At 32.1% G+C, this 461373-nt stretch carries 430 protein-coding genes, 8 tRNA genes, 2 pseudogenes and 5 riboswitches (2 of these 445 only partly in view); of the genes and pseudogenes, 173 read left to right on the top strand and 267 right to left on the bottom strand.

Annotation, left to right across the window (positions count from 1 at the left end):
- The 4 genes from NRK67_04445 to NRK67_04430 all read left to right on the top strand — a co-directional run.
- Nucleotides 1–8888: the 3' portion of a leukotoxin LktA family filamentous adhesin gene (locus NRK67_04445; GenBank protein UUV17161.1), read on the top strand. 7180 nt of this gene lie to the left of the window's left edge; 8888 of the gene's 16068 nt are visible here — the last part of the coding sequence; its start codon lies off the left edge, out of view; its stop codon occupies nt 8886–8888.
- Entirely contained in the window at nt 8881–9300 is a 420-nt protein-coding gene (locus tag NRK67_04440) for a hypothetical protein (GenBank protein ID UUV17160.1), read from the top strand. The genes NRK67_04445 and NRK67_04440 overlap by 8 nt, the downstream gene beginning before the upstream one ends.
- 114 nt (nt 9301–9414) lie before the next feature.
- The gene (locus NRK67_04435; GenBank protein UUV17159.1) at nt 9415–9660 is read left to right on the top strand and encodes a transposase; all 246 of its coding nucleotides are present in this window, start codon (nt 9415–9417) and stop codon (nt 9658–9660) included.
- Nucleotides 9661–9719: 59 nt separating this feature from the next.
- Nucleotides 9720–10949, top strand: coding sequence for an IS256 family transposase (locus NRK67_04430; GenBank protein UUV17158.1), 1230 nt, complete (start codon nt 9720–9722; stop codon nt 10947–10949).
- Nucleotides 10950–11220: 271 nt separating this feature from the next.
- Here NRK67_04430 and NRK67_04425 read toward each other — a convergent pair.
- Together NRK67_04425 and NRK67_04420 are read right to left on the bottom strand one after the other, a co-directional pair.
- Nucleotides 11221–12460: pseudogene (locus tag NRK67_04425) on the bottom strand (IS256 family transposase).
- A 159-nt stretch (nt 12461–12619) separates the two neighbouring features.
- Nucleotides 12620–13699, bottom strand: a complete 1080-nt coding sequence (locus NRK67_04420; GenBank protein UUV17157.1) for a Mu transposase C-terminal domain-containing protein — start codon at nt 13697–13699, stop codon at nt 12620–12622.
- 423 nt (nt 13700–14122) lie between these two features.
- Between NRK67_04420 and ptsG the strand changes: the two genes are divergently transcribed.
- Complete coding sequence (ptsG, locus tag NRK67_04415; GenBank protein UUV17156.1) at nt 14123–15607, top strand: glucose-specific PTS transporter subunit IIBC; 1485 nt, start codon at nt 14123–14125, stop codon at nt 15605–15607.
- A 51-nt stretch (nt 15608–15658) separates the two neighbouring features.
- On the opposite strand, the gene NRK67_04410 is transcribed toward ptsG, so the two are convergent.
- The 6 genes from NRK67_04410 to NRK67_04385 are packed head-to-tail and all read right to left on the bottom strand — an operon-like array spanning nt 15659 to nt 21158.
- On the bottom strand, nt 15659–16681 hold the full coding sequence (locus NRK67_04410) for a hypothetical protein (GenBank protein ID UUV17155.1): 1023 nt from the start codon (nt 16679–16681) through the stop codon (nt 15659–15661).
- 28 nt (nt 16682–16709) lie between these two features.
- A complete protein-coding gene (locus tag NRK67_04405; protein ID UUV17154.1) occupies nt 16710–17792 on the bottom strand; it encodes a MupG family TIM beta-alpha barrel fold protein in 1083 nt (360 codons plus the stop codon).
- A 26-nt stretch (nt 17793–17818) separates the two neighbouring features.
- Nucleotides 17819–19126, bottom strand: coding sequence for a 6-phospho-beta-glucosidase (locus NRK67_04400; GenBank protein UUV17153.1), 1308 nt, complete (start codon nt 19124–19126; stop codon nt 17819–17821).
- Nucleotides 19127–19142: 16 nt separating this feature from the next.
- Nucleotides 19143–20486: a PTS cellobiose transporter subunit IIC gene (celB, locus tag NRK67_04395; protein ID UUV17152.1), complete on the bottom strand. Its 1344-nt coding sequence runs from the start codon at nt 20484–20486 to the stop codon at nt 19143–19145.
- A 53-nt stretch (nt 20487–20539) separates the two neighbouring features.
- Nucleotides 20540–20839: a PTS lactose/cellobiose transporter subunit IIA gene (locus NRK67_04390; protein UUV17151.1), complete on the bottom strand. Its 300-nt coding sequence runs from the start codon at nt 20837–20839 to the stop codon at nt 20540–20542.
- 10 nt (nt 20840–20849) lie between these two features.
- Nucleotides 20850–21158, bottom strand: coding sequence for a PTS sugar transporter subunit IIB (locus NRK67_04385; GenBank protein UUV17150.1), 309 nt, complete (start codon nt 21156–21158; stop codon nt 20850–20852).
- 299 nt (nt 21159–21457) lie between these two features.
- Between NRK67_04385 and NRK67_04380 the strand changes: the two genes are divergently transcribed.
- Nucleotides 21458–22615, top strand: coding sequence for a replication initiation protein (locus tag NRK67_04380; GenBank protein ID UUV17149.1), 1158 nt, complete (start codon nt 21458–21460; stop codon nt 22613–22615).
- A 41-nt stretch (nt 22616–22656) separates the two neighbouring features.
- On the opposite strand, the gene NRK67_04375 is transcribed toward NRK67_04380, so the two are convergent.
- The 5 genes from NRK67_04375 to NRK67_04355 form a co-directional block, all read right to left on the bottom strand.
- A complete protein-coding gene (locus tag NRK67_04375) occupies nt 22657–23625 on the bottom strand; it encodes an ATP-binding cassette domain-containing protein (GenBank protein UUV17148.1) in 969 nt (322 codons plus the stop codon).
- Nucleotides 23626–23637: 12 nt separating this feature from the next.
- Nucleotides 23638–24621, bottom strand: a complete 984-nt coding sequence (locus NRK67_04370; protein UUV17147.1) for an ABC transporter ATP-binding protein — start codon at nt 24619–24621, stop codon at nt 23638–23640.
- A 25-nt stretch (nt 24622–24646) separates the two neighbouring features.
- Nucleotides 24647–25558: an ABC transporter permease gene (locus tag NRK67_04365; GenBank protein ID UUV17146.1), complete on the bottom strand. Its 912-nt coding sequence runs from the start codon at nt 25556–25558 to the stop codon at nt 24647–24649.
- 15 nt (nt 25559–25573) lie between these two features.
- Nucleotides 25574–26500, bottom strand: a complete 927-nt coding sequence (locus NRK67_04360; GenBank protein ID UUV17145.1) for an ABC transporter permease — start codon at nt 26498–26500, stop codon at nt 25574–25576.
- Nucleotides 26501–26577: 77 nt separating this feature from the next.
- Nucleotides 26578–28101, bottom strand: a complete 1524-nt coding sequence (locus NRK67_04355; GenBank protein UUV17144.1) for a glutathione ABC transporter substrate-binding protein — start codon at nt 28099–28101, stop codon at nt 26578–26580.
- A gap of 538 nt (nt 28102–28639) precedes the next feature.
- Here NRK67_04355 and NRK67_04350 point away from each other — a divergent pair.
- From NRK67_04350 to rfbD, 4 genes are read left to right on the top strand one after another with little or no spacing between them, the layout of a single operon-like run.
- Nucleotides 28640–30613, top strand: coding sequence for a GGDEF domain-containing phosphodiesterase (locus NRK67_04350; GenBank protein UUV17143.1), 1974 nt, complete (start codon nt 28640–28642; stop codon nt 30611–30613).
- A complete protein-coding gene (rfbA, locus tag NRK67_04345) occupies nt 30610–31473 on the top strand; it encodes a glucose-1-phosphate thymidylyltransferase RfbA (GenBank protein ID UUV17142.1) in 864 nt (287 codons plus the stop codon). Before NRK67_04350 ends, rfbA begins: the two co-directional genes overlap by 4 nt.
- Nucleotides 31474–31481: 8 nt before the next feature.
- Complete coding sequence (gene rfbC / locus NRK67_04340; GenBank protein ID UUV17141.1) at nt 31482–32060, top strand: dTDP-4-dehydrorhamnose 3,5-epimerase; 579 nt, start codon at nt 31482–31484, stop codon at nt 32058–32060.
- Nucleotides 32057–32899, top strand: a complete 843-nt coding sequence (gene rfbD, locus NRK67_04335; GenBank protein ID UUV17140.1) for a dTDP-4-dehydrorhamnose reductase — start codon at nt 32057–32059, stop codon at nt 32897–32899. Before rfbC ends, rfbD begins: the two co-directional genes overlap by 4 nt.
- 65 nt (nt 32900–32964) lie before the next feature.
- Here rfbD and NRK67_04330 read toward each other — a convergent pair whose 3' ends face one another.
- The 13 genes from NRK67_04330 to NRK67_04270 all read right to left on the bottom strand — a co-directional run bounded on the left by NRK67_04330 (nt 32965) and on the right by NRK67_04270 (nt 48407).
- Complete coding sequence (locus tag NRK67_04330) at nt 32965–33177, bottom strand: hypothetical protein (GenBank protein ID UUV17139.1); 213 nt, start codon at nt 33175–33177, stop codon at nt 32965–32967.
- 1 nt (nt 33178) lies between these two features.
- Nucleotides 33179–34984, bottom strand: a complete 1806-nt coding sequence (locus NRK67_04325) for a WecB/TagA/CpsF family glycosyltransferase (protein ID UUV17138.1) — start codon at nt 34982–34984, stop codon at nt 33179–33181.
- 146 nt (nt 34985–35130) lie between these two features.
- Complete coding sequence (locus tag NRK67_04320; protein ID UUV17137.1) at nt 35131–35631, bottom strand: serine acetyltransferase; 501 nt, start codon at nt 35629–35631, stop codon at nt 35131–35133.
- Nucleotides 35632–35640: 9 nt separating this feature from the next.
- Nucleotides 35641–36624, bottom strand: coding sequence for a glycosyltransferase family 2 protein (locus tag NRK67_04315; protein ID UUV17136.1), 984 nt, complete (start codon nt 36622–36624; stop codon nt 35641–35643).
- Nucleotides 36625–36633: 9 nt separating this feature from the next.
- A complete protein-coding gene (locus NRK67_04310) occupies nt 36634–37785 on the bottom strand; it encodes a glycosyltransferase family 2 protein (protein UUV17135.1) in 1152 nt (383 codons plus the stop codon).
- A gap of 14 nt (nt 37786–37799) precedes the next feature.
- Nucleotides 37800–38993, bottom strand: a complete 1194-nt coding sequence (locus NRK67_04305) for a glycosyltransferase family 4 protein (protein UUV17134.1) — start codon at nt 38991–38993, stop codon at nt 37800–37802.
- Between the two features lie 13 nt (nt 38994–39006).
- Nucleotides 39007–40326 carry an O-antigen ligase family protein gene (locus NRK67_04300; protein ID UUV17133.1) on the bottom strand — a complete coding sequence of 440 codons (1320 nt, stop codon included), beginning with the start codon at nt 40324–40326 and terminating at the stop codon, nt 39007–39009.
- A gap of 18 nt (nt 40327–40344) precedes the next feature.
- Complete coding sequence (locus NRK67_04295) at nt 40345–41556, bottom strand: glycosyltransferase family 4 protein (protein UUV17132.1); 1212 nt, start codon at nt 41554–41556, stop codon at nt 40345–40347.
- On the bottom strand, nt 41546–42538 hold the full coding sequence (locus tag NRK67_04290; protein ID UUV17131.1) for a glycosyltransferase: 993 nt from the start codon (nt 42536–42538) through the stop codon (nt 41546–41548). Before NRK67_04290 ends, NRK67_04295 begins: the two co-directional genes overlap by 11 nt.
- A 12-nt stretch (nt 42539–42550) precedes the next feature.
- Nucleotides 42551–44575: a hypothetical protein gene (locus NRK67_04285; GenBank protein ID UUV17130.1), complete on the bottom strand. Its 2025-nt coding sequence runs from the start codon at nt 44573–44575 to the stop codon at nt 42551–42553.
- On the bottom strand, nt 44556–46337 hold the full coding sequence (locus NRK67_04280; protein ID UUV17129.1) for an oligosaccharide flippase family protein: 1782 nt from the start codon (nt 46335–46337) through the stop codon (nt 44556–44558). The genes NRK67_04285 and NRK67_04280 overlap by 20 nt, the downstream gene beginning before the upstream one ends.
- Before the next feature lie 55 nt (nt 46338–46392).
- Nucleotides 46393–47442, bottom strand: coding sequence for an SLBB domain-containing protein (locus NRK67_04275; protein UUV17128.1), 1050 nt, complete (start codon nt 47440–47442; stop codon nt 46393–46395).
- A complete protein-coding gene (locus tag NRK67_04270) occupies nt 47439–48407 on the bottom strand; it encodes a glycosyltransferase (protein ID UUV17127.1) in 969 nt (322 codons plus the stop codon). Before NRK67_04270 ends, NRK67_04275 begins: the two co-directional genes overlap by 4 nt.
- Nucleotides 48408–48574: 167 nt before the next feature.
- Here NRK67_04270 and NRK67_04265 point away from each other — a divergent pair, with 167 nt between their 5' ends.
- Entirely contained in the window at nt 48575–49018 is a 444-nt protein-coding gene (locus NRK67_04265; GenBank protein UUV17126.1) for a VanZ family protein, read from the top strand.
- 104 nt (nt 49019–49122) lie between these two features.
- Here NRK67_04265 and fusA read toward each other — a convergent pair whose 3' ends face one another.
- Both fusA and NRK67_04255 read right to left on the bottom strand, forming a co-directional pair.
- Entirely contained in the window at nt 49123–51180 is a 2058-nt protein-coding gene (gene fusA, locus NRK67_04260) for an elongation factor G (GenBank protein UUV17125.1), read from the bottom strand.
- Nucleotides 51181–51251: 71 nt separating this feature from the next.
- On the bottom strand, nt 51252–52577 hold the full coding sequence (locus NRK67_04255) for an SH3 domain-containing protein (protein UUV17124.1): 1326 nt from the start codon (nt 52575–52577) through the stop codon (nt 51252–51254).
- Nucleotides 52578–52659: 82 nt separating this feature from the next.
- Here NRK67_04255 and NRK67_04250 point away from each other — a divergent pair.
- A tRNA-Arg gene (locus NRK67_04250) sits at nt 52660–52736 on the top strand.
- Nucleotides 52737–52802: 66 nt separating this feature from the next.
- Here NRK67_04250 and NRK67_04245 read toward each other — a convergent pair.
- The 6 genes from NRK67_04245 to NRK67_04220 form a co-directional block, all read right to left on the bottom strand.
- On the bottom strand, nt 52803–53879 hold the full coding sequence (locus tag NRK67_04245) for a site-specific integrase (protein ID UUV17123.1): 1077 nt from the start codon (nt 53877–53879) through the stop codon (nt 52803–52805).
- A 3-nt stretch (nt 53880–53882) separates the two neighbouring features.
- The gene (locus tag NRK67_04240) at nt 53883–54053 is read right to left on the bottom strand and encodes a transcriptional regulator (GenBank protein ID UUV17122.1); all 171 of its coding nucleotides are present in this window, start codon (nt 54051–54053) and stop codon (nt 53883–53885) included.
- 9 nt (nt 54054–54062) lie between these two features.
- A complete protein-coding gene (locus tag NRK67_04235) occupies nt 54063–55928 on the bottom strand; it encodes a hypothetical protein (protein UUV17121.1) in 1866 nt (621 codons plus the stop codon).
- Between the two features lie 135 nt (nt 55929–56063).
- Complete coding sequence (locus NRK67_04230) at nt 56064–56558, bottom strand: S26 family signal peptidase (GenBank protein UUV17763.1); 495 nt, start codon at nt 56556–56558, stop codon at nt 56064–56066.
- 39 nt (nt 56559–56597) lie between these two features.
- On the bottom strand, nt 56598–57014 hold the full coding sequence (locus NRK67_04225) for a hypothetical protein (protein ID UUV17120.1): 417 nt from the start codon (nt 57012–57014) through the stop codon (nt 56598–56600).
- Between the two features lie 113 nt (nt 57015–57127).
- On the bottom strand, nt 57128–58054 hold the full coding sequence (locus NRK67_04220; protein ID UUV17119.1) for a type IV secretion system protein: 927 nt from the start codon (nt 58052–58054) through the stop codon (nt 57128–57130).
- 92 nt (nt 58055–58146) lie between these two features.
- Between NRK67_04220 and NRK67_04215 the strand changes: the two genes are divergently transcribed.
- Nucleotides 58147–59388: an IS256 family transposase gene (locus tag NRK67_04215; GenBank protein UUV17118.1), complete on the top strand. Its 1242-nt coding sequence runs from the start codon at nt 58147–58149 to the stop codon at nt 59386–59388.
- A gap of 177 nt (nt 59389–59565) precedes the next feature.
- On the opposite strand, the gene NRK67_04210 is transcribed toward NRK67_04215, so the two are convergent.
- From NRK67_04210 to NRK67_04175, 8 genes are all read right to left on the bottom strand, one after another.
- Nucleotides 59566–61524 (bottom strand): amino acid permease, encoded by a 1959-nt coding sequence (locus tag NRK67_04210; protein UUV17117.1) that lies wholly within the window; start codon nt 61522–61524, stop codon nt 59566–59568.
- A gap of 171 nt (nt 61525–61695) precedes the next feature.
- Nucleotides 61696–63615 (bottom strand): amino acid permease, encoded by a 1920-nt coding sequence (locus NRK67_04205; protein UUV17116.1) that lies wholly within the window; start codon nt 63613–63615, stop codon nt 61696–61698.
- Between the two features lie 130 nt (nt 63616–63745).
- Nucleotides 63746–65359, bottom strand: a complete 1614-nt coding sequence (locus NRK67_04200) for a Na/Pi cotransporter family protein (GenBank protein ID UUV17115.1) — start codon at nt 65357–65359, stop codon at nt 63746–63748.
- Nucleotides 65344–65883 carry an HNH endonuclease gene (locus NRK67_04195; GenBank protein UUV17762.1) on the bottom strand — a complete coding sequence of 180 codons (540 nt, stop codon included), beginning with the start codon at nt 65881–65883 and terminating at the stop codon, nt 65344–65346. The genes NRK67_04200 and NRK67_04195 overlap by 16 nt, the downstream gene beginning before the upstream one ends.
- Before the next feature lie 200 nt (nt 65884–66083).
- Complete coding sequence (locus NRK67_04190; protein UUV17114.1) at nt 66084–66749, bottom strand: M48 family metallopeptidase; 666 nt, start codon at nt 66747–66749, stop codon at nt 66084–66086.
- Entirely contained in the window at nt 66746–67333 is a 588-nt protein-coding gene (locus NRK67_04185) for a class I SAM-dependent methyltransferase (protein ID UUV17113.1), read from the bottom strand. Before NRK67_04185 ends, NRK67_04190 begins: the two co-directional genes overlap by 4 nt.
- 90 nt (nt 67334–67423) lie before the next feature.
- Nucleotides 67424–68950 carry an alanine:cation symporter family protein gene (locus NRK67_04180; GenBank protein UUV17112.1) on the bottom strand — a complete coding sequence of 509 codons (1527 nt, stop codon included), beginning with the start codon at nt 68948–68950 and terminating at the stop codon, nt 67424–67426.
- A 390-nt stretch (nt 68951–69340) separates the two neighbouring features.
- Nucleotides 69341–71809 carry an AMP-binding protein gene (locus NRK67_04175; protein UUV17111.1) on the bottom strand — a complete coding sequence of 823 codons (2469 nt, stop codon included), beginning with the start codon at nt 71807–71809 and terminating at the stop codon, nt 69341–69343.
- A gap of 227 nt (nt 71810–72036) precedes the next feature.
- Here NRK67_04175 and lon point away from each other — a divergent pair, with 227 nt between their 5' ends.
- The 4 genes from lon (at nt 72037) to NRK67_04155 (ending at nt 77489) form a co-directional block, all read left to right on the top strand.
- Nucleotides 72037–74406: an endopeptidase La gene (lon, locus tag NRK67_04170; GenBank protein UUV17110.1), complete on the top strand. Its 2370-nt coding sequence runs from the start codon at nt 72037–72039 to the stop codon at nt 74404–74406.
- Nucleotides 74407–74705: 299 nt separating this feature from the next.
- Nucleotides 74706–74876: a hypothetical protein gene (locus NRK67_04165; GenBank protein ID UUV17109.1), complete on the top strand. Its 171-nt coding sequence runs from the start codon at nt 74706–74708 to the stop codon at nt 74874–74876.
- A 155-nt stretch (nt 74877–75031) separates the two neighbouring features.
- On the top strand, nt 75032–75853 hold the full coding sequence (locus NRK67_04160) for an NAD(P)H-hydrate dehydratase (GenBank protein UUV17108.1): 822 nt from the start codon (nt 75032–75034) through the stop codon (nt 75851–75853).
- 127 nt (nt 75854–75980) lie between these two features.
- Complete coding sequence (locus NRK67_04155; protein ID UUV17107.1) at nt 75981–77489, top strand: diguanylate cyclase; 1509 nt, start codon at nt 75981–75983, stop codon at nt 77487–77489.
- A 40-nt stretch (nt 77490–77529) separates the two neighbouring features.
- On the opposite strand, the gene pyrB is transcribed toward NRK67_04155, so the two are convergent.
- The 4 genes from pyrB to NRK67_04135 form a co-directional block, all read right to left on the bottom strand.
- Nucleotides 77530–78552 carry an aspartate carbamoyltransferase gene (gene pyrB, locus NRK67_04150; GenBank protein UUV17106.1) on the bottom strand — a complete coding sequence of 341 codons (1023 nt, stop codon included), beginning with the start codon at nt 78550–78552 and terminating at the stop codon, nt 77530–77532.
- A 139-nt stretch (nt 78553–78691) separates the two neighbouring features.
- Entirely contained in the window at nt 78692–81898 is a 3207-nt protein-coding gene (gene carB / locus NRK67_04145; protein ID UUV17105.1) for a carbamoyl-phosphate synthase large subunit, read from the bottom strand.
- A gap of 88 nt (nt 81899–81986) precedes the next feature.
- Entirely contained in the window at nt 81987–83048 is a 1062-nt protein-coding gene (gene carA / locus NRK67_04140) for a glutamine-hydrolyzing carbamoyl-phosphate synthase small subunit (GenBank protein UUV17104.1), read from the bottom strand.
- Nucleotides 83049–83108: 60 nt separating this feature from the next.
- Complete coding sequence (locus tag NRK67_04135; GenBank protein UUV17103.1) at nt 83109–83267, bottom strand: hypothetical protein; 159 nt, start codon at nt 83265–83267, stop codon at nt 83109–83111.
- 144 nt (nt 83268–83411) lie between these two features.
- Between NRK67_04135 and NRK67_04130 the strand changes: the two genes are divergently transcribed.
- Nucleotides 83412–84392, top strand: coding sequence for a polymer-forming cytoskeletal protein (locus tag NRK67_04130; GenBank protein UUV17102.1), 981 nt, complete (start codon nt 83412–83414; stop codon nt 84390–84392).
- 37 nt (nt 84393–84429) lie between these two features.
- Here NRK67_04130 and NRK67_04125 read toward each other — a convergent pair whose 3' ends face one another.
- From NRK67_04125 to NRK67_04115, 3 genes are all read right to left on the bottom strand, one after another.
- Nucleotides 84430–86649: a transporter substrate-binding domain-containing protein gene (locus NRK67_04125; GenBank protein ID UUV17101.1), complete on the bottom strand. Its 2220-nt coding sequence runs from the start codon at nt 86647–86649 to the stop codon at nt 84430–84432.
- Nucleotides 86650–86756: 107 nt separating this feature from the next.
- Nucleotides 86757–87224: a GAF domain-containing protein gene (locus NRK67_04120; GenBank protein ID UUV17100.1), complete on the bottom strand. Its 468-nt coding sequence runs from the start codon at nt 87222–87224 to the stop codon at nt 86757–86759.
- 125 nt (nt 87225–87349) lie between these two features.
- Nucleotides 87350–87835: a YchJ family protein gene (locus NRK67_04115; protein ID UUV17099.1), complete on the bottom strand. Its 486-nt coding sequence runs from the start codon at nt 87833–87835 to the stop codon at nt 87350–87352.
- 188 nt (nt 87836–88023) lie between these two features.
- Between NRK67_04115 and NRK67_04110 the strand changes: the two genes are divergently transcribed.
- From NRK67_04110 to NRK67_04075, 8 genes are all read left to right on the top strand, one after another.
- Nucleotides 88024–88401 carry a desulfoferrodoxin gene (locus NRK67_04110; protein ID UUV17098.1) on the top strand — a complete coding sequence of 126 codons (378 nt, stop codon included), beginning with the start codon at nt 88024–88026 and terminating at the stop codon, nt 88399–88401.
- 71 nt (nt 88402–88472) lie between these two features.
- Nucleotides 88473–88616 (top strand): hypothetical protein, encoded by a 144-nt coding sequence (locus NRK67_04105; protein ID UUV17097.1) that lies wholly within the window; start codon nt 88473–88475, stop codon nt 88614–88616.
- Between the two features lie 59 nt (nt 88617–88675).
- Nucleotides 88676–89467 carry a dihydroorotate dehydrogenase electron transfer subunit gene (locus NRK67_04100; GenBank protein UUV17096.1) on the top strand — a complete coding sequence of 264 codons (792 nt, stop codon included), beginning with the start codon at nt 88676–88678 and terminating at the stop codon, nt 89465–89467.
- Complete coding sequence (locus tag NRK67_04095; GenBank protein ID UUV17095.1) at nt 89467–90435, top strand: dihydroorotate dehydrogenase; 969 nt, start codon at nt 89467–89469, stop codon at nt 90433–90435. Before NRK67_04100 ends, NRK67_04095 begins: the two co-directional genes overlap by 1 nt.
- Nucleotides 90419–91138 carry an orotidine-5'-phosphate decarboxylase gene (gene pyrF, locus NRK67_04090; protein ID UUV17094.1) on the top strand — a complete coding sequence of 240 codons (720 nt, stop codon included), beginning with the start codon at nt 90419–90421 and terminating at the stop codon, nt 91136–91138. The genes NRK67_04095 and pyrF overlap by 17 nt, the downstream gene beginning before the upstream one ends.
- A 74-nt stretch (nt 91139–91212) precedes the next feature.
- Nucleotides 91213–92466: an amidohydrolase family protein gene (locus NRK67_04085; protein UUV17093.1), complete on the top strand. Its 1254-nt coding sequence runs from the start codon at nt 91213–91215 to the stop codon at nt 92464–92466.
- A complete protein-coding gene (pyrE, locus tag NRK67_04080) occupies nt 92459–93082 on the top strand; it encodes an orotate phosphoribosyltransferase (GenBank protein UUV17092.1) in 624 nt (207 codons plus the stop codon). Before NRK67_04085 ends, pyrE begins: the two co-directional genes overlap by 8 nt.
- A gap of 748 nt (nt 93083–93830) precedes the next feature.
- Nucleotides 93831–94562 carry a site-specific integrase gene (locus NRK67_04075; protein UUV17091.1) on the top strand — a complete coding sequence of 244 codons (732 nt, stop codon included), beginning with the start codon at nt 93831–93833 and terminating at the stop codon, nt 94560–94562.
- Between the two features lie 86 nt (nt 94563–94648).
- Here NRK67_04075 and NRK67_04070 read toward each other — a convergent pair whose 3' ends face one another.
- Complete coding sequence (locus tag NRK67_04070; GenBank protein UUV17090.1) at nt 94649–94924, bottom strand: HU family DNA-binding protein; 276 nt, start codon at nt 94922–94924, stop codon at nt 94649–94651.
- Nucleotides 94925–95191: 267 nt separating this feature from the next.
- Between NRK67_04070 and NRK67_04065 the strand changes: the two genes are divergently transcribed.
- The 3 genes from NRK67_04065 (at nt 95192) to NRK67_04055 (ending at nt 98484) form a co-directional block, all read left to right on the top strand.
- Nucleotides 95192–97444, top strand: coding sequence for an adenosylcobalamin-dependent ribonucleoside-diphosphate reductase (locus tag NRK67_04065; GenBank protein UUV17089.1), 2253 nt, complete (start codon nt 95192–95194; stop codon nt 97442–97444).
- A 64-nt stretch (nt 97445–97508) separates the two neighbouring features.
- Entirely contained in the window at nt 97509–97961 is a 453-nt protein-coding gene (gene aroQ, locus NRK67_04060) for a type II 3-dehydroquinate dehydratase (protein ID UUV17088.1), read from the top strand.
- Complete coding sequence (locus tag NRK67_04055; GenBank protein UUV17087.1) at nt 97942–98484, top strand: hypothetical protein; 543 nt, start codon at nt 97942–97944, stop codon at nt 98482–98484. Before aroQ ends, NRK67_04055 begins: the two co-directional genes overlap by 20 nt.
- A 14-nt stretch (nt 98485–98498) precedes the next feature.
- Here NRK67_04055 and NRK67_04050 read toward each other — a convergent pair whose 3' ends face one another.
- The gene (locus NRK67_04050) at nt 98499–99854 is read right to left on the bottom strand and encodes an AAA family ATPase (protein ID UUV17086.1); all 1356 of its coding nucleotides are present in this window, start codon (nt 99852–99854) and stop codon (nt 98499–98501) included.
- Between the two features lie 138 nt (nt 99855–99992).
- Between NRK67_04050 and gnd the strand changes: the two genes are divergently transcribed.
- Genes gnd through pgl form a run of 3 tightly spaced genes read left to right on the top strand, consistent with a single transcriptional unit; the run spans nt 99993 to nt 103055 of the window.
- Complete coding sequence (gene gnd, locus NRK67_04045; protein ID UUV17085.1) at nt 99993–100898, top strand: decarboxylating 6-phosphogluconate dehydrogenase; 906 nt, start codon at nt 99993–99995, stop codon at nt 100896–100898.
- 10 nt (nt 100899–100908) lie between these two features.
- Nucleotides 100909–102414 (top strand): glucose-6-phosphate dehydrogenase, encoded by a 1506-nt coding sequence (zwf, locus tag NRK67_04040; protein ID UUV17084.1) that lies wholly within the window; start codon nt 100909–100911, stop codon nt 102412–102414.
- Nucleotides 102411–103055, top strand: coding sequence for a 6-phosphogluconolactonase (gene pgl / locus NRK67_04035; protein UUV17083.1), 645 nt, complete (start codon nt 102411–102413; stop codon nt 103053–103055). The genes zwf and pgl overlap by 4 nt, the downstream gene beginning before the upstream one ends.
- 39 nt (nt 103056–103094) lie before the next feature.
- On the opposite strand, the gene NRK67_04030 is transcribed toward pgl, so the two are convergent.
- The 14 genes from NRK67_04030 to NRK67_03965 all read right to left on the bottom strand — a co-directional run bounded on the left by NRK67_04030 (nt 103095) and on the right by NRK67_03965 (nt 137622).
- Complete coding sequence (locus NRK67_04030) at nt 103095–103580, bottom strand: DUF2628 domain-containing protein (protein ID UUV17082.1); 486 nt, start codon at nt 103578–103580, stop codon at nt 103095–103097.
- Nucleotides 103580–104311: a metallophosphatase family protein gene (locus NRK67_04025; protein UUV17081.1), complete on the bottom strand. Its 732-nt coding sequence runs from the start codon at nt 104309–104311 to the stop codon at nt 103580–103582. Before NRK67_04025 ends, NRK67_04030 begins: the two co-directional genes overlap by 1 nt.
- A gap of 63 nt (nt 104312–104374) precedes the next feature.
- Complete coding sequence (locus tag NRK67_04020) at nt 104375–104722, bottom strand: hypothetical protein (protein ID UUV17080.1); 348 nt, start codon at nt 104720–104722, stop codon at nt 104375–104377.
- Nucleotides 104723–104872: 150 nt separating this feature from the next.
- Nucleotides 104873–106660, bottom strand: a complete 1788-nt coding sequence (locus NRK67_04015) for a metallophosphoesterase (GenBank protein ID UUV17079.1) — start codon at nt 106658–106660, stop codon at nt 104873–104875.
- A 565-nt stretch (nt 106661–107225) separates the two neighbouring features.
- The gene (locus NRK67_04010) at nt 107226–115736 is read right to left on the bottom strand and encodes an autotransporter domain-containing protein (GenBank protein UUV17078.1); all 8511 of its coding nucleotides are present in this window, start codon (nt 115734–115736) and stop codon (nt 107226–107228) included.
- Between the two features lie 948 nt (nt 115737–116684).
- The gene (locus NRK67_04005) at nt 116685–116981 is read right to left on the bottom strand and encodes a hypothetical protein (protein UUV17077.1); all 297 of its coding nucleotides are present in this window, start codon (nt 116979–116981) and stop codon (nt 116685–116687) included.
- 401 nt (nt 116982–117382) lie between these two features.
- Nucleotides 117383–119068 carry a hypothetical protein gene (locus tag NRK67_04000; protein ID UUV17076.1) on the bottom strand — a complete coding sequence of 562 codons (1686 nt, stop codon included), beginning with the start codon at nt 119066–119068 and terminating at the stop codon, nt 117383–117385.
- A gap of 159 nt (nt 119069–119227) precedes the next feature.
- Nucleotides 119228–119689 carry an OmpA family protein gene (locus NRK67_03995; GenBank protein UUV17075.1) on the bottom strand — a complete coding sequence of 154 codons (462 nt, stop codon included), beginning with the start codon at nt 119687–119689 and terminating at the stop codon, nt 119228–119230.
- Nucleotides 119690–119704: 15 nt separating this feature from the next.
- Nucleotides 119705–123208, bottom strand: coding sequence for a hypothetical protein (locus NRK67_03990; GenBank protein UUV17074.1), 3504 nt, complete (start codon nt 123206–123208; stop codon nt 119705–119707).
- Nucleotides 123201–125450, bottom strand: coding sequence for a DUF11 domain-containing protein (locus NRK67_03985; GenBank protein UUV17073.1), 2250 nt, complete (start codon nt 125448–125450; stop codon nt 123201–123203). The genes NRK67_03990 and NRK67_03985 overlap by 8 nt, the downstream gene beginning before the upstream one ends.
- A 32-nt stretch (nt 125451–125482) precedes the next feature.
- Nucleotides 125483–134557: a DUF11 domain-containing protein gene (locus tag NRK67_03980; GenBank protein ID UUV17072.1), complete on the bottom strand. Its 9075-nt coding sequence runs from the start codon at nt 134555–134557 to the stop codon at nt 125483–125485.
- A gap of 90 nt (nt 134558–134647) precedes the next feature.
- Nucleotides 134648–134723, bottom strand: a riboswitch (cyclic di-GMP riboswitch).
- A 46-nt stretch (nt 134724–134769) separates the two neighbouring features.
- Nucleotides 134770–135411 (bottom strand): Crp/Fnr family transcriptional regulator, encoded by a 642-nt coding sequence (locus NRK67_03975; GenBank protein ID UUV17071.1) that lies wholly within the window; start codon nt 135409–135411, stop codon nt 134770–134772.
- A gap of 761 nt (nt 135412–136172) precedes the next feature.
- Nucleotides 136173–136562: a YbaY family lipoprotein gene (locus tag NRK67_03970; protein ID UUV17070.1), complete on the bottom strand. Its 390-nt coding sequence runs from the start codon at nt 136560–136562 to the stop codon at nt 136173–136175.
- 13 nt (nt 136563–136575) lie between these two features.
- On the bottom strand, nt 136576–137622 hold the full coding sequence (locus tag NRK67_03965) for an OmpA family protein (protein ID UUV17069.1): 1047 nt from the start codon (nt 137620–137622) through the stop codon (nt 136576–136578).
- Nucleotides 137623–137951: 329 nt separating this feature from the next.
- Between NRK67_03965 and NRK67_03960 the strand changes: the two genes are divergently transcribed.
- Nucleotides 137952–138122, top strand: coding sequence for a hypothetical protein (locus tag NRK67_03960; protein UUV17068.1), 171 nt, complete (start codon nt 137952–137954; stop codon nt 138120–138122).
- A gap of 147 nt (nt 138123–138269) precedes the next feature.
- Here NRK67_03960 and NRK67_03955 read toward each other — a convergent pair whose 3' ends face one another.
- The 4 genes from NRK67_03955 to NRK67_03940 form a co-directional block, all read right to left on the bottom strand.
- On the bottom strand, nt 138270–138914 hold the full coding sequence (locus tag NRK67_03955; GenBank protein ID UUV17067.1) for a Crp/Fnr family transcriptional regulator: 645 nt from the start codon (nt 138912–138914) through the stop codon (nt 138270–138272).
- 152 nt (nt 138915–139066) lie between these two features.
- The gene (locus tag NRK67_03950; GenBank protein UUV17066.1) at nt 139067–139246 is read right to left on the bottom strand and encodes a hypothetical protein; all 180 of its coding nucleotides are present in this window, start codon (nt 139244–139246) and stop codon (nt 139067–139069) included.
- Between the two features lie 143 nt (nt 139247–139389).
- Nucleotides 139390–140034, bottom strand: coding sequence for a Crp/Fnr family transcriptional regulator (locus NRK67_03945; GenBank protein ID UUV17065.1), 645 nt, complete (start codon nt 140032–140034; stop codon nt 139390–139392).
- A gap of 280 nt (nt 140035–140314) precedes the next feature.
- On the bottom strand, nt 140315–142795 hold the full coding sequence (locus NRK67_03940; protein UUV17064.1) for a DUF4241 domain-containing protein: 2481 nt from the start codon (nt 142793–142795) through the stop codon (nt 140315–140317).
- 57 nt (nt 142796–142852) lie between these two features.
- Between NRK67_03940 and NRK67_03935 the strand changes: the two are divergent.
- Nucleotides 142853–143005, top strand: a pseudogene (locus NRK67_03935) (IS110 family transposase).
- A gap of 85 nt (nt 143006–143090) precedes the next feature.
- Here NRK67_03935 and NRK67_03930 read toward each other — a convergent pair.
- The 53 genes from NRK67_03930 to NRK67_03670 form a co-directional block, all read right to left on the bottom strand.
- On the bottom strand, nt 143091–144173 hold the full coding sequence (locus tag NRK67_03930) for an ankyrin repeat domain-containing protein (GenBank protein ID UUV17063.1): 1083 nt from the start codon (nt 144171–144173) through the stop codon (nt 143091–143093).
- A 182-nt stretch (nt 144174–144355) separates the two neighbouring features.
- Nucleotides 144356–146230 (bottom strand): YwqG family protein, encoded by a 1875-nt coding sequence (locus NRK67_03925; protein UUV17062.1) that lies wholly within the window; start codon nt 146228–146230, stop codon nt 144356–144358.
- Between the two features lie 151 nt (nt 146231–146381).
- Complete coding sequence (locus NRK67_03920) at nt 146382–146975, bottom strand: SMI1/KNR4 family protein (protein UUV17061.1); 594 nt, start codon at nt 146973–146975, stop codon at nt 146382–146384.
- 32 nt (nt 146976–147007) lie between these two features.
- Complete coding sequence (locus tag NRK67_03915) at nt 147008–147568, bottom strand: hypothetical protein (GenBank protein ID UUV17060.1); 561 nt, start codon at nt 147566–147568, stop codon at nt 147008–147010.
- A 127-nt stretch (nt 147569–147695) separates the two neighbouring features.
- Nucleotides 147696–148184, bottom strand: a complete 489-nt coding sequence (locus tag NRK67_03910) for an SMI1/KNR4 family protein (protein ID UUV17761.1) — start codon at nt 148182–148184, stop codon at nt 147696–147698.
- Between the two features lie 234 nt (nt 148185–148418).
- Nucleotides 148419–151880 carry an ankyrin repeat domain-containing protein gene (locus NRK67_03905; protein ID UUV17059.1) on the bottom strand — a complete coding sequence of 1154 codons (3462 nt, stop codon included), beginning with the start codon at nt 151878–151880 and terminating at the stop codon, nt 148419–148421.
- A 140-nt stretch (nt 151881–152020) separates the two neighbouring features.
- A complete protein-coding gene (locus NRK67_03900) occupies nt 152021–152497 on the bottom strand; it encodes a hypothetical protein (GenBank protein ID UUV17058.1) in 477 nt (158 codons plus the stop codon).
- A 1080-nt stretch (nt 152498–153577) separates the two neighbouring features.
- The gene (locus NRK67_03895; GenBank protein UUV17057.1) at nt 153578–154486 is read right to left on the bottom strand and encodes a DMT family transporter; all 909 of its coding nucleotides are present in this window, start codon (nt 154484–154486) and stop codon (nt 153578–153580) included.
- 169 nt (nt 154487–154655) lie between these two features.
- A riboswitch (FMN riboswitch) is annotated at nt 154656–154768 on the bottom strand.
- 46 nt (nt 154769–154814) lie between these two features.
- Nucleotides 154815–155600: a M48 family metallopeptidase gene (locus NRK67_03890; protein ID UUV17056.1), complete on the bottom strand. Its 786-nt coding sequence runs from the start codon at nt 155598–155600 to the stop codon at nt 154815–154817.
- Nucleotides 155601–155636: 36 nt separating this feature from the next.
- Nucleotides 155637–156953: a cobyrinate a,c-diamide synthase gene (locus NRK67_03885; GenBank protein ID UUV17055.1), complete on the bottom strand. Its 1317-nt coding sequence runs from the start codon at nt 156951–156953 to the stop codon at nt 155637–155639.
- Between the two features lie 313 nt (nt 156954–157266).
- Nucleotides 157267–159144: a hypothetical protein gene (locus NRK67_03880; GenBank protein UUV17054.1), complete on the bottom strand. Its 1878-nt coding sequence runs from the start codon at nt 159142–159144 to the stop codon at nt 157267–157269.
- Between the two features lie 34 nt (nt 159145–159178).
- Nucleotides 159179–159382 carry a hypothetical protein gene (locus tag NRK67_03875; protein ID UUV17053.1) on the bottom strand — a complete coding sequence of 68 codons (204 nt, stop codon included), beginning with the start codon at nt 159380–159382 and terminating at the stop codon, nt 159179–159181.
- Between the two features lie 157 nt (nt 159383–159539).
- Nucleotides 159540–160118, bottom strand: coding sequence for a hypothetical protein (locus tag NRK67_03870; protein ID UUV17052.1), 579 nt, complete (start codon nt 160116–160118; stop codon nt 159540–159542).
- Entirely contained in the window at nt 160072–160308 is a 237-nt protein-coding gene (locus tag NRK67_03865; protein ID UUV17051.1) for a hypothetical protein, read from the bottom strand. The genes NRK67_03870 and NRK67_03865 overlap by 47 nt, the downstream gene beginning before the upstream one ends.
- A gap of 253 nt (nt 160309–160561) precedes the next feature.
- Nucleotides 160562–160900 (bottom strand): DUF4234 domain-containing protein, encoded by a 339-nt coding sequence (locus NRK67_03860; protein ID UUV17050.1) that lies wholly within the window; start codon nt 160898–160900, stop codon nt 160562–160564.
- A gap of 181 nt (nt 160901–161081) precedes the next feature.
- Nucleotides 161082–161384, bottom strand: coding sequence for a hypothetical protein (locus NRK67_03855; GenBank protein ID UUV17049.1), 303 nt, complete (start codon nt 161382–161384; stop codon nt 161082–161084).
- A gap of 49 nt (nt 161385–161433) precedes the next feature.
- On the bottom strand, nt 161434–161955 hold the full coding sequence (locus tag NRK67_03850) for a hypothetical protein (GenBank protein ID UUV17048.1): 522 nt from the start codon (nt 161953–161955) through the stop codon (nt 161434–161436).
- A 78-nt stretch (nt 161956–162033) separates the two neighbouring features.
- The gene (locus tag NRK67_03845) at nt 162034–162384 is read right to left on the bottom strand and encodes a hypothetical protein (GenBank protein UUV17047.1); all 351 of its coding nucleotides are present in this window, start codon (nt 162382–162384) and stop codon (nt 162034–162036) included.
- Between the two features lie 91 nt (nt 162385–162475).
- The gene (locus NRK67_03840; protein UUV17046.1) at nt 162476–162667 is read right to left on the bottom strand and encodes an OmpA family protein; all 192 of its coding nucleotides are present in this window, start codon (nt 162665–162667) and stop codon (nt 162476–162478) included.
- Nucleotides 162668–162685: 18 nt separating this feature from the next.
- Nucleotides 162686–167074 (bottom strand): autotransporter outer membrane beta-barrel domain-containing protein, encoded by a 4389-nt coding sequence (locus tag NRK67_03835; protein UUV17045.1) that lies wholly within the window; start codon nt 167072–167074, stop codon nt 162686–162688.
- Nucleotides 167075–167815: 741 nt separating this feature from the next.
- Nucleotides 167816–169240: a leucyl aminopeptidase gene (locus NRK67_03830; protein UUV17044.1), complete on the bottom strand. Its 1425-nt coding sequence runs from the start codon at nt 169238–169240 to the stop codon at nt 167816–167818.
- A gap of 255 nt (nt 169241–169495) precedes the next feature.
- Nucleotides 169496–169852, bottom strand: coding sequence for a CbiX/SirB N-terminal domain-containing protein (locus tag NRK67_03825; protein UUV17043.1), 357 nt, complete (start codon nt 169850–169852; stop codon nt 169496–169498).
- Nucleotides 169853–169861: 9 nt separating this feature from the next.
- On the bottom strand, nt 169862–170836 hold the full coding sequence (gene asrC, locus NRK67_03820; protein ID UUV17042.1) for a sulfite reductase subunit C: 975 nt from the start codon (nt 170834–170836) through the stop codon (nt 169862–169864).
- A gap of 10 nt (nt 170837–170846) precedes the next feature.
- On the bottom strand, nt 170847–171665 hold the full coding sequence (asrB, locus tag NRK67_03815; protein ID UUV17041.1) for an anaerobic sulfite reductase subunit AsrB: 819 nt from the start codon (nt 171663–171665) through the stop codon (nt 170847–170849).
- The gene (gene asrA / locus NRK67_03810) at nt 171658–172662 is read right to left on the bottom strand and encodes an anaerobic sulfite reductase subunit AsrA (GenBank protein UUV17040.1); all 1005 of its coding nucleotides are present in this window, start codon (nt 172660–172662) and stop codon (nt 171658–171660) included. The genes asrB and asrA overlap by 8 nt, the downstream gene beginning before the upstream one ends.
- 38 nt (nt 172663–172700) lie before the next feature.
- Nucleotides 172701–173465 (bottom strand): formate/nitrite transporter family protein, encoded by a 765-nt coding sequence (locus NRK67_03805; protein ID UUV17039.1) that lies wholly within the window; start codon nt 173463–173465, stop codon nt 172701–172703.
- 190 nt (nt 173466–173655) lie between these two features.
- A complete protein-coding gene (locus NRK67_03800) occupies nt 173656–174360 on the bottom strand; it encodes a Crp/Fnr family transcriptional regulator (GenBank protein ID UUV17038.1) in 705 nt (234 codons plus the stop codon).
- A 29-nt stretch (nt 174361–174389) separates the two neighbouring features.
- Nucleotides 174390–174851 (bottom strand): bifunctional precorrin-2 dehydrogenase/sirohydrochlorin ferrochelatase, encoded by a 462-nt coding sequence (locus NRK67_03795; GenBank protein UUV17037.1) that lies wholly within the window; start codon nt 174849–174851, stop codon nt 174390–174392.
- A 9-nt stretch (nt 174852–174860) separates the two neighbouring features.
- Nucleotides 174861–176159, bottom strand: coding sequence for a glutamate-1-semialdehyde 2,1-aminomutase (hemL, locus tag NRK67_03790; protein ID UUV17036.1), 1299 nt, complete (start codon nt 176157–176159; stop codon nt 174861–174863).
- A gap of 76 nt (nt 176160–176235) precedes the next feature.
- Nucleotides 176236–177207, bottom strand: a complete 972-nt coding sequence (gene hemB, locus NRK67_03785) for a porphobilinogen synthase (protein UUV17035.1) — start codon at nt 177205–177207, stop codon at nt 176236–176238.
- Between the two features lie 16 nt (nt 177208–177223).
- Nucleotides 177224–178681 (bottom strand): uroporphyrinogen-III C-methyltransferase, encoded by a 1458-nt coding sequence (cobA, locus tag NRK67_03780; GenBank protein UUV17034.1) that lies wholly within the window; start codon nt 178679–178681, stop codon nt 177224–177226.
- Nucleotides 178674–179573, bottom strand: coding sequence for a hydroxymethylbilane synthase (hemC, locus tag NRK67_03775; protein UUV17033.1), 900 nt, complete (start codon nt 179571–179573; stop codon nt 178674–178676). The genes cobA and hemC overlap by 8 nt, the downstream gene beginning before the upstream one ends.
- Nucleotides 179558–180556, bottom strand: coding sequence for a glutamyl-tRNA reductase (hemA, locus tag NRK67_03770; protein ID UUV17032.1), 999 nt, complete (start codon nt 180554–180556; stop codon nt 179558–179560). Before hemA ends, hemC begins: the two co-directional genes overlap by 16 nt.
- A complete protein-coding gene (locus tag NRK67_03765; GenBank protein ID UUV17031.1) occupies nt 180543–181607 on the bottom strand; it encodes an aminotransferase class I/II-fold pyridoxal phosphate-dependent enzyme in 1065 nt (354 codons plus the stop codon). Before NRK67_03765 ends, hemA begins: the two co-directional genes overlap by 14 nt.
- A 33-nt stretch (nt 181608–181640) precedes the next feature.
- Nucleotides 181641–182588, bottom strand: a complete 948-nt coding sequence (gene cbiB, locus NRK67_03760) for an adenosylcobinamide-phosphate synthase CbiB (protein ID UUV17030.1) — start codon at nt 182586–182588, stop codon at nt 181641–181643.
- Nucleotides 182585–183322, bottom strand: coding sequence for a precorrin-6A reductase (cobK, locus tag NRK67_03755; protein ID UUV17029.1), 738 nt, complete (start codon nt 183320–183322; stop codon nt 182585–182587). The genes cbiB and cobK overlap by 4 nt, the downstream gene beginning before the upstream one ends.
- On the bottom strand, nt 183319–184050 hold the full coding sequence (gene cobJ / locus NRK67_03750) for a precorrin-3B C(17)-methyltransferase (protein ID UUV17028.1): 732 nt from the start codon (nt 184048–184050) through the stop codon (nt 183319–183321). The genes cobK and cobJ overlap by 4 nt, the downstream gene beginning before the upstream one ends.
- A 35-nt stretch (nt 184051–184085) precedes the next feature.
- Nucleotides 184086–185147, bottom strand: coding sequence for a cobalt-precorrin 5A hydrolase (cbiG, locus tag NRK67_03745; GenBank protein ID UUV17027.1), 1062 nt, complete (start codon nt 185145–185147; stop codon nt 184086–184088).
- A 33-nt stretch (nt 185148–185180) separates the two neighbouring features.
- On the bottom strand, nt 185181–185939 hold the full coding sequence (gene cobM, locus NRK67_03740; protein UUV17026.1) for a precorrin-4 C(11)-methyltransferase: 759 nt from the start codon (nt 185937–185939) through the stop codon (nt 185181–185183).
- Complete coding sequence (cobI, locus tag NRK67_03735) at nt 185918–186637, bottom strand: precorrin-2 C(20)-methyltransferase (protein UUV17025.1); 720 nt, start codon at nt 186635–186637, stop codon at nt 185918–185920. The genes cobM and cobI overlap by 22 nt, the downstream gene beginning before the upstream one ends.
- 3 nt (nt 186638–186640) lie before the next feature.
- Nucleotides 186641–187210, bottom strand: a complete 570-nt coding sequence (gene cbiT, locus NRK67_03730; protein UUV17024.1) for a precorrin-6Y C5,15-methyltransferase (decarboxylating) subunit CbiT — start codon at nt 187208–187210, stop codon at nt 186641–186643.
- Nucleotides 187211–187260: 50 nt separating this feature from the next.
- On the bottom strand, nt 187261–187896 hold the full coding sequence (cbiE, locus tag NRK67_03725; GenBank protein UUV17023.1) for a precorrin-6y C5,15-methyltransferase (decarboxylating) subunit CbiE: 636 nt from the start codon (nt 187894–187896) through the stop codon (nt 187261–187263).
- Nucleotides 187883–189073, bottom strand: coding sequence for a cobalt-precorrin-5B (C(1))-methyltransferase CbiD (cbiD, locus tag NRK67_03720; GenBank protein ID UUV17022.1), 1191 nt, complete (start codon nt 189071–189073; stop codon nt 187883–187885). The genes cbiE and cbiD overlap by 14 nt, the downstream gene beginning before the upstream one ends.
- An 8-nt stretch (nt 189074–189081) precedes the next feature.
- Nucleotides 189082–189729: a precorrin-8X methylmutase gene (locus NRK67_03715; protein ID UUV17021.1), complete on the bottom strand. Its 648-nt coding sequence runs from the start codon at nt 189727–189729 to the stop codon at nt 189082–189084.
- A gap of 12 nt (nt 189730–189741) precedes the next feature.
- Nucleotides 189742–190641 carry an ABC transporter substrate-binding protein gene (locus NRK67_03710; GenBank protein ID UUV17020.1) on the bottom strand — a complete coding sequence of 300 codons (900 nt, stop codon included), beginning with the start codon at nt 190639–190641 and terminating at the stop codon, nt 189742–189744.
- Nucleotides 190638–191417, bottom strand: coding sequence for an ABC transporter ATP-binding protein (locus tag NRK67_03705; protein UUV17019.1), 780 nt, complete (start codon nt 191415–191417; stop codon nt 190638–190640). Before NRK67_03705 ends, NRK67_03710 begins: the two co-directional genes overlap by 4 nt.
- Nucleotides 191414–192412 (bottom strand): iron ABC transporter permease, encoded by a 999-nt coding sequence (locus tag NRK67_03700; protein ID UUV17018.1) that lies wholly within the window; start codon nt 192410–192412, stop codon nt 191414–191416. Before NRK67_03700 ends, NRK67_03705 begins: the two co-directional genes overlap by 4 nt.
- 6 nt (nt 192413–192418) lie before the next feature.
- Nucleotides 192419–193336, bottom strand: a complete 918-nt coding sequence (locus NRK67_03695; GenBank protein ID UUV17017.1) for a sirohydrochlorin cobaltochelatase — start codon at nt 193334–193336, stop codon at nt 192419–192421.
- A gap of 146 nt (nt 193337–193482) precedes the next feature.
- Nucleotides 193483–193659: riboswitch (cobalamin riboswitch) on the bottom strand.
- Nucleotides 193660–193924: 265 nt separating this feature from the next.
- Nucleotides 193925–195631: an ABC transporter ATP-binding protein/permease gene (locus NRK67_03690; protein ID UUV17016.1), complete on the bottom strand. Its 1707-nt coding sequence runs from the start codon at nt 195629–195631 to the stop codon at nt 193925–193927.
- Between the two features lie 197 nt (nt 195632–195828).
- Nucleotides 195829–196380: a sugar O-acetyltransferase gene (locus NRK67_03685; protein ID UUV17015.1), complete on the bottom strand. Its 552-nt coding sequence runs from the start codon at nt 196378–196380 to the stop codon at nt 195829–195831.
- 197 nt (nt 196381–196577) lie between these two features.
- The gene (locus NRK67_03680) at nt 196578–197807 is read right to left on the bottom strand and encodes a mechanosensitive ion channel family protein (GenBank protein UUV17014.1); all 1230 of its coding nucleotides are present in this window, start codon (nt 197805–197807) and stop codon (nt 196578–196580) included.
- A gap of 35 nt (nt 197808–197842) precedes the next feature.
- On the bottom strand, nt 197843–198805 hold the full coding sequence (locus tag NRK67_03675; protein UUV17760.1) for an NADH:flavin oxidoreductase: 963 nt from the start codon (nt 198803–198805) through the stop codon (nt 197843–197845).
- Nucleotides 198806–198830: 25 nt separating this feature from the next.
- Nucleotides 198831–199580 carry an HAD-IB family hydrolase gene (locus NRK67_03670; GenBank protein ID UUV17013.1) on the bottom strand — a complete coding sequence of 250 codons (750 nt, stop codon included), beginning with the start codon at nt 199578–199580 and terminating at the stop codon, nt 198831–198833.
- A 231-nt stretch (nt 199581–199811) separates the two neighbouring features.
- Between NRK67_03670 and NRK67_03665 the strand changes: the two genes are divergently transcribed.
- Nucleotides 199812–200444, top strand: coding sequence for a hemolysin III family protein (locus NRK67_03665; protein UUV17012.1), 633 nt, complete (start codon nt 199812–199814; stop codon nt 200442–200444).
- Between the two features lie 57 nt (nt 200445–200501).
- Here the strand turns inward: NRK67_03665 and NRK67_03660 are convergent, their stop codons facing one another.
- The 9 genes from NRK67_03660 to NRK67_03620 all read right to left on the bottom strand — a co-directional run bounded on the left by NRK67_03660 (nt 200502) and on the right by NRK67_03620 (nt 211165).
- The gene (locus NRK67_03660; GenBank protein ID UUV17011.1) at nt 200502–201884 is read right to left on the bottom strand and encodes a HAMP domain-containing histidine kinase; all 1383 of its coding nucleotides are present in this window, start codon (nt 201882–201884) and stop codon (nt 200502–200504) included.
- A 35-nt stretch (nt 201885–201919) separates the two neighbouring features.
- Nucleotides 201920–202588, bottom strand: a complete 669-nt coding sequence (locus NRK67_03655; GenBank protein UUV17010.1) for a response regulator transcription factor — start codon at nt 202586–202588, stop codon at nt 201920–201922.
- Nucleotides 202589–202631: 43 nt separating this feature from the next.
- Entirely contained in the window at nt 202632–203921 is a 1290-nt protein-coding gene (locus NRK67_03650; protein UUV17009.1) for a M18 family aminopeptidase, read from the bottom strand.
- Nucleotides 203922–204006: 85 nt separating this feature from the next.
- Complete coding sequence (gene dinB, locus NRK67_03645; protein UUV17008.1) at nt 204007–205131, bottom strand: DNA polymerase IV; 1125 nt, start codon at nt 205129–205131, stop codon at nt 204007–204009.
- Nucleotides 205132–205244: 113 nt separating this feature from the next.
- Complete coding sequence (gene nrdG / locus NRK67_03640) at nt 205245–205742, bottom strand: anaerobic ribonucleoside-triphosphate reductase activating protein (protein ID UUV17007.1); 498 nt, start codon at nt 205740–205742, stop codon at nt 205245–205247.
- Nucleotides 205743–206036: 294 nt separating this feature from the next.
- Nucleotides 206037–208382 (bottom strand): anaerobic ribonucleoside triphosphate reductase, encoded by a 2346-nt coding sequence (locus NRK67_03635; protein UUV17006.1) that lies wholly within the window; start codon nt 208380–208382, stop codon nt 206037–206039.
- A 201-nt stretch (nt 208383–208583) separates the two neighbouring features.
- Nucleotides 208584–209267 (bottom strand): MetQ/NlpA family ABC transporter substrate-binding protein, encoded by a 684-nt coding sequence (locus tag NRK67_03630; protein ID UUV17759.1) that lies wholly within the window; start codon nt 209265–209267, stop codon nt 208584–208586.
- 52 nt (nt 209268–209319) lie between these two features.
- Nucleotides 209320–209931: a TetR/AcrR family transcriptional regulator gene (locus NRK67_03625; protein ID UUV17005.1), complete on the bottom strand. Its 612-nt coding sequence runs from the start codon at nt 209929–209931 to the stop codon at nt 209320–209322.
- Entirely contained in the window at nt 209900–211165 is a 1266-nt protein-coding gene (locus NRK67_03620) for a rod shape-determining protein RodA (protein UUV17004.1), read from the bottom strand. Before NRK67_03620 ends, NRK67_03625 begins: the two co-directional genes overlap by 32 nt.
- Nucleotides 211166–211293: 128 nt before the next feature.
- Between NRK67_03620 and NRK67_03615 the strand changes: the two genes are divergently transcribed.
- Nucleotides 211294–211845 carry a GNAT family N-acetyltransferase gene (locus tag NRK67_03615; protein UUV17003.1) on the top strand — a complete coding sequence of 184 codons (552 nt, stop codon included), beginning with the start codon at nt 211294–211296 and terminating at the stop codon, nt 211843–211845.
- 49 nt (nt 211846–211894) lie between these two features.
- On the opposite strand, the gene NRK67_03610 is transcribed toward NRK67_03615, so the two are convergent.
- The 11 genes from NRK67_03610 to NRK67_03560 all read right to left on the bottom strand — a co-directional run bounded on the left by NRK67_03610 (nt 211895) and on the right by NRK67_03560 (nt 219179).
- Nucleotides 211895–211971, bottom strand: a tRNA-Met gene (locus tag NRK67_03610).
- Between the two features lie 21 nt (nt 211972–211992).
- A tRNA-Gly gene (locus tag NRK67_03605) sits at nt 211993–212068 on the bottom strand.
- A 26-nt stretch (nt 212069–212094) separates the two neighbouring features.
- Nucleotides 212095–212171: transfer RNA gene (locus NRK67_03600), tRNA-Met, on the bottom strand.
- Nucleotides 212172–212192: 21 nt separating this feature from the next.
- Nucleotides 212193–212268: transfer RNA gene (locus NRK67_03595), tRNA-Gly, on the bottom strand.
- Nucleotides 212269–212294: 26 nt separating this feature from the next.
- Nucleotides 212295–212371, bottom strand: a tRNA-Met gene (locus NRK67_03590).
- 21 nt (nt 212372–212392) lie between these two features.
- Nucleotides 212393–212468, bottom strand: a tRNA-Gly gene (locus NRK67_03585).
- A gap of 111 nt (nt 212469–212579) precedes the next feature.
- The gene (locus tag NRK67_03580; GenBank protein ID UUV17002.1) at nt 212580–213923 is read right to left on the bottom strand and encodes a sodium:alanine symporter family protein; all 1344 of its coding nucleotides are present in this window, start codon (nt 213921–213923) and stop codon (nt 212580–212582) included.
- 374 nt (nt 213924–214297) lie between these two features.
- Nucleotides 214298–215362, bottom strand: coding sequence for an ABC transporter ATP-binding protein (locus tag NRK67_03575; GenBank protein UUV17001.1), 1065 nt, complete (start codon nt 215360–215362; stop codon nt 214298–214300).
- A gap of 12 nt (nt 215363–215374) precedes the next feature.
- A complete protein-coding gene (locus NRK67_03570; protein ID UUV17000.1) occupies nt 215375–216913 on the bottom strand; it encodes an iron ABC transporter permease in 1539 nt (512 codons plus the stop codon).
- A 212-nt stretch (nt 216914–217125) separates the two neighbouring features.
- Nucleotides 217126–218151, bottom strand: a complete 1026-nt coding sequence (locus NRK67_03565) for an alpha/beta hydrolase-fold protein (protein UUV16999.1) — start codon at nt 218149–218151, stop codon at nt 217126–217128.
- A 17-nt stretch (nt 218152–218168) separates the two neighbouring features.
- Nucleotides 218169–219179, bottom strand: a complete 1011-nt coding sequence (locus NRK67_03560) for a potassium channel protein (protein UUV16998.1) — start codon at nt 219177–219179, stop codon at nt 218169–218171.
- Nucleotides 219180–219419: 240 nt separating this feature from the next.
- Here NRK67_03560 and NRK67_03555 point away from each other — a divergent pair, with 240 nt between their 5' ends.
- From NRK67_03555 to NRK67_03525, 7 genes are all read left to right on the top strand, one after another.
- The gene (locus NRK67_03555) at nt 219420–220787 is read left to right on the top strand and encodes an FAD-dependent oxidoreductase (protein UUV16997.1); all 1368 of its coding nucleotides are present in this window, start codon (nt 219420–219422) and stop codon (nt 220785–220787) included.
- Nucleotides 220788–220925: 138 nt separating this feature from the next.
- Nucleotides 220926–222188 (top strand): dicarboxylate/amino acid:cation symporter, encoded by a 1263-nt coding sequence (locus tag NRK67_03550; protein ID UUV16996.1) that lies wholly within the window; start codon nt 220926–220928, stop codon nt 222186–222188.
- A gap of 253 nt (nt 222189–222441) precedes the next feature.
- On the top strand, nt 222442–222726 hold the full coding sequence (locus tag NRK67_03545; GenBank protein UUV16995.1) for a hypothetical protein: 285 nt from the start codon (nt 222442–222444) through the stop codon (nt 222724–222726).
- A gap of 416 nt (nt 222727–223142) precedes the next feature.
- Entirely contained in the window at nt 223143–224399 is a 1257-nt protein-coding gene (locus tag NRK67_03540) for a dicarboxylate/amino acid:cation symporter (protein ID UUV16994.1), read from the top strand.
- A 116-nt stretch (nt 224400–224515) separates the two neighbouring features.
- Complete coding sequence (ade, locus tag NRK67_03535) at nt 224516–226237, top strand: adenine deaminase (protein ID UUV16993.1); 1722 nt, start codon at nt 224516–224518, stop codon at nt 226235–226237.
- Nucleotides 226238–226313: 76 nt separating this feature from the next.
- A tRNA-Leu gene (locus tag NRK67_03530) sits at nt 226314–226399 on the top strand.
- A 185-nt stretch (nt 226400–226584) separates the two neighbouring features.
- Complete coding sequence (locus NRK67_03525; protein UUV16992.1) at nt 226585–227088, top strand: GNAT family N-acetyltransferase; 504 nt, start codon at nt 226585–226587, stop codon at nt 227086–227088.
- An 82-nt stretch (nt 227089–227170) separates the two neighbouring features.
- On the opposite strand, the gene NRK67_03520 is transcribed toward NRK67_03525, so the two are convergent.
- On the bottom strand, nt 227171–227494 hold the full coding sequence (locus NRK67_03520; protein UUV16991.1) for a hypothetical protein: 324 nt from the start codon (nt 227492–227494) through the stop codon (nt 227171–227173).
- Between the two features lie 119 nt (nt 227495–227613).
- Complete coding sequence (locus tag NRK67_03515) at nt 227614–229026, bottom strand: recombinase family protein (GenBank protein ID UUV16990.1); 1413 nt, start codon at nt 229024–229026, stop codon at nt 227614–227616.
- A 474-nt stretch (nt 229027–229500) separates the two neighbouring features.
- Here NRK67_03515 and NRK67_03510 point away from each other — a divergent pair, with 474 nt between their 5' ends.
- Nucleotides 229501–229875 carry a RidA family protein gene (locus NRK67_03510; protein UUV16989.1) on the top strand — a complete coding sequence of 125 codons (375 nt, stop codon included), beginning with the start codon at nt 229501–229503 and terminating at the stop codon, nt 229873–229875.
- A 39-nt stretch (nt 229876–229914) separates the two neighbouring features.
- On the opposite strand, the gene NRK67_03505 is transcribed toward NRK67_03510, so the two are convergent.
- Nucleotides 229915–230358, bottom strand: coding sequence for a hypothetical protein (locus tag NRK67_03505; protein ID UUV16988.1), 444 nt, complete (start codon nt 230356–230358; stop codon nt 229915–229917).
- A 215-nt stretch (nt 230359–230573) separates the two neighbouring features.
- Nucleotides 230574–231554, bottom strand: a complete 981-nt coding sequence (locus NRK67_03500; GenBank protein UUV16987.1) for a hypothetical protein — start codon at nt 231552–231554, stop codon at nt 230574–230576.
- Between the two features lie 144 nt (nt 231555–231698).
- Between NRK67_03500 and NRK67_03495 the strand changes: the two genes are divergently transcribed.
- Nucleotides 231699–231839: a zinc ribbon-containing protein gene (locus NRK67_03495; protein ID UUV16986.1), complete on the top strand. Its 141-nt coding sequence runs from the start codon at nt 231699–231701 to the stop codon at nt 231837–231839.
- 13 nt (nt 231840–231852) lie between these two features.
- Here the strand turns inward: NRK67_03495 and NRK67_03490 are convergent, their stop codons facing one another.
- Nucleotides 231853–232308 (bottom strand): hypothetical protein, encoded by a 456-nt coding sequence (locus NRK67_03490; GenBank protein ID UUV16985.1) that lies wholly within the window; start codon nt 232306–232308, stop codon nt 231853–231855.
- Between the two features lie 91 nt (nt 232309–232399).
- On the opposite strand from NRK67_03490, the gene NRK67_03485 reads away from it, so the two are divergent.
- The gene (locus NRK67_03485; protein UUV16984.1) at nt 232400–232729 is read left to right on the top strand and encodes a hypothetical protein; all 330 of its coding nucleotides are present in this window, start codon (nt 232400–232402) and stop codon (nt 232727–232729) included.
- A gap of 175 nt (nt 232730–232904) precedes the next feature.
- On the opposite strand, the gene NRK67_03480 is transcribed toward NRK67_03485, so the two are convergent.
- Nucleotides 232905–233240 (bottom strand): hypothetical protein, encoded by a 336-nt coding sequence (locus tag NRK67_03480; protein UUV16983.1) that lies wholly within the window; start codon nt 233238–233240, stop codon nt 232905–232907.
- A gap of 128 nt (nt 233241–233368) precedes the next feature.
- Between NRK67_03480 and NRK67_03475 the strand changes: the two genes are divergently transcribed.
- On the top strand, nt 233369–233620 hold the full coding sequence (locus tag NRK67_03475; protein UUV16982.1) for a hypothetical protein: 252 nt from the start codon (nt 233369–233371) through the stop codon (nt 233618–233620).
- Nucleotides 233621–233644: 24 nt separating this feature from the next.
- On the opposite strand, the gene NRK67_03470 is transcribed toward NRK67_03475, so the two are convergent.
- On the bottom strand, nt 233645–233794 hold the full coding sequence (locus tag NRK67_03470; protein UUV16981.1) for a hypothetical protein: 150 nt from the start codon (nt 233792–233794) through the stop codon (nt 233645–233647).
- A 185-nt stretch (nt 233795–233979) separates the two neighbouring features.
- On the opposite strand from NRK67_03470, the gene NRK67_03465 reads away from it, so the two are divergent.
- On the top strand, nt 233980–234402 hold the full coding sequence (locus NRK67_03465; GenBank protein UUV16980.1) for a hypothetical protein: 423 nt from the start codon (nt 233980–233982) through the stop codon (nt 234400–234402).
- Nucleotides 234403–234490: 88 nt separating this feature from the next.
- Here the strand turns inward: NRK67_03465 and NRK67_03460 are convergent, their stop codons facing one another.
- From NRK67_03460 to NRK67_03440, 5 genes are all read right to left on the bottom strand, one after another.
- A complete protein-coding gene (locus NRK67_03460; protein UUV16979.1) occupies nt 234491–234655 on the bottom strand; it encodes a hypothetical protein in 165 nt (54 codons plus the stop codon).
- A 310-nt stretch (nt 234656–234965) separates the two neighbouring features.
- Nucleotides 234966–235106: a hypothetical protein gene (locus NRK67_03455; GenBank protein UUV16978.1), complete on the bottom strand. Its 141-nt coding sequence runs from the start codon at nt 235104–235106 to the stop codon at nt 234966–234968.
- A gap of 15 nt (nt 235107–235121) precedes the next feature.
- Nucleotides 235122–235364 (bottom strand): hypothetical protein, encoded by a 243-nt coding sequence (locus NRK67_03450; protein ID UUV16977.1) that lies wholly within the window; start codon nt 235362–235364, stop codon nt 235122–235124.
- Between the two features lie 20 nt (nt 235365–235384).
- A complete protein-coding gene (locus tag NRK67_03445; GenBank protein ID UUV16976.1) occupies nt 235385–235543 on the bottom strand; it encodes a hypothetical protein in 159 nt (52 codons plus the stop codon).
- Between the two features lie 84 nt (nt 235544–235627).
- Complete coding sequence (locus tag NRK67_03440; GenBank protein UUV16975.1) at nt 235628–235783, bottom strand: hypothetical protein; 156 nt, start codon at nt 235781–235783, stop codon at nt 235628–235630.
- A gap of 144 nt (nt 235784–235927) precedes the next feature.
- Here NRK67_03440 and NRK67_03435 point away from each other — a divergent pair, with 144 nt between their 5' ends.
- The 4 genes from NRK67_03435 (at nt 235928) to NRK67_03420 (ending at nt 240202) form a co-directional block, all read left to right on the top strand.
- A complete protein-coding gene (locus NRK67_03435) occupies nt 235928–236608 on the top strand; it encodes an XRE family transcriptional regulator (GenBank protein UUV16974.1) in 681 nt (226 codons plus the stop codon).
- A 48-nt stretch (nt 236609–236656) separates the two neighbouring features.
- Nucleotides 236657–237853 carry an SAP domain-containing protein gene (locus tag NRK67_03430; protein UUV16973.1) on the top strand — a complete coding sequence of 399 codons (1197 nt, stop codon included), beginning with the start codon at nt 236657–236659 and terminating at the stop codon, nt 237851–237853.
- A 141-nt stretch (nt 237854–237994) separates the two neighbouring features.
- On the top strand, nt 237995–239128 hold the full coding sequence (locus NRK67_03425) for a TIGR02391 family protein (protein ID UUV16972.1): 1134 nt from the start codon (nt 237995–237997) through the stop codon (nt 239126–239128).
- Nucleotides 239129–239170: 42 nt separating this feature from the next.
- A complete protein-coding gene (locus NRK67_03420) occupies nt 239171–240202 on the top strand; it encodes a hypothetical protein (GenBank protein UUV16971.1) in 1032 nt (343 codons plus the stop codon).
- Here NRK67_03420 and NRK67_03415 read toward each other — a convergent pair.
- Entirely contained in the window at nt 240186–240380 is a 195-nt protein-coding gene (locus tag NRK67_03415) for a hypothetical protein (protein UUV16970.1), read from the bottom strand. The genes NRK67_03420 and NRK67_03415 overlap by 17 nt on opposite strands.
- A 134-nt stretch (nt 240381–240514) precedes the next feature.
- Between NRK67_03415 and NRK67_03410 the strand changes: the two genes are divergently transcribed.
- From NRK67_03410 to NRK67_03380, 7 genes are read left to right on the top strand one after another with little or no spacing between them, the layout of a single operon-like run.
- Nucleotides 240515–240670: a hypothetical protein gene (locus tag NRK67_03410; GenBank protein UUV16969.1), complete on the top strand. Its 156-nt coding sequence runs from the start codon at nt 240515–240517 to the stop codon at nt 240668–240670.
- A gap of 15 nt (nt 240671–240685) precedes the next feature.
- Nucleotides 240686–241477, top strand: a complete 792-nt coding sequence (locus NRK67_03405; protein ID UUV16968.1) for an abortive infection family protein — start codon at nt 240686–240688, stop codon at nt 241475–241477.
- A 29-nt stretch (nt 241478–241506) separates the two neighbouring features.
- Complete coding sequence (locus tag NRK67_03400; GenBank protein UUV16967.1) at nt 241507–241836, top strand: hypothetical protein; 330 nt, start codon at nt 241507–241509, stop codon at nt 241834–241836.
- The gene (locus tag NRK67_03395) at nt 241836–242207 is read left to right on the top strand and encodes a hypothetical protein (GenBank protein ID UUV16966.1); all 372 of its coding nucleotides are present in this window, start codon (nt 241836–241838) and stop codon (nt 242205–242207) included. The genes NRK67_03400 and NRK67_03395 overlap by 1 nt, the downstream gene beginning before the upstream one ends.
- A 30-nt stretch (nt 242208–242237) precedes the next feature.
- A complete protein-coding gene (locus tag NRK67_03390) occupies nt 242238–242936 on the top strand; it encodes a hypothetical protein (protein ID UUV16965.1) in 699 nt (232 codons plus the stop codon).
- Nucleotides 242937–242965: 29 nt separating this feature from the next.
- Nucleotides 242966–243994, top strand: a complete 1029-nt coding sequence (locus tag NRK67_03385; protein ID UUV16964.1) for a hypothetical protein — start codon at nt 242966–242968, stop codon at nt 243992–243994.
- A gap of 12 nt (nt 243995–244006) precedes the next feature.
- Complete coding sequence (locus tag NRK67_03380) at nt 244007–244456, top strand: hypothetical protein (GenBank protein UUV16963.1); 450 nt, start codon at nt 244007–244009, stop codon at nt 244454–244456.
- Nucleotides 244457–244691: 235 nt separating this feature from the next.
- On the opposite strand, the gene NRK67_03375 is transcribed toward NRK67_03380, so the two are convergent.
- The 3 genes from NRK67_03375 to istA form a co-directional block, all read right to left on the bottom strand.
- Nucleotides 244692–244994, bottom strand: coding sequence for a hypothetical protein (locus NRK67_03375; GenBank protein UUV16962.1), 303 nt, complete (start codon nt 244992–244994; stop codon nt 244692–244694).
- A 117-nt stretch (nt 244995–245111) separates the two neighbouring features.
- On the bottom strand, nt 245112–245843 hold the full coding sequence (istB, locus tag NRK67_03370) for an IS21-like element helper ATPase IstB (GenBank protein UUV16961.1): 732 nt from the start codon (nt 245841–245843) through the stop codon (nt 245112–245114).
- Nucleotides 245843–247210 (bottom strand): IS21 family transposase, encoded by a 1368-nt coding sequence (gene istA, locus NRK67_03365; GenBank protein UUV16960.1) that lies wholly within the window; start codon nt 247208–247210, stop codon nt 245843–245845. The genes istB and istA overlap by 1 nt, the downstream gene beginning before the upstream one ends.
- Before the next feature lie 350 nt (nt 247211–247560).
- Between istA and NRK67_03360 the strand changes: the two genes are divergently transcribed.
- The 5 genes from NRK67_03360 (at nt 247561) to NRK67_03340 (ending at nt 251549) form a co-directional block, all read left to right on the top strand.
- Complete coding sequence (locus NRK67_03360; GenBank protein UUV16959.1) at nt 247561–247743, top strand: hypothetical protein; 183 nt, start codon at nt 247561–247563, stop codon at nt 247741–247743.
- 343 nt (nt 247744–248086) lie between these two features.
- Nucleotides 248087–248341 (top strand): hypothetical protein, encoded by a 255-nt coding sequence (locus tag NRK67_03355; protein UUV16958.1) that lies wholly within the window; start codon nt 248087–248089, stop codon nt 248339–248341.
- 1197 nt (nt 248342–249538) lie between these two features.
- The gene (locus tag NRK67_03350; GenBank protein ID UUV16957.1) at nt 249539–250567 is read left to right on the top strand and encodes a hypothetical protein; all 1029 of its coding nucleotides are present in this window, start codon (nt 249539–249541) and stop codon (nt 250565–250567) included.
- A gap of 180 nt (nt 250568–250747) precedes the next feature.
- On the top strand, nt 250748–251050 hold the full coding sequence (locus tag NRK67_03345) for a hypothetical protein (GenBank protein ID UUV16956.1): 303 nt from the start codon (nt 250748–250750) through the stop codon (nt 251048–251050).
- Nucleotides 251043–251549 carry a hypothetical protein gene (locus NRK67_03340; protein ID UUV16955.1) on the top strand — a complete coding sequence of 169 codons (507 nt, stop codon included), beginning with the start codon at nt 251043–251045 and terminating at the stop codon, nt 251547–251549. The genes NRK67_03345 and NRK67_03340 overlap by 8 nt, the downstream gene beginning before the upstream one ends.
- A 59-nt stretch (nt 251550–251608) precedes the next feature.
- Here the strand turns inward: NRK67_03340 and NRK67_03335 are convergent, their stop codons facing one another.
- Both NRK67_03335 and NRK67_03330 read right to left on the bottom strand, forming a co-directional pair.
- A complete protein-coding gene (locus NRK67_03335) occupies nt 251609–251794 on the bottom strand; it encodes a hypothetical protein (protein ID UUV16954.1) in 186 nt (61 codons plus the stop codon).
- Nucleotides 251795–251981: 187 nt separating this feature from the next.
- Nucleotides 251982–252182, bottom strand: coding sequence for a hypothetical protein (locus tag NRK67_03330; GenBank protein ID UUV16953.1), 201 nt, complete (start codon nt 252180–252182; stop codon nt 251982–251984).
- Nucleotides 252183–252369: 187 nt separating this feature from the next.
- On the opposite strand from NRK67_03330, the gene NRK67_03325 reads away from it, so the two are divergent.
- From NRK67_03325 to NRK67_03180, 30 genes are all read left to right on the top strand, one after another.
- Nucleotides 252370–252825, top strand: coding sequence for a hypothetical protein (locus tag NRK67_03325; protein UUV16952.1), 456 nt, complete (start codon nt 252370–252372; stop codon nt 252823–252825).
- Nucleotides 252822–254609, top strand: coding sequence for a phage terminase large subunit family protein (locus tag NRK67_03320; GenBank protein ID UUV16951.1), 1788 nt, complete (start codon nt 252822–252824; stop codon nt 254607–254609). Before NRK67_03325 ends, NRK67_03320 begins: the two co-directional genes overlap by 4 nt.
- Nucleotides 254606–254842 (top strand): hypothetical protein, encoded by a 237-nt coding sequence (locus tag NRK67_03315; protein UUV16950.1) that lies wholly within the window; start codon nt 254606–254608, stop codon nt 254840–254842. Before NRK67_03320 ends, NRK67_03315 begins: the two co-directional genes overlap by 4 nt.
- 9 nt (nt 254843–254851) lie before the next feature.
- A complete protein-coding gene (locus NRK67_03310) occupies nt 254852–256375 on the top strand; it encodes a phage portal protein (protein ID UUV16949.1) in 1524 nt (507 codons plus the stop codon).
- A complete protein-coding gene (locus tag NRK67_03305) occupies nt 256362–257486 on the top strand; it encodes a Clp protease ClpP (protein ID UUV16948.1) in 1125 nt (374 codons plus the stop codon). The genes NRK67_03310 and NRK67_03305 overlap by 14 nt, the downstream gene beginning before the upstream one ends.
- A 16-nt stretch (nt 257487–257502) precedes the next feature.
- Nucleotides 257503–257826: a hypothetical protein gene (locus NRK67_03300; GenBank protein ID UUV16947.1), complete on the top strand. Its 324-nt coding sequence runs from the start codon at nt 257503–257505 to the stop codon at nt 257824–257826.
- A 30-nt stretch (nt 257827–257856) separates the two neighbouring features.
- A complete protein-coding gene (locus tag NRK67_03295; protein UUV16946.1) occupies nt 257857–258885 on the top strand; it encodes a major capsid protein in 1029 nt (342 codons plus the stop codon).
- Nucleotides 258886–258894: 9 nt separating this feature from the next.
- Nucleotides 258895–259206: a Rho termination factor N-terminal domain-containing protein gene (locus NRK67_03290; GenBank protein UUV16945.1), complete on the top strand. Its 312-nt coding sequence runs from the start codon at nt 258895–258897 to the stop codon at nt 259204–259206.
- Nucleotides 259196–259525, top strand: a complete 330-nt coding sequence (locus NRK67_03285; GenBank protein UUV16944.1) for a hypothetical protein — start codon at nt 259196–259198, stop codon at nt 259523–259525. Before NRK67_03290 ends, NRK67_03285 begins: the two co-directional genes overlap by 11 nt.
- 72 nt (nt 259526–259597) lie before the next feature.
- Complete coding sequence (locus NRK67_03280) at nt 259598–260152, top strand: hypothetical protein (protein ID UUV16943.1); 555 nt, start codon at nt 259598–259600, stop codon at nt 260150–260152.
- Nucleotides 260153–260170: 18 nt separating this feature from the next.
- Nucleotides 260171–261064 carry an SPFH domain-containing protein gene (locus NRK67_03275; GenBank protein UUV16942.1) on the top strand — a complete coding sequence of 298 codons (894 nt, stop codon included), beginning with the start codon at nt 260171–260173 and terminating at the stop codon, nt 261062–261064.
- Between the two features lie 10 nt (nt 261065–261074).
- A complete protein-coding gene (locus tag NRK67_03270; GenBank protein ID UUV16941.1) occupies nt 261075–261215 on the top strand; it encodes a hypothetical protein in 141 nt (46 codons plus the stop codon).
- Between the two features lie 3 nt (nt 261216–261218).
- The gene (locus NRK67_03265) at nt 261219–261698 is read left to right on the top strand and encodes a hypothetical protein (protein ID UUV16940.1); all 480 of its coding nucleotides are present in this window, start codon (nt 261219–261221) and stop codon (nt 261696–261698) included.
- A 9-nt stretch (nt 261699–261707) separates the two neighbouring features.
- The gene (locus tag NRK67_03260) at nt 261708–262025 is read left to right on the top strand and encodes a hypothetical protein (GenBank protein ID UUV16939.1); all 318 of its coding nucleotides are present in this window, start codon (nt 261708–261710) and stop codon (nt 262023–262025) included.
- On the top strand, nt 262025–263473 hold the full coding sequence (locus tag NRK67_03255) for a phage tail sheath family protein (protein ID UUV16938.1): 1449 nt from the start codon (nt 262025–262027) through the stop codon (nt 263471–263473). Before NRK67_03260 ends, NRK67_03255 begins: the two co-directional genes overlap by 1 nt.
- Entirely contained in the window at nt 263473–263988 is a 516-nt protein-coding gene (locus NRK67_03250; protein ID UUV16937.1) for a phage major tail tube protein, read from the top strand. The genes NRK67_03255 and NRK67_03250 overlap by 1 nt, the downstream gene beginning before the upstream one ends.
- A gap of 312 nt (nt 263989–264300) precedes the next feature.
- Nucleotides 264301–264654 (top strand): phage tail assembly protein, encoded by a 354-nt coding sequence (locus NRK67_03245; GenBank protein ID UUV16936.1) that lies wholly within the window; start codon nt 264301–264303, stop codon nt 264652–264654.
- A gap of 135 nt (nt 264655–264789) precedes the next feature.
- On the top strand, nt 264790–267186 hold the full coding sequence (locus NRK67_03240; GenBank protein UUV16935.1) for a phage tail tape measure protein: 2397 nt from the start codon (nt 264790–264792) through the stop codon (nt 267184–267186).
- A complete protein-coding gene (locus NRK67_03235; protein ID UUV16934.1) occupies nt 267179–267394 on the top strand; it encodes a tail protein X in 216 nt (71 codons plus the stop codon). Before NRK67_03240 ends, NRK67_03235 begins: the two co-directional genes overlap by 8 nt.
- Nucleotides 267391–268425: a hypothetical protein gene (locus NRK67_03230; GenBank protein UUV16933.1), complete on the top strand. Its 1035-nt coding sequence runs from the start codon at nt 267391–267393 to the stop codon at nt 268423–268425. The genes NRK67_03235 and NRK67_03230 overlap by 4 nt, the downstream gene beginning before the upstream one ends.
- Nucleotides 268425–269021: a phage baseplate assembly protein V gene (locus tag NRK67_03225; protein ID UUV16932.1), complete on the top strand. Its 597-nt coding sequence runs from the start codon at nt 268425–268427 to the stop codon at nt 269019–269021. The genes NRK67_03230 and NRK67_03225 overlap by 1 nt, the downstream gene beginning before the upstream one ends.
- A 399-nt stretch (nt 269022–269420) precedes the next feature.
- Nucleotides 269421–269930 (top strand): phage tail protein, encoded by a 510-nt coding sequence (locus NRK67_03220; protein UUV16931.1) that lies wholly within the window; start codon nt 269421–269423, stop codon nt 269928–269930.
- The gene (locus NRK67_03215; protein ID UUV16930.1) at nt 269930–270229 is read left to right on the top strand and encodes a hypothetical protein; all 300 of its coding nucleotides are present in this window, start codon (nt 269930–269932) and stop codon (nt 270227–270229) included. The genes NRK67_03220 and NRK67_03215 overlap by 1 nt, the downstream gene beginning before the upstream one ends.
- The gene (locus tag NRK67_03210) at nt 270222–271319 is read left to right on the top strand and encodes a baseplate J/gp47 family protein (protein UUV16929.1); all 1098 of its coding nucleotides are present in this window, start codon (nt 270222–270224) and stop codon (nt 271317–271319) included. The genes NRK67_03215 and NRK67_03210 overlap by 8 nt, the downstream gene beginning before the upstream one ends.
- Nucleotides 271312–271917, top strand: coding sequence for a phage tail protein I (locus tag NRK67_03205; protein ID UUV16928.1), 606 nt, complete (start codon nt 271312–271314; stop codon nt 271915–271917). The genes NRK67_03210 and NRK67_03205 overlap by 8 nt, the downstream gene beginning before the upstream one ends.
- On the top strand, nt 271910–273103 hold the full coding sequence (locus NRK67_03200) for a tail fiber protein (GenBank protein UUV16927.1): 1194 nt from the start codon (nt 271910–271912) through the stop codon (nt 273101–273103). Before NRK67_03205 ends, NRK67_03200 begins: the two co-directional genes overlap by 8 nt.
- Nucleotides 273103–273690, top strand: a complete 588-nt coding sequence (locus NRK67_03195; GenBank protein ID UUV16926.1) for a hypothetical protein — start codon at nt 273103–273105, stop codon at nt 273688–273690. Before NRK67_03200 ends, NRK67_03195 begins: the two co-directional genes overlap by 1 nt.
- A gap of 9 nt (nt 273691–273699) precedes the next feature.
- Nucleotides 273700–273954, top strand: a complete 255-nt coding sequence (locus tag NRK67_03190; GenBank protein ID UUV16925.1) for a hypothetical protein — start codon at nt 273700–273702, stop codon at nt 273952–273954.
- Between the two features lie 92 nt (nt 273955–274046).
- Nucleotides 274047–274457, top strand: a complete 411-nt coding sequence (locus NRK67_03185) for a lysozyme (protein ID UUV17758.1) — start codon at nt 274047–274049, stop codon at nt 274455–274457.
- A 140-nt stretch (nt 274458–274597) separates the two neighbouring features.
- Nucleotides 274598–275065, top strand: a complete 468-nt coding sequence (locus tag NRK67_03180) for a hypothetical protein (protein ID UUV16924.1) — start codon at nt 274598–274600, stop codon at nt 275063–275065.
- A 92-nt stretch (nt 275066–275157) separates the two neighbouring features.
- On the opposite strand, the gene NRK67_03175 is transcribed toward NRK67_03180, so the two are convergent.
- A complete protein-coding gene (locus tag NRK67_03175; GenBank protein ID UUV16923.1) occupies nt 275158–275595 on the bottom strand; it encodes a hypothetical protein in 438 nt (145 codons plus the stop codon).
- Nucleotides 275596–275982: 387 nt separating this feature from the next.
- Here NRK67_03175 and NRK67_03170 point away from each other — a divergent pair, with 387 nt between their 5' ends.
- Together NRK67_03170 and NRK67_03165 are read left to right on the top strand one after the other, a co-directional pair.
- The gene (locus tag NRK67_03170; protein ID UUV16922.1) at nt 275983–276360 is read left to right on the top strand and encodes a hypothetical protein; all 378 of its coding nucleotides are present in this window, start codon (nt 275983–275985) and stop codon (nt 276358–276360) included.
- An 88-nt stretch (nt 276361–276448) separates the two neighbouring features.
- A complete protein-coding gene (locus NRK67_03165) occupies nt 276449–276673 on the top strand; it encodes a hypothetical protein (GenBank protein ID UUV16921.1) in 225 nt (74 codons plus the stop codon).
- A 49-nt stretch (nt 276674–276722) separates the two neighbouring features.
- On the opposite strand, the gene NRK67_03160 is transcribed toward NRK67_03165, so the two are convergent.
- Nucleotides 276723–276860, bottom strand: coding sequence for a hypothetical protein (locus NRK67_03160; GenBank protein ID UUV16920.1), 138 nt, complete (start codon nt 276858–276860; stop codon nt 276723–276725).
- A 982-nt stretch (nt 276861–277842) separates the two neighbouring features.
- Between NRK67_03160 and NRK67_03155 the strand changes: the two genes are divergently transcribed.
- The gene (locus NRK67_03155) at nt 277843–278451 is read left to right on the top strand and encodes a LysE family transporter (protein ID UUV16919.1); all 609 of its coding nucleotides are present in this window, start codon (nt 277843–277845) and stop codon (nt 278449–278451) included.
- 186 nt (nt 278452–278637) lie between these two features.
- Here the strand turns inward: NRK67_03155 and NRK67_03150 are convergent, their stop codons facing one another.
- Nucleotides 278638–279132 carry a GNAT family N-acetyltransferase gene (locus tag NRK67_03150; GenBank protein UUV16918.1) on the bottom strand — a complete coding sequence of 165 codons (495 nt, stop codon included), beginning with the start codon at nt 279130–279132 and terminating at the stop codon, nt 278638–278640.
- Nucleotides 279133–279546: 414 nt separating this feature from the next.
- Between NRK67_03150 and NRK67_03145 the strand changes: the two genes are divergently transcribed.
- Nucleotides 279547–279762 (top strand): hypothetical protein, encoded by a 216-nt coding sequence (locus tag NRK67_03145; GenBank protein ID UUV16917.1) that lies wholly within the window; start codon nt 279547–279549, stop codon nt 279760–279762.
- 184 nt (nt 279763–279946) lie between these two features.
- Nucleotides 279947–280432, top strand: a complete 486-nt coding sequence (locus NRK67_03140) for an NUDIX domain-containing protein (GenBank protein ID UUV16916.1) — start codon at nt 279947–279949, stop codon at nt 280430–280432.
- Nucleotides 280433–281291: 859 nt separating this feature from the next.
- Here the strand turns inward: NRK67_03140 and NRK67_03135 are convergent.
- Nucleotides 281292–281633 carry a hypothetical protein gene (locus NRK67_03135; protein ID UUV16915.1) on the bottom strand — a complete coding sequence of 114 codons (342 nt, stop codon included), beginning with the start codon at nt 281631–281633 and terminating at the stop codon, nt 281292–281294.
- A gap of 634 nt (nt 281634–282267) precedes the next feature.
- Complete coding sequence (locus tag NRK67_03130) at nt 282268–282453, bottom strand: hypothetical protein (protein UUV16914.1); 186 nt, start codon at nt 282451–282453, stop codon at nt 282268–282270.
- A 617-nt stretch (nt 282454–283070) separates the two neighbouring features.
- Between NRK67_03130 and NRK67_03125 the strand changes: the two genes are divergently transcribed.
- From NRK67_03125 to NRK67_03100, 6 genes are all read left to right on the top strand, one after another.
- Complete coding sequence (locus NRK67_03125; protein UUV16913.1) at nt 283071–283313, top strand: hypothetical protein; 243 nt, start codon at nt 283071–283073, stop codon at nt 283311–283313.
- 443 nt (nt 283314–283756) lie between these two features.
- Nucleotides 283757–283900, top strand: a complete 144-nt coding sequence (locus NRK67_03120; GenBank protein ID UUV16912.1) for a hypothetical protein — start codon at nt 283757–283759, stop codon at nt 283898–283900.
- Nucleotides 283901–284558: 658 nt separating this feature from the next.
- Nucleotides 284559–284858: a hypothetical protein gene (locus NRK67_03115; protein ID UUV16911.1), complete on the top strand. Its 300-nt coding sequence runs from the start codon at nt 284559–284561 to the stop codon at nt 284856–284858.
- 368 nt (nt 284859–285226) lie between these two features.
- Complete coding sequence (locus tag NRK67_03110) at nt 285227–285367, top strand: zinc ribbon-containing protein (protein UUV16910.1); 141 nt, start codon at nt 285227–285229, stop codon at nt 285365–285367.
- A gap of 239 nt (nt 285368–285606) precedes the next feature.
- Nucleotides 285607–286125 carry an NUDIX hydrolase gene (locus NRK67_03105; GenBank protein UUV16909.1) on the top strand — a complete coding sequence of 173 codons (519 nt, stop codon included), beginning with the start codon at nt 285607–285609 and terminating at the stop codon, nt 286123–286125.
- Between the two features lie 53 nt (nt 286126–286178).
- Entirely contained in the window at nt 286179–286559 is a 381-nt protein-coding gene (locus NRK67_03100) for a VOC family protein (GenBank protein ID UUV16908.1), read from the top strand.
- 458 nt (nt 286560–287017) lie between these two features.
- Here NRK67_03100 and NRK67_03095 read toward each other — a convergent pair whose 3' ends face one another.
- Complete coding sequence (locus NRK67_03095) at nt 287018–287209, bottom strand: hypothetical protein (protein UUV16907.1); 192 nt, start codon at nt 287207–287209, stop codon at nt 287018–287020.
- 84 nt (nt 287210–287293) lie between these two features.
- Entirely contained in the window at nt 287294–287515 is a 222-nt protein-coding gene (locus NRK67_03090) for a hypothetical protein (protein ID UUV16906.1), read from the bottom strand.
- Between the two features lie 967 nt (nt 287516–288482).
- On the opposite strand from NRK67_03090, the gene NRK67_03085 reads away from it, so the two are divergent.
- The 3 genes from NRK67_03085 to NRK67_03075 all read left to right on the top strand — a co-directional run bounded on the left by NRK67_03085 (nt 288483) and on the right by NRK67_03075 (nt 290144).
- Entirely contained in the window at nt 288483–289109 is a 627-nt protein-coding gene (locus NRK67_03085; GenBank protein UUV16905.1) for a hypothetical protein, read from the top strand.
- A gap of 341 nt (nt 289110–289450) precedes the next feature.
- Complete coding sequence (locus NRK67_03080) at nt 289451–289591, top strand: zinc ribbon-containing protein (GenBank protein UUV16904.1); 141 nt, start codon at nt 289451–289453, stop codon at nt 289589–289591.
- A gap of 91 nt (nt 289592–289682) precedes the next feature.
- Complete coding sequence (locus tag NRK67_03075; protein UUV16903.1) at nt 289683–290144, top strand: methylated-DNA--[protein]-cysteine S-methyltransferase; 462 nt, start codon at nt 289683–289685, stop codon at nt 290142–290144.
- Between the two features lie 82 nt (nt 290145–290226).
- Here the strand turns inward: NRK67_03075 and ugpC are convergent, their stop codons facing one another.
- The gene (gene ugpC / locus NRK67_03070) at nt 290227–291351 is read right to left on the bottom strand and encodes a sn-glycerol-3-phosphate ABC transporter ATP-binding protein UgpC (GenBank protein UUV16902.1); all 1125 of its coding nucleotides are present in this window, start codon (nt 291349–291351) and stop codon (nt 290227–290229) included.
- A 33-nt stretch (nt 291352–291384) separates the two neighbouring features.
- A complete protein-coding gene (locus tag NRK67_03065) occupies nt 291385–292377 on the bottom strand; it encodes a LacI family transcriptional regulator (GenBank protein UUV16901.1) in 993 nt (330 codons plus the stop codon).
- 212 nt (nt 292378–292589) lie between these two features.
- Here NRK67_03065 and NRK67_03060 point away from each other — a divergent pair, with 212 nt between their 5' ends.
- The 3 genes from NRK67_03060 to NRK67_03050 all read left to right on the top strand — a co-directional run bounded on the left by NRK67_03060 (nt 292590) and on the right by NRK67_03050 (nt 294655).
- A complete protein-coding gene (locus NRK67_03060; GenBank protein UUV16900.1) occupies nt 292590–293150 on the top strand; it encodes an acetate uptake transporter in 561 nt (186 codons plus the stop codon).
- A gap of 193 nt (nt 293151–293343) precedes the next feature.
- Entirely contained in the window at nt 293344–293904 is a 561-nt protein-coding gene (locus tag NRK67_03055; protein ID UUV16899.1) for an acetate uptake transporter, read from the top strand.
- Nucleotides 293905–294031: 127 nt separating this feature from the next.
- Nucleotides 294032–294655 carry a carbonic anhydrase gene (locus NRK67_03050; GenBank protein UUV16898.1) on the top strand — a complete coding sequence of 208 codons (624 nt, stop codon included), beginning with the start codon at nt 294032–294034 and terminating at the stop codon, nt 294653–294655.
- Nucleotides 294656–294719: 64 nt separating this feature from the next.
- Here the strand turns inward: NRK67_03050 and NRK67_03045 are convergent, their stop codons facing one another.
- Genes NRK67_03045 through dnaN form a run of 3 tightly spaced genes read right to left on the bottom strand, consistent with a single transcriptional unit; the run spans nt 294720 to nt 297467 of the window.
- Nucleotides 294720–296183 (bottom strand): aminoacyl-histidine dipeptidase, encoded by a 1464-nt coding sequence (locus tag NRK67_03045; GenBank protein UUV16897.1) that lies wholly within the window; start codon nt 296181–296183, stop codon nt 294720–294722.
- A 37-nt stretch (nt 296184–296220) separates the two neighbouring features.
- Nucleotides 296221–296367, bottom strand: coding sequence for a hypothetical protein (locus tag NRK67_03040; protein ID UUV16896.1), 147 nt, complete (start codon nt 296365–296367; stop codon nt 296221–296223).
- Nucleotides 296368–296375: 8 nt separating this feature from the next.
- Nucleotides 296376–297467, bottom strand: coding sequence for a DNA polymerase III subunit beta (gene dnaN, locus NRK67_03035; protein UUV16895.1), 1092 nt, complete (start codon nt 297465–297467; stop codon nt 296376–296378).
- 436 nt (nt 297468–297903) lie between these two features.
- Here dnaN and NRK67_03030 point away from each other — a divergent pair, with 436 nt between their 5' ends.
- From NRK67_03030 to NRK67_03020, 3 genes are all read left to right on the top strand, one after another.
- Entirely contained in the window at nt 297904–298419 is a 516-nt protein-coding gene (locus NRK67_03030; protein UUV16894.1) for a molybdopterin-dependent oxidoreductase, read from the top strand.
- A gap of 25 nt (nt 298420–298444) precedes the next feature.
- On the top strand, nt 298445–298747 hold the full coding sequence (locus NRK67_03025) for a molybdopterin-dependent oxidoreductase (GenBank protein UUV17757.1): 303 nt from the start codon (nt 298445–298447) through the stop codon (nt 298745–298747).
- Between the two features lie 407 nt (nt 298748–299154).
- Nucleotides 299155–300540 carry an asparaginase gene (locus NRK67_03020; protein UUV16893.1) on the top strand — a complete coding sequence of 462 codons (1386 nt, stop codon included), beginning with the start codon at nt 299155–299157 and terminating at the stop codon, nt 300538–300540.
- Nucleotides 300541–300663: 123 nt separating this feature from the next.
- On the opposite strand, the gene NRK67_03015 is transcribed toward NRK67_03020, so the two are convergent.
- Complete coding sequence (locus NRK67_03015; GenBank protein UUV16892.1) at nt 300664–301173, bottom strand: hypothetical protein; 510 nt, start codon at nt 301171–301173, stop codon at nt 300664–300666.
- Between the two features lie 118 nt (nt 301174–301291).
- Between NRK67_03015 and NRK67_03010 the strand changes: the two genes are divergently transcribed.
- Together NRK67_03010 and NRK67_03005 are read left to right on the top strand one after the other, a co-directional pair.
- Nucleotides 301292–302104 carry a hypothetical protein gene (locus NRK67_03010; protein ID UUV16891.1) on the top strand — a complete coding sequence of 271 codons (813 nt, stop codon included), beginning with the start codon at nt 301292–301294 and terminating at the stop codon, nt 302102–302104.
- A gap of 18 nt (nt 302105–302122) precedes the next feature.
- Nucleotides 302123–303154, top strand: a complete 1032-nt coding sequence (locus tag NRK67_03005; protein ID UUV16890.1) for a low specificity L-threonine aldolase — start codon at nt 302123–302125, stop codon at nt 303152–303154.
- Nucleotides 303155–303198: 44 nt separating this feature from the next.
- On the opposite strand, the gene NRK67_03000 is transcribed toward NRK67_03005, so the two are convergent.
- The 6 genes from NRK67_03000 to NRK67_02975 all read right to left on the bottom strand — a co-directional run bounded on the left by NRK67_03000 (nt 303199) and on the right by NRK67_02975 (nt 310500).
- The gene (locus NRK67_03000) at nt 303199–304722 is read right to left on the bottom strand and encodes a SulP family inorganic anion transporter (protein ID UUV16889.1); all 1524 of its coding nucleotides are present in this window, start codon (nt 304720–304722) and stop codon (nt 303199–303201) included.
- Between the two features lie 149 nt (nt 304723–304871).
- Nucleotides 304872–305600: a 1-acyl-sn-glycerol-3-phosphate acyltransferase gene (locus NRK67_02995; protein ID UUV16888.1), complete on the bottom strand. Its 729-nt coding sequence runs from the start codon at nt 305598–305600 to the stop codon at nt 304872–304874.
- Between the two features lie 78 nt (nt 305601–305678).
- Nucleotides 305679–307118 carry a cardiolipin synthase gene (cls, locus tag NRK67_02990; GenBank protein UUV16887.1) on the bottom strand — a complete coding sequence of 480 codons (1440 nt, stop codon included), beginning with the start codon at nt 307116–307118 and terminating at the stop codon, nt 305679–305681.
- The gene (locus NRK67_02985) at nt 307111–307545 is read right to left on the bottom strand and encodes a DUF1499 domain-containing protein (protein ID UUV16886.1); all 435 of its coding nucleotides are present in this window, start codon (nt 307543–307545) and stop codon (nt 307111–307113) included. The genes cls and NRK67_02985 overlap by 8 nt, the downstream gene beginning before the upstream one ends.
- Nucleotides 307546–307697: 152 nt before the next feature.
- Complete coding sequence (locus tag NRK67_02980) at nt 307698–309122, bottom strand: aspartate ammonia-lyase (GenBank protein UUV16885.1); 1425 nt, start codon at nt 309120–309122, stop codon at nt 307698–307700.
- 190 nt (nt 309123–309312) lie between these two features.
- Nucleotides 309313–310500 carry an NADP-dependent malic enzyme gene (locus NRK67_02975; protein ID UUV16884.1) on the bottom strand — a complete coding sequence of 396 codons (1188 nt, stop codon included), beginning with the start codon at nt 310498–310500 and terminating at the stop codon, nt 309313–309315.
- A gap of 543 nt (nt 310501–311043) precedes the next feature.
- Between NRK67_02975 and NRK67_02970 the strand changes: the two genes are divergently transcribed.
- A complete protein-coding gene (locus NRK67_02970; protein ID UUV16883.1) occupies nt 311044–311907 on the top strand; it encodes a MurR/RpiR family transcriptional regulator in 864 nt (287 codons plus the stop codon).
- A 121-nt stretch (nt 311908–312028) separates the two neighbouring features.
- On the opposite strand, the gene NRK67_02965 is transcribed toward NRK67_02970, so the two are convergent.
- A complete protein-coding gene (locus NRK67_02965) occupies nt 312029–312577 on the bottom strand; it encodes a Fe-S-containing hydro-lyase (protein ID UUV16882.1) in 549 nt (182 codons plus the stop codon).
- Nucleotides 312578–312708: 131 nt separating this feature from the next.
- A complete protein-coding gene (locus NRK67_02960; protein UUV16881.1) occupies nt 312709–313551 on the bottom strand; it encodes a fumarate hydratase in 843 nt (280 codons plus the stop codon).
- A gap of 266 nt (nt 313552–313817) precedes the next feature.
- Between NRK67_02960 and NRK67_02955 the strand changes: the two genes are divergently transcribed.
- On the top strand, nt 313818–315938 hold the full coding sequence (locus NRK67_02955) for an SIR2 family protein (GenBank protein UUV16880.1): 2121 nt from the start codon (nt 313818–313820) through the stop codon (nt 315936–315938).
- 42 nt (nt 315939–315980) lie between these two features.
- Here NRK67_02955 and NRK67_02950 read toward each other — a convergent pair whose 3' ends face one another.
- The 5 genes from NRK67_02950 to NRK67_02930 form a co-directional block, all read right to left on the bottom strand.
- Nucleotides 315981–316292: a hypothetical protein gene (locus tag NRK67_02950; GenBank protein UUV16879.1), complete on the bottom strand. Its 312-nt coding sequence runs from the start codon at nt 316290–316292 to the stop codon at nt 315981–315983.
- Nucleotides 316293–316303: 11 nt separating this feature from the next.
- Nucleotides 316304–317764 carry a nucleoside kinase gene (locus NRK67_02945; protein UUV16878.1) on the bottom strand — a complete coding sequence of 487 codons (1461 nt, stop codon included), beginning with the start codon at nt 317762–317764 and terminating at the stop codon, nt 316304–316306.
- A 24-nt stretch (nt 317765–317788) separates the two neighbouring features.
- A complete protein-coding gene (locus tag NRK67_02940) occupies nt 317789–318742 on the bottom strand; it encodes a YegS/Rv2252/BmrU family lipid kinase (protein UUV16877.1) in 954 nt (317 codons plus the stop codon).
- A gap of 210 nt (nt 318743–318952) precedes the next feature.
- Nucleotides 318953–319480, bottom strand: coding sequence for a cob(I)yrinic acid a,c-diamide adenosyltransferase (locus NRK67_02935; protein UUV16876.1), 528 nt, complete (start codon nt 319478–319480; stop codon nt 318953–318955).
- A gap of 185 nt (nt 319481–319665) precedes the next feature.
- The gene (locus NRK67_02930) at nt 319666–320832 is read right to left on the bottom strand and encodes an FAD-dependent oxidoreductase (GenBank protein UUV16875.1); all 1167 of its coding nucleotides are present in this window, start codon (nt 320830–320832) and stop codon (nt 319666–319668) included.
- Nucleotides 320833–321130: 298 nt separating this feature from the next.
- On the opposite strand from NRK67_02930, the gene NRK67_02925 reads away from it, so the two are divergent.
- Nucleotides 321131–322303: a M20 family metallopeptidase gene (locus NRK67_02925; protein UUV16874.1), complete on the top strand. Its 1173-nt coding sequence runs from the start codon at nt 321131–321133 to the stop codon at nt 322301–322303.
- Nucleotides 322304–322384: 81 nt separating this feature from the next.
- On the opposite strand, the gene NRK67_02920 is transcribed toward NRK67_02925, so the two are convergent.
- The 9 genes from NRK67_02920 to NRK67_02880 all read right to left on the bottom strand — a co-directional run bounded on the left by NRK67_02920 (nt 322385) and on the right by NRK67_02880 (nt 330155).
- Nucleotides 322385–322960 carry a dihydrofolate reductase gene (locus NRK67_02920; protein UUV16873.1) on the bottom strand — a complete coding sequence of 192 codons (576 nt, stop codon included), beginning with the start codon at nt 322958–322960 and terminating at the stop codon, nt 322385–322387.
- Nucleotides 322961–322971: 11 nt separating this feature from the next.
- Nucleotides 322972–323826, bottom strand: a complete 855-nt coding sequence (thyA, locus tag NRK67_02915; GenBank protein UUV16872.1) for a thymidylate synthase — start codon at nt 323824–323826, stop codon at nt 322972–322974.
- A 103-nt stretch (nt 323827–323929) separates the two neighbouring features.
- Entirely contained in the window at nt 323930–324568 is a 639-nt protein-coding gene (locus NRK67_02910; protein ID UUV16871.1) for a chloramphenicol acetyltransferase, read from the bottom strand.
- A gap of 36 nt (nt 324569–324604) precedes the next feature.
- A complete protein-coding gene (locus tag NRK67_02905) occupies nt 324605–325261 on the bottom strand; it encodes a methyltransferase domain-containing protein (protein ID UUV16870.1) in 657 nt (218 codons plus the stop codon).
- On the bottom strand, nt 325251–325844 hold the full coding sequence (locus NRK67_02900; protein UUV16869.1) for a DUF452 family protein: 594 nt from the start codon (nt 325842–325844) through the stop codon (nt 325251–325253). The genes NRK67_02905 and NRK67_02900 overlap by 11 nt, the downstream gene beginning before the upstream one ends.
- 109 nt (nt 325845–325953) lie before the next feature.
- A complete protein-coding gene (locus NRK67_02895; protein UUV16868.1) occupies nt 325954–327075 on the bottom strand; it encodes a pyridoxal phosphate-dependent aminotransferase family protein in 1122 nt (373 codons plus the stop codon).
- On the bottom strand, nt 327065–328288 hold the full coding sequence (bioA, locus tag NRK67_02890; protein ID UUV16867.1) for an adenosylmethionine--8-amino-7-oxononanoate transaminase: 1224 nt from the start codon (nt 328286–328288) through the stop codon (nt 327065–327067). Before bioA ends, NRK67_02895 begins: the two co-directional genes overlap by 11 nt.
- Nucleotides 328289–328435: 147 nt before the next feature.
- On the bottom strand, nt 328436–329302 hold the full coding sequence (locus NRK67_02885) for a DMT family transporter (protein UUV16866.1): 867 nt from the start codon (nt 329300–329302) through the stop codon (nt 328436–328438).
- A gap of 46 nt (nt 329303–329348) precedes the next feature.
- Nucleotides 329349–330155 (bottom strand): MBL fold metallo-hydrolase, encoded by an 807-nt coding sequence (locus NRK67_02880; GenBank protein UUV16865.1) that lies wholly within the window; start codon nt 330153–330155, stop codon nt 329349–329351.
- A gap of 396 nt (nt 330156–330551) precedes the next feature.
- Between NRK67_02880 and NRK67_02875 the strand changes: the two genes are divergently transcribed.
- Complete coding sequence (locus tag NRK67_02875; protein UUV16864.1) at nt 330552–331442, top strand: SPFH/Band 7/PHB domain protein; 891 nt, start codon at nt 330552–330554, stop codon at nt 331440–331442.
- A 70-nt stretch (nt 331443–331512) separates the two neighbouring features.
- On the opposite strand, the gene NRK67_02870 is transcribed toward NRK67_02875, so the two are convergent.
- From NRK67_02870 to NRK67_02850, 5 genes are all read right to left on the bottom strand, one after another.
- Nucleotides 331513–332451 (bottom strand): polyprenyl synthetase family protein, encoded by a 939-nt coding sequence (locus NRK67_02870; protein ID UUV16863.1) that lies wholly within the window; start codon nt 332449–332451, stop codon nt 331513–331515.
- A 1-nt stretch (nt 332452) separates the two neighbouring features.
- Nucleotides 332453–332779, bottom strand: a complete 327-nt coding sequence (locus NRK67_02865) for a hypothetical protein (GenBank protein ID UUV16862.1) — start codon at nt 332777–332779, stop codon at nt 332453–332455.
- The gene (locus NRK67_02860) at nt 332769–333488 is read right to left on the bottom strand and encodes a demethylmenaquinone methyltransferase (GenBank protein ID UUV16861.1); all 720 of its coding nucleotides are present in this window, start codon (nt 333486–333488) and stop codon (nt 332769–332771) included. The genes NRK67_02865 and NRK67_02860 overlap by 11 nt, the downstream gene beginning before the upstream one ends.
- The gene (locus NRK67_02855) at nt 333488–334396 is read right to left on the bottom strand and encodes a prenyltransferase (protein ID UUV16860.1); all 909 of its coding nucleotides are present in this window, start codon (nt 334394–334396) and stop codon (nt 333488–333490) included. Before NRK67_02855 ends, NRK67_02860 begins: the two co-directional genes overlap by 1 nt.
- A 203-nt stretch (nt 334397–334599) precedes the next feature.
- Entirely contained in the window at nt 334600–334761 is a 162-nt protein-coding gene (locus NRK67_02850) for a hypothetical protein (protein UUV16859.1), read from the bottom strand.
- 147 nt (nt 334762–334908) lie between these two features.
- On the opposite strand from NRK67_02850, the gene NRK67_02845 reads away from it, so the two are divergent.
- Both NRK67_02845 and NRK67_02840 read left to right on the top strand, forming a co-directional pair.
- Entirely contained in the window at nt 334909–335670 is a 762-nt protein-coding gene (locus NRK67_02845; protein UUV16858.1) for a DeoR/GlpR family DNA-binding transcription regulator, read from the top strand.
- Nucleotides 335671–335901: 231 nt separating this feature from the next.
- Nucleotides 335902–336825, top strand: a complete 924-nt coding sequence (locus NRK67_02840; protein ID UUV16857.1) for a GGDEF domain-containing protein — start codon at nt 335902–335904, stop codon at nt 336823–336825.
- Nucleotides 336826–336920: 95 nt separating this feature from the next.
- Here the strand turns inward: NRK67_02840 and NRK67_02835 are convergent, their stop codons facing one another.
- The 4 genes from NRK67_02835 to NRK67_02820 form a co-directional block, all read right to left on the bottom strand.
- Nucleotides 336921–337874: a GTP-binding protein gene (locus NRK67_02835; GenBank protein UUV16856.1), complete on the bottom strand. Its 954-nt coding sequence runs from the start codon at nt 337872–337874 to the stop codon at nt 336921–336923.
- Nucleotides 337875–337910: 36 nt separating this feature from the next.
- A complete protein-coding gene (locus NRK67_02830) occupies nt 337911–338141 on the bottom strand; it encodes a thioredoxin family protein (protein UUV16855.1) in 231 nt (76 codons plus the stop codon).
- A gap of 12 nt (nt 338142–338153) precedes the next feature.
- Nucleotides 338154–339125, bottom strand: a complete 972-nt coding sequence (locus NRK67_02825) for a permease (protein ID UUV16854.1) — start codon at nt 339123–339125, stop codon at nt 338154–338156.
- A gap of 157 nt (nt 339126–339282) precedes the next feature.
- Nucleotides 339283–339426 carry a hypothetical protein gene (locus NRK67_02820; protein UUV16853.1) on the bottom strand — a complete coding sequence of 48 codons (144 nt, stop codon included), beginning with the start codon at nt 339424–339426 and terminating at the stop codon, nt 339283–339285.
- A gap of 270 nt (nt 339427–339696) precedes the next feature.
- On the opposite strand from NRK67_02820, the gene NRK67_02815 reads away from it, so the two are divergent.
- Complete coding sequence (locus tag NRK67_02815) at nt 339697–341331, top strand: SulP family inorganic anion transporter (GenBank protein UUV16852.1); 1635 nt, start codon at nt 339697–339699, stop codon at nt 341329–341331.
- Between the two features lie 138 nt (nt 341332–341469).
- On the opposite strand, the gene NRK67_02810 is transcribed toward NRK67_02815, so the two are convergent.
- The gene (locus NRK67_02810) at nt 341470–341679 is read right to left on the bottom strand and encodes a hypothetical protein (protein UUV16851.1); all 210 of its coding nucleotides are present in this window, start codon (nt 341677–341679) and stop codon (nt 341470–341472) included.
- 209 nt (nt 341680–341888) lie between these two features.
- Between NRK67_02810 and NRK67_02805 the strand changes: the two genes are divergently transcribed.
- Nucleotides 341889–342539 (top strand): OmpA family protein, encoded by a 651-nt coding sequence (locus NRK67_02805; protein UUV16850.1) that lies wholly within the window; start codon nt 341889–341891, stop codon nt 342537–342539.
- 141 nt (nt 342540–342680) lie between these two features.
- Complete coding sequence (locus NRK67_02800; GenBank protein ID UUV16849.1) at nt 342681–343259, top strand: class I SAM-dependent methyltransferase; 579 nt, start codon at nt 342681–342683, stop codon at nt 343257–343259.
- 61 nt (nt 343260–343320) lie between these two features.
- Here the strand turns inward: NRK67_02800 and NRK67_02795 are convergent, their stop codons facing one another.
- From NRK67_02795 to NRK67_02785, 3 genes are all read right to left on the bottom strand, one after another.
- On the bottom strand, nt 343321–344706 hold the full coding sequence (locus NRK67_02795) for a tryptophanase (protein ID UUV16848.1): 1386 nt from the start codon (nt 344704–344706) through the stop codon (nt 343321–343323).
- A 279-nt stretch (nt 344707–344985) separates the two neighbouring features.
- Complete coding sequence (locus tag NRK67_02790; protein UUV16847.1) at nt 344986–345591, bottom strand: phaC PHA synthase; 606 nt, start codon at nt 345589–345591, stop codon at nt 344986–344988.
- A 251-nt stretch (nt 345592–345842) separates the two neighbouring features.
- The gene (locus NRK67_02785; protein ID UUV16846.1) at nt 345843–346406 is read right to left on the bottom strand and encodes a phaC PHA synthase; all 564 of its coding nucleotides are present in this window, start codon (nt 346404–346406) and stop codon (nt 345843–345845) included.
- Between the two features lie 201 nt (nt 346407–346607).
- On the opposite strand from NRK67_02785, the gene NRK67_02780 reads away from it, so the two are divergent.
- The 4 genes from NRK67_02780 to recQ are packed head-to-tail and all read left to right on the top strand — an operon-like array spanning nt 346608 to nt 353335.
- Nucleotides 346608–348569: a hypothetical protein gene (locus NRK67_02780; protein ID UUV16845.1), complete on the top strand. Its 1962-nt coding sequence runs from the start codon at nt 346608–346610 to the stop codon at nt 348567–348569.
- A gap of 12 nt (nt 348570–348581) precedes the next feature.
- The gene (locus NRK67_02775; protein UUV16844.1) at nt 348582–350486 is read left to right on the top strand and encodes an SUMF1/EgtB/PvdO family nonheme iron enzyme; all 1905 of its coding nucleotides are present in this window, start codon (nt 348582–348584) and stop codon (nt 350484–350486) included.
- On the top strand, nt 350486–351361 hold the full coding sequence (locus NRK67_02770) for a mechanosensitive ion channel (GenBank protein UUV16843.1): 876 nt from the start codon (nt 350486–350488) through the stop codon (nt 351359–351361). The genes NRK67_02775 and NRK67_02770 overlap by 1 nt, the downstream gene beginning before the upstream one ends.
- A 48-nt stretch (nt 351362–351409) precedes the next feature.
- A complete protein-coding gene (gene recQ, locus NRK67_02765; protein ID UUV16842.1) occupies nt 351410–353335 on the top strand; it encodes a DNA helicase RecQ in 1926 nt (641 codons plus the stop codon).
- Nucleotides 353336–353453: 118 nt separating this feature from the next.
- Here the strand turns inward: recQ and NRK67_02760 are convergent, their stop codons facing one another.
- The 3 genes from NRK67_02760 to hutH form a co-directional block, all read right to left on the bottom strand.
- Nucleotides 353454–355052, bottom strand: a complete 1599-nt coding sequence (locus tag NRK67_02760; protein ID UUV16841.1) for an ATP-binding cassette domain-containing protein — start codon at nt 355050–355052, stop codon at nt 353454–353456.
- Between the two features lie 709 nt (nt 355053–355761).
- Nucleotides 355762–357786 (bottom strand): urocanate hydratase, encoded by a 2025-nt coding sequence (locus NRK67_02755; GenBank protein ID UUV16840.1) that lies wholly within the window; start codon nt 357784–357786, stop codon nt 355762–355764.
- Between the two features lie 54 nt (nt 357787–357840).
- Nucleotides 357841–359373, bottom strand: a complete 1533-nt coding sequence (gene hutH / locus NRK67_02750) for a histidine ammonia-lyase (GenBank protein UUV16839.1) — start codon at nt 359371–359373, stop codon at nt 357841–357843.
- Nucleotides 359374–359717: 344 nt separating this feature from the next.
- Between hutH and hutG the strand changes: the two genes are divergently transcribed.
- Nucleotides 359718–360764, top strand: coding sequence for a formimidoylglutamase (gene hutG / locus NRK67_02745; protein UUV16838.1), 1047 nt, complete (start codon nt 359718–359720; stop codon nt 360762–360764).
- 38 nt (nt 360765–360802) lie between these two features.
- Here the strand turns inward: hutG and NRK67_02740 are convergent, their stop codons facing one another.
- From NRK67_02740 to NRK67_02725, 4 genes are all read right to left on the bottom strand, one after another.
- The gene (locus NRK67_02740) at nt 360803–364333 is read right to left on the bottom strand and encodes a hypothetical protein (protein ID UUV16837.1); all 3531 of its coding nucleotides are present in this window, start codon (nt 364331–364333) and stop codon (nt 360803–360805) included.
- On the bottom strand, nt 364333–368955 hold the full coding sequence (locus tag NRK67_02735) for an OmpA family protein (GenBank protein UUV16836.1): 4623 nt from the start codon (nt 368953–368955) through the stop codon (nt 364333–364335). Before NRK67_02735 ends, NRK67_02740 begins: the two co-directional genes overlap by 1 nt.
- 143 nt (nt 368956–369098) lie before the next feature.
- Nucleotides 369099–369174: riboswitch (cyclic di-GMP riboswitch) on the bottom strand.
- A 90-nt stretch (nt 369175–369264) separates the two neighbouring features.
- A riboswitch (cyclic di-GMP riboswitch) is annotated at nt 369265–369340 on the bottom strand.
- Nucleotides 369341–369484: 144 nt separating this feature from the next.
- Nucleotides 369485–369859 (bottom strand): NusG domain II-containing protein, encoded by a 375-nt coding sequence (locus NRK67_02730; protein UUV16835.1) that lies wholly within the window; start codon nt 369857–369859, stop codon nt 369485–369487.
- A gap of 2 nt (nt 369860–369861) precedes the next feature.
- A complete protein-coding gene (locus NRK67_02725; GenBank protein ID UUV16834.1) occupies nt 369862–370746 on the bottom strand; it encodes a phosphatidylserine decarboxylase in 885 nt (294 codons plus the stop codon).
- Between the two features lie 194 nt (nt 370747–370940).
- On the opposite strand from NRK67_02725, the gene NRK67_02720 reads away from it, so the two are divergent.
- A complete protein-coding gene (locus tag NRK67_02720) occupies nt 370941–371855 on the top strand; it encodes a cation diffusion facilitator family transporter (protein ID UUV16833.1) in 915 nt (304 codons plus the stop codon).
- Between the two features lie 116 nt (nt 371856–371971).
- Here NRK67_02720 and NRK67_02715 read toward each other — a convergent pair whose 3' ends face one another.
- Nucleotides 371972–372736, bottom strand: coding sequence for a DeoR/GlpR family DNA-binding transcription regulator (locus NRK67_02715; protein UUV16832.1), 765 nt, complete (start codon nt 372734–372736; stop codon nt 371972–371974).
- 12 nt (nt 372737–372748) lie between these two features.
- Nucleotides 372749–374119 (bottom strand): sodium:alanine symporter family protein, encoded by a 1371-nt coding sequence (locus NRK67_02710; GenBank protein UUV16831.1) that lies wholly within the window; start codon nt 374117–374119, stop codon nt 372749–372751.
- Between the two features lie 259 nt (nt 374120–374378).
- Between NRK67_02710 and NRK67_02705 the strand changes: the two genes are divergently transcribed.
- A complete protein-coding gene (locus tag NRK67_02705) occupies nt 374379–375548 on the top strand; it encodes an IS110 family transposase (GenBank protein UUV16830.1) in 1170 nt (389 codons plus the stop codon).
- Between the two features lie 184 nt (nt 375549–375732).
- Here the strand turns inward: NRK67_02705 and NRK67_02700 are convergent, their stop codons facing one another.
- Nucleotides 375733–377007, bottom strand: coding sequence for an MFS transporter (locus NRK67_02700; GenBank protein UUV16829.1), 1275 nt, complete (start codon nt 377005–377007; stop codon nt 375733–375735).
- A 162-nt stretch (nt 377008–377169) separates the two neighbouring features.
- Here NRK67_02700 and NRK67_02695 point away from each other — a divergent pair, with 162 nt between their 5' ends.
- The 4 genes from NRK67_02695 (at nt 377170) to NRK67_02680 (ending at nt 381515) form a co-directional block, all read left to right on the top strand.
- Entirely contained in the window at nt 377170–378033 is an 864-nt protein-coding gene (locus tag NRK67_02695) for a YitT family protein (protein UUV16828.1), read from the top strand.
- 100 nt (nt 378034–378133) lie between these two features.
- On the top strand, nt 378134–379108 hold the full coding sequence (locus NRK67_02690; GenBank protein UUV16827.1) for a sugar phosphate isomerase/epimerase: 975 nt from the start codon (nt 378134–378136) through the stop codon (nt 379106–379108).
- Between the two features lie 189 nt (nt 379109–379297).
- Nucleotides 379298–380221 (top strand): PTS sugar transporter subunit IIA, encoded by a 924-nt coding sequence (locus NRK67_02685; protein UUV16826.1) that lies wholly within the window; start codon nt 379298–379300, stop codon nt 380219–380221.
- Nucleotides 380222–380240: 19 nt separating this feature from the next.
- A complete protein-coding gene (locus NRK67_02680) occupies nt 380241–381515 on the top strand; it encodes an ArsB/NhaD family transporter (GenBank protein ID UUV16825.1) in 1275 nt (424 codons plus the stop codon).
- Between the two features lie 63 nt (nt 381516–381578).
- Here the strand turns inward: NRK67_02680 and NRK67_02675 are convergent, their stop codons facing one another.
- Nucleotides 381579–382343, bottom strand: a complete 765-nt coding sequence (locus NRK67_02675; protein ID UUV16824.1) for a DeoR/GlpR family DNA-binding transcription regulator — start codon at nt 382341–382343, stop codon at nt 381579–381581.
- A 391-nt stretch (nt 382344–382734) separates the two neighbouring features.
- Here NRK67_02675 and NRK67_02670 point away from each other — a divergent pair, with 391 nt between their 5' ends.
- The 6 genes from NRK67_02670 to NRK67_02645 are packed head-to-tail and all read left to right on the top strand — an operon-like array spanning nt 382735 to nt 388701.
- Nucleotides 382735–384237, top strand: a complete 1503-nt coding sequence (locus tag NRK67_02670) for a glutathione ABC transporter substrate-binding protein (protein UUV16823.1) — start codon at nt 382735–382737, stop codon at nt 384235–384237.
- 17 nt (nt 384238–384254) lie between these two features.
- Nucleotides 384255–385283, top strand: a complete 1029-nt coding sequence (locus tag NRK67_02665) for a M42 family metallopeptidase (protein ID UUV17756.1) — start codon at nt 384255–384257, stop codon at nt 385281–385283.
- Between the two features lie 18 nt (nt 385284–385301).
- Nucleotides 385302–385808, top strand: a complete 507-nt coding sequence (locus tag NRK67_02660; protein ID UUV16822.1) for a hypothetical protein — start codon at nt 385302–385304, stop codon at nt 385806–385808.
- 12 nt (nt 385809–385820) lie between these two features.
- Nucleotides 385821–387437: a carbon starvation protein A gene (locus NRK67_02655; protein UUV16821.1), complete on the top strand. Its 1617-nt coding sequence runs from the start codon at nt 385821–385823 to the stop codon at nt 387435–387437.
- Nucleotides 387438–387491: 54 nt separating this feature from the next.
- Entirely contained in the window at nt 387492–387761 is a 270-nt protein-coding gene (locus NRK67_02650) for a hypothetical protein (GenBank protein ID UUV16820.1), read from the top strand.
- A 28-nt stretch (nt 387762–387789) separates the two neighbouring features.
- Nucleotides 387790–388701 (top strand): TRC40/GET3/ArsA family transport-energizing ATPase, encoded by a 912-nt coding sequence (locus NRK67_02645; protein ID UUV16819.1) that lies wholly within the window; start codon nt 387790–387792, stop codon nt 388699–388701.
- 152 nt (nt 388702–388853) lie between these two features.
- Here NRK67_02645 and NRK67_02640 read toward each other — a convergent pair whose 3' ends face one another.
- The 9 genes from NRK67_02640 to NRK67_02600 form a co-directional block, all read right to left on the bottom strand.
- Nucleotides 388854–390011 carry an iron-containing alcohol dehydrogenase gene (locus tag NRK67_02640; protein UUV16818.1) on the bottom strand — a complete coding sequence of 386 codons (1158 nt, stop codon included), beginning with the start codon at nt 390009–390011 and terminating at the stop codon, nt 388854–388856.
- A 476-nt stretch (nt 390012–390487) separates the two neighbouring features.
- On the bottom strand, nt 390488–390622 hold the full coding sequence (locus tag NRK67_02635; GenBank protein UUV16817.1) for a hypothetical protein: 135 nt from the start codon (nt 390620–390622) through the stop codon (nt 390488–390490).
- Between the two features lie 413 nt (nt 390623–391035).
- Nucleotides 391036–391659 carry a YitT family protein gene (locus NRK67_02630; GenBank protein UUV16816.1) on the bottom strand — a complete coding sequence of 208 codons (624 nt, stop codon included), beginning with the start codon at nt 391657–391659 and terminating at the stop codon, nt 391036–391038.
- A gap of 83 nt (nt 391660–391742) precedes the next feature.
- A complete protein-coding gene (locus NRK67_02625; GenBank protein UUV16815.1) occupies nt 391743–392567 on the bottom strand; it encodes a DUF169 domain-containing protein in 825 nt (274 codons plus the stop codon).
- 98 nt (nt 392568–392665) lie between these two features.
- Complete coding sequence (locus NRK67_02620) at nt 392666–393964, bottom strand: ABC transporter substrate-binding protein (GenBank protein ID UUV16814.1); 1299 nt, start codon at nt 393962–393964, stop codon at nt 392666–392668.
- Nucleotides 393948–394949: an ABC transporter ATP-binding protein gene (locus NRK67_02615; protein UUV16813.1), complete on the bottom strand. Its 1002-nt coding sequence runs from the start codon at nt 394947–394949 to the stop codon at nt 393948–393950. The genes NRK67_02620 and NRK67_02615 overlap by 17 nt, the downstream gene beginning before the upstream one ends.
- 30 nt (nt 394950–394979) lie before the next feature.
- Nucleotides 394980–395147 carry a hypothetical protein gene (locus NRK67_02610; GenBank protein ID UUV16812.1) on the bottom strand — a complete coding sequence of 56 codons (168 nt, stop codon included), beginning with the start codon at nt 395145–395147 and terminating at the stop codon, nt 394980–394982.
- A gap of 43 nt (nt 395148–395190) precedes the next feature.
- The gene (locus NRK67_02605; GenBank protein ID UUV16811.1) at nt 395191–396030 is read right to left on the bottom strand and encodes an ABC transporter permease; all 840 of its coding nucleotides are present in this window, start codon (nt 396028–396030) and stop codon (nt 395191–395193) included.
- A gap of 14 nt (nt 396031–396044) precedes the next feature.
- Nucleotides 396045–396989: an ABC transporter permease gene (locus NRK67_02600; protein ID UUV16810.1), complete on the bottom strand. Its 945-nt coding sequence runs from the start codon at nt 396987–396989 to the stop codon at nt 396045–396047.
- 881 nt (nt 396990–397870) lie between these two features.
- Between NRK67_02600 and NRK67_02595 the strand changes: the two genes are divergently transcribed.
- Complete coding sequence (locus NRK67_02595; protein UUV16809.1) at nt 397871–398083, top strand: hypothetical protein; 213 nt, start codon at nt 397871–397873, stop codon at nt 398081–398083.
- A gap of 75 nt (nt 398084–398158) precedes the next feature.
- Here NRK67_02595 and NRK67_02590 read toward each other — a convergent pair whose 3' ends face one another.
- Nucleotides 398159–398293: a hypothetical protein gene (locus NRK67_02590; protein UUV16808.1), complete on the bottom strand. Its 135-nt coding sequence runs from the start codon at nt 398291–398293 to the stop codon at nt 398159–398161.
- Nucleotides 398294–398765: 472 nt separating this feature from the next.
- Between NRK67_02590 and NRK67_02585 the strand changes: the two genes are divergently transcribed.
- The 4 genes from NRK67_02585 (at nt 398766) to mnmH (ending at nt 402888) form a co-directional block, all read left to right on the top strand.
- On the top strand, nt 398766–399908 hold the full coding sequence (locus NRK67_02585) for an aminotransferase class V-fold PLP-dependent enzyme (GenBank protein ID UUV16807.1): 1143 nt from the start codon (nt 398766–398768) through the stop codon (nt 399906–399908).
- Between the two features lie 279 nt (nt 399909–400187).
- The gene (gene cysK / locus NRK67_02580; GenBank protein ID UUV17744.1) at nt 400188–401099 is read left to right on the top strand and encodes a cysteine synthase A; all 912 of its coding nucleotides are present in this window, start codon (nt 400188–400190) and stop codon (nt 401097–401099) included.
- Nucleotides 401100–401187: 88 nt separating this feature from the next.
- Complete coding sequence (gene cysE / locus NRK67_02575; protein UUV17743.1) at nt 401188–401748, top strand: serine O-acetyltransferase; 561 nt, start codon at nt 401188–401190, stop codon at nt 401746–401748.
- A gap of 72 nt (nt 401749–401820) precedes the next feature.
- Nucleotides 401821–402888, top strand: coding sequence for a tRNA 2-selenouridine(34) synthase MnmH (mnmH, locus tag NRK67_02570; protein ID UUV17742.1), 1068 nt, complete (start codon nt 401821–401823; stop codon nt 402886–402888).
- An 89-nt stretch (nt 402889–402977) separates the two neighbouring features.
- Here mnmH and NRK67_02565 read toward each other — a convergent pair whose 3' ends face one another.
- The 3 genes from NRK67_02565 to NRK67_02555 form a co-directional block, all read right to left on the bottom strand.
- Nucleotides 402978–403472, bottom strand: coding sequence for a PTS glucose transporter subunit IIA (locus NRK67_02565; GenBank protein UUV17741.1), 495 nt, complete (start codon nt 403470–403472; stop codon nt 402978–402980).
- 130 nt (nt 403473–403602) lie between these two features.
- Nucleotides 403603–404151, bottom strand: a complete 549-nt coding sequence (locus NRK67_02560) for a DJ-1/PfpI family protein (GenBank protein ID UUV17740.1) — start codon at nt 404149–404151, stop codon at nt 403603–403605.
- 1 nt (nt 404152) lies between these two features.
- Nucleotides 404153–404782, bottom strand: a complete 630-nt coding sequence (locus NRK67_02555; GenBank protein ID UUV17739.1) for a MarC family protein — start codon at nt 404780–404782, stop codon at nt 404153–404155.
- Between the two features lie 183 nt (nt 404783–404965).
- On the opposite strand from NRK67_02555, the gene pnuC reads away from it, so the two are divergent.
- On the top strand, nt 404966–405667 hold the full coding sequence (pnuC, locus tag NRK67_02550) for a nicotinamide riboside transporter PnuC (GenBank protein UUV17738.1): 702 nt from the start codon (nt 404966–404968) through the stop codon (nt 405665–405667).
- Between the two features lie 50 nt (nt 405668–405717).
- On the opposite strand, the gene NRK67_02545 is transcribed toward pnuC, so the two are convergent.
- Nucleotides 405718–406785, bottom strand: coding sequence for a M20/M25/M40 family metallo-hydrolase (locus NRK67_02545; GenBank protein UUV17737.1), 1068 nt, complete (start codon nt 406783–406785; stop codon nt 405718–405720).
- A gap of 156 nt (nt 406786–406941) precedes the next feature.
- On the opposite strand from NRK67_02545, the gene NRK67_02540 reads away from it, so the two are divergent.
- From NRK67_02540 to htpG, 3 genes are all read left to right on the top strand, one after another.
- The gene (locus NRK67_02540) at nt 406942–407688 is read left to right on the top strand and encodes a gamma-glutamyl-gamma-aminobutyrate hydrolase family protein (protein ID UUV17736.1); all 747 of its coding nucleotides are present in this window, start codon (nt 406942–406944) and stop codon (nt 407686–407688) included.
- Nucleotides 407689–407698: 10 nt separating this feature from the next.
- Nucleotides 407699–409201 (top strand): ABC transporter substrate-binding protein, encoded by a 1503-nt coding sequence (locus NRK67_02535; protein UUV17735.1) that lies wholly within the window; start codon nt 407699–407701, stop codon nt 409199–409201.
- A 195-nt stretch (nt 409202–409396) separates the two neighbouring features.
- Nucleotides 409397–411322 (top strand): molecular chaperone HtpG, encoded by a 1926-nt coding sequence (gene htpG / locus NRK67_02530; protein ID UUV17734.1) that lies wholly within the window; start codon nt 409397–409399, stop codon nt 411320–411322.
- Between the two features lie 314 nt (nt 411323–411636).
- Here htpG and NRK67_02525 read toward each other — a convergent pair whose 3' ends face one another.
- The 12 genes from NRK67_02525 to NRK67_02470 form a co-directional block, all read right to left on the bottom strand.
- Nucleotides 411637–412767, bottom strand: a complete 1131-nt coding sequence (locus NRK67_02525) for a hypothetical protein (protein ID UUV17733.1) — start codon at nt 412765–412767, stop codon at nt 411637–411639.
- Between the two features lie 307 nt (nt 412768–413074).
- Nucleotides 413075–413461: a M15 family metallopeptidase gene (locus NRK67_02520; GenBank protein UUV17732.1), complete on the bottom strand. Its 387-nt coding sequence runs from the start codon at nt 413459–413461 to the stop codon at nt 413075–413077.
- A 329-nt stretch (nt 413462–413790) separates the two neighbouring features.
- Nucleotides 413791–414213, bottom strand: coding sequence for a hypothetical protein (locus NRK67_02515; protein ID UUV17731.1), 423 nt, complete (start codon nt 414211–414213; stop codon nt 413791–413793).
- A 30-nt stretch (nt 414214–414243) separates the two neighbouring features.
- A complete protein-coding gene (locus tag NRK67_02510; protein UUV17730.1) occupies nt 414244–414645 on the bottom strand; it encodes a hypothetical protein in 402 nt (133 codons plus the stop codon).
- 36 nt (nt 414646–414681) lie between these two features.
- A complete protein-coding gene (locus NRK67_02505) occupies nt 414682–415077 on the bottom strand; it encodes a hypothetical protein (protein UUV17729.1) in 396 nt (131 codons plus the stop codon).
- Nucleotides 415078–415671: a hypothetical protein gene (locus NRK67_02500; protein UUV17728.1), complete on the bottom strand. Its 594-nt coding sequence runs from the start codon at nt 415669–415671 to the stop codon at nt 415078–415080. It abuts the gene before it with no gap.
- A gap of 14 nt (nt 415672–415685) precedes the next feature.
- Nucleotides 415686–417737: a hypothetical protein gene (locus NRK67_02495; GenBank protein UUV17727.1), complete on the bottom strand. Its 2052-nt coding sequence runs from the start codon at nt 417735–417737 to the stop codon at nt 415686–415688.
- Between the two features lie 33 nt (nt 417738–417770).
- A complete protein-coding gene (locus tag NRK67_02490) occupies nt 417771–417959 on the bottom strand; it encodes a hypothetical protein (GenBank protein ID UUV17726.1) in 189 nt (62 codons plus the stop codon).
- A gap of 56 nt (nt 417960–418015) precedes the next feature.
- Nucleotides 418016–418273, bottom strand: a complete 258-nt coding sequence (locus tag NRK67_02485; GenBank protein UUV17725.1) for a hypothetical protein — start codon at nt 418271–418273, stop codon at nt 418016–418018.
- Between the two features lie 2 nt (nt 418274–418275).
- A complete protein-coding gene (locus NRK67_02480) occupies nt 418276–419541 on the bottom strand; it encodes a hypothetical protein (GenBank protein UUV17724.1) in 1266 nt (421 codons plus the stop codon).
- A gap of 208 nt (nt 419542–419749) precedes the next feature.
- A complete protein-coding gene (locus NRK67_02475) occupies nt 419750–419905 on the bottom strand; it encodes a hypothetical protein (protein UUV17723.1) in 156 nt (51 codons plus the stop codon).
- A gap of 254 nt (nt 419906–420159) precedes the next feature.
- Entirely contained in the window at nt 420160–421380 is a 1221-nt protein-coding gene (locus tag NRK67_02470) for an FprA family A-type flavoprotein (GenBank protein ID UUV17722.1), read from the bottom strand.
- A gap of 222 nt (nt 421381–421602) precedes the next feature.
- On the opposite strand from NRK67_02470, the gene lgt reads away from it, so the two are divergent.
- The 13 genes from lgt to yjeM all read left to right on the top strand — a co-directional run bounded on the left by lgt (nt 421603) and on the right by yjeM (nt 433031).
- Complete coding sequence (gene lgt / locus NRK67_02465) at nt 421603–422478, top strand: prolipoprotein diacylglyceryl transferase (protein ID UUV17721.1); 876 nt, start codon at nt 421603–421605, stop codon at nt 422476–422478.
- 303 nt (nt 422479–422781) lie between these two features.
- A complete protein-coding gene (gene rsgA, locus NRK67_02460) occupies nt 422782–423744 on the top strand; it encodes a ribosome small subunit-dependent GTPase A (protein ID UUV17720.1) in 963 nt (320 codons plus the stop codon).
- 29 nt (nt 423745–423773) lie between these two features.
- Nucleotides 423774–424202, top strand: coding sequence for an N-acetyltransferase (locus tag NRK67_02455; protein UUV17719.1), 429 nt, complete (start codon nt 423774–423776; stop codon nt 424200–424202).
- A 151-nt stretch (nt 424203–424353) separates the two neighbouring features.
- The gene (locus tag NRK67_02450; protein ID UUV17718.1) at nt 424354–425040 is read left to right on the top strand and encodes a pirin family protein; all 687 of its coding nucleotides are present in this window, start codon (nt 424354–424356) and stop codon (nt 425038–425040) included.
- Nucleotides 425041–425200: 160 nt separating this feature from the next.
- The gene (locus tag NRK67_02445) at nt 425201–425428 is read left to right on the top strand and encodes a single-stranded DNA-binding protein (protein ID UUV17717.1); all 228 of its coding nucleotides are present in this window, start codon (nt 425201–425203) and stop codon (nt 425426–425428) included.
- A gap of 117 nt (nt 425429–425545) precedes the next feature.
- Nucleotides 425546–425857: a PadR family transcriptional regulator gene (locus tag NRK67_02440; GenBank protein ID UUV17716.1), complete on the top strand. Its 312-nt coding sequence runs from the start codon at nt 425546–425548 to the stop codon at nt 425855–425857.
- A gap of 135 nt (nt 425858–425992) precedes the next feature.
- Nucleotides 425993–427225, top strand: a complete 1233-nt coding sequence (locus NRK67_02435) for an OFA family MFS transporter (protein UUV17715.1) — start codon at nt 425993–425995, stop codon at nt 427223–427225.
- Between the two features lie 88 nt (nt 427226–427313).
- A complete protein-coding gene (locus NRK67_02430) occupies nt 427314–427790 on the top strand; it encodes a cyclic nucleotide-binding domain-containing protein (protein ID UUV17714.1) in 477 nt (158 codons plus the stop codon).
- Between the two features lie 196 nt (nt 427791–427986).
- Entirely contained in the window at nt 427987–429090 is a 1104-nt protein-coding gene (locus NRK67_02425; GenBank protein UUV17713.1) for a hypothetical protein, read from the top strand.
- A gap of 336 nt (nt 429091–429426) precedes the next feature.
- Nucleotides 429427–429645: a DUF896 domain-containing protein gene (locus NRK67_02420; protein ID UUV17712.1), complete on the top strand. Its 219-nt coding sequence runs from the start codon at nt 429427–429429 to the stop codon at nt 429643–429645.
- A 10-nt stretch (nt 429646–429655) separates the two neighbouring features.
- Nucleotides 429656–431047 carry an asparagine--tRNA ligase gene (gene asnS / locus NRK67_02415; protein UUV17711.1) on the top strand — a complete coding sequence of 464 codons (1392 nt, stop codon included), beginning with the start codon at nt 429656–429658 and terminating at the stop codon, nt 431045–431047.
- A 119-nt stretch (nt 431048–431166) separates the two neighbouring features.
- Nucleotides 431167–431397 (top strand): TM2 domain-containing protein, encoded by a 231-nt coding sequence (locus NRK67_02410; GenBank protein ID UUV17710.1) that lies wholly within the window; start codon nt 431167–431169, stop codon nt 431395–431397.
- 125 nt (nt 431398–431522) lie between these two features.
- Nucleotides 431523–433031, top strand: a complete 1509-nt coding sequence (yjeM, locus tag NRK67_02405) for a glutamate/gamma-aminobutyrate family transporter YjeM (GenBank protein ID UUV17709.1) — start codon at nt 431523–431525, stop codon at nt 433029–433031.
- A gap of 358 nt (nt 433032–433389) precedes the next feature.
- Here the strand turns inward: yjeM and queC are convergent, their stop codons facing one another.
- From queC to NRK67_02380, 5 genes are all read right to left on the bottom strand, one after another.
- A complete protein-coding gene (gene queC / locus NRK67_02400) occupies nt 433390–434067 on the bottom strand; it encodes a 7-cyano-7-deazaguanine synthase QueC (protein UUV17708.1) in 678 nt (225 codons plus the stop codon).
- Between the two features lie 109 nt (nt 434068–434176).
- Complete coding sequence (gene queE / locus NRK67_02395; GenBank protein UUV17707.1) at nt 434177–434842, bottom strand: putative 7-carboxy-7-deazaguanine synthase QueE; 666 nt, start codon at nt 434840–434842, stop codon at nt 434177–434179.
- 95 nt (nt 434843–434937) lie between these two features.
- Nucleotides 434938–435357 carry a 6-carboxytetrahydropterin synthase QueD gene (queD, locus tag NRK67_02390; protein ID UUV17706.1) on the bottom strand — a complete coding sequence of 140 codons (420 nt, stop codon included), beginning with the start codon at nt 435355–435357 and terminating at the stop codon, nt 434938–434940.
- 14 nt (nt 435358–435371) lie between these two features.
- The gene (locus NRK67_02385) at nt 435372–436166 is read right to left on the bottom strand and encodes an acyl-CoA dehydratase activase (protein UUV17705.1); all 795 of its coding nucleotides are present in this window, start codon (nt 436164–436166) and stop codon (nt 435372–435374) included.
- Entirely contained in the window at nt 436159–437181 is a 1023-nt protein-coding gene (locus NRK67_02380; protein UUV17704.1) for a 2-hydroxyacyl-CoA dehydratase, read from the bottom strand. Before NRK67_02380 ends, NRK67_02385 begins: the two co-directional genes overlap by 8 nt.
- A gap of 575 nt (nt 437182–437756) precedes the next feature.
- Between NRK67_02380 and NRK67_02375 the strand changes: the two genes are divergently transcribed.
- The gene (locus tag NRK67_02375) at nt 437757–439385 is read left to right on the top strand and encodes a Na/Pi cotransporter family protein (GenBank protein ID UUV17703.1); all 1629 of its coding nucleotides are present in this window, start codon (nt 437757–437759) and stop codon (nt 439383–439385) included.
- A 72-nt stretch (nt 439386–439457) separates the two neighbouring features.
- Here NRK67_02375 and NRK67_02370 read toward each other — a convergent pair whose 3' ends face one another.
- On the bottom strand, nt 439458–440150 hold the full coding sequence (locus NRK67_02370; protein UUV17702.1) for an LrgB family protein: 693 nt from the start codon (nt 440148–440150) through the stop codon (nt 439458–439460).
- On the bottom strand, nt 440147–440491 hold the full coding sequence (locus NRK67_02365; GenBank protein UUV17701.1) for a CidA/LrgA family protein: 345 nt from the start codon (nt 440489–440491) through the stop codon (nt 440147–440149). Before NRK67_02365 ends, NRK67_02370 begins: the two co-directional genes overlap by 4 nt.
- A gap of 268 nt (nt 440492–440759) precedes the next feature.
- Here NRK67_02365 and moaC point away from each other — a divergent pair, with 268 nt between their 5' ends.
- Nucleotides 440760–441236 (top strand): cyclic pyranopterin monophosphate synthase MoaC, encoded by a 477-nt coding sequence (moaC, locus tag NRK67_02360; GenBank protein ID UUV17700.1) that lies wholly within the window; start codon nt 440760–440762, stop codon nt 441234–441236.
- 60 nt (nt 441237–441296) lie between these two features.
- Here the strand turns inward: moaC and NRK67_02355 are convergent, their stop codons facing one another.
- The 3 genes from NRK67_02355 to NRK67_02345 all read right to left on the bottom strand — a co-directional run bounded on the left by NRK67_02355 (nt 441297) and on the right by NRK67_02345 (nt 444838).
- Nucleotides 441297–442229: a VirK/YbjX family protein gene (locus NRK67_02355; protein UUV17699.1), complete on the bottom strand. Its 933-nt coding sequence runs from the start codon at nt 442227–442229 to the stop codon at nt 441297–441299.
- A gap of 259 nt (nt 442230–442488) precedes the next feature.
- A complete protein-coding gene (locus NRK67_02350) occupies nt 442489–443148 on the bottom strand; it encodes a LytTR family transcriptional regulator (GenBank protein ID UUV17698.1) in 660 nt (219 codons plus the stop codon).
- Nucleotides 443141–444838 (bottom strand): hypothetical protein, encoded by a 1698-nt coding sequence (locus NRK67_02345; protein ID UUV17697.1) that lies wholly within the window; start codon nt 444836–444838, stop codon nt 443141–443143. Before NRK67_02345 ends, NRK67_02350 begins: the two co-directional genes overlap by 8 nt.
- Nucleotides 444839–445096: 258 nt before the next feature.
- Between NRK67_02345 and NRK67_02340 the strand changes: the two genes are divergently transcribed.
- From NRK67_02340 to pcp, 5 genes are all read left to right on the top strand, one after another.
- Nucleotides 445097–445657, top strand: coding sequence for a phaC PHA synthase (locus NRK67_02340; protein ID UUV17696.1), 561 nt, complete (start codon nt 445097–445099; stop codon nt 445655–445657).
- Between the two features lie 174 nt (nt 445658–445831).
- On the top strand, nt 445832–446794 hold the full coding sequence (locus NRK67_02335) for an IS30 family transposase (GenBank protein UUV17695.1): 963 nt from the start codon (nt 445832–445834) through the stop codon (nt 446792–446794).
- A gap of 164 nt (nt 446795–446958) precedes the next feature.
- Nucleotides 446959–447636: a DUF969 domain-containing protein gene (locus NRK67_02330; GenBank protein UUV17694.1), complete on the top strand. Its 678-nt coding sequence runs from the start codon at nt 446959–446961 to the stop codon at nt 447634–447636.
- Nucleotides 447633–448547: a DUF979 domain-containing protein gene (locus NRK67_02325; protein ID UUV17693.1), complete on the top strand. Its 915-nt coding sequence runs from the start codon at nt 447633–447635 to the stop codon at nt 448545–448547. Before NRK67_02330 ends, NRK67_02325 begins: the two co-directional genes overlap by 4 nt.
- Before the next feature lie 11 nt (nt 448548–448558).
- Nucleotides 448559–449200, top strand: a complete 642-nt coding sequence (gene pcp, locus NRK67_02320; GenBank protein UUV17692.1) for a pyroglutamyl-peptidase I — start codon at nt 448559–448561, stop codon at nt 449198–449200.
- A 136-nt stretch (nt 449201–449336) separates the two neighbouring features.
- Here pcp and NRK67_02315 read toward each other — a convergent pair whose 3' ends face one another.
- Both NRK67_02315 and NRK67_02310 read right to left on the bottom strand, forming a co-directional pair.
- Nucleotides 449337–450107 carry an SDR family oxidoreductase gene (locus NRK67_02315; protein ID UUV17691.1) on the bottom strand — a complete coding sequence of 257 codons (771 nt, stop codon included), beginning with the start codon at nt 450105–450107 and terminating at the stop codon, nt 449337–449339.
- Nucleotides 450108–450318: 211 nt separating this feature from the next.
- Nucleotides 450319–451008 carry a Crp/Fnr family transcriptional regulator gene (locus tag NRK67_02310; protein UUV17690.1) on the bottom strand — a complete coding sequence of 230 codons (690 nt, stop codon included), beginning with the start codon at nt 451006–451008 and terminating at the stop codon, nt 450319–450321.
- 341 nt (nt 451009–451349) lie between these two features.
- Here NRK67_02310 and NRK67_02305 point away from each other — a divergent pair, with 341 nt between their 5' ends.
- Together NRK67_02305 and NRK67_02300 are read left to right on the top strand one after the other, a co-directional pair.
- Nucleotides 451350–452696, top strand: coding sequence for an HD-GYP domain-containing protein (locus tag NRK67_02305; GenBank protein UUV17689.1), 1347 nt, complete (start codon nt 451350–451352; stop codon nt 452694–452696).
- A gap of 12 nt (nt 452697–452708) precedes the next feature.
- Nucleotides 452709–454325 (top strand): diguanylate cyclase, encoded by a 1617-nt coding sequence (locus tag NRK67_02300; protein UUV17688.1) that lies wholly within the window; start codon nt 452709–452711, stop codon nt 454323–454325.
- Nucleotides 454326–454403: 78 nt separating this feature from the next.
- On the opposite strand, the gene NRK67_02295 is transcribed toward NRK67_02300, so the two are convergent.
- The 10 genes from NRK67_02295 to NRK67_02250 all read right to left on the bottom strand — a co-directional run.
- Nucleotides 454404–454892 carry a GNAT family N-acetyltransferase gene (locus tag NRK67_02295; protein ID UUV17687.1) on the bottom strand — a complete coding sequence of 163 codons (489 nt, stop codon included), beginning with the start codon at nt 454890–454892 and terminating at the stop codon, nt 454404–454406.
- A 103-nt stretch (nt 454893–454995) separates the two neighbouring features.
- Nucleotides 454996–455532: an MBL fold metallo-hydrolase gene (locus tag NRK67_02290; protein UUV17686.1), complete on the bottom strand. Its 537-nt coding sequence runs from the start codon at nt 455530–455532 to the stop codon at nt 454996–454998.
- A 180-nt stretch (nt 455533–455712) separates the two neighbouring features.
- Nucleotides 455713–455898 (bottom strand): hypothetical protein, encoded by a 186-nt coding sequence (locus NRK67_02285; GenBank protein UUV17685.1) that lies wholly within the window; start codon nt 455896–455898, stop codon nt 455713–455715.
- Between the two features lie 106 nt (nt 455899–456004).
- Nucleotides 456005–456142 carry an L-lactate permease gene (locus tag NRK67_02280; GenBank protein UUV17755.1) on the bottom strand — a complete coding sequence of 46 codons (138 nt, stop codon included), beginning with the start codon at nt 456140–456142 and terminating at the stop codon, nt 456005–456007.
- A 23-nt stretch (nt 456143–456165) separates the two neighbouring features.
- On the bottom strand, nt 456166–456381 hold the full coding sequence (locus NRK67_02275) for a hypothetical protein (GenBank protein UUV17684.1): 216 nt from the start codon (nt 456379–456381) through the stop codon (nt 456166–456168).
- A gap of 65 nt (nt 456382–456446) precedes the next feature.
- Nucleotides 456447–457724, bottom strand: coding sequence for a nickel-dependent lactate racemase (gene larA, locus NRK67_02270; GenBank protein ID UUV17683.1), 1278 nt, complete (start codon nt 457722–457724; stop codon nt 456447–456449).
- A gap of 108 nt (nt 457725–457832) precedes the next feature.
- A complete protein-coding gene (gene larB, locus NRK67_02265) occupies nt 457833–458579 on the bottom strand; it encodes a nickel pincer cofactor biosynthesis protein LarB (protein UUV17682.1) in 747 nt (248 codons plus the stop codon).
- Between the two features lie 13 nt (nt 458580–458592).
- Nucleotides 458593–459378, bottom strand: coding sequence for an ATP-dependent sacrificial sulfur transferase LarE (gene larE / locus NRK67_02260; protein UUV17681.1), 786 nt, complete (start codon nt 459376–459378; stop codon nt 458593–458595).
- Nucleotides 459379–459390: 12 nt separating this feature from the next.
- Nucleotides 459391–460707 carry a nickel pincer cofactor biosynthesis protein LarC gene (gene larC / locus NRK67_02255; protein ID UUV17680.1) on the bottom strand — a complete coding sequence of 439 codons (1317 nt, stop codon included), beginning with the start codon at nt 460705–460707 and terminating at the stop codon, nt 459391–459393.
- Between the two features lie 12 nt (nt 460708–460719).
- Nucleotides 460720–461373: the 3' portion of an energy-coupling factor ABC transporter ATP-binding protein gene (locus NRK67_02250; protein UUV17679.1), read on the bottom strand. 75 nt of this gene lie beyond the right edge of the window; only the last 654 of its 729 coding nucleotides appear in the window; its start codon lies beyond the right edge, outside the window — the gene reads right to left on this strand; it ends in the stop codon at nt 460720–460722.

Here is a 461373-nt window from a genome sequence, read left to right as displayed (position 1 = left end):
TTTCAGGGAAAAATATAAGAGATATAAAACAAACAGCAGTTGTAGCTGGAATTGGCGGAGTTTCATTAAATGCTAACGTTTTGATAACTAAAGCAGGTGGAGAAAATATAACCACTGAAGTTTCTGAAAAACCAGATTATGCCAATATTTTACAAGAAAATAAAGATGAAGGTTCTAAAAAACTAGATTATGCCAATACTTTACAAGAAAATAAAAATGAAGGTTCCTTAGGATATGCAGATGGAGATAATAGTGTAGATTCCAAGGCGGCTTTGAGTAGCAAAGTTGATACTTTAACTAATAATTTAACAAATACAAACATAACAGCAACTAATAATTTAGATGTTAAATTAAATGATAAAACAGATGTAGACATTACAACTGTTGGAGTAGGAGTAAGTGCTGGAGCATCGGCTTTTTCATCGGTTGGAATAGTTGATATTGATAGAAATATTAATACAAATATAATAAATTCTCAGTTAAAATCAGAAAATAACTCTATGAATATAGTAAATGAAATAGGTAACAAAGATGATGGAAAGATCAATTTAAAAATGTATCAAGGAACTGGAAGTCTTGGTCTAGGTGCAAGTGTAACATATGGAGAAGTTACAACAAGTGGGAATTCAAAGATTAATTTAAATAATACTGAAATAGAAGGAGCATCTATAAATCTAGAATCTACAGATGAGACAATTGTTGAGGCTGAAGCTTTGGGAATTACTGCTGGAGTTTTAGCAGCAGGTGCAATTATTACAGAGGCAAATAATACAGGTGAAATAGGAATTAATTTAGAAGACACAAGTATAGAAGCCAGTGAAAAAATTTCCATAAAAACAAATAAATCTAATGAAATCAATGTGAATTCTAAAGGTGGATCTTTTGGAATTGCCAGTGGAACAGGAGTAATATCTACTGCAACTGATAGTGGAAAAAGTGAGATTGAATTAGATAGAACAATTTTTAAAGGAACTGATGTAGACATAACAGCTACAAGTTCCCCTAAAATTACTGCTGAAGCAGGATCTTTAGCTGCAAGTTTAGTAGCAAGTGCAGCAGTTTCACTCAGTGAAGCTAATGTAAAAACTGAATCAAATATAGTTATGGGAGCACATAATAAATTTACGGCTAATAATTTAAATATAATATCAGATGTAACGTCAGATTCAAAAGATGATTATACAGCAAAAGCTATAACAAAGGGAGTTTCAGCAGGGGGAATAGCTGGTAGTGGATTTAATGAAAGTAAGGCTATTGTAAATTCTAAATCCACAATAGATATGGGGAAACAAGATTATGCTGTTGAGAATATAAATATTATAGCAAACAATACAACCAAGCAATATTCAGATACCTATGGAATTACAGCAGGAGCTGTAGCAAGTGGAAATAATAGATCATTAGCAGAGTCAAATAAAGAAACAACGGTAAATCTAGCAGGCGGAGATGTAAAAAATATAATAATTTCTGCAAATACAACAACTGATAATGAAGTCAGGTCTCAAGGACATGGCGGAGGATTAATTTCTGTTGATGGTGATGGTGATGGATTAGCAGCAAAATCTACAAATAATATAGTAAGTAAAACAGAAATAAATATTGATGGGAATTGGAATGTAGAAAAAGATATGCAAATATTAGCCACTGAAGAAAATATAGTTTATGTAAATGCAGATTCTATAAAAGCCAGTGTTGTAGGAGTGAGTGGAACCAAGACAGAAAATACAATACAGGATTCCAAAACTGGTGGAACAGAAGTAAATATTAATGGAAATGCAAATATATCAGGGAAGGGAAGTTTATTAGCAGAAGCAAATAACATAATATCATCAGGCAGAAAAGATGAATATAATGCTGAAGGTGGATCTTATGGAGGAATAACAGTCCAAGGTGCGAGTTCAATATCTGATATTGAAAAAAGTTCAAAAATTAATATTAAAGATGGATCTTCTATAAAAACAGATGGTTCTCAAAAATATAAAGCATATAGTGATTTAAAAAATTATGTTTATTCAAGTGTAAAATCAGCAGGGTTGATAAGTGGTTTAAAATCAACAGTTGAGAATACTATTGATATTACTAATGCCATTAATGTAGAAAAAAATACAAATGATAGTGGTTATAAATTAGAAACTTTAGAAGAAGATGGAAAGATAACATTTAATTCTTCTAGTGATTTTGAATCAGTTGCAAATTCTAAAGCTGATTCTCAAGGTGGTGTAATTGGGGCAGCCACTGCAGATACTATTAGTGATATAACAAAGAAAAATACTATAGCTATAAATGGTTCTGTAAAATCAATGGATGATGTTGAAATATATACAGGAGCAGATGAGACAGGATTTAAAAATAATACTAAAATAGGAACAGTTGCAGAGGTATATAATAGAACTGTTGTACCAGTGAAAACAAAACCTAAAGTAGAAAATATAATAAACCAATCTAACAATATTTCAATCGGTGGAAGCATAGATAGTGTTAAGGATATCTATCTGTCAGCTAAAAAAGATGATATGGAACTCAATGAAAAAAGTATTAAATATAGTTGGGTAACAGGAACAGATGAAACAGGAGGATATTCAACAAATGCCTTTGGAACCCTTGACAATAAAGATTTAGTTACCGACAATAATATTAATATTACAGGAAATTTAGTGGCTGGAGTTCAAAATGAAATAAAAATAAAAATAGATGGAATCATAGCTCCAGATGGAACAACAATAGAAGAAGTAGACCAAAGTTTAGTTGTAGATAAACCTAACTATACCTTTGAAGGGGATGTGGATGAGGGATCAGTCAAATTTGAACTTATGAACTATGCAGCGAATTTAAAGAATCGTTATGAGGAATTAAATGAGCTAATTTCTGAGTATAGAAAAGAAGAATTATCCCAAGCATATTATGGATATGTTGCTGAAAGACAAAGAATATTAGATACTATGGGTAAATATGATATGGTTGGAATAGATAATAGTGGAGGAATATTTATAAGGTCTGAAATAACAATTCCAACAGTTGAGATCGATAATCTGGTGGCTTCTGGAGGAAATATAGTTTTAGATACAGATACTTTAAATGGTACAGGAAGCCTTACAGCTAAAGGAGCTCCTAAGATTGAAATAGAAAATAATTCCAATACTTATTTAAAAATAAATGATTTAAAAATAGGTAATTTAGGAGGGGAAGTTCTATATAATAATAAAAATTTAAATTCTGGGAAATTAGAAAATATAAATGTTACCACAAGTGATCCAGGAGATGCATCTATTAGGGTATCAAGTAATTGGAATGGAAGTATGAAAGTGGAATTTGAAGGGAAAGATGGAAGGGAAACAAGTGACTTTCAACCAATTACAAGTATTGAAGTTAATGGAGACATTGAAAATTCTTTGGGAATAGTTGATATAAAAAATATTGATGGAGATATATTAATTCAAGGTAAAACAGCAAAAGATAGTGCTTCTATAAATGGAAGTGAGGTTAATTTAACTGCTTCAGGATCTGTTTCCCAAGGATTTAGTGAGGGAATAGTGAACATTGGCGGAGATCCACTGGCCAAATGGAGTGATGCTGTAGAAGAAACAGAAGATAAATATATTGATCCTAACAATAAAGATACTAGTGCAACAGTAAATACAGATAAAACGGCTGTAGAGTATGATGGAACAAGGATAGCGGGAGATTCTATCTATATAAATGCTTCAGATGTAAATTTAAATGGTTATATTCAAAGTGGGTATGCAGATTATGTGATGAACTTTTCAACAAATGATAAAACCAAGATAGCAAACCTAGATAAAGATTGGGATGGAAAAACTATTTCAGATATAGTTATTATGAATAATAAAAATTATAAATTAAATGCCAATGGTGGTACAAATATATTGGACGACAATGGACATTATAAAAAAAGCGTAGATGTTTACTATAATCCAAGTACAAAGGAAATAATTACCCCAGATATAAACACATCAGGTGGGAAGGTGTATATAATGGGTAGAATTGCAAGTACAGGTAGTGGAAAGATAGCTGTTCTTAATGGAACTTCCAATGTAAACTTTGATACTTCATCTTTAGATAGAACTTTAAAGGTAGGAGATATTTATACAAATAATGTAAAGGGAATAGTAAAAATAGTTGATTTTAATAAACTAAATGCAGATAATACAGAAGGTTTAGTAACCGAATATAAAGATGGAGTAGGTGGAATATATAATCCTAAAACTAATCTTAGATATAACTGGTCTACAGGTAAGGCTACAGAAACAAAAACTTACTATACATATACTAAAAAAACATATGGTTGGGGACTTTGGAGCACCAAGTCAGGACTTGAGATGGTTAAACTTGGTACAGTAAAAGACATTGAAATCAAAAATGGAGACCCCAAAAGATCGGGAGAATTTATAAGTTCAACAACGGATAATGAGCTTACTGATGAATATGGTTATATTTATAATGGTGCTCAAACAAGCTTAACTGCAAGTGATGTTTATAAAGACGTATTAAAGAGCTACTTTTTTGGTGCATACAAAAAAATAAAATACTCTTGGAATACTAAAGTAGGAGAGTCTCATAATTTCTTACACAGTGTAAAGGCTGATAAACCAATAACAGTTGAGTTTTTTGGGAATGAAGTCGGAAGTATTAATTTAAACTCTGATAATAATATAAATTTAGACGGGAATATAAAAGTTTCTAATTCCAACTCTACAATTAATTTAAATGCAGGTGAAAACATTAATTTTAATGATCACTATATTACAGGGGATAATATAAGTATTAATTCTGATTATATGACAGAATTAAATTCTAAAACATTGGGAGCGGATTTGAACCTCGATATTACTCTTGGTGGAGGAGATGCTGTAGTTAATGTTGAAAGAATTGCTGGAAACACTGAGTCTAAAGGAAATTTAAATGTTGAAAACTTAGAAGTTTCAAATGTTGGAGACGTTACATTAAATGCAGATGGGAATATTAACAGTAAAAATGTAATCTCAGGAAACAGAATTGATTTAAATAGTAGAGAAGGAAATATTGATTTAAAAGTAAATGTTTCTGGGGTACCTGTAAATCCAAACGACACATTATCTTCAAGTTTAAATGCAGTAGCTCAAGGAGATATAATATTATCTCAAGCATCTGGAGATTTGAGAATTGGAACAATTAATTCAAAAGGTGGAGATATTACATTAAATGTTTCAGACGGAGGATTAGTAGATGCCCTTCCAACTGGAGAACAATTAAGTGAAGGAACAGATGAATTAATTGAAAATTGGAAAAATATGGGGCTTATTGGAGATAAAGAAGGTGTTTTATCAGCAGAAGAAGCCTATAAAGAGATGAAAACTGAGGAGTTTAATAAATACACTTATTTAAAATCTCTGAATGAAAAAAATGAAACTCAAAAAGTAATGTATGATGAGCTGGACTCTAAATATTCAAAGGTTTCAAATATAGATGAATATCTAGATTCAGATTCCACATATGAACAATTAAAAACTAACAAATGGACTGAAGATGAACTACTTTATGCTATGAAAGATTCAATAACACATCAAAAATCTAATTTTGGAGATAAAGAGATAAAAGATCCAAATATTGTAGGAGGAAATATCACATTAAATATTAATGGTGGGGTTGGAACTGATAAAGCTACTGAAACTATTTCTCTGGTTAATTTAATGGAAAATAAAGAAGCTTTAATAAAACTTTCAAATGCAGAAGCCAGTGATGTCATATGGGATAATGATAAGTCAGAAGCTCAAATAAGAGGGAAAGCTCCTATAGGAATTTTAATGGGAGAAGATGGAAAAATAAACATAGATGCAAAAGATAATATTTATCTAGTTACAAAAGCTATGGAAGGGGAAAGTAAAGCACAGAGTATTTATATTGACAATATAACAGCTGTAAATGGATCTGATTATAAGAATGTTAGAATAAATACAGATGAAGGTATCTTTAATGCCAAGATAAATGATGATATTAATAATATAGTGGGAAATGAAATTTTCTTGGGAAGTAATGGAAATATCGGAACATTAAATAAATATGTGACAGTTAATCCAAGTAGTTATCTTAAAGCTGAATCGGAAAAATCTATTTATATAAAAGGTGAAAATGATTTAAATTTAGGAAGAGTTTACGCTAAGGGAGATATTTATTTAGAAGCTAATAATATACTAACAGATAATGATTACATCGATGGGGAAGGCACTATTAATCTATCAGCGTTAAATAATATAGGTAGTGTTAATAATTTCTTACAAATTGCCAATGGAAGTGGAGTAGTCAATGGAACAGGAGAAAATATCTATCTATCTTCTTCAGCAGCAGGAAAAACTGAAGGGAGCATTAACTTAGGAGAAATATCATCAACTGAAGATCTGAAAGTTTATTCATCTAAAGGGATTTCATTAAGAGGAAATACAACTGCTGATGATATAGATTTAGAGGCTACAAATGATATTGAATTATTAAATGAAAAGGAAATAAAGGCAAGAAAAATTAAAGTAGCTTCTGAAGGTGGAAAAATCAACCAGGAAGAAAATAAATTAACCATATCAGAAAGTTCTGATTTTAAAGCTAAAAATGGGATAGATTTAAAAAATATAGAAAACAAATTAACTAGTATAGATTTATCCAATGAACGTGGAAGTGTTTTAATTAATAATAATGATGATTTAAATTTAAATTTCAAAGGTCTTAATGATGGTTTAATAAATATAAATAATAAAAATGGAAACCTTAATTTTTTAAGTGATGTTGTATCAACTGGTGAAAATTCTGAAATCAATTTATCTACAAATAGTGGAAATATTAGATTAAAAGATTTGAATTCAGATAAAAATACATCAATTAAAACAGTAACAGGTAACATAAAATTTGGTGATATAACAACATCAGGTACAACGATTATATCCACAAAAGAAACAGGAGATATAACAGGAATAAACTTATTATCAAGTTTGGATACAAGTATAAGTACAAAATCAGGAGACATAGATATATCTAACTTAGTAAGTGATTCCGGAAATGTAAATATATCAGCAGAAAGAGGAAATGTAGATATAGAAACCTCCCAAGTAGCTAGAGATAATTCAATCTTAACAAGAGAAGGGTCTATAACTTTAGGGAACTTAGATGTAGCTGGAAATAATAACATAGAAACAACAAAAGGTGATATTAAATTTGGAAATATAACAACATTAGGAAGAACAACTATATCAACCAAAGAAACAGGAGATATAACAGGAATAAACTTATTATCAAATTTGGATACAGATATAAGTACAAAATCAGGAGATATAGATATTTCTAACTTAGTAAGTGATTCCGGAAATGTAGATATAAAAACCTCCCAAGTAGCTAGAGATAATTCAATCTTAACAAGAGAAGGGTCTATAACTTTAGGGAACTTAGATGTAGCTGGAAATAATAACATAGAAACAACAAAAGGTGATATTAAATTTGGAAATATAACAACATTAGGAAGGACAACTATATCAACCAAAGAAACAGGAGATATAACAGGAATAAACTTATTATCAAATTTGGATACAGATATAAGTACAAAATCAGGAGATATAGATATTTCTAACTTAGTAAGCGATTCCGGAAATGTAAAGATATCAACAGAAAGAGGAAATGTAGATATAAAAACCTCCCAAGTAGCTAGAGATAATTCAATCTTAACAAGAGAAGGGTCTATAACTTTAGGCAGTTTAGATGTAGCTGGAAATAATAACATAGAAACAACAAAAGGTGATATTAAATTTGGAAATATAACAACATTAGGAAGAACAACTATATCAACCAAAGAAACAGGAGATATAACAGGAACAAATTTAGCATCAACATTGGACACAGATATAAGTACAAAAGCCGGAGACATAGATATATCTAACTTAGTAAGTGATTCTGGAAATGTAGAATTAACAACTGAAACAGGAAATATATCAAGTGATCAAAAAGTTGTTTCGTTAAATGATAGTTTAAAAGTTTATGCTGCAAAGGGTGATATTGTATTTAATGAACTTTTTTCTAAAAATGACACAAGTATAACAGCAGATAGTGGAAATATAAATATAATTAAAGCAGATGGAGAAAATCTAATAATTGTTTTAAAAGATCAAAAAAAAGTTTTAACTGCTGAGACTACAGTTGCTGGAAAGAATTTAAGTGTATTTGGAAATAAAATGGATTTTGATAAAATTTCTCAAAGAGATAGAGAGGATAAATTAACATTAAATTTAAAAAATTCAGATGCAGGAAAATCAGTTAAATATATTAATATAGCTGATATAACAGCAAATGAAACAAATGAAATATTATTTAAACCTTTATGGGTTGATGATATTTATATGAGGAGTGGTAGTAAAAAAGTAACTTTCCCTCAATTAAATGTAGTTAATTTGGGGCATATTTCTAATAAAGACACTAATGTAACTATATTTGGTAAAGAAACATTGTTAGATAATGCTGATATAGATCTTCATTTTAAAGCTTCTCAAGATAAACTGTGGGCAAAATTAGATTTTAATAGAGATTATCACAAAATAACAACAGATGCTAAATTAGTTAGAAATGAAGATTATTTCTATGTCTATGATCAAAAAATCAGTGATGTAAATAGTGCAGGTAATGAAACAGGAGTATCAAAGCAAGTTAATAATTTCAAAAATCAGGCTAAAGATAAAGAAGTTGATGAATTTTTCAAAAATAATATTGTAAATAGTGTTAAAGAAAATAAACCTGTATTTGGTGAAAACATATTAAATGAAATTGATTTTGACTTTGCAAAAAAAGAAAATCTAATTTCGAAGATAAAAGTTTTACCATTTGATAATAATGGTATGGGAAACGGTGAGGAGAATGAATAAAAAGGCTCTTATATTTAGTGAGTTTTTAACTGAAAAAAATATTAAATGTTTAAAAAAAAAAGAATTATCTGATGAATTTGGGACAGTTATATTTAGCTCACATCTAGAAGTTCAGGGAGAAAAACTCTCTTTGATAGTTATAAACGATGTAAGTATTTATACAGTTGTTAGGGTTATGGTTCTAAATGAAATTAATTTAAAAAAGAAAAAAGAACTATTAACTAAAATTAACCAGTTAAATGGGGTGTACAAAGCCTTTAAATATTATATAGCAAAAAATAATTTATTTTTAGATATTTGCATTCCTTGTGATAAAGATAGTTATAATAGTGAAATTATTTATACTCTACTAGATGTTTTATTAAAACATCTAGTAGAGGAATATAAGAGTTTAAATAAGTATAAAAAATAGCATCTATTAAATTTGAAAGTTATGCAAGAGATAGATCCTCAATTATTAGGATTTATCTCTTTTGTATTACTTAAAAAAAGGTAGTGTAAATAATTTTGTGTTGGAGAAATTGAATTGTCTATACATAGAGATAGACGTAACTTTACAAATGAGTTCAAAGCTCAGATTGTTCAGCTTTATCTTAATGGGAAGAGAAAATGTGAAATTACTGGAGAATATGATCTTTCAACTTCTGTTCTTCATACCTCAGTTTTTGATTTTAGAAGGGATATTAGATTAGGAATGAAAATTCTTGAAGAAAGTAGAAAAACTGCGGACAGATTTAAAAGATTATCGGGGACTATCCAAAAAAGTCTGTAAATAAAATATGAAGAATTAGCTTCCTGTGGTAATAATATTACTAAAGGAGGCTATTTTTTATGGCAAAAAGAAAACGAAATGATTTATCTGATGGGAAAAAACAAATTATTGCTGGATTATTGAGTGAATATGATATTAAAACTGCTGAAGATATTCAAGAAGCTTTGAAAGATCTTTTAGGTGGAACTATCAAAAATATCATGGAAGCTGAAATGGAAGAACATTTAGGCTATGAAAGAGGTCAAAGAAGCGAGTCTTTAAATTCTAGAAGTGGGTATAAAAACAAAAAAGTTCGAGGGCACTATGGTGAGTTGAATTTATCTGTTCCTCAAGATCGTGAAAGTTCTTTTGAACCTAAAATTGTTCCAAAGAGACAAAAAGAAATATCACAAATTGATGAAAAAATCATTGCTATGTATGCGCGTGGCCTTACTACTAATCAAATCTCTGAACAAATTGAAGATATCTATGGGTTTGAAGTTAGTCAAAGTTTTGTTTCTAATGTTACAAACAAAATATTGCCTGATATTATGGAGTGGCAGAATAGACCCTTGAGTACTCTGTATCCTATTGTTTTTATCGATGCGGTTCACTTCTCTGTTAGAGATGATAAAATTATCAGAAAGTTAGCAGCCTATGTTGTCTTAGGGATAAATCAAGACGGCTATAAAGAGGTTTTAGGGCTATATATTGGACAGAATGAAAGTAGTAAATACTGGTTAGGTATTCTCAATGAGCTTAAAAATCGAGGGGTTAAGGACATCTTGATAATGTGCGCAGATGGACTATCCGGGATAAAAGAAAGCATCTCAGTTGCCTTTCCAGAGACAGAATATCAAAGATGTATTGTGCATCAAGTTAGAAATACTCTTAAATATGTATCGTATAAAGACAGAAAAGAATACGCGAAAGACCTCAAAGGAATCTATACAGCTCCTTCTGAAGAGAGAGGGTATGAATTAATGGTTGAAGTTACAGAGAAGTGGAATAAATCTTATCCTAACTCCATGAAGAGCTGGAACAGCAATTGGGATGTATTAACGCCAATTTTTAAATTTTCTTCAGAAGTAAGAAAGGTAATTTACACTACTAACGCAATAGAAAGCTTAAATAGTACTTACAAGCGCCTGAATCGTCAAAGAAGCGTTTTCCCTTCAGATACTGCTCTACTTAAAGCATTGTATCTAGCAACTCAAATAGCTACTAAAAAATGGGCATTTCCCCTTAGAAATTGGGGCAAGGTCTATGGTGAACTATCAATAATGTATGCTGATAGAGTTCCAGAATAAAGTAAAAAAATATGCCAAGAAGCCTTTTTTAAAGGCTTGCTTGACATGCTAAAATTTTAAACCTATACTTGAATTAATGAAAACTCATAAATAGGGGCTGTTGCAAGTTTTGTGTAAACTCTAAAAATCAATGTAAAATTTCTATAAAATGGAGAGGTATAATTACTTTAATTATTACTTCTCCTTTTTAATATATTAGAACTTTAATTTTTGTATGTCAAGATTAGAGCCTAAAATTAGCCTCTTTGAAAAGGTATATTTTAGATTGCACTTACTTTAATCGTTCTTCAAAAAATATTTGCAATTGGGAGTGAATTATACCCCAATCTCTTCGGCGCCCAGTCCATTTCTGTGTGATATCCATTGTAATAAGATAAAGGAGCTTGAACAGACTATCATCTGAAGGAAAAACAGATCTACTTTTACTTGGTTTTCTTAACTGTCTATTAAATCCCTCTATTGTATTAGTTGTATAAATTAGAGTCCTGATTTCTTGTGGATATTTAAAATATGTAGATAAGTTGGCCCAATTAGACTTCCAGGAAATAGCTATTTGTGGATATTTCTTCTTCCATTTTTCTTCAAAATTATCTAATTCAAATAGAGCAATATCTTCTGTATTAGCTTTATAAACTTTTTTTAGGTCTATCATCAGCTCTTTAATATCTTTGTAGGATACATATCTAGTCGTATTTCTAATTTGATGGATTATACACTGTTGTATTTCTGTATCAGGATAAACTGCTAAGATAGCATTAGAAAAGCCTGTCAATCCATCAACACATACGATGAGAATATCATTTAAACCCCGATTTTTTAATTCATTCATTTTTAGCAGCCAGAATTTAGCACTTTCATTTTCACCAACCCACATTCCTAATACTTCTTTCATACCATCCATATTAATTCCAATGGCTATGTAGACCGCCTTTTTAACTATGCGCCCTTCGCCGAACATTGTAATGGATAGCGTCCATAAATACTACAGCATATCTTTCTTCTAGAGGTCTATCTTGCCATTCTTTGGCAACAGGAAGTATTTTATCAGTAATTCTACTGATAGAGCTTTCAGAGACATCAAAATCATACATATCAGCAACATGGTACTTGATATCGCTAAGAGTCATCCCTTTAGCGAATAAAGATGTAACTTTTCTCTCAAACTCTTGAGTTATTGAATTTTGATTTTTTTTAATAATTTGTGGCTCAAATTCATTATCTCTATCTCTAGGAACAGAGATATCAATTATTCCAGAACTGCCCTTTAAAGATTTTTTAGAATAACCATTTCTAGAGTTATCTGTAAGTTTATTTCTATAGTCATATTTACTATAGCCAAGTTGTTCCTCTAATTCTCCTTCTAAAGCATTTTCTAGCATTTGACCCATCATCTCTCTGGCTAATGCGCCAAGATCTAAACTGTCATAACTGGGTAATTTTTTTAGATAATCCTTAATTAATTCTTTTCGCGCAAGTTCATCAGGTGATAGATCTTTGTCTCTTTTTCTCATGAAAAAAACCTCCGTTTTAGTGTGATTTTATTCTACACCAATTTGGAGGTTTACACAAAATATGAGACAGACCCAATTTCGTGACGTTTTTTAATTAAATTCAATTTTTTTTATTAGGCAGTATTATCTCCAAATTTAAAAATCCCTTAAAAAGGGATTTTAAATCAATGCATCTGTCAGATATACAGAGAATAAATATTTATTGTTTTCATATATTTTCAAAACATTTAAATCAAATAAATTATATCTCAAGGTCACTATTCTCCCTATATATACTTTTAATATTTCATCGCTGTATAAGTTATTTTTAAAACGAATCCCATAATTTTGGACCTTTCTATCTGCACTTTCCAGCAAAAAATCTAATTTATTCAGGTCAAATAATTTATTACTTTCTGGAATATTTTTTAAAACACTGTTACATATGTATTTCTCAAGGTTATAGTTTAAATACTTAATAGAAAGGGGTTCACCTTTAAAAATATTTATAATATCTTTTTCTAAAAACCTGACAAATTTCGTTATCTCCTTATTTTTTTCCAAATTTCCATTGATATTTATATTTAATTCCTTTAAAATTTTAAAAAACTTTTCTTTATTTTTCATCTTAAAGTCATCTATAAATATATTTTTTGGTTTTACCACATAATCTTCTACCCTGTTTTTTATTATTGTCTCCCTAATAAGCATGAGATAATGCTCTTCCATAACTTCTCCAGTATATATCTTATAATTTAATATACTGTCATCATAAACATCGTATACAATAACTATGGTAGCAATCCCTTCATTAATATTTAAATTTTTAATGTGTAATTTTTCAGTGGATACCCTATATATATCATTTGGTTTCTTTATATTAGTTAAGTTTTTATTTACATATTTTTGACTGAATGGGTCTAAATTAGCAGCCATTCTATATATAGTATTGTAACTTAACTTAGTAATATTTTTATTTTTAAAAGCAGCTAAATAATTATTATAAAGGGTTGTTATATTTATATTTGGATTTTTTTTATGTTCTTTCATTATATATTCCATGGTTTCATCATCAGCTTTTCTAAAACTATCCTTATCACTCCTAATCTTTTTAGAGAGACCCTTGGTACCAAATTCCTTATATGCTTTTATCCACCTCTTAAGGGTACTGTATGGAATATCATGTTCACTGCTGAGTTCTTTCAATTTTTTTTCCTTTTTTAAAAAAGGCTCTATTATACTATACTTATCTTTTTTCATAACTACTCCTAATCTCAATTCGTACAAAACATTTGATAATAAATCATTTTATCTTGATTTTATGATAAAAAAAATAAAAAGTCAAATTTTTATAGAAAAGTCCATTAATTATTAAATTATTTTTTTTTAATGAAAGATGATCTACCCCAATAAAAATAGTGATTTAAATTCAGAATTCTGAAAAAAGGCTCATTTTTTTTCAAAAAAATGTTGACTTTTTTATGAAAAAGTTTTATTCTAAAGCATGAAGCAAAAAAGACTTGAAAGTTCCCAATTAGAACAACTAGACAAAAAATAAATCAAATATATACATTCTAACATCAAAAATGTAATATTTTTAAAGTATTTTTTACTCTCTTAGAAGGAAAACAAGTTTAAATTTGTAGATAATTATTATCACTAAAATATATAATTTAGGAGGAAATGAAGATGAAAATGTTTGCACAATTATCAAGAGTCGGAAAAGCACTAATGACACCTATCGCAATATTACCAGCAGCTGGTATATTCTTAGCAGTAGGAGCACATGCGGATATACCATTAATGAAAAATGCAGGTGACGTTATATTTGGAAATCTGCCATTACTGTTTGCAGTAGGAGCAGCTATAGGTTTAGCAGGTGGAGATGGAGTTGCCGGTTTAGCAGGTATTGTCGCTATGTTAATTATGAACGTTACTATGGGAAGTTTAACTGATGCAGCAGCAGGAGTAGAAGCAGGAAATAAAGCATTTGCTTTAGTTCTTGGTACACCTACACTTCAAACTGGTGTATTTGGTGGTCTTATTGCAGGTATTATCGGAGCTACTATGTATAATAAGTTCCATAAAACAGAATTACCTCCATTCTTAGGATTCTTTGCAGGTAAAAGATTAGTTCCTATCATGGCAGCTGTAGTAGGATTTATCGTTGGTATGATAATGCCTTACATCTGGCAACCAATTCAAGGTGGGTTAGAATCATTATCTATGATAGCAAACGATCCTAACAACTCAAACTTATCAACATTTATATTTGGTCTAATAGAAAGAGCGTTAATTCCATTCGGATTACACCATATCTTTTATTCTCCATTCTGGTTCCAATTCGGTGAATACACAAATGCCGCTGGACAATTAGTTCAAGGAGATAACAGAATTTGGTTTGCAATGTTTAACGATGGTATTAGAAACTTCTCATCAGATACCTATGTAGGTGCAGGTAAATTTATGACTGGTAAATTCCCATTCATGATGTTTGGATTACCAGCAGCAGCATTAGCAATGTATCATGAAGCTAAACCTGAAAAAAGAAAGTTAGCTGGAGGTATCTTATTCTCAGCAGCATTAACATCATTCTTAACAGGTATCACTGAACCAATTGAATTCGCATTCTTATTCGTAGCACCAGTTTTATATGGTATTCACTGTGTAATTGCAGCGACATCATTTATGGTAATGAATATGTTAAATGTTAGAATCGGTATGACATTCTCAGGTGGAGCTATCGACTATGTATTATTCGGACTTTTACCAGGAATCAGAGGAGATTTCGATAATAACTGGTATATGGTAATAGTTGTAGGATTAGTATTAGCTGTTGTTTATTACTTCCTATTCAGAGCTGTTATCAGAAAGTTTGATCTTAAAACTCCAGGTAGAGAAGATGAAGAATTAGAAGAGGAAGTAAAAGTAAGCGGAAGCGAACTGTCTATCTTAGTTATGGCTGCTTTAGGTGGTAAAGATAACTTAGTTACGATTGATGCTTGTATTACAAGACTTAGATTAGAAGTTAAAGATGTAAACGCAGTAAATGATAAAGAATTAAAGAGATTAGGAGCTTCAGGAGTACTTAAAGTTGGTACAAATGGTGTTCAAGCAATCTTTGGATCAAAGGCTCAATTTATAGCACAAGATTTAAAAGGAATGTAATTTTTAAATCTAAAAAGGGTTCTTAGGAACCCTTTTTAATTTAAATTATTTTTAGAACTTATAATTAACCCCTGCCGTATACCAGAACATGTCTATATTTTTAGTCTCTTTATATGCTCCTCTGTCATATTCTCTATCCTGCCAGTCATAAGCTATACCACCATCTACTGACCATTGATCATTGATTTTATAAGCTGCCAACAATTCTGCTCTTACTCTGTAATCACTTGTATAATCATAAGTTTTAGATGTTTCTGATAGATCTCTTAATAAAGAATATCTAACTCTAGGCATAATTGTCAACTTATCTGTAACTTGATAAATCCCCATTAATCTCACTTGATGATCATACATAGTTTCATCGTTATTATTATAGAATTCCCCTGTTGAATAGAAAGTCGGTCTCAATGCAAAATTATCTGTGATTGAAAATGTTGGCCCTAAATCTCCCTCATAGTAATTACCTTTATTCTTAGCTCCATTAGTACTATCAACATCATGTCCTACTACAAACCAACCAGAAACATATTGATATGAAGAATCTACTCCTAACTCTACCCTGTCTCTATTTCTATTTTGTTCTGCTGCATATGCATCTCTTTTTTTAGTTCCCCTTTCGCTTCTATACTTAAAAGCAACCCCGATTTTTGGTGTAGCTTGATATCTAATTTTATAGTCTACTCTTGTATTTTGATTATCCGCTCCATCTGAATTAATGTGTCCAGTTCCCCTCTGTTCTACATTTAGATGATAGCCCCAATTTCCTTTAACAGCATTAATCCCTGTTCCAAACATCAAAATATTTTCACTTTTTCCAAAATCTTTAGATCCTAAATCATACTTTTCTTTTTCTATATAGGTTCTAGCCGAGACCTGCCATTCTTCTCCTTGATTTCCCTGCTTTATTATTTCTGCTTTCCCACTATCTTCTACTACAAGTACCGTATTTGCTAATTTTTCTTTCAAACTCATATTTTCTGCCTTTAACTGTTCTAATGTCTGAGGAGCTTCCTCTGCAAAAGTATTGGTCCCTAAAAATACAATTAATCCTAATATCGATAATTTTTTCTTCATTTCTAACCTCCATAATTTAATTAATATATTATCTTAATTTAAATTTTTGCCATGATTTAATCTTATCTATAAAAACAAGATTATCTTCACGAACTCTCCCTATTATATTGCTATTGCCATCATTTTCATAATTTCTTAAGGCTATATGCAGTTCGCCTTTATATCTATCATAATTTGAGTTTTCGATAATCACATCACCTCTTTTTATATCTCTTGTATTTTTAGAAGATATTTCATAGGCTTGATATTTTACCCTGGGCATAGTGGATCTTATAGTATATTCACTGCCATCCCCTCTATAAAAATGAAGCTCATCATATAAAATTTTAGCTTCCGTTTCAGTGAGTTCAACCTCTATGTCTATATCTAATGTCAACAGCCCCCTTCTAAGCTCTCCCAATGCCTTTAATTCACCTTCTGAAGCAAAGCAATTAGCTATAATAATGTCATCCACGACATCGGTATTCCAAAGATCTCTTGCCTGTACTGTAATATCTTCTATATATCTATGCTCCTCTAGTGTACACAACCCCTCTGAAACCGGCCAAGGGCCAAGGGTAGCAGCTGTAGAATTTATAAATGCAGCTACCCTTATTCCATGATCCTTATATTTTTTAGAAGTTTCTAAAAATAATTCTCTTTTAAGCCCACTTCTTTTCTTAGGATAAAAGTTATGACATCCCAATATCTTATGGACATCTGCACAATATGATAATATATTTTCCAAATATCTATTGGGCTGACTAACATTTAATTCAATCATTAGATTTTCTTTATTGTAGGTCATCATAGCTTCTTCAGCTCCTGTGAATCCTTCATCTAATCTAAGTCCATCTACACCCACCTCACGAAAAAATGATAAATCATCATAGGATATTTTTAAATCTTTAAATACACATGGTGCTACATCTACTATTACTTCAAATTTATAACCTTTAGCATATGTAATTATCTCTTTAAACTCACTAACTATTAATTCTTTATTGCCTTCTACAGACAATAGACAGGTAAATACCCTATCGAATCCATATTTTGCTGCTTTTGCTATATAGTTTTTATTTTCCTCTAAACTGGTATGTTCAGGATATATTGAAATTCCAAGCCTTCTCATTTTAATTTTCTCCTAATTCTTATAAACTATAATACTTCTCTCTGCGAAAAGTTTGACAAATATTCTTTATTAGCTTCTAATATCTCATCTAAAATTGTTTTAGCTACTTTCCCTGACCTTACTAGAGGGTTAATTGTCAGAGCTTGTAGTGCATTACTATATGATCCTTCTAACGCTGCTTCAATTGTCAATTGCTCAAATGATTTTAAAATTCTTAATTCTCCTTGTGCACTAACTGATAATTCTCCACAATTTAAGGGGATAGGTCCTGCATTTGTTATTAAACAAGTTGTTTCTATAGATGATTTTTTTGGGAGACAATTAATTGTTCCATTATTTTCAATGTTTACAACCATATAAGTTCTCTTATCATTATAGATACCATTTATTAACTCGCATGCTGCATCTGAGTAATAAGCACCCCCGCGAAGTTCTAATTGCTTTGGCTTTTCTTTTAAATTTGGATCTTTATATAATTCAAATAACTCTCTCTCTACTTTTTTTACAACCTCTGCTCTTGTACCATAATTCTTATAATCTCCTAACTGATGCTCTAACTCATCATCAGTTAGATAATAATATTTATGATAAGGACAAGGCATCATTTTCGTTGCTAATATTTGTGCTTCTATAAATGGAATATCCTCTATATTTTTAGGATTAAATTCATCACTTTTTAGAAGTTCTGGTAGTAACTTAGGTAAAACGTCTTCTCCCTTATAATATACATGTTTCCCCCATACATAGTGATTTAAACCTACCATATGAAATAGAAAATCATCACTTTTTAGTATATTAGCTACTGATTTTCTCATTCCCACTGGAACGTTACATAATCCAACAATTTTTATATCTGTGTACCTTAATACAGCTTCAGTAATTATCCCTGCTGGATTTGTAAAATTAATAAGCCAAGCATTAGGAGCTAATTTCTCTATATCTTTACATATATCTAATATTACGGGTATTGTTCTAAGAGCTTTTCCAAAGCCCCCTGCTCCATTAGTTTCTTGGCCTAACATCCCATGAGACAGCGGTATTCTTTCATCTAGTATTCTAGCGTCTAGCTGTCCTACCCTCAATTGAGTTACAATAAAACTGGCTCCCTCTATTGCTTTTTCCCTATCAAGTGTTAAATAGACTTGGCAGTTAATCCCTGATTTTTCAACCATTCTCTTAGCTAAATTTCCTACTATTTCTAATTTTTCTTTCCCTTCTTCGATATCCACAAGCCAAATTTCTTCTATAGGCAGTTCATGATGCCTGTTTATAAATCCTTCAATTATTTCAGGAGTGTAACTTGAACCTCCTCCAATTATTGCTATTTTTAACATGATTTTCCCTCCTCAATCAGCTACTTATTTCTTTTTCTAATTCTTTTTCATATATCATGACAAATGGCTTATAGATTAAATAAGATAATAAAACTAATACCCCACTTAATAAGAATGCTGAAATTCCAAAATTAGTTGCTAAAAATGCTGCTACTGGTCCTGGTGTAGTCCAAGGTACTAATGTTACTACTTTCCCTACTAATCCGAACTTAAGTGCATACCATGCAATTGTTGCATTAATCATAGGAACTCCTAGGAATGGTATAAATAAAATTGGGTTCATTACTATTGGTGCACCAAATATAATTGGCTCATTGATATTGAATATTCCAGGAATTGTTCCTAATTTTCCAATTGCACTTAAATGTTCTGACTTGCTTCTTGCCATAGCTATTGCTAATCCAATTGTTGCTCCAGATCCACCTAAATATACAAATGCATCTAAGAATCCTCCAGCAAAAATATGTGGTAAACTATTTACTCCAGTTTGCAATGCAGCTTGATTCCCTGCTAAATTAGTTAAAATAATCGGATTAATGATCGCGACTACTACATTTACTCCGTGTAATCCTGCAAACCATAGTATATGAACTATTAACATAATTAGTAAAACTGCTGGTAAACTATCCGATACAGTTATAAGCGGTGCAAAAGTATCCATAATCAATTTAGGAATCATCTTTCCTGTACTTTGAACCCAGTTATTAATAGGTTGAAAAATTATTATTACAGCTATAATTGGTGTTAATAATTCAAATGATTTCGCAATTGCTGGTGGGACAGAATCAGGCAGCTTTATCACCATTTTTTTGGCGGCCATAAACCTATATATCTCAATTGCTATAAATGAACCTATGATTGCTGTAAATAATCCGTTTGCATCTAAGTATCTAGCATCCATTACCGGCATCCATCCACCATCTACATGAAAAACATTCATCACTTGAGGATCTTTTGCCATAGGTACCCAATCTAATTTTGCTGAGGTCATAAGGAAAGTAAACAGCGTTAAAAAACCACCTGTAATACCATTTAACTTATATTGATTAGAGAGACTATATCCAATTCCAAAAGACACAAATAAAGACATAACTCCCATACTGACATAAAATGGCTGAACCCAGTTAGCCTTATGGGTACTCATCAAATTAACATACCACTGCATGTATAATGGTGACGCTTTATCTGTAAAAGGCAAATTAACTAAAAGCAATATAAAAGATCCTACAATTAAAAATGGCATGGCAAATACAAACCCGTCTTTTAGTGCTGTAAGATGTTTTTGGTTAGCCATCTTAGATGCTAATGGCATCAAATACTTTTCTGTAAAATTTGTAAACTTAGTCATAAATTTATTCATTCTTCTCCCCCTATACTAATTAAAAATTTATTTTAAATACATATTATTTAAAGTTAAGTCACTTCTAATAATATTTCTACTAACGAAATAACCGTCTCAGCTGACATATATTGATCTTCAGCATGGGCAATTATTAGATTTAACTCCACTACTACATTATCATCGTCTTCACACTCTGCTGTCACATATTTATGATGTACCCCATGGGCTTCTAATAATAATTGTCTAGCTTCTAATAATCCACTTTTATCCTTATTTCGAAGAGCTTCTAGTGCTATACTTTTAGCCGTCCCTGCCATTGCAATTATTGGCATAAATCCTTCTATAAGTTCTTCTTTTGTAAATTTATTCACGGTCTCCTCCTTAATCCACTATTAATTCCAAAGCAAAATCTAGTATTTTTTCCCCTTTCATCATTCCATAGTCCATACTATTGATGACTTCTACAGTTTTATTAACATCTTTAGCTATCTTGTTTAACTCATCTTTTTTAAATCTTACCTGCGGACCTAATAAGAAGACATCATATTTATCTAAATTTGAATAAAACTGCTCCAATCCCATTGCTTCTACTTCGCATTCAACTCCTCTTAACTCTGCTGCCTCTCTCATTTTCTTAACTACTATACTTGTCGACATTCCTGCACTGCACAATAATAATATCTTTTTCATCTTTTCCCCTCCTCATTTTTTCAAAACCTCTTATTTTAAAAAACAAATATGTTTCGTCCTACTTTTCTATAACAGTAATGTTGATTTTCTGTGCTAATTAGAGTGTATATTATGACTTATTTAAAAGCAAATTTACGAAAAAACAATTTTTTTTCGTCTAATTTTTAATATAGTGTATACACTTTTATCAATTTTAATAGTATAATCAATTTATAACGATTTAATTTTATTTTATTTTCGTGTAATATGGGAAGTTTTAGTTTAAAATATCACAAAATAATTTTAGGAGGTTATTGAAAATGTTAAAAATTTCTATTTTTTTAGATGCAGAATCATTTGAAAAGCCATTCAATTTAAAAGTTGAGCCAAAATTGAAAGTAAAGGAAAAAATATTTTTAGATAAATTGATGAATAAAATTTCATTAAACTCCCATGTAGTGTTTTTTTCATTGGGAGAGTTATATGGAATATATAAATCTAAAGATATTTTAGACATAAAAAAAAACCTTTTAAGGTTGAGTAAGAAAAAAATGTACTTTACATTGATAAATTTAGAGAAAGAAACTATTCAAGGAGAATTTTACCTCTTGAATTCTATCTACCTTAAAAAAGATGGAATATATGTTACTCCTCCTTTGGAGCTGATCTACTCATTGGATAAAAAATCCATCTTTCATAGGATAGATCTGTCAACATTTATAAGGTTTAAAGAAAAGCACACTTTTAATTTCTATCCAAAAATAATTGAAAACTATGACTCTAAAAATTTTGAGTATAATGTAACTCAATTAAAAGAAATCCTAGGAGTAGAAGATGATTATTATGAAAGATTTTATGATTTTGAAAAAAACATTATAAAACCTATTATAAACGATATAAATAAGTCTTCTAAAATCCATATCCACTATGAAAAAATTAAAAATGGTCAGGGAAAAACAAATAAAATCACATGTTTAAAGTTTTTCTTTATCGACAATGAAAAAGATGAAGTTTTAAAAAATACAAATATAATCATACATTCAATTAAAAATAAGATCCATGATATACCTAAGATAAGTAAATTAATTGAATCTTCTCTAGGTGAAGGAGAGCTACAAATAATTTTAAAATTAATCGATAAAATCAAATTAAACTTTGAACCTCCTATCGATGTTTTTTTAGAGGCAGCATTAAAAAGTCATTATAGATTGAAAGATGAAGCCATAAAAATCATAGATATTTCTGAAAATTTTACCTCCTGTTTTAAGATTGAAGGCCGTTTATATAAGGAACTTTCCATTTTTAATTTCAGTTATAACTACTATTTTTTAAAAGAATTGCAGCACTTAAGGATGAATGGGATTTTTAACTATAATATATTCCCATGGAAGATAAAAGTAAGATTCAATTCCAAAGAAAATTCTAGTATCAAAATATCTATGAATTTAAAAGAAGAAGAAGATATTCCTAAATATTAAAAAAACAGGAGAAAATTCTCCTGTTTTTTTATTTTTTAATTCTATCTATTATGTACTAAATTATCCACGAGATGACATGCTACAAAATGCCCGTCTGAAATCTCATTTAATGCAGGATCTCCGTGACTGCATTCAGGTCTTACATATGCACATCTCTTTGCAAATCTACATCCTTCTTCTGGATTTATCGGAGAAGTTATCTCTCCATGCAACTCAATCCTATCCATCTTATGCTTTAAGCTTGCTACTGGAATAGCAGAGAGTAAAGCTTTTGTATATGGATGTCTTGGATTTTTAAACAGTACAGCAGATGGTGCTTTCTCTACCAATTGACCCAAGTACATTACTGCAATATCATCTGAAAAATGTTTAACTACAGAAAGATCATGGGTAATAAACATAAAAGTTAATCCCAATTTTTGTTGTAAATCCTGCATAAGGTTTAAAACTTGGGCTTGGATAGACACATCTAATGCCGATACAGGTTCATCACAGACAATAAACTTTGGGTTTAATGACAGTGCACGAGCTATACCAATTCTTTGTCTTCTTCCTCCATCTAATTCATGGGGATATGTATTTAATAATCTTTGACTTAATCCTACTAAGTCCATTAATTCCTTTACTTTACTACTTAATTCTTTTTTATTACTAACCAATTTATGAATAATTAAGGGTTCTCCTATGATCTCACTTACAGTCATTCTAGGATTTAGAGAGGCAAATGGATCCTGGAATATTATCTGCATATCCTCTCTTAGTTTTCTCATTTGATTTTTATCAAATTCTCTTATACTCTGACCTTCGAAAAATATCTCCCCATCTGTAGCTTCTAATAACCTGAGAATTACCCTTCCAGTTGTAGATTTACCACAACCAGATTCGCCTACTATTCCCAGAGTTTTTCCTTTTTCTATAGAAAAATTTACTCCATCTACTGCATGCAGCATCCCTTTAGGAGTTTTAAAATGTTTTTTTAAATTTCTTACTTCTAATATTTTATCTGCCACCTTTATTCCTCCCTATATCCATTCTTGTTTAATGTCTTCTTCAAACATCAGACACTTAATTCTGTGTCCATCAATACTTGTATGTTTAGGTACTCTGCTAGAACAAATATTTTTTGCCTTATCACATCTAGGATGAAATGGACATCCAGAAGGTAAATTTGTCGGATCTGGCATACTTCCCTTGATTGGGCTAAGCCTAGTAACATCACTGTCTAAATTTGGTATAGAACCAAACAATCCCATTGTATATGGATGTTTTGTAGATTCAAATATGTCCTCTATCTTTCCATATTCTATAATTTCTCCTCCATACATTATTGCTACTTTATCACAAACTTGAGCTACTACACCTAGATCATGTGTTATCATAAGCATAGCTGTTTTAAATTTCTCTTTCAAGTTATTCATCAGATCTAAAACCTGGGCTTGTATAGTAACATCTAAGGCTGTTGTAGGTTCATCTGCAATGAGTAATTTAGGATTACATGCAAGAGCTATGGCAATTACCACCCTTTGTTTCATTCCACCAGAAAATTGGTGGGGATAATCATTATATCTTGCTCCTGGAATACCTACCAACTCCAGCATCTCTTTAGCTTTATCAACTGCTGTTTCAATATTTATATCCTGATGAATTAAGATTACTTCTGAGATTTGTTCCCCAACACTCAACACTGGATTTAACGAAGTCATTGGATCTTGAAATATCATAGATATCTTATTTCCTCTTATTCCTCTCATATCATCTTCAGAAAGTGACAATAAATCCCTTCCTTCAAATTCAACATTTCCACCCATTATTTCTCCTGGAGGATTTGGGATCAATCTCATTATTCCTAAAGCTGTAGTTGTTTTTCCGGCCCCGGTTTCTCCTACCAGACCTAATGTTTCTCCCTCTTTTAAATCTAAATTGATACCATTTACTGCTTTTACTACTCCGTCTTCAGTTTTATATTGAATACTAAGATCTTTTATATTTAATAATTTATCACTCATAAAGTGTATCTCCTTTTTTATTTAATTATGATTTTAATCTTGGATCTAATGCGTCTCTAAGCCCGTCTCCAACTAAGTTTAAAGCTAAGATAGTAATTACTATTGCTATACCCGGAATAGTCGTTACATGAGGTGCATATCTAAGGTATTGTCTACCTCCAGAAAGCATTGCTCCCCACTCTGGTGCAGGTGGTTGAATACCTAACCCTATAAAACTAAGTCCGGCTGTAGAAAGTATTGCCCCTGCTACTCCCAATGTTCCTTGAACAATTACTGGAGCAAGTGCATTTGGTATGATATGTTTAAATATAATTCTAAAATCATCTGCCCCAATAGCTTTGGCAGCTTCTACAAATTCCTGATCTCTTATTGAAATTACAGATGCTCTTACAATTCTTGCGTATCCCGGTACTGAAGATATACTGATTGCAAGCATAAGATTAAATAAGTTTGGTCCAAGTGCTGAAACGATTGCAATAGCCAATAAGATACTAGGTACCGCAAGGAAAACATCCATGATTCTCATAATAACGTTATCTAACTTACCGCCATAATAACCAGCTATGGCTCCTAATGTTCCACCGAGAACTATGGAAATTCCAACAGCTAAAATTCCGACTTGAAGTGATACACGGGCACCGTGAATAAGTCTGGCAAACATGTCTCTACCATATTCATCAGTCCCAAAAATATGTGCTCCACTTGGGCTCTGTAATCTATCCTTTAAATTTTGCTTGATTGCTACACTGTCATATGGCGCAATAACATCAGCAAAAACAGCCAATAATATTATCACTGCTAAAATTGCAAGACCCGCCATAGCCATATTATTTTTTTTCAGTCTTCTCCATACTTCAGCCATCTGACTTCTCTTTTTATTTACAGTTTCAACAGAAGAATTTTTCTCTATATTTTCACTGCTTAGTACTTCTGACATAATTAAATCCTCCTTTTATTTATATTGAGATTTTACCCTAGGGTCTACAAATCCATATAAGATATCTACAAATAGATTTACTATCGAAAACGTTGTAGCAAGGAATAAAACCGCTGCTAGTACAACTGGTGTATCCTTACTTCTAATAGCTTCTACCATCATTCTTCCCACTCCAGGCCAAGAATAAACAGTTTCTGTAAGTACAGCTCCACCTAATAAGTATCCGAATTGTAACCCTACAACTGTGATTACCGGGATTAATGCATTTTTAAGAGCATGTTTGTTGATAACTTTTTTCTCTGTAACACCCTTAGCTCTAGCTGTTCTAATATAATCCTGCCTGATTACCTCTAACATAGATGATCTGGTCATACGGGTAATTATTGCTGCTGCTCCTGTTCCCAATGTAATAGATGGAAGGATCAAACTACTCCAGCCTCCAAATCCACCTGATGGAAGCCACCCCAGTCCCACTGAGAAAAATAAAATTAACATAAGCCCTAACCAGAAGTTCGGCATGGCTACACCTAAAAGAGCTGCGATCATACTAACACTATCCATTATAGAATATTGCTTTGTGGCTGATATAATCCCTACTGGTATACCAATTAATATGGCTATTATTACACCAATTATTGCCAGAATCAACGTATTTGGAAATCTTTGGAATATCTCTCCAAATACCTCTCTACCACTTGTATACGATCTCCCAAAATCTCCCTGTACTGCATTTAGAACAAATCTTCCATACTGCATTATGAATGGGTCATTCAATCCCATTTCCTCTCTGAGTGCTAACACCTGTGCTTTAGGAGCACTTTCTCCTAAGATAAGTTGTGCCGGATCTCCAGGCGTAAATGACATTATTGAAAATACTAAAAATGATACACCTAATAAAACAGGTATCAATAATAATAATCTTTTAAATATATACTTATGCATGTTCCCTCCCTGATTTTTATATTTATTTCTTAAAAAAATTACCCTCTAAAATTAACTATTTCAGAGGGCAATTAAGATTATTTTTGTTGATCAAAATACACTCCGTAGATCTTATGATGTCCTGCTGGATTTAATTTAAATCCTTTTACATCTTTATTGATACCAGCATTCATTGTTTGGTAATATAATGGATCTACCGGTAAGTCTTCCATGATTTGCTTTTGAATTTTAGCGTATAGCTCTAATCTTTCCTTTGGATTTGTAGATGATTTAGCTTCATCTAACCATTTGTCTACATCTTTGTTTGCGTAGAAAGATCTGTTTCCAGCTCCACCGATATTTGCACTGTTAAATAAGGCGTTTAATCCATAGTCAGCATCTCCTGTAGTAGTTACCCAACCTAGGATAAACATCTCATGATCTCCTCTTGCTGTTCCATCTAAATAAGCTCCCCATTCTACTGGTTCTACTGCCATTTCTATTCCTACTTGCTTTAATTGATCCTGTACAATAGTTGCAATTTGTAATCTTACTGGGTTATCGTTTGTCCAGATTGTAGTTTTAAAACCATTTGGATATCCTGCTTCAGCCAATAATTCCTTAGCTAATTCTGGATTATATTCATATGATTTTGCATCTTTATCATAACCAAATACTTTTGGTCCAATAGGTGAATTTGCTTTTGATCCAGCACCATCTAATACTACATCGATGATGATATCTACATCTATTGCATGCCCAATAGCTTGTCTAACTAATTTATTATCAAATGGTGCTTTTTCGAAGTTAAACCCGATATATGCCATAGATAATGATTCTTCTTCTATCAAGTCTAAATTTTCATTACCTTTAACTTGATTTTTATCGATAGGTTCAATATCATAAGCGATATCTACTTCACCAGTTTCTAAACTGATAGTTCTGTTTGTACCTTCAGTTATATTTCTAAAGATTACATTTTTAACTTTAGGAGCTCCTAAGAAGTAATCTTCATTTGCTTTTAATACAATTTTATCTCCAGAATCCCATTTTACAAATGCGTATGGTCCTGTTCCTACTGGATGTTGTCCATAGTCATCTCCAGCTTCAGTGACAGCTTTCTCATTTAAGATAGAAGATGCTGTATGTGCTAAATGGTGTAATAATGGTCCAAATGGCTCTTTTGTAATGATCTTAACTGTATAATCATCTATAACTTCAACCTTGTCCACAGCTTCTATAATATGATGAACTGTTGGTGAAGCTAGCATTCCTTCAATTGTGAATTTAACGTCTGATGCTTTTAATTCCTCTCCATTGTGGAATTTTGCTCCCTTTCTTAAATGGAAGATAGTTGTTTTAGGATCTGGCTGATCCCATGATTCAGCTAATGCAGGTACAATATTCATATCTCCATCAGTTGATACTAAACCATTATAAATTTGTGCTGATACTCTAGATGATGGTTGGTCATTTGATGCATGCGGATCCAATGATTTAGCGTCAGCCCCTTGAGCTACCACCACAGTATCTTTTATCTTAGTTTCTTTTTCCCCGCCACCACAGGCTGTTAATGTTAATAAGACAACCAATGATGAAATTAATAATAAAACTTTTTTCATATTTTCCTCCCTATTTCCTCTTATTTTTTTAAGCTCTTTCTAAGATAATATTACTCTAATTCCTCTAATTTGTCAACAAAAAAACAAAATAAGTGTTTCATTTCCTTACTTTTTTGTATAATTACCGAATTTTTGTAACGAACTAAGAGTATATACTAAAAAAATAACACTCGTAATCCATCAACATTTAAAATTAAATATTTGTTGAACAGATCATATTTTAAAAATAAATATTATTTTTCTAAAAAAAACTTTTTATAATTAAAGTTTACCTCTAAATAAATTAAATTCAAAATTTATTTTAATTTACTATTTCATTTCTTAGAGTTTTATAAGGAATTCTGTATTCCATCTTTATATTATTTTTTCCTGAAATTACATTTAGTTTATGTATAACTATATTTTCTCTTTGTTCTAAGAGGAAAAAAAAAAAAAATCTGTATAAATAATTATTAAGGTTTCAAAATTATACTGCGATCTGAATAGAATAAATGAAAAAATCAAGGTTCTTATATCTCTGATTTTAAGGAGAGTTCTTATGAAATTAAAAAAAATACAAATAAACACCACATATGTTTTCCTAATTTTATTAGTTGGAGTATTGCTGGATATTTACTATGAGACTAATACCCTATACCATGAAGAGCTCCAAAGAATAGATAAAAACCTTTATAAAACTGCAAAAAATATGCCTTTTTATATAGGAGATAACTACAATTTCCATGGAATGAACAATAAGTCATATAGTGAAGATGAAATTTTAAAAAATTCACAAAAACTTATAGAGATCGCTCATATAAACGAAGTTGACTATCTATATACTATTATAATTGAAGATAATATGCCTACATATACTTCTATTGGTGGATCCAGCAAAGAATACCTTGAATATTTTAAAAATAAAGATCTCTCTCAATTTTATTGGTTTACTTTCGAAGACGTTGAGGATGATTCAATCGAAGAAACTGTCGATATGTTTAACAACCAGGATATCATATATATCAACAGCTCTGATAACCTTGGTAAATATAGATCAATATATCTTATATCAACAGCTGAGGATGGCAGAAAATATATATCTGGTGCTGATATGACAATAACTAATTTAAACAAAATCATCTTTAAAAAGATTTCTTACCAAATATTGCATACATTGCTGATGTTATTAATATTATTATTATTTATATTAATAATATCTAAAAATATGAAGGAGCAGAAAAAAATTCGGGAAAACTTTCTTAAAAATATCAGTTATGATAGCCTCACCGGAGTTCTAAAAAGAGAAAAAGGGATAGAGAGGATGAATCAAATCATAAATGACCTACCACTTGAAGATAAAAAAATGTTTGTGGGATTATTTGACATCATGGACATGACCTATATAAATGAAGAATTTGGGACAAAAGTAGGTGATGATATGATAAAAAAACTTGCTGACGTATTAAAAATGGCCTTTAGAGAAACAGATGAAATAATAAGGCTCAATGGAGATCAATTCTTGGTTGCTGTCAAAGAACCCCTATCTGGTGGAACAATAGAACAATTAGAAGAAAGGTTTGAGTTATTTTTAAAGAAATATGATTTTATGAAAAAAAGAGAGTTACATATGACCGTTCGTAAAGTCTTTTTAAAATGGGATCGTGAAACTAACCTAAACCCTATGTTGAGAGTTTTATTTGAAAAATTGAGGTTTATAAAGGGAAATAGTGAAAAAGAGGTTGCTTTGATGGAATTAGATATTCAAAGAGGTCTTCATAGCAATGAATTTGAAGTTTATTACCAGCCTAAAATAGATGTTTTAGATAAAACCATTGAATTTGAAGCACTTATGAGATGGAATCATAAGGAAAAAGGAATGATTTCTCCTATAAATTTCATACCTATAGCCGAGAGATCCTCCCTGATAATCTCCCTTACTGAGTTTTTAATAAAACAAGTAAAAAAAGATATTCAGTTTTTAAAAACAAAGGTGTCACTGAATATATCTCCTGTTCATTTCAATAGAGAATTCTTCCTGGAAGAGATGCTCGAAAAATATGATAACCTGGATGGATTAGAATTTGAGTTAACAGAAGATAACTTTATAAAGGAAATCGATAATTCTATAAAAAAAATTGAAACTTTAAAAGATAGGGGAGTAAATTTTCTTATCGATGATTTCGGAACTGGGTATTCGTCTTTATCCTCCCTGGCCAAATTGCCTGTAACAACTCTGAAAATTGATCGATCTTTTGTAGTAAATATGTTTAAAACTCATAGGGATCTGAATGTTATAAAGACAATAATCCAGCTGGGTAAAAATTTAAACCTAAAAATTGTAGCCGAAGGGGTAGAAGAACTAAAAGAAATCAATTTTTTAATGGATTTAGGGGTCTCTACTTTTCAAGGATACTATTTAGGCAAACCTGAAAAATTTGAAATTGTTTTAGATAAATTAGAAAATGAGATTTATCTGATGAAATTAAAAAAATTAAATACTAAATTTAATAAACATATGGAGGTAAATTTATGAAAGGAATTGTATTAGCAGGTGGATCTGGGACAAGGCTCTACCCTATAACTAAAGCAATCAGTAAACAAATAAATCCCATATATGATAAACCTATGATCTACTACCCTCTTTCTATGCTTATGTTAGCAGGAATTAGAGAAGTGTTAATAATTTCTACACCTCGTGATATAGGTGTTTTTGAGGAATTATTAGGAAGTGGATCTGATTATGGAATCCAGTTGGAGTATGCCATACAAGAGTCTCCAAATGGTTTAGCCGAAGCTTTTATAATAGGAGAGGAATTTCTTGGGGATAGCCCGTGTGCTCTTGTATTAGGAGATAATGTGTTTTACGGTCATGGATTAACTGGTAAGCTCAAAGGTGCTTTTGAAAAAAGAAAGGGAGCCACAATCTTCGGATACCCAGTTAATAATCCAGAAGACTTTGGTGTTGTTGAGTTCAACGAAAATGGAGAAGCTATATCTTTAGAAGAAAAACCAAAAAAACCTAAATCAAATTTTGCTATACCGGGGCTATATTTTTACGACAATACAGTCATAGAAAAAGCTAAAAAAGTTAAACCTTCTCCTCGTGGAGAATTAGAAATAACATCCTTAAATCAAATCTATTTAGATGAAGGGAACTTAAGCGTAATCAACTTAGGCCGTGGTATGGCATGGCTGGATACAGGAACTCAGGAAGGCTTATTAGATGCAGCTAACTTTGTTTCTACAGTCCAGAAGAGACAGGGGATTATGGTTAGCTGCTTAGAAGAGATAGCATATTTAAAGGGATGGATAGATAAAGAAAAGGTAGTAGAGTTAGCAAAGCCATTGTTGAAGTCAAATTATGGCAGATATTTAATGAATTTGATAAAGTAGGAGGATCTATGAATAAATTTAAAAAAATAAAAACAGGAATAGATGAACTTATAATCATTGAACCAACCATATTTGGAGATGATAGAGGTTTTTTTTTAGAAAGTTATTCTAAAAGGGATTTCGAAGCTCTGGGTATAAGTGATGAATTTGTACAATATAACCACTCTAAATCTAAAAAAGGAGTTCTTCGGGGGTTACATTTTCAAACCAAAAATCCCCAAGGTAAATTGGTAAGGGTAATTTCTGGAGCTGTTTTAGACGTAGGTGTAGATCTCCGTCATGGGAGTAAAACTTTCGGCCAGTGGTATAAGGTTCTCTTGAGTGCAGAAAATAAAAAGATGTACTATATCCCTAAAGGATTCGCACATGGATTTTTAACTTTAGAGGATGACACCGAATTTCAATATAAATGTACAGACTATTACACTCCTGAATTTGATTCAGGAATACTTTGGAACGATGAAGATATCAATATTAACTGGGATTTTGAAAAATATAACATAGATGAAAGCGAGTTGTTACTTTCAGAGAAAGATAAGGTACAACAATCATTGAAAGAATTTTTAAATAAAGGAGTTAAGTTATGATATTAATTACAGGAGCTAATGGACAATTAGGCCAGGATTTTCAAAAACTATTTACTGATCTGAACATTGATTATATTGCAACTGATCACAAAGAACTTGATATTACCAATAAAATTGATCTTGAAGCGTTTATTAAAAATAAAAATTTTACCCATATTATTAATTGTGCTGCTTATAATAATGTAGACAAAGCTGAGGTAGAAAAAGAACTATGTTATCAATTGAATACAATTGCACCGAATATATTAGCTGAAATAGCCAACAAAATAGATGCGGTTTATGTCACTTATTCCAGTGATTTTGTTTTCGGAGAAAACAAAAATATTCCCTATATCGAAACCGATGAAGTTTCTCCATTATCCATCTATGGGAAAACCAAAGCTCAGGGGGAAAAACTGGTATCAATTACACACAATAAATCTTATATTATAAGAACTTCCTGGGTTTTTGGTATGGGAAACAATAACTTCAATAAGCAAGTTATTAACTGGTCAAAAAATAATGAAAAATTGAGTATTGTAGACGATCAAATATCTTCTCCTACATATTCTTACGATCTGGCACTATTTTCATGGGAATTAATCCAAACTAATAAATACGGATTATATCATATAACAAATAGTGGTGAAGCAAGTAAATTTGACCAAGCTAAGTATATCTTAAATTCTATTGGATGGAAAGGGACACTTGAACGGGCTAAAACAAGTGATTTTAATTTAGCAGCTAAAAGGTCTAAATATTCAAAACTTTCAAACGAAAAAGTTGAAAAAATATTAGGAATAAAAATGCCTGCCTGGCAAGACGGAATAGATAGATTTTTAAAGGAATTTAATCATTAATAAAAAAAAGACCTAGTAAAATATTTTACTAGGTCTTTAAATTTAGGTTAATATAGATTAAATGTTTAACCATTTTCCACTGAACTCTCTAAAATATCTTCTAAAATATGAATTTGTCCCATTTGAATTTTTTTTAACAAGTTTTTTAAAACTTCATTGTATTCAATTAAATTATGAGATTCTATGGTTAATTTATTTTTATCCATTTCTATCTTTATCAACTCTTCAATTAATTTTACTTCTTTTAAATTTATTTTTACCTTTACTGTATATTCCATCTTATTCACCAGATCCTTTTAAAACAGCATATACAGTTTTAAATAATATCCAGAGATCAAGAAGACTATTTCTTTTTTCAATATATTCAAAATCGTATTTAATCTGTTCTTCAAAATTTAATTTGCCATCTAATCTTTCTCTGATCTGAGTAATACCAGTAATACCAGGTTTTACTTTTACTACTCTCCCACACTCTTCGTAGCTGTACTTTCCGACTTCATGATCTATAGCTGGCCTAGGTCCTACCAAACTCATCTCCCCTCTGAATACATTATAAAATTGCGGCATCTCATCAATGGAGGTTTTCCTTAAAAATTTACCTACTTTTGTTATTCTGGGATCATTTTTCATCTTAAATATTTTTCCCTTTATTTCAGCCTTATCTTCTAACTGTACCTTTAGCTCTTCAGCATTTAAAACCATCGATCTGAGTTTATAAATATAAAATGGTTTTCCTCCCTTTCCAACACGGACTTGTTTGAAAAAAATCGGTCCTCCATCCTCTAGTTTTATAGCCAGCCCTGCCAAGATGACTATTGGTGCAGATAAAGCTAAACCTACAGTGGTTCCGGCTAAATCTATAATTCTTTTATTAAAAAAGTATAATCCATCATTTAAAATTTCTTTATTTTTATACTCTTCCAAATATTTTATATCCAGTTCTGGTGGTTTTCTCTGTACATAAAAATCCATGTCTAGAAAATCATCTAATTTTCTGAATTTAAACAAGTTATATAACTGTGGTGAAATCCTTAAAATTTTCAGTTCTTTCCCTAACATAGTCATTTCCTGGTTCATTCTCAAAAGGTAGCCTAGAGCTGCTGAGTCTAAAAATATTACCCTTAAAAAATCTATCTCAACTTTTTGGATTTCATCCCCATATATAAGATTATGCAATCTTTTTTTATATTTATTCAGATGATAAACCTGTATTTTATTTTTTAGCTTCAGCTGTAAAACCCTTTTTTCAGGAATTTTTAAGTCCTCAACTATAGGTGAACTAAAGATTCTACGATTGTAAATAATTCCATTGAATTCTTGTTCAGAACTTCTCCATAGTTCATGGACAACCTCTGCTACCAGCGCTATAAAATTTCTAGAATATCTCTTATAGAGGTGAGTTGGTTCCTGCATCAGTCTATAAAACCATTCCAAACCATTTTTCTGCATCCATAATGGAGCTCTATTGACCGTTCCAGCCAAGAATTTAATAGTAGCTCCTACACCTATCACGGCTTTTACTCCTATCTCTTCCAGCTGATGTCTGTTCATTCTGGTCCATTTTTCTGCTTTACTTCCCAGGGATAAAAATAATATTTTAGGTTTTACTTCTGCTATTTTTTCTAAAATTTCTTCATTTTCCATGGCTAAAAGAGGTTTTACTTCAGGTGAAAAATTCCCTGTTTTTAATTTTGGATAGTCTCTTTTAAGATTTTTTATCGCTATTTCATTCTCTTTTATAGTCCCCCCTAGAAAAAATAGTGGTACTTCATTTTTTTCAGCTTCTTTTATAAGTAACGGTGTAAGATCAGAGCCTGTAACTCTTTCTTTTAGAGGCTTTCCAAATAGTTTAGAAACCCAGATGATAGGCATCCCGTCAGCAGTAACTATATTAGACGATTTTATTATATATCTCAGTTCTTCATCCCTCTTGGCTCTGTCAATAAAATCCATATTTACAGTGACTATCTGCCAAAGTATTTTATTATCTTTTTTTACATGTTCCATTATCTTTGCAGCTAATTCAGGCGTACTGTAATTATTAAATAAATAACCAAATACAGAAACTACACTATTATTCATCATAAAACACCTACCTCGATAATTATTGTCTGAACTTTTGCAATATTTTAGATGCTTTTAAAATCAATGAATTAACTATAAAAAATATCATTTAATTTCAGCAAATTTTTTGTCCACTGCAAAATACCAGCTATTCATGGAATTAGTATTTACTTGTCTTTTTTTATTATTCTAGCTGGAATTCCAACAGCTATACAATTATTTGGTATATCTTTTAAAACTACAGCATTAGCACCGATATCAACATTATCTCCTATTACAATACCGCCTAAAATTTTTGCCCCAGTACCCATATTCACATTATTTCCTATTACTGGAGCTTCAATCCTATCAATTCGTGCAGTTCCTATTGTCACTCCATTTCTTATGATACAATTATTTCCAAATTGAGTATACCCACTTACCACTATTCCTCCATTATGGTGAATTTGAAAATTATCTCCTAAGATGACTTCGCATGGGAGCTCAATTCCACATTTTTTTATATTAAAATAAAGGAGTTTATAGATGAAAGAAAAAGGTTTTCTGATAAATTTATTTTTGATACTGTATCTCCAACGTCCGAAACGATAGACTACCATAGCAGAAAATCCAACATTAAAAAACTCTCTATTGTGATTCATATAATCTTTTTTTATATTTTCAAACATAACTTTCACCTACTTCCATGGTTTAGGAGGTGATATTTTCCCCCCTTTAGTGTTATTCCACGCTTCAGAAATTGTTTCTACATGATTCCATAAATAATCTTTCTTTGCCTGATCTGAAGATTTAAGGATCCTTAATTTACTCCAGCTGGATTCTACAAATTTTGAACAGTAAGCTATAAAAGATCCGTGATGTTTTTTATAGTATATATACTGACTCTGCAGTCTCCAAAGAGTTAACTGGTTTCCTGATTTAGCTACTCTTTTTAGATCCAGAGATTTAGCAGATTCTCCTCCTATATGAATTACCTCTATTTGAGGCCAGTAATAGATCCTATAGCCCGCATTTTTAATTCTTTTAGCCAGATCTACCTCTTCATAATAGAGAAAGAAAGCATCGTCAAATAACCCAACTTCCTTTAACACTTTATTTCTTATGATATTAAATGCTCCTGGCCCCCAGTCACACTCCCTTTCTAAATCAGGCGACTCATAGAGGTAGTCACCCCGGCCAAATATTTTAGAAGTGGGATATTTATTCTCTAAACCACTTAATTTAAAAAAGTCATTAAAAATGCTGGGGAAAGATCTTTTAGAAGGCTGAAATACCCGATCACGCCCTATTAATTTACCTACTCCTATTCCAACATCAGGATTATTTAACATCAATTCATATGATTTTAACAATGACTTTTCTTCAAAAAAAGCATCAGAATTTAATAAAATTACAAATTCTCCCTTTGCAACTCTCATTCCCACATTATTTCCTTCACCAAAACCTAAATTGATCTCTGAAAAATAAAGCTCTAAATCTGAATATTGTTCTTTCAACATAAGATCACTGCCATCATGTGAACCATTTTCTACAATAATTATCTCGGTTTTTGCCATGGGATATTTATTTTTTAAACTTTCTATCTCTTTTTTCAGACTTTCAATACACTCAATAAGTAAATCTTTTGTATTAAATGAAACTATAATAATTGAAATATCCATAAGTACCTCCTAATCTCTCTTAGTTCTTTTCCAATTTGTATTTTTTTTACTATTTTTAAAGATCAGGGGAAGTTTTATTATCTTCCAAAATACATAGGAAGGAACCCCTATAAGAGATATAAAATCCGTTCTGTCACCAAATTTTTTCACTGCTATAATGACATAAATTCCTATGAGTAAAAAACCATAGACAGAAAATAAAATAAAAAATGGTGAGCCTGATAAGAGCAGCAATAAAAGAATTACTACTATATAAGCCATAGGCAGAGTAATCAGTTCCAATATTGGCTCTACAAAATTAACTTTCCCTTTTAAAAATTTAACAATTAACTTTGGAAGATAAGTCTTAATTATCAATAACCTTCCTCCTTCCCATCTTGCTCTTTGAGTGGCTGTCCCCTCTTTAGATATAGGGAAATCAGCATATAATTTAGCCTCTTTAATATAATGAACTTTTTTATTTTTATCTATTAATTTCAAATGATATTCAACATCTTCTACTATAGAGTAAGCTCTATATGGTATTTCAGTGATTACTTTTTTACTCACAGCAAATCCATTTCCAAATAGACCTACAGATGCACCTAATTTTTCCCTGGCATAGGGTCTGATCCCATGAAATACTAAAAGTGCTAAATTCATCAATTTATTTTTGGTATTAACCCTGTTCTTTACAAAATACCCTCCCTGCATCACTTCAAACCCTTTTCTATATCCATCAAAGATTGAAAGAAAATAACTTTCTTCCACCACACTGTCAGCATCCACAATAAGATAGAGGTCGTAATCAAAATCTTTTAATTTATCAAATACATATTCCAGGGCATATCCCTTACCTTTTTTCTTAGCATCCTTCCTTACTATTACATCTGCTCCACATTTCGATGCAAGACCAGCAGTACTATCTGTGCAGTTATCAGCAATAACATAAAATTTAACCGTATTATCCCCCTTAGAAGCTCTCTGAAGGGAGTTTAAACATTTTTCTATATAGAGTTCCTCATTATGTGCAGGAATCAATACAGCCAATTTAAAAGATTTCTGTGTGTTTACAATGGGGTAAGTTTTCTGTTTTATAAATAAATAAGAAAATAATAAAATACTCAAATAAAATATAGAAAAAATATTAGCTATATAAAGTAACCAGAAAATAAAAATCATAAAATCCCCCTAGCTCAATAAGTTTTAAAAAGTTCTACCATTTTATCAGCAGACTTATAGATATTATATTTATTCTTTATAATTTTCCTTCCTTCCTGTCCGATCTTTTTTCGAAGGACATCATCTAAAATTAATTTTTCAAAGATTTCTGAAAGCCCCTCTATATCACTTGGCATAACCAAATATCCATTTTTATCATTTTGAATCAATTCCGGTATTCCGTTTATTGCGGTACTTACAACTGGTATTTCCATGGACATCGCTTCCATCAATGAGACCGGGATTCCTTCAGCAAAAGATGGTAGTGTAAATATATCCATATCTTTTAAAATTTCCTTAGTTTCCTCCCTTGATCTCACTCCTAAAAAATTTATATAAGACTCTAAATCATTCTCTTTTGTATAAGATTTTAAAAGAGAATCATCAACCCCTCCACCTATGATGTTAAGCTTAAAATCCACTCCTTTTTTAACCAATCTTTTCAATGCTTTCAAGATTATAATCTGTCCTTTACTAGGTGTGAGCCTTCCTACTGATACTATATTAACTATTTCATTTTTAGGCAGCTGAGATCTACTATAAATTTCCGGGTCCACTCCACATGGGACCATATGAACCTTCTCCCATTGTTTAGTTTCTAAAAACCTCATAATCTGACTCCTGCAAAAAAATCCTATTCCCCGTATAAAAACCGCATCTTTGAATTTTTCCTCCAATAAATTCTTATCCGTATTATAAAAAATTTCCGGCCCATGTACACTGAGACTATAATCTATGTCTGTGTGTTTATTTATCGGCAGGAGCAGAGAAGCCGCCGGATTGGCAAAATGAATATGAACATGAGTTACCTCTAATTTTTTTAAATATGTTAAAAGAACCAACTCTTCCAAGAAATACCCAATGGTTTTTAAAAGACTTTTAGGACCTTTAAAATAGTTTAATTTCATTGTTGAAAAAAATATATTTACCCCTTGAAGTGTAAATATCTTAAAAAAATATTTGAGAATATTTTTTTTAAATTCCCTTTTTAGATATAAGGTACTATTGTAATAAAGCCTTTCTTTTTCATCCATTTTCTCTAAATTTTGAGGGTTGTTTATAGATACTGTTACTACTTCTACATTATTTTTTTTTAACTCCTCTATTTCCCGTAAGATAAATGTATGAGATATCCCTGGAAACTCACTTACTAAATAAGCTATTTTCATAAAACTCCCCCCTCTATACCTGTCTAAAGTTCCACTCTGAAGAAATTTCCTCTTTTTTAGATTCTTCAATAAAAGATCCAGCTTTCATTGTACTGGCAAAGGCAATAAACACAAATACAATCTGCTCACTCTGAGCTCCCATCCAGACCGTTGCCAGAGTAACAAACCAAGTAAATGCACAGGCTACTATAAGCCAGGCCAGCTCCCCATGGGGATTATCAAAGGATGTATTTAATCCTATTCTCAAGCATTTAAACATACTATAAAATGTCATCCCTAAAAAAAGATACATAGTGATTACTCCATGTAGAAGTGCAATGAAAAGATACTGATTATCTATACTTACCTGTCCATTGACTACCGGCATTCCATTTCTTCCATACCCCAATAAAGGTTGTTTTTTTACCTCAACAATATAATTATCTATGAGTTCTTTTCTGTATGCTATATTTTCCTGTGTTTCATTTTTAGCATTAAATCTATTTACAGATGCATACTGCATAAACTTTATACTTGCAGGAGGAAGACCAACAGCTAAAATTACAGCTACCAATGTAAAAGCCATAACCCTCTTCTTTGTCCATCCAATAACCAGAAGAACTCCTCCGGCAATAAAACCTAAAATAGGCCCCTTAGATATGGACATTAACATCCCTGCAATATTTAAAAGTATTATTAATTTAGCAATATTATCATTTTTCCAAACTTTTCTCCTTCGTAGCCAGATAGCAAACAGAGAATAAAAAGCCCACATCATCCCGGCCAAAATTGGATGTGCATATACAGCTGCAGCTCTTACAAATCCGTACCTTGCCCACCCCGGCCACCTGAGGTACTCCGGCCAGACAAACTGCAAAACATCTACAACAGCCAAATCAAATTTAAACTCCAAGGGAGAGAAAAAAGCCAAAACAGCCCCTATGATCGTAATAAATTTTGCAAACTCAATCTTATCTTCCAGGGTAGATAAAAATTCTTTGGCTAAAATATAAGGCATTATTATCTGTACTGTCCTATCTATCAAAAGATTTCTCCCATCAGCAAACCCCATTGTAGTAAATTCACTTATAATAGAGATTAAAACATATAGAAAAACCAAGATATCTAAAAATTCAATTTTGAACTCCTCGAGCCTGTTCATGATCCACCAGCCAAATAATGGAAATAATGAAAAATGAAAAAAATTAAAATCCGGAAGGCCTGGAGTAGGGAAATAATAATAACTGGGTATTGCAAAAAGGCAAAATAAAACTACTTTAAAAGCAGCTTTTTCACCCTTTGTCATCAAAACTATTATATTTATAATCAATGGAAAAAGTGCCAGTGCTTTCATAGTCATCATCCCTTTAAATTACATTTCAAAAAATCCATCTTTTTCTAATTTTTCAATCCTTTCAAGAATATAGCTCCTGCTATTATGTTGTTTTATATAATTAAAAGAATTGAGAGACCATTTTTTTATCAAATCTGTATCCCCTATTATTCTTTTAATATGTTTATTTAATTCCTCATCATCATCAATACTAAATGTTATTCCATTTTTTACTTTAGATATCACATCACATAGCGCAATAGTTTTTGTTGTTATAAAGCCAACTCCCTGGGCCATACTATCGAATACTGTCCGAGTCATCTCTTCAGTCCTGTGTGGAATTATTATTATATGCTGTTTTGAAATAATAGAAAATAGCTGTTCTCCCCAAGGTATCCATCCAAAAAAATTTACTTGGATATCTAGATCTTTAGACAAACATTTCAGCCTGTCCATCTCATCTCCATCACCGATTATATTAATCTCATATTTTTCCTTGGGAATACCCATAAATCCTTTTATCAATGTATCTAATCCCTTTTCATAGGCTAACCTGCCTATATAAAAAAATTTGATTTTACCGATATCTGCACCTATAGAGTTCAACTTTTTGTCCAAGACTGACTCCTCAATTATTTGGTCTTCTCCTACAATAGGCTGATAAATCTTAAATGGGTTTTTACTGAATTTAGAGTATTTCTGATATACTCCTTCACCTAACATAAAAGCTGTATCTCCAATCCCTATACTTTTTTCATATAAGTATTTAGAGTAATGCATAAACCCTGTCCAAAATATTTTTTTCAAAATGTTTTTACTTCTTTCTACCTGATCTGTTTTTAGTTTTCCTACAAGATCACAGTCCATTATAAATAATTTCTTTATATCATATTTTTGTGAATCTCTAATCCCCGTATAACAGGAGGAAATCATATATGGATATCCTCCTCCCCCAGTGTGAAGTATTCCACCTTCTGAAAGAGCAGTATTAATTATTTTTTTATTCTTTCGATAGACTCGAAATCCCTCTATAAATGAATTTTCATATTCAAGGGGTATAAACTCCATATTTTCATTTAACTGGATATAATCTCCTGTTAAATCTAAAACTAGAGGAGCTATCAACCTCAACTTCACTCCTTTAGGCAGTAGATCTATATGAAGGTTTATATCTATAGCAGGTAATTTTTCCATATAAATTTCATTATCCTTTATCATAACAGGTAGTTGAATTAAGTAGTTATAATACATCTTCTACCTCCTTAAATAATTTCAATACACTGCTTTCCATATTTTGTTTACTGAACTCTTTTATTTTCTCTAGTCCGTTAACTCTCAATTTTTCTTTGAGTCCGGATTCATTTTTCAATCTATAAAGGTGGGTATATAAATTTTCTACATCTCCATCCCTGCTTGTAAGAGCTGTCTTATTATGTATCATATGAATATCTCCACCACGGCCTGTAAAACCTACGACTACACATCCACACCCCATAGCTTCCAATGGAGGTAATGCAAACCCTTCTGGGTAACCAAAAGACAGGTAGATATCATTTTTTTCATATTTTTTGATCAACTCATTTTTTTCTAAGTGTCCATATATAACCTCAAATTCAAAAGTATCTTTTAGGTCATCTGGAAATTTTTCAATAAAATCATCTATATCTTTTTGATTCTTCCTATATAAAATGAGCATTGTATTAGGGGTTTTCAACTCTTTCCTGTAACAAAACTTATCTAAATCCAGCCCGTTTAGGACACTAAAAATAGGTAGATTTGACCGCTCCCTCATATACTCTGTACAATACCCTTCTAGGGCTATTATCCCATCAAATCCGTATCTTTCAGCACTACCTTCTCTGTAGAGAGCCCAATTTTGTACAAAAAGAAGTTTTTTTCCTTTTTTAAACTTTAAAATCTCCTGGGGTATGACCTCGGGACAGATAATAAAATCTCCTTCCTTTATTTTTTTTAATTCTTCTTTTAAGTACGAGATAGAAGTCTTATGATCAAACCAATCGGCATTGATGCTGTTAAACCTGCCTCCTAAGCTCAATACCTTAGACGGGATCTTATTTTCATTTAAGATATCAGCGTGTTCATAGATTACCTGAATTCCTCCAGAAGCTTTTCTATCATTAAAAAATATCCTCTTTAATTTTTTTAATATAGTTGTATCATCTTCATACCTAACTATTTTTTTTATTTTAGGAGTTAAATAAAATACATTCAATGAATTTCCCCCTTATCTTCGTCTTTTTATAATACCCTTACTTCCCCAATTTAAAATTACCGAAAGAGCTTCAATTTTTAATTTTTCTATTATCTCTACCGTTGCTCTCAGGTCCCTATACCTGCTGTAATCCCCATGAGTTACAATATAAACAACATCTGAATTAATAGCTGCAAATTCAGTAATACCAGAACTTAAAATTGGTTCGCTGTCTATCAGAATTAAGTCAAACTCATCTCTATAACTATTTAATATCTCTAATATTTTAGTTGTTTCCATTATTTCACCATTCAATTTAGGGCAGATATAAATATTTCTTTCTTTTTCATAGTATGGTACTTTATCTTCGCCAGTAATTTTTAATTTTTCCCCCAGAGAACAACCAGAAGATTTTATCTCTACTACTAATACTTTAGGTATTGTTTTAGATAATAGATCTGCTAAATTTACTATTATCTCTGTGGTTCCAATTCCTAGATCAGTAGGAATAAAGGTCACTATTTTTGATTTGTTCAAAAAATGATCTCTGCTTAACCGTACAGCGATAGACTCCATAGCTTGATATGGCTGACTTGTTTTATGTGCTATACTTGTTTCTAAGAAATCTTCATCCTTTAGATCTGAAATTGGCCAATTAGGTTTAAACCCTAATGCACTCTCAATATCCTTACTCTTTCTTATTCTGTTATCTATAAGATCTATAAATATACAAAGTCCCCCAATCCAACCATAAGATACCATAAATATTAATGCTAATAATTTACTTTTAGTCGCTCCTGATGGTTCAAATGGATATTCTGCTGAATTTACCAGGCTCAATCTGCTAGGTGCCATAGATTCAGCAGTAAGGTAATATATTCTCTCTGTTACCTGATCATATGTTGTTCTTAAATTTTTTAAATTTGTTTCTATCCTTACACCTATAAGCATCAATTTAGACACTTCAGCAGCTTTGAGTTTTTCCTCAGTCAGATCTTTCCATAACTGACTTTCTGTCCTTGCTGTAGCCTGGTGTAAACTCAAAGAATCTATCTCTTTTAATTTTAAAGTATAATCTCTTTTGTTTGTAATAACTTTAGTAGCTCTTTGTCTGACATCTTCCCGGAGTTTTTCTAGATGTTCAGACATATTCTTCATCCTGTCTTCTACATATTTTCTATCTGTATTTTCCAAAGTCATCCCATCAAGACTGGCTCTCATCTCCTGTAGCGTCTTATATGTCCAAAACCCTAGATCCCAAAGAGATTGATCTTTTTCTACCATCTCATCAATTAAGGCTGTTAAAGGAACTGCTTTTATATTTTTTATTTCATTCATAACTTCTAAATAGCGATTTTCACTTTGAAGTTTGGCATCATATGCTCTTATATAAGCTTCATTCAAATAAGCTATCCGGCTATTATATGGATTAAATTGTTCTGAAAATGTAGAAGTATTGGTTTTATCAGTTATATCCTTTAATTTATTAAATTCAACTTTAATTTCTTTATCCAATCTCTGAAGTTCACTGCTTAGATAATTTAACCTTTTATTATTCTTATTTCCAATCTCCTCTTCTACACTTGTAAAGTAGCATTTCATTATTGCATTGACCAGTTCATCCATCCCCTCAGGATTTTCCCAGGTAAAATTAATATTAATAAGATGGGAGTCCCTTACAGCCTTTACTCCTATACTCCTCCAAATAATTTCCAACTCTTTATTATATGGCAATTCTCCCTTTATAAATAATTTCCTCTTCTCTTTCGGCAGAGAATTCAATGCTCTTTCAATAATTTCTTTACTGTGAATTTTAAAAATTTGTGTTTGAATGAAATCTTTGTAGTAACTAGTTATTGAATTTTCATATCCAGACAACGTTGTCAAAGCTACAGGTTCAATTTTTATAGTCCCAGATGTAAAATAAGTTAATTTATTCAATAAAAAAGCTAAGGGGCTTAGAACTAAGAAAGTAGCAGTTCCAATTACAATGACCCTTTTTATATATCTCGTTATTGTTGTAATAATGTCAATGGGTTTATTTTTTTTCCCCTTCATAAATTTTCTCCTTTCCCAGTAATTTCCTTATTTTTCTCTCTAAACGGTTTATTTCCTCTAATTTAAAATAATATTTAAGAGCCAGATAAATTACCACGGTATAAATTAAAAATTTACTTCCTAAAACGCCTAAACCAATCCACCTATTTTCTACTCTAAATACAGACAATAATAGGGATAGTACTCCACCTATTAGTAGGATCACAAGGGGATACTTCAAGGTTTTTTCATAATATTCGGTAATTTCTATTTTAAAATTTCTATTTATTCTAAGGATAAAATAAATACTTGATACTACAGTGCTTAATGCTGTTCCCATAGCTGCCCCTACTATTCCAAATAAAAGTGTAAAAGAAATGATCCAGAAAATAGCTAAAACAAAGTTCAATGTGGCATATTCTATCTCATATTCCGGTTTATTTACTCCTCTCATAATAGAGGTTCCTACCCCGGTATTTAAATTGGTCATAATAGAAAATGAAAATATAATCATGGTTGCTGTAATCATCCAATCGTTTCTTCCTATCCAAACATATAGTATTTCATGAGCAAAGAAAATTAAAAATACAAAGAGATAAAAAGTTAAAAGAGATATATACCTGTTCCCATTTAGATATAATTTTTTTAATTTTATATTTTTAATATGCTCACTATCTCCTTTCAAAAGATAATTTCTAAATCCATAAAACCCTGAAGCCATAAAAAATAAACTGACTCCAGACAATAAAATAAATGAATAACCACTAATTCTTATGATTTTAAACTTATATATATCTGTATAAATCATATGAAAGAAGACTGTTAAAGCTCCTATATATATTCCTAGTCCTGCCAGCTTTATATAAATTTTAGTTGTCCTTTCATCGGTGTTGCTGTGATTTTCATTTTTAGTATTATCATCTTTTAAAATTTCCGCAGCGGCAGGCATAAAAGATACAAAAGCTCCCCCAGCTATAGAAGCTCCTTTTTGAGGTAATTTACGTCCTAATTCAAATAATCCAGTCTGCTTTAACCCTAAAATATTAGCCACTACCAATTGATTAAATGTAGTCATAAAAATCCCAATAATACTTAAAATTTGTATCTTACTGGCAAATTTAAAAATTTCTTTAAGTATATTCAAATTAAATATAAATCTTGGCTTAATATATTTATGCATATAGATGTAGTGCAAAACTACCTTTACTACTGCTTTTATAAGGTAAGCATATAAAAGACTTTTAACCCCAAACCCTTTAAATAAAAATATAATGCTTAAAAAAATTTCTAAAAAATTTGTTCCAATCCAAATCGTTCTTGTTGTAATAAATTCTTGGATTCCCTCGAAAAAATTTTCAAACCCTTCAAAGGTAAGTTCTATCAAAAAAGCAATAACAGATCCTAAAATTAAAATCTTAGCAGTGTTATAAAACTCTAAATTTTCTATTTTAAAAAATGAGAGAATAAGATCTATATAAAAATAAACCAATGAATATAAGATAATAGAAGCTATACTCAAAAAGACAGTCCCACTGCTAATCAATTGATTAATCTTTTCCTTATTTCCACTTGCATAAAATTTTGCTGTATATGTAATATAGGCATTTCCTATACCGCTTCCTGTTAAACCAATATAACTTATGATTACAAAGCATATAGACCATAAACCAAATTCTTCTAAGCTTATAAAGCTTAGTATAATAGGGGTTATAAGTAATCGAGTTATTAAATAAATCATATTTGTTCCCATTCCCATGATGGAATTTTTTAGCACTTTATTCATCTATTTCCCCCTTATTATAAAAAGTCTTAGTATAACTACCCTCCATAAAGATAAACTATTTAACTTTTACATCATCTAAGCTTATAGTTCCATTTAGAACACTGTTTCCAAGATCCAAAACTTCAAGAGTTGGCATGATATTATTCATGATGTAGTTCCAGCTAGATATCCCTTTTTCACTTACAAAGATTACATCTTTGCTGTTCAACACATAATTTTGTCTGATATCTCCTGTTTCTAACATGTTTTTTAAATTAACTTCCCTGGCCTGACTCTGGCCCTCTACTCCTAATCGAATTAGATATATCTTTTTAGTATTGGCATCTTTACTGACTCCTCCAACCTGCATAAGGGCATCTAAAACTGTCAATTGACTTGTTAATTTTACTACCCCTGTTTTTTTAGCTTCTCCCATAACATACACATATTCACTCTCTCCACTTTCAGGAATAAAGATAACGTCATTGTTTTTAATCCTTGCATTTAGAAGCATATTTCCATTATTTAAAAGATCTTTTAAATCTATCCATATAATTTTATCCTTTCCCCTCAATATAGCACACTGTGTCAGAGGTGCTTTAGCATCATCTAAGATAGGCAGTCCTCCGGCAAGTGAAAGAGCCTCTAACAGTGTCCCCTGACCCGGAAATTTAACTATCCCCGGTTTACTTACCCGTCCTAAAACAAAAGCACGGTTATTGGTATATTCTTTGATCTCCAGAGTTACTTCAGGTCCTACATAAAATTTTGCTAATTTTTCAGAAATTTCATTTTGAACATCTACCCTAGTCCTTCCATTTACATGGATTATACCTATTCTAATTATATTAATAATCCCATCAGGCCCCACTATTATGTCTTCTTTAGAAACATCTGCTCTATTCCAAACATTGAGAATTAAAACATCTCCCGGACCTATTAAATAATCATCAGATATCTCGTTAGAAAGAATATCAACTGCTTCCGGACTGGTAAACTTACTTTCTTTAGCAGCATCTACTTTAAAATCCATATTCTCCCCTGAATTTACCAGCTGTTCATTTGGTTTTATATTATTGCAGCCTATCAGTAGAGTAAATATAATAAATAAAATAATAGTTTTCATTTTTTACACTTCCTTTTGTTTTTTAGTGGTCTATTCAACACTTCCCCTAAATAGAACCTTAAAAGTCCTAAAAATTCCGGGATTACAACAACCGATGCATGAAGTGAATATAATTTTGCGCTCTCCCAATCTAAATTTAAATTTTTTTTAAAGTATTCAACCAGCGACAATCTAGGCCGAAATAGAATTAATAATAAAAATATCAAAAAAATAGGATTATAAGGTACGAGAAATAAAAATATAAAACTAAGCCCTCCCCTTATTAAAATTCTTTTAATTTCATGGTCCCAAAATTCCGGATGCATCTTATTCACCGCAGCATATCCATACCCCGTACGATATCCCCTTTTAAAATATTGTTCAAAAGTATGCATATCTATGTCGTGTTTTGTCATAGGTATATCTAACCGGATTATTTTATATTTATCTTTTAAAATTCGTCTAGAGAATTCCGGATCTTCCCCTCCTACCAAAATCTCATTATATCCTCCTAATTTAGATAGTATCGATCTTTTTATCAATACATCTCCTCCAAAGGCTTCTACTTCTCCAAAGGAAGGGTTCCAGTCAATATTGGAGATATAGTTATACTTTGTCTTATTTGGGTAGATCTCATCCCTCCTGCCACAAACTGCAGCTATTTCTGAACTTTTTATACTCTCCAATGCTTTTTCTAAAAAACCTTTCATTAAAAGTGTATCTGAATCCAAAAACATAACATATTCCAATGATCCCTCTTTAAAACCTAAATTTCGCTGCTTTCCAGGGGTCGGATCACCTGTAGAATGCGATATTTTTAAACCCTTAATTTTATTTACCAATGTTAATGTATTATCTGTAGATCCGCCATCTACGTACCTGAGAGTGTATCTATTCAAAAATTTACTGACTTCCTTAATACTTTCAACACAACTTTCAATTGTTTTTTCACTGTTTAAACCAATTAATACAAAATCTATCTCCATATTGTCACCTGCCATATAAAATATCTTTTAAAACCTTTCTTTCCATTATTTACTTTAGTTAAGTGCAAAATCCTTTTATAAAAGTTAGATATAAAAGGATTTTCTGGCTTTCTCCGAAAATATTATATAGAGACTCCATACTGAAAATTATAAAAAAGGAGACAGTTATGAAAAAAATCACAAAATTACTATTTATTTTATTTCTTGTTATAATTTTTTTATTTTCATCCCAATCAAAATCTGATTCTTCAATAATTTCAGATAATATTCTCATATGGTTGGGAATAATAACAAAAAATGACCTGACTTATCTAACTGAAAATTATTTTTTCTTTCATAATTTTATAAGAAAAACAGCACATTTTTCACTGTATTTTTGTTTGGGAGCCGTCGGTACAAAACTCAACAAAAAACTCCTGATTTTTTCTATTTTTGTCCCGTTTTTAGATGAATACTTACAAAGTTTTAATTTGGGAAGAAATTCTAATTTTTTCGATATCTTTATAGATCTATTGGGATTATTCACTGGTTTTTTATCTATTCAAAAAGGAAAAAAATTAATAGATAAAATTTCTGATTATATTCATCTGGAATCAAATAATGATTTTTAATCTTTTAAACCAAATTTTTCTTTTTTTGGATACAAAAAAACCTGTGAAGACACTCTTTCAGCGTCGTTTTCACAGGTTTCTATATTTTTATTCTCTTTTATAATCTACTCTTTATTTTGTAAAATTATTTTTTCACTGATTTTTTCCGGCAGTTCCTCAAAGTTTTTAAATTCCAGAGTAAACTCTCCCCTGGCCTGGGTAAGAGCTCTCAGATCGGTAGTATACTTTAGCATCTCCCTTTGAGGAGCCTCTACACTTATCCTCTGCTGATCTCCAAGGGGAACTATTCCTAATATTTTCCCCCTTCTTTTATTTAAATCGCCTATTACATCTCCTAAATAGTCATTGGGCACTAAAACCTCTACCTGCATTATCGGCTCTAAAATTACAGGTTTTGCTTTAGGCACTCCCAGCCTGTAGGCAAGCATAGCTGCCATTTTAAAAGAAAGCTCATTTGAATCTACAGAGTGATAAGAACCGTCCAAAAGAGTAGCTTTAAAATTAATTAGCGGGTATCCTGCTAAAATCCCCTTTTGGCTTGCTTCAACGATACCTTTTTCTACTGCTGGTATATACTGCTTCGGAACCGTTCCTCCTTTTACCTTATCTACAAATTCAAATTTTTCATTACTCGGTTCAAACCTTATATGTACATCTCCATATTGACCAGATCCGCCAGTTTGTTTTTTATGTTTCCCCTGAACCTCTATCATGCCTTTAATAGTCTCCCTGTAACTTATCTTAGGTTCAGACGTGGTACTATTTACTCCAAATTTATTTTGCAGTTTATGAGTTATAACCTGTAGATGTTTTTCTCCCTGTCCTCCTATCAACAACTCTTTCGTTTCATAATTTCTTTTGACTTTAAAAGTCGGATCTTCATCGGTCAATTTTTGCAGGAGGGTACTTATCTTCTCATCATCACTTTTATTCATTGGCTCTACTGCCAGATACAGACATGGTTCAGGAAAATCAATGGCAGGATAAAGTATAGGATCCTTCAGATCACAGAGTGTATCCCCTGTTTGAGTATGCTGCAGCTTAGTAGTCCCACCAATATCTCCAGCTCTTATTTCATCACTATTTATTTGAGTTATCCCCCTGAGAAAAAATAAATTAGATATTTTTTCTTTTTTATTTTTATTTGTATTAAAAATTTCCGTATCTGTTTTTATAACTCCGGAATTCACCTTAAATAATGATATCCTTCCTACAAAAGGATCTACTATTGTCTTAAATACAATAGCAGAAAAGGTTTCATCAGCATCTACCTTTTTAATTTTAAGCTCAGATGTTTTAGGATCTTCCCCTATTCTCTCACCATCCTGCATCTCATTTGGAGTAGGCATGTAATTTAAAAATGTATCAAATAGAGTATGAATCCCAATAGAATTAACAGCTGATCCTACTAATACCGGTATTATTTCTCCATTTACAATACCTGTATGAAGACCAGTATGAATCTCTTCATCAGTAAACTCCTCCCCGTTAAAGAATTTTTCCATCAGCTCTTCGTTAGATTCTGCTACAGCTTCTAATAACATATCCCTAATAGAAGAAATTTGCATCCCTTCAGGAATTTCTGAATCCACACAATTTTCCCCATTGAATATTCTGCCCTTTAGATCCACTACATTTACAAACCCTTCAAATGTATCCTTTTCACCTATAGGAACACAAAACGGTGCTATTTTCTTTCCAAAAGTATCCTTTAGTTCCTCCAATATCTTAGTATATTGGATAAACCCCTTATCCATCTTATTTACGAAGATAACCCTTGGAATTTTTTTCTCTTCCAATATTTTATTAGCTTTTTCTGTTCCTACCTCAATCCCGGAAGTTGCATCTACCACAAGAACGGCTCCTCCGGCTACCCGAAGTGCAGCACTGACCTCCCCTTTAAAATCAAAGTGGCCAGGTGTGTCTAAGATATTATATTTATTCCCACAATATTCTATAGGGATAACAGAAGTATTTATGGAAAATCCTCTGTGGATCTCCTCCTTTTCAAAGTCCGAAACAGTATTTCCCTCCTCAATATTCCCTATTCTATTGGTTACTCCAGCTACATTTAAAAGAGCTTCTGTAATGGTGGTTTTACCGCTTCCCCCATGTCCTAAAAATATAATATTTCTTACCTTATCAATATCATAATTTTTCATCCTATCCCCTCCATATTTTAATACTTAGTGATATCCTGCTGGCATCATTTTTTTATTAGAATTTTTTATCTTTAAAATACAATAACTGCTACATTTTGCTTCGGTAGTCTCCACCATTTTCCCTCGTATTTTGGATCATAACCTACAAAATCATGGTATAGGAAACTTTCATGTTCCTCTGGACTCCTGACGCATTTATGAGATCTTTTATATGTTCCCAATGTAATTATTGCTCTTTCCTTTCTTTCCCTTACCGCTTTTTCATTTCCGAGTTTCTCTACTATATCATCCTTTAATGGGATCCCATGAATATAACCACCTCCACTAAATCTTATTCCATAATTAGCTCTGGAATATTTTTTTACTATCTCATAATCTTCTTCATTATTTTCTTCATCTAACCCTTCTTCTGTTATATCTTCAACAACTTCCCCACCCAGATCTTGTTTTTTTACTTTTTCTTCATAGGGGAAAATAACTTGTCTCACTGTATTCCCAACTAAAAAATAACCTTTTGGAGTTTCATAGGAATCACGATTATTATTTATTCCGCTTGTAACCAATGAATAGGAGATCAGCTGCCACACACCTTCTTTTTTCAAAAATATACCCTGGTTTTGATTTTTCAAATCAATCAATATAACTCTGTTTATCCCCTTATCTATATCTATCCTTCGGGTTTTCCCACTCTCTATCCTATATACTCTCATGGAATCTGGGATAGTCACAAGTACATCCCTTGGATCTCTTTTTTTTATTGAAACGATCCTTCCATCTGAAAGGTATCTCAAAGAACTTTTCCCACTTGGATTTGTATAAATACCTACAATGCTTTGTTCCCCCCTATTTCCATACATATCTACAGGGGTCCCATCTTCCTCACTTGAACCCGGAATATATTGGATGACCCTTTCAATACTCCGGTTATTTGCCTTGGCTTCTGCAATAAAAAGATCTAAATTTCTTGCTCTTTTTGCCATCTCTTCAAACCTGAATTCTCTCTTTACTATTAGAGAAGAATGGAGGTATCCAATATAGTTTTTATAACTGACCTTATACCATAACCTATTATTTCTAGTCCTGTCTCCCACGACCTTACCTATGACCTCTATTTTTTCTTTGACCTTTGTCCTGCCCAGGATTCTTCCATTTATTGATGGTTTACTTCTTATATTAACTCTGGAATTAGTGAACAAATAGTCTACTGGTGGTAACTCTCCGGTATACTCAATATTTCTTTCATATAATGGTACTGTTTTTAACTCTAGAGGTATACTCTTCTCGGCCTCTGTATTTTCTATTATTGTTAATTTTACCTCTACAGGAAGAACTACTTCTTTAGCACTACAACCATAGAGAGATACTATTATAATTAATAATATATATAGTTTTTTCATATTTTCCCTCCAATCTTAAATCTCATTAATAATTCTGGTTGACATAACACTGTAATTAAGGTAAACTAACCCTACTTGGTTTGCATCTATAGCTCAATTGGATAGAGCATCTGACTTCGGATCAGAGGGTTATGGGTTCGATTCCTATTAGGTGCGCCATTTTTGATTTTAACAACTGCGTTTATTGAGCTGATAAATCTGTGGAGACAATTTGGGGACAAAAGTTTAAATATTGTTTAATTTATTTAAAACTTCTAACACCTTATCTTCATCAGTATCTACTAAATGTGAATATGTATCTAAGGTCATCTTTATACTTTCATGACCTAATCTTTTTGAAATTTTAACAATGTTTACTCCGCTTTGAAAAAGTATCGAAGCGTGGCTATGCCTAAAATCATGTAGGCTGAATTGTTTTAGTTTCAATTTTTTTATTGTCAGATTTTTACGTCTATGTAAATTGGTTCTACTAACTTGAAAAATTCTTTTTATTTCCTTGTCATATAGAGTATCTATATATACCTTTAAATCATCCATCAAAAAATCTGGAACTTTTATAACTCTAACTGATGATTTAGTTTTTGGTTTTGTAATATATCCTTTCTTATCAATTTTTGAATAAGTCTTATTTATCTTTATACTACCATCATCAAAATTTATATCTTTTCTATTTAGAGCTAATACTTCACCTATTCGGCAACCAGTATAATACAGTAGAGAAAATATAAGTGAAATTTCACTATTATCAAACGTTTTAATCTCCCTTATAAACCTTTTGTATATCTCAGGAGTAATTATATTAGTTACTTTTTTATCTTTTAATAAAGGTGATTCTTGAACTCCTCCGGTTACTTTAACAGGATTTTCTTTCACTCCATAAAATTTAACTGCATAATTAAATATTGCACTCAATTCTTTTTGTAAGGTTTTAAAATAACTTTTTGTATATTCATTTTGTAATTCATGATTTTGCCATTTTTTTATAGCTGCAGGTGTAATATCTTGAATTAATTTATCTTTGAAATATGGTATAAGCTTCCCGGTAAATACTCTTTTTTTCCTTGCAAAAGTACTAGCTTTTACTCTTACTTGTATATCTTCTAAATAAATTTCTGCTAATTGTTTAAAGCCTAACATTGAACTTGTTTCATTTTCTTGAGAAAGAAATTTAATTTCCCACTCCTTTGCTCCCTTCTTTGTTTTAAAGCCTCTTTTTTTCTTTTTTTTCTGTTCATTATTATAAGTTTTATACCTTATTTCTACATACCAGCTATTCCTTATCTTATCTTTATATACACTCATAATTTAATTAATCCTATAACGTTTATCAAAGTATTTTCTATGTAACCTGCCACATATAGTTTTATACCCCTGCTCTTTTAGCTCTGCATTTAACTCTCTTATTATCTTATATGCTGTATTTTCCGATATATCTAAAATCTTCATTAAATCTTCTTTTCTATAGAAATCCTTCATCTCTACCTCCTAAATTAATTTTAAATTATCTTTATTTCCCCACCCCTTCTCTTTATCTTTGACAACTCTTTTATCCCCTGGTGCTATAGTTTCATCTACTTCTCTATACTTCACATTATCTATAACATTATTAACTATTACTTGATTACTATCGTTTATTATTTCGAAAGTCTGCTTAGCTAATGTTGGGTAGTAAGACATCCCATAACTATCTTTAGCAGCTTTATTCAAGCCTTTTTCTGTTGTCACTAGTTTTAGAGCATCATAGTAATCCTCTTTAAATTTATCTCCATTATCTTCATAGTTATTTTCTAAAATTTCACCCAATTGATCATTACTAACTATAGTGTTAAAATCTTTTCTATCCAGGACAACATCATAAAAACCATTTTCACCTTTATTTTCAGTAAAATGAGCATCAAACATAGCAGAATTAGAGATTATGTCACCTTCTAAATTAGTTGTCTTCAACATCTTATATGTACTGTAAATATCATCATATCCGCCCATTGCTAAAGCTCCACTAGCATAGATATCACCCTTTATTTTATCTGCTTCCAGGCTTCCTCCATCTGACATAATAAATTGACCATTCCCCATTTGATTAGTGTTAAACTCTCCATCAGCAACTATAGACCCTGAATTTGAAAAAGTCGCTCCACCAGATAAAACAATCTCTTGGTTTCCTGTAGTTTCAGAAGCAATATTTATATCACCATTATTAACGTATGAACTACCTACTCCATCAACTTTAATTCCTATTCCATTATTAGCATTAAGGTTAATTATCCCCAAATCATCATTTATTCCTGTTGCTCCCTTTGTAACTTCGATACCAATTCCATAATCACCATTTATATTAATTGTTCCTTTATTTATTGCTGTACTCTCATAATTGGCGATCATCCCATCACCATCATTATCTATATTTATAACTTTTTTATTAACTATATTTCCTTTATTCTTTGCATGCATTCCTTTCCCATAATCACCATTTACAGTAATATTTCCTTTATTTATTGCAGATGTGTTCTCAAAAGTCCGTATACCATAGCTCCAAGTTCCACCATTAGCATTTATTGCTATATTTCCAGATTCTTCATTAATAACCTCTCCTAAAGTATAAGCTTGCATCCCACTTTTAGAAGTATTTACTTCTGTTAAAGAAATTAATCCATTATTAATAAGTGTCCCTCCTTCTGAAGCTTTAACCCCATTAGAAGCATTAATAGTTCCGTTGTTCACACCTGAACCGCCATCTTCAACAGTCATTCCAAAAGAAAATTCATTCCCCATTGTAATAGTTGCCTCATTTATAATTTCTCCACCTTTAGTTTTTAACCCATCATTTCTTTCAGTTGTTGTAATATCATGAGTTAAAGTATATGAAGTTCCTCTAATCTCTTTTCCATCTTCCCAAATCATTATTGGTATTACTGGAATTTCTGGTGTTATCGGTTCAAAATCTTCTATCGGTCTTAGTGGATCTCTTTCTGGTGTTATCGGTTCAAAGTCTTCTATCGGTCTTAAAGGATCTCTTTCTGGTCTTAGTGGCTCATAATCCTCTATTGGCCTTGATGGATCTTTTTCTGGTCTTAGCGGTTCATAATCCTCTATTGGCCTTGATAGATCTACTTCTGGTGTTATTGGAGGTTTTACGGAACCCTTTCTTTTAAAATTGTTAGAGTGTCTACTATTTTTATTGTAGAAATTAAAATTCCCAAACACTAATATTTTATTTTCTTGAAATCTTTCCTCATCATTTAATAAGTTGTTCTGATTTACTTTAATAAATTCATTTTGATTTTCATTTAATTGTGCATTAGCTAAGTTTGATATAGCTATTAGCGCAAGAATTGCTATTCTTTTTTTCATGCTGCCTCCCTAATTTATTAGTAAAATAAAAGGTCTGTTAAAGAAAGTAACCAACGATTACTTTTTCTAACAGACCTTGAGCTCTTGCTCACTAACCTAATATAATTTTAAAATTTATTTAGAGCATTACTCTAATCAATGACTATCTTTATTAGCCTTAATTTTAAAATATTTGTTATTTACTTTCTTAGCCATATATTTAATTTGATCCTTTTTAATTTTCCCAAAATATCTAGAATCAAAAGAGTTTTTTTTGACTCCTAAAGTTAGAAACTCATCTTCCTTTAGAGTAAAATCATCATTGTTTAATACCGGAAGAGGTCTTTTTAATGTATCGTGTGTTTGTACTTTAAATCGTTCTCCTGATATATGAAGTTCATCTGCTTTTAGGTAAACATCGTCATTATACGTTCCTTTAACCTCTTTAATAAGATATTTAGTAAATCTAGGTAAATAACCTCTATCATACATCATGTTTTGGATCTCTTTATCTAACCTATCAATAGGTATTACTACAATATCTTCTTTTTTTATATTTTCAACCTTTGGTGAAAGGAAATAAAAGCCTTTTGGCATAGAATCACTAATGTTATACGTAAAAAATCTAGATAACAAAATCACTCCTAGGATGAATATAATAATAAACTTCTTCTTAATTTTGACCCCCTCCTATTTAAAATGTGGAAAAGTCGTTTTTTCTTTCTCTATTCTGTCTAAATAAGCTTCCGGATCTTTTGTTGCCTCTATTAATTCTTTTTTATATTCTTCTTCAGTAATGTCATTATATTCTTTCCTAAAGTTTACTTTTGAAATTGCCCTTCTTTTTATTCTGACTTCTCTAGATACTTTTTCAAGTGTTGATCTCCATTCCTTATACTCATCGTGAGCCTTTTCATTGCCATCGCTTTCTAATTTAGATAATTCCCTAAGTATCTCATAATATTTTTCTGCTGCTGCTTCTCTTGTAGCTTTATCATCTGAGTAGCTTTTTAATATTAACTCTCTCTTTTCCTCTGGTGAATATGTTTTCATTCCACATCCTATTAAGATCCCTACTAATCCTAATACTAACAATATTTTTTTCATTTATTTCCTCCTTCATTATTTTTTCCTAGCTAACTACATATTTTACTAAATTAAACACAGATCTAGCCCTCACTAAGGTGCTTTATTTTTGTTTTAATTTATGCTATAGGTTTTTATTTTTTCCCTGTAAACTTTTTACCTAAACTAACACCTGCTCTTCCTAATCCCATTCCGCCTTTTCCCATAATATTAGCCCCTCTTCCTGCTAAATTAGACATAGATGTTCTAGAAGAAGCATTTCCTTTTAATCCTTCTTTAAAATTGCCAGCTTTTTGTATTCCTTCTCTCGTATTACTAATAATAGATTTTCCTGTAGCTCCTCCTAGTGTGGCAACATCATTCCCACTCAGGTTAGGTGAACCAGATAATAAACTAGCCACAAGGCTAGGACATTTAAGCATTAAGAACATCAAGGTCCCTAAAGATGAAACCTTATAGATACTATCCTGATGCGCATTCAGTACTGCCTCCTGTGTAGTGAAAGAAGTTAGAAAATCAACCGATAGATTTAAAATCAGTGATAAAACCATTAATTTTATTGATAAATTCAATACTAAAGAAAATACTTTTTCTGCTAAAAATGCCGTTTTATTTAATACTGCAAAAGGTAAAAAGATAACTCCTATTCCCACTATTGCAAAAAACTCCATCCATGCTATAAATATTGAAAGAGCCATAAAAAATATAACAACTAAAATAACAGCTATATAAAAATAACTAACTACTATATCTCCTAATTTTGTTATCCCCATATCTCGAACTTTATCTAATATATCCGCAGTTAGATTTACTCCTATATCAATTATTTTAGTGGGACTTCTAAAGAACTCGATACCTGATTTTCCACCTAAAGCAACTTCTCCTATTTTAATAAATGAATCAATAAGAACATTCACTAAACTAGAATAATCAGTTATAAAGTATGTGATCATCCCATATTTAAAAGTTTTTTTGCATAATGTCTTTATGACATCTATTTCACCTAGTTGAAAAGCTAATAACCCTAGATCTAACGTAACTAAAGTTGCTAAAAGTCCCAATGCATAGGGTTGTAAATTGGGTCTGTCTCATATTTTGTGTAAACCTCCAAATTGGTGTAGAATAAAATCACACTAAAACGGAGGTTTTTTTCATGAGAAAAAGAGACAAAGATCTATCACCTGATGAACTTGCGCGAAAAGAATTAATTAAGGATTATCTAAAAAAATTACCCAGTTATGACAGTTTAGATCTTGGCGCATTAGCCAGAGAGATGATGGGTCAAATGCTAGAAAATGCTTTAGAAGGAGAATTAGAGGAACAACTTGGCTATAGTAAATATGACTATAGAAATAAACTTACAGATAACTCTAGAAATGGTTATTCTAAAAAATCTTTAAAGGGCAGTTCTGGAATAATTGATATCTCTGTTCCTAGAGATAGAGATAATGAATTTGAGCCACAAATTATTAAAAAAAATCAAAATTCAATAACTCAAGAGTTTGAGAGAAAAGTTACATCTTTATTCGCTAAAGGGATGACTCTTAGCGATATCAAGTACCATGTTGCTGATATGTATGATTTTGATGTCTCTGAAAGCTCTATCAGTAGAATTACTGATAAAATACTTCCTGTTGCCAAAGAATGGCAAGATAGACCTCTAGAAGAAAGATATGCTGTAGTATTTATGGACGCTATCCATTACAATGTTCGTAGCGAAGGGCGCATAGTTAAAAAGGCGGTCTACATAGCCATTGGAATTAATATGGATGGTATGAAAGAAGTATTAGGAATGTGGGTTGGTGAAAATGAAAGTGCTAAATTCTGGCTGCTAAAAATGAATGAATTAAAAAATCGGGGTTTAAATGATATTCTCATCGTATGTGTTGATGGATTGACAGGCTTTTCTAATGCTATCTTAGCAGTTTATCCTGATACAGAAATACAACAGTGTATAATCCATCAAATTAGAAATACGACTAGATATGTATCCTACAAAGACATTAAAGAGCTGATGATAGACCTAAAAAAAGTTTATAAAGCTAATACAGAAGATATTGCTCTATTTGAATTAGATAATTTTGAAGAAAAATGGAAGAAGAAATATCCACAAATAGCTATTTCCTGGAAGTCTAATTGGGCCAACTTATCTACATATTTTAAATATCCACAAGAAATCAGGACTCTAATTTATACAACTAATACAATAGAGGGATTTAATAGACAGTTAAGAAAACCAAGTAAAAGTAGATCTGTTTTTCCTTCAGATGATAGTCTATTCAAGCTCCTTTATCTTATTACAATGGATATCACACAGAACTGGACTGGGCGCCGAAGAAATTGGGGTATAATTCACTCCCAATTGCAAATATTTTTTGAAGAACGATTAAAGTAAGTGCAATCTAAAATATACCTTTTCAAAGAGGCTAATTTTAGGCTCTAATCTTGACATACAAAAATTAAAGTTCTAATATATTAAAAAGGAGAAGTAATAATTAAAGTAATTATACCTCTCCATTTTATAGAAATTTTACATTGATTTTTAGAGTTTACACAAAACTTGCAACAGCCCCTATTTTTCCATTTGCAGACTTTTTTGAGAACTCTCACTTTTACTTATTTTTTTCTTTTTTCTTTTTCTGAGTAAAATTAAATCCCTTAAATAATTTTCATTTTTAGCTTCCATCCATTTTTCCTGGAAATTATCATCTTTAATTAATGATGCTATAGATGCCAGAGTCTGTAGATGTAATTTATTTAATTTAGGACTGCTGACAAATAAAAATACAGCTTTTATTTCAGGGTGTTTTTCACTGAATTGAATTCCGTCTCTGCATCTGAATACAGCCATATGGAATGTATCTATATCTTCTATAACAATATGTGGAATAGCTGTAAAACCGGAGATAGCAGTAGTTATATCATTTTCCCTTTCAAAGAAAAGGTTCTCTAATTCCAAACTGTCTTTTCCTAAGATGGTAGAGAACTTTTCAGCTTCTAGCTTAATTAATTCTTCTAAACTAGTAAAACCTTTTAGGTCTACAATGGGAGCATCCATAACTATCTTATCAAATTCTGTGAGTTCAACGTCATCTCTTTGATGAATAATATCCCGGAGCTCACTCTCTAAGCTATGACCTAATTTGAGGTTATCGGTAATCCTGATTAAAAGGTGTAGTAGAGCATATTCCTTATTGGAATTTTTCTTTCCATAGATAAAATAGATAACTAAACTTATAAAAATAAGACCGATACTAGACTCTATGGCAGCGACTCCCAATTGAGCTATAAAAGATATAAATACAAATATAGTAAATATCTGAACCCATGGATATAGAGGGGCTATAAAAGATGGTCTGTAATTTTCTAAATTACTTTCCCTGATAATAATTACCGACAGATTAGTAAGGACATATGTCGTTAATATTACTGCTGATGCTGTTTTTGCCAATGTTTCTAATGGTAATAATAATGATCCGACCATAAGTAATCCTGTAGATATAATAGCCACTGTAGGAGTTTTAAATCTTTTATTAACTCCTCCTACAAATGAAGGAAATAATTTGTCCCGGCTCAGTGCCAGTGGATATCTAGACGCTGCCATGATCCCAGCATTTGCTGTTGAAATAAAGGCCAAGAGGGAAGCTACTGTAATAATAATATATCCTGGATTTCCTGCTAAGACCCTTGCAGCATCAGCAATAGGAGTCAGTGAATTGGCTAACTGATCTCCTGATAATACTCCTACAGTAACGAATAGTGTAGCAGCATATACAAATATTATTACAATTATGGAAGAGATTAATCCCTTAGGAATATTTTTCTTAGGATTTTTTACCTCTTCGGAGACACACGCTACAGTTAATAATCCTCCAAAAGATACAAAAATAAGGGCAGCACTAGATACTATAAGACCTGCACCTAAAGCAGTAAAAGGTGAACCTGAACTCACTAACGCTAATTTGTCGTTTACCACTTCGTAAATTTGGACAAAGGGATTAAAATTTGCCAGGTTGACATTGAAGAACCCAACAACTATAAAAATTCCCATTAGCAGTAGTAATCCTGCCACTATAATAGTTTCAAACTTACTTGCTGCTTCAACTCCTACGATATTTAATATCAAAAATACTGTAGTGACTAAAGAGGAGATGATGATCAATGTTTGATGATTCATGGTGTCTCCATATAATATTCCACCAATAACCCCAGCTATACCAAAGATTGCAAAAGCAGTTTTTAAGCAGATTGCAAACCAGCTAAGCACTCCGGAAATAGTTCCTATAAGAGGGCCGAGGGTTCTCATTATAAAAAAGTAATCTCCACCGGCTTTTGGCATTGCAGTGATCAGTTCAATAACTGACAGTGTGCCTACAAGTACAATTAATCCGCCTAAAATATAACCTAAAATCATCATTGGACCTGCCTTACTAAAGGCTATTCCAGGTAATATAAATATTCCTGAACTTATCATTGCTCCAGATGAAATGCTAAACACATCCATAAATCCAAGTTCCTTTTTTAGTTCCATAATATCACCCCATTAATATATTTTAATAATCTAAGTATACTCTATTTTTGTAACATTTCAAACTTAATTGTTAAGAAAAAACTAATATATTAATGGAAAACTAAGAGTTATAAAGTTATTCTAAATAAAAAAAACATCACAGAAAATTAGTGACGTTTTCTCTAAAAATATTTATTTTCTTTTTTTCTTTTTTCTTTTTCTAAGTAAAATTAGATCCCTTAAATAATTCTCGTCTTTAGCCTCCAACCATTTTTCCTGGAATTTCTCATCTTTAATTAATGTTGCTATAGATGCCAGAGTCTGAAGGTGTAATTTATTTAATTTAGGACTGCTGACAAATAAAAACACCGCTTTTATCTCTGGATGTTCTTCACTGAATTTAATTCCATCTCTACATCTGAATACAGCCATATGGAATGTGTCTATATCCTCTATAACAATGTGTGGAATAGCTGTAAATCCAGATATGGCAGTGGTTATTTCATTTTCTCTTTCAAAGAAAAGGTTTTCTAATTCCAAATGATTTTTCCCTAAGATAGTAGAAAATTTTTCAGCTTCCAGCATAATTAATTCTTCTAAACTAGTAAATTTTTTTAGATCTACAATAGGAGCCTCCATAACTATCTTGTCAAATTCTGTAAGTTCCACATCATCTCTCTGATGAATAATATCCCGGAGTTCGCTCTCTAAGTTATGTCCTAGTTTAAGGTTATCGGTAATTCTTATTAAAAGGTGTAACAATGCATATTCCTTACTGGAATTTTTCTTTCCATAGGTAAAGTAGATAATTAAACTTACAAGGATAAGACCGATACTAGACTCTATAGCTGATACTCCCAGCTGGGATATAAAATATGTGAAGACAAATATGGTAAATATCTGAATCCATGGATATAGAGGCGTTATAAAGGAAGGCCTGTAATTTGATAAATTACTTTCTCTGATTATAATCACCGATAAATTAGTAAGAATATATGTCATTAATATAACGGCTGATGCTGTTTTAGCCAGTGTTTCTAATGGTAATAATAAAGATTCAACTATGAGTATACCAGTTGATATAATAGCCACTGTAGGAGTTTTAAATTTTTTATTAACCCTCCCTACAAATGAAGGAAATAATTTATCCCGGCTCAGTGCCAGTGGGTATCTAGACGCTGCCATGATCCCTGCATTTGCTGTAGAGATGAAAGCTAAAAGAGATGCTATAGTGAGGACTATATATCCTGGCTTTCCAGCTAATATTCGGGCGGCATCGGCAATAGGAGTCAGTGAATTGGCTAATTGATCACCTGGCAATACCCCTACTGTAACAAATAATGTAGCTGCATAAACTACAGTTATGACTGTAATTGAGGAGATCATCCCTTTGGGAATATTAACTTTAGGATTTTTTACCTCTTCAGAGATAGAAGCAACCTTCAAAAGTCCACCAAAGGAAACAAAGATAAAAGCTGCTGTAGATATTATAACTCCTGCTCCTAGAGATGAAAAAGGTCCTCCGCTGGTAACTAATTCCAACTTATTGTCTACTAAATCATATATTTGAATAAAAGGAGTAAAAAAATCAATATTGATATTAAACATTCCAACGGCTATAAAGAGTCCCATTAATAGGAGTAAGCCTGCAACTAAAATAACCTCAAAGGTACTGGCGATTTCTACTCCTATAATATTTAAGAATAAAAAAATAGAGGTAACAATAGCCGATATAAAAACCAGAGTCTGGTGATCCAGGTTACTTCCATAGATAACTCCGCCGATAACTCCTGCTATACCAAAGATTGCAAAAGCGGTTTTCAAGCAGATTGCAAACCAGCTGAGGACTCCAGATATGGTACCTATGAGAGGGCCCAAGGTTCTCACAATAAAAAAATAATCCCCGCCGGCTTTTGGCATAGCAGTGGTAAGTTCAATAATAGATAATATTCCTGTAAAAGCAATTAAACCACCTAATATATAACCAAAAATCATCATTGGCCCTGCCTTACTAAAGGCTATTCCAGGCAATATAAATATTCCTGAACTTATCATCGCTCCAGATGAAATACTAAATACATCCATGTATCCAAGTTCTTTTTTTAGTTCCACAATATCACCTCGTTTTTTTTATTTAATAATCTGAGTATACTCCATTTTTACGTTATTCCAAACGAAGCTATTGGTAAAATTTAACTGATAATTATAAAGTTGTTCTTAGATAGAAGAGCCGCAATTAATTTTAAAGATTGTTATATTTTTCAACGGATCTCATTATAAATAGCAGATGTCTGTTTATCCTTCTTAATTTCTCCATTATTCTAAAATAAATATGAATTTCCATGGTATTTTCCTTTTTTTTATTAAACTGCAGGGTTTGATTAATATGTTCAGACCTTTTAATAAGGTCTTTTATTTTATTGTTATCTGGATATTTTAATAGATCAGAAAATTCAGAATTTAGTTTATTTATCAAAGAGTGAATCTTTAAAATAGCTTTTTTTCTGTGAGGATGAAAATGCAGGTCATCTCTTTTTAATTGCAGGTATTGTTTGGCTAAACTAGCTTCATAATCTCCTAAAGATTCATAAAAATCTGCTAACTCTAAATGGTATCTTACTTCTAGGACGGATTTATTGGAATCACTGTGTCTGAGAACAGAGGTCAATGAATCGGTTATGATGATCTGAATCTCGTCTAATTCTTGTTCAGCTTTAAACAATCCATCTACACATCTATCACACTTCTCAAAATCATTTGAGATAAGTATTCCAAAATCATGAAAAGCTTGTGAATATATATCGTTCATCCTGGAGATTAAAAGTTTAGATTTTTCTAAAACAATAAATGGAACTTTAGCTAGGTTATCGTCATCAATTTCTAAATTTAAATTTTGTTGACTTTCTGGAATAATATAATTAAGTAATTTTTCTAATTTAGTTGTAAATGGTAAAAATAATAAGGCGATGAAAACATTAAATAAAGTATGGGAAATTGCAATATATTTAACGATATCTTCCTCTGGGCTGGCTATGGAAGCAATAAACCTTACATAGAAAAAAAATAGTGGAATAATAATTGAAACTCCAATTATCTTTATACTGATATGGGCATAAGCTGCCTTTTTAGCACTGGTAGATCCAGTAAGAGATGCTAGAAAAGCAGTGATAGTAGTTCCGATATTTTCTCCTAGGACCAGAGCTACGGCACTGTTAGGACTTAGAAGACCTTGACTTGCCATAGCCATAGTTATTCCTACAGTGGCTGAAGATGATTGTAAAATAGCTGTAAGGAATGCTCCCATAACAGCAGATAAAATAACACCTTGAAAATTGGAGGCTTCAAATTTACTAAATAGCTCTATAAATGCCGGAAGATCTTTAAGGGGTCTAATTCCAAGTTTCATTAGTTCTAATCCAAAGAAAATCATTCCGATTCCTAAGATCAAATTACCCCTTTGCTTCCACCTGGATGATCTATGAAAAAGAAAAAGAAAGATACCGATTCCTGCTATAGGTAAGCCGTATTTACCGATTTTTAAAACTAAGAGCCATCCTGTAATAGTAGTTCCTATATCTGCACCTAAAATTATACCTATAGCCTGTCTCAGGGTCATAAGATTTGCATTTACAAACCCCACGACCATAACCGTCGTGATAGATGAAGACTGAATAATAGCAGTGATAGTAGCTCCTACTCCCAACCCCATGATTCTATTAGAAGTCATACTATTTATGATATTTCTTAGTTTTTGCCCTGCTAATTTTTGTATACTGTCAGACATTCGAAACATCCCATAGAGGAAGATGCTTAATCCACCGATAGTATTAAATAATATCTTTAATGACATCTCCATAAGATCACCCCTTTAATATCTCTTAAACGTACTTTTCGACTGTCTATATCTAGTTTCCCTAACAAAAAATTATATTTTATTTTACCGCAGATTGTTTGAAGTCTTTGTTCATTGGTATAGTAGACCTTATAAAAATTCCCTTTTTTTAATCTGTATTTAGATGTTTTTTTCTGGTTCCATAAATAATCCAAATAATCTAAATATAGTAGTGCTTTATCTTTAAGGGATTTCTCGTAGAGATCTATGATATTTTCAATATCTATATTTTTATAATTGTCTGTATATTTGTTTTTATGAGTAGAAATATCATAAACTGTTTCTAAAATTTTAAGCTGGGATGGCGTATAGAACTTTGTAGGTAGGAGACTGCTCTTTTGATTATTACACCTCTTACAGAGGAGAACTGCGTTATACATATCACCTATTTTCAATCCATATCCCAGGGATAGGGGCATATGATGATCTATTTGCAGGTTTTTTTTACTCCCACAATTAAAACAGCGATGTTCAAATAGATGTTTTATCCATTGATTGTCAGCATATGTAAAGTTTGAATCTATAATTTTATGTCTTTCATATCGTTTTCCCTTAACTTTAAATATCTTATTAATTCTTTTTTCGGTAATACTAAAGGGGATCTTACTTTTAAAATCCCCTTTGATTATTCTGTATGCAACTTCTTCTTTTCTTTTAATAAGTTCATCTATCCCATAAGGTTTCCCCCTTATATAAATTTATATCCATTTTTTCTCAGCCATCTACGGTGAGATTTTGGATCTTCTATATATTTGCCTATATATTCCCAATATTCCTTGGAATGGTTAGGATGTTTTAGGTGACCTAGTTCGTGTACCACCAAATATTCAATAATATTTAGTGGTATTTTTACAAGATTAAGGTTAAAAGTAATAGTTCCGCTGGAATAGCATATTCCCCATGCAGATTTTAATGGCTTAATCTTTATTTTCTTTGGATAAAGTTTCATAAGTTTAGTATATTTTTCGAGATATCCCTCTAAAATCCTTTTTATTTTTTGATGATACCATTCATTTAAATGGAAATCAAACTCTTCTGAGTCATTAAAAATTATATCTTGTCCCATTATTTTTATGGGAACCTCGGATTTTTCTCTCTTCAAAGAATAGAGTTTACCCAGATAATAGATCCCTGAGTTATCAAGTACAGAGGCATATTTTTCCAATTTTTCCTCTATCCATGCAGATTTTGTTTCTATTAATTTTAATCCGTAGGAGTAGGATATTCTTATAGGAATACTTAAGATGATCTCCATAGATGGTTTTACCTGAAGGGAGATATTTTTTTTCTTTTTCTTTATTATACTCAGTTCACGTTCTTTATTTCCAATAACTATTTTATATTTTTTTATCATTTTTTCCCTACAAGTAAGAATAACGGATAATTTTTATTGTTTTTTTCCATAATAAAAATATTTTCAACTATTTTTATCTCTTTAAATCCTGCACCTTTAAAAATTTTCTCTAAAAATTCATTTGAGAATCCCAAGGCATAAATTCCATCTAATGAATCATGAAATGAACCATCTTCTTCCATTAGATCTGCGATAGCTATCATCCCATTAGGGTTTAAAGAATCATATAGTTTTTTTGCTAATTTTGATATATCTTCAATATGGTGCATAACCATAGAACTCATAATCAGGTCAAAGGTTGAGGTGATGTCAAATATTCCTGTAAGTTCTGTGGTTAAATTTTTGTGATTTTTGCCTTTTTCATTTAAAATATCTAACATATTAGAAGCCAAATCTATCCCATGGACTGCTCCGACTTCCTCTATTAATGGGAAAATTAGAAGTCCGGTACCACATCCAAAGTCTAAAATGTTCATATTTTTCTTTAATTTTATATTGTTTTTTATTGATTTGGCAATTGCATTGCTACGCTCTATTTTTGACTCTGTATCCCAATCTTTTGCACGTTCATTAAAATCACTCATATTTACTCCTCCTAATTATTTTTTCTAGTATAATTATACAATAAAAAAGCCATAAACAAATGATTTTGTTTATGGCTTTAAATTTTAATATTACGAGATCTCTAATTCTACCTCGGCTGGTTCTAAATCTCTGCCTTCTATTCTTATGTCATCCCAGAGTTTAAAGCTTCCTTGAATTCCAATTTCATTTGGATTGAAGTCCCAGTCATCTTGGGTTCCATTTTTCATTCTAGCTTTATAATCTTTTAGACATATTATAGTCGGTTTATACATAACTAAAATACCTACTATATTAACCCATGCCATCATTCCTACACCAATGTCACCCAATGTCCAAGCCATACCACCAGACATAATTGTACCTAAGAATGTGAATCCTAAAAATACGATAGTTAATATCTTTCTAATTTTTTTACCAGAAGCTTCATCTCCAAATAGATAGACTGCAGCTGAGTCACCATTCCAGAAATAGGCTAATATTGTTGTAAAGGCAAAGAACATGATAGCTATTGCTACGATATATGCTCCATAACCAATACCAGCATCCAATGCTGCAGTTGTATTAAGTGGTCCAATTGTAGAGGCAGTCATCTCAGCAGAAGATCCAAATCCAGAGTAGATCTCTTTTCCAGTAGGGCTGAAAACTTTGTAAGCGCCAGTGATGATGATCATCAATGCAGTTGCAGTACATACAAATACAGAATCTATATAGATAGAGAAAGCTTGAATTAATCCTTGTTTAGCAGGATGTGAAGTGTCTGCAGCAGCGGCAGATGCAGGACCGGTACCCTGACCAGCTTCATTGGAGTAAATTCCTCTTTTAACTCCCCACATAACAGCACTACCTACGATACCGGCAAAGGCTTCTTCTTGACCAAATGCAGATCTAACGATTAATACTAATGATGGAACAATATCTCCAGCATTTAAAGCGAGTACTATAAGAGCTACGATGATATAAGCTATAGCCATAAATGGAACTACAACACCGGCAAATTTCGCTATTCTTTTTGCACCACCAAATATAATTATCGATAATAATGTAACAATCGCTAATCCAGTTACCCATGTAGGGATTCCAGTAGCTGTCTGCATAGATCCTGCAATTACATTAGATTGTACAGAAGGCATAAATAGTGACATACCGGCTACAGTTACAACAGCAAATAAGTTACCATACCAAGCTTTACCACCTAAGAAACCTTTTTTAAAGTAGTAAGCTGGACCTCCCCTGTATCCTCCTTCGATTTGTTCTTTATATAATTGACCCAATGTAGATTCAACATATGATGAAGCTGCACCTAGAAGTGAGATAACCCATAACCAAAAGATAGATCCCGGTCCACCTAAAGCAATAGCTGTAGCAACTCCTGCAATATTACCTGTTCCTACCCTTCCAGAAACCGACATACACATTGCCTCAAATCCACTTATTGAATCTTTGGATCTCTCTCCTGGCTTAACATCTTTTCCTAATAATAATCTTATCATCTCTTTTACCATAAAAAATTGTGCTCCTCCAATCTTTAAAGTGAAGAAGAGTCCTGCTCCCAGACAAAGATAGACAAGCAGCGGTGACCAAATAATACCATTTAACTGATTAATAAAACTTTCCATAAAATACCTCCGTTTAAATACAATTTAAAATAATTGAAATTCGATCTGAATAATTGGAACGATAGTCTTTATCATTGGTAACAATTAAAGGATAGCACCCTACAAATAAGATGTCAAACCTGAAAAGAAACACTTTATTTGTTTTTAGGACAGAGCGAAATTTGTCCGGTTGGGAGTTAGTGAAAAAAATATTTTGATTTTGATGTCGAAAACGTTAGGAACGGATAACGTTTTTGTTGTAGAAAAGAGTTGGTTTATAACAAATAAAAAGAGAAACCCCTACTAATTAATAGGAATTTCTCTTTTTATTAAAACTTTCTTACAAAGTGAATTAAATAACAATCTTGCTGTATTATTTAAATTTTTTTACTTCCTCAAAAAAATCAAAGCTTAATTCTTTTCTAGGTATTTTTTAACTAGGTTTTCACTATTTTTTACAATTTCATCGATCTCTAAATCTTTAGGATATAGAGGCGGAAGGAATGCTAAGTCAACATTTGTGGGTTTTGGAAACTTACTTCCAATAGGCATAGATTTATAAGCACCATCAATAACAAATGGCTGAACTGGTATATTTAAAGTTTTACTTAGTATAGCAAAGGCTTTTTTAAATTCTGCCATCTCCCCATCCCTGCTTCTAGCCCCTTCAGGGAATATAACTAAATTTTTTCCTTGACGAAGAACCATAGCAGCAGTTTGTAAAGTTTCACTTAAGTTATTATCTAAATCTAAAAGAATTATATTTCCATGGTCAGCACCCCATTTTTTCAATGAACCGTTAAAATGTTTAGATATAGCTAGGTAATAGGTATTTTCTAAAATTTTCTTGTTCATAGCTGTATTGAGTATAAAACCATCTAAGAAACTTTGATGGTTTCCTATGAAGATTGCCGGCTGATTAGTTATATTATCTAAACCGCTTTTATTTATTTTAATATATCCCTTAAAAAATGGAGTCAAGATACACTTTGCAAATTTTAAGGCTGCACTAGATTTAGGTATAAAAACATCAATATCCTTATTTAGTATTTTAGACCAGTCATTTTCCTTCTCTGTAATTTCTACTCCCTTGTCATGTAAAAATTTAGACAGATCAAATAAAGTAGGGTACTGAGAAAGCTCTTCCTCCATGATGATAATATTGAATGTATTTCCAACAAATGACAATAACTCTACAAAATCCAATGAATCCATCCCTAGATCTAATTCAAAATGGTCTTTTGGTGTAGAAGATACTCCTTTTAAATTTTCTATGAATTTTTTCAATATTAAGTATTCTTTTGTAGTTGGTTCTGTTATTTTTTCTACAACTCTTTTTTTATCCTCTAACAGGTCTTTTAATTTAAATCTTCTAAGTTTCCCCAGCCTTGTTTTAGGCAGTTCCTCCTGCACAATTTTGATATCTAATATTTTTCTATAGCTAGGAGCTTCGATATTATATGGATCTATAACATTCCATTTGATAGCTTCACTTATATTTTTTATGCCTTCCTGCTCAATAACTGCAAAATTTGGATATACAATTGCAACTAGATGGCTTTTATGCTCAGTAACAGCTAATTCAGAAATTAAATTAGTTTTTTTCATAATACTGTTTTCTATATCTTGCGGATTGATATTTTTCCCGTTTGGAAGGACAATCATCTCTTTTTTTCTACCTATAATGTAAAGGTAACTGTCTTTTATCTCCCCTAAATCTCCTGTATGGAACCAGCCATCTTTGTCTATTACTTCTGCTGTAGCTTCCGGTTTGTTATAATACCCCTTCATTACGTTTTTTCCACGGGCAATAATTTCGCCATCATCAGCTATTTTTAATTCGATTCCTGGAAGTGCTCCACCACAAGATCCGGGTCTTATATCATCATATCTGTTAAATGTAAGGATTGGAGATGTTTCAGTAAGACCGTAACCTTCTAGCATTCTAAATCCCAGAGTATTAAAATCTTTAACGATCTGTGGATCTATCTTAGCTCCTCCAGAAACCATAATATGCATGTGTCCGCCAAATCCATCTTGCACTTTTTTAAATATCTTTCTACCAAGTTCTATATTGTTTGTTTTAGAAACAATTTTAAATAGTGTTCTAGGGATGAAGTTAGCATTTATTTTTTCCATTATTCCCTTATGAAACATCTCCCATAATCTAGGAACTCCTATAAATAATGTAATCTTATATTCCTGCAATGCACCTTTAATGGCAGCAGAGGAGAGATCATCTAAGATAATAACTGTACCTCCAATCTTTATAGGGAGGATCAAGTTTCCCATAAGTGGAAGGACATGGTGCATAGGTAAAAGGGCTAAGATTCGATCAACTTCACGGTATAAACCAACTTTAGCAATATTATCGATATTGGAAAGGAGGTTATCCATAGTAAGCATAACTCCTTTAGGATCTCCAGTAGTACCTGAAGTATAAAGAAGTAGGACAGTTCGATCTCCCACAGGAGCTTCAATATAGTCTTTTTTACCTATAAAATTTTCAGGAACTTTTACTTCATCTAAATTGATGATAGGGATATCCAATCCGGATATTTTAAGTGCTTCTGCAGCAACTTCTAAGTTTTTATTACTGGTATATAGATACTTTGGTTGTGCATCGGTTAAAAAATATGCGATTTCAGCAGCACTACTTCCAGCATCTACATTGATGGAAATTCCTTTTTTTTCCCAGATTGAAAATACAGCATATGCGATCTCAGGCCGGTTTTCTAAAAATACTAATACCTTATCCTCTGGATGTTCTAATTTTAACATATCTGAATAATATAAAATTCTTCTTACTAATTCTTTATACGTAATTTCAGTTCCCTTGTATATCAGGGCTGGTTTGTCTCTTGAAATAATAAATTTCATGATATTCCTCCTAAATTGTTGATAAACATTTTAACTTATTATACTATATTTATTGATGTAAAACAAACATACCCGAGAAAAAATAAGAATAAGGCTGTTATTTTATTTTTCTGGAAATTTATATAGAATTAAATATAAATTTTTTAATTAATTTAATAGGAAATTATAAGTAAATAAAGTATAGTCTATTAATCAAATAAAATGATTCATAAGGGGGGGGACTGACCATGTATGCTCAAGAAAATGATAGTCAATTAATTAATGTAGAGCACATCTTGCCAGAAAATTTAACGATTTTGCCAATGCTAACAAGACCAATATTTCCAAACATTATGATCCCTATAACTTTTTCAGGGGAGGTTTTTTTAAAAACTATCAAAATGGTAGAGGAAACAGAAAATAAATTATTAGGTTTAGTTTTTGTAAAGGAATTAAATCAATTTGATATTTTTAAATCAGAGTTATATGAAGTTGGGACAGTGGTAAAAATACATAAGATAACACCACTTTCAGCTAATACAATTCAGATAATAGTTCAGGGATTAAATAGATTTGAACTATTAAAAGTAATCAAAAAAGAACCTAATACAGTCTGGAATGTAAAATATGATAAAGGGGAGGAGGGTCCTCCAAATGATGAAATACGAGCTTATATGCTGGCAATCATGTCATCTTTAAAGGAAATTTTTAAGGTTAATCCGATCCTACAGGAAGAACTAAAGTTACTGATGACTCAGGTGAATTATGAAAAACCAGGTGTACTCATGGATCTTATTACATCTATGCTTAAAACTGAAAATAAAAACCTGCAGGAAGTTTTGGAAGAGTGGGATCTGGCCAAGAGGAGCAGACTGCTGTTAACAATGCTGAAAAAAGAATTAGAAATATCGCATCTTCAGCAAAAACTTCAAAAACAAATTGAGGAAAAAGTAAGTAAACAGCAAAAAGAATATTTTTTAAGGGAACAATTAAAGTTGATAAAAAAAGAATTAGGAATGGAAAAAGATGATAAAGAGACTGAAGTTGAAAAAATACTGCAAATATTAGAAGGAAAAACTCTAAGTGAGGAAGCTTTAAAAACTGTGGAAGAGCAAATTGAAAAATTAAAATTATTGGACAGCCATTCACCGGAACACAATGTGGTAAGATCCTATCTTTTAGCCATAGCTGAGTTACCGTGGGGGATCTATTCAAAAGATAGTTTGGATATAAATAAATCGAGAAAAAAATTAGATGAAGACCATTATGGGTTACAGGATGTAAAAAGTAATATATTGGAATTTATTAGTACTATTATGAAAACAGGAACTGTAAGTGGCGCTATCCTTTGTTTAGTAGGACCTCCAGGAGTGGGAAAAACTTCCATTGGAAAATCAATCGCCAATGCATTAAATCGTGAATTTTTCAGATTTTCTGTAGGTGGGATGAAGGATGAGGCAGAGATAAAAGGTCATAGAAGAACTTATATAGGTGCTATGCCAGGGAAAATATTACAGGCTATAAAGAAAGTCGGGACAGCCAATCCAATAATAATGCTAGATGAGATAGACAAAATAGGGAATAGTTATCAGGGAGATCCAGCATCAGCTCTCTTAGAGGTGTTAGATCCAGAGCAAAATGTTGAATTTTTAGATCATTATTTAGATGTCAGATTTGATCTATCTAAAATTTTATTTATAACTACAGCCAATCAGTTAGATACCATCCCTAGACCGCTTTTAGATAGGATGGAAATAATACAGCTGCCAGGTTATATATTAGAAGAAAAAGAGGAAATAGCAAAGAAATATTTGATTCCGCATCAAATGGAAGAGCATGGATTGACAAAAAAAGAGGTATCAATATCAAATACAACTCTGAGAGAAATTATTGATAAATATGCCAGAGAAGCAGGGGTAAGGGGATTAGAAAAAAATATTAAAAAGATAATGAGAAAAGCCACTCTGAAAATTGCCGAAGGGGAAGATAAAAAAATAAGTGTAAATAAAAAAAATATGGAAGAATTTTTAGGTAAACCAATCTTCACTACTGAAGAACTGTATAATAAAAACGTTCCTGGGGTGACATTGGGGCTGGCTTGGACATCTATGGGAGGAGTTACTCTATATATAGAAGCAAGCGTTATAGGTCACCAAGGTGGATTTAAGCAAACAGGTCAATTGGGGGATGTAATGAAGGAATCTTCAATCATTGCTTATTCATACATTAAATCTTTAATGTGCAAAGAGGACTGCGATAAAGATAAAAAAGACTTCTTTGATAAACACAGTATCCATCTTCATGTACCTGAAGGTGCTACTCCAAAAGATGGACCTTCTGCCGGAGTTACAATGGCACTTGCCTTATATTCACTGGCTAAAAATAAACCAATTAAAAATAATATAGCTATGACTGGAGAGATTACTCTGACTGGAAAAGTATTACCTATTGGAGGAGTAAGGGAAAAAACAATAGCTGCAAGGAGGGTAGGAGTAGATACTCTATTATTTCCAAAAGATAATAAAACTGATTTCGAGAGATTACCTGATTACATAAAAGAAGGAATTACAGTGCACTATGCTGATTATTTCGAAGATATATTAAAAGTAGTATTTTAAAATTACCCCTTAATAGAGATCGTATTAATTTTTAGAATTTAATCTTTAATTGATACGATCTTTAATTAAACAACAAATTAAGTCCGATAATGTATCAATATAAATATTTTTTAAAAACAAAATTACTAAAAACTTTTAAATATAGTACTATTAAAATAAATGGAGGTCAGATAATGATATTAATTCACGAAAAATTAAAAAAATATATGACTAAAAAAAATCTTAATATTATAAAAATTTCCCTCCACGTTGCCAAAAGTGGCTGATGTGCTGGAACGAAGACACTTCAGGTTGAAGCAGTGGAAAAGATGGAAAATGAAAATGGATTTACAAAATATGATGTAGATGGTTTAAGTGTATATATCTATGATGGATTGGAGTTTACAGATGAAGTAGAGATTAAATACGTATATTCAATACCTATAATAGGAACTGTCCTCAGTGCTTCCGGAGTAAGGATAAAAGATTAAAAATAAAGGAGTAAATATTTTAAAGAATTTTTTAATAGGGGAGCCTTTGGGCTTCTTTATTTTTTTTGTCTAGGAAATAATTAATTTAACTGTAAAAGAATATATAAGTTGGAAATAATAGTTTTAATAATTCTAATTTTATACAGGGAGGAATTATGGAAAAAAACTTAGAAATAAAAGACATAGTTTTGAAAAAACGAGATCTTCAAGGATATAAGGGAAATTATGGTCACGTAATAGTCATAGGAGGAAGCCGTGGATTTACAGGAGCACCTGTAATTACAGCTAATTCAGCAGTGAGATCTGGGGCAGGGTTGGTAACTCTTTGTGTAGAAGATGATATAGAAAGTATGGTGGTATCCAATCTTTTAGAGGCTATGAGCTGTACGTTCTCAAATGAGGTAAAGTTAAGAAAATTATTAAAAACTGCTACTGTAGTAGCTTTAGGACCGGGAATGGGAATGGAGAAAACTTTAAATATTTTAAAGTCTACTTTAGTTAATTCCACATGTCCCTTGGTCATAGATGCAGATGGAATAAATGTATTGAATAAAAATATGAAATTATTGAGAGGGAGAAAAGTGATTTTAACTCCTCATCTAGGAGAATTTTCAAGACTCACAGGGTTAGATATAGAAGAGATAAAAAAAGATAGGTTAAATATAGCTAAAGAATTTGCCACATTTCACAATATAGTTTTAGTTTTGAAAGGACACAGGACTCTCATTACCGATGGGAAGAAAACATACATAAATACAAGTGGAAACCCTGCCATGGCAAATGGAGGTATGGGGGATTCTCTTACTGGAATAATTGCCTCTTTAATAGCACAGGGCTATGATCTGTTAGAAGCTGCTTATATGGGGGCTTATATCCATGGTTATATAGGAGATGAATTATTTCAGGAAAGATTTTGTGTTACAGCAAGGGATATAATAGAGTATCTTCCTATATACATGAAAAAATTTCAAAAATAAAAGTATAAATTTAAGAAAATAGGATTCTTTTCCTGCTTTTTTTAATAAATATGATAATTATACTTGTAATTTAAATTAATTTACAAGTATACTGTAAGTATAATTAAATTGCTGTAGGGGAGAATATATGCTGAGAATAAAGAGTTTAACGGTTGTGAGCATTTCAAGTGTAATAGTTTTTATATTTATGTTTATTTATTTAAAAAAATCAATTGATACAGATTATAAAAATTTAGAAATAATTAGATCACAATCTATATATCATCTTATAGATCATGAGTTTCAAGGGATATATAAAGATTTAGAAAAACTCAACATTGACTGGAGTAAATGGGATGATACCTATGAATTTGTAGAGGGAAATGAGAAAGCAAGGGGGAATTTTATAGAAAGTAATCTGAATTCTGGAGTACAACATGGGATATTATCAGATTTAAATTTAAATTTTATTATTTTTTTAGGTGATAATGGAGAAATTTTATATCAACAGGGTTATGATGATTTGTCAGGTAATGAAATATCTGCAAAAAAAATTGATCGGATAACAAAAAAAATATCTAATTATAAAGAGGAAACTGGAATGTTAATTGGAGAAAGGGAAGAGATTATTGTTTTTTCTAATTTGAAGATAACTGATAGCCAAAAGATCAAAAGATCAAATGGTAATTTAATAATGGGTTATTTTCTGAATAAAAATAAAGTTACAGCTATTTCTGAAAAATTAGGAATTCAACTTAGTATGGCTGGGATCTCTGAAAAATTAGAAATCCCATATAAGATTAATATAGGCAGAAATAAAATATATAATAAACTATATATTCCAGATCTCTCAGGGAAAAGCGTTATTTTTGATAATCAAAGAGATGCTGATATATTAATTCTAGGAAAAAAGAATATAAAAAAATATGTGATTGTACTATTTGTTAATTTTCTAATCTTGATATCTGCGATTTATATCTTTATGGAATATATTATAGTGAGAAGATTAAGAAAGATGGATCAGTCTGTAAGAGAAATTATAGAATGTCAAGATTTGGGGAAACGTCTTAAGATCAATGGCAGAGATGAAATTGGAAACTTGGGAGAAAATATAAACAATTTATTGGAAGACCTTGAGATTATGAAGGCAAAACTATATAACTTAGCCACCTATGATGTGATGACTGGAATCTTAAATAGGCACACGGGATTAGAAAAATTAGAAAAAAATTTTAAAAAAGCTCAAAGTAATAATGAAATTTTTACAATAGCTTTTATAGATATAAATGATTTAAAATATGTAAATGACAGGTATTCCCATGAAGAGGGAGACAAATTAATTAAAAATGTTGTAAAAATTATAAAAAATAAATTGAAATCAGAGGATATTTTTTTAAGATTTGGAGGAGATGAGTTTATTCTGGGATTTAACAGATTAAACTTATTAGAAGTAAATCTATTATTTAATGAAATTGAAGAAAATTTAGAAAGTTACGATAATAAATATCAAAAGAAATATACACACAGTATTAGTGTAGGAACAGTAGAATGTTGGAAAGATAAAACTTTAGATGAATATGTTAATATAGCAGATATCAACATGTATGAAAATAAAAGATATAAAAAGAAATTTCCTGAAAGAAAATATGTAAAATAAAGAAAAGAGGTATAATTATACCTCTTTTTTTATGCGGAAGTTATTTTTCACAATAAAAACAGACTTTTTTCCCTTTAAGGTCTATCCACTTTCCTCCTAAATCCTCTATCTGCGAGATACATTTAGGATTTTTACAGCTTTTGTCTATCCCGTTATATGTAGGTTTAGTGTGATCTTTCATGAGTAAGCTCATGATAGACTGCCTGACAAAAACACCATTTTTAGCCTGGGAAAAATAAACTGCATTTGGAGTAGAATCTAGGTCTGTATGGATCTCACCTACTCTGGGTAGTGGATGAAGAATTTTTAAATCAGATTTGGATATTTTTAAAATTTCTTTATCTATTTGATATTTACCGGCACATTTTTTAAAATCTTTGGGATCATCAAATCTTTCCTCTTGTATTCTAGTCATATACAGGATATCTACATCCTTCATAATAGGTTCATAGTTTTCTAAAACTTCATATTCTAAAGAAAGAGAATCTAAGATGTAAGATGGTATCTGCATCTCAGGAGGGGCTATAAAATAAATTTTATTCCCGCTGAATTTATCTAGTGCCTTAGCTAGTGAGTGAACAGTTCTTCCATATTTAAGATCTCCTACAAATGCAATTTCTAAATTATCTAATCTCCCTTTTTCCTTCTGTATAGTATAGAGATCGAGTAAAGTCTGGGTAGGATGCTGGTTGGCTCCATCACCTGCATTTATTACAGGTATATCTAATATTTCACTGGCTCTCTTAGCCGTTCCCTCATAGGGACTTCTGATTGCCATAATGTCAGTATAGAGGCCCATCATAGTGAGGGTATCGGAGATTGTTTCCCCTTTTTTTAGGGAGTTATTTCCTCCTCCATCTAACTCTATGACCTTTCCTCCTAATCTGTACATAGCACTTATAAAAGATAACTTAGTCCGGGTAGATGGTTCAAAAAACACAGTGGATAAAATTTTATTTTCCAACTCACAAGGTTTAGGGTCATTTTCCAATTCTCTTGCCTTATCTAAGATACTTAAGATATCTGTTACTGTTAAATTATTTAATGATAGTATTTCCTTCAAATTTTCCTCCTTACTTTCCTTTTTTTTAATGATTTCTCTAAATGAACATAAATTAGATATTATGAAAGAGGTCGTTATACAACCTCTTTCAAATTTTTTATTAAATTATATTTTCCCGAATATCCTACAGCAGAGTCTATTATATTTGGCTGATATCAAAGATATCTAAGTCTCTGGTATTTACATCCTTTTCCATGATATTTAATACTGCATTTAGTGTATCCAATGAAGTTAACACTTCTACACCGTATTCTATAGCAGTTCTTCTTATCTTGAATCCATCTCTTTGAGCATCATTTGCTTTTGTTGGAGTGTTGATAAGTAGATCTATTTGTTGAGTTTTTAATTTATCGATTATATTAGGAGATGCTTCATTTATTTTATTGACCGTCTCACATGGAACTCCATTATTATTTAGATATTCAGCAGTTCCACCAGTTCCAATCATTGTACATCCTTGATCTATGAGTCTTTTAGCCAGGCTGAAGAACTCCTCTTTGTCACTTCCCTTTATAGTGGCTAAAACTCTCTTATTTTTAATCTCATGGATTCTGTATCCACCTACAAGACCTTTGTAAATAGCTTCGTCCATATTATTTCCTATTCCCAGTACTTCTCCTGTAGACTTCATCTCAGGTCCTAATGATACTTCTACACCACCAAGTTTTTCTGTAGAGAATACTGGTACCTTTACTGCTACTAAATCTGGTTTCTTATATATTCCCGTACCATATGGCAGATCAGCCAATTTTTGTCCCAGCATTACTTTTGTTGCCAGTTCGATCATTGGAACCCCGGCTACTTTTGATATATAAGGTACTGTTCTAGATGATCTTGGATTTACTTCTATGATATATAATTTGTTTTCATAGGCTATAAATTGTATATTCATCATCCCTACTATATTTAATTCTTTAGCTAATTTTTTAGTGATCTCTAAGATCTCTTCTTCTGTTCCTTCATATAGATTTTGCTGCGGATAAACTGTAATTGAGTCACCAGAATGAATTCCTGCTCTTTCAAGATGTTCCATGATTCCAGGAATAAGAACGTTTTCTCCGTCACAGATTGCATCTACTTCGATCTCTACACCATTTAAGTATTTATCTACTAATACTGGATTTTTAGGATCTCTAATGAATGAAGCTTCTAAATAACCTTTTAAGTTTTCCTCTAGGTAACAGATCTCCATCCCTTGTCCGCCCAGTACATATGAAGGTCTTACCAACACCGGATATTTTACTTTTTCAGCTTCTGCTATACCGTCTTCAGTATTCCAAACAGCTCTTCCCTTTGGTCTATTTATATCTAGTTTTTCTAAGATAGCTTCAAATCTTTCTCTGTCTTCAGCGGCATCTATCATCTCAGCAGAAGTACCGATTATATTAATTCCTAAGTCTGCCAGATCATTTGCTAATTTTATAGCAGTCTGTCCGCCAAATTGGAGTATAACTCCCTCTGGATTCTCTTTTTCAATTATGTTCATAACATCTTCTAATACCAATGGTTCAAAGTATAATTTATCGGCAGTTGAGAAATCTGTAGAAACAGTCTCAGGATTATTGTTTATGATAATAGTCTCTATATCTAAATTTTGTAATGCTTTTACTGTGTGTACTGTACAGTAGTCAAATTCAATTCCCTGTCCAATTCTTATAGGCCCTGATCCGATTACTATAACTTTTCTTCTGTCTGATATCTCTACTTCATCATGCATATCGTAAGTTGAGTAGTAATAAGATGAAGAAGCTTCAAATTCTCCTGCGCAGGTATCTACCATCTTGTATACAGGCATAACGTTTAACTCTTTTCTTTTAGCGACTATATCATCTTCACTAATCCCCATAAATTTTGCCATTGCTCTGTCTGAGAAACCTTTCTTCTTCCAGTTTCTAAGATTTTTAGGAGTAAGGTCAGATAATTTAGTTTTCTTTAGAATTTCTTCCTGGTTCACTATCCATTGAAGTTTCTCCATAAAGAATGGATCCATCCCGGTAATTTTTTGTAACATAGTCTTTGTATATCCACGTCTCAGCATCTCAGCAAGGTCAAATATTCTTTCATCGTCTGGGCTCACTACCCTTTTCTTTAATTCCTGCATAGATCTAATTGTAGAGGCCTTATGCTCTAAACCGTATTGTCCGATCTCCAATGATCTCACACCTTTTAAAAATGCCGATTCAAAGTTATTTCCAATAGCCATAATCTCTCCAGTAGCCATCATCTTTGTACCTAATTTTCTGTCAGCCTTCTCAAATTTATCAAATGGCCACTTTGGAATCTTGACTACTATATAGTCCAGTGCCGGTTCAAAGCAAGCATATGTTTTTCCTGTAACTTCATTTTTTACTTCATCCAGAGTATATCCTAATGATAATTTTGCTGCTACTCTGGCGATTGGATAACCAGTAGCTTTAGAAGCTAATGCAGATGATCTTGATACTCTAGGGTTGATCTCAATAATTGCATATTCAAATGAATCGGGATTAAGAGCGAACTGTACATTACACCCTCCTACAATTCCAATCTCATCGATGATATTAAGTGCAGATGTTCTCAGCATTTGGTATTCTTTGTCAGATAGTGTTTGAGATGGTGCTACTACTATACTGTCTCCTGTATGGATTCCAACTGGGTCGATATTTTCCATATTACATACTGTAATTCTGTTTCCATTTATATCTCTCATTACCTCATATTCTACTTCTTTCCATCCAAGGATAGATTTTTCAACTAATACTTGTCCTACACGAGATAATACTAATCCTTTCAATAAGATGTCTTCTAACTCTTGAGGGTTATTTGCCATCCCTCCTCCAGTACCACCTAGTGTATATGCAGGTCTTACAATTAATGGATATCCTATTTTTGCAGCGAACTCCAATCCATCTTCTAGGTTCTCAACTATCATACTCTCTATAGTAGGTTCCCCTATCTTATTCATAGCATCCCTAAAGAGGTCTCTGTCTTCTCCTCTTTTGATAGAATCAATAGTTGTTCCCAATACCTTTATATTGTGTTCTGCCAATATTCCACTGTCTTCTAATTCTACTGCCATATTAAGAGCAGTTTGTCCACCCATTCCAACTAAGATTGAATCTGGTTTTTCCTTTATGATTACCTTAGTTACAAATTCCAATGTAATAGGTTCTATGTATATTCTATCGGCTACACTTTTATCTGTCATTATGGTAGCGGGGTTAGAGTTTATTAATACTACTTCTATTCCCTCTTCCTTCAATGCTTCACAAGCCTGGGTTCCAGAATAATCAAATTCAGCAGCTTGTCCTATTACAATTGGTCCTGATCCTATTACAAGGGTTTTCTTTATATTTTTATCTAACATTGAGTTAACCTCCATATATTTAAATTAGTAATTACTAATTTTTTTCTAGTATATTGTCTTTCTTTTATATAACCATTAATTATCTGCTCTATCCCAACATCTTAATGAAATCATCGAATACATATTGAGAATCTTCCGGTCCTGGTGCTGCTTCTGGATGGTATTGTACTGATGCTATCTTATTCTTGTAATCTTTCATTCCCTCTACTGAGTTATCATTTAAGTTTATTTGAGTGATCTCCACACCTTCTGGCATTTTATCTACTACATACCCATGGTTTTGAGATGTGATAAATATCTTATTTTTTTCCAAATCTTTTACCGGATGGTTAGCTCCTCTATGACCAAACTTTAATTTATTAGTTGATCCTCCCAATGCCCAAGCCAGCAGTTGGTGTCCTAAACATATTCCGATTATAGGAGTTTTTCCAATCATTTTCTTTATTTCATTTATTACATCTGTTAGATCAGCGGGATCTCCAGGCCCATTAGATAAAAATACACCATCTAGGTCATAGGATAATATCTCCTCAGCAGTTGTATTCCATGGAAATATAGTTAAGTCACAGTTTCTCTTGTGAAATGATCTGATGATATTTTGTTTTATACCAAAATCAATCATTCCGATTTTTTTATTTACTTTTTCAGCACCACAGGGAGCTTCATAGATCTCTTTTGTACTTACTGTACTTACTGCATCTATATTTGAAAAATCATTCATTGTATTTTTAATTTCTTTTTGTGTAAGCTCATCTACGGTGATGATAGCTTTCATAGAGCCGTTATCTCTTATGATCTTAGTTAGATGTCTTGTATCTATACCTTTAAATCCCATTATCTTATGTTGCTTTAGATAACCATCCAAGGTCATCTCACATCTAAAGTTATTTGGTAATTTAGCAGGTTCTTTTATTACAAACCCTCTTACCTTTGCACCATTACTCTCTAAGTCATCTAGGTTAAGACCGTAGTTTCCTATCATTGGATAAGTCATTACAACTATTTGCCCATAATAAGACGGATCAGTAAGAACTTCTTGGTACCCTGTCATAGATGTATTAAACACTAACTCTCCTACAGCTTCCTCTGTGTAACCAAAAGTTTTTCCTTCAAATACCATTCCATTTTCTAATATCAGTTTTGCCTTCATAACGCCTCCTAGGTTTTCATAAGTTTATGCTAAAAAAAAAAGAATAATAACTAAAATAGATTAGTCATTATTCTTTAGAATAAAATTATTATTAAAATTTAAAAACAAAGATACAGCTCCATATGCTATATAGGGAACATCTTTCAAAAATAAAGATTTGTTAAATTGAAATATATTGTTAAAATTAATTGGTACTACTAACGGTCTTTTATTTTTCAAATTTAACACCTCCTAAAATTTTCTTATATCAGAATATCAAAAATAATTGGATGTGTCAATATTTATTTTTGAATTCCGTTGAATATTGGTGTAACATAATATATAGCCTATTATATAAATAAAAAAGAGAAAGGGGGAGGAAGTATGAAGAAAATATGTATTTTATTGTTCATAACCTTAATTTCAGTTTTCAGTTTTTCAGAGTCAGAAAATATTTTTGGAAAGTTTGCAATTGGAGAAAATGTAGTTGTAGATGATGTAGATGAAGGTGATTTAGTTGTCGCAGGCAGAGAAGTAGTTATAGACAGAAATTTCTCTAAACGTGTAATTATTGCCGGGGAAAGAATTACAATAAACAGCAGATCGAAAGAGGTTTATTTAGCGGGAAAAGATATTAAAATAAATGGGTTAATAGAAGACGATTTAAATATAATGGCTAAAAATTTATATATAAATGCCCCTGTAGGTGGAGATGTCAGGATGGTTGTTGAAAACGCTGTTGTCTCAGATGGGGCAGTTATAAATGGTGATATTGAGATAGATGGAAGGCTTTTGATATCTAAGGGGGCAGTCGTTAAAGGAAATATCTACTATAAGGATCAACTGCCAGTAGTAGAAGGACGAGTCATGGGAGAACTTGTAAAAAAAACAGATAAAAGTTACTCCTATGAAAGACACTTTACTTTTCTACCATTTAAATTGTTTTCAGTATTTTATTTATTTATACTCACCTATATAATTTTTAAACTAAAAAAAGAGTTAGGAAGAGAAAGACTGGAGAGATATTTAAATAATAAAAGTTTAATTTTATTCAATGGGTTTGCAGCTTTGGTACTTATTCCTGCAGCTGTACTATTGCTCTTTATCACAATTTTAGGATTTCCTGTAGGAGTCTTATTGATATTATTCTATTTTATCTTGATGTTCTTGGCTGTTCCTATAGCCAATCTAATAATAGCTGCTAAATATTTTGACGAGATAAATTTTTTCAAACTTCTACTATCTAGTTTTGTCATAACAATTTTAATAAATTTACCATTTGTAGGATGGCTGATAAAATTATTCTTAATCTTACTTGGGTTAGGAAGCATAATAGATAGTTTTAAAAATAAAATGAGATTATAGTAAAAAGAGAGAGGACAACCCTTATGGGTCGTCCTCTTTATTTTATTTGTTCCCTGTTGGATTCAAAAATCAAATTAAATTTATCATTATGTTTTATAAATATGTTTACAATTTCAGGATCAAAATGTTTTCCGCTTTCCTTTGAAATGATTTTCATAGATTTTTCGTGGGTAAACCCGTCTTTATAGGATCTTTTTTGTCGTAGTGCATCATAGACATCAGAAAGAGCAACGATTCTTGCCTCTAAAGGAATTTCTTTACCCTTTAACCCCTCTAAATAACCCATACCATTCCATTTTTCATGGTGATAAAGTGCTATATTCTCTACCATAGATGGGAGGTTAGCATCTTTTATAAGGTTGTATCCTATTTTTACATGTTCCTTCATAGATTTAAATTCTTCTTCAGATAATTTATCTTTTTTCTTTAAAATACCATCATGAACTCCTATTTTCCCTATATCATGGAGGGAGGCATAGAAACCAATATCTTTAATAAAGTTTTTGTGACACCGGAGTTTTTCTGCAATTAATCTTGAATATTCATTGACCCTTCTTATATGGTTGCCAGTATCTTCATCATTATAGTAATTAGCATTTTCAAGAGTAGTAACAAGGGATAGGGTGATTTTTTGCAGAGCTATCTTTCTATTTTTAACATTCCTATAGGAAACAAGGGTAATACTCAATATCCCTAGGGAAATAACTAATATAAATATAGAAACCTTATAATCACTGGTAAAACTACTATAGTTAGCATTCCATTTTCTCATCAAAAATTTATTTTCTATATGAAGCTTAGAGAATACCTTATTTAAAACATTATAAAGCTGGGGATTGTCTTTGCTTACAGCAAAAGAAACATCGTATACTTTATCGGTAACTCCAGCAATTTTTATATCGTTTATTTTGATACCTGCAAGGTGATTTTCAATAGTTTTCATATCTCCTACCAAGAAGTCAACTTTACCTTCCCTCAAGAGCTTGAGGGATTGGGTCAGGGAAGGAGTGTCTATATAGGTGGCATTATTTAGATGACCTTTTAAGTAACTGATATAGTATGCTCCCTTGATTACTGCTATAGTGCTGTTTTCTAAGTCTGAAATATCATCTATAAATCCACCTGATTGCCGGTTATAAACGCTTAAGTTAAAGGAGTAATATGGTTCCGGAAATAAAAATTTTTTTTCCCGTTCAGGAGTTCTAATTAAAAGGGGGAGAATAAAATCTTTGTCAGTATGGGAGTCTTCATAAATCTTATCTTCCTTAACTATGTATTCTATATCTATATTTTCATTTAGTATGTTCTTTATAGAACTTATATAGTCAATTGAAAGCCCCTTTAAATTCCCTTTGGAATCTCTGGAATAGTAAGGGTAATAATTATCATCTTTTAAAAGAACTAACTGTAATTTTGAAAGACGGCTTAAAAATTCCTTCTCCTCAGAATCAAAATAGATACTATTTTTTTTATACTGTAGGAGGTACTTCCCTATAAGTTGTGATCTATCCTCATCACTATAAAGATCAATAAGTTTATTAAAAATATCTTTCAAGGGGCTGTATTCTTTTTTTATGGCAAATTTGAGATCAGAATTAATATCAGTCAATAAGATACTCAGTTTAACAGTATTGTTTAAGCCGATAAAATTACTGTTTTTTTCTATTTCACCTATATATAACAATGACTCATTCTGATTTAATTTTTTAAACGCTTGTTTTCTGTCTTTTACAAAAATAGGAGTTATATTTAAATAACCGTATTTTTCTATAAAATCATCATATAATTTATCCCCTTTTAAAAAAATAATTTTTTTATCTTTTAAATCCAAGATTTTTTTTATCTCCTGCTGTCCTATAACTGCTGTATTAAAATTATAGATAGATTTAGAAAAAACATAATAATTGTGGAGATCTTTTTTTTCAAGCATATCAAAAATTATTGCTCCATCTCCTCTTTCTTTGAGTTTAGACAACTCAAAGATCTCTTTTGGAATTATATTTAAGTTAAGATTAAAAATATTATTCATCTCTTGGATGATTTTAGGGTAGAGTCCCCTTTGATTTTTTTCAAGGTCGTAAAAAAATAAAAAATTATCAGAATTTTCTACAAATACGTCTATTTTTTTATCTTCTATTTTCTTTAAAAAAGTCATCTCCTTTTCTGAAAGAGAGATTTTAGATAGATCAATTTCAGATTTTGAATAAAGATTAGTTCCTAAAAAAAATATAATCAAAAAAATTATATATTTATTCATTTTTATCCTCCTTTTATTTTTCTTAGTAAATAAAATTTACTAAAAAATTAAAAATTTCCTAGTTAGAATAAAAAAAGGAACCTTAGGTTCCACTTTTTATTCTTATATTATATATTGCTGTTAGCTATTAAGATCATAACTAATTGTTCCAAATTAACTTTGTCTTCCTCAGAAAATCTATTCAATTTTGGACTGTCTATATCCAACACCCCAATTAATCTATCACCTTTTATCAGTGGAATGACAATCTCTGAATTAGATGCTAAGTCACAGGCTATATGACCCGGAAATTTATGTACATCAGGGACTACATATGTAACTTTGTCTTTGGCAGAACTTCCGCAGACTCCCTTTCCCAATTCAATTTTAGTAGTAGCTGTAAGACCTTGAAAAGGTCCTAAAATTAATTTTTCATTTTTCCACAAATAAAACCCTGCCCAGTTCAGATCCTCGATGTTATTAAAGATCAGGGAAGAAATATTGGCACAGTTGGCAATAAAGTCATCTTCATTTTCAGTTAAATTTTTAGCTAAGTTTAAAAGATAGGTGTAACTTTTAACGGGGTTACTATTCATAATGTCTACAACTCCTTAATTTTCATTTTAAGTGAGTATATCATATATACTATCCTTATGGAAAAGAAAATATAGATTTATTTTTCTATAAAAAAAAAAGAGAGAAATTCTCTCTTTTTTTATTGCTAGTTTTTCCCGCAGCATTTTTTATATTTTTTACCTGATCCACATGGACATGGGTCATTTCTACCAATTTTAACATCTTTTTTTATTGTCTTTTGTGTAGATAGTGCTGAATCATACATCCATGCTCCATCTATCTTTTTAAATACAGATCTTTCATGGTGAAATAAAGTTTTCCCATCTTCTAAATAGTAACCTTTAAATTCAACTATTCCTTCTGAATTTTCAGCTCCTCCATCTACAGTTTCAATGATCTCCAATTTATTCCACTCTGTAGATTCAGACCAGTGTTTGATCTCTTCCTTACTAAGGGTTCCACGTGTTTTAGGATTATGTGTATTATAGACATAATCTACCTCTCCTACAACATAGGCTGTATATCTAGATCTCATTGTATCTTCTGCGGTAATTGGTGTTTTTTCACCTAATATATATGGCTTACAACATTCTTCATAACTTAATTCTCTTCCACAAGGGCAATTTTTCATTTGTTTTCCTCCTAAATATTATGCATAATCGCTTATAATTATACCATATGTAGAGTAAATATCCTAAGAGTTCCTCTGCAGATAGATGATAGTATACAGATTTAAAAAAAAGTTAAAATTTAATTAAAAAAAGTATGAAAATAGGGTATACTAGAGCAAGAAGACAAAAAAAATCAGGGGGATAAAAAATGACTAAGAAATTAGAGGTTTTTAAATGTGAGATATGTGGTAATATTGTAGAGATAATGCATACAGGGGCTGGAGTATTAAGCTGTTGTGGAAAAGAGATGGTTTTACAGGTAGAAAATACAAGAGATGCTGCTATAGAAAAGCATATACCAAAAGTTATTAAATTAAGTGATGGTTATGAGGTTCAAGTGGGGTCGACTCTTCATCCTATGGACAAGGATCATTATATTGAATGGATAGAATTAATAGTGGACGGATGTGTATCTACTCAATTTTTAAAACCAGGAGATCTACCAAAAGTTACTTTTAAAGCGTGTTATGGAGAAAAAGCAGAGGCTAGAGCTTATTGCAATCTTCATGGGCACTGGAAAAAATAAAAAAATCCCTTGACAGTTCATTATGGCTGTGGTAATATCTCTAAAAGATAAAAAAGAGAGGGAGGAATATGATGAAATTTTTAACAATAAACAATAATTCTATAAATTTCATGGATAAATTTCTTATTTTTTTAACTGATGTTCCCTATGTTATATTTGGAGCAGTCAATTCGATTTTTAATTTTTATATTTATAATAGTGGGAATAAAAACTAATATTTTAGTTTTTATTCCTTTTTTTTTAAAATTAATATGAGAGTATTTAGGAGGAATATATGTTTTTAGAAGATGTTAAGGTAATAGAGAATATACAAATAGCAGATAATTATTATTTAATGAGGGTAGAAGGCAAAAAAATACCTCAACATTCTAAACCAGGTCAGTTTTTTATGCTCCAATGCAAAGACAACTCAAAAGTTTTAAGAAGACCCATAAGTCTACACAATGTAGATGGGAATATTTTAGAATTTTACTATGAAGCTTTAGGAAAAGGAACTAAAGAATTTACTCAACTATCCATAGGTGAGACTATAAATGTCCAGGGACCTCTAGGAAATGGCTATGATACAGATCTTAAGGGGAAAAATATAGTAGTAATCGGTGGAGGAATGGGAATGGCTCCAATTAAATATCTCATTAAAGATTTAAAAGATAACAATGATATCACCTTTATAGGTGGAGGAAGAAATGCAGGAGCTGTAAAAATAATAGAAAAATTCGATTTTGAAAATATTCAGCTAAAGGTAGCTACCGATGACGGTAGTGTAGGAATAAAAGGAAATACTGTAGATATACTAAAAGAGGTACTGAAAGATCAACATATAGATATAATTTATACATGCGGACCCCATCCTATGATGGAGGCAGTAGCTAAGGTAGCACAGGAAAATAATATAAGATGTCAAATATCTTTAGAAGAAAGGATGGCATGTGGAATAAAAGCCTGTGTAGGATGCTCGATATTGACTAAAAAAGGGATGAAAAAAGTTTGTTACGATGGACCGGTATTTGAAAGTACAGATATAGTAGACGTAGATGTGGTAGATCCAAATGGAGGATGTAAATAATGAGTAATAGATTAAATATAAGTTTTTTAGGGAAGAAATTAAATAATCCTATAATGACAGCATCTGGATGCTTTGGGTATGGATTGGAATACAAAAATTATTTTAATCCTAATGAATTAGGAGCTGCTGTATTAAAAGGAATTACTATGGAACCTAGAAATGGAAATCCAGGTACCAGAATTGCTGAAACACCATCTGGAATGTTAAATTCAGTTGGATTGGAAAACCCAGGGATTGAAGAATTTAAAAAATTAATACCATCTATAAAAAAAGAACTAAATATCCCTCTGGTAGCAAATATAAATGGGAAGATCTTGGAAGAATACATAGAAATCGCTAAAGAAGTTGAGCAAATAGAAGAGATAGAGATGGTAGAACTAAATATCTCTTGTCCCAATGTCAAGGATGGGGGGATGGCCTTTGGAGCTAATCCAGAGATGGCAAGATTAGTAACCCGTGAAGTAAGAAAAGTTTTAAGTAAACCTATGATTGTAAAATTATCCCCAAATGTAACTAATATCGTAGAGATTGCAAAAATAGTAGAGGAAGAGGGAGCAAATGGTGTAGCTCTTATCAATACTTTGTTAGGAATGGCAGTAGATATAAGAAAAAGAAAACCAATTTTAGGTAATATAATGGGAGGATTATCAGGACCAGCTGTAAAACCAGTTGCACTGAGAATGATATACCAGGTTTCCCAGGCAGTATCTATCCCAGTTCTTGGAATGGGAGGGATATCTTCTACAGAGGATGCAATAGAATTTATTATGGTAGGAGCCAGTGCTATATCATTGGGAACAGGAATGTTTGGTAACCCGACACTACCAATAGAGATAAAAAAAGGATTAGAAAAATACTGTATAGAAAACAACATAGAGAATATCAGTGAAATTGTAGGAGCAGCCCATCCTGATGGAGGAGCAGCTTATAGAAACAGACTAGGAGGGAATAATGAAATTAAAGGCTAAAGATAGATTAATAGTAGCATTAGATTATAAAACGTTGGGTGAGGTAAAGGATATAGTTAATGAAATTGGAGATGCCGTATCTACATATAAGGTAGGTTTAGAATTATTCTTAAATACTCGTGGAGAAGCGGTAGAGTACCTTCATAGTATAGATAAAAAAGTATTTTTAGACCTAAAATTCCATGATATCCCAAATACAACAACTATGGCATCGATGTTTGCAAATAAACAAGAAGTATTTATGTTTAATGTCCATGCAGGTGGAGGGCCTACTATGATGAAATCCGTTGCAGATATGCTGAAGGAAAATAATTCTGACTCCATAGCAATAGCAGTGACTATATTGACATCATTTACAGAGGAAGAGGTAGCTTCACATTTTAAAAGTAATTTAAATATCAGTGAATTAGCTAATCACTGGGCTGTAGAAACTAAGGAATCAGGATTACACGGAGTAGTATGTTCTCCCTTGGAAGCCAAGAAAATAAAGGAACTTTGTGGAGAAAACTTCTACACAATCTGTCCGGGAGTGAGACCACTATGGGCAGCTTCTAATGACCAAAAAAGAATTATGACTCCTAAGATGGCTGTTGAAAATGGTGCTGATTTCTTAGTAGTAGGAAGACCAATCACTAAATCAGAAAATCCAGTTCATGCAGCTAAATTAATATTAGAAGAAATCCAGGAAGGGTTAAATAATTAATTTTAAAGGATTAAGAAATTTAGACTTTTAGATTTAAAATTAAAGTAGCTCAAAAGAACAGGGAGGAGTTAAATTTGTTAATAAAAAATGCCAGAATAAACACTATAGACAATGAATATGAGATAAAAGATCTCTATATAAAAGATGGTAAGATTGCTGAAATAGGGTCTGATATCGACAGTTTAAATATAATTAGAGAGACGTTTTTATCCTCAGATGAAAATATAAAAAAATTAGAAATTATAGATTTAAAGGGAAAGAAATATCTTATCCCGGGAGTTATAGATCCCCATGTACATATGAGAGATCCGGGGCTGACACATAAAGAAGATTTATATACAGGGTCAAGAGCCTGTGCCAAAGGTGGGATTACCACTTTTATAGATATGCCAAATACAGTACCTACAACTACAAATTTGAGTGCACTTCAAGATAAAAAAGATCTGGCTTCAATTAAATCACTTGTAAACTATGGATTTCATTTTGGAGGTACCAGTACAGACAACAGTGATATTATCCCTAGTGAGGGGGTAGCTTCTACCAAGGTCTTTATGAATATATCTACAGGAAAGATGTTGGTAGAAAAAGATGAGGTTTTAAAAAATATATTTTTAAAATCAAAAATGGTATCAGTTCATGCTGAAGGAGAGATGGTAGAAAAAGCCATCACCTATAATGAAAAATATGGAAAAAAATTATACCTTTGTCATATTTCAAATGAAAAAGAGTTAGATATTATCAGAAAAAACAGAAAAATAGCTACAAAAAAAATATATACGGAAGTAACTCCTCACCACCTTTTCCTCAGTGAAAACGATATAAAGGGAAAAAATGAAATGTTATTTAGGATGAAACCTGAATTAAAAACAAACGATGATATAGAAGCTTTATGGAAAGCTATAAATGATGGAACTATTGATACCATTGGTACTGACCATGCACCTCATCTTCTTTCAGAGAAGTTGAAAAAGGTAACATTTGGAATCCCGGGAGTGGAAAACTCATTACCGTTGATGTTAGATGCTGTATCTAAAGAAAAGATCACTTTATCTAAATTGATAGAACTTATGTCTAAAAACCCAAGTAAAATATTTGGTATAAAAGACAGGGGAGAGATCAAAGAGGGTTACTATGGAGATCTGGTAGTAGTAGACCTAGAAAAAAAGTTTACCTTAGAGAATAAAACTACACTGTCAAAATGCGGGTGGACTCCATTTGATGGATATACAGGGTATGGTAAAATTGAAACTACAATAGTTAATGGAACGATAGTATATAATAAAAATGAAATAATTGAAAATACAGGGAGTGAGATCGAATATGAATAACGCTAAAAGAGTAGCTAGAGCACTATTAAAAGTAGAAGCAGTAAGATTAAATGTGGCAGAGCCATTTACCTTTGTATCAGGGATAAAATCTCCTATATATTGTGATAATAGAAAAGTTATCGGTTTTCCAAAGGAAAGAACAGATATAGTAGATGCTTTTATAGAAGCTTTAAAAGATAAAGAGTTTGATATTTTAGCAGGTACTGCAACAGCAGGAATTCCATGGGCAGCATTTATCGCAGAAAAAATGAATAAACCTATGGCTTATATCAGATCTAAACCTAAAGCTCATGGAGCAGGAAAACAGATAGAGGGAGCAGATGTAGAAGGTAAAAAAATAATCGTAATAGAGGACCTTATATCTACAGGTGGAAGTTGCATCTCAGCACTTGAAGCAGCAAGAAGAGAAGGAGCTAAAGATGTAGAAGTTATGGCTATATTCTCATATGAATTTAAAAAGGCCTATGACAGATTTGAAGAAGCGGACTGTAAATGGGAAACACTTTCTGGATTTCCTGATTTAATAGAATTAGCAGTTGAAGAAAATTACCTATCTTCTCAAGATGCAGAGGAAGCCAGTCAGTGGAATAAATCTCCTAATACTTGGAAAAAATAATCTCACATTTCAAAAGATTCTATAATGAAAATTATAGGGTCTTTTTTATTTGTGAAAAATATTAATAAGAGTCACAACTGACAACTAACAATTTAGCCATCAATAAAGAACAATCATGACTAAAAAAATTAATGCAGATAAGTGGCAAAAATATTATAGGTTTTTAAATGCTAATTATAGATCTGTGACAAATTACTCTTGGTTGTCACTTAAACACAAATTCATAAAAATAAATCATCAACAAACTGTCCTATAATTTTAATTATAGATTTTATTGAAAGACGTGATAATTAGGCATCTCTAGACATCAATAAAATCAATGATTTTTATTAAATTTTCGATTTAAGGCGCTACTAAAACAAAAGGTGTGTGTTTATACCCTTGAAACTCTTAAAATCAAAATAAGAGCTTCATCAAATTTTATACCTTTTCAAGGAATAGTCCGATTAATTAGAGTATTGAATATTTTATTTTTTAAAAAATATTTTAGTTTTAAAATTTGGCAGATAACAGAGAAAAAAATGAAATAATCTCTGTATTTCCTGTTTTTATAATGGAACATTCGGTTTTAGGTGAAGAGGTGAAGACTTTTACCCCTTTATTTTCAAGGATCTATTTCGAAAGTTCCGAAATAAACATTTTGGAACTTTCGTTGAAAAATAGTGGATTTTAGGGTATGATATAGTAAGTAGAAAAAATTGACTTAAAAGTTAAAATAAAACTAAATAAAAAATTATAGGAGAAATTTATGGATATAAATCAATTGGATGCTCTGAGAAAAAAATTAGAAGAAAATAAAGATGATCTAGTAATCAGCATGCTGTTAGAAGATAAGATAAAAGAACTAGAAAAACAATTAAAAAAGGGAAAGAAGAAAAGATCTGTAAACAGAGAAATTAAATATTTGACCAATGCAGAATTTGATAAACTAATGTTATCTTTTAAAGAAGCTGAAAACATATTTTCACTGGATAAAAAGAAACAACAATTTAAATTTTTTGAGAGAGATAAGTTGATTTTTCTCCTTGCCTATGAGTGCGGGTTGAGAGCAAGTGAAATTTCTAACTTAAAAAAGGAAGATTTCCATGAAAATAGTAAGGAACTATTCTGCAGAAGATTGAAGGGAAGTAGAAATAATACCATTCGTTTGACGAGAGGGACAAGTAAATTATTAAGCGAATATATCGGTTATGAGAATAACTCAAATTATATATTTTTAAGCAGAAAATCTACACCTCTCAGTCGTCAGCACCTCACGAGATTATGTAAAAAATATTTTGATTTGGCAGATATACCAAAAGAAAAACAACACTTTCACACTTTAAAACATACAGCTGGAGTTCATCTAGCTGATTGCGGCCTTGATATAAAGGAAGTTCAGTACATTTTAGGCCACAGAAATGTTGAAAATACTATGATATATTTCGATTTCACATCTAAACAACAAGAAGTTTTATATGGTAAACTAGGAAGAAATTAAGCAATTATAAAAATAAAAATTATTGCATGTAATTTGATAAAAATGGAAGAAAAAAAAGGAGATAAAAATCTCCTTTTTTAATTTCTTTAGTTCATCTTGTCGTTTAATTTTTTTCCAGCTTTAAACTTAACAGCTTTCTTAGCAGGAATAGTGATCTCTTCACCAGTTTTAGGATTTCTTCCTTTTCTTTCAGCTCTTGCAACTACTTCAAATTTTCCCCATCCGATAAAGTTAACTTCATCTCCGTTTAATAATACTTCCTCAACAGTTGTCATGAACGTATCTAATTTTCTTTCAGCTTCTGCCTTAGATTCAAAATTTCCTCTCTCTGCAAATAATGCTACGAATTCTTTTTTAGTCATTTTAATACCTCCCATTTTTTATCCCTTATAAAATAAGGGCTTCAATGCCTCTATCAATTTATACCATATTTAATAGAGGATTTCAACTTTTTTATATAATTATTATTCTATTTATTGTTAATGAATAGATAAATTTTATTCTAATATTGTATATTTTTTTAAAATAATAGTATGAAAATATCGAAATCGGTGGTATATAATATAATATGAAACACAATATTTAGTAAAAAGTGTGAAAAAAAAACTATATAATGGGGTGAAATTATTTTGAATGAGGTGAAGTGGCTAGGAGAAGAAAATATTTTGGGACAGGATATTTGGAGAAAAAAATATAAATATAGTGATGAAACTTTTAAAGAGTGGCTGGAAAGGATTTCCAATGGTAATCTCTTATTAAAGGAAGCTATAGTTAATAAAGAATTTATTTTTGCAGGAAGGATATTAGCCAATAGGGGACTACATAAGTTAGGAAGGAAGATAACGTATTCAAACTGTTATGTGTTAACTCCTCCTGAAGATAACTTAGAATCAATATTTGAAACAGCTAAAAAATTAGCTCGTACTTTCTCCTATGGTGGCGGATGCGGGATCGATATATCCAACCTAAGACCTAGGGGAACTGTAGTTAATAATTCGGCTATGGAAACCACAGGATCGGTATCTTTTATGGATCTATATAACCTTACTACAGAGATCATAGGACAAAATGGTAGAAGAGGGGCATTAATGCTTTCCCTTTCGATAGATCACCCGGATATTCAAGATTTTATAGGAATAAAGGGAGATCTTTCAAAAGTCCAAAAAGCTAATATTTCAGTTCGGATGACCGATGAATTTATGGAGAAAGTGAAAAAAGATGAATTGTTTACATTAAAATTTGAAGTTTTAGATACAGATGAGGTTATGGAAAAGGAAGTTAGAGCTAGAGAATTATTTAAAGAATTGGCACGGCAAAATTGGAATTATGCTGAACCAGGGATGTTATTTTGGGATAGAATATCAAACTGGAATCTTCTCAGTGAAGATGAAAATTTTGAATTTGCAGGAACTAACCCTTGTGCAGAGGAACCCCTTCCTGCAGGAGGAAGCTGTTTATTAGGATCATTGGTTCTTCCTAGTTTTTTAAATAAGACAAAAGATGAGTTTGAGTTTGATAGATTAAAAAAAGCTGTAAGGATAGGAGTAAGAGCCCTCAACGAAGTTTTAGATGAAGGCTTACCATTACATCCATTAAAGGAGCAAAGGGAATCAGTAGCCGATTGGAGACAGATAGGATTAGGTATTTTAGGAGTAGGAGACCTCCTTATCCAGATGGACCTCAGATACGGCTCTCCTGAATCTATAGAGTTTTGTGATACTCTGGGAAAGATCATTATCACTGAAGCTCTCAAAGAGAGTGCCATCCTTGCAAAAGAAGATGGAGCTTATCCTAAATTTGATTTAGAGACAATTTTAAAGTCACCATTTTTAATTGAAAACTCCGATGATGAAGTTATAGAATTAATAAAAAAATATGGATTAAGAAATTCCCAGTTACTTACAATAGCTCCTACAGGATCTATCGGTACTATGCTACAGATGAGCACTGGAATCGAACCTAACTTTGCCTTTTCCTATATAAGAAAAACTGAAAGTTTGCATGGTGAGGATGTATTTTATGAAGTTTTTGCTCCAATTGCAAAACAATATATGGAAAGATACGATATCGAGAGTATTGAAGATCTGCCTGAATCTTTTATAACAGCTCAAAATTTAGATCCTATTGAAAGATTGGAAATGCAGGCTACTTGGCAGAATAGAATAGATGCCAGTATCTCCTCCACTGTAAATCTAATAAATAAAACTACCATAGAAGAGGTTGAAAATATCTATCTAAAAGCTTGGGAGTTAGGATTAAAAGGAGTTACAGTATACCGATCTGGATGTGCCCGTGAGGGAATACTGACATTGGGAGAACAAGAGGAAGAAGAGACTTTAGAACTTTCTAGGGGAGAATTAAAAAGTATAGCTGAAGATACAATATATTACCCTAAAAATTTACGGATTGGCTGTGGAAAATTAAAGGTAATGATTGGATATTCTCCAAGTGAAAATAAGATTCAGGACCTCTATGTAATAAGGAGTGGATCTGGTGGTTGTGAAAAAAATATTCAAGCGGTGGCTATATTTATGTCCGGTATGCTTAGGTTAGGAGGAAACTTATTTATGCTGGAAAAGTCAATTGAAGGTATTAGTGGTTGTCCTGCTTTTGCAGGAGGAAATGCTGTAGGGAAAAAATTATCTAAAGGTGATACCTGTCCACTTGCCATCTTAAATATATTAAAGGAATTTGAAACTGAAATGGGATTAAAAGACTATGAAGCTGCACAGGCTTTTATAAAGCAGAAAGAAGAGAAGTTTAATGAAGAAACAGATGAAATATACAACCATAATGCAGTCTGCCCTGAGTGTGGGGAAAAATTAGAAATATCCGGTGGATGTTATTCTTGCAGAGCTTGTGGATATTCAAAATGTGATTAAATTTTGATTAAGTTGAAAACCTCCTACTTTTATAGTATTATATAAAAAAGAGTAGGAGGTTTATATGAAAATTTTGGTTATAAATGGTCCCAATATAAATATGTTGGGCATTAGAGAGAAAAATATATATGGGAATCTGTCATATCCTAAATTAGTAGAGATGATAGAAGAAAAATCTAAAAAATTAAAGATACAAGTTGAGTGTTTTCAAAATAATATTGAGGGTGAAATAATCAATAAAATTCAAAGTGGATATGGTGTATACCATGGGATTATAATAAATCCAGCAGCATATACCCACTATAGTATTGCTATCTTAGATGCAATAAAATCGGTATCAATACCAACGATAGAAGTCCACCTAAGCAATATTCACTCTAGGGAAGAATTCAGACATCGTTCTGTTACAGCTTCTGCGTGTGTAGGCCAGATATCTGGATTTGGCCCCCATGGTTACCTCATGGCATTGGATTATTTCAGTAAGACAGGAGTTATTGATGAAGAAATTTGTAATTAAAGCAGATATTATCTTTATAGTTTTATTTATTGGATTTCTTTCATTTTTTACATTTTTCAAGATAAAAAATAACTATACTCTGTCACCCTTACCTAGTACAAATAAGAACCTTACTCTAATTAGAAGATCAATAGATGATTTCTATAATACCTATAAGAGATATCCCAGTGAGGAAGAGATAAATGGAAAGGATGAAGAAAAAAAATTCTTTTCTATTTTAGCTGATAATAGTAACAGTGGATTTAATCTCTTAAGAAATTTTCAATTCCCAGGGACTCCTGCATATACAAAGAAAGTGGACGATATCCCTGTAGAGATAGAGGCAAACAATAGCATTAAAATTTGTAATAAATTAGAGAATTTAGGTTTAGCAAATGAGTTTTATTCCTCAAATGGGGGATGGATCTATTCACCTAAAAACGGTGAACTGAGAGCAAATCTTCAAGATCGTCAGGCTAAAGATAAAAAAACAGCTCCTAGCAGACCTAAATGGGGTAAAAATATAGACTGGTATTATAAATAGGAGGGGTAACCCTCCTATTTATATATCTTTAAAATTTTCTTTTTTAATTCGTCTGGGACTATATAACTATTATTAGATATATTTTTTATAGCTGTAAAAGGTTTATGTCTATAGTTTTTCTTAACCCTATCCTTCCCCTCAAGTTCCTCTTCTATGTCATTTGTAAACTCCACTATTTCTCCTATTTTTTTACTGATCAATCTCCTAATTCCCTTATTTTGTCTTCTACTGACAAGACGTGTTTCCTCATCTCTCCAAAGATGTTCATCTTTATCATATACAGCTACATAAGGTATTTTATATTGATTTAATAATCTTATAAATTGGGGGATACTACTCTTACTTCCACATTCAACAATAGAATATTCATATTTGTATACTCCTAATTTTTTTGCTAAAAACGGTATAATAATCTTGTCTGTCTGTCCCTCTACTAAGATCACTTTTTTAGCAAAGAAAAGTTCTCCCCTATCAGGATTCATCCAGTAGTTCATATTGAAATTTTTTATCTCGTCTCCTCTAAATAGATCACCCTTATGCTGCATTACGTGGGTTCCGTCATCATTTTTTCTTACTAAACATATAGATTTATAATTATTTAACTCTATAAATGAACTGGAATGGGTAGTCACATAGATCTGTCCGCCATACCTGGCAATATTTGTCATAACCGAGTGTAATTCCCTTTCAGCTTGTGGATGAAGGTATAGTTCTGGTTCTTCATACATAATAATTGTATTCCCCAATAGATTATATCGGGTACTCTTTGTCACACTGGCTATTCTCCTCATCATCCTGAACATTACTTCCCTCTGAAGACCTCTACTGGCATATCTTTCTTCGAGATACTGCATCTCTAAATCTAATTTTTCTATTAATTTTTCTACATAAACAAGTTTATTGTTGTTGCTTAAAACCAATATAATTTTTTCATATATATCTAAAATCGTCTTATTGGATGAAGCAGAAAATGATGGAACAAATATGATCTCTATATTTTCCCTTATATAATATTCTAAGTGTTTTGACAAAGGATGAAATTCATTATCTTTTTTATAAAAATATTCTTTTTTATCTGCAGAAAGAACTTTTTTTATGACAATTTCATCCTCTGAATTTTTTATTCCCTTAAAAACATTTAGTTCCTTTAACCTCAGACTGTCAAAAGTAAGAATAAGTTCTGTAGGGATATTCATACGGTAGCTATGTTTATTCTTAAATGTTATCTTATCAAAAAATAAGAGTATAGCAGATAAAATGTTTGATTTACCGTGGTTACTCTGTCCTATAAATAATAAGAAGTTTTCAAATTCTATATGAGTTTCATCTATAGATTTCCAATTTTTAATTTTTAAGTTTTTAATATGCATCTTTCTCCTCCTATTATTAAACTCATTACTAGTATACCTAATGTTTCATAGAAATGCTAGAAATACTAAATTTTAAAAGGTTTTAAAAGATTTATTTAGTATATAGAAAAGACTATAACACGACTAGGAGGTAGGGATATGAAGATAGGTATCATAGGTTTGGGTAAGATGGGAGGAAAGATTGCCCTGAGATTATTAAGATATAATCACCAGGTTTTCGTGTATGAACACCATCGGGATAAGATTGATCTTATGGTAGAAAATGGAGGGATAGGATTTGATGATATGGATAGATTCATAGAAGAGATAAATACCCATGAAACTCCTATAGTTTGGGTTATGATTCCCTCTGGGGATCCTACTAATAATGTTTTAATGGAACTTGGAAAAAAATTAAAAAAAGGTGCCATAGTCATAGATGGTGGTAACTCCAATTATAAAGACAGTATAAATACAGCAGCACTATTAAAGGAAAGATCAATAAATCTACTAGATATAGGAACCAGTGGAGGACTTTGGGGATTTGAAAACGGATATTGCTTAATGGCTGGAGGAGAGAGAGAGTCCTTTGATGTAGTAGTTCCAATTTTAAAGGATTTGAGTGCTCCAGAGGGATATGAATATATAGGGGAAAGTGGCAGCGGCCATTTTGTGAAGATGATACATAATGGTATTGAGTATGGGATGATGCAGGCCTATGCCGAAGGATTTGAGATCTTAAAATCTAAGAAAGGATTTAATATAGACCTTGATAAGGTTTCAAATGTATGGCAGCATGGAAGTATTATCGAGTCCTTTTTATTAAATCTAACCAAGGATATGTTTAAAAATGACCCTGATCTAAACAATGTCAAAGGCTGGGTAGAGGATTCAGGAGAAGGACGATGGACAGTATTAGAAGCATTGGAAAACAATGTTTCTGCACCTGTAATCACCCTGTCACTACTACAAAGATTCAGGTCCAGAAAAGAGGAAACATTCAGTGATAAAGTTTTAGCAAGTTTGAGGAAGGAGTTCGGAGGACATAGTATAGAGGAGAAGTAGGAGGTATCGAATGGATTTAGATATGAAAACACTGTGCGACCCAGGGGGCATTGAGGTAAATACCCAGCCTTTTATTTTAATTATTTTTGGAGGTGGAGGGGATTTAAGTCAGAAAAAATTACTTCCAGCCCTTTATAACCTCTTTAAATTGGATAAATTAAATAATGACTCCTACATTCTTTCCTACGGTAGAAAAGAAAGAACTCAAGCTGAATATAGGGCCTTGGTAAAAACTTCTGTTGAGAGAACTTTTAAAGGAGAAGAAGTAAGTATTGAGAATAGTTTTTTAGAAAAATTTAACTATATCAATGGAGATTCTGAAAAATTAGAGGGTGTAGATAATATAAATAAATATATTTGTAAGTTTAAAGATATAAAAAAATATCAAATAATATTTTACCTGGCGACTCCTCCACATTTAGCAAAAAATATCTTAAAGTTAATTCAAAGTCTGGAACTTTGTGACAAACCTTTCAAAAAGAAAATTGTCATGGAGAAACCTTTTGGGATAGATACTGTATCTGCAATAAATTTAAATGATAATCTGCATAAAATATTTAAAGAGGATGAAATTTATAGAATCGATCATTATCTGGGAAAAGAAACTGTTCAAAATATCTTATTTTTTAGATTCGGAAACAGTATATTTGAACCTCTATGGAATAGAAGCTTTATAGATCATGTTCAAATTACAGTAGCAGAAGATATCGGGATCGGATCTCGTGGAAGTTTTTATGAAAAAGCCGGTGTTTTAAAAGATATCATTCAAAATCACATGATGCAGCTTATAGCACTGGTATCCATGGAACCGCCTACTAACTTTGAAGCCGACTGTATAAGGGATGAAAAAGTAAAGATATTTAAAAATATTTCCAGTATGAGTGAAGAGTATATGGCTGAAAACTTAGTCTTAGGCCAGTATGGGCATGGAAAAATAAAACAGGAAGATGTTGCAGGATATAGAGATGAAAAAAACGTAGATAAAGATTCAAATATGGGAACCTTTTTCTCAGGTAAATTCCATGTGGATAATTGGCGTTGGGCAGGAGTTCCATTTTATGTAAGAGCAGGAAAAAGGCTGAATAAAAAATTAACTGAAATAGTAATCATTTTTAAAACTCCACCATTAAAATTATTTGGAAATACTTGCAGAGATATACTTGCCAATGAGCTTATTTTTTCTATCCAGCCTGAAGAAAAGATATCTCTATCAATAAATATGAAATATCCCGGAGTTGAAAATTATCCCCACCCGGTAGAAATGAATTTTAATTATTCTAAATTAGACACTATCTCCCTCACTGCTTATGAAAGACTGATAGTTGACTGTATAAAAGGGGATCTAACATTATTTGCCAGACAGGACGGCATAGAGGAAATGTGGAAAGTCATAGATCCTATAGTGGAATATTTCAATAAAATAAACTTTAAATTCCCAAATTATCCTGCTGGTACTTGGGGACCTGTGGAAAGTAGACACTTATTGGAAAAAGATGATAGGAAGTGGAGAATATGATTCCTATAAAAATATTTGAATCTGAAAGATCCATGGTCCTAAATGCTATAGACATAATAAAGTTTGAGTTAAAGAGGAAAAAAAAGTTATCCATAGCTTTTTCTGGAGGTAAAACCCCTATTAGATTATTTCAATTATTAGCTGCAGAAGATATAAACTGGGAAAATATAAATATTTTTTTAGTAGATGAACGGTGGGTACCATTAGATGACTCAGACAGCAACTACCATATGATAAATATATTTTTATTAGAAAATATTACTATTCCCAATGAAAATATCCATCACATCCATTACTCCTCATCTATAGAAAGATCTAGAAAAGAGTATGAAAATGATCTTTTAAAACACTTCAAAGGGGAGGTCACCTTTGATCTGATATTTTTAGGAGTAGGAAATGATGGTCATACTGCATCTATCTTTGAAAAAAATGAAGTGGATCTATCAGAAGATGTTATTGTGACATGTAGTAGGAGACACCCTCACAGGAGGATTTCCTTGGGGATGTCTCTAATTAATAGAGGTGAAAGAAAAATATTTTTATTGGGGCCTGAAAAAATACCAGTCATAGAATCCTCTAAGTCTAAAGATCTGCCTGTATCTAGAGTGACAGCTCCAGAGTTTTTATCCTATATAAAATAACTAAAACAGAAGGGAGCAATTAAATAATTGCTCCCTAAATTATAGATTAAACATTGTATTCACAGCAATATAGATTATAATACCTATTATTACAGCTCTTTTATCAGTTCCCCCAATAGATTTCATCTCTCTCTCCATCTCTTCATTAGAAACAGATTTGCTTTCTATAATAGTTTTTGATTTTAAATATCTTCTATATACAAGGTTATGAAGTAACCCTCCTGAAAGCAGCCAGATAAACAGCGATGCTCCACTTACCATTTCAGCCAGGTTTGGCATATATTTATTTACAGCTCCTCCTAAGACATAGACTAATAAAAAATAAGATATCCCCTCAAGATAACACTTTCTATACAGTAAGTACAACCAATTTCCAAAAAATGACCACCAAGACCATTTCCACGAAAATCCTCCCGAAAGATCTCCCTTTTCAAAGGAGTCTTTATACCAGTTTAAAGTTTTTTTAGTTTTTTCCAGACTTTCTTTTTCGCCAATATAGGCGCTTATCAGTCTCTCTTTATCCACTATTCTTCCTCCTTATGCCGTTGATATACGGCTGTTTTTAATTCTTTTATATATTCTGTTTTTTTAGGCATATCTGTAACACTTGCATCAGCGATAGATTTTTCTATATCGTAGGGAACTCTCACCAAAGATGTCAATATAGGTGAAGATTTAGCTGATTGATAGTGCCCTTCTATTATAGCATAAGATGCTTGAGGAATCTCTAGTGGATTTCCTACACTACCTACATTAAATAAACTCTTCCCTTTAAAATTGTCTATAAATGCCCCATGAATATCTCCATAGCCCACTATATCTGAAGTTCTTTTAAAATCACTGGGAGGCTCAAATAATTTCATTTTTTCATCCATGGTATTAGTAATATATGTCCTCTGAAAAAGATCTTTAGGTGAAGCATGAAATAATCTTACTAATTTACCACTGATATAAAACTCTAAATAGAGGGGGAGGTTTTTTATATATTCCAGTCTTTCCTCTCCTAACTCATTTTGATGCCACTCTAATTCCTTAGAAATATTTTCCTTAGTAACATAATAATCCCAGTTTCCTTTGACAACCCATTCACAGTTTTCTCTTATTGTGTCAACTACACTTGCCGAACTAGGACCTTTTCCTATAAGGTCTCCTAAACAAAATATTCTTTCTATACCTCTTTTTTTGATATCTTCCAGCACCGCTGAAAGAGCAGGTAGATTCCCGTGTATATCTGAAATAATAGCTATTTTTTCCATTTTATCCACCCCTACTTTGTCTATATAAAAAAAACTGTAAGTATCTACAGTTTTTTTATTATCTTATTTTTTAAATAACTCTTCTCTATTGTTATCCAAGAATTCCTCTAGCTTTAAAATCCTTTTTTTCGATGCTTTGTATTTATGGAATTTATAGAGAAAATAATTTATAACATCTTCCCTAGTCTCCAAAGGAAAATCTGAAAAAATTTCCCTTAAAACATCACTTCTTTTTAAAAATTTGGTATTTTTTTCTTTTTTCATATTCGCTAGATGCCTTTCAAAGCTAAAAGGCAGTTCTTTTTTAAAACGTCTAAAATAGTGATAGACAATGTTGTCATTAAAATCTTCAAAATTATTTTTATTAATTTCAGATACTAATTCCATTAATTTTTCCCATTTCTCTGTCATAATATCCCCCTCCATTGATGAATAAAATAAAAACCTGATACTATGTATATACCTCAGTTTTAACCATTTATCAAGGGTTTAATTAAGTTTTATTAATTTGAAAAAAAACCACCTATTCAAATTCATTGAACAGGTGGCTGTATATTAACTTTATTTTTTGATATCTTCTAGAGTAATAGAAGATATATTAGTTGCTCTTCCCTTGTTGTGCAGTTTTATTTTACCTTGATTTAACAGTTTTTTAGCTAATTTACTATCTTTATTATCAGGTAATCCAATAATTTTCCAGTTATTACTAGCTTCTATATCTATTATTCCACCTTTGACATCTTTAATATATTTCATTGTCATATATCTAATTGTACCATCCATCTCACCATATACTTCTTTGGAATCCCATGTTTTTTTAATATTAGTTCTGCCTTCTAGAGCACCACCCTTACCTAACATTCTTTCCATTCTGTATGAGTTCATTCCCAACTTAATTTTTGTATTATCTTTGATAGGAGTTCCATTTAGAAGGGCTAAATTTTTAATCCTATCTCCTGACTTCTCTCTGACATCGATATCATAGGTAACTCCTTTGGCAAAATCAAAGGTAGCATACTTTTCACTTCTTCTATCTAAATCAAAACTAATTAGTAGGTCTCCATCTTTTATAGTGTTATAATAAGCTGCCGACCATTCTAAATAATCCTTTAAATCCTTTCCAGTAACCTCATAGACAGTTACCTCTCCCCCTGTATATCTGTAGTTAAAGTTTATATCTTTTTTCTTAATCAGTCCCTTGTCCAAGTTAGCATGTTCTTGATCCACTGAAAGTGCAATTACGTCTACTCCGCTTTCTTTAGCGAAATAGAAGCCAACTTCTCCAAATAGAGTAGCTAACCCTGTATCTTTTGTATAGATAGCAGGAATCCCTTTCAACTCATTTTCAGGCACTAGATCTTTTTTTGTCTCACCTACTATAATATTAGCATCTTCTCTTAATTTATCATGAAATCTTTTATAGATAGCTTCAATCTTTTTATCTGATTTTACACCTTTAACTGAAACACTTTCGCTGCCTTTAGACAATAATTTTACTTTTTTATCTGTCACATCAAATTTTAAGTCTACTACTGAAATGTTTTTACCATATTTATATGGTTCAGTAATCAATACACCGTTGATAACTTTTTCAGATATATTTTTATGGTAATGTCCTGCTAAGATAACATCTATTTCTGGGATTTCATTGGCAACATCTGTTACACCTGTTCCTGCTATATTATTTTCATTAGGTAACCCCATATGAGCTAATAATACAATGCTGTCAACACCTTTACTCTTCAATCTTACTATCTCTTTTTTTATCTCTGCGATGGGATCTCTAAAAACTAAATCCCTTAGATTATCAGTTCCTTCCTCAAATTGCTCTATAAGGGGAGTAGTCACACCAATTATTCCGATTTTTACACCCTCTACCTCTACTATAGTAGATGGTTTATAATAGTTTTTATTTGATTTCGTATAAACATTTGTAGCTAATATATCTCCGTTAAACTGATCAAAAGCTCTATCTAAGAAATCCATTCCAAAGTTAAATTCATGATTTCCTGGAACTACCATATCATATCCCATAGTATTATAGATTTGCATTATAGGATGTTTATTTTCCTTATAATATATATCATTAAATTTTTCAATTCCATTATCCTGTATAGCGTCTCCTAGATCAACTAAAACAACATTATCATTTGTTTTTCTATAATCTTTTACAAGTGTTGAGATCTGTGAGTATCCTCCTGAATAATTTTGCATATCTGTGGAATAATCCCACGGTGAGATCCTCCCATGCACATCGGAAGTTCCTAAGATCTTTACATCCACTTCTTTTGCAAATAACATATTACCTAAAATTAAACAACCAACCACTAACTTAAACATTTTTTTCATTCTTTTTCTTCACATCCTTCTAATTGAGTAGAGACATTATAGCACATCAAGGGGTAAGAAAAATAGAGTAATATTAATTTATTTTCATTTTGGATATAAGCTCCCCATTTTTTAATTAAATTATATTATTACCACCTTATTGCAGTACAACAATAAGAACATATTTTTGCGTTAATATATCCTTCTGAAATAGCAGTAATTACTGCAGATTCTAAATTAATATGAGATCCTAAAAAAAATCTATTATTTTTTGACAGAAGATCACATTGTTTTAAATGTATATTTTGAGTCTTTGTATCAATAAAATAAAATATAACTATACCTCCAATGTTTATAGTATATATCACAGTCAATAAAGTTAAATAGAACTCTAGAGCCATGTTGAATAAAGTTTAAATTAAACAAATAATGCCAACAAGCCTTTTTTTAAAGGCTTGTTTGACATACTAAAATTTAATATATAAGGTAATCAAAATCTTGTTAAATTAGGTATATAACAGGAAGCCATTTTCTTATCCCCAGAAAAACTACATTCGCGAATAATATAAAAAATGAGAAGTAGTAATTAAAATTTATATCCAACTCCTATTCGGTACTCTATCTCCTCCTCTTTATCTCCAAACTTATGACTTATTTCTCCTTCCACTTTTAAGTGGTCTTTATAAAGATAGTTTAAATTTATACCAGTTTTACCATAATACTCATCTCCATCATATCCTTTTACAGTTATTCCTTTTCCTGATACAGGCTGTAAAGTACTTTCAGTATCCTTATATGGCTCACCTAATTCTACATACCCTTTAAGAGACCCTTCAATATTAATCTTAGAGTTTTTAGAAACTTCAAAACTCTGTCCAACTGTTACTCCAACTCCAGTTTCTACTGATAAGCCTTTAACACCGTCCACTTTTATTCCATAGCTTCCTGACTCATCCATATCTTCTTGTGATACATAAGTTAGATTCAACTCTACACTAGGCTCAATATAAGTTTTCTTATCATTAATTTGATACCTTTTTAATAATTTATTAGAAGTCCCTATATATTTACTTCGGACATCGTCTTTTAAATCTTCAGAAATATTACCAATACTGGCTTTTCTTTTTATCTCAGCATTAGTTGTTCCTATAAAAATTGTAGATAAAAGCCTACTATCATCCTTTGTCTGGTATTTTAGATACCCTGTCCCTTGGAAGTAATCATCAGTTCTTGTTGTTTTATTATCAGAGTCTGTATTTCCTTCTCCTACAACTAAAACCCCTCCTATTTTTAGATCTTTAGAGGTTTGTTTCTCACCACCAAAGTAGACACTATTTAAATCAGTTTCATACCCTGTTACATTATCATAACCTTCTACGTCTTTCTCTGAATAACTTCCACCTCCAATAAATCTAAAGCCACCATCTTTTAACCTGGTATTGTCCTTTAATACTCTGTTATCAATAACTCGTCTTACATCATTAATTATATCAAATGTTTGCTTTGTAATATTTGGGATATTATCTAACCCATAGTTAGTCGAAACTTCTTTTTCCAATTGTTCCTTAGTTTCTATAACTTTTAATGAATTATAGTAATTTTTTCTTAAGTCATCTCCATTATCAAAATAACTCTCTTCTAAAATCTTTGCTAATTCATCATTAGAAACAATTTCATCAAAGTCCTTTCTCTCTAGCTCTGCATTATAGTATCCTTCATCATCTTGCTCAGTTAATTCCACATCAAACATTGCAGAGTTTGATAAAAGGTTTACATCTATTGTATCAGTATCTAACATATTTTCTGTAACATAGACATCTTTGTAGTCATCTTTTCCAATATCACCGTCAATATACAGGTCCCCCTCTATCTTTTCAGCCTCTATTGTTCCGTCTTTACCCATAATGAACTTTCCATCTCCCATCTCAGAAAAATTAAGAGTATCATCAATTTTGAAAACTCCACTATTCTTAAATGTTCCGTCAGATGCGATCTTTGTAGCTCCAGTAGTTCCAGAAACAATACTTATAACACCATTGTTTTCAAAGCTACCGCCACTCGTTATCATTACCCCAACACTATAATCCCTTCCTATCCAAATAAACCCATTATTTACTCCTGTTGCGTTATCAGTTATAAACATTCCAACAACATTATTATTTCCATTATTACCAGCTTCTATATCAATAACATTATTATTTATAATAGAACTACCCTCTCCTATAGCACTCATTCCAACTGATATAAACGAATCGGAAAGTAATATAGTTCCATCATTTATTGCTTCTCCTCCAGTATCTGCAGTCATTGCCGATCCCATCCTTCCTTCTGCTAGCTTTAGTGTTGCACCCTCATTATTAACAATCACTCCTTGATTTGATCCAATCATTCCACCTTCTATCGTTCCTAAATTTTCTGCTCTAGAACCTAAACCAGTAGCTGTCACTCCTCCATATATTGTCCCTTCATTAGCAAACTGACCTTGATTTGATACCTGAACTTTCTTCATAATTATTCCACTAGCTTCATTTACACCAACACCTCCATTTGTCACGAGCATTCCTATCTCTCCACTATTTTTAATAGTTCCATAGTTTTCTCCTATAGCCCCCATTTCAGTAATATACATACCGTGATTTCCAGTATTTTCAATAGTTCCATAGTTTACTCCTTTAGACGCCATTCCAGTAATATACATACCTTTATCTCCAGTATTTTTAATAATACCACCAGCTTGGTTTGTTCCTAGAGAACCACTTTCTTTAATATACATACCGTAACTTCCAGTATTTTCAATAGTTCCGAAGTTTTCCCCTTTACCATTACCGGAAATATACATACCATAATCTTTAGTATTTTTAATAATACCTCCTTCTTGGTTTGTTCCTTCAGAGCCGCCACCAGAAATATACATACCTTTATTACCTTCATTTTCAATAAGTCCACTATTTACTCCTGTACTATTAGTAACAATGGACATACCTTCATTTCCAGTATTTTCAATAGTTCCATAATTTTCTGCTGAACTACCTCCAGCAACATTCATACCCTTAGAACTCTCATTTGAAACAATTCCATCTACATTATTTATTATAGTTCCACCATTGTTAACTACCATACCACTCCATCCACTATTTTGGATGAGCCCATTATTTATACCAGTTCCTCCATCTACATTCATACCCTGATCACCAATATTTTCAATAGTTCCATTGTTTATTCCCTGAGAACCAGCACCTTTAATAGACATTCCAAAGTATAGATTGCTACCAATAATTCCATTTACACCATTAGTTCCAATTCCTCCATCTTCTATCATCATACCTGCCGTTCCACTATTGATGACTCCATCATTTAAACCAGTAGATCCAGCTCCAGTGATAAAGAGAGTATTACTATTTCCATAGTTCTCTATTCTACCACCATTCCATGCATGCATCCCATATCTTCCTGTTGCATTGACCACATCAATCGTTCCATTGTTTATTCCTACAGCTCCAACTCCTGATACACCCATACCGTTTATCTCACCAGTTATTGTTCCGTTATTAGTTCCAGTTCCGAGTAATCCATTGGCATTATTTTCAATAAGCATTCCATAATTATCATTACTAGAACTACTGTTAATAGTAACTCCTTCATCATTTATGATTGCTCCACCTGTAGTTTTCAATCCTGATTCGCCATCTTCAACTTCTAAATTTTCAGTTAAAGTATATGATACTGTTTCCATATCTACACCATTTTCCCAAACAATAGATTCTGCGACTAATGGGGTATCATCTTCTTCATCTGGTATTCCATCTCCATCATCATCATCATCTAGATCATTTGTTATTCCGTCTCCATCTGTATCATCTGGAATTAATGGAGTTTCATCATTTCCATCTAGGATTCCATCTCCATCTAGGTCTGATTCTGGATCTAGCGGATCGTAATCATCATGGTCTGGGTCATTTATATCTAGTGTCCCATCTCCATCATCATCCGTATCCTCATTATCTCCCGTTCCATCTCCATCTGTGTCGGTATCCTCATTTGGATCTTCTGGGAACGCGTCGTCTCCATCTATTACTCCGTCACCATCTAGGTCTGAATCTGGATCCATTGGATCGTAATCATCATGGTCTGGGTCATTTATATCTGGGATTTCATCTCCATCATCATCCGTATCCTCATTGTCTCCTGTTCCATCTCCATCTGTGTCGGTATCCTCATCTGGATCTTCTGGGAACGCGTCGTCTCCATCTATTACTCCGTCTCCATCTTGATCTGAATCCGGGTCATTTGGATCGTAATCATCATGGTCTGGGTCATTTATATCTAGTGTCCCATCTCCATCATCATCCGTATCCTCATTATCTCCTGTTCCATCTCCATCTGTATCGGTATCCTCATCTGGATTCTCTGGGAACGCGTCGTCTCCATCTATTACTCCGTCTCCATCTTGATCTGAATCCGGGTCATTTGGATCGTAATCTTCATGGTCTGGGTCATTTATATCTGGGATTTCATCTCCATCATCATCCGTATCCTCATTGTCTCCTGTTCCATCTCCATCTGTGTCGGTATCCTCATCTGGATCTTCTGGGAACGCGTCGTCTCCATCTATTACTCCGTCTCCATCTTGATCTGAATCCGGGTCATTTGGATCGTAATCTTCATGGTCTGGGTCATTTATATCTGGGATTTCATCTCCATCATCATCCGTATCCTCATTGTCTCCTGTTCCATCTCCATCTGTGTCGGTATCCTCATTTGGATCTTCTGGGAACGCGTCGTCTCCATCTATTACTCCGTCTCCATCTTGATCTGAATCCGGGTCATTTGGATCGTAATCTTCATGGTCTGGGTCATTTATATCTGGGATTTCATCTCCATCATCATCTGTATCTTCATTATCCCCTGTTCCATCTCCATCTGTGTCGGTATCCTCATCTGGATCTTCTGGGAACGCGTCGTCTCCATCTATTACTCCGTCTCCATCTTGATCTGAATCCGGGTCATTTGGATCGTAATCTTCATGGTCTGGGTCATTTATATCTGGGATTTCATCTCCATCATCATCCGTATCCTCATTATCCCCTGTTCCATCTCCATCTGTATCTGTATCCTCATTTGGATCTTCTGGGAAGGCATCATCTTCATCCGGCGTTCCGTCTCCATCGTCATCCCCTTCTATCTCTTCATTATCTAGGATTCCATCGCCATCATCATCTGTGTCTTCATTATCTCCTGTCCCATCTCCATCTGTATCTGTATCCTCATCTGGGTCTGTCGGGAAATCATCTTCTTCATCTAGAACTCCGTCTCCGTCGTCATCTGTATCCTCATTGTCTCCTGTTCCATCTCCATCTGTGTCTGTATCCTCATTTGGATCTTCTGGGAAGGCATCATCTTCATCCGGCGTTCCGTCTCCATCGTCATCCCCTTCTATCTCTTCATTATCTAGGATTCCATCGCCATCATCATCTGTGTCTTCGTTATCTCCTGTCCCATCTCCATCTGTATCTGTATCCTCATCTGGGTCTGTCGGGAAATCATCTTCTTCATCTAGAACTCCGTCTCCGTCGTCATCTGTATCCTCATTGTCTCCTGTTCCATCTCCATCTGTGTCTGTATCCTCATTTGGATCTTCTGGGAAGGCATCTTCTTCATCTGGCGTTCCGTCTCCGTCGTCGTCCCCTTCTATCTCGTTTCCATCTAGGATTCCGTCTCCATCTAGGTCAGAATCTGGATCCATTGGATCGTAATCTTCATGGTCTGGATCGTTTATATCTGGTAACCCATCTCCATCATCGTCTCCTTCTACTTCGTTTCCATCTAGGATTCCGTCTCCATCTAGGTCTGATTCTGGATCCATTGGATCGTAATCTTCATGATCTGGGTCATTTATATCTGGTAACCCATCTCCGTCATCGTCTCCTTCTACCTCATTTCCATCTAGTATTCCATCTCCATCTAGGTCTGATTCTGGATCCATTGGATCGTAATCTTCATGATCTGGGTCATTTATATCTGGTAACCCATCCCCATCATCGTCTCCTTCTACTTCGTCTCCATCTAGTATTCCATCTCCATCTAGGTCTGATTCTGGATCCATTGGATCGTAATCTTCATGGTCTGGATCGTTTATATCTGGTAATCCATCTCCATCATCGTCTCCTTCTACTTCGTTTCCATCTAAGATTCCGTCTCCATCTAGGTCTGATTCTGGATCCATTGGATCGTAATCTTCATGGTCTGGGTCATTTATATCTGGTAACCCATCCCCATCATCGTCTCCTTCTATCTCATCTCCATCTAGTATTCCGTCTCCATCTAGGTCAGAATCTGGATCCATTGGATCGTAATCTTCATGATCTGGGTCATTTATATCTGGAATTTCATCTCCATCATCATCCGTATCCTCATTGTCTCCTGTCCCATCGCCATCTGTATCTGTATCCTCATCTGGATCTAATGGGAAATCATCTTCTTCATCTAGAACTCCGTCTCCGTCGTCATCTGTATCTGCGTTATCCCCTGTTCCATCTCCATCTGTGTCTGTATCCTCATTTGGATCTTCTGGGAAGGCATCATCTTCATCCGGCGTTCCGTCTCCATCGTCATCCCCTTCTATCTCTTCATTATCTAGTATTCCATCGCCGTCATCATCTAGATCTTCATTATCTCCTGTCCCATCTCCATCTGTATCTGTGTCTTCATCTGGGTCTTCTGGAAACGCGTCATCTTCATCTAGAGTTCCATCATTATCATCATCTAGATCTTCATTGTCTCCTGTTCCATCTCCATCTGTGTCTGTATCCTCATTTGGATCTTCTGGGAAGGCATCATCTTCATCCGGCGTTCCGTCTCCATCGTCATCCCCTTCTATCTCTTCATTATCTAGGATTCCATCTCCATCATCATCCGTATCCTCATTATCTCCTGTCCCATCTCCATCTGTGTCGGTATCCTCATTTGGATCTTCTGGGAACGCATCATCTTCATCTAGGATTCCATCGCCATCATCATCTGTGTCTTCATTATCTCCTGTTCCATCTCCATCTGTGTCTGTATCCTCATTTGGATCTTCTGGGAAGGCATCATCTTCATCTGGAACTCCATCCCCATCATCGTCTCCTTCTATCTCATCTCCATCTAGGATTCCATCTCCATCTAGGTCAGAATCTGGATCCATTGGATCGTAATCTTCATGATCTGGATCGTTTATATCTGGTAATCCATCTCCGTCATCGTCTCCTTCTATCTCATCTCCATCTAGTATTCCGTCTCCATCTAGGTCTGATTCTGGATCCATTGGATCGTAATCTTCATGATCTGGGTCGTTTATATCTGGTAACCCATCTCCGTCATCGTCTCCTTCTACCTCATTTCCATCTAGTATTCCATCTCCATCTAGGTCTGATTCTGGATCCATTGGATCGTAATCTTCATGATCTGGGTCATTTATATCTGGTAACCCATCCCCATCATCGTCTCCTTCTACTTCGTCTCCATCTAGTATTCCATCTCCATCTAGGTCTGATTCTGGATCCATTGGATCGTAATCTTCATGGTCTGGATCGTTTATATCTGGTAATCCATCTCCATCATCGTCTCCTTCTACTTCGTTTCCATCTAAGATTCCGTCTCCATCTAGGTCTGATTCTGGATCCATTGGATCGTAATCTTCATGGTCTGGGTCATTTATATCTGGTAACCCATCCCCATCATCGTCTCCTTCTATCTCATCTCCATCTAGTATTCCGTCTCCATCTAGGTCAGAATCTGGATCCATTGGATCGTAATCTTCATGATCTGGGTCATTTATATCTGGAATTTCATCTCCATCATCATCCGTATCCTCATTGTCTCCTGTCCCATCGCCATCTGTATCTGTATCCTCATCTGGATCTAATGGGAAATCATCTTCTTCATCTAGAACTCCGTCTCCGTCGTCATCTGTATCTGCGTTATCCCCTGTTCCATCTCCATCTGTGTCTGTATCCTCATTTGGATCTTCTGGGAAGGCATCATCTTCATCCGGCGTTCCGTCTCCATCGTCATCCCCTTCTATCTCTTCATTATCTAGTATTCCATCGCCGTCATCATCTAGATCTTCATTATCTCCTGTCCCATCTCCATCTGTATCTGTGTCTTCATCTGGGTCTTCTGGAAACGCGTCATCTTCATCTAGAGTTCCATCATTATCATCATCTAGATCTTCATTGTCTCCTGTTCCATCTCCATCTGTGTCTGTATCCTCATTTGGATCTTCTGGGAAGGCATCATCTTCATCCGGCGTTCCGTCTCCATCGTCATCCCCTTCTATCTCTTCATTATCTAGGATTCCATCTCCATCATCATCCGTATCCTCATTATCTCCTGTCCCATCTCCATCTGTGTCGGTATCCTCATTTGGATCTTCTGGGAACGCATCATCTTCATCTAGGATTCCATCGCCATCATCATCTGTGTCTTCATTATCTCCTGTTCCATCTCCATCTGTGTCTGTATCCTCATTTGGATCTTCTGGGAAGGCATCATCTTCATCCGGCGTTCCGTCTCCATCGTCATCCCCTTCTATCTCTTCATTATCTAGGATTCCATCGCCATCATCATCTGTGTCTTCGTTATCTCCTGTTCCATCTCCATCTGTGTCTGTATCCTCATTTGGATCTTCTGGGAAGGCATCATCTTCATCCGGAACTCCATCTCCGTCGTCGTCCCCTTCTATCTCTTCATTATCTGGGATTCCATCGCCGTCATCATCTGTGTCTTCATCTGGATCTAGTGGAAAGGCATCATCTTCATCTGGCGTTCCGTCTTTATCTCTTTTCCTTTGAGTTTTATTATAATCAAAAAATATCAATGCTTCATTAGCATCTATTTCCTCTTCATCTAATGGTTCATTAATTTTTTTATCTAAATTTAAAGGAACCATCCTTTTTTTTAACTCCGAATTTAAATTTTCAACTCCATTATAATTAATTAGATTAAAAGCGTAGCTAAAATTTCCTGAAATAAGTAAAGCAACTAAAGTTGCAATAGTTATTTTAATCTTTTTCTTCAGCCTTCTCTTTTCGTATCTTTCATAAACATTTAATTTCATAACTTTTCCTCCTTAAACTAGTAATACTAAATAGACTTAAACTGAGATAGTCATATCATAAATTCCTCTATTTTTATGATTTATATTTAACTAATTTATGACTAGGAATTCTAGAAATTGTTAAAAACCCCCTTAGTATTCTATTTCTCTACCATTTTTTCAACTTAGATATATTTAAATTAACAAAATGGTTATTCTCTGTATAATAACTAATAATCACTTTATTTTTTCTGCTACTGCTAATTGTATTTTTTATTTATTTCTGATATAATTGTAAGTTTATGCGCGAACAAAACAAAGATGTTAAAATTAAGGAAAATAGTCTATGAAATTACTATTTATAACAAATTATTTAAACAAAATATAAGAAACACGCAAAATTTAAAGATATATCTCTTTTGAAGATTACAACAGTGCAATGTCTCTAGCAATTCAAATAGCTGCTAAAAAATGGACTTATATCAAATGAAACCCTTTGATGAACTGTCAATAATATCTGTTGATAAAATTCAAAACCTTAAGGTCAAAAGATTTCAACTCCTAATCCTCACTCTTTGAGGACTTTTTTGAGGCAAGAATTTGTTTATCTCTCTTATTTCTATTTTATAAAATTTATCACGCTAAAATATAATCATAATTTTATAGCCATATACATCCTTTCTGGGTGAAGGCTCAGCCTTCAAAAAAAGGTCTCTGCTAATGCAGAAACCTTTTTTACTACCTATTATCTTCTTTTTAAAAATCTTTTCAGCTCTTTCTCTAATTTACCTGTCATCTCTCCCCCCTTTGTAGTCTTTTTTAAAGTGTTGTCCTGATTCCACTAAAATTGAAAAAATAAAATTTTATTAGCTCTCAAAAAGTTATAATTTTGAATTTACTGTTATACATACCTTAAAAACCATTCTTCAATTGAAAAGAGCTTTTAATTCTTTTTAATTTTCAGCTATATTAAAGTATTGGACATTCCCCCCATATTTTAATATGGCTAATCAAAAAAAAATTTCGTAATTTAATTTTCTCTCTATTTCCCTTTTCCAATATAATCTTTTTTATTAACTCATCTATGTGGACCCCTGTTCTATAGATATAGCAACCTTTATCATCAGAATTTAAAGCTACTTCATCTTCACCAACAACAACAAATAAAACACTCTCAAGGCTATTATTTAGAACCATTTTGATCCCCTTATTTTTTGAGATTTGCATACTTATATAAATTTCATTATAAATTTCTTCAATGGCCATGATATACACCTCCATTTAATTTACTAGCCACATAATAATGATACCTCTTGACTAGTTTATCCTTACTTGTTTAGGTAAGTTAATATTTTATCTCTATCCTCCTGTTTTTTCTAAGTACTATTCCTCTCCAGAGGCTGGTCAGGCCCTTCCCCCTTTGTTGTAATGTAAGTTAAATAATTTATATTATAATGAATTTTCTATTTTAGAACATCACTCATATGAATTGTTTTTTTTTTGTGTTTATGTTAAAATATAAAATTTGAAAAAACTATTTATATTCCTTTGCTTTAGTAGGTTTTAAAATAAAAAAAGGAGATATTTAGTCTCCTTTTTTTATTTCATTCTCTAATTTTTGAATTTTACCCGAATATTCAATTTTTTTATTTTAAGTTCTTCTATTATTATATTTTTTTTAAATTAGGTTTCCTAGCTTTTTCTTTTTCTCTTATATTCCACACAATAGACTCTGTTATTAATTCCAATTCTAAATCCGTTTTTGCTAATTTTTTAGCTTTTAGAAAACATTTCATAGAATCTTGGTATCTCTCGACTTCTCTGTAGCAGTCTCCTAAATTCATCAAGAGTTTAGGGTTATTTTGGGAGCTTAAAGAGATTAACGTCTCAAATACCACTATAGCTTCTTGATAGAGTTTTAGCTCAAAAAATGACTGTCCAATTATATCCATAAAAAATATATGTAAATTAAAATTGTTTTCACTCATATCCTTTAAATCTACTTTTTTTATATACTCAAGTGTTTCAGTATATTTTTCTAAATTATAAAAAGTACAAATTATTTCACTATAATTATCATAACTATCATTACCTTGTTTTTCTGCCTTCAATAGATATTCTAAACCTTCCTCTTGTCTTCCTAATCTTATCAGGGCAAAACCAAGTTCATATAGTAGTGTTGGTGTTAATTGATTTTTTTTTATCCTCTCTTTTGAATCTTTTACGTGATTATTTAGATTTTTTATAAGTTCTTCATCTATCTTTTGAACCTCTTTTTCATTTGTAGAGATTATTTTAGCATTCACAAGATAATTCCAACCTTCACAATACCTTTTTAACCGTGTCAAACAAAACCCTATCTCATAACACAGCTCATTTTCTGCTCCTGGATTATTACCAACATATTGTTCACAACAGAGTAAAGCTTCCTTAGCTTTTGCTAATATGGTTTCATTGTCTATATTATCAGATTCTAATATTTCTAATGCTCTACATTGTTCTATTTTTATTTTAGCTAAAAATAATGATTTTTTTTCTTTAATTGATTCTAGACAATTAAAATAAACCTGCTGCAAATTTTTATGGAGAAGATAATCCCCAAGATAAATAATAAAATCAATATTTTTTAGATCTGATATAAGGTCTTCTACTTGTTGAAACTTTTCTAATTCAATATTATTTTTTATTAAATATTCTATTATTATAGAACTTTCATTCTCATTTAATATTTCGATTTTAGACAGCCACCTTAAAGATTGTTTATAATCTTTTAATTCGTATAGTATTATTCCTATATTTTGTATTATCTCTTTATTCCAACCACCTGAAATTTCCAACCCCTTATACAAGATATCTAGCGAATCTTTTTTTCTTTGAAGTATTCGATAGGTTGTTCCCAATTCATTAAAGATCCAGGGATCCTTTCGCCCAAGTTCTTTGGCTCTCAATAAATTTTCTAAAGCCTCTTTTGATCTTCCCAGCGCATTTAATGTAGACCCTTTTTCACTGTGTATCCACTCATCATCTCTTCCTTTTTTTGAAACTTCCTCTAAATATTTAATGGATTCTTCATAATTGCCTAAACTATTATTTAAATATGCTAAAAAAGATGTATTCTCTATACCTTTTTTGTAATGGTAAGAAACTTTAACCATCTCTAAGGCTTCATTTGGATTTCCCATAGCATTTAATACCTCACTTTTTAAAAAATACAATTTAGATAATTCTGTAACTTCTTCTTCCGTTAAGTCTTTTCCCATTCTATTTATGACATGATCTATATTTAATAGCACCACTGTATACTTTCCTTTTTCATATAGAGTTCTCATTTTTTTAAAATCTTCTATCGACATAATGCCTCCTAATTTTAATTACATTATTTAGAATAATAAAAAGTTACTTTAAAAGTAAATTTTAAAATAACTTCATATATCTATTTTTTTATATCTGTTTTCATAATAGACAACTCTTTAATATTCTTACCTTTCTATAGACATTTTAGGATAAGTGAATTATTTATTCGTTTCTATAAATGTAATTTCTACACGTCGATTAGCTGCCATTTCAGGAATTGATTTTTCAGGTTTATAAATAGGCTCTTGTTCCCCTTTTCCACGGACTTCTAATTGATATTTATCAAAGTCTAACCTTTCCTCCATATAGTTCTCTACAGCCTTAGCTCTTCTCATAGAAAGTTTATTATTATATTCATAACTACCATTTGTATCAGTATGCCCAATTATAATTAAAGTTCCTTCTAATTCTTTAATTTTGTCTATAAATTCATTTAATTTAGGAATATCTTTATTTAGAAGGACTGACTTATCAAAATCAAAATTAGCCCCTGCATTAAGAGTAAGTTTTAAGATTACCCTTGGAATTTTTCTGATTACAATTTTTTTATCTTCTCTATAGTTTGGTTCAGCACAAGAAATAAGTGTAAGAACCATAACTAATAAAAAAAGTTTTTTCATGTATTAACCACCTTTTTAAAATTTACCCACAATATTAATAAACCAACCGTTTGCATCATAGTCATCATAACGAAGATCATCTTCAAAACTAGAAAAATTATAACCTAATCCAACTTTAAGGTTGTTTCCCAAATGTCTATTGACGCTTATAAGTGCACCTTGCTCTAAAGCATTTTCATATTGATCAAATTTCCAATGATATTCAGAAAATATATCCCAATTTTTAATAATATGATAAGTTGATTTCATCCCTACCAGGTAGATCTGCGTCCTCATCTTAATATTATTTCCAGAGGCCCTCTCAATTATTTCACTTTTATCCTTTCCTGCTAATTTCAATCCTAAATCCCATCTAGCATTATATGAATAAATTGTTTCAAATTCAAAAATATGACTCTTTTCATCGGAATAATCTATATCACGGTCACTTTCCTTTTCTTGATCTTGTAAATAGGTATATCTAGTAAGAAAATTCAATTTATCGTTGTATATAGGCCTATAAGCTAGTCCCAAATTGCCTTCTGTAAATTCAGCTTCCTTTTTAGACGTAGTTTTATTATCTGTCCTAGAATAATTTAATTTTCCTACAATTGTATATTCATTGGTCCACTTATATTTAAAGCTATTGGTAGTTACCCATTGGTTTACCTTTTCATCTCCCTTATCTTGTCTAAATTCAATCTTATTCTTTAGAGTTAATTTTGAGATTTCAGCACTTTGATATAAGCTAATAGCTCTTCTACGAACATCTTCTTCATTATCTTTTTTTAACTCCCCTGTTTGCAAAGCTGCTCCTATTTTATAATCTTCAATATATTCATAATCTATTCCATAGGAATCTGTTCTTCCCTTACCGTTATTTTCATCCACAAATTGATTTTCTTGATAAATATCCACTTTCTTAGTAAGGCTAGCTCTTTGCCCAAAGGTCACATTATTTTTATCAGAATCTTCCATCTCTTCCAATACATATCCTAAATAAATATCGTAGTCGTCATATAAACTATAATCAGCTGTAGCATCTGCTGAATACCCACGATCACCAGTGCTATATTCTCCAGTTAACTTTAATTTATCGTTGATCTCTGTTTCTCCTCCAATAGTATATAGATCATTATCACTATAATCATCATTAGAGCTTACAGTTGTTTGAGCTTTTACATATAGCTTCGTATCCTCTGTAAATTCATACTCAACCATTCCACCTACAAGATTACCTTTACCCAATTTATCATTTTCCAATTCTTGAATATGTTTGGCCTCTGCTCCTACTTTTAATTTATCGGTAATAGCATACTCTCCTTGAACTTGAACTTCTTCAGTATCTGTAACTTTTTTTTCATTTATATCTCTTTCTATTGTAGAAAGATAACGCGACTTAAATTGCAAGCTATTATTAGGACGATACCTAATTTCTGTCCCATAGCTCTCCCAAGAAAGATTATCATCTTTAGAAGCATATGAATACTCTGCATCTTTGTTTTGATACCAAACTTTAATATCATTTCCATATGGACTAAATAGTTCTGGGCTTAGATCATAAAAACTAAATACTCCTGCTACTCTAAATGCTTCTCCATCTTTATCTTTAACATTAGAATTTGATATCTCTTTGAAATTTAGTCCTCCATCAAAAGATACAAAATTACTATCAACTTGAGTTCCCTCTGACTTACTGTATTCAGCTGTTAAATATGTCCCTTCAGTGGCTCTTAAAGTAAGATCAGTTCCCATCATTTGGTAATCTTGAGCATCTTTTTCTTCATTGACATAGGTCCCACCTATTCCAATATAATCATTGACCCATCCTTTTCCACGTCCTCCAAACGTTAAATTGTCCATAGAATCAGAGTCATCTGGAATATATTCATAATCCACAACTAAATAATTTTCATAGCCATCTCTAGGATTGTTTTGTATGATAGATCCAAAAGAATCAGAAGAAATATCAGATAATGGTCTAGTTAAGATAATACGTCCTTGATAATTATCTATTTCATAGTCTTTACCCTCTTGGATATAGATTATATCCTCAGTGACTTTAGTAGTTTTATTAACTAATTTTATTGCTACTTTGTCACTACCAGCAGCTATATCTCCATGTTTTAGAAAATATAGACTTCCACCTGTTCCTAAAAATTCATCATGGGAAGAAAGTAAATTTGGTTCAGAGACAAATCCAACTAAATTTAATTTATCTTCTCCATAGCTAGTAGTCTTACGTGTTCTATAGTCAGCCTTAGCACCATATAAACTCCTGTTATATTGACTAAATTCTGTAGCAGTTAAACCAGTATTATAGTTCCCCCATAAATATCTTGATTTATCATAATCTACACTAAGATATAGTTTTCCTTGAGTATTTACTTCACGACGAATAGTCGATTCATCACCATAAGTAGGGTAATATCTATCGTCATCATCTACCCTTTCAAAAATATTATAGCTATCACTTTTGTATATATCTTTAAACAAGTCTTTTATATTATTTTCCCGGGTATCCATCTGTGCAGTTACTCTTAATTTATCACTAAATTTTCCCATTCCAAAATATGCTAACCTTCCACGGTTATAAATATCTCCATCATATTCAGAATCTACACTAAGAACTTCTTTATTTGAAGTGACATAATTTTTACCTACATACATATCTACTAATCCAGTCTGAACAAAATATTTTTCCGGAATTTCAACATAAATTTCATACTCTTGAGTTTCTTCATTATCATAGACTACTTCTACAGGAATAAAGTATCTATCGGTAGGAAGATATTCTTCCGCAAAAAGTGTTTCTTTTTCGATAGTATATTCTTCTTGTCCAATAATAACTTTATCAACTCCTACTAGGTTAGTTCCATGAAATCTAACCATTCCCGAATTCACGGGAATATTATGACGCATTAGTTTTGCTTGTCCAAATGTTCTTTTGTCATCTTCTAATTCTCCAAAATTTTCCATAGTAAAATCTGTTTCTTTTTTTACTAGATCTACTACTCCTGTAGTGGTAATATCCATATTTCCTTCTGCATCCCATGATACTAACCTAAAGAGGAGTTGTCTCCCTCCCTTTAGCTCATAGTCTTCAGCTATTCCATCCCACTTTATATCCATATTATTATGTAGTTCATCACCTGTAATTGTTTTTATTGGTGCCATAAGATTAATATCATCACCACGATAGATAGCTAATTCCCACTTTTTTACATAGTATCCATAGTTAGTTTTCACACTAAAATTCATTTCTTGTTTAAGATTTCCACTTTCTACTACTGCTTCATTGTTTACTGTTATTTTCATATCAGGTTCAATTGTATTTATATCTCTAGTTGCCCATATAGCCCCTTCATTTAGATAAACTCTAGTGTTATCTGTTTGCATCCCCATTTTATTATCTATTTCCATCTCTTCACTTCTTATTAACTCTAAATTTTCTACTTCGTTCGTAGGAGTTTCTACACCTAAAGCTGCTACAGAAAGTAATGAAGCTATTAGTATTATTATTTTTTTTGTATTAGCCATTTTCTTTACTCCTTACCTTTCTGATTTTATTTGTATCTTTGATATTAAAATCATCCAATTCCCTTTGGATACTAAAATTAAATTTATTAAGTCCATTAGGAGTTATTCTCTTTACTCTAGGATTTTCACTAATAACTCTCATCCCTTGAGGCAGACTATCTCTATCAACTTTTACTAGAAAATTTGAACCTGTTTTTTTAGTAACCCACTCATCCGGCACATGGTAACGACCAAATTCATCAGTAGTTATAACTACTCCTCCTAAAGTAATTAACCTTATCCCAGGGATCCCATCCTCATAAATACCAAAGTTTTCCACCACAATTTCTTGGAGATAATTTGGAGATCCTTTTTGTGCATATATATTTCTTGTGATTTTTAGGTTTTCTCTAGCCAGTCCTTCTTTTAAATCGCCTTTATGAGAAGCTTTTGCCTTCCCATTACTATCTATAAGAATAGTTGTTCCATCTTTACTGGTAACCTTTAGAGGTTCCCAGGTAGAAGTTATTGTTTCATATCTTATAATAGCTTTATTAGGCTCTTTTATTTTTCTATTCCTAGAAACACCACGAAGTTTTCCTATAGTAATACCTCTAACTAAAGGTGAACTTTTATCTTTAATTTTTGTTGTTTTATCGCCAATAGTTAAAGTTGTACTATTTAGAATATAGTTTGTAGGATCTATTGAACTTATTAATTTAATCCTTTTAGCAGTTGCATCTGCTTGATATCCATCTCCATTTATATCTTCAAATACTTTTCCTATAATAGTTGCCGTATCAAACAATGCATCTGGAATAACTTCTACATCTGCTGAATCATAGTTTGATACAACCTTCCCACCAGATACAGCATGTGCAGTATTTACATATTTACCAAAAGTAGTTCCAATACTAGCACGCAGTAGATACCTTATACGAAGATTTTCTTTAGGAGCTATATTTACAGCTGTAAAGCCTAATGTATTTCCTATAATTGGTTCATCTGAAACATCTCGATCATCATTATTACCAAATTTTCCATCTGTACTTAAAGTAATTTCAGTTGTATTCTCCACATAAGTAAATCCCGCAGGTGTTTTATCTTCTACAGCTACATTAGTAAAATAAACGTCTGTAGGGTTATTAACTATAATCTCATATTCTACTACTTGACCTTTCTCAACATCCTTTTTTAACGCACGTTTACTCAGTTGTAACATACCTTCATTAAGTTTTATTTTGGAGCTTACTTCTGCAAATCCAGTATTTTTATTTCCATCATTGTTAGTAAAGATATAATCAGCTCTATTTGTTATATCTGCCCCTATAATTTTATTAGTAGTACCTACTAAAGTAAATATAATGCTATCATTAGGAGCAATATCAACTAGAGTATCTAAATTTTTATTGGGGTCATATGATTCTATATTACTTATAGGGTTTAAAGAACTACTATTGTCTGTAATAACTACACTGTCAAAAGCTTTAATAGAGTCTCCACTTATAGATTCATTTTCAATATCCAAAATTAAATCTGTAACTTTAACATCATTTGCAATTCCCAAACCTGTGTTTGATATTGTTACTACATAAGTTAGATCTTTCCCTGCAACAAATTCACTTGTATCAACAGTCTTAATGATATTAAGTTTTGCATTAGCTGGGTTAGATTCAGCATTAGCCGTCCCCTCTTTATCAGTTCCATCATTATCGGTATAACTAAATTCCGCAATGTTATCTATCTTACCAACTACGTCTAAAGAAACATTACTTGCAATAGTATAGATTGCATATCCATCTCTAGGTAACTCTAGTTCCGAAGTAAAAGCATTTCCAATATTACTAAGTGGTTTGTTTTCGCTGGCATTATTAAATAATTCTACTTTGATAACCTTACTTGTAGCAGGATCAAATGCATCACCATTTCCATTAGTTGTAAGTGCCTGAGGAAGTATATCCTCAAACTTAACTTTATGAGCTGGCCCTGGTCCAACATTCCATACTTTAATAGTGTATGTAATCTCTTCCCCAGGTGCGAAAGTAACTTTATCTACTGTTTTTTCAATATGTACTTCTGATCTAGATGGTTGAAAACTATCAGTATCAGTAATTTCTAAAGCATCAGTGCCATCATTATGTTTACTTTGATCATAGGTTCCTGTCACAGTGTTTTTTAATTCTCCATAAGCTTCAGGGATAACAGTTGCAATAATCTTAAATTCCACTTCATCTTTCGGTGCAAGATCAATATCTATATCCAAATTTTGAGTTGGATCAAAGCTTGGAATATAAGTTATTGGGGAGCTCCCCCATTTACCACACTAATAGTCCACTTGTTAAATGCTAACTCTTTATTTCCATCTACAGCATCTACTGTGATCTTATTTAATTCATCTAAGATATGAAATTTATCCCCTATTCCATCACCATTATTAAATATTTTAATCCTGAACTCAACATCTTCCCCTGGGGTATATCCACCTAAATTAGGATCAACTATAGCAATTTTATCTATCTTCATATCTGCGGTAGCTACAGGTACTGATATAGTAGATTCTCCTATTGTAGGAGTTAGTTCATTATATTTAGTAAATTCAAAAGTTGCAGTATTAATAATACTTCTATCACTAGGATCTACATTTATTCCATGAACTACCGTATCTTTTAATTTACCTATAATCTTAATTTTTACTTCTCCATTTGACTTTAAATCAAATGTACTTGTAACTCTATTTCTAGTTATATCCAATGCTGGTATCCTAGGTGTAGCACCTGTTGCACTAATTACACTAGCACTAATACTCTCAAATACATGTCCTCTAAGGTTAGTATCTGATAATAATCCTTCAATAGATGAAAGATCATCTATAAACTTAAGGTCATTAGCTAAACCACCTTTATTTTTTATAAGGACTTCATATTCTATATTTTTTCCAGGTATAGCTAAAGGTGTAGTTGTAGTCTTTTCTATAGTGATCTCAGCAGGTGTCGGCTCAAAAATTACTTCATTAGAGTTTTTTATTTGAGTACCAGTACTATAATCAATAACTGCAATATTCTTAATCTCTCCTATAGCAGTGTCAGCAATAGTAGAACTAATAATAAATTCAACTTTGTCATTAGGAGCTAAATCTAAAGTTAGATCTATTCCTTTTGAATAATCAGGCGTTCCTACTACTTTACTTGGAGCATTTATTATAGGTACTACTGAAATAGAGTTAAATGCTTTAACAGTCCCACTTATATCTGAACTATCTACCATAATATCCCCTATAATATCCTTAATTTCTAACTCATGAACAAAGGAGGGATTTTTATTCTCTACGGTTATTTTGTAATAACTTTCCCCTCCAGGTAGATACTCCATCTTAGTGTTACTATAAGTACTACCATCTGTACTTTCTTCTTTTGTTATAAATATATTTTTTAAATTAACACCTTTAGGAATTGCAGTTACCACATTAGTATCATATCCTGTATTTTGATTTTTAAACTTTGCTATATTGTCTATTCTTCCTATAGCATTATCACTAATGGTAGCTTCTACTTCAAATATTATGCTTTCTCCAGGCCTTAAATCAAAAATTCCGTTTAAATTTTTATCTGAAACATCTATTTGACTATAACTTGATGTTCCTGTATTTAGTTCAGTTATTTTAATACTAGAAAGGTCAAATGCAGGACCTCTTCCTCCACCTGAAATATCCGTTTCAATTTCCCTTATCTTATCTAATATCTGTATATCATCAGCCCATCCTAATCCTGTAGTGTTATCAGCAATAATTCGATAGTATATAGTTTCTTCTGGATAATAAACAACATTATTAGTTCCATAACTATTTCCATCAATACTTATCTCTTTTCTCATCTTTATATTATCTTTTACAGAATAAATTTTAGTTGATGCAACTAATTCTGTAGCAGCCTTTGTCCCCCTATTAATACTAGGATCAAATTTAACAACTACATCTGTATCTATTTCTTTCATAGCTTCTTCATTTAGTTTAACAGTAATCCATATTTGAAAAGTATCCTTAGGTGCAATATTTACTATTCCTTCAAATCCAAGTATTTCATTTGGAATTCCAACAGGTTTTGTTTCTAAAGAATTATTTTTAGAGTTGTATCTTACTTCTATAGGAATATCAGTGCTAGTTTCTCTAAAAGCATCTACCTCATGAACTGAGGCCCCAATAAAATTACCTCCTCCTAAAGTCTTTATTTCCATAAGTTTATCTGAAATATCTACTCCTAAAGCATATCCATCCCCAATATTTTTTACTTCTATTAAGAAAGTTTTTTCCATTCCAGGTGTATAATTACTATCCCTTGTTACACTATTTCTATCTACAACTGGTGTTTTAACTATAAGAACATCACCATTTGAATGTAATATATCCCATTCTTTAGAGATCTCAGTTCCATCATAATTAGTTAGAAATTCATTATTTATATCACCTACAGCATCATCTATAACAATTGCATCTATAGTAATAGTTACTCTATCTCCTGTTCCTAAAGTAATTGGTATATCCTTTATATCTCCAGTTGACGGTATTAATGATATATCACTGTTACTATCACTATCAGATAAAAAAGTTGTGATACTCCATCCAGATTTAAATGCTGGTTTTTCTTCCCCTCCTACAGTCTTAACTTTTATCCCACTTATAATCTCATTTAAAATAATATCTTGAGCTGTAGAAGAACCACTATTTTCAACTGTTAAAGTATATGATATTGGATTTCCTGGTCCATAATAATTACTTCCTATTTTAGTTGATTCAATAGTAGATTTAGCTAAATGTGCTATTACTTCATTTGTTTTTATACCATCTATAGTAGCTTTATTTTTTATATTTCCTAAAGCCGTATTTTTAACCTTTGCATCTACAATAAATTCTACCTTTGCTCCAGGTTCTATATCTACCTCTGCATTAAATCCATTAATATTATTTCCAAAATTAGAAACATAAGTTTTCCCATCTGTAGAGCCTGGAGTTATATTTCCATCTTTATCAGTGATTACAACTTTTGTATATGCACTATTAAAAGCAGAATTTCCCTTACTATCTAGAACATTTTTTAATATATCTTCCACACCTATTTTTACACCATATCCTAGACCAGTATTTTCTAATATAATCTTATAATAAAGATTATTAGAAGGGATATAATCTACATCTCCTGTCCCATAACTAATTCCATCGCTACTTATCTCCTTATGAAAAATAAGATTAGGATCATTAGGATAGATTACCTCTGTTACATCTTCATCTAAAGCAATATTTCCATCTTTAACAGTAGCAATATTCTCTGGTATAGCCCCAATCAACTTTTCTCTTATTTGAGCTTTAATATAAAATTTTATAGTATCACTAGGTGCTATATCTATTTTAGCATTAAGATCAGTTGCATTATTATAAGGGTGAATAAATGTAAGTGCATTAGTTCCACCATCATCTGTTATTTCCCAAGATTCAAATGCTGTATCTGTACTATTCCCTGTTATATTAGTCCTTATAGAACTTAAGTTATCTTCTAGTAAAATGTCATTTCCAAAAGATTCCCCTATATTAGTAACTTTGATTTCGTAGATAATTTCTCCTCCTGGTTTATAAGGCAGGTCAACTCTCCAAGGTATTCCATCTACAGAAACAATTTTTTTCTCTACTTCCATTTTAGGAGCTAAGGGGCTTAATACAGCAGTATCACTAATAGTTTTTTCTTTTGAGAGATAAGTCCCTATGTTAGTAATAGACGTCATCGCATCATCTCTAATTATTGCAGTAACTACATATTCAATCCAACCTCCAGAGGCTAAAAAGATATTATTATTTTCAATATCTAGATTACTTATAGGTACAAAATCCCCTAAAGATGTAACATTATCATTATAGCTGCTACCATTTCCTATGCTAATACTCTGATTATTTCCCTTTGTAGCAGTAACATCCCAACTAACAAATGCTTCTTCCCTTAGATGTGGTTTCCCAGGTGTTTCCACTACTACATCTCCTAATAGATCTTTAAAACTTGGAGTTGCACCAACAGAGGTTCCACTTCCATTATTTTCTACTCTTATAATATATTTAAATTCATCTCCAGGTTTATAAGTTATCTTAGGAGTTGTTCCATCTATTTCAACTGCTTCCTTAATAATAGTTATATCTTCTTCCTTCATCTCAGATACACCACTTTTTTCTAATAAAGTTTCACTTGTTGCAATATTTTCTATATCCCCAATTGCTCTTTCATCTACCTTGGCTTTTATCTTAAAGATTATTTCACTTTTAGAAGCTATGTCTATTATCATATGAACTCCATCTCCAGGTGTTTCAAGTATGTCTTTATCTTCTATAGGATAATTAAACCCTTGACCCGGAACAGTAACATCTCCTCCAGTATGAGTCTCTGTAATATCCCAACTAGAAAAAGCTTGAAGGTTAGCCCCATCTATCCTATTAGTTTTAATTTGACTTATAAGGTCACCTAAAGGAATATCATTTATAACCCCATCTCCTTGATTTTTTAGAGTTAATAAATACTCAATGTATCCTCCAGGTTTATAACCTCCTGTTATTTCAGTCTCTCCATTTCTATCGTAATACTTGCTAACTTCTTTACTCATCTCCAATCCTGGTCTGGCAGTTCCTACTCCAATTCCTACTTGATCTCCATCAATAAATGCTGTATTAAGAATGCCCCCAATAGCTTTTGGGTTAACTCTAGCTGTAATCTTATATTTTATTTCGGTATTTACAGGTAGATTGAATTTAGTTATGATATCTGTATTATCCTGAACAGTACCAAAATCTACATAATCAATAAATTCCCCTGATTTTTCTGTTGTAATTGTCCAAGCCATTGGGTCAAAAGCATCTCCAGTAGTTCCATCAGAAAGGGGAACTTTAATATCAGAGATAATATCTCTTATAGGTATCTGACCTGCATTTCCATTACTATTATTTTTTATATCAATTATAAATGTCATATTTTCACCAGGTATATATACTGATTTATCAGTTGTTTTTTTTATATCTAAATTATATCTGTGTTGCTTGGTTACAAGACCTTTATAGCTTATGTCTCCATTTGCATCAGGTCTTATTCTCCCTGTAACAGTATAGGTAATCGTATCTTCTGGAGCTACATCTAGAATCTCATTAATTATATCTGTATTATCAGCAGGTTTAGAAGGATTACTTGTTCCTGAATTTTTAGCATCAACATCTAATGTCCAAGTATATTCAGAGGTTGCTCCATTTATATCTCCAAATACAGGTCCACTAGTTCCATCCATTAGTTTAACTTGAATTTTACTGATTTCTTCTAAGAGATTTATATTATTTGCATATCCGTTTTCGCCGCCTCTAACTACTATCGTATAAGTTAAGTTCTGACCAGGAATATATTCTTGTTTATCAACTGTTCTAGTCAATCCCCCATAATTTCCGCCTCCATTAAGTTCTACAGAAGCTCTTGCAAATTTATTGTTATTGCTATTGATTAAAAAAACTTCATTTTCTATTTTTCCATGTAAAACACGATTGCTAACTTCAGTTGCAATATTGTATTGATAGCTCCCATTTGCAGGAATCGTTGGTTGATCGTCGATATCTCCACTACCTGTTCTCCCATCTTCTCCTATCCAATTAATCTCGTCAAAAGGATCTCCAGCAGAAATATCTACATAGGGATTTCTCCCATCATTAGCTAAATTTATTTTAATACCACTAAATTTATCGCTAACTGTATAACCTGAAGCTTTAAAATCTATTGGATCATTTGTAGTATTAAAAATTGTTATAGTATAACCAAGAGGTTCTCCTGGGATATAATTAAATTTATCAGCAACTTTAGTAATATATAGACCATCGTTTGTACCATCTAACTCAACAGAAGAAGAATAGTCGTTCCCACTTTGAGTGTCGTGTACATTAGCAAGATTTGAGATCATTTCGCTAGGTAAAACCGTCGATTTCACTAATGCTTCAATATGATATTCTACAAATCCACCAGGTTTTATATCTGCTAATACATCCATATTTTGGATGTTTTGACCACTTGGAATACGATTATTAACATCAGCATTACTACCTCTATATCCACTTGTTCCTTTATCTCCATCTGTTTTAGTTGTTATAGTCCAATATTCAAATTGGGTATTATTAAAAACATCAGTAACACGAGCGTCATTAGCATATCCATTCCCATTATTATCTACACGAATATCATAATTAACTATTTGACCAGGTACAAAATTAAGATTTGTTGTGGATTTTACTATGGCTAAATTAGGTTGCTTAGGTGCAGTTATAGCATCAATATTTATAGTTGAACCATTTTTAGGAGCTACAGTTCCTGTGTTTTTTATTGACCCATAGGGTATAAGATCTATTGGATAATCTTTTTTCAAGGTAGCCCTAATAATATACTTAAGTGCTTGGTTTCCACTTAAAGTAGTTGTTTCATTTAATACACCATCAAATGATATCGGTCCTCGAGTTGAGGTTCCTGTACTTTCACAACCTCCAACATTTACAGTTTCCAAAGTATATGATGAAAAAATACCTCTAACCTTACTACCATTTAATAACTGAACTTCCATATTAGTTAGATCATCTTCTATATTTATCTCATCTATATATCCACCATCTATATTATTTAATATAATTGTATATTTTAAGACATCAGATCCATCAGTAGAAGCATAACTACCAATATCTACTGTTTTCGTTGCTTTTAAGTTCGGTGGGTTAGGCACAATCCCTTTATCAGCTACTAATAATCCACCTACTGTTGCCCTATTTTTTATCTTTCCAGTAGCTTCACAATTTATAACAGCTTTAATAGTGTATGTTATCATTGTGTTCGGGCCTATTTGAGCTACTTTCATGTTAGGTCCATTTGGGTCTATATTATCAGGAGACAGCAATGGCTCACTTATAATTCCCGAATGTCCACTAGCTACTGCTCCAGGACCAACTTTTTCTAACTTTGAAGTTACTTCCCAACTAGTATAAGCTTTTACCCCTGTATCAGAAACAATTTCTGATAACAAATCTAAAACTTCTATATTTTGAGCATACCCTTTTCCTGTATTTTTTATAATAATATCATATGTCATCTCTTCATTAGGAGCATAATTAGTCTTATTTACAGTTTTTACAATTCCTAATTTAATAGAAGATATTACCACACCTTCACCTACTTCTATGACATTGTCACCATTAGAACCTTTATCAATTATTTTTCCAACAGCATTCTTCTTTACCTTAGCCTTTAATCGATATTTTATCGATTCACCAGGTGCTATATCTAAATTAATATCAACATCTCTGTTAGTTATTACATCTACTCCTGGCTTAGTTCCATTGACTGAGTTAGTAGGATCAATAGTGGTAAAAGTCCAAGACTCAAAAGCCGCCCCTTTAATATTTTGGCCATAAGTTGGACTATTTATATCAATATCCAAAAGGTCCGTTTCTATATTACTTATAATCTCTTTTAAATTGAAATCATTGATAAAATGATCTGTATTCTTATTAGTTACAAGGATATCATAAGTTAGTTCATCACCAGGGCTATACTCTTTTTGAGTAGCAGGGACTATTTGTTTTATAATCTCTACATCACTTTCTCCTCCTAACTCCATAGGAGTAGTACTAGCAGCCGCAGTTTTCGGGAAATTACCGTCTCCGTCAGGTGAACTTATCTCTACTTCATTAACAATCTCTCCTATAGCACTAGGATTAGTAGGAACCCTTATTTCATATTCTAAGTATTCACCAGGTCCAATATAGACACTATCAACTAGGTCCTTAATTATTTGCTCACTTCCAAGAACATAGTTTTTAGAAACACTATTAGCCCCAAGATGTGTAAGCTCTATAGATCCTACTTCAAATGGGTTTCCATCAGATATATCAGTAGAATTAAAATAATTTGTATTTTCATTAGCTAGCAAACTTTCAATATCACTTATAAGGTCTCTAACTTCAAATTCTTCTCCATATCCATTACCATTATTTTCTACCTTTATAGTGTAAGTCAAAATATCTTCTGGAAGATAATCTTCACTTTTGTCTACAACTTTACTCACTGATATATTTGCATCTTCAGATTCAACAATAACTTCATTACTGATTTTAACATTGTCATCTCTAGTAGTTTCAATAATGGTAGCTGTATTTTTTATCTCTCCTAAAATATTATCATTAACTTTAGTTGAAATAGTGTATTCTATCCATCCATTAGGAGCTAGCTCAGCAGCAGTAGCTACTAGATCTCCAGTAAGTGGATTGCTAGATAATCCAGAATTAGATCCTGAACTTACATTTGCACGAACTATAGTGTTAGGCATATTAAAAGCCAATTCATTGCTACCTGTTGTACTAGAAGCTGCAATAGTTGATAAAAGGTCAGATATGTCTAAACCCCTTACTCTATTTGCTTCATTATTTTCCAGCCTTAAAGTATATTCTAAAGGCTCCCTTGGGCTATACTTTGTTTTATCAACACTTTTTATAAGATTATAGTTATAAATAACCCTTGTATGAGATACTGATGCTGTTTTATCAGTTCCATCTATTGTTATTCTAGCCTCATTTATAATATCAGAAGATTGAGTATCATCAACTCTTCCACTAATAATGTAACTTATAGTCCCATTTGGTCCTATTACTGCATCTGGAATATCTAATTTCATACTTGATAAATTTCCATCTAAAAGCTTAGGATCTGTTCCTACTCCTGTAGTAGATACAGTGACATCAACATTACTAAATCCTAAAGTAGATAGATCATCAAAGATTTGAATATTTTCAATAATTTTCTCGCTATTATTACTTACCTTAACTTCATATTCTATTTTCTCCCCATTGTCATATTCAGTTGTTGGAGAAGTTTTAGTTAAACCAATGGCAGTACCTTGATCCAATTCTTTTACAACTACATTAGAACTTTCAGAAATCCCTGTACCTATGACTTTAGAGATGTTAGTAATATCTCCATTAGCGTCAATGTCTAATTCAACCTCCAAACTATATTCTACATAACTATTTGGTCCAACACTAACATTTGATGCCTTAAACTTTTTACTATTAAAGCTGTAGACTCCTCCACTACTATTTATTCCTTCATCTACAGACGCAGATTTTTCTATAAGAGGTAAACTACTCATATCATCATTTACTGTTAAATTTCTTACTTCTACAGAATCATTATTTTCTATCCTTATAGTATAGGTAAAAACTTCTCCAGGTATATATTCTGATATACTTGCTTCTTTGTTTATAGTTATTGCCCCTAAAGCATACACCGTTGTTATTAAAAACAACATAATTTTAAGCAACTTTCTTTTCATTTCTATTTTCCTCCTAAATAAATTAAAAAAATATACTTCTTCTAACTTTATTCAATTTAAAATCTCAAAAAAATACAGATCTAAAAAAAGATCTGCAACTGACTATCATTTTAAATGCCCTATAGTTTTGCGCCACAAGATTTCTCCTGCTTTGCTAATATTTTAAAATTTACTTAATTAAGAGATCCATTTAATTTTTTATAAAAAACCTATCAATGTAAGTAATCTATATAAAACCCCTTTAACTTTTCATAATTTAATATTTTTATACTATTTTCAGATTTTTCAATTATTCCATCCTTTATAAATTTATTTATAGTAGAATAAAATCCATTCCCACTGATGTTTAAGCCATTTATTACTTCATTATAATTTTCAATATATATATATCCCTCTTTCGACTTTTTTATTAAATAATAAGCTATAATTCCTTTGTTTCCTGAAAAATTCCTTATAGTCATTACATCTACAGTTTCTATCCACCGTTTAGCAGCTATATTTAGAACATAATTACTAAACCTTACACTTTCCTCTAGCAACCTTTTAACTATACTAATATCTAATTTTATTGCTTTTAAAGTATCTGTTGTAACTACTACATCTCCCGCCCCTTTTCCATTCAAAAACTTCATTATCCCTATAATATAACCTTCTGAAAGAATAGAAACTGAAGCTAGTCTAATTTTTTCTAAATTTTTAAAAAATCTAGCTTCTCCTTCTAATATAAAATAAAATTTATCTACTTCTTCAATTAAAGTTATAATTTCATTTTTTTCATAAGTTTTTATTTTTAAACTTTTCTTTTCTTCAAGGGTTAATAAGTTATAAAATGGAAATTTTTCTTTTTCTTTCATAATTTCAACTTTTAATATTTATTCGTTTATAGTTTTTTGTTATCCTTTTTTCCTTCAACGCGTTATAATTTTTTAAATAAATAAAAACCCTCTCCTTATTTTGTAATTTAATCTTATTTATAGTAACAATTTTATTTTTTTTCATCCCTACCTATAGAGATTGTTTTTTGATGCGTATTATGTTATAATATTACTATTTTATTTACTTTTAATTCTCTATCTAATCTGTTATTAGTCACAAAATAATTATTAAAGCAAAACTAATAATAACAGCCTTTAAAAGATCCCATATTCCTAATAATAAAATTTTTTTTATATTTTTTAGAATGTATTTTCCCATAAGTTTTTTCTTTTCTCATATTAATCTCCTAAAATAGAAAATTAGAAGGAAATTATAATAATTTCCTTCTCAATAATTTTTAAAATAAATAATTAAATCCAATGTTCCCTATAGGACCATCTGAATCATTACCTATTCTATATCCTACTTTTGTATATAATTTTAATGAATCTTAGGTCTCATAACTTCCACCAATCATGATATCTCCATAGAAGTCGTCATTATCATATCTGTCTATTTTAACTTTACCTGGACTTAAAGTATTAAATGTTGAATCTAAATTTTTATATTTTGCATAAATACAAATTCTCCTATTAATTTATTTGATTTCTTTATCAAAAACCCATGGGACAGGTACTTTCATTTAGTATCCTACTCCATGGGTTTCAATTTAAATTAATTATCCATCTTATCTTTTACATTATTTTGTTTTTTTCAATATAATTACCTTTTCATCTTCTTTAAATGGATCGTATGAATCTGTTGATGTAAAAATTAATTTTTCATCTTTCATAACCTTAACTCTTACGTTGTATCTATGGTTTTCAATAATATCTTTTTCAGAAAAATCTAACGTTAATTTATAAGGAAGATTCCCCGCCGGTAACTCTTGTTTTGCTATTTCAACACTAGGAGCATCGGCTTTAGAAACATCCTCTAGTGTCGCTATAACTTTAGCTCCAGGTAATAATGCTATCCTTTCACGGTAAGTTGCAGTTACATTTATACTTGATTTTTTTTCTTTATCTAGATTAGAATTGCAACTTACTAATGTTAAAATAGATAAAGCAATCAATATTAATTTTTTCATTATTCCTCCTGTATTATTTAGCTATAAAATTAACTTCTATTCTTCTATTAGTTTTTCTTTTATCAAGAGTAGAGTTATCATTTAAAAAGTTAGTTTCTCCTAATCCTTCTGATATAACTTCAATATTTTCATTATTGATTCCTTCTCTTATTGCTTCGGCAGCTTTATCAGCTCTTTTTTTAGAAATTCTTAAATTAGCTGCTTCTGACCCTGTATTATCTGTATAAGCACTAACCGTAAGAGTCCCAGATTCATTTGATAAATCATTAGCAATATTTTCTAAAAATTCCTGATTAACATTCATAGGTACATTTTTATTTATAGAATAACCATCAGCAACAATCACGTTATTATATTTTTTTAAGATTTCTGCTCTTTCATTTTCATTAGCAATATTTTCTAAAGCCTTTTCATTCTCCAAAGCAGCAGCTTCTTCCTTTGCTTTATTTTCTTCAGCTATTTTAGCAGCTTCTTCAGCTTGTTGTTTTTCATACTCTGCTTTTAGCGCTTCTTCTTTTTCTCTTGAGATTACATCTCTCTTATTTTCACCAAATTTATAACCGAATTTGATTGATGCCAAGTTAACTCTATCACCTGAATACATATGAGAACTTCCGCTTAAATCCATAGATTCATAAAGTGCTTCAACAGTAAAGTGACCGAATTGTTTTCCAACTCCTACAGCTCCATAAAACCCATCAATAGATTCAGAAGTATCATACATAGCCCATCCAGCTCTACCTACTAAATAAAATAAATCTTCTCCTATTCCATATTTACCAGTTAAATATACAGGAAATGCATTACTTTTTGTTTCACCTAACACATTATTTTCTCCTCCAGAAAATTCAGATTTCCACTCCATTCCTATACCATAATCAAATGGACTATTTTCTGCATTAAATAATAGCTCTGCTCCTAAACTCCCGCCTTGATCAAAACTTGAAGATGAGTTATTTCCTTCTCTCCAAGGCTCAAATCCACCTTTTAATTCTAGTTGTGCTCCATAAGAAACTCCAGTAATAACTAAAGCTGCTAATAAGATTGATATTTTTTTCATTTTTTTCCTCCTCATAGTTGTTTTAATGTTAAAGTTATATCTATTAGAAAAATTAAAATAAATTAATATTCTATTAGGAAATAATTATAACAAATCAAAAAAAAATTAAAACTCACCATTGGAATTTATTTATTTTTAATTTTATGATATAATTAAAGTTTTTATGTTTTTACATTTATTTTTAACAAATCTAATTGCCTTACATATTTTAAGAAAAAAATCAATCACTATCGGTCGTTATATTTAAAATAAATTTTATTATAATCTATAAATATGAAAATAAAGATTATTTAAATATATATTTTGGTAATTTATGAAGGGAGATATTTATGGGAAATAAAGTAAAGAAAAAAACAAAATGTTTAAAATGTAAAAGAGAATTCGAAACAGAGGTAGACTCTTGCGGAGTCCCTTATAATAAGATTTGCAGAAGATGTAAAAAAAACAGGACATCACAGAATAGAGGAATTCTTCTCAGTTTCCAAAAATCTTATAATTAAGAGGAATAATTGACCAACTAAACAAAAAAGCCTTCAGAATATAATTTCCTGAAAGCTTTTTTTATTTATAATTAAAATTTAAAATAGATATATATAAGTTGCCAAAAAAATTTATAATAATATCACTGTAGTCTATTTAAATATTTTTTAATTTAAAAATCCCATATAAAGTTCTTTAAGCTTTTGAGCATCTAAAATTTTTATACTATTTTTTGATTTTTCTATTAATTTATCTTTAACAAGCTTATTTAGCGTACTATAAAAACCATTATGACTAATATTTAAATAATCAATAACTTCATCATAACTTTCTATGTATAAATATCCATTTTCAGAGCATCTAATTAAATAGTAAGCAATTATTCCTTTAATTCCAGAAAAATTTTTTACTGTTAAAGCCTCTACAGTCTCCATCCCACGTTTCACAGCTAAATCTAGTACATAGCTATTAAATTCAATACTTTCTTCTTTTAACCTTTTAATTATATTAGGATCAATTTCAATCACTTTTAGAATATCTGTTGTAACTATAGCGTCGCCAGTCCATTTTTTTTCTGTTAAAATCTCCAATATTCCCACTATATATCCCTTAGATAATATTGAAACTCCCATTAATTTTAATCTATCTAAATTTTTAAAAAGTTTGATCTTACCATCTAGGATGAAATAATACTTTTGTATATTTTCAAAAGAAACTAAAATCTCTCCTTTTTCATAAACTTTTAATTTTAAACTTTCTTTTTCTTTGTCTGTTAATAAATTGTAAAATAAAAATTTTTCTCTTTCGTCCATAGTTTGCTCCTTTAATTTTAATAATTTTTTATTATTATTTATATGAATATCCATTTATTAGGTTTAATTTAGAAACTTCTAGTTTCTAAATTTCAACTTTTGCCGTTTTCATAGATTGAAAATATACATCCCAATAATAAAAAAATATTGTACTAAACACTGTATACAGTGTTTACCGTTGAATCCGCGTACTCAATTATTTCCATAAAATATCTCAACCTTCTAAAAAAATTTTCTTGTGCTCTGGCTGTCCCAACCAATACTGCCTTTACTATAAATAATACAATCAAGGCGATACTTATCCTTCTTATTGGAATTTTAGAATAGTTCATAAAAGTTTAAAAGGGATAATTAATACTCTTTTTTTAGACATAAAATCCCTCTCTTAATTACTTTCATACAACAATCTCAGTTATTAATGTAAGAGAGCCTAGAAAATATAAAATTATTTAGAATATCGAAAATAGAATAGTCATTAATATAAGAAATCTTTGTAAATATCTTTAAGACCTTGGAAATCCAAAATTTTTATACTATTCTTTGATTTTTCTATTAATTTATCTTTGACAAGCTTATTCAACGTACTATAAAACCCATTATGACTAATATTTAAATATTTAATAATCTCATCATAGTTTTCAATATATAAGTAGCCATCTATTGAATATTTTATTAGATTATAAGCAATTATACCTTTAATCCCAGAAAAATTTTTTATTGTTAAAACATCTATAGTTTCCATACTACGTTTTACAACTAAATTGATTAAATAACTATTGAATTCAATACTCTCATCTTTTAATCTTTTAACTATATCATATTCTATTTCAATCACTTTTAAAGTCTCACTTAAGACTACTGCTTCATCATTTATTCCTTTTCCTGTTAGAAATCTTAATAACCCAACCAAGTATCCCCTTGTTAATCTTGAAACAGATGCTAGTAACATCTTATCGAGATTTTTAAAAATTCTAACTTCACCATCTAGAATGAAGTAAAATTTATGTATTTTTTCAAAATAAGTTAAAACCTCGCCTTTTTTATAGTTTTTTATTTTCAAACTTTCTTTTTCTTTATTTGTTAATAAATTATAAAATAAAAACTTCTTTTTATCGTCCATACTTAGCTCCTTTAAATTAATTTTTCATTTATAATAACATATTAATGGTAAAAAATTAATATTTTTTAAGAATTCTTTTGATATTTTATTAAAAATTAGGATATGTAGTCATAAAAGTTATAGTCACTCTTTATCAAATTCAACTTTTGCCATTTTCATAGATTGGAAATAAACATCCCAGTAATCAGAGGTGTTACACCAAACACGATATACAATATTTATCGATGAATCAGCATACTCAATTATTTCCACGAAAACATCTGTATCTTTTCGAAAGCTCCTATTGATAAATATTCATAAATAAAATATCAATACTCTTGATGTTTCCTTTTGTATTATACCCAAAATAAACAGGGAAATTCCCGTCTCCACATCCAGTATTGCAAATAAGTATTTTGTTTTTTGTATCTGGAATATTCCAAATTATTATCTCTTCTTTTTCTAATATTGAATAAAAATAGTCATCGTAAATTTCGAATTCCAGATCTTCATTCGATCTCGCTTCAAAAAATGTCTGAGCTCTTTCCATCGACTCTTGATCTCCTATGCAAAATGTTCCTGTATCAATAGGAATACCTAGATATTCCCCTAAATCTCTATCTAAACTAGAGATTTCATCACTTTCTCTACAAGCTAACTGATAGATTAAAGATTGAGGTGATAGTTCTTTTTCAGAGATTATCTTTATCCTTTCAATATTTCTTCCTTCTTTTTTTACAAAAACTTTATAAAACAATTTCTCATCAATAGAATCTTCAAAACGAGAACCAAACAAAACATCTTCGTCTTCTCCTGCAAGGTGTATTAAGGGGTCTAATGCTATCAGTTCAGGGGATGAAAATGAAATACTACTAATCTCAATTAGTCCATCCATATCACCCAAATTTTTGTACGGGTTAAGCAAATCTAAAGCTAGCATCCTCCCAGTTTCATCAAATTTTTTAATCGTTCCTCTTGTCACACCATTTTCATATCTAGACTTTTGATTAATTACACCGTTTTCATAGTACCACTTCCAAACACCTTCAGGTTCAGAATTTATAAAATTTCCTCTATATTTAATTTTTCCATTTGAATAGTATCCGCTTTCCTTTATATTTAACTGTTTAACTAAATCGTCGTCTAGATTAACTCTTTTATGTATTATTTTGTTTTCACTATTACTTCCATAATAACTAACACTTTCAGTAATTAAATAACCATTTGCGTCATAAAGTTTACTATTTGTTTTATCAAAAGTATCATTCTGAATTTGTAATAGAGAGCCCCCACTTAAAATTTTTGTTTTAGGAGGGAGATAAAAAACCTCTGGAATATTTTCTTTTAATATTTGAATCCATTTATTTGAAATTTTATTATTTTCAGAAATACACACAATTTTTAATCTTTTAAGCTTGAATAATAGTCGTACACTAGAGATATTACACCGAGTAAGGTTCAATATTTCTAATTTTTTTAGTTTTTTTAAAAAACTAAAATTTTCCAAGAAATAAGCCCCTGTCAAATCAAGCTCTTTTATATTTTTACAATATTTCAATATTGAACTGTCAAAATTGGTACAACTATTATGATTTTTAAATTTCTTTATATGGCTTAAGGATTCTTTTGTTATTTCAGAAGATAATCCATTGTTATGAAGGTTTAATAAGAGTAGTTCCTCAGTTTTAGAGGTAATATTTATACCACAATACATTATTTTTTTATTTTTAATTTGATTTTTATAAGCTTGAGCTAATATAGCTTTGAAAGTTTCCTGCTCAGCAAATTGAGAGTGTACTTCTTCAAGGGAAGTGATAGGTCTTTCTAATTTTTTTTCTATATATTCCTCCAGTTCAATAATGGCCTCACTAGCTTGATTATCTATAAATCTATTGGTAAGCCAATGATCCATATCATGGTCATCCTTCCAAGTGTTGTAAGGATGTTCAAGGTAGAGGATTTCGATAACAAGGTTTCTTGTAGGATTCATGTCATACTCGTCATTACTGTAGTGGATGTGAGGCATCTCTCTATACCTCTTCACCAGTATGTTTTTAAATTTTTCATACTCCTCAGGCTTCTCCCTAAAGTGAGTCAAAAGATCAAATTTACTTCCTTCGATAGCCTGGTCAACCCCACCTTCCCAGGTATCATACCCAAGCATATTTTGCCTTGCTCTTAAATTATCACAGTAGCAGTATGCCTTGAGAGTATCCTCTGTAATTCCCAATTTATGAGCCCAGTTTCCTAAAGAAAAAAGAGCATCTGGCATATGTTCATCATCCCAGTAGGGAATCAAAAAACTTGCTAGAAGGTATCCATATCTCGGATATTTTGTAGCTGTAATCTGAAGAGGTTCTACACCAAAGGGACTCTCATAGGTAAGCCACATATACGATGAGTCATTGAGTCTCCTTGAAAAAGTAACCATGGCTTCACAAGCTTCCTTCATATCATTTTCCAACTCAGGATACATTGCTGCACAGAGGAAAAATAGTGCTTCTCCTGTAGTTGATGCCTGAATATTTTCCCTATCGGAGTTCATAAAGAAAAAAGGAGAACTCTCCTCAAGGTATTCAATTAGATCCTTATGCTCCTTAAAATAATCTATTGAAATAGGCTCTCCCTGAAGTTCAAAGTGAGCTACACAGTAGGAGTCTTCAAATGCCTTTCCATTTCTTATAAGCTCTACATAATCTTTTAACGCCTGTTTCATACTTTTAATATCACCAAACATGTATTTTAAAGTATATTTTGTTGTAGCTACTTCTAATCTCATCATAAAAATCTACCTCCATGTAGTCTATCCAGTTTCCTCATATTTTATTTACAGACTTTTTTGGATAGTCCCTTATTAACAATTCCAGGGATATCCTATGTTCTAGCTAGCATTATTCTATCTGAAATTGGAAATGTTAAAAACTTTTCAAACTCTGGAAAATTACTAGCTTTCGCGGGATTAGATCCTTCAACGCATCAATCAGGCAACTACACCTCTCCATTTTATAGAAATTTTACATTGATTTTTAGAGTTTACACAAAATTTACAACACTCCCTTCCTTATTTCATTTTTTATCTAAATATCTCCATTTATAAATTTACTTATTATCTCCTCACAATTTTTTATAAAATAATTCCAATCTCCAATCTTAGTTATTTCTTCATACTCTGCATCTAATATATAAATATTTTTATTTTTTGACTCCCATAAAAAGTCTAGCTCATAGTTTTCTAGTTCCATAACCAAAGACAAATATTTTTTTCTTTTCCATATCATCTCAAAAGTATCTTCCAGTTTGTAAAACTCTATATACTTACTTTCACTCTCTTTTGAAAACTCTATTTTAAGATTTTCCTTGTTAAAAAATTCCACTATATCTTTAGAAAGTTTGAATTTCTTTATCTTATTTTTTCTCGCTTCTTCATTGTGAAATTCTTTTGGTTCTAAACTTTTAATATAGGTTGTTAATTCTTGATATTTATTTAATACTGCTAGTGTATAAGGTCTTTGTCCATATTTATCTTTAATAGTTATATCAGCTCCATTTTCTACAAGCCACTTTACTAATTCAATATAATTCTTTCTTGTTGCTATCATAACTGGTGTTTCTCCATTTGTATATACCATTTCAGGCTCATTAAAATTTATGTCTGCTCCGTAATCTAAAAACATTTGAGCTATTTTTTTATTTCTGTCGGAAATAGCATTTCTTAAACAATCATTCCCATATTTTTTAACTGTTATTCCATATTTCTCAAAAACATCTATATTCTTGAACTTTTCCCCATAAAAGATATCCGCATAAATTCTCACGCATTGTCTTTTTGTTAAATTTTCCAATGCTCCATTTTTTATAAATAACTCACAAATTTTTGAAGAAGAGTAACGAGCAACATTTGAAATTACCGTTCCCCAATCACCTTCTTTAGTTTTTACATTTACGCCTTTTTCTACAAGCCATAATGTTACTTTTTCATTATTAGTTTGAATTGCTATCTCTAAAGGTGTTGTTGTTATATATTTACATAATGTTATTTCTTTATTTATATTCCATTCTTTTCTATACTCTTCTTCTAATTTTTCAATATCTTTATTAAAAATATATTCTACTATTTGAGGAACGTTTTCATAATTGCCAAGATGACCTATTTTATACATAATAACCTCCTTATGTAAATTTAGAATTTAACTTTCATGTAGTTTTGACAAAAGCTTATTTATATTAATTTTCTGAACCTTTAGATAATATATTATTACACCCTATAAAGAGCTAATTTAAATTGACCTTCTTAAAGGTGCATTTCTTTAAGTTCTTTCATTTTAAAATAAAAAATTGGAAACTACATTCCAGGATTCCATTCACAAAGAACATCATCAAAATTTTTATTTAATAAATCATTAGGTGATATAAAAAAGTTAATACAGCCTCCATCTTCCCACAAATAATTCTCTAAAGATTTACTGCAATCACTATCTAATTGTAGTAATAATATTTCCTTATCTTTATCTTGTATATCATATTCTCTTGGATCAAATTCATAAAATATAGGAATTCCTTCTATACAATGTTCTCTTGGAAACCAATCATAGATCTCATCAGGATCAAGACCTAATATATCTCTTAAATCGTAGATATCTTCAATTTGTATTCCAAAATTTCTTTTACAGTTTTCCTTTAAGAGTTGATTAAATCTACAATCATATGGTAAGAGCCCTCTCGTTTTTTCTTCAAAATATATTTTATATTCTGGTCTGCAAGGTAGTGGGCGGAAAATACAACGATCTTTTTTTTCAGTCTTCACTAAAATCTGTTGTTCACAATTATATTTTATATTTTCATGAAATATAATTTTTAATTCTCCACAATCTATTTCATATAAATCAGGATTGGAAGGTATAAAAAATTGCAAAATACCTTTTGTTGGAAATCCTTCTAAAGATGGCATCTCTTCAAAATTAATTTGTGCAAGTAAAGCTAGAGGCTTTCCATCTATTGTATTCAATGGATATGTAACTCCCAATGGCATATATGGTTCCCCACCTACTTTTGATGTGTAAATATCACAATTTTCACTATTTAGTATGATTTTATTATATTTTTTCTTAGTTCCTTCCATTATTTCATCGAGAATAAATTCTTTTACCATTTTAAATACCTTAAATTGATTTTCTTCTAAAGTGATCCAATTATCAATCTCATATATTTCATTATATTTAAAAAAATGTTCAATAATTTTTTCTAACTTATAGAAGTGTATAGTTTTATAGATGAGTTCTTTATCCCCAATATTTTCTCGATTATTTGAGAAAACAGCAATATAATAAATTTGCTTAGAAATAGGACATCTTTCTTTATAGAATTCTATTGAATTTTTAACCATATATTTACTTACAAGTTTATATATATAGGTAAAGCCTTCCATTTCTTTTAAAGAATCTAGTTTTTCTTTAATTGTTACAAAATTACATTTTAATTCCTTAAACGCAGTCCCCCTATACTCAGAGAAGTTATAGTAGAATTTAATCTCCTCCTTATAGTAAGTAATATCTACAATTTTATGTACCAAATCATGATATACTCGAGGTTCAATACTTTCAAAATTTATTTTATTAACTTCTTCTGAAAAATCATTTTCTCCAAATCCATAACGTAGAAAATAGCTCATATGAGTAAATATGTTAAATTCATTAAAATTTAATAGCATCATATCTCTTAATAAGCTCATTATTTCAACATCTATATCTTTTAATTCTTTTGCTTTGAATCCAAAATAAAGTGTTTCAAAATAAATTCCTAACACCTTATTTTCGTTATAGGCTGAAAATAAATTGATATTTCTATACTTCTGATTCCCGAAAAGGGCTAATGCTTTTCTTATATAAGCTAAGGCTTTTTTATAGTCTCTACCTCCAAATGAGGATACAGGTCTTAAAAACATATTAATTCTTGTTAAATAAACATAAATGTCTCCCACAAATTCTTCGTTTTTTAATGAAAGTTCAAATGCTTTTTCAGCATTTTCAAAATCCCCTATCTCCATAAATGAAAAACCTAAGTAATTAAAAACAAGCTGACCTTCATATAAAACTTGGATTTCTTTTTGAGGAAATTCTTTTAATATTAGTAATAATACATCTATTGCAGAATGATATTTCTTTTCTTCTAGTAAGTCGTAAGCTATATTTTGTGCTATTAAACATTGTTCTTCTTTCATAAACCCACCCCTATCTTAAATAATCACTTAAACTTTTATATTTATTATGATATTATCGTTTATTTAGTTTTATAAAAGAATAACAACACGTCTTTTATTCTATATTATTCTTTTTCGATTTAAAAGGACCCAAATTACTTATACTCATAATCTAGTGTATAAAGTTATAACCACAATCCATTAGTTTTTGAAGGTATTCGTCAAAACTATTTGCTATTACTTCAATTTCGTCTGGGTCGTGTAAAAATCTTACGATTTGCCCATTAATACCACTTGCCGAGGGTGAAAAGTCTATAAAAAGTTGTGAAGTTCCACCATTATTCATACAATCTGAGAAGTGCAGCCAATTCATTTCTTTGGAATTTTTTGTAATTTTATTGTCTACTATGACATCATCCTCATCATACAGACGATCAATATAATCAGCATAATATTTAAAGGCTTTATGTTTGTTTTCAATTATTTCTTTCGTGGATAGTAAATAGTATGGATATTCGTAAAGATCTGAACCTAAAAAATAAAACAACACTATTTCACCTTTATATTTTTTATGGTACGTTCCATCTACAAACTTAAGAAGTTCAATAAGTGAATTTGGAACACTTGGATATAGTATTTTCAGGTTGTCTAAATCTGATTGACAAGCACCATTTATTAAATTAGAAAAACTCTTCCTTTCCTCTTCTTGCCCGTTAGTACTGTATGCCTCTAGCAGACCATTAATATACTTTTTAGCTATATTCATTTTTTTTAACCTCCTTTCGTCAAATATAGATTTCATTTTTTTTCAGATTTAAAAGGGCTTTTTAATAGATCAATAATCAAGGATACTGGTGCAATTATGACTCCTGCTAAAAGTGCACTAACAGTTGCAAGTCCATCCATTCCTGTCCCTCCACTCCTAGAAACTTTTTTTTCTTTCCATTTCCCATTTATATATATAAATCCATTTAAATATATTTCGTCTTCTCTTACAGCAAATTCATATGTATAAAAATTATGTCCATAGTCATGACGCCATACAATCCCATTCTTTTGTACTTTTGTTGGGATTAAGATTTTTTCTCCATTAATAACTTTTTTATATTGATTTTTATACATTTCATCTTCTACAATTATTTCATCATAAAATTGGATATACTCTTTTTTCACAATAAAATTGTCATATTTTATTTCTATGAACGTTGGTTCTCTTTTCATATCTTCTTCCAATATTTTCCAGTCTTCGGCTGTTAACTCAATTTTATTTGTATCTTTAAATTCCATACTTCCTCCAAAGATAGTCGTAGTTCCAATAATCAATAAAAATATTAGCTTAAATATCTTCAATTTTTCCAAAATAATCTCCCATTTTTTAATGTGATAATACGAGCTTCAGTCAAAAAAGTGTAAAGTACGATTACTCATCCACTTTTTTACAAGTAAAAATAGATGCTCGTGCAAGGGGGATTTTCCCCCTTGACCCCTAGTCTATTCTCTCTCTTTCATTTATCAGTCCACAAATAAATTCTTCAAAAGTATTTGAAAGAACAGTAATTTTATAGTCATTTTCTTGATCTACATGTACAACTTTGGGTTCTCCATACTTCCCGCATTCTCTATAATCTAAAAAGACCAGATCATGTCCACCAGATGGACAATCACAAATTGCTACGCCTATATTAGGATATCCCCACTCATCACTCATCAATTTACCACCTAAAATTGAATATCTTTTATCCCTTCCTATTCCAAAAATAGAAGTAATTTCTATATGATCGTCTGCCCATGAAGTAGGTTTGCTTGTTGGGAAGATACAATTAAAAGGAATTCCTCCATTTTGTTTTTTCATTAGTTTTATATATGATTGTGGAAGTTTAAGATTATGTTGACTAAAGTTTCTATGATTTTTATAACTAAGCTTTAGGTAGCACTTTTTACTTCCTACACTGTCAAATTTAAAGAACCCCTTAATATTTCCAGGGGCTCTTTAAATTTAAGAAGTTTTTTACCATTTCTGATGTAAATGTTTTTACAATTTTAGAGGAATATTCAAGTTTTCACTTAGCTTCACAATTCCTTTTTCTTTTCTCAATGGAAAAATGTGTAGTTATACTTAAGTCTCACCAAGGAAATATCTATGAGCCTTTTTGGTTGCAATTAATTATACAATTTGAGTAAAAAACTTAAGAATATAAAGATTACAAGATTAAGAAAATAACTTATTATTTGAATTTGTATATTTTTTTAACTCAGTCAAAACTTCTAAAACGTCTTCATCCATATTAAATTCTAATGCTGCTGAGATAGACAATTCAATAGATGCTCCTGACCTAATTAAGCTGTCAACTATCTCAGTAGACTTAAGATAAGCTGCCCAGATTAAAGGAGTTTTCCCCTGATTATCTGTGGATTCAACATTTCCACCTAGAGAAATTATCTTATTTACACAAACTAATCTCTCATGGATGGTACACTCTATATCTGATGACAGAGCCCATAATAGTGGAGTATAACCATAATCATCAGAGCTGTTTATATCCATATCTTTACTCAATATATCTAAGAAAGAAGTCCTCATACGAGAAGAAGCATCCTGAAGTAGATTAAAACCATCTTTCTGATTTACGACCTGAAGTCCGAGACCCCTAAAGTGTTTGTAAAGGAGGATTCCTTCATCTTCATTAGCTCTGAAGATACAAGAATCTAAAACATTTTGACCTCTTTTATTTACCACTTCTATATCAGAATTGAGCTTTAGGAGTCTTTCTATAAAATAAGTCTCCCCATAAGAAACTGCCATTTTTAAAGGGGTGTTCCCATGAATATTTTGAAGGTTAATGTCTGCCCCTAATTGAATTAATGTTTCAAAAATTTCTTTTTTATTTTTTAAGACAGCCCAGTGAAGAGGTGGGCTTTCCTTTGTAGTTAAAGAGCTATTTTTTAGGCTTGGATAATTTAGTTCAGCCCCATGTTCTACTAATATTTTTAGGATATTAGATTGAATACTTTGAAAATTAGCAGGGGTAGGAGCATCATAAGATTTATTGCTTACAACTGCTAATTGAGGGATTGTTAACCCCTGACCACAGAGAGCATTAATATTAGCACCTGCCTTTAATAAAACTTTTACACACTCCTTAGCACCGTAGTATACTGCTGACATCAATGGTGTGAAGTGATCTGCATTACAAAATTGTTCTATATCAGCTCCATATTTAATTAGTACTTCCACAGTTTGAGCTCTTACCATTGGGGAGATTATATCGTGATTAGAAATTGCTTTATGAAGCGCTGGGGAATTATCAAAACCACCTATTGCATTAATATTATCGCCTTTTTGTAATATCCACTCGACGACTTTTGCTGAACATGCTTTTGAGTAAGCAAGTAATAAGTTGTCCTCAACCCCACTTCTGATACTAAGATCAAAAGGAGCCTTCTCCCAAAAAAAATCTAAGATACTAACATAGACATCTTCAGCTATGGGGTTATAATCTATAATATTCCACCTGTGAAGTTCTAGTAGGGGCGTTTCATTGTGACGTCCTTCCAATCGCTCTACATCAAAACCATTTCGATAGAGGCAGTCGAAGATCTTTAACTCAATCTGATTAGTCTCAGTCATTATAAATGATATTGGTTGTAATATTGAACTACTATTATCCCCAACCGAACGAATATTAATATCATCACCAAGACTTACGTATAGGTCTAAAATAGATACAATCTCATCAATTTTCTTTCCACCTTTTTTATACATATCTATATAGTTCATAGATTTAACAAACATAGTGCTCATATTAAAGCGTCTAATATCGTCTGGGTTATTAAATTGGTACCTTTTCTTTATTAAATGTGAATTATCAGTCATTAATTTTTCATAAGTTGAAAAATTGAGGCTTTTTGTAGGTAGATAACATTTTTTTTCTATGTAACTCAACTTTACTTTGGGATACTTTTCTAATATATAATTAATAAGAGATTCACCCTCTGGCACGTTGTAGACCATGTTTATATCTAGTAATGACAGATTCGTGTCGTGTTCCTGATCATAAAATCTGTAATTTGGGTTAAGATCTATGATTTTTATTTTATTTTCCAGAGTAAAGGTCTTGCTTAAAAGACTAAGGAGAGGGATTCCTCCTTTTGAAAAATCACCAATATTATTATTGAGAAGGTATGTTAATGATTCTTCAGTGTTCTTTATTAGAAAAAGTCTTTCTAGTACGCTGTATTCTCCGTTTTTAAAAGAATAAATTTTATCTATTTCTAAACCTGCAGTTAAAAGTAAATTTATTACTTCTTGTCGTTCATGAGGTGTGAATACATGGGTATTCCATGAAAATAACCCTTCAATAATAAGGTTTCCAGTTGGATCTTGGTAATTTGGATCTGCTCCTGCATCTAATAATAGTTTTATTAAAAATAAATTGTAATTATGGATTGCTGGTAATAAAGCACTATAACCATTACATTGGACCTTTGCCCCTTTCTCTAAAAGGTGCTGGATAAGTTTCTCTCTTTTTTCTATTTCCCCATATGCTAACGCATATAAAAGGTTGACATTAGATGAGTCAGAAGGAGCAGGCTCATACATAACATTTATGTCACCACCCATTTGAATGAACGTATCAATCAAAGTTATTTTTTCTTTGAGCCTAAAGTCATTAAAAACTAAATGGTCTAGAACTGTTCTATCTAATTTTTTTAAATTTTTTAAACAATTTAAAATATCATTGTAATTTTTTAATGTAAAAAATCTTATCTCATTAGGAACATTAAATCCTTTAAGGGCAGCAATTTGTTTTTCGTTTAAAACAGAACATATTTGTTTTTCAAAGCCATCAAAAGATTTCATCCTTTGAATTGCTTCAAACATTATTTCAGAATTTTTACTGTAAGAGTTAAAAATTCTTAAAATCAAAGATAGACGTTCACTCATAGGGTTAGATTCTTCAAGGACGACACCCCTTTCATCTACAAAATATTTAATTAGGTTGATCACTTTAGATTGATCAGAATTGTCTGTATCTAAAAACAAATGAAAAAGTTCTTCTGGAGGTTCTGAGGAATTTTCTAATATTTTTTTTATTACGCTTATGTAATTATTACCAATCATGCAAGCCTCTGCTGGAGTAAAGAAATCCTTATGACTACTTCTAATCCCCACTGCATCTAGTTCTTGTAAGAATTCAAATTTATAATTCATTTCATTATTTAATAGGATTTGTGAATAAAATCCTATTGTAGCATCCCTCATGTCATCATTTGAATATTTAAGGTTAAGATATCCAGGTAATTCATGCTTTTTTATAGGATAGTGAAACACATTGAAATCTACTCCTTTTTCCACTAACAATTTTATAATATTGATATTTTTTAGATTTTTACATTCTTTTTCTAGATTAAAGTTTCCTCGATGATAAAAAAGTGGGTCAATTTCTAAAAAATATTCGACACTTGTAAGGTTTTCCACTTTAATTGCATATCCTAAAGGAGTATAGCAATCTCCTACAACTTCTAAAATTTTCCCAATTATATTTTTTGCATTTATTCTTTCCTTAAGGTCTTTTAAATTTCCAATGTTTGTTGTCAAAATAATTTTTTCAATTGGATAGTTCTTTCTTTCTTCTTTCTCTGTTTTTATAAAGTCTTTAAAAAAATTCATAATTTCTTCCTCCATATATAGGTATTACTTTGTACAACAAGGTGTAGGTCTTCTCAAATACAATATGAAAATTGATTTGAATTGTATAATAAAATTAAAATCAATTAATCTATTCGGAGAATCCTGTCATCATTATTTCCTTATTCTTTTGAAAATGTTTCAATGTAGCCTAAATTTGCGTTGAGGTCTTCTATAGGTCCTTCAAAAGTTATTAAACTAAGATTTTCTCCATTGGGTAAAATATAACTAACAATCTTGTTTCTATTCTCATTATAGTCTCCGTAAATATATAACCCTTGAAGTCCATCAAGGGTTATTGGTGTACCTTGGATGTTTTGCACTCCCAAACTCTCAAACTGATGGGCAATAGCACTTGCTGCAGTTTCAACGGTATGATTTTTATCTTCCATAACATTAAGTGTAAATATTGTCTTTCCATCTGACTTTTGAATATCTTGTAACCTTAGCGAATTTGAGTTCATACTAGTGAAAGTCATAAATTTTTTTGGTAAATAGATATATCCTGTTTTTTTGTTCCCTGTTTTCTGGTGATTTTCTGCTGACATAATCGTCCCTCCTAAAGTTAATAACAATAAGAATAATAAGAATTCTTTCATAATCATCTCTCCTTTTTTGTAGATCTCAAATGAGATCTTTTTTATAATTTTCAATTAAATAAAAACATCTATAAATTATTAGAAAAATATTAGTAATAACAGCCATTTTATCATCTGGTAATTCACCATAAGTACCAAAAAAATTTCCATATTTTTTACTTATCTTTAAATTTTGATGCTTTTTAATAAATTTATCTCTCATAGGATAATCAGCATCTAGTTTTATAATTCGTATAAATTTTTTTAATAAAGGCTAAAAGGTTGCTTATTTTATAATAACTAATAATCACTTTAATATTCCTACTAGCACTAATTGTATTTTTTATTTCTTTTTGATATAATAATAAGTTTGTATACTGCATAAAAGGAATAAAGCGCAGATATCCAAATTAATAGCAAAGTGTTACTCACTTTAGTCTATTAGGAAAAAAATTAATCTATAATTACTTATTACGATGAAATATTTAAACAGATATAACAAACGTATAAAAATTAAAGATGTATTCTCTTTTAAAAATTGCACTATTTTAATATATCTGTCAATTCAAACAACTATTAAAAATAGATTTATCATCTAGAAATTGCAGGTGAGGTATACGGTAGATTTGTTGATAGAGTCCTAAAATACAGCAAAAAAAAATGCCAAGTTGCCTCTAAAAGGCTTGCTTGACATGCTTAAAATTTTAAAACTATACTTGAAATAATAAAAATTTATAATTTTTATGGACAGTCTCTTAAAAGATTAAAATTAATAATTAATACTTTTTTACCTTTGCTCAAACTCTATAATAAATTTTTTATAGATTATTTACAAATGAATTGGTTCTGACAGATTATTGAAAGTATTTTAAAGTTATATGTAAATATTCCTATTATAGTCATTTAACAGCCCTTAGCCATACTACATCTACTAATGCAGCACAATTTCATAAATAAAAGATCCTAAAAAAATTAGGATCTTTTTTAATTACTTTTCAAGACAGTGTCAATGACGTATATTCCTATTTAAACAGCTTTCTTATCCTTCTAATTAAATAAGTAGATCTCAGCACATGATGAGGTGAAAAAAATAAAGTAATATTAATTTGTTTTTAACTTTGTTATTTTAATTATAGAAAAAACCATAATACTCATACTTACCCATTGAAACGGAGATAGGATACTTCCATTGAAAAGATAGTCAAATAAGATACTTGAAATTGGAAATGAAAGTTCACAAATTGTAGCTACATTCGCCTTTACATGTCTCAATCCATAATAGTATATAAATGCTGCTCCACTTCCGCTGGTCAATCCAATAATTATAAATATCTGCCAGTTAAGGGTAGTTATTTTCGAAAACTGACCCAGATTGTTACTTAAAACATTTACAACTGCAAGAATTAGTGTTGTAAGCCCGTACCTGAAGAACAATGTCTGTTTATGTGTAATTGTAGAAACCATTCTCTTTCCAAAGACTGTAGAACTACCAAAGGCAAAAGCTGCAACTATGGCATACATAGATGCTTCCAGCATATTTTGGTGCTCAATAGAAAACGGATTATTAAATTCAAAAGTTAAAAAATATCCGGCTGTTAAAGCTAGCATTGCCCATACCACAAATTTTCTGGCAATCTTTTCTTTGAGGATAAATCTAGCTAAAACAATGGCAAATACCGGTTGTAATTTTTGTAGAAGTGTTACTATTGTCAGATGCTGAAAATTTAATAAAAATAGTGCTTTTACAATGGATAGTGTCCCAATGACTCCTCCAAAGAGTGCAACTAATGTCATAAATATATAGTCATATTTAGTAAACTTTTTTAAAGCTCTGTATTCCTTATAAAATATAAAGTTCATCCCTATAAACGGCAGCAGGTGAAGCATAAATACCACAAATTTTGTATCTAGATTATATAGACGAGGTGTCAGAACTATCCCGTCTAACCCCCATAAACTCGCAGCTAAAACTATTGCCAACCCACCTATCTTGCTCTTTCTTTCTTCCATTTCGTTCTTCCTCCTAATAAAAAAGCAACGTGACGTTGCATCCAGACAAACACAGTTCAGATTTTATAATTTTTTATTTATTCAATAAATTTTATAATTTCCTAAACAATAAAAAATACCCCAAGTAAACTTAGGGCATTAAAATTTAGGATATTTATTCCGATTTTTTAAATAACTTCTATCATCCAGACTTTACTGTCGGTATCAGAATTTCACTGATTCAGCCTAAGCTCGCGGACTATCACCGCCGGTAGGGAATCAAACCCTGCCCCGAAGTTTTATACAATTTATAATTGATTATAAACTATAACAATTTACTCTGTCAACATTATTTCTTATAATAAGTCATAGCTTCCGGGAGATATCTCTCAATATCTGCTATCCTGTGCTCATGGGATGGGTGAGTACTCAAGAATTCATTCCCTTCATTCTTACTGAGTTTTGACATTCTTTTCCAAAATTCTATAGCTTCCTTAGGATCATACCCTGCCATAGCCATAAAGATCAGCCCCAGCCTGTCTGCTTCTAATTCATGTTTTCTAGAGTAACTCAAGATACCCAGGTTAGTTCCTACTCCATATGCCTGAAGTGCCAAATCACTTGGAATTGGTATTTCTACATTGGACAGCCCTAAATTTAAAAGGTTGGCACCTGTTTGTACAGCCATTTGATGACTCAGCCTTTCAGAACCATGTCTGGCCACTGCATGGGCTACTTCATGACCCATAACCACTGCTACACCAAGTTCATCTTCTGTTATAGGTAAAATTCCAGTATAAAAAGCAACTTTTCCTCCAGGCATACACCAGGCATTTACCTCTTTCCCCTCAACCAGGTTAAATTTCCAGTTATATCCATGAAGGAGATCTTCCTGTCCTTTCTCTTTAAAGTATAACTCTACAGCTGCCGAGATATTTCCTCCAACTTTTTTTACTAATTCAGAGTTTTTATTATTTAAAGGCTTGTTTTCATTTAGAAAGTCCTGATACTGTTTTTCGCTAGATACAATGATATCACTTTCATCTACCAGCATCAATTGATTTCTCTCTGTAACAGGAACATTACTGCATGATATTATAAATATTAAACTAAATAATAACATTAATTTTTTCATTTTTTCCCTCCATAGTTATCTTTTACTTTTTTTCGATTATCTATCAAATAATTTTACAAATATTTCTAAATTTCCATAGAAATGGATATGCGGGTATCCTGCAATGATCTTATCTTTCTCATAGCCGCACGACCACATCCTCCCATTCTTTTTCTTCAATTCAAAATATAGATCTTTTTCACATATATCATATAGGTCTGAATAGTGGAATTCATGGCATCTTCCGGTTATTCCATCTTTACTCTCATAATCCACATATCCAAACCGCCTAATATTCAGTCTGGATTTCATCTCTACCTTTATATCCAGCAATCCGCACATAGGGTCTAAGTCGCCATCTAACTGCTTTATTCCCTTTGTAAGATACATGAAGCCTCCACACTCAGCATAGATAGGTATCTTCTTAGAAGCCTTCCTTATATCCTCCATCATAGAGATATTTTCATATAATTTTTTTGCAAATATCTCTGGGTATCCTCCACCTAAATATATATAATCCAGATTAGGAGGCAGATGAGGGTCATTTGTAGGAGAAAATTCTACTATCTCCATTCCTGTATATTCCATAAGTTTTAAGTTTTCAGAATAATAAAATGAAAATGCTCTGTCTTTTGCGACTCCTACCCTCTTTCCCTTAAACCTGTCTTTTAGATATTCTGCCGGATTTTTAAGTTCTTGGGCATTATTTCTATCTTCTGCAATCTCTAATATCTTATCTAGATCTATATATTTTCTTGCCATATCCTTTAATATCTCTATCTTTTCATTTAAGTCCTCTATCTCGCTGGCCTGCTGTAAACCAAGATGACGTTCACCTATAGAGACTCTGTCATCCTTTGGGAAATATCCTACACATGGTATTTCGGTGTATCTCTCTATCCCTTCTTTCAATAGATTATACAGTCCTTCGCTGCCAACATTATTTAATATAACTCCCCTTATCTTTACTCTGGGATCGAGATTTTTAAATCCTAGTACTGTAGCTGCAATACTTGTAGAAGTTCCCTTTCCGCTTACCACTAATATTACAGGGATGTCCAAGACACGAGACAGATGGGCACTACTGTAGTTATCCAGCTCATGGTTCAAACCATCATAAAGGCCCATAACCCCCTCTACCACACTGATATTTTTAGTATTTTTAGAAAAAATATATTTTACTGCATCTTCACCCATCATAAAAAGGTCTAAGTTATTGGATGGATTTTTAGTTATAAATTCATGAAATTTTGGATCGATATAATCAGGCCCTGCCTTAAATGGCGATACCCCTTCTAAAGCACCCATTATAGCTGTACTGATTGTTGTTTTCCCGGCTCCACTAGATGTTCCTGCTATAAGTATTTTTTTCATTTTTCCCCCTATTTTAGAAGGATATATCTCCTTCTAAATTTTAATACTAAAATTATACAATCCATTGGAAATTTTTGCAAAGATTATAATAAAAAGCAAGGTAACGCTATATCCAGATAAGCACAATTTGGATTGCGGTGACACCCTTGTAGATATAAATTCCTATACAATAGAAAATGAAGGGCAAATCAGCCCTTCATTTCAATTTTTTATTTCAACTGTACTTATTAACCTACTTTTTTAAATAATAATTATAAAGAGTTTTTACTATTTATAGATTTTTTAAATACTTCATTTGGAAATATTTTATCTTTTACTTCTTATATCCATTTTTATATTCTGCTTCCTCTATTAGTTTTCCATCCTCGTTATAAATTTTAAGTGTCCCGTGCCGATAACCTCTCTCATTATAATTTTCTATCTTTTTCAACTTTCCATTGGAATAATAATATTTTTGCGGCCCGACACTATACCCCTGGTCTCCGTAGTTCTGTTCTGCTTTTTTCTTTCCATCCTCATAAAACTCAATCTTTTTCCCAATATTTATATTTAAATAATAATTCATTATACCTTTAGATTTTATCTTTCCATTAGAATAATATTCAGTAACTTCTACTTTTTTCTCAAAAGACAATCCATCCCCATAATTAATATCCTTTTTTAATTTTCCATTTTCATAATAAGTTTTATCTAAACCTACCTTAATCCAACTCGTATTTGTATGAGCACCTTTATGCGTTTGTTTAATATGTTTCTTCTCATAATCGTAATAGATAGTTCTTTTATATTCTTTCCCTTTATTATAGCTATCTACATAATAAACTTTGTCTCCATGATAGTGAATGCTTTTGCCTTCTATCACACCATTTACTATATAACCAATAGTTTTACTATTTTCATGTTCATAGGCTAAAAATTGTCCTTCAGGAACTCCATCAGCATTATAATTTGAAATTCTTTGAATAATTCCATCTTGATAGGTTGTCTGAATATATTTTTTACTTTTTAAGTAATATTTTGATTGAATTAAAACATTATTTCTATATTGATATTCTTCTTTAAGAAATCCATTTTCATAGTAATAAACATTCACATCTTCTATATTGTTATTATTAATTACTTGTTTTGTATAACCACTAAAACTTTCTTTATTCTTGATATCTTTTATATTAGTTATTGTAAAGTTAGAAGAAAGTGTCTTAGTTAATTCTTTATCTACTTCAATGCCTTCTTTATAATATCGTCCATTTCTATATCCGCTATAGATCCCTTTATCATAAAATCCTATTTTTTTATCCAATTTATCATCATTTTTGATTAATATTTCTACTTCTCCATGTGGGATTCCATTTCTATAATTTTTAATTTCAATGTGGTTAGAATAATAACTTCTTAAAATACATTTGCCATTTAAATTCCCATCTGAGTCATAATTTTTTAATTCCTTTAAAATTCCATAACTATACATTACTTTTTTTACTATTTTTTTTACGTTCCCATCCATAAAATGAAATTCATATAACTTCTTTCCTTCTTTATCATAATACTTCCTAGATAATAAAACCCCATTTTTATAATTTTCTACTTGCATAACTGCAGAATAGTTGTTTATAATATCTTTTTTAGCTTCTCCATATAGTTCTCCAGTAAAGTTTTCTCTAGGGATTTCTCCCCATATAACTACCCTTGATTGTTTTTTTACTGCCGGCTGGGTATCTTCTGCTATCCTCAGACCCTGGCTGAAGAATAATTTTTTATCATATGATTTTTCCTGTACCCCGTTTAAAACACCGTCACTGTATCTCTCTACTATCTTATTTCCTCTATAATCTTCAGAGCTAATTTCTCCATTTAAAACACCATGGGAATATTCGCTGGTTTTTCCTTTTTTATCAAATGATACCCCATGACGAAGCCCCATCTCATCAAAAGACTGATCAAAGGTAAGTTCACCGGTCTTATTTACTTTTTTTAAGTTGGAAAGCACTCCTTTTTTATAGGTTGAATATTCTTTCTCACTGTAGAATCCCTTATTTTCCATCACTCCATTTATAGGTTTATTGTCCAAAACACTATAAACTTTTTTCTCCTTGCTATAAGTCGGTATATCCAGAATTTTATTTTCTACAGATGTGCAGCCTATAAAAAATAACAGGCCAAATATTAAAAATATTTTTGATTTTAAATTCATAACTCCTCCTAAGAATTTACCTTTTTAATTCACCTTAAATAAATAATAATAAAATTGAAAACACTACAAGACAAATCCCTATGAGCATATACATTATACGTGTCCCTTTTCTTCCGATCATTGCAACTGCCTGTCTTGTTTTTCTGTATTCATAAAATCCATCTACGTCTTTATATGTTTGTAAAAACAAATAACACCCTACTACAAACATAATAATTATAGTTATATATCTACCCATTATAACCTCCTAAAATAAAAACATTAAATAAAATAGCCTAAAAACACTTTATATCTTATATTCATTTTGATATTTACCTCTTCAACCTTAGTAATTCAAACCATCTTCTAATGCTAAATACAACTTAAATATCTTCTTCTCCTTAATAACTTCAAGTTTACTTGACTCCTTTTAATTGGAATATCTCTTCTTTATTTTCGATTATATATTGATATAATTGAATGGCAAACTGGGTTCGAAATTCATCGTCCCAATATTTTTTTTGAAGAAATAATAGTTGTTCATAGTCATCATGATAATTTTTCCACATATTTACAAGCTCTTTTCCAACACTAATAAATCCCACTAAATTAAGAGCATTCAATAAATTTTTTCGCATCTCAATAAGCCCTTCATCTTTTTCTTCATTCAAATGTTTATCTGATAAATCCCAAAACCCATCATCTTCAAAATAAGAGAAAAAGCCCCATAGGTCATAAATAGCCCAAAGGCAAGGATCAATATTCAGTTCTTGTCTATTTTGCTTTGCCTTGTTTATATACGATTCTATATATTTAACCAATAAGCAGAGATCCTTATCAAAATTATTAGCCGGATTAAGTTTTTCAAAAAAATCATCCGGTAGGGAAAGTATAATCCCATAACGATCTCTTATTTTCTGCTTCTCCCACTCTCTTGTATTTGGGGCATCAAGCAAACTTAATTGATACTGCTTTTTCGCTTCTTTTTTTGTCACCTTTAACCTCCTCTTTAATTTTTATCATAAAGTAAATAGCAATCGCTTTTGGGAAAAAATATGCTTTATTAACTTTGATGTCAGCAAAGCCCGTTGAATAGTCATCTTTAATCTCATATACATATGGACTTTTTTCAGTTTTGTAATATCCCATAATTAACTCTTGAAATTGTTCAGCAAGTGTTTTCATATCATTAATCTCCTTGTACTTTGCATTTCATGATCCTGCTAACTTCATGACAGTAAAGTGTTATCACCGTGTTATTTTTCATTAATTCAAGTGTAGGCTTAAAATTTTAATATGGCAAGAAACCTTATTTTTGAGGCTTCTTGCCATATTTTTTTACTTTATTCTAGTGTTCTATCAGCATACATTGTTAATAATTTCCCCTATATTTTTCCCCAATTTCTAACTTGATCTACAATATACCTTTGATATTTTATTAATTTTCAAGACTTTTTAATTCACATAATTCATTTTCTTGTATTTGCATTAATGCTAAAGATACAATACTTAAACCAACAATAGATAAGACTAAATAGGTTGTCCCTTCATTCTTTCCTCCTGATTTTTCAATAGAAGTTCCCATTTTATAATTCCAAATCAAAAAATAAATTCCTAAAGTTATTATTGTCAATAAAATCAATTTCCCCCCTTGAGCAGGTTCATTATTTTTGCTGGCAAAATCATTAGCTAGCCCTACCATCCAAAATAGAGAATAAATTCCTAAAGTAATAATACTTAAAACTATACACATTCCAATACTTCTTTTTTTCAACATTGTTTCCTCCTGATAAAATATAATTTAAATAATTTTTATTCTACTGCTAATTCCCCAAAATAGATTATCTCATCTATAAGTATTACAAAAAATAAAATTTTAGAGAGTCATCATTCTTGAAACTAAACAATAATCCATTGTTTTTCTTAATACGATAAAAAATTCCATTACGAATCTTATGTTATGAAATAAGTTTATATTCTTCATCTAATTTGCCTTTTTTATCTATCCAAATTAAATATTCTAAATAACTTTCAATACTTTCATGAGTCATTTTTTCATTTCCTTTTAAAAATGATGTTAAGACTAACGCCTTGTATTTCCCACAATTAAACAAAAGATCAAAAACCTTTAATTCTTCTTTTAGTTCTTGTACAAAAGTTTTGATTCTAGAAAAATTATATTTGAATTCTTTGAGTTCCTTTTTATTATATTTGAATTCTAATTTATCCATACAAATAGAACCTAAAATAGCTAGTTTCATTATTTCTCTTAAAGAATCATATTCTTTATGTAGGTATTTTATTTCTATATCAGTTTGAAGTTCCTGTATTCTTAGAATCACTGATTTGTTTTTCTAAAATATCATTGTTAATAACCATATCATTATATTTAATTATTGAACTTAAAAAATTTGAACATCTAGTGTCAATAGATTTTGATTTTTTTAAGATACTTTTTTTAACTTTGAAACTCCATAGTTTTATATTTTTGTTTTCTCCTCCTTCTGAAATTTTACTTTTGTATTCTAGCAAATAACCAATTCTGATTATACAATCAAGTAAAAGGTGGAAAACATAGGTTTCTACCGAAGGTTTAACTGTCATATAAATTTCTTTCGATGATTCTTTCAATTTTTTCAAAGCTTTTTTTTTAAATCTTTCTTTCTTTAAAACTCCTTTAGCTTTTACAACTAAGTCTATATTATCGTGAAATTTCCCTATTTCTTTAAGAAAATGAATATTATCACTATCTAATTGATAGAAAATATCCTTTTCTCTATCTGTCATTAAATTAAAAATACTTTTAATTAACTCTTCTTTCTCTTCTTTCAAATTTAACCCTCCTATGTTTAGGATGCATATTACATACAATAAAATGCACGCCCAAGTCAATTTTGAACAAAATTCAAGTTAAACTTTGGATAAAATTCCTCTCTCATAATCAATTTTACTTTTTTTACAATTTGGACATATTTTTTTATACGGTACTCCTAGAGAATCAACTTCTGTTTTAAATATTTTTTTACATTTTAAACACTTAATTTCTTTTTCTTTTTTCATCGAACCCTCCTTCTTTAATACGTCTCGTTTTTTGTGTTCCCCTATAAAATTATTTTTTAATAAAATTTTTATAGTTTTCTCTAACTCATCCAATAGATTATAAAAGTTATTTATTTTTTCCTTTTTATTCCCTCTAAACTCTTCTTGATTTTTTGTAAATTCATGTCTTAAACTCAGAATCAAATCTAACTCTCGCCCCATGTGAATCCCCCCTTTATATTGATCATAATATCAATATATTTAATAACCATATCACTAAAAATTAATATAATAAGTGTTGTTGCTCTAGAGGCTAGTCAGCTCCTTCTCCCTTTGTTATAATTTCTACTTCCGGCAGGATTTTTGATAACCTTGATTTAGCTGGTTCTGCTCTTTTTAAGGATAATTTTTTATTAAAAGCATCCGATCCTGTACTATCTGTATGGCCTGTTACCTTTACTTCCATTAATGCCTTCTTTTGTATCTCCAAAGCTCTTTTATCCACCCCTTGTTTTACATTTAGCTAGTTATTAACCCCGGTTGGGATAAAATCTCCTATATCATTAAACTTAAATCCCATTCCCAGACTCATATAATATTCATCTCTATTTTCACTAGGAAGATATCCTCCTCCTACACTATAGATTACTCCATTATTATGCTCTACATCAAAAGATCCCTTTATCTTTATTGTTCCCTTTTCCCTTTCTGGTACTAAGATATCAAAATCCGATCCTCCCTGAAATCTTCCGGTTACATAATCATTATCACTGCCATCTAAAGCATAAACGTAAGATACTCCTAATTTAACTTTTCCCTCTCCATCTTCAAATGGAATGTTTCTTACTAAATCCATTCCTAACTCTGTATCTACATAATTAAATGACTCTTTATCTGTTTCTATACTCAGAGCGCCCTCTTCTTCTACTGATTCTTGACTTATTCTGGCATAAGACAAATTAACTTTTGGTTCTAACGACCATTTATCATTTATTGCATAGTCATAAGTCAATCCTGCATATGCTGTAAATCCATTTGTTGATATCTCCTCTTCATATTTGTTACTTTGATAGCTGTTTCCTGCTACCCTGATTGTATCGTAATCTCCATATTGATATCCTAATCCCGCTATTAATCTAAAGTTGTTTTTCTCTGTTTTTGTATACCCTCCTACATAGATACTATCTCCATCTATCTTTGACCCATTAGATATACTTGTATTACTATTTGCTCCTCCTGCAATGAACCCAATAGATGTATCCTTACTTAGTCCGTATTCTGCAAGAGCATATCCTCCGTATATATCACTATCTGTATTAATATCTATACCATAATCATCAAATCCATAATAACTGCCCTTTATATGGTTTTTGTACCCTGAATCATAATCGTCTCCTCCAAATGTCAGCCCGCCGTAGATCATCCAGTTTCCTTCATTGGCTCTGAATGGGTTGTTAAGGACCATCTCGTTAAAAAGACCCATACTGTCTTTAGAAGTTCTCGCTGCATAACCATATGGATTTGCCATAAAGATATCGTTTAGGAGCACTAATAAATTTTCCCCTGCTTCATCTTGAGATTTATCATTTATATTAACTGTAGGATAAAGAGCGTCTATAATAAGACCTGAATCATCACTAGAAAATGCACTTTTATATATTAAATCTATCTTCTCATAGTGACTACCTATTGCCCATTCTGGAACTGTTGGTTTATCTGGATCAATAGGATCAGTAGGAGGGTCAATAGGATCAGTTGGGTCTACTGGATCAGTGGGATCTATTGGGTCTACTCCCGGTCTTACAAATTCTGGTTCACCAAATACCCAGTCTAATCCATCTCCTACTACTACTGTTACATCACTACCATCTACCTGAGCTCTACATAGAATTGAATCTGTTCTCACATATAATTTATTATCTAAAGTGGTATTGCCCATAGAGATAATAGCTCCACCTCCCAATCCATTGGTAACTAGATTTAGAACACCTTTATTTGTATCATCCTCAATAGACAACCCTGCTGCTGATTCTCCAGTGATTGTCGCTCCACTATCATATAATGCATGCCCTATGACTTTGTCATCGTCATCTGTTTTTGTAGGGTCTACCCTTAGATTAAGACTGCTGTTTTTCTCTATATGGATACTTTCTCCCCCTTCTACCTTAGCTGTCTCATATAAAGTTACTGATCCTTCTATATTTAGGTTTTCAAAATCACTAATAGTATGATAGATATTTAGTGATCTTTCATTTACTGTTGTTTTTAATAACGGATTTTGGCTTATAGGAAGGTCTCCTAATTTGAGGATATCATCTCCTTGACCACCATAGACATCATTATTTATTTGTGAATCAGTAGAAACTACCATTGTGTCCTTTCCTGCACCTAAAATTACATTTCCATTTAATATAGTGTTGTCTTTTATAGTAACTATATCATCTCCTTCTTTAAGATCAATTATTCCATTTATTATTGAATTACCTGAAAGTTCAATAGTGTTACTTGTATTATCTCCCTCTATAATATTCCTGTAGGTGAAGATATCATCACTTCTGTCATCAGGAGTCCCTATTCCTCCTCCATTAAAGATAGTGTCTCTAGCTACTAATTTAGAACCTTCACTTAGTGTAACTGCTTTTTCATATCCATTAACTATAGAGTTATTTAGTGTAACATTAGTATCTTCCAGTGTAATAACTCCAGTACCAACTCCTGCACCATTTATTATATGATTATCATATGCTGTATCAACATCTACTACTTTGTAACTATCAGTACCGCTAGTATCGATCTCTGTATTTAAAACAGTATAACTAGTTCCATCAATATCAAATGTCCCTCCAGAACCATTAGTTATTTCACCGATAGTTCTCTCATTATCGTTGGTTCTGTCTTCATCACTAAAAACATCTTCAAACTGAATCTCTATTCCATAATTTTTATATTGATTTTCACTAAGTTCAACTTTAGATAATCCTTGATAATTACCATAATCCCTTATCTCATCTGTAGGTCTATCATAGGCGATAATCTCTGTACCATCTCCTATAATCTCCCGTCCTGCTAAGATACCATAGTTAGTGATACTTCCAGTAAGAGAATCACTATTTTTTATAGCTATAGCACTTTCGCTTCCTGCAACTAATCCAGTATTCTTCATATTTTTAGTATATTTACTAAAAGCGATACCATTACCTGAAAAGTTGATTTTTTTATAGTCTTTTAAAAGAGTAACATCACCATCTTTAGAGTAATTTCCTGTATCTGCTATGTTTATCCCTGTTATACTTCCATTATTAGTTTCTACCTCGCCATAGACTCCATTACTAGATAACATTACTGATGAGTATGAATTTGATGAATCACCGATACTAGCGTGGGATATACCACTTATAAGTCCATTGTTAGTTCCTATCTCTTTACGTACACCATTGCTAGTTAAATATAAACTTGAATATGACTCGTCTCCTAGAGGAGAATCACTGGTAGTTGCTTTAAACATACTTTTGATAAGACCACTATTATTATTTATTCCTTCATACACACCATTATTTGAATATTGGATTGTTGAGTATGAGGAAGAAATATGTTCTTGCATATTATCTAAAACTCCATTGTTTTCTTCAACTTTTTTATATACACTATTCCCTGAAAAACGAGCAAATACAGAAGAACTAGCTGAAGAATTACTTGATGATAATCCACTAACTAAATGAAGTTTACTTTCTATAACCCCACTATTTTTTTGAAGATTTCCATATACACCATTACCTGAATAATTTATAGAAATGTTATTCTTATTTGAGTTACCACTACTAAGGTACATCTTATTTATTATAACTCCACTATTTTCTCCTACGTCTCCAAGGATCCCATTTCCACTGTTTACATTAGCTGCCTTTGAGGACACTGACGATGACGATGACGATGATAAAGAATTACCAGTAGTAGTATTTATTAAACTTTTTATAAGTCCAGTGTTTTCTCCTACATTTCCATAAACTCCATTTACAGAGTATCTTAAATTTGCACTTGAATCCGCAGTTAAATATGTATTTGATGTTGAATTACCAGTGGTTTCATTGAGCTCTCCAATTATAACTCCACTATTATTATTAATATCTCCAAAAACTCCATTAGTACTACTCTCTCCAGAGCTCCTTGCACTACCTTTTGAATCACCAGTGTTAATATTTACTAAACCTCTTATAAGTCCAGTATTTTCTTCTACATTTCCATAAATTCCATTTCCAGAGTAATCTAAATTTGAGATTGATGATGTAGTCGAAACTCCAGTAACAACATTAAGCTCTCCAATTATTGTACCTCTATTTTTTCCTACGTTTCCATAGACTCCATTTCCAGATAAGTTTGAGTCTAAATATGCATGCGAACAATAGGGTGATCCACTTGTTTTTACATTTAACCTTCCCATTATAAGACCTCTGTTTTCTCCTACATTCCCGTATACTCCATTAGAAGAAGATTTAATTTCAAGACTTGTTTGACCCCTTCCTGATTCAGGTAAAGAAATAGTGATATCAGTATTCCCTTTTATTATTCCATTATTATTTATTTCAACATTTTCTGCTGTTGTATATACTCCATTTCTTTGATTTTCTGCTCTAAAACCAGTACTGATATATGTAGCGTCAAAACCTAATGTAGTAATAATATTTCCATTATTATTTAATGTTATATTGGGAACCTTTATGTCTATCCCACCATTATAGATCTCCTCAGATGTAACAGTAAATATTCCATCTTCTGGGCTGTTACTTTCATCGATTACAAATCTTTCACTATAGGTTGTAGTCCCTGCTATTAAGAAGGTAACTACTATTGCTTCTGTTATTCGTATTTTTCTCTTTAAAAAACGTTTTAGTGCATTTTCGTTATTCCTTTTCATGTTCCTCACTCTCCCAAATTTTTTTGTATAAAACTTGTACTCTTGATTGTAAACTATAAATGTGCTCAATAGTTCTACCAGCTTTAATTGTTTTTTTTATTTATTTTTGGTATAATAGAGGTTTTTACTATAAATAATAAAAGAAAGAGGGAAGAGTTCTGTATTTTTCCTATGTGTGAAATAAATAAAGCACGTTGCCTATGCAAAATAAAAACTATTAAAATCTTCTAGAAATCATTTAATATTAACATCTCTATTACAAATATTAGGATGTCAATAAAATGAAAATAATAGCAGTATCTATTAGTACAGAGAACGAGATTTTAACAACTTAAAAGAAACGTTTAATCAAAATATTTTTTATAATAAATGAGATATACATAAATGTTTGGGAAGACAGTGACGAGAAGAATTGGAGTTAATATAAATAGAATTAATAATAATATTCTACAATTGCTTGTACTTAATAAATCAGCAAATATTAGGACAAAAACTTATGGTACAACAGTAAAACATGAAATTGATTTTGACCAAAGTAATATATGTTAAAAAGAAGCAGATGAAATTATAAGTGAACGATTATATTCCAAATAAAAAAATTGAAATAAATTTAGTGATTGATTATCACGATAATATTGTAAAAACTTTTAAAATAATGAGATACCTAAAAACAAAAAAACTTCCTATCATGAAATCATGAAATAGGAAGCCGTTTTTTTTTATTTTTTATAACTTATTGATCTACTTCTTTAAATAATAATTATAAAGAGTTCTTACTATTTGACCGGTACCACCATTAGCATAATAACCATATGGTGCATCTGTAGATGATGTTCCTGCAATATCAAGATGCATCCAAGGAGTATCTCCTACAAATTCCTCTATAAACATTCCTGCTGTGATACTTCCGGCAAATCTTCCACCTGTATTTTTAAGGTCAGCTATCTTAGATTTATAAAGTTCCTTATACTCAGGGAAGTTAGGTAATCTCCATACTCTTTCACCTGCTGTCTCAGAAGCTCTCTCTAAGTCTTTATACATCTCGTCATTATTTGCTAATACACCTGTTGTAGACATCCCCAGGGCCACTAATACTGCTCCTGTAAGTGTAGCTACATCTATTACTTCCTTTACATTCTCATGGTTGATGATATAGTGTACTGCATCAATAAGAGTTAATCTTCCTTCAGCATCTGTATTATCTACCTCTATAGTTTTTCCTCCCATAGATCCAATGATATCTCCCGGTCTATAAGCATTCCCTCCAATTGAGTTTTCACACGCAGCGACTACAGTTACTATGTTTTTCTTTACTTTCATTCTAGAAAGAGCACACATAGCTCCTATAACAGTAGCAGCTCCTCCCATATCTGTTTTCATATTAGCCATTCCTGCACTAGGTTTTAATGATAACCCACCTGTATCATATGTTAACCCCTTTCCTACTAATCCATGGATCTCTGTAGGGTTTGAAGGGTCTCCCAGGTGTCTCATAACGATAAACTTAGGTCTTTTTTCAGCAGCTCTGGCTACTGATAAAAATGCTTCCATCTTTAATTCTGTAATTTTTTCTTCATCAAATATTTCTACTTCAAACTCATATTTTTCTCCTAATACCTTAACTTCATGGGCTAAGCTCTCAGGGAAAATAACATTTGCAGGTTCATTTACCAGATCCCTGGTTAACATTACTGCTTCTGCTAAAGCTACCCCTTCACAGATAGCATCTGTATCTTCCTCTACAAAGATATCAAAGCTAGATTCCTTCTTTTCTTTTTTATCTGTTTTATATTTGTTGAAATCATATTTAGCATAGTGTACAGCTTCTACTACCTGGGTAACTTCTACACCATGAGTTCCTATTAAGATATCTCCCTCTAAACCTTTAAGTTCCTTGTAGAAAGCTTCTATTACATCATAGGTCTTTAATTTATCTCTTTTCCCAAGACCAATATAAGTTATGTTAACTAATTTTCCCTTATGCATCAATTCACAGCTGATAGATGTTTTCTTTTTACCTGTAAATTCTTTTTTTTCAATCAATCTTTCTAAAACTATCTTTTCCTCATCGGTTAATCCGTCGTAGATATGTACCTCTCCTTCGAATTTTGGCATTACATATGCATCGTAGATCTTGTTAAAGTCCTTTACTAAGTTAATATTCATAATCCCCTCCAGTTTTGATTTTCTCTATCCCTAGTATAGTATATCTAAACTGTATAATCAAGTAAAATTGTAATGATTATAAAAATAAAAGTAAAGTTGCATCTAATAGATCTAATTTGGGGGTTTATAACCATTCGTTTATTTATAAATTTGATTTCAAAATTCTATATTTTACTACTATTTTAATGACGCCGCTTACTTATGTGATTTCCCAGATAATAAAAAAGCTCCAGTATTTAAACTAGAGCTTTTTACTTAATTATTATTAATCTTTTCCTCTACAGCTTTTATTACAAGTGAATTAAGTAATAATGAACTCTCCAATAAAAAACTTAAATTTTCCAAACTTGATTCCATCTCTTTTAAAATTCTGGGAATATGTTCTGTAACATGGGATCCATCAGATAAGAAATAGGGAATTACTGTAATTTCTCTAAATCCCTCAGCGTACATAGACCGTATAACTTCCTCTAGTTTTGGGTCAGCCAGAGTTAAATTTGCTCCCCTGACATCTTTTCCTGTACTTTCCCTTAAAATTTTAATCAATTCTTTAAATTTTTCATTTACTTCTAAAACTCTACTTCCATGTCCTACTACTAAGATTCCTCTCATGCAAATCACCTACTTTATTCCAGGATATTTCATACCAGACCAATATACATTATTTTTCATAACAGAATATTCAGGCAGGTCCACACCTTTTAGAGCCCACTTTTTAAACTCCATAAATCCTGTCCTATCTACTATATACCCTATATGCTCTTTTGGCAAGCTTCTATCGATATATTTATCTACATAATCATAAGTATTTTTAATAATCTTTATGATACTAGCTTCATCAGCCCAGATAATCCAGTCTTCGGCTAAACGAGGGTTTCTTTTTCCAGTTCTTCCCATAATAGCTAATCTATAATATTTTTTAGGATCTCTAGTCCAGGCAGATGTAGGACAGTTTAAAACACACTCTCCACACCCTATACATCTCTCATGATCTCTTTGAGGTTTATAGTTAACAGATGTTAACGCCCCTGTAGACAGACCTTTACATTTTTTTACACATCTTCCACAAGATACACATTTGGATGCATCCAGCTTAGGCAGTGTCATCCCAATTATTCCAAAATCATTACTTCTTACTTTCTGGCAGTCATTTGGACAGCCCGTAAGTGCAACTTTAAAATGAAAATCATGAGGGAATATTGATTTTTCAATTTTTTTTGCAAATTCAGTAGTGTTATATTGAGCTTTTAAACATACTTTGTTACCGATACAGGCAGCTATATTTCTTGTTCCTGCTGCTGGATATCCTGCATTAGCATCAACATGATTTATTTCTAATTTATCCATTAAAGGAGCTACCATAAGGTTTACTTTATCTATATCTTCCCACTTTATCCCTAAAATTTCAAATCCTTGTCTGGTGGTCAGGTGGATTCTTCCATCCCCATAAGTATTTGCTATTTTAGATACTATCTCTATTAGATCCCCTGTAATCTCTCCTCCAGGAACTCTCACTCTTAAAGCAGTTACGTCTCTATCTTTACTCACTCTATAGGCATTTTTCTTTATTTTTTTTATATTTATATCCAAAGTCATCTTATCCCCCTTAATCTAAAAGTTTTTTACCCTTTGTATAGTTAAACACAGGCCCTTCTAAACATACATATGTTTCATCTATCTTACAATGACCGCATTTCCCTACAGCACATGACATCTTTCTTTCAAAGGATAACCATATCTTATCTTCAGGTACTCCATGTTTTTCAAATTCAATAGCTGCGAACTTCATCATCATAGGTGGTCCCACAATTACTACTTCTAAATCATCTATATTTGACAGGTCTAGCTTATCTACATGCTGTGTTACAAGGCCCTCATTGATTCCTAGATCACAGGTGTCTCCTTCACACATCTTATCTACAGTAAGTACCAAGTTATTTTCTTCCTGCCAGCTTGTAATCTCATCCTTAAAGATTATACAATTAGTATCTTTAAATCCCAGGATAAGTTCCATCTTTTTAACAGATTTAAACTTTTTGTGAACTGCATTAATCATAGATCTTACCGGACCGCATCCAGATCCTCCTGCTACGATTACCAGATGTTTATCCTTATATTTTTCATCAAATGGGAATCCATTTCCATAAGGTCCTCTCAAGAATAGTGTATCTCCCGCCTTTAGATCAAATAAAACATCTGTAACTTTCCCAACTTTTCTGATTAAAAATTCTATCCATCCCTCTTCTACATTGAATTCTGTCACCGAAATAGGAGCTTCTCCAACTTTAGGAATTGATATTTGAATAAACTGACCGTAGTTGATCTCATCAGCTCTATCAAACTCAACCTTAAAAAGCCATTCTATATTTGTTACCTGTTGAATATCCAAAATTTTATAAGGACTGGGCATATAAATATTATTCATCTTCTCCTCCTAATGCTGCTGTTAATTTTTTTATACAATTTGAAAAAGAAATATATTCAGGACAGGCATCGTCACATCTCCCGCAACCTGTACACATGTGATATCCAAACCTCTTTTTAAAATCTCCAATTTTATGCATAGTTTTAAATCTCATCCTGTCACCATGTTTTTTTCTAAACTCATGACCTCCTGCCATATCTGTAAATCCATCTACATGACATGATGCCCAGACTCTTCTTCTCTCACCTGTATTTTCATTTTCACTGTAGAAGATGTCCTGAGTAGTTGTACATGTACAAGTTGGACAGACAAAGTTACATTTACCACAGGCTACACATCTTTTATCATATTCTCTCCATAGATCCAGATTGATTACATCTTCTAAATTTATCTCATCTGGAACTTTTAATTCAATCTTATTTATAACAACTTTATCTATTTCAAATTCTTTATCTTGTCCCTGGAAATTAGCCTTTAACCCTTCATCTAAGATCTCTAACTCCACTTCATCTTCTCTTATGTTTATTCCCATATGATAGTCTTCAGGAATGTTAGTCCCCATGCTTACACAGAAACAACTATCAAAACCCGTTTTACAGCCCACAACAACAAATTTTATCTTATCTCTTCTTTGGCTGTAGTAGATATCAGAAAATTTATTTTTTAAATAAATTTCATCAAATCTTTTAACACTGTGAAGATCACAAGATTTTAAAAAGACTAAAGTACCTTTTTCCTCTACATCTGGTTCCTTGTATTCCTTCTCTGTAAAATAAAACATCGTTTCCGTCTGCGGCAGTAATATTTCTTTAGGTGAAAAATTAGATTTTTTATCAAACACCATCTCTTCTATAGTTGATACTTCCGCATATCTTACTAAATCTGTATCAGAACATCTCCCAGCAAATGGGAAAAGTTTAGGTGCATATATCTTGTACTTCTTTTCCAATTTTTTCAAACTTTCATTAAAATTTATCTTATTCATTGAAATTTTCAAATTCATCCCTCCAGTTTATTTTTTTTATTTTTTAAGAACTATTTAGACTTTCTGCCCATATACCAATATACCAATCCTATAGCTCCTCCACCTACAACATTACCTAAAGTTACCCAAAGCATATTATGTCCATACCCAGCTAAAGATACTTCAGGACCATGGTTAAGTAACAGACCAGCAGTAAATATAGACATATTAGCTATACTATGCTCATATCCAGATGTAATAAATGCAAATAGACACCAAAATATCATAATTAATTTTCCTGATTCACTCTTCATCTTGATATAAGCTAATACCGCTAAACAAACTAAGATATTACATAAAACACCTTTAAAAAATAAAGATGTAGGATCTCCAGACATCTTAGCCTTTGAAAGAGCTACAATAAATTCTCCTACCTTACCTTTAGGAGCACCACTGAATACATATAACATTCCTATGATAGTAGATCCCACTAAGTTTCCTATATAACTTGTTCCCCATACTTTCAATGTATCCTTTAAAGATACTTTTTTATTTGCAAGTCCTGCACTCATGATCATATTATTTCCTGTAAAAAGCTCAGATCCAATAACTAAAACAAGACTCAGTGCAATTCCAAAACCTAAACCTATAAATATTTTAAAATGTGGACCCATCCCCTTGGTTAACCCACCAATAGTCATTATAAGAAATATCCCCAATCCTACATAAAGTCCTGCCATAACAGATGCTAAAAAATATTTACCCTTACTCTCTTCTATCAGTTTCTTTTTTCCAAATGCCGCATTAGATAATTTTTCCAGTGTTTCTGCATACATATTTTTCCCTCCTAAATATAATATTTTTACCATAGCAAATATTAAAAAAATATCATGTCAGATCAAATATATTTGTGCAAAATATGACTCTTGACTTCCAAATAAGATCAAAATATTTTTTTCACTATAAACTCTAACTGTATTCTAACAAAATATATAAAAAAATAACGTGATACTCATCACGTTATTCTTATCTTCTATAAAATTGTCTGAGTTCCTCTCTTTTTACAAAAATTCTTTTATCTACCCATTTTATATAACCCTGTCCCTCTAATTTTTTTAACTCTCTGGATATGGTTTCCCTGGTGCTCCCCAACATATCAGCCAGGTATGTTATACTTATTTTAAATTCTAACCCTATCCAGCAATCATTTTTTTTACAAGACCGACAATGACTATCTTCGATCTCACAAATCATCCCATGATCCTTTGACAGTTTCCATAACTTAGAGGCCACTTTCTTATCTAGACTTATGGGGACGGTGTTCTTTAACTGCCTGTAGAGTCTCCTGACCTTTCGCCCTGTAGATTGTATTATTCTATATGCAAGTTCAAAATCTTGAGACATTATTTGTTTTAATTCAGCAGCTGAATATTCTAATATCATAGCATTTTCAAAAACTTCAGCATTTATACTTGCAGGGAGTTTATCAAAAATTACTTCATTTATAACTTCTCCGCTCCCCAGTATATATATTATTTTTTTCTGTGCTTTTTGAGTATATCTATGGAGGGTGACTTTCCCAGAGACTATTACATATATTTTTTCAACCTGATCCTTTTCAAAAAAAACAAACTCACCTTTTTTATATTCCTTAACTTTTAATTTTTTCTCTAGTTGATCTATAGTTTCTGGATTTAGACCTTTAAATATTGATAATTGATCTATTTTCATGATCTCCCCCCCATATGATACTCTGTATTTTACTTTTCTAAACTTTTTTCAATCTGCTTTTTTAATTCCAGCGCTCTTTTAGGATCACCTTCATCTGTTGAGACAGCTACCTGGAAATCTTCTCCCCTGTGAACAGCACAAAATCTTGCATTTAGGTCTTCCTTAGTTGTTATATTGTTAACCAAAATATTTTTAGAGTCTCCTAACTCATATATCTTTCTATTTAACTCCTTATCATTGGTAGCTCCTACAACTAAAAACCTATTTTCAATATCACTATCTTCAAATTTTCTCAATGTGAGATTGATCTTTTTTTCCTCAAACAAAAGCCGGATCTTATCCTCTACAATTTGAGGGGTTATTACCTCTATTTCAGCCCCGTAATTTAAAAGTGTTTTTATCTTACGATAGGCTATCTTTCCCCCTCCAACCACAAGGATATCTTTTTTTTCCAGATCCAGTAAGATGGGGAAATATTTTTTTATTCCCATAAAACCTCCCTAAAGAGCTTTTGAAATTTCTATAAATGCTTTTTCCATTGCAGATAAAGTTTCATTTAAGATCTCTTCACTATGAGTTGCTCCCATAAAGTGTGCTTCAAATTTAGAAGGTGGTACTACTACTCCACTCTCTAACATAGTATTAAAATATTTAGAGTATTTAGTCGTATCACTGGCCATTACATCTTCTAATGATTCGACTTTTTTCTTATCTGTAAAGAATATAGTAAATAGTGATCCTGCCTTATTAACACATACCGGCACATTATATTTTTCAGATAACTTATATATCCCCTCTACAATGTAATCTACTTTATTTTCTAAGTCTGTATATAGAGATGGAGTATTTTTTAATATACTCAAAGTTTCAAACCCGGCAGTTACTGATATAGGATTTCCTGATAGTGTTCCTGCATGATATACATCTCCTACAGGTGCAATCATATCCATTATCTCTCTCTTCCCGCCAAATGCTCCTACAGGGTATCCCCCGCCAATTATCTTTCCTAATGTAGTCAGGTCAGGAGTAATCCCATAGTGCTGCTGTGCTCCACCGGCTGCGATTCTAAACCCACTGATAACTTCATCAAAGATCAATACAGTATTATGCTCAGTACATAACTTTCTTAATCCTTCTAAATATTCCTTTTTAGTTTCGATAAGACCCATATTAGCAGGAATAGGCTCTACTATGATACAAGCTATCTCTTCTTTTTTCATTAAATTTTCCACTTTTTCTAAGTTTCCAAATGGCAGAGTTAATGTATCTTTTAATACACCCTCTGTAAGACCATTACTATCCTGATAACCTTCAGTTAATAAACCGGACCCGGCTGCTACTAACAATGAATCTGAATGACCATGATAACATCCTTCAAATTTTAAGATTTTATTTTTCTTTGTATATGCACGAGCTACTCTTACTGCTGCCATTGTAGCCTCTGTACCTGATGTAGTTAATCTTACTTTTTCAATAGAAGGAACCATAGATATGATTAGTTCAGCCAGTTCAACTTCTTTTTTAGTAGGTAATCCAAATGAACAACCATCTAAGACAGCAGCTTGAACTGCTTTTATTACCCTTTCATCATTGTGTCCTAAGATCATAGGCCCCCACGACTGGATAAAATCTATATATTTATTCCCGTCTTCATCTATAACATGAGCTTTATTTGCTGATTTTACAAAGATAGGAAATTCTTTTTCCACCGATTTAAATGCTCTAACCGGACTGTTTACTCCTCCTGGAATTATATTTACCGCTTTTTCGAATATATCTTTAGAATTTTTGTAATTCATAATTTCTCCCCTTTTATTTTTTTAGCCACCAAATTTTTGTACTTGGCGGCTAAATATTTTATTTTAATCTTAATTTTTAGTTCTCTTCTTTCAACCATCTAGCTATATCTTTTGCAAAATACGTAATGATTATATTCGCTCCTGCTCTTTTCATAGCATATGTTTTTTCCATAACTATATTTTTTTCATCTATCCATCCATTTAATGCTCCTGCTTTTATCATTGCATATTCTCCACTAACACTGTATGCAACTACTGGAACTTCAAATGTATCTCTTATTTTTCTAATTACATCTAGGTATGATAGAGCCGGTTTCACTATTACCATATCTGCTCCCTCTTCCAGGTCTGCTCTGGCTTCAGATACTGCATCTATACTAAATCTATAGTCCATTTGATATTGCTTTCTGTCTCCATGTGTAGGAGCTGAATCAGCAGCTTCTCTGAATGGTCCGTAAAATGATGATGCATATTTTACACTATAACTCATAATAGCTAGTTCTTTAAATCCATTTTCATCTAAGATATCTCTTATTGCTTTTATTCTACCATCCATCATATCTGAAGGAGCTACTATATCTGCACCAGCTTTTGCATGGGATAAAGCAATCTTTGCCATATATTCAATAGTAGTATCGTTTATAACCCCAGATTCATCTATGATACCACAGTGACCATGAGAAGTATACTCACACATACAAACGTCAGTTATAACTACCATATCAGGTGAATGTCTCTTGATCTGTCTAACTCCCTCTTGCACAATACCAGTATCATTATATGCTTCTTTTCCAACACAGTCTTTTTCCAAAGGGATTCCAAACAATAATACCGAATTAACTCCTAATTCATTCAATGTATCTAACTCTGCATCTAACATATCCAGTGACATTCTGTACTGCCCCGGCATAGAAGATATCTCAGTTCTTATCCCTGTTCCTTCCTCTAAAAATATTGGATATACCAAATCATCAACACTTATATATACATCTCTCACTAATTTTCTAATTCCAGCTGTTTTTCTTAAATTTCTGTGTCTTTTAAACATTTACTCTTCTCCTTTGTTATAAGTTAGTATAATAATTTTTAACCTCTGTTAATAAACCTTGTGCTGTAGAAGTCTTAGCCTCAATCTCTACTTCCAAACCATAACTTTCGATACTTTTTGTTGTCATCTTACCTATAGATGCTATCTTTATATCAGGGTTATGTTTCTTATCTCCTAAACTCTCTATATATGCATCTACTGCTGATGAACTTAAAAAAGTAATCATATCTACTTCTTTTATTTTATCATCTATATCAGTCGTTATTACCTTTTCTGTTTTAAATATCCTGGTAGCTACAAATCTTCTACCCATCTTTTCAGACCATTCCTCTGTCTTAACAGGTGAAATGTCCGATGTTATAAATAGGATTTTATCCCCTTCTTTTGTAAAGTTAACACTCTCTTCTGCTAACCTTTCTCCCAGATACTTTTCAGGCATAAAATCAGGTTTAATCCTATGTTTTAATAACTCCTCATAGGTTTTGATCCCTACTACACCTATTTTTTTATCTCCCAGGACACGGACATCCTCTAATTTTTCAAAGAAAGTTTTTACCCCGTTCTGGCTGTTAAATAATATTGCTTTAGCATCTTTTATATCCAATTCAATATCTAAAGGCTCTATATTTATAAGAGGCAATACTGTAGCTTTCCCCCCTAATTTTTCTATTTCGTAGGCAAACTCTACAGATTTTTTATAATCTCTTGTAGTTAGTATATTTTTACCAAATAACGGTAATTTTTCAAACCAATTGAATTCAGACCTTAAGTTTACTACCTCTCCAATAATTATAATTGCAGGTGGTACAACCTTTTCTTCCCTGGCTATCTCAACAATAGTTTTTAATGTCCCCTCTACTACCCTCTGTTTACTTGTACTACCTTTTTCTATTATAGCCACAGGAGTTGTAGGAGACTTTCCATATTTAATCAGATCACCGGCTATCAGGTCTAAATTTTTAATTCCCATTAAAAATACTAAAGTTCCTTCTAACTTAGCAATAGCTTCAAAGTTATGCCAAGTTCCCTCTTTAGAGGTATGTCCTGTAAACACATGAAATGAACGAGCTATATTTCTGTGAGTAACAGGTATTCCAGAGTAAGATGGTACAGATATAGAAGATGTGATCCCAGGAACCACTTCAAATTCTATTTCAGCTTCATTTAGAGCTAAGATCTCTTCTCCTCCACGACCAAATACAAAAGGATCTCCTCCCTTTAATCTTGTAACTGTTTTACCCTCTATAGCTTTTTCTACTATAGTTCTGTTTATCTCATCCTGGATAACGCCGCCTTCAGTATTACCTTTCCCTAAATATATCAATTCACATCCTGTTTGAGCTAAAGATAGTATTTGAGGATTTACCAGTCTGTCATAGACAATGCAATCAGCTTCTTCTACACATCTTTTACCCTTTAATGTCAATAATTCTAAATCTCCAGGGCCTGCTCCCACTATATAAACCTTACCCATCTATCTGCCCCCTAATCATCTCAGCTAATTTTACAGCCAGTTCTTTTCCATTCTTTTTGTCTCCAGTTATCTCATCTTTATAGATCTTATCTCCATGGAAATACATCCCCTGTATCTTGATACTCTCTCCATCTATAGTTGCATGGCACCCCATAGGAGTAGTACACCCTCCACCAAATATCTTAGAAAACTCCCTCTCTGCATCGATAACTAAGCTGGTTTCCCTATGATTTATCTTATCCAAGAGTTCCAATGTAAAGTTATCATCTTCCCTGCACTGGATGCATAGTGCTCCCTGAGCCGGTGCCGGCATTATTCTTTTGGGTTCAAATATTTCAGTAGCCAGGTTTTTTAACCCAACTCTTTTTAACCCTGCGTAGGCAAGGATGATCCCGTCAAAATTCTCATTTTTCAATTTTTCTATTCTGGTATGGATATTTCCACGGATAGGTTCTATTACCAGATCAGGTCTCAAGCTTCTGATACTCTCTACCCTCCTCAAACTACTGGTCCCTATTACTGCACCTTGTGGTAATTCATCTAAAGTAGCTCCTGAATTAGTTATTATAATGTCCCTGTTATCTTCTCTCATTGGGACAGCTCCTACTGTAAGTCCCTTAGGAGACACAGCTGGCATATCCTTCATAGAGTGTACTGCTAGATGGATCTCTCCATCTAGCAGTGCTCTTTCAATCTCCTTTACAAACATATCCTTAAGGGATTTATTATCTTTATTCCAGTTGGTCCTCTGATCTTTATCTCCACTGGTAATAATTTTTTTTATTTCCACTTCTAAATTATCACAGCTATCTAACAACATTTTTTTAGTCAGTTCCGCCTGAGCCACTGCTAAAATACTTGCTCTAGTTCCAATAATTATCTTCTTTTGCATCTTAAATCCCCTTTATATTCACAATATTTTAATAAATTCCTTATTTGATCCTCTAATATATACTTGTATTCCTTTAAAAGTTTCTCTCGTTTTTCTTCATTGCCCCTGACTACATCCCACAGATGATCCAAATTATAGAGGTTTATATTTGGATAAGCTTCAATACATGGATCTATATCTCTTGGAACTGCCAGATCTAAAAATATTTTTTCCCTTTCCAGGTCCAACCCTTTTATCTCTTTCTCCAACAATACAGCATGAGGTGCAGAAGTTGCACTGATAATTATATCTGATTTTTCTACCTCAGAATATCTGTCGTCAAAATCAACTATATCTATATCATACTTCTCCTTTAATTCCAATACCCTTATACGGCTCCTGTTTGTCATGACAATATTATTTATGTTATTTCTAGTAAATATATTGAGTATAGCTATGGCCATTTCTCCCGTTCCTACTATGAATATCCTCTTATCATCTAAGTTCTCAAAGTGTCCCTTTATAAATTTTAAAGCTATTGCTTCTAAGGACATAGCATTCTTTGAAACCTGACTCCTATGACGGAATTTTTTACCCACCTCAATAGCTTTATTAAAAATAACATTTAAGGTTTTAGTAGTGCGTTTTTCCTCCAGCCCGTTTAAAAAACTATTTCTCACCTGGGATAAGATAGAATCTTCCCCCTTTATGATAGAATTAAACCCACAGACTACGTCAAATAAATATTTTACAGCTTCGATCCCGCTTTTTTTAACAAACAGAGGTCCTATATTAAATTTTTCTTTTACCAGCTCTATATTTTCAGATTCCATATAGATCTCAACCCTAAGACAGGTCTCAAGTAAAACATAACCTTTAACAATTTCATCTTCTACCAGGCTTTCCATTATTTTTTTAGGACCGCCCTTTATAAATGCTTCCCTCTCTTTTAAAGTAAGATCCTTATGGGTAACTCCCAATATATAAAATTTATTTAATTGCATCTTCTACACACCTCAAAACTTTTATATTATTTATTCTATCCTTTATAGCCAGTCTAAAATATTTGTCATCTAAATAGTTGAAATTGCTGGCGTCTCTGACTAAAACACCCAATGAAATCATTTTTTCTCTAAATTCTTTTACTCCCATTCCAGTCATTAATTTTACCAGGATAAAATTTGTTTCTGTAATATAGGATTTTATACCTTTTATTTTTTCTAACTCCTCATACATGAATCTTTTTTCTTCCCTGATCCAATTCTCTGATTTAGTTATATACTCACTGTCTTCTAACAAAACTTTAGTAGCTAATTCAGCTATTGCATTAACACTCCAAGGTTCCCTGTTTCCCTCTATCTTACACTTTAGTTCCTCATTAAAGGTTATCCCATATCCCAGACGCAATCCAGGTATAGCAAAAAATTTAGTAAGAGCTCTCACAATGAATACATTTTTATGCTTATATTCTACCAGTGATCTATCCATACTTCCATCTACAAACTCTATAAAAGCTTCATCTAAAAGTATACTTACTCCCTTATCTTTACACGATAGAGCCAGGTCATCTAAAATAACCTTATCTATAAATTTCCCTGTAGGATTATTTGGGTTACATACTACCAATAGATCATAGGAATCATCTAAAGTTTTCTTTAATCTCGATATATTCAATATAAAATCTTCTTCTTCTTTTAACTGAAAATAATCAATTTCACAATTTACAGTTTTAAGTGCTCTTTCATATTCTGCAAAGGTAGGAGAGATGATAAGAACTTTTTTAGGTTTTAGGTTTTTAGCATATAAAAACATAATCTCTGTGGCACCGTTTCCTACGATTATATTTTCAACCTCTACTTTATTGTGTTTTGCTATTACCTCTTTCATCTCCAAATAATCTGGATCGGGATATTTTTCCAGGAGATTTAAGTTTTTACCTATCTCCTCCTTCAGTCTGTCAGACAGACCCATCGGATTTATATTAGCACTATAATCCAATACCTCTAAACCTTTTTCCCGTTTTAATTTGTATATGTTTCCCCCATGTAGTTCCATATTTACCTCTCCCTTACCATTAATTATAAATTTTTAGTTTAAACTATTTAGCATGAGTACAGCATAAGCCATCCCCATACCTAGTATAGATGATCCATACATCAGTTTGATATTTCTCTTTATATCCATTAATTCAAACTCTTTTTTCTTATCCCCTATTGTGGGTTTCTCCTTCAGTCTGCCAAAATAACTGGTAGCTCCTCCAAATTGAACCCCTAATGCTCCTGCTACAGCTGATTCAGATTGTGCTGAATTTGGGCTGGCATGATTATATCTGTCTCTAAAAAATACCTTCCATGAATTTTTAAAATCATACCTAAGAAAGAATGCCGATATAGGGATAAGTAACCCTCCGGTTAACCTGGCAGGAATCACATTAGCCACATCATCTACACGGGCTGAAAACCATCCAAAATCTTTATACTTTTCATTTTTATACCCTACCATAGAATCCAATGTATTAATAGCCTTATATCCCATTGCTAGGGCCACTCCAAGGGGAGTTGCAGGTGCTATTAAATATCCTACTACCATAAAAAATAATGGTGATATTATTCCGTCCACCGTATTTTCAGAGATAGTTTCCATAACACTTCTGACGATATCCTTCTCCTGCATATAGCCGGTATCACGGCTGACTAAGTAGGAAAGCTCCTTTCTTGCCAGCTGCATATCTTTTTTCTTCAATATATTAAATACTTTCACTCCCTCAAGAGCCAGCGATCTGGTAGCAAATATAGTATATATCAGATAGATCTCAATTATCTCCAGATAACCTGAAATTAGATATGTTACACCAATAGTCAATCCTACAACTATTAAATTTAATATTATTCCGCCTATTTTTTTATATTTATATAATATTTTTTCTAAAAAAGTAATGATTCTCCCTATTACTACCACTGGATGTAATAAACTCCTGGGATCTCCAAATACAAGATCTAGAATAAATCCAGTCAATATTATATTTTCAACTCTCATTTAATCGCTCCTATCAGATCATCTATCTCATTATAAAGGTTTCTATACTGAACTATAGGTCTTTTTAAAACTACTACCCTAACTCCTAAGTTAGAAGCTGCTTCTACTTTTTCCAGCTCCCCACCTGTGGCACCGCTCTCCTTGGTTACGACATATTTTATATCATAATTTTTGTAGATAGCCTCGTTGAAGGTCGTATTAAAGGGCCCTTGAAGACCTAATATCTGTGAGGGTCTAAATCCTGCATCCTCACATTTTTTTATGGCGTATTCAGTAGGAAGTACCCTGATATAGATAGATTTTTTGTTTTTTAAATCTTTAAACTTATTGATGTTATTACTTCCTAAAGTAAGTAATATATTTCCCCTTACACCCTCTAAAAAATTAATTAACTCCTCTAAATTATAAAAACTATTCTCTTTTTTATATTCTAACATACTTCTTTCGTATCTATAATATGGTACTCCTAAAATTGTTGATAATTTAAGTAAATTATTAGAAATCTCTATGGCATAGGGATGGGTAGCATCTACTATTTGAGTTATATTCATCTCATTAGCCAGATTCTCCAGACCTTTTAGATCCAATCTTGCTACCCTGACTTCTAAATCTAAGTGAGAGATCAGCTGGCCCCCATACTCTGTAGCTGTAGTCACTATGATCTTATGCTTATCCCTTAAAAGCTTTTCAGCTATTACTCTGGAATCTTTAGTTCCTCCAGCAAGTAAGATCAAAGTTTATACCCTCTAGGTGTTATCATTTTCCCATTTTTTACATAAGTTTTAGAGTTTCCTACTATTACCACAGTAAACATATTTATCTCGTGGTTTAACATATCTTCCAATGTAGTTATAACATGCTCTTCTCCGTCTCTTTTGGCATTTCTTACAATTGCTACAGGAGTATCTTTCTTTTTATGTCTTAACATAATCTCCCTTGCTTCTACAATTTGAGTAGTTCTGGAAAAACTCTTAGGGTTATAGTATGAAATTACAAAATCACCTTGAGAAGCTAAATCTATTCTCTTTGTTATTAACTCCCAGTCAGTTAACAGGTCACTCAGACTAATCGTTGCATGATCGTGCATTATAGGAGCTCCTACAACACTTGCTCCAGCATTAGAAGCTGTAATCCCCGGTACTATCTCTACCTCAATATCACTGTCTAAAGCTACCTCTAACATAATTCCTGCCATTCCATAGACTCCTGATTCACCACTACTGATTAAAGCTACAGTTTTCCCGCTTTCAGCAAGTTTTAATGTTTCGTTGCATCTGTCTATCTCTTTTTTCATAGCAGATCTGATTAGCTCCTTTTCAGGAAACATATCTTCTACCAATGAAATATATGTCTTATGTCCAATTAATATATCCGATCTATTCATAGAATCAAAGGCTTTAAAACTCATATTGTCCTTATTTCCAGGCCCCATTCCAACTACATATATTTTTCCTTTTTCCATAATATATTCTCCTTTGACTATATCCTAATTATTTTTCATTCTTCATATATTGATACCGTTACACCATTATATCTTTTCTTCTCTTTTATAAATTTACCACTTCTATTACTAGACAGATATGCTACAGGAGCAGATACACATCTCACTCCTATAGTTTTTTCTACAAAGTCAGAACCTTCATAGTTATCCTGGATAGGCTTTATCTGCTTCCTGTCTATAACTATCAATTTTTTTCCTAACTCCTCACAGACTTCTAATAATCCAACTTCATCTGCTTTTACATCTACAGTAGCAATATGTTTTATGCTATCCATATGCAGGTTACACTCTTTCATAGCTAGTTCTATACCATCTAGTATGATTTCAGAAGGTGTGTCCCTTCTGCACCCAATCCCTAATATTATATTTTCAGGGATTATTTGCGTCATCTTGATATCCAGCCTGTTAGATGTAACAATTATTCCGGAAGTCTGTTCATCTGTGCTATCTTGTGTGTCCTCTGTTTCTAAGTTTATACAATCTTTCTCTGATCTTTTTCTATCTATTATATCTACTGCTATATTTCTAGGTAACCTCAGTTCCACCCTTTCCCCATTGACTATGAGAGCAGTTAGATCTTTAGCACTTTCAAGGTTCCTCAGGTGTGCCTTTAACTTCATAGCTATGGTATCTACCGCTATACTTCCAGACACATCTGACGCTGTGGAAATAACCGGGATTCCCCCTATATTTTCTGCAATCATAGAAGCCAATTCATTAGCTCCTCCCAAATGACCAGAAAGGAGTGATACGATAAACTTTCCATCTTCATCACTTGTAATTACAGCAGGATCTACATCCTTACTTTTTAGGAGAGGGGCTATAGTTCTCACTACTATCCCACTTGCCATGACAAAATATAAACTGTCATAACTATCAAATATCTTAGAGACAGTGTCTTTAAATCCATTCTCCATAGGGATAGTTTTATCATCACTGTATTTTGATAATGTAAATACATCTATAGTTTTAAATCTATTTGTAGGAGTAAGCAGGTCTTTTATCTCAATACCTTTTCTAGTAGCCTTTTTAGTTAATGTGATAATAGCTAACCTCATAGCTAACCTCCTTCTGTATACTAAAAATTTATTTTATTTTATTCCTTCTCTGTATTCATGGGTAAAGTGCTTATCATATAATTTTGATTTCGAGTATTCATCACCCATAAATCTTCCCACTAAAATTTGAGCTGTTTTTGTGATATTTGCCTTTTCTACTTTTTCTGCTATATTTTCTAATGTTCCCATTACTATCTTCTGATCTTCCCAAGTAGCTCTTTGAATTACTGCTACTGGTGTATCTAGATCATAGTGAGACAATAACTGATCAACTACCTTGTCTATCATCTGTACCGATAAGAAGATTGCCATAGATGTCTTATGGGAAGCCAGCAGTTCTAATTTTTCTAATTCTGGAACCGGTGTTCTTCCTTCCATCCTGGTACAGATAACAGTTTGAGATACATCTGGAAGAGTAAACTCTTTTTTTATAGCTGCAGCTGATGCTAAGAAAGAACTGACCCCTGGGATAACTTCAAATTCTATATTGTGGCTGGCTAATATATCCATTTGTTCCCTGTGAGCTCCATAGATAGCAGGATCTCCTGTATGTACTCTGGCTACCATCTTACCATCATTTATAGCCTTTACTGTTACTTCTATTACCTCATCTAAGTTCATAGAAGCACTGTTATATACCTCTGCTCCCTCTTTATGACATTCAATTACCTGTCTCGGTACTAGTGACCCTGCATAGATAATAACATCAGCTTCTTTTACCAGTCTTTGTCCCTTTACTGTGATTAATTCCGGATCTCCAGGGCCTGCTCCTATGAAAAATACTTTTGCCATTGTCTTACACCACCCTTTTTAAGTAATATAGTCGTGAAATATGAGATATCATCACGAGTGATATTTTCTAGATCATAATAAATTTTTTCTGAATCTTTCCCACAATTAGAGATTAAAACTACATTATCCATATTTCCAGTTTCTCTAAAAGCTTCTTTTAATCTCTCTAAATTTCTAGTAACTTTCATAAAGACTAAGTTGTCTGCTGATTCTATCTCTTTTACCAAATCTGTTTCCTTTGCAATAGGAATAACTTTTAGTGTTTCATCTCCCATAAGTAAAGGTGTTCGGAGTCTTGAAGTTATAGAAGCAAATGAAGTGATTCCAGGTATAGATTCAACTTCTATCTTATCTTCCAATAGCTCCATTGCGTATACAAATGTACTAAGGGTCATAGGATCTCCAATAGTTATAAATGCTATATTTTTCCCCTCTTTTACTAATTTATTTACAATTTTTGAATATTCTAATCTATCATCTTCACGTATTTTATCGTTATCTACAGTTGTAAAGTCTAAAAATACCTTCTCGATATCTTCCTTCATATATCCCTTTGCGATCTCAAATGCTGTACTATAGTTTTTTGTATTTGCACGGGGTAAGATAACTACATCTGACTCTCCTAATGCTCTTACAGCTTTCATCGTTAACATCTCCGGATCTCCTACACCTACACCTATTCCATATAATTTTGCCATCTTTTATTTACTCCTTTTGGCTGATATAATATATATCGGGTTTTCACCCATCATCATATTGTATCTACCTATTTTTTTATTTCTTGCTATATTTATATTAACTACTTCTATCTCACAAAATTTAAGTTGTTCTAATCCTTTCATAGCTTCACTCAAACTTTCTAAAGTTATAGTATTTATAACCACCTTTGCGTCTTCTCTAGAGTGGCCCAGGAACCATTCCAAAATAGTTTCTAAGTTTCCCTTAGATCCTCCTATAAACATCCTGTCTACACAGATATCAGGGATATCCATTGGAGCCAGTCCCTCTATAAGTTCATAATTTATCACATTAAACTTTACCAGATTCTGCTGAATTACTTCTATTCCATCAGGGTTTACCTCTATCCCAAAAACTTTGCCTTTTGGCGCAAAGTTAGCGGCTTCTATTCCGACACTGCCGGATCCTGCTCCTACATCGACCAAAACACTATCTTCTTTTAGATCTAGCTTTGCTATAGATATACACCTGACTTCCTGCTTAGTCATAGGTACCTTTCCGCGGATAAATTCTTTATCTTCTATATGAACCATTATCTTATCCTCCTTTTCCTATTGTGTTGCCTATAAGGCTCCTTTCTTCATTAGGAAGAAAGAGTGTCGGGTATTACTATTACTACATTTATATCAAAAATAATCTTTAGATCTGCCATCTCTTTTAAACTGAGTTTTGTTATTCTTTCATCGTCATAACTTAGTTTTTCTCCTACAAATATAGTCCCTTTTACTTCATTTTTTAATAAAGTTTGTGCGATTGCCTGGGGAGTCATCTTATTATCTGTAAGAAGCCCAGCTTTTTTCCCCTCTTTTATGGGAGTAATGTAATCGCATTCCCTGCCGTGAACACTAGCAATAAAAGTATCTTCATAGGAATAACCTATTGCAGAAAACATATACTGCATAGAGGAGATTCCTGAAATAATATTTAAGTCTTCTATCTCAAAATACCTTTTCATAAAGGGAACCATACTATAAAATCCTGTATCCCCGGAAACTATAAGAGAGATTCTTTTATCTCTATTTTCTTTGATATAGATAGATAACTGATCTAAATATCTGTCTATATACCGGATTTCTTTTCCTTCAGCAAGGGCTCCTAAAGATTCTATATTTCTTCTGCCTCCGATCAATATATCGGATTTTTTTATATATTCTTTAGTGACAGGAAGGATGTATTTTTTATTCCCGGGGCCTAACCCCAATATATTAATTTTTTTCATAGTTGTTCTCCATATAGTTATCCACCATCCTATTAAATCCATCTGTTCTGGCTAATTCACCATGATCAAAGGAAAAAGTCAATACCTCGACCTCCACTTCATCGAAAACTCTCTTTTCACATTTCTGCTTAATTTTTTCTGCAATTGTTTTGTTGGTTTCCTTTAATTTTAGATAGGATAATCCCTCTTCTGTAGTATTAGCCTCTATAATTTTAATTACATCTTCTGGATCTTCTCCTGCTAATAGGGCATTGGCTCCTAATATTTCCATCCTGGCATCAGATATTTTTGAATGGGTATGAAATATCCCCCCGGCTACCTTGATGAGTTTTCCTATATGTCCCACTAAAACTATTTTTTTATATCCCAATACTTTTATATTATCCAAAATAAACCCCATAAAATTACTGATGATGAGTATCTTTTTAGGATCTATCTTCAGTTCCTCAACCAAGAACTTTTTCCCATAGTTTCCAGGAGTAATAATTACTGTGTCTTCCGAGTATTCTTCCAGGAGCATCTTCAATTCTATGACTATAGAGTCCCGCCAAGATTCCTCTGACATAGGTTTTACTATTCCGGTAGTCCCTAATATTGATATCCCGCCTAATATTCCAAGTTTAGGATTAAAGGTCTTTTTTCCTATTTCAACTCCCATTGGAATATCTATAGTAACCTCGACCTTTTTCCCTTGAGGCAGGACCTTTTCTACCTCATAAAATATAGTCCGGACAGGAACAGGGTTTATTGCTGGTTTTCCTATGACTACCTGCAATCCTTTTTTTGTAACTCTTCCTACACCTATTCCGCCACATAGGGATATATTCTTTTTTTCATTGATAAAGTTATCTCCCCTGTCTTCTATCTTCTCATCCTCTAAAACTTCCCTGACAGTGGCAAATATCTCTATCTTGTCGGTAGCGTCTGGATCATCTCCCCCATCTTTTATAATACTGGTTTTTACATATCTATAATTATCGATAACCCCTATTTCAATGCTGTTTATATCCAAAGTTAAATTCCATCCCTTAGGAGTTTCTATCTCTATGGTGGATAGGTCTTCTTTTTGAAAATGTATCTCTACAGCACTCTTACAGGCTCCTGCTGCAGTTGAGCCGGTAGTATAGCCATACCTCATCTTTTTTCCGTTTTGGACTGTATATTTATCTAATTTCATAATTAAAATTATTCTCCTAAAAATCCTTTTCTATCATACATATCATATAAAATACCATGGAATGTAGCTACTGCTACTGTACTTCCACCCTTTCTACCCCTGGTTACAATATAAGGAATATCCAGTTCTCTCAGCCTTTCTTTGGAATCTTCAGCACCTACAAATCCAACTGGTACTCCTACTACAAGATTAGGTCTGTATCCCTTTTCAACAGCTTCCATCAGTGTGAATAGAGCTGTAGGAGCGTTCCCGATTAAGAATATCTTTGTTTTTTCATCTTTTATCGCTTTTTCCATTCCTACTATAGAACGAGTCAATCCTCTTTCCTTTGCCTCTATTACTACTTTCTCATCTGAAACCAGGCAATAAGCACCTACATTCCATTTTTCCATAGTTTTTTTACTGAGACCATTTACAATCATATTGGTATCACAATATATCTTACTTCCCTCTGCAATGGCTTTTTTTCCGCTTTCTATTGCATCTTTTGATATCTCTACTATATCAGCATACTCAAAATCAGCAGTAGTATGGATTAATCTTTTTACAATTTTTAACTCATCTTCTGTAAACTGCTTCGCTTTTTCACCTAATTCATTGGTGATTATCTCAAAACTCTTATTTTCAATTGCCATAGGCTTTTTTACATAACTCATTTTATCCCCCTGTTAAAAATATTTTGGATAAACAACATGTCCAATTTCTTTTATCCCGTCTAATAGTCCATTTGTTGGTCTCGATACACTATATTCATCTATTATATAGATTTCATCTTCCCTTACTGCTCTTATTGCTTTATAACCAGGTGCTTTTTTTATTATATCCACAGTGGGCCTGTTCATAGCTCCATACTGTGCTAAATATACATCTATTTTTTCCCCCCGGGCTAATAATAACTCCTTAGGGAAATCAGCTACACTAGATCCTTTTTTTGCAGGAATAGCATCATAAGCTATATTCTCTATATCCAATACTCCTAAAATATAAGCCGGTATTCCATCTAGTGAAGTTGTTTGATTGGTCTTATGTCTAGCTTCGAAGAACACTGTTTTTCTTTCATTACTAGGTATTGAGTCAGCCTTTTTCTTTAACACAGCCAGATTCATATGAAAATCATCTGTATATTGGATCGCTTCCTTTTCGTGGCCGCTTAGTTTACCCAATGTCAGCCAATAGTTATCCAATTCCTCAAATTTTGTAGGTTTTATAGTTACTACAGTCAGGTTTGCGTTTTTTAGTGATCTTATTAGTCCGCTAAACCTGTCTCTGATCATAGGTCTTATTAAGATTAAATCCGGTTTTGCAGATATAAATTTTTCTACACTGTCCTTATATGAGAAAACCTCTATTCCCAGACCAGCATTACTTTTATCTACTCCTACCAAGTTTTCCTCAGCACCTATATTTACCAAAACATCTGTATGAGCCCCATAGAGGGATATTATTCTTGTATGGGGGGTTGTCAGATCCACTTTTTGCCCGGATTCACTTATTATCTCTTTATTAGAAGCAAAACATAGGTTTATCATAAAAATAAAGATCGATAATAACTTCATTATTTTAATCACTCTAAATCACCTCCTAATTTTGGGAATACAAATGTATTCTTTTCTGTTTTATATTTTTCCCATCCTATTTTAAATACTTCTTCTAATTTTTTTGAATTAAATACATCTTGGGTTTTCCCACTGGCTATAATCTTTCCCTTTTCCAATAAGAGGATTTCATCACAATAAAGTGAAGCTAAATTAAAGTCGTGAAATACTCCTATAACTGTGGTTTGTTCCTCTACCACTCTTTTCCTTACAAGGCTCAGTAAAGTATGGGAATAATAGGGATCTAAATTCGAAGTTGACTCATCTAAAAATAAAATAGGTGTCGTCTGAATCAATGCCTTTCCAAATATAACTCTTTGTTCTTCACCACCACTAAGGGTAGTTATTTCTTTATCTAAAAATTCTTCTAACCCTATTTCCTCTACAACCTTGTCAATAATCTCATAATCTTTTTTCTGAAGGCTGAAAAACTTTTTCTTATAGGGATACCTTCCCATCTCCAATATGTCGGAAACAGAAAAAGGAAATACTATATCAAATTTTTGTGGTACTATTGCAATTTTTTTTGCTAACTTCAGATGAGAATATTCCTTTAATTCCTTCTTTTCTATATATATTTCAGATTCTGTAGCATTTTTATACCCGCTTAAAATATCCAAAAAAGTAGTCTTTCCGCTTCCATTTGGTCCTAATATTCCATAAAATTTACCCTTTTCAAATTTAAAAGACAGGTCATCTAAAATTTTAGTTCCATCTATAGAATAATCTATTTTTTTTATATCTATCATCTCAGATTCCCTCCTCCCATCTTTTTCCTAAAAATAAGAGCAAAGAAAGGTGCTCCTAACAATGATGTGATTACTCCTACAGGAATATCATTGGGCAATACTACCCGGACTATGTTATCAGCAGCTCCCATAATAACTCCGCCCCATATAGCACAGCCTATAATTAATTTTTTGTTGTCTGTCCCCATAATAAACCGGAGAAGATGTGGAACTACCAGTCCTACAAACCCTATTATCCCGCAGGTAGAAACTGCTACCGCCGACAAGATCGAGCTGACAATCAATAATATCCTCCTGATCTTACTGGGATTTATCCCCAAAGAGATAGCACTTTTTTCTCCCAAAGCCAGGATATTTAAGTCTTCCGCATAATAACAAAAAAATACGAATCCAAAGACCCATATTGCACTCAGGATGCTGACCTCCATCCAGGATTTACCGGTAAAGCTCCCAAGCAGCCAAAATATAATGGCTCCTACACCTTCGTCAGCCAGATATTTTAAAAAACTTAATCCTGCTGAAAAGAAAGCTCCTATTATTATCCCTCCTAATATTATAGAAGTAGGATTCATCTTTCTTTCAAAGGAACCCATCTTGATAACAACTGCCAAACAGAGTATTGCAAATATAAATGACACTATATGTGTGCTAAAAATTCCAAAAATTGTTATATTCAGAACTATAGCCAGTGCTGCACCAAATGAAGCACCACTTGAAATTCCCAATGTATATGGATCAGCCAAGGGGTTTAATAAAACCCCTTGAAATACCAATCCGCACATAGATAAAATTGAACCTATTAAGATCGAAGTGAGGATCCTCGGTAATCTCACTTCATGGATAATATACCAATTAGGAGCTCCCTCCCCGCCTTTTATACTCTCTATTACTTCCTTTAATGGAATTTTTATATATCCCATTTGAAGGTAGAAGAATATTGAAAGGATTAATAGTATTATTCCAATTATTGTCCATAATTTAAAATGCTTTTTCATAGATTTCTACGGCTGCATCCCATTTGCATATTTTTTCTTTTTAGCTAACATATTTTCTTCCACATGAGTTAACCCAAACTCTGCATGTTCAACATATATCTTTCTGATCCCTTTATTTTCTCCTAATCCAACCATATGAGCTTTTACAGTAAATCCATTTTTTTCTAACTCTTCCTTCATATCTACAGCAATATCATTTTTGGCATGATCTCCTGCAACAATCATAAACGGATATAATTCTACCTTTTTAATTTTTGCCTTCTTTAAACTGGCAATGACATCATCTAATTCAGGATATCCTTCTACAGTTCCTAAATATGCATTTTCAATACCTTCCTGGTGGAATACATGTTCCAACATAGCATAGGCAGAGTTTCCAGGATGGTGGGTTCCATGCCCTATAAACACAACAGCCTCATCTTTCTTTAAATTTTTATAAGTTGGCTTTAACGCCTTAACAACTTCTTTATAATCCTCAACACTTGTAAGTAATGGAGTACTTACTTTTAACACCTTAAAGTCTCCCTTATAACTTTCTACTTCCATTTTTAATGTCTCTGATTCAATGGCATTCATAATATGAGTACCTTGTACCAATACATGGGTATATCCGTCTTTTTTTAATTTTTTCAATGCTTCACTGGGGTTATCATAGATAATCCCTTCTTTTTCTTTGATCCTTCTCATAACTATTCTGGAAGTAAAAGCAGTAACTACTTTAAAATCCGGATAAGAACTTTTAAATTCTTTTTCTAGTGCACCTATAGTTTTTTCCCTGGTTTCAGGAAAAGTTGTCCCAAAACTTACCAGCATTATTGCTTTCTTTTCACCTTTTTTCAGATCAAAATCGTTTGATTTTCCTCCATTGGCAAATAAAGAGATCCCCATTGTTAACATCACTAATACCACTAACACTTTTTTCATTTTTCTCCTCCTAAATATAATTTTGAGAATAAAAAGTAAGATAACGCTGCATCTATTTCGTGTAAAAAAAAAGTTCCCTAAAACTTAGGGAACCAAAACATTTTGTACAGCAAAAGATACAAATGTCTACATCCTCGTCCTCGCAAGTTCGTAAAAATTAATCTGGCAGGTCTCCTGACTTGACTTCATTCTACTCATAGCCCTTCCCAAATTGCTTCAGTGGTATACTATTTTCGTCTGTCTTACAGTGGCGGGACCGTGTAGGATTTTCACCCACTTCCCTTTTAATCGATACAAATCGAACCAAGATTATATTTTATTAAATTGTTATTAACTTTATACCATGTTTGCTTTGTTTTTACAACGTATTTCTTTTAATTCAACATTAATTTTTTTAATTTAAAATTAATGTTTTTTAATAAAATACAGCTGCTTTTTATATCGATTAAAAGTTCAATGTATATCATAGATTATATTACTTTAAAATCTTTTCTTTTGCCGCCTATTAAAACCTATAAACTCTAACTTTAGTTTCCTTTTTAGATCAAAATTGGGAAACTATCCAAAAGAGAGTCATTGGTTACTTGTTTAACGATAAAGTTTAGCATAAGACCCCTCTAATTTCAGCAGTTCCTCATGGGTTCCGGTTTCTACTACTCCCTCTTTATCCATAACCACAATCCTGTCGGAATTTATGATAGTTGACAGCCTATGAGCTATCGTTATGGTAGTCCTGTTTTTAGATAGTGTCATGAGGGCTTCCTGAATTAATTTTTCCGTAATATTATCCAGTGATGCCGTAGCTTCATCCAATATTAATATCTTGGGATTTTTTAAAAATATTCTGGCTATTGAGATCCTTTGTTTTTGTCCTCCTGAAAGTTTTACTCCCCTTTCTCCTACCAGGGTATCAAATCCCTTTGGTAAACTAATTATAAACTCGTATATATTCGCTTTTTTAGCTGCATCCGTTAACTCTTCTTCAGTAGCATCCAGCTTCCCATACCTTATATTGTCCCCTATGGTTCCTCCAAACAAAAATGCCTCCTGGGGAACAATCCCTATGTTTTCCCGGAGAGAAATTAAATTTATCTTACTTATATCCATCCCATCTATGGTAATCCTTCCAGAATCGATGTCATAAAACCTTGGAATCAGATTTGAAATAGTTGATTTTCCTACACCACTGGATCCTACTATGGCTATATTTTCCCCAGGTTCTATCTTTAAATTAAACTTATTTAAAATTAAAGATGATTTTTTATAGGAAAAATTTACATCCTGGAGCTCTATCTCTCCTTTTATCTCTTTTAAAACTAATGGATTTTCCATCTCTTTTATCTGTGGAGTTATTCCCATCATCTCCTGAAACCTTCTATATCCTGCCATTCCTTTTTGATAACTTTGAACTAAGATCATCATCTTTCTGATAGGCTCCATAAATCTATAGGAATACAGTAAAAAACTAATCAAAATACCATAGGTTAACTCACCGTGTAATATTAAATAACCTCCGTAAAAAACCACTATAAATTGCATAAGATTCATAAATATATGGATTCCTGAGAAGAAAACAGCAGTAGTTTTATAAGTTTCTTTTTTAGCTTCTTGAAATTCCTGGTTTTTTTCCTCGAATTTATCTATTTCATAATTTTCATTGTTAAACTGTTTTACTATCCTGATCCCGCCGATGCTTTCCTCCACACAGGAATTTATATCTGCTATTTTTTTTCTGGTTTTGGCAAATGCCATCTTCATCTTCCATTTTTGAGTAATAGAAAAGTAGATCATAAATGGTAAAACTGAAAATATAACCAAGGTCAATTTCACGTTTAAGCTGAGCATCAATGCAAATGCTCCTGCTAACCTAATTACAGCAATAAAAAGATCGATAGGACCATGATTAGCTAACTCCGATATTCCACTCAGATCATTTACTAATTTTGACATAATTACCCCAGTTTTATTGTTGTCAAAATAACTAAAAGATAATTTTTGAATATGGGAGAAGAGTTCTTTCCTCATCCTGGTCTCTATCTTAATTCCCAGAATATTTCCATAATATAACTGACAGTAGCTTACAGCATATCTCAGTAAGTACATGAATATTAACCCAACAGATATATAATAAAATGTTTTCAGGTCTTTTGCCGGGATTACTTTATCGATTACTATCTGAATTACTTTTGGAAAAATTAAATCCAATGATGCAAGTAGTACAGCACAGGTCAATGTAAATATCAGTAATTTAATATGGGGTTTATAATATTTTATAAATGATTTTAATTCGTTCATTTTAGCTCCTATATTTTAATTTTATATTATTTAATTATCGGTCTTTTTAGAAATAAGATGATATTTTACTCAAAATCATCTTATCATATCTTCTAAAATAAAACTACATCCTCTCTTTATGAACAAAAAAAGGGAGAAATTTTCTCCCTAAGATTTTTACTATTCATATCAGCAATCTGGAAATTCATCAATAAACTTTATAATTTTTTTATAATCTTACAAGGATTTCCCCCGGCAAAGACATTTCCCGGAATATCTTTGGTTACAACACTTCCTGCTCCTATAGTGGTATTATTCCCAATGGTTACCCCTGGTAGAATTACAGCTCCTCCACCAATCCATACATTGTTACCTATTGCGATAGGTTTAGAAGATTCCAGTCCTTTTATCCTCTCCTCAGCATCTAAGGGATGAGTTGCTGTATACACTTGGACATTTGGTCCAAACATCACATTGTCACCGATGATTACTCTGTTCACATCCAATATAGTGCATGAAAAATTGGCATAAAAATTTTCTCCAACCTCTATATTATATCCATAGTCACAATAAAATGGTGGTTCTATTTTTATATCTCCCTTGGCAACAACCAATCTTTTCAGAATTTCTTTTCTTTCCTCCTCCTCTATGGGTTTGGTAGAATTATACTCAGAAATTAACATCCTTGCCATGAGCCTGTCATCCATAAGGTTTTGATCTCCGGAAAAATATAATTCCCCGTCCAACATCTTTTCTTTTTCACTCTTCATACATCTTCTCCTTTATTACTTAAGTTAGTTTAATTTATATATAATTATAAAACAATTTTTTTCACTTCCAGTATACTACAGTTTTTACTTAAAGAAATTATTTTTTCTAAAAAAAAGGCACTTGATGTTCCATCTAGTTAAGTATAATCGAAATTTTTATAATTTCTCAGATTAAGAAAAAAAGAGGCCTCAGCCTCTTATTTTCTTAACAACCTCAGATCATTCCCAGTAGGATTTTGAAATACTGCCAGATCAAATTCATGGATTGTTGGTATTAGATGTTCAAAGAGATCCGATTGAATCCCTTCATATTCCTGCCACACAATTGTTTTGGCAAAGCAGTATATCTCAAGGGGGATCCCTTGAAATGTAGGTTCCTGCTGTCTGACTAACAGGGTCAAATTTTGATTGATATAGGGACTATTTTTTAGATATAGTTCAACATAAGCCCTGAATATTCCAATATTTGTAAGCCTTCTACCGTTAATAGGAGAAAACATAACATTTTTACCTCTATTGGAATTCCCTATCTCCTTTTCCTTTCTTTCAATATATTCCTTTAAAAGATCAATTTTTTTATACTCTTTAACTTCCTCTGAAGATAAAAACTTTACACTGTTACTGTCTAAAAATATCGATCTTTTTATCCTCCTGCTTCCTGTAGACTGCATCCCCTTCCAGTTTCGAAATGAATTGCTCACAAGGGCGTAACTAGGAATAGTTGTAATAGTCTTATCAAAATTTTGGACCTTTACATTGGTTAAATTGATCTCTATTACATCTCCGTCAGCCAGCTGGTTTGGCATCTCAATCCAGTCTCCTATCCCGACCATATTATTAGCCGCCAGTTGAATACTGGCAACAAATCCCAGGATAGCATCTTTGAATATCAGCATAATTACAGCTGTCATTGCACCTATCCCGCTTAAAATTTTAAGAGGGGATTTATCCATAACTATCCCCACAGATATTGTTGCAGCTACAATCACTAAAAATAAGCTCATAACCTGGAGATAACTCTTGATAGGTCGCCTTTTAGAGATACTGTATGTACTATAGATATCACTAAATACCGACAAAATCCCATTTGCAATAAGGGTAAATATTATTACCATTCCTATATCTAGAGTTTTTTCAAAGAAAGTTTTAAAGAAATTTAGTTTCTTTATCATAATCTGAAAAACAATTAACGGCACTAAAGCATTTAAATATTTGAAAACATTGTTCTCTATTAAAAAGTCATCCCACTTAGTCTCACTTTTTTCAATCAATTTAATCAAATGGTTTTTTATTATATAATTTGTAATATAGTGCATAATAATAGCTATTATTAAAGTCAGCACCATTATTATTCCTACAACAAAAATCCTTTGATAATATCCGCTTACATTTAAATATTCAATAAGTGCATTATAAAATTCATCCATATTATTTCTCCTATTTTTTTACTGTTAAACTGAATTTATAAGAGTTTCCCGCCTGTGTTTTTCCTAAACCTATATTTTTTCTTAGCCCAAGAGATCCAGTGAGGTCTAGATATCATGGCTCTTCCAATGGCAACTAGATCCACTAGATTATTTTCAATCAGATAGCTGGCTTCTACCTCTTTTTTTATAGCTCTTACAGCTATTACAGGTATTTTAACGTGTTTTTTTATCTCTACTCCCAGATATACTACCCAGTCCAGAGGAAATTCTGACGGCATATCTATCTTTCTGTCCTGTTTAAAACTAGGATCAGGGACACCGCTGGATACATGGATCAGATCCACCCCTGCTGCTTCAACCTCTTTTGCAATATAGATTCCCTCTTCTAAGGTAGGCTCATTCCCACCTATTCTGATCCCTAGAATAAAGTTGTCATCAAAGATATCCTTTGTTCTCCTTATCAGTTCACGTGTAAAATACAGCCTGTCACCATATTTATCTTTTCTTTTATTCCAAAGTTTAGAATGTAGCTGGGATATAAGATAGGTATGTGCTCCATGGATCTCTATTCCGTCAAATCCACATTTTTTTGCCCTATGAAAAGCTGCAATAAACTCCTCTAAGATCTCATCTAATTTTTTCTCAGGTACAGTAGCTATCTCCTCCTTAAAACCAGCATGGTGGAGCTGGATAAGGGTAGGAGTTTTGTGTTTTCGGCAGATATCTGCTATCTTAGTCAATCCTTCTATAAAGGTATCGTCCCATATTCCAATTTGATTATCCCTTAATTTACCATCTTGGGCAACACAGCAGGCTTCCAGGATGATCATTCCGACTCCTCCCAAAGCAATATTCTCATACCATTTCACCAATTCATCGGTGATATGTCCATCCTTACCAATGAGGCTGAACCTTACCATAGGCGGTAAAACTACTCTGTTTTTCAGAGTTATTCCCTTTATATTAAATTCTGTAAACAGATCTACTTTTTCTTTCATCTTCACATCTTTCTCCTAATTTTTTTTATTCCTCTTCCCATTCCTCAATAAATGAGCACTCATATATATCTACATCTGAATTAAGTTTATAGATAACATCCTTTCTTTCTACTATGATTTGAATTTTTTCCTTTAAACTTTCGTTCTTCTGAATATTCTTTAAAAGACCCTTAGCCGGGTTGATTGTAATAGGGTGTCCTACCGACTTCATCATAGTCAGGTCACCATTGGTATCTCCATAAGCATAAGATTCATCTAAATGTATATCATATTTTTCTACAAATTCATCGATAGCTCTTTGTTTGCTGACAGAATCCCACATAGGTGTAGTTTCACCGGTAAACCTTTCCCCGTCATAGTGATAGATAGTACCGCAGTGATCGTCTGCACCGTATTTCTTTGCCATCTTGGATACTAAAAATTCCGGACTTCCAGAGATAAATATAACTTTATGTCCTTGGGCTTTATGCCATTTTATTCTGTCTCTGGTATATTTATACACTCTTCCTGCTTTTACATCCATTACCTGGTTGGCTACAAACTCATTTTGCTCCACTGTTATATTTTGGATAGCTTCTACATAGCTGTCTACCAGCCCTAATAAATATGCATCGTAGCCTCCTTCCCTCATGTCCCATTGGGTATACAGATCTTTGACCTTATTTTCCCACTGTCTAGGATCTATTAATTCATACTTTATCAACCTTTTAAAATGCTCTGTTAAAAGAGAATCTCTGTATATAGTTCCATCAATATCAAAAAATGCTGCTTTCATAAATCTCCTCCTTTTATTGCTCTAATATACTTAGCATTATAACATAATTTTATTCATATCTTATTTTTTCTTTTAATCCAGCCTATTCTTAAAATCACTTATTAAAGGATGAATTTAAAGTGATCTCCTTTACATTAAAATTAAATTAATAATACAAGAATTAAACTCCTATATGTGTTACAATATAGATATAAAAAACAAGTGTTATTTTGAAGTGTTAAAGGAGGAAAAATGAAAGTTATTAATCCATATTCAAAATTAGAAGAATATATGAGTTCCATAACTCATCTGTTAGGAGCCGGGATGGCAATCAGCGGACTGGCTTTTTTAATTATCCATGCTGTAAAAGAGGGAGGAGTAAAGCAGATTATAGGCTTTAGTATCTTCGGCCTTTCAGCCATATTTTTATATCTTATGTCGGGAATATATCATATCCTTCCCATGGGAAAATATAGAAAAATTTTCAAAATATTAGATCATTCAGCTATCTATGTCCTTATATCCGGATCATATACTCCATTTTTATTGATATTAGGAGGAATTACAGGCTGGGTAATCTTGGTTATCCAATGGACTTTAACCAGTTTAGGAGTTTTATTTAAAGTTAAATTTGCAGGTAAGTTTCAATTACTGTCCACTCTGATCTATCTATTTATGGGATGGATGATAGTTTTTGTTTTCGGAAACCTAAGGAGCAGTTTAAATTCTGTATCACTTATATTACTCATAGTCGGAGGGGTTTCCTATTCTGTAGGAGCAATCTTCTACTCTATGAAAAAAGTTAAATATACCCATGTTATATGGCATTTCTTTGTCATTGCAGGGACCACCCTTCACTACTTGTCTATCTATCACTCAATATAACTATAAAAAAAGAGGTTCCCTGTAAGATACAGGAAACCTCTTTTTTTATAGTTAATCTCATATTTTATTTAAATTTCGGCAAATATGCCGTATCGGCAGATATACCGTAAATGAACTTCCTACTCCTTCGGTACTTTCAATTTCTAAAGTTCCTTTATGCACTTTTACTAAATGTGATACAATGGATAGGCCCAGTCCTGAACCAGATTTTTTAGTAGTTCTAACCTTATCTTCCCTAAAAAATCTTTCTGTTATCTTCTTTAAATTATTCTCTTTAATTCCAATTCCTGTATCTGAAATTCGAATTGCAATTTTATCCTGAGTCGTAAAGGAGGTAACTTTTATCTCTCCTCCATCCTTATTATATTTAATAGCATTAGAGATTATATTTAAAAATATATCCCGTAGGAGTGATTCATCCCCTAAAACTTTCCTCTCGTGGTCTTTTAAGGCACACTTTAGTGTTATTTTTTTTTCTAAAGTGAGACCCTCCATAAATTCACATAATTCCATAGTCACCTTTTCAACATTTACAGGTCTGAAATGCTCCTCCAATGCTTCTGGATTTTTAGTAAAGATCAATAATTTCTGAATAATACTATTTAACCAGTTGACTTCATCCAGTACTTTTCCTAAATCCTCCTGGTATTCTTCTATAGTCCTCTCATTACTGAGCTCCACTTCTATCATACTCCTTATAGACATTATAGGTGTCTTCAATTCATGACTGACATTGTCTGTAAATTCACTTATCTGAATGAAACTATTTTCCACCCTGTCTAGCATAGAGTTCAGTGTAAATATCAAATTTGCTATACTTTTATTTGTAGATGTAGTCTCAATTCTCTCAGATAAATTTTTAACTTTAATGTCATTAGTCGACTTTGTTATCTCATCTATCCCCACCAAAAGGGTATCAACTATATTATTAGTATTATAATAGTTCCAAACTATAGCTAAAAGAATGATTATAGCAAAGGTTATGGTCAGCCACGAAAGATAGAGCTTTACATCTGAGATATCTCTTATAAGGGCATAGATATATGGTTTTTCTCCATTGGTAAAACGCCCTATCAGGAGCCTTTTATTTTCAACTGTGGCATATAAATTTTTCTTCAGATCTACATTTTTTATAAGCTTCGTCAAAGCCTTTGAATTACTGAAAAGAAATGAATCATCGCTTATTTCCACATATACAGGTTTTTTAGCTTCTGCATCTATTACTACCATATCTAAACGTACAGGGAGAAGATCCAGGTAATCTATCATGGTATTTGCTTCAAAGATTACCCCTTCCTCCTTTAGAAGGTATTGAAATACTGCAGCTTCAGTAGCTAGCTCTTTATCTACATAGTTCTTGAATAGACTTGAAGTTAAGAAGAAGACTCCTGTAAAAATAATACCCAAGGCAATAAAGTTTCGGACACTACTCTTAACCAAAGTTACAAATATTAAATTATTTTTTTTAAATTTAGTTAATCTTTTAATATATACCCCACTCCTCTAACAGTATGGATTAATTTTTTATCAAAAGCCTTATCAATTTTTTTTCTTAAATGATTTATATATACATCCACTACATTTGTATCAGAGATAAAGTTGATATTCCATACTTTTTCTGTGATCATCATACGAGTTAAAACAGTATTTTTATTTTCTATAAAATATTCCAACAGATTGAACTCCCTGGTTGTCAGCTCTATTACCTGATCATCTCTAGAAACAATTCTCTTTACTAAGTCCATCTTCAGGTTTTGGGCTGTTAAAATATTGTCATTCCCCTCACTATTTCTTCTGAATATAGCTCTTATTCTAGCTAACAGCTCAGAAAAAGCGAATGGTTTTACTAAATAATCGTCTGCTCCTGCATCTAGTCCCACAACTTTATCCTGAATTTGATCCTTTGCTGATATAAGAATTATATGAGTACTATCTTTTTGTTTTTTCAGATATTTAACTACTTCTATTCCACTCTTTTTAGGGATCATAATATCAAGTAATATTAAACTATAGTCATAATTTGTAGCATAGCTTATAGCATCCTCTCCATTATCTACAGTGTCTACATCGTACCCCGCTTCTAATAGTCCCTTGCTTATGTAATCCGATATCTGTTTTTCATCTTCTACTAATAATATTTTCATTCTTTCACTCCTCTGTATACCCTCAACAAACCAAATATTTATTTTAAAGGGAATAATAATTTTTAAGTAACTTTTTTAAATTCATAAGATCTTCTACACCACATAGTTCACGTACGGAATGCATTCCAATCATTGCTAATCCTAAATCTACAGCATTTATATCTAGATGTGTAGAAGAAATCGGTCCTATTGTAGACCCTCCTGGTGTATCTGATCTATTTACAAAATATTGATACGGAATCCCATTAGGTTCTAATATTTGTTTTACTACAGCCAGTGAATGTGCATCTGAAGTATAAGATTGATTGGCTGTAACTTTTAATGCCACACCATGATTCATCTTAGGTCTTATCATTGGGTCTGTCTTTTGATTCTGAGCCGGATGAACTGCATGGGCCCCGTCTACAGAAAGCATAAATGAATTTGATAATGCACAGAAGAATTCCTCCCTATCCAGTCCTAAAGATAAAGATATCCTGTCCAGAGTATTTAACAGCATATTTGAGTCTGCACCCTGCTTTGTACTGCTTCCTACCTCTTCGTTGTCAAAACAAGCTAATATATTTACCCCATTAAAGTCCTTAGCTTCAATAAAAGCATCTAAACCGACATAGAGTGCTCCTAAATTATCTATCTTGGCAGCAGAGATCATCTCCTCATTTAATCCTACAAGGCTTCCCTTTTCAAATTCATACAGATACAAGTCAAAATCCAAAATGTCAGCTATATCAATATTATTTTCCTCGGCAATTATTTTTAAAAGGAAGTTTTCTTTTTCTAACTGCTTATTTACCAATGTTAAGATAGGCAGAGTATCATTTTGTTTGTTCAATTCAACTCCTTTATTCACCTCTCTATTTTGGTGGATTGCAAGGTTAGGAATGATAAGACACGGCTTATCTATATTTACTAAGACTGTTTCAGGTTTGAATACATTCTCTGATTTCATAACTACCCTTCCTGCAATGCTTAGAGGTCTGTCTAACCATGTATTCAAAATAGGCCCGCCATATACCTCTGTATTCAATCTAAGGTATGAATCTCCTACCATCTCTGGATTAGGTTTTATTCTAAATCCTGGAGAATCTGTATGGTTCCCTGATATTTTAAATCCACATTCATTTAACTTTCCATTTCCAATAGAAAATGCAATCAATGAAGAATGATTTTTTTTGAAGAAATATTTCCCATTGACCTCTAGATTCCATTTTTCAGATTCTGAGATCTCTTTGTAACCATTGTCTATCAATATATCAGCAGTATTTTTTACTGCGTGAAATACAGATTTTGAAGAGTGGGAAAAGTTGATAAAGTCATTTGCAAGTTTTTTCATTTTATTCCTCCTAAAATTATATATATTTATACTTATTTTATCCTTAATATTATTTATACAATATTATTCATGAAATTAAAATATCTTAATTCTTAAAATTATTAATTTTATCTTTTAATTCTTGTATTTTTCTTTCCTTTTTTATCTCCCCAACGTCTTTGAAAGACAATTGATATTCCTTATTTTCACTCAAGTTCCCTAGATTTACCCCTAGTAATTTAATTTTATCCTCTAAATTAATCTCCTCAAATAGCTCAGATAATATTTTTTTTAAAATTTCTATATTTTGAGTGGACATATAGATACTTTTAGATCTGGTTATGATCTTCCTGTCAAAATACCTTACCTTTAAAGTTAGAGTTTTTGTATGATATTTCTGCTGTTTCAACCTTTTATGGGTTTTTACCAAGAGACTTAAAAATTCATTCCATATAAACTCCCTATCTTCTAAAGGAGCCGAATAAGTTCTCTCATTGCTGATAGAGTGTGTTTTAGATTCTATAGACACCTTCCTATTGTCAATTCCCCTGCAATATTCATATATCATCTCACCTCTGTTATATCCCAATATACTCCTGAGTTCCTGCAGTGACATCTTTAAAACATCAGATACTTGTGTAATATTTTTCCGACCTAAGATTTCCTGGGTTTTCTTCCCTACTCCTGGTATAAGTTTTATCCCCTTATCTGACATAAAATCAGCGAATTCATCTACATTTCTGATAAATGTAACTCCTCCGGGTTTTTTAGCATCACTGGCTAATTTTGCACTGAGTTTGTTATACCCTATTCCGATAGAACATGTCAATCCTGTATTTTTTAATATACCCCTTTGAAATTTTTCAGCGAATACTTCATAGGACGGATACTTTTTTATAATCTCTGTAATATCTACAAACCCTTCATCCAAAGCTATAAATTCTACCTTGTTGGTCAGTCTTAAAACCAAGTTTTTTATCTGTTTGGAAACTCTGCTGTACTTCTCTTTATCAACTTTCAGGTATACTCCATAGGGACATAGTCCCCTAGCCTTTGTAACACTCATTGCAGAATGTAACCCGTATTTCCTGGCTTCATAATTACAAGTAGTTATAACACTGGTTCCTACAATTACAGGTTTACCACGAAGATTGGGCTGATCCCTTATCTCTATAGATGCATAAAATGCGTCCATATCGTAGTGAAGGATAACTCTTTTACTTCTTTTCATACCCTTTCCTCCTGCTCAACGCTATAAAGTCATTGATAAATATAGAGATATTATAACATATGACTGGTTACAATGGAAATATACAAAAAAAACACCTGTAATAGGTGTTTTTTTTAAAATTCTAAGGTAATTATTTGATCATTCTCGAGACTTTCCTTTATGTCTATAATTCTCTGGTTACTGCTCCCTCTAAAATATAGATCCGGATCATAGTCAGCTTTTTGAAATTTACCATCCACCAATACATCTATATAGTCCAGACACTCCCTCATAGTAGGATCTTCTAATAGAGTTTCAAAGGTATATCCAGTATAAGACCATATATTTTTATGGGTCCTGACTTTTATCTCCTTTAGGAATTCTAAAAGTTCTTCCGGATTAAAAAATGGATCTCCTCCAGAGAGGGTTATCCCGTCTAACATATAGTTAGAATTTATCTCTTCTACTATTTCATCCATATATTCCTTGTCTAAGGCCCTTCCTATGTCACCCTTCCACGTTTCATGGTTATGACACCCTTCACAGTAGTGGGTGCAGCCAGAGAAGTATATGGAGTATCTAAATCCGAATCCGTCGGAAATTGTTTCTTTAAATATTTTTATTATTTTCATCGTTTCATCCCTTTTTTTCAAATAGTTTAACTCTTTCCTTGTTGTTGTTTTTAAATTGCTTTCACTTCTAGCTACATTTAAAATATATTATTTTAATACTCGTGAATCGAGAAACCCAGAAGGAAGAGTTAGTCTAAACTAAAGAGGGAATTATTAAAATTCCCTCTTTACAATAGTATTTATACTCTCATTCTCTGCTTTGGTTTCTACCTCGATATTTAGAAATCACTTTTTATCTATAAGTTATTTCTAATATTCATCGATCTGGAAGAGACCATAAGAAGGAAGAGGGTCTTAGTTATGTTTTACTCTGTCTTGCTCTTCAGCCTGTTTATATGAGTTCCAACCATCTAAATCTCCAGTTAAGTAACCTGTGATCCTTCTAGTTCTAGATATTTCCTTACTTCCACATACAGGACAAGTACACTCTATGATCCCCTTGTGTCCACATGATCTACATCTGTCTACAGGATGATTGATAGAACCGTATCCAATCCCCTCTTTTTGCATAGCACGAACTATCTTCATAAGAGCTAAAACATTTTTCTTAGCTTCTCCATCTAGTTCAATATATGTAATATGTCCACCACGAGTAAGTTCATGGAATGGAGCTTCCCTCTTTATTTTTTCCATAGAAGACATATTTTCTTTAACATCCACATGGAATGAATTGATATAGTAGTCTCTGTCATTTACCCCTTCAAGAGTTCCAAATTTCTCACGGTCTATCTTTGTAAATCTTCCAGATAACCCTTCAGCAGGAGTTGCTAATGCTGAGAAGTTTAAATTATGTTCCTTACTCTTTTCTGCCGCAATATCCTTCATATCCGATACAGCCTTATACAGTGTGTTATATGCCTTATCGTTCTTCCCATGACCTTCACCATAGAGAGCCATCATTGCATTGTGCCCACCGATAAATCCTATACCTAATGTTCCAGAAGCAAATGTATCTCTAACATCATCGTTAGGACCTAAGTTTTGCCCCCCATCCCAGATACCATTTTCCATCATGAATGGGAATTGTCTGGCTACTGCTGATCCTTGGAATTCAAATCTGTCTTTTAATTGAGATGCTACAAAGTAAGACATCTCCTTTACATTTTTATGGAATAACTCTACTGCTAGTGTTTCAACTTCTGATGAATCTGCTCCTAATCTTTCTACAGCTTCCTTTCTAGCTTTTATAGCTAGTCTAGGCATGTTGATAGATGTAAATGATACATTTCCACGACCAATAGAAGTCTTGTCTCCTCTGACATTTTCAAATACTCTCGTTCTACATCCCATTGTAGCTACTTCATATAAGTATCTGTCAGGATCATTTATATCCCACTTTTCATGGAAGTTAAATGGTGTATCTAAGAATACAAAGTTAGGGAACAATCTCTTTGAAGTAACTTCACATGCTCTGATGAAAAGATCAAAGTTAGGAGCTTCAAATTCTAACTCTCCCTTAGATGCTTTTGCCCAGTTATTTACAGCTAATTCAAAGTCTTTTTCAGAAAAAGATATTCCTGTTTTCACTTTGAATATTTGAATAGGGAATACAGGTGTCTCAGAGTCTCCTAACCCCTCTTCAGTAGCTTTGAATAACTCCTCTATAACCATTCTACCCTCAGGAGAGAAATCAGTACCATAGTTAATAGAACTAAATACTACCTGGTTTCCACCTCTAGAATGCATAGTATTTAAGTTATGGATAAATCCTTCCATAGCCTGATGCGTTTCATTCTTCGTATCTGCATAGGCAATTTTAATTAATTTCTCCACAGTTTTCATATCCATACCTAATTTTTCAGATAATATATTTTTAATATCCTCACTAACAGATATAGTAGTGATAGAGTTATTTATAATCTCTTTTAATTCCTTATTTTTATTCTCAATATAGTCTGCATCTAAAAATGTCAATGATCTATATCTAAGATGTCTTCTAAATGATTTCAATACTCCTGGAGCCATGAAGAAATCAAATGCCGGTATAGCCTGTCCTCCATGCTGCTCATTTTGGTTTGTCTGGAATATTATAGTTGCCAGTGTAGCATATGTTGAGATAGATTTAGGTTCACGGATCTTTCCATGTTTTGACTTAAATCCATTTGAAAATAATTTTTTCAAATCATATTGTACACAGGTAGAAGTTTTTGTAGGATAGTAATCTAAATCATGGATATGAATATCTCCAGCCATATGAGCACTTGAATATTCAGGATTTAATAGATACTTGTGTGTATAATCCTTTGTTGTTTCACTTGCAAATGTCATCATTTGCCCAGCAGGCGTATCCCCGGCCATATTTGCATTTTCATTGTTTATATTATTTTTTTCCACAGTAACTATACCGTCGAAAGATTTTTTTATAGTCGTTCTCTTGTGTCTCTCTATATTTCTCATATCTCTATATAAGATATAGTTTTTAGCCATATCCGGATATGTTTTCATCAATTCTTTTTCTACAATATCTTGTATCTCTTCTACTTTTAAATCTTTATTTAAATCTACGATTTTATTTACAACTTCCAATGCAAATTTTGTGCTGACATCTTCTTTAGAAGCAATAGCCGCCTTATTTATAGCACAAACTATCTTATTTGCATCAAAGTTAACTTTTTGTCCGTCTCTCTTAACTACTTTCATTAAACACCACTCCACTATATTTAGTTGATTACGATAAAAATATTACCACATATAGTAGAAACTGTCTAATTCATTTTTCAAGATAGAGGTATATAAAATTTATATATTTAGGTTTAAGATTGATAAATAAGGGATTGAAAAAGATAAAAAAACATAAAAAATTTCTTACTTGACATTGGATTTTTTTATTTTATAAAACTTTTAAAAAAATCTTACATTATTTCCATATTTTTCTAAAATAAATAATTTAGTTTCTTTGCTTTGAACCAGTTTAGAAAATCGAACAATTTTTTTATTTTCAAGCATTTCTTCCCTGGCAGCTATTATATTTATATATTTTTTATTGAAGTTTTCTAAAAACAATGAGTCTATTTCTGGAGTATACCCTACACTAAAAGCTGTCCCTCCGCTTAAGATCACATAGTCAGCAACTTCTAAAAACCTAGGTAGTATAGAAGCATCTACACCTACAATCTCTATTTTAAATGGATTTGAAAGGATCCCGTCTATTGTAATTTGTTTCCCATGATCCAGTTTTACAAGTCCCATCTTCTCTAAAAAAATCAACGATCTCTTTTTGTTGGATGGATCATTGGGAACAGCTATGATATCTCCTGCCACCATACTTTTGATAGTGTTGTGTTTATCGGAATAGACTCCCATAGGCTCTGTATAGGTCTCTCCTATAGATTCAATAGAACTATCGTTTAAGTCATTATATGAATTCAAATAATCTAAGGTCTGAAAGATATTGATATCAATTTTTTCATCTAAAAGATCCCTATTTAAATTTTTATTATTTTCATACCTGACCAGTTCTATATCCAGGGTTTTATCCTGTTTCATTATAAAATTCACTAATTCAGCATTGAAATCCGAACTCACCCCTATTTTTAGAGGAGTAGAAAATAAAGACAAACTGAAGAGAAAGAACAAACTAATTCTTTGTATGAAAGCTGACTTCTTTAAATTTATCACTTATACCACTCCTAAAAAAACAATCAAATTTAATCAAATAGTTCCTCAATAATTTTTCATTGTTACTGTATTTTTTACATATATCAATGATACTGGTAATAGCTGATTTCATTAAGATCATAATGAAATCTTCATCAACATTTCCATATTCAGCACTACTTTTCCTTTTATATTCCAAATATTTCCTTCCTCTGATCTCTACCAGTTCCTCTAAAAAATTCTCATATTTCGTCCCCGAAGAGGAGTCGAAGAGGATGGAAAATTCCATAGGCTTAGAAGTAGCCAGGTTTATATAGTTGTTTAAAAAAATTTTCGGTCTTTGGTCACACTCAGAAGACACTCTCTCTAATTTCTCGTGGATATGATTATATTTAAGACTTGAATAGAGTTCAAATACTATTTCATCAAAAAGTAGTTCTTTATTTTGATAATATCGATATATATTCCCGATAGGAACTTTAGATTTTTTGGATATGTCTTTCATAGTTGCTCCCCTATATCCATTTTCTTTAAAAACTTCCATAGCTCCCTGATAGATCTTATTCTGAACCTCTTTCTTCTTTATCTGCATCTTTTGTTCCCTCCTTCAAAGAGTGTTTGTTAATATTATAAAGTACGCCAATAGAAAATAGGGTCGTCCACAAAGACGTCCCCCCATAACTCATAAGAGGCAGGGGTATTCCTGTAACCGGCATAAGCCCTGTAACAACATATACATTCATTATTATCTGGCTGAACAAATAACCTGTAATTCCAATAGCTAAATATTTACCAAAATGATCTTTAGTTGATTTTGCAATGGTTATTCCAATCTGCAGGATAATTATATAGGTTAAAAACATTACAGAAACCCCTACAAATCCCCATTCCTCTCCTACTGAAGCCATAATAAAGTCTGTATGTATCTCTGGAAGGTAACTGTATTTTTGAGTTCCATTCCCCAGTCCCTTACCAATAAGTCCCCCGTTTCCTACAGCAATGAGAGATTGTTTAATTTGATACCCGTCACCATTGTCATAATCATCATAGACTACACCGTTTACATAGGCTCTTATCCTCCTGTTTCTATAGGACGTATCATCTCCTAGAAAGTATGCATAACTACCATAGGTAACTCCTATTACAACAATTACAGCAATAAATTTAAAGATATGTTTTAGCCCTATATCTGAAAAAAATATCATTATAAATGAGATCGCTATATAGTGAAGAGCAGTTCCCAGATCCCTTTGAAAAAAAACAGATAGAACAAAGAACATTACAAATGGAAATATAGTCAATATTACATCCATATCTTTATATTTCCTCTTCTTACAGGCGTTGAGCCCCTTGGCTATCAAGATAATATATGCAATTTTTAGCAGTTCCGATGGCTGAAGCCTGATAATTTTAAAATCTATCCAACGTCTACTTCCATTAATGATCGGAACTACAGAGTTTATCCCAAAAGCTGTTCCGATGGCGACAACCCCAAATAAGATAAACGTAAGTATGACTATCAGTTTAATCGCCTGCTTTTTTTCATACCACCTATAGTTGATCCCTAATCCCATAAATAAAGGGATTATCCCGGCTAAAAGAAATAAAAACTGCCTTTTCACAAAAAAATATTCTGTCTTGTAAAACCTCATAGAGGTATAAAAACTTGCACTGGCTATATTTAAAAGACTGAATATTGCCAACCCCAAGGTAGCTATTATCAATATCCATCCTCTAACCTTAATAAATGAATCTATGGACCTATCTCCTATTTTTTCCTCTATCTCGGAATCTTGTCCGTACAAACTTTGATTTTTTATCTTCATAAATTTCCTCCTAAAATGCACCCTCAATAATGTATTTTACATTATACCTTATAAAAAAGTAGAATAAAACAAAAAAAAAGTGCTATATTTAATTGTAAGCTAAAAAATAAAAAATTTGGAGGGTTTTTATGAAAGCAGATAATATTCGAAAAGCTAAAAAAGAGGATAAAGTTGTAGATCTCATTATGAGTGCAGCAGGGGAGATCTTTCTACCTATGGATCCGTCTTTTACAGGGAACAAAGCAAGGGAGGTGTGCCAGTTTTTATTTCAGAGTGAATATAATAAATTAAGTTTTGAAAATTGTTTTGTCTATGAAAAAAATAATACTATTATGGGAATGGTCATTGTCTACGATCAAAATTTAGAGACAAGTTTGGGAGAAAATCAGAGAGCTATACTTTTCAAAGAATATAATATAGATGTAGATTTTCCAATTGAGGGAATTAAGAACTCTTATTATATAGATAGTATCGCTGTAGGGGATAGATATCAAGGACAGGGAATAGGAAAGTCTCTCCTGCAGTTTGTCACCGACAAATTTAACCCTTGTGGACTTATTGTAGATGTAGAAAAAAAATCAGCAAGATCACTCTATGAAAAGGTGGGGTTTAAAATTCTAAATAATATCGATCTCTTTGGAAATCATTACTATCAGATGAAAACAACCGAAAAGATATAAAAAGTAAATAAAAAAACCAGCTGTTAACAGCTGGTTTTGAATTTTTAATTGGTGGCGGGAGCAAGATTTGAACTTACGACCTTCGGGTTATGAGCCCGACGAGCTACCAGGCTGCTCTATCCCGCGACATGGATTTTTTGTAGTCTTTGGAGCGGGAAACCAGGTTCGAACTGGCGACATTCAGCTTGGAAGGCTGACGCTCTACCAACTGAGCTATTCCCGCAACATATTATGATTATTTAATTTTTTTGGTGGCGGGAGCAAGATTTGAACTTACGACCTTCGGGTTATGAGCCCGACGAGCTACCAGGCTGCTCTATCCCGCGACATGGATTTTTTATAGTCTTTGGAGCGGGAAACCAGGTTCGAACTGGCGACATTCAGCTTGGAAGGCTGACGCTCTACCAACTGAGCTATTCCCGCAACATATTATGGTTATTTAATTTTTTTGGTGGCGGGAGCAAGATTTGAACTTACGACCTTCGGGTTATGAGCCCGACGAGCTACCAGGCTGCTCTATCCCGCGACATGGATTTTTTATAGTCTTTGGAGCGGGAAACCAGGTTCGAACTGGCGACATTCAGCTTGGAAGGCTGACGCTCTACCAACTGAGCTATTCCCGCACTTTCAAAGACAGAATCAGTATACATCAACTTCTAAACAATGTCAACTTTTTTTAAGATTTTCTTAAAAAAATAGAGTGGAGGTTAAAACCTTCACTCTATTTTTTTTAATTAGTCTTCATAGTCTTTTAATTTTTCTTTTACTAATTTAGACATGAGTAGAATTGCAACTAAGTTAGGGAAGATCATGAGTCCATTGAAGAAGTCTGCAAGTTCCCAAATAACTGGTACTTCTATGGCTGTCCCCACAACAATACAGATCAATACAATAATTGTATAAACATTTGTAGCCTTATCACTTCCAAATAAGAACCTGATATTTGCTTCTCCAAAGAAATACCATCCGACAATAGTTGAAAAAGCAAAGAAAAATAAGGAAACTGCAATAAATACTCCACCGACAGAACCAAGGGAAGCTATAAAGGCATGCTGAGTAAGAGCAATTCCTATCAATCCTCCCCCTCCTAAAGGGGTATTGGCGATGATTACAAGAGAAGTTAATGTAAGGATAACAAATGTATCAAAGAAAACCCCAAACATAGCTACTAAACCTTGATCACAAGGATGCTTAACTTTTGCAATAGCATGGGCATGGGGAGTAGATCCCATTCCTGCTTCATTGGAGAACAGTCCACGTGCAACACCATATCTTACAGCTTGTTTAACTGTAACCCCTAAAATACCACCAGCAGCAGCTTTAGGAGAGAAAGCACACACAAAGATTAATTTAAAAGCTTCAACAGTACCATCAAGGTTTTTAAATAAAATTATCAATGCTCCTATAATATAGAGAACAGACATAATAGGAATAACTTTCTCTGTAAATGAAGCAATGCTCTTTACCCCTCCCTTGAAGATAAGTCCGGCTAAAACAGCTACAATAACACCAATGATAATAGGATTCAAACCAAAAGATTCCTTAAATGCATTACCTATTGAGTTGGCCTGAACCATATTACCTACAAACCCAAGAGCCATAATAATACTGATTGAGAAGAAACTCGCCAAAATTTTAGCTAATTTTTTATTTTTAATACCTTCCTGTATATAGAAAGCAGGTCCTCCTCTCATCTTACCGTTTACTTCCTTTTTAAAAACTTGAGCTAATACAGCCTCTGCAAAGACAGTAGACATCCCGAAAAATGCAGTAATCCACATCCAAAAGATTGCTCCTGGCCCACCAGACACAATTGCTGTGGCTGCTCCGGCTAAGTTTCCAGTTCCTACCTGTGCTGCAATTGCAGTAGTTAAAGATTGGAACGAGTTCATTCCTTTATCTCCTGCTTCCTCACCTATACTAGCACCACCTATGGCTTTTTTTATACTATCAAAAAATCTTCTGACTTGGACAAACTTTAATATAAAGGTATAGTAAATCCCTGTACCTGCCAGCAGAAAAATCAATAGATAGCCCCAAAATAAATTGTTCATACTTTTTACAAGATCAAATAACATTTTTATTCCCCCTTTTAATATTGTTAAAAAATTAATTGAAACTTTAGAGTATTAAGAGCAAAAGATGAATAATTTTTTTAATAAAAAAGGTTTATCATCTAATTTTAAATTTCTAATTTTGATTTTAAATATCCAGTTAAAATATTTATTCACAATACCTTAAAAATAAAAAAAGTTAAGCGCCTTAACATGTTTCAATATAACTATACCTCAAAAAAATATAAAAACAAAGTATTTTTTAATTATAATTTAAGTTTATTTTTAGTTATAGTGTGTAGTAAGTAAAAAAATATATATAAAATTTTAGGACAGATCACAATAACTATGTCTTTAAACGAAAAAAAAGGAGATTATACAATCTCCTCTCTTACTTCTTATATTATATGTATCGATTCTTCATCGAAAACAAAGGTTAAATTTTCTCCGACTTTTCTAATCTCTTTCCCATGAGGATTATTTAAAGATACCTCAATCTTCTCATCTTCTACCATGATTTCATATTCATGATTTTCTCCCATAAATACACTTTTTACAACTTCTCCCTGATGCTTATCCGAGTTAAATTTAATAGATTCAGGTCTTACTACGACCTCTACAACATCCCCTTCAATGTATTCAACTTCATCAGTCACGATATATTCAGAACCTAATAATTTAATTTTTGTCTTCCCACCCTCTTTTGAAACTATTATTGCTTTTAAAATATTAGCTCTTCCTATAAACTTAGCAATAAATTCACTGTTTGGTTTTTGATATATTTCTATTGGAGATCCTACCTGCATAATCTCTCCATCCTTCATTATTACTACTTTATCAGAGAGTGACATAGCTTCTGCCTGATCATGTGTTACATAGATTGAAGTTATCCCGACATCCTGCTGAAGTTTTCTGATTTCATCTCTCATGTGCAGCCTTAATTTAGCATCTAAATTTGACAGAGGTTCATCAAACAACAATACTCCTGAATTCATAATCAATGCTCTTGCAAGGGATACCCTCTGCTGCTGTCCACCAGACATCTGTGAAGGTGTTCTCTCAGCAAAGTCTTCCATCTTCATTAACTTTAAAATTTTAGTCACTCTTTCATCTATTTCTTTTTTAGATTTTTTTTGTATTTTAAGTCCATATGCAATATTATCATATACATTCATGTGAGGAAATAGAGCATAGTTTTGAAATACCATAGCAGTGTCTCTCTTGTCCGGAGTAAGATTTGCCACATCTTTATCTCCTATAAATATACTCCCGGAAGTGGGAATTTCAAACCCTGCCAGCATTCTAAGCATAGTTGTTTTTCCGCACCCAGAAGGCCCTAATAGACAGATAAATTCTCCAGGTTCTACAGTTAAATTAATATTATTGACTGCCTTTACTTTATTTTTCCCCGATATAAATGTTTTTGTTAAATTCTTTATTTCTACTCTTTTAGATTCTTTCATTAAAATACTCCCCTAACTTGCTTTATTTTTTACACCTATTTTTGAGATGAAAATCTTCATAGTTATCATTACCGTCGATACTATTATAATCAATATTGTACAATAAGCCGATGCTATTCCTATCCTTCCAGTGTCTATATTATCCATTACTGTTGGTGTTAACAACTTCCACTTGGCTGATATCAAAAATATAATCGTACTAACCAAGGTCATACTTCTTGCAAATGAATAGATCAACCCACTGAAAAATGCTTCTTTTATCATTGGTATAGTTACGTTTGAAAAAACTTTACTACTTGAAGCTCCTAATATACTTGCTGCTTCTTCGATGGATGGGTCGATCTGCTGGAGGGAACTCATCCCGCTTCTAACTCCTACAGGTAAACTTCTGATGATAAAGGCTATAACAATAATAAGTGCCGTTCCTGTAAGGGGCGGAATCAATGTTATATTTGTAAAGGGTATCTTGTAGGTAATGTTATAACTGATTACATATCCCAGACCTATTATTGTCCCAGGGATAGCCAGAGCCATAATCGTTGTAAACTCTATAAATGTTTTTCCTATGAATTTTTTTCTTACAATTAGAAATGCAAGGATCATAGAAAAAATACTTGTTATTATAGTTGCTATTACTGCTAATACAGTAGTCTGTATTATAGGATCCATACCATAATCAAATATATACTTATAGTGATCCAGAGTAGGAGTGTAATTAATCCCCCATAATTTTACAAATGACCCTATAGGGATCAAGATATACATCAATATTACAAATAAAGTAAGAGTTATTAAAGTTATAAATACAGGTATTGTTACCGCTTTATCCTTTATTAAATCCCTGGCTCTGGAAACCTTTCCAGTTACGGTTATATAAGATTTCTTATTTATATAAAATCTTTGTACTACAAACATCGAGATAGACATAGAAAGTAATATCATTGCAAGGGCAGTTGCTATTCCTGGTATAACCAATGGAAATGTTACACTTGTAAATACTTTTAGTTTAGATGCTCCTAAATCCCTGGAGGCTTCCTCTACAGATGGATCGATTCCCTGTAATAAACCAACTAACATTAAATATGCTATTGGGAAAAAACTTAAAACCTGAACTAATACCAATCCATGAAATCCATAGATCTCGAAATCTTTAATCCCTAAAATCCCACGGGTAATAAGTCCCTGTCTTCCAAATAATAATATTGCTGATAATGCTACAACAAAGGGCGGTGATATAATAGGCAGCATTGCTATAAAGTCAAATATTTTTTTCCCCTTGATCTTCATATACGACGTACTATATGCAAAGAAAAATCCAATGATCAGGGACAATGTTGCAGTTATAAAACCTAATTTTAAAGTATTTAAAATTATCACTACATTTCCGCTTCTTCCAAAAGCATTTTTATAATTTTCAAAACTAAATGCATCTTTAAATGTAAAGCTTTCCTTCAGTACATTATAAAGAGGCACCAGTACAAAAAACGATACTATCATCAATGAAAATATTATTGTCAAAAATAGTGTGGGGTCATTAGTCAATTTTTTCATATGTTTTAATTCTTGATTTATTTTTAATTTTTTAATGAATTTTATTACAAAATTCCATGTCTACAAGATAAAGTGCTATCTCAAGGTTCTTAATTTACATTGTAAATTTTTAGATACTTTGGCGATATTCTTTATCAAGTAGAAATCTTAGTGATGCCACTAAGTGGTCTTATTTCCCGGATAATAAAAAAGGTAGAATTTCATAAGAAATTCTACCTCAAATATTTCCAGCTGTACTTTAAAAATCTGCCTATATCCTTGGCTATATAATCCCAGGTATGAGTTTCTCCCTTATAGATATAAGCCTCAAAAGGAAGATTAAATCTTTTTATCCTTCCTACCATGTCTACCCATTGGTGGACCATATAATAAGGTTCTTTATCTTCCGAGCCAACTGAAAGATAAAAATGTTTTCCCTGTTGTTTTGTAGTATCCAATTGTTTTATAAGGGTGTAGGGATCTTCTGCAATAATTCCCTTTCCCCACGATCCAAATATATTGATAAACCTCTCCTTATCCTGATCTTTGAATAAAAATTCAGGAAGGTAGATAAATTTAACTATCCTCGTTATTCTCTTATTTATAGTCAGCCTTACCAGACTAACAGCTCCGGCAAAACTGCCTATTACCTTAAACAGTTCCAGATGCTTTAAACCTAATTTAAAAGCACCATATCCCCCCATGGAAAACCCGGATATACCAGCGTTATCTACATTAAATCTATTTTTAACATCTAAAATCAATTCATCTATAAAATATGATTCATAGTTTTTATTTTTTACCTTTTTAAAATCACTATACCAAGATTCCCCACAAAATCCTGAATTAGGTAGGATAACTATCATCTTCCCTATATCTTTTTTCTCGAGTAGAAGTTCAAAGTTGTCCAAAAGTCTTCCTTTTTCTATCCAGTCATGGGCATTATCCCGTAACCCATGAAGTAAATAGAGTACCGGGTAACTTTTTTCAGGAGTATAAGATTTTGGTACCACTGCTAAGTATGCCATCTCTTCATCTACATTTTTACTCTTTATCTTTAAACTCTGAACAATAAAATTTTTACTCTCAAGGGTCAGATCCTCTAGAGATTCAAAACTTCCTTCACTGTTACTTTCAGGAATGATATTAACATTCTTATAAGTTATAGTTCTTTTTATCTTGATTTTCATCCTCTGTTTTCTGCTGCCTGTTATAACAAACACTACATAGAATATAAATATACCTATTAAATAATACATAAACTCTCCTCAAGTCATTAATTCGAAGCTATCTCTATTAACTTTTTTATTTGATCCTTTGTCCCCAGTACTAATAATTTTTCATTTTTTCTGAGTAACTCATGGGACATAGGGTTTATTTTCATGATTCCATCCACTTCGTGACCAATAACTATTAGATTGGTTTTAGCAGGTATCTTTGCTTTCATCAAAGTTGTATTTTCCAACTGAGATCCTTTTTTTATCTCAACCAGTTCAAATGTCAACCCCTCTATCTTTGATTTCTTACTAAAAACATCTACAAAACTAATTAAGTTAGTCTGTGTAGCTGTGGCAATTATTCTATCAGCTGCTATCTCAAAAGGCGAGATTATAAAATCAGCACCGCCTCTCTTTAATTTTTTTTCACTGCTTGCATCTACAGCCCTTGTTATCACCTGTATCTTCTCATTCAAATCTTTTGTAGTAAGGGTTAAAAAAAGGTTGTCAGCATCTGTCGATAAGACCGATATCAATACTTTAGCACTTTTTACATTGGCCTGGAGGAGGGTTTCATCTTTAGTTGCATCTCCTATTACATAGAGTATTTTTTCCCTGTATATCTCCTTTAGTTTTTCAACACTTTTTTCATCATTTTCTACAACTACAAAGTTTAGATTTTTTTTTAAAAAATCACTTATAATCTTTGTTCCGGTTCTGCCGGCTCCACACACTATATAGTGGTCATTTAATTTAGCTATTTTTTTATCCATCTTCCTCCACCTCAAATAGGATCTTAATTCCCCTTCAATAAAAAATTTAGTAATATTTCCCAATGTATAAACAACTACAGTTATTCCAGAGAATATAAGGATCGATGTAAAGATCTTTCCATTAGGGCTGAGTGCCTGAACCTCTCCAAATCCTACTGTAGAAAGGGTGATAGAGGTCATATATAGTGAATCTATTAAATTGTAATTTTCAATATATATATATCCAAAAACACCTATAAAAAATATTAAAAATAATATAATTCCAGGTATCAATATTTTTTTTATTTCAGATTTCATCTGTCCTCCACTTTTCTGCTTTGTAAAGATATATTTTATCACAATATTTCCCATATTACCATATCTCAAAACCTTTCAACAACTTAAACTTTAAAGGATTTAATCGACCTCTCCAGTAATATATTTCAACAGGAAATAATTATAGTTAAACATTGAGACCTTTTATTACTTATATATAAATTGTAACTTTTTCCTTTATCTATTAAAATAAACTAAAAACTTAACACTGGAGGTAAAACTATGTATGATTTAATAATAATAGGAGCCGGAGCTGCAGGGCTGACCTGTGCATATACAGCTAATGGACTGAAAAAAAAAGTTCTCTTAGTGGATAAGGGTTTACCAGGAGGAACTTGTACCTGGTCAGGGTGTATGCCCAGTAAAGCTCTTATAAATATAGCTAAGGATGTTCATACAGCCAAAAAGTATTCATCTATAGAGGTAGATACTGGAAAAGTTATGAGAGACGTCAGAGGTGTAATAGATGAGGTTTATTCCCATGAATCTCCAGAAGTTTTGGCCAACGACGGAATAACGTTCAAACAAGGAAAATTGATTAAACTGATAGAGCCAAAAATTGTATTGGTGGATGGGGTAGAATATCACGGAAAGAACATAGTTATCTCTACTGGTACCTCACCATTTATCCCTCCTTTAGAGGGGCTGGATAAGATAGATTACCTGACCAATAAAAACCTTTTCCAACTGGAAAAACTCCCTAAATCCATGATAATTTTAGGTGGAGGAGCTATAGGAGTAGAGATGGCCCAATGTTTAAACAGATTAGGTACAAAAGTTCACATAATAGAAAGGTCTTCTCGAATTTTTATCCGTGAAAATGAGGAATTAGTAAATATTTTGTCTGAAACTTTAATAAAAGAAGGGGTCAATATCCATGTCAATACCACTGCTTCCTCAGTGACTCAAAACGAGGGTATTATCACTCTCAATGCGGAAACTAATGGAGAACCAAAAAAAATTGAAGCTGAAGCTCTTCTGGTTTCTATTGGGAGAGTCCCAAATATAAAAGACCTTGGATTGGATGAATTGGGATTAAAATATAATCGAAAGGGGATAGAAGTAGATGACTATCTAAGGACAAATATACATAATATCTATGGTGTAGGAGATGTGGCAGGTCCATATCAGTTTTCACATATGGCTAACTATCAAGGAATTTTAGCAGTTAAAAATATGTTTTTACCTCTAAAGAAAAAGGTGGATTATTCCAATATAAGCTGGTGTACATTTACCTCTCCTGAACTGGCATCTCGGGGACTTCCCGATCCAAAGAGAAAGACAACTAAGATATATTCCTATGGACGGAGCGATTCAGAGAGAACCATAACGAAAAAAGATGATATTTTTGAGATGAGAGTAGAGACCAACCATAAAAAAGAGGTCTTGGAAGTAAAGCTTTTGGCCGAAAGAGCAGGGGAGATGATCTCTTCGTTTCAAATAGCAGCAGAAAATCACCTGACTCTAGATAAGTTTTCATCGGTTATCTTTCCTCATCCAAGTTATAGCGAGATTTTAGGAAGTTTAGGAAAGAAAGCATATGTCGATAAATTATTGGAAAATCCACTCATAAATATCTTTATAAAATAAACAAAGATCCTAAAATTTGACATTTCCATATATAAATTATATACTACTTTATAAGTTTAATTATTTATTTATATACTTAAAATATTTTGCTACGATTGAATAGCAAAATTTAATATTATTTTATGGGAGTGTGGTAGGATGAAAAAAATGACTTTAACAACGAAAATTTTTATTGGATTAATTAGTGGGATAATATTAGGATTGATTTTATACCCAATGAGAGAGGTTCCCTTTGTAGCAAATTACATTATAGGATTTTTTCTAAAACTAGGCGGATCAGTATTTATAAATGCCATTAAGATGATGGTAGTTCCACTGGTATTTGTCTCATTAACTGTTGGAAGTTCAGCCATGGGAGATATAAAAAAATTAGGGAGAATAGGAGTAAAAACTTTAAGTTTTTACCTGTTCACTACAGCTGTAGCGATTGTTATAGCTCTTACTCTGGCAAATGTAATTAACCCAGGAGCAGGACTATCAGCTGACAGTATTCAAAAAACTGCCAAAACTATCAAAAGTTCTAAACCATTTGTAGATGTACTTATCGATATAGTCCCATCTAACCCGATTGCATCTATGGCTAAGGGAAATATGTTGCAAATTATAGCTTTTGCACTTTTAACAGGAGCTGGCTTAACTATCTTAGGTGATAAAGTCAGCAAAGTAAAAGATCTATTTGACCAAGCCAACGACCTTGTTTTAGAGATGGTTAACCTTATTATGAAAGTTGCTCCATTTGGTGTGTTCTGTCTTATTGCTAAAACATTTTCATCTCTTGGGTATACAGCAATGGTACCGCTATTAAAATATATGCTTACAGTAATTGGAGCTTTATTTATCCACGGTTTATTCACTTACCAAGGCCTTTTAGTTGCTACGATTAAGATGAATCCATTGACTTTTTTAAAGAAATTTTTACCGGCTATCTCTGTAGCATTCTCTACATCTAGTAGTGGAGCTACACTTCCTGTTACTTTAGAAACAGTTCAAGAGGAATTTGGAGTATCTAAAAGTGTTAGTTCATTTACAATACCACTAGGAGCTACTATCAATATGGATGGAACTGCTATCATGCAGGGAGTTGCTGTAGTATTTATCGCCTCTGTATACGGTGTTGATTTAACAATGGGTGACTATATAGCGGTAATTTTAACAGCTACACTAGCATCTATAGGTACAGCCGGTGTTCCTGGAGTAGGATTAATTATGCTGTCAATGGTTTTAACTCAGGTTGGACTACCAATTGAAGGAATTGCTCTTATAATGGGTGTAGACAGAATTTTAGATATGACTAGAACTGCTGTAAACATTACAGGAGATGCTGTATGTACCCTAATCATAGCAAAAACAGAAGGGGAAGAGTTGAACACTTCTTCAGACAAAGAAATAGAAGTGGCATAGTTAATTGTTGTCATAACAACTTAAATTATAATAGCTGGAAAAAAAGGGGTGTTGATAATCAATATCCCTTTTTTCCTTTCTTAAAAATAAAATTTTCCTGCTTTTATTTCTATATAAAAAATGAATAAATTATTAAACATCTATCACATGAATTATTTCACCATTAATTATAAATTAATTATATTGACTTTTTGGATCAAATGTTGTAAATTTAGGGGGCTACTGATAATATTAATTGAAAAGGAGTACTAATATGAATGTGCATAATAAGTCGAATATGATTTATAAAGATTATTCATGGAAAACTTATGCAGAGGAAGATCCTAAAGTAACAGGGAAACTAGATTATACAATATTTGATAGGAAAGAAGGTTATGAGGTCCTTTACCTTATAGAAAAAATGACGGAAATATGGAAATTAGAAGGAAGAGGCAACAGAAGAAAGATCGAAAAAATGATCTATAAATTTTTACCACCTGATATAAAAAAGCAGGAAGAGGTTAAAAACTGGGTGCGTGATAACTGGGACTATTACTAATATTAAATAAAATTATGGCGGATACAGGGGATGAAATTTTAACTATAGCTGCTATAATTTTTTTATACCTATTAATTGATTTAATATATACATTAAATCATAATTTTTTTTAATTTATTCTTCGTAATAACTTTAATCCAGTAAAAAAATGTAAAAATATTTATAATTAATTCCAGGAGGTTTTAAACCTCCTTTTTTTATGAGTAAACTTTAATAAATATAAGGTAACTTTTTTTAAAAAATTATATTAGTTTATTAAAAATGAACATCCTACAATCACCATCTATACTTTTTTTATATCAATACAATATTATTTAGATATTTTTATTAATTGTTTTTTTTTAGTACAATCATACAGTATTAAGTTTGATAGAAATTAACATTATCATATATATTATCAGTAGGAGTGTGGAAGTATGAAAAAAATGACGTTAACAAGTAAAATTTTAATCAGTTTAATAGGTGGAATAATAGTTGGTTTGCTGCTATTTCCCTTAAAGAATATACCCTTTGTAGAACACTATATCATTGGATTTTTCCTCAAATTAGGTGGTTCTGTGTTTATAAAATCAATTAAAATGCTGGTAGTTCCTCTGGTATTTATTTCCTTAACAGTGGGAAGTTCTGCAATAGGCGACACAAAAAAACTTGGAAGAATCGGAATAAAAACTTTAAGTTTTTATCTGTTTACAACAGCTGTTGCAATAACAATAGCCCTTGTCTTAGCTAACATAATAGACCCGGGAAATGGCTTAGTCATTGAAAATATCAGTAAAACTAATACAGTTGTCAGCGATTCTAAATCTTTTGTAGATGTCTTAATCGATATCGTACCATCTAATCCCATATCAGCCATGGCAAAGGGAAATATGTTACAGATAATATTTTTTGCCCTTCTTACAGGTATGGGACTGACTATCTTAGGGGATAAAGTCAATAAGATTAAGGATCTATTTGAGCAATCTAATGATCTTATCTTAGAATTAGTAAATCTTATTATGCAGTTTGCTCCTATTGGTGTCTTCTGCCTTATTGCTACAACATTTTCTACATTGGGATATCAGGCTATGATTCCTCTATTTAAATATATAGGAACTACACTTTTAGCACTATTAATCCATGTGTTAATTACATATCAAGGCCTTTTATACCTGATGGCTAAAATAAATCCAATCGTATTTATAAAAAAATTCATCCCTGCCATATCTGTAGCATTTTCTACATCAAGCAGCGGGGCTACTATACCTGTTAACTTAGAGATCCTCAGAGAAAAATTTGGGGTTTCAAAATCTACAAGTTCATTTACAATACCCTTGGGAGCGTCTATAAATATGGATGGAACTTCTATTATGCAGGGAGTCGCTGTAGTATTTATAGCTACTGCTTATGGAATCCAATTAAATATGGGTGATTATATGATGGTTATTCTAACAGCTACCCTGGCATCTATAGGTACAGCAGGCGTTCCAGGAGCCGGACCTATCATGCTTTCAATGGTTCTTACCCAAGTTGGTCTTCCTATCGAAGGAATAGCTCTTATCATGGGAGTAGACAGGATAATAGATATGAACAGAACTGCTGTAAACATAACTGGAGATGCTGTCTGCACTCTTATTATTGCTAAAACTGAGGGGGAAGATATCGGAGGAGAGGTTAAAGCAGAATTAATTTAAAGGAAATTTTATAAAAAAAGCCAATTTATTAAGTAGTAACTTTACTTTAAAAATTGGCTTTTTTATTATCCCAAAGATCATACAACTACATGTTGTTCTTATTGGAGGAGATTATTATGAATAACTTATCTGAATTTATAGATGTCTTAACTCAGAGAAAAAAATCGGATCTGGTTTTTAAAAATGCAAAAATTATAAATGTATTCAGCCATGAAATTATAAAAGGCAACTTAGCTATCCATGGGGATCAAATTGTTGGAGTCGGTGACTTCTCTGGAGTTTGTGAGATCGATCTTCATGGCACCTATATTTCACCAGGTCTAATGGATGCCCATGTTCATATAGAGTCTTCCATGCTAACACCTGAAAATATGGCAAATTTAATTCTCCCCCGAGGTAGTACGACTATCATAGCTGATCCCCATGAAATAGCCAATGTTTCTGGAATGAAAGGTATAGAATATATGTTGAAAGCCACTGAAAACATTCCCTTAAATGTTTTTGTCAATCTTCCACCCTGCGTCCCTGCTACAGATTTTGAATCTTCCGGAGCTGTTTTAAGTGCAGATGATCTAAAAGAACTTATTCACCACAAAAGGGTTTTGGGTTTGGCAGAATTTATGAACTTTCCCGGAATTCTAAACAAAGATCCTGAAGTTTTAAAAAAATTAGATCTGGCTCATAAAAACAATAAAATTATTGATGGTCACGCACCTGATATGAGTGCCAAAGATATTCGTACCTATGCAGGAGTAGGAATATCTACCGATCATGAATCGGAAACCTACGATGAATTATTAAATAAAATAAGAAATGGAATGTATGTATTGATTAGAGAGGGATCAGGAGCTAAAAATTTAGAAGTCTTAGCTAAAGATTTATCCACTAATTTTTCTCTTACAAGATGGTGCTGTCTATGTACAGATGATTCCCATCCAGAAACTTTGATCAAACAAGGGCATATAGACCACCTTCTAAAAAAATTAGTGAAATTAAATATAGACCCCATTACTGCTGTCCAAATGGCAACCATAAATACTGCAAAATGCTATGGCTTAAGTAAATTAGGAGCTATCGCCCCTGGTTATAAAGCAGATTTAGTTATTTTTCAAGATCTCGTTGATTTCAAAGTATTAAAAACCTACAAAGACGGCAGAGAAGTCTATAACGGTATAGATGAGGTAAAAATTCAAAATACCTACATGGACAAAAGTTTACTTTCCAGTGTAAATATTGATATAGACAAAAAAGATCTAAAGATACTTTCAAAGGATGAAAAAGTAAATATAATTGAGCTTATCCCTGGAAGTTTACTCACAAAAAAAACTTTTTCTCAAATAATTTTAGAAGATGGGGAGTTTAAAACAGAAAATAATCCAGGAATTTTAAAATTATTTGTAATTGAACGTCATCATGGAACAGGAAATATCGGAAAAGGTCTGGTTAAAAATTTCGGTAATTTTAAAGGAGCTATCGCATCCACGATCTCCCATGACTCTCACAATCTAGTAGTTATAGGAGATTCAGATGAAGACATCAATCTTGCTGTTGAGGAGATCAAAAAAATTCAGGGAGGTCTTTGCTTAGTTCATAATAAAAAAATAATATCTTCTATTCCACTGGAAATAGGAGGTATTATGACACAACTTTCCGGAGAAGAGGTTGCACTAGAAGTAGAGAAATTCTTGGACTTAGCTTATAAATATGGAGTAAACAGAAAATTAGACCCATTAATGAACCTAGCTTTTTTAGCCCTACCAGTCATCCCAGAAATAAAATTAACCGATCGTGGTTTATTTGATTTTAAATCTTTCAGACATATATCTTTAGAGTTATAAGCATAAAAAATTACAACTTTATTAAAAAAAAGACTTGCTTTTCTTTGGGAGTTCTAGTATAATAATTTTTGTAGATGCCTGAGTGATGGAATGGTAGACATAGGGGACTCAAAATCCCCCGGGCGTATGCCCTTAAGGGTTCAAGTCCCTTCTCAGGTACCACATAACCCCATAATTTCGATTGTAGGGCTTATGATACAATGGGTTCAAGCATTTACGTTTTTTAAAAATAAAATAACGAATATATATAGAAAGATCCTAATGACATTAAATGACATTAGGATCTTTTATTTTATTTAGAATAAAATTATGATATTCTTTAATAAACAATAAAATAAGGGGTGGATATGATGATTTATGAATTAGAACCAATGGTTGTTGATGATGCTAAGAATTTACATGAATTTTTTGATCAAATAGGAGGAGAAACAAACTTTGTATCTTTTGAAAAATCTGAAGCTCCAAGTGAAGAGGCGTGTAAGTCACTCCTTGAGTCAACTAAAGAAGCTCCTAATTATGCTTACTGTATAAAAGAAGATGGTAAAATAATTGCTAGTTTAACAGCCAATACCAGAAATGGTAGATCAAGAGAGAGGCATAAATCAAATTTTGGTATTGCAGTTTCTAAAAACCACTGGGGAAAAGGCATAGGTTCTTTACTCATAGAAAAAGTAATCTCTGAATCTAAAAAAAATTCTATATCTAAGATAACTTTAAAAGTTAATGAAACCAATACCAGAGCCATAAAATTATACAAAAAATATGGGTTCGAGATAGAAGGTATCTATAAAAATGACAGACTTCTCAATGGAGTAATGGAAACAGGTATTTCAATGGCATTATTTTTATAAAGCTAATAAAATATATTAAAAAAAGCAACGATTTAAGTTCGTTGCTTTTTTTATTGAATATAATACTATTAGTCTAATAAGATTAGGCACTTTTTTTCTTTTTTTTAATGATTGATATCGAAGCTAACATTATTAATCCTGTCAATATATCGATAGGCAGCCAAAGTTCTTGAGTTAAATGAACTGGTCTAATAGGGTTAAATAATAATGCTATTCCTATAAAAATTCGTCCCCAAACTCTGTGGTTATCCTCAAAGCTTAATATAGCTCTATACACAGCTGCTCCACAAACTATAATTCGAAGAACATTAAAATATCCATTAGGGAGCCCATCTAAGAGGTTTCCAAAAAGCATTAAAATAGTAATTAAAGTGATAACCAGCCTAGTTATGAATTTAGGTTCCACATAAATCACCTCCATATATTTATTGTTTTCTTGTTAAAATATACTAAAGTTTTTTAAAAAACCTTTCAATTTTTTTCTTTTTTGTTATTAAAAAAAGCAACGATTTGAGTTCGCTGCTCTTATTTTAAATTAAATATAATATTGTATTCCAGGCTTTTCATATCAACTATCTCTATCTCCTGGATCAGCACCCTGAATAATTCTTTTAATTGGTTAGCCTCGTAATCTTCATAATTTTCCAAGACTTCCTTTAACAACTCATAGTTCCCACGATCTTCATTATCATCTTCTTTTAATTTTCTTTTTTCTAAAATTTCAAGTTCTTCATCTATAACCTGTAGATCATTTAGGTTTTGTTTTCTGCTCTCAATATATTCTGATTCTGCAATCAATTCTTTTTTCAGCATATTGATCAGATTATCATTTTCTTTAGCCAGTATATTTTTTCTATTTTCAAATATCTGTATCTGTCTTTCAACAGTTTCCATATAGTTATCTATCTGGTTTACTTCTTTTAATTTATCTACTTCTGTTATCCCGGCTAATACTTTATCCTCTATCTTCCCGGCATTGATCCTTTTACCGCAGGTATCACACATATAGTAATAGTATATCTTTCCTCCCTGGGCTTTATTATTTATTTTATTTCCATACATTTTATGACCGCAGATGCATTTCACCAGACCTCCAAATAATGCTCTGGATCCATTTTTATTATTATAATCAATGGCTCTGCTGTTTTTTAATATTTTCTGAACTGCATTAAAAGTTTCGGTAGTAATAATCCCTTTATGGGTTCCCTCTGCTAAGATATAATCATCACTTTTTTTTCTGATCCCTGTAACTATATTTTTCTTTTTTACTCCAAACCTATATTTCCCTGCATAAAACGGGTTGGTCAGTATCCACCTCAGGCTGTCTAATTTTCTGTTAAATAATTTAGCAGTTCTCCTCAGGCTCCTAGTCTCCATAAATGTATAAAAATAACCTTTTACCAACTCGGCTTGTTTTTCATCTATCTTTATTTTTTTATGTTTTCTATCACCATCCCACTCATACCCTATGGGAAGCTGTCCTCCCATCCATTCTCCCTTGGAGGCTTTTTCATATGCACTTGACTTTACCCTGGCTGATATCTGCTCCCTCTCATATTGGGCAAGACCGGCCTGGATAGTAAAAAATAATCTCCCTGTACTGGTAGTGGTATTTAGATCCGGTTGTGAGATTGAGATAAATTTTATATCTTTTTCAATTAACTTAAAAACAAAATTCATCATTGTATGGGTTTTTCTGGAGATCCGGGATGATTCATAGACCAGGACTATATCAAACTTCTTTTTCTTTATATCTTTTAATAAAGTTTTAAACCCTGTCCTTTCATCATTGGCACCACTGTCAACGTCTTCATAAATTTTATATAATTCATAATCGTGGAGATCACAATAAGATTCTATTTTTTTTATTTGTGTTTTTAAAGAGTCTTTTTCCTCCTGCATAGTGGTAGAAACTCTTACATATGCTCCTACCTTCATGATTTATCCCTCTTATTCATCTTTTTTAGCAGCTTAACAACTGTACTTAAATTTTCTTTGGATTCAATCTCTGTGATTTTCTCATTAAATTTAATCATAGTTTATACCTCCTCTAATCTTCTTTTTTTTATTTTTTCTATAATAGATAATTAAGTGCTATACTTAGTATTAGTAAAAAAAGGAGATGATTATGTTGCACGATATTATTATTCTAATACTTCTATGTTGGAAACCAATTTTAGCTCTTATTTTGATTTTCTCATTATTGTATTTATTATTTAAAAACACCATTACAAACTTGTTTATAAGAATATTTATATCCTTTCTTCTTGCAGCATTGATTGTGTTTGTTATTACTTTATACATATTTAGTGACGGTAATTATGGATAAATTACCTTGATAAGTATTGACTAAACTTTTTATTGTGCTATATTTAATATAGATTTTATAAAATATACTGGAGGTTTTGAATTATGATAGAACGAATCGTTATTCCGCCTTATGATGAATATGGTCTTTCAACATTTGTAAGAACAGATGATCTGGTACACATCGGCCATTTTGGTGGTTACTGCGATAAAAAAGGTACGGTATTAACAACTATTGAAGAACAAATGGAACAAACATTAAAAGAACTGGATCTGTCACTAAAAAAAATTCACCTGACTCTTAAAAACGTCGTTAAGATGACAGTTATACTAAAAAATATTGAAGATTTTCACGGGATGCATAGTGTTTGGATGAAGTATTTTGATAAAGACAGCTTCCCGGTAAGAACAGTAATAACTTCAGATTTTGTAAGTAAAGATTGTCTTGTTCAAGTCGAGGGAACAGCGTGTTACGAATAATTCCTGGTCAAAAAGCTAAGATTTAGTCTTGGCTTTTTTTTATTCCCATCCTTCCGCTTCTACTTTTCCCAGTCTGCCATTTAACCTGCCCCTATGATCATTCCTCTCAATGGTCTTACACTTCTTACACCGGGTATCATAGCTAACTCCCAAGCTATCGACCTTTGTTATAAACTCTTCTTTACACTTGGTACACTTTCTAATCTTTTCATCTTTTTTGAGATTAAGGATCTTCTCTTTTTTCTTCAGGTTCTTTTTTATCTCTTTCTCATAGTCTCGGTTAGAGATTATAAATCTCTGAAATTTTTCCTTACTTTTCTTAGTGAAAAAATATTTCTTAGTCCCCATAGGCTCTATATCCCCTAGCCAAAATTTATTGAACTCCTCAATATCAAAAGTAAAATCAAAACTTAATTTTTTAGCATATTTTTTGGTATGAGGTCTGGTTTCTAATTTTTTAAAAGCTTCTTTTTTAGTCTTCATTAATTCAACCCCTTAAAAGTTAAATACAACCGATAGTGGTTTTATGCTATAATCTATTTAGAATCACTAACACCTTCTGTAATATTTTTCTTTGGTCGGAATTTTTTATAGATTGGTGGTTCTGTTTGGCAGCCTTTTTAGATCTATAGATCTGAAGGCTGTTTTTATTTAGACAAAACACAACCCTAAAGTAGTTCTAGTCACCGACCTCTCTGTTATCCATAGGTCCCTCCATCTGAGATATATTTGTTGAACCTTTTACAGAGAACATTTTCTAACTCAATATTTACAAAGGATCCCTCCTCTCCATTGAAGGTTTGCTCTTTGACTTTTTCTCTGAGATCATTGATCTCAATCTCACCCAATTTATTAACCATAAAGTTTATCTTTTCTTTCCTGGTGATTTTTTTTAATTCTATCGGTTCAACTATCTGATGATCTTTATCTCTCAAGATCGCTACCAGGACTTTGGAGTTCATGTTTTTATTCTTCAGCTTTATAAATTCAATTACTTTTTTTACTTCATCCAGATCTCCATTGGAGAACTCTTTGATATTTTTTAAAGTATTGGAATTCTGATTTTTAATACTGGCTTTAGACAAAAGGTCTTTTAAGTTTTTAAAAAAAGTATCTTCAGGGGCAGCAGCAGATCCTTTCTTTTTTGCTACTGCTTCTTTTTTAGGTGTTCTTTTTTTGGGGTTCTTTTCTAGGAGTTCTTTGTTAACGCCATTTTGTCCTAGGGGCCGCCCCAATTTGTCCTGGGTGTCGGGACAATCTGTCTCAGGGGGTGCGTCATTTTGTCCCGGTAACAGAACCGCTTTTGAATTAAATAATTTTTTAGCTTCTTTTTCTAACCTTAAGATTGAAAATGTTCCCGGTGTATTAAACTCACTTTTATTTAAATCTCCTCTTTTTACTATATGAGCTTTACTTACTAAGAGACCTTTTTTAGTCATTCTATGGACTCTTTTTTTAATAGCTTCTACTGTGGGATATAGTAATGGGAAATCTTTCTGAATAGCATCATAACTGATCCAGTGATAAACTTTTCCATCTTTTATAATTTCTATAGTGTCATCAGATAAGCTGAAATCGCCTATCTTTCTAATTAAAATAAAGTCCTCAATATTCAATTTGTGTTTTTCTTTCATTTCTAGAGCAATGTCTTGTCTCATATTAAATATTGTATCTCTCATAATTTTACTCCTTTCAATAATATTTTTTTGTTTATAAAATTAGCACAATTTAAATAAAATATAATTCTTAGTGCATTTTTAAGAATTTTAATGTATACTCCTAAGGTAAAGAAGTTTTTAGTTTGTTATAGGAGGTGAGATCCTATGTATGCAGCAGGTGAAAAACCAGGTGTAGGAACTTATATGTGTGTCATGTGTTACTTAGAATTAATAATAGAGACGGACAATGAGGAACTACCAAAATGCCCAGATTGTGGTTCAGGTCTCTACAAAAAGGTGGATTAATCCTCCTTTTTTTTTACCTTTTTTTTCTACTTAAATTTTCCTTAATAAGTTTCATTTCAATCTTGGAATTTTCTATTTTCAGTTTTTCTCTGCAGCTAACAGCATATTCCAGGAGCCATACTCTCACTTCATCATCCAGAGTTTCATACTGGACCTCTAAGGCATCTATCTGTTTTCTTTTTTCAAAGTATGTATCATTGAATTCATTTATTTTTTTATCCAGATCTTCCAGGGCTTTTTTTATAGATGATAGATCTTTTAGTTTTAGGATCTTGGACCTGGTCTTAGAAAAGGATTTCTGCATATCTTCATTCCATTTATTTAAGTTATAACTCTTTATCCTTCTCTTATCATCGAGATCATCTATCACTCCTGCATGCCTTAGGTGTTCTTCAAAGGTTTCTACCCTTACCTGCATATTCATACTTCTTTCTAGCTCTAATGACAGAGCTGAGTCTGGTCTAGCCATGTGTTACCTCCTGGGTTTGATATTTAGTTGTGCCACCTTATATGTTATAATTTGATCACCACAATAAAATTAATCACAAGGAGGCACAAAAATGGATTATTCAAAAATAATTCTTAATGATTTAGAAAAACAAATATTAAAACTACTTTCTACAAATAACATTCATCCTAATACAAGTCATATATCTGGGTATTTAAAATTTCCAAATTATGATGATTTAACATCAGCTCTTCATAGTTTAAAAAAGATGGACTTTATACATGAATATGAAATTACTACAGAACTTTATTGCCTTACTGAAAATTATAAAAAATATACTATCTATCAAAAAGAACTAAAAAAGAAAAAAATTATAAAGTTCATTTTAGGTATTTTAAGTACTCTAATAACAGGATTATTATTAAAAATAATTGTAAATTAACTGCTATAGCACAAACTAAAAAAACTATAAAAAATTTATTTATCGATTCTCTGATTATAACTAAATTACGTGTTACAAGAGAAAAATTTATTGCTAAAGAACACTCTTTCATTTGTTTCACCTCGCTTTAATGTATTTGTTTTCTAAGAGTAGACCTGTTTCTACTCTTTTTTACTTAAAATAAACACGTCCATCCACATTTTTCTTTATATAAATTAATAGTAAAAACCCCATAATCTCCATATTTTTTATTAATTTGATTAACAGTTTTTTTATTTCTAATGAACTCATTTAAAATTTCTTTCTTATGTTCAGATGAAATAGGTTTAGCTGCCAGGGCACTTTTTGCATCTAGATCATATTCATATAAAATATGATTTTTTTTAGCATTCTCTTTAAAGGTATTTATAAGAAAAATTCCGTATTCACCATATTTTTTTCTTATATAGTTTAATGATTTTCCACTTTTCCACTTTTTAAAAATTTCTAACTTTCTTTCATATAGACTCATATCTTCCTCCTCTTAATCTTTTATAAAAACCCATTCCTTTGGTCAATAATTTTGAAATCCCATTATTTTTAGAGTATACTTAAATATATTCACGCAATACTTGAAACTGGTTTATGGGAGGACATCTTATGTATAATGAACAAGAAATACTTTTTAATTTAATCGATAATCTTCTTTCTTTTGATGATTTTAATTTAATAGAACTCCACCATATTTTAAGAAAAAATCATTTTTTTTATCACCTCAGCCTCTCTAGTTTGGATTATCAATTAACATTGATGGAACAAAATGGAGAGATAGGATCTTTTCAATCCTTAGAACACGAAATTGAAAAAATAACGACATACTATTGCAAAGTCAGAGATAAAAACCTCAAATGATGGAATCTAAGAGTAGATCTGTTTCTACTCTTTTTTATTTTTCAAAATTTCTTCAATAAAACTCATAGCAATAGTGCACCATAAAGGAAAAAGTGTAATTAGCCAACCAGCTTTAATAACCCCTAGTAGCTTTAGAAAAATACTTAAAAAAATAACCCATCCAATTTTAGTCATTTTACCTCCCTTAAAATAATTATATTTTTATAAAATCCTATATCATTCTTGTTTACTTCTCAGCTTCATAGTATAATGAGGTCTGATGCAGTATTTAAAGTCTCAATGATACAGTTCAAGATAGCTGGCAGGCTATTTTAGAAATTCTTGAACTATACTATTCAGAGTTTAAAGGAGAGTAAAGAATGTATAAAATTGACACAACCGCGTTAGGTGATTTAGCCAGATTTAGCTACAGCATTAAATTTGGTGGGAAAATCCCAACAGAAGAAACTGTAAAAGTAATAACAGACAAATTTCAACCTATATCAAACCTTAATTTCGAAAACTACAATTTCGATAAACTAGAAAAAGATTTTGAATTCAGCTATGTTGAGTTCTCAAGAGAAGATGATCCATACAGACATAAAGCCTTAGGTGTAGCTATCATAGCTTCAGCTTCGAGCAATTATTCTAACCAGCTTGTTCACTCATTATTAAATTTCGTTGTTGATTCAATGAAAGATATTGATTATGCTAAAGTTTTAGAAATCATCTTGAAAACTATTTTTCCAAGTTTTAAAGCTGATATTAATACAATCACTGATGAGTTTATAAAAAATTATTAAAAAGGCCTAGATGCCTTTTTTTTATTTTTTGAATGAGGGAGCTCTAATGATCTAGCCATATATTTACCTCCTCTCTATCTTTATTTTTTTAAGACTCTTTTTCAGATTGATTTTTTAACGTATTATAAGATTGAGATAATTGATAAATCCTTAAAGAATTATCCCCCAACTTACCATCTAATAAATTTTTGATTTTTTTTAATAGCTCCATTAAAACTTCCTCTTCTAATTGAATTAAATTTTGTTTATTCATCTTCTACACCTCGCTTTAATTTGTTTACCTTCTAAGAGTAGATCCATTTCTACTCTTTTTTGATTTCAAAATTTCAAGAATCAAACCCAAAATTAATAACCAAAACCAACAGTCAAACATCAGAAACCACATCCTATCAAATCGACTCATCGCTGGAGCATCAATTAAAACTAAATATATTTTCCGAAGACCAAGATTAATTCCAAATAAAGTATATAAAAGAACGTATTTTAAAACATTGTTCATAAACTTACACCTCGCTTTAATTTGTTTACCTTCTAAGAGTAGATCTGTTTCTACTCTTTTTTATTTAAAATAATTTATATTGCTTCTCCCCGGTAGGAGTAAGATCATATGTCAGCTTTTTTACTTTCTTTATAAATTCATTCTTTTTTATCTTATCTTTATTCCTAAATACAGTTTTTATAACCTTAGCGTTTGAAATTTCCATACTCCCCCCTTATTATTAAATGAAGTTTATTTTACTAGGTTTCAACCTATAAAATGGTTTTGGGAATTCTTTATCTTTCGAAATTAGAAATAATTTAGGTTTTGATGTATTACTAACTCTTTTTGAAATTTCATAACATTTTACTGTAAAGCCAGACCTTAGATATTTAATACTTATCACACTTATTTTTAAAGAACCTTTATAATATCTTTTCAAATTTTTTAACTTCCTCAATTTTTTTCTAGTTTTTAAGTTCATCTTTCCCCCTTACTAAATAATTATTTTAATACAACTAAATACTGCTTGATATCAGACCTATTAAAAGAAATTATTGAAGATCCATCTTTGGCAAATAATTCTAATTCTGTTTCTCTCAGTTCATATCTAAAACAATCAAAGAACCTAGAATCGTTTTCAAAAGCAATTAAAATACTCATACTCCCCCTTTTTTAAATGAATATCTAGCTTTAAATAGGTTACTATTTAAAACAACCACTAATTACGTTACTTTTCTAAAAGTTTCATTTTAATTTATTTTTTAAGAGGGTAAAAAAATCTTGATCATTTTTTCTAACTTTCCTATAAAAGCTTTGTTTGCTTACTCCTAAAAGGTTATACACTTCTCCCATAGTTAAACCTTTCGAGTAAACTAAGCTTTTTATTTCTAAAAGTTTCATTCCACCACCTCCGTTACTTTTGTATCTTTTTAGGAGTATACAACAGTTTGTTACTTTTGTAAACAGTTTTTTTTAGAAACGTTACTTTTGTGTCATTTTGTATAGTATTATATTAAATAAGAAGGTAAATAAAAGGAGAAAATTATGTCATATGAAGTTAATTATGAAAATAGAATGAAATTAGCAAAATTACTCAAAGATGCACGAGAAAAAAAAGATTTAAAAGTTAATCAGCTTTCTGTTAAAGCAGATATAAATAAGTCTCTTATTTCTAGAATTGAAAAAGGACAATTATTAAAAATAAACCCTTTTTTAATAAAAAAATTAGCATCTGCTTTAAAAATAGATTTTAAGGAATTATACAAAATAGTAGGATATTTAGAGGAGGATGATTTTGGAACTTCCGAAACTACTTTAAAAGAAAGTTCTAACCTTGATATTATCGAAGGTGAATATATAAAAGTTCCAATTTATAATTCTGTTTCAGCTGGTATTGGAGCTATCCCTGACCCAGAACCTAGCGACTATCTTTCACTGCCATTAATGATGGGGAAGGGTTCTGTAGGGATTACTGTTAATGGAGATTCTATGGAAACAACAATAAATAATGGTTCTGTAGTACTTATAAAAAAAGATGCAGAAGTCGGCCATAATGATATAGGTGTATTTCTACACAACGATGAGGCATTAGTAAAAAGATATAAATGTATTGAGGGTAAATGTTATTTAACTTCTGATAATAAAGAATACCCAGATAGAGAAATTAGAGAAGAGGACGACTTCAAAGTTTGTGGTAAAGTAGTTTGGATTTTGAATAAAGCTTAAAAAAATTAATTAAATTAAATTAAATTAGGATTAACAGGGGGAGAGAATATGGATAAGAACGGACTTTTAGAAATTATTTTTCTACTAAAACATAAAGTAATTTATGAAAAAAATAATGAATATTACTATGACTGGAGAAGAATCTATAAAGTTAGTCCTTCAGAAATGAAAAAGCAGTGTTTTGAAAAAGAACTATATAGAGAGGCAACAGCTGAAGAAATTCTAAACACTTATAAAGTGTCAGAATTAAAGGAAGTTTTAAAATCGAAAGAGTTAAAAATTTCAGGGAACAAATCAGAGCTCATTGATAGAATTATCGAAGCTGTATCAGAAGATGAGATAAAAAAAGAATACGATGGAGAAATGTTTTATTCTTTAAGTGATAGAGCCCAAGAATTGATTCAAGAATTTTCTTACCTTGAATTATATGAGCATTATTTAAGACCAGATGAAATTGATATATATGATTACTACAAAGCATCCAAAGAAACAGGGAATCCTTATCTTGGGTTAATGAGTATTCTCATGGATCAGGCATCTGAATGCCTTAGCAAGGGTGAATACTACTATCTAAAACATAGATTTATAAAGCTTTCAAAATTATCTGATTCGCTAGAAGATTATGAAGGTGTTCTTAAATATATGATAAAGGTGATCTATCTTGAAATGTCCGGACTTGGCAATGATATGGAATATTTTCCAGAAGAACCTCAAATATACTATAAGAACATAGAGATGATAGATAAAGCATTAGAAAATTTAGGGCAAACAGTCGAAGATTTGGACCAATATTACTTAAAAGCTGTAGAGGAATTAGCTCTCCCTAAAAAGCTTTTCGAAGATATAAAAGTTTATGAATTTATCTTAAAAATGATGGATGGAAGATCCGATGAAGTGGAAGAGGAAATTCAAAATTTTATTGATAATTATGACCAAGAAGAAGAATATGATGATACAGAAGATAATTTAGAACTTGAAGATTATTATGAGGAAAAATCATTTGTTGTTTCTAAAGTAAAAAGTAAAAATGAAAATGAGCTATCTTATGAAATAAAATCAAACAAAGATGAAAATAACAAACCTGAAAAAATAAAATTTTTCAAGACTAAATGGTTTGTAATTCTAAGCTATATAGCATTTTGGCCTTTAGGGATATTTTTAGGATTAAAATATAAAATTTTTGATAAAAAAATTCATATTGGAATAGGTATAGCGATTCTCCTTATGATGTTTTTAGGTGATTAAGCTATATTTGATAGAGAGAGAGAGGAAATAGTTCCTCTCTTTTTAAGGTAACTTTAAAATTTTCGAAAGAAGAGTAATTAAAACTTATTTTGAGCAGAAGTAGTAGGAGATAGTTAATAAGATTAAATTAGGGGGAGTAATGTGGATATAAATTTTGAAATAAGTAAAGAATTATATAGTGTTATAGAAAAAAATTATAAAAATGAAAATTATTCTGGCGCTATATTAGACGCAATGCACTTATTAACAGAAACAATTAGAGATAAAACAGGATTAGAAGGTGACGGTTCTGCTCTTATTGGCAATGCATTTGGGGGGAATAATCCTAAAATACAAATTAATAAATTACAAACTGATTCTGAAAAAAGTATTCAAAAAGGAATCCAAGAAATCATGAGAGGATTTTATAGTGCAATTCGAAACCCACGTAGTCACGACAAACTTAAAGATACAAAAAAAGAGACAGATGTAATTATCCTTTTTATAGACTATCTTCTAGAAACTATTGATAAATCTAAATTAAGTTTTGAAGAAAGTACTTTTTTAAAACGTATATTTGATAAGCATTTTGTTAAATCGAAAGAATATTCTGATTTACTAGTTGCTGAAATACCTAAACGTCAAAGAGCTGATATAGGAATTACAGTTCTATTAGATCGAAACAAGGGAAATTTGGAGAGTCTCTCATATTTTATAGCTTCACTTTTTGATAAATTAGAAAGCAATGAGATTGACAGAATTTATAAAGTCATAAGCAAAGAACTAATGCATGCTAGTTCATTTCATGATATTCAACCTTTTTTATATCTTTGTCCTGGTAAATTTTGGAATAAAGTTAATAAAGCAGTAAAAATTAGGATTGAAAATATTTTATTAGAGGATCTAAAAACTGCTAATTATGATAAAGACAATGATATGTGTGAGATTTCTGGTTCGCTAGGAACATGGGTGACTAAAGAACATTTAGTAAATTTTGAAGATCCTTCAGATTGGACATATAATTCTGTTTTAAAACTACAAAATGATAAATTTGGTGAACGTATTTACATAGAAGAATATTACTGGAGAAATATATGTAGCATTAATTACGCATCTATACATTGGTCTTTAAAACTCTATATAAGTAGAGGTTTAAAAAATAAAGACGAATATATCGTTAACAAATTAAAATATCAAATAATTAATAATGAAAACCATCCTTGGTGGGAAATATTTAAAGAGGAGTTAAAGGATTTTCCAGAGATAAAATATGATGAAGATGAATTCCCATTTTAATTTTGGGAAAATAAATTTAAAGGGGCTTAGGTAATATTAAATATGAAAAATAATATAATTGAAGATATTTATAAAATATCAAAAAATGAACAATATTGGTTATTTAGGGCTGGAGAAAAAGCGAAACATTTTGATTTATTTTACAGAAAAAAAGAAATAGGTATAGGTTGGGATAAAATTAATAACCTTTCACAGATGAGGACCAAAGATATTTTGGATAGAGAAGTAAGGGTTAAATATCCCATGGAAGAAAAACCTGGGAATATAATAAATAAAATACATAAATTTTATTCTGTTATGAAAAAAGGAGATATAATAATAATGCCAGATAGTGAAAAAAAAAGAGTAGCTTTTGGTAGACTTATTGATGATATTACTAGGGTTGATAAAATAGAAATAATGGAACAAAAAGCTCTACTTTCTGTAGGTGAAATCAAGGAAATTGGTAAGACAGACCCTGGAGCCATAAATAAATTTAGGAAGGTAAAATGGTTGAAATTATTACCAAAAGAAGAGTTGAGTCCTAAATTATTGCTTTATTTATTTTCTCCGCACACAATATCTATATTATCTCAAAACGTGAGGTATGAAGTAAATAAATTGTTAAATGATATTTTTATTATTGAAGATAAAGTTTATTTAAAATATAAGGTTGATACAGAATCAGAGGTACATGTAGATGATATGCGAGTATTTTTTGATTTAGTCAGTTACGCAGAAAAAATAATCAACATATTGGAAGGAAAAGAGGAAAAATTTGCAATAAAGACTAATGTTAGCTCACCTGGGGATATAGTCGTAGGGTTTCTCGTTTCAGGTGTTGGCCTAGCAGTATTTAATATGTTATTCAATGGAGGGACTTTAACATTTAAAACTAAAAATATTGAAATTAAAACAAAGGGTGGTAAAACGCTTTACGATTATAAAGAGCAAAGCCATAGACATGAAATAGAAAAAAAGAAACTAGAATTATTAGAAAAAACTTTAAATGAAAAAAATAATAGAGTTAGCGATTTAAATATTGAATCTATGAAAAAGAATTTAGAAATAAAAATCCCTAAAATAAACGATTAAAAATTCTAACTATTATATTATTTTTATTTATTTCTGTCACTTCAAAAAATGAAAAGAAGATAATTATTGAAATTAATGAACAAAGTAGATCATTTTTAGGGAAAATCAACTCAAAAATAGTATTTGAAAGTAATAAAAAAATAATGCCTATTATTCCAAAACTAATGATTATTTTCATAAATTTAACCTCCTTTAAAATATATATAAGTCTAATAGATTTTTGAAGAAAAGTCAATTTTGAAAATGAATCTTAAATTGTATAATAAATAAAGTAAAAATAGAACAGATATTAATAAACGAAAATTTGTAGCAATGGCAAAAGCAAAAGAAATAATGGAACCATTTTCAAGAAAGACTGATAAAATATATATGAAAATTAGGAATAATGATTTAGAAAATCAAACTTTAATAAAAACTAGAGACACTTTATTACCTAAATTAATGAGTGGAGAAGTGAGAATTAAGTAATATAAGGAGAGTTATATGGCTAAATTTGATTTAAAAATTAAGAATAGAATGGATAAACTATTTATTGAAGGTGGATATGTCTTAGATTTCAGCAATAACTCTTTTCAAAATTTTGTATTAGAGTCTGTAGATGAAGATATTTATGATGAAAAATATGATGGATTTGGTGGGTCTAAAGGAAATAGACTTAAGGGGTTTTGGAAAAATGAAAACATTGATAAAATAATTAAATTAAGTCTAGACCTCCTTGATCATTGGGATAGTATTACAAATGAAAGAGGTGAATTAAGTTTAAAATCTTATGAGATTTGTAAATCTTATTTTGAAAACTTGTCCGACACTGGATATAAATTAGTTAAAACAACTATAGAAGAAAAACTAGATGATAGTATTTTATCTCATAAATTTATTTCAGAACAAATTGAAAAATCTAATAAAAAAATAGCTAAAGCTGATTATTCAGGAGCAATAACAAATTCCAGAACTCTTATAGAACAGGTTTTAAAAGAACTATCTTTGAGGTTTAAATTAGAAATTGATAATAGTGGTGATTTACAAAAACTTTATAAAGTAGTTGCTAATAAGATGAACCTAAAAATAGCTAAAGACAGTCCAGAAAATATAAAACAAATCCTTTCAGGGTTTTTGAATATAATAAATGGAATAGCACCTCTAAGAAATTCCGCAAGTGATGCACATGCAAGAATGTTTGATCCTAAAAAACATCATGCAAAATTAGCTGTTAATTCTTCTTTGACTATCTGCGACTTTCTTTTAGATAGTTATGAATACCAGTCTAAAAAATAAACTCTAATATTTAAAAATTAGGAGGACACATGGAAATAAAAGGACTTGATAAATTACAAAAGAAGTTAAAGACTTTGGAAAAAAATGCTAAAAAAATGGATGGGGACAGCTCTATTCCATTTAATGAATTATTTTCTTATGAATTTATGAATGAAAATACTAACTTTGATTCTATAGATGATTTTTTTAGAAATACTGGAATTGAAGTTAATACTCAAGAAGAATTTCAAGAGCTAGATGAAAGAATTTTAGATGATGCTGTTGTTAGATTTTCTCAATTTAATAGTTGGGATGAAATGGTTCATGAAGCAGGAGCAGTATATATACATAAAAAATTATTTGAAGGAGTAAAATTTTAATGAATATAGAGTTACAATTACAACTAGCTAGGGAGTATTGGGAAGACTCAAAAGGACGACCTGATATACCTATGCGTCCCGATAGAGACTTAACTTCAGAAGAAAAACTTGCAATGGAAGAACTTTTAAGGAAAGGAATTTTAAAAAGAAAAAAATATTCTTATTTTGTTTGTCCAGAAACAAAAAGGTTTATAGAGAATGGTGGGAAATCAAGTTATGAAGTCGAGAAAGAAATAGAAGAAAATAGAAGAATAAAAGAGCTTGAAATAGCCAAAGAATCGAATAAAATTGCAAAGTATTCCATAGGAATTTCAATTATTTCAATTTTAGTTTCAACATCAGTAGCAATATGGGTTACTTTAAAAGGATAGTACAAGGGGGGTGAAATAAAGTAAAATATGGTGGAAAAAATATTTCAAAACAAAGGATATGAAAATAAGGCTTTTTTAAACAGACAAAATATGAACTTGGGGTTTAATTACAGTATGGATGCTGAAAATTATAAAGACTCAGGAGATATATTGATTAATAGTGCATTAAGTGGAAGAATAAAAAATGATAAAATAATAAAACAAGCTATATTCCTTTATAGACACGCTATAGAGTTAACTTTAAAAGCAATAATTTATACCGGAATCTTACTTGAGGCAAACGAACTCTCAGAAAAAGAATTTAAAGATTCTTTTGGAAATACAACAAATCATTTATTGAATGATTTGTATAAAAATGCTAAAAAATATATTGAAAAATATTTAGCTAGAGATATAAGAGATAATCCAAAAGGACTTAAAATTATTGAAGAAGGAATAAATGAATTTGATAAGATAGATGAAAGATCAACTGGAACAAGATATCCAGCAAATATATTTAGGAAAAATAATGAGAAAAAACAAATAGATATATTTAAGGTTGATAGAAATTTATTTGGAAATAATAACGAACATTATGGTGTATGTTTGATTACTTTAGTAGAAAATTTTGATAATTTTTTCAACAAACTTAACGGTTCATTTCTTGTTATTTATAATATTTATGAATCTCAAGACTCGAGATTTGAACTATTACCAGAAAAAGAATGGGAAAAGCTTAGAAAAAAATAATTGAGTTACATTCAAATTTAGGGGGAGAGATGATATTCAAAGTTGAATTAGAGGATGATGAGTTAAATATAAAACCCAAAAAATATATGAATATAAAAACATTTGGTAAAGAAATCGGTCTGAAAGGAGATTATTCTACAAATGAGAAAGATCTTGAAAATCTTATTACTTCTATGATTGGTGAAGAAATATTTCAAGATTATTTAGTAATAGGGAACGAAAGGCCATACCAACCAGAAGCAGATATATACGCTGTTAACGAAGAAGGCGACTTGGTACTTTTCGAATTAAAAGTTCATGGTCATTATGACAGAAGCAAAGTTCTTCAAGTTATGGATTATGCTTCTAAATATTCCAGATGGGATTATGCTAAGATGAATGATTTCTTTCAAATAAGTAATAAAACTAATGAAGACCTCCATGCCAGGTTTCTTGAAAAATTTCCGGATGGAGCGAGTAAAGAAAAATTTAATAGAAAGCAAAAAATGATAATAATTTCTAATTATTCCGATAAGGATATTTCCTCTGCTATAAATTATTGGCAAGATCAAAGAATAGATATAGAGGAATATTTTTATAGATTTTATAAAGTCGGAGACGAATTTTTATTCGAAGTATCGAATGATACGTTTGCTACTCAAAATAGCCAACACTGTTGGATAAATACAAATAAAACGTATTTTCCTAAAGCTTGTAAAGAAATGATAGAAGAGAAAAAAGCGTCTGCCCATGATGATAGAAAAGAAGTAATTACAGACACTATGAAGGGTGGTTATATTTTTTTATATCACAATGGTTTTGGTATTATTGGCGCTGGAAAAGGAACTAATAAAATTGATACTTTTTATAATAAAAACCTAGATGTATTTGAGAAAAAGATAAAACTAAAAGACTTCATTCATGGTTGTGATGAAAATTATGAAGTTAAAACATATATTTCTCCATCTGAATTAAAAGAAACTTTTAAACAGAGTTTTTTCTTTGCAAATACAAAAGTAACTTTAAACGAAACAATAGCAAAAAAATTATATGAACTATGTAAAAAGAAATTTATATAAAAGGGGAGATAAATGGAAAAATATGATTTAGATTTTTTAAAAAAAGAAGAAGCTATTTTTTGTGGGAAACTAGAAGATTTTTATAAAAACAATGAAGACTTTAGTGATGAAATTACTAAGACGAAAAGTAAGGGTGTTTATGTTATTCTTTCATCAAAAAAGAATTTTGTATATCCAAATGGAAATTCACAGGTTATATATATTGGAAAATCCAATAATGCTTATAAGAGATTAGGTTCTCATCGAAGAAATTTAGAACAAATTGATTTCGATAAAATAAAAGAATATTGGGCTGATAATAAATATTTATATATGAAAAAGTTTGGAGCAAAAGTTTATTATATTTCTGCAACTGGAAATTGGAATGCACATAACTTTGAAAGTAAGGTATTAAGTGATTTTTATGATAAGTATCATGCTATTCCTGTGGGAAATGGAGCACTTTCTTACGGAAAAAGATAGGGTTCTAAAAGTCATTCACAAATATAGTAATCTAAATACTGAGATATTTGACAAGATAAATGAAATCACTCCTTTTTAGAAGACTGCACGCTTACGCATAACTAAAGTTATCCCCGTGTAACTCTGGAAACTTCTGCTTTGCATAAGAATTTTATTTGAGAAAAATATATAATTTTCTCATAAAAAATCAGACAAGTAACTAAGAACTTTTAGCTGCTTGTCTGATTTGTTTTTTCTATAGATTTTTAATACTATATTCAAAAGCACCATTTTGACTATAGTAGTTTGTGTTTTTTAAAATACCATGTATATATTCATTCTCAAAAAATGCTTCTTTGGTCACAGAATTACCTTTGTTATTTATATACTCCTTTTCATAATTCACTCTCATTTTACCTGTATATGGTATATGCTTCCCAACTTCGTAGTAAACTCCTTTTCTATATTGTAATCTCAGTTCTGAATTATCTTTTGATTGAATTATGCTGGTTCCATTTGAACTGCTGGTATAAGGCATATTATACATAAATATCCCCATTAAAACTACCCCTATAAATAATAAAATAGTTTTTTTGTAAATGTCAATCAAGAATTGACCCATGTGGCAGTTAATTTTTGACCCACCTAAGGGTAATTAAAAAGTGACCCACCCTGCCTATTTCGCAGAGACCCTGTAAGAGTCACCATTCATGTTTAAAATATGTCCTCTAAATGTTACGCGATCTATTAAAGCTGTTGTTAACATTGTATCAGGGAAGAATTCTTCCCACTCTGAAAATGCTAAATTAGTAGAAATTATAATACTTCCCCTCTCACTTCTTTCTGAAATCACTTGAAATAGGAGTTCTGATTGATGTTTGTTAAAGGAGAGGTAGGAAAGCTCATCTATTATGAGTAGATCTAATCTTGCTAATTGCCTTAAGAATCTCCCTAAATTACTATTTTCTTGCGCTTCAACTAATTTATTTGATAAGTTAGCAGCTGTAGTAAAGTACACCTTATGTCCACAGTTGCAAGCTTTAAGTCCTAGAGCTATAGAAAGATGTGTCTTTCCAGTTCCTGGGTTCCCTATCATTATTATATTTTCTTTTTTTTTGATAAACTCACAGCTGGAGAGTTCGCCTACTACTGAAGGTTTTAAATAGCTAAGACGTTTAACTTCAAACTCTTCTAGCGTTTTTTCAAAGGGAAATTTAGCTCCGCGCTTTAACCTGAAAAGTTTATTGTCTTGTCTAGTTAATACTTCCTTTTCTAATAGTGTAAGCAGAAATTCTTCATATCCTTGTTTTGAATTTATTGCTTGGCGCTGAACCTCATGATAGTCTTTGAAGCTAGATAGTTTTAAAGCTTTGGAAAAAAGTTTAATTTTTTCACTAATTACACTCATTAGATCACCTCTTGGGAAATTAAGTTATCATATTTACCTAAATTATTTCTTTGAACTTCTATTTGGTCGTTGATTTTAGGAAGACCGACTTCTTCTCTTAGATATTCTAAAAAGAGTTTTGAATCTCCTTTAGAGTGATACATTTCAAAAATTGCTTTAGGAATATTTTGTATAACTGGATCAGCATTAAATACAGCTCGCGGTTTTCTTTCTAAAGCTTTAAGATAGTGAATTAATTGATAACTATGCTTATTTTTTTTAAATATCCTCTGGTGAATTGCAACAACTTTACCTTTATGAAGAAATTGTATTTCTGAATGACCAGTTTTTAAAATCACCTCAGTTCCTACTAATTCACAGGGTAATGAATATTTATTAGTTTCAAAAGTTACAGTTGAAAACTTAGTGACTCTTTTATAGTCTCTTTTAGAAATATCTAGTGAATGGCTAGGAAGCTCTAAAAGGTTATTAGCTTCAATCTGGAATTTTTGTTTAACACTTAAGCTTTCACCGCCAACTTTATGATTTTCTAAGTAGTTATCACAAGCCTTTTTTATTTTGATATTTAACTCATTCAAACTTTTAACTCTAGGGATAGGAACCATAGTATTTCTTCTGATAAGTCCTACTAAATTTTCAACCAAACCTTTTTCATTTCCACTTCTAACATTGCAAAATTTAGGTTTAAAAGCATAATGAGCAACGAGAGTTTCATACCCTTTAGTTATTTTAGTTACATGTTTTCCATAGCCTTCTGATACAGCAACTCTGGCATTATCAAAGAGAACTTCTCTAGGAACACCACCAAAATATTCAAAAGCAGAGATGATCCCATCTAAAAAGCATTCTTCTCTTTCTGCGAAGTAGGCCTTAGTAAAGATATGAGCGCTATATGCTAACCGAGCACAAAAATATTTTATTTCCTGCTTTTCATCATTGAGAAAGATATGCGCTGAACCAAAATCAATTTGCATAGCTTCCGCAGGATTAAAGGTAAGTGGTAGAAAAACCTCTTTTGTTTTACCTTTTAATTCTCTAAATGCAACCTTAACAGAAGAATATGAACCAAGAAACCCAGCCTCTTCTTTGAGTCTAACCCAAACCCTATTAGCAGTGTGCCTCTGTTTTGAATGAGTATGCTCGTTATCTTCAAGAATACAAGCTTGAATAAAGTCTAAGACTTCTCTAGTCATAACTTGTTTTCTTCTAGAAGAAAACTTTTTTTCTCCAGGAATTGTATCTCCATTAATATACTTTCTAACAGTGTTTCTAGAAATATGAAGATCTCTAGAAATTTTTCTAATAGAAACCCCTTCAACTAGATGAAGTCGTCTAATTTTTTTATATGTATCCATATGAATTGCCACCTCAAACCTCCTGTACATCTCTTTAAAAAGATTGTACAGAGTAATATTAGGGTGGGTCAATAATTAGCTGCCTTTTTTATCTCAAAAGGGTCAATTTTATATTACCCTTTACATTTTTTTCATCTAACCCCTCCCTTAGTAACGTTTTCTGTAAAATGATTATATGATTTGTTTGTGAAAACAAAGTGAAGAAAAAAAATTTTAAAATGAAAATCGTTGAAATGTTTGGAGTAAGCAGCCCATATTTAACAATGATTAAAACATTTTAAAAAAAAATACTTTTATTTTTTTGTGTTCCCCTATATAATGAAACTTGACCAAAGAATTTTATTTTTTTTTAGGAGGAGCCTATGAATAGAAAACAGAGAGCCGATTTGAGAAAAGTTGAAGCAATTTTGACCCAATTATCTACTGATAATTTTGATGGGGAATTAGTTTTAGGGGTAGAAAATGGAAGAATATTATTCTGTGAAAAAGTTTCTAAAAAAACTTATATTGACAATCGACCTAATAATGTTATACATTCTAAATAACAGAAACATTACAAATGAATATTTACTAATCATGGTATATCGATGTGACAATTCCATCGTGTTTGATTAGAGGCTGAGTATATTTTTAAGGGGTGTGACCTTACCATCCTTATAGAATTCAGAACAATTGGGAGAAGATCTTCAGGAATTATTTTATAAATAATTTGTCTGCGTGAAACTCCAGCCATATGTCATCGGATAAATACCGAGGCAGTGCATAGACTAGCATAAGTCTATACACTGCCTCTTTTTTTTGTTTTTTTAATAAGGGAAATAGTTAATTTAACGGGAAACTATTCAACGTTGAGAAGGTGGGAACTCAATCACCCATTAGGGGGTACTTATGAATTGGAAAGAGCAAAGAGAACTAAGACAGACTCAAATGAAAGCCCTGGAAGATGAGAGAAAGGATCTTGCCAAGATAGGCTGGTCAGCTATGAACAAAACAGAGAGAGAGCAGCTAAGAAAGCTTATAAACTTCAATTGGGATAAGATGCCAGGCTATGCCAAAGCTAAAATATCAAAAGAAGACTATATCCGGTATGAAACTCAGGAACACTGCATAAAATTTGCTGAGAAAATAAAAAAGACCCAATAAAATGAGTCTTTAAAAAAAGTCGAAAAGCCCGTTGAGGTGGGGTTTCTCTAAGTGGATTCTATTCTAGCCTGACTAGAGTTAGGGCCGCATAATTAAGATAAAGAGAGTCACAATAACGTATGCTTCGAATCCACTTACCAGTATTTTAATATTAAGTACATAAAAAAACAATATAACCTAAATAAGTTAAATAATCTAAATAAACTAAATTTTATTTTGTGTAAAAAAAGCAAAAAGATTAGAGAGAGAAAATAAAAGTATTTTAAATGGAAGAAGACCCCTTCAAAAGAAGGGATCTCATATGAAAAAATCGAAAGATCGCTGAAAAATCTTTCTAGATGGATTCTCGAAATGGTTCTTAGACTTTAACAACAATTTAAAAGGTTTAAAAATAATAATTTGTCAAATCCATCTTAGAGTTATTATATATAATTTTTTTTTACCAAACAAGTTTAACTAAATAAACAAAATAAATTAAATAAACTAAAAAGTAAATTCTTTTATTTTAGATCCAATTAAAAAGAACCGCTTAAAAAAGCGGCTCTTTTTAGGGAATTTAAATAAAATTAACTTTTGGGGTATTAATTTTATTCTGGTGGGATTGTATATAAAATCGTTGTATTTTTTTAGGGCTTAAAATCTTTGATTGTAGTAATTTCTCAAAATCTCTTTCCCACCATGGATAGAGTATATAACAGGATATCTTTGAAAACAAGTTTACCAAAATAAATAAAATTAACTAAATAAACTAAATAAAATTTGAATAAAGATACTCTGTATATTTTTAAAGATATTGCAATAAAGTGGACCTCCTAAAACAAATCACTGTTGCAATATCTCTATGAATATATAAAAAGAAAGCCCCTAAAAGTTAATTTAAGAGCCTTCTTACAAAATGGTTATAATAAATCTCCTGGGTGGGAGTAGTATTGAAATCAATACTAAAACATTCATTACACTTGTATTTTATAAATATATCAATAAATAGTCAACTTAAACATTAATAAATTTTAATAAAACTTTTTAATTAAATTTAAAAGAAGGAAGATCTAGGAATATAAAAAGGAGCTCCAAAAGAACTCCAAGAACATGAAATACCTGGGGAGAGTTAATGTCTAAAAAAACTCTTCTCATTTCACCACAAAGTCATTGTACAAAAAATCGATACAATTGTCAATTATTTTTGAAGGAGGGGATATGATTAATCTAAACAGAGACAAATTAGAGAGAATTGGAATAGATAAACTGGTCCTCTCCGGAATAAAAGTAGAAACAGATCAGAAATCATTATTCACTGAAGGTCAGGGATGGATAGAGGAAAAGTTTGAGATCAAAGAGGAGCTCTTCAGTATAGAGAAAACTATCAAGCTCTATGAAAGCGGAGAAGTAAGGGAAGTCACATATCTTAGGTTTAATCCTAATAGGATCTTACATGGACACAATATATACAATGCCAGAAATTTTGAATTGAAAGAATCGATCAATAGATTAATGAGTTTATTAAACAGTAAAAATATATCTATAGATCTATCACAAGCAAAGATAAGTGAGATAGAGATAAATATAAACCTAGATATAATCTTTGAAGAATATAAAGAGGTATTTACCCTTTTATTCCTTAAGCTGCCTAAACTGAGAAAGATAGGTAATATCAATTTAAATGAGTCATATAAAAAACTATTTTCAGATTCCACACTAGATGGCGGTTGGAAAAATCACAAGGTAAGAGTCTATGACAAGAAAAGGGAAGTAGATGATGATAATCTTTTAGATTTTGAACTAACCAGACTGGAATGGTGGTTATCCAGTGCAACATATAAATACTATGCCACTGAAAGATTTAATATCGATAATACGCTAGAAGCACTATTAGAAGATCAAAATATCCTGAATAGAATATTTATAGAATTATGCCGGGAGAAACTATTTAAAGAAGCATATAGATATTTAGAAAAAGAATTAGTACCAAACTTAGAGTTAAGCTACCTGGAACTAAAAAAACAAAATAAATTAGCCAGATCCAAAGGCAGATATTCCAAAAGAAGTGTATACAAATACCTGGAAGATAACTCCTGGATATTTGATCGCTCCAATCTAGAAAATATTATTAATATACACAATAAAAAGAATCGTGGAAGGGAAATAAAGAGGATAAGAGACAAATACTCTCACTTAAATAACAAGGATAAATTAAGTTATTTAGTGGGAAAAATTTTTCCTCACTAATCCCAGATAGTGAGGAAAAAATAAAAGTGCTAATTTCTTCTCTAGCCTTTATAAAACAATTGATTGAAAAGAAATGACAAAAATTAATTGTGACACAGTTTCCCTATATAATGAGGCAGAAAATTTAAAGTGATTTATGACATTATTATGACATAAAAATAAAGTTTGGAGGTGAGAGTCATGATGCTAAAAATGAATCAAAAAGATTTTACTGAGATGATAGAAAGTGCAGAGAAGTTTAAGATCTCATTTTTTCAAACAGATAGATCATCAGAAACCATAAATATCTTTGCAAACAGTTATTTATATTTTTTTAATAATCCCAGCTTTGATGTGGTCAGTAATAAAGATCCGACTAAGCTCAGGGAAGCTATCATAAAGAAGATCAATACAGAAGCAACAATGGGCAAGCTACTTATAGATCTCATAGAGAAGACCCATGGAGTAGACCTAAGTGATCTAAGGTTGATTCCCGATGAGTAGATACAAAAAAATCAGTACTGATAAAAAAAATGAGATGAAAAAAGCATATGAATCCGGAATGGATCTACTGGATATATCCATTGAGTATGTTGTCAACTATGGAACCCTCAGAAACATTTCCAGTAAAGAAAGCTGGAGTAAAGGGAAGACCAGAGCAATATTACAGCAGGCATTTATTGAAGATGATATCGAGAAAAGAGTTGAGTTAAGAGATAAAGTCATTACTGATTACAGGACTCTCCATCAGTCTAACCTATCCTATCTCATGGAGTTAAACAATAGTGGAACGAAGCCAAAGGTAAAAGCTCATGAAGAAGCCTTAAAGAATAGGATAGCAGCCACTACAGAACTGTATAAGCTGGGTAAGGAGCTGTTCAGCCTTCAGACATCTACAGAACAGATAGACTATAAGTTAAAGCAGATTAAGTATGAGGAATCAAAGAAAGTTATTAAAAAAGAAAAAGGTGTGATGTTTATGGATGAAGAAGAGGATGGATAAGAGAACTCTCAGGAATAATAAAAGGAGCTATAAAATAGCCCCCAATTATTATTTTTAAATTATATGTTGCAGCAATTAGAAATAGAAGCATTTATAAACCCTTTAGATTTAGCGTGTATTAATGCAACCTCTCTGTTTCTATAGATTCCTAAATAGGCATTATTTCCAGCTGGGATATGATTACATCCAAATTGATGAATTTCATTGGTTTTAATATCGATATAAAAATCAACATAAATTATCATTGCTGTCACCTCCTTTATCTCCATACAGTATAACATAATAATTCAAGGATACAAACGGGTGATTACGTTTCCTGTTTGAAAAAATTAAATGTTTATAAAGCTAAAAGAATATGAATGATGTTAGCAGTGATTATAGCCGGAAAGAAAATAGATCGATAAATGAAAAAGAGTAAATAATAAAAATTATTTACCCTTTCTCCTCAACTGAACAACAAGATGAACAACAGTACCAACAACCATCAGCATTACAATATCCTTCATCTTTGGCATCTCTCAATGCTTCTTCATCATCCATATAGATCCCCAGCATAACCATATCAGCTAATGATATATGCGGACACACAGATTTATGAATAGTATGAGTTGCATTGTCAATAAAATAAGTCACAATAACTCCCTCCCAGTGATTAAAAAAAACTTTAACCATTTTAATCTTAACATATAAAAAAGCAAAGTCAACTTAAAAAAAAAAGGTACTGTGAGAGCTCTAGGAAAAAGCTTTGCGGGGAAATTTTGCGGAACTTTGGCCGTAACAAAATTTTTATTCGGGACTTCCAAAAATTTTAGGAGGATATATGGGTCAAACAATTTTAATAAAAGAAAAACAACTGGCTAAACAGTTTTTAATCACTGAAAGGCAGGTAAGAAATTTATTTAAAGATTTCAAATATGCTCCCGGGGAATATCTCTACGGGAAGTGTGTTAAGGAATATATAAAACAGATCAAAAGTAAAAACGGAGACCATAACCTTGAAGATCAGAAATTAAAAAAAGCAAAAAGAGAAACACAAGAGTTTAATTTAAAGATTTTAAAAGATGAATATTACCCTGATCATGTGGTCAGAGGGATCTTGTCTGATATGCTCATAAAGTTTAAATCACAGTTACTCAGTACCAGCAGAAAAATAACCATTGAGATAGAGCAAAATGAAAAACCGGATATAAAAACAATTGTAGAAAAACATGTATTAAAAGCTTTGGAGGAGTTGGAAAAGTATGATCCTCCAAGTAATAAAGGTGATAAACGATGAGTAGAAGAAAAAAAGTAAGAAATTTATTCAAAGAATGCCTGGAGTTATTAAAACCTCCAATTAATTTAAGTATCAGTGAATGGGCAGATGCAAACAGGATCTTATCTTCAGAGGGCTCCAAAGAGATCGGAGCCTGGGAGACAAAGAGAACTCCATACATGATAGAGATCTATGAAAGACTAGAATCTGGAGAGGTTAGAGAAGTAATTCTTATGATGGCTTCACAGCTGGCCAAATCAGAGTTTATAAATAATATCTTTGGTAAATATGCTCACCTGGATCCCTGTCCCATGCTCTTAGTGCAGCCGACAGATACCATGGCAATAGCCTATTCCAAGGAGCGGATAGCTCCAATGATAAGAGATACCTATGTACTAAAAGCCAGGATAAAGGATGCAAACTCCAAGAACTCAGGGAATACAGTTACCCATAAGATGTTCCCGGGAGGGTATCTTGCCTTTATAGGATCTAACTCACCAAGTAAGTTAGCAGCCAGACCCATCAGAATAATTTTCTTTGATGAGGTAGACAGGTATCCCGAGTCTTCAGGAAGGGAAGGAGATGTTATATCCCTTGGGAGAAAGAGATTAACTACCTATGGGGATGAAAGTAAATGTATTATTACCGGGACACCTACTGTAAAAAATAGAAGTGCTATAGAAAAAGAGTTTGCCAACGGCTCACAAGCAGTATGGAAGCTCCCTTGTCCCCATTGTGGTGAATACCAGGTATTAGATTTTAAAAACCTAAAGTGGATAGATAACGACCACGAAACAGTGGAGATGGTTTGTAATGAATGTGGAGCCTTATCCCATGAGAAAGAATGGAAAAAAGGAAACCAGTCTAAAGGGAAATGGGTACATAAATTCCCTGAAAGAAAAAAGAAGTTAAGTTATCACCTGAGTGCTTTAGCTAGTCCATGGAGAACCTGGGAATCAATAGTTGAGGAATGGATAGAATCCCAGGGGGATATGGAGAAGATAAAGACATTTAAAAATACTGTATTAGCCGAAACTTGGGAAGAAGAAAACATCAAGACAATCGACTATATGGCTCTATTCAAAAGAAGAGAAACCTATGAGGCTGAAGTACCTGAAGGTGTCCTGCTCCTAACTGCAGGAGTAGATGTCCAGCATAACAGAATTGAACTAGAAGTCAAAGGCTGGGGATTAGGCCGGGAAAGCTGGGGGATTACATACCAGGTATTTTATGGAAATCCATCCAAAGAGGAGGTCTGGAACGAACTCTATGAGTTTTTAAAATCTGATTTTTATTTCAAAGATGGAACTCCATTAAAGATCTTTGCAACTTGTATAGATACTGGTTACAACACACAAAACGTATATAACTTTGTCTCTGATAAAGAAGATGAAAGGATCTTTGGAATTAAGGGGCAGGGTGGAATAGTTCCAATAAATAACGGATTTAGGAAAACTAAAAATAATGAAATAAACCTCTATTCAGTAGGAGTCAATGCATTAAAAGATTCAACTATGAGTAAATTGAGGATTAAAAAACCTGGACCAGGGTTCTGTCATTTTCCTAAAAGGCCAACTAGTAACTATACTGAAGAATATTTTTTAAGTTTAACTGCTGAGGTTCGAGATCCTAAGAGTAACAAGTGGATAAAAATTAGAGAAAGGAATGAAGCACTAGATTTACATAATTATTCTGAAGCAGCACTTGAAATATATGATTACGACATGAAAATTTTAGCAGCCTTATCCAAAGAAGAATTGAGTCTATTATCTAAAGTTGGATATCTAGAAAGGGAGGAAGAATGAGTATTACAGGAATAACCCTGAAAATGTGCCAGGAGAAATTAAAGATGTATTTAAAAGCTGAAGAAAAAGTCTTATTAGGTCAGGCATATAACATCGATGGAAAAGAAGTTACCAGGGCAGACCTGGGAATGATTCAGAGGGGAATTAAACTCTATGAAGAAAGGTGCAGAGAATACGGGGATCCCGATAATGTGGGAATGACAATCGAGAATTTAATACCAGGAAGACATTAGGAGGGCTAAATGGAACTATCATTAAAAAAATATTTCCCTGGATTAGCAGCCAGGAGGATAAGAGCAGAGACAAAGCTTTATCATGCTGAAAAAACCTATGAAAAAGTAGTTCAATTTCATAATCATGGAGCAGGAACTCAAAATGCTATGGATTATGATGACGAGATTAATAGTGCTGATGTGGATATAGGAGAATCAAAAGATATCTTAGTGGCCAGATCCAGAGATGAATTTATGGGAAATGCCATAGCTAACGGAGCTGTCAAAAGGATCAGATCCAATGTTATAGGAACTGGGATAAAACTAAAAGCATCTATAGACAACAATATCCTAAACCTGGAACAAGAGAAAAAAGAGGAGATAGAAAAAAATATAGAGAACCTATGGAGAATGTGGGCAGGATCTACTGAATGTGATTGGGGAAGGCAGTCTAAATTAAGTCATATTCAATCACTGGCTATCCTAACATCTCTAATCGATGGGGAGTGTTTTGCAGCTCTCTCATTTAAACTTCATCCGGGAGAGCTATTTGGATTAAAAATAAGACTGTTAGATCCGGCCAGTTGTATTAATCCTTCAGATACTGGAGATAAAGATATTAAAAACGGTGTAGAAAAGGATAAAAATGGAATAATAACTGCTTATCACTTTAAAAAGAACAAAGAAGGATCTGAAACTACTAAGATCCAGGTTCATGGAAGTAAAACAGGCAGAAAAAATTTATTGGTTCTCATGGATAAAGAAAGGATAGGACAGAGAAGGGGAGTCCCATTGATAGCACCGGTTCTTGAGATCCTCCATCAAATGAGAAAATTTACCCATGCAGAACTTATGGCAGCTACCATAAACTCATATTTTACAGCCTTTTTAGAAAACGAAACACAGAAAACTAAATCTCAAAGTCCATTTAAACCTAAAAACGGAAAAGATTTTAAACTTAAAAGCGGAACTTTCAATCATTTGGCTCCTGGTCAAAAAATAGTATTTCCAGATTCTAACAGACCTAATTCAGGGTTCACTAAATTTATGGATACTATGTGTGTTCATTTAGGGGCTGCTTTAGAACTATCCCCTGAACAATTACTTCTTAAATTCTCCAACAACTATTCAGCTTCAAAAGGGGCCTTATTAGAGTCCTGGAAGATGTTGAAAACCAGGAGACAATGGTTTACAGATGATTTTATGCAGCCTATCTATGAGGAATTTTTAGATTATTGTGTAGCTATGGACTATATCGATCTACCTGGATATGAAGATCCCTTTAAAAGAAAAGCATACCAGAAGACCCAATGGTTCGGGCAGGCTCCTGGATCACTAGATCCTCTAAGAGAAGCTAAAGCTGCAGAGCTTAGAATTAAATATAACCTAACGACAGGTGCCAGAGAAAGTATGGAGATCAACGGCAGTGATATTGATGACAATATCGAGCAGCGGGGCCGAGAGGTAAAGAAGATGAAAAAATATGGATTGATAAATAAGGGAAATTCAAAAAAAGAAAAAACTAAAGAAGGTGAGGAAGATGAGCTTACTTAATGCAGTAATGATAAGCAAAAAGAAAGCAGAAATAAGGATCTATGGTGTCATAGGTGAGGGCTGGTTTGCCGATGCTACTCCAAAGAACGTCAATGAAGAATTAGATGCATTAGGAGAGATCAGTGAGATAGATGTCAGGATTAATTCCCGAGGTGGAGGAGTCTTTGCAGGATGTGCTATATATAACAGTTTAAAGAGACACCCGGCTAAAGTAAATATATTTATCGATGGGATCTGTGCCTCTATTGCCACTGTAGTAGCCATGGCAGGTGACACCATACATATGAGTAAGGTATCTATGATGATGATCCACAACCCGTATTATGGGATGACAAGGGGGGAAGCCAGTGAGTTAAGAAAACAAGCTGATGATTTAGACCAGTTTAGAGAAGTCTCCATAGAAGCTTATCTAAGCAAAGTTAACATAACTCGTGATGATCTTATAGAGAAGATGGATGCAACTACCTGGATGACTGCTAAGACAGCTTTAGCCCATGGTTTTGTAACTAACATAGAGAGTGAAAGCAAAGCTCAAATGAGTTTACAAAATAATATGCTTATGTGTGGTACTGAAGAAATTTTAAATGTATCGGAATTTAAAAATTTAGATGAATTTTTAGAAAAAGAAAATATCAAAAATAGTATGCAAAAACAAGTTGAACCAAAAAATAAAAATTTAAAAAATACCGAAGGAGTTGAAAAGATGGATTTAAATCAATTAAAAAATGAATACCCGGATCTATGCGAACAGTTAGTTCAGGCAGGGGTTAACCAGGAAAGAGAAAGAATTCAAACCTTAGAAACATTAGAGCAAAGAGCAGGAAGATCATTGGAGTGTATCCAAAAAGCTAAATTTGAAGCTCCAATAAAAGCCGCTAACCAGCAGTTAATGGTCGATATCCTTCAAGAGATGGCAACTCAATCTAAAAAAGGTGAAATTCAACCTAAAGTTGAGAATAAAATGGATATTTTACTAAATAAAATCGATGATGCAAAAGCCGGAGGAGTCCAGGAACACATTTTAGATGGAATGACTTCGGAAGAAATTAAAGAAAAACAGGAAAAGGATGAAATTGATGAAATCGTAGCGTTAGCAAATGGAGAGGAATAAGGAGAGTGATTTTTAAATGGTTAAAGAAGTAATAAAACCTGAGAACCTGAAAGCTGGAGGAGTGGTTCCCTATCTGGTTGAACCTATGGGATTTGTAGCAGGAACCTATACCAGAGGGATGCTCTTAGAGTTAGATCCTGCCACTTTAAAACTGTCCAAGTGTACAGATGAAACTAAGTTCTTTGGAGTATTAAGTGAGGATGTAATAGTAACAACAACTGAAACAGCAATGGTTTACGTTAGTGGAATGTTCTATAAAAATGGAGTTATCAAAGAAGATGCTATAGATATAGAAAAAATAAGAATAAATGGTATTCCTAAAAATATCTATATGAGATAAAAATCTAAATAACAAAAGGAGTGATTAATAATGCCAGGACCATATGAGGCAAGAAAGATAACTGATGCAATAAAAAGAGTAAAAAGACCAGTCAATTTCCTTTGGAATATCATGATTGGTAAAGAGATAGAGGAAGTAGTCCAGGAAATTGAGATACATTCTAAAGATAATGGAAGGGTAAGAGCAGCATTTGTAGGGCCTATGTCTAATGGAATCCTTATTGAGAGAGAGGGGTTCGAGGTTGCAAGATATAAACCTCCATTTATATCTTTAAAAATACCTGCAACTGCTGAATCAGCATATCAACAGCAATTTGGTGAAGGGATCTATATGACAGGAAAAAAGGATCTGAATAAGATCTTAAAAAAACAGGTAGCAGAAGATTTAAAGACATTAAAAACAATAGCTCACAGGACTAAGATCTGGGCATTATCTCAATTAGTAATGAGTGGTGTTTTCCCTATGGGAAATGGAAAAGAAGGGATTAGATATGGAGATTTCACTTTAAAAGTTTTAACAGGATCAGATAAATTTGATGCAGAAGGTTCAGATATCATTGGGTGGTTAAGTGAGCAAAAATTAGAAGTCCAAAAGAATACTGGGAATGTTGTGGATACAGTGGTAGTTACTCCAGATGTAGCTAGATCAATTATCAACAACAAAACTCTTATGGAGAAAATAAAGATCTTAAATGACACTCTTATCAATCTTAAACCAAAGGAAAAAGAACCTGGAGTTTCATACATTGGTTATATCCCAGAGATAGACACCAAGATTTATTCATATATGGATTGGGTAAAGGAGTATGGAAAACCAACTGAGGAACCTATCCTGCCTGATGGAACACTCTTATACTTCAAAGCTAAAAGTTTTAGAGTAAATTACGGAAGTTTCCCATTCAGAGAAAAGATTACAGATAGAGCAAAAATATTTGTTGGAAAAGAAGCGGTAAAAACTGTTCCATCATCTGAAGGTAATACAGACCTATTAGAAATCAGATCTTCACCATTAATCATACCGGAAGATGCTCAAGGCTGGATTGCAGCTAAAGTAATATAGGGGGTAACCATGAAAAAATGTAAAGTTAAATTAACTGCTATTGAATATAAGGGAAAAATATATAAACCAGGGAAAATAATAGAGTTAGATGATAAAGATGCAGCAGATCTTATTAAGTCTGATTTTGTAACTGAAATAAAATCTCGTTTCCAGGAAGATAAAACTCCTGAAGAGTCACCCCGGGAAAAAAGAATAAAGGAATTGGATGACTTAACCATCCCTGAATTAAAAGAGATGGCAGTTGAGATGGAACTTCAGCTAGAGGTAACTAGAAAAGCTGAGATCATAGAAGCAATTATGGAAGCTGAAGATGAACTTTAAAGACCTGATGGATGAGGATCTAGATCTTCTATTTGACCCGGATGAAATAGGAGAAAAGGTTACCTTTGAAGGAAATGAGATTATAGCTGTAAAATCATCTGAAGAATTCAATAAAAAGTATGAAGGAAAGAATAATGATAGATACAGTGAAGCAGGTATCTATCATGGAGGGATTACTCTTTCAATGAAAAAGGAAGATTTCCCAAATGATGTTTATATAAACAGTACGGTAAATCTTGACGATGAATCATATGAAGTCATAGACATTGAAGACAAAGGAAATACCTTTAGGATATCTCTTATTACTAATTATAAATAATCAATTTCGTAACTCCTGAAATTAGTTTTATTTTTTAATTTCGAAAGTTACGAAATACAAGAGGTGAAACCTATGATTGAATTCGAGAGCGAAGCATTAGAGAAAATTATAGAAGAATTAGAAGGTATCACAGATGGTGTTGAAGAAGTGGTTTCTAAAGCATCAAATCAAACTGCTAAAAGAGCGAAAAGGTACATAGTAGATAGGATTATAGAAGATTTCTATATCAATAAAGACAAAGTTAACCCAGGAATCTCCATGAAGAAGGCTACTTTGCAAAAGACAACAGCTGAGTTAACAAATAATAGAAAGAAAGATCATTACGGCTTACAAAACTTTAGGGTAGATGTCCCGGATGATGGACCAATTAAAATAGGATTGAGAAGAAGCGGGGGACTGATAGATCTAAAAAGAGCATTTCTTCAGTCTCCTAGGAATCAGCCGGGAAATATAATGGTATTCAGGCGTTTGTTTAAAGAATCAAAATTTAGAAAGGCTATTGAAAGACAGTATGGATACAGTGTTGGCGGAATGATAGAACATAACCCGGATCTTATAGAAAGATTTATCAATGAAGACTTAGAGAATGAATTTGAAATTAAATTAAATGATTTCTTTGAAGAATAAAAAATTAGGAGGACAAAAATGATAGTTGATGGAAAAAAGTTTAGCGCAGTAGTAGTGATAGTAATTATGGCCATATTAATGACGTTTAAATCATGTCACAGAATATCTGCAGGTTATGTAGGGATTGTTTATAGCCCTAATGGAGGAGTCCAGGAAAAGGTATTAACACAAGGATACAACTTTATCAATCCATTTAAAAATGTAACTGAATATACCATAGGAACAGAACAGGCATATTTATCTGCCGATGAAAGGGAAGGATCTGAAGATAATGATTCATTTATGGTCCCTACCTCAGATGGAAAGATGGTTAATGTAGATTTAGAGTATTCATATAGATATGATGAAAATAAGGTGGCTAAGATCTTTACAAGGTTTAAAGGTAAAAGCGGTGACGTTATTCAAAATACATATACCAGAGTAAAGATAAAAGCATATGTTTCTGAAGTAACTTCTAAATTTAGTGTCCTTGATATTTATGGCTCTAAACGGGCAGAGTTAAATTTAGAGACTTATCAACATATTAAAGATAAGTTTGCTAAAGACGGAATAATCATTGAATCTGTAAATTTTTCAAGAATAGGATTAGATCCTGATACAGCAACAGTTATACAGCAAAGAGTAAATACCCAACAAGAATTAGAGAGACAAAAAATAGAGAAACAAAAAGCTCAAATTGAAGCTGAAAGAAATGCTATCCAGGAAGAAGGAAAAGCTAAAGTTAAATTAATTCAAGCAACAGCTGAAGCAGAAAAAATTTTAACTGTAGCTAAAGCCCAGGCTAAAGCTAACGATCTTAAGAAAAAATCTTTATCTAGTGAATTAATTAAATATGAACAAACATTAAGGTGGGATGGTCAGCTGCCTAAAGTGACTTCTGGAGGTACTCCATTAATAGATATTAGAAACTAAGGAGGCATTTATGTCAGCTAAAAATATAAGAAAGGAAAACTTAAATAGAAAAACTTCTCCACATAGAATAGCAGAAGTTTCAAATATTATTAAAGATGTTTCGAATGTAGTTAAAGAATTTTCGCCAAAGCATATTAATAAAAAGGAGTAGCCTATGTCCATAAGAAATTTAGAGCAAGAAATTAAAAAGAGACTTGAAAATGCGATAAAAGGTATTCAGTTAATAGATGATGAAGGAAATCCAGTTATCCCTTTAGTCGTTACCGGTATATTGCCAATGGATACAGTAAGAGGGAAACCATATATATTAATCCAGACAACTAATATTCAGGATGATGAGATGAGCGGTAATGTTGATGTTAGTATCCTATATGCAACTATTGGAGCAAGTAGAGAAGGAAGAAATGATCCAGAGATAGAAAAAGAAGCACTATCAACGGGACACTGGGATACTCTCTCAGTAATAGATAAGATCAGGGAAGATTTTTTCAAAGATACAAACTTTGAATTCGGGATCCTTAAAAGATCTATGAAACATGAAGTATTTGGAGCAGTGAAAACACCATACTATCTTGGTGAAACTAAATGCTCATTTGTAATAGCAGTAACTCAGCCACAAGATGACTATCTGTAGGAGGGAATGATGGTAGCAAAAAAAGAACCTAAAAAGAAAAAAATAACAAAAATAGAAGAGAAAAAAATAAAAGAATCAATTGAAGTAAAGAAGAAAAAGAGCACATTTTACATAGGACCGGGAGTTCAAAGAGGGATTTTAGATAAAGGAACTGTATTCATAGGAGATCTTCCTGAAGAAGTAGAAAAATTAAAAGTAAAATATCCATCTATAGTTCCTATGTTTGTTACAGAAAATGAATATGTAACAGCTTTTAATGAAATAAATCAACCAGGAACTGTAATAAATATCCTTTTTAATAAGGCAGTAGAGGAGGTAATGAACTAATGGGAACTATAAATCATGGAGTAAAAACAAGTGAAACCTCTACCTCTATGGCTAGTGTAATAGAAAGTGGTAATTGTGCAGTAATTATAGGAACTGCACCAGTAAATTTAGCAAAGTCACCTAAGATAAATACCCCGGTTCTCTGCTATTCAGAAAAAGAAGCAATAGAAGCTTTTGGATATTCAGATGATTGGGCCAGTTATACACTTTGTGAAGCTATAGATGTATTTTTCAGGCTATTCAAAGTAGGACCAGTAGTTTTCATTAATGTCTTGGATCCTGCTACCCATAAGGAAGCAGTGGCAGATACAGCTATTACATTTACTAAGAAAAAAGGAACCATCACAGATAAAGGGATCCTATTACCTAGTTTAGCTTTAAAGCAATCTGATGATACTGTGGTTCCTAAAGATAAATATACAGCAGTGTTTAATGAAGATGGTTCAGTAAGTATCATCATTATAGATGAAACATTAGCTGGAACTCTTACAACAGGAAAAGTAAGCTATGACAAATTAAAACCAAGTTTAGTAACTGAAACAGATATTATCGGTGGGATTGATACAGCTACTCTTAAAACGGAAGGAATAGCTTTAATAAATCAGGTATTTCCTAAATATAATAAAGTTCCTAATATCGGATTAGCCCCTGGATGGACAGATAAAAGTAAGGTAATGACCTCGCTGGTATCAGCTATGAAAAGTATCAATGAGGTCTTTACCGGCATAGCATTAGCCGATATAGACTCAACAACTATAGATAAGTATAACAAGGTTCCTGCATGGAAAAACGATAACAGCTATATCCATGAAAACTTGTATAACTTTTGGCCAATGGGATTAATAGATAAAACTCTTTATCATATTTCTACTTTAGTAGCTGCTTCTATATATGCAGTAGATGCTAAGAATGGAGATATCCCATATGAATCACCTTCCAATAAGCCTCTTAATCTAACAGGGATCTGTCTGAAGAATAAAACTGAAGTAGATCTTCTATTAACCCAGGCGGATTACTTAAATGATAATGGTGTTGCAACTGTTATTAACTTTACAAATGGATGGAGACTATGGGGGAATAGAACCGGATGTTACCCGGCTAATAGAGATATTAAAGATAATACAATTTCTTGTAAAAGGATGTTTATCTGGGATAACAACAACTTTACTTTGACTTACTGGTTAGATGTAGATAAACCGGCAAATAATAAACTCATGGATAAGATAGTAGACAGCTATAACGATTACTACAATGGATTGGTAACTACAGGAGCTATTTTAGGTGGAAGGATTGAGTTTAACAAGCAGGATAATCCTACTACTAAACTAATGGATGGGAAGTATAAATTTAAAAGATATATGACTCCAGTAGGAGTAGCTGAGAAGATAGAATCAGATCTAGAGTATGACACAGAATACCTAAAGAACCTATTTGGAGGTGGTAACTAATGAATGGATTTCCAGTATCCCTACAAGGATTTAGTTTGTATTTAGATGCATTAAAAGAAATAGGAACAGTAGATGTCGAATTACCTAATATCCAGTTTATGACTGACACAGTTACAGGATCAGGAATAGCAGGAGAGTTAGAAGTTCCTATTGCCGGGTTAACTAAATCTATGGGGATGAAAATAAAGAAAAGAGCAGTTAACAAACAATTTACAACACTTCTTGCACCTATCACACATCAGTTGGCATTTAGAGGTAATTTGCAAATGGCTGATCCGGGAAGCCCAATAGGAAAGTTAAGAAATAGAAAGATAAGAGTTATGGCCAAAGTAATGCCTAAGAATAAAAACTTAGGTAAAGCAGAAACCGCCAAGGCTATGGATACAGAAGTAGAATTTGAAGTAATTAGTTTAAGAGTATTTATCGATGAGATAGAAAATCTACATATAGATAAATTAAATAATAAATTTGTAGTAGATGGGATCAATTACCTAGACGATGATGACTTCCTATAAAGGCAAAAGAGTTCTTGTATAGTCAACAAGAACTCTTTCAAGAAATAAATAACGGTACTAATATTTACTGGGCGTTGATATTAATACATTAGTATAATTACCTCTAAAAATACCAAAAGTCAAGTAAATAAATTAAATTTTTATAAAATAATAGTTTTCAAAAAAAAACAAAGAGTTCCCGTAAAGTCGACGAGAACTCTTTGAAGAAGTAAAGTAAATATTAATACTAACTGGGCAGCAATATTAATATACCAACTTTATTAGCTTAAAAAATGCTAAAAGTCAACTTAAAATATAAAAAAGGAGGAATAAATGAAAGAAAATAAAGAGAACAAAACTGAAGAAATAAAAAAGAAAAAAGACTATGTAACTGTAGTTGGAGGAGTTACTACTATTAATTTAAAACATCCTGTTAAATTTAATGAGGTTGAGATCAAAGAAATTAAGATGGATTTCAATTCTTTGACTGGAGCAAAATTATGTGAAGCTGAAGTAGTCTCCCAAGGTAAATATTATAGTCCTAGTTCAGAGATTAAATTCGGACAAGCATATCAAGCTGCAGTAGGAGCTGTTGCTGCAGAGCTTCCCTATGAAGCAATTTTAGAATTAAAGCATTCTGATTTTGATATTTTGGTAGAAGTGGTCAAGGGTTTCTTATTAGCATAGATCTAAATGATCCAGAAAAAATTTTAAAGTTTAGGAGCAATATGATAAGGATAGGGCAGGTTACTAAAACTGGAATAAAATTTTTTAATGATTTAAAACTTATAGATCTAGTTAAATGGATGGAGGCGATACCTGATGAATAGAGATTTTATTATTAAGATAGGTGGAGCCCTTAATCCATCAGTAAAGAAAAGTTTTAGTAAGGCCAGTAAGGAATTAGAAAAGTTAGGCTGGGAAATGAAACAGATGAAAACAAGGAGTAAAGCTTTAGCAAAAGCCAGGCAAGAAAGCTCTAAGTTAGAAAATCAATTCATTAAAAGCCGTGCTGAATTTCAAAAAAATACTAAAGAATCAAAAATCTTAGCAGATAAGATCGAACAGCTAAAGGTCCAGGTTAATGGATCAGGAAAAGCCAGTAAAGCAGCAACCATTGAGTTTAAAAAAGCATTACAGACACAGAAACAACTAGACAAAAATCTAATTAAATCAAAAGAATCAATGAAAAAATACAGTAATGAACTATCTAAAGCTAAATCAAGGGTCTGGATGCTCTCTAAAGGTGAAAAAGAACTTGGAGACAAGATGCAGAAAAATCTTAAGATCCAGGAGAAGATAAGAAAAAGTCAAAACAGGTTTAAAGGTTATAAACAAAATGGGCAAAACAGAATGAAAAAAATGATTGCTCCTGCCACTATGATAGGGGTAGGAGTTAAATTAGCTATAGATGATGAAGCTGCATTTGCAGACGTAAAGAAGCAATTGAGTATAAGTGATCCTAAAGAGATCCAAAAATTTAGAAAGGAACTCTTACAGACAACAAAGGATATCCCTTTGATGAATACTGAAATTTATGAGATAGCTGCTGCTGCAGGTCAGGCAGGAATAGAGCAAAAAGAACTGGCTAAATTTACCGCTGATACTGCAAAGGTAGCCGTTGCTTTTGGTATCGATGCAGATAAAGCCGGTGGAAACCTTGCTACCTGGAGAACTTCCCTTAAGATGACTCAGACAGAAGTTATGGGATTAGCAGATCAGATAAATACATTAGGAGATAATATCAAAGTCACACCTGCCCAAGTAAGTGACATTGTAACTGCTATGGGACCTTTAGGGAAGATGGCTAATATTACAGTTTCTGAAACTGCCGCTTTAGGGGCAAGTCTTATTGATTTTGGTGTTAAAGATGCTGGTACTGCCAGCACCGCATTAAGAAAACTTTATTCCACTATGAGTAGTGGAGAGTCAGCCAGTAAAAGCAGGAAAGAAGCATTTGAGGCACTAGGGTTTGATTCAGGTCAGATTGCAAAAGATATGCAAAAAGATTCTATGGGAACCATCAAGAAGGTCCTGGGGGCATTTGAAAATGTAGACAAGAGTAAACGGATGTCTATAGGAACTATGTTATTTGGTGAAGAAGCAGTAGGAGCATTATTACCATTATCCAACCAGTTAGGAAAACTGCAGAATAACTTAGACCTCATAAATGATAAGAAAAAAGTAGCTAACAGCGTTAATAAAGAATTTAACAATGTAAATGCTACTGCTTCAGCTCAATTAAAAATATTAGGAAAGTCACTACTTAATCTAGGACTGGCTTTTACTAATTTCTTACTCCCACCTTTAAAAGTCTTAACAAAACTATTTACTAAAGGATCTCAGATAATCACAGGATTTTCACAAAAATTCCCAGGACTGACAGAGTTTTTAACTCTAACGGCAACAGGGTTTGTAGGTGTAAATTTAGCTATTGGAGCAACTACTTTTGGAGTAGGTGCACTGGGAACAGCATTTACCGCGCTAATGTCTAATCCAATCCTTTTAATTTTAGCTGCAATTGCAGCAGGTGGATATTTAATCTATAAGAATTTTGATAAAATCAAAGCTAAAACTATAGATCTGTGGAATGGATTTAAAACTAATGTCGGAAAGATGAAAGATAAAACCCTCGAGTTATGGGATGTATTTCAAAAATCTCCAATATTTAAAATATTTGAGTACAGCCCTTTAGGGATGTTTTTAAAGGGAATCAAAAGAATTTATACCTGGTATAAGAAATTTAAAGGGGAAAAAGGGAATGAAAATCAAGTTACTTTTAGTAAGAAGGTTAATTCTCAATATAGCTTAAATAATAAGCCGGGACTAAATCCTAATATTCCTAAATATGCTACAGGGGGAACAGTCACTACCCCTCATTTAGCAATAGTAGGAGATGCTCCAGAAACTATTGTTCCCCATGATGGGACCAGACAATCAAAAAGCCTTTGGTATCACGCAGGAGCTAAGTTAGGAATGTTTGCTGGAGATGGGATCCCATCTTTAACTTCCAAGGTTGAAAAGAAATTAATTAATAATTCTATCGATAAAAAAATAGAGATTAAGATAGATTTTAGTCCCACTATCCAGGGGAATATAGATAATATCAGTGAAATTCTAGAAAAATCAAGCGAGGATCTCGTGCAAAAAATTAAGAAAATTGTTAAAGATATAATTGCTGAAGAAACCAAATCAGAAAGGAGGTTAAGTTTTGACTAAAGAAGCAGACATATACAAAACTATCCAGGGAGATACTTGGGACAATATTAGTTTTAAAGTCTACGGAGAAGATAAATTCTCTAAGGAACTTTTACGAGCTAATCCCAGATATATGAATATAGCTATCTTCAGTGGTGGGATAGAACTAATATGTCCTGATATTCCTAATACTAAAAACTTAACCCTTCCACCTTGGAGGCAGTCATGATATCCAGGAGAACTTATATAACTGTAACCTATGAAGGAAAAGACATCACAGGAGATATCTCACCATATATTCAAGGGTTCTCATACACAGATAACCTAGATAAAGGCGACAGTGTGACTCTCAGCCTCACAGGTGATAAATGGATAAAGGAATGGGCTATCTTAAAGGGAGATAAACTAAAAGTTGAGATAGGAGTGATTAACTGGAGAAATGAAGGAGATAACAGGATCTTAAAGTGTGGGACGTTTACCGTAGATGATCTGTCTTTTTCAGGGACACCAGATACAATGAAGATTTCAGGAACTTCTATAGATATAACTAAAGATCTTAAAGGAGTAAAAAAAGATAATACCTGGGAAAATGTATCTCTAAGAGAGATCGCTCAGGAAATATCAAAGAATTATTCTATGGATCTATTCTATGACTGTCCTGAAGAGTTTACCTTTGATAAGGTGAATCAATTAAAAGAATCAGATACAAGTCTACTTGCCAGACTCTCAAAAGAACAGGGAATGGCTCTAAAGATAACTATGAATAAGATTATTATATTTGATGAAAAGACATATGAAGATAAAGAAACAGTAATTACTTTTAATAAATCAGATCTAAAGAGATATGACCTTCAATGTGATGATTTAGAGGTCTATGATGGATGTACGCTGACATTCTATGACCCAATCTTAGGAGAGCTCTTAAAGGGCAAATATGAAGCCCCTACGAGTTCTTTCTATAAAGTGAAAACAGGAAAGATTCTTTATAAAAATATAGATACAAAAGTTACAGGTACCACAAAAGAGGAGAAAGAAAAGTTTTTAAATGAACGAGCAAAAAAGATACTTAGAAATAGGAATAAAAATGAAACAAAGATGAAGATATCTCATATGGGAGATCCGGAATACTTGGCAGGTCTTACAACTAAGATTTTAGGATTTGGAAGGTATGATGGAATCTATCTAATAACTTCAGTCACCCATGATATAGCCAGGGAATATATCTGCAGTTTAAATATGAGAAGGAGGTTGGACTTTTAATGGAGTTTAGGTTTTTAAGAACTGGAAAGGTATCCTCTATAAATTATAAGACAGCTACAGCAAGAGTAGAATTTGATGATACTCCTGGAGAGATATCTAAACCTTTAAAAGTTTTAATGGACCATACAAATAGAGAGAAAAATTATTCAATGCCCAGTCTAAAAGAAGATGTAATTTGTGTATTCTTACCTAATGCACCTGATGTAGGCTTTATTTTAGGGAGTTACTCAACGGAAAAGAATCTTCCTAAAGATTCCGGGAAGATGAAATATATTATCTTTCCTGATGGAACTAAGGTCAAATATAACTTTGAAACACATCTACTTGAAGTTGATTGTGTAGGAGATATAGATATAAAAAGTGCCAATAACGTAAATATATCTTCTAAAAATATAGTGATGACTACAGATAAACTAACTATTAATTCAAAAGCTACTTCTATTGCAGGAACTTCATTAAATATAGATGCAATAACAACTGCTAAAAATGTCACAGCTGAAGAAGTAGGAGTAACTAAACTTACTACTCCTAAAGGAGATGTAGATCTCCATAAGCATAAAGATGCGGAAAATAGACCAACTACAGCACCAATATAGTCTTTTTTACATAGTAAGAGCCTTAACTCTAGGAAATTAAGGCTCTTACAAAGGGTATATACGTCCTAATTAAATTCGGAGAAATCTAATTACTTGAAGTATCCCTCATAAATTAAGAAAAAGCAAATTTTTTTTATAATAAACTAAGAAATTAAAAAGCCCTGGCTATGAAAGTCAGGACTACTTTAAAGGAACGTTTAAACTCTGAGAACTAGGAGTTCAATAAGAGTATTCCTCATAAATTTTAAAAAGTCAATTAAATAAAAAAAAACAGGAAAAAATTCCTGTTTTATGCAAAACAATTTGAGGCATTGATTGCCTAATTATAGTATCTTTTAACGCTCCAAAAGTCAAATTGATAACTTATATTTTAGAAAACTTTAAGTGAGGTGAAGAATAATGATAGGAAATTTAGGATATATCCCCTTTGAAGTCTCCTTTGATGGGAAGAATAAGAAAATATTAAACTTTACCAACTTAAAGTTAAGTGGTGGTGCTAATTATGAGAAACATAACCGGAAAGGACAAAAACCTGCTCTGGAATTTATAGATCTAAAAACAGATGTTCTTACTTTTAAAATGACTCTTAGGAGTGACTTTGGAGTAGATCCACAGGAACTGCTTAAGAAATTAGATCTATATAAAAATACCGGTGAAACACTAGATTTTAGTCTGGGGAATAAGCCTATAGGAGCCGGCCAGTATGTCATCACTTCCTATGATGCAGGATATGAGTATATAACCAATGGCGGGAAGATTAGAAAAATAGATATCTCCCTTACTTTGGAAGAATATGTGGAACTGATATACAAAAATACAGATATAGTTATTAAACCTAAAAAGGCTACTAAGAAAAAAATTGTCCCTCAAGGGTTTAACCAGGGAATGATAGAGAGAGGTGAAGGTTAATGATCTATAAATTAGAGCCGCAAAATAAGGTTAATTTTAAAGCTGCCGGAATAGATAGGATCCTTCAAAATGGAAGAAATATCCTTTCTGTAGTCATAGGAGAAGTTATCCTAGCCAGGGGTGTTGGAATAGATGGAAATATAGTTGATTCACCTCTGAATAGGAGTGCTGCCTTGATGAATATACAAACACAGTTTAAGAAATATGAACCTAGATTAAAGATACATAAGATTGAATATATAACAGATCATCAAAGGGGGACTTTAAAGCCCATCATGGAGGTGAGTATTATTGAATGATTTAAATATACATAATGAAAGTTCAGAAGAGATCCTCGGAAGGATGGTTAAAAAATATGAAGAATTAAGTGGTGTTTCACTAGGGTTAGCAGATGAAAGAAGATGGCTACTGCAGACAGTTGCTTATTCTTTATTTATCAGAAATGAAACCACCAATGAAGGACTTAAAATGAATTTACTCAGGTATACAAAGGGAGACTATGCCACTGAGATGGGAGCCTTTACAGACACAGAAAGGTTAGGTGCTAAAAAAGCAAGCGTGCTCTTAAAATTTGAGATAGAAGAAGCAAAGGAGCATCTTTTAGGAGTTAATCCGGTAAGAGTTACACCGGGGAATAATATGTATTTTTTAACACCATATTTTGAATTTAAACCGGGAGAAACTATTAAAGAAGTTATTGCTATTTGTACTGAAGAGGGGATAGTCGGAAACGGGTATCTCCCGGGAGAAATTAATAAAATAGTTGATCCTTTCCCGTTTTTTAAATCGGTAATAAATATGGAAATATCCCAGGGAGGAGCTGAGATAGAATCAGATGAAAGTTTAAAAGAAAGGATCCGAACTGCTCCAAGTAAATTTTCAACTGCAGGTCCAGGAGATGGGTATATCTATTGGGCCAAAACTGCTAATCAGGAAATCATAGATGTAAATGTAGAGATGACTGATCCTGGAACAGTCCGGATAACCCCTCTAATGAAGGGAGGAGAACTTCCTACTGATAGTGTCCTCCAAGATGTTTTTGCTATCTGTAATGCAGATAAGAGAAGACCTTTAACAGATAATCTAGTAGTGAATAAGCCTGCACAAATAAACTATGATATTGATTTTACTTACTATATCTCCAATCAAAATATAGGGTTAGTAAACGAGATCCAGGACCAGATTAATAAGGCAGTTAGCGAGTATGTAACCTGGCAGAAAGGAGCTCTAAAAAGAGATATAACTCCTACTGAGTTAGTCTATCTAGTAAGAAGCGCAGGAGCTAAAAGAGTTACTGTTGTATCTCCAACTTTTAAAATTGTTAACTCATTTGAAGTGGCCAAGGAAATAAATTTAAATATCAGATATGGAGGAGTAGAAGATGATTAGAATAGATGATATTTCAATTCTGAGACTTCTTCCTAATTTTCTTCAGGGAGATAAAGAGATAAAGCTTTTAATCCAGGTTATCCAGGAAGAATTAGATCTGATTAACACCAGGGAAAAGAGTCTTTTTCTCTATGGTGATTTTAAGGTATTGGATGAGCCTATCCTAGATGAACTAGCTTATCAATGGAGAGTTGAAGGTTATGAACAGACACTATCTAAAGACATTAAACCTAGTTTAGTTGAAACTGCATATATTGTCAGAAAAACCAAGGGAACCAGGTATGCAGTAGAGAAAACAATTAAAGATATCCATGGTGATTTTGAACTACTGGAATGGTATCAATATGGTGGAGATCCATACCATTTTAAAGTTGTAGGAGATACTGCACCAACAGGTGAAAAATTAGAAGAGTTATATAAATCAATTAATAGAACAAAAAATGAGAGAAGTTCTTTAGATGGGATAATAGTCAGCAGCCAGTGGGAAGGAATAAACTACTATTCTGCACTATATCATTCATCTATTTTTGAGGAGATCCCATTAGATCCCAATACAGCTTCGAATTTTGAAGAATATTTAGGAGGAATAGATGGCTAAATATACAGGAACAATACTTACAAATAAAGGTAAAGAACTATTAGCCCGAGCTATATTAGGTGAGGTTATCACTATAACCAAGGCAGAAATAGGAAAAGGGATTATTCCTGAAGAAACAAATAAAGAAGATTTAACCTCCCTTATAGAAACTTTTAAAACTTTAAGTATTACAAGTACAACAGTTTTAGAAGCAGGTAATTACAGGGTAAGGGTAGCCTTTAATAATAAGGGGATAACTGAAGACACTTATTTGAGAGAAATAGGGATCTTTGCCAGGGGTGAAGACGGTATAGAGGTGCTATATTCCTATTGTGATACAGCTGCTCCGGATCTTATTCCAAGGGAATCCAGCGGAGCATTAGAGAGAGTAGAAGATATTATCACCTATATATCAAATGCTTCAACTATCAATGCAGTTATAGACCAGAGTAACGTCTATGCAACTATAAAAGATCTTGTAGATGGACTTGCAACTAAGGAAGATAAGTTTACTAAAAACGATGGATTCAATAAAAATAAGAGCGATGCAGTAAACTCAGATGATTCAAATACATTGGCTACCAGTAAAGCAGTCAAAGTAGCTTATGATAAAGCCGTAGAATGTAAATATGATGTAGGAGATTACTGGATAACGGAATCTACCTCTAATCCTGCAACTAAGTGGACAGGGACCACATGGACAAAATTGGAAGGCCGGGTGCTGTTGGGTACTTCTAATGGTTATGCTTTAGGAACAGAAGGGGGAAGATCAACAGTCGCACTGACACTGGCTAATATGGCAGCCCATACCCACGGGTTTTACGGGACTACCAATACTACCGGGAATCATTATCATAAAGGTGGAAATCACAGGCACAGAGTAGATAACCATGCCCATACACAGCCAGCACATACTCATAATGTTGTTACAGGAAGAAATGACAGTAACAGTTATCATAGAGGAGGAGGTAATATTGGTCATATAGGTAACTCGGGAAGCTATACTTATAGTGGTAAAATATCTTCTGCAGGCGGACAAAATACAGGCGGATCAAGCCCGTATACAAATTATCAAAATCCTAATACTTCTACAACAGGTAACCATAGCCATACAATTTTTGGGACTACAGGAAGCAGTGGAAGTGGATCAGCATTTAATATCATGAACCCATATAGAGTAGTTAATATTTGGAGGAGGACAGCATAATGAAAAATTACATATATCTTGATAGAGAAAAGGCAAAAGAGGGTGTCTCTTTAGTGTATGAAGTTTCAGAAACAAAAATTGAAAACTATAAGGAATATTTTGAAGGGAATGCAGTGGAATTTTATGGGGTTGATCTTCCTCACTTCATTACCTACCTAGAAAAAACTGATTCTATAAGGGAAGCCACTGAAGAAGAAAAACTGGAAAGAGGAGACAGGGTCTTAAATGATGGGGAAGTTCTTATGAATGGAAAGATAGTTTTATATGATAGTTACTCTCAAAAGGTTGTAGATGATCAAATAGTAGATAAAACCAGGCAAGACTATATTACTGAAGGGGAGATTACTCTGGAAAGTGAGAAGGAAAAGGCCAGGGCTCAAAGGGAAAAAGAATATGCTGCCTATCATAAATTAGCCAATAATATATTTATGGGAATAGAGGAGCCATTAACTGAAGATGAAAGTGCCGATATAAAAGTATGGCATAAAGCCTGGAAAGATGTTCCAGGGAACTATACCAATATAAATATCTCAATAGAAGATATGTTTCCTAAGAGATCAGATCGAATTAATTACTACTACAATTAGGAGGTGCAGATGATTCCATTATTTAATTTAGTGCTGGAAGATCCATTAAAAGGATTAATTGTCATCATTATTCTATTTACTATCTACCTTTGGAGAGAACAAGGAAAAATTAAAACTGAAATCAGGACTATGGAGAGATTTCTTGATGATAAAAAAGTAGATAAAAGTGATTTTAAAACATATGTAAAGAATCATCAAGAAGACCATAAAAGCCTTCTTGAACATATAAAGATAGCTATTGATTTATTGAAAGATAGGAGGTAACCATGAAAATATCTACACAAGGAATAGATCTTTTAAAACATTTCGAGAGTTACGAAATAAAGGCATATAAATGCCCTGCAGACGTTTGAACTATTGGATGGGGATTTACTCAAATCAATGGGATAAAAGTCAAAAAAGGGGATATTATGACCTTAGAAGAAGCAGACAAAGAACTGATAAAACAATTAAGAATTTATGAAAATGTAGTAAAAGAAGTAATAAAATTAGACTATATAAATCAAAATCAATATGATGCTTTAGTGTCTCTCTGCTACAACATTGGAGGATCCAGTTTTAGGAGGTCTGACATAGTAAAACTGGTCAATGGCAGAAACTTTATAGGCGCATGCCGGATCTTTAACCTATGGTCCAAGGCAGCAGGAAAAAGATCCAAAGGTTTACTAAGAAGAAGGATGTCAGAAAGAAATTTATTCTGCAGTTGGCCAGATCCAATTGTAAAAGTTGTACCTAAAAATTACCGGGAAACGTTTAGAGAACTATAAGGAGAGCTAGATCGATAAGGGAATTGTTTTTAGGAGAGGATTAAATCCTCTCCTTTTTTTATAAAAAAAGGAAACAAAAGTAAAAAAGAGTATTTAAAATATATAAACAGTTTAATGAAATAAAAAAAGGAGGTATTTGTATGTCAACAATCAGTAAGAAACTACAAGATAAAATTGTATCTACAGGTGGGATTAATACCGACGAATCATTTAAGGAATTGTGTGACCTAGCCTACGAAGAGGGACATAAATACGTTATTAGAGCTCGTCTATACGAAGGTGGAGAGTTCGTTGCATATCTTCATATTAAAGGAGTTGCTGTCGAAAAAGATAAGGATCCTAAAGATTATCAACATTTTCATATTAGCTTTTTAGAAGTAGGTGCCAAAGAAGAATTTGGTGCTGGTATGATTTGGGGAGTTTTAGATGAGTTACCAAAAGGAATAATCATATTTGAAAAATCTGAACCGCAGAAAGTGGATAATTTTGGAATGCTAACATTATGGCATAAAAAGAATTACCTTGGGCTCCTGGCAACTGATGGTGGATTCGCCTCCGATTTAATAGATGCAGGTGTGGGAACTCTTCATTACGAAAAAAAAGAGTAAATAATTTTTTTTGTGACCTTCAAAATAAAAATCAATAAAATTGGACTTAAAAGGACGCTAAAAAAAATTAGCGTCCTTTTAATTGTAGTTTTTTAAATTTTCTTTAATATAAATCTCATTATAATTATAAATGTTAGTATTAATAATAATAAATTTCTAACTATTGTATTTCTAGATGTTATATCCTCTTTATCAGTCACATCATAGATATCTATCCAGGCGTCCATTAAGGGATAAACTACACTCTTAGCCATAAAACCACTTCTTTTATCGATTTTATTAATTGTCATTTCCCCTAATTTTATCTCTTCTTGAGCCTGAACATATCTCTTATCCAGGTTTTTAATTTCTTCTTCTGTAAGGGCAAGCTCCCTTGATTTCTCTATTTTATTCATTCTATCTTTGTAAAATTCTACCTTCTTCTTTACTTCGTATCGTTCTTTAAATGTACTCATAAAATTTAAATTATCTCTTGGAGAACTAAATGATGTCAAAAATAAAATAAAAAATATAAAAATAATTTTTTTCATACATCGCCTCCTTTTTTATATCATATTAATCATAGAAAGTGTCATTAAAGAATATATACTATAAATTAATTTATTTCCTACTAAAGCTATTTTTTGGTTCTAGTACAACAATTTAAATGTGATAGAGTACTCTAAAAAATAAAAAGAACAATTAGAAAATAAAAACAAAAAATTTAATGAAAGTTATGTTAGTTTTTAATGTTCCTTTTTACCTCTTTTGTAACATCCATTTTAAAAAGTAGTAAAATCAGTCTTAGAAGGGCGCTATGAATTTAGCGCCCTTTTATTTTTGAGAAAATCTTAAAAATTTGATTTTATTACTATTTAAAGGCAAACTTAAATAAGGGTATACAGTTTTAAAGGGATAAAAATAGGGGGGGAGGGAGAATGAAAAAAATAATATTAATATTAACATTTAGTGTAATTTTAATTAGTTATATGAAATTCATCAATCAAAACCAATTACAAAGTAGTACTACTAACGTTAAAAGAAGTTTTAAAAGCAGATTTACAAATGCCAAAGTTATTGCCTATTGTGAAAATGGGAAAATTATATATAAAGGAACTTTTAATGACGGAAAAAAAGATGGGGAATGGATTACTTATTATAAATGTGAAATAATCAAGCTTAAAGCAAATTATAAAGATGGAAAAAAACATGGAGAGTTGATTTCTTATAATAAAAACGGACAAATAAAATCCAAATCAAATTATAAAGATGGGAAATATATTAACAATAATATGATGTCTAGATTTTCTTATTAAAGAAAGATATAAATTTAATTTAAATTCTGAAATTAAGCCATATTTAAAAGCCAACTTAGGTTATTCGTTTAACTTTGGTGAATCTAATTTGACAGGTAAAAGAGGTTCTAATGGGAAAACATATAGATATAACACAAATATCGAAGATGGTCTATACTGGGCTTTAGGTGGAGGTTTAGAGTATAAGAACTTTACTGTAGATCTAATGTACGCTGTTACTAAAGCTAAAACTAAAGTTAAAGCATTTAAAGCAAAGGAAGATAACGACTACGGAAGAGTTGTTCTTTCGGCTGGTTACAAATTTAATTTATAATAGTAAAGAAAAAAAGGCCGAAAAAACCGGCCTTTTTTATTCTTTTATTTTATTTAATATTATGTTTTTTTTCATGCATTTTTCGCCGTCTACAATATTCTTCAAAGCTCCCATAAAATTTTTGATAATGAGGATTTATTATATAATACTTATACCATCTTGCTAGATACCATCTTAATTTTTTCACTGTTCCCCCCCTTCCCTAAATAACTTCCGTTTAATTCACTTACAAAAATGTAGGCGAATACTATTAGTTAATTTTACCATATTTTTAATTATTTTATAGGAAATTTTATTATTTTTTTATTATTTTTACGAAATATATCGTTAACTCTCAAAATATCATTTAACTTTTAATCTTTACTGGACATGTCATATTTAGTATTATATAATTACTTTATACAAAGGAAATAAAGGGCTCTACCTATTACGGCACCGTGTAGTCCCTTCTCAGGTACCATCATTAAATTTTAAGTTTTCACAAAAACTTTATACTATAGAGAAAGAGGAGTACCGAAGTACTCCTCTTTTTATTGATGCAATATAATCTCATATTTATCCTTTCTTAAAATGAAAAAGAATGAAGTTTAACTTCCATCTTTTCAAAACCTTTATTCAAGCCCAATATTCTATTTTATTCATACTATCAGCACAAATTACCTTTCCTGGATTCTTTTTAACGTTGTCTATTTTAGCCTTTGTAAAAAGTATATGACTTACTGGTTTCTCATTAGAAGTTGCCAAAAGGGAGATAAGTGGTTTTCCGCTTTCATCTTCTAAAAGATAAGTAACTAATCCCGCTATTATTCCCCCTTTTTCACCAAATACATCTTTATGTACCTTTATAATATCTGTATAATCGTTTATTGTTGTTTCTTTTATTTATTTCTCTAAAAACCCCTCTTAATACAAACATAATTCCCCCCTTTAAATTCTTTATTTTAAATGTACCACATTGTTTACCCCAAACCAAGAGATCCAAATTTGTAGAAAAAAGATCCTAATGTCGTATAATGACATTAGGATCTTTTTTTTTAATTGAATATAATATTTTATTCCAGCTTTTTATCCACTTAGATCAATTACAATAATTCTATTTACATTTTGAAACATTTAAGATATTATATTTAGAATATCTACTAATATAATTTATGAGGGAGGAGTTTTGTATGGAATTTATTATAAAAGGTTTTACAATTGGTTTTCTTGTAGCTGCCCCTGTAGGACCAATAGGGATCTTATGTATTAAAAGAAGTCTGACCAAAGGTAGAAAATCTGGCTTAATAACAGGGATAGGAGCAGCCACAGCAGACACACTATACGGATGTATAGCTGCTTTTGGAATGACTACTGCTTCCAATTTACTCCTTACTTATAAAGATATTTTTCAATTTATAGGTATATTTTTTCTTTTATATTTAGGAGTAAAAAGTTTTTTTAAGGAATCCAATGAGGCAACAATAGCCATAGACAGAAATAATAAAATCTTTAAAGACTATATCTCAACATTCTTTCTTACTGTTACTAACCCATCAACCATACTTTCATTTATTGCTATCTTTGCAGGAATAGGAGTCCTTCCAAAAGATACTTTTACAGTATTTTCTTTAGTGTCAGGGGTTTTTTTAGGATCATCATTTTGGTGGCTCTTTCTCAGTTTTACAGCTTCAAAAGTAGGGAATAAGATAGGAAGCAAACAACTTACTTTAATAAATAAAATTTCTGGGGTAGTTCTGATACTATTTAGCACCTTTTTCTTTTATAACCTTGTTATATAAAGTCTAATTGCTGATGTTCTGAATTGTTAAAAAAGATGTGAAGGAAGCTATAATTAGCTTTCTTTTTTTATCCAGCCAAGTTTTCTATTCCCCCTACTCCTCTATTAAAATAATTTCTTATTTGTTTTGGTAAATAAAAAGCACACTAATTAATCAGTATGCTTTGAATATTTATTTATAAAATTTTTAATACACTTTTCCCATATAGTATTGATCAAGAAATTTATCCTCTAATTTGAAAGATGACCTTTTAATTCCTTCAATTTCAAACCCCATAGATTTATATAGATTTACCGCTTTTTTATTCTCACAGGCGACAGTTAATTCCATTCTTTTAATATTATTATTCTGGGACCACTGGTCTACTTTATTCATTAATGCTTTTCCTCCGCCTTTTCCCCGATAAGAACTTAAGATCCCTAAAGCAATATGCAGATTCTGATTCATTCTATTACATTTGTACCTTACACCTTTTAAAAATCCAACAATTTCACCTTCTATCTCCATTAAAAACATAGGGATTTTATTTTCAACATTATATTTAATAATGTTTTTTTGATCTTCCAAGGTTGTTTTTCTTTCTCCCGGTTCAAACATCAGAAAGTTTGTCTGCTCGTCTAAAATTTTAAGCATTTGAAGATATTTCTCTGCATCTTCTAATAATACTTCTCTTACAATCATAAAATCACTCCTCCATACTTATTTTTAATATTAAGTATAGCTCATAAAAAGCTTTAGCTCACTATTTAATTTTCAATATCCATAATTCCCCCCAAAGGGATCCCACTATTACCGCTGCTTAGTTATTGAGAATGTCACCGCGACACATCTTGCTTTTGTCTGCTGCCATCCATTATTTTTTCAATTAGAGCTTCCTATGCAGTTCATCAGGATAGAACTTTGGGGGTTATTTCATGGCCTTGCTAGTGATCTAAAGGGTTTTTATATAATCCTTTATTTGTTATATTCCTGATGTGGCCTCCTAGAGTAAATCTCCATTCCATGTCCTGCCTCTGATATTTAAAATCAAAATACATGTTGAAAATTTTTATTTTAAGTAGTAATATTTAATTAAAATTTAAGAGGGGGTTAAGTATGTTAAATTATATTAAAGATGCCGGTTTTGATCTGGTAAATATCACTACTAATAGTGTTGGTGTCGGATTCGAAACCGGTCATAAATATAAAAATGTTAAAATCATTTCTGAAAGAGAAGGATTTATTACAATTGAATATTCTAATAGTAAGGACCATAAAATTATTCTTTCGAAAAATTCAATTCACACCATTGAAAAAGCTCATCGATACTAGATGAAGTTATTAGTGGCTGTAGGATGGAATTATCCTCTGAAGGAAGCTAAAGTTTTGGAGGGTGAGGCTTGTAGTGAGTAGTAAGTATTAAGAAGAGTAGAGGGGAAAAGAGCGGCTATGAGGAAAGGGAAGAGAAAGAGTAATTAAGATTTATTTTGAGCAGAAGTGGTAGGAGATAAGGGGGATGATAATGGATTGTAAATTAATAACAGATGATAAGCGATTTAGATATAGAGCTGCCGCGATAATTATTGAAGATGGAGATATTCTATTTGCTAAGAATGAAAAAGATAGCTATTATTATTCTGTAGGTGGAGCAGTAAAAATAGGCGAATCTACAGAAGATGCAGTTAGACGAGAGGTGTTTGAAGAAACAGGGATAGTATATGAAATTGAAAAACTTGCTTTCATCCACGAGAACTTTTTTGAGGGTAATGGTGGGACACTAAAAAAAGGAGTAAAATGTCATGAAGTCTGTTTCTATTATTTAATGAAATCTAGAGGAACAAAAGAATTAAAAAGTAATAGTTTTGCATCAGATGGAGTAAGAGAATTTATGTATTGGCTTCCAATACATGAGCTAGAAAATTATGAAGCTCATCCAAAATTTTTTATTAAGGAACTCCAAAAAATAGAAGAACATGTTAAACATATCATAACAAATGAATAAACAAAATTATTTGATGAAATCGAGATACAACAACACATTGATATTCATTAGGAAATATTAGTCTTTATTAAAATTTTAATTTTTAAATGGAGGTACTAAATGTCTGGTAAAGTTGCAATTAAAGCTGTTATGAAAATGTTAGATAAAGGTCTATTTCTACTGAGGATCTTCTCTCAGATAATTTTTTTTAGAGACACTCCTCTGTGAGATCCCTGGAAGAATTTGAAAGTAAATTCAATGCCGCCCTGGAAAAGGGGTAACAAAAGAAAAATATGCACAGGAAATTATTAGAGTACATACCAAATTTAAAAATAATGATGAAATGAAGAATAAAACTATTGAATTTTATGCTGAAAAGTAGGAGTATTCAGAATCTGAAGAAATAAAGCCAACAAATTAAACATAGAGTTAATTTCTAAAAAAATATTGTAGATACATTTAGTGAAAGCAATTAAGGAGGAAATATGGGACTAAACTGAACTGATCGACAAAAAATTATTGAAAATATTCAATATGAAATACTTAATTTAGAAGAATATGAAGAATACCGAGGAAATAATAAAGAGAAAAAATTTATTGATAAAGAACCAATAAAGAAATTATCAAAAATAGATGTGCATGATGATATAAAAACTATTTAAAAGATGATGAAAGGAAATAAAAACAGCATTAGGACTGCCTTATTATACAAAAAAATTGAAATAACACAGGTTATTATAAAGATTAAATTAATTATACATTTGAAGTTAGATTTCTAGAAAAGTAAAGAATTTTATTTTAGAAAAATATATTATTTTCTCATAAAAAATCAGACAAGTAACTAAAGATTTTTAGCTGTTTGTCTGATAAATAATTTCTTCTATATATTTTTAATACTATATTCAAAAATACCGTTTTGGCTATAATAGTTTGTATTTTTTTTAACTCCATCTACATATTCATTCTCAAAAGATGCTTCTCTGATAATAGAATTACCTTCATTGTTTATATACTCCTTCTCATAATTTACTCTCATTTTACCTGTAAACGGTGTGTCCTTTCCAAGTTCGTAGTAAACCCCTTTTTTATATTGTAATCTTAACTCCGAAGAACCTCCTGCCTTGCTTATACTAGTTCCATTTAAACTGCTAGTATAGGGCATACTATACATAAAAATTCCCATTAAAACTACCCCTGTAAATAATAAAATCTTTTTCTTCATATAACTCCTCCTTTAGTATTGTTTTCTGTAAAATGATTATATGATGCATTTGTGAAAACTAGGTGAAGAAAAATAAAAAAGACCCAAATATAGAATGAGTCTTTTAAAAAATAAAAAAATCCGTTGAGGACAGATTTTTCTAGGTGGATTCTAATTTTTTAACTAGATTAGAATCTAATTCACATGAAATTTAGGAGAGAGAGTCTTAAAAACATGTGTTTCGAATCCACTTACTAAAATTTTATAACTAAATGTCCAAAAAAACAACATTGATAAACTAAATAAACTTTTAATTAACTAAACTAAACAACTATTTTCTTATTTTACTACTTATCTATATTTTTAAAGATATTCCAATTAAGTGGACCTCCTAAAACAAATCACTGCTACAGTATCTCTATGAATATATAAAAAAGGAGCTCTTATAAGAGCTCCAAATGTAATGAAACTCTTGGGAGAGAGAAAAGCATTTCATAAATGCAAAATTATTCATTACACAAACACTTTACTAGTGTTTACTTATTTATTCAACTTAAGAAATAATAAAATTTAAGAAGGAGAGGATATTAAGCCATTCACCATAAATATCTGAGAATAAAAAAGAGCTATAAATATAGCTCTAAAATAGTTTGATCTAAAGGTAATTACAACTTTTACAAAGGGTAGCATTTTTATATCCTCTAAACTCTGCAAATTGAGATGCAGCTTTATAATTTTTAAAAGTGCCTAAAAAAACATTAGAATTATTTAATAGAAGAGTACAGCTTCCTCTATGAATTTTGTTATTTTCAGTATCGATATAGTAGTCATAATACGTCATAATAAACCTCCTGTATTTTTTTCTTAATATTATTATAATACTGAACAAACAAAAAGACAAGGAGTAATCTATGGCAAAAAAAAGATATAACAATTATTATCCTCAGATAATTGATTATTGTAAGTTACCAATCTATAAAAGCACAGCAACAAGAAGATCCTTTAGCGTTAATATAACCTTGAGAGATCCCCATTAGTACAGCAGATTCTAAATTTTTATGAAGTCCTAAGTTAATATAAAATTTAAATTTAGTACGAAAAATTGGTGGTATATTAAGATGTTTTCTCAGTTGAGAACATTTCTTTGTGTGAATCTTATGAGTTTTAGTATCGATAAAAAAAATCATATGTAATCCTCCTATATTGTTTTCTGAAAGTATAACATAAAATCAAAGGAAATTCTAAGAATATAAATAATTTTCTAAGAATATAAGGTGGATATCAAGATAATTTATGTCTAAGAAGAGGATAGCCAGCTACCCAAGACTAAAACCTACCATGTAAAAGTATAACCCAAACAATAAAAGAGCTGAGAAAAGGTCTTATTATATATACAAAATTAGGAGCATACGCATAGATCAATGACCTGAGAGATATAAAAGGAGAGATATAAAATGGGTGACTGAGACAGAGTATGTGGAGAAAAATACACCAGATGGAAAAGTTATAAAGAATAAGAAGTCTCTAGATGCAGAGATCAGTACTATAAAGGTCAACAACTCTTTGGCTATAGTTGATATAACAGCCTCAGGCAAAGAGGTAGTCAAGGGGATGGAGAAAAATAAAAAAAGGGCTAAACAGCCCACTCATTTATTTTCTCCGGGCGCCAGAACAGCAATGAAGACAGCCATTAGCATTTGAAAAGCCTTTAGACTTTGCATCGCTTACTGCGTCATTAGGGTTCCCAAAACGACCTAGAAAACTTTTGTCTACGCTTTTCTGTGGAATATGTCGACACCCAAGCACATGAACTTGACTTGTTTTGAGATCAATACAATAGAGCATTAACGGACCTCCTTATTAGCTAGTATACCAAGAGTATAGCACAAAAAAGAATGGTAACAAAATAAAAAGGTAGTGTGAGGGCTTCAGAAAGCTTTGGGGTAGTGGGAAATCCGGGAGTTTTTTCGTGACAAAATTTTCATTTTGGAAAGTATGATGGAGTCTATTTACTCACTTTACCCATGATATTACCAGGGAATATATATGCAGTTTAAATATGAAAAGGAGGTTGGGCTTTTAATGGAGTTTAGGTTTTTAAGGGCTAGAAAGGTATCATCTATAAGTTATAACATGACTACAGCATGGTAGAATTTGATGATCCTCCTAGAGAGATTTCTAAACCTTTAAAAGTTTTAACAGATCATACAAATACAGAGAAAAATTATCCAGTGAGTGGTAAAGAAGAAGAAGAAGAAGATGTAGGAGCAATAAAACTTATTCTATAGATCTCCATAAACATAAAGATGCAGAAGACAGACTAACTACAATATTAGAATAGTATTTTTTCCATAGTAAAAGCCTTAACTCTAAGAAGTTAAGGCTTTCACAAAAATACACATACGATGATTAAACTTTGGGGAAGTCTAATCATTCAGATTATTACCTATAAATTAAAAAAAGTCAAATTTAAAAGTCATATATTTTAAATAGTGAAAATGAGGTAAGAACTAATGATAGAAACATTGGATGGGGATTTACACAGATCAATGGTATAAAAGTTAAAGAAGGCGATATTACAACCTTAAAAAAAGTAAATGTTGAACTTAAAAAATAATTAAGGTTATATGAAAAAATAGTCAAAAAAGCTATAATGACTTAAAAGATAAATCAAAACCAATATGCACTCTAGTCTCCCTTTGCTGCAATGTCGGAGGTTCTCGCTTTAGGAAATCTGACATAGTTAAGTTGGTAAATAATAAGAATTTTATAGGTCCATGCCGGATCTTTAATTTATGATCTAAGGCAGCCCCAAAAAGATCTAAAGGATTATTAAGAAGAAGAATGTCTGAAAGGAATTTATTCTACAGTTGACCAGATTCAATTGTAAAGGTCGCCCCTAAAAATTATAAAATTACATATAAAGAGATATAAGGAGTGTGAAGCATGAAAGAAATATTTACAAATCCATTTGTATTGAGCACATTGTTAGGTATTGTATTATTAATCTTACCTTCTCCATTAGTAAGAACAACAGGGAATAAAGGTGGTAATGCAATTGAAGAAGGAGGAAAAAAAGCCAGGAATATAGCTTACAAACTCCTCAATGAGTTTGCTGAAGGACTTAAAAACTCTGAGTATAATGGAAATATTAATTTAACTTCTAATGATCAAATAGATAGTGAATTAAATAAATATAGGATATCGCTTGGTTTGATGGAGTCAAAATCAAAGGAAAAGAAGTAGAGGGGGGGTTACAGGATTTGTCACAAGTGTATTAACGAGATGGATTTATTTTGCAGCTTTTGAAGCTTCTACTAAATAAGCAACTTTTAGGGAAAATAGTCAAATTAGATAACAGTATTTCTGTGTTCTATTGAATATTAATTTTTTTTAATTTAAATATTTACTTTTTATGATATGTAATGTATAATCCCTCAGGAGAGAGTTATATTTGATATAGAAACAAAAAAAAGTCAGTCCTTAGGAACTGTCTTTTTTGTTTTTAAAATTACTTTCCTTATAAAAAAATTAAGTTTTTAGTGCTTTTTTAAGTATTTTGATGTATACTCCTAAAGTAAGGAAATTATGATTTTTTTAGGAGGTGAAATCTTATGTACGTAACAAATGAAAAACCAGGGGTAGGTACTTATATGTGCATGATGTGTCACTTGGAACTAATAATAGAGACTGACAACGAGGAATTGCCAAGATGTCCAGATTGTGAAGGTGGAATCTATAAAAAGGTGGATTAGTCCGCCTTTTTATTTTCATTTTTTCTTCATTTTTTTTGGGGGGTCTTCTCAATATTGGAATTTCCTACCTTGAACTTTTTTTCTGCAGCAGAGAGTATATTCCAAGGCTTTTTTTATAGGTGAAAGATCTTTTAGTTTTAAGGTCTTAGAAAATGATGGTTTTGCAGTGATTGACATTTTACAGGGTAATTAAACGAGGTAGAATAGATAAAAACTAAAACTTTATAAGGAGGTCAACTATGAAAAAAGAATGGCATAAACATTACGGTGTTTACGGTGTAGCTTATGAAAATTCTAAAATTTTACTAATAAATAAAGTAAAAGGGCCGTATATTAATAGATTTGATCTGCCAGGAGGAGGTTTAAACGAAGATGAATCTATTATTCAACACCTTCAAAGAGAGTTTATAGAAGAAACAGGTTATGAAATAGAAGTTCTGGAATCTTTAGGAATACAAGACTTCAAAATCAAAGAAGCATATTTAAACTATAAATTTATTCATCATATAGCTATATTTTATTCAGTGAAATTAAAAGAAAAAGTTAAAGATATCTCCAGTGAAATCAATGTCTATGGAAACAACGAAATTAATGATTCTGACGGGATATCCTGGAAAAATCTAAATGAACTATCTATTGAAAATTCATCTCCACTTGTAATGAAAGTATTATCAGAACTGAAAAAAAAATTTAAAAACAAAGGTTTTCCCAGTGATTTAATAAAATATAATGACTGGAAAAGAAAAGAAGTTCAATAAGGAGGATACAAATAGAGACATCAAAACAACCAATATTTAAAAACATAGACTGTGTGCAATTTTATATTCCTAATTTACAGGATGGATTAGAATATTATTGCAATAACCTTGGATTGAAAATTATATGGAAATCTGATTCAGCAATAGGTCTTGGAATGAGCGAAGGAATAACGGAAATTGTAATCCAAAATGAGCGAAAGGCACAAGAGATTGATATTAAAGTAGAATCAGTAATAGATACAATTGTAGAAATAAAAAAAGCAGGTGGAGAAGTTATATGTGGACCTTTTGACATAAAAATAGGAAAATGTGCTGTTGTAAAAGATCCTTGGGGTAATCAATATGTAATATTAGATGCTACAAAAGGCACTTTTATTACTGATGATGAAAGAAATATTATTGGACAAAATAATACCTCAATTAAAAAATATTGAACAAGGGGGCTGTTTTTACGCTCATTTTTATTTTTTATAGGGGAAATATGAACGGAAAGAATAAATGAAATTAAAACAAACTCAGATGAAATCCATGGAGAAGATCAAAAAAAAACAGCTGCACGAGAAAATAAAAAAAGCTCTTAAAATAGTCGTTTAAGAGCCTTCTTTATACAATGGTTGTAATGACTTCCCTTGGGGAGGGAGTAGTATTAAATTGATACTACAATACTCATTACAATCATATTTTATAGTTATTTAACAAAAAAAACAACTTAAACGTTATCGATATTAATTAAGTTTATTAATGGTATTAATTAAATTAAGCAGATAAGGAGGGGATATGATAGAGCTAGACAGAGGATCTATATCAATGAGGGAGGATAAAGGAATTAATAGATCAGAGAAAATTTCCAGGAATAATAAAAAGAGCTGCTAAGCAGCTCTTTTTATTATTTTTAAGATAATATATTACAAGACTTACAGACATAAGCCTTTTTAAATCCTTTAGATTTAGCATTTACCAATGCTACATCCAAATCCCTATAGATCCCTAGATAAAGTTTATTTTCAGCAGATATATGATTACAGTCAGATTGGTGTATTTCGCAAGTTTTAATATCAATATAAAAATCAATATAATAGATCATAGAAGTCACCTCCTTTTTCGTTCTAAAATTATATCACAAAAGTAATAAAATTGTAAACTATGTGTTAAAGAAGATCTTTGAAAGTTACCAGCCTATCGAAGTACAACAGCAGGAAGAACATCTAGCATTGATATAGCCTCTAGAAATTCCACTCATTATGACAGATTCTAAATTTTTGTGAAATCCTAAATTAATATAAAATTTAAAATCAGCATAAAAAGCTGAAGATATCCCAAGTTGTTTTGGTAATATAGAACATTTAGATGAGTGAATTTCTTGAGTTCTAACGTTGATAAAAAAGTGCATAATTATCCCCCCTATGTTGCAGTTTTAGAAAGTATAACAATAAAAATTAAAAATTAAAAGAAAAATTTAAGAAACACTTAATAAAACTAATTTTTAACTAAGTTTAAAGGTGAACATTAGGAGCTTTAGAGCTATATGTGCAGCTCACTCCTAACAAGTTTGAAAAGATTAAAAAGGCTAAAAGAGGGGAGCTAAGGAAGGTGTGACTAAGACATAAATTGCGGGACACACCTGTTAGAGATCGAGTGTGTGGGAGATATTGATATAAAAGGTGCTAAGAATATAAATACACCTTCTAAAAATATAGTGATGACAACTGATAAATTAACAATATAGAGCAAACAATAAAAGCCTTCACTTCGCAAGTCAAGGCTTTTAAATGGTAATTAACATGAAGATCTAAAGGTCTTCTTATTCAAAGTATTCATCATAAACTGCAAAAAAGCAAATTTATTTTAGTAATAATTATTAATAAATAGTAAAAGCCTTAACTCTAGGAAGTTAAGGCTTTTAAAAGGGAAAAGAATATATGAAAAACTATATTCATATGTATTATTCCCTACAAATTACAAAAAATCAATTAAATAAAAAAAACAGAAAAAATTCTGTTTTTTTTTTTGCAAAACAATTTTGAGGCATTGAATACTTTAGTATAGTATCTTTAAATGCTCAAAAAGTCAAATTTAGGGTTCATATTTACTAAATAACGAAATCCAGATGAGAACAATGATAAGAAGATTAAGAGTGATTAAGGTATAAATAGTTACGGAATGAAGGCGTATCAGCACTCTGCTGGAGTTTAGAGTGGTTGGATGGAGGTTTACTCAAATCAATGGCATAAAATTCAAAGGAGACGATATTATGACCTAAAAAAGATGGACATAGAGCTAAAAAATTGATTTTATGATTATTTTAAAGCATACTTAAATAGTGATTGATATCCTTAAAAAAATAGGAGGAGGAAGAAATGAAAAAATTATTATTTATTTTAATTCTTAGTTTTAATTTGATTATTTATGGAGACACAATCAATGGAAACTTCAATGGTGAACAGATTATCTATTATGAAAATGGAAAACTTCTACACAAAGGAAATTTTAACCAAGGGAAAGATCATGCAGAATCAACTACCTCTTACTATGGGGATGGGAAGATCATAGATAAAGAAACCAAAGATGGTATTGTCCGTTACGAAAATGGAAAACTTCTACACAAAGGAGATTTTAACCAGGGGAAAGATCATGCAAAATCAACTACCTCTTATTATGGAGATGGGAAGATCATAGATAAAGAAACCAAAGATAGTATTGTCCGTTACGAAAATGGAAAACTTCTACACAAAGGAGATTTTAACCAAGGGAAAGATCATGCAGAATCAACTACCTCTTATTATGGAGATGGGAAGATCATAGATAAAGAAACCAAAGATGGTATTGTCCGTTACGAAAGTGGAAAACTCCTATACAAAGGAGATTTTAACCAGGGGAAAGATCATGCAGAATCAACTACCTCTTACTATGGAGATGGGAAGGTCATAGATAAAGAAAAAAAAGAAGGAGCTCTCCGTTACGAAAGTGGAAAACTTAAGCATTAAGAAAATTATAAAAAATAATTGTAAATCAAATAAAATAGGGGAGAAAAATGAAGAATAAAATTATAGGGACAATTTTATTACTATTAATTTTGGCAGAGGATCAGCAAAAATTAACTTAAGAGATTTTTATGGAGCTATAAAGAATTTATTCTATAATAGTGGTTTTTTATTTCTACTAAATATTTAAAAATTATCTTTAGCTAATCTACTTGATAATTTTTAAACTTTTTAGCGATTTTATAAGTTTTTTAGTGATTTTATAAGCTTTTTGATGTATACTCCTATAAGTGATATAATTTAAGACTCCAAGTCTTTAAGATTTTTTAGGGGGGTGAGGTCCTGTGTACGCAACAGGTGAAAAACCAGGTGAAGGAACTTATATTTGTACTATGTGCAGTCTAGAGATAATAATAGATAGCGATAGTGAGGAGTTACCGAGATGTCCAGACTGTAATGCTACTTTCTACAATGAGATAATTTAAAAGGGTGGGTTGATCACCCTTTTTTATTATTCAAAATTAAATATTTGATAATTATGATATACTTTATCTAACAGAAATTGGAGGTGTTAACTTGAAAGGAAGAATCTATTTAGAACATGATTTTCTTGGTATCATTGAGATCACCGAGGAAACTGATGGAATAAGCGGTATTCATTTTTTAGATAAAAAAAAGAATGAGGAGATATCCAGCCCTGAAGTGATTAAGTGTAAAAAAGAATTAGAAGAATATTTTGAAAAGAAAAGGACTACATTTACCATAAATATTGATTTTAAAGGCGGTACAGAATTTCAAAGGGCATGCTGGAAAGCTATGTATAAGATCCCCTATGGAAAAACCATCTCTTATTCAGAAGAAGCTCAATCTATCAACAATCCTAAAGCTGTAAGGGCTGTAGGAGGTGCAAATGGAAAGAATCCAATTTCAATCATAGTTCCCTGACACAGAGTCATAGGTAAGTCGGGTAAACTTACAGGATTTGCATCTGGTATTTGGAGGAAAGAATATCTTCTTAAATTAGAGAAAGGAAATTAATAAAAAAGCGACGTGTCGTTATGTCTAGACAGGTATATAAAGAAGAGGCTTGACCCATTGGGTCAGCCTCTTTTTAATTTATTTATACTAGAGATATATTTTCATCTGTTTCATAGTCAAAGATATGACACTTCTCCATATCAAACCAGAAATTATAATTTTTTCCGTTTCCTGTTTCTTTCACGTTTTCAGAGGTTAATCTAGCAGAATATTGAATTCCATCTATTGTAAAGTAGATAAACTCCTCATTTCCCATTTGCTCTACGATAGAGATCTTCCCAGTTATATATTCATCCTTCTCTGGATGAGTTTCATGAGATCCAATATGCTCCGGTCTGATTCCAAACCATACCTTCTTCCCTACAGAATCTTTTACTTTTTCTGCCTTCTCCTCAGGGAGGTGCAAGATTGTTTCCCCTACTTTAACAGCAACCTTACCTCCATCCATCATTAATTCAGATGGAATGATATTCATAGATGGTGATCCGATAAATCCTGCAACAAATTTATTCTTTGGCCTGCTGTATAAGTTGATAGGAGTATCCACTTGTTTGATTACACCATATTCTAATACACAGATTCTGTCTCCCATTGTCATAGCTTCTACCTGATCATGGGTAACATATACCATAGTAGCAGGCTGTCCGGCATCTTTTAATTCCTGGTGTAATTGAGTAATTCTAACCCTCATAGATACCCTTAATTTTGCATCCAGGTTTGATAATGGTTCGTCAAATAGGAAAACTTCAGGTTTTCTGACGATGGCTCTTCCTACTGCTACCCTCTGTCTCTGTCCCCCAGACATCTCTTTGGGTTTTCTATCCAATAGGTCAGTTATCTCTAATTTTGTAGCTGCATCCCTTACTCTTTCATCTATCTCAGCTTTAGGTAATTTTTGTAATTTTAGACCAAATGCCATATTTTCATAGCAAGTCATATGGGGATAAAGTGCATAGTTTTGGAATACCATGGCAATTCCTCTATCCTTAGGAGGCAGTTCATTTACAACTTGATCTCCTATGATTACCTCTCCACCTGTAATATCTTCTAAACCAGCAATCATTCTAAGAGTTGTAGATTTTGCACAACCAGACGGACCGACAAATACCATAAATTCTCCATCTTTAATATCTAAATCTATTCCATGAACTGCTTTAAATCCATTTGGATATGTTTTTTCTACTTTTTTTAATTTTACTACTGCCATTTTTATCCCCCTGTATATATTATTTAATAATTATTAATTTTTATCTCCTGCACTTTCCCTTAATACTATATTTAAATCTATTGATTGATTCCTCAAAAAAGTTTTCCCCTCTATCTCATCAAAGATCATCTGTACTGCTACTATTCCCTTAGTAGAGAAATTTAGATCTACAGAAGAGAGAGTAGGAGTTGTATACTGGCATGAATCGATGTTATCAAATCCTATAATTTTTATATCTTCTGGTATTCTTTTACCATTTTTTAATAGAGATGAGATCATCCCAAATGCCATTATGTCAGAAGCTATACATAAACCATCTATATCGGTTTCAGATATTACTTCTCCCAATGCCAGGCCTCCTTCATAGGTCGGCTGATCCAGGTATAGCCTCTCCTCTCCCAGGGAATACTCCATAAGAGCACTTTGGTATCCCAGGTATCTCCTGCTATGAACCTCTATATCTTCACTCCCCACAAAGGCTATATTTTTACAACTATTTTTAGCCAAGATCTCAGTAGCATTAAATCCTCCAATAGTATCATCGCTATTAATATAATTAACACCATAGAGATTGTTCTTATAGTTATCTATAAAAACTACGGGAATGTTTAATTTTTTTAATTCTTTTTCTTTCAAAGTATCTATATCCCCAATGATGATGATACCCTCCAGATCTCTTTTTAACGACCACTCTAAGATATCCAGCTCTTTCACATTATTTCCAATTACCAGATCATATGATTTTTTTGAAAGTTCAAAGGTTATTGAATTCAGAATTTTTTGGTATGAATTGTTTTTTCGAAAGATATCGTTTTCAACAGGAAATAAGATTCCAACTAGATTAGATTTCTTACTAACTAAGGTTCTTGCAGCCTGATTAGGTTTATATCCTACTTCTTCCATCAGATTAAATATCTTTTTTTGAGTTTCTATACTACATTTCCCCTTTCCATTTATAACATTAGAAACAGTAGATACAGAGAACCCGGATTTTTTAGCAATATCTTTAATTGTTAACTTTCCCATTTTCACCGCCTTCAGGTAAAACGTTTTACCTAGGATTAGTATACTATACTTTTTACGAAAATCAAACTTTTTTTTCCACAACAGCTCTTTTTTCATCATTTTAGACCATTTAAGTGTAAAAATCATACACAGATACTAAAAAAACTTGCACTAACTCAAAAAAAATGATACTATACCCTGTAAAATCATTATATTTAGGAGGAACAATTACAATGGAAAGATCAATTAAAGATACCACTGCCAATCCAGCACCTTTAGGGCTTTTAGGATTTGGAACAACAACTTTATTATTAAATTTACACAACGCAGGTTTATTTGGATTAAATGACATGATCTTAATGATGGGACTTTTTTACGGAGGATTTGCACAAATAATTGCAGGTATCCAGGAAAATAAAAAAGGGAACACGTTCGGAGCCACAGCATTTACTTCTTATGGGGCTTTCTGGTGGACATTAGTTGGAATTTGGGTATTAAACAAAGCTGAATATCTAGCTGCTAACAGTTTAGCTCTTGGTTCTTATATGTTTGTATGGGGTCTTGTTACATTTATCTTCTTCATCGGTACATTAAATGGAGCTACTATAGGAAAGATAGTTTTCGGTACATTAACTATTTTATTCATATTATTAGGATTCCACTTTGTACTTGAAAGTGCATTATTCGGTACATTAGCTGGATACGTAGGAATCATCTGTGGTTCTTCAGCAATTTATGAAGCAGCAGGATTAATTTTAAACGAAAAATACGGTAAACAAATATTACCACTATAATCAAGAGAGGCTTATCCCGGTTAGGGACAGCCTCTTTTTTTATGGTTATTTGAAAGTATGATTTTTTTCTCTCTCCTAATTTAACAATTCTTAAAGTTTAATAAAGATTTAATCAATCAAATTAAAGTTGTTCTACTCCTGAATAAATGGTACAATTTTCTGTAAAATCATAATATAGGAGGAACAAATTACAATGGAAAGAATAGTTAAAGATACTACGGCTAATCCAGCACCTTTAGGGCTTCTGGGTTTTGGAGCTACAACTTTGTTATTAAATTTACACAACGCAGGTTTATTTGGACTAAATGATATGATCATGATGATGGGACTTTTTTATGGAGGATTTGTACAGATAATTGCAGGTATCCAGGAAAATAAAAAAGGTAACACATTCGGAGCCACAGCATTTACTTCTTACGGTGCTTTCTGGTGGACATTAGTCGGAGTCTGGGTATTAAACAAGAGCGGGTATATGGCAGCTGATCATATTGCTTTAGGCTCTTATATGTTTGTATGGGGGATAGTTACGCTGATCTTCTTTATAGGAACTTTAAACGGTCCAACTATCGGTAAAATAGTTTTTGGATCGGTAACTCTTTTATTCATACTATTAGGGCTGCACTTTTTCTTTGAAAGCGCATTGCTTGGAAAAATTGCAGGATATGTAGGAATCGTAGCAGGTTTATCTGCTATGTATGAAGCCGCTGCACTAATTTTAAATGAAAAATATGGGAAAGTAATACTACCCTTGTAATAGATATGGCCTGTAAAATTTTACAGGCCTATTTATTTATATTTTTTTATCATCTCGCTGAATTTTCTAATTTTTTTTTATAAAATGTGCTATAATATGGATTAGTTAGATCATAGAGGAGGTCGTTATGGAAAAATTATTAAAGGGACATCAAAAATTTAAAGAGATAAAATTCAAAAAAAATAAAGATTTATATTTAAAATTAGTAAAAGATGGGCAGCATCCAGGAACATTGTTTATAGGGTGCAGCGATTCCAGAGTAATTCCGGGCTTGATTACAGGATCTAAACCTGGTGAGCTTTTTACCATTCAAAATGTAGGAAACTTCGTAGCTCCTTATAAACCTGATGAAGATTATCACTCAACAGCTTCAGCAATAGAATATGCAGTGTCAGTCTTAAAGGTAGACGACATAATAGTTTGCGGACATTCCCATTGCGGAGCTATCAAATCCCTCTATAAGGATTTAGATAAAGAGGTAGATTTAGTTCATACAAATAAATGGCTGGAATTAGGTAATGAAGCCAAAAAAGTAGCACAATTAGTAGGAGGATCAGAGGAAGAAAAACTTATTAATACAGAAAAACTCTCTGCTATGTTTCAGCTGGAGAACTTATTGACATACCCGGCAGTAAAAAGAAGAGTCGACGAGGGTTCATTACACCTTCATGTATGGTATTACAAGATAGAAACAGGTGAGATAGAGTATTATGACGATATCAAAGGATCATTCATTCCTATGGACAATTAAAAAACAAAAGATAAAAGGGGTTGTCTCATAGACACCCCTTTTAGTTTATATAATCTATTTAATTTTATAAATAATCTTTAGACGATTTTAATAGATCTAAGAAATATTTCCATACATTCTCAACTGAAGATATAGATAGTTTCTCTTCTGGAGTATGAACATCAAACATATTCGGACCAAATGAGATCATATCACAATCAGGTAATTTTTCACCTAATAATCCACACTCTAACCCTGCATGGATAGCTTTGATCCCGGCTTTTTTACCAGTTGATTTCTCATGAACTTCCAGTGCCATATCCTGTAATTTTGAATTAGGATTAAACTTCCAAGCAGGATAAGTAGCTCCTTGTTCAAATTTGGCTCCTGTAACCACTGCAAGGGTCTCAACTTCCTTTGTTAATAAAGCTTTAGCAGCGTCTACAGAACTTCTAATAGCCGATTGTAACACAACACCTGCATCTTCTGTAGTAAGGACACCTAAGTTAAGTGAAGTCTCCACCAATCCCTCTATATCCAAACTCATTCTTTGAACACCGTTGGGATATAAAAATAGAGTGTTGATAACTCTGTTAGTTGTCTCCAGATCCATGACCTTAGAACTTTCTAACCCTTTTACCTCTGTTATACTAATCTTAACTCCTGCATCTGAAACTCTTAACTCCTCAACTATATCTTTAGCTACATCAGCTAAAATTTCATTTAAAGTTTCTATATCTTTCTTTGCTACAGAGATCAATGCATCTCCCTCACGAGGAATAGCATTAGTTTTTGATCCGCCATTTATCTCTATTAGGTTGATAGTCAATTTATCAGATACAGCCTTTAATATTCTGGCCATGATCTTATTTGAGTTCCCTCTCTGTAATTGAATCTCCATCCCTGAATGACCACCAAATAACCCTCTAACACTTATATTAAAGAATGAATCCAATGCAGCATCAGTATATGTCACAGGAATTGTAAGAGTCGTTCTATTACCACCTGAACAGCTTACATAGATCTCTCCCTCTTCCTCTGTGTCTATATTAAATAAATATTTACCATCCAATAAATTCCCGTCTAAAGCAATAGCTCCAGACATCCCTGTTTCCTCATCAGAAGTAACTAATACTTCTAATTTTGGATGGGGAATATCCTTTGAATCTAATACAGCCAGTGCAAAAGCAACAGCTATACCATTGTCGGCACCTAAGGTAGTTCCCTTAGCTTTTATAAAATCTCCATCGATTAAAAGGTTCAACCCTTCCTTTTCAAAATCAAATTCAGTATCTAGATTCTTTTCCCAGACCATATCCATATGTCCCTGGATAATTATAGCCGGTACCTCCTCATATCCCGGAGTAGCATCTTTTTTTATAATTACATTAAGAGCCTCATCCTGGATAGTCTCTAATCCTCTGGATTTTCCAAAATTTGCTAAATATTCACTTATTTGTTCTTCATGCTTTGACCCTCTAGGAATAGCACTGATCTCCTCGAAAAAATTGAATACCTTTTCAGGTTTTAAACCAGATAAAACGTTCATACTTGTCTCCCCCCGTATATTTAAATTAATGTTGTTGCTATAAATTATCGATTAACTCCTCAAGCTCCTCTTTGTCCTTAATATTCAGATCATATCCTGATTCTAAAATCTTCAAAACATTGGATTCACAGCCTGTCATGGAATTTTTTAGTATTTTAATTAACATTCTTTTATAAAAATCCATATTTCCTCCTAATCTCTAAGGGCTAACGGCATTAAAATATAAGTATAGTTGTCATTATCCATCTCTTTTAGGATAAACATCGAACTGGCATTGGTAGCCTTGATAATTATATTTTTTTCTATATTATTTAAAAAATCTTCTATAAACTTTACATTTAAGGAAGCTTTGAAGTTATCGCCTTCTTTGATTGTATCTAGCTTTTGCGTAGTTTTAGCACTTCCAGAAGATACCGATATTTTCAGTTTATTCCCATTAAAATCAAAATATGCACCATTTTTTGTCTCTTGATTTCTTTTGGCAATAGTAAGAACTTTTTTTAGTGCTGATTTTAATTCTTTTAAATTCATCTCAATTGTCTTACTAGAGTTCATACTGCCTAAAATAGCATTGTAATCGGGGAATGCCAGGTCTACCAATCTGATGGAAAAAACTAATTTTTCAGATTTCACTCTCAACTGACTTCCGTCAATAAAGAAATTTAAGGTTTCCTTGCTCCCTCTGAAAAGTTTGCTTAGAATAGTAGCTCCCTCTAAGGGGATAGATATCTCTTTGTTCAGTTTAGTCTCACTCTCTAGAACATAGTGGGTAAGTCTGTATGAATCTGTAGTGATCAAATAAATTTTATTGTCCTCTAATTTCATCCTAATGGTATTAATAGCTAAATTTTCAGGAGTCATAGAAGCTGAAAATAATACCTTATCAAAAGCTTCTACCAATGTATTCGCCTCAATATCTAAAAGTGAATCACCACCCAATATATTTAATTTTGGATATTCATCACTGTCCAGAGTTGTAAATTCGGCGTTATGGATAAACAACTTGTTTTCAGTGGCACTGACCTCTATCTCATCCTGATTTAATAATTTTATATATTCTAAAACCAATCCAATTTTAAAGACAACAATTCCTTCCTCTATAATTTCACCTTTTAAATATGACTTTATAGTCGTTTCTAGTGTTGTTCCGGTAAATCTAATTTCATTATTTTTTACTTCTAATTTAGCCCCTGATATTACAGGTCTTATGGAATTATCCTTAATCACTAAAGATAAGTCACTTAGGTTGTGAATCAATTCGTTTCTATTGATTTTGATTTTCATTTCTACCTCCAAAAAATCCTTTATGCAAATTTATAGTATATCCATCATAGGACTATAATTTTTTTAGGATTGTATTCCTTGTGTTTACTGCCTTTTATAATTAGCTCTGTATTCGTTACATTATACAACATCGACAGGTATTTTTCTATGATTAGGTATAAATTTTTAGTAATACTTATATATATATCACTTTTTTGAATTTTTGACTCCGTTATTGTTTCTTCTTTTTCTATTCTTTGACACGATTTATTGATCACTATTGTCCGTTTTTTTAGTCAACGCTAATTTAACATTCTAAAATGGTATCTCGATCTAATCCATCTAAACATTATTTTGTATATTCATATTTAACAAAAATTTATTTTTTTAATTTCGACTTAACATTTAAATTAAAGTAAAATATGATAATTATCTTTAGGAGGTGAAAATATTTAATATGAAATTAGAGAAATTTAGCAGCAGTTGCCCTTTGGATTGCTATGATATGTGTAAGTTTGATGTCTATAAAAGTGAGGGAAAGGTTGTAAAAATCCTTGGAAGCAAGGAAAATTCATTTACAAAAGGTATAATTTGTCCTAAAGGGATAAAGCATATGGAAAGACTATACAGCAAGGACAGGATAAAAAAACCTCTAATGAAGATAGATGATACCTGGAAGGAGATCTCCTTTGAAAAAGCTGTTGATATTGTAAGTGAGAGGCTAGCCTGTTACAAGGAAAACCATGGAAGTTCTTCAGTTCTCCATTATTTTCAGTCTGGAACGACAGGCTTTCTTAAAAAAATTGAAGATGTTTTCTTCAACTTTTATGGGGGTATAACCACTTCCAAAGGAAGTACATGCTGGGGAGCCGGCAATCAAGCTCAGGAGTATGATTTTGGAGGGAAGAGAAGCAGTAATATAAATGATATATTAAACTCTAAAATAGTAATACTATGGGGAAAACCCATTTAATACATCTATCCACCTCCATGAAAGGATCCTCGCTGCCAGAAAAAATAACGTAAAGATAGTAACAGTGGACCCTAGAATAAACGAATCCAGTAAGTTTGCAGATATTCATATCTCCCCTAATCCTTCAACAGATGGTGCTCTGGCCATGGCAGTAACAAAGTATATTATCCACAACAAGGGATATGAAAAAGAATATTTAAAAAAACATGTAGTGGGATTTGAAGAATATTTTAAATATCTAAATGGTCTTACTATGGAATACCTTGTTAAGGAAACGGGAGTATTCAGTGCAGTGTCTATCCTGATAAAACACTTCCTGAAGACTTAGTTTATATGTTCTCCGGCTGGCACCATAAACATGGAAATCCAAATTTCCTTACTTTTAACGGGTCTTCCGAGATGGGAGGACAGGCTGCATTTTATGACACTTTTATAAAGATAGATAAGGTCTATTAATTTAAAAAAGAAAATGATCCTTTTAAATGAAACAAGTAGAAGAAGAGTTTGGAGTTAATGTAAAAATTTTAAATCTGTGAAATCCTGTATCAAAAACGATAACTCTTTTACTCAATACTAAAGTTTTTTGGTTCATTGTCAGCTTTTGAAATGAATCAATCAAAAAAAATACAATTTTCTAAAAAACACTTCCATATATCAAAAAAAAAAAGTATAATAATATGTACAAAAAAAATAAAGAGTAACATTTATACAAACTATAATAATTGGAGGAGTGGGATGAAAAAAGTACTAGTAATTAATACAGGTGGAACCATTGGAATGGTTCATATTGAGAAAGGAAATCCATTGAGCCCGTTAAAACCCGCAGAAGATTGGAATGAGATTGCGGCAAATTATCCACTTTTAAATAATTTTGATACTGGATATATTCAGGTAAAAGAACTTATCGATTCTTCAGACATGAATCCAAAAATTTGGATTGAGATAGCCCAGATAATAGAAAAAAATTATGACATATATTGTGGATTTGTTGTTTTACATGGGACAGACACAATGGCTTTTACAGCTTCTGCCCTCTCATTTATGCTGAATAACTTGAGTAAACCTGTAGTCTTAACCGGATCTCAGGTACCTCTTGAAAATCCCAGAAGTGATGCACTTCAAAACCTGGTAACGGCTATCCAGATAGCAGGATCAGAGTTATACAACATCACTTTAGTTCCTGAAGTCTCTATCTTCTTTAGAGATCATCTCCTTAGAGGAAACAGATCCAGAAAGTTAGATGCAAGTAACTACTACGGTTTTTCAACACCTAACTACCCAAATTTAGGAGTAGCAGGATCAGATATAAAGATAGATAAATCAAAAATTAGAAAACCATCGGAAAAAGAGTTCTTTGTAGATTATTCAATGGATACAAATGTATTGGTCTTTGATATATTTCCGGGATTCAACCCTGAAATATTAAAGAAGATATTTAAAACCAATGATATCAAGGGACTTATCTTAAAAACCTATGGAAATGGAAACGCTCCTACAAGTGATGCTTTCGTTTCTGTTATCAAAGAAATCATAGATTCAGGTGTTACCGTTGTGAATATCAGCCAATGCCCTACTGGGATGGTTAAAATGGGGCTCTATGATGCCAGCACAAGACTTTTAGATGCAGGGGTAGTCAGTGGTATGGATCTTACTCCGGAAGCAGCTATTGCCAAACTTATGCACCTTTTAGGGAAGGGAATGGACAGTAAATCTATTGGAGAAGCTATCCAGCTTGATATCTGTGGAGAGCAGAGTCTAGACCTTCTTACTTACCGGCTGGATGATGCCAATGAAGGAGTTACTTCTAAATCATTTGAGATAGTTCTTCCAGGGGAGGTAGATCCCTCTAAGATAAAAAGAACCAGATTTAGAGTTAGAAATATAAGCTCTTCCGATCCCATAGATCTAAGTGTAACTATTAAGGGAGAAACTGAGTTACCTCTAATAAATTCCATAAAAACTTTAACCAGAGATGGGGAGACAGCTGATTTTTTAATTAGTTTCGATCATTCTACCGCTCAGATTTTAGAAGAAGGCACAAAAATTTATTTCAATATTGAATCCCAGAGAAAAATTTCTTGGGATAGGGTAGTCTTTGAAATTTTTATAGACAAGTATTAAAAACAAAAAGTGATAGATTAAGTATGCATACTTAATCTATCACTTTTTTATCACCCGAAAAATTATAAATTAATTCTAAAATCTTAGTGAAGCTCATCTGGGTACAACATCATGTTGCTTTTTTTATTCATCATCCTCATCTACCTCATAACTTATCCTGCTGGTAACACTCCCGTCTTTTCCGTAGGAAACAGCATCTCCAGTCATAACGTCATCTTTAAATCGGACTTCAAATTTAATAGCTGAATTTTCATAATATTCTGTCAGCATCCCGTTTAACCTTCCCTGGTTGTAATTCTCTACTATTTTTTTATTTCCGTTGGAATAATACTGATATTTTGTCCCATCTAACTTATTTTCAACAAAATTCATCTTCGATCTCAAATTACCATCTTCATAGTAAAATAAAAATTCTCCATCAAATTCCCCGTTTTTAAAAGTTCCAAAGGCTTTTTTATTTTTATTCTCATAATAAGACCTAGCCTCACCTGTATAGAGTTTTTCATTTTTATAGTAAAGACCGTCTTTCTCCTTTAGGTTGTTAAATTTTGTTTCTTTGATAAAAAAATCAAGGCTTGTACACCCTCCTAAAATTAATAATATCAGAATAATCATAGATTGTTTTAACTTCATATTCCACCTCCCTGCTTATTATACAGTTTTTAAAAAATTATTTCTAGAATAATTTAAAGTTGAATTTATTTTTTTTTTCTACTATACTTATAATAAAAGGAAAAATATGGAGGAGCCTATGAGTTTATTTGGAATTAAAGAAAAAGAGAAAATTGCTGAGTTAAATGTATTGATCGATAGCCTGCAAAAAGAAATAATAGAAAGTAAGACCAAAGAGGAGGAGTTAGTAAACCTCATCCAGGAAAAAGATAAAAAAATAGAGAAAATATCTAAATCTCCCCATGACAGACAATTTGAAAAGATCACCTTAGAGTTTGATAAGGTAAAAAAAGAAAATACAGATCTAAAAATTTTAAATGAAAATTTTAGGTTAGAAAATATGAAATTGATGGCTGAAAATCATGAAATCATTGAAAAAATAACAGAAATTGAAAAGATGGCAAATAGTTTAAGGGAAGAAAATCAGGTTTTAAAACAATCTAAAGAAACTGAAACAGTGATAGAAGAACCTCGATATAGAGTTTTAATTAAGGATCTCTATTCGGCAAGAAAACATGACGAATTTAAGAAGATCTGTGAAAATTCAGGATACATATATGTAAGTGAGTTAGAAAATTTAAATTTTGAAAAATTAATAGCAGACGGGATCTCTAAAACAAAAATAAACAATGCTGAAAATGAATATATCAAATTTAAAAATGGCGAATTTAATTCCGATATCGAGGAATACTTAGTTTACGGACATAAAGTATCCAAAGTATTTTTCAGATACAGAAGTTTTGTTTCCTACCTTACAGAAATAGGAATGAAGTTTATCTATCAATTAGAAAGCTTTAATTTTGAAGCTCTAAAAGAGGAAAACTTTACCCCTGCACAGATAGAAAAATTAAAAGAAAAACTAGCTGAATATAATGAATTAAGAAAAAAATAATTTTATTTGGGAGGAAATATGAAAAAAAGTTTTGCAAGTGACAACTACAGCGGAGTACATCCTAATATTATGAAAAGCTTAATCGATGCCAACAGTGGTCATCAATCTCCATATGGAGGAGATGAATACACCACAAAAGCCAAGCAAAAGTTCAATGAAGTATTTGGCCCGGTAGAAACCTTATTCGTATACAACGGAACTGCATCAAATGTTTTTGCTCTGGATATAATGAAGGAGATAGGCAGCGCTGTTATCTGTCCTGAAACTGCTCATATATTTACAGACGAGACCGGCTCTACAGCTAAAGTGACCGGGATGCAGATGTTAACCGTCCCTACTACAAACGGAAAATTAGACATAGAAAAAGCTAAAAAATACCTATTGTTTAAAGATACTTTTCATAGACCCAGCCCGTCTATCATCTCCATCAGCCAGGCCACAGAAAATGGAACTATCTATACTTTAGACGAGATCAGAGAGATTTCTGATTTTGCTAAAAAACATGGAATGTATCTTCACATGGATGGTGCCAGAATTTCCAATGCCGCAGTGGCTTTAGAATGTTCATTGGAGGAGATGACAAGGGGATGCGGAGTAGATATTCTTTCCTTTGGAGGCACTAAAAACGGTATTATGTTTGGCGAAGCTTTGGTTATCTTTAATGAAAAACTAAAAGACAAAGTAAAAGAATTTGAATACCTCAGAAAGCAAAATTTACAGCTTCATTCAAAGATGAGATATATCTCGGCTCAATACCTAACCCTTTTAGAGGGTAATCTTTGGCATGAAAATGCCAAAGCTGGAAATGAGATGGCAAAGTATCTAGAAACTGAACTCCTAAAAATTGATATTTCTATAACCAACGAGGTCAGAGGAAATACTGTTTTTGCAATTTTACCTGAAAAAATTATAGAACCATTACAGGAATTTTGTTATTTCTATGTCTGGGATCCCAATACTTCAGAGGTCAGATTCGTTATGTCCTTTGATATTCTAAAGGAAGACATAGACCTTTTCATAGAAAAAATAAAAGAATTAGTAAGTAAATAAATAAAAATAGGAGGGAAGTTCAGATGAACTTTCCTCCTATTTATTTATGCTAAGCTATCATCTGCAACATGATATTGAGGGTCTTCCAATACATTTACCTCTATGATTTCCTCTGCATTTTTTAATAATACTAAACAATCTGGACTGAGATGTTTTAGATGAATTTTTTTTCCTAACTCACTATATTTTTCTGTGATGGCATTTATTGCCTCAATGGCAGAATGATCACTTATATGAGAATTAGCAAAATCAATATATACTTCCTTTGGATCTTCCTTTGGAGTAAATATCTCCTTGAAACTTACTGCTGAACCAAAGAATAACGGCCCGTCTAATCTGTATACTTTTGCACCATCTTCTCTAACTTCAGTTCTGGCACCAATTTTTTTACCTTTTTCCCAGGCAAAAATTAATGCTGATATGATAACACCGATAATTACTGCAAGAGCCAGGTCATGTAAAACTGTAATAATTGCAACGATCAATATTATAACGATATCTTTTGTGGGAACTTTTTTTCTTAACTTTAAACTATCCCAGGCAAAAGTTTCTATAACTACCATGAACATTACTCCTACAAGGGCTGCTAGTGGAATAATTTCGATTATCTTAGAACCAAATAAAACAAATGATAAAAGTGATAACGCTGTGGCAATCCCTGAAAGTCTCCCTCTACCATTACTGGTAATATTAACAATTGACTGACCGATCATAGCACAACCACCGGTACCACCCATAAATCCATTGAGGAGATTTCCTATTCCCTGTCCAATACATTCACGGTTCCCCTGTCCTCTGGTATCTGTAAGGTCATCAACCAGTGAAAGTGTCAACAGTGATTCAATAAGTCCAACCAATGCAGCTGTTACTGCAAACGGAACTATGATCTCTAGAGTTTCAAGGTTGATTGGCAGGTTAGGAATATGAAATTGCGGTAACCCGCCAGATATTCCACCTTTAGCAAATTCTTTAACATTAGGCATATGAATTCCTATTTTATTTAACCACATAGCTAAACCAGTTGTTACTACTATTCCTACAAGAGATGCCGGTATAGCTTTTGTAAATTTTGGTAAAAAATGAACTATTGCCATAGTTAACAATACTAAAGCTACCATTACATATAGCTGTGCCCCTTGCATCAATTTCCCATCAACTTTGAATTGATTTAATTGAGCTAAGAAGATCACGATAGCTAAACCATTTACAAACCCTAAAATTACCGGATGGGGAATCATACGTGCAAATTTCCCTAATTTAAATACACCTGTCAGTATTTGTATTAAACCCATCAATACCACTGTGGCAAATAGATATTCTACCCCATGTCTGGCAACTAAAGCTACAAAAACTACCGCCACACTTCCGGCTGCTCCAGAGATCATCCCAGGACGTCCCCCAAATATTGAAGCACAAAGACCGATGATAACCGATGCATGAAGACCTATTAATGGGTCGATTCCGGCTACAAAGGCAAAAGCTATAACTTCTGGAACTAAAGCTAAAGCTACTGTAATACCTGCAAGAACTTCATTCTTGAGGTTTATATTACGAATTATTGATATCATTTTTCCTCCCTATTTTTTAAAAACATATAATTTTATATACAAACAATATTGTATCATCTTCTTTAAAGTTTTACAACTTTTCTTAGATAAATCTTAGGAATTTAAATTTTATAAAATAAAATAGGGTAGATAAATCTACCCTATCCCTATTATCTATTGTAGTTATTTACGATTATTTCCTTAACTACATTATGAATATTCTTTAAACCTTCCTTATCATAATCTTTGGTATCCACTACCTTCCCAATGATCAACTTTACACTTTTATTTTTAAACATCTTAACACTCTTTTTATTTTGAATGTCATAGGTACCCTTTAATGTGATTGGTATAATTTTTGCCTTAGAATCAATGGCAACCTTAAATCCACCATTTTTAAACTCTCCTATCTCTCCAGTATCAGATCTGGTTCCTTCTGGAAAAACCAGCATAGGGTAACCATCTTTGATAAATTTCACAGATTTTCTTATAGCTTTTATCCCTTCTCTGGGATTTTTTCTATCTATAAATATAGAGTTAGTAATCGGTATCCAGGTTTTAAAAAACATCCAGGTTTCCATCTCTTTTTTAGCCATAAATCCAGGTACAAAAGGAAAATATCCTTGAATAGCAGGAATATCTATATTACTTTGATGGTTGGATATTAAAACCATAGGTTCATCCATAGAAAGGCTCTTAAACTCCTCCTCATCTTCATAGATGACTTCTACGTTAGAATTAGTTCTCTCAATAATTCCCCTTCCAAATCCTCTAAATAGATCTCTAGCATAAAAAACACGATCTTTTTCAACATCTATTTTTTTCACCTTAGACAGTTTAAATATGTTCAGTTTTAAAAAGTATAAAAATCCAAATAATGTTACTCTTAATAATGTCATTGCCTTCCTCCTATCTTTTAAATTACACCTGTCATTTTAACACCTTAAGTCAGTAAAGTCAACGAATATAAGTTTTTTTTACATTATTGGCGAAAGAAGTTTTGAAACCGATTCTTTAAACCGGATTACGAAATTTCTATTTTTATATTTTTTAGAAGTAATCAGGGTAGAGCTCTCGATATCCTCTAAAAAAGCCTCCTTCAATTGAAGTGCTATCTCAGGATCATAGATAAAAACATTTATCTCAAAATTCAATAAAAAACTCCTGATATCCATATTAGTAGATCCGATAGTACAAATTTCATCATCAACTATCACAACTTTGGAGTGTAAAAATCCATTGTCATAGGTGTAGCACTTAGCTCCTAACTTAACCAGATCTCCAATATAGGAGAGGGTTGCCCAGTAGACAAAAATATGGTCAGGTTTAGAGGGAATCATAATATTTACTTCTATCCCACCCATAACAGCAATTTTTAAGGCATTTAAGATAGCCTCATCGGGGATAAAATACGGTGTCTGTATATAGATATTTTTTTTTGCCCCTGTAATCATCTTAAAGATACCATTTTTTATAAATGGCTCTTCATAGTCCGGACCGCTGCTGACTATCTGTAGATCACTATGGCCACTGCTTTTTTCAAAGTGGAGGTAATCATCTATGGAATAATTTAATTTCTTCTTCCTTCTCTTAAAAAATGATTTTTGTTCCCTCATAAAATCCAGGTTTATTAAAAATTCTTTTTCTAATCCTAAAACCCCAGATCCCTTTATCCGGAGGTGGGTATCCCTCCAATAACCAATTTTTTTATTTTCCCCTAAATATTCATCACCTATATTCATACCACCTAAAAAACCGCACTTCCCATCAACCAAAACTATTTTTTTATGAGTTCTATAGTTAGCTCTCAGACCAAATCGGGAAAATAACGGAGGAAAAAAGTTAAGTACCTCCCCCCCTGCATCCTGAAGTCTTTGAAAAAAACTATTGGATACGTGAATACAACCCATACCATCATAGATCAGCTTTACCTCTACTCCTTTTTCAGCTTTGTTTATCAGCAGATCCATAATTTCATTACCTATATCATCATTTTCAAAGATATAGTATTCCATATGAATATATCTTTCAGCAGAACTGATCGATTCTTTGAGATCCTTAAAGAGGTTCTCCCCATGATTATATAATTTAATATCATTTTTGGTTCTTAAATAGGCATGATTCTTTACATTAAATAACTGAATCAGGTTGTTCTGCGGGTGGGAGCTTGTATCACTCACTATGTCCTGTTTAAATTTCTTCTTATCAAATGAAAATTTTTTATAATATTTACGGGTAAACCTTCTTTTTCTTAGACTTAATCCAAAAAAAAGATAGAGAATAAAACCAAATATATGAGTTAAGCTAAGGATAAGAATCCATATTATAGTACTTGTATTTTTTTTTTTTTCAAAGAATATAATGATGATAATAAAGATAATATTTAATATATAAACCCCTGTCAAAATACTATTCATAGAATCGCACTCTTATTTTTTCCATTCTTTTTCTGTTTACCCCAAAATCACTATATCCAGTTCTAGCTAAAGATCTGATATGGATAATATTTTTGCCCTCAGGAAAGTAAAATTCCACATCATCTACAAATTTAAAAAATGATGATCTTACCTCTACATGGATATATTCATCACTTTTTTCTACAATAGTGGTATTTTTTAATCCCTTTAAAATTACAGTGATCTTTTCTACAGCAAGGTCTCTTGTAATATTATTATAAACAATAGGCTCTATGTAGTGGGAGTCCTCCTTAGGGGCCATAGAGGACACACAGTTTGGAGTGGTTGGACACGGGTAAAATTTTCCTTCTGTTATTCCTATTTCTTTTTTTGTAGCAGAAGTACATCCTACAAGTAATAGCAGTGATATTGTCAATATATATTTCATAATCTTCCTCCTTATATCCTACATACATTTTTTAATCCTTATTTTAAATAGATCTTTTCTCAGTCTAAGTATACCCAAATTTAGCCTGAGATTCAATTAATTTAATATAAAAAGGAGCCAGAAAATTCCAGCTCCCAATAATTAAATTTAAACTATTTATTCTTTTTTTTCAATAATTCTTTTCCAGAGATTCCAGGATTAGTCATATTATATACATCTAATATAACGTCTAATTCCTCATTAGTTAATAATCCTTTTTCTACTGTAAGTTCTCTTACTGTTCTACCTGTTTTTAATGACTCTTTAGCAACCTCAGATGCATTTTTATACCCTACATGAGGATTAATAGCAGTGATGATTCCAATTGAACTTTGAACCATCTCTTCAGTTCTATCTGCATTAGGAGTGATTCCCTTGATACAGTTGTAGTTCAATGTTTGAGCACCATTTTTTAAGATTTGAATAGATTGGAATAAGTTAAAGAACAACACTGGTTCAAATACATTTAATTCCAATTGTCCTGCTTCTGCAGCCTTAGTTATTGTAAGATCATTTCCAAATATTTGGAATGAAACTTGACTCATTACTTCGGGAATAACTGGATTTACTTTTCCTGGCATGATAGATGATCCTGGTTGTCTCATAGGTAAGTTGATTTCAAAGAATCCAGCTCTAGGTCCAGATGCCATCAATCTAAGGTCATTTGACATCTTAGATAAGTTTACAGCACACACTTTTAATGCCGATGATAACCATACAAAACCATCTAAGTTTCTAGTCCCATCTACAAGGTCTGTACTCTGCTTAAAGTCCATCCCCGTTACTTCACCTAATTTAGCAGCGATATCTTTTACATATGTAGTATCTGCATTTAATCCAGTTCCTACTGCTGTAGCTCCCATATTAACAAAGTAAAAATCTTCTAACGTTTCTTTTATTCTTTTTATGTCTCTTCTTATCGGTCTGGCATAAGCTTTGAATTCTTGTCCCAATCTAATAGGGATGGCGTCTTGAAGATGAGTTCTTCCCATCTTGATAACATGATCAAATTCAGCACCTTTTTCATATAAAGATTCTTTTAAAGCTTCTAATTCACTTAATAATGATTCACATAATTGAATTACAGTTAATTTTCCACTTGTAGGAATTACATCATTTGTTGATTGCCCGTAATTAGCATGATCATTAGGAGTAACAAATTCATATTTTCCTAATTTTCCACCCATAAGTTCATTGGCTCTATTAGCAATAACTTCATTGATATTCATATTCATAGAAGTTCCTGCTCCACCTTGAATTACATCTGTAATAAATTGATCATGGAATTTACCATCTATGATCTCTTCACTAGCTTGAATCATCGCTTCAGCAACATCTTTCTCTATTACTCCAGCTTCTAAGTTCATAAGTGATGTAGCTTTCTTTACCATTGCCATTGATTTTATAAATGTAGATGATAATTTATATCCTGTGATACCAAAGTTATTTCTCCCTCTGAGTGATTGGATTCCATAATATGCATTTGCAGGGACTTCCATTGTTCCCAATGAGTCTCCTTCAGTCCTAAATTTAATCATTTTAATTCCCCTTTTAATATTTAATATTTTAAATTAAACTTACATAATTAAATTATGTCTCTCTCCTAAATCAAACAGGAAAATATATAAGTTTTATTTTAATTATTGATGTTTTATAATAATTAAATTTTTTTAAACACTAAATTTTTCTTTAAATCTTTATCTGAAAATAGTGCTAAAATTTAAATTATTATTTTCTAACTAAGTTGTTCTCTATAGCGATCTTTTTAACAGTTTCAGCTACTACTGATGCTACTCTTTCATCAAATGGACTAGGAATAATGTAATCTGCTCTTAATTCCTCTTCCTTTAATACGTTAGCAATACCGTAGGCAGCTGCTATCTTCATCTCATCGTTAATTACTGTAGCTCCAGCTTCTAATGCCCCTTTGAACAATCCTGGGAATGCCAATACATTGTTTACTTGGTTAGGGTAATCCGATCTTCCTGTTCCTACTACTGCTGCTCCAGCTTCTAATGCATCTTCAGGCATGATCTCAGGTGTAGGGTTTGCCATAGCTAAGATAATAGGATCTGCATTCATTGTTCTAACCATATCTTTAGTTACCATTCCTGCTGCAGATACTCCTACAAATACATCTGTTCCCTTAATCATCCCGGCAACTGTATCTTCCTCTAAATTTTCTGGTGTATCAATGATATTTTGATCCAATAGTTCCTTTACTAAGAATCTATATTTGTCATATTTATCCTGCATTACAACACCCTTTGAGTTATAAGCATATAATGATTTAACTCCTAATCCCTTAAGCATTCTGGCGATAGATGATCCCGCAGAACCAGTTCCTATCATAGAAACTTTTAGGTCAGAGATATTCTTTCCTAATAATTTAGCTGAGTTTATTACTGCTGCTGTAGTAACTATTGCTGTACCATGCTGATCATCATGGAATACAGGAATATCTAGCTCTTCGATTAATCTTCTTTCAATTTCAACACATTTAGGTGCTGCTATATCCTCTAAGTTTATTCCACCAAAAGTAGGTGCTAATAACTTACAAGTTTTGATGATTTCTTCAGTATCTGTAGTATCTAAACAGATAGGAAATGCATCTACTCCTCCGAATTCTTTGAATAAAATTGCTTTTCCTTCCATTACAGGCAGTGCTGCTTCAGGACCGATATCTCCTAATCCTAATACTGCTGTACCGTCAGTGATTACTGCAACCATATTTCCTTTAGATGTATACTTATAAACATCACTTTTATTTTCTGCTATCTTCTTACAAGGTTCTGCTACACCTGGTGAATAAGCTAAACTTAAATCATCTCCATTTTTAACACTTACCTTTGAAATAACTTCAATCTTACCCTTGTTTTCGATGTGCAATTTTAACGATTCTTCATATACTGACATAGTTATACTCCTCCGTTTTTCTTATTTTAATGACTCTTATCCTTAGTTTATCTCTATAAATGGTTTTTTACTAGCTTTTTTTAATTTATTTATTATTTTTTTAATTTTATAAATTAATTTTCCAACCATGCTCTTCCCAGCCATCTTATAGAAAACTTTCAAATTATTTTATATTGCTTTCCCAATATTTTTGATAATCATTGAAATAAAATTCGACTTAATTCTAAACTATTTTACTTTTTTTATTTAATTTAATGACAGTTAAAAAAATATGTACAATTTCGGTTTTTCTAACTAAATGTATATTACAAAAAGTCATAAAAAATGTCAACATATTTTTGAATAAAATTATTCATTTTTTTTATTTTGAAGAATAAAATTCTTATTTCGATCAAAATTAATAATAAAATACAGAATAGAACTCCACTTTTTTCTTTAGAATTCTTGACAAATTAGGGGAAAAATTATATCCTAAATCAAATATAAAAAAATAAGTTTTTTTAAGGGAACAGGCTATTTTAAAGGTAATTAGAAGGAGGAGACATGAAAAAAAATAAGTTTAATTTAGAAGATAAAATTCAAAATATGGTATCAAATCTTCCACCAAAACAGAGGAAGCTGGCAGGGTATATTTTGAAGAATCTGAAGCCATGTGCCTTCATGACTTCTACAGCTCTAGGTATAGCCGCAGGAGTAAGTGAATCCACAGTAATAAGGTTTGCTTCATATATGGGATATAAAGGGTACCCTGATTTTCAACAGGAGCTGAGAGAATCTCTGAAAAATGAATTGTCTGCCTTGGATAAGTTTTCCATAGAAAAAGTTGAAGATACTTCTACTGTCTACCAGGACATCTTTGAATCAGAAGTAGGAATAATCAACAGGACACTAAAGGAGTTATCTTCTGAAACTTTTAATAATGCAGTGGAAGCCCTTTATGATAAAGAAAGTATACTCACAGTAGGATTTAAGGGGTCATATTGCCTTTCTAGCTATGCAGGATATAACCTCAGTAAGATTCATGCTAAGGTGCAGATTATAGATGAATGGAATGAGAGGTGGTTTAATTATTTAAACGATCTCAGTGACAATACTGCAGCTATACTCTTTGGATTCCCAAGGTATCCCCAGAATGTAGTGACAATAGCAGAAACTTTAAAAAAAAGGAAAGTATCGCTCATAGTTGTCACAGACAGCGTCGTATCGCCTCTAGCAGAATATGCAGATTTTTTATTTATTATCCCTGTAAAAAAGGCCTTCTTTGTAGATCATCTTTCTGCAGTGATGTGTCTTATCAACGCTCTAATCTTTTCCCTTTCTTATAAAGATAAAGACAAGACGGAAAAGTACCTTAAAAGGTTTGAAAAGTTTGCAAATGAAAATAATTTCTTTGTTAAAAGTGATTAAAAAAACATTTAAAATAAAAAATCCCTCCTAATTACCCTAATATAATATACTAGAGTAATTAAGTGAGGGATTAGATAAGAAAAATCATTTATACTACTAAAGATTCTATAATTCTTCTAAATTAATCTTCACGATTAAATTCTTTTTGACCCATCTCATAAAGATCATTTCCATAGATGTCATTTATAACGATAGCAGGAAAATCTACTACTTCCATCTTTCTGATAGCTTCTGCTCCTAAATCATCATATGCAATAACTTCAGCTTTTTGAATAGACTTTGCTATAAGAGCTGCTGCTCCACCTACTGCTGCGAAATATACAGCTTTATGTTTTTTTATATATCCCTTTACTTCATCACTTCTAGCACCCTTTCCAATCATTCCTTTTAATCCAACTTCGATTAATCTTGGTGCATATGGATCCATTCTATAAGAAGTTGTCGGTCCTGCACTTCCAATTGCATTTCCCGGCTTAGCAGGAGTTGGTCCTACATAATAAATTATTTGTCCTTTTGGATCAAATGGTAATTCCTTTCCCTCGTCTAATAATTTAACTAATCTTGCATGAGCTGCATCCCTTGCTGTATATATAGTTCCAGAGATCAGCACTGTATCTCCTGTTTTTAATTTTTCTACATCACTATCTTTTAATGGTGTTGTTAATTTCATTCTAAACCTCCATATATTAAATTCTAAAATTCTTTTATGTTGAGTATTATAAATTAATTTAAAATATTCAACATAAATTTTATTTTTTATTCGTAGTTTAATTTATCAATTCCAATAATTTTAAGACACTCTTATAAGATTATTTCTTTATGTCTAGCAGCATGACAGTTTAAGTTAATAGCAACTGGTAATGACGCAATATGACAAGGATAAGTTTCTACCTTTACTGATAGTGCTGTATTTCTTCCACCTAACCCCATAGGTCCTACTCCTGTTTTATTTACTAACTCCAATAATTCATCTTCTAATTTAGCATTTATAGGATTAGAACTGCTGTCATTTACATCTCTCATTAAAGATTCTTTAGCTAATAATGCAGCTTTTTCAAAAGAACCTCCGATTCCTACACCTACAATGATTGGAGGACATGGATTCCCACCAGCTTTTTTAATTGTTTCTACAACAAATTCCTTAATTCCTTCAATACCGTCAGCTGGCTTTAACATTCTTATAGCACTCATGTTTTCACTTCCGCCACCCTTTGGAGCTACGATAATTTTCACTTTATCGCTTCCAGGTACTAACTTAGTATGGATGATTCCAGGTGTATTATCCTTTGTATTTACTCTGTCCAATGGATCTTTTACAACTGATTTTCTCAAGAATCCTTTTTCATAACCTCTTCTGATCCCTTCGTTTACAGCTTCATAGATATCTCCATCCATATAAACCTCTGTACCAATCTCTAAAAATACTACTACTATTCCAGTATCCTGACACATAGGCACTTCATTTTCCTGAGCAATTTCATGATTAGTTACTATTTGCTTTAATATATTTTTCCCTACAGGAGAATCTTCAGTTTCAGCAATTTTTTTTAAATTATTTAAAACATCTGAACCCAGGTAAAAATTTGCTTCCATACACATTTTCTCTACAGCATTCGTCACTTTATTTAAATCTAAATTTTTCATACAACCACCTCTTAAATTATTTAGCACGATATCAATTTAATCTTCCCAATATCACTTTTTTAACATTTTTAATCATCATCAAACAATTTTCACTTTAATACTACACTATTTAACTTTTTTTTTCAATGAACTTAACAACACTTTAAAAATATATATACATCTTAACAAAAGTAATAAATTATATATATGCTTTTATTAAATTTCATTGTGAATAGAGGAAAAATAAAGTATAATAAATCGAACATATTTATGCAGGAGGGAATGATTTGGAAATTTTTAAAAATGTAAATTATAACAATTATGCACTTTGGATGGGCGATAATATAAATAAAAAATTAAATATTCCTACAAAAAACGAGTTAGCCTTAACGATCTATAAGGAACTCAGCGAGGATACAAAAGAAAAGGTAGAAAACAGGGAGAGATTGACCGAAGTTTCCCAGGTATTTTTAGACAGTGCTACTGGAAATATGATGAATTTAATCTCACTTCTCAGCAGCGAATTAGAATTAGAAGGGAAATCAAATCCCTATTCCTATCTTTCAGAGATCGGTGCTATAGACACTATAATCACCCACGACCATTCTGAAATTTTAGAATCTATATGGAAAGAAGGAGAGATCCATAATGTCTTTTGCGAAAAAGAGATCACAAGATCCAATGTTAATTTATTTAAGATCTTAGGAGATTATAATCATACAGAAAGGATTATATTAACCTCTCAAAATATGAGAAAGGTTAAAAAATTGAAGTTATACAATCATTTTTGGGAAAAGTTAAACAAAGAATTAGAAAATAAAAATTTGATCTTACTGGGAGTTAACCTGGATGAAGATACCAAAGATATTCTTAGCTTGGTATTTTCTAAAACAGATTTATCCAATACAGCTAGATATTTTGTAACTTCTAACCCTATCTCTTTGGAAGATGAATCATGGTTAATTTCAAATGAATTCGAATTTATCTACGAAGATGATTTAAATTTTGTAAAAAAAATGGCTTTATATTTTAATAATGAAAGCATCGACCCCATTAAAAAAAAGGTTGAAGCAGTTGAAGAATGTGAATTAAATTCTACAATTTCAGAGGAAGTTACAGCAATAGATGAAAAAGCAGATAATCTAGAGATCCATGAGATCCCTACAGAAACAGAAAAAGAAAAAGCTGTAGTTGAGGAACCTTGCGAGACTGTAGAAAATAATTTAGAAGTTGAAACTATAGATATCGAATCAACTGAACTAAAGGAAGAAGTCATAGTAACAGACGAAAAAACAGATAACCTGGAGATCCATGAGGTTCCTACAGAAAAGGAAGAAACAATAACTGAGGACACCTTTGAGACTGTAGAAGAAAATGTAAAGATTAAAACAATAGAGAATGGATCAACAGAAGTTCAAGACGAGTTCACGATAGAAGAAAACACTCTTGAAGATGTAGAAGTTAAAACAGCAGAGAACGAATCGATAGAAGAGGAATATATCGTAGAAAACTTAGAAATCCCCCTATACCTGGATGGGAACACACTAAAAGGGGAGATAATTGAAACAGAAGTTAGAAATAGACAAAGAAGATTAGTTGAGTTTAGGGAAAAAAGATATCCATCTTACAAGGTTGATGATTTTTCAGAGATCGTTCACTATAAAGCTTTGGATATAAAGATTCCTTTTGAATCTGCTGAATTTCCTCAGGTAAAATTAGAGAAAAAAATATTTGCCGGAAAGGTGGATATAAGGTGTAATGACCAGACAATCTATGGAGTTGCAATTAAATCTCATATGTCAGGTAAACATCAAGTTGTAGATTTTAAAAATCATGATTTCACTTTGAGACTTCTATTAGAAAATGATAGTGTCATGAAGTTCGCCTACAAAATTTCTGAAAATACAGTCAATATAAAGGGAAGAAATATTTATATATTCTTTAAAAATTTATTCAGCGGATTTGAACTAAATTTTAAAAATAAAAAAATCAGTGGAAATTTCAAGATTATTTCAAATGAATATGTAGAAAAATTAGATATAATTTTAGACACAATAGATAAATACCTCTCTATAAAGAAGCAGATAAAAACCAGAGACATTAATTTAAAGGAACTTCTAAAAAATACTAGAAGTTTACAGGTTTTATTTAGTTATTATAATAATACTCCTAAGCTAACATCTGGAAATATTACCATCAGAACCAATTTTTCAGGAGATATAAGTAAGACAGAAAAACTTGTATTAAGTTACCCTATCAGTATCAACTTTTTAGGGTTCACAAGATCCTTTATAGAATCAACAGAGATTATCGTAGACAGTTCAAACATAACTCATACAGAAGATCAATTGGAAATTCAAGCTTTCAATGCTGTTCAAAACACAACATATAAAGAGATTATACAATAAAAACAGAGGGTAATGATCATTTGATCATTACCCTCTTATAACTTATTCTTTTATTATCTCTATGGACTGAACTTCTAAATATTCAGGCCCTGAATCTACAGGATACCCATCCTTTAAAATTCCTCTTACCTCTACTTTTTCCCCCTCATACTCATCTAAATCAATTTTTTGACCACTTAGAGCAGTCAAGGGTTTCCCTGTATCATCTGATAAAACATGGGTACCATACATCCAAGTAGACATCTGGACAGCAGTTAAAACACCATCTCTCTTTACCCCTTCATCTTTAATTCTATTTGAGGTGCAGCCTCCTAATACCATTAAACATACACCTATTAAAATTAGTTTTTTCATAAAACCTCCATCTAATATTTATAAAAATAACTGCCACCTATAAATTCCTTTAATATGGAATTATCCGGAACCAATTCCTTATCTATCTCCCTGAAGTAACTCAAGAATTTTATGAGTCTTATAGCTTCCTCATAGTGCTGACTAGATGAGTCTATCTTCTTCAGTTCCTTTATTGCATACCTTTTTAACACTCCCAATTCATAGATTAAATTGGAGTTGAATATAGCATCTGCTTCCTCCTGGTATGGAAAAATATTTTTCCCCTCTCCCTTTCGTATAGAGTCCCACATATCCAAAGTACCATTGGCAGAAGTTCCACGAGATAGTGAATCCCTCACAATTCTCCTTAATTTCCTAACTTCACTGGTTGGGATCCTATTATGATCATCAATATTTAATGCAGTCAGACAGCTGATATATATTTTAAATTTATGTTTTTTTTCAATATGACTAGTCAACTTTTCATTCAGCCCATGAATTCCCTCAATCAAAAGAAGTCCATTTTCAGAAAGCTGAGTCTTGACTCCCTTGGTTTCCCTCTGGCCAGTATGAAAATTATATATGGGAATTTCTACTTCCTTTCCTGCAGTTAACTTAACCAAATGCTCATTCAATAAATTTAAGTCCAAACCATCTATAGATTCAAAATCTTTTTCCCCATTTTCATCTAAAGGGATATATTTTCTTCCTCTATAGTAGTTATCCAAGGATACCACTACTGGTTTTACTCCATTTGCCCTTAACTGAATAGCCAGCCTTTTGGTAAATGTAGTTTTCCCCGATGAAGAGGGTCCCGCTACCGTAACCAGTTTAATATCCTTACAGTTAGTTATCTCATCTGCTATATAAGCTAATTTTTTTTCATGCAATGCCTCGTTGACCCTGATTAACTCCCCGATATCATCCTCTTGGCTTACTTTATTTAGTGCTCCTACATCTGGAATACCCAAGATTTCACCCCATCTTTCGCTCTCACAAAATATCTTTGCTAATTTAGGGTGATCTACAGTTTTAGGAAGAGTGTATACTCCCTCTTTCACAGGAGCCTTTAAAATTATTCCATTATTATCCTCATATTTTAAAATATCAAATAAATTGATATAACCAGTACTGGGAAATAACCCGTTATGGAAAAAGTCATAAAATCCATCCATCTCATATAAACTTATATCATGATCAGGAGAGTATTCAACCAGTCTTGCTATATCTTCCCTACGATCAAAACATGAATTTTTAACAAATTTACAGCTTTTCATATCCTGTCTCTTTACAGGAATATCTGAATGTATTATCTCACTCATCCTCTCTTTGATCAACTGGACTTCCTCTTCTGTGATACTATTTTCCCTTATGATTTCTCCTAAAACCCCATTATTTAGTGAATGAAGTATCTTTACCTGGGAATTTGGAAACAGGTCATTTGTAGCTTTAATAAATATAAATTTTAATGTTGAAAAATATTTTAGGTTCATAGTTACCCCCTCCTCTAGTATAAATTACTTTGTTTTCTTAGGTAAGCTCGATCTCAGATTTTCTAAAAATTTATCTATGTGTTTAGGTTCGGCCTTCCTATATCCTAGGATATTTAAACTATGTTCTTTGCAGCTTATATGCAGTGGAAACTCTGGTCCTTTTTCTCCATCTATATCGGTACGGATCTCCTCAGCACAATCTATCCTGATATTATTAGTCCTAAAATAAGTTATCCCGTCATCGCTGTCTTCCAAGTGATTTCTAATTAAAAAATTTAAAAATGATTTAGCTGTATGTACTAGATCTGCTTTTACTATTATCACGTCTAACATCCCGTCATCTAACTCCGCTTTATATGCAATATTAATATTCCCGGCTGTTTTCCCGTTAAAAATAAATACTAAAAAAGCATCTCCTACATAAAAATATTCCTCTCCCTCTACAAATACCTTTAATTTCTTAAATTTTGGAAGTTCTTTGATTCCATTGATATAATAAGCCAGTTTCCCCATGGTATTTTTTAGGTTTGTAGGAGTATTTTGAGATACTTCCGTAAACAATCCAAAACTCAATACATTTATAAAAAACTTTCCATTGACGTATCCCAGATCAATCTTTTTTGATTTAGAATTTATTATCTGTTCACAGGCTTCCTTTAGAGTAGCTGGTATTCCTATACACTTAGCAAAATCATTGGCTGTCCCTGTGGGCAGGATACCAACCGGTAGATCTATTTTCTCTTTTTTCATCATATTGATACTATCACTGACAGATCCATCTCCGCCGGCCAGGAGAAGATGATCCCAGCTGCCATCATTCAAATCTGTAAAAGCATCTTCTAAAGAAGCCTCATAGGAGATTCTAAAGGGTATCAGCTGATATCCATGTTTTTGATATACTCCTATTATCGTATCTATCTCATTTATTATTTTATTATTCCCTGAAAAGGGGTTATATATTAACTTTACTTTTTTCACTTTATCACCTCTGTCCTTATGTTTACAAGCTTTCTCTTCTATAATTCTATTATACTACAAAAGATGAAAAAAAATAATAAGAATGGCTCAATTCTCCCTCTGAAAATTCCCATAAAAGAGTGGATAATGGTGTAAAGCTTTAAAATAATTATGTATTATAGCGTAACTTTAATTTTATAAGGTCAATCTTTCTTATACCTTCTTAGTTGATTACTTCCATTCCTCTAACTTTAACTTCCCTTCAGCTTTTTCTTCTATCCTTGCCAAAAGGTATATAAGATCAGAAAGTCTGTTTACATATTTTTTCACTTCCTCACTTATTTCTGCCTCATCTCCCAAGGATAATACTCTTCTTTCAGCTCTCCTTGCTACAGTTCTTGCTATATCCAGTTTAGCAGACTGCAACGTCATTCCCGGCACTATAAAACCTTTAAATTCAAACTCTTTTTCCAGCTCATGCACCATATCTGTGATATGATCCACATGATGCTTTTCAATCGGTTTACTGAACTCACCTACAGTAGCCAGACTTCCCCCGACCCTGAATAGATCATGCTGTATATCCTCTATTATCTCTTTTACCCTCTCTAGTTTTACATAATGCTTTGCTTCTCCAAGATGTGAATTCAGCTCATCTATTGTTCCATAGGCTTCTACCCTGGCATTATTCTTGGCTATTCTCTCTCCGCTCCAAAGAGATGTTTTTCCCTTATCTCCACCTTTAGTACTTATAGACATAAAACTCATTCCCCCTTTAGTATATTTTTTATCTCAATAAGTTTATACCGCACTTAGATAAATATCCTGTTATGAAAGGGTTTCTCTTGTCTGTAAAATCAATTTAAAAATAAAAAAGCTGCTCTATAAAGCAGCTTTTTTCTGTTCCAGTTTATGAATTTATTCTAAAATTTATATTATTAAAGCTATTCATACAATCCGTCCAGAGCTTCAGGTCCCTCTTTTGCCCTTATAAAGTGGCCTGCCATCATGGACGTTTTTATATCACCAATAAGAATAGCTCCCACTATTTTATTCTCCCTTACAAAGAATTTTCTATATATACCGTTTTTATTATATTTGTAGATAACTGCTCCATTCTCGTCTATCTTCCCTCCTGAAAACAGTGATATCCCTGTAACTTTAAGACGTACCTCAGGCAAGGTAGGGTTATAGCTGCGAATTTTAATACCAGTCATATTCCCCCCGGCTACTTCTCCCTGTTCCTTAGAAGGTGCCCAAAGTCCATAAAGAGTTCCCTTATATTCAGCAGCATCTCCGGCAGCAAAAATACCCTTTACATTAGTTTCCATATGTTCGTCCACGATAATTCCTCTATTAAAATCAATCCCTGCACTTTCACACAACTCCAGCCTTGGGATAATTCCTGCTGAAAGAACAATGCATCCTGTGTCAAAAATAGTCCCATCTTCAAACTCTATTCCCCTTACACTTTTATCACCTAAAACTCTTTTGACGGTCTTTCCTAATATAAATTTTATCTTCTTCTCCTCTAATGTCTTTTGTAATATTTCAGACCCTTCCCTGTCTAACTGTCTATGGAGCAGCCTGTCAGCTGATTCTATTACGGTAACATGTTTACCTGAGTTTACCAAAGAATTAGCAGCTTCTATTCCTAAAATCCCTCCTCCTAATACCACAACACGATCACATATCTCTATATGCCGTATTATCTCATCTGAATCACTAGCTCCACGAAATTTAAGAATCCCCTTCTTATCCATCCCTTCTATATTCGGGTAACGAGGTCTTGCTCCTGTAGCTAAGAGAAGTCTGTCATAGGTCATTACACTTCCATCTGAAAATTCTACTTTTTTATTTTCACTATCTATCCTGACAGCTTCCTTATTTAAAGTCACCTCTATCTCCTTATCATCGTAAAAAGCTTCTCCGTAAGCTATCAACTTTTCTATAGGAGTTTTTTTTGCAAGATATTCAATCAGCCTTATCCTGTAATAAAACGGCATAGGTGACTTAGTCACAACAGATATTTTCCCTGTTTCGTCATGTTCTCTGACAGAAATTGCAGCAGATATTCCTGCAATTCCATTTCCTAATATAAGATATTTCATAAATTCCCCCTTTTTTATTTTCATTTGATTATAGAATACAAATTTTATTAAAATTTTCCTTCTATAATCCCTTCAACCAACTATTTTATTCATGATCAAAGCTTCCAAATTTTCCTATGTTTTTAAAAAAATTCAGCTTGTAACCCTCTAAAATTTGACTTTTGAAGTATTGTGACGTATATACATTATAGCGAACACTTAACCTCGGTTTAAAGTTCTAGATAAAATTAAAAATTAAAATATTTTTAAATAAGAGATGAAATAAATATAGTAAATATTTTGGTAGGAGGAATGTAAATTGAATAGATTGCGTGAGATAGATAAGGTGTTGCACTCTATCCCTGAAATAGGTTTAAAAGAGTATAAAACTGCAGAGTTTATAAGAAAAAATTTAAGTAAAAATAATATTCCCTATGATATTTCAGCAGAAACAGGAACTTTAGTTTATTTTCAAGGGGAGGAATCGGAGATAACGGCTTTTAGAGCAGACATAGATGCACTTCCATTAGCAGATGATTCAAACCATCTCTCTCCGTCTTTAAATCCAGGTTTCTCCCATGCCTGCGGTCATTCAGGACACGCATCAGCTTTACTTGAAACGATTTTACGGGTAGATGAAAGGATAAAAAAAGGAATGAAACTAAAAAAATCTCTTTTATTTATCTTCCAGCCTGGTGAGGAAGGGGTAGGAGGAGCTAAATATATAATAAAAAGTGAGTCTTTTGAAAAATATAAGGATAGAATAAAGTGCTTTTTTGCAACCCATGTAAAACCAGATATATCTCAGGGTGTCATATCTATCAAGGAAGGGTATTTATCCGCTCAAAATGTAAACCTTAACTGGGATATTAAGGGGCAGGGGTGTCATGGTGCCTACCCTCATATGGGAATAGATATTGTAGTGGTGATATCTGATCTCATAGGTGCATATCAGACAATAAGGTCTAGAAATATTGATCCAGATGATATGTATATCTTGACTATAGGTAAATTTTTGACAGGATCTAAGGTAGACGGTAAGTTTGAACCTGGAGGAGCAAGAAATATTATACCAAATAATATAGAGTTAGAAGGTACAATAAGGATGTTTGATCCTAAGTATATAGAGGTCTCTAAAAAAAGAATGGAGTCTATAAACCGTGGATATGAAGAAGCCTATGGTATCAAAATTAATATGGATTTTCAACCAAACTACCCTCCTATGGTTAATGATTCTCAATTATATAAAGAGATAACTGAGACCTTAAAAAATTTGGATATTAAATATGAGGTCGCCAAAAAAATGACGGGATCGGAAGACTTTTCCTTCTATAGGGAGATCGCTCCTACTTTTATGTTTTTTACAGGAATCAGAGATGAAGAGAGGGGACATACTGCACCATTACACAGTCCTTTCTTTGGTTATGATTTTCAGGCATTGGAAACAATAATTAAAGTATATATGGGGATTATAGGTACAGAAGAAATATAACATAGTAATGATAAAAGCAGCCGAAATGGCTGCTTTTATTGATATAAACACTTATATAGTTTAGTGTAATTATTTTTTCAACTACCCCTTGAAATATCTGATTACTTTATAATCAACTAAATTGTTGTTATCCAGCCTGTCTTTCCCCTGACCAATTTTAACAACTTCAAAATTGCACTTTTCTTTTAGACTACCATGTGCCATGAGCCTTACGGGATTTTTAATCTCTGGTACTCTTTCCACTTCGGTAGCATAGACATTAGAAACCAGATCAAATAGATTTTTATCCTCTAAAAAATGAGAGTAAAGCATAGCTCCTCCAATTATCGAGATATTGTTGGTCTTACTTTCCCCTTTAATATACTCTTCTAAACCATCTAAATTTATAAATGTCAGATTTTCAATATATTTTTCACCTAAAATTTCTTTAGCATCTTCTGCTGTTTTTATTTTATTTGAGACTATCACATGTTTCCTTTTAGGCAGTCCCCCGGTAGGCAAAGATTCAAAGGTTTTTCTTCCCATTATCATAGTAGTTCCAATGGTCATTTCCTTAAAAAACTGAAGATCTTCCCTGATACTAAATACCAAATCATTTGTATCTTTATTTCCTACTATATTCTCTTTGTAAGAGATAGAATAGATCATATTAACCATAAATTTTCCTCCTATATAGCTATCTCAATCTTATTTGACTTAGATTTCGGTTCATATCCCACTAAGTCAAAATCATCGATGGTAAAATCAAAGAAGTTCTCTACCTTATTTTTAATGATTAATTTTGGTAGTTCTGATTCTGTATCAAATTCTTCTCCAATGGCAATCATTTCCTTTACATAATCTATATGTCTGTCATAGATATGGTGATTTACAGTTAGATGAACAAACTCCCCTACTTCTAACCCTGCAATATGAGCCATCATATATACTAGAGTAGCGTACTGTATCTCATTGTATCCTCCAGGCCCTGAAGCAGCTAAAAAATCTCCTGAACGTTGATCTAAAACTGCATTAAGTTTCCCACCTATTACAGAAAAAGTAATGGTATGAGCACAGGGAACCAGCCCCATATCTTTCATATCTTCATTATTCCAGATAGTTACTACCATCCTTCTGTCCCCGGGTTTATTCTTCAACAGATAGATTACCCTCTCTACCTGGGTCATATTTCCTTCTGGGAAATCTATCTTTTTTGCCAACTGATATCCATAGGCTTTACCAATACTCCCATTTTCATCAGCCCAAGAATCCCATATCTTTAACGGCAGATCTTTGATATTATTAGAGTTTTTCACCCATATCCATATCAATTCCTGAATAGCACCCTTCCAATATTGACGCCTTAAGGTAGTTATCGGCAACCCCTTAGACAGGTCATACCTTGTAATTGATGCAAACTTTGCCACTGTGTTTGCAGTAGTTCCGTCTGACCACACAGGTCTTACTCCGTCTAATCCGTCATTTGTAGCTCCGGCTAATATATCCTTTGCTTCCTGTATAAATAATTTATCTGAATAATTCATCCTAACCTCCTAAAATTTCAACATATATTCTATCATATATCTCAAAAATTATCTTTTAAATAATCTATAGAATAGTTTCGTATCTCCCTGTAAAAAAAATAAACTATAAGTTTTTACTTGGATCATCTAAACTATCCTGTAATAAAGAAAAATATCTCCCTACATGGAGACCATCCATCAATGCATGATTCACCTGAACTGAAACTGGTAGTTTTAATTTTCCGTTTTCTTCAAAATATTTCCCCCATGCTATCCTTGGTACGGAATCACTGGGTGATAAGTTTATTGGATGGGTCACACTTGTAAATGAAACCCATGGAATACTGGTTATAAACACACGATCATCCCTATTGGGTTCATCTTCTACATCAACCTTTCCATCTAATTGTTCTATTTTTTCTTCAACTCTCTCCATAAAACAATGAAAATCATCTGTATAATCTACATTACAGAAGCTGAAAACTTCCGATTGAGTCAGAAATGTAAAAGCCGGGTGGATGAAATCATATTGAACTACCTTATCGTCCTCCATCCTATACTTAAATTCTGTTATATTATTTGCAATTTTAGAAGTAAGAAATATCATTGCTCTGAAAAAAGAGATGTCATTTTCTTTTACATAGGAATACATCTCAGTTATATCTACATTGGCACAGATGTTAAAATGAGGATAATCCATTTGTTTAAAAAGTTTATACTGCCCTTTCCTGGGCCAGGATTCAATGTCTATATATTTTTTCATTATACTCCCCCTCAATATTCAAAAGATCTTTCAACATTATTTTTTACAGACAAAATATCCAACCTTATAGGTCAATTCCTTTGACAAGTAACTCCTTATCTTCTGCGTATTCGTCTGTCCTATACCTGTTACCCCTGTATTTTTAAGGTGTTTTAGCCCATCCATTGGAGTATCAAATTTCAATACAAACTCCTCCTCATATCCCCCGATATTTTTAAAATAAGGAGTTAGGAGTGTTTTTAATTCTTTCATATCCAAATATTCCAATGAGATCCCAAAATGATCTGAAATTTCCATTAAATTTCCCTTTATATAGATGGAAAATAAAAAAGTATCTGTAGATTTAGATATTTTTTCAAATAACCTATCTTTATCCTCTATCCATTGAAATACCGAGCTAGATATAATTAGATCAGCTTTCTCTATATCTAATTTTTCAATATCCCCTCCTATAAATTCTACAGAAGGTAGATCTTTTATATATTGTTTGCTCTCAAAATATTTATCATTGACTATTAAATCCTTATACTCTATGTTTTTTACTATCTTTTTGGTCAAAATACCTGTCCCGGCACCAATCTCAAAAATAGTATTATATTTTTTTTTAGGAACTAAATTTACTAATTCTTTTGCTACAACCTTTTGAATATGAGCATTTTCCTCATACCTGTCAAACTTTTTATCAAAATTCATCCAATATCTCTCCCCAGCTATTCCACCTATCAAAGGGGTAATGCTCCTCCTCTATAAGTTTGTATTTCGTTCCTTTATAGTAATTCATCAAACTCCTAGATGGGAAAATCCTGTCCTTAGTAGAGATCAATGAATATTCAAATATCGATGGTATCTCCTGATAATTTTCCCCAAATTCAGCTAATATCTTCCTATATTTTTTTATAATTTCTTTATCTTTAACGTCTAAGATATTCAAACCTGTATTTTTCATAAACTCCAAATATCTATCTATATCTAAATTTTTCAAAGTCCGGTCAAATATTATAGGAGAGATCCCATACCTTCTATGGATAGCCTTTGTACTCCCGTTTATTGCAACTACTTTATTCAGAGATATGTTTTTAAGGCCCCCTAACTGCTTGGAAGCATTATATACCCCAAATGACCAAGCAATAACATCTATTTCCTCATATTTTTCCAAAACTTGAAAATCTACCTCTTCTTCCAAATCTATAATCCTGACTTCAAAATCATCCCAAGCTAAAAATTTAAAGATCTCCTTAGGAACTCCCCATCCATTAAAAAATAGTATTAACTTCATCTGACACCTCCTAACGGTCTTCAATCAAATTACCTCAAAACCTTATATCTACTCAGTAAACTAACAGTATTTTGATGATCCCCTCTACGGTAAAAATCAATTTTATCTGCTAGTATAATTCATGGCTGAGTTTATCTATAAACTTTTCTATTTTTTCTACTCCCATATCTGCTGTTAGTGTAAGCCTTATCCTGGCTGTTCCCTTTGGAACTGTAGGTTCCTTAATCGGGTAGACAAGGTATCCCTCTCTTCTCAAAGTCCGGGATATATCTATACACCTTTTATTGTCCCCGATGACTATACTTATGATCTGCTCCGTGCTTATAGTTTCTATATTTTTTCCTTTTAATTTTTTATAAAATAACTCTTTCAATAAGTTTAACTTTTCCCTCTTATATTTTAAAAATGGCATATTTTTAAATACATACCTGTTCCAGCTGGTCTGAATAGGAGATGGAGCTGTGGTATAGATAAACTTTCTTCCTCTGTTTATTATGTATGACCTTGCAATATCATCTAATATCAGTATTCCACCGTTACTTGAACCTCCCTTTCCCAGGCCCAGCATGATAAAATCTATATCTTTCACCAAAGATCTGGTATAGGCCTGCCCATACCCTAAAACACCATATGAATGCGCTTCATCTAAATAGAGCTGAGAATCATACCTATTTTTTAATGAAACTACCCTGTCTAAATCAACTATATCCCCATCCATACTGTAGATACTCTCTGTTACAATGAGAGATCTTTTGCAGGTGTTTCTATATTTTTCTAATTTTTTCTCCAGGTCTATATAATCCAGATGTTTATATCTCACTATCTTAACCCCTGAATTTATAAGTCCGTCATAGATACTGGCATGATTATACCTGTCGGTAAAAATTATATCTCCTTTGGAATAAAAGGTCTCTATAACTGTAGTATTGGCATCATACCCACTGCCAAAAACTAGAGATTTTTTTTTAAAAACTTCATCGATCTCATCTTCAAAATCTCTGATTTCTCTGTGATTTCCTCCTAAAAGTCTGGAACCACAGCTTCCAAATGAAATGTTATTGAGATCTAAACTATCTGTAAATTTTTTCTTGAAATTTTTATCTGAATCTAAATCTAGGTAATCATTGGAGGAGAAATCCAAAATATAGTTATCTTCAACAACTTTTAACTCCCTGTAATTAGCTTGCTTTTTCAGCTCCCCTAACTCCTCTATAAGCTCCTTATAAAACATCTTTCTGTTCCTGCTCAAACCAAGTCTTGAAAGTTTCAACTACATAATTTAATTCATCTGTAGAGATTATATAGGGTGGCATGATATATGCAAAATCTAAAAATGTTCTATTCCATATTCCCTTGGAGAAACAATAGTCCTTAAACCCCTTTAGAATTTTGTTATCGGTTACCTCAATACACCCGCATCCACCGATTACTCTGACTTCCTTTATAAGAGGATGATCTATCTCTTTTAATTTCATAAGAGCTGCTTCTATCTTTTTTATCTTAGACAGATAATCTTCCCTCTCAAATATTTCAATTGATTTTAATCCCGCTGCACAGGCAAGGGGATTTCCCATAAATGTAGGTCCATGCATAAAAGCGTCTTCTGGAGAATCAGAATAAAATTTATCATATATATCATCTGTAGCAACTGTCACAGAATGACCTAAGTATCCCCCGGTTAGAGCTTTCCCTAGGACTATAATATCTGGAATCAAATCTTCAGAAGCAACAAACAGGTCTCCTGTCCGGCCAAATCCTGTAGCTACCTCATCAAATATAAATAGTACACCATATCTGTCACAAAGTTTACGGGCGTCTTTCAGATACTCCCTAGAATGGATCTTAAACCCTCCTGCTCCCTGTAAGATCGGTTCTACTATAAATCCTGCTATCTCTGCAGAATGTTTTTTTAATATATTTTCTAACTCCTCTATATTTCCCGGTTCCACATAAAAGTTTTGGGGAACAGTATCTCCTTTAAAAGCCTTATGATAATCCGGATCATCTCCTACCTCCATGGCTTTCCATGTGTCTCCATGGTATGAATCTGTAAAAGATATAAACTTTGTCTTTCTTTTTCCTAGATTACTAAAATATTGAACTGCCATCTTCAGAGCTACTTCAACTCCTACAGATCCACTGTCAGAAAAAAAACAATGATTTAAATCTCCCGGAAGGATACTTGCTATCTTCTTGCTAAAATCCATAACAGGCTGATGTACCAGACCTCCCAACATGATGTGGGACATCTTATCCACTTGATCTTTTATGGCATTATTTATCTCTATATTGTTATATCCATGAATTGCACACCACCAAGAAGAGACGGTATCTATTAATTTATCTTCATCCTTAGTGTATAGATATACCCCTTCACCCTTCTCTATTTGGATAGGTTTACTCATAGTCTTCATCTGTGTATATGGGAACCAAATATTTTCCAATTTGCTTACCTCCGTTTAATTTAATTTTATTCCACTAATTATATCATGTATATCTAAATAAAAAAAGCAACGTAACACTGCATTCAGACAGCATAATTTAAATTTTTCTATACTAAAAAAAGGAACCTCAGGTTCCTTTAATAGGAGTTAAATAAAGAACAGTGAGGCTCCTCCTACAGATATAACAGCTCCTAAAATTTCAACAGGTTTCACCCTTTCCTTGAATATTAAGATACAAAATGGTATTACCAATATTGGACTTGTAGATGATAGGGTAGACACTATCCCTGCACTTGCATTTTTTAATGCTATGAGCATTGCTGTAACTCCTATAAACGGGCCAAAAAACGACCCTACAACTAACCATCTAAAAGCTTTTTTATCTTTTACTCCTTCTTTTACTTCTCCCCATTTTCCCCTCATGGATATAAGGATTATAAAGGCTATTGTAGCTATAATTATTCTAATCTGGGTAGCAGCAATAGGATCATAGGATTCCAGACCTATTTTACTAAAAACCATCCCCAAAGATTGCCCTAAAACTCCACCTATGGCACAAAAGATCCCTTTTATTGGAAATTTTTCTTTTTTTTCTCCCTTTCCATTCCCATAAAACATCACCAAAAATATCCCGCCTATGGTAAGCAACACAGCTATTCCTTCTTGAAAACTCAAGGTTTCTCCCAGCAAAATCCAGGCTGAAAGTGCAGTCACTACAGGGACCGTAGTCATTATCAAGGTAGTTATACGAGCTCCTAATAAAACGAATGATTCAAACATAAATAAATCACCTAAAAACATCCCTATGAAGCCGGATATTCCTAAAAATGTATACTCTTTTAAACTTGCATCTGTAGGTAAGGGCAGGCCTCTCATATATAAAGAGGTGATACTCAAAAAAATCATCCCCTGTATGAGTCTCACAATATTCACTGTAAGAGATCCTACTTTTTTCCCTGCTATTTCAAAAGAAATAGATCCTCCTGCCATTCCAAGTGCTGCTACTAATGCCATTATTTCCCCTAAATACTTAATCTCAATCCCTCCTATAACATATTATTTACCAAGTTATTTCTAAACCTACTCCAACTTCTTTTACAGGCAAAGTTTTATTTATTTCTGCTCTAACAGAAAATGAAGTGCAATGTGAAGGATATAATTCCTTTAAATCATTTTGCACTAGGTAATCTATAGTTTTATTGATCTGTTCATTTACTTCAAATAAATGAAATCCCCCTATAACCCCTAATACTCTGTCATCTTTACATATTTTTTTTGCATATTCTATTATATTGCATATCCCACTATGTGAACATCCTGTAATAATATAAATACCGTTTTCATTTTTATATGCAAGGGCTGAATCATCCATTACATAATCTTCAACTGAATCTCCATTAATGGTTTGTGTGCCAATAGCTTTTCGATTTTCAAAATTATTCATTTGAGGTATTTCTCCTAGAAATGTTATATTTTTACTGACTTTAATAGGTTTTTTTGAAAGAATTAAACTACATTTTTCTTTCAACTCCTCTCTTAAAATAGGAGAACAAATTTTTAAACCATCAATTTCTTTTTCGTTAAATGCATCTGGATGAGCAATGACAGAAATTGTTTTTTTATTGTTTTTTTCAAAATAGTATTTTAATCCTCTTGTATGGTCATCGTGACCATGTGAAATAACAATAGTTTTTATATTTTCTAAATTTATACCTAGTGCAGTTGCATTTTTTAAAAATAAATCAGAATATCCTACATCTAACAGTAAACTAGTATCCTCATCTTCAATATAATACGAAACAGCAGGTTCTCCACAATAATATTGGTCAATATATGTATTATTATCGACTAAAACTTTTAATTTCACTTTATTCCCCCTTATTCATTTTCATCTAACTTATAATAACACTATATTTTTTTTAATTCAAAAGATTAAAAATTACTGAAAGTAATCAAGATAAATATAATTTCGGTTAGGCTTAACTAAAAACTTCAAAATCATGAATTATTAGCGGGAGTAAAAGATACCAAACCCATATTCTACTTAAATCTAAATCCTCTGTCATCGTTAACCATTCCTTTTAATATATACTCCCTCCATAAAATATAGTGTAAATTTTTTATGTTCATTTAGATAGAAATGCAGAACACCTAGATTGAATTATGAAAATATAATTCCTGAAGAAAAAAGGAAAACTTCAAAAAAACATAACATATATATTATAGAAAAGTTTACTGTATTTATAATATAAAGGAGGCGGTTATGAAGATAAAATATTTCCCAATATACTGGGTCAGACAATATCAGAGAGGGATAGTGGAACTCTTTGGAAAATACCGGCGGTTTGCAGAACCAGGATTTCACGTTCAATTTCCTATTTTTGAGATAACCAGGATAAGAGATGTGAGAGAACACACTATGGATATCGCTCCTCAAAACGTCATAACCAAGGACAATGTAGAGATAAATGTAGATGGTATAGTATGGGCAAGACCTCTCTATCCTGAAAAAGAAATAAAGAAAACTTTTTATAATATCGACAATTGGATGAATGCTGTGATGAAATTAGCCCAGACAAATCTCAGACAGGAATTTGGTAAACTGACTTTAGATGAAAGTTTAACAGCCAGAGGGAAAATAGCTATGGATATGCAGATATCTTTGGATAAATTGGCAGAGGAATGGGGAATAACGGTAACCAAGGTAGAGATAAAGGTCATTGATCCCCCATCGGATATAAAGGCAGCTATGCACAAACAAAAAACCGCAGAACAAGAAAGAAGAGCTATGCGTCTTTTGGCTACAGGTAGATTTGAAGCTGCAGAACAAGATAAATTAGCCCTTATACAAATTGCTGAGGGTAGAAGGGAAGCTAAAATAAAAGTAGCTGAAGGGCAGGCTCAGGCTATAAAACTTGTCAATGAAGCAGCCAGACAGTATTTTGTAGGAAACGCCAAGGATCTCAAGAGGTTGGAGGTAGTGGAAGAATCTTTAAAGGATAATTCCAAAATCATCCTTACCAAGGAAGGAATAAGCCCGAATATCATCTTAGGAGATATCCCTCTCCATGAAAGAAAAAAAGAGGAAGGGGTTCCGCCTAAAGGTGATACAAAAAATCTTTCAGAGGAAATATTGAAGAGGTACGATGTATAAAATATATTTTAAAAGGGAAAGTCAGACTTTCCCTTTTATTTTGGTCTCTTTATGATAATAGATGATGAATTTATATTCTATATAATTTTTTTATGATATGTGTAAAGTTTTCTTCTACCTCAGGAGGTTCCAGGGTAGAGATAAGTTTTAAAGCTTTATCTAAAAATAAGTTACTCACCCCATAGGTTTCCTCTAAAGCGGGACTTTTTTTGACTTCACTTGTCAGTTTATCAAACTCCGAACTCTGGGATTTATAAGTTATTGAAAGGATTCTTTTCTTAAAACCAGGATCTTTCTCCATTAAAAGCAGATAAGGAAGAGTGATTATTCCACTACGGATATCCTGACCGCAGACCTTTCCTGCATCTTTTTCTGAACCAATTATATCCAAAATATCATCTAAGATTTGAAAACTGCATCCTATATTAAAACCAATCTTGTGGAGTTTCTCTATGATATCTTCGGATGCTCCCGATAAAATACCTCCCATGGTACATGAAAGAGCGAAAAGAGAAGCTGTTTTTCTAGAGATTCTGGTTATATAATCAGAATAATCTATTTCAAAATTATATCTTTCATCCAATTGCTTTAACTCTCCTAAACAAAGAGTTTCTAAAGTATCTATCATAGCAGCAGAAAGTTTTTCACTGCCTAAAGAGATGATATTATCCATGGCAAAAAAAGAAAGAATACCCCCTGCAGAAACAGCCTTTTCCCTTCCATAAATACTCACTGTAGTTTCATGGCCCCTTCTCATCTCTCCATGATCAATTATATCATCATGAATTAGAGAAGAAGTATGGAGAAGTTCCAAAGAAGCTGCTGCTTCATAGCAATCTTTATTAATAGTTCCAGCCTTAGCAGCCAGGATAAGAAAAAGAGGCCTCAATCGTTTACCACCTGAGTTTATAAGTCTTTTAGTTTCTTTCCTGGTAAACCCATCACTTATGGATTCCACGAGAATCTCAATATTTTCTTCTATCTCTGTCAATTCTTTTATATATATCATCTCAACTCACCTCCCTTAGGAGTTTTAAGAGGTCTTCCTTATAATCGTATTTTTCACAGGTAACTTTTTTAGAATAACAAAGAGTAATCCTGTCTGTAATTTTTTTTAAAAGCCCCCTGTCTAAAAGCAGGAGGTGCCTGTTTAAAAGGGAGATAAACAGGTCTCCTAAAAGTAACTTCTTTCCATCCATATCACTTTTAGAGTCGTGAAAAAAAAGAATAAGGTAAGCCATCTTAAAAGCCTCTTCTATATAACCTTTTTTCGATATACAAGAAATATCCCTCAAATATTCTTTCTCTATGAGATCAAAATATTTTTTAGTGTCCATCCTCTCCTCCTTTAATTCCAAAATGCAGGGTACAGCTTCCAAAAAGGTAGGTTTTAAGATTTATATCTGTAAATCCTGCTTCCTCTATAAGTCCTGTAAGTTCTTCTTTGGATATAAAAGCCTCCACAGATTCGTCCAACCATCGGTATTCCCCGTAAGATCTTACTAAAAGCTTCCCCATAATGGGAACTAAAAATTTACAGTAAGCTTTCAGAATTCTCCTCAGTAAAAATGGATCCGGATAGGAAGCCTCCATACAGAAAAATAGCCCTCCAGGGGTCAAAACACGATTTATCTCCCTGAGAACCTTTCCATAATCAGATGTATTTCTAATTCCAAATGAAATAGTAACAGTATCAAAACTACTGTCTTTAAAGGGGAGAGAAAGTGCACTTCCCAGAATAAACTCTATATTTTTAAGATGACCTGCCTCAACTCTTTTTCTAGCAACCTGAAGCATCCCATCACTGAAATCAAGGGCTTTTATCTGGGAAGACTTTAATTTATTTCCTATTCCAATGGCTATATCTCCTGTACCACAACACACATCCAATACCCTTTCACTTTTCATGGGGATATTTTTAATAAGATCTTTTTTCCATAGTCTGTGTACTCCAAGGGTAATAATATCATTCATAAAATCATAGCAAGATGAAATCTTTTGAAACACATTATGAGCTTTCCTCTCTTTATCCCTTTCAATTGTCATTATAAAAACTCACTCCTTAAAATTTCTCCTAAAATAATTATTATATAAAAGAGGAAAAAGATAATTCCCGATAAAACTGAATTTCCCATAATATTAGACCTATTTTTTAAAGATATATTTTCTACTGCAATAAACTTAAGCTTTTTTACAACCAATGGAACCGATAAAAAGATTAAAAACATTGAGAAAGGTAAAAGTTTTAGAACAATACTTAAAAATACAAAAATATACATCATTATATAGGCGAATTTTAAGATATCTATAGATCTCTCCCTCCCCATAAGAATTGGAATGGTTACCCTAGTTGCCCGATCTTTTTCTATATCACAAAGACCATTTGTTAGGAGGATAGACCCTATATAGATTATCAACGGTATTGAGATCAATATAATATTTTTATCTATATGACCACTCTGAACATAATATGCTAACCAGGTTATAAGTCCCCCCATGGTAAACCCGGAAACTAATTCTCCTAAAAATGTTTTAGATATCGGCAAGGGCCCTGCTGAGTAAAAATACGCTACCAGAAAACCTACGATGCCAATGACAGCAACTATAACTCCTCCATGAAAGAGAAGATAGAATGCCGGAAACAATGTACATACCACCAGATATACCATCAATTTTTTTACCTGAATGAGGGGAATCCCGTCAAAAACCAAAATGCTCCCCTCTCTGTCATGTACAGTATCTATGGTGTCTAAACCACTTATATAATCAGAATAATCATTGATTACGTTAGCAAAACATTGTGCTCCTACTGCCGAAAATAACATGGCTATAAATAGATCTAATCTAAAGTTACCAAATCGATACGTTGAATAAAGAGTTCCTACAAGTACCGGAATAACAGATGCCGGCCAAGTTTTTGGGTCGAGGATGGCAAATAGTTGTTTTTTAGTCATAATTCCTCCTGAAAACTAATATTTAATGTAAAAATTGATCTCTTTATCCTAGCATTTATAAGGATGTTTTACTAGATATATTCTATTTTCCTATAATTTTTTTATTTTTATTATAATATTAATATATAAATAACCTGTGGGATAGAAACTAAGGTACAATTTCTATTCCACAGGTTATTGTTTTAACTTCCAAACTAAATTTTTTAATAAAGTTTTAACTTCATGGCAATTGTTACATCCTCTTCTCCCACAAGGCTGTATCCTTCTTTCATAAGTTTTTTTACCCTATATCTGTTATAGATATAAGGGAACGATAAATTAAGGGTTACTACCTCACCATTACTAGACATTAAATTAATTTTCATTAGATCCTCCTTTTTAAGATGTTTCGATAAATTTCATTTAGTTTCTTTTGATTGTATTTTATTTCATTTAGTTTCAAAAGTCAAGAAAAAATTATTTTTTTATAAAAAATTATGATATAATCAAATAAAAAAACAGGAGGGATTTAAATGTTTGCACAGGAAAGAAGATTAGAAATATTAAAGATCCTTATGGATAAAACAAAGGTAAGAGTAAAAGAGTTAAGCCTTACCTTCGATGTAAGTGAAGTAATAATACGAAAGGATTTGAAACTTTTAGAGGAAGAGGGTAAATTAGAAAGAACCCATGGAGGAGCCATATTAAAAAAAGAGATCCCTGCAGATATCTCCCTTAATCACAGAAAAGTCGTTAATTTAGGAGGGAAAAAAAAGATAACCAATAAACTCTACAAGATTATAGAGGAAGAAGAGATAATATTCTTAGATTCTTCTAGTACAAATCTTATGCTTGCTGAAAAATTGGCTGAATCCCCTAAAAAAATTACAGTAGTAACCAATATGCTGGATATCATGAAATGTCTGGACGGAGTAGATAAGATTGAGCTTATCGGGATCGGTGGGACATATCACAGTGTTTTGGGAACTTTTTTAGGAGGACTAGCCCTGGATTCAGTCCGTAAAATTAATACACAGAAACTTTTTTTAGGAGGAGCAGGAATCGATGTTCAAAAGGGCAATATTAGTATCTTTGATTCTAATGAAGTAACCTTAAAGAAAGCCATGATTCAAATGGCCTCAAAGGTCTATTTTGTATGTGAAAAAGATAAATTTTACTCCTATGGAATATATAACTTCGGGACTATAGACGATTTGGATGCTATAGTGGTCGATGAAAAACCTGAAAAACAATTTGAAGAAAAATTAAGGGAAAATGGTGTGGAAATTATTTAGAAAAAATAATATTAAGGAGCTCTTAAGAAATTGAAGAAGATAAAAGTGTTGTAATTTTAAATCTTTAAAAAATAATTAAATGATATTTCCTCTAGATCACTTACAGTTAATATTTTTTTTTTAATTATTCTAATTTGAATTATATTGCAAAAATATAATATACTGTTATTACATATAAATAACCGGTATTAATAATATAAAATTTTAATACTTACTTAGGGAGGAAATAACTTGAATATCGAAAAATTAAAAAAATCTGAAAATTTTCTTGAAGTTCTCATGGATAATCTAGAGAGTAATATAATGGTAGTAAATCAGGATATAAAGGTAGAATCCGTAAATCCTTTTCTTAAAAATATGCTCCATAAAGATTTAAATCAGATAGAGGGAAAAAAATGTGGAAATGCCCTTGGGTGCCGTCATGCCGTCGAAGAGGGGAAAAATTGCGGTGAAACTACTTTCTGCAGTACCTGTAACCTCAGAAAGACCATCATTTCAACCCTTGCTGACAGATCCAACCACTCGGGAAATGTTCTTTCCAGAGAATTTTATATGAATGGCGAAAAGAAAAAAAAATACTTTCTCTATTCCTGCAAACACGTTAAATTTAATAGTGACGATATGGCTCTTCTCATCATGAACGATGTAACCGAATTAGAGGAAAATAGGAGAAAGATGGAAAAAATGGCCTTAACCGATGATCTTACTGGTCTTTTTAACAGAAGATATATCTTCAATTTCTTATCAGATGAAGAACTTCAAGTGAAAGGATTTTCTATCATCATGGGAGATGTCGATCACTTCAAAAAAATAAATGATAGTTATGGCCATCCTTTTGGGGATGTTGTATTAAAAAAAGTTGCTAATATAATAAAAGATGTTATTGGGGAAAAAGGGCTAGCCGCTCGATTTGGAGGAGAGGAATTTCTTATAGTCCTGCCTGATATGACATCCAAAGATGCTTATTTTTATGCTGAGCAATTGAGAAAAAAAATAGAAACTCTCAAAATAAATGACTATTCATCAAGAACTACCATTAGTTTAGGAGTAGCAGAGTATCTGAAGGGGCAGGATATAAGTGAAGTTATTAAAACTGCCGATAAACTCCTCTATCTGGCTAAAGAATCCGGCAGAAATATAACTAAAGTTAAATAAAAGAGTAACGTAAGGTTACATCCCATTAGTAATAATAATAAAGCCAAGAATTGAGATCTTGGCTTTTTTTTATTCCGAACTAATTTTATTAGCTCCTATCCATTCATCATCTTCATCTCTGCTGTGGTATTTTTCTTCCACGCACTGATTATTCCTTTTAATATCTGAGGTACACTCATTCCTTCTATTTTTTTAGTCAGAAAGACAAGGGTAGATTCATCCCATCCTTGGGCACTTTTCTCCATATCTATCATACTTCCTACCATATCAACCTTCATCATGTCTCCCTCTATCTGAGTAAACCCCTTTACCCTGTAAACCATAGGACCTATCTCTTCTAAAAAATTATTTAGTTCAGTATGAGAAACTTCCGATTTAATATTCATAGTAAATGTTTTTGGTTTTGTATCTACAGTATTCGTAGTTTTCTTTTTTATGGTATTTTGTAAAAAATCTCCTTCCCTCTTAAAGAATTCTATTCCTATCTTTCCAAAAGTTGTTCTATGAATATCAGCATCAGGGTTTATAAGTGCTATTTTATCCCTTATAACAGTGGTATCCTCTACAAGATCAGATTTATTTATTACTACCATATGAGCCTGTTGTATCTGATTGGATATAGCCTCTATTCCATCTACCTCAGCTAAAAATGTTCTTGCATCTACAATACATATTGCTCCTGAATAGATATACGGATTATCTTCTACCTTCATATATGCCTTTAAAGCCTCTAAAATTTCTCCTATATTAGATGGATCTGCTAATCCCGACCCCTCTACAAATACCCTGTCCACATCTGTTTCGGATATCCTTGCAAGCTCAGTAACAAAATTAATTTGAAGACAGCTGCAGAAAATAGATCCTCTGTTGATCTCTGAAAGTTCTATATCAAATTCTTTTAATAAACTTCCATCTATCCCAGTTTTCCCGAATTCATTCATAATAACGGCATTTTTACTTTGAGACAGATCCTTTAAAATTCCCTTTAATGTGGTAGTTTTTCCTGCTCCTAAAAACCCTGTAAGCAGATAAAGTTTTTTCTTTTTCACTATTGTTTCCCCCTTTTTATACAATCAATAATTTTACTATTTAATAAAATTTATTATCTCTTCGATCTGAGCAACTCTCCCAGTCAATACTACCTCTCCATCGATAACAAGAGCTGGACTACTCATCACCCCAAAGGACATTATGGATACAATATCCTCCACTTTTTCCACCACTGCATCCTTACCGGCCTGTGAAAGAGCCTTTATTACATTATCATATAAGTCGTCACATTTTTTACACCCTGTTCCCAATACCTTTATTTCCATTTTTAATCCCCCCTATATAATCATATTAAATAAATATCCAACTGCTATTATCCCCACTCCTGTTATCCCTGTGAATACAGTTATTAATTTAGGCTTTATAACCTTTCTCAAAAGGATCATCTCAGGAAGTGACAGAGCTGTGGTTGCCATCATAAATGCCATTGCCGTTCCCATCCCTACCCCTTTATTTATAAGGGCTTCCGCAATTGGGATAGTCCCCATTGCATTTGAATAGAGAGGAATAGCCACAACTGTCGCAAACAATACTGCCAGTGGATTTTCAGGCCCTGCATACTTTGAAAGGATCTCTTCAGGAGCCCATCCATGGATGAGAGCCCCTATTCCTATTCCTATAAGGAGATATTTCCATATCCTTCCAACTATATCTTTTACATTGGATTTAGCAAATGCTATCCTCTCCCTTTTAGAAAGAGTTTTTATGACCGTATCTCCCATCTTTATTTTATATACATATTCCTCTACGTACCTTTCCAATTTTAGAAGGTGAATTATATATCCCCCTACCACTCCCAATACTACTCCTGAAAATACATAGTATCCGGCTATTTTCGGTCCGAAAGTTCCCAAAAGAATCACAAAAGCAGCTTCATTTACTATAGGAGAAGTTATCAAAAAAGAAAAAGTTACACCAAGGGGTATCCCCCCTTCTATAAATCCTATGAAAAGCGGGACACTGGAACATGAGCAAAAAGGTGTTACTATTCCTAAGAGACTGGCAGCCACATGAGCCTTGAATCCACCTAATTTCTCCAGTATTTTTTTGGTTCTTTCTACAGAAAAATAACTTCTCATATACGATATTATAAATACCATCATTGAAAGAAGTATTAAAATTTTTATAGTATCATAGATAAAGAAATGAACGGAGCCGCCGAATCTTTCTCCTGTATCTACTCCAATCCTATTCAGAATCCATGTTGTTCCCTGATCCAGCCAAGCAAAAGAAAATATATATTTTAGCACGACTAACTCCCCCCTCATCATATAAGTTTATAAGCAATTACTAATATAGTTATATACTATAAAAATATTTTTTGCAAATAATTTTATATTTTTCACAAGGAAATCAGAGATCTATTTATAAAAAAAGATCTCTAACACTTTTAGAGATCTTTTTCTTTTAATTTTCTTTTGATTTCAACATCTCTTTCATACAGCTTACAGGTGTTCCTTTCTCAAGATGAAAATTTATACACTCACAGCACTTCCCGTGTCTGGAGCAATCTACATTTGTGCATGTACATGTTTCTTGGTTACAGCTCATTTTTATCCCCCTGTTATTTTTAAAATTTCTAGAGTTTCTTTCAAAACTTTCAATAAAAGAATAACATATGAATATTTTTCTGTCGATAATTTATCTAAAATAAAAAAATTTGAACTATTCTTTTATTTATTTGACAATAATGGACTTGTATCTGTATAATATTAGCGATTTAAGCAAATTTTAATTAGAAATTAATTAAATGTGAATTTTTGATTTTTATTTCAATTATTCATACTTATTCAGGATAAAATTATTTTAGGAGGCTAAAAAATGGAACATGTATTTAATCCAAAGCTATTCACTTTATTTAAAGGAGGTCTCGATAAAAAGCAAGTCACTTCTGACATATTAGCTGGAATTGTTGTTGCCATTGTTGCCTTACCTCTTGCCATCGCCTTTGCAGTTGCTTCAGGAGTTTCACCGGAAAGGGGAATAATAACATCAATCATTGCAGGATTCATCATCTCTTTCCTTGGGGGAAGCAGAGTACAGATAGGGGGGCCAACAGGAGCTTTTATTGTTATTGTATTTGGTATCGTAGAAACATATGGTATCAATGGTTTAATTATTTCATCCATTATGGCCGGAATAATATTAATAGTATTTGGGATATTAAAATTAGGAGGGTTGTTAAAATATTTTCCTAATTCTTTGATCATTGGGTTTACAAGTGGAATTGCATTAGTTATTTTTTCAACACAAATAAAAGATGCACTGGGTTTAAATATTACCAAGGTTCCATCTGAGTTTATTGAAAAATGGAAACTTTATTTTACACATATAGATGAAATAAATATGACCGCTGTAACTGTCACAGTGATCACCATATTAATAACTATTTTTTCAAAAAAATTAGTAAATAAAATACCAGGCTCATTTATTGCAATCATAGTAATGACAATGGGGGTACAGTTATTCGATCTTCCAGTTACTACAATAGAGTCATCATTTGGGGAGATTCCAAATCATTTTAACTTTACAGTACCATCCTTTGCTTTCAGTGATTTAGCTATATATATAGGCCCTGCCATTACCATAGCCTTACTGGGGAGTATTGAATCTTTACTCTCTGCCGTTGTTTCCGACGGGATGATAAGCGGAAACCACAGATCCAATACAGAACTTATTGCACAGGGGATAGCAAATATAGTTACTCCATTCTTCGGAGGTATCCCTGCAACAGGAGCTATTGCAAGGACAGCTACCAATGTAAATATCGGTGGACGAACCCCTATCTCAGGAATAGTTCACTCTATAACACTACTATTAATTATGCTTTTATTCGGCAGATGGGCAAAATTAATTCCAATGTCTTGTCTTGCCGGAGTATTAATTGTTGTAGCTTTCAATATGAGTGAATGGCGTTCATTCAGATCGATACTGAAAGGATCAATTTTTGACATTATTATTCTGCTTTCGACTTTCATATTGACTGTTTTGGTTGATTTAACAGTGGCTATACAGGTTGGAATAGTTTTGTCGGCACTATTATTTATGAAACGGATGGCTGATATTAGCGGGAAAATACCCCTTGAAATTGACAGTGATCTAATTGAAGATTATTCAAAATTACCTAAAGATATTTCGATCTATGAGATAAGCGGTCCGCTTTTCTTTGCATCAGTAAAGGAGTATACAGAGGTAATAAAAAGAATAGGGTTAAAGAGTAAAGTTTTGATAATCCGTATGCGTCATGTCCCTTTTGTTGATTCGACTGGTCTGGAAAACCTTAAAGGTGTCATAAAGATATTAAAAGACTACGGTGTAACAATTGTTTTATCTGGAGTTAATGAATCTGTTTTAAAAGATTTTGAAAAACATCAATTGATTTCACTGGTCGATAAATCCAATATCCATAACTCCTTTGAAAAGGCTATCGACTACTCAAAACAACTATTAAAATAAGTTGTAACTCAACCTTCTGCCCTTTCCTTAGCGGCTTTAGATTTAAGATAATTCTATCTTGCTGAAGATTCTTAATAATAAATAAAGGTCTAAAACTTTTCCATTATCTGGGAAAAGTTTTAGACCTTTTATATTTTTTTATTTAGTTGTGATAACTCCCTTTTCATATGAAATTTTCATCTTTTTATCGGTCAGAGGTATATTCTGGGTAAGTGTTCCTGTAAATAGCTTCTCTTTATAATAAAGTTTCCCCCCTCTAAGTTCTAACTTAGAATCACCTAGTTCAACCTCTTTTCCCATACATGATGTAAATATCAAAGCAATACATAATACCAAAATTTTTTTCATGAATTTCTCCCTTTTTATCAAAATAATTATTTTTTCCCTTAATTAGTTTACCAGTTTCTATCTAAAAGGACAAATTCTCTTAATTTGAAATAACACAATTTGAGTTTATTATCTGTGATTTTAAATTTATTCTTGAATTTAGATTTATTACGTAATATAATAATTAGATCTCTTTTAGAGAAAAATTTTTAAAAAATGGGGTAATTAAATTGAAAAAAAAAATATCATTATTATTATTAGGTGTTATAGCTATCACAGGGTGTAAAAGTATCGACCCATATACAGGTGAGGAAAAGTTCAGCCAAACCAGTAAATATGCTCTAGGTGGAGTTATCGCAGGAGCAGCAGCAGGGCAAATAGCAGGAAAAGACACAGAATCAACATTAACAGGAGCAGCAGCAGGAGCTTTAGCAGGGGCTGGACTGGGTTATTATTTTGACAGACAGGAGGCAGCTCTGAGAGCAGAACTTCAAAAAACAGGAGTTTCTTTAAAAAGAGTTGATAATAAATTACAGCTTGTTATGCCAGGAAACTTAACTTTTAATAGCAGCAGCTCAGATGTTAGAAGCAATTTCTACGAAGTCCTAGATTCGGTATCTAAGGTATTGAACGAATATGATAAAACTGATGTATTTGTTTCAGGACATACAGATAACACAGGTAAAGATTCTTACAATATGACTTTATCCAAAAATAGAGCAGACAGTGTTGCAAAATACCTTAAATCAAGAGGAGTACAAAAAACTAGGATCACAAGCGAAGGTTTAGGTTCTAAATACCCTATAACTTCTAATTCTACTTCACAGGGAAGAGAAAATAATAGAAGAGTTGAAATAGAAATAATAGCAAAAAAAGGCTAATTTTTATGTTCTCTCTTAAATAAATTAATCATTTAAGAGATTTGATTCCTGTAAAATACAAGACTCAAATCTCTTAATTTTTATAGAATAAGTTATATTAAAATATTTATATGATTCTTACTAAGAAAAGGAGGAGGAATAATGGGAAATAAATGCTGTTATGATTTTTTTATGGACCCTATAGAGAAAAAATTTTTAACTAAACTTCGAAAAAAATTATTATCTAAAGCTGAGGGCAAAATTTTAGAGATTGGTTCGGGAACAGGAGTAAATTTTGAATTATATGGGAAACATGATGTTGTTGCCATTGAACCAGACGAAAAATTAAGAACAGAATCATTGAATAAAGTAAAGAATAATAAAATAAAAGTTATTTCAGGAGATGCAGAAAATTTAGAATTTAAAGACAATGAATTTGATACAGTAGTTGTGATGCTGGTTCTTTGTACAATTCCTGATAATAAAAAAGCACTTCTGGAAATTAGGAGGGTTTGTAAGGCTGGCGGAAAGATCCTAGTCTTAGAACATATCAAACACAAGAATAAAATTTTAGCTGTGATCCAGGATATCCTGACTCCAGTATGGAAAAAAATAGCTATGGGGTGCCATTTAAACAGAAAAACTGTAGATATTATAGATGCCCTGGGATTTAAGATAGTTCAAAAAGAATACTATATAGGAAATAATTTTGTCCTTTTGGAGATTCTTAACAATAAATAAAGGTCTGAAATTTTTCCTGAGAATGGAAAAATTTCAGACCTTTCATACTTTTTTCTTATTATTATTTCACCGGTTTTAATTTAGCTGTAAAGTGTCTTAGGATTTTTGGTTCTTCCTCAATCTCATACCCCTTTATTTCATCTCTTCTCTTATAGATATTAATCAAGGCCTTAGCCACTACATCCATATGATTATTAGTATATACCCTCCTAGGAATAGTTAATCTCAGTAGTTCCATAGCAGATTCCAACTGCTCTCCTGTATCTGGGTCATTTCCCAATAAAAATGATCCAATCTCTACCCCTCTAACACCAGCTTCCCTATATAATTCTATACAGAGTGCCTGAGCAGGAAAATTATAATAGGGTATGTGAGGTAAAAACTTCTTGGCATCCACAAAAACTGCATGACCTCCTACAGGATTTTGTATAGGGACTCCTCCTTCTGAAAGCAGTTTTCCAAGGTATTCAACCTGCCCTATTCTCGATGCCAAATATGATTCCTCTATAACCTCTGTAAATCCAACGGCTAAAGCATCCATATCTCTCCCTGAAAGTCCTCCATAGGTAGGGAATCCTTCAATAGGAACAACCATGGCCCTGACACCATTAAATAGTTCTAAATCTTCCTTTATAGCAATCAGCCCACCCATATTCACAATCCCGTCTTTTTTAGCACTCATGGTAATGGCATCTCCATAGGAAAAAACCTCTCTTACAATCTCCACAATAGAACAGTGCCCATACTCTTTCTCTCTTTTTTTTATAAAATAGGCATTTTCTGCAAACCTGGCAGAATCAAAGATTATTTTAATTCCATATCTGTCGGCTATTTTCTTAGTTTCTTTTATATTTTTTAGGGAAACAGGCTGTCCTCCGGCACTGTTGCAGGTAATTGTAATTATAATAAAAGCAATATTTTCTGAGCCTTTTTCTAATATGATACTTTCTAAACGGTCGTTGTCCATATTCCCCTTGAAGGGATGATCGAGGGCAGTGTCATAGGCTTCTGGGATCACGCAGTCAATAGCTCTCCCACCCTTTAATTCCACATGTGCCTTAGTTGTATCAAAGTGCATATTGGATATGCTATACTGGCCTTTTTTTATCAAAAGGGGGAAAAGTACATTTTCTGCACCCCTACCCTGATGGGTTGGGACAAAATATTTATACCCTGTAATATTTTGGACTGATTTTTCCAGTCGATAAAAACTCCTGCTTCCTGCATAGGATTCATCTCCTAACATCAGGGCTGACCATTGGTGATCGCTCATGGCTCCAGTTCCAGAATCAGTGAGAAGATCTATAAAGATATCTTCGGCCTTCAATCCAAATTGATTATAGCCTACTTCTACTATCCTTTCCTCCCTTTTCTCCTTAGAGATAAGACTGATCTTTTCTACCATCTTTATCTTATACGGTTCAGCTAATGTCGAGTATTCACACATATTTCCCCTCCTAAAATATTTTATTAAATAACTATTAAATATTATTTCAGTTTTTTATATCATACCCTATATATTCTCTCTTTTATCTGCCTATCCTTTATTATAATTCTAAAAATTAATTGAAAAAAAAAGCAAAGTGACATTGCATACAATTAGTAGTAATAGAAAAATTTATAAGCTTTAATTTATCAATAAATTTTAGAAATACCCCAAAAATAAAAATAAGTCTATCTGTCACAGGCAGATAAACTTATTTTTATTTTAATTATTTAAGAGGTCTTACAGTCTTCCATCTATATTAAAAAATGGGAAAACCGGGAAAAATCCATTTTTTGCAAAGTTAATAAATCCTACTTGAACACCTTGTAAGTCATTGGTAAAGTTAACAAAACCAAGTTGAAAAGTAGTTTTTTCTGCATAATTCACAAAACCAATATCAACTATAGACTCTCCCTGGTTAAAGTTGATCCCTCCTAAATTAATCACTGATTTCTTCTGGTTAAAGTTAACAAATCCCCACTGTAAACCTGTAAAATCATTGGTATAGTTAACAACTCCTAAAGCTACACCTGTAGACTGTCCCAAATGAATGTTAGCTGCACCTATACCTACACCTGTAAATGAATTATTCACCTTATTAGCTCCAATCCAAAATGGACTTAACTGTACCCCTTTAAAGTTATCAGTTTCACCTAAAGCTAAAATATTTATGTCCAAACCGCTCATATTGGTATTTTTTCCATAAAGCAAGTTAAGTCTTACCCCTTTTACAGTTTGATCTGCCGGCATATTAGTTCCTGGTACTCCCAATTGAAATGGAGTTTCTGCAAAGGTCATGGTAGAAATTAACCATATCATCCCCAATAAAATTTTAATTCTTTTCATATTTTTCCTCCTAATTTTGTGTTTTAAATATTGTACTACGTATTTAAAAAAAGTTACAGATTATCTCAATAAAAAAAGCAACGTTACTTTGCATCCATACAGGTAAAAACTAAATTTTTACTGCAAATTCTTATGTTCACGAAATATACTATTATCTCTAGATATTTTATGACTCCCTTGCGGTATACTTACTAGATAATAAAAAAAGTGCCTCTATTAATCATTAGAGACACCCTTTAAAAATTTAAATTCTAGAATATTCTTCCATCGATATTAAAGAATGGGAATATTGGTAAAAACCCAGTTTTAGCCATGTTGATTAGACCTATTTGTACTCCAGTAAGATCATCTGTCATATTGAAAACACCTAATTGGAATGTAGTTCCCTTTGAGATATTAACAAAACCAATATCTGCTGTTGTTCTTCCATCAGAAATATTTGCTGCTCCCCATTGAAGACCTTTTACATTATGAGTCATATTTACTGCTCCTAAAATAGCTCCTGTAGATTCCCCACCATGGATATTTGCTAAACCAAATCCAACTCCTTTAAATGAATTATTAACCTTGTTCGCTCCAATAAATAATAGAGGGAATTGTACCCCAGTAAAATTATCAGCTTCTCCCAAAGCTAGAATAGGAAGATCTAACCCACTAACATTGGCAGTCTTACCGTAAAGTAAGTTTAATCTTAATCCGCTGACATCTTGAGAAGCCGGCATCTGATTATCCAATACGTTAAATTGGAATCCAGTTGCAAATGACATACTAGATAACAAAAATAACATTCCTAATAAAATTTTAACCCTTTTCATATTTCTTACCTCCTAAAAATTTGTTTTTTCATACTTCCATAACACTATACTATGAATTCCAGATTAATCCTACAATAAAATAAAAAAATTATATCGGTATTAATCCCAGTAAATATAGTGTAAAATAATATATAAAAATATATATTATTGCCGTAAATTAACACCTATCAAAACATAGATTAAAATTACAAGGGGGTTACCATGAAAATACTCATAGAGGGAGACACTAAATCTGGAAAAACAACCCTCCTAAAAAAAAATTATATTCAAATGATCAATAGTGGTATAGATTCAAATAAAATTTTAGTACTCATTGCAAACAGGATGGAAGCTATAAAATTTAAAGAGAATTTAACTTTGGAATTTTCCAGCGAAAACAGGATCTATTCCTATTTTGGATTTGTTCAGCATGAATTAAATAAATTCTGGCCGGTAATCCTAAAAAAAAGTAAAAAAATTCATAAACTAAATATAACCCCAACTTTTATGACCTTTGAAGCCTCTCAGTGCCTCATGGGAAAAACAGTGGAATATTATAGAAAACAAGGTTTTTTAGGAGAGTTAAATATTTCTAATGAAGAGATCTCAAAGAAACTCCTATCCAATATCTTAGATGCATCCCTAAATAATCTTGTATATACTAAGATTGGCGACAGATTAAAATCATTTGGTGAAGTTCAAAGGGGTGAATTATATGATCAAATGAACATAACCATCGATAAATATATGGAAAAAACATTGGAGAATGGAAGTTTTGATTATGGAACCTCTATCTACCTGTATAACAATTTTCTTTTAGAAGATGAGTTTTACTTAGATAATTTTAAAAGTAATACTTCCTATCTTTTAGTCGATTCAGGTGAGATAGGATCAATAGCAGAAGTCGACTTTATAGATAAGATTAAAGAATATTTAAAAGGTCTCATTGTTACTCTAAATACAGACGGGCCCTATGGAATCCACAGTTATTCCACAGGCTACTTAGAAAAAACAATAATAAATTCAGAATACAAAAGAATAAAATTAGACATCAGAAATCTGGAAACCAATAAATTTTTAGACCGATTAGAGGAAAAAATCTATTCCTATGAAACCATAGAAGGTCTTCCGAAGCTCCATCTGGATATAGAAAACGAATATAAAAGTATAAACAACAAAAAGGTTATTAAAAAGGTTTTAGAGCTCCTAGATGATTCTGTATCACCAGTAGATATATCGGTAATTGTTCCTCAAAATGACTTGGTATTGGAGTTTGCCTTAGAAAAGATAAGTCAGGAAAGAGGGTTTAAATATATGAATATAGGAAGAAATGAGAGAATTTTAGATAATCCCTATGCCTATATCTTGGTTACAACCAGTATATTATTCTATGAATTTAAAGAAATAAATTTAAATTTTGACGAAATTAAGGTATTTTTCAATCTTGCTCTGGGATTGGATTCCATCAGAAGTGCACTTCTGGCTAATTATATAGGAAGCCGCAGCAGAGACAGGTATAGACTGATCAATATAGACAGTCAGGAGATCAGAAAACGAATCCCTCAACAAAATATAGATAAATATGATAAAATAAGAGGAATATTTAATGAAATTCCTAAAGATATTGAGTTATATGATTTTTTTGAAACTCTATATATTGAACTTATTGCAGGTGAAGAAGAGTTTTTTAAGAATATAAAGGGATGCAGAGAGTTAATTGACTCATCTAAAAAATTTATTGAAACTCTCCATAATTTTGAAAATATCAAGGACCTTAACTATGAATTTATAAAGTTTTTACGGGATGGTGCCAAAGCATCGGAAAGTTTGATAGAGTTAGATGAAAGGTTAAACGGAGAATACCTCTCTATATCAACCCCCTATGCCTATATAAACTCTGGAAGAGACTCGAAATATCAAATTTGGACAGACATAAGAAATAAAAATTTTATTCCGGATACAAAAAATATCCTTCAAAATTCATGGGTACTTTCTAAAACTTGGAAGGGTGACAGGTTCTCCATAGAGGACCAGTTTTATATTGAAAAAATAAATACCATGGGGATTCTTCGAAGACTGATGAAGTCTTGTCACGGGGATATATATGTGTACGGATCTAAATATTCCAGCGGAAGCCACGGACAAGGAGGACTCCTCTATAACGGATTCAAAAAAATTAAATAAAGGAGATTAGTTATGAAATATATAAGAAAAATCGGGATAATATTATCCTTATTGATATTGTTTGGATTTTCATATGGACAGGAGGGTTTTAAGGCAAAATCCATGAAGATGATCCTGAATAAGACCACAGCTTTAGCCGATGGACAAGATGAGATAAGGATTACCTATAGGATAGAGGATGATAATGGTGTCCCCCTTAGAAATATCGATAAAAAAGAAGTAAATCTTCTGATTGATGGAGTTGAAAGCAGTGAATTTATCCTGAGATCCAACGAGGATAAAACTTTTGAAATAACTCTGATCTATGGAAATCTCAAAACAAAAACCAAAGTAAAATTTATAAAAGAAAATAAACAATTAAAGATCTCCCTTTCTAAATCAAGAATTTTAGCTGATGGAATCGATGAAATAATTATAGGAACCACAGATGACCAGGGAAATAAATGGAATGACAGTGTAATCCTCTATATAAATGGAAAAGAAGTTTCCACTAATCTGTTTAAAACAAAAAACACAGGAAAGTATACAGTCATTGCCAGATCCGGGAAATTTGAAAGTGAGAAGGGAAAAATAACTGCATATGAAAAAATTAATACTTTAAATTTAAAGGCAGATAAAGTTGATCTCCTCGCCAATGGAGTAGATCAAATAAGCTTTACCTTGGATGGAAGGGATCAGAATGGAATAACTCGGAATATAGATGATTTTACCCTGGTAGATCCTCAAGGAAAAAATATATCTGAAACAAAATCATTGACTACAAAAAATCCAGGTAATTACAGGGTTAGAGCTCTTTATAAAGGGGAGTATTCCAATTATATAACCTATATTTCTGAACTGCCTAAAAAGTTCAATGTAGTTTCACACTACCCAGTAGGGGAAACCATAAATTTAAATACTGTGATAGAGGTCGCACTAAATATAGAGCCTAAAAATTATAAGGACAGTTTAGAAGTTTTATTGGATGGAAGGCCTATTTCAGGCAACCTTACATACGAGAAAAACTCTAAATCACTGAGATTTATACCTGATCAGCCGTTAAAATTAAATACAACATATAAGGTAAAACTAAAAAAATCTATTACAGGAGTCGATGAAAATAAATTAAAAAATGATTTCACCTTTGAATTTGAGACGACTTCTAGAAAAGATCTAGAAACAGTTAAAGTCGAAAGAGGTTCATTTATACTAGGAGACGAGACTAGTAAACTGTGGAAGTTTTCATCTCCTACACAGGAGGCCTTTATCCAATATGATTACTTTATCGGGAAAACACCAGTGACTTTTGATATCTACGATCAATATACCAGAGATATGAGGCTGCCCCTTGTAGATGATAATGGCTGGGGACGTAAGACTAGACCAGTTATTAATGTTACTTGGAATGACACTATAGGGTTTTTAAATTGGTTATCCAAAAAAGAAAATCTGCCGCCGGCCTATGATAAAAATGGGAATCTTATCGATTCAGACGGGAATAGAACCCGGGATATAACTAAAGTTACAGGATATAGACTGCCCACTGAGATTGAGTGGGAATTTGCCGGGAAGGGAGGTATAAAATCTAGACCTACCCTATTCAGCGGATCAAATGATGTAGGAGCAGTAAGCTGGTATTCCGACAATTCAATGGATAAAACTCATGAAGTAGCCACAAAAATGCCAAATGAATTAGGAATCTATGATATGAGCGGAAATGTCTGGGAGTGGATTAATGACAATAGCGGTGTTTATTCAGGAATAGAGAGGATAAACAGTATAGGACCTAAGTATGGATCGTTAAAAATATTAAGAGGTGGTTCATTTAACAGTATAATGAGTGATACTCAATTAACCTTCAGAGATGAACTTTCTCCCAATACCAAGGATATCTATTATGGATTTAGAATTGCAAGAACAATTAAGGAGAAAAAATAATGACAGAACAAAATACATTTTTAAAAAAAATATATGAATTACTTACCGATACCGACAGATTTGCAGGACTTATTGAACAAATCATCTTATTTTCTGTACGGGCAATTATTGCAGTTTTAGTCTTTCTTATCTTTAGAAAAATTATAGATACTCTAATGAAAAAATATGAACAATTGGATAGAAAAGACTCTAATAAATCCCTACATACTTTTTCCAGATCGATCTTGAGATTATCTTTAAATTTTATAGCTATCATGATTGCACTTCTGATAATAGGTGTAAAACAGACTGCTTTTGTAGGACTTCTAGGAGGTGCAGGTTTAGGTATTGGTTTAGCACTGAAAGACACACTGGCAAATTTTGCCGGCGGAGTCATATTAATAGTATTTAAAGCCTATGAAATAGGTGATTTTATAGAAATTGACGGTCAGAGCGGGAGTGTCCACGAGATAAATGTTTTTGCTACAACACTGAATACAATAGATAATAAGAGGATCCTGGTTCCAAATGGTCTGGCTACTTCCCATCAAATAATAAACTATACAAAGAATAAGATGAGAAGGGTAGATCTTTTATTTGGAATCTCTTATAACGATGATTTCAAAAAGGCTATAAAAATATTGACAGAGATAGCCGAATCTCACCCTCAAATTTCACAGAGGGTAGATAAGACCATTAGGTTGAGGGAGTTAGCTGATAGTTCAGTAAACATTACCTTTAGAGTTTGGTGTAAATCTGAAGATTATTGGGGAGTCTACTACGATGTCATGGAATCAGCAAAACTTAGGTTTGATGAAGATGGTATAAGTATTCCATTCCCGCAGATGGATATCCATATGCACAATCCAGAGAAAGAAATTGCACCTAATAATTAATAACAATGATAATATATATAATATGTAACCCAAAGAAAGAGGTAGATTATGTTAAAAAAAGCTGAGAAGGTATTGTTTCAATATTTTGGATATAAAAAATTTAGAACCAATCAAGAGGAGATCATCTCCTCTATTTTGGATGGAAGAAATCTTTTAGGTATAATCCCAACCGGCAGCGGAAAATCTATTTGTTATCAGATTCCGGCATTACTCTCACCTAAACTTACCATAGTCATCTCTCCTCTGATCTCCCTCATGAAAGATCAGGTAGATACCCTTAAGATCTCTAATATCCCTTCTGCTTTTATAAACAGCTCTCTCTCAAAGGAGGAATATGTAGATATCATCAGGCAGTTACGGCAAAACAAACTGAAACTTCTTTATATAGCTCCTGAAAGGCTTCTCAATGCTAAGTTTACAAATCTGCTGGCTGGTCTTCAGATAGGAATGGTTGCTGTAGATGAGGCCCACTGTATATCCCAATGGGGACATGATTTTAGAAAATCTTATCTGGAGATCCCTAAATTTATTGAAAAATTGGGCCAGAATATACAGATAACTGCATTTACTGCTACAGCTACTCCAAAGGTAAAGGAAGATATCATAGACCTATTAGAGATGAGCAATCCTAAGATATTTGTAGGAGGCTTTGACCGAAAGAATCTATTCTTTAAAGTAGTAAAAAATGAAGATGCCGAATCATTTTTAGTAGATTATTTAGATACCCATAGGAAAGCTCCCGGGATCATCTATGCTTCTACACGAAAAGAAGTAGATAACCTCTATGCCTATCTGAGATTAAAGCATTTCAGTGTTGGAAAATATCACGCAGGACTAACCGATGAGGAACGTAAAAAATTCCAGAATAAATTCATAACTGGAGATATCAGAGTTATGATTGCAACTAATGCCTTTGGTATGGGGATCGATAAATCCAACGTAAGATTTGTTATCCACCGGAATATCCCCAAGGATATTGAAAGTTACTACCAGGAAGCTGGTCGTGGCGGCCGTGATGGTGGGCAGGCAGAGTGTATCTTGATGTTTTATCCTGAAGATATTGGCACGCAAGAATTTTTTATAGATATGAATAGGGATCTCTCTCCGGAGTTAAAGAGAAATAAATTAAAAAAATTAGATAAGATGGTAGCCTATACTGAGATAAAATCTTGTTTACGAGAATATTCATTAAAGTATTTTGGTGACAGGAGGATAAAAAATTATTGTGGGAATTGCAGTAATTGTACTGGTCTAAAGGATGTTGAAAATAATACTGTAGACACACAAAAAGTCCTCTCATGTATCGGTAGATCCAAGGAAAACATTGGGATTAGGATGGTTATCCGTCTCCTGTTAGGTGAGATAAGTGATAAAATCACTAGAAAAGGATTGGATAAAATCTCAACCTTTGGGATTTTTAAAGATTATGATAAGAACCTGTTGGAGGAGTTTATCAACTACCTTATCTCTGAGGGATATATAGATCAAACAGCTGGATCCTATCCGGTACTTAAATTAAATGAAAAATCATTTGATGTTCTCAATGGGAATATTCAGGTGCTTCGAAAGAAAAATGAGGTTGTATCCTTTGATTATTATGAAAACCCTATCTTTGAAAGGTTAAATGAAGTACGGCGTGAGATCGCAGAAAAAGAGGGCATAGCTCCATATGTTCTCCTATCAGATGTGACCCTTATGGAATTGGCCGACAAAAAACCCATTAACAGATGGGAGATGTTAAAAATTAAGGGAATCGGTAACCAGAAATTTGAAAATTACGGGCAACAATTTTTAGATGTTTTGATCACAGAGGTGGAGATTGAAAATTTAAAAAATAACGGCATTCAGGAAAATTCAAAAGCCGATAAAAAATACCTGGTTGAAATAGAAAAGGTAAAATACCTTAAGGAAAGTTTAAACTTAAATATAGATGTAGAAGAGTTAGCTCAGGCTATAAGTGAGATATTCTTCTAACCCTTTCCCTTTTGCTTTGTAAAATTATTTAGAGGTAATATAGGAAAAAGAGTCTAAAATTTAGACTCTTTTTTTCATTCTATAGTAATTCACCCTTTGAACTAATACCCACTAAACCTTATTTCAAAGTAATAATCTTATTTGCTACCCTTTCTACAAATAGATCATCATGCTCTATAAATAGAATAGTTGGATTGTATTTTAATATAGCTTTCTCAATTCTTGTACGGGTATGAAGATCCAAAAAATTTAATGGCTCATCCCATATGAAAAAATCTTTTTCTAAGTAGATGTTCAGTGCCATGTACAGTTTTCTAGTTTCCCCCTGACTGAGAAGGGATGTATCTTTACCGAGTAAGTTCCCCCGGATATCAAAAGCGGCTAAAAAAGGAGTAAATAACTTGATATCAATATTTGAATCGATCAGAAATTCCTCTAGTGTCATATCCTTCGGCAGAAGCTCCTGAGGAAGATAACCTATATTTATTCTGGAATCGATAAATATATTTCCAGTAAACTTTATCTGATTTAAAACAGCTTTAAAGATACTTGTTTTCCCGCTCCCATTGGGGCCGATAATCGCTACTCTTTCACCCCGGTCTATACTAAAGGATAAATTTGATATGATTTTTTTATCTCCATAGCTGATATCTAGGTTATCCACCCTTAAAATCTTTTGAGGCAAGAGTTTAACATCTTTAAATTTTATTTCATACTCTTTCTCAAAATTTTTAACTAGTTTTTTCTTAGCTTCAATGTGTTCACGAGCTTTTTTTTCATACCCTTTGGCGCTTTTCATAAGTGCCTTAGCCCTTACTCCTAAAAGTTCTAACCCACCTTTGCTTCCACTAGCAGGAGTTTTTGCCATCTTCCTCTGAGCTTTTTCAGCCCATTCAGATTTTTGTTTAAAGCTATCTTCTTTTTTCTTTATATTAGATTTTAGATTTTCATTTTTTTTCTTTTCTGATTCTAATAACTGTAGGTAGTTTTCTTCAAATTTAAAGAATGTTGTATTATAAATTTTAGCCTCTCTTTTACTGTGCAGATGAAGGATGTGATCTCCTACTGTATTCAAAAAATTCCTGTCATGGGATATACAGATAAATCCTCTCTTCTGATCCTTTAAATATTCTCCTATTAATTTTCTGGATTCAATATCTAAATGATTTGTCGGTTCATCTATAAGGGGGAAACTGTTTTTCTTTAAAAATAATGAGATTAACTGTATCTTTGTTTTTTCTCCCCCGCTGAGAGAGTTATAAAATCTATTTAAGATATTCAGATCTAATTTTATATTTAACAGCTCTTTTTCTATTAAATTTTCAATTTGATACCCGTCTAATTCCCGGTATTTTTCCTCGATTTCCCCATATTTAATCAAGTTATCTTCAGTTGGATCTAATAATAGCCTTTCCATCTCATCTTCATAGAGTTTATAGGGGGCTAAATTATCTTTGATAAACTCCAATACCCTGGTATTTCCCTCTGCTTTCTGCTGGAAAGAGAAGTTAAAAAATGTTTTATCACACTTTATCTTTCCTCCGTCTTTGATCAGTTCGCCATCTATTAGTTTTAACAGCGTACTCTTTCCCCTGCCGTTTTTTCCATAGATTATAGTTTTCCACGATGTATCAATCTCTATATTTAACTTGTTGAATATCTCCTTATAGGGATTCTCATAGGAAAAACTTAAATCTGTTATATTTATTTTATTCAAAATATCACTCACCTCATATTAATTTATTTTAGATAAATTAAGGCTATAATAAAACAGTGATATATTATTTTCTGCTTAAATTATAGTCCTATTACTGTAGTTTCCATATTTAAATCACCTCCGTCATATTCTTGTAACTTTTTCAATATACTAGTTATCCTTTCTTTTGTCAATTAAAAATATTGTGATCCTTAGATTCTTTGGATATTTTTTCTTTGAAAGAATCGCTATAGTTTTCTCTAATACTAGAGAAAACGCCAATAAGGATTATGGGCTACAATCCTCATTTCACTGTGGAACTTAATCTGTATATCACTCTTAGTAGAATAATTAATGTAAAAGCAGTATCGCCTTTAAAATTAAAGAGTGAAACTCAACGACTATAAATTTCAAAATAAAAGGTTAAAAAAATTTCAAAATTCTGTGTAATCTGTGACAAAGAAAAGTTTTGATTATCCTCCTCCTAGCTTCCTCCCTTCACATCGTAAAATCTACTTTTATTAAAAGTAAATTTTTCGCACTCATGAATCGAGAGAAATCAAGGCTGAGAATAAAAAAGAGTTTTTTTCTCTACGAGAGAGTGAAATTTCCTAGCAAGAACATTTTTTCCCACCTAAAAAGAGGTAGATTTCACTGAAATCTACCTCTTTTATATTATTAAAATTAATGTTTCATCCTAGCCCCTTAGGACAATAAAGGATAAAAAAACCTAGTTAAATTTCTTGGCTACTAAATTTTTAATCAAATCTTCACTTGGAATATAAGGCAGGGTAATATGATCTGTTCCTGCATTATTTTTATTATATTCCATAGATGTAGTGATAGAGTTCTTATTTCTAGCCCAGGCACGTCTGGCAACTCCTCCCATTACATCCCATGGCATAGCCTGATACAAGATGTCGTCGACTCTCTTAGAGCCGTCTAATACCATTCCAAATCCACCGTTGATAGATTTACCTATACCTACTCCACCACCATTGTGAAGAGCAATAAGACTCATTCCACGAGCTGCATTTCCGGCAAAACAATGGGTAGCCATATCTGCCATTATATTTGATCCATCCTTGATATTAGAAGTTTCTCTAAATGGTGAATCTGTTCCTGAAACATCATGATGGTCACGTCCAAGCATGATAGGACCAACCTCTCCATTTCTTACCATCTCATTAAATTTCAGTGCAATATTGGTTCTTCCCATGGCATCCTGGTATAAGATTCTGGCTTGAGTTCCTACTACTAATCCATTTTTATCAGCATCTCTCACCCAGATATAGTTATCTCTATCCTGATATCTTCTATTAGGATCGATACAACTCATAGCAGCTGCATCTGTTTTTAATAGATCTTCTTTTTTACCGCTTAGGCAGACCCATCTAAATGGTCCATATCCATAATCAAATAATTCAGGCCCCAATACATCTTCTACGTAAGAAGGGTAGATAAATCCACCTTTATCATCTCTACCATTTTTAGAGATCTCTTTTACACCGGCATCATAGACAGATTTTAAGAAAGCATTTCCATAATCAAAGAAATAAGTTCCCTTGTCTGTAAGTTTTTTAATTACATTATAATGACTAACCAGTGTTCTGTTTACCAATTCTATAAATTTGTCTTTATCCTCTGCTAATAGTCTAGTTCTTTCCTCAAAAGTGATCCCTTGCGGACAATATCCACCGTCATAGACTGCATGACAAGAAGTCTGGTCAGAAAGTAGATCTATATTTATATTGTTATCTGCTGCATACTCGAGTAAGTCCACGATATTTCCATGAAATGCTATTGCAGCAGGTTTTTCTGCTTTAAAATAATCCTGTACCTGGTCAAAGGCTTCCTTTGGAGAACGAGCTATACTAGATACCCATCCTTGTGAATGTCTGGTTTCTATCCTTGAATAATCTACCTCTGCAATTATTCCTACACCATTTGCAATCTCAACAGCTTTACCCTGGGCTCCTGACATTCCTCCTAATCCAGAAGTTACAAATAGTTTACCTTTTAAATCTCCATCCTGAGGTACTCCTAAGAATAATCTACCTGCATTTAAGATGGTAGAATAAGTCCCGTGAACTATCCCTTGCGGTCCGATATACATCCATCCACCGGCAGTCATTTGACCATAGTTTGCAACTCCTAATGCAGCTGCTCTGATATAGTTTTCATCGTCATCAAACATCCCTACCATAAGTGCATTTGTAATAATAGTTCTAGGTGCAGAAGGGTGTGATCTGAATAATCCCATTGGATGCCCTGATTGTATCACCAGTGTCTGATCTTGAGTTAATTCCTCTAAATATCTTTTAATCAATTGGTATTGCATCCAGTTTTGGCATACCTGCCCTGTTTCCCCATAAGTTACCAATTCATATGGATATAAGCAGATATCAAAATCTAAGTTATTATCCATCATTACTTGAAATGCTTTACCTTCCATACACTTACCTTTATATTCATCTATAGATTTCCCAGATAACCTTCCTTCTGGTCTAAATCTATACCCGTAAATCCTTCCAGTTTCATATAGTTCCTCTAAAAATTCAGGAGCCAGTTCAGCATGAAATTCTTCCGGTATATACCTCAATGCATTTTTTATAGCTAATTCCACTTCATCTTGAGACAATGTAAGATCTCTTTTAGGAGCTCTCCTGTATTTAGAATCAAATTTAGGAGTTTCCTTTGGTATATCAGTTAATTTTATAGTCATTGCATCTTTTATATCGTTATTTGTAAACATTATGATTATCTCCTTTTATTAGTTATAAATTTTTAATCCTTGATTTTTCTAAAACTATAGTAGTTTTCCTACTACTCCCTCTACTCTATCTATAATCTCTTTGCTAGAAATCAGCTCATAACACTTATTTATATATTTATACATCACTACATCTTCATCAATAAACTTCACATCTTCCCTGATAAAGTTATAAGCAATTTCAGTTCCTTTTCCTAAGAAGTTTTCCTCTCTAAGATCTATTGCCTGACAAGCTCCTAATATCTCCATAGCTATTACATTTCTTGCATTTTTCATAATATCTCTGGCTTTTCTACCTGCAATTGTTCCCATAGATACATGATCCTCTTGGTTTGCAGAAGATGGTATAGAGTCTACCGAAGCAGGATGTGCTAATACTTTGTTTTCTGATACCACTGATGCAGCACTATATTGTACAATCATAAATCCAGAGTGTACTCCTCCATATTTTGTTAAAAATGCAGGCAATCCGTTACTTAATGCAGGATTTACCAGTCTTTCCAGTCTTCTCTCAGAAACATTGGCTAATTCTGCCAATGCTATTCCCATATAATCCAGTGGCAGTGCCATAGGCTGTCCATGAAAGTTTCCTGCTGAGATAGCTTCCTCTGTTTCAGGGAAGATCAACGGGTTATCTGTCACAGCGTTTACCTCTATCTCTATTCTTTCCTTTATAAATCTTAGTGCATCCTTACTTGCTCCGTGAATTTGCGGCATACACCTAAGAGCATATGCATCTTGAACCCTTAAGTCTCCCTGTTTAGTAATCATCTTACTTCCGTCTATTAAGTTTATAAGGTTTTTAGCCGTATCTATCTGACCGCTGTGACCTCTTATCTCGTGTACCCTAGGGTCTAATGCACATTTAATTCCTGTAAGAGCTTCCATAGTCAATGCTCCTGCAATATCAGCTATCTTAGCTAAATTTAATGCGTCATAGATAGTCAAAACTCCTACAGCTGTCATAGCCTGAGTCCCGTTGATTAAAGCTAATCCCTCTTTAGAAGTCAAGTATGGCAATGGTTCTATTCCTGCCAGTTCAAGAGCTTTAATACTATCCATCCTTTCACCCTTATAGAAAGCTTCTCCTAATCCAAGCATTGTTAATACCATGTGAGATAATGGAGCCAAGTCTCCTGAAGCTCCCAGAGATCCCTTTTCAGGTACTACCGGGTGTACCTCTTTATTTAAAAGTTCAATTAATTTTTCCACAGTTAATAGTCTGATACCAGAATTCCCCTTTGTCAATGAGTTTACACGAAGGACCATCATGGCTCTTACAATCTCTTCTGCAAAGGGCTCTCCTACCCCGCAAGCATGACTTATAATAAGATTTCTCTGAAGATCATTTGTCTCTTCCTTTGAGATAACTACATCAGAAAATTTACCAAACCCAGTTGTGATACCATATGACACTCTCTCTTCAGCAACAAATTTATCTACCACAGCTCGGGCTGTATTGATTCTATCTTTTGCACCATTACCTAATTTCACCTTGAAGTTAAACCTAGCTACATTTACTATATCCTCTATGGATAATTTTTGATTATCAATTAGTATCTTTGACATTTTTCCCTCCTCATATTTCTTTGCTACTATTTTATTACTCTATTTAGATGTGAAAGTCAACCGAATAGTACTAAAGTAATACGATTTCTATTGTATAGAGTATAAATATGTCAGTAAAAATTGATTTTTCATGAAAAATGGAGTAAACTTTTGTTAGAAACTTATGTAAAAAAACAACGTAATACTAGGTCTAAACAAGTAAAATTTAGGTTTTTATAATTTTTATTTTATCTTAAAACCCTATGTTTATGTTGTAAAGTAATGGTTTTTGGTGATGCCCCTTGGGGGTATAATTTCCTAGATAATAAAAAAAATTCGCTCCAGGCGATTAGGGGGAAGAAAAATTGGAATTTTTAAAGAAATATAAGTATATAAATAAAGAGTTTTTTAGAAATTACCGAAGGGTAAAAAAAAATGTATGGAAAGGTAGAATCGACGGTGAGGATCACGATTCCCTCAGATGGCATCAGAACATTCAAGTTATTGACTTAGAAGAGAACTTAGAGGATCTTAAATTTGAAAACGCAGTCTGTTTCATTGGTTTTTCCAGTGATGAAGGGGTAGAAAGAAATAAGGGAAATGTAGGAGCTGCAGAAGGTCCAAATGCTATTCGTCGCGAGATGTGTAACTTCCCTAAAACCAGAGAAGATGTAACCCTCTACGATGCCGGAAATATATTCTGTATCGATGAAGATCTTGAAGGTGCTCAAAAAGCTCTATCTACTGCAGTATCTAAGATAATAGCCTTAGGGATGTTTCCAATAGTTTTAGGAGGGGGACATGAAGTAGCTTTCGGTACTTATAATGGTCTCCTAGATGTAGTCTCTAGATATCAAAAGAAACCAAAAATTGGGATAATCAACTTCGATGCACATTTTGACATGAGACCATATGAAGAACAAACCAGTTCTGGTACCATGTTTTTACAAATCGCTGATCAGTGTAAAGAGAGAGAATTAGATTTTTCTTACTTTGTGTTAGGGATTCAAAAATATGGAAATACAAGGTCCCTCTTCAAAACAGCAGATAAATTTGGAGTTAAATATATTTTAGCCCGGGATATCAATGACTATAAGGAATTAGAAGTAAAAAATAAATTAAATATGTTTATAGAGGAAAATGACCATATATATGTAAGTGTCTGCACAGATGTATTTTCATCTGCCTATGCTCCTGGAGTAAGTGCCCCTCAGCCCTTTGGAATCCACCCAAAATCAGGAAGGGAGCTCATAAGACATATTGCAGGAACTGGAAAAACAGTTACCTTTGATATAGCCGAAGTATCTCCAAGGTATGATTCTGGAAATATCACTTCTAAACTAGCTGCTATTTTGATCTTTGAGATAACAGATAATTTAGGCAGATTTTCATTAAAAGTGGAAGAAAAATAATACAATACCAAAAAGGAGGAGCTGAGCTCCTCCTTTTTTTAAAGTTTTCCTATAAAGTTTATAAACCATCCCTTTGCATCATAATCCCTCTTTGTCAGATCATCATCAAAGGAAGTAAAGTTATATCCTACTCCTACCTTCATATTATTATTGACATGGTATTGAACGGAAACAAGACATCCCTCTGACATATCCTCTGCATCTCTGGAAATAAGCCAGTGGTATTCTCCCATAAGATCCCATTTTTTAATAATATGATATAGGCCTTTTACAGCATAGAGTTCAGTGGAGTTACTAAACCAGTCTCCATCATCTCTGCCCTCTCTGAGCATAGATTTTTTATAGGCTGCTTTTCCTCCTAAACTCCATTTTTCATTGATATCATATATCTCTTCCACAGCAAAAATATGTGCTTTTTCATCGTTAACAGAGTCATCCTGTCCTTCACTTGGAAGATCGTATAAATAAGTGTATTTACTGATTATATTTAGTCTGTCACTCCATACAGGTCTGTAGGCTGCACCAATACTGAGTTCAGCAAATTTTGCATCATTTTTATTAGAAATTTCATCTTGTGTATAGGATAGATTTCCTTTACCTTGAAGTGTCCATTCATTGTTGAAAACATACTTCAATCTATTGGCTGTAAGCCACTGATGTTTCTTTTCATCCTGGCCTTTATCTCTCCTATATTCCAATTTATTTCTTAAGAAGATCACTCTGGCATCATAGGATGAAAAAAGACTTACACTACGCCTTCTTATTACATCATCTTCTTTATCGAGATCTCCCTGCTGGTAGGAGATTCCTGTCCTGAGTTTTTCTGTAGCATCAAAGTCTAGTCCATAACTTTGGATTAATCCGCTTCCATCTGAATCACTATTAACAAATTGATTTTCCTGATAGACATTATATCTTTCGCCCATCTTAGCTTTTTGTCCAAATGTGATACTTCTTCCCCTTTCACCTTCGTCTTCAGATAAAAGGTAGTTCACATACATATCGTGATTTTGTCCAAAGGAATAGTCCAACCCTGCCTGAACAGAGTCTCCTCTAGATCCCTGGCTCGACTCTAAATCAACTCTCAATTTATCCCCTAACTTTGTTTTTCCACCTAGGGTTATCATATCATTTGTTTCATAATCTCCATCTTTATAGAGGGTCCCCTGGAGAGCTGTATACAGAGAGGTAGAAGGAGTAAAGAAATATTCTCCCCTAATTCCTCCAAGAAATCCGTCTCCCTTTTCATCTGTATCCTCTTCATGGTTTCCCTTAAGTTCTGTACTTAAAAGAAGTTTTTTATATCTATAGTAAGCTGCTGCTCCTAAATTTTCTTCAACGTCTTTTTCGTCAGTAACAGCTTCTGAATAATCATAATAAAATTTCAATTTCAGTTTCTTAGAATATTTATAGCTGGCCTTAGTTCCAAAATTTAGCTCTTCCCGGTCATCTTCGAGATTTGAAGTTGAAAATCCTTTTTCTTTTTTTCTGTACCAACCTTCAGCAAGTATATTATCACTGAGACCTTCATTAAGATCTGATAATCTTGTTTTCCCCTTCACTGAGTAAGCTTTTCCGCTTTGATTTTTTTCATTTTCTTTTATTTCTCTAAAGGAAAGTCCTCCATCATCGGAATAGAACTTGCTTCCGGATTCCCGTCCTTCACTCTCTGCTATTTCCAATCTCAAAAAAGTATCTTTAGTTTTTCTGAAAATCATGTCGGCTTCCTTGAGGGTATAATCTAAATTATTGTCATTTCCTTCTACATAGGTTCCTCCTGTATAAACACCTTCATTAATCCAAGTCCCCCCTCTTATTCCGCCAGAAAGATCATCATCAACTATTCCTGTAGGATAAAATTCATAATCAGTTCTTAGATAAGCTTCCTTCCCGTCTAAAGGATCACCTTTTATTATGGAGCCATCCTGTTCATCCTTTACTATTTGCATAAGGGGTCTTGAAAGAATTATCCTTCCCTGGAAATATTCTATTTCATAGTCTTCTCCCCCTGTAAGGTATAGGTTTTCCACTACTAATCCGGTCTTTTTATCTTTTATCTCCACCCAGACTTTTTCACTTCCTACTACCATATCTGTATGTTTCAGGTAGTAAAGACTTCCCCCAGTTCCTAAAAATGAATCATGGGCAAATATTGTCCCAGGCTGAGAGATAAAGGCTTTTAAACTGTTTTTATCCTCTCCCCATGAAGTACTTTTTCTGCTTCTCAAATCTAATTTTGCCCCATAAAGACTTCTATTATAGTTGGCAAATTCGGTTCCCGTAAATCCGGTATTATAGTTCCCCCATATAAAGTTATTTTTATCCCACTCTAACTTTAAATAAAGTTTCCCCTGTGTATTTACATCACTATAAGTTGTAGATTCATCCCCATAAGTTGTATAATACATATCCCTCTGCATATCCCTGAAGACACTTCTATTATCCCTTTCATCCAAATTGCTGAATATATTTTTCAGTTCTTCCTCTCTGGTATCCATATGGGCAGTAAGGAGATACTTTTTATATCTGTTTTTAGAATAAAAAGCTACCCTACCGTCTGTATAAAAAGATTCATCGTAATGATAATCCTTTGAAAGGATCTCATCGTTTCCGGAAACATCATATTTCCCACTCTTTACATCGGCAATTCCCACAATAAAATTATATTTATCAGGGACCTCTATTTCCAATGGATAGTTAAATACTTCTTTTTTTTCTATAATTCTAAGATCCAATATATGAGTTCCCGGTGAAAAATGTTCTTCAAAGGCAAATTTCCCATATTTATCAACAGGAATCTCTTTTTTCCCCAAGTAAAGTTTCATATCTTCATCAAAATCACGACCATAAAACCTTACCTTGGCAGCATCTAGAGGAATATTATGAATGAGGAGGGAACTTCTACCATAAATTTCTCCTCCCTCTTTCTTCCTCTTCCCTTTTTCATCTGTTGGAGTATTCTTTTCCCATCTTTCTTTTGTAACAACTTCCATAGATTTCAATGAAGTCTCATCAAAATTACCCTGACCATCCCAGACTTTAACCCTGTATTCGATCTCATCCCCGGGAAAAAATTCCTTAGGAGGAGTCCATAAGATTTTTTTAGAAAAATCAATATCTGTTCCATTAAGATTTACAAAGGGTGTATCTTCACCTCTTTTATATATCTCTATTTCCCATTTTTTTATAAATTCACTATAGTTAGTATAAATTTTAAACCAGCTTTCCATCCCCGGAACTATTTCTCCCCTTTCAGAAGTAATATTCAGCTTAGGAGATATTGTCACCGGATCTACAACAGCCCATAAAAGCCCCTTATTATTTTCAAGCTTTATCCTGTTTCTGTATATCACATCTGTTCTTCTGTTCTGCTTCATACCTTCAAAAGTATTGTTTTCAACCAATGGCTTTTCCTCACCATTTGAGATTAATTCCACACTATATGGCTGTTGTTTTTCAGCGGGAGATTCCTCAAAATCTCCCTGTGTAGAAACAACTTTTTCACCTAAAGCATCTACTCCCAATAACATAAGAAAGATAATAGTCATAAATATTCTATTTTTACTCATTATCTTTCACCTCCAGAGAGGTCTGTAACAATTTTTACATTAGAAATCATATCTTTCCCCATTATTTTTTCCAACTCTTTCCCTATAGATTTTGCTCTTTTTAATGCCAAAATCTCATTATATTTATTCGATGCCCGGCTGTCAGCATTTCCTTCTACCACAATAACTCCACCCCTATACTCAGTAAGGAGCTTCGATATCTTCTTAAGGTTATCTATCTGATCCTCTCTTACATTCCATTTATCTGTTAGGAAGAATACACTTCCAACTCTTACTTTTATCTCTTTTTCTTTAACTCTTTTCTTTGCCTTTGGAATTTTTACCCCAAAGTTAAATTTTTCCATGACCTTAGTAAGAGTTTTTACCCTCGGATTTTCTGTAGTAAACTCTGTCCCTGAAGGAAGAGTAACCTTGTCTACTTTAATAATAAAGTTTTTACCTCTGTCCGGTATATCATCTATACCGTCCACATGATATCTTCCAAATTGGTCAGTTTCAATTACTAGTCCTTCTACTGTAGCAAGTCTTACTCCTGGGATTCCCTCTTCTGAAATTCCGTCATTTCTTATCTCTATCTCTTCAAAGTAGTCACTTTCATCTACCTTTAAAGGTATTTTTTTCATAACTTCCTCATCATACTCTATAACTATCTCTGTTCTTCTATTAAGCTGTCTTCCAGTACTTGTTCTATTGCTTCCTTTAGGATTTTTAGGTCCCTTTCCATCTATAACAAACATCTCTTCTGAAAGATCTAACTTCATTGAAAGGTAGTCTTTTAAAGTATTAGCTCTTGCAATGGACAATTCATGGTTATTTTTAAACTTTGCTTTTTTAGAAGGTCTTTGAGAGTCTGTATAACCTACAATTACTAATTTAAGATTTTTTTTATCCCTCAATTTTTCCAGATACTGTTTTAATTTTTCATTTTCACCATCTCTGATATTGGCATACGCTGAATCAAAATATATAGGCTCTATAAAGTTCTCTATCCTTACTTTTTTTAAACTCTTAACATTCTTTAGTTCTTCCCTGTATTTAGGATCTTTTATTACTCTTCTGACTACTTTTAAATCAACCCCTGTCAGATTTCTATTTCCACTATGGTTTCTTAGAATTTCACCTGTAGATTTTAAAGTGATATTTGATCCTTCTTTGGATTTAATCAGGATATCTCCTATTTTTTTAGGATCTTTTATTCTTCTTCTTAAAATCACCTTTTGAGATCTTTCACTCTCATCTCCCCTTCCATCAAGGTTTCCTAAGAGTAATTCTTTAGACTCTGAAGAGATTCTCCATTCTTCATCCCCTTTTTTTACAAAACCATCTAAGTAGTTGTTTTGAGAAGAAAGGGTCTGCACTCTGATATCATAAGCATTGGCATCGTCCTGCCAACCATCATTGTCTCTGTCATGGAAAACTTTTCCTATTATTACTGTACTATTAAATAATGGATCATTTATAACTTCCACACTGGCTTCCCCGATGTTAGACAGGTTCTTTCCAGAAGTATTTTCTATCCATGCTTTATTTTTATAAGAGCCAGGTTTAACTCCAGTTCCAACCCTCAAAATATAAGTTATTTCAATTTTTTTATCTCCTACAAGCTCTAAATTATTGAAATAAATAGTTCTCCCTCTAAGATCTTCATCAGCATCATTTCCATCTACTTTTCCAGATCCTTCAGCATATTTAAATCCAGGAGGCATCATATCTTTTAAACTTAAATTTTTAAGCACCGTTCCCTTATTCCCTGAAAGGTTTTGAACAGTTATCTTATAACTGATCAGGTCTCCTATGGAAACCCATTTTTTCTTAGCTGTTTTAGTTACCTTTATCTGAGCATCTTCCACTTTAAGGGTAGCTTCAGCCTGCAGTTCTAAATTTTCTCCTGCCTTTACTGTATTTTTTACCTCTCCCTTTGAAAGACTGTCTTTAAGCCTTCCAACTACTGTATATCTTTTAATTTCTCCTGCCAATAGTTCTATTCCATTCTCCGAAAGATCTTTTCTCAAGCCGGTTTTAAGAAGTGATTCAGGTGTTTTTAATACTCCTGATTCCCATGTCCAATTTTCAAAAGCCTTTATTTCACTGACTTTATCCTCGATTTTTATATTTTTTCCAACAACTGAAGAAGTATTCTCTAGAGTAATATCATAAACTACTACATCTCCCGGATAAAATTCATCATTCTTATTCCTGATCTCCTTTGAAAGAGTATATGTAGGTTTAGCAACTTTCAATACAACTTTATTGGAACTTTTATTTATAGGAGCAATTGATCTCCTCAACTTTTTAAGAGGTGAAGTTTCCTGGAGCGAAAGATATGCTTCATTTGGAATTGTGTCATCCTGGTCTACATTTTTTCCTTCATAGCTGAATCCCACCATAAATTTTAATTTTATCGTTTCTCCTGCCTTTATTTCAGGTAAAATTATTCCCTCTTTTAAATCTTCCCCAGTTAATTTTTTTGCATCAGATGAAACGTATTTATACGAATCATTTTTATATAGGTATAAATCATTATAATCATCAGATACCAATACATTTACGGCATTTACCGATGTCGGATTAGTTATGGAAATAGTATATTCAGCTTCCTCTCCATCATCTACTATTCCGTCACCTTTTTCAAATCCATCTCCTCCTAGATCCTCAACCTGAAGTTTTATATCCAGATCTGTAGCGGTAAAATTTTGAATAGGAAGCTTGGCTTCATTTGAAGGGTTTTCCGTCCCTCCATAACCTACTCTTGCTGTATTTTTTATTAATGCTCCTGGTAACATACTAGAACTATAGTTTGCATTTACTTTAAATTCTACTAACACTTTTTGATTTGGTTTCATTGTCGGTAGTGTAATTCCTGTTTTAAAATCTCCTACCGGTGCTTTACCGTCTACTGTTAATGATGTCGGTATGTCTGTTCCAAAGTAATCTGTGTTAAGATCATCTAATACTTGTGCACCTATTACATCTATATTTGAATTATTCGTTACTTCTATTACATATGTTAATTCTTCGCCATATGCTGCTGTGTCTTTTCCTCCTAAATCTGTATCTGTTACTTTTTTAGTTATATCTAATTTAGTTGCATACGCTGTCACTGTTGAAGTTTCGCTTATAATTTTATTATTAGGATTTATTCCTGTAAATGTAGCTGTATTTTCTATCTGCCCTGCATCTACATCGGGCTGAGTTACTGTATATTCTCCGCTACCAGTTGCCATTTCTCCTGAAGCTAAGGTAGTTTTATTCAGTACAATTCCTGACAAAATCTTAGGATCTGATACAGCAACAGTATTTAAAGTTGTATTCCCTGTATTTTTCACAATAAAGTCATAAGTTATCTTATCACCTTTTTTTGTATAACCATTTCCACTTTGGATCACTTTACTTACTTCTATTTCATTTCTTGCTGTCTTTACAGTTGCTTCTGCAGCTCCATATAATATTTCTCCATTAGTTGTTTTGGCTTCTCCAGTTGCTGTTCTCACGACACTGCCTTCATCTATGTCCTCTTGTTTAACAGTTTTATATCCATATGTCGTTACAACCTGACCTTTTAAAAGCTGATCCCAGTGAACCTTATCAAGGTTAACATCTGATTGAGTTTCTGAATTAACTTCCTTACCATCTTTTAATATAACATCAGTAAGGACCCCTTCTCCTGTGTTCGCTATCGTTATTTCATATTTAATAATCTCCCCTAATTCATAAAGTTCTTTGCCGATAACCCTTTTCTTTACCTCTAATTTATTATCTACTTTCCCGATAATCTTAGGGTCACGAAATTTATGTTCATTCATCCACTGCCCCGTTGACGAAGTAAACCCAAAATAAACATTATTATCTCCACCCAAATAATCAGCTACTATATCTCCATAATAAGTTTTACTATAACCATCAAAAGTATATGTGAACTTACTTCCACTCCTCTTTCCAGAACTGTCAACAATTCCTGGATCCCACTCAAACTTAACTTTGTGCCACATTCCATCTTCCATTTCATTTACTTCAAGAGGCTGAGATTTTCCACCTATAATACCTGAATAAGATTTATTTGTTGCAATTTTTGCCTTGGCTATAAAAGCAATATGGTCTTTTCTTATATCTCCCATCTTCCATATACCATTTGAATCTCTAGTAGATTCTGGATCATAGTAAGGGTTTGTATAGGTATCAAATTTAACTCCAAAGGAAAGGGGAAAATTACCTCCACCATAACCAATATCTTGTCCTGCATTTCCATAGTTATCATTTTTATAAGCTGACGATTTAAAAATGAAAGCCATCCCATCTGCTCCTATATCAATATTTCCATTAACATCAACGTATTCAGGAGATATACTTTTACCAGGATTCTCCTTAAGATAAGTTTCAAGATCCTGAGTTTTTCTATCTCCTAAATATATCTCATATTCAAAATGAAATTTTTGGTTTAAATCAAATGTGTCTCGTGACCAAACTGCCCCTTTCTTGTCCCCTTCATTGGGAGTTATTCTTACCTCACTTCCACTTTTCATAGCATCTTTATAGTACAAAAAGTTACTATAGGTTCCATTAAATTCCTTTCCCCATAACTGCATTGATATAACTAACAAAAACAATAAAACTATTTTCTTCATCTTTCCTTCTCCCCTAGTAAACTTAATATTTTATTCTATATCTATTTTAAATTCATAATTCCGAAGATTAAAAATTCCTTAATATACCCTAAAAAATAAACTAACAACCGTTATTTTATATAAAAAAATACAGATCTCGTAAGATCTGCAACTGGCTGCCATTTTAAAGGCCCTTTAGTTTTGCGTCACAGGATTTCTCCTGCTTTGCCAAAAATTATATTTTTATCCATAAAAATTAAAAATAGCTTAACACAACCTAAAAATAAGCTAACAACTTTTTTTTTCATAAAAAAATGCAGATCTCGTAAGATCTGCAACTGGCTGCCATTTTAAAGGCCCTTTAGTTTTGCGTCACAGAGTTTCCTCTGCTTTGCCAAAAATGATATTTTTTATTTTTCCACCTAGTAGGATAACATTTTCTACATATATTTTCAAGATTTTTATGAAAAATATATCGATTATTTAGAAATAAAAAATGAGTTCTATATTTTATAGAGCTCATTCTTTTCATTATATTTTCAAACAGTCTCTATCGCAGGATAAAGTCCACCTCATCCTCTTCTTTTCCCACTATCTTTATTAAAAGTTTATCTGGAACTCCTATAATGGTCTGTCCCGATCTCTCTATCCACCCCTGTTTAACACATAATTTTCTGGGAGAATATGAAGAAATTACCCTTATTTTATTATCTTTTAACTTTATTCCTACTCCTCCAATATCTGTATCAACATAGAATTCTTTCTCTGCTTTTTGAAGTTTGTATGTATATTTTAATTGATTATTTACATATATTTCAGCTCTCTCTGCCTTAGTTTCCTTAATTTTGTGGACATTCATACCTAAAGTCAAAAAAATACCTATGATCAATCCATAGATTATCAGGTCTCCTTTTTTAAAATACATCCTTATTCTCCTATTTTTTCACCCATATAAACCTTAGTTTCATAGCCATTTTTTGTATTCTTTAAAATATCAGCATCTATCCTAACCTTACCTTTTTCAAACAATAACAGCACCGAAGATCCACCAAAGGTAAAGTACCCCTTTTCCTCTCCCTTTTTAACATCGGTATTAGGAGTATAGGTCTGCTCAATCCCTCCTACCATGGTAGCTCCTATCTCTGAGATCAAAATATCCCCGTATTCACTGGTTTCCAGTGTAGTTAATTCCCTCTTATTTTCACAGAATACCCTGAAATTATCTTTTATTGCATAGGGTGATACAGAATAATAATATCCATCTATCTTATTTCTACTGCCGATTTTTCCATCAGCAGGAAAATGGTATCTATGGTAATCCGCAGGAGCTAACCTTACGACAACCATACTTCCACCTTTATATTTCTCCCACAGCTCTTTATTGTTCAGATATTTTTCTAAACAAAACTCAGTTCCTTTTACAAAAAATTTATCCCAATCATTGATCTCTTGAAATCCTATTGCCTTTCCATCAGCAGGAGATACCAACCCATCCTCTATCTTTCTTGCATTGGACTTTAACTTTCTGTAGAAAAAATCATTAAATGAAATAAATTCTCCTACTTTTTTTTGAGATTCACTCATATCTATATGGTTATCCCTTACAAAATCTTCTATCTTATTGATTGAAGTTTTTTGATCCATCAATTTTCCATAAAAAGAAGACAGGCATTTTCTCTTCACCAGTAACTCCAAAGGTAATTTCCCAAATGGATTATGGTATAAAAATTTTAAAAAACTTTCTCCCGGGACATTTTCAACCAATATTTTATTTGTTTTTCTATCTATATATTCAATCTTATCTAACTTCATATTATATCTCTCCTATCAACTCTTAGTTTTTAATGGTTATCTCATACATTATATCATAGAAATATACGTATTTAGAAAATATTAATTTTTCATAGGAAGTTCATTCTGAATATCTCAATATATTTAAAAGGTTATAACTCTTTTTCTATGTATATTTCAATAGAGAAGTTAAATCCGTTTTGAAGGGGGATAAAATGAGAGAGAAAAAAATACTTTGGATCATAATCTTTAACTTAATAATTATATTTTCCGAGATCTTATTCGGAATAATCTCAAATTCATTTGCATTGATAGCAGATGCACTTCATAATGCCGGAGATGTTATTGCCATAGTGATCACTTATATTGCGTTAAAATTAGGTACAAAACAGACCACCTTTAAGTATACTTTTGGATTTTTACGATCTGAGATGATGGCAGCCTTTGTAAATACCCTGTTTTTATCTATAACGATGATCTATATGATCTATCAGGCAATCTACAGGTTTTTTAATCCGGAAATCATAGAACCTCTCTATATGATAATTGTGGGAACCATTGCAGTAATTGCAAATGGTATCAGTGCTTATCTTCTAAATACCATGAAGATCTCTACCCATGCTCATCATGAACATCATCACGAACATGGAGATGCAAATATTAAGTCAGCTTATCTACACATGCTCAGTGACGCTCTCATCTCAGTAGGAGTTGTAACAGCCGGTGTTTTTATTTATTTTTTTAAGATCTACTATATTGACTCTATCTTGACTATTATTTTTTCACTCTACATCCTGCGTCACTCCTACCCATTATTAAAGAAAAGTTTTTTATCCCTCATGGATACAAATATTATAGATATCTCTCCAGATGAACTGGATAAAGTCATTAAAATTGATGATAACATCATCGAATATCATGATTTACATATCTATAAACCCAGCTCAAGATATAATTTTATCTCATTTCATATAGTTTTAAAAAATAATAATTTAATTTTAAAGGAAATAGAGGAGATCACTGGTAAGATTAAACACAACTTAAAAAAATATGATTTTAATCACATACTGATCCAGGTAGACACAGACATCCACATAAAACATAAAATTAATTGTGAATTAAAGGAGTAAACTTTATTTTACCCCCTTAGCCCCTGTTGGGGCTTTTTTTATTAAAAAAAATAAGCTGTTACAACATCGATATTCCTCAATGCTACAACAGCTTAATTTATCCTAATTATATAGTTCTATTGACTTATTATGCCGATCCCTGCCTTCTCATAAATATTCTTGATTTCAGAAGAAATATTTGAGTCAGTCACCAGAATATCCACATCTGAGATGTCTCTCACCTTAATAAGGGATGTGGACTCTAACTTACTGCTGTCAGCAAGAATAATAGATTTCTGGCTTATCTCTAGAAGTTTTTTCTGAATCTGAACTTCTTCCAAGGGATAATCTGTTATACCAGTTCGCAGAGAAAAACCACTTACACTGATAAAAGCCTTATCTATTATAAATTCATCCAGTATTTTTTTTGTTATATCTCCAAAAAATGCCTGTTCTTTTATGTTTAATATTCCCCCAGGCAGGATAACATTAAATCCTTCTACACTGGAAAGTTCGGTAATAATGAGCAGAGAATTTGAGATAATAGTTAATTTTTTAAACTTCCCTTTTAACTTTTTTGCTATTGCAAGGTTGGTGGTACTATCATTTAAAGCTATGGAATCCCCTTCCTCTATTAATTTTACAGCGATTTCAGCAATCTCTTCTTTTTCCATTAAAGATTGTTTTTCTCTGGTAGAGTGAGCAATCTCCTGAATCTTGTCTTTATTCAAGATAGCTCCTCCATAAACTTTTTTTATGATATCATCAGCTTCTAAAGTCTCTAAATCTCTTCTAATTGTCTGCAAGGAAACATTAAAAAGTTTGGTCAGATGAGAGACCTTTATGTTTCCATCTTTTTCTAGTATTTGTATTATCTTTTCCTTACGTTCTTCAACTAACACACGAAACCTCCTTTATTCAGATCTATATACTTCTTTATTCCTATCTTCTTTTCCTAAAAAATCCAATGTTAAACTCTTTACCAGAGGACTCAGTAAAACTATACCAATAAGGTTCGGTATAATAAGTAATCCCAGAAAAACATCCTGTATATACCAGACTAAATCCAAAGATAAAAACGGACCTAAAAAAACTAATAAAAGAAATAAATATTTACAGAAAGACCGACTTTTTTCCCCTACAAGATAATTTAGTGTAGCATTTCCAAAATACCACTGTGCAAGTACAGATGAGAATCCAAAAAGAATCATACTTATTCCTATTACATATTTAAAAGACCAGTGGATCTCTGAAAAAGCTGTACTCATCATCATAGCAGGAGATATATCTAAACTATTTACCCCAGATATAACTATAACCAGACCAGTCACAGAACAGATTAGGATGGTGTCCACTAAAACTTCTATGATCCCAAACATTCCCTGTCTGGCAGGATGATCTGTAATAGCTGTAGAATGAATTACTGCAGCGGTCCCCTCTCCCGCCTCATTTGAATAAAGTCCTCTGGCTACTCCATACCTCATTGCTCTTTTCATAGAATATCCTGCTACTCCTGCTGCTCCTGATTGAGGATTAAAAGCAGAAGAAATTATAAGTTTTATAGCTGGTATTAATTGGTCTATATTTACCGCTATAATTATAAGACCTCCCAAAAGGTAAAATGCAGTCATAAAGGGTATGAGCTTTTCCGTCACACTTCCCAGCCTTTTTATCCCTCCATTTATAATTAAAAAAACCGGAATAACCAGCAGTATAGAGGCCGCTATTGGTTTTAAATTAAATAGATTCACTATAACTTCCCTGACTGCATTGGATTGTATGAGGGTTCCTCCAGAATTTTGAAGAAATAAAAGTGCCGCATAGATAAATCCAAGAAAGGGCAGGTTTAACCCCTTGGAGATATAGTACATGGGTCCTCCTGTATAAGATCCTGTTTCTCCTTTTCCTCTAAAATGTACTCCCAATACAATTTCAGCGTATTTAGTTGCCATACCTAAAAATCCAGCAAGCCACATCCAGAATAGTGCTCCCGGACCTCCTCCTACTATTGCTGTAGCTACACCTATAATATTTCCGTTTCCTACGCAGCTCCCAAGGGCTGTTGTTAGTGCTTGAAAAGGAGATATACTTCCCTCCCCCTCAATCTTCTTTTTCTTAATCAAGGGATCTATTATAGTTTCCTTGATAGCTGTATGAAAATGTCTCAATTGAAGAAATCTCAGAGTTATAGTAAAAAATAATCCCACTAAAACCAGGGTAATAATAAGCCAGTTCCCCCATATTATGTTGGATAGATTTTTAAAATAAATTTCTAAAGAATTCATAGTTCCTCCTTGTATAATGAAATAGAACTGTATAAGCACTATTTCTAGTTTATTTAATTTTTAATATATAATTAACATAGACGCTGTGGATTAGTTCTTCCTCCTATAGCTTAGACTATTTCATTAAGGCTCTAACCATAGTTCTATGTTCAATTGTTAATTAGTTAGATAACACTCGATGTTTTATATGTAGCAAGGATACGTTAACATAGTTTTTATGGAGCACAACGTCAAATAAATTATTTAAGGAGTGGTAACTATGATTTTTGTTGGTATCGATGTTGCTAAAAATAAACATGATTGCTATATTTTTGACTCTTCAAAAGAAATAGTTGAAACAAAATTTTCTTTTCTAAATTCTTTTGAAGGGTTTACAACTTTTAAAAATGTTTTATCTTCATATTCTGATGATTTTTCCAATATAAAAGTAGGAATAGAATCAACTGGGCATTATGGCAATAATATTATCAATTTCATTCGCAAAAACAGTCTGGAGTTAAAAATATTTAACCCGCTTGCTGTAAACCTTTATCGTAAAGCTATGACACTTCGAAAGACTAAAACCGATAAAATTGACGCTCAAATTATAGCTCAAATGCTTTTCAGCGATGATTCTAATTCCTACCTACCTATAGATTACAACATAAATGAGTTAAAATCACTAGCAAGACATAGATATAGGTTGGTAAATCATCGCGGGAAGTTAAAAATATCTGTAACAAGGATATTAGATCTTGCTTTCCCTGAGCTAAGTAATGTAGTTTGGTCAATACATCAAAAATCTTCTTATGCTTTATTATTAGAATTTCCTACAGTAAAAGATCTTTCAAAAGGTCATTTAACAAAGGTAACAAATATCTTATCTAAAAATTCTCATGGGCGCTATGGTAAAGAAAAAGCTAAAGAAATTAAAATCCTTGCAACTAATTCTATCGGTACAAGCGAATGGTCAATTGGTTTTGAATTACAACAAAGCATAAGGCTAATCCAAAACATCCAATATGAAATAGATCTTTTAGATAAAAAAATAAAAGAAGCTGTCATAGCAACTAAAACACCATTATTAACAATTCCAGGAATATCCTATGTTTTAGCTAGCATTATTCTATCTGAAATTGGAAATGTTAAAAACTTTTCAAATTCTGGAAAATTATTAGCTTTCGCGGGATTAGACCCTTCAACTCATCAATCAGGCAATTATACTGCAACTATGGCTAGAATGGTTAAAAGAGGCTCTAAATATCTTCGTTGGGCACTATTACAAGCAGCTAGGACAGTTAGTATAAGAGTTCCTGTTTTTAAAGAATACTTATATTTAAAAAAATCTCAAGGAAAACATTACTTAGTAGCCATGAGTCATACAGCTAAAAAATTATTAAGAGTGATATTTCATTTATTAAAAACAGGCGAAAAGTTCATCTGTAGTTAACTTAAAAAAATTAAAATGTCTCACTTTTTTTGTAATGCAATTTTTTAGGATTCCAATTAAAAAATATATTAACTATTTTTACTTGACTTCATATAGTTAGTCTTTTCAAACTAATAAAGTTCATTATAAATTAAATATTCTATTTTGGCAATAAAAGCCTGCAGAACATCCGCAGGCTTCTAAACTAATTTGATATAGTTGCTGTTTCTTTTGCTGTTTTTGAATTTTTATTAATTAATTTTACCAAATAGCTACTTACGATAAATCCTAAGAGAGCAAAACCTGCCATCATTAAAAATACTATTCTATATCCTGTAAAGCCAGGAAATTTGTCTAAGATACTTCCATAGATAGAGTATGTAAACATTGCAGGAGCGTATCCTATAAAACTTCCGATAGCCATTGCTGATCCTGAAATATCCTCAGATATATTGATCTCTCCCATGGGAGCAAAGAAAATAGCTCTTTGTGAAAATATAATAGTTCCAAAACCAAGTGTGAATACCATTCCTAAATATACATTCATAGATTTATGCGGCAGCAAGATAAATATGATCATAGCTGCTATTGAAAGAAGGAACGAGAATCTTAAATACTTACTTGGAGATTTAAACTTCTTGTCTGCTAAGAATCCACCGATTGGACCTCCGATCATCTTTAATCCATATTGATTTATTATACCATAAGCTCCTATTAGTGTTACAGGTAATCCATATATATCTTTTAAAAATGGAATGAAGTATGTAAGTCCACAATATACCGCATAAACAGAAAATATTGTAAATGATACAACCCAAATTTCCTTACATTTAACAGCCTTTATAACTCCTTGGAACTCTCCCTTTAGTCCACTCTCTTTCTTCTCTACCGGTGCATCATGTTCAAGACAGAAGTAAGAAATAATTCCTATTACTATAGTAGCTCCTGAGAAGAATAGTATAGCCCCTCTCAAACCAAAAGCTCCTTTTCCAAGCCATGCAAATATTGCCAGTGCTGTAAAAGCGATGATTGTATCTACTACACCTCTTCCTGCTTCTAAAAATCCAAATAATCTTCCCTGCTCTTTATCTGTTCCCAAGGATTTTACTGATTTTAGAAGTATAGGCCAGTACATCATATCACATGTGATCCCGAATAATGCCCAAACTAATAAAATACCATGGTATCCCGGAAAAGTTGACAGATATATTCCTAAAATTCCAGTTGCAATAAGTGATGCAGGCAGGGCTATTTTCTTTGAAAATTTATCTGCGAAATAGATTGCAAATAAAAAACCAAAAGTAGCTACAGTAGAATAAATTGATAAGGCATTTCCTATTTGTCCGTGTGTGAGACCAAAATGTTCTTGCATTGGGATATAAAATGCATCTTTAAGGGATGACAATTTATAGATCGACCCTCCCCCTATAATTAAAACAATAAAAGTGAACCATTTTTTAAAATTACTCTTTCTTTCCATTATTAACCTCCAAAAACTTTTTTAAAACGATTTGATTGGATTATAACCGTTTATGTTGTTTTTGTAAAGCTTTTTATTATTTTTAGTTGTTTTAAGTTGCATTTAATGTTGTGTGGTGATATAGTTAGCAATGTAGAAACTATAATCTAAAAGGAGGTAAAAATGAAAAATAATAATAATTTAAAGAGTTATTTTTTTGTCTATGTAGGTTGTATTATCCAGGCTTTTTCAGTAAATGTGATTCTGAAACCTAATAATCTTACTGTAGGAGGATTTACCGGTCTTTCATTGGCATTAGAAAATATTATAGGGGTTAGATATAGTTTGATCTATTATCTTTTATGTCTTATTACCCTTATCTTAGCGTTTAAATTTTTAGGTAAAAAAGCAGGATTAAAGATAATCTTACTATCCCTTACATACCCTTTAATTTTGATGGTTTTTGATTTCTTTAATCTTTTCACCATTATATTAGAAGATAAACTGCTGGTTTGTATCTATTATGGAGTCTTAACAGGAATAGGATCCGGTCTGGTCTTAAGGGAGGGATTTTCCCAGGGCAGCTCAGATACCCTGGCCAGGATAACCAACACATTACTGCTGCCCCATATAAGTATAGCAAAGATTCTTTTTGTTATAGATGTAACGGTTCTTATAATCTGCGGAAGCGTCTTTGGTCTAAACTCTATCCTCTATGCCTTGGTTATGCAGGCTATCTATATGAAAACCTTAGATTCTGTTCTCATGGGAATGAGGGCACAATTGGTAAAAGTTATAATAATAACGTCTAGAACCGAGGAAGTAAAAATATATATTAAAGAAGTTTTACACCGTGGTGTGAGTGTCGGGAATAACTCCAATGACTCGAATTCTCTCCAGCTTAAATTAATATCTATATGTTCTACAAAGGAAGCTTATGCCATCAAAGAATATGTAGCTAGAATGGACAAGGACGCCTTTATTAATATGGCTCCAGTTATTTCAGTATGGGGAAAAGGGGATGGCTTCGAACCACTTAAACAATAGAAAGCAACACAATGTAACAAAAAGAAACGAAAAAGTGTTGAATAAAATGTAAAAGTATGATAAATTGTTTTTAGTTAATAATTATTTAGGAGGAAAAAATATGAAAATTGGTATTGAAACAGAAAGTTTTCACCTGTATTTCCAATATGGAAAGATGGATGTATTTGATTTTATAAGAAAGGCAGCAGAGATGGGATTTGAAGGTGTAGAACTTAACATGATTCCAGGCTGGGGAATAGATTCTGAGTTAGGTCAATTAGGAGACGACAATAAAGAGCATTTAGACAAGGTAAGAGCCGAGATCGATAAGTATAACCTTTATGCTGAGATCGACTGTAATGGAACTAGTCATGAAGAACTTAGTAAGGCTGTAAGAGTAGCTCATCATATCGGAGCAGACGTTATCAGGACTTATATCAAATTTGATGAGTTTGATGCTGCTGCATATGAGCAAACTACTCAAGATTTAAAGGATATAGTACCAGTTTTAGAAAAGTACAGAATACAAGTAGGTCTTGAAAATCATGAGTATGAAACTGCTGATGAGCTTATTAAGATCGTAAAAGAAGTAAACTCTCACTGGGTAGGACTTCACTATGACTTCGGTAATGCTATGATGGCATGGGAAGATCCTATTGAGGCTGCTGAAAAGATGGCTCCTTATACATATACTACTCATTTTAAGGATCATATAATCGTAAAGGATGAAGATGCTAAATATGATTATTTAGTTTGTGGTGTTCCGGCAGGAACAGGAAATATCGACTTAGATAAGGCATTTAAAATAATGGTAGAAAAATCTCCATTAAAAAGAATCAATATGGAGATGTGTTTCCCATATTGTACAGACTTTAAAAGAGAGCCTGGAGCAGGTGGAATTTATAAAGTTGGAGAGGGAGCATTTAAATTAGGAGAGGCACCATATGATAGAAACCTTATCAAACCATTGGACTACTATTTCCCACACAAAGTTGTAGATGATGCAGTTATCGAAAAAATGATGGCTGATCAGTTTGAAGGAGCAAAAAAGAGTGCGGAATATTTAAAATCTCTTAGAGATAAATATTGCAGATAATCAAAAAAATTAATTTACACTTTTAATTTAATCCCCCTTTAAGTAGACATGGTAAATATGTCCTTAAGGGGGGGTTTTTATGTGAAAAATTTTTAAGTTATTTTTTCACTATGATAATTGACATAGTTTAAATATTTACAGTAATGTTAACATTATATTTATATTGAATAATAATTTTGGAGGTAAAAAATGAAATTATCAAGTTATCTGAATCCTAGGTGTATCTACTTAAATTTAGAGGGAGATACCAAGGAAGATATTATCGGTCAAATGATCGACAACACTGCTAAAAATGACAAAATATTCAATGAATCTGTAGATCTCATAAGAAAATCTGTTTTTGCCAGAGAGGCCGAGGTCTCTACTGCAATGGGGAGCGGAATAGCTATTCCTCATGCCAGAGTGGATGGATATGATGATATCCTTATCTCTATAGGTATAATGAAAGAACCTATTGAATGTGAGATGGCAGATATGAGAAATAAAGATCAGGTAAAGATCTTCTTTATGATCACAGCCGAAACTCTAAAGAGTAAAGTTATCTTAAAGATCATGTCTTCTATCACCAAGATAGCTGTTAAAGATAAGGTCCTCTTAGACAAATTGAAAAACGCCAAGACAGAAGCTGAGGTATATGATCTTTTAAGTCATATCGATGTAAAGGTGGAAAATAAGATCACTGCTGAAGATGTTATGGATCCTACAATAAAACCAGTGAGTCCGGACGATACCTTAGATAATATAGCAAGAAGGCTTATCACAGAGGAGAAACCGGGATTTCCTGTAGTAGATGACAATAGAAATTTCTTGGGGGAGATGACTGAAAGGGAGTTAATTTCCTATGGTATGCCCGACTATACATCGGTAATGGATGACTTAGATTTCTTCACCATAGGGGAACCCTTCGAGGAATATTTAAAAAATGAAAAAACAGCCACAATCGATGAAATTTACAGAAAAAAAACAATAGTTGTAGACAGAAAAACTCCTATAATGGAAATATGCCTGCTCATGGTAAATAAAGGCTTTACCAGAATATATGTGGTTGAAAAGGGAAAATATTACGGAACAATTTTAAGATCACATATAATCAAAAAAGTTTTACATATATAAGTTTAGGAGGAAAGTAAAGATGCAGTTAGCAATAGGTTTAATTATATTTATAGCAACATTTTATTTAATAATAACAGAGAAAGTTCCAGGTCCCATAGCCACTCTTTTAGGTGGTCTTTCCATGGCACTTGTAGGAATTATAAATGAGCATGAAGCACTCCATGCTATTGGTTCAAGATTGGAGATCATCCTCCTGCTGGTAGGGATGATGATAATAGTTCATTTCATCTCAGAGACAGGGGTATTTCAATATTTAGCAGTAAAGGTAGCGCAACTAGTTAAGGGGGAACCTTTCCCATTACTTGTGCTCCTTGCAGTAATTACAGCTGTATGTTCAGCATTTTTGGATAATGTAACTACTATCTTACTCATGGCACCGGTATCTATCTTACTGGCAAACCAACTAAAGGTAGACCCCTTTGTATATATTATGACCCTTATAATGTCAGCCAATATAGGTGGATTAGCTACATTGATCGGTGACCCTACCCAGCTTATCATAGGAGCAGAGGGTAAACTTGGTTTCAATGATTTCCTGATTAATACAGCTCCGGTAGCTATCATTTCACTGGTTGTGCTTCTTATCACAGTTTATTTTATGTATGGTAGAAAGATGATAGTCTCTAGGGACTTAAAAGCCAGAGTAATGGAACTCGATGCCTCTAGATCCCTAAAGGACATGAAATTACTCCAGGAATCTGCTACTATATTCGCTCTGGTAATCTTTGGATTTTTGATGAATAACTTCATCGACAAGGGATTAGCGATCATGGCTCTTACTGGTGCAGTAGTATTGATCCTGATAACCAAAAGGGAACCTATAGAAGTTTTTAAACATGTAGAATGGGATACACTATTTTTCTTTATGGGATTATTCATGTTGATACAGGGGATAGAAGCTACAGGAATTGTAGATCTTGTAGGAGATAAAGTTTTAGAGTTAGCTGATGGTCACCTGCACTATGCAGCAGCTATGGTGCTTTGGGTTTCCGCCGCTTTTACATCTGTTATAGGGAATGTAGCCAATGCAGCTATGGTTTCTAAGATCATCCATTTTATGCTCCCTACTTTTTCAGGGGGAAATACTATGTCTCTTTGGTGGGCACTGTCTATGGGATCACTCTTAGGAGGAAATATCACCATCTTAGCATCGGCAACCAATGTCGTAGCTATAAATTCAGCCAATAAGGCAGGATGTAAGATAAGCTTCGGTAAATTTATGAAGTTCGGTATAGTCATAGCTGTTCAGACCTTAATCATAGCAAATATCTATCTATTCGTTAAATATTTCTAAAGGATAAATCACAAAGATAAAAACAGGCTGTTATATACAGCCTGTTTTTTTTATAAAATAACTCTATTGATTGATTACAGAGATTCCTGCCTTCTCATAACGACTCTTAATCTCAGAATCAATATTTGAGTCGGTGACCAAAAGGTCTACATCTATAGCATCCCTTACTTTGATAAGAGATGTAGATTCCAACTTACTGCTGTCAGCAATAATAATACTCTTTTGACTTATTTTCAGAAGTTTTTTTTGGAGTTGAACCTCTTCCAAGGGATAATCTGTAACCCCAGTTTGCAATGAAAAACCACTGACACTTATAAAAGCCTTATCTATTATAAATTCATCCAGAATTCTTTCAGTTATCTCTCCAAAAAATGCCTGTTCTTTTGCATTTAAGATTCCTCCCGCAAGGATAACATTAAATCCTTCTACATTTGAAAGTTCACTTACAATAAGCAAGGAATTTGAGATAATAGTCAGGTGTTTAAATTTTTCCTTTATTTTTCTTGCTATGGCAAGGTTAGTGGTACTGTCATTAAATGCTATAGAATCTCCTTCCTCTATAAGTTTTAAAGTTATTTCTGCAATCTCATCTTTTTCTGCCAATGATTTTTTTTCTCTAGCAGAGTGAGTGACATCCTGAATCTTATTTTTTTTCAGGATAGCTCCTCCATAAACTTTTTTTATGAGGCCCTCTGATTCCAAAACCTCCAAGTCTCTCCTGATTGTCTGTAAGGAAACATTAAAAAGTCTGGTCAGATCTGAGACCTTTATATTCCCGTTTTTTTCGAGCATCTGGATTATTTTTTCTTTACGTTCTTCAGCTAACAAATAAAAAACCTCCTTTATCTAGCCGGATATATTTTTAAGATAAAGTTTTAAAGAATCTATAATTCCTTACTTTAAGTCAATAATATTCATTATAGATCAATTATCTTATTTTTTCAATAAAAGCCTCTAAAACTCAATTTAAATAAAATCCATTAAAATATACCTATTAAAAATTTGAACCCCCTCCCACGAAAAAATTGTCTAAACTACAAAAAATGTGGTATTAAAGTAGAGGAAATACTTTTTTATTAAATAAAACTCAATAAAATATTCTTTATATAACATTTTCACTCCTTTAAATCCTAAAAAAATAAACTTTTGTAACAATAAATTGCACTTAACTTAAAAATATGATAAAATAATTTATTTTATTTTAAGGATGTGATAACTCATGAAAAAAATTTTATTTTGTTTAATTGGTTTATTTATACTTGTAGGGTGTGGTAATAAAAGTGAATCCGACATTTCTACTTTAATAGTTGCACAAGGTGCTGACCCCAAAACTTTAGATCCTGAAGTTTATAACGATGTCCCTTCCCTTGCAGTCGCAAAACAGATTTATTCTACACTGGTTACTACAAATGAATACAACGAAATTATTCCTTCCCTTGCTGAATCTTGGGAACAAATTACAGAAACTGAATGGGTATTTTATCTGCGTAAGGGTATAAAATTCCATAATGGAGCAGAGATGACTGCTGAAGATGTTAAATTCAGCTTAGAAAGAATGTTAAAAATGCCCTCTAGTAAGATGATGATAGCAGCAGTCAATGAGGTAAAGGTCGTAGATAAGTACACTGTAAAAGTTTTTATGAATAATAGTTTTTCTCCTTTTTTATTTAATTTAACTCATCCTCTGTGTTCCATCCTAAATAAAGAATATACCTTAGAATTAGGTAAAGACTTTGGTCAAAATCCTATAGGAACTGGTCCATTTAAATTTGTAAATTGGAGTAAGGGTGATTTTATTACTCTTGCTGGATTCAAAGATTATTTTGAAGGAGCTCCTTCTATAGAGAAAGTTATTTTCAGGTCTATTCCAGAAAATACTAATAGAGTTATTGGTTTAGAAACAGGAGAAATAGATATTGCATATGGGATAGCTCCTGTGGATATGACTACCGTTGAAAATAATAAAAATCTAAAATTGATAGTTACTCCAAGTTTATCTACTGAATACATTGGAATAAACGTTGAAAAAGAACCATTTACAGATAAAAGAGTTAGAGAAGCCATAGGCTATGCCATCAATAAAAATGATATTGTCGATGTAACCCTCTATGGTAAAGGAATAGTCGCAGATACCTTTGTCAGCCCCAATGTATATGGGAGTAATCAAGATATTCACAACTATAATTTTAACCCTAAAAAAGCAAAACAACTTCTTAAAGAAGCGGGAATAGCTCCAGGTACTAAGATTAATATTTGGGTGAATGAAAATCCACTTAGAACTCAATCGGCTCAAATCATTCAATCAAACCTAAAAGAAATTGGAATTGATGCCAGTATAGATATTCTCGAATGGGGAACATATATTCAAAAAACTGGAAACGGAGAACACCAATTAATGATCATTGGATGGAATGCAGGTACAGGAGATGCAGACAATGCTCTTTACCCTTTATTTCATTCGGCATCTAAGGGAGGAGCAGGTAACAGGTCTTTTTATGCAAATAAAAAAGTCGACAACCTTATAGAAACCTCTAGAATAAAAACAGGAGATGAAAGAAAAAACCTTCTCATGAAAGCTCAAACTATCATTATGGAAGATGCTCCTATAATACCTCTTTTTTATAAAAATAATATTGTAGGAATCGATAAAAACATAAAAAACTTTGTGGTTAAAGGCAGCGGACACCACATCTTAAAAGATATAAAAAAATTAAAAAATTAAATTAGGAGGATACAATGATTAAAATTGACTGGGATTATATTATGCAATTAACAACAGAACTTATGGAGATTCCAAGTCCTGGGGGGCTTACTTATGATGGGATAGAAAGGTGTAAAGAGGAATTTAAAAAATTCGGTCTTACTCCTTGTTTCACTAAAAAAGGAGCCTTAATCGCTCAAATGGATGGAGAGGAAAAAGGAGAAGTTACCATGATATCAGCTCATATAGATACTTTAGGAGCTATGGTAAAGCAGATCAAGTCTAACGGTAAATTAATTATCAACAATATCGGAGGGTTTTCATGGAACAGTGTCGAGGGAGAAAATCTTACTATCCATACTTCTAAAATGGGAACCTACACCGGATCTCTCCTCCCTATAAAATCTTCCAGACACACATATGGTGAAGAAGTTACTACCTTAGTCCGGGAGCAGGAAAATGTAGAGGTAAGGATCGATGAATTTACAACTTCTAAAAAGGAAACAGAAGATTTAGGAATATCCATAGGAGATTTTGTTTCATTTGATACAAGAACTATATTTACCTACAATGGGTTTTTAAAATCTCGTTATATAGATGACAAAGTATGTATTGCCCAGTTATTCGGTTATATTAAATACCTCAAAGACAATAATATCAAACCTAAAAATAAGGTCTATTTTTATATTTCAAACTATGAAGAATTAGGCCATGGTGTATCTATAATCCCAGAGGATGTAGACCAGTTTATTGCTCTGGATATAGGCTTGGTTTCTGACTATTCCAACGGGGATGAAAGAAAAGTTAATATTATCGCTAAAGACAGCAGAACACCCTATGATTTTAAACTTAGACAAAAATTGGTGGATCTCTGTGAAGAAAATCAGATAAAGTACACTGTAGATGTTCACAACCGGTATGGTTCAGATGCATCTATCTCAGTTACCCAGGGATTTGATGTGAATTTTTCATGTATAGGTCCCAGTGTCGATTCCAGTCACCACTATGAAAGAACCCATAAAGACGGGATCATCGAAACGGTCAGACTTTTAATAGCTGTTCTATAATTTTTAGGAGGTTGGTATTTGAAAATCCAGAATTTAACAGAAAGAATTATCGATAAACTTTCCTCTAATTTTGATATAAAAAAAAATGATATATTAGATGGAATCCAATATGATTTTTCAGGTATTTATACAGAGGAGACCACTAAATACATCCTTTCAAAGGAATTGGTCTATGATTCCTTTTCAAGCAATGAAACCGTTCTCTGCAAGACATTTGCAGACCATGAATTTTCAATGGATATCGATACTTTAGAAACATATCTAATGAAAAATTTGAATTTTTTTAAGGGAAAAAAAGAAAACCAAATGAGTAGTATGATCTCATTTATTTATATAGGAGGTCCTCTTTCAGATACAGATAGGGATAGTATAAAAAAATTTAAATTTCATAAAAGTTTTTTATTTGGAATAAAGGGCTGGATCAATACAAAAATAATCTATATAGATATAACAAATAAAGAGGTTATTACAAACAGGATGGGAAAAAAAGATATGGTATTTTTTAACAGTTTTTTTGATGATTAAAGGAGGAAATTTATGAATTCTGTATGGTTATTAGTTGTTACAATTCTTATTTTTATTGTAGCTTATACTGTCTATGGAAATTATCTTTATAAAAAATGGGGAATCGATCCATCTAGAAAAACCCCTGCTCACACTATGCGTGATGGTGTAGACTATGTTCCAGCCAAGGCTCCGGTTTTACTTGGACATCACTTCTCTTCCATTGCCGGTGCCGGTCCAATTGTAGGTCCTATAGCCGCAGCTATATTCGGATGGGTTCCAGTTTTACTCTGGATCATAGTTGGAAGTATTTTCTTTGGAGGAGTACATGATATGGGATCATTATTTGCTTCCATCAGAAATAAAGGTAAATCTCTGGGAGAAGTTATCGGAATCTCAATGGGATCCAGAGGAAAAAAATTATTTGCAATATTTGCATGGCTTACCCTTATCCTGGTTGTAGCTGCATTTACTAATATCGTTGCGAATACATTTGTCGCTGTTCCCCAGGCTGCCACTGCATCTCTTTTGTTTATAATTTTAGCTATTGGGTTTGGTTTCTTTGTATACAGAAAGGGTTTTAGTCTGGCTGCTGGTAGTGTAATCGGTGTAATTGCTCTTATAGGCTGTATATTTTTAGGTAATGTTTTCCCTATCAGTTTGAGTAAAAATGTCTGGATGATCATCTTACTTGGATATATTTTTATAGCTTCCGTTACTCCTGTATGGATCTTATTACAGCCTAGAGATTACTTAAATTCATTCTTACTCTATGGAATGTTAATCGGTGGATTTGTAGGTATATTAATTATGAGACCAACTATCAAGCTGGCTGCTGTTACTTCATTTAATATAAATGGAAAACTTTTATTTCCAATGTTATTTGTTACTGTAGCTTGTGGTGCAGTTTCTGGTTTCCATTCCCTTGTAGGTTCAGGAACAACATCTAAACAATTAGACAGTGAAAAAGATATTAAAGTTGTTGGTTATGGTTCTATGCTGATTGAGGGAGTATTAGCAGTTATTGCTATAATAACAGTGGCTTATCTGTCTAAAGGTAAATTCACTAGCCTTTTAGGAGCAGGAGGTCCTATCAATGTTTTCTCTGATGGTTTAGGTACTTTTATGACTTCTTTTGGAGTAGATTATAGTATAGGAAAAAGTTTTACCGCTCTGGCTATTTCAGCATTTGCTTTGACATCTCTAGACACAGCTACAAGGCTAGCTCGTTTTATCTTCCAAGAGATGGCAGCTGATATAAAATCCCAGGACAATCCATTGACCAATAAATATACAGCTACACTTATAACTGTTTTAATAAGTGGTTTTCTAGGATTTAACGGTTGGACAACTATATGGCCAATTTTTGGAGCAGCAAATCAATTACTTTCAGCTCTGGCTCTTTTAGCAATAGCTGTATGGTTGAAAAAAATGGGTAAAGAATACAAAATGGCACTATTTCCTATGATCTTTATGTTTGCTGTTACATTAAGTGCATTAACTCTTATTATTAAAGCTAACTTAAATAACTATATCCTCTTGGGGTTTGCAGTAGCTCTATTTATTCTGGCAATCATTCTTATTGTGGAAGCTAAAAAAGCTTTTGCCGATAAAACTGAAATTCTGGATATAGAAAGTGACAGCGAATAGTAAAGGTGTTAATTAGAGATTAAAAAGGATGTAAAAATGGATATAAAAAATAAAATGAAATTAATAAAAGATATAAAATTATTTTTTCAGGGAGCCTTTAACTATAAACATATGTCTACAAATAAGATTGAAGAAGCTTTAACATATGAAATTGATGAATTTTTATTTATTTGTTTTTCTGAAAACTTAGGGATTGAACTTCCGATTAACTATTATACCTTGGAATTACTACCATATTTAGGGGAAGAATTAGGTCTTTGGGAAGAAAAAATGATCGACAGAAAAAGTGTTTGGGAAGAAAAAGTTACAGAGTGTCCACTATAATTATTCTAAAAAACCGGGAGGTGAAATAATGAGCAAGATAATTTTTGTAGGGGGAAAGGGAGGAGTTGGAAAAACTACCTGTGCCTCCTCCCTGGCATGGAAATATTCTAAAAAACATAAAGTTTTATTGGTTTCCACAGACCCGGCACATTCAACCAGGGATCTATTTAATATTTCTCCTAAAAGGGATGAAGATTTTTACATCTATTCTGAAAATTTACACATTTTAGAGATCGATGGAGAAAAGGAATCCGATATATACATCTCTAGGATAAAAAAACAATGTTGTGAGATGCTGAGCCCGGTTATTTTATGTGAGGTGGAAAAACAATTAGACACAGCAAGTATATCTCCTGGAGCTTATGAATCTGCCATCTTTGAAAAAATGAGCCAGCTGATCCTGAAGAATACAGAGTATGATTATATAGTTTTTGATACTGCTCCTACAGGACATACCTTAAGGCTGATTACATTTCCTACATCTATGAATACATGGATGGAAAGCCTCATAAAAAAAAGAAAAAAAATTCTCATGTTAAAAAATATGAAATTTAACAAGAAAAATAAATTTTCCCATGACAGTGTTTTAAATATTTTGGAATCCAGGCATAGCTGGATATCTGATATCAGCAAGGTTCTCATGGACCCTTCCAGAGTTTCCTTTAACTTTGTCATGAATGCTGAAAAATTATCTTTCTTAGAGACAAAAAGAGCGGTAAAAACTTTGGATGAGTATGGAATTAATATCGATAAAATTATTATCAACAGACTCCTCCCAAATTCTTCCGATCCATTTTGGCAGGGCAGAAAAGATAAGGAGAATATGTTTGTCGACCTGATCTTTCAAGATTTTAAAGAAAAAAACCTTATTTCTGTTCCATATTTTTTAGAAGAAAATGCCAATATGTTAGAAACCATTGGAAATCTAATAAAAAAATAATGTGATCTTAGATCTGATTAGTGATAATCAAAAATTTTATAAGATTAAACTTACTAGATAATTATAAAACAAAGAAAGGCTCCCAGAATAAATCTGAGAGCCTTTCTTATTTAAAACCATTTTGAGATTAAAATATCTGAAAAAGATTTCTTCTATATATTTTTGGCTGTAGTTCCGTAATATGCTGCCAGATAGATCTCTTTAATATCTTCTGAAGATGTTTTTCTTGGATTTGTTAGGGTACAAGGGTCATTAAATGCATTTACACTCATTCTTTCCAGTATACCTTTAAATTTTTCTTCTGAAACATCAACCTCATCTATCTCCTTTAAAGATAGAGGGATTCCTACTTTTTGATTCAATTCTTTAACAGTAGTCACAATATCATCTACTTCTAGCATTTTTTCTATCTCATTAAATCCATCTGTAGATTTTCTATTATATTCTATAACATATGGTAATAATACCGCATTTGCAAGTCCATGAGTTATTCCTAATTCTCCACCAATCTTATGCGCCATACTATGTACTATTCCTAAAGAAGCACTTGTAAAAGCCATTCCTGAAAGTGTAGATGCATTATGCATGTCCTCTCTTGCCTTTATGTCATCTCCATCTTTATAAGCAGATGTAAGACTTTCAAATACCATCTTAATTGATTCCATCGATAGTGGCTTAGTGTAACAAGTAGCAGCATTAGAAGTATATGATTCAATGGCATGAGTCATTACATCCATCCCTGTATTCGCAGTAATGTGAGCCGGAGTTTTAGAAGGAATAACCGGGTCCAAAATCGCGATATCCGGTGTAATCTCATAAGATACCAATGGATATTTAATTTTATTTACAGTGTCTGTTATTACAGAAAATGCAGTTATCTCTGAAGCAGTCCCACTTGTAGAAGGGATAGCTATAAATTTAGCTTTCTTTCTTAATGTTGGGAATTTACCGGCTACAAGGTCTTCAAATTTAGTTTCTGGATTTTCATAGTATACCCACATGATCTTAGCAGCATCCAGTGCAGATCCTCCTCCAATTGCTATGATCCAATCAGGATTAAATTCAGCCATCTTTCTTCCACCGTCAATAACAGTATCTATAGATGGATTTGGTTCTACACCATCTATTGTCATCACTTCCATTCCTCCTTTTTCAAGTTCCTCCTTGGCCTGATTTAAGAAACCAAATCTTTTCATAGAATTACCACCAGTTACAAGCACTGCCTTTTTACCACTAATAGTCGATAAATATCCTAGTGTTCCCTCTCCAAATACAATATCCTTTGGAACTCTAAACCATTTTAAATCCATGATTAACCATCTCCTCTTCATTTTATAAAATCAAATAAATAATTACATCTGACTTAATTTTTTATTGAGAATAATTTAACATTCTCCTTCATAATTCAACTATACCACATTTTAAACTTTGTTCCAAAAATAACAATCGTTTTTTTAAAATTAATTTAACCTTATATTTAAAAGTACAAATTTAAGCTGATTTTAAAGTACAACCATAGTAAAAAATCGAGAAATATACATTTTAAAATATTTTCTATACTTCTTTTTTTATTTCTTTAGACATAATATAAATATATTAAAAGTGTAATAAAAAAAGCAACATGACCTTCGATTCAAACAGAAATATTCTGTATTTTTATAACCTTTTAATTATTCAGTAATTTTTAAAATCTCCTAGACAATAAAAAAATAAGCGTAGATTCAATTCTACGCTTACCCTTTATTTTATTGATATAATTTTATAAAATTAAATTAATATTTTATTACTATGCATGTAAACGAAAAGATAAATCAACCAGACTAATAAAGCTCATTGTTAGGGCCCATCCTATAATTGCAGCTTTTGCCCTTACTCTTAATTTACCGAAATCACTTTTAAATTTTTCCATTGCTTCTTTCATTTTTTCCTCCATCTTTCATTAAAAATCATAAAAATTGTCTATATTTAATTTATTACAATGAAGTTATACCATATAATACAATTAAAATTTAAATACAAAAAATATACAAGACATAAACTATTCATTTATCAAATAAATCTATATTATCCTTCGATTCAAATCTTACATTATGATATTTTAATCACAGACTGTGTAATTTAGAGGAATATCTAGTGGAGTTTCAAAAACATATATTAAATAGTTTAATGAAACATTTTGTATGGAAAAATAAGAAGCATATTAATAAATCATTTACACTCTTAAAATCACATCTAACACTGCATTCATTTTAATCATCAAAGTTTAATACAACATATAAAAATTTTATACTAAATACTATGATTGATTGGATAAATTTTATTTTTTTTATCATTTTACTTTGTTATATAAGCATTTCCATGGATCTCATTGATATCATGTGCAGTTATAAATGAATTTTGATCTATAGAATCTACATATTTTTTCAATTCAAAAAATTCTCTTTTTTTTAAAACAGTCATTATTATGGCATTATCAAACTCAGAAGATCCGTCTTTTGCATAATATATAGAGATTTTACCCCCAAATATATTTGTTATCTTTACTGCTATGTCTAGCCCTCCTGTAGATGCTTCATGGGAAAATGCAATTGCCATACCGGCTCCACACATCAATATCCCAAAGATCAGCTGGATCAATATATCATGACTCATAGGTCCTGATATTGGAAAATATATCTGCATTATGGATATAAAAAATGAAGTTGTAAAGCTGCAAAATATAGTCTTAATTCCAAATACAGGCCCTATCATAAAAAAACCTACTATATATAACACTATATCCATAATCATCATTAAAAATCCTATATTTATATCTGGAAAATAATTCATTACTATTATGGCTATTCCTGTAGTTCCTCCTGCTGCTATTTCGTTTGGAGCTAAGAAATAATATACTCCTGCTGCAAGTAAAAATGCTGCTAAAATTAGAATTACTAACTCTCTTATAATATTTTTCATTCTTCCCTTCCCTTCATATTAAACCTTTATATTTTAATTTATCTTTATAATTTTCTTTTTCATTGAGGATGTGGACAGGCAATTTACCGTTCATCTCTTCTTTTAAAATGTGCAAAATCATGTTTGTGCATATTATCTCCATAATTTTTATTGTATATGATTTCAACATCAGAGACCCCATTTTCATTGAGTTTATCTTCTATCACTTTTTTTCTTATATTAGGCTCTGCTGGTGTAACTGTTTTACAGAGTCCGTCAACGACTTCCAAAAATTTTCTTAGAGGTATCCCAATTCCAACTTCACCTTCATTAAAACCACTTCTACGGGTCCCTACACAAAGGAGTGAAATATTAATATCATTTTCAGCATATGGATGTGCTGTACACTCAGCACACATGGCCTGGCTCCCTATAAACTTATACCCTTTATGTGTCCCATATTTGTAGGCATGCCCCTGGATAAACCTCATAGTATTAAACGTATTTGTAGCAATAACCACTACATGGGGTTCTGTATCAAATTCTTCTAAAGGCATTATTTCCACACCATAAGATTTGTGATTACATTTTGAAATGCTGTCAGTAATTTCCTTTGCTGTTGGCATATCCTGATACAACCCGCATTCCCCATAATAATGACCTGAGGTGTACCAGTCATCCATATCTACAACCCCAAGAACTCTGGCAGCAGCAAAACATCCAAAATTGTCAAAATCCACCTTGAGCTTATGACCATTCATTGCACGATTAATCATCTTACAGTAAGGCATCCGTCCTTTTGGTTTTTCTGCACAGGCTTTCTCAAACTCCTCTTTTGTAAACAAAAACCTGACTCCAACTACTTTTCTTTTTAAATCTAAAACACAATTAATTTTTTTTACTGCATCTATATATTTCTTTTTTTCCATAAAACCAACTCTCCTCTAATAAATGAAAGACTTTGTATAGATCTTTTCAAACAAATTTTAAAGGAACTGCTCTGTTGGCTGTCCCCTTAGATAAAACCCTATTTTTTCTCTATCCACGTATTCCAAAAGAATGGCTGACAAGAGTTAGCGTATCCTTTGAGTGAACTATTTGCTATATGCATCCTGCTGTATTCAACAGTTTTTATATATGGTAATGTTTCCCACGTTTTATTATAAAATTCTTTTACTATCTCAAATCTTTTTTTCTTATCTGTTTCCATCATCATTCTTTCAAATATTTTATCCATAGCACGGGAATCATCGTCATCCCAATTTGAAATCCATGCATTTGTTCCTGTCCATGCTCCTTCAACCTGAGGGTCTGGGCAAGCCATATAAAAATAGGAAAGATGTAAATTCCACCCCTCTTTCTTTGAACGTCTTTCAACAACTGTAGGCCTGTCGAAAAGCTCTATTTTAACATTAAATCCGGCTTTTTCAAGCTGTTCTTTTAGGGCTATTGCTCCATATTTTTCAACCTTGTCATCCTGTCCGCTTACTATCACTATAGGTGTACCGTCATAACCTGCTTTTTTTAGAAGATCTTTAGCCTTTTCAGGATCATGGTTGTTATATACCCCTGCTCCTGAATTTTCTTCATACCATACTGTCCCTTTAGGATATATACTCCCATCTACATTCCAAAAGTTTTCATCACCAATCATCGTCCTTCCAAGTTCTTCCATGTCTATTGCTGCTGCAAGAGCTCTCCTCGCATATATGTTGTTGAAAGGAGGAGTACCGCAATTTATTATCAGCATTTCCATCCCGTCTGGTTTAACTATTACAGGCTCTACACTAGGATCATCTACAAGTATTTTATATTGATCCTGGGGAGCTTCTTCCGCAAATTGAAATTCTCCAGTTTGAACCCCGGCGATTCTTGTAGCCTGCTCAGAAACTGATTTTATTATTATTTTATCTGCATAGGCTATCCTTTTACCTGCAAGACCTGATGCCGGTTTATTACTTGGAACATACTCATCAAACCTTTCTAATCTAACCTCTTGGTCTGGAATCCACTTTATAAATTTATAAGGCCCTGTTCCTATGTGTTCCCTCATTATATTATCACCGTATTTTTCTACAAGTTCCTTTGGCCTTATAACAAGTTTTTGATTTGAAACATGTGATCCTAAAATACTGATGAAGGGAGCGTAAGCTCTCTTAAATATAAATGTAAGTTCATACGGGCCAGCTATTTCCAATTTGTCAAAATAAGGAGCAATCATATTACCTGCGTCATTATTTTTTAGCCATCTATTGAATGAAGCTGACACATCTTCTGAGGCTGAAAAACATTTAGAAATATTTTCTATCTTAAGCAGAGTATTCATCGTTGACCTCCTCAATATATTCCTGTGTCTCCATCCAGCAACTTAGAGATCGATCCCCTGCATTCCAAAGAGGCGGTTCTGAGTTCCCACATATTTTTTTTGCAAATTCACACCTTGGACTAAACCGGCATCCCACAGGAAATTCTGTAGGTTTCGGTACTGCCCCCTCTATTGTATTTAATCTTTTATTTGCATTATTTAGCGATGGCATAGATGAAAGCAACCCTTTGGTATAGGGATGCTTAGGATATTTAAAAATATCCTGAACTCCTGCCGATTCCACTACCTTACCTGCATACATAACTATAACTTTTTCAGCCATTTCAGCGACTACTCCTAAATCATGAGTTATCAAAAGCATCGATGTTCCAATATCCTCTTTTAGATTTTTTATAAGATCGAGAATTTGTGCCTGTACAGTCACATCCAAGGCTGTAGTTGGTTCATCTGCAATTATCAATTTAGGTCTGCAAGCCAAAGCCATTGCTATGATTACTCTCTGTCTCATCCCCCCAGACATTTGATGGGGATATTGCTTTGCTCTCTCTTTTGGAGAAGGTATGCCGACTATTCGGAGTAATTCAACTGCTTTTTCAAGTCCTTCTTTTCTTTTCATCCCCTGATGAAGTTCAAATACCTCACTGAGCTGTCTGCCAATTGTGTATACTGGATTTAAAGATGTCATGGGCTCTTGAAATATCATGGATATCTCATTCCCCCTTATATTTCTCATTTCTTTTTTAGATTTTTCAAATAAATTATTTCCTTCAAATATTATTTTCCCGCCTTCTATCTTACCTGCTGGAGATGGAATACACCCTAAGATACTGAGAGCAGTGATACTTTTCCCACTCCCTGATTCTCCTACTATTGCAACGGTTTCTCCTTTCTTCACACAAAAACTGATCCCATCTACTGCAGGTATTACCTCTTTATTTTTATAAAAATAGGTTTTTAAATTTTTTACTTCCAACAACTTGTCCATTTTTTCTCCTTTAATTTTTATAGCATTTTCTTAAAATAAAATACTTAACAGCATAAAAACTGCCATTATTCCTAACATAGAGCAAATAACAATGGGAGCTATTATTGAAAATGCCGCTGCTGCAAGGACGACAACATCCTTCATCTCTGCATTATTTTTATCTTTTCTGTTATTTAAAGTTTCAGTCTCATCTTTCATATTTCTCCCCCCTCTTATTTTTAATCATAGATATTCCATAGACCTATACCTTGAGCCTAGGATCCAAATAATCTCTAAGTCCGTCTCCTAAAAGGTTAAGTCCTAAAACTGTAACCATTATCGCTGCTCCAGGGAATATCATCTCCCAGGGAGCTATACTCATAAATGATCTGCCTTCGGTAATCATCCCACCCCAGCTAGGATGTGGTGGTTCTATTCCCATCCCTAAAAAACTTAAGGCTGCTTCATCTAATATTGCTACAGCAAAAGTAAATGTAGCCTGCACTATTATTGGTGACAACGAATTGAGGAGTATATACCTAAAAAGTATATGCCCATCTCTAGCCCCTGAAGATTTGGCAGATTCAACGCACTCCCATTCCTTTCCAGTTAGAACACAGCCTCTTACAACCCTTGCCATCTGAGGAAAATATGCAAATGATAGTGCCAAAATTATATTTAATTTTCCGGCTCCCCAGACAGCGGCTAAAATTATTGCTATTATTATTCCTGGAAATGCCATGAATCCATCTAAAATTCTCATAATAAAATTATCGAATTTATGATAATATCCCGCTACTAATCCTATTAATCCACCCATAAGTGTACTGAGTACTACTACTGAAATCCCAATCTGCATAGATATTCTTGCTCCATAAACCAACCGGCTCATAACATCTCTCCCAAAATGATCGGTTCCCATAGGATGGATCAATGAAGGTGGCAAAAGTCTATCCTTTCCGTTCACTTCCAAAGGATTAAATTTAGTCAGGAGGGGCGCTGCCACAGCAGTAAAAAAAACTAATGCTATAACTACTCCTCCTATGGCTATATAAGGATGTTTTTTTATTTCCAAAATCATTTGTTTTATGTCTTTACCCACTGTTAACACTCCTCTTATTTATATTTAATCTTTGGATTTAAAAATGCATAACTCACATCTACGACTATATTTATAACCACATATACCAAAGCCGTAAATATCATACTACCCTGTATTACTGGATAATCCCTCTTCATTATAGAATTAACAGCCAGACTCCCTGTTCCCGGTATGTTAAAAACAGTTTCTACAACCCATGTTCCTCCTAAAAGTACAGCCATGCTAAATCCTATAACTGTCACAACTGGTATCATGGCATTTTTTAAAGCATGTCTTATAATCACAAATTTTTCCGCTACTCCCTTTGCCATGGCGGTTCTTATATAATCTTGTCTGAGTACATCTAACATTGCACTCCTTGTCATCCTGGCTATTATTCCCCCCTGCATAAATCCAAGGGTTAATCCCGGCAGAACAAGATATTTTATGACTCCTATCCCCGATTCTTCCATAGGAACATACCCCTGTACAGGAAACCAGTGAAGTTTCACAGAAAATAAATATATAAGCATGATAGAGAGCCAAAAGCTAGGTATTGAAACTCCTGCTAGAGATATTCCTATGGCTGACTGATCCATCCAGCTTCTATGTTTAACTGCTGCTATTACTCCAAGGGGTATTCCTATCAGCAATCCTATGCTCTCTCCCACAAGAGCCAGCATAAATGTCGGTTCCAGCCTTGAAAAAATAGCCGTTGACACTTTTTCATGTAAAAATAAAGATTCTCCCAGATCTCCCCTTATTATTCTCGAAAACCACTCTCCAAATTGTGTAAAAAACGGCTTATCATATCCAAGATGATGCTTCATTGCAGATACCTGTTTTTCCGTTGCAAAGTCACCCATCATCATTCTGACAGGATCTCCAGGCATTATATGGGTAATCAAAAAAGATAGAATCATTACCACAGCTATTACCGGTATAAGCATGAATAACCTTTTCATTATGTATCTAATCATTGTTCAATACTCCTTATATTTTTTTAGTTTTACAATAATTTTTAGCTCCTGATATTATTTAATTTTCTTATAATTTTAAAAAACGGCACAACAAAAAGGAACGTGACGTTCCATCCAATTAGGCATAACCTAAGCTTTTACACATTTTAATAGATCAATAAATTATTTCTTAGATCACAAAAGAAGGTTCTTTGTCTCTATAATTGATAATTTTTCATCTAAAAAAGCCCCCATAACTAGTGGCGTTAAAATGTGGATCCCTTTGGGATTTAGTTCTTAAAAAGTTGAATTTATTTAAAAATGTAAAAAATGATCTGTACAAAAAAAAGAATGAATAGGTGTAGTTATAAAACTACAGGAAAAGAAAGATATTAATTTATCTAAACTAGTTTTATTCATGTTATCCCTCTGCAATAGATCCCATAACTTCCACCGGAAGTTTTAACCAATTGTCACTTTCATTGAAAAAATTTCATGTTTCCTCCTAAATTGTATTTTATTAGTTAATTTTGTCTTATCTTACAGCACATCTGAAGAAAATGTCAATATCATTTTAAATATTAATTTATTAAAATCCCCTTATAGTTAAAAAAATACCAAGTTATAAATACATTAAACTAAATATGTCCAAATTTTTACAAGAAAACATTATTAAGATTATTTTTTTTGTTGAAAATTTTTACAACAGATAGTATAATTTAATAAAAAATTAACCATATACTAACTATTTTTTAAATCTCGAATTTTATGACCTTTAATAGACTACATCCAGATATGAATCAACATTCAGGTAAAGTCTAAATAGTGCAGTTCAAGAATGTCTAATTAAGATATTTTTATTGTCTTGAATCACACCATTCAGAATTTAAAGGGGGTCACTTATGTTAGATTTGAGTAAATCAATCGGTTTTGATAGAGTGAATATTAAAACGAATATTATGAACTGTTCTAAAGAGTATGGCATCGAATACGAAGATGTGAAGATTATTTCTTCCAATGAACGATTTATCGTTCTGGAAACTCCAGAAAATACAAATATTATTCTTTCGACAAATTCAATTCAATACATTGAAAAATTTATTCAACATTTTTAAAAAGCAATAAAAAAAGAGACTTAGACGTCTCTTTTTTTACTTCTCATATATCACTCTTAAATTATTTAATTATTTCTATACCTGTAAACGAAAAGATAAATTAACCAGCCCAACAAGGGTCATTGTTAAAGCTCCTCCTATAATTGATGCCTTTGCTCTTACCCTTAATTTACCAAAATCACTCTTAAATTTTTCCATTGATTCTTTCATTTTTTTCCTCCGTTTTCTTCTAAAAAAAATAATTAAATAACCTATATTTAATTTATTACAATGAAGTTATACCACATAGTCTACTTAGAACTTAAATACAAAAAATATACAAAATATAAGTTATTCATTTATTGTATGAATCTATAATGGAGGTAGATCGAAACCTTATATCCCTGTATTTTAATCATTGAAATGACCTTCTAAAATATAATTAAATTTAGTTTTAAAATCATCGGTTAAATAACTTAATGAAACGTTTTGTATAAAAAAAGAATTATCTATTTTTGAAATTTTATTTAATATTTGAAAATAAATATAAACGTATATTTATTACAATCATTGAAATTTCATAAAACATATAATTCTTTTATATTAAAAAAAAAATAAAATTAATATTGTACCTTTAAATAAAAATAAGATAGAATGAACCTAGATTACAAATTAAATGAAAATGAAAAGGTGGGAAAGAATTATGATTTATTTTGATAACGCTGCAACTACACTACCCAAACCAAAAGCCGTTGGGGAAGCCATGGTAGAGGCGCTGAATAGTTTTGGGAATCCAAGCAGGGGAGGACACGAGTATTCTCTTCGTTCATCCAGGGTTCTCTATGAAACAAGAGAATTACTGGCCAAACTCATAGGTGTGGAAGATCCATTAAATATAGCATTTACTGGGAACTCGACTATGTCTCTGAATATAGCAATATTAGGATTAGGGCTCAAAGAGGGCGACGAGATAATCACTACAACTCTAGAGCATAACTCAGTACTGCGTCCAATATATAAGTTGAAAAAAAATGGTGTTAAGGTAAAATTTATTGGCTCAGACAGGATTGGAAATATAAACTATGATGAATTAGAAGCAAGTATCGGAGAAAACACCAAGGCCATTATAGCCACTCATGCATCTAATTTAACAGGAAACCTGGTGGACATAGATAGAATAGGAAAGGCAGCTCATAGGAATAACCTTATATTTATTGTGGACGGATCACAGAGTCTGGGGGTATTCCCTGTAGATGTGGTCAAAAATAATATCGATATCCTATGCTTCACCGGACATAAGGGACTTATGGGGCCTACAGGGGTAGGAGGAATATATGTATCTCCTAAAGTAGATCTAAATCCATACCTTGTAGGAGGAAGCGGCTCTCACTCATTTTCAGAGGAGCACCCTAAAACCATGCCCGATAAATTAGAAGCTGGTACACCGAATATCCATGGAATAGCCGGACTAAATGCCAGTTTAAAATATATCTTTAACACAGGAGTAGATACAATCCGTGAAAAGGAACTCTCCCTGGCTAAGACTTTTTACGAAGGAATAAAAGATCTGCCAAAAGTAAAAATATATGGAGATTTCAATAGTTTTTATCGTTCTCCAATTGTTACTATAAACTTAGAAGGAGTTCCATCCAGTGATCTTTCAGAAGTTTTATCATATGACTATGGAATAGCCACAAGATCCGGAATTCATTGTGCTCCATTGATGCACAACGATTTTAAAACCAATGAAAACGGGATGGTAAGATTTAGTTTTTCCCACTATAATACAATGGAAGAGATCTTAAAAACAATTGAAATTTTAAAGACCCTCTCTGAATCCATCTAATATATAACAAATAACAAATCCCCTCTAGAATATTCTAGAGGGGATTTTATTTTAGTTTTCTTCTACGAATACGTCTTTCTCCATTCCATTATGGAAGACGGGTTCATTCTTCAGACAAATTGTTAAAATCTGCTTCTGCCTCTATATTCTATACTCTTCAAGTCAATAGAATTAAAAAAAATTAACCTGTACAATTCTTGACTACTAGACTAGGTTAATGATAAGATTATTTTAGATAAAATATTTAACGCATTTATTAGGAAAATAGGAGGTAGTCAGATGTATAAAAATATCGTTGAATTAATAGGTAACACTCCAATGGTTAAATTAAAAAAAGAAAAAGGACTAGCTGATATATATGTAAAATTAGAAAAATTTAACCCCAGCGGGTCTATTAAGGATAGAGCAGCATACCAAATGATCGTAGATGCCGAGACAGATGGTAAATTAAAGCAGGGAGATATTATTTTAGAACCTACCAGCGGGAATACAGGAGTAGCTTTAGCCATGATTGGAAAAGCCATGGGATATGAAGTAACTTTGGTTATGCCTTCCAGTATGAGTCAGGAGAGAAAGGATATAATAAGCTCTTATGGGGCAAATTTGGTATTGACTGATCCAACTAAGGGTATGACAGGAGCTATCAATAAAGCCTATGAGATGGCAGAGGCTGACAGCAGATACTATATCCCGAATCAATTTGAAAATAAATCTAATATAAAAGCACACTATATTTCTACCGGAATAGAGATATATGATAAACTTCCAGGAATAGATGGTTTTGTAGCAGGAGTAGGTACTGGGGGAACCCTTGGGGGAACAGGTAAATATTTGAAAGAACGTGACAAAAATATAAAAATTGTAGCAGTAGAGCCGTCTAAATCTCCGGTTTTATCTGGCGGCAGTGGTGGTGCTCATAAGATTCAAGGAATTGGAGCAGGATTTATCCCTCAAATACTAGACACATCTATCATCGATGAAGTTATTACTATAGATGATGAAACAGCTTATGAGATGACTAGAAGCGTACTGGACACTGATGGACTGTATCTAGGAATCTCCAGCGGGTCAAATATCGCTGCAGCTAAAATATTAGCTAAGAAATTAGGAGAGGGAAAAATTGTGGTAACAGTAGCTCCAGATGGCGGGGAAAAGTACATCTCCACAGGAGTATTTACGAAAACAGTATAGAAAAGTAACCCCTAGCTTATTTCTCTTGACATCTCAACAGAAATACATTAGTATATAAGCAAATAATTATATAGCATCTGGAGGAATAATGTTTAAAAATTTAAAGTATGATATAAAAAATATAAGAAGTATCGACCCCGCTGCAAGATCAAATGTAGAGGTTCTCCTACTCTACCCATCTATTCATGCTATCTTTATGTATAGGATAGCCAATGGATTATTTAAGAGAAAATTTTTCTTTTTAGCCAGATTACTATCTCAAATAAGCAGATTCTTTACAGGGATAGAGATTCATCCTGGAGCAACTATAGGTAAGGGACTTTTTATAGACCATGGAATGGGTGTAGTTATAGGAGAGACAGCTATAATCGGGAATAATGTAACTATCTATCACCAGGTTACCCTAGGGGGAACAGGTAAAGATTCCGGAAAAAGACATCCTACCATTGAAGATGATGTGATAATTGGTGCAGGAGCAAAGGTTCTAGGAAATATTACCATTGCCAAGGGAACTAAGATCGGGGGAAATACAGTAGTTTTAAAGGATAGTTATGAAAACTCTACAGTTGTAGGAGTGGCCGGAACTATGAAATGTAATGGAAAAGCCTTTAATTTATCTCAATGTGGTATAAAGGAAGAGAAAAATTAAAATTATTTTGTATATTGCAATTATTTCATATCAACTTTTAACCTCTACTATGTTATAATAAGGGGAAGGAAGGTGAATTTTTTGAAAACCAATATATACGATGATATGAATAAAAACGAAATAAGTTATAAGGAATTATTAGAAAAAGATAACTATATCTTAATAGATGTAAGAACTCCCAAGGAATACCAGGAATCAACTATTCCAGGGGCCATCAACATACCTGTATTATTAGATGAAGAGAGAGTAATGGTGGGAACTGCATATAAAAAAGAATCTCAAGAAAAGGCTAAGCAGCTGGGTATAGAAGCTATCTCTAAAAGATTGGGAGATATCACCAAACAAATCAGTGAACTTTCAAAGGAGTACGGCAATATCGTATTCTTCTGTGCCAGAGGCGGGATGAGAAGCGGGTCTATGACTTCATTCTTTAAATCTATGGGATATAAAACTGCAAGGCTCAGTGGAGGATATAAATCTTATAGAGCTTTTATCATAGAGGATCTTGAAAATATAGTCCAGGGAGTAACACTGATAACTCTTCATGGGAAAACAGGTACAGGAAAAACAAAAATTTTGAATGAACTACACAAAAACGGTGTTGAAACTATAGACCTGGAAGGAATGGCAAAAAATAGAGGATCTCACTTTGGTCATATAGGGATACCTCAGGACAGAAGCCAAAAGACTTTTGAATCTCTATTATATAATGCTCTTAAGCATAGAAAAAATAATGTAATAGTGATCGAAGGGGAAAGCAGAAAGATAGGCCCTATTCATATCCCAGATCCATTTTGGAATACAATGAAGAAGGGAATAAAAATTCTAGTAGAAGCTCCCATAGAGATGAGATTAGACATCATCATGGATGATTACACTGGAATCAATGAATTAAAAAAGAATTTATTGGAAGTGGCAGAAAAATTAAAAAGATATATGGATGGCAGTGCCCACACTAAATTTATCGATCTGGTAGAAAAAGGTGAGATTAGGGAAGCTGCTCGTCAAATGATGATAGAATACTATGATCCTATGTATAATAAAAGTTTAAACAGACATAGCTACCATGAAGAAGTTATGATTGAGAGTATTGAAGACGGAGTTATAAAATTAAAGGAAGTATTTAAAAAACATATGTAAAAAAATTTATTGGGAGTTTAATGGAAAATCTATTAAACTTCTATTTTTTTATAAAAAAACAGGGATGATCTCTCATCCCTTAAAATTCATTACTTATTTAATTTTACCTTCATTAATAGATCTCCGACTTTTACATCTCCTGTAGCTACTACTTTTAATTCAGCAACTTCATCCATATTAGATATGATTATTGGAGTTCTTGTAGATTTTGCATTTTTTGTAATATATTCAAGGTTGTATTTTACTAATTCGTCTCCAGCTTTTACATCTCCAGGAGTAACTAATCTTTCAAATCCTTGTCCGTCTAATTTTACTGTATCAATTCCAAAATGTACTATCATCTCTAATCCACATTCAAGATCAAAACTAACTGCGTGATTAGTATCAAAGATATCGATCTCAGCATCAGCTATAGCATGAACAGATCCTTCTGCAGGCTCTATAGCACACCCATCCCCTATCATTTTTTGAGCAAACGCTTCATCAGGTACCTCTGATAAGTCTATAACTCTACCATTTAATGGTGAGTATATTTCAATATAATTTTCCTCTTTATTTTTTTTAAAAAAATCAAATAATCCCATTTTAAAATCCTCCTACTAATATAAATCTTCCTCATCACGATAATTATACTATATCTCTATTATTTTTTAAAGATTAAAAAGTTTTAAACTTTACTCATAAAGACGTAATATCTAACCATTTATTCAGTACTTAAACTAAAAGATCAGAAGCTAAATTTTTACTTATTTCTTCTCCCTTTAAAAGTTCCACCAATTTCAATGCAAATGGTATAGCTGTTCCAGGCCCTCTAGATGTTATAAAATTTCCATCTACTACCACATCTAAATCCTCTCTGTAGGTAGCTCCAAATAGTTGTGATTCCACACCTGGATAACAAGTAGCCTGTCTGTCCTCTAAAAAACCCATCTTTCCAATCACAAGGGGAGCAGCACAAATAGCTCCTATAAATTTACTCTCTAAATCAAAATCTATAATCTGCTTCTTTAATATCTTCGATGAATCTAAGTTTAACGTTCCTGGCATCCCTCCCGGCAAGATCATCATATCATATTTTTCATGACTTAGGTCCTCTATAAGGGTATCTGCTACTACCCTTATCTTGTGAGCTCCTGATACCTCTTTTTTACTTCCTACAGCAACTAAATCCACTTCAATCCCTGCTCTTCTCAAAATATCAGCTGTAGTCAGTGCCTCTATTTCCTCAAATCCTTCAGCTAAATATAATACTACCTTTTTCATCTTAACCTCCTATCCCCTGAACAACCATAGTTACACCACTGATAATAGTTTTTATTCCTACAGCCATTATAAATAACTGCATTACCCTGGACAGTACAAACAAAACCAATTCCCCAAATATCTTTTCTATAATATCCGCTGCAGAAAACATAAGATGGATGATTACAAATACCACTACACAGGAAAGGGTACTGGAAATTATCCCCGCTTCCTGCCTTATAAGAAGTACACCTGCCAGTGAACCTGGTCCAACCAACATAGGGAAAGCCATAGGTATTATTCCTTGTTTAATTTCCTCCTCCTCTGTCAATTCTTCCTGTGGTTCATCTTTCTTTTTATTTTTCTTTGGAAACAATAGATTCTTTAGAGCTACAATAACTAAGATTATTCCTCCTGCTATTCTGACTTCTTTCATTTCTACCCTGAAAAAATTGTGCATCATAAATGATCCTACAAGGGCAAATGCCGCCATTATGGCAAAACCTGTAATAACTATAACTTTAAATAACTTTTTTCTGGTAATTTTCCCCATATCCTCTGTCAATCCTATAAACAATGGCACATTCCCGAATGGGTTCAATATGGCAATCATTGTCATGGCATTGATAAATATCTGAATTACATAATCCATCTTATTTTCACTCTCCTAATAATTTATATTCGAATAAATTTATCATATTCCTTGATTTTTTTCAATCTTATTTTCGATTGTTTTTTGACCTAAAAAAAGACTTTCGTCCTATTTATTTATAGTTTTTACATTTATAATTCCTTTGTTAAATCAGCAAGTAAACAACTAAGGGGGTACAAAAAAATGATCTTAGCAAGTGATTTTAAAGGATGGAGAAAAGGTGAGTATTTATGGTTAGGGGTCTCACTATTAACAACGGTGTCAGCTTCACTCTACTTAAAGGCAGGAGGTATGTCGATTATAGCTATGATAATCAACATAATCTGTGTAGTATTATTAGCAAAGGGAAAAGTTTCAAACTTTATATTTTCTATAATAGGGAGTATATTATATGGATATATAACTTATTCCAATGCTATATATGGTGACGCTATTATGAGAGTTGTCTACAATATACCTATGGGAATATTTGGTTATATTACATGGAAAAAAAATAAAGTAAAGGCAGATGATGATGTAGAGTTCAGGGTATTAACAACTAAACAAAGGATCCTAGGCGTAATAGGAGTTATAATTGCTATAGGAACACTTGCCGGTATCCTACATTTAATCCATGGAAATAATATTATTTTAGATGCAACAACAACAATATTAGGAATCGTTGCTTTATTTTTAATGTCAAAAAGATATACAGAAAACTGGTATCTGTGGATCTTAGTAAATGCTATCTCTGTACTATTATGGCTGAAAGTAGGAAATATAAGCTCTGAAACAGTTGCAACATTATTGATGTGGATTGTATTTTTATTAAACTCTATTTTTGGAACTATTAATTGGAAAAAACAATGCAAATTAAAATCAAAAGCTGTTCCAAATTATGCATAAATTATAACCTTATTCAGAAGGAGAGCCAAATAGGCTCTCCTCTTTTTTAATTAAAATTTTTGTAATTGATCTGAGTTTAACCTTTTTAAAATCTCCACTGTAAGGTCCACAGTAGCTCTATAATCTTCCAATGCTGAAAATCCATAGTGTGTATGAGCATATCTTACAGGCATCCCCAATATAAGGCTGGGAACAGCTTTATTCTCCATATGGATAGGTCCTGCATCTGTCCCTCCTCCACTTCGGACTGCACATTGAAATGGTATCTTATTTTCCCTTGCCACCGATTTACTAAATGAGATCAATCTATGGTTTGCAATGAGTCTCATATCAAAATGTCTTATCTGTGTTCCTTTTTTTAGTGCCCCTTGAGAATCATAACTATCCATAAATGTATCATCTGCAGGAGACCCTTCAAAGACAACAGCTAAATCCGGTTTTACAGTATTTGCATTAACCTTTGCTCCTCTGCACCCTACCTCCTCTTGAACTGATATAGAACCTACCACATCTACATCTAAATCAGCTCCTTCCAATGTCAGCATGGTTTCTAAAACAGCTGCACATCCTAACCTGTTATCAAAAGCTTTTCCCAGCATTACACCTGTCTTCTGATCCATGGAAAATTTAACATCAGGAATAACCGGTGCTCCTGGTTCAATCTGAAATACCTCTATAATTTCCTCATAACTCGTCGCTCCTACATCTATCACCATCTCATGGATAGGCTGGAGGGTAATAGGCCCTTTCATAAAGTGTGGCGGTTTTGTGGCTACCACCCCTTCTATATACTTTCCTTTGGAATTCTTCACCCTTACCTTATGTCCTGGTATGTTTTGTGCCATCCATCCTCCCAAGGGTAAAAACCTCATAGTACCATTGGCTTTGATACTCTGGATGATAAATCCCACCTCATCTGAATGACCATCTAACATAACTATGGGTTTATCCCCCTTGTGACCCTTTCTGTATATCACCAGATTTCTCATAAAATCTTCCTGAATTTCAAAAATATCTCCAAATTTATCCTTTATAATCTCTACTACATCATCTTCAAATCCCGATACTCCATAAGCATTTGATAATTTTTCAATAAGCTTTACCGAATCTAACCTCATGATCGTCCTCCTTTATAGATATCTCAGTATAGTATATAGTTTTTTTTATTACCCTTGTCAATTTTAATAGTACTTTTCTCCTATGACACAATTGACATCTTTCCCTTTCCATAGTATATATAAATACTAAGTTTATTTAGATTTAAGGAGGATTTTATGAAAAATATGATAGTAGGCCTCAGTGGCTCTCAACGTGATTTTGATAATACAGGATTTATCAGGGATTATGTAAATAAACATTATCCCGACTCTATAATAAAGATTGGGGGAACTCCTATTATTTTACCCTTAGCCGATGATGAAGAGACCATCTCTAAATATATAGATCTCATAGATGGTTTAATTTTAACCGGAGGAGACGATGTTAATCCCCAATTATTCCAGGAGGAGTCCCTCCCGGAAACTCAGATTCCAGATCCTAAAAGAGATTCTTTTGATATGCTTCTTATAAAATATGCCATCCAGAAAAATATCCCCATCTTGGGAGTCTGCCGAGGGATGCAGCTTTTAAATATATATTTTGGAGGATCCCTCTATCAAGATTTAAAATACAATAAAGAGGTCTATCTAAAACACCTTCAGGGTGAGAGCAGCCCTCATATCCCTGTACACAAGGTTATTCCCGTTGAAGATTCATTTTTAGATAAGCTCTTTACCGATGATCTATGGGTTAACTCCTTTCATCACCAGAGTATCAAGGAGGTAGGAGATAGCTTAAAAGTATCTGCCAAATCTAGCGATAATGTTATCGAAGCCATTGAATATATTGATGATAATCACTTTATATTAGGAGTTCAATGGCACCCTGAGATGATGTATTCCCAAGGGGATAACGGGGATATGAAAAAATTATTTCAATATTTTATGGATCGATTAAAGCAAAAAAAATTAAATAAAATTTAGGAGGAATCATATGAAAAAAGTTATTTTTTTAATAGTTATAGGCCTGTGGATTGTTTCATGCGGAAAAAGTGAGGAAAGTAAAACTGAAGTAAAAGACACCCTGGTCTATGCTCAACTGAGTGAATCCAAGAGTTTGGACCCTCATGCTGTTACCGACCAATATTCTCAAAGAGTTATAGCCAATATATATGACAGATTGGTAGAGGTAGATGAAAATATGAAAGTTGTTCCCAGCCTGGCTGAGTTTTGGGAAAATATAGATCCCCTTACAACTGTATTTCACTTGAAGAAAGGTGTCCACTTTCGTAGTGGGAAAAAAGTTACAGCAGAAGATGTAAAGTTTTCTTTAGAGAGAGCCATGAAATCTCCTAAATTAGGAAGTTTATACTCCCTGTTCGACAAGGTTGATATTATCGATGAAAATACTGTGTCCATTACCACTAAAAAACCATTTGGTCCTTTACTGTACCACTTATCCCATAAATCAGCTTCTATTCTGAATGCAGAATTTGCAAAAACTCACGACCTCAACCAAGAGGCCGATGGTACTGGAGGATATTTTTTAGATTCTTGGAATATAGGAGACTATATCCTTTTAGAAAAGAATCCTGACTACTTTAAAGGTGAACCAAGTATTAAATACATAAAAATTAGGAGTATCCCAGAAGAAAATAGTAAAGTTATTGGTCTTGAAACCGGGGAGATAGATATAGCAGCCGATTTAGAATCTATGTCTAGAAATACAGTCCTTGAAAATCCTGATTTAACCTTAGCAGAAACTAACTCATTCAGTGTCCAATTTCTTGGAATGAACGTAGACAAACCTTTTTTAAAGGATATTAAGGTCAGAAAAGCCATAGCTATGGCTATCGACAAAAAAACTATTATCGATACTATCCTAATGGGAGCTGTAAAGGATGCAAACAGTTTTCTTGCACCTGGGGTATTCGGATATTCAAAAGATGTAAATACATATCAATATAACCCTGAGGAAGCAAAAAAACTCATAACCCAGTCTGGATATAAAGATATTGAACTTACGGTTCTTACCAGTAATAACACTACCAGAGCACAAATTTGCGAAGTAATTCAGGCTCAATTAAAAGAGGTCGGAATTACACTAAATATAGAAGTTGTAGAATGGGGAGCATTTTTGTCCGATACTTCTACAGGAAAGGCAGAGCTATATATGCTAGGATGGTCTCCTTCTACAGGGGATGCTGATTACGGTTTAGTTCCTAATACCCATAGCAGCAACAAGGGAAGCGGAGGAAATAGAAGCTTCTATGAAAATAAAAATTTAGATAAAATTTTGGATGATGCAAAGGAAGAATTGGATACAGAAAAAAGACTGGCTCTCTATAAGGAAGCTCAGAAGATTATCAATACAGATGCTGCATTTTTACCCATCTACTATCAGTTATCAAATGCAGGATTGAGTAAAGATGTTGCAGGGTATGTTCAGACATCGGCAAACTATCCCTATTTTTATAAGTTAAGTTTTAAAAAATAATAGATCCTATAGAGAAAAGATCTTCTAGCTGTTATATTCACAGGTGGAAGATCTTTTTATTTTCAAGAGTATACTAGAGTTTATATAAACAGGCTCATTCTTTTAGAGAGAGATTGACAAGTGCACTGAAAATGTGTTAAAAACTAATTAGCATACTAGAACAACGAGTGCTAAAAATTTTTAGGAGGATTTACTATGCATAAAGAAACATTAAATTTTCAAACTGAAACTAAAGAACTGTTGAACCTGATGATCCATTCTATCTACACACATAAAGAAATTTTTTTAAGAGAATTAATCTCTAATGCCAGTGATGCCCTGGACAAACTAAAATTTAAAGCCCTTACAGATCAAAATATATTAAAAGATGACAATGAATTTAAGATAGAGATATTTATAAATAAAGAAAAAAATACCATTACTATCAAGGATAATGGTATCGGGATGACCCATGAAGAGGTTATCTCAAATATCGGTACCATTGCAAAATCAGGGTCCCGTGCATTTACAGAGGCTATGAAAGAAGCCAAAAATAACAAAGATGACCTGTCTATCATCGGACAATTCGGAGTAGGTTTCTATTCATCATTTATGATAGCCAACAAGATAACTCTTAAGACTAAAAGTCCCGATTCTGAGACAGGAGTTAAATGGGTATCTACAGGAGAAGGCAGCTTTACTATAGAGGATACTAAAAAATCTCACAGAGGAACTGAGATCATCCTTCACCTGAGAGAGGAAGAGAATAAAGAGGATTCCAATGCAGAGTATTTAGAGGAGTACAAGATCAAAGAGTTGATCCAAAAATATTCTGACTATGTAAGATATCCAATCCTCCTTGAAGTAACTAAAACTGTTGAAGACGAAGAAACTAAGGAAAAGATAGAAACAGTAGAACAGGAAAAGATAAATTCCCAGACTCCTCTATGGAAAAAATCTAAAACTGAGATCACAGAAGAGGAATACAATGAATTTTATCAGGGAAAATTCCACGACTGGACAAACCCTTTAAAAACTATCCATTTTAAGGTAGAAGGAAATTTAGATTATTCGGCACTCCTGTATATCCCGTCTAAAACTCCTATGGATTTTTATTCTAAAGAGTTTGAAAAAGGACTTCAGTTATATAGTAAAAATGTATTTATCATGGAAAAGTGCAAAGAATTGATCCCAGATCACTTTAGATTTATCAAGGGACTGGTAGATTCACCGGATCTTTCTCTGAATATATCCCGTGAGATCTTACAGCAAAACAGGCAGTTAGGAATAATTGCTAAAAATCTGGAGAAAAAGATCCAGAGGGAATTAGAGAAGATGTTAAAAACTGACAGAGATGAATATATTAAATTCTGGAATGAATTCGGTATAAATATCAAAGGCGGAATCTATGAAAATTTTGGCAGATATAAAGATACATTAAAAAATCTTTTGATCTTTAACACTACAAATGATGAGAATATGACTACTCTGACAGAATATAAGGAGAGAATGCCTGAAGATCAAAAACATATCTACTATGTTTCCGGGGATAATATCAAAAGTCTGGAAAAAATGCCTCAATTAGAGGGGATTAAAGCCAAAGGGTGGGAAGTTTTATACTTTACCGACAAGATCGATGAATTTGCCATCAAATCTTTAGGAAACTTTGAAGATATTACATTTAAATCTATCCACGAAGCCAATGAAGAGCTTTCCAGTGACGACGACAAGAAGATGTTAGATGAGGTAGAAAAGGATAATTCTGATCTATTTGCTAAGATTAAGGAAGCTTTAGGAGATAAAGTTTCAAAGGTCAGACCTACTACAAGACTTAAATCCAGTGCTGTCTGCCTTGTAAGCGGTACAGACGGGATCTCATTTGAGATGGAAAAATTAATGGCTGAGATGCCTGGAGAAAATCCTATGGGAACTATCAAAGCAGAGAGGATTTTAGAGATAAATTCCAACCATGAATTATTTAAGGCCCTGATTAAGGTCAATGAAATACATCCAGAAAACTTAAATAAGTATGCAGAAGTATTGTATTCTCAAGCTTTACTTATAGAAGGATTCCAATTAGAAGATCCTATAGAATTTGCCAACAATATGACAGATCTGTTAATAAAGGCATCTAAAAACTAAAAGCAGCGTGACGTATGCAATACCTAAATTTAGTGTCAAAAATTAAAAGTATAGAAACCCCTTGGTTTTTCTATGCTTTTTTTAATTATTCAAAATATGAATGTACATTATTAATTTTATAGATGACCATCCCTAAAACACACTTATTTTATGAATTTTTAAATAGACGTTGTTAAGTCATTGTAAACACTATTTTTTCTAAATCAGTCTTTTTCTATTCAAACAGACTATTTTAGAGATAGATCGAGAGACCAGGCAAACTAAAAATTGTATAGTATAGATAAACTCTAAAATTTTATATAAATAGCTTTTTTCTAAATATATTGTTTTTGCTCTAAAAACATCATTATTCGCATTTTTAAGATATTTGAATTCGTATAATTTACTGTTTTATTTAAATAATATTTTAGATCTGCATGGAAACTTTCAATATCCATATTTTGCATAAGATTTTTTATTGTGTATCCTTTTTGTTTTAGATCATAGTATACCCTTAGATAATTAAAATTATCTTCATAGTGCACATTTAACATTCCATTTATATCTTTATTTTTTTTAAACTCCATTTTTTTAAATAGATCAAGTGATTCTTTTAGAAGTTCTATATCTTTTACTTCTTTAAATTGCGAATAAAATGTACTGAATAAAGGTCGTTTTATTTTCATGGGTAAAATAGACACATTAAAAATAGAGTGCAGTCTATGCCAGATACAATTTTGAAACAATATATTTTTTAGTTCAGGAGTATATTTTTTAATATCATGTAAAGAAGTTTTTAATGAGTTAAACATATCACTGATAAGTAGTTTTGTATTTTTTAAATTAACATTACTAATTAGATAATTTATGACCTTTTCCCATTCCTTCTTATTCTCATTTTTCTGGTCAATATGGAAATATAAGCACTCTTTTTTTACTATATTATTTTCTGTATAGAATCCCCAGGCAAAGTATATATTATATTTAGTTTTATTCCTCATTTTACCTTTAAAAGTTGAATCTAACTTAATTATGTCATAATTCTTTTTTTTAGTTTTAGCCAAGAAATCCTCATATTTTTGAATATATTTTTCTAAAATCTTGTCTTTTCTACATTGAGATATTTTAGAAATCCCTAACATTTTGACTATATCTTTCTCATACATCCGAGATGAATAAAAAGTTTCTAAATTAATCTCAAATTCATTGCTATTTCTTTTATATTTTTCAAAAATAGAATAAATAAGGTCCCTAGAGTTTTTACGAACTTTAGGAACCTTTATACTTAATACCATACTATTACTTAATTTAAAATCTCTATCATTAAATCCATTTCCCCTATTCTCGATATAAACCTCTCTCTGCTCATATAGGAACTCTTCTCTCTCATAATACAATATTTCATTTACAACCCTCTCCATAGCTCTTATAGCTACCTCAAATAATTTAATATCAGAAGTATTCATAATAAATATCCTCCTTAGCTATTATTTATTTTTTTCTATAAATTTCTTTATATCATATTTTTAAGATTATATCTCTCCCTAATGGTAGTATTTACAATTAATCCAATTATAAAGGTTCATTCAATTTTATTCCTTTCTTATCATCTCGCCCTTACGGGTCTACTATGGCAAATTTTAACTATAACATTCCATTTTAATTGGTCTAGAATTTCATTGCTGAAGGTTTCCCCTGCGGGTGCTATTCCCTACGGTCATTATTTTGCCTATGCATCAAAGACAAACTCCTGTCCACTGGTCGTTACTCAATTTATTTTTCATGAAGTTCAAAATGTCCGTAGTCCTTAAAGGTTTTCCAATCTCCACCATAGGAATAATTAAATCCTAGATGTTTAGCTGCTAACTTTAACTCCTGACCTATCAACACAAATCTATTTACGTCTCTCCAATCATTAATCACAAATGGATAGGGAATAAAATCAATTGCATTCCCTGTTTGATGATATGAGATCTTATTATATCCATCTAATTGAGATCTCCCATCTAAAAATATTTTATTTTGTTTCTGAGCAGTTCTAAGTCCACTAATAACAGTTAAATCAACTTTACCCCTCGCTAGTACCATACCTACAATTAAAGCAAGTTTTGAATTAACTCCTGATAAATTTTTTAATGTTCTTTTAGATACTTTTTTCATATTGACCTCCTATTAAATTTTTGACAATAAATAAAAATAGATTATAATTAAGATATAAAACAATTAAATTCCAGAGGTGATTGAAATGTTTGATTTTTTTAAAAGTTTTTATTTATCAATAAAATATAATGGACTAACTCCAGTGTTAATAGGAGTAATAATTTTTTACATCATATTAAGACTATTTTTTAGTCCTAAAAAACCTAAAAAATAAAATTACCATAAGAAATATAGCTCCAAATAAAAATCCCCTCGCCACAGGCGAGAGGGTTATTTTTTTACGCTATTTCAAACACCAATCGATGCAAAGCTCTTTAATCTGAATTTGATTAAGATCTTGTTCTAATATTGTTAGCTCTAAGTTGGGGTCGAATAGAATTAATCACCGCACCACCTATAGTTTTAGTTCCTGTAAGCATATCATCTAAAATCAAATTAAGGTCCGCTGAATCTGCCGGGAACTTCCCACTGATATAAACAAATCCTGCATTTTCTCTTTCTACCAGTAACTCACCAGATACTAACTTCTTGCTTGCACTAGGTTCTACAATTATAGAGTCTAAATCATCATAAACATATCTTTCATTTTTCCCAATTACAGCCATTCCAGTCCAAGCCGATTGAGCTGTTATTACTTCTTCTATCTCATTAAAATCTACCTGCTGAACTTGTCCAAACACTGAAAACGAACTTTTAGTATCTGAAAAATCTACGACTTTAACATCTAAATTATTTAAAACAAATTTCGCCATCTTTTTACCCCCATTTAAATTATTTTTTTATTACCCGTTAATATCCCAAGTACAAGATTCTACTTTTCCAAAACTCAATGTTTTAGTTACAAAAGCATCTGCCATAGTTTGATAATTACCTGTATCAACTATATTATAAGGAAGATCTCCTCTTACAAAAATATTCTGTCCTGCTGCATTTGTTAATTTAAAAGTAACAATTTTTCTTCTGAATATCTGTGCAGGTGGAGTAGGTAAAGCATAAAAATAATTACCTGTATAGGTATCATTCTCAAAAGTTTGTGTATATCCCTTACATTTCATAAGAGCCGTTTTTTCCAATGCTCCTAAAATAGAAGATATCTCTCCAGTTTGTACCTTTGGAACAAATATTGAATCTACCATAGACCCTTGTTTCATTTGAAAACTTGCACCTGTTTCTACAATCGACATGTTTTTTACCCCCGTTAAATTTATTTTATAACAGTATTAATACTGTGTATAAGCGACTACCTGAAAATCATTACCAAAAAACTCCTTCAATTGATTTTCTAATTGTTGCGGTTCCTGATATGCTTTTAAAACCAAAGGAAAGAATAAACTATCTGTTCTTACCTGTAACCCATTCAAAATATATCTACCTGTAATTTTTATACCTTTAGGTACTGTATTACTTTGAGTTTTAATTCTTTTATATTTGGTAACTCTTTTTATACTTTCAACATAACATCCCGTTATTGTTTCTAATTTTGTTTTTATATCTAAATCAGTTAAGATCTGATTAGTTAAAAATTTAATATTATAATTTCTACTGTCTTCTTTGGTCAATAAACCTATTTCATAAATAATACCCTCTATTTTATCACTAGTAACGATAGCACCCATTTATATCCCCTGCCTTGCCATGTTTTTTAATTCTTCCATTACCATCATAAGCTTTTGACCTTGTGGAATTGTAACTTTTTCATTATTCGAACGAACAGTCTCATAATTCATTCCTGCCGTCATAGATTGTGTAACCATAGAACCATTATGTAAAACAGCTCCTCTTGCTTGAATTGCTGTATTCATATATGTATAATGAGCTAATTTTTGATCTGACAATGAACCTTGTGATTTCCCTAGAATTATTTCAGTATTTATATGAGAACCTCCAGAAGCCATACCACTAACAGTAGACGCAAAATTTTGTAAATTAAATAAAAGGTTTTTAAAATTAGATAATGTAGCTTTATCAATTAAAAATCCTGAAACAGCAGTTGTACTAGCAATAACAGCTGATGTAACCATCATAGAGGTAATCGCATTAAATCCTGCTAACCAATCTTCTACAAACTCATTTTCTATTTCTACCCCTGTTTTTTCCCTAATAAATTCTCTTATCTTTTGTGATGTAAAATCCCCCGTAGTATCCATAGTATTATCAATCAATGACATAAGTAATAACTTTTTTCCAAAATCACCTACCGACCCCGACATAAAATCCCCCCCGTTTAATTATCAGTATTTGAAATTGATAAATTAGAAATAGCATTATAAATAGCAGCTAATCCCGGAGATTTTCTTAAATCCTCAGCAGTTGGAATAGGTGCATTTAATTTAACTCCAAGTATAGAAAATAAATTATCTACAAGTTTTTTTTCATCCTCATCATCTTTTGTTTTAGATTTTGCCTTTGCCCTAGCTAAAACATTTTCATTCCCTCTGTCAATAAGAGTTTCCCTTATTGCATCTAACATACCAACACCTTGAATAGCTGGTATTATTCCTTTAAATATTGGAATATCATTGCCTATTGTATCTGTTATAGTTCCTGCAGGATTAAGAGAGTGCATACCTTGCCAAGCTTTTACATCTCTATTAATTTTGTCTAGAGGAATATTATTATCTGTTATAGTTGTTTCATATTCTTTTTGTCGCCACCTTGCTACATTTCCCTCTAAAACTCTAGCACTAGATTCATATGCATACTCTTTTTGATAAATTTCTAATTTGTTTTTTAAATCTAATGCTTCATCAGGGTTTAAAGTATTAATATGAGTAAATCGAGTTACTAATAATTTTAATAATGCTAACCAATCATTATTTAATCCTTCCAATTTTAAAGTTGATTCTGTTGTATCAAGTTTTATTTTTGTTGTATCAGCTACTTTTAAAGCGACCTCTCCACCAGTTGAAATAGGAATACTTTTCCCATCCATATCTAAGCTAACTCCAGTTGTAGGTACTTTTAGATCCACTCCAGTTGTCGGAATACCTAGAGGAATGTTAGTTGCAGTTGGAATATTTAAATTAACTCCAGTAGTTGGTACATTAAGAGCAACCCCAGTTGTTGGAATAGTTAAAGCAATACCAGATGTTGGTAATTCAATAGGAATACTTTGACCTTTTAAATCAACACCAATACTTGACATACTAGCACCCCCTTGAACAACATTAGTAATACCCTTTGTATAAGCTTCACTCTGAACAGCATGATTGAATAAATCTTTTGATCGATCTCCTGTACTGGTAAAACCATTAAATAAATTTTGAGCCTTATTAACAACATAACTATAACCACTTTTTAATAAATCTAATTGATTTTGTTGTACTGGGTCTAAAATTTTATTTAAATAATCATTTGCAACAACTGCTGCCGAAACTGCAATTGCCCCAGGAACAGGGTTCCCGAGATTTCCAAGAGTTCCATTTACAGTATGAAGTGCAAATATATCACCATTCGAAAGGAAATTATTTTTACTTTCCTTTGAAACAGAATAAGAACCATTTTTACTTATACCACTATTTTCAAGAATAGGAACAAAACCATCTCCAGTATCATAACCTACTCTTATCCCATCCATATTAATATTATATGATTTTGAAGTATCCAGTCCATTATCTGCATAATATGCTACTATGTCTGGGTTATCACCATCATAAGAAATATTTACATCTCTGAATGCATCGGAGTCAGAATTTCCCATGAAAAAATCTTTTGCTACATTGACTAAAGTATCAAATAAACCAACTTCTCCTTTTTGGACCTCATCTTGTAAATAATCAAATTCAGCTTGAGTAAGATCATCAAAAGAGCCAATTTCACCATTCTTCAATAAATTTTCATAAAAAGGGATATCTTCTATTTTTTCAGAATTACTAGGTATAGGAGGGGTAAAAGGTTCTCCCGGAAGACCACCACCAGTATCAGGAGTAAACTCAAATGTTTCATTTATTTTAGGGGGATAAACGTTTCCAAAACTATTTGGACAGTACCACTGCGTAGCACCATCAGAAGTTTTAAAAATTAAAGAAATATCCTCTAAATAAGAATTATTTTGATCCATAACAATCCATCTATCATAAGAAGTAATACTATTATAATTATAATTACGATAAAATTTTTTGTTACCATCTGTATAAATACCAGTTCTATCAGCATATTTTTTTCTCAAAGCAACATGAAGCGCCTCAAAAGCCTCATTTAAAGCAGTAACATAATGAGAAGAAGACCAAGCCGACATTTCGGAACTAGTAGCATTAAAAGTATATTGATAACCCACATAATTAGCCGATTTAAACACCTCCTCTACACATTACTTTTTTAATATAAAATTTAAAATTAATAAATAAATTGGAACAATTAAACCAATTAATAAATTAATCAAAATTTTTAAATCCCTGTTAAATCTATTCATTTTGTAAATTAAAAATGTTGCCATCTCAAAAATTTTAGGATTTTCTTTTTCAAATTTTTTCAAAAATTCTTTTTCAAATTCATTCATAAATAAACCCAAAATCCATAAAAACCAACACCCCTATAATCTATTTTCTATTTTCATTACACTAATTCATAAGATACTAATTTATTACCATTGTGAACACATTTTGTTTTATCTGAATATTGAACATCAAATTCTATGTTTAATACTGAGTTATGACCAATACCATCTTTTTTTAACTTTTTAAATTGCTCATGTGTTAATTTTACTTTTGGAGATACAAGACCACCATTTAATAAAATTGAAAAATATTCTTTTCCTTCCCATTCACTAATTTTTAACTCCTTAACCGTTGCACCTTGTAAAAACATTTTCATTTTTATTCCCCCTTATTTTTTATTATAAATTCTTTTATTTCATTACTTAAATTATTGATATCTAAAATATGATTAAATAGATTTTTATCTATTTCTATAAAATTATTGTTATCAATATACATTAATTTATTTTCTTTATAATTTATAAAAAATTTATTTATTTCATAATGTTTTAATTTATATATATTTTCATTTTCTTCTATATATTCATAACTAAAGCCCAGAGTATCCAGTACAATATCCACAAGATCACTTTTACCTCTATGATCTACAAATTTATATAAATCTATCCATCCGAGAAATTCAGTATTGAAACTGAAATGATCTTTAAATTTATAGTTATCAAATGCCTTATTTAATTCATATTCAAACTCTTTATTTGAGTACAGATTAATGACTTCCGGTTTAATTAATTTCCCAACTTTGAATAATATTTTTCTGTTAAGTTCATTTTTTAATTTTGCCATTAATTCTTTATCTTCTCGAAGATCCATTGAGTAATCTATTTTATATAGATCATCTAATTCCTTAGATAAATAAAATAGAGCCTTAGAAAGATATGAAATTGGATCTTTAATAAAACTTATTTTTTCTTCTACTCCATCTGTACTATAATCAATATATTTATTTTTAAATTGCTTTAATACAGATATTTCAATCCTTCCACGGTTATTCGATTCTTTTTCACCAAATGTTTTAAATTTATCTTGATCTATGTATGGTAAATTAAATGCTATAAAATGAAAGTGATATCCCTCTCTTTTCTCTTTATGAACTTCTCTTACTCCTACAGCTCTTAATTTAAAATTTTTATCAATTCTTGTCTGGACAAAATATTGAATCCTTTTAATTGTTTTATCCATTTCTAAAACTGCCACTTCATAATCTTTAATATCATTTTTAAAGGTAATAGTTATCATCTTTGGTAAACAAGCCTGCCCTTTATGATCTTGATATTTTAAAATATTACATAAGTATAAATCTTTAAATTCTGCTATCTTTCTCCTGATGTTAATGGATTTATTATTTAAATATGAATATAGCTCTCCTTTTTGTAATTGTGACAGATCTTTTTTTTCTCCACGACCCACTTTGACTTCTTCATAGATTGGAAGAGAACCCATAATATGCTTTTTTTTCCAATATTTCCCATCTTCTTTATAGTCATACTTTTTTTCCCCTGTAACTACTCCAGTATCATAGTTTGAATATTGAAATACATTTCCTGTTTTTTTAATTTTTCCAGTAATAATAGCAATATCTGACATAGAATCACCCTTTTTTATTATTAAATAAGACTTTCTCTGAATTAATACGTTGAGACAAGGAAAGCCTTTAAACCTCTTTCGAGGTTAAAAAAAAAGGTGGGAAATTACTATTTTCCAAACCTTTAAAAATTTAATATTACGAAGACAGCTTTTTTAATGAGTGCTGCCTTGAGTTCCTCTCATAACTTTTATAATTCCCCAAACTACTTTAATCTTCCCTAAATTCAGAAGTTGTTATTTTATAAGCTCCTTTTCCCGCTCCAATCCCTTTAAAAATCAAAAAAGTAAGACCAAGTTTTTCACATTTTTCCATTTCTTCTTTTAAATGTTCCTCAGAATACACAATTTTAGATTTATATTTCATATCAAACACCTCCAAAATATTTTAATTAAGAAGATGGTGAGTAACTATCCCACAAATATTTACTATAAATTCATAAAAAAAAATAGTAAAATCTTAATGTCAATTCCTTGACACTAAAATTCTACTATATCTTCGTGACGCTGCATCCAGATAGGCATAATCTAGAATTTTATAATTTTTAACGATAATTTCTTAAACATAAAAAAGCTAGAGAGAACATTATGTTCACTCTAGCTTTTTTTATATAAATAATTTTATTTTCTTGCTTCTTTTAACTTATCTGCCATAGCAGTTGCAATAGCTTCTAACTTTGTATAATCTTCCGATCTTGGAGTTCCTTTTACTTCTACAGATTCTCCTACAACCTCTATTCCTCTAAGTGAGTCAGCAAAAGCTTGTATTCCTTTTACTCCTCCTCCACTCCACATCATATTTCCAAAGATACCTAAATATCTGTTTTTTAATCCGTAGTTTTGCAGTTTAGATAAAAGTGGTTGAACTTTTGGATAAACTGCATTGTTATGTGAACAAGATCCTATAATTAATCCTTGATATTTCCATATATCACTGATTATATATGAGTGATCTGTTTTAGATGCATCATATAACTTTATATCGATGATTCCCTCTTTAGACAGCTGTCTTGCAATTGCATTTGCCATCTTTTCTGTATTTCCATACATTGAACCATAAACTATTACTACTCCTTCTGCTTCAGGTTCCATCTTAGACCATGCATCGTAGTGACCTAATACTCTAGGTATATCTGATCTCCACACCGGACCGTGACAAGGAGCGATACACTTGATATCCAATCCTCCTAATTTTTTTATAGCAGCCTGTGTAGGAGCTCCATACTTACCTACGATATTTGAATAATATCTTCTCATCTCATCCTCATAGAAACTAAGGTTTAACTGGTCATCAAAGATCCCACCGTCTAATGAACCAAAACTTCCAAATGCATCATTTGAAAATAATGTTCCTGTAGTAGATTCAAATGAAACCATAGATTCCGGCCAATGTACCATCGGTACCATAGCAAATGTAAGGGTATGTTTACCTAATTCTAAGGTATCCCCTTCCTTAACTACCAATCTGTTCTTTTCACAACGTTCCTTTGAGCAGTCATAAAATGCATCTAACATTGGAAAAGTCTTTACATTTCCTACTAGAGTAATATCAGGATATAGTCTGATTACATCCTTTATAGCTCCTGCATGGTCTGGTTCCATATGGTTTATTATTAAATAATCTATCTTTCTCCCTTGTAATACACCCTCTATTTTCTCTATAAAGTTTTCACTGGTTCCAATCTCTACTGTATCGATAAGTGCCACCTTTTCATCCAAAATAAGGTATGAGTTATAAGAAACTCCCTTATCTAATGGTAGATAGTTCTCAAATCTTTGAGTTTTTCTATCGTTTACCCCTACCCAAAAAATATCTTCACTTATTTTTTCAATGTTATGCATTCTAACTCCTCCTCAATAATTTTAATCTAAACGTTCATTATATTTATCTTTTTAAGTAATTTCTTCCTTTAAATTTGAACAATTATAATTTTAACCTTGTTATATAATAACAAATATTCTACTTCCAAACAAGTGAAAAAAATAATATATTTATAATTTTCTATTCTAATTCAAGTTTATGGTATAATTCTAAAGATGTCAATAATTTTAGGAGGTTATTTTATGGATCCGGTGTTTTTTACCATTGGAAGTTTTGAAGTACATTACTACGGTCTTATGTATGCCATTGCATTTTTATTAGGAATTGAACTGGTTAAGATAGAAGGAAAGAGAAAGGGGTTTAACCCTGCCCTCATGGAAAATTTTGCCTTTATAGCTATGATCTCTGGTTTATTGGGAGGGAGACTTTATTATGTGTTGTTTAATCCTACCTACTACTTCAGTCATCCGGGAGATATATTGGCAGTCTGGAAGGGCGGAATGGCCATCCATGGAGGAATTTTAGGAGGAATAGTCGGTACATATTTCTTTGCTAAGAAGCATAAGATATCTATGTGGAGTTTAGGAGATATTGCTGCTGCACCATTTATCTTAGGTCAGGCCATTGGGAGAATAGGTAATTTTATGAATGGAGAAGTTCATGGTGTTCCTACATTTACCCCGTTCAGTGTTATATTTTCTATTAAACCAAAATTTGTAGAGTGGTTCGATACCTACAATTCTTTGAGTTTAACTGCCCAGATGAAGTTCAAGGAATTAGTTCCTTGGGGAATTGTATTCCCAGATCCATCTCCGGCAGGAACAGAGTTTCCAGGGTTAGCTTTACATCCGGCTATGTTATATGAACTGATATTAAACTTTATAGCTTTTTTGTCTATTTGGTTTTTTTTCAAACATAAAAATTATAAAGCTGGAACAGTCTGGTTTATCTATATAATAGAGTACAGCCTTATCAGAACTTTCGTCAGTTTCTTTAGAAGTGAAGATCTGATGTTTTACGGGTTCCGTGCTCCCCATGTTATCAGTGTAATTTTAGTTATCTGGTCAGTACTCATGATCAAATACTTTAACAGGAAAAAAGTAGTCTCTAACAAATAATTTTTAAATAAGTAAAATCAAGAATCCTTGGTTTTACTTATTTTTATTATATAGGAAATTATACTCGCAAGGGGGTCTCACCAAAGTATCTAAAAATTTAAAATCTAAATTTTTCTTGCCTGGATCCAGCGTCACATTACTTTTTTCTTTTTTTTATATGAAATATTACAAACTTAGGTTATAATAAATTAGTTATACAATAAAAATAAAAGGAGATGAATTATGATAGTAGCAAATTTTGGAGGAAACCTAAACTAAAAAAGGTCCTCCGTTAATAATTTTCATGATAATTAGGAGGAAAAAATGAAAGGCAGAATTATATCAGTATTTAAAAATTTATACAGGGTCTCAATAGAAGATAAAGAGATCAATGCACCAATAACAGGAAACATGATAAAGGGTAGTGACTTCCCAGTAGTTGGTGACTATGTAGAAATTAGCCATGAGGGGCAGATAATTGAAATCTATCCCAGAAAAACTATCCTATCCAGGAAAGCAGCAGGAAAAGAGATAAAAGAACAACCCATAGTAAGTAATGTAGACTTTATCTTTATAGTTACTTCTTTAAATAAAGATTTTAACCTGGCCAGGCTGGAAAGATATCTGACAATGGTATATGAATCAGGAGCAACCCCTTGCTTTATATTGACCAAAGCAGATTTAGATGATGAAGTAGAAGAAAAAGTTACCAGTTTAGAGGAGATAGCTTTTGGAATCCCTATCCACGTAATATCTTCATATGAAGACAGAGGGATAGATGAAATCAGAGGTTATTTAAATGATGAAAAAACAATAGGTCTTATCGGGTCTTCTGGAGTAGGAAAATCAACTCTTATCAATAAACTCCTTGGAAATGAGATAATAAAAACCAAGGAAATAAGAACTATCGACGACAAGGGTAAGCACACTACCACAAGGAGGGAGATGTTCAGAGTAGAAGATGGATATATTATAGATACTCCCGGTATGAGAGAGATCCAGATGTGGAGCGGTGATACCAGCAGTTCCTTTGAAGATATAGAAGGGCTACTCAGCCAGTGCAAATTTTCTAACTGTACCCATGGGAATGAACCTGGATGTGCAGTAAAGAAAGCTATAGAAACCGGGGATCTAAAGGAAGAAAGATTAACCAGTTATTTAAAATTAAAAAGAGAGATAAAAAATATGGAAAATAAGATAAATCATGGTCATAAATTTGCTGAGAAAGAGAAGATAAAAAATATGATGGGTTCACTGGATAAAAGAAAAAAAATGAAAAATAGATAAATCTATATCTGTATAAGGAGATTGTTTATATGAAAATCAGAAAACTAGAGAACGATGATATACCAGAAGTTGTGGAACTTTGGTATGAAACGTGTATTCAAGCACATAATTTTATTTCCCCGGATTATTGGAAGGCTAATATGGAAGCTATGGCCACAGTATATCTGCCGGATTCAGAAACATATTTGGCAGTTGAAGAGGAAGATATTATCGGTTTCATAAGTACAGTGGACAACTACCTTGCTGCAATTTTTATACAGACCAAGATGCAGGGATATGGTATAGGTACAAAGCTATTAAATTTTATCAAAGAGAAAAAAGATACTATTCAGCTCGCAGTCTATAAAAAAAATTCTAAGAGTATTAATTTTTATAAAAAACATGGTTTTCAGGCTTTGTCTGAAAATTTAGATGAAAATACAAATGAAATTGAGTTATTGATGGAGTGGAACAAATAAGTAAAAAATTCAGATCCGGCTATTTTGCCGGATCTTTTTTATATTCTACTGCCTTTAATCTAAAAAAAATTTAAGTCTACTATCACTTAGAAGAAATTTTTAAATTAATGCGTATATAATTAAAACTTAAAAAATATAGAGGAGGGTTTAAATGTTAAAGATAGATAGAAAAGATATATACCATGATAACTATGGATGGCTGGATACTTATCATCATTTTTCCTTTGCAGATTACTATGATCCTGACAATATGAATTTTGGAGATATAAGGGTAATTAATGATGATATTATAAAAAGTGGAATGGGATTTGAAACCCATCCACACAGGGATATGGAAATAATCACTTATATTATAGAGGGAGAACTTACCCACGGAGACAGTATGGAAAATAAAAGAAGTATCGGTGAAGGCTTTATCCAATATATGAGTGCAGGGACAGGGGTATATCATTCGGAGCATAATTATGGAGATAAGGAATTGAGACTCCTACAGATATGGATCACACCAGATAAAAAAGGATATGAACCTAAATACGGTGACTATGAATATGGTGTGGAGAAGAGAAAAAATAATTTTTTACACCTGGTATCTGGAATGAAAGGAGATGCACTTATAAGGATAAACCAGGATGCTGATATATTTGTAGGAGAGTTTGATAAAGATGCTCTTTATAATATCCCTAAAGGTAAAAAGATATACGGAATAGTTATAGAGGGAAAGGCTAAAATAAATGGCGAACTACTTAAAACCCGTGATGCTTTTAAAATTGAGGAGGAGGACATTCAACTTAAAGTAAATAATAGAGCTCACATAATAATATTTCAGACAAATAAATAATTTAGATTCGACAGAATTTGCCAGGTCTTTTTAACACACCTCAAACTAAAAAACAGTAAAGGATTTTTACTTCCTCAGGAGTAAAAAGAAGATATCAGATTTAACAAGGAAATATATAATTTATGAGTAATAATATTTTTTATTGATGGAGGTTAAGATCATGGAAGCATATTTAGCAGTAGCTTTAAAAGAGATAAAGCATTTAAAATCAGAAGAAAAATTTACATTACAGGATTTATTTAAAAACTATGAGTGGGAAAGTTTAGATATTATGAAACACACAATTTTAGAGAGGATGTTTCTCCATGCAGTAGAAAGCGGTGAAGCTAAGGGTGTAAGAGTTCTGCAAAAAAATGAAAACGGGGAGCAGGTTTATCAAAAAGAATAAAATTAAAGTCTTTCCTTCTCATTGCTTCTCATTACAACTCATTTTTCTTGACTTTTATTCTCATCTATGTTATTATCATTTATCAATATCGATTTTTGATAACAACGAGGTGACAAGATGAAAAATAAAATTCCTAGGAAACTTTTACTGGGATTTATGCAGATACATATATTGATTCAGGCAAAAAAAGAACCTTTTTTTGGGCTTTGGATGATTGAAGAATTAAAAAACTATGGGTATCAAATTAGTCCCGGCACTATCTATCCACTTTTAACTAAAATGGAAAATGAAAATTTGCTAAAAAAAGAAGTAAGATTAACAAATGGTAAAAATAGAAATTATTATTTTATCACTGATGAAGGAATAGATGTTTTAACTATTGCAAAAGAAAAAGCAATGGTACTTTTTAAAGAATTAGAAGAGGTATAAAATGAAGTTACAGACGATGAAGCAGCTCAGGCTGCTTAAATTAATAAAAAAAATATTTCTTAAAATGACAGAAGAGCTCTCTTTAAGCAAAGGGGGCTCTTTTGGTCTTTTTTTGGAAAAACAAGGAGTTGAAGTATGATATCAAAGGTTAAGCAAAGAACAATTTTTATTTTTTTAGGGGTAATTATCTATATGTGTTTGGGGTCGGTATATTCCTGGAGTATTTTCAGAAAACCTCTGGAAGAAATTTTAAACATAAGTTCTACAGAGAGTTCCCTGCCATATATGACATTTTTAATTTTTTACGCACTGTCAATGCCACTTGCAGGAAATTTTATTGAAAAATATGGCCCAAGGAATATAACTTTATTTGGTGGAGCAATTGTCTCACTGGGATGGTTTTTATCTAGTTTAGCAAACAGCATTGAAATGCTTACAATAACTTATGGAATTATTGGTGGTATAGGTGTAGGTATTGTTTACGGTGCCCCTATGGCTGTTTCTGCAAAATGGTTTCCGAACAAAAAAGGGATGGCCGTAGGTCTGACACTTTCTGGGTTTGGATTATCACCTTTTGTCACAGCACCGATATCCAGACTTCTAATTGAACATTTTGGAGTGTTTTCTTCTTTTAAAATCTTAAGTCTGGCTTTTTTTGTAATAATATTAATTTTTGCACTTCCTTTAAGATTTCCAAACAAAGAGGAAGAAGTTGAAGAAAATATTGTTGGAAATAAAGATACTTCTTCGGATCTGCCTTTAAAAAAAGTCCTGACTAATAGAAAATTTTATATTTTATGGACATGTTTCGCTATAGGTACATTTACCGGTCTTATGGCAATTGGAATTTCCAGTCCTGTTGCACAGGAAATTATTGGGCTTAATCCAAAAATGAGTGCTTTTTCCGTTGCATTGTTCGCTGTATTTAACGGGTTAGGGCGGCCTGTATTTGGTGTCATTACTGATAAAATTAAATTTGAAAAAACTGCAATAATTTCCTTTGGCCTTATTATTCTATCTTCGGTAATAATGTTAAATTCAGGGGAAGGTAACGTTATATTTTATATCGTATCATTTTCAATCTTTTGGTTTATATTAGGTGGTTGGCTTGCAATTGCTCCAACTGCTGTCTCTAATATTTTTGGAGCAAAAAATTATGCAAGAAATTATGGTTTCCTGTTTACAGCATATGGAGTAGGAGCAGTAGTTTCAAGTGTCACATCAGGGATTATTAAAGATTCTTTTGGGAGCTATATATACGTTTTTTATCCTACAATAATAAGTGCAATTTTAGGGATTTTCATAGCAATTTTAGTACTCAAAGAAAAAAAAGTTAGAGAGATTGAAATAAATACAGATTTAAATTAAAACAGAGATAAGTTGAAAAAATAAATTTTAAACAGTAAAAGGAAATTCCAAAAAAAAAAGTAATAACCTAATATAAGGAGGGGTTATTATGCCTGAAGATAAACTGAAAGATAAAATTATTGAACTTCTTCCAAAGACATCTTTATTTGGAGGAGTGGATAGAGGCGATATTGATCTATTTATAGAGAGCCTTACAGAAAGAAAATATAGTGCCGGTGAAAACATCTTTGAGGAGGGAGGAGCCCCGGGAGATTCCTACCTCCTCTTGGAAGGAGAGGTCAAGACCACCGTTGCTGGCAGGAGGTTATCAAAATTCGGACCGGGATCAATTTTTGGAATGGCTTCTCCAATAGGTATCCAGAAACAAATTGTTACAGCAACTGCCGATACAGATATTACCCTGGCAGTCATCCCCAAGATGACCCTCTACCTTTTGGAAAAAGATAATCCCAAACTCTTTGGGAAGATCATACTCAACGAGGCAAGGGATCTGGCAAGAGCCCTCAAGGGGATGAAGGATATAATTATGGACTATATCCTCATAGAGGAGAGCGGAAATCTGTAACTCCAAAAAAATTAAAATGTCAAAAAGAACCAGAAAATTCTCTGGTTCTTTTTTATATTTAATTTAAAGCCGTCTAAATATTTACCCCATCCATATCCTTGCTACCCATAGTTGAGTTGTATAATGATTCAAAAATAAAGGATTTAAACACTTTATCGGTAAGAAATAAAAGATATAAATTTTTAGGAGGAAAAATATGAAAAATATAGAAAATTCCAAGGGTCCTTGGCTGTATCGTTTTTTAATCAAAAGTTTTATAATTATTTTTGGTATCCTGGTATTTTGGATCCTGGGGTTTCTATTGGAGGATATAGAATCCATAAAGGGTCCCAGATACAATAAGATAGAGAAATCATATCTTGAACCTGGCTTAATAACAGAGGAAAAAGAGCTGAAAAATCAAATAGAAAATCTCAAGAGAAAACAGGTAAAAAATGAAAATGAGATAGCTATAGTGAAAAACAGTTCTCAGAATTTGCAGAGTACAATAAACCAATTGATGGCACTAAAAAAACTGGCCATTGAAAATTCAAAGGTGATCTCAAAATCCGAGGAACAGCAGCTGAGTAGAAGTGTAGAAACTTTTTTAAAGAGTCAGAAAACCTATCAGAGATTAAATATGGAATTAGCTCAAATTATAGAAAAAAAACAAAGACTGGAGATAGAAAAACAGGAGGTAGGAAAAAAACTCAAAGATCAAAGGGGAGAAGCTCAAAAACAGTATAGGGAACTCCTGAAAAATCATAATTTGAAACTGGCTTTTTTACAGATATCGATCCTCTTCCCATTTTTACTGGGAGGGATATATCTTATCCTCAAGAAAAAATCAAGCAATTACTATCTTATCTTTATAGGTTATGGAGCAGCGGTATTTTTTAAGATCTTTTTGGTTATCCATAAATATTTCCCATCCAGGTATTTTAAATATATCCTGATATTAGGACTCCTCCTTACAGTGGTAAAAATACTCATCTATCTTATAAATATAATAATTAACCCGAAAAAACAATGGCTTTTAAAACAATATAGAGATGGATATGAAAAATTTCTGTGTCCGGTGTGTGAATATCCCATCAGAAGGGGACCGAGAAAGTTTTTATATTGGACCAGAAGAACGGTAGGGAAGGTAACGTTACCTCATACCCACACTGCAGAAAAAGATAAGCCTTATTCATGCCCCTCTTGCGGAACAACTCTCTTTGAGGAGTGTCCGGTATGCCATGAGATAAAACATGCACTTCTGCCTACTTGCTGTCACTGCGGGAGCAAAAAAGAAAAGTCCCAGAAAGTTGACAATTAAATAGCATAATAGTATAATATTTCTAATTATAAAAGCAATGATGAGGAGAGTAACTTCTAATAGATACTAAAGCGAGCTAGTGACGGTGGGAGACTAGTAGTGGAATTAGTTGTGAAGAACACCTTGGAGCTGCTAACCAAAAGGATTTTTGTAAAAAATCTTAGTAGGCTTAGACGTATTTGGCACGTAACGCCAAAGGGTATCGAGGAACTGCTTGTGTGTGTCTCCGTACTTACTTTATTTTTTAGGGTTTGTATGAATTTTGACTTCTCACTTTAGTAGTGGGAAGTTTTTTGTTTTATAGAAGAAAGTGTATCAATAGATAGGAGGATTAAAGTGGAAATGAAAGATATTATAGCTAAGGTGAATCACTATTCAGCTATGGCTAAGAAAAGAACGTTGACAGATGAAGAAACAATCGAAAGACAAAAATACAGAACTCTTTACTTGGAGCAGTTTAAATCCCAGGTTAAGGGACATTTAGATCAAGTAAAAGTTGTAGATCAAAATGGAAATGAAGTAAAATTAAATAAAAAAATAACTAAATTAAGTTAGGGAGGATTTTATGAAGAAAGCAACAGTTAAGGAACTTATCAGAAATGGTGAACAATTCTTAGATCAAGAAGTACAAATTTCTGGTTGGGTAAGAAAAATTAGGAGTCAAAAAAGTTTTGGTTTTATAGAATTAAATGACGGTTCATTTTTTAGTGGATTACAAGTGGTATTTGAGGACAACTTAGAAAATTTTGACGAGATAAGCAGAGCATCTATAGCTACATCTATGTATGTAACTGGAACTTTTGTAAAATCAGAAGGAAAGGGACAGAGCTATGAGATCAAGGCAACTTCTGTAGAGATATTCCAAAAAGCTGATTTAGATTATCCATTACAAAATAAGAGACATACCTTTGAATATTTAAGATCAATAGCACACTTAAGACCTAGAACTAATGCTTTTTCAGCTGTATTCAGAGTAAGATCACTGGTTGCATATGCTATCCACAAGTTTTTCCAAGATCAAGAGTTTGTATATGTACACACTCCAATCATAACTGGAAGTGACGCTGAGGGTGCAGGAGAGATGTTTAGAGTAACTACTATGGATCTAGACAATGTTCCTAAAACAGATAAGGGAGATATCGACTATAAGGAAGACTTCTTTGGAAAGGAAACTAACCTGACTGTAAGTGGACAATTAAATGTAGAAACTTATTGTGCAGCATTTAGAAACGTATATACTTTCGGACCTACATTTAGAGCAGAAAACTCAAATACAACTAGACATGCATCTGAATTCTGGATGATAGAGCCTGAGATTGCTTTCGCAGCCTTGGAAGCTAACATGGATTTAGCTGAAGATATGGTTAAATACATCATTAAATACGTTATGGAAAATGCCCCTGAAGAGATGGAATTTTTCAATAAATTTGTAGAAAAAGGATTATTTGATAAATTAAACAATGTTTTAGCCAATGACTTTGCTAGAGTTACTTATACTGAGGCAGTAGATATCCTATTAAAATCAAAGAAAAAGTTTGAATTTAAAGTAGAGTGGGGAATCGACCTTCAATCGGAACACGAGAGATTCTTAGCTGAAGAACATTTCAAAAGACCAGTTTTCGTAACAGATTATCCAAAGGATATCAAAGCATTCTATATGAAGCTTAACGAAGATGGAAAAACAGTAAGAGCCATGGACCTGTTAGCTCCTGGAATTGGAGAGATCATAGGTGGTTCTCAAAGAGAGGACAACTTAGAAGAGTTAGAGAGAAGAATGGATGAAATCAACCTTCCTAAGGAAGACTATAAGTTCTATACAGACCTTAGAAAATATGGTTCATTCCCTCACTCAGGATATGGGTTAGGATTTGAAAGAATGATAATGTACGTTACAGGAATGACAAATATCAGAGACGTAATTTCTTTCCCTAGAACACCTAAGAGTGCAGAATTTTAAAGATTAATTTAAAAAAATAAAGTGGAGTTTGATTGTTTCGTGCAATCAGGCTCCTTCTTTTTAAATATATATCATTACTAAAAATAAAGTTTATTGCTATTTAATTTAGGAGGTTAAAAATGAGTATGATACAAGTAAGTGATAAAACACGAACTTTAAGTTTAATATTATGTATTGTCGGTTTTTTTGGATTAGGAGGACTCCATAGATTCTATGTGGGGAAGGTTTGGACAGGTTTATTATACCTGATGACAGGTGGATTATTCGGAATTGGAACTATTCTTGACCTGATAAGAATATCTACTAATACCTTTACCGATGCACTGGGATATCCAGTAACTAAAAATTAATTTTTTCACATCGATTCTTAAAAAATTCATAGAAAAATTAAAATTTGTTTAACAAGTCCGCGAAATGTGTTATAATAGCTTGAAAGTGTTAAAAAATTAACATTAAATTTTAGGAGGACTTTATAATGAAAGAGAACAATGCAAAAAAAATGTCATTAATATCACTGATCTTAATGATATTCACATCGGTATTTGGGTTTACTAATATTCCTAGATCATTTTATTTAATGGGATATGGTGCAATACCTTGGTACATCATTTCAGCGGTTTTATTCTTTATACCTTATGCTTTTATGATGGCAGAATACGGTGCGGCATTTAAAGATGAAAAAGGCGGAATATTTTCTTGGATGAAAAGATCAGTAGGTCTTAAATATGCATTTATCGGTACATTTATGTGGTATGCATCATATGTAGTTTGGATGGTAAATATCAGTTCATCTATTTGGATAGTAATTTCAACAGCAATATTTGGTGAAGATTTAACTTCTAAGTTACATTTATTCGGATTAAATTCTACACAAACATTAGGACTTTTAGGAGTATGTTTAATTACATTAATTACATTTACTGCAACTAAAGGATTAGAAAAAATAACTAAGGTAACATCTATTGGTGGTTTAGCAGTTACCCTTCTTAACTTAGTATTATTATTTGGTTCATTATTGGTATTAGCATTAAATGGTGGAGAGTTTGCTCAGCCTATCGTTGCTAATTCATTTACTGCATCACCTAACCCTGCCTATGGAACACCTATGATGGTAGCTTCATTTATGGTATTTTCTATCTTTGCCTTCGGTGGTATAGAAGCTGTCGGTGGATTAGTTGATAAAACTCAAAATGCTGAAAAAACATTCCCTAAGGGAGTTACTGTGGCAGCAATAATCATTGCTATTGGATATGCTATTGGAATCTTCCTATGTGGTATCTTCACAAACTGGAGTGAAATCTTATCAGATCCATCGGTTCATATGGGAAATGTAGCTTACGTATTGATGCAAAACCTAGGATATCAAGTAGGGACAGCACTTAACTTAAGTGAACCAGTTGCCATCAATTTAGGATTATGGATGTCTAGATATATGGGGATCTCTATGGTCTTAGCATTAGTTGGAGCATTCTTTGCCCTATGTTACTCTCCATTAAAACAGTTAATTGAGGGAACACCGGATGAAATGTGGCCGGAAAAAGTAAAGGTAATCAAAGATGGAATGCCGGTAAATGCAATGTGGTACCAATGTGGTATCGTAGCTGTATTCATCGTTATGATATCTTTTGGTGGAGAAGGAGCATCTGCATTTTTCTCTAAATTAATCCTTATGACAAATGTAGCTATGACTATACCTTATTTATTCCTAGCTGTAGCATTCCCATTCTTTAAGGGAAAAACAGAGATAAATAAACCATTTGAAATCTATAAAACACATAAAGCTGCCAAGATTGCAACTTTCTTTATCGTTGCCTCTGTTGGATTTGCAAATATCTCAACAATTATAGCTCCGGCTGTAGGAGGAGATATACCTTCTACTCTATGGATGATAGGTGGACCGGTATTCTTTACAATTATAGCTTTAGCTATCTACAATAGATATGAAAAAGTTATGGAAGCAAAGAGAAAGGTCAAAATGGCATAAATTTAATAAAGTTTCAATAAAAGAGGAGTTAAACTGCTGGTAGCGGTTTAACTCCTCTTTTAGGTTTATTTTAAGTTCTTTCTGTTACTTTTTTCTTGAAAGAAAAGTAACCAAAAATTCAAGACTAATTAAAATATCTATTTCATATTTGAAATAAACTGGAAAAATCGAATCGATTGTATAATTTTGTGTAAGTCGTCGAATATTTTCCTAGTTTTTTCTATACACTACATTTACGATATTTTTAATATGTCATTTTTTAGATGACTTTTATGAGTACTTGGTGCAATGAAACTAACTATTTTAATATCTTAATTTCCTTATGACCGTATTTAAATTATTATTTTTTTACTTAGGTTTATAATTTTAAAAAATTTTCTTTAAATTCTATATATCCGGCTTTTCTCAAAGCACAAGCTGGACAATCTCCACAGCCATTCCCCACTATTCCATTATAACAAGTCAGAGTTTCATTCTTTATAACATCCAGAACTCCCAATTCATAGGCCATATTCCAAGTTTCAGCTTTATCTAACCACATAAGCGGTGTTTCTAAAACAAATGTATAATCCATAGCCAAATTTAAAGTTGTATTTAAAGATTTAATAAATACATCTCTGCAGTCTGGATATCCACTGAAATCGCTTTGAGAAACTCCAGTCATAATTACATTGATCTCCCTTTGTTTAGCAAAGATCCCTGCAAAGGTTAAAAATATCATATTTCTTCCATCTACAAATGTATTAGGAACTTCATCTTCTGGAACTTCTCCCTTTTCCACCTCTAAATCAGATCTTGTCAGAGCATTTGGAGCCAGTTGATTCAGCAACCCCATATCTAATATATGGTGTGCCACCTTATTTTTTTTACATAGTTCTTTTGCACACTCCAATTCTAAACTATGTTTTTGACCATAGTTAAATGAAACTGCAATAACTTCCTTATACAATTTTTTTGCATGAAACAGCAGAGTTGTACTGTCCTGTCCCCCACTAAAAACTAAAACGCATCTGTTTTTATTAATTCTATCTTTCATAAACTACTCCTTTTAATTTTATTTTCTTATACTTAAGGAAACTATAAGTTCTATCCTTAAGTATAAAACTAATATAACTCTTAATTTTCAACTGAATGTCACGTTCATTTTAAACTCCCTGCTTATTTCCCCAGATAAACTTATGCATCTGCAGCTGCAGTCTCACTCCATTCAAGTTAAAATTTTTCATAAATTCTACTATTTCATCTAACTCTATTTTTTTATAGACAGAACTAAAATATACACTGCATCTGTCGATAAGGTTATACTTCTCTATAATCCCTTTGGCTTTCAGAAGATCATTGTAGTCTCCTACAACAAATTTTATCGTATCCAGCTCAGATATTGTTTCAAAGTTTTTCATAAACATAAACTCTTCCATCTCACTTGAAGGCCCTTTATAATCCATTGTAAAAGATAAGTTTTTTACATCTAACCTGAATAGATCCAAATCAATGCTTCCATTTGTTTCAATCTCCAAAAATAGAGAGTTGTCTTTCACTATATATTCTATAAGTTCTTTAACTTCTATGTCTAAAAGCGGCTCTCCCCCTGTAAGGGTTATATTTTTAACCTTTGTATCTAAAATATAGTTATATATATCTTCCTTAGTCATGGGTGTTACAGCTGCGTTTTCTTCATTGGCCCACATTGTATCGCAATAATTACATCTTAAATTACACTTTGCAAGTCTAATAAAAACTGCCAATTCTCCCGATCTCTGCCCTTCTCCATTTATACTTATAAATTTTTCAACTACGTTGTAGTATTTCATAATATTTACCGCCTTTTTTTATCTTTAAGCAAACTATATTCTTGTATTAAACTAATCTCATTTTCAGTCTAGATGCAACGTCACGTTGCCGTTGCTTATTTTTCATATGTTGCTGAGTTTGTAGGAGTTTCATATACAGTTACCTTTTTTACAGAATATCCCTTCCCCTCTAAAATTTCATAAAAATACCTTGAGAACTCCTCAGCTGTCGGCCTGAAATCCACCTCTATTATATTGAAATTATCTTCCTTTAGACAATTTAATGTCATCTCTTTCATGGTCCCCTTTTCTATAATCAGAGCATGGTCATGATCATCTACCATCTTTTTTATATCTTTTTTTATATCTCCAAAATCAACAACCATTCCTCTTAGTTGCCCCTCTTGCTTTAGTTCTTCACCACATACTTCTGCAATAACTCTCCACCTGTGCCCATGAATATTTGAACACTTCCCTTCATAACCTGCTAAGAAATGAGCACTGTCAAAACTGTGTTCTCCCTTTAATATATACATACTTTATTTCTCCTCTATATAAAATTTTCTCCATAATAACAACACCCAATAGCTCCATTAAACTGCGGATCCTCTAAAACTTTTACCTCTGTATAATCTGATCTTAAGTACTCTACAATAGATCGGTTTTTTGCTACTCCTCCACTGACAATAAGAGTATTTCCTCTGAATTTTGTAAGGAGGGGACGCAATCTGCTGTACATAGAGTAATTTATCCCTGCTGCTAACCTGTCCAAAGGTATTCCTTCAGCAATTTTTCCAATCAATTCCGACTCTGAAAAAACAGCACATGTTGAATTAAGTTTTACTGGATCTTTAGAATATTTTGAAAGTGAATCCAAGGGCACCTCTAAAACATTGGCCATATTCTCTAAATATCTTCCACAGGAAGCTGCACACTTATCATTTAAATCTAAATCAGTAGCCAGACCCTTTTCAATCTTTACAATCTTTACATCCTGTCCCCCAATGTCTAAAAGAATAAAATCTTTTTTTCCTGATTGGGCTAAAGCACCGTATACATGGGCTTTTATTTCATTTATAGGTTTAAACATACTCAGATCTGTATTGTTTCGACCATATCCTGTGGAAACAGCCAGATCCACATCTTCTATTCCTAATTTCTTTAAATCCACGATTATTTTATTCTGATATTGGCAATAATCTCTGTAAAAAGATACAGTACTTATCTTCTTTCTCAACACTATTTTTTTATCTTCTGTAACTATAATTTTAACTTCTCTGCTGCCTAAATCTATTCCTACTATTTTTTTATGAGTTATTTTTGTTTTACAGGTAATATTATTCATTAATTTTCTCCGATCTTGCAAGGTCACGTTGTTTTTTGTCTTTTAACATATCTAAAAAAGCTTCTATCCTTAATTTAGTCCTGGCATCTAAAACATTGGATTTATCCCCTTCGATAGTTAATATCGGGATATCCAACTCCTGCTTTAAAATTATATCTTCAACTGCACGATGACAAAATGCCTGGGTATAATGGATAACTGCGTCTAATTTTCTTTCTTTTATCTGCTTTTTTATATCTTCTAACCTGAAATCAATATCATATGTATATGTATAGTTATAATACTGTTCATATATATCTTTGGATTCCATGGCTCTAGGAAAAGCAAACTCCCTCTGGACTTCATTGTATATAAACCTTCCGTCTAGGCTCTCAACATAATCATGAAGATCTCCCTGCATAGGAGGTATTCCCAGATATCCCAGCTTTAATCCTTTTTTATCTATAGGTCTTTTCTTCATTTCTTCTATCTTTTCATCTAAAAAATTACTGTATCTATCCACATCTCCGTCAAAATCACTGAAACACAGCTGAAGTATATGATTTTCAAAACCTGTTGCCTTTCCTTCCAGAGTCAGTTCATCTATATATTTAGCTTTCTCCCTTATTAGGTTTAATCTATTTCTCTGGGATTCCACCTCTTCATAGGATACACCCATATAGTTCATAAGTTTATTTAATTCGTTTTTTATATCATCTAAAGAGTGGGAATGGGGATAACCGAAAGAATGTATTTTTATATTATTCTTTTTAAATATTTCTAAAAGTGTTTTAGTGTTGGAGCAATCTCCCTCTGTTACACCTAAAACTTCCTGAATTCCATTTTCAATGCAGGCTCCGTATATCCCCTTGATCCAGGCACACATACTTTTAGGGAATCCGTCACGTTCTGCTCTCTCTATATATTTCCCATAGTCTTTGGAAACAACAAAAATATTATTTAAATCTATGGGAGTATACCCCGCTGTTAAAAGTATCTCTATGGGTACTGTAGTCGTTAAACCTATTTTCTTCATTTTTTTCCTTTCATAATTTAAGCAATAAAAAAGCAACGTGACGCTGCGTCCAATTAATCATAATTAAAGTTTTCATAAACTTTAATTTTCCAGATAATAAAAAAGAGGATACACACAGTATCCTCCAATAAAATCAAAATAGAACCCTGGAATTTCTCCAGAATTGTGTCCTAGTTTTATTTATAGACAGGATGGTACCAGTGAACTGTCTTTGTTCAGTTTTGTACTATATATTATCATATTTTCATTTATATTCATAATAAAAAATATTCTAAAACTCTTTACAGCCTAATTGAGGTCTTGTAAACACCGGACCTTTATTTAATTTTTTTCTCATCTTATGCTCTATAGGTATATTAAAAGTATAAAGCCAAATTTCTTTACACTATTTTTACATTAAATAAACATTGATTTTACACCCTTGGTTTATAATAGTTGTATATTAATAGAAAATAATCAAGGAAAAATACCAGCTATACAGTAAAAGATATTGAAAATATAAATTTGTTCTTTGTAAAAAGACTGTAGATATGTCAATTATTGATGATAGAATGGTGAACTTAAGGAGGAGTAAAATGGGATTAGATATATTTTTTAAAGTTATAGGAGGACTAGGAATCTTTCTATATGGTATGCACCATATGTCTGGTGGAATGCAAAAAATTGCCGGAGCTAAGATCAAAAGTATCATTGGGCTGCTGACTAAAAACAGGGTTATAGCTTGTATAGTCGGTGTGGTAGTTACAGCCATGGTTCAGTCATCTTCTGTAAGTACCGTTATGACTATTGGATTTGTTAATGCCTCACTTATGAGTTTGAAACAGGCATTAGGTGTAATATTAGGAGCCAATATCGGTACCACTGTTACTGGTTGGATTCTGGTATTAAAAATCGGGAAATATGGTTTACCAATGGCAGGAATAGCTGCTATTTTCTACTTATTTGCTAAAAATGAAAAAGTAAAAACTAAAGTTTTAACATTTATGGGATTAGGAATGATCTTCTTTGGATTACAGCTTATGAGTGAAGGATTTAAACCCCTTAGAACAATGCCTTTCTTCATAGAACTATTCCATAGTTTTGATGCTACCAGCGGTTTTGGCGGAGTAATAGCAGCTGCCCTTGTAGGAGCCTTACTTACAGCCATAGTGCAGTCATCTTCAGCTACTTTAGGTATAACAATAGTTTTAGCCAGCCAGGGAATGATAAACTCTGAAACAGCAGTTGCTCTAGTCTTAGGAGAAAATGTAGGTACGACAATCACTGCTATGTTAGCTGCTTTAGGAGCCCGTGCCAATGCAAAGAGAGCAGCAATAGCTCATACAGTTATAAATGTTATAGGTGTAATATGGGTAGTCTCTATATTCCCTTTCTACCTTCAGTTTTTATCTAACTTTGTTGATCCTGTAGCAAATATTACAAAATATATTGCCACTGCTCATACGATGTTTAACGTAACCAATGTACTTTTATTCTTACCATTTATAGGTTATATAGCTAAGATGTTAGAAAAAATGATAGTTGAAAAGGAAGAGGTCGTTAAAAAACTTACTCACTTAGACGAGAGAATGCTTGAAACTCCCGATATTGTAGTGGAACAGACAAAATTAGAAATAAATAAAATGGGAACAGAAATCATTTCATCTTTTGCTGATCTAAAGAAAACATTTAAAGATAATTTATCTGCGGATTCCAAAGAATTCCAAAATGTATTGGATTTAGAAGACAGGATGGATTTGGTACAGGACGAGATCGCCTCTATAAACTCTAAAGTTCTTACTTTAGATTTAGAAGCACCGATCATAAAGAAAGCCAGAAAAAATATAGCTATTTCAGACCAGTATGAATCTGTTACAGATTATCTGAAAAGAATTGCATTTATCCATAAGAGATTATTTGATAACGATCAAAAGTTAAGTAAGAAAAACTTAGAGGAATTGGAAAAAATTCATACTATGACTGTAGATTTCTTTGACTATGTAGACAGCTCTTATAAGGAAGAAAACTATAAGATCTTAGGAGAAGCTACTAAAAGGTCTGCCAATATTTCTAACCTATATAAAGAAATCAGAAGAAATCATCTGGATAGAATGGCTGAAACAACTAAGTCACCAATATTAGTAACAGGATATATGGATGTATTAAATCACTATAAAAGATTGAGCGATCACTCTCTGACAGTAGTTGAGATATTAAATATATAAGGTCTAAAAAAAAGATTCCCTTATGGGAATCTTTTTTTATTTAGTAAATTAGATTTTTATAATTTATCCTTTTTAAAATAATACTATGTATAACAATGGTAAGATGAAAACTGTTAAAACTCCGGCTACTCCAATGGCTAATCCACTCATAGCTCCTTCAGTTTCTCCCATCTCAATAGCTCTCGAAGTCCCTACAGCATGACTGGCAGTACCAATGGCTATTCCTTTGGCAATTTTATTTTCTATCTTAAAAATTTTACATATAAATGGTGCCAAAACAGCCCCTGTTATCCCTGTTATCATAACCATTACTATGGTAATAGGAACAATTCCTTCTACCTGTTTAGATAACTCTATGGCTATAGGAGTTGTCAGTGATTTTGACAGGGAAGATTTTATAAGACTCAGATCCATCCCCAATACCTTTCCTATAAGGGTGCAGGACAGTATAGATGTCAAAACTCCTACAACAACACCTCCTAATATCGGTATGAAATGCTGTTTCAACAGATCTATTTTTTTATACAGGGGTACCGCTAAAACTACTGTGGCAGGCCCTAAGAAGAAAGAGATCAGATCCCCCCCTTTTTTATAGGTTTCCAATGGTATTTTAAAATATAACAATATAGGGATTATAATTATAAGTGCTATTAATATAGGATTCAGAATAGGTAGTTTAAACTTCTTATAGATTTCCAACCCTATTATATAAGCGGCAATTGTCAGACAGATTCCAAATAAAGGACTGTTTAATAGTTCTATCATTTTCCCCTCCTATTTATCAGATATTGAACTGTAAGACCTGTAGTCATCATGGTAATTATGGTAGTTAATATCATAGTTACTACTATTTTTAATACATTTCCACTGAGCAGGTCTAAAGCGGAGATAAGTCCTACTCCCGGCGGAATAAAAAATATAGCCAGGTTGAGCAGGATATTATTAGCTCCCTTCTCTACAAAATCTACATCAATTAATTTTCTTTCCAGCAAAATAAAAAGTATCAGCATCCCAATGACCGGCCCTGGAAAAGGGAAGTTGATGGATTTACTGATCATCTCTCCTAAGTAAGTTACCATAAATATAATGGCATATTGTTTAATCATGATCTATCACCTCGGGAAGTATTATACCATAAAAGCAACGTGACGTTGCATCCAATTAGCTATAAATTTAAGAATAGTCGCCTAGAACTTAGCCTTGTCCGCTTCTATAATTAGAAACTGAAATAGGTGAAACATAAAGTTGGGAAAATTATATTTAAAAAAATGGATAGTTTGTATAGATTGACAGCAGAAAAGTTTTTTAGATTTATTTATTTTTCAAAAAATGTTAATATTAAGAGTAAAAAAATATATATAATAGGAGAAAAATATGGGATTTAGTCATTTTAAAGATGGAAAAGCTATCATGGTAGATGTAAGCAAAAAAGAGGATACCAGCAGAAAGGCCACAGCCTGCGGAAGTATAGAGGTCAATTCTGAAACTATGAACCTTATTGTAAATGGAGGAGTTAAAAAAGGAGATGTTTTAGGAGTAGCCAGAGTTGCTGCTATCATGGCTTCCAAAAAAACTCATGAACTTATCCCTATGTGTCACCCTCTGCTTCTTACAGGAGCCGACATAGATTTTGAAATAGACCAGGAAAACTTGATTATCTACGCTACAGGAACTGTTAAAACTACAGGACAAACCGGGGTAGAGATGGAAGCTCTCCAAATGGTAAGCACTGCATTATTAACTATTTATGATATGTGTAAAGCCATCGATAAGGAGATGATCATAGGAAGGATATATCTAAAGGAAAAAACAGGTGGAAAAAGTGGTAAATTTATTAATTCTAAGATCTAATCTTTTCTAATATAAAAATAATAATGGGTATAAGCTGCTTATACCCATTATTTAAATCACCTATATAAAAACAGCGGTATCTCCCTTCTTTTTATTAAAAGTATCCAAAATTGAACCTTCTAATTCATCCAATAGACCATATTTTTTCCTATACTGACCTCTCTTTTTACTTGGGACAGTAAGTATATCTTTTTTTTCTAATTTTTCCGGTAAGATCCAAAGACCCATCTTTGTTTTTTCTCCATTCAAAGACTCCCAAAAACTATCATAACTGGAATGGATAGTCCTCTTTTTCTTATACCTCTTAGCAGTATAGACATGCTGGTTATTTCCTACACATATCTTATCTATCTTCATTTCCAATGATTTTTCAAAAAAATAAAGTGACTCCATAAGAATTTTCTTAGGAAAAATCCCATATAAATTTTTTGTAGCAGCCTTTATTATACTGTGCTCCACATCTCTTGGAGCCCCCTGGAGTCCACCTATGAATACCCTGAATTCACCATTTTTTCTCTGTAGACTGAAAGTAAGGGTAGAAAGGGTTATGTTGTCTGAATTGGTCAGGATCAGATTAAATTCTCCCTCCTTATCGTAGTGGGGGTAGAGGGCAAGATTGATATAAAATATCTCTGAGTTGTTACCACAGATCTCTCCTAGAACAATCTTCCCCTCTGTATAGAGTGATCTCCTCATCTCTTCAGAAAAATTAATATCTATAAATTCATAACTGTCTTTTATTGCATCTAACTTTTCACTTATTTTAAATGAGCTGGACAGGTAAGGCCTGTGCATCTTACTTACTAAAATAGGATATTGAAAGACCGCAGAAGAAAGATAGTCGTGTTTCAGAATAAAATTTGTCAGATCATTTACCCATGGATAATAAATAAGAGTCCTCAGGGTGAATCTTACTTTCTTTTTTTGTGTATTTAACTGTCCTTTTTTACTTCCCTGTTTAATTAATTTAGAATAAAAATATATGTTTTTCATTGTTGATCTCCTTAATAATTTTAAAATTTATTGATACTTGAGTATCATAACAAATTATTCTAAAATATTATTAAGTGCTTCACAAAGTGTATTAAATCATACACGAAAAGATCAATTTTATGAGGGAATAAAAAAGCAACGTGACGTTGCATCCAGACGGGCACCAATCATAGTGTTTACAAGGTCTAATGTATTGAATTATTTTATAATTTCCTAGATAATAAAAAAGACTTGAGTCAGTGACTCAAGCCCTTACAGGTTAGATATTTAAAGATAATTTTTCACTAAAAACTAAACTTTCCATTTTTTTTAGAGTCCTCTTTCCCAGGGGCAGAGTCATATTCTCATAGAAAATAAGTAATTCTTCTTTAAAATCCAATGATTTAATTTTACTTTTATTGATAATATACCCTCTCTCCACACGAATAAAATTAAGACTGAGGATATTTTCTAATTCTCCCAGAGAGATCTTTGAAAAATATTCTTCCTTATTCGAAAGGGTAATAATAGATCTTCTCAGAAGCCTGTCATATGATATATAGGCTATATCCTCTTTTTTTATGAGAGAAAGAGAGGTGGAGTTTTCTATTTTCAAATACTCTATACTTTCTTTAAAAAAATCTTCTATAATCTTTTCCAGTACAATAAAATCTCTTTTTGAGATCATATCGAAAAGAGATTTATTTTTTAAGAGCATCCTGGCTGTGGAAGTAGTGGAATTTCCCATTAAAACCACAGCCTTATTTATAGAGTTCAAATATTCTAATCCACCTTCTTCAGAAAAAGTTTCATCCAGGATCAAGAGGGAAGTTTCCTTTATTAATTCGGGAGAGGTTTTAACATTTAAAAATTCTCTTTTTATATTGTTGCATATAAGAAGGGAAGTAGAGTTACTCACCCAAAGACCAATTTTAATCATGGGCATCCACCTCCTTTATAAGGGAATCTAATTCCTCTAAAAGGCTCTCTTGAATTGTTTTTTTTGTACCCTCATCGGAGGTAGAGTTATTCAATATAAGAAGATCTTTTATCTCTATCAACCTGGTTCCTATGGCAAAATTATCCAAAGAATAATTTTTTAAATCCATCTCCCGGTAATAAATTCTAAGAGCTATTCCGGGAAGTTCATTCATAAGATCCTCTATTGCTTTCCTCTCAAATATTTTCAATCTGTAGTATGGTGATATTTCAAGGACTACAATTTTTTTCTCCTGAGCAGTTCCATAAAAAAACACCCTCTCTTTAGTATTTTCATAGTGATCAAGTCCATCAAAATCAACTTTAAGATGGATATTTTTTACACAAATGATTTTTGAGATTTCATTTTCTACCAAAAATGTTAACTGTGATATATTCGAGATCTCAGATTCCTTAAATAAGATATGATTCAAAGAAAAATGCTGTGATTCTACAGCATTTTTAATATTTACATAAAGAAAATCTGTTCCCAATAAAATAATAAGGAGCATAAGGGTTAATTTAAGATCCCTTGTATAGATAAGATATAGATAGGCTAAGAAAATAATATAGTTTACACGGCCCATCCACCAAAAAGTAGATCTCAACAGACCATATTCCCTGGAATCCGAAAATACATATGCCTTAAACAATACCAAAATAAATACCGATAGGAATATATAGATCTCAACAACACTATCGATCCTTCCATTTTCAAATTCATGGAAGGTATAATACCATGTAAATATTGTGGTAAGAAAAGCCACAAAGGAAAAACTTCCTTCATTGAATAATTTAAATTTACGAAATTCCTTTAATGGAAACGGCATAGTAGCAATAAATATTATAGTAGATATCATCGGAAATAAAAATTCCCTGCTGGAAACAAGAAGTATAAAAAACAACATAAATATATTTGTATTTTTTATGTGCAGCAGGAGATCAAAAACTTTTCCAAAATCCAAAAAAATAAGGGATACTAAAAAGCTTACCTGGAGAACAAAGAAAATATTTATAAGCTTTCCTATAAATTTTTGAAATGGAATTTTTATCTCATTGACAGCCCATTTAAGCATTGAAAAACCTAAGAACACTTCAAATAATAACGACAATTTATATGTAAGTTTCCATATTTCAAGATCATAATATTTTAACCCGAATATTATTATCCTGAGGGATATTATTATCAGCAGCGACAGAGTGGCAGCTCTGAGAAATCTATTTTTTTCCTTATTAATAAGGGTTGATGTAAAAAATATAAATATCGTGGATATAAATAACATAGCATATAAAAATATAGATTGTTTTTTATCAAAATTGGAAGACTCAAAAAATACCTTTGAAAGTTTTTGATATCCCTCAGTCCGGTTAAATTCAACAATTTGTTTCTGATCTTCATATTCCATCTTAATGGTATATTTTCCCTTCTCTAAATCAAAAACATAGATATCATCTAAAAAATCTACCATGGGAACATCTACCAACTTATTGTTCTGATCATAGATGTCCACATCGATCAGATTATAGATCTCCGGGACTTTCTCCAAACCAACCTGTAATTTCAGATAATTTCCCGTAGCAGCTGGGTGATATAAAAATAATATATATACTAGGGGAATAAAAAGAAGACCCCACATTTTTTTTAATTTCATATTTCCTCCAATAAATCTTTATAATTTATTTTATTATAGCATGTATTTTATCAGGAATAATGATTATTTTAACAGTCAGTATATAAAATTAATACTATTTTTATCTTTAATTAATTTGAAAAATATCTTTCATAGCGGTCTTGTGTATTTTAAAAGTCATATTGTGTATCTCAATAATGGTATTGTGTATGGGGTAAATAAATTCATATATCTTATAGTATAATTGTCCTATCAAATTATTTTTTAGGAGGAAAATTTATGAAAAGAATCAAAATTTTATTAGGAATGATGTTTTTATTATCATCTCTTTCATTTTCAGAAAGTGCATTTCAATTTAACGTAGCAGGGAAACAGATGCCAGCATCTCAAGATGTCAACGGGATAAGATTAAACTTACTTTACGGTAAGACTACTAATGTAAGTGGTTTGGATATAAATATTTTATCATTGGGAGAAACTGATAATTTCAAAGGTTTACAATTGGAATTCCTAGGAGCCAATAAGGTAAATAAATCATTTGCCGGTGTTGGTTTTGGACTTGCAAATATACATAAGGGGACTTCAAAGGGTGTTCTTTGGGGATTGGTTAATGTAAGTAATGAAGTAAATGGTTTACAATTTGGAGCCGTTAACTACTCTTCTGGAAGATCTACAGTTGACCTTGGTTTAGTTAATATATCTCAGGGAGCGGCATTCCAAATGGGACTATTCAATATGACCAATGATCTTACAGGAGTACAGTTAGGTCTGATCAACATGGCTAAAACTGGATTCTTACCAATATTTCCATTTATCAACATTGATGGAAGATTATTCTAATTCTGTATCGTTAAATTAAATAAACCTATATATTCAGCCTCAAAATTATTTTTGAGGCTTTTACTATTCTTCATTTTTTTTAATTCTTGAATTGTATAATTAAATGCAACAAAAAAAATTCATAAATATTTCCTTGGTATAATGTAAGTGCGACCAAACATTAAAGGAGTATTTATGAATCATAAACATTTTACCATTGAAGAAAGAGAAAGTATATTTAAATTTTTAGCGCAAAAAAAATCAATTAGTTTTATTGCAGCTAAATTAAAGAAAAATAGAGTTAGTATTTATAGAGAAATTAATAGAAATTCAGTTGATGGTGAGTACACTCCTAATAAAGCCCAGTTTTTATACAAAAAAAGAAAACAACTTTGTGGAAGAAAGCACAAATTAAGAGATTCGATCCTTTTGGTAGATATTCAAGAAAAGTTAGAATCAGGTTGGAGTCCAGAACAAATATCAGGAAGAGCTAAATTAGACAACCAATATTCTATTTCATTTAAAACAATTTATAGAGCAATATATCTTGATTTTCTTACGGAGAGTCCTAAATACCTTTTAACTAGAAAAGGCAAACAAAAGCCTAGAGGATTGAAAGAAACAAGGGGTAAAATCCCTAATAAAAAGATGATAGAAGAAAGGTCTGAAGAAGCGAATGATAGAAGTGAGATTGGTCATTTTGAAAGCGATACTATCGTTGGCGCAGGAAAAAAAGGTGCTATGATGACTTATGTTGATAGGAAATCAAGATATCTTGTAGCGGAGCTAATGATTAATAGAAAATCAGATACTTTTAATGAGGCAACAATAGAGAATTTTAAATATATACCTAAAGAATACATAAAAACATTTACATCGGATAACGGGAAAGAATTCTCTAAATTTAAAGAATTAGAGGAAGCATTAGGTATTAAAGCTTATTTTGCTAACCCTTATCACTCATGGGAGAGAGGAACAAATGAGAATACAAACGGTTTATTAAGGAGAACTTTCCCTAAAGGGACTATTTTTAGTAAGATAAAGAGATGTGAATTTTATAAAGCGGTAAACAAAATTAATAATAGACCAAGGAAGTGTTTAAATTGGAAAACCCCAAAAGAAGTATTTTGGGGTGAAATTGAAAAGTGTTGCATTTAATTTGACAACGTAAGATTCTATATAATCAAAACAAACATTTTATGTATATTTTTACTACTATAATATCAAAATCTTATGTTTTTTTTTATAAATGTAAAATATATTACAAAACAATTGTTTTATTTCCTGTATTCTTTATATAACAAAAAAGGGGGGATTAATTTATGGTTACAATTAAACTTATTGGAATTCTTATTATAATTATAGGATTCTTGTTAAAACTGGATACTATAGCTGTTGTTATCATTGCAGGAATTACAACAGGTTTAGTTTCGGGATTGGATTTTTTTACTATTTTATCTACACTGGGAGAAGCTTTTGTTAAAACCAGATATATGACACTGTTTCTTTTAACCCTATCAGTTGTGGGAATTTTGGAAAGAAATGGTTTGAAGGAGCGGGCTTCTAAATGTATTGGAGAGATGAAATCTATAACTACGGGAAAGGTATTGACCATGTATATGATTATAAGAACATTAGCTGCTGCTTTTTCTGTGAGGCTGGGGGGGCATGTACAGTTTATCAGACCACTTATCTATCCTATGGCCCAAGGGGCAGGAGAAAAGAAGAATGGTGTTTTATCTGAAGATAAAAACGAAAATATCAAAGGCGTTGCCTGTGCCGTGGAAAATTATGGAAACTTCTATGGGCAGAATGTATTTGTAGCCAGTGCAGGGGTACTATTGGTCGTGGGAACCCTCCAGGAATTAGGAGTAATCGTAACACCTTATTCAGTTTCCAAAGCTGCTATTCCGGTTGCAGTCATTGGGTTAGTTTTTTCTATAATACAAAATCATATGCTGGAAAAAAAGATAGCTAAAATTGGAGGGGAGAATAAATGAAAACTATAATTCTTGAAATTATGTATATATTGACAGGGTTAGTAGCAATAGGCACAGGAATCTATGCACTGACAGACAAGGAGCATAGAACAAAATTTGGTACAGGAATATTCTGGATTCTATTTGGATTAATTTTTATAGGTGGAAAAAAAATACCACCTCATATTGTCGGCGGACTTTTGGTATTCATGGGAATTCTGACAGCTTTAAACAGGGTGGGAGCAGGTTCGCAAAAGAACTCTTCGGAAGAATATAGAACTGAAAAGAGTAAAACCATAGGAAATATAATATTTTTTCCGGCATTAGCAATTGGAATAATCGCCTTTGCAATTGCTCAATTTACTACTCTAGGAGGACTAGTTGGTTTAGGACTAGGGTCTATTATAGCACTTATTCTTACTCTTATTATAACTAAGGAAAAACCTGAATATGTAGGATATGACAGCTCCAGAATGCTTCAGCAAATAGGATCTACAGCAATTCTGCCGCAGCTTTTGGCCGCATTGGGGGCTCTCTTTACTTTGGCAGGTGTAGGAAACGTTATAGCTGATCTGATGGGATCAATCGTTCCCCAGGGAAATATCTTAGCAGGTGTGGTAGTCTACTGTCTTGGAATGGCTGTCTTTACTATGATCATGGGAAATGCTTTTGCTGCTTTTGCAGTTATTACAGCAGGAATAGGAATTCCCTTTGTATTTTCTCAGGGAGCAGATCCGGCTATTGCAGGGATATTAGGACTTACAGCGGGATACTGTGGTACATTACTTACTCCAATGGCTGCCAATTTTAATATAGTTCCCGCAGCAATTATGGATATGAAAAATAAAAATGGTGTTATCTTAGCTCAGGCACCTGTTGCAATTGCAATGTTAGTGATCCACATTGTACTTATGTATTTTTGGGCATTTTAAGGAGGATAAAGATGAAGTTACTTATTACAGGGTTCGACCCATTTGGAAATGAAACCATAAACCCAGCCTGGGAAGCTGTTAAACTCCTACCATCACAGGTCAAAGAAGTAGAAATCATTAAACTTCAAATCCCTACGGTTTTTAAAGAATCGATAGATGTTCTTTTAGAGGGAATAAAAGAGCACAAACCTGAAGTAGTAATATGTGTAGGACAAGCAGGGGGGAGATATGATATCTCTATAGAAAGAGTGGCTATTAATTTAGATGATGCCAGAATAAAAGACAATAAGGGAAATCAGCCTATAGATGAGCCTGTGTATTCTGATGGAGAAAATGCATATTTTACAACCCTTCCAATAAAAGCCATGGTGGAGGAGATAAAAAAAGTAAATATCCCTGCTTCTATCTCCAATACTGCCGGAACATTTGTGTGTAACCATATAATGTATGGTCTGCTCTATCATATAAATAAATTTTCTTCGGCAAAAAAAGGTGGGTTTATCCATGTACCTTTTATACCTGAACAGGTATTAGACAAAAAAAATACACCCTGTATGGATCTAAACTCTATAGCTAAGGGATTAGAAGCTTCCATTAAAGGAATATATGAAAATAATGAAGATTTAAAGATCTCCGGAGGAAGAGAATTCTAAATTTTTCTACTCCCATTGCAGCTTTAAATACATGGGGTAGTGTAGCAGATGAAAACTAAAAGAATGTTTGTTTAAGGAAGCCTCAGGCAGGGTTTTTATAATTATAGCAGGAGATTTACATAAATCTCCTGCTTTTTTACATCCCCATTTTCCTGGCCAGAGAATAGTAAAATTTTCTGGGTAGGATCCTTACTATGGTATAGAGAATTTTATTGGACAATCCTGGAATATAGAGGCCGCCTTTTTTGTTCAGGTATTTTAGAGAAAGTTCTGTTACTTTATCTGGGTCCATCCACCTTACAAGCCCCCTGTTTTTAAAGGTTTCTTCTTTTATATTCAAAGATTTGTGAAAATCACTTCTAGTGAAACCAGGACAGAGAGCCTGTACCCTTATTCCCAAAGATGAGAGTTCAAGGTGAAGAGATTCTGTGAACGTTGTTATAAATGACTTTGTGGAACTGTAAAGATGATTAAAAGATGTAGGAGCAAAGCCTGCAAGGGAAGAGACATTTATAATATTCCCATTTTTATTTTTTCTCATATTTTCAGACACAAGATAAGTAATTTTACAAAATGAATTTATATGTGCTTCTATCATCTCATATTGTTTCTCATAAGTGTCATCAAAGAATTTTTTTTCATGACCGAAGCCCACATTGTTTATTAAAAAATCAAAGGGAACTATTTCTATTTTTTTTAATAAATTATCTACTTCTTGAGGTATTGTGAAATCAGCTATGATCACAGTAACTTTAATATGATACTTTTTACGGATATCATAGGCCAATTTCTCTATAACCTCTATACGTCTTCCTGTAATATAGAGGTTATACCCCTCTTTTCCAAGTTTTCTCGCAAAGGAGGCTCCTATACCACTGGTGGCTCCTGTTATTAAAGCATTTTTCATTGAAACACCTTCCCACCTTTCTTTATTTCTTCCAGCATGGTAGTGAGAACCTTATCAAATTCAAGATAATCCTGTATTAAAAGAAGTTCTTGTATATAGTTTAGTTTATATTCCATTTGTAAATCTCCCTTATTAATATTTATAATATCTTACCACAAATAAAGGTCAATTTGATATTTTGAAAATGAGGATATTAAAATAAGGTAACCGTCTATTTTTTTTGTATACTGTTTCTATAATTTTTTAATTGAGAGATTGATAGAACTGTTATAAGTTTTCTTTTTACTATGATTAGGTTTTTATCCTGTAATTTCTTCAGGATATTTGTAACACCTATCCTGGAAATATTCAATGTATTTCCTATATTTTCATGGGTATATCCATAGACCTCTACATCATTTTTTATATGAGGATTTCTAGAGATCGCTATTCGAATTAAAAATTCAAGAACTCTCTCTTCATTCATATAAAATTTATTGAAACTCAGCTGAAAAATAGCCAAATGGTATTTTCTGGACATACTGTGGATAAAATATGAATAATAATTTGGATTTTTTAAGAGAATTCTATCTACCTGTTCTTTAGTTACTTTACATATTTTTGAATTGGTAATAAAATGAAGGGTATAATTTTCCGAAATATTGGAAAAAATTTCAAATTCTCCTAAAATTTCACCGGGGCTCAGAGTATAGATAAGCTGTTCATCGCCATTTTCTTCAGAGAGAGAAATCTGAACTTCTCCAGCGACTATGATATACAGAGATTTTACAATATCCAAACAGATGATATTATTTTTATGATAAGAAGTGGTTGTTCCATGAGGAGCCAATATATTTAAAAAAAAGTCTCTCATATTATTTTGTTTGCTGAGATCAAAAATTGCCGAGTATTCCTTATTCATTCTATTTCTTCTCCTTTTTTACCTTAATCTTGTATTTTTTTCAATTATATATATTTATTAGTAGAGATTATAGCATATTTTGTATTAATAATCTTAAATCTGTAGATTAAATCAACTATTCTTCAAATCTTTTGTTGTATTATTGATCTGAAGATTAATTTCATAGTATTCTAATTAGAGAAACAAACTATTATGGTTATTTAAAATATTGAAAATAACCCTTCAATTATAAGTCATTTTTAATTTTTTAATTTTTTTTAATGATAAATTATCTTTATTAAAAGGACAATGTATAATATAATTGGTATAGTATTATATTATACATTTAAGGAGGAGGGGGTATGAAGTCTAAAGAATCATTAAAAATTGTTATATACTATACGTTATTTAGTTTTTTATGGATATTTTTTTCCGATAAATTACTTTTTATCCTGACTCAGGATTTGTCGTTATTACACATTTTAGGTAATTTCAAAGGAACTTTTTTTGTTCTTTTGACAGCTTTTTTATTATTTAAAATGATTAAACAAAGTTATTCAAAAATTGAGAATTTAAATGAGCAGCTTCAAAAAACCATTCTTGAATCACAAAATAATCAAAATTTATATATGGAAAAAAACTTAGAATTGAATAAAGTTAATAATATTATCGATGATTATATGAATATTTTCTTAAAGATGCTCAGTCCCATCGAATATAAGGATGAATTATTTATTTCAGAAATATTTCGAATGGCATTTAAGGTAGCTAAGGAAAGTGATCTGGGAAGTGCTTATATTATTGAAGACAATAAAGTAAAATTTATTGATACCATAGGATTTTCCATAGAAGATCTGAAAACAATGCCTGAAGATATAAACCTTTATAAATTTTCAAAGGATGGTATAGTCTCAAATATAAACAATGAGAGTGAAATTTTAAATAAAATCACAAATAAAAATTCATCCTTAACTCAGGTAAAAGAATCTCTTTATATTGGAATATTTAAAAATGAGAAAATTATAGGCGGATTTAATCTGGATATAAACATCAATTCCTCCAAACATTTTTCTCATGAAACTATAAATAAAATTACGGAGATACATCACCTGTCTAATGGATTTTATAAAATAAAAAAATCCAGCGACTATAAAGTTATGCTTCAAAATGATATTGTCCAGTCATTTATTACTGCTTTGGAATTTCATGACCACTATACAAAAGGTCATTCTGAATCAGTCGCGTCATATAGTGTTCAAATAGGAAACTCATTAAATTTAAATGAAAAACAATTGGACGATCTATACTGGGCTGCAGTTATGCATGATATAGGAAAAATAATCATACCCAGTGAAATTTTAAATAAAAAAGATAAATTAAGTGATTCTGAATATAAGATTATCAAAAACCATTCCCAGATAGGTTATGAGATAGTTTCACAGAGTAGTACTCTAAAAGAGATCTCTGAATATATTTTATACCACCATGAACGTTGGGATGGAAAGGGATATCCCAAAGGCCTCAAGGAAAATGAAATTCCCCTGTTATCTCAGATTATATCTGTAGCAGATTCGTGGCATGCTATGACATCGCAAAGAGTATATAAAAAAAAACTGACCAAAGAGGAAGCTATAGACGAACTTCTAAAAAATAGAGGTACGCAATTTTCTCCTGTAGTGGTAGACAAGTTTATAAAACTCATTGTTTAAAAGGACAAAAATATGAATATCAAAAAAAAAGTTATTAGAATATCAATAGTTAGTGCATTGATTCCAGTCTTATTTTTAGGAATCTATGGATATTTTTTAATTAAAAATAAAATAGATGAAAGTGAGATGGAAAAAATAGAACTCATGTTTCACTCTCAGAAGTCTGAATTTAATTTAATTTTTAATAAGTCCAAAGCTTTGTTGGATCTCGCTGAAATTATAGTCAATGACCATGATGAATCAAATGACCACGACAAAAATTTAAACCTTATGCTGGATAACATTGCATCTGATAATGTGGAAGTTAAGAATATTTTCTGGGGATCAGATAAAGGAAAGATGTACATATCCAATCCAAATCTTCCAATGAATTTTGATCCGAGATCACGGCCCTGGTATATAAATAGTTTAAAATCTAAAAACAATAATTTATCCACTATAACCTATGAATTTATGGATGGACAGAGGGGAACAACCATAACCAAAAAAGTTTACAGCAAGAATGGAATTTTTAAGGGCGTCATTGGATTAGATCTGAATTTTTGCGGCCTTGAAAAAAAATTAAAAGAGTTTGCATTGGGGAAAAAAGTAACCATATTCATAATTGACAAGTTTGACTCCATTGTTATAGACTCAGAAAAAAATAATGAAATTTTTTTACTGATCAGAAAATATATGAAAAATCTCTTTCCTCTTAAGTTTTCTAAGGGAAATTATTCTCTGAGAGATGTAGCATTATCCACAGATATTTCCCGGATAAAAATAGATACTCCTAAGGGAGCCATAATTTTTATCAAAGAGTATATTCCAGAATTAGAACTTCTTATGATTGGAGGAGTCTATGAACACGAATTGACTGAAACTGCTCATAAAATAATTATCTCCAGCCTATTATTTACACTATTAGGCTTTACAATCACCTGGATTATTGTAAATAAATTTATTAAAAAATTAGATAACCATATCAAAATTATAAATACCTTGATAAGAGAGATTTCTCTCGGGAACTATAAAAATGATGAAAAAAAACTTTTAGAATTTATATCTGAAGATTCAGAGTTAAACACAATAAGAAAAGAAATTGAAGCACTTCAGGTCAGTATAGAAAAAAGAGAGATCAACCTAAAAAATAATGCTCTAACTGACTGCCTTACAGGTGTGTATAACAGGAAAGGACTGGAACTTTGTCTGACAAAAGCAAAGGAGAAATGGCAGCTATTCGATGACTATAATTTCTCCATAATAATATTTGATATAGATAATTTTAAAAAAATAAATGATACCTATGGTCATATATTTGGAGACAAAGTTTTAAAGTCAATCTGCAAAATTTTTATAAAAAATATTGGTGAGAATGATCATATATCCAGATATGGAGGGGAAGAATTTATCATCCTTCTTCACAATATGAATCGAAAGGAAGGATTTAAAGTAGGCAATAGATTAAAAAAATTAGTAGAAAAAATGGATTTTATATCTCCTACAGATACAAAAGAAATAGTAAAAATAACCGTAAGTGGCGGTGTCGCCGAATATCAAAAGGATCTGGATATAGAGAAATTTATAAAAAAAGCAGATATGCTTTTATATAAGGCTAAAAATAGTGGTAAAAATAAAATTATGTGTTAACTAAAAAAAATCTCAAAATAATTTAAATAAAACAAAAAGAGACATCTAATCAGATATCTCTTTTTTTGTTCTAACCCTCTATAAAGCTTGCTCCATCTCATACCATACTGCTCCTCCATGAGTAGAAGCTGAAATTCCTATCTTCTTATACCCCATCCTCTCATACATTCCCATAAGGTTTTCCTTGCAGAGTAGAAGAACCTTCTCCTTTCCCATCTTCTTAGATATTTCGACGAATTCTTTCATCATTATCTTGGCTATTCCTTTTTTTTGATGGACAGGATCCACAGCTACTGAAAAAACAACTATATTTTTTCCACCATGTTCATGACCGATTAGCCCCTTAAATTCTTCATCTGTTATATCTTCCTGATTTGTTGAGCCGCTATTTATATGAGCTACTATCTCCCCATCTAATTCTCCCACTATAAATCCTTCAGAAAATTTTCTTAACCTTATTTCTATATTTTCTTTACAGGCTGCTTCCTCCTCTGGAAATGTTTTCCCTTCCAAGATAAAACAAGCTTCAATATCTTCTAACCTTCCATTTCTTATCTTCAATTCCATCTTATCCTCCTACTATATTTTTTTAATAAAATTATAGCATATTTCATATCAAAAAAATCTTAAATATTTTCACCTAAATTTCTTAATAACCACTTTATCGCTCTTATTTTTCTTCCAAGAAAAATATCTCCCCTATATCCATAACCTTTACTTTTTTATTATTTAATTTTTCATATTGGTATTTAGGCAGTCCCGGTGGTTCATCACCAAGCTTAAAGGTTCCCCAATGGCCCGGTATCATAAATTCTACCTCCAGCTCCTCCATAACAGAGATGGATTCCGGCACATTAAGATGATTTTCCTTCATAAACCACCTAGGTTCATAAGCTCCTACAGAAACCAAAGCATAGTCTATATCATAATTGCTCCCTACCTCCTTAAATCCTGCAAACCATCCTGAATCTCCCCCTAGAAATAAAGTTATGTTTTTATCCTCCACTATAAAAGATCCCCAGAGAGATGTATTTCTGCCCTTGCCAATCCTCTTACTCCAATGCTGTGCCTCTACAAAAGTTATATTCTCAATTGATTGATGCCACTCTATCTTTTGGATTTCTATTTTTTTATCTGAACTTTTTATTTCCCTCAAAACAATAAGATTTATAAATATCATAATAATTATATAGATGATTTTCTTCAATTACACCCCCTCCTATTAGTTAAAAATTAACCTACAGATTTATCTCACTAAGACCTATATTAAGTATCTTATAACATTTTTGATCAATATCAAAAAAATCCATGAAAAATACTTTTAGTATTTTTCATGAACCTTCTTAAACCTAAAACTATACAAAGAGGAGAGCTTTTAAATTCTCATCTATTTTCTATTAGTTTTTTCAATTTTTTTGATTTTTAATTCGAAATCATTCTTATATTTATGGTAAAGTTTAATTTCTTCTAAAGTAACTGCAATAGGACTTAGATATATTTTTTCTTTTACCTCCAGATATCTCTTCCTAAGATCAGCCTGTTTACTTTTTTTAAACTCATTACATTTTCTCATATTACACCAGAGCATTTACTAGTAGATTTTTTCAATAATCCCCATCTCCTTAATTCCCCATATTTTTTTAGTATAAAACAAATATGAAACTCAATTAATTATGTATTTAACTAAAAGCAAAAGCTACAATACCTATACCTAATGAGTAGAAAATACTAGGTATAAATACCTTCCTGATTACTATACCTTCCTTACCAAAAAGTCCAACAACAGTGCAAGCTCCTACAACTACATTAACACAAATTATAAGATGAACTTAAAAGTTGATTATAATTTGTATTCGAATTTTTTTTTAAGATTAGTCAAATTTTCTAAATCTTTTTCCAACTGATTTATTTTACTTTTAGTATTTTCTATTCTTTGGGCTATTTTTTTATTTTTATTTTCTAATTGATAATCGTTTTCTAATCTATTTAATTTTTTTTCAGCAACTAATTTCCTTGTTTTCCTCAATTCTTTAATTTCTTCTAACCTATTAAACATGAAACAACCTCCTAAATGACCTTTCTTTGATTATTAATCAGATTAAACTTAGGTCGGAGAACAATTTATTTTACAATTGTTGACACTCCATCTGGAACCACCGTAATTGTTGCTTCTTTACCAACGATTAATTTAGCTTTTTCTAAAGCTTCTTCAAAAGTAAAGGCATGTTCCATATGCATATTTTTTATTAATTTAGGTTCACATTCATCTGTTACAATTATAACCGTATACTTAGATAACAACCTTGCTAAAATTTGAAATTCCCATTGATCAGGAAGAGTGTCTTCTTTTTTTATGTTAGCTACTTTTCCCAAAATTTCATTAGGATTTTTTGCTGATGCTACACTATTATAAAATCCTTCTCCTCCATGTCCATCCACACAAGAAGAAAGCGTTATTAATACTCCACCTTCTCTAGTAGTTGCTTCTGCAGCAGTTAAACCTTTAACAGTTTGATATATATTTTGATCTAGAGGATAACCTCCATTTGTTGTTATTCCAATGTCTGCAACCTTTTTCTTTACAGCAGCTAATTCTTCTACAAACTTACACCCTACAAGGTGTGCTTCACTTATATCTCCTGTAAAACATCCAATTATATCTTTTTCACTATTGATTACAGTATTTAAGATAAACGCACATCTAGATTGTTTAGCAGCAAATACCATGTCTTTATGGATAGGGTTATCTTTGAGATTTCCAGTTCTAGATTTAGGACTGCTTATAAATTCAGAACAGTGGTTATACATTATTGTTTTAGCTGAAGCTACCCCTGGCAATATACTTTTTCTTCCTCCTGAGAATCCAGCAAAGAAGTGAGCTTCGATAAATCCTTCAGCTATTAATAGATCAGCTTCCATAGCTAATTTATTCAAATAAAGATCTCCTCCAGAAGGAAGAATTCCCATAAACATTTGATCTTTATCATTAGTTGATATATGATTACAAATTTTTTCATTATCAACTACTTCTCCTCCCATTTTATAAATCAATTCTTCTCTAGTTGTAGGTCTGTGAAATCCTGTAGCAATAAGAATAGTTATTTCTGCATCTGGATTACCTTTTCTTATTTCTTTTAATATCAATGGGACAGTAACTCTACTAGGGAGTGGTCTTGTGTGATCACTGGTAATAAATACAACCTTTTTTTTTCCAATTGCCAATTCTGATAATTTTTTTGTTCCAATAGGATTTTCTAAAGATTTTATAACAATTTCTTCTTGACTCATTTTTGGATCGAATTCATCTGTCCGTGGCCTTAATATTCCTTGAAGATATTTTTTTTCTATTGAAATATCGACAGTTTTCTTAGCATAAGGCATTTCTATTTTCTGAAACATAATTAAATCCTCCTAATGATTTAAATAAAATAATATTTTTCTATTGACCAATTCTAAACTATGGCGGTGAATATTATTAAGCACACCACCACATGTTTTGATATAACACTACAATTTATTGATGATACTTGCATTATAGGCAGCACCAAATCCGTTATCTATATTTACAACACTTACTCCACTGGCACAGCTGTTAAGCATTGATAGCAGTGCCGCTATTCCATTTAGTGAAGCTCCATATCCCACACTTGTTGGAACAGCAATGATAGGTTTATCTACAAGTCCGCCTATAACACTGGCAAGAGCTCCTTCCATACCTGCAGCGACTATAATAACTTTTGCTTTTTTAATTTCATCTAATTTTGAAAAAAGTCTATGTATTCCTGCTACACCTACATCATTTATTACTTTTACTCTATTTCCGAGGATAAGAGCCGTTTCTTTTGCTTCCTCAACTACAGGAATATCAGATGTTCCTGCTGATATAATAGCAATATAACTTTCTGTTTTTTTCATAGAATTTAGTTCAAGAGTAATAGTTCTTCCTAATTTATTATACTTTAATCCAAGATGAAGATCCTTTACAGCCTCATATACTTCATCTCCTACCCTTGTTGCTAAGATATTATTTTTCTTAATGAGCATAAATTTAATGATCTCCCTTATCTGTTCAGTAGTCTTACCACCACCATAGATTACCTCGGGATAACCTACTCTGATCTCTCTATGATTATCAATCATAGCAAACCCTAGATCTTTGAATGGAAGTTCTTTTAGATTATCAAAAGCATCATCAACGCTCAATTCATTATCTCTTATTGCACTTAATATATTTTTTATTTCCATTTCAGTCATTTTAACTCACTCCCTAACTATTTAAACTTCCCATTCGATAACCTGCTGCATCTATAGTCACATACTTAAATCCATATTTTTTTAACTCACTTGATATCTCATCTAGAAAATCCATATTAAATAATCGTTCTCTTATAGTTGGGTCTACTTCTATTCTTGCCAGATCTCCGTGAGAACGGACTCTTACAGCTGCAATACCTTTATAGATTAGATATTTTTCAGCTTTTTCAATCCTATTAAGCTCATCGATTTTTAGTTTTCTGTCAAAAGGAATTCTTGTCAGTAAGCATGCGTATGCTGGCTTGTTCCAAGTTGGAAGATTGAGGTCTTTTGACATCTCTCTAATCTCAGCTTTTGTGATTTTACATTCCAGTAGAGGACTTACAATTTTTAGTTCCTTCAAAGCTTTAATTCCAGGCCTGTAATCTTTTGTATCATCAAGATTAGTACCATCTATTACATAATCGAAACCTTCATTTATAGCTTTTTCTCTGATCTTAGAAAATATAGCTTTTTTACATAGATAACACCTATCACTGGGATTATTTTTTATTTCATCTATAATTCCAACATTAATAAACTCATGTTGGATTCCCATTTTTTCTGTATATTCTTTCGCTTCTTCTATTTCCCAGTTTAGGATATATGGTGAATTTATCGTGACAGCCACTGCGTCATCTCCTAAAGCATCTTTAGCTGCTTTTAACAAAAAAGTACTATCTACACCACCTGAAAACGCTATTAATACTTTTTTTAATCCCTTTAAATAATCAACTAATTTTATATATTTCTCACTCATTGTTCTCTCCTTTTAAATTAACTTTGATACCTCTGAATATATATCTAGAATAGTAATATTATTAATTTTGGCTAATTTTTTACAAGTTTCATATTCAGGTTTTATTTTAATAACTTTACCATTTAAAAGACCTTTTTTAACATCAACTTCTCCAAATTTTGTTTGAATCTTTTCAAAACTTCTTTTAAGCATCTTCTTTCTTACAGGGTATTCTCTAATTCCGAGAGTAGTTGTTTCCATAAACAAAAGGTTTTCTATTTTGTTTAGGAGTTCTCCTGTAGTTAATACTGTAAGTTTTATAGCAGGTCTATTTTTTTTCATTAATATATTCGTTTTATATACATCTAGAGCACCGTTATCAAATAATTTTTCTTCAATAGCCTCGTATAGCTCAGGGTTCATATCATCTATATTTGCTTCGATAATGATTTGCTCTTCTATATCAAAATCATTATTTTCTTTATTCACAGTATTTGATTTAACGATTTCCCCCTCAACTTGCTCTGCAATATACACTCTAAGGATATTCGGGATATCAAAATCTTTTGTACCTAACCCATACCCTGTTTTTAGAATATTAAAATTTAATTTACTTGTAAATTCATTTACATTTGCTTTTAATATTGCTGCTCCTGTAGGAGTAGTTGTCTCAAAATTAACTTTTCCAATAATTACAGGTGTATTTTTTAATATTTCTACAGTTGCAGGTGCAGGTACAGGTATAGTTCCATGAGCACACTTTACAAACCCTCCACCTAATTCAACAGGAGATGCAATAATCTTATCAACATTCAAATAATCAAGACATATTGCTGCACCTATAATATCAATTATTGAATCAACGGCACCAACTTCATGAAAATGAACCTCCTCAATTGTTTTACCGTGAACTTTTGCTTCTGCTATAGCTACCTCCATAAACATATTTATACTTAATTTTTTTATATTTTCATTATATGGAGCATCATTTATGATCTTTTTTATACTTTTTAAATTCCTATGTTCATGATGATGTGAATAATCGTGATGATGACTATCGGCAAGATTATTCTCATGAGTATGCTCAGCTTTATGTAAATGATCATGATTATCATGACTATTATTATCGTGAGTATGTTCATGATGTTCAACCTTTAAAATTACATCAATCTTTGTTCCCTCTATTCCCATTTTTTGTTTTCTTGATCTATGTAAATGAAATTCATTTTTAACTGATAATTTATCTAACATTTTTGTTAGATATTCAAAATCGACTCCTATATCTACCATTGCTCCCAGATTCATATCACCGCTTATTCCTGAAAAGCAGTCATAATATAGTATTTTCATTTTGTTTTCCTCCTAAATAATATTATGTAGTCTTAAAAAGTCTCTGTCCATTATTAAATCATCGTATTTTTCATCTCGTATTATTTTATGATCTTCTGAAAAAACAATGACTCTATCAAATAATCCTTCTGTATATTCAAAATCATGAGTTGCACAGATAATAGTTTTCCCTGATTGATTAAGTTCAATCAAAGTTTTCTTTAAAAATTTTTTACATTTTGGATCGATAGCATTCAAAGGTTCGTCGAGAGTGATGACATCAGGATTCATTGCTAACATACTGGCTATTGCAACCCTCTTTTTTTCTCCCCCGCTAATATTATATGGGACTTCATCTTTTAATTTATATACCCCCATAAGGTTTAAACAATCTTCTACTCTTTCTTTTATTTCACTTTCTTTAAACCCCATCTGCTCTGGACCAAAGGCTACTTCCTCGTATACACTGGAACAAAACAGTTGTGTTTCTGAATTTTGAAATACAAATCCTATTTTTTTATGAAATTTTTTTGAAAATTTATTATTTTTTAGATTTGTTTCGTCTATTATTTCATTATCAAATAGATATTCTCCGGAGTTTGGGATTACCAGTCCATTTAATAATTTTAAAAAAGTAGATTTTCCGCTCCCGTTTGGACCGATTAAAGCGACTGATTCTCCTTTTTT

The sequence above is a fragment of the Fusobacteria bacterium ZRK30 genome (genome assembly GCA_024628785.1).
Classification (GTDB): Bacteria; Fusobacteriota; Fusobacteriia; order Fusobacteriales; family Fusobacteriaceae; genus Psychrilyobacter.
The sequence above is the reverse complement of the archived record's forward strand: the minus strand, read 5'-3'. Positions and strand labels throughout refer to the sequence as shown.

Excerpts from the sequence above, each read along its gene's own strand:
- NRK67_04440 (UUV17160.1), top strand. The coding sequence starts at position 8,881 with ATGAATAAAAAGGCTCTTATATTTAGTGAGTTTTTAACTGAAAAAAAT.
- NRK67_04430 (UUV17158.1), top strand. The coding sequence starts at position 9,720 with ATGGCAAAAAGAAAACGAAATGATTTATCTGATGGGAAAAAACAAATT.
- NRK67_04420 (UUV17157.1), bottom strand. The coding sequence starts at position 13,699 with ATGAAAAAAGATAAGTATAGTATAATAGAGCCTTTTTTAAAAAAGGAA.
- ptsG (UUV17156.1), top strand. The coding sequence starts at position 14,123 with ATGAAGATGAAAATGTTTGCACAATTATCAAGAGTCGGAAAAGCACTA.
- NRK67_04410 (UUV17155.1), bottom strand. The coding sequence starts at position 16,681 with ATGAAGAAAAAATTATCGATATTAGGATTAATTGTATTTTTAGGGACC.
- NRK67_04405 (UUV17154.1), bottom strand. The coding sequence starts at position 17,792 with ATGAGAAGGCTTGGAATTTCAATATATCCTGAACATACCAGTTTAGAG.
- NRK67_04400 (UUV17153.1), bottom strand. The coding sequence starts at position 19,126 with ATGTTAAAAATAGCAATAATTGGAGGAGGTTCAAGTTACACTCCTGAA.
- celB (UUV17152.1), bottom strand. The coding sequence starts at position 20,486 with ATGAATAAATTTATGACTAAGTTTACAAATTTTACAGAAAAGTATTTG.
- NRK67_04385 (UUV17150.1), bottom strand. The coding sequence starts at position 21,158 with ATGAAAAAGATATTATTATTGTGCAGTGCAGGAATGTCGACAAGTATA.
- NRK67_04380 (UUV17149.1), top strand. The coding sequence starts at position 21,458 with ATGTTAAAAATTTCTATTTTTTTAGATGCAGAATCATTTGAAAAGCCA.
- NRK67_04370 (UUV17147.1), bottom strand. The coding sequence starts at position 24,621 with ATGAGTGATAAATTATTAAATATAAAAGATCTTAGTATTCAATATAAA.
- NRK67_04365 (UUV17146.1), bottom strand. The coding sequence starts at position 25,558 with ATGTCAGAAGTACTAAGCAGTGAAAATATAGAGAAAAATTCTTCTGTT.
- NRK67_04360 (UUV17145.1), bottom strand. The coding sequence starts at position 26,500 with ATGCATAAGTATATATTTAAAAGATTATTATTATTGATACCTGTTTTA.
- NRK67_04355 (UUV17144.1), bottom strand. The coding sequence starts at position 28,101 with ATGAAAAAAGTTTTATTATTAATTTCATCATTGGTTGTCTTATTAACA.
- NRK67_04350 (UUV17143.1), top strand. The coding sequence starts at position 28,640 with ATGAAATTAAAAAAAATACAAATAAACACCACATATGTTTTCCTAATT.
- rfbA (UUV17142.1), top strand. The coding sequence starts at position 30,610 with ATGAAAGGAATTGTATTAGCAGGTGGATCTGGGACAAGGCTCTACCCT.
- rfbC (UUV17141.1), top strand. The coding sequence starts at position 31,482 with ATGAATAAATTTAAAAAAATAAAAACAGGAATAGATGAACTTATAATC.
- rfbD (UUV17140.1), top strand. The coding sequence starts at position 32,057 with ATGATATTAATTACAGGAGCTAATGGACAATTAGGCCAGGATTTTCAA.
- NRK67_04330 (UUV17139.1), bottom strand. The coding sequence starts at position 33,177 with ATGGAATATACAGTAAAGGTAAAAATAAATTTAAAAGAAGTAAAATTA.
- NRK67_04325 (UUV17138.1), bottom strand. The coding sequence starts at position 34,984 with ATGATGAATAATAGTGTAGTTTCTGTATTTGGTTATTTATTTAATAAT.
- NRK67_04320 (UUV17137.1), bottom strand. The coding sequence starts at position 35,631 with ATGTTTGAAAATATAAAAAAAGATTATATGAATCACAATAGAGAGTTT.
- NRK67_04315 (UUV17136.1), bottom strand. The coding sequence starts at position 36,624 with ATGGATATTTCAATTATTATAGTTTCATTTAATACAAAAGATTTACTT.
- NRK67_04310 (UUV17135.1), bottom strand. The coding sequence starts at position 37,785 with ATGATTTTTATTTTCTGGTTACTTTATATAGCTAATATTTTTTCTATA.
- NRK67_04305 (UUV17134.1), bottom strand. The coding sequence starts at position 38,993 with ATGAAAATAGCTTATTTAGTAAGTGAGTTTCCAGGGATATCTCATACA.
- NRK67_04300 (UUV17133.1), bottom strand. The coding sequence starts at position 40,326 with ATGAAAGCACTGGCACTTTTTCCATTGATTATAAATATAATAGTTTTG.
- NRK67_04295 (UUV17132.1), bottom strand. The coding sequence starts at position 41,556 with ATGTATTATAACTACTTAATTCAACTACCTGTTATGATAAAGGATAAT.
- NRK67_04285 (UUV17130.1), bottom strand. The coding sequence starts at position 44,575 with ATGAAGGGGAAAAAAAATAAACCCATTGACATTATTACAACAATAACG.
- NRK67_04280 (UUV17129.1), bottom strand. The coding sequence starts at position 46,337 with ATGAATAAAGTGCTAAAAAATTCCATCATGGGAATGGGAACAAATATG.
- NRK67_04275 (UUV17128.1), bottom strand. The coding sequence starts at position 47,442 with ATGAAAACTATTATTTTATTTATTATATTTACTCTACTGATAGGCTGC.
- NRK67_04270 (UUV17127.1), bottom strand. The coding sequence starts at position 48,407 with ATGGAGATAGATTTTGTATTAATTGGTTTAAACAGTGAAAAAACAATT.
- NRK67_04265 (UUV17126.1), top strand. The coding sequence starts at position 48,575 with ATGAAAAAAATCACAAAATTACTATTTATTTTATTTCTTGTTATAATT.
- fusA (UUV17125.1), bottom strand. The coding sequence starts at position 51,180 with ATGAAAAATTATGATATTGATAAGGTAAGAAATATTATATTTTTAGGA.
- NRK67_04255 (UUV17124.1), bottom strand. The coding sequence starts at position 52,577 with ATGAAAAAACTATATATATTATTAATTATAATAGTATCTCTCTATGGT.
- NRK67_04245 (UUV17123.1), bottom strand. The coding sequence starts at position 53,879 with ATGAGTGTATATAAAGATAAGATAAGGAATAGCTGGTATGTAGAAATA.
- NRK67_04240 (UUV17122.1), bottom strand. The coding sequence starts at position 54,053 with ATGAAGGATTTCTATAGAAAAGAAGATTTAATGAAGATTTTAGATATA.
- NRK67_04235 (UUV17121.1), bottom strand. The coding sequence starts at position 55,928 with ATGAAAAAAAGAATAGCAATTCTTGCGCTAATAGCTATATCAAACTTA.
- NRK67_04225 (UUV17120.1), bottom strand. The coding sequence starts at position 57,014 with ATGAAAAAAATATTGTTAGTATTAGGATTAGTAGGGATCTTAATAGGA.
- NRK67_04215 (UUV17118.1), top strand. The coding sequence starts at position 58,147 with ATGAGAAAAAGAGACAAAGATCTATCACCTGATGAACTTGCGCGAAAA.
- NRK67_04210 (UUV17117.1), bottom strand. The coding sequence starts at position 61,524 with ATGGAACTAAAAAAGGAACTTGGATTTATGGATGTGTTTAGCATTTCA.
- NRK67_04200 (UUV17115.1), bottom strand. The coding sequence starts at position 65,359 with ATGGAGATGTCATTAAAGATATTATTTAATACTATCGGTGGATTAAGC.
- NRK67_04190 (UUV17114.1), bottom strand. The coding sequence starts at position 66,749 with ATGATAAAAAAATATAAAATAGTTATTGGAAATAAAGAACGTGAACTG.
- NRK67_04185 (UUV17113.1), bottom strand. The coding sequence starts at position 67,333 with ATGAGTGATTTTAATGAACGTGCAAAAGATTGGGATACAGAGTCAAAA.
- NRK67_04180 (UUV17112.1), bottom strand. The coding sequence starts at position 68,950 with ATGGAAAGTTTTATTAATCAGTTAAATGGTATTATTTGGTCACCGCTG.
- NRK67_04175 (UUV17111.1), bottom strand. The coding sequence starts at position 71,809 with ATGAAATTTATTATTTCAAGAGACAAACCAGCCCTGATATACAAGGGA.
- lon (UUV17110.1), top strand. The coding sequence starts at position 72,037 with ATGTATGCTCAAGAAAATGATAGTCAATTAATTAATGTAGAGCACATC.
- NRK67_04160 (UUV17108.1), top strand. The coding sequence starts at position 75,032 with ATGGAAAAAAACTTAGAAATAAAAGACATAGTTTTGAAAAAACGAGAT.
- NRK67_04155 (UUV17107.1), top strand. The coding sequence starts at position 75,981 with ATGCTGAGAATAAAGAGTTTAACGGTTGTGAGCATTTCAAGTGTAATA.
- carB (UUV17105.1), bottom strand. The coding sequence starts at position 81,898 with ATGTTAGATAAAAATATAAAGAAAACCCTTGTAATAGGATCAGGACCA.
- carA (UUV17104.1), bottom strand. The coding sequence starts at position 83,048 with ATGAAGGCAAAACTGATATTAGAAAATGGAATGGTATTTGAAGGAAAA.
- NRK67_04130 (UUV17102.1), top strand. The coding sequence starts at position 83,412 with ATGAAGAAAATATGTATTTTATTGTTCATAACCTTAATTTCAGTTTTC.
- NRK67_04125 (UUV17101.1), bottom strand. The coding sequence starts at position 86,649 with ATGAATAAATATATAATTTTTTTGATTATATTTTTTTTAGGAACTAAT.
- NRK67_04120 (UUV17100.1), bottom strand. The coding sequence starts at position 87,224 with ATGAATAGTAACCCCGTTAAAAGTTACACCTATCTTTTAAACTTAGCT.
- NRK67_04115 (UUV17099.1), bottom strand. The coding sequence starts at position 87,835 with ATGAAAAATTGCCCTTGTGGAAGAGAATTAAGTTATGAAGAATGTTGT.
- NRK67_04110 (UUV17098.1), top strand. The coding sequence starts at position 88,024 with ATGACTAAGAAATTAGAGGTTTTTAAATGTGAGATATGTGGTAATATT.
- NRK67_04105 (UUV17097.1), top strand. The coding sequence starts at position 88,473 with ATGAAATTTTTAACAATAAACAATAATTCTATAAATTTCATGGATAAA.
- NRK67_04100 (UUV17096.1), top strand. The coding sequence starts at position 88,676 with ATGTTTTTAGAAGATGTTAAGGTAATAGAGAATATACAAATAGCAGAT.
- NRK67_04095 (UUV17095.1), top strand. The coding sequence starts at position 89,467 with ATGAGTAATAGATTAAATATAAGTTTTTTAGGGAAGAAATTAAATAAT.
- pyrF (UUV17094.1), top strand. The coding sequence starts at position 90,419 with ATGAAATTAAAGGCTAAAGATAGATTAATAGTAGCATTAGATTATAAA.
- pyrE (UUV17092.1), top strand. The coding sequence starts at position 92,459 with ATGAATAACGCTAAAAGAGTAGCTAGAGCACTATTAAAAGTAGAAGCA.
- NRK67_04075 (UUV17091.1), top strand. The coding sequence starts at position 93,831 with ATGGATATAAATCAATTGGATGCTCTGAGAAAAAAATTAGAAGAAAAT.
- NRK67_04070 (UUV17090.1), bottom strand. The coding sequence starts at position 94,924 with ATGACTAAAAAAGAATTCGTAGCATTATTTGCAGAGAGAGGAAATTTT.
- aroQ (UUV17088.1), top strand. The coding sequence starts at position 97,509 with ATGAAAATTTTGGTTATAAATGGTCCCAATATAAATATGTTGGGCATT.
- NRK67_04055 (UUV17087.1), top strand. The coding sequence starts at position 97,942 with ATGAAGAAATTTGTAATTAAAGCAGATATTATCTTTATAGTTTTATTT.
- NRK67_04050 (UUV17086.1), bottom strand. The coding sequence starts at position 99,854 with ATGCATATTAAAAACTTAAAAATTAAAAATTGGAAATCTATAGATGAA.
- gnd (UUV17085.1), top strand. The coding sequence starts at position 99,993 with ATGAAGATAGGTATCATAGGTTTGGGTAAGATGGGAGGAAAGATTGCC.
- zwf (UUV17084.1), top strand. The coding sequence starts at position 100,909 with ATGGATTTAGATATGAAAACACTGTGCGACCCAGGGGGCATTGAGGTA.
- pgl (UUV17083.1), top strand. The coding sequence starts at position 102,411 with ATGATTCCTATAAAAATATTTGAATCTGAAAGATCCATGGTCCTAAAT.
- NRK67_04025 (UUV17081.1), bottom strand. The coding sequence starts at position 104,311 with ATGGAAAAAATAGCTATTATTTCAGATATACACGGGAATCTACCTGCT.
- NRK67_04020 (UUV17080.1), bottom strand. The coding sequence starts at position 104,722 with ATGACAGAGAAATGGGAAAAATTAATGGAATTAGTATCTGAAATTAAT.
- NRK67_04015 (UUV17079.1), bottom strand. The coding sequence starts at position 106,660 with ATGAAAAAAATGTTTAAGTTAGTGGTTGGTTGTTTAATTTTAGGTAAT.
- NRK67_04010 (UUV17078.1), bottom strand. The coding sequence starts at position 115,736 with ATGAAATTAAATGTTTATGAAAGATACGAAAAGAGAAGGCTGAAGAAA.
- NRK67_04005 (UUV17077.1), bottom strand. The coding sequence starts at position 116,981 with ATGGCCATTGAAGAAATTTATAATGAAATTTATATAAGTATGCAAATC.
- NRK67_04000 (UUV17076.1), bottom strand. The coding sequence starts at position 119,068 with ATGTCGATAGAAGATTTTAAAAAAATGAGAACTCTATATGAAAAAGGA.
- NRK67_03995 (UUV17075.1), bottom strand. The coding sequence starts at position 119,689 with ATGAAAAAACTTTTTTTATTAGTTATGGTTCTTACACTTATTTCTTGT.
- NRK67_03990 (UUV17074.1), bottom strand. The coding sequence starts at position 123,208 with ATGGCTAATACAAAAAAAATAATAATACTAATAGCTTCATTACTTTCT.
- NRK67_03980 (UUV17072.1), bottom strand. The coding sequence starts at position 134,557 with ATGAAAAGAAAGTTGCTTAAAATTATGTTGTTTTTAATAACAACGGTG.
- NRK67_03975 (UUV17071.1), bottom strand. The coding sequence starts at position 135,411 with ATGAAAGAAAAAGAAAAATTTCCATTTTATAACTTATTAACCCTTGAA.
- NRK67_03970 (UUV17070.1), bottom strand. The coding sequence starts at position 136,562 with ATGAAAAAATTAATATTGATTGCTTTATCTATTTTAACATTAGTAAGT.
- NRK67_03965 (UUV17069.1), bottom strand. The coding sequence starts at position 137,622 with ATGAAAAAAATATCAATCTTATTAGCAGCTTTAGTTATTACTGGAGTT.
- NRK67_03960 (UUV17068.1), top strand. The coding sequence starts at position 137,952 with ATGGGAAATAAAGTAAAGAAAAAAACAAAATGTTTAAAATGTAAAAGA.
- NRK67_03955 (UUV17067.1), bottom strand. The coding sequence starts at position 138,914 with ATGGACGAAAGAGAAAAATTTTTATTTTACAATTTATTAACAGACAAA.
- NRK67_03950 (UUV17066.1), bottom strand. The coding sequence starts at position 139,246 with ATGAACTATTCTAAAATTCCAATAAGAAGGATAAGTATCGCCTTGATT.
- NRK67_03945 (UUV17065.1), bottom strand. The coding sequence starts at position 140,034 with ATGGACGATAAAAAGAAGTTTTTATTTTATAATTTATTAACAAATAAA.
- NRK67_03940 (UUV17064.1), bottom strand. The coding sequence starts at position 142,795 with ATGATGAGATTAGAAGTAGCTACAACAAAATATACTTTAAAATACATG.
- NRK67_03930 (UUV17063.1), bottom strand. The coding sequence starts at position 144,173 with ATGTATAAAATAGGTCATCTTGGCAATTATGAAAACGTTCCTCAAATA.
- NRK67_03925 (UUV17062.1), bottom strand. The coding sequence starts at position 146,230 with ATGAAAGAAGAACAATGTTTAATAGCACAAAATATAGCTTACGACTTA.
- NRK67_03920 (UUV17061.1), bottom strand. The coding sequence starts at position 146,975 with ATGAATATAGCTAAAAAGTATATTAATGGTCTGCTAGAGGCATACAGT.
- NRK67_03905 (UUV17059.1), bottom strand. The coding sequence starts at position 151,880 with ATGAATTTTTTTAAAGACTTTATAAAAACAGAGAAAGAAGAAAGAAAG.
- NRK67_03900 (UUV17058.1), bottom strand. The coding sequence starts at position 152,497 with ATGAAAGAATTCTTATTATTCTTATTGTTATTAACTTTAGGAGGGACG.
- NRK67_03895 (UUV17057.1), bottom strand. The coding sequence starts at position 154,486 with ATGGAAGAAAGAAAGAGCAAGATAGGTGGGTTGGCAATAGTTTTAGCT.
- NRK67_03890 (UUV17056.1), bottom strand. The coding sequence starts at position 155,600 with ATGAAAAAATTAATGTTATTATTTAGTTTAATATTTATAATATCATGC.
- NRK67_03885 (UUV17055.1), bottom strand. The coding sequence starts at position 156,953 with ATGAAAAAAATACTTATAGCAGGAACATCTAGTGGAGCCGGGAAAACA.
- NRK67_03880 (UUV17054.1), bottom strand. The coding sequence starts at position 159,144 with ATGAATTTAAAATCAAAAATATTTTTAATATTTGGCCTGTTATTTTTT.
- NRK67_03875 (UUV17053.1), bottom strand. The coding sequence starts at position 159,382 with ATGGGTAGATATATAACTATAATTATTATGTTTGTAGTAGGGTGTTAT.
- NRK67_03865 (UUV17051.1), bottom strand. The coding sequence starts at position 160,308 with ATGAAAACACTTGCTGAACAATTTCAAGAGTTAATTATGGGATATTAC.
- NRK67_03860 (UUV17050.1), bottom strand. The coding sequence starts at position 160,900 with ATGTTGAAAAAAAGAAGTATTGGAATGTGTATAGTTTTAAGTATTATT.
- NRK67_03855 (UUV17049.1), bottom strand. The coding sequence starts at position 161,384 with ATGAAACTAGCTATTTTAGGTTCTATTTGTATGGATAAATTAGAATTC.
- NRK67_03845 (UUV17047.1), bottom strand. The coding sequence starts at position 162,384 with ATGGGGCGAGAGTTAGATTTGATTCTGAGTTTAAGACATGAATTTACA.
- NRK67_03835 (UUV17045.1), bottom strand. The coding sequence starts at position 167,074 with ATGAAAAGGAATAACGAAAATGCACTAAAACGTTTTTTAAAGAGAAAA.
- NRK67_03830 (UUV17044.1), bottom strand. The coding sequence starts at position 169,240 with ATGAATATTAACTTAGTAAAGGACTTTAACAAGATCTACGATGCATAT.
- NRK67_03825 (UUV17043.1), bottom strand. The coding sequence starts at position 169,852 with ATGAGAGGAATCTTAGTAGTAGGACATGGAAGTAGAGTTTTAGAAGTA.
- asrC (UUV17042.1), bottom strand. The coding sequence starts at position 170,836 with ATGACTTTGGATATAAATATAAAAAAAATAAAGAAAAATGCCTATAGA.
- asrB (UUV17041.1), bottom strand. The coding sequence starts at position 171,665 with ATGAATAATATTTATATGCCCAGTCCTTATAAAATTTTGGATATTCAA.
- NRK67_03805 (UUV17039.1), bottom strand. The coding sequence starts at position 173,465 with ATGTATGCAGAAACACTGGAAAAATTATCTAATGCGGCATTTGGAAAA.
- NRK67_03800 (UUV17038.1), bottom strand. The coding sequence starts at position 174,360 with ATGAAAATAGATCAATTATCAATATTTAAAGGTCTAAATCCAGAAACT.
- NRK67_03795 (UUV17037.1), bottom strand. The coding sequence starts at position 174,851 with ATGGGAATAAAAAAATATTTCCCCATCTTACTGGATCTGGAAAAAAAA.
- hemL (UUV17036.1), bottom strand. The coding sequence starts at position 176,159 with ATGAATTACAAAAATTCTAAAGATATATTCGAAAAAGCGGTAAATATA.
- hemB (UUV17035.1), bottom strand. The coding sequence starts at position 177,207 with ATGTTTAAAAGACACAGAAATTTAAGAAAAACAGCTGGAATTAGAAAA.
- cobA (UUV17034.1), bottom strand. The coding sequence starts at position 178,681 with ATGGGTAAGGTTTATATAGTGGGAGCAGGCCCTGGAGATTTAGAATTA.
- hemC (UUV17033.1), bottom strand. The coding sequence starts at position 179,573 with ATGCAAAAGAAGATAATTATTGGAACTAGAGCAAGTATTTTAGCAGTG.
- hemA (UUV17032.1), bottom strand. The coding sequence starts at position 180,556 with ATGCAATTAAATAAATTTTATATATTGGGAGTTACCCATAAGGATCTT.
- NRK67_03765 (UUV17031.1), bottom strand. The coding sequence starts at position 181,607 with ATGGAACTACATGGGGGAAACATATACAAATTAAAACGGGAAAAAGGT.
- cbiB (UUV17030.1), bottom strand. The coding sequence starts at position 182,588 with ATGAGAGTTGAAAATATAATATTGACTGGATTTATTCTAGATCTTGTA.
- cobJ (UUV17028.1), bottom strand. The coding sequence starts at position 184,050 with ATGGAAAAAGGAAAAATATATGTAGTTGGAATGGGGCCTGGAAATAAG.
- cbiG (UUV17027.1), bottom strand. The coding sequence starts at position 185,147 with ATGAGGTTAGCTATTATCACATTAACTAAAAAGGCTACTAGAAAAGGT.
- cobM (UUV17026.1), bottom strand. The coding sequence starts at position 185,939 with ATGGCAAAAGTATTTTTCATAGGAGCAGGCCCTGGAGATCCGGAATTA.
- cobI (UUV17025.1), bottom strand. The coding sequence starts at position 186,637 with ATGGCAAAATTATATGGAATAGGTGTAGGTGTAGGAGATCCGGAGATG.
- cbiT (UUV17024.1), bottom strand. The coding sequence starts at position 187,210 with ATGGTTCATATAGAAGATAAAGAATTTATCCGCGGAAAGGTACCTATG.
- cbiE (UUV17023.1), bottom strand. The coding sequence starts at position 187,896 with ATGAAAAAAATTAATATATTGGGGTTAGGCCCCGGGAATAAAAAATAC.
- cbiD (UUV17022.1), bottom strand. The coding sequence starts at position 189,073 with ATGAAATTAGATAAATATACAGTCCAAAACGGAAAAAAGATGAGGTAT.
- NRK67_03715 (UUV17021.1), bottom strand. The coding sequence starts at position 189,729 with ATGAGTTATGTAAAAAAGCCTATGGCAATTGAAAATAAGAGTTTTGAG.
- NRK67_03705 (UUV17019.1), bottom strand. The coding sequence starts at position 191,417 with ATGATAGATATAAAAAAAATAGATTATTCTATAGATGGAACTAAAATT.
- NRK67_03700 (UUV17018.1), bottom strand. The coding sequence starts at position 192,412 with ATGAAAAAGCATTTTAAATTATGGACAATAATTGGAATAATACTATTA.
- NRK67_03695 (UUV17017.1), bottom strand. The coding sequence starts at position 193,336 with ATGAAAAAAGTGTTAGTGGTATTAGTGATGTTAACAATGGGGATCTCT.
- NRK67_03690 (UUV17016.1), bottom strand. The coding sequence starts at position 195,631 with ATGAACGAATTAAAATCATTTATAAAATATTATAAACCCCATATTAAA.
- NRK67_03685 (UUV17015.1), bottom strand. The coding sequence starts at position 196,380 with ATGAAGAGTGAAAAAGAAAAGATGTTGGACGGGGAATTATATTTTTCC.
- NRK67_03680 (UUV17014.1), bottom strand. The coding sequence starts at position 197,807 with ATGGATGAATTTTATAATGCACTTATTGAATATTTAAATGTAAGCGGA.
- NRK67_03675 (UUV17760.1), bottom strand. The coding sequence starts at position 198,805 with ATGAAAGAAAAAGTAGATCTGTTTACAGAATTTAATATAAAGGGAATA.
- NRK67_03670 (UUV17013.1), bottom strand. The coding sequence starts at position 199,580 with ATGAAAGCAGCATTTTTTGATATTGATGGAACTATATACAGAGATTCT.
- NRK67_03665 (UUV17012.1), top strand. The coding sequence starts at position 199,812 with ATGAAAGTTATTAATCCATATTCAAAATTAGAAGAATATATGAGTTCC.
- NRK67_03655 (UUV17010.1), bottom strand. The coding sequence starts at position 202,588 with ATGAAAATATTATTAGTAGAAGATGAAAAACAGATATCGGATTACATA.
- NRK67_03650 (UUV17009.1), bottom strand. The coding sequence starts at position 203,921 with ATGAAAAAACTTGCAAATGACTTTATCAACTTTTCCCACTCTTCAAAA.
- dinB (UUV17008.1), bottom strand. The coding sequence starts at position 205,131 with ATGAAAAGAAGTAAAAGAGTTATCCTTCACTACGATATGGACGCATTT.
- nrdG (UUV17007.1), bottom strand. The coding sequence starts at position 205,742 with ATGAAAATAATAAAAATATTTAAAGAAACAATTTCCGACGGATTCGGA.
- NRK67_03635 (UUV17006.1), bottom strand. The coding sequence starts at position 208,382 with ATGAAAGTAGTTAAGAGAGACGGACAAAAAGTTAACTTTGATGCAAAT.
- NRK67_03625 (UUV17005.1), bottom strand. The coding sequence starts at position 209,931 with ATGCAGATAAAGAAGAAAGAGGTTCAGAATAAGATCTATCAGGGAGCT.
- NRK67_03620 (UUV17004.1), bottom strand. The coding sequence starts at position 211,165 with ATGAAGATAAAAAATCAAAGTTTGTACGGACAAGATTCCGAGATAGAG.
- NRK67_03615 (UUV17003.1), top strand. The coding sequence starts at position 211,294 with ATGAAAGCAGATAATATTCGAAAAGCTAAAAAAGAGGATAAAGTTGTA.
- NRK67_03580 (UUV17002.1), bottom strand. The coding sequence starts at position 213,923 with ATGTTATTTGATCTTGTAAAAAGTATGAACAATTTATTTTGGGGCTAT.
- NRK67_03575 (UUV17001.1), bottom strand. The coding sequence starts at position 215,362 with ATGAAAGAATCTAAAAGAGTAGAAATAAAGAATTTAACAAAAACATTT.
- NRK67_03570 (UUV17000.1), bottom strand. The coding sequence starts at position 216,913 with ATGAAAAAATTGACTAATGACCCCACACTATTTTTGACAATAATATTT.
- NRK67_03565 (UUV16999.1), bottom strand. The coding sequence starts at position 218,151 with ATGTATTATTTAATAGGTATATTTATATTCTATGTAGTGTTTGTTATA.
- NRK67_03560 (UUV16998.1), bottom strand. The coding sequence starts at position 219,179 with ATGAAATCTGAAATAAAAAAAATATTGATACCTGGAATTATATTATTT.
- NRK67_03555 (UUV16997.1), top strand. The coding sequence starts at position 219,420 with ATGTATGATTTAATAATAATAGGAGCCGGAGCTGCAGGGCTGACCTGT.
- NRK67_03550 (UUV16996.1), top strand. The coding sequence starts at position 220,926 with ATGAAAAAAATGACTTTAACAACGAAAATTTTTATTGGATTAATTAGT.
- NRK67_03545 (UUV16995.1), top strand. The coding sequence starts at position 222,442 with ATGAATGTGCATAATAAGTCGAATATGATTTATAAAGATTATTCATGG.
- NRK67_03540 (UUV16994.1), top strand. The coding sequence starts at position 223,143 with ATGAAAAAAATGACGTTAACAAGTAAAATTTTAATCAGTTTAATAGGT.
- ade (UUV16993.1), top strand. The coding sequence starts at position 224,516 with ATGAATAACTTATCTGAATTTATAGATGTCTTAACTCAGAGAAAAAAA.
- NRK67_03525 (UUV16992.1), top strand. The coding sequence starts at position 226,585 with ATGATGATTTATGAATTAGAACCAATGGTTGTTGATGATGCTAAGAAT.
- NRK67_03515 (UUV16990.1), bottom strand. The coding sequence starts at position 229,026 with ATGAAGGTAGGAGCATATGTAAGAGTTTCTACCACTATGCAGGAGGAA.
- NRK67_03510 (UUV16989.1), top strand. The coding sequence starts at position 229,501 with ATGATAGAACGAATCGTTATTCCGCCTTATGATGAATATGGTCTTTCA.
- NRK67_03505 (UUV16988.1), bottom strand. The coding sequence starts at position 230,358 with ATGAAGACTAAAAAAGAAGCTTTTAAAAAATTAGAAACCAGACCTCAT.
- NRK67_03500 (UUV16987.1), bottom strand. The coding sequence starts at position 231,554 with ATGAGAGATACAATATTTAATATGAGACAAGACATTGCTCTAGAAATG.
- NRK67_03495 (UUV16986.1), top strand. The coding sequence starts at position 231,699 with ATGTATGCAGCAGGTGAAAAACCAGGTGTAGGAACTTATATGTGTGTC.
- NRK67_03490 (UUV16985.1), bottom strand. The coding sequence starts at position 232,308 with ATGGCTAGACCAGACTCAGCTCTGTCATTAGAGCTAGAAAGAAGTATG.
- NRK67_03485 (UUV16984.1), top strand. The coding sequence starts at position 232,400 with ATGGATTATTCAAAAATAATTCTTAATGATTTAGAAAAACAAATATTA.
- NRK67_03480 (UUV16983.1), bottom strand. The coding sequence starts at position 233,240 with ATGAGTCTATATGAAAGAAAGTTAGAAATTTTTAAAAAGTGGAAAAGT.
- NRK67_03475 (UUV16982.1), top strand. The coding sequence starts at position 233,369 with ATGTATAATGAACAAGAAATACTTTTTAATTTAATCGATAATCTTCTT.
- NRK67_03470 (UUV16981.1), bottom strand. The coding sequence starts at position 233,794 with ATGACTAAAATTGGATGGGTTATTTTTTTAAGTATTTTTCTAAAGCTA.
- NRK67_03465 (UUV16980.1), top strand. The coding sequence starts at position 233,980 with ATGTATAAAATTGACACAACCGCGTTAGGTGATTTAGCCAGATTTAGC.
- NRK67_03460 (UUV16979.1), bottom strand. The coding sequence starts at position 234,655 with ATGAATAAACAAAATTTAATTCAATTAGAAGAGGAAGTTTTAATGGAG.
- NRK67_03455 (UUV16978.1), bottom strand. The coding sequence starts at position 235,106 with ATGGAAATTTCAAACGCTAAGGTTATAAAAACTGTATTTAGGAATAAA.
- NRK67_03450 (UUV16977.1), bottom strand. The coding sequence starts at position 235,364 with ATGAACTTAAAAACTAGAAAAAAATTGAGGAAGTTAAAAAATTTGAAA.
- NRK67_03445 (UUV16976.1), bottom strand. The coding sequence starts at position 235,543 with ATGAGTATTTTAATTGCTTTTGAAAACGATTCTAGGTTCTTTGATTGT.
- NRK67_03440 (UUV16975.1), bottom strand. The coding sequence starts at position 235,783 with ATGAAACTTTTAGAAATAAAAAGCTTAGTTTACTCGAAAGGTTTAACT.
- NRK67_03435 (UUV16974.1), top strand. The coding sequence starts at position 235,928 with ATGTCATATGAAGTTAATTATGAAAATAGAATGAAATTAGCAAAATTA.
- NRK67_03430 (UUV16973.1), top strand. The coding sequence starts at position 236,657 with ATGGATAAGAACGGACTTTTAGAAATTATTTTTCTACTAAAACATAAA.
- NRK67_03420 (UUV16971.1), top strand. The coding sequence starts at position 239,171 with ATGAAAAATAATATAATTGAAGATATTTATAAAATATCAAAAAATGAA.
- NRK67_03415 (UUV16970.1), bottom strand. The coding sequence starts at position 240,380 with ATGAAAATAATCATTAGTTTTGGAATAATAGGCATTATTTTTTTATTA.
- NRK67_03410 (UUV16969.1), top strand. The coding sequence starts at position 240,515 with ATGGCAAAAGCAAAAGAAATAATGGAACCATTTTCAAGAAAGACTGAT.
- NRK67_03405 (UUV16968.1), top strand. The coding sequence starts at position 240,686 with ATGGCTAAATTTGATTTAAAAATTAAGAATAGAATGGATAAACTATTT.
- NRK67_03400 (UUV16967.1), top strand. The coding sequence starts at position 241,507 with ATGGAAATAAAAGGACTTGATAAATTACAAAAGAAGTTAAAGACTTTG.
- NRK67_03395 (UUV16966.1), top strand. The coding sequence starts at position 241,836 with ATGAATATAGAGTTACAATTACAACTAGCTAGGGAGTATTGGGAAGAC.
- NRK67_03385 (UUV16964.1), top strand. The coding sequence starts at position 242,966 with ATGATATTCAAAGTTGAATTAGAGGATGATGAGTTAAATATAAAACCC.
- NRK67_03380 (UUV16963.1), top strand. The coding sequence starts at position 244,007 with ATGGAAAAATATGATTTAGATTTTTTAAAAAAAGAAGAAGCTATTTTT.
- NRK67_03375 (UUV16962.1), bottom strand. The coding sequence starts at position 244,994 with ATGGGGATATTTATGTATAATATGCCTTATACCAGCAGTTCAAATGGA.
- istB (UUV16961.1), bottom strand. The coding sequence starts at position 245,843 with ATGAGTGTAATTAGTGAAAAAATTAAACTTTTTTCCAAAGCTTTAAAA.
- NRK67_03360 (UUV16959.1), top strand. The coding sequence starts at position 247,561 with ATGAATAGAAAACAGAGAGCCGATTTGAGAAAAGTTGAAGCAATTTTG.
- NRK67_03355 (UUV16958.1), top strand. The coding sequence starts at position 248,087 with ATGAATTGGAAAGAGCAAAGAGAACTAAGACAGACTCAAATGAAAGCC.
- NRK67_03350 (UUV16957.1), top strand. The coding sequence starts at position 249,539 with ATGATTAATCTAAACAGAGACAAATTAGAGAGAATTGGAATAGATAAA.
- NRK67_03345 (UUV16956.1), top strand. The coding sequence starts at position 250,748 with ATGATGCTAAAAATGAATCAAAAAGATTTTACTGAGATGATAGAAAGT.
- NRK67_03340 (UUV16955.1), top strand. The coding sequence starts at position 251,043 with ATGAGTAGATACAAAAAAATCAGTACTGATAAAAAAAATGAGATGAAA.
- NRK67_03335 (UUV16954.1), bottom strand. The coding sequence starts at position 251,794 with ATGATAATTTATGTTGATTTTTATATCGATATTAAAACCAATGAAATT.
- NRK67_03325 (UUV16952.1), top strand. The coding sequence starts at position 252,370 with ATGGGTCAAACAATTTTAATAAAAGAAAAACAACTGGCTAAACAGTTT.
- NRK67_03320 (UUV16951.1), top strand. The coding sequence starts at position 252,822 with ATGAGTAGAAGAAAAAAAGTAAGAAATTTATTCAAAGAATGCCTGGAG.
- NRK67_03315 (UUV16950.1), top strand. The coding sequence starts at position 254,606 with ATGAGTATTACAGGAATAACCCTGAAAATGTGCCAGGAGAAATTAAAG.
- NRK67_03310 (UUV16949.1), top strand. The coding sequence starts at position 254,852 with ATGGAACTATCATTAAAAAAATATTTCCCTGGATTAGCAGCCAGGAGG.
- NRK67_03305 (UUV16948.1), top strand. The coding sequence starts at position 256,362 with ATGAGCTTACTTAATGCAGTAATGATAAGCAAAAAGAAAGCAGAAATA.
- NRK67_03300 (UUV16947.1), top strand. The coding sequence starts at position 257,503 with ATGGTTAAAGAAGTAATAAAACCTGAGAACCTGAAAGCTGGAGGAGTG.
- NRK67_03295 (UUV16946.1), top strand. The coding sequence starts at position 257,857 with ATGCCAGGACCATATGAGGCAAGAAAGATAACTGATGCAATAAAAAGA.
- NRK67_03290 (UUV16945.1), top strand. The coding sequence starts at position 258,895 with ATGAAAAAATGTAAAGTTAAATTAACTGCTATTGAATATAAGGGAAAA.
- NRK67_03285 (UUV16944.1), top strand. The coding sequence starts at position 259,196 with ATGAACTTTAAAGACCTGATGGATGAGGATCTAGATCTTCTATTTGAC.
- NRK67_03280 (UUV16943.1), top strand. The coding sequence starts at position 259,598 with ATGATTGAATTCGAGAGCGAAGCATTAGAGAAAATTATAGAAGAATTA.
- NRK67_03275 (UUV16942.1), top strand. The coding sequence starts at position 260,171 with ATGATAGTTGATGGAAAAAAGTTTAGCGCAGTAGTAGTGATAGTAATT.
- NRK67_03270 (UUV16941.1), top strand. The coding sequence starts at position 261,075 with ATGTCAGCTAAAAATATAAGAAAGGAAAACTTAAATAGAAAAACTTCT.
- NRK67_03265 (UUV16940.1), top strand. The coding sequence starts at position 261,219 with ATGTCCATAAGAAATTTAGAGCAAGAAATTAAAAAGAGACTTGAAAAT.
- NRK67_03260 (UUV16939.1), top strand. The coding sequence starts at position 261,708 with ATGGTAGCAAAAAAAGAACCTAAAAAGAAAAAAATAACAAAAATAGAA.
- NRK67_03255 (UUV16938.1), top strand. The coding sequence starts at position 262,025 with ATGGGAACTATAAATCATGGAGTAAAAACAAGTGAAACCTCTACCTCT.
- NRK67_03250 (UUV16937.1), top strand. The coding sequence starts at position 263,473 with ATGAATGGATTTCCAGTATCCCTACAAGGATTTAGTTTGTATTTAGAT.
- NRK67_03245 (UUV16936.1), top strand. The coding sequence starts at position 264,301 with ATGAAAGAAAATAAAGAGAACAAAACTGAAGAAATAAAAAAGAAAAAA.
- NRK67_03240 (UUV16935.1), top strand. The coding sequence starts at position 264,790 with ATGAATAGAGATTTTATTATTAAGATAGGTGGAGCCCTTAATCCATCA.
- NRK67_03230 (UUV16933.1), top strand. The coding sequence starts at position 267,391 with ATGATATCCAGGAGAACTTATATAACTGTAACCTATGAAGGAAAAGAC.
- NRK67_03225 (UUV16932.1), top strand. The coding sequence starts at position 268,425 with ATGGAGTTTAGGTTTTTAAGAACTGGAAAGGTATCCTCTATAAATTAT.
- NRK67_03220 (UUV16931.1), top strand. The coding sequence starts at position 269,421 with ATGATAGGAAATTTAGGATATATCCCCTTTGAAGTCTCCTTTGATGGG.
- NRK67_03215 (UUV16930.1), top strand. The coding sequence starts at position 269,930 with ATGATCTATAAATTAGAGCCGCAAAATAAGGTTAATTTTAAAGCTGCC.
- NRK67_03205 (UUV16928.1), top strand. The coding sequence starts at position 271,312 with ATGATTAGAATAGATGATATTTCAATTCTGAGACTTCTTCCTAATTTT.
- NRK67_03200 (UUV16927.1), top strand. The coding sequence starts at position 271,910 with ATGGCTAAATATACAGGAACAATACTTACAAATAAAGGTAAAGAACTA.
- NRK67_03195 (UUV16926.1), top strand. The coding sequence starts at position 273,103 with ATGAAAAATTACATATATCTTGATAGAGAAAAGGCAAAAGAGGGTGTC.
- NRK67_03190 (UUV16925.1), top strand. The coding sequence starts at position 273,700 with ATGATTCCATTATTTAATTTAGTGCTGGAAGATCCATTAAAAGGATTA.
- NRK67_03180 (UUV16924.1), top strand. The coding sequence starts at position 274,598 with ATGTCAACAATCAGTAAGAAACTACAAGATAAAATTGTATCTACAGGT.
- NRK67_03175 (UUV16923.1), bottom strand. The coding sequence starts at position 275,595 with ATGAAAAAAATTATTTTTATATTTTTTATTTTATTTTTGACATCATTT.
- NRK67_03170 (UUV16922.1), top strand. The coding sequence starts at position 275,983 with ATGAAAAAAATAATATTAATATTAACATTTAGTGTAATTTTAATTAGT.
- NRK67_03155 (UUV16919.1), top strand. The coding sequence starts at position 277,843 with ATGGAATTTATTATAAAAGGTTTTACAATTGGTTTTCTTGTAGCTGCC.
- NRK67_03150 (UUV16918.1), bottom strand. The coding sequence starts at position 279,132 with ATGATTGTAAGAGAAGTATTATTAGAAGATGCAGAGAAATATCTTCAA.
- NRK67_03145 (UUV16917.1), top strand. The coding sequence starts at position 279,547 with ATGTTAAATTATATTAAAGATGCCGGTTTTGATCTGGTAAATATCACT.
- NRK67_03140 (UUV16916.1), top strand. The coding sequence starts at position 279,947 with ATGATAATGGATTGTAAATTAATAACAGATGATAAGCGATTTAGATAT.
- NRK67_03135 (UUV16915.1), bottom strand. The coding sequence starts at position 281,633 with ATGAAGAAAAAGATTTTATTATTTACAGGGGTAGTTTTAATGGGAATT.
- NRK67_03130 (UUV16914.1), bottom strand. The coding sequence starts at position 282,453 with ATGACGTATTATGACTACTATATCGATACTGAAAATAACAAAATTCAT.
- NRK67_03120 (UUV16912.1), top strand. The coding sequence starts at position 283,757 with ATGGTAGAATTTGATGATCCTCCTAGAGAGATTTCTAAACCTTTAAAA.
- NRK67_03115 (UUV16911.1), top strand. The coding sequence starts at position 284,559 with ATGAAAGAAATATTTACAAATCCATTTGTATTGAGCACATTGTTAGGT.
- NRK67_03110 (UUV16910.1), top strand. The coding sequence starts at position 285,227 with ATGTACGTAACAAATGAAAAACCAGGGGTAGGTACTTATATGTGCATG.
- NRK67_03105 (UUV16909.1), top strand. The coding sequence starts at position 285,607 with ATGAAAAAAGAATGGCATAAACATTACGGTGTTTACGGTGTAGCTTAT.
- NRK67_03095 (UUV16907.1), bottom strand. The coding sequence starts at position 287,209 with ATGATCTATTATATTGATTTTTATATTGATATTAAAACTTGCGAAATA.
- NRK67_03090 (UUV16906.1), bottom strand. The coding sequence starts at position 287,515 with ATGCACTTTTTTATCAACGTTAGAACTCAAGAAATTCACTCATCTAAA.
- NRK67_03085 (UUV16905.1), top strand. The coding sequence starts at position 288,483 with ATGAAAAAATTATTATTTATTTTAATTCTTAGTTTTAATTTGATTATT.
- ugpC (UUV16902.1), bottom strand. The coding sequence starts at position 291,351 with ATGGCAGTAGTAAAATTAAAAAAAGTAGAAAAAACATATCCAAATGGA.
- NRK67_03065 (UUV16901.1), bottom strand. The coding sequence starts at position 292,377 with ATGGGAAAGTTAACAATTAAAGATATTGCTAAAAAATCCGGGTTCTCT.
- NRK67_03060 (UUV16900.1), top strand. The coding sequence starts at position 292,590 with ATGGAAAGATCAATTAAAGATACCACTGCCAATCCAGCACCTTTAGGG.
- NRK67_03055 (UUV16899.1), top strand. The coding sequence starts at position 293,344 with ATGGAAAGAATAGTTAAAGATACTACGGCTAATCCAGCACCTTTAGGG.
- NRK67_03050 (UUV16898.1), top strand. The coding sequence starts at position 294,032 with ATGGAAAAATTATTAAAGGGACATCAAAAATTTAAAGAGATAAAATTC.
- NRK67_03045 (UUV16897.1), bottom strand. The coding sequence starts at position 296,183 with ATGAACGTTTTATCTGGTTTAAAACCTGAAAAGGTATTCAATTTTTTC.
- NRK67_03040 (UUV16896.1), bottom strand. The coding sequence starts at position 296,367 with ATGGATTTTTATAAAAGAATGTTAATTAAAATACTAAAAAATTCCATG.
- dnaN (UUV16895.1), bottom strand. The coding sequence starts at position 297,467 with ATGAAAATCAAAATCAATAGAAACGAATTGATTCACAACCTAAGTGAC.
- NRK67_03030 (UUV16894.1), top strand. The coding sequence starts at position 297,904 with ATGAAATTAGAGAAATTTAGCAGCAGTTGCCCTTTGGATTGCTATGAT.
- NRK67_03020 (UUV16893.1), top strand. The coding sequence starts at position 299,155 with ATGAAAAAAGTACTAGTAATTAATACAGGTGGAACCATTGGAATGGTT.
- NRK67_03015 (UUV16892.1), bottom strand. The coding sequence starts at position 301,173 with ATGAAGTTAAAACAATCTATGATTATTCTGATATTATTAATTTTAGGA.
- NRK67_03010 (UUV16891.1), top strand. The coding sequence starts at position 301,292 with ATGAGTTTATTTGGAATTAAAGAAAAAGAGAAAATTGCTGAGTTAAAT.
- NRK67_03005 (UUV16890.1), top strand. The coding sequence starts at position 302,123 with ATGAAAAAAAGTTTTGCAAGTGACAACTACAGCGGAGTACATCCTAAT.
- NRK67_03000 (UUV16889.1), bottom strand. The coding sequence starts at position 304,722 with ATGATATCAATAATTCGTAATATAAACCTCAAGAATGAAGTTCTTGCA.
- NRK67_02995 (UUV16888.1), bottom strand. The coding sequence starts at position 305,600 with ATGACATTATTAAGAGTAACATTATTTGGATTTTTATACTTTTTAAAA.
- cls (UUV16887.1), bottom strand. The coding sequence starts at position 307,118 with ATGAATAGTATTTTGACAGGGGTTTATATATTAAATATTATCTTTATT.
- NRK67_02985 (UUV16886.1), bottom strand. The coding sequence starts at position 307,545 with ATGAAATATATATTGACAATATCACTGCTATTACTTGTAGGATGTACT.
- NRK67_02980 (UUV16885.1), bottom strand. The coding sequence starts at position 309,122 with ATGATTAAATTTAGGACTGAAGGAGACTCATTGGGAACAATGGAAGTC.
- NRK67_02975 (UUV16884.1), bottom strand. The coding sequence starts at position 310,500 with ATGTCAGTATATGAAGAATCGTTAAAATTGCACATCGAAAACAAGGGT.
- NRK67_02970 (UUV16883.1), top strand. The coding sequence starts at position 311,044 with ATGAAAAAAAATAAGTTTAATTTAGAAGATAAAATTCAAAATATGGTA.
- NRK67_02965 (UUV16882.1), bottom strand. The coding sequence starts at position 312,577 with ATGAAATTAACAACACCATTAAAAGATAGTGATGTAGAAAAATTAAAA.
- NRK67_02960 (UUV16881.1), bottom strand. The coding sequence starts at position 313,551 with ATGAAAAATTTAGATTTAAATAAAGTGACGAATGCTGTAGAGAAAATG.
- NRK67_02950 (UUV16879.1), bottom strand. The coding sequence starts at position 316,292 with ATGAAAAAACTAATTTTAATAGGTGTATGTTTAATGGTATTAGGAGGC.
- NRK67_02945 (UUV16878.1), bottom strand. The coding sequence starts at position 317,764 with ATGAACCTAAAATATTTTTCAACATTAAAATTTATATTTATTAAAGCT.
- NRK67_02935 (UUV16876.1), bottom strand. The coding sequence starts at position 319,480 with ATGTCTATAAGTACTAAAGGTGGAGATAAGGGAAAAACATCTCTTTGG.
- NRK67_02930 (UUV16875.1), bottom strand. The coding sequence starts at position 320,832 with ATGAAATATCTTATATTAGGAAATGGAATTGCAGGAATATCTGCTGCA.
- NRK67_02920 (UUV16873.1), bottom strand. The coding sequence starts at position 322,960 with ATGGTTAATATGATCTATTCTATCTCTTACAAAGAGAATATAGTAGGA.
- thyA (UUV16872.1), bottom strand. The coding sequence starts at position 323,826 with ATGAATTATTCAGATAAATTATTTATACAGGAAGCAAAGGATATATTA.
- NRK67_02910 (UUV16871.1), bottom strand. The coding sequence starts at position 324,568 with ATGAAAAAATATATAGACATTGAATCCTGGCCCAGGAAAGGGCAGTAT.
- NRK67_02905 (UUV16870.1), bottom strand. The coding sequence starts at position 325,261 with ATGAATTTTGATAAAAAGTTTGACAGGTATGAGGAAAATGCTCATATT.
- NRK67_02900 (UUV16869.1), bottom strand. The coding sequence starts at position 325,844 with ATGAAGTTAATACTATTTTTTAATGGATGGGGAGTTCCTAAGGAGATC.
- NRK67_02895 (UUV16868.1), bottom strand. The coding sequence starts at position 327,075 with ATGTTTTATAAGGAGCTTATAGAGGAGTTAGGGGAGCTGAAAAAGCAA.
- NRK67_02885 (UUV16866.1), bottom strand. The coding sequence starts at position 329,302 with ATGGCATTAGTAGCAGCACTTGGAATGGCAGGAGGATCTATTTCTTTT.
- NRK67_02875 (UUV16864.1), top strand. The coding sequence starts at position 330,552 with ATGAAGATAAAATATTTCCCAATATACTGGGTCAGACAATATCAGAGA.
- NRK67_02870 (UUV16863.1), bottom strand. The coding sequence starts at position 332,451 with ATGATATATATAAAAGAATTGACAGAGATAGAAGAAAATATTGAGATT.
- NRK67_02865 (UUV16862.1), bottom strand. The coding sequence starts at position 332,779 with ATGGACACTAAAAAATATTTTGATCTCATAGAGAAAGAATATTTGAGG.
- NRK67_02860 (UUV16861.1), bottom strand. The coding sequence starts at position 333,488 with ATGACAATTGAAAGGGATAAAGAGAGGAAAGCTCATAATGTGTTTCAA.
- NRK67_02855 (UUV16860.1), bottom strand. The coding sequence starts at position 334,396 with ATGACTAAAAAACAACTATTTGCCATCCTCGACCCAAAAACTTGGCCG.
- NRK67_02850 (UUV16859.1), bottom strand. The coding sequence starts at position 334,761 with ATGAAAATTAATTTAATGTCTAGTAATGGTGAGGTAGTAACCCTTAAT.
- NRK67_02845 (UUV16858.1), top strand. The coding sequence starts at position 334,909 with ATGTTTGCACAGGAAAGAAGATTAGAAATATTAAAGATCCTTATGGAT.
- NRK67_02830 (UUV16855.1), bottom strand. The coding sequence starts at position 338,141 with ATGGAAATAAAGGTATTGGGAACAGGGTGTAAAAAATGTGACGACTTA.
- NRK67_02820 (UUV16853.1), bottom strand. The coding sequence starts at position 339,426 with ATGAGCTGTAACCAAGAAACATGTACATGCACAAATGTAGATTGCTCC.
- NRK67_02815 (UUV16852.1), top strand. The coding sequence starts at position 339,697 with ATGGAACATGTATTTAATCCAAAGCTATTCACTTTATTTAAAGGAGGT.
- NRK67_02810 (UUV16851.1), bottom strand. The coding sequence starts at position 341,679 with ATGAAAAAAATTTTGGTATTATGTATTGCTTTGATATTTACATCATGT.
- NRK67_02800 (UUV16849.1), top strand. The coding sequence starts at position 342,681 with ATGGGAAATAAATGCTGTTATGATTTTTTTATGGACCCTATAGAGAAA.
- NRK67_02795 (UUV16848.1), bottom strand. The coding sequence starts at position 344,706 with ATGTGTGAATACTCGACATTAGCTGAACCGTATAAGATAAAGATGGTA.
- NRK67_02790 (UUV16847.1), bottom strand. The coding sequence starts at position 345,591 with ATGAAAAGAATTAAAATTTTATTGGGGATGATATGGTTAATTTCTACC.
- NRK67_02785 (UUV16846.1), bottom strand. The coding sequence starts at position 346,406 with ATGAAAAGGGTTAAAATTTTATTAGGAATGTTATTTTTGTTATCTAGT.
- NRK67_02780 (UUV16845.1), top strand. The coding sequence starts at position 346,608 with ATGAAAATACTCATAGAGGGAGACACTAAATCTGGAAAAACAACCCTC.
- NRK67_02775 (UUV16844.1), top strand. The coding sequence starts at position 348,582 with ATGAAATATATAAGAAAAATCGGGATAATATTATCCTTATTGATATTG.
- NRK67_02770 (UUV16843.1), top strand. The coding sequence starts at position 350,486 with ATGACAGAACAAAATACATTTTTAAAAAAAATATATGAATTACTTACC.
- recQ (UUV16842.1), top strand. The coding sequence starts at position 351,410 with ATGTTAAAAAAAGCTGAGAAGGTATTGTTTCAATATTTTGGATATAAA.
- NRK67_02755 (UUV16840.1), bottom strand. The coding sequence starts at position 357,786 with ATGTTTACAAATAACGATATAAAAGATGCAATGACTATAAAATTAACT.
- hutH (UUV16839.1), bottom strand. The coding sequence starts at position 359,373 with ATGTCAAAGATACTAATTGATAATCAAAAATTATCCATAGAGGATATA.
- NRK67_02740 (UUV16837.1), bottom strand. The coding sequence starts at position 364,333 with ATGAGTAAAAATAGAATATTTATGACTATTATCTTTCTTATGTTATTG.
- NRK67_02735 (UUV16836.1), bottom strand. The coding sequence starts at position 368,955 with ATGAAGAAAATAGTTTTATTGTTTTTGTTAGTTATATCAATGCAGTTA.
- NRK67_02730 (UUV16835.1), bottom strand. The coding sequence starts at position 369,859 with ATGTATTTTAAAAAAGGAGACCTGATAATCTATGGATTGATCATAGGT.
- NRK67_02725 (UUV16834.1), bottom strand. The coding sequence starts at position 370,746 with ATGAAGTTAGATAAGATTGAATATATAGATAGAAAAACAAATAAAATA.
- NRK67_02720 (UUV16833.1), top strand. The coding sequence starts at position 370,941 with ATGAGAGAGAAAAAAATACTTTGGATCATAATCTTTAACTTAATAATT.
- NRK67_02710 (UUV16831.1), bottom strand. The coding sequence starts at position 374,119 with ATGAATTCTTTAGAAATTTATTTTAAAAATCTATCCAACATAATATGG.
- NRK67_02705 (UUV16830.1), top strand. The coding sequence starts at position 374,379 with ATGATTTTTGTTGGTATCGATGTTGCTAAAAATAAACATGATTGCTAT.
- NRK67_02700 (UUV16829.1), bottom strand. The coding sequence starts at position 377,007 with ATGGAAAGAAAGAGTAATTTTAAAAAATGGTTCACTTTTATTGTTTTA.
- NRK67_02695 (UUV16828.1), top strand. The coding sequence starts at position 377,170 with ATGAAAAATAATAATAATTTAAAGAGTTATTTTTTTGTCTATGTAGGT.
- NRK67_02690 (UUV16827.1), top strand. The coding sequence starts at position 378,134 with ATGAAAATTGGTATTGAAACAGAAAGTTTTCACCTGTATTTCCAATAT.
- NRK67_02685 (UUV16826.1), top strand. The coding sequence starts at position 379,298 with ATGAAATTATCAAGTTATCTGAATCCTAGGTGTATCTACTTAAATTTA.
- NRK67_02680 (UUV16825.1), top strand. The coding sequence starts at position 380,241 with ATGCAGTTAGCAATAGGTTTAATTATATTTATAGCAACATTTTATTTA.
- NRK67_02670 (UUV16823.1), top strand. The coding sequence starts at position 382,735 with ATGAAAAAAATTTTATTTTGTTTAATTGGTTTATTTATACTTGTAGGG.
- NRK67_02655 (UUV16821.1), top strand. The coding sequence starts at position 385,821 with ATGAATTCTGTATGGTTATTAGTTGTTACAATTCTTATTTTTATTGTA.
- NRK67_02650 (UUV16820.1), top strand. The coding sequence starts at position 387,492 with ATGAAATTAATAAAAGATATAAAATTATTTTTTCAGGGAGCCTTTAAC.
- NRK67_02645 (UUV16819.1), top strand. The coding sequence starts at position 387,790 with ATGAGCAAGATAATTTTTGTAGGGGGAAAGGGAGGAGTTGGAAAAACT.
- NRK67_02640 (UUV16818.1), bottom strand. The coding sequence starts at position 390,011 with ATGGATTTAAAATGGTTTAGAGTTCCAAAGGATATTGTATTTGGAGAG.
- NRK67_02635 (UUV16817.1), bottom strand. The coding sequence starts at position 390,622 with ATGAAAGAAGCAATGGAAAAATTTAAAAGTGATTTCGGTAAATTAAGA.
- NRK67_02630 (UUV16816.1), bottom strand. The coding sequence starts at position 391,659 with ATGAAAAATATTATAAGAGAGTTAGTAATTCTAATTTTAGCAGCATTT.
- NRK67_02625 (UUV16815.1), bottom strand. The coding sequence starts at position 392,567 with ATGGAAAAAAAGAAATATATAGATGCAGTAAAAAAAATTAATTGTGTT.
- NRK67_02620 (UUV16814.1), bottom strand. The coding sequence starts at position 393,964 with ATGAATACTCTGCTTAAGATAGAAAATATTTCTAAATGTTTTTCAGCC.
- NRK67_02615 (UUV16813.1), bottom strand. The coding sequence starts at position 394,949 with ATGGACAAGTTGTTGGAAGTAAAAAATTTAAAAACCTATTTTTATAAA.
- NRK67_02610 (UUV16812.1), bottom strand. The coding sequence starts at position 395,147 with ATGAAAGATGAGACTGAAACTTTAAATAACAGAAAAGATAAAAATAAT.
- NRK67_02600 (UUV16810.1), bottom strand. The coding sequence starts at position 396,989 with ATGATTAGATACATAATGAAAAGGTTATTCATGCTTATACCGGTAATA.
- NRK67_02595 (UUV16809.1), top strand. The coding sequence starts at position 397,871 with ATGTTAGATTTGAGTAAATCAATCGGTTTTGATAGAGTGAATATTAAA.
- NRK67_02590 (UUV16808.1), bottom strand. The coding sequence starts at position 398,293 with ATGAAAGAATCAATGGAAAAATTTAAGAGTGATTTTGGTAAATTAAGG.
- NRK67_02585 (UUV16807.1), top strand. The coding sequence starts at position 398,766 with ATGATTTATTTTGATAACGCTGCAACTACACTACCCAAACCAAAAGCC.
- cysK (UUV17744.1), top strand. The coding sequence starts at position 400,188 with ATGTATAAAAATATCGTTGAATTAATAGGTAACACTCCAATGGTTAAA.
- cysE (UUV17743.1), top strand. The coding sequence starts at position 401,188 with ATGTTTAAAAATTTAAAGTATGATATAAAAAATATAAGAAGTATCGAC.
- NRK67_02565 (UUV17741.1), bottom strand. The coding sequence starts at position 403,472 with ATGGGATTATTTGATTTTTTTAAAAAAAATAAAGAGGAAAATTATATT.
- NRK67_02560 (UUV17740.1), bottom strand. The coding sequence starts at position 404,151 with ATGAAAAAGGTAGTATTATATTTAGCTGAAGGATTTGAGGAAATAGAG.
- NRK67_02555 (UUV17739.1), bottom strand. The coding sequence starts at position 404,782 with ATGGATTATGTAATTCAGATATTTATCAATGCCATGACAATGATTGCC.
- pnuC (UUV17738.1), top strand. The coding sequence starts at position 404,966 with ATGATCTTAGCAAGTGATTTTAAAGGATGGAGAAAAGGTGAGTATTTA.
- NRK67_02545 (UUV17737.1), bottom strand. The coding sequence starts at position 406,785 with ATGAGGTTAGATTCGGTAAAGCTTATTGAAAAATTATCAAATGCTTAT.
- NRK67_02540 (UUV17736.1), top strand. The coding sequence starts at position 406,942 with ATGAAAAATATGATAGTAGGCCTCAGTGGCTCTCAACGTGATTTTGAT.
- NRK67_02535 (UUV17735.1), top strand. The coding sequence starts at position 407,699 with ATGAAAAAAGTTATTTTTTTAATAGTTATAGGCCTGTGGATTGTTTCA.
- htpG (UUV17734.1), top strand. The coding sequence starts at position 409,397 with ATGCATAAAGAAACATTAAATTTTCAAACTGAAACTAAAGAACTGTTG.
- NRK67_02525 (UUV17733.1), bottom strand. The coding sequence starts at position 412,767 with ATGAATACTTCTGATATTAAATTATTTGAGGTAGCTATAAGAGCTATG.
- NRK67_02520 (UUV17732.1), bottom strand. The coding sequence starts at position 413,461 with ATGAAAAAAGTATCTAAAAGAACATTAAAAAATTTATCAGGAGTTAAT.
- NRK67_02515 (UUV17731.1), bottom strand. The coding sequence starts at position 414,213 with ATGGCGAAATTTGTTTTAAATAATTTAGATGTTAAAGTCGTAGATTTT.
- NRK67_02510 (UUV17730.1), bottom strand. The coding sequence starts at position 414,645 with ATGTCGATTGTAGAAACAGGTGCAAGTTTTCAAATGAAACAAGGGTCT.
- NRK67_02505 (UUV17729.1), bottom strand. The coding sequence starts at position 415,077 with ATGGGTGCTATCGTTACTAGTGATAAAATAGAGGGTATTATTTATGAA.
- NRK67_02500 (UUV17728.1), bottom strand. The coding sequence starts at position 415,671 with ATGTCGGGGTCGGTAGGTGATTTTGGAAAAAAGTTATTACTTATGTCA.
- NRK67_02490 (UUV17726.1), bottom strand. The coding sequence starts at position 417,959 with ATGAATGAATTTGAAAAAGAATTTTTGAAAAAATTTGAAAAAGAAAAT.
- NRK67_02485 (UUV17725.1), bottom strand. The coding sequence starts at position 418,273 with ATGAAAATGTTTTTACAAGGTGCAACGGTTAAGGAGTTAAAAATTAGT.
- NRK67_02480 (UUV17724.1), bottom strand. The coding sequence starts at position 419,541 with ATGTCAGATATTGCTATTATTACTGGAAAAATTAAAAAAACAGGAAAT.
- NRK67_02475 (UUV17723.1), bottom strand. The coding sequence starts at position 419,905 with ATGAAATATAAATCTAAAATTGTGTATTCTGAGGAACATTTAAAAGAA.
- NRK67_02470 (UUV17722.1), bottom strand. The coding sequence starts at position 421,380 with ATGCATAACATTGAAAAAATAAGTGAAGATATTTTTTGGGTAGGGGTA.
- lgt (UUV17721.1), top strand. The coding sequence starts at position 421,603 with ATGGATCCGGTGTTTTTTACCATTGGAAGTTTTGAAGTACATTACTAC.
- rsgA (UUV17720.1), top strand. The coding sequence starts at position 422,782 with ATGAAAGGCAGAATTATATCAGTATTTAAAAATTTATACAGGGTCTCA.
- NRK67_02455 (UUV17719.1), top strand. The coding sequence starts at position 423,774 with ATGAAAATCAGAAAACTAGAGAACGATGATATACCAGAAGTTGTGGAA.
- NRK67_02450 (UUV17718.1), top strand. The coding sequence starts at position 424,354 with ATGTTAAAGATAGATAGAAAAGATATATACCATGATAACTATGGATGG.
- NRK67_02445 (UUV17717.1), top strand. The coding sequence starts at position 425,201 with ATGGAAGCATATTTAGCAGTAGCTTTAAAAGAGATAAAGCATTTAAAA.
- NRK67_02440 (UUV17716.1), top strand. The coding sequence starts at position 425,546 with ATGAAAAATAAAATTCCTAGGAAACTTTTACTGGGATTTATGCAGATA.
- NRK67_02435 (UUV17715.1), top strand. The coding sequence starts at position 425,993 with ATGATATCAAAGGTTAAGCAAAGAACAATTTTTATTTTTTTAGGGGTA.
- NRK67_02430 (UUV17714.1), top strand. The coding sequence starts at position 427,314 with ATGCCTGAAGATAAACTGAAAGATAAAATTATTGAACTTCTTCCAAAG.
- NRK67_02425 (UUV17713.1), top strand. The coding sequence starts at position 427,987 with ATGAAAAATATAGAAAATTCCAAGGGTCCTTGGCTGTATCGTTTTTTA.
- asnS (UUV17711.1), top strand. The coding sequence starts at position 429,656 with ATGAAGAAAGCAACAGTTAAGGAACTTATCAGAAATGGTGAACAATTC.
- NRK67_02410 (UUV17710.1), top strand. The coding sequence starts at position 431,167 with ATGAGTATGATACAAGTAAGTGATAAAACACGAACTTTAAGTTTAATA.
- yjeM (UUV17709.1), top strand. The coding sequence starts at position 431,523 with ATGAAAGAGAACAATGCAAAAAAAATGTCATTAATATCACTGATCTTA.
- queC (UUV17708.1), bottom strand. The coding sequence starts at position 434,067 with ATGAAAGATAGAATTAATAAAAACAGATGCGTTTTAGTTTTTAGTGGG.
- queE (UUV17707.1), bottom strand. The coding sequence starts at position 434,842 with ATGAAATACTACAACGTAGTTGAAAAATTTATAAGTATAAATGGAGAA.
- queD (UUV17706.1), bottom strand. The coding sequence starts at position 435,357 with ATGTATATATTAAAGGGAGAACACAGTTTTGACAGTGCTCATTTCTTA.
- NRK67_02385 (UUV17705.1), bottom strand. The coding sequence starts at position 436,166 with ATGAATAATATTACCTGTAAAACAAAAATAACTCATAAAAAAATAGTA.
- NRK67_02380 (UUV17704.1), bottom strand. The coding sequence starts at position 437,181 with ATGAAGAAAATAGGTTTAACGACTACAGTACCCATAGAGATACTTTTA.
- NRK67_02375 (UUV17703.1), top strand. The coding sequence starts at position 437,757 with ATGGGATTAGATATATTTTTTAAAGTTATAGGAGGACTAGGAATCTTT.
- NRK67_02370 (UUV17702.1), bottom strand. The coding sequence starts at position 440,150 with ATGATAGAACTATTAAACAGTCCTTTATTTGGAATCTGTCTGACAATT.
- NRK67_02365 (UUV17701.1), bottom strand. The coding sequence starts at position 440,491 with ATGATTAAACAATATGCCATTATATTTATGGTAACTTACTTAGGAGAG.
- moaC (UUV17700.1), top strand. The coding sequence starts at position 440,760 with ATGGGATTTAGTCATTTTAAAGATGGAAAAGCTATCATGGTAGATGTA.
- NRK67_02355 (UUV17699.1), bottom strand. The coding sequence starts at position 442,229 with ATGAAAAACATATATTTTTATTCTAAATTAATTAAACAGGGAAGTAAA.
- NRK67_02350 (UUV17698.1), bottom strand. The coding sequence starts at position 443,148 with ATGATTAAAATTGGTCTTTGGGTGAGTAACTCTACTTCCCTTCTTATA.
- NRK67_02345 (UUV17697.1), bottom strand. The coding sequence starts at position 444,838 with ATGAAATTAAAAAAAATGTGGGGTCTTCTTTTTATTCCCCTAGTATAT.
- NRK67_02340 (UUV17696.1), top strand. The coding sequence starts at position 445,097 with ATGAAAAGAATCAAAATTTTATTAGGAATGATGTTTTTATTATCATCT.
- NRK67_02335 (UUV17695.1), top strand. The coding sequence starts at position 445,832 with ATGAATCATAAACATTTTACCATTGAAGAAAGAGAAAGTATATTTAAA.
- NRK67_02330 (UUV17694.1), top strand. The coding sequence starts at position 446,959 with ATGGTTACAATTAAACTTATTGGAATTCTTATTATAATTATAGGATTC.
- NRK67_02325 (UUV17693.1), top strand. The coding sequence starts at position 447,633 with ATGAAAACTATAATTCTTGAAATTATGTATATATTGACAGGGTTAGTA.
- pcp (UUV17692.1), top strand. The coding sequence starts at position 448,559 with ATGAAGTTACTTATTACAGGGTTCGACCCATTTGGAAATGAAACCATA.
- NRK67_02315 (UUV17691.1), bottom strand. The coding sequence starts at position 450,107 with ATGAAAAATGCTTTAATAACAGGAGCCACCAGTGGTATAGGAGCCTCC.
- NRK67_02310 (UUV17690.1), bottom strand. The coding sequence starts at position 451,008 with ATGAATAAGGAATACTCGGCAATTTTTGATCTCAGCAAACAAAATAAT.
- NRK67_02305 (UUV17689.1), top strand. The coding sequence starts at position 451,350 with ATGAAGTCTAAAGAATCATTAAAAATTGTTATATACTATACGTTATTT.
- NRK67_02300 (UUV17688.1), top strand. The coding sequence starts at position 452,709 with ATGAATATCAAAAAAAAAGTTATTAGAATATCAATAGTTAGTGCATTG.
- NRK67_02295 (UUV17687.1), bottom strand. The coding sequence starts at position 454,892 with ATGGAATTGAAGATAAGAAATGGAAGGTTAGAAGATATTGAAGCTTGT.
- NRK67_02285 (UUV17685.1), bottom strand. The coding sequence starts at position 455,898 with ATGAGAAAATGTAATGAGTTTAAAAAAAGTAAACAGGCTGATCTTAGG.
- NRK67_02275 (UUV17684.1), bottom strand. The coding sequence starts at position 456,381 with ATGTTTAATAGGTTAGAAGAAATTAAAGAATTGAGGAAAACAAGGAAA.
- larA (UUV17683.1), bottom strand. The coding sequence starts at position 457,724 with ATGTTTCAGAAAATAGAAATGCCTTATGCTAAGAAAACTGTCGATATT.
- larB (UUV17682.1), bottom strand. The coding sequence starts at position 458,579 with ATGACTGAAATGGAAATAAAAAATATATTAAGTGCAATAAGAGATAAT.
- larE (UUV17681.1), bottom strand. The coding sequence starts at position 459,378 with ATGAGTGAGAAATATATAAAATTAGTTGATTATTTAAAGGGATTAAAA.
- larC (UUV17680.1), bottom strand. The coding sequence starts at position 460,707 with ATGAAAATACTATATTATGACTGCTTTTCAGGAATAAGCGGTGATATG.